The sequence below is a fragment of the Anaeromyxobacter sp. K genome, assembly GCF_000020805.1.
GTDB classification, from domain to species: domain Bacteria; phylum Myxococcota; class Myxococcia; order Myxococcales; family Anaeromyxobacteraceae; genus Anaeromyxobacter; species Anaeromyxobacter dehalogenans.
Genome location: NC_011145.1, coordinates 2633349 through 3005000, shown reverse-complemented (window position 1 = coordinate 3005000; position 371652 = coordinate 2633349). Strand labels below are relative to the sequence as shown.

General features: G+C 75.9%; 339 protein-coding genes, 2 tRNA genes, 2 rRNA genes and 3 pseudogenes (2 of these 346 running past the window's edge). 186 read left to right on the top strand and 160 right to left on the bottom strand.

The window, feature by feature from the left end; all coding sequences use genetic code 11:
• The 3 genes from ANAEK_RS13530 to mtnP form a co-directional block, all read left to right on the top strand.
• Positions 1–581 (top strand): 23S ribosomal RNA (locus ANAEK_RS13530) (it extends 2399 nt beyond the left edge of the window).
• A gap of 161 nt (positions 582–742) precedes the next feature.
• Positions 743–859, top strand: a 5S ribosomal RNA gene (gene rrf / locus ANAEK_RS13525).
• A 168-nt stretch (positions 860–1027) separates the two neighbouring features.
• A complete protein-coding gene (mtnP, locus tag ANAEK_RS13520) occupies positions 1028–1909 on the top strand; it encodes an S-methyl-5'-thioadenosine phosphorylase (protein WP_012526696.1) in 882 nt (293 codons plus the stop codon).
• 9 nt (positions 1910–1918) lie between these two features.
• Here mtnP and ANAEK_RS13515 read toward each other — a convergent pair whose 3' ends face one another.
• From ANAEK_RS13515 to ANAEK_RS13440, 16 genes are all read right to left on the bottom strand, one after another.
• Complete coding sequence (locus ANAEK_RS13515) at positions 1919–2593, bottom strand: UdgX family uracil-DNA binding protein (RefSeq protein WP_012526695.1); 675 nt, start codon at positions 2591–2593, stop codon at positions 1919–1921.
• A gap of 61 nt (positions 2594–2654) precedes the next feature.
• Positions 2655–3080: an NUDIX hydrolase gene (locus tag ANAEK_RS13510; RefSeq protein WP_012526694.1), complete on the bottom strand. Its 426-nt coding sequence runs from the start codon at positions 3078–3080 to the stop codon at positions 2655–2657.
• 38 nt (positions 3081–3118) lie between these two features.
• The gene (locus ANAEK_RS13505) at positions 3119–6253 is read right to left on the bottom strand and encodes an efflux RND transporter permease subunit (RefSeq protein WP_012526693.1); all 3135 of its coding nucleotides are present in this window, start codon (positions 6251–6253) and stop codon (positions 3119–3121) included.
• Entirely contained in the window at positions 6250–7368 is a 1119-nt protein-coding gene (locus ANAEK_RS13500) for an efflux RND transporter periplasmic adaptor subunit (protein WP_012526692.1), read from the bottom strand. The genes ANAEK_RS13505 and ANAEK_RS13500 overlap by 4 nt, the downstream gene beginning before the upstream one ends.
• Positions 7369–7396: 28 nt before the next feature.
• Complete coding sequence (locus tag ANAEK_RS13495) at positions 7397–8065, bottom strand: TetR/AcrR family transcriptional regulator (protein ID WP_012526691.1); 669 nt, start codon at positions 8063–8065, stop codon at positions 7397–7399.
• Between the two features lie 122 nt (positions 8066–8187).
• Positions 8188–9621 carry a TolC family protein gene (locus ANAEK_RS13490; protein ID WP_012526690.1) on the bottom strand — a complete coding sequence of 478 codons (1434 nt, stop codon included), beginning with the start codon at positions 9619–9621 and terminating at the stop codon, positions 8188–8190.
• On the bottom strand, positions 9618–10835 hold the full coding sequence (locus tag ANAEK_RS13485) for an ABC transporter permease (protein WP_012526689.1): 1218 nt from the start codon (positions 10833–10835) through the stop codon (positions 9618–9620). The genes ANAEK_RS13490 and ANAEK_RS13485 overlap by 4 nt, the downstream gene beginning before the upstream one ends.
• On the bottom strand, positions 10832–11968 hold the full coding sequence (locus ANAEK_RS13480; protein ID WP_012526688.1) for an ABC transporter permease: 1137 nt from the start codon (positions 11966–11968) through the stop codon (positions 10832–10834). The genes ANAEK_RS13485 and ANAEK_RS13480 overlap by 4 nt, the downstream gene beginning before the upstream one ends.
• A 3-nt stretch (positions 11969–11971) precedes the next feature.
• Positions 11972–12943 (bottom strand): HlyD family secretion protein, encoded by a 972-nt coding sequence (locus tag ANAEK_RS13475; protein WP_012526687.1) that lies wholly within the window; start codon positions 12941–12943, stop codon positions 11972–11974.
• 1 nt (position 12944) lies between these two features.
• Positions 12945–13574 carry a TetR/AcrR family transcriptional regulator gene (locus tag ANAEK_RS13470; protein ID WP_012526686.1) on the bottom strand — a complete coding sequence of 210 codons (630 nt, stop codon included), beginning with the start codon at positions 13572–13574 and terminating at the stop codon, positions 12945–12947.
• Between the two features lie 113 nt (positions 13575–13687).
• Complete coding sequence (locus ANAEK_RS13465; protein ID WP_012526685.1) at positions 13688–14983, bottom strand: GAF domain-containing sensor histidine kinase; 1296 nt, start codon at positions 14981–14983, stop codon at positions 13688–13690.
• A gap of 65 nt (positions 14984–15048) precedes the next feature.
• On the bottom strand, positions 15049–16077 hold the full coding sequence (gene cheB / locus ANAEK_RS13460) for a chemotaxis-specific protein-glutamate methyltransferase CheB (RefSeq protein WP_012526684.1): 1029 nt from the start codon (positions 16075–16077) through the stop codon (positions 15049–15051).
• Positions 16078–16079: 2 nt separating this feature from the next.
• The gene (locus ANAEK_RS13455) at positions 16080–18197 is read right to left on the bottom strand and encodes a response regulator (protein WP_012526683.1); all 2118 of its coding nucleotides are present in this window, start codon (positions 18195–18197) and stop codon (positions 16080–16082) included.
• Positions 18198–18210: 13 nt separating this feature from the next.
• Positions 18211–19854 carry a methyl-accepting chemotaxis protein gene (locus ANAEK_RS13450; protein WP_012526682.1) on the bottom strand — a complete coding sequence of 548 codons (1644 nt, stop codon included), beginning with the start codon at positions 19852–19854 and terminating at the stop codon, positions 18211–18213.
• The gene (locus ANAEK_RS13445) at positions 19854–20492 is read right to left on the bottom strand and encodes a chemotaxis protein CheW (protein WP_012526681.1); all 639 of its coding nucleotides are present in this window, start codon (positions 20490–20492) and stop codon (positions 19854–19856) included. Before ANAEK_RS13445 ends, ANAEK_RS13450 begins: the two co-directional genes overlap by 1 nt.
• Positions 20479–21945 carry a protein-glutamate O-methyltransferase CheR gene (locus tag ANAEK_RS13440; protein WP_012526680.1) on the bottom strand — a complete coding sequence of 489 codons (1467 nt, stop codon included), beginning with the start codon at positions 21943–21945 and terminating at the stop codon, positions 20479–20481. Before ANAEK_RS13440 ends, ANAEK_RS13445 begins: the two co-directional genes overlap by 14 nt.
• Before the next feature lie 196 nt (positions 21946–22141).
• On the opposite strand from ANAEK_RS13440, the gene ANAEK_RS13435 reads away from it, so the two are divergent.
• From ANAEK_RS13435 to ANAEK_RS13395, 9 genes are read left to right on the top strand one after another with little or no spacing between them, the layout of a single operon-like run.
• Positions 22142–22480: a hypothetical protein gene (locus ANAEK_RS13435; RefSeq protein ID WP_012526679.1), complete on the top strand. Its 339-nt coding sequence runs from the start codon at positions 22142–22144 to the stop codon at positions 22478–22480.
• Positions 22477–24336, top strand: coding sequence for a V-type ATP synthase subunit I (locus ANAEK_RS13430; protein ID WP_232288213.1), 1860 nt, complete (start codon positions 22477–22479; stop codon positions 24334–24336). Before ANAEK_RS13435 ends, ANAEK_RS13430 begins: the two co-directional genes overlap by 4 nt.
• 16 nt (positions 24337–24352) lie before the next feature.
• Positions 24353–24568, top strand: a complete 216-nt coding sequence (locus ANAEK_RS13425; RefSeq protein ID WP_011420255.1) for an ATPase — start codon at positions 24353–24355, stop codon at positions 24566–24568.
• On the top strand, positions 24565–25176 hold the full coding sequence (locus ANAEK_RS13420; RefSeq protein ID WP_304411945.1) for a hypothetical protein: 612 nt from the start codon (positions 24565–24567) through the stop codon (positions 25174–25176). Before ANAEK_RS13425 ends, ANAEK_RS13420 begins: the two co-directional genes overlap by 4 nt.
• Positions 25155–26168 carry a V-type ATPase subunit gene (locus ANAEK_RS13415; RefSeq protein WP_012526676.1) on the top strand — a complete coding sequence of 338 codons (1014 nt, stop codon included), beginning with the start codon at positions 25155–25157 and terminating at the stop codon, positions 26166–26168. The genes ANAEK_RS13420 and ANAEK_RS13415 overlap by 22 nt, the downstream gene beginning before the upstream one ends.
• A 1-nt stretch (position 26169) precedes the next feature.
• Positions 26170–26565 (top strand): V-type ATP synthase subunit F, encoded by a 396-nt coding sequence (locus tag ANAEK_RS22645; protein WP_012526675.1) that lies wholly within the window; start codon positions 26170–26172, stop codon positions 26563–26565.
• Positions 26562–28301: a V-type ATP synthase subunit A gene (locus ANAEK_RS13405; protein WP_012526674.1), complete on the top strand. Its 1740-nt coding sequence runs from the start codon at positions 26562–26564 to the stop codon at positions 28299–28301. Before ANAEK_RS22645 ends, ANAEK_RS13405 begins: the two co-directional genes overlap by 4 nt.
• Before the next feature lie 2 nt (positions 28302–28303).
• A complete protein-coding gene (locus tag ANAEK_RS13400; RefSeq protein WP_012526673.1) occupies positions 28304–29737 on the top strand; it encodes a V-type ATP synthase subunit B in 1434 nt (477 codons plus the stop codon).
• On the top strand, positions 29734–30363 hold the full coding sequence (locus tag ANAEK_RS13395) for a V-type ATP synthase subunit D (protein ID WP_012526672.1): 630 nt from the start codon (positions 29734–29736) through the stop codon (positions 30361–30363). Before ANAEK_RS13400 ends, ANAEK_RS13395 begins: the two co-directional genes overlap by 4 nt.
• An 18-nt stretch (positions 30364–30381) precedes the next feature.
• Here the strand turns inward: ANAEK_RS13395 and ANAEK_RS13390 are convergent, their stop codons facing one another.
• Complete coding sequence (locus tag ANAEK_RS13390; RefSeq protein WP_012526671.1) at positions 30382–30813, bottom strand: DUF2267 domain-containing protein; 432 nt, start codon at positions 30811–30813, stop codon at positions 30382–30384.
• 135 nt (positions 30814–30948) lie between these two features.
• Between ANAEK_RS13390 and ANAEK_RS13385 the strand changes: the two genes are divergently transcribed.
• Positions 30949–32721, top strand: a complete 1773-nt coding sequence (locus ANAEK_RS13385; RefSeq protein WP_012526670.1) for a HAMP domain-containing sensor histidine kinase — start codon at positions 30949–30951, stop codon at positions 32719–32721.
• A gap of 171 nt (positions 32722–32892) precedes the next feature.
• Here ANAEK_RS13385 and ANAEK_RS13380 read toward each other — a convergent pair whose 3' ends face one another.
• Positions 32893–33603 carry an SDR family NAD(P)-dependent oxidoreductase gene (locus ANAEK_RS13380; RefSeq protein ID WP_012526669.1) on the bottom strand — a complete coding sequence of 237 codons (711 nt, stop codon included), beginning with the start codon at positions 33601–33603 and terminating at the stop codon, positions 32893–32895.
• Positions 33604–33796: 193 nt separating this feature from the next.
• Entirely contained in the window at positions 33797–34795 is a 999-nt protein-coding gene (locus tag ANAEK_RS13375) for a hypothetical protein (RefSeq protein WP_012526668.1), read from the bottom strand.
• A 374-nt stretch (positions 34796–35169) separates the two neighbouring features.
• Here ANAEK_RS13375 and ANAEK_RS13370 point away from each other — a divergent pair, with 374 nt between their 5' ends.
• On the top strand, positions 35170–38406 hold the full coding sequence (locus ANAEK_RS13370) for a fused MFS/spermidine synthase (protein WP_012526667.1): 3237 nt from the start codon (positions 35170–35172) through the stop codon (positions 38404–38406).
• Positions 38407–38485: 79 nt separating this feature from the next.
• Here the strand turns inward: ANAEK_RS13370 and ANAEK_RS13365 are convergent, their stop codons facing one another.
• The gene (locus ANAEK_RS13365; protein ID WP_012526666.1) at positions 38486–40900 is read right to left on the bottom strand and encodes a hypothetical protein; all 2415 of its coding nucleotides are present in this window, start codon (positions 40898–40900) and stop codon (positions 38486–38488) included.
• Positions 40901–41176: 276 nt separating this feature from the next.
• On the opposite strand from ANAEK_RS13365, the gene ANAEK_RS13360 reads away from it, so the two are divergent.
• The 3 genes from ANAEK_RS13360 (at position 41177) to ANAEK_RS13350 (ending at position 42652) form a co-directional block, all read left to right on the top strand.
• Positions 41177–41509: a helix-turn-helix transcriptional regulator gene (locus tag ANAEK_RS13360; RefSeq protein WP_012526665.1), complete on the top strand. Its 333-nt coding sequence runs from the start codon at positions 41177–41179 to the stop codon at positions 41507–41509.
• The gene (locus ANAEK_RS13355; RefSeq protein WP_012526664.1) at positions 41506–42033 is read left to right on the top strand and encodes an SRPBCC family protein; all 528 of its coding nucleotides are present in this window, start codon (positions 41506–41508) and stop codon (positions 42031–42033) included. The genes ANAEK_RS13360 and ANAEK_RS13355 overlap by 4 nt, the downstream gene beginning before the upstream one ends.
• Positions 42034–42199: 166 nt before the next feature.
• Positions 42200–42652, top strand: a complete 453-nt coding sequence (locus ANAEK_RS13350) for a DUF1801 domain-containing protein (protein WP_012526662.1) — start codon at positions 42200–42202, stop codon at positions 42650–42652.
• A gap of 75 nt (positions 42653–42727) precedes the next feature.
• Here the strand turns inward: ANAEK_RS13350 and ANAEK_RS13345 are convergent, their stop codons facing one another.
• The 4 genes from ANAEK_RS13345 to ANAEK_RS13330 all read right to left on the bottom strand — a co-directional run bounded on the left by ANAEK_RS13345 (position 42728) and on the right by ANAEK_RS13330 (position 46248).
• Positions 42728–44578: a tetratricopeptide repeat protein gene (locus ANAEK_RS13345; protein ID WP_232288212.1), complete on the bottom strand. Its 1851-nt coding sequence runs from the start codon at positions 44576–44578 to the stop codon at positions 42728–42730.
• 62 nt (positions 44579–44640) lie between these two features.
• Positions 44641–45498 carry a class I SAM-dependent methyltransferase gene (locus ANAEK_RS13340; protein ID WP_012526660.1) on the bottom strand — a complete coding sequence of 286 codons (858 nt, stop codon included), beginning with the start codon at positions 45496–45498 and terminating at the stop codon, positions 44641–44643.
• 43 nt (positions 45499–45541) lie between these two features.
• Positions 45542–46063 (bottom strand): DUF1801 domain-containing protein, encoded by a 522-nt coding sequence (locus ANAEK_RS13335; RefSeq protein ID WP_232288211.1) that lies wholly within the window; start codon positions 46061–46063, stop codon positions 45542–45544.
• 109 nt (positions 46064–46172) lie between these two features.
• Positions 46173–46248, bottom strand: a tRNA-Asn gene (locus ANAEK_RS13330).
• Between the two features lie 159 nt (positions 46249–46407).
• Here ANAEK_RS13330 and ANAEK_RS13325 point away from each other — a divergent pair.
• Both ANAEK_RS13325 and ANAEK_RS13320 read left to right on the top strand, forming a co-directional pair.
• A complete protein-coding gene (locus ANAEK_RS13325) occupies positions 46408–47409 on the top strand; it encodes a BtrH N-terminal domain-containing protein (RefSeq protein ID WP_012526658.1) in 1002 nt (333 codons plus the stop codon).
• On the top strand, positions 47409–48260 hold the full coding sequence (locus tag ANAEK_RS13320; protein ID WP_012526657.1) for a SirB1 family protein: 852 nt from the start codon (positions 47409–47411) through the stop codon (positions 48258–48260). Before ANAEK_RS13325 ends, ANAEK_RS13320 begins: the two co-directional genes overlap by 1 nt.
• On the opposite strand, the gene ANAEK_RS13315 is transcribed toward ANAEK_RS13320, so the two are convergent.
• From ANAEK_RS13315 to ANAEK_RS13305, 3 genes are read right to left on the bottom strand one after another with little or no spacing between them, the layout of a single operon-like run.
• Complete coding sequence (locus ANAEK_RS13315) at positions 48253–48591, bottom strand: ferredoxin (protein ID WP_012526656.1); 339 nt, start codon at positions 48589–48591, stop codon at positions 48253–48255. The two genes, ANAEK_RS13320 and ANAEK_RS13315, sit on opposite strands and share 8 nt — an antisense overlap.
• 35 nt (positions 48592–48626) lie before the next feature.
• The gene (locus tag ANAEK_RS13310) at positions 48627–49415 is read right to left on the bottom strand and encodes an SDR family NAD(P)-dependent oxidoreductase (RefSeq protein ID WP_012526655.1); all 789 of its coding nucleotides are present in this window, start codon (positions 49413–49415) and stop codon (positions 48627–48629) included.
• Positions 49412–50314: an HAD family hydrolase gene (locus ANAEK_RS13305; protein WP_012526654.1), complete on the bottom strand. Its 903-nt coding sequence runs from the start codon at positions 50312–50314 to the stop codon at positions 49412–49414. Before ANAEK_RS13305 ends, ANAEK_RS13310 begins: the two co-directional genes overlap by 4 nt.
• A 77-nt stretch (positions 50315–50391) precedes the next feature.
• Here ANAEK_RS13305 and ANAEK_RS13300 point away from each other — a divergent pair, with 77 nt between their 5' ends.
• Complete coding sequence (locus ANAEK_RS13300) at positions 50392–52209, top strand: PEGA domain-containing protein (RefSeq protein ID WP_012526653.1); 1818 nt, start codon at positions 50392–50394, stop codon at positions 52207–52209.
• A 61-nt stretch (positions 52210–52270) separates the two neighbouring features.
• Here the strand turns inward: ANAEK_RS13300 and ANAEK_RS13295 are convergent, their stop codons facing one another.
• The 3 genes from ANAEK_RS13295 to ANAEK_RS13285 form a co-directional block, all read right to left on the bottom strand.
• On the bottom strand, positions 52271–52762 hold the full coding sequence (locus ANAEK_RS13295) for a peptidylprolyl isomerase (protein ID WP_012526652.1): 492 nt from the start codon (positions 52760–52762) through the stop codon (positions 52271–52273).
• Between the two features lie 111 nt (positions 52763–52873).
• Positions 52874–55159 (bottom strand): glutamine amidotransferase, encoded by a 2286-nt coding sequence (locus tag ANAEK_RS13290; RefSeq protein WP_012526651.1) that lies wholly within the window; start codon positions 55157–55159, stop codon positions 52874–52876.
• A gap of 6 nt (positions 55160–55165) precedes the next feature.
• Positions 55166–55936 (bottom strand): DUF4159 domain-containing protein, encoded by a 771-nt coding sequence (locus ANAEK_RS13285; RefSeq protein WP_012526650.1) that lies wholly within the window; start codon positions 55934–55936, stop codon positions 55166–55168.
• A gap of 136 nt (positions 55937–56072) precedes the next feature.
• On the opposite strand from ANAEK_RS13285, the gene ANAEK_RS13280 reads away from it, so the two are divergent.
• Together ANAEK_RS13280 and ANAEK_RS13275 are read left to right on the top strand one after the other, a co-directional pair.
• Complete coding sequence (locus tag ANAEK_RS13280; RefSeq protein WP_012526649.1) at positions 56073–56327, top strand: hypothetical protein; 255 nt, start codon at positions 56073–56075, stop codon at positions 56325–56327.
• A complete protein-coding gene (locus ANAEK_RS13275; protein ID WP_012526648.1) occupies positions 56324–56986 on the top strand; it encodes a hypothetical protein in 663 nt (220 codons plus the stop codon). The genes ANAEK_RS13280 and ANAEK_RS13275 overlap by 4 nt, the downstream gene beginning before the upstream one ends.
• Before the next feature lie 46 nt (positions 56987–57032).
• On the opposite strand, the gene ANAEK_RS13270 is transcribed toward ANAEK_RS13275, so the two are convergent.
• Positions 57033–58001: an RNA polymerase sigma factor RpoD/SigA gene (locus tag ANAEK_RS13270; protein WP_012526647.1), complete on the bottom strand. Its 969-nt coding sequence runs from the start codon at positions 57999–58001 to the stop codon at positions 57033–57035.
• A 207-nt stretch (positions 58002–58208) separates the two neighbouring features.
• On the opposite strand from ANAEK_RS13270, the gene ANAEK_RS13265 reads away from it, so the two are divergent.
• Together ANAEK_RS13265 and ANAEK_RS13260 are read left to right on the top strand one after the other, a co-directional pair.
• The gene (locus ANAEK_RS13265) at positions 58209–60164 is read left to right on the top strand and encodes a DEAD/DEAH box helicase (RefSeq protein WP_012526646.1); all 1956 of its coding nucleotides are present in this window, start codon (positions 58209–58211) and stop codon (positions 60162–60164) included.
• A gap of 76 nt (positions 60165–60240) precedes the next feature.
• On the top strand, positions 60241–61554 hold the full coding sequence (locus ANAEK_RS13260) for a PAS domain S-box protein (protein ID WP_012526645.1): 1314 nt from the start codon (positions 60241–60243) through the stop codon (positions 61552–61554).
• On the opposite strand, the gene ANAEK_RS23625 is transcribed toward ANAEK_RS13260, so the two are convergent.
• The 6 genes from ANAEK_RS23625 to ruvX all read right to left on the bottom strand — a co-directional run bounded on the left by ANAEK_RS23625 (position 61547) and on the right by ruvX (position 69340).
• On the bottom strand, positions 61547–62869 hold the full coding sequence (locus ANAEK_RS23625) for a M23 family metallopeptidase (RefSeq protein ID WP_012526644.1): 1323 nt from the start codon (positions 62867–62869) through the stop codon (positions 61547–61549). The two genes, ANAEK_RS13260 and ANAEK_RS23625, sit on opposite strands and share 8 nt — an antisense overlap.
• Before the next feature lie 60 nt (positions 62870–62929).
• Positions 62930–64429 carry a SpoVR family protein gene (locus ANAEK_RS13250; RefSeq protein ID WP_012526643.1) on the bottom strand — a complete coding sequence of 500 codons (1500 nt, stop codon included), beginning with the start codon at positions 64427–64429 and terminating at the stop codon, positions 62930–62932.
• A gap of 6 nt (positions 64430–64435) precedes the next feature.
• On the bottom strand, positions 64436–65542 hold the full coding sequence (locus ANAEK_RS13245) for a DUF444 family protein (RefSeq protein ID WP_012526642.1): 1107 nt from the start codon (positions 65540–65542) through the stop codon (positions 64436–64438).
• 100 nt (positions 65543–65642) lie between these two features.
• Positions 65643–67715, bottom strand: a complete 2073-nt coding sequence (locus ANAEK_RS13240; protein ID WP_012526641.1) for a PrkA family serine protein kinase — start codon at positions 67713–67715, stop codon at positions 65643–65645.
• Between the two features lie 183 nt (positions 67716–67898).
• Complete coding sequence (gene mltG, locus ANAEK_RS13235) at positions 67899–68930, bottom strand: endolytic transglycosylase MltG (protein ID WP_012526640.1); 1032 nt, start codon at positions 68928–68930, stop codon at positions 67899–67901.
• Positions 68927–69340: a Holliday junction resolvase RuvX gene (gene ruvX / locus ANAEK_RS13230; RefSeq protein WP_012526639.1), complete on the bottom strand. Its 414-nt coding sequence runs from the start codon at positions 69338–69340 to the stop codon at positions 68927–68929. The genes mltG and ruvX overlap by 4 nt, the downstream gene beginning before the upstream one ends.
• A gap of 189 nt (positions 69341–69529) precedes the next feature.
• Between ruvX and ANAEK_RS13225 the strand changes: the two genes are divergently transcribed.
• The 5 genes from ANAEK_RS13225 (at position 69530) to ANAEK_RS13205 (ending at position 72689) form a co-directional block, all read left to right on the top strand.
• Positions 69530–70420, top strand: coding sequence for a hypothetical protein (locus ANAEK_RS13225; RefSeq protein ID WP_012526638.1), 891 nt, complete (start codon positions 69530–69532; stop codon positions 70418–70420).
• 8 nt (positions 70421–70428) lie between these two features.
• Positions 70429–70854 (top strand): tetratricopeptide repeat protein, encoded by a 426-nt coding sequence (locus ANAEK_RS13220; protein ID WP_012526637.1) that lies wholly within the window; start codon positions 70429–70431, stop codon positions 70852–70854.
• Positions 70855–71031: 177 nt separating this feature from the next.
• Positions 71032–71232 (top strand): cold-shock protein, encoded by a 201-nt coding sequence (locus tag ANAEK_RS13215; protein ID WP_011420292.1) that lies wholly within the window; start codon positions 71032–71034, stop codon positions 71230–71232.
• Positions 71233–71334: 102 nt separating this feature from the next.
• The gene (infA, locus tag ANAEK_RS13210; RefSeq protein ID WP_012526636.1) at positions 71335–71556 is read left to right on the top strand and encodes a translation initiation factor IF-1; all 222 of its coding nucleotides are present in this window, start codon (positions 71335–71337) and stop codon (positions 71554–71556) included.
• Between the two features lie 50 nt (positions 71557–71606).
• Positions 71607–72689, top strand: coding sequence for a heparan-alpha-glucosaminide N-acetyltransferase domain-containing protein (locus tag ANAEK_RS13205; protein ID WP_012526635.1), 1083 nt, complete (start codon positions 71607–71609; stop codon positions 72687–72689).
• Positions 72690–72737: 48 nt separating this feature from the next.
• Here ANAEK_RS13205 and ANAEK_RS13200 read toward each other — a convergent pair whose 3' ends face one another.
• Positions 72738–74708: a biosynthetic peptidoglycan transglycosylase gene (locus ANAEK_RS13200; RefSeq protein WP_012526634.1), complete on the bottom strand. Its 1971-nt coding sequence runs from the start codon at positions 74706–74708 to the stop codon at positions 72738–72740.
• 116 nt (positions 74709–74824) lie between these two features.
• On the opposite strand from ANAEK_RS13200, the gene ANAEK_RS13195 reads away from it, so the two are divergent.
• Entirely contained in the window at positions 74825–76084 is a 1260-nt protein-coding gene (locus ANAEK_RS13195) for a TonB family protein (RefSeq protein ID WP_012526633.1), read from the top strand.
• Positions 76085–76137: 53 nt separating this feature from the next.
• On the top strand, positions 76138–76614 hold the full coding sequence (locus tag ANAEK_RS13190; protein WP_012526632.1) for a methylglyoxal synthase: 477 nt from the start codon (positions 76138–76140) through the stop codon (positions 76612–76614).
• A gap of 65 nt (positions 76615–76679) precedes the next feature.
• Here ANAEK_RS13190 and ANAEK_RS13185 read toward each other — a convergent pair whose 3' ends face one another.
• The 7 genes from ANAEK_RS13185 to folD all read right to left on the bottom strand — a co-directional run bounded on the left by ANAEK_RS13185 (position 76680) and on the right by folD (position 84062).
• Positions 76680–77390: a hypothetical protein gene (locus ANAEK_RS13185; protein WP_012526631.1), complete on the bottom strand. Its 711-nt coding sequence runs from the start codon at positions 77388–77390 to the stop codon at positions 76680–76682.
• A gap of 59 nt (positions 77391–77449) precedes the next feature.
• A complete protein-coding gene (gene gcvPB / locus ANAEK_RS13180; RefSeq protein ID WP_012526630.1) occupies positions 77450–79018 on the bottom strand; it encodes an aminomethyl-transferring glycine dehydrogenase subunit GcvPB in 1569 nt (522 codons plus the stop codon).
• A gap of 2 nt (positions 79019–79020) precedes the next feature.
• Positions 79021–80358, bottom strand: a complete 1338-nt coding sequence (gene gcvPA, locus ANAEK_RS13175; protein WP_012526629.1) for an aminomethyl-transferring glycine dehydrogenase subunit GcvPA — start codon at positions 80356–80358, stop codon at positions 79021–79023.
• A gap of 63 nt (positions 80359–80421) precedes the next feature.
• Positions 80422–80808 (bottom strand): glycine cleavage system protein GcvH, encoded by a 387-nt coding sequence (gene gcvH / locus ANAEK_RS13170; protein ID WP_012526628.1) that lies wholly within the window; start codon positions 80806–80808, stop codon positions 80422–80424.
• 11 nt (positions 80809–80819) lie between these two features.
• On the bottom strand, positions 80820–81902 hold the full coding sequence (gcvT, locus tag ANAEK_RS13165; RefSeq protein WP_012526627.1) for a glycine cleavage system aminomethyltransferase GcvT: 1083 nt from the start codon (positions 81900–81902) through the stop codon (positions 80820–80822).
• A gap of 214 nt (positions 81903–82116) precedes the next feature.
• Positions 82117–83217: a metallophosphoesterase gene (locus ANAEK_RS13160; protein WP_232288210.1), complete on the bottom strand. Its 1101-nt coding sequence runs from the start codon at positions 83215–83217 to the stop codon at positions 82117–82119.
• Entirely contained in the window at positions 83214–84062 is an 849-nt protein-coding gene (gene folD, locus ANAEK_RS13155) for a bifunctional methylenetetrahydrofolate dehydrogenase/methenyltetrahydrofolate cyclohydrolase FolD (RefSeq protein WP_012526625.1), read from the bottom strand. The genes ANAEK_RS13160 and folD overlap by 4 nt, the downstream gene beginning before the upstream one ends.
• A gap of 127 nt (positions 84063–84189) precedes the next feature.
• Between folD and ANAEK_RS13150 the strand changes: the two genes are divergently transcribed.
• The 4 genes from ANAEK_RS13150 to ANAEK_RS13135 all read left to right on the top strand — a co-directional run bounded on the left by ANAEK_RS13150 (position 84190) and on the right by ANAEK_RS13135 (position 86404).
• The gene (locus tag ANAEK_RS13150; RefSeq protein ID WP_012526624.1) at positions 84190–84420 is read left to right on the top strand and encodes a hypothetical protein; all 231 of its coding nucleotides are present in this window, start codon (positions 84190–84192) and stop codon (positions 84418–84420) included.
• Positions 84421–84535: 115 nt separating this feature from the next.
• A complete protein-coding gene (locus tag ANAEK_RS13145; RefSeq protein WP_012526623.1) occupies positions 84536–85006 on the top strand; it encodes a hypothetical protein in 471 nt (156 codons plus the stop codon).
• Between the two features lie 52 nt (positions 85007–85058).
• Positions 85059–86060, top strand: coding sequence for an adenosine deaminase (locus ANAEK_RS13140; protein ID WP_012526622.1), 1002 nt, complete (start codon positions 85059–85061; stop codon positions 86058–86060).
• Between the two features lie 95 nt (positions 86061–86155).
• Positions 86156–86404, top strand: a complete 249-nt coding sequence (locus tag ANAEK_RS13135; RefSeq protein WP_012526621.1) for a hypothetical protein — start codon at positions 86156–86158, stop codon at positions 86402–86404.
• A gap of 135 nt (positions 86405–86539) precedes the next feature.
• Here ANAEK_RS13135 and ANAEK_RS13130 read toward each other — a convergent pair whose 3' ends face one another.
• From ANAEK_RS13130 to purM, 6 genes are all read right to left on the bottom strand, one after another.
• Positions 86540–88168, bottom strand: a complete 1629-nt coding sequence (locus ANAEK_RS13130) for a DUF6178 family protein (protein ID WP_012526620.1) — start codon at positions 88166–88168, stop codon at positions 86540–86542.
• Positions 88169–88184: 16 nt separating this feature from the next.
• Positions 88185–89021 (bottom strand): N-acetylmuramic acid 6-phosphate etherase, encoded by an 837-nt coding sequence (locus ANAEK_RS13125; protein WP_012526619.1) that lies wholly within the window; start codon positions 89019–89021, stop codon positions 88185–88187.
• Between the two features lie 26 nt (positions 89022–89047).
• Positions 89048–89269, bottom strand: coding sequence for a 50S ribosomal protein L28 (gene rpmB / locus ANAEK_RS13120; protein ID WP_012526618.1), 222 nt, complete (start codon positions 89267–89269; stop codon positions 89048–89050).
• A gap of 65 nt (positions 89270–89334) precedes the next feature.
• The gene (locus ANAEK_RS13115; protein WP_012526617.1) at positions 89335–90879 is read right to left on the bottom strand and encodes an NAD(P)/FAD-dependent oxidoreductase; all 1545 of its coding nucleotides are present in this window, start codon (positions 90877–90879) and stop codon (positions 89335–89337) included.
• Between the two features lie 139 nt (positions 90880–91018).
• On the bottom strand, positions 91019–91696 hold the full coding sequence (gene purN / locus ANAEK_RS13110; RefSeq protein WP_012526616.1) for a phosphoribosylglycinamide formyltransferase: 678 nt from the start codon (positions 91694–91696) through the stop codon (positions 91019–91021).
• A complete protein-coding gene (gene purM / locus ANAEK_RS13105; RefSeq protein WP_012526615.1) occupies positions 91693–92730 on the bottom strand; it encodes a phosphoribosylformylglycinamidine cyclo-ligase in 1038 nt (345 codons plus the stop codon). Before purM ends, purN begins: the two co-directional genes overlap by 4 nt.
• Positions 92731–93093: 363 nt before the next feature.
• On the opposite strand from purM, the gene ANAEK_RS13100 reads away from it, so the two are divergent.
• The 12 genes from ANAEK_RS13100 to ANAEK_RS13045 all read left to right on the top strand — a co-directional run bounded on the left by ANAEK_RS13100 (position 93094) and on the right by ANAEK_RS13045 (position 107369).
• Complete coding sequence (locus tag ANAEK_RS13100) at positions 93094–93741, top strand: Crp/Fnr family transcriptional regulator (protein ID WP_012526614.1); 648 nt, start codon at positions 93094–93096, stop codon at positions 93739–93741.
• Between the two features lie 53 nt (positions 93742–93794).
• On the top strand, positions 93795–94655 hold the full coding sequence (gene accD, locus ANAEK_RS13095) for an acetyl-CoA carboxylase, carboxyltransferase subunit beta (RefSeq protein WP_012526613.1): 861 nt from the start codon (positions 93795–93797) through the stop codon (positions 94653–94655).
• A 41-nt stretch (positions 94656–94696) separates the two neighbouring features.
• Entirely contained in the window at positions 94697–95923 is a 1227-nt protein-coding gene (locus ANAEK_RS13090; protein ID WP_012526612.1) for a folylpolyglutamate synthase/dihydrofolate synthase family protein, read from the top strand.
• An 89-nt stretch (positions 95924–96012) separates the two neighbouring features.
• On the top strand, positions 96013–97380 hold the full coding sequence (locus ANAEK_RS13085) for an AMIN domain-containing protein (protein ID WP_012526611.1): 1368 nt from the start codon (positions 96013–96015) through the stop codon (positions 97378–97380).
• Between the two features lie 18 nt (positions 97381–97398).
• Positions 97399–99849: an LPS-assembly protein LptD gene (locus ANAEK_RS13080; protein WP_012526610.1), complete on the top strand. Its 2451-nt coding sequence runs from the start codon at positions 97399–97401 to the stop codon at positions 99847–99849.
• Positions 99850–99978: 129 nt separating this feature from the next.
• Positions 99979–100623, top strand: coding sequence for a TetR/AcrR family transcriptional regulator (locus ANAEK_RS13075; protein ID WP_012526609.1), 645 nt, complete (start codon positions 99979–99981; stop codon positions 100621–100623).
• A 215-nt stretch (positions 100624–100838) separates the two neighbouring features.
• Positions 100839–102425 (top strand): phosphoglycerate dehydrogenase, encoded by a 1587-nt coding sequence (serA, locus tag ANAEK_RS13070; RefSeq protein ID WP_012526608.1) that lies wholly within the window; start codon positions 100839–100841, stop codon positions 102423–102425.
• 94 nt (positions 102426–102519) lie between these two features.
• The gene (locus ANAEK_RS13065; protein WP_012526607.1) at positions 102520–103275 is read left to right on the top strand and encodes a hypothetical protein; all 756 of its coding nucleotides are present in this window, start codon (positions 102520–102522) and stop codon (positions 103273–103275) included.
• A gap of 42 nt (positions 103276–103317) precedes the next feature.
• Positions 103318–104367, top strand: coding sequence for an ATP phosphoribosyltransferase regulatory subunit (gene hisZ / locus ANAEK_RS13060; protein WP_012526606.1), 1050 nt, complete (start codon positions 103318–103320; stop codon positions 104365–104367).
• A 133-nt stretch (positions 104368–104500) separates the two neighbouring features.
• The gene (locus ANAEK_RS13055; protein WP_012526605.1) at positions 104501–105799 is read left to right on the top strand and encodes an adenylosuccinate synthase; all 1299 of its coding nucleotides are present in this window, start codon (positions 104501–104503) and stop codon (positions 105797–105799) included.
• A 56-nt stretch (positions 105800–105855) separates the two neighbouring features.
• Positions 105856–106782 carry a hypothetical protein gene (locus ANAEK_RS13050; RefSeq protein WP_012526604.1) on the top strand — a complete coding sequence of 309 codons (927 nt, stop codon included), beginning with the start codon at positions 105856–105858 and terminating at the stop codon, positions 106780–106782.
• Positions 106783–106961: 179 nt separating this feature from the next.
• A complete protein-coding gene (locus ANAEK_RS13045) occupies positions 106962–107369 on the top strand; it encodes a hypothetical protein (protein WP_012526603.1) in 408 nt (135 codons plus the stop codon).
• Positions 107370–107537: 168 nt separating this feature from the next.
• Here ANAEK_RS13045 and ANAEK_RS13040 read toward each other — a convergent pair whose 3' ends face one another.
• From ANAEK_RS13040 to ANAEK_RS13030, 3 genes are all read right to left on the bottom strand, one after another.
• The gene (locus tag ANAEK_RS13040) at positions 107538–108356 is read right to left on the bottom strand and encodes an FHA domain-containing protein (protein ID WP_012526602.1); all 819 of its coding nucleotides are present in this window, start codon (positions 108354–108356) and stop codon (positions 107538–107540) included.
• A 122-nt stretch (positions 108357–108478) separates the two neighbouring features.
• The gene (locus tag ANAEK_RS13035) at positions 108479–108739 is read right to left on the bottom strand and encodes a hypothetical protein (RefSeq protein ID WP_012526601.1); all 261 of its coding nucleotides are present in this window, start codon (positions 108737–108739) and stop codon (positions 108479–108481) included.
• A gap of 9 nt (positions 108740–108748) precedes the next feature.
• Positions 108749–111052 carry a DNA internalization-related competence protein ComEC/Rec2 gene (locus ANAEK_RS13030; RefSeq protein WP_012526600.1) on the bottom strand — a complete coding sequence of 768 codons (2304 nt, stop codon included), beginning with the start codon at positions 111050–111052 and terminating at the stop codon, positions 108749–108751.
• 194 nt (positions 111053–111246) lie between these two features.
• Between ANAEK_RS13030 and ANAEK_RS13025 the strand changes: the two genes are divergently transcribed.
• From ANAEK_RS13025 to cysS, 3 genes are all read left to right on the top strand, one after another.
• The gene (locus ANAEK_RS13025) at positions 111247–111762 is read left to right on the top strand and encodes a CarD family transcriptional regulator (protein ID WP_011420328.1); all 516 of its coding nucleotides are present in this window, start codon (positions 111247–111249) and stop codon (positions 111760–111762) included.
• 176 nt (positions 111763–111938) lie between these two features.
• Positions 111939–113099 carry a 2-C-methyl-D-erythritol 4-phosphate cytidylyltransferase gene (gene ispD / locus ANAEK_RS13020; RefSeq protein WP_012526599.1) on the top strand — a complete coding sequence of 387 codons (1161 nt, stop codon included), beginning with the start codon at positions 111939–111941 and terminating at the stop codon, positions 113097–113099.
• 34 nt (positions 113100–113133) lie between these two features.
• Positions 113134–114579 carry a cysteine--tRNA ligase gene (cysS, locus tag ANAEK_RS13015; RefSeq protein WP_012526598.1) on the top strand — a complete coding sequence of 482 codons (1446 nt, stop codon included), beginning with the start codon at positions 113134–113136 and terminating at the stop codon, positions 114577–114579.
• 31 nt (positions 114580–114610) lie between these two features.
• On the opposite strand, the gene ANAEK_RS13010 is transcribed toward cysS, so the two are convergent.
• The 3 genes from ANAEK_RS13010 to ANAEK_RS13000 all read right to left on the bottom strand — a co-directional run bounded on the left by ANAEK_RS13010 (position 114611) and on the right by ANAEK_RS13000 (position 116470).
• On the bottom strand, positions 114611–114802 hold the full coding sequence (locus ANAEK_RS13010) for a hypothetical protein (protein ID WP_012526597.1): 192 nt from the start codon (positions 114800–114802) through the stop codon (positions 114611–114613).
• Between the two features lie 90 nt (positions 114803–114892).
• Positions 114893–115096 (bottom strand): cold-shock protein, encoded by a 204-nt coding sequence (locus ANAEK_RS13005; protein WP_011420331.1) that lies wholly within the window; start codon positions 115094–115096, stop codon positions 114893–114895.
• A gap of 141 nt (positions 115097–115237) precedes the next feature.
• Positions 115238–116470, bottom strand: a complete 1233-nt coding sequence (locus ANAEK_RS13000) for a hypothetical protein (RefSeq protein WP_012526596.1) — start codon at positions 116468–116470, stop codon at positions 115238–115240.
• Positions 116471–116583: 113 nt separating this feature from the next.
• Between ANAEK_RS13000 and uvrB the strand changes: the two genes are divergently transcribed.
• Positions 116584–118683 (top strand): excinuclease ABC subunit UvrB, encoded by a 2100-nt coding sequence (gene uvrB / locus ANAEK_RS12995; protein WP_012526595.1) that lies wholly within the window; start codon positions 116584–116586, stop codon positions 118681–118683.
• Between the two features lie 3 nt (positions 118684–118686).
• Here the strand turns inward: uvrB and ANAEK_RS12990 are convergent, their stop codons facing one another.
• Positions 118687–120036, bottom strand: coding sequence for a sigma-54 dependent transcriptional regulator (locus tag ANAEK_RS12990; protein ID WP_012526594.1), 1350 nt, complete (start codon positions 120034–120036; stop codon positions 118687–118689).
• Entirely contained in the window at positions 120036–122000 is a 1965-nt protein-coding gene (locus ANAEK_RS12985; protein WP_012526593.1) for a sensor histidine kinase, read from the bottom strand. The genes ANAEK_RS12990 and ANAEK_RS12985 overlap by 1 nt, the downstream gene beginning before the upstream one ends.
• Positions 122001–122164: 164 nt before the next feature.
• On the opposite strand from ANAEK_RS12985, the gene ANAEK_RS12980 reads away from it, so the two are divergent.
• The 10 genes from ANAEK_RS12980 (at position 122165) to ANAEK_RS12935 (ending at position 133166) form a co-directional block, all read left to right on the top strand.
• Positions 122165–123388, top strand: coding sequence for a c-type cytochrome (locus tag ANAEK_RS12980; RefSeq protein ID WP_012526592.1), 1224 nt, complete (start codon positions 122165–122167; stop codon positions 123386–123388).
• A 99-nt stretch (positions 123389–123487) separates the two neighbouring features.
• Positions 123488–125611: an excinuclease ABC subunit UvrC gene (uvrC, locus tag ANAEK_RS12975; RefSeq protein ID WP_012526591.1), complete on the top strand. Its 2124-nt coding sequence runs from the start codon at positions 123488–123490 to the stop codon at positions 125609–125611.
• A 52-nt stretch (positions 125612–125663) separates the two neighbouring features.
• The gene (gene cysK, locus ANAEK_RS12970; protein ID WP_012526590.1) at positions 125664–126593 is read left to right on the top strand and encodes a cysteine synthase A; all 930 of its coding nucleotides are present in this window, start codon (positions 125664–125666) and stop codon (positions 126591–126593) included.
• Positions 126590–127528: a serine O-acetyltransferase EpsC gene (gene epsC, locus ANAEK_RS12965; RefSeq protein WP_012526589.1), complete on the top strand. Its 939-nt coding sequence runs from the start codon at positions 126590–126592 to the stop codon at positions 127526–127528. The genes cysK and epsC overlap by 4 nt, the downstream gene beginning before the upstream one ends.
• Before the next feature lie 36 nt (positions 127529–127564).
• Positions 127565–128185 (top strand): inorganic diphosphatase, encoded by a 621-nt coding sequence (locus tag ANAEK_RS12960; protein WP_012526588.1) that lies wholly within the window; start codon positions 127565–127567, stop codon positions 128183–128185.
• Between the two features lie 84 nt (positions 128186–128269).
• Positions 128270–128752, top strand: coding sequence for a DUF2721 domain-containing protein (locus ANAEK_RS12955; RefSeq protein WP_012526587.1), 483 nt, complete (start codon positions 128270–128272; stop codon positions 128750–128752).
• Positions 128753–128785: 33 nt separating this feature from the next.
• Entirely contained in the window at positions 128786–128986 is a 201-nt protein-coding gene (locus ANAEK_RS12950; RefSeq protein WP_012526586.1) for a zinc ribbon domain-containing protein, read from the top strand.
• Between the two features lie 145 nt (positions 128987–129131).
• On the top strand, positions 129132–130967 hold the full coding sequence (locus ANAEK_RS12945; RefSeq protein ID WP_012526585.1) for a GspE/PulE family protein: 1836 nt from the start codon (positions 129132–129134) through the stop codon (positions 130965–130967).
• Positions 130968–131007: 40 nt separating this feature from the next.
• On the top strand, positions 131008–132507 hold the full coding sequence (locus tag ANAEK_RS12940; RefSeq protein ID WP_012526584.1) for an AAA family ATPase: 1500 nt from the start codon (positions 131008–131010) through the stop codon (positions 132505–132507).
• Positions 132504–133166 (top strand): GNAT family N-acetyltransferase, encoded by a 663-nt coding sequence (locus tag ANAEK_RS12935; RefSeq protein ID WP_012526583.1) that lies wholly within the window; start codon positions 132504–132506, stop codon positions 133164–133166. The genes ANAEK_RS12940 and ANAEK_RS12935 overlap by 4 nt, the downstream gene beginning before the upstream one ends.
• On the opposite strand, the gene ANAEK_RS12930 is transcribed toward ANAEK_RS12935, so the two are convergent.
• The 5 genes from ANAEK_RS12930 to ANAEK_RS12910 all read right to left on the bottom strand — a co-directional run bounded on the left by ANAEK_RS12930 (position 133066) and on the right by ANAEK_RS12910 (position 140084).
• Complete coding sequence (locus ANAEK_RS12930) at positions 133066–133857, bottom strand: inositol monophosphatase family protein (protein ID WP_012526582.1); 792 nt, start codon at positions 133855–133857, stop codon at positions 133066–133068. The two genes, ANAEK_RS12935 and ANAEK_RS12930, sit on opposite strands and share 101 nt — an antisense overlap.
• Before the next feature lie 103 nt (positions 133858–133960).
• Positions 133961–135493, bottom strand: coding sequence for an acetyl-CoA hydrolase/transferase family protein (locus ANAEK_RS12925; RefSeq protein ID WP_012526581.1), 1533 nt, complete (start codon positions 135491–135493; stop codon positions 133961–133963).
• Positions 135494–135625: 132 nt separating this feature from the next.
• The gene (locus ANAEK_RS12920; RefSeq protein WP_012526580.1) at positions 135626–138226 is read right to left on the bottom strand and encodes a 1-acyl-sn-glycerol-3-phosphate acyltransferase; all 2601 of its coding nucleotides are present in this window, start codon (positions 138224–138226) and stop codon (positions 135626–135628) included.
• An 88-nt stretch (positions 138227–138314) separates the two neighbouring features.
• Complete coding sequence (locus tag ANAEK_RS12915) at positions 138315–139064, bottom strand: HEAT repeat domain-containing protein (RefSeq protein WP_012526579.1); 750 nt, start codon at positions 139062–139064, stop codon at positions 138315–138317.
• Positions 139065–139127: 63 nt separating this feature from the next.
• On the bottom strand, positions 139128–140084 hold the full coding sequence (locus ANAEK_RS12910) for a DnaJ C-terminal domain-containing protein (RefSeq protein WP_012526578.1): 957 nt from the start codon (positions 140082–140084) through the stop codon (positions 139128–139130).
• A 105-nt stretch (positions 140085–140189) separates the two neighbouring features.
• Here ANAEK_RS12910 and ANAEK_RS12905 point away from each other — a divergent pair, with 105 nt between their 5' ends.
• The 19 genes from ANAEK_RS12905 to polA all read left to right on the top strand — a co-directional run bounded on the left by ANAEK_RS12905 (position 140190) and on the right by polA (position 160166).
• Positions 140190–140861 (top strand): hypothetical protein, encoded by a 672-nt coding sequence (locus ANAEK_RS12905; protein WP_232288209.1) that lies wholly within the window; start codon positions 140190–140192, stop codon positions 140859–140861.
• Position 140862: 1 nt separating this feature from the next.
• On the top strand, positions 140863–141342 hold the full coding sequence (gene rimI / locus ANAEK_RS12900) for a ribosomal protein S18-alanine N-acetyltransferase (RefSeq protein WP_012526576.1): 480 nt from the start codon (positions 140863–140865) through the stop codon (positions 141340–141342).
• A gap of 67 nt (positions 141343–141409) precedes the next feature.
• Positions 141410–142504 (top strand): quinone-dependent dihydroorotate dehydrogenase, encoded by a 1095-nt coding sequence (locus ANAEK_RS12895; protein WP_012526575.1) that lies wholly within the window; start codon positions 141410–141412, stop codon positions 142502–142504.
• 185 nt (positions 142505–142689) lie between these two features.
• Entirely contained in the window at positions 142690–143148 is a 459-nt protein-coding gene (locus tag ANAEK_RS12890; RefSeq protein WP_012526574.1) for a hypothetical protein, read from the top strand.
• Positions 143149–143150: 2 nt separating this feature from the next.
• The gene (locus ANAEK_RS12885) at positions 143151–143501 is read left to right on the top strand and encodes a phasin family protein (protein ID WP_012526573.1); all 351 of its coding nucleotides are present in this window, start codon (positions 143151–143153) and stop codon (positions 143499–143501) included.
• A 5-nt stretch (positions 143502–143506) separates the two neighbouring features.
• Positions 143507–144193 carry a lytic transglycosylase domain-containing protein gene (locus ANAEK_RS12880; RefSeq protein ID WP_012526572.1) on the top strand — a complete coding sequence of 229 codons (687 nt, stop codon included), beginning with the start codon at positions 143507–143509 and terminating at the stop codon, positions 144191–144193.
• A gap of 59 nt (positions 144194–144252) precedes the next feature.
• Positions 144253–144885: a radical SAM protein gene (locus ANAEK_RS12875; protein WP_012526571.1), complete on the top strand. Its 633-nt coding sequence runs from the start codon at positions 144253–144255 to the stop codon at positions 144883–144885.
• Positions 144886–145018: 133 nt separating this feature from the next.
• Positions 145019–145648, top strand: a complete 630-nt coding sequence (locus ANAEK_RS12870; RefSeq protein WP_012526570.1) for a hypothetical protein — start codon at positions 145019–145021, stop codon at positions 145646–145648.
• Between the two features lie 16 nt (positions 145649–145664).
• Positions 145665–146135 (top strand): hypothetical protein, encoded by a 471-nt coding sequence (locus ANAEK_RS12865; protein ID WP_012526569.1) that lies wholly within the window; start codon positions 145665–145667, stop codon positions 146133–146135.
• 2 nt (positions 146136–146137) lie between these two features.
• Complete coding sequence (locus tag ANAEK_RS12860) at positions 146138–146890, top strand: tetratricopeptide repeat protein (RefSeq protein WP_012526568.1); 753 nt, start codon at positions 146138–146140, stop codon at positions 146888–146890.
• Between the two features lie 13 nt (positions 146891–146903).
• Positions 146904–147332 (top strand): helix-turn-helix transcriptional regulator, encoded by a 429-nt coding sequence (locus tag ANAEK_RS12855; protein WP_012526567.1) that lies wholly within the window; start codon positions 146904–146906, stop codon positions 147330–147332.
• Between the two features lie 207 nt (positions 147333–147539).
• Positions 147540–148304: a DNA repair protein RecO gene (recO, locus tag ANAEK_RS12850; protein ID WP_012526566.1), complete on the top strand. Its 765-nt coding sequence runs from the start codon at positions 147540–147542 to the stop codon at positions 148302–148304.
• 70 nt (positions 148305–148374) lie between these two features.
• Positions 148375–149325, top strand: a complete 951-nt coding sequence (locus ANAEK_RS12845; protein ID WP_012526565.1) for a carbohydrate kinase — start codon at positions 148375–148377, stop codon at positions 149323–149325.
• A 115-nt stretch (positions 149326–149440) separates the two neighbouring features.
• Positions 149441–150370 carry a glycine--tRNA ligase subunit alpha gene (locus tag ANAEK_RS12840; RefSeq protein ID WP_012526564.1) on the top strand — a complete coding sequence of 310 codons (930 nt, stop codon included), beginning with the start codon at positions 149441–149443 and terminating at the stop codon, positions 150368–150370.
• Between the two features lie 63 nt (positions 150371–150433).
• Positions 150434–152539: a glycine--tRNA ligase subunit beta gene (glyS, locus tag ANAEK_RS12835; protein ID WP_012526563.1), complete on the top strand. Its 2106-nt coding sequence runs from the start codon at positions 150434–150436 to the stop codon at positions 152537–152539.
• 48 nt (positions 152540–152587) lie between these two features.
• Positions 152588–153970: a hypothetical protein gene (locus ANAEK_RS12830; protein WP_232288208.1), complete on the top strand. Its 1383-nt coding sequence runs from the start codon at positions 152588–152590 to the stop codon at positions 153968–153970.
• Complete coding sequence (locus ANAEK_RS12825; protein ID WP_012526561.1) at positions 153967–156693, top strand: hypothetical protein; 2727 nt, start codon at positions 153967–153969, stop codon at positions 156691–156693. Before ANAEK_RS12830 ends, ANAEK_RS12825 begins: the two co-directional genes overlap by 4 nt.
• An 80-nt stretch (positions 156694–156773) precedes the next feature.
• Positions 156774–157394 (top strand): FHA domain-containing protein, encoded by a 621-nt coding sequence (locus ANAEK_RS12820; protein WP_012526560.1) that lies wholly within the window; start codon positions 156774–156776, stop codon positions 157392–157394.
• 78 nt (positions 157395–157472) lie between these two features.
• On the top strand, positions 157473–160166 hold the full coding sequence (polA, locus tag ANAEK_RS12815) for a DNA polymerase I (RefSeq protein ID WP_012526559.1): 2694 nt from the start codon (positions 157473–157475) through the stop codon (positions 160164–160166).
• 25 nt (positions 160167–160191) lie between these two features.
• On the opposite strand, the gene ANAEK_RS12810 is transcribed toward polA, so the two are convergent.
• The gene (locus ANAEK_RS12810; RefSeq protein WP_012526558.1) at positions 160192–160695 is read right to left on the bottom strand and encodes a DivIVA domain-containing protein; all 504 of its coding nucleotides are present in this window, start codon (positions 160693–160695) and stop codon (positions 160192–160194) included.
• 130 nt (positions 160696–160825) lie between these two features.
• Here ANAEK_RS12810 and holB point away from each other — a divergent pair, with 130 nt between their 5' ends.
• The 4 genes from holB to ANAEK_RS12790 are packed head-to-tail and all read left to right on the top strand — an operon-like array spanning position 160826 to position 166219.
• On the top strand, positions 160826–161917 hold the full coding sequence (holB, locus tag ANAEK_RS12805) for a DNA polymerase III subunit delta' (RefSeq protein WP_012526557.1): 1092 nt from the start codon (positions 160826–160828) through the stop codon (positions 161915–161917).
• Entirely contained in the window at positions 161904–163301 is a 1398-nt protein-coding gene (locus ANAEK_RS12800) for a DNA polymerase III subunit delta (protein WP_012526556.1), read from the top strand. Before holB ends, ANAEK_RS12800 begins: the two co-directional genes overlap by 14 nt.
• Positions 163298–165382, top strand: coding sequence for a methionine--tRNA ligase (metG, locus tag ANAEK_RS12795; protein WP_012526555.1), 2085 nt, complete (start codon positions 163298–163300; stop codon positions 165380–165382). Before ANAEK_RS12800 ends, metG begins: the two co-directional genes overlap by 4 nt.
• A gap of 60 nt (positions 165383–165442) precedes the next feature.
• On the top strand, positions 165443–166219 hold the full coding sequence (locus ANAEK_RS12790; RefSeq protein WP_012526554.1) for a TatD family hydrolase: 777 nt from the start codon (positions 165443–165445) through the stop codon (positions 166217–166219).
• A 13-nt stretch (positions 166220–166232) separates the two neighbouring features.
• Here the strand turns inward: ANAEK_RS12790 and ANAEK_RS12785 are convergent, their stop codons facing one another.
• Entirely contained in the window at positions 166233–166958 is a 726-nt protein-coding gene (locus ANAEK_RS12785; RefSeq protein WP_012526553.1) for an HAD family phosphatase, read from the bottom strand.
• A gap of 78 nt (positions 166959–167036) precedes the next feature.
• Complete coding sequence (locus ANAEK_RS12780; protein ID WP_012526552.1) at positions 167037–168632, bottom strand: HD domain-containing protein; 1596 nt, start codon at positions 168630–168632, stop codon at positions 167037–167039.
• Positions 168633–168814: 182 nt separating this feature from the next.
• Here ANAEK_RS12780 and pncA point away from each other — a divergent pair, with 182 nt between their 5' ends.
• Complete coding sequence (gene pncA, locus ANAEK_RS12775) at positions 168815–169456, top strand: bifunctional nicotinamidase/pyrazinamidase (protein WP_012526551.1); 642 nt, start codon at positions 168815–168817, stop codon at positions 169454–169456.
• Positions 169457–169464: 8 nt separating this feature from the next.
• On the opposite strand, the gene ANAEK_RS12770 is transcribed toward pncA, so the two are convergent.
• A complete protein-coding gene (locus ANAEK_RS12770) occupies positions 169465–170118 on the bottom strand; it encodes an SOS response-associated peptidase (protein WP_232288207.1) in 654 nt (217 codons plus the stop codon).
• A 106-nt stretch (positions 170119–170224) separates the two neighbouring features.
• Here ANAEK_RS12770 and ANAEK_RS12765 point away from each other — a divergent pair, with 106 nt between their 5' ends.
• The 8 genes from ANAEK_RS12765 to ANAEK_RS12730 all read left to right on the top strand — a co-directional run bounded on the left by ANAEK_RS12765 (position 170225) and on the right by ANAEK_RS12730 (position 176330).
• Positions 170225–171379, top strand: coding sequence for a zinc-dependent alcohol dehydrogenase (locus tag ANAEK_RS12765; protein WP_012526549.1), 1155 nt, complete (start codon positions 170225–170227; stop codon positions 171377–171379).
• 50 nt (positions 171380–171429) lie between these two features.
• A complete protein-coding gene (locus ANAEK_RS12760) occupies positions 171430–171828 on the top strand; it encodes a hypothetical protein (protein WP_232288206.1) in 399 nt (132 codons plus the stop codon).
• A 120-nt stretch (positions 171829–171948) separates the two neighbouring features.
• Positions 171949–172437 (top strand): universal stress protein, encoded by a 489-nt coding sequence (locus ANAEK_RS12755; protein WP_232288448.1) that lies wholly within the window; start codon positions 171949–171951, stop codon positions 172435–172437.
• Between the two features lie 107 nt (positions 172438–172544).
• Positions 172545–172976 (top strand): CBS domain-containing protein, encoded by a 432-nt coding sequence (locus tag ANAEK_RS12750; RefSeq protein ID WP_012526546.1) that lies wholly within the window; start codon positions 172545–172547, stop codon positions 172974–172976.
• 73 nt (positions 172977–173049) lie between these two features.
• On the top strand, positions 173050–173511 hold the full coding sequence (locus tag ANAEK_RS12745; protein WP_012526545.1) for a CBS domain-containing protein: 462 nt from the start codon (positions 173050–173052) through the stop codon (positions 173509–173511).
• Between the two features lie 126 nt (positions 173512–173637).
• Positions 173638–173949, top strand: coding sequence for a TraR/DksA family transcriptional regulator (locus ANAEK_RS12740; RefSeq protein ID WP_012526544.1), 312 nt, complete (start codon positions 173638–173640; stop codon positions 173947–173949).
• Between the two features lie 109 nt (positions 173950–174058).
• The gene (locus ANAEK_RS12735) at positions 174059–174733 is read left to right on the top strand and encodes a TatD family nuclease-associated radical SAM protein (RefSeq protein ID WP_012526543.1); all 675 of its coding nucleotides are present in this window, start codon (positions 174059–174061) and stop codon (positions 174731–174733) included.
• A 145-nt stretch (positions 174734–174878) separates the two neighbouring features.
• Positions 174879–176330: a sigma-54 dependent transcriptional regulator gene (locus tag ANAEK_RS12730; RefSeq protein WP_012526542.1), complete on the top strand. Its 1452-nt coding sequence runs from the start codon at positions 174879–174881 to the stop codon at positions 176328–176330.
• Between the two features lie 19 nt (positions 176331–176349).
• On the opposite strand, the gene ANAEK_RS12725 is transcribed toward ANAEK_RS12730, so the two are convergent.
• The 7 genes from ANAEK_RS12725 to ANAEK_RS12695 all read right to left on the bottom strand — a co-directional run bounded on the left by ANAEK_RS12725 (position 176350) and on the right by ANAEK_RS12695 (position 181907).
• On the bottom strand, positions 176350–177477 hold the full coding sequence (locus tag ANAEK_RS12725) for a sensor histidine kinase (RefSeq protein WP_012526541.1): 1128 nt from the start codon (positions 177475–177477) through the stop codon (positions 176350–176352).
• Positions 177474–178196, bottom strand: coding sequence for a response regulator (locus ANAEK_RS12720; RefSeq protein WP_012526540.1), 723 nt, complete (start codon positions 178194–178196; stop codon positions 177474–177476). Before ANAEK_RS12720 ends, ANAEK_RS12725 begins: the two co-directional genes overlap by 4 nt.
• A 14-nt stretch (positions 178197–178210) precedes the next feature.
• Positions 178211–179350, bottom strand: a complete 1140-nt coding sequence (locus ANAEK_RS12715) for a sensor histidine kinase (protein ID WP_012526539.1) — start codon at positions 179348–179350, stop codon at positions 178211–178213.
• Between the two features lie 87 nt (positions 179351–179437).
• Positions 179438–179878, bottom strand: coding sequence for a CBS domain-containing protein (locus ANAEK_RS12710; RefSeq protein ID WP_012526538.1), 441 nt, complete (start codon positions 179876–179878; stop codon positions 179438–179440).
• 74 nt (positions 179879–179952) lie between these two features.
• Positions 179953–180375, bottom strand: coding sequence for a universal stress protein (locus tag ANAEK_RS12705; protein WP_011420388.1), 423 nt, complete (start codon positions 180373–180375; stop codon positions 179953–179955).
• Between the two features lie 613 nt (positions 180376–180988).
• The gene (locus ANAEK_RS12700; RefSeq protein ID WP_011420389.1) at positions 180989–181204 is read right to left on the bottom strand and encodes a twin-arginine translocase TatA/TatE family subunit; all 216 of its coding nucleotides are present in this window, start codon (positions 181202–181204) and stop codon (positions 180989–180991) included.
• Between the two features lie 46 nt (positions 181205–181250).
• Positions 181251–181907: a Crp/Fnr family transcriptional regulator gene (locus tag ANAEK_RS12695; protein WP_012526537.1), complete on the bottom strand. Its 657-nt coding sequence runs from the start codon at positions 181905–181907 to the stop codon at positions 181251–181253.
• 189 nt (positions 181908–182096) lie between these two features.
• Here ANAEK_RS12695 and glp point away from each other — a divergent pair, with 189 nt between their 5' ends.
• The 5 genes from glp (at position 182097) to ANAEK_RS12670 (ending at position 188407) form a co-directional block, all read left to right on the top strand.
• Positions 182097–183266 (top strand): gephyrin-like molybdotransferase Glp, encoded by a 1170-nt coding sequence (gene glp / locus ANAEK_RS12690; protein WP_012526536.1) that lies wholly within the window; start codon positions 182097–182099, stop codon positions 183264–183266.
• Complete coding sequence (mobB, locus tag ANAEK_RS12685; protein WP_012526535.1) at positions 183254–183814, top strand: molybdopterin-guanine dinucleotide biosynthesis protein B; 561 nt, start codon at positions 183254–183256, stop codon at positions 183812–183814. Before glp ends, mobB begins: the two co-directional genes overlap by 13 nt.
• Positions 183815–183828: 14 nt before the next feature.
• Positions 183829–186051, top strand: coding sequence for a DPP IV N-terminal domain-containing protein (locus ANAEK_RS12680; protein WP_012526534.1), 2223 nt, complete (start codon positions 183829–183831; stop codon positions 186049–186051).
• 177 nt (positions 186052–186228) lie between these two features.
• On the top strand, positions 186229–187005 hold the full coding sequence (locus ANAEK_RS12675) for a hypothetical protein (RefSeq protein ID WP_012526533.1): 777 nt from the start codon (positions 186229–186231) through the stop codon (positions 187003–187005).
• A 67-nt stretch (positions 187006–187072) separates the two neighbouring features.
• Entirely contained in the window at positions 187073–188407 is a 1335-nt protein-coding gene (locus ANAEK_RS12670; RefSeq protein WP_012526532.1) for a glycosyltransferase family 2 protein, read from the top strand.
• Here the strand turns inward: ANAEK_RS12670 and fliS are convergent, their stop codons facing one another.
• From fliS to ANAEK_RS12590, 16 genes are all read right to left on the bottom strand, one after another.
• Positions 188408–188791 (bottom strand): flagellar export chaperone FliS, encoded by a 384-nt coding sequence (fliS, locus tag ANAEK_RS12665; RefSeq protein WP_012526531.1) that lies wholly within the window; start codon positions 188789–188791, stop codon positions 188408–188410.
• Positions 188792–188882: 91 nt separating this feature from the next.
• Positions 188883–189722 carry a flagellin gene (locus ANAEK_RS12660; RefSeq protein ID WP_012526530.1) on the bottom strand — a complete coding sequence of 280 codons (840 nt, stop codon included), beginning with the start codon at positions 189720–189722 and terminating at the stop codon, positions 188883–188885.
• A gap of 296 nt (positions 189723–190018) precedes the next feature.
• Positions 190019–190294 (bottom strand): hypothetical protein, encoded by a 276-nt coding sequence (locus tag ANAEK_RS12655; protein ID WP_012526529.1) that lies wholly within the window; start codon positions 190292–190294, stop codon positions 190019–190021.
• On the bottom strand, positions 190291–190644 hold the full coding sequence (locus tag ANAEK_RS12650; RefSeq protein ID WP_012526528.1) for a hypothetical protein: 354 nt from the start codon (positions 190642–190644) through the stop codon (positions 190291–190293). Before ANAEK_RS12650 ends, ANAEK_RS12655 begins: the two co-directional genes overlap by 4 nt.
• A 2-nt stretch (positions 190645–190646) precedes the next feature.
• Positions 190647–192002 (bottom strand): flagellar filament capping protein FliD, encoded by a 1356-nt coding sequence (fliD, locus tag ANAEK_RS12645; RefSeq protein WP_012526527.1) that lies wholly within the window; start codon positions 192000–192002, stop codon positions 190647–190649.
• Between the two features lie 62 nt (positions 192003–192064).
• Complete coding sequence (locus tag ANAEK_RS12640; RefSeq protein ID WP_012526526.1) at positions 192065–192901, bottom strand: flagellin; 837 nt, start codon at positions 192899–192901, stop codon at positions 192065–192067.
• Between the two features lie 99 nt (positions 192902–193000).
• Positions 193001–193885, bottom strand: a complete 885-nt coding sequence (locus ANAEK_RS12635) for a flagellar hook protein FlgL (protein WP_012526525.1) — start codon at positions 193883–193885, stop codon at positions 193001–193003.
• A gap of 5 nt (positions 193886–193890) precedes the next feature.
• Complete coding sequence (gene flgK, locus ANAEK_RS12630; RefSeq protein ID WP_012526524.1) at positions 193891–195300, bottom strand: flagellar hook-associated protein FlgK; 1410 nt, start codon at positions 195298–195300, stop codon at positions 193891–193893.
• Between the two features lie 11 nt (positions 195301–195311).
• Positions 195312–195764, bottom strand: a complete 453-nt coding sequence (locus ANAEK_RS12625; protein WP_232288205.1) for a hypothetical protein — start codon at positions 195762–195764, stop codon at positions 195312–195314.
• On the bottom strand, positions 195761–196063 hold the full coding sequence (locus ANAEK_RS12620; RefSeq protein WP_012526522.1) for a flagellar biosynthesis anti-sigma factor FlgM: 303 nt from the start codon (positions 196061–196063) through the stop codon (positions 195761–195763). Before ANAEK_RS12620 ends, ANAEK_RS12625 begins: the two co-directional genes overlap by 4 nt.
• Positions 196064–196076: 13 nt before the next feature.
• Complete coding sequence (locus tag ANAEK_RS12615) at positions 196077–196793, bottom strand: M23 family metallopeptidase (protein ID WP_012526521.1); 717 nt, start codon at positions 196791–196793, stop codon at positions 196077–196079.
• Complete coding sequence (locus ANAEK_RS12610; RefSeq protein WP_012526520.1) at positions 196790–197902, bottom strand: flagellar basal body P-ring protein FlgI; 1113 nt, start codon at positions 197900–197902, stop codon at positions 196790–196792. Before ANAEK_RS12610 ends, ANAEK_RS12615 begins: the two co-directional genes overlap by 4 nt.
• A 9-nt stretch (positions 197903–197911) precedes the next feature.
• Complete coding sequence (locus ANAEK_RS12605) at positions 197912–198601, bottom strand: flagellar basal body L-ring protein FlgH (RefSeq protein WP_012526519.1); 690 nt, start codon at positions 198599–198601, stop codon at positions 197912–197914.
• Positions 198598–199230 carry a hypothetical protein gene (locus ANAEK_RS12600; RefSeq protein ID WP_012526518.1) on the bottom strand — a complete coding sequence of 211 codons (633 nt, stop codon included), beginning with the start codon at positions 199228–199230 and terminating at the stop codon, positions 198598–198600. Before ANAEK_RS12600 ends, ANAEK_RS12605 begins: the two co-directional genes overlap by 4 nt.
• A 7-nt stretch (positions 199231–199237) precedes the next feature.
• Positions 199238–200038, bottom strand: a complete 801-nt coding sequence (gene flgG, locus ANAEK_RS12595; protein WP_012526517.1) for a flagellar basal-body rod protein FlgG — start codon at positions 200036–200038, stop codon at positions 199238–199240.
• Entirely contained in the window at positions 200035–200742 is a 708-nt protein-coding gene (locus ANAEK_RS12590) for a flagellar hook basal-body protein (protein ID WP_012526516.1), read from the bottom strand. Before ANAEK_RS12590 ends, flgG begins: the two co-directional genes overlap by 4 nt.
• Before the next feature lie 122 nt (positions 200743–200864).
• On the opposite strand from ANAEK_RS12590, the gene ANAEK_RS12585 reads away from it, so the two are divergent.
• The gene (locus ANAEK_RS12585; RefSeq protein ID WP_012526515.1) at positions 200865–201281 is read left to right on the top strand and encodes a hypothetical protein; all 417 of its coding nucleotides are present in this window, start codon (positions 200865–200867) and stop codon (positions 201279–201281) included.
• Here the strand turns inward: ANAEK_RS12585 and ANAEK_RS12580 are convergent.
• The 16 genes from ANAEK_RS12580 to ANAEK_RS12505 all read right to left on the bottom strand — a co-directional run bounded on the left by ANAEK_RS12580 (position 201265) and on the right by ANAEK_RS12505 (position 215031).
• On the bottom strand, positions 201265–202038 hold the full coding sequence (locus tag ANAEK_RS12580; protein ID WP_012526514.1) for a GNAT family N-acetyltransferase: 774 nt from the start codon (positions 202036–202038) through the stop codon (positions 201265–201267). The genes ANAEK_RS12585 and ANAEK_RS12580 overlap by 17 nt on opposite strands.
• Positions 202039–202255: 217 nt before the next feature.
• The gene (locus tag ANAEK_RS12575) at positions 202256–202954 is read right to left on the bottom strand and encodes a sigma-70 family RNA polymerase sigma factor (protein ID WP_012526513.1); all 699 of its coding nucleotides are present in this window, start codon (positions 202952–202954) and stop codon (positions 202256–202258) included.
• Between the two features lie 8 nt (positions 202955–202962).
• Positions 202963–203853 (bottom strand): MinD/ParA family protein, encoded by an 891-nt coding sequence (locus tag ANAEK_RS12570; RefSeq protein WP_012526512.1) that lies wholly within the window; start codon positions 203851–203853, stop codon positions 202963–202965.
• Positions 203850–204998 carry a flagellar biosynthesis protein FlhF gene (gene flhF / locus ANAEK_RS12565; RefSeq protein WP_012526511.1) on the bottom strand — a complete coding sequence of 383 codons (1149 nt, stop codon included), beginning with the start codon at positions 204996–204998 and terminating at the stop codon, positions 203850–203852. Before flhF ends, ANAEK_RS12570 begins: the two co-directional genes overlap by 4 nt.
• Before the next feature lie 33 nt (positions 204999–205031).
• Positions 205032–207110, bottom strand: coding sequence for a flagellar biosynthesis protein FlhA (gene flhA / locus ANAEK_RS12560; protein ID WP_012526510.1), 2079 nt, complete (start codon positions 207108–207110; stop codon positions 205032–205034).
• Entirely contained in the window at positions 207107–208174 is a 1068-nt protein-coding gene (locus ANAEK_RS12555; protein ID WP_012526509.1) for an EscU/YscU/HrcU family type III secretion system export apparatus switch protein, read from the bottom strand. Before ANAEK_RS12555 ends, flhA begins: the two co-directional genes overlap by 4 nt.
• Before the next feature lie 4 nt (positions 208175–208178).
• Positions 208179–208931: a flagellar biosynthetic protein FliR gene (locus ANAEK_RS12550; protein WP_012526508.1), complete on the bottom strand. Its 753-nt coding sequence runs from the start codon at positions 208929–208931 to the stop codon at positions 208179–208181.
• Positions 208932–209195 carry a flagellar biosynthetic protein FliQ gene (locus ANAEK_RS12545; protein ID WP_232288204.1) on the bottom strand — a complete coding sequence of 88 codons (264 nt, stop codon included), beginning with the start codon at positions 209193–209195 and terminating at the stop codon, positions 208932–208934.
• The gene (gene fliP / locus ANAEK_RS12540; RefSeq protein WP_012526506.1) at positions 209192–209902 is read right to left on the bottom strand and encodes a flagellar type III secretion system pore protein FliP; all 711 of its coding nucleotides are present in this window, start codon (positions 209900–209902) and stop codon (positions 209192–209194) included. The genes ANAEK_RS12545 and fliP overlap by 4 nt, the downstream gene beginning before the upstream one ends.
• On the bottom strand, positions 209899–210582 hold the full coding sequence (locus ANAEK_RS12535) for a flagellar biosynthetic protein FliO (RefSeq protein WP_012526505.1): 684 nt from the start codon (positions 210580–210582) through the stop codon (positions 209899–209901). The genes fliP and ANAEK_RS12535 overlap by 4 nt, the downstream gene beginning before the upstream one ends.
• Positions 210583–210592: 10 nt before the next feature.
• Positions 210593–210886, bottom strand: a complete 294-nt coding sequence (gene fliN / locus ANAEK_RS12530) for a flagellar motor switch protein FliN (protein ID WP_012526504.1) — start codon at positions 210884–210886, stop codon at positions 210593–210595.
• A gap of 7 nt (positions 210887–210893) precedes the next feature.
• Complete coding sequence (locus ANAEK_RS12525) at positions 210894–211898, bottom strand: flagellar motor switch protein FliM (protein ID WP_232288203.1); 1005 nt, start codon at positions 211896–211898, stop codon at positions 210894–210896.
• Positions 211899–211906: 8 nt separating this feature from the next.
• Positions 211907–212410: a flagellar basal body-associated protein FliL gene (fliL, locus tag ANAEK_RS12520; protein ID WP_012526502.1), complete on the bottom strand. Its 504-nt coding sequence runs from the start codon at positions 212408–212410 to the stop codon at positions 211907–211909.
• Positions 212411–212525: 115 nt separating this feature from the next.
• Entirely contained in the window at positions 212526–213392 is an 867-nt protein-coding gene (locus tag ANAEK_RS12515) for an HDOD domain-containing protein (RefSeq protein ID WP_012526501.1), read from the bottom strand.
• A 10-nt stretch (positions 213393–213402) separates the two neighbouring features.
• A complete protein-coding gene (locus ANAEK_RS12510; RefSeq protein ID WP_012526500.1) occupies positions 213403–214560 on the bottom strand; it encodes a response regulator in 1158 nt (385 codons plus the stop codon).
• Positions 214561–214626: 66 nt separating this feature from the next.
• Complete coding sequence (locus ANAEK_RS12505) at positions 214627–215031, bottom strand: chemotaxis protein CheX (protein WP_232288202.1); 405 nt, start codon at positions 215029–215031, stop codon at positions 214627–214629.
• 499 nt (positions 215032–215530) lie between these two features.
• Between ANAEK_RS12505 and ANAEK_RS12500 the strand changes: the two genes are divergently transcribed.
• From ANAEK_RS12500 to ANAEK_RS12490, 3 genes are read left to right on the top strand one after another with little or no spacing between them, the layout of a single operon-like run.
• A complete protein-coding gene (locus ANAEK_RS12500; RefSeq protein ID WP_012526498.1) occupies positions 215531–217708 on the top strand; it encodes a chemotaxis protein CheA in 2178 nt (725 codons plus the stop codon).
• Between the two features lies 1 nt (position 217709).
• Positions 217710–218516 carry a protein-glutamate O-methyltransferase CheR gene (locus tag ANAEK_RS12495; RefSeq protein ID WP_012526497.1) on the top strand — a complete coding sequence of 269 codons (807 nt, stop codon included), beginning with the start codon at positions 217710–217712 and terminating at the stop codon, positions 218514–218516.
• Entirely contained in the window at positions 218513–218992 is a 480-nt protein-coding gene (locus ANAEK_RS12490; RefSeq protein WP_012526496.1) for a chemotaxis protein CheD, read from the top strand. Before ANAEK_RS12495 ends, ANAEK_RS12490 begins: the two co-directional genes overlap by 4 nt.
• Positions 218993–218998: 6 nt before the next feature.
• Here the strand turns inward: ANAEK_RS12490 and ANAEK_RS12485 are convergent, their stop codons facing one another.
• Genes ANAEK_RS12485 through ANAEK_RS12475 form a run of 3 tightly spaced genes read right to left on the bottom strand, consistent with a single transcriptional unit; the run spans position 218999 to position 223367 of the window.
• Positions 218999–220069 carry a chemotaxis response regulator protein-glutamate methylesterase gene (locus ANAEK_RS12485; protein ID WP_012526495.1) on the bottom strand — a complete coding sequence of 357 codons (1071 nt, stop codon included), beginning with the start codon at positions 220067–220069 and terminating at the stop codon, positions 218999–219001.
• Entirely contained in the window at positions 220069–222786 is a 2718-nt protein-coding gene (locus ANAEK_RS12480; RefSeq protein ID WP_012526494.1) for a methyl-accepting chemotaxis protein, read from the bottom strand. Before ANAEK_RS12480 ends, ANAEK_RS12485 begins: the two co-directional genes overlap by 1 nt.
• Positions 222783–223367, bottom strand: coding sequence for a chemotaxis protein CheW (locus ANAEK_RS12475; protein ID WP_012526493.1), 585 nt, complete (start codon positions 223365–223367; stop codon positions 222783–222785). The genes ANAEK_RS12480 and ANAEK_RS12475 overlap by 4 nt, the downstream gene beginning before the upstream one ends.
• Positions 223368–223954: 587 nt before the next feature.
• Here ANAEK_RS12475 and ANAEK_RS12470 point away from each other — a divergent pair.
• The 8 genes from ANAEK_RS12470 to ANAEK_RS12435 all read left to right on the top strand — a co-directional run bounded on the left by ANAEK_RS12470 (position 223955) and on the right by ANAEK_RS12435 (position 232921).
• Complete coding sequence (locus ANAEK_RS12470) at positions 223955–225748, top strand: methyl-accepting chemotaxis protein (RefSeq protein WP_012526492.1); 1794 nt, start codon at positions 223955–223957, stop codon at positions 225746–225748.
• Between the two features lie 17 nt (positions 225749–225765).
• On the top strand, positions 225766–226059 hold the full coding sequence (locus ANAEK_RS12465) for an STAS domain-containing protein (protein ID WP_012526491.1): 294 nt from the start codon (positions 225766–225768) through the stop codon (positions 226057–226059).
• Positions 226052–226420 carry a response regulator gene (locus ANAEK_RS12460; protein ID WP_012526490.1) on the top strand — a complete coding sequence of 123 codons (369 nt, stop codon included), beginning with the start codon at positions 226052–226054 and terminating at the stop codon, positions 226418–226420. Before ANAEK_RS12465 ends, ANAEK_RS12460 begins: the two co-directional genes overlap by 8 nt.
• Positions 226421–226430: 10 nt before the next feature.
• Positions 226431–228413, top strand: a complete 1983-nt coding sequence (locus tag ANAEK_RS12455; protein ID WP_012526489.1) for a chemotaxis protein CheA — start codon at positions 226431–226433, stop codon at positions 228411–228413.
• Positions 228414–228500: 87 nt separating this feature from the next.
• Complete coding sequence (locus ANAEK_RS12450) at positions 228501–230354, top strand: methyl-accepting chemotaxis protein (RefSeq protein WP_012526488.1); 1854 nt, start codon at positions 228501–228503, stop codon at positions 230352–230354.
• A 25-nt stretch (positions 230355–230379) separates the two neighbouring features.
• Positions 230380–230937 carry a chemotaxis protein CheW gene (locus ANAEK_RS12445; RefSeq protein ID WP_012526487.1) on the top strand — a complete coding sequence of 186 codons (558 nt, stop codon included), beginning with the start codon at positions 230380–230382 and terminating at the stop codon, positions 230935–230937.
• Positions 230918–231829, top strand: coding sequence for a protein-glutamate O-methyltransferase CheR (locus ANAEK_RS12440; RefSeq protein WP_012526486.1), 912 nt, complete (start codon positions 230918–230920; stop codon positions 231827–231829). Before ANAEK_RS12445 ends, ANAEK_RS12440 begins: the two co-directional genes overlap by 20 nt.
• 3 nt (positions 231830–231832) lie before the next feature.
• The gene (locus ANAEK_RS12435) at positions 231833–232921 is read left to right on the top strand and encodes a chemotaxis response regulator protein-glutamate methylesterase (protein WP_012526485.1); all 1089 of its coding nucleotides are present in this window, start codon (positions 231833–231835) and stop codon (positions 232919–232921) included.
• 9 nt (positions 232922–232930) lie between these two features.
• Here the strand turns inward: ANAEK_RS12435 and ANAEK_RS12430 are convergent, their stop codons facing one another.
• From ANAEK_RS12430 to ANAEK_RS12355, 17 genes and pseudogenes are all read right to left on the bottom strand, one after another.
• The gene (locus ANAEK_RS12430) at positions 232931–233710 is read right to left on the bottom strand and encodes a flagellar motor protein MotB (protein ID WP_012526484.1); all 780 of its coding nucleotides are present in this window, start codon (positions 233708–233710) and stop codon (positions 232931–232933) included.
• A 17-nt stretch (positions 233711–233727) separates the two neighbouring features.
• Positions 233728–234513, bottom strand: coding sequence for a flagellar motor protein (locus ANAEK_RS12425; RefSeq protein WP_012526483.1), 786 nt, complete (start codon positions 234511–234513; stop codon positions 233728–233730).
• A gap of 2 nt (positions 234514–234515) precedes the next feature.
• Entirely contained in the window at positions 234516–234752 is a 237-nt protein-coding gene (locus ANAEK_RS12420) for a flagellar FlbD family protein (protein ID WP_012526482.1), read from the bottom strand.
• 41 nt (positions 234753–234793) lie between these two features.
• On the bottom strand, positions 234794–236080 hold the full coding sequence (locus ANAEK_RS12415) for a flagellar hook protein FlgE (RefSeq protein WP_012526481.1): 1287 nt from the start codon (positions 236078–236080) through the stop codon (positions 234794–234796).
• Positions 236081–236113: 33 nt separating this feature from the next.
• Positions 236114–236791 carry a flagellar hook assembly protein FlgD gene (locus ANAEK_RS12410; protein ID WP_012526480.1) on the bottom strand — a complete coding sequence of 226 codons (678 nt, stop codon included), beginning with the start codon at positions 236789–236791 and terminating at the stop codon, positions 236114–236116.
• Positions 236792–236799: 8 nt separating this feature from the next.
• Positions 236800–238068 (bottom strand): flagellar hook-length control protein FliK, encoded by a 1269-nt coding sequence (locus ANAEK_RS12405; protein WP_012526479.1) that lies wholly within the window; start codon positions 238066–238068, stop codon positions 236800–236802.
• Positions 238065–238634, bottom strand: a complete 570-nt coding sequence (locus tag ANAEK_RS12400; RefSeq protein ID WP_012526478.1) for a magnesium transporter MgtE N-terminal domain-containing protein — start codon at positions 238632–238634, stop codon at positions 238065–238067. Before ANAEK_RS12400 ends, ANAEK_RS12405 begins: the two co-directional genes overlap by 4 nt.
• Positions 238627–239985, bottom strand: coding sequence for a FliI/YscN family ATPase (locus ANAEK_RS12395; protein ID WP_012526477.1), 1359 nt, complete (start codon positions 239983–239985; stop codon positions 238627–238629). The genes ANAEK_RS12400 and ANAEK_RS12395 overlap by 8 nt, the downstream gene beginning before the upstream one ends.
• The gene (locus ANAEK_RS12390; protein WP_012526476.1) at positions 239982–240608 is read right to left on the bottom strand and encodes a FliH/SctL family protein; all 627 of its coding nucleotides are present in this window, start codon (positions 240606–240608) and stop codon (positions 239982–239984) included. Before ANAEK_RS12390 ends, ANAEK_RS12395 begins: the two co-directional genes overlap by 4 nt.
• Before the next feature lie 15 nt (positions 240609–240623).
• The gene (locus ANAEK_RS12385; protein ID WP_012526475.1) at positions 240624–241673 is read right to left on the bottom strand and encodes a flagellar motor switch protein FliG; all 1050 of its coding nucleotides are present in this window, start codon (positions 241671–241673) and stop codon (positions 240624–240626) included.
• Positions 241666–241884, bottom strand: a complete 219-nt coding sequence (locus ANAEK_RS23345) for a hypothetical protein (RefSeq protein WP_232288201.1) — start codon at positions 241882–241884, stop codon at positions 241666–241668. The genes ANAEK_RS12385 and ANAEK_RS23345 overlap by 8 nt, the downstream gene beginning before the upstream one ends.
• Positions 241885–242116: 232 nt before the next feature.
• Positions 242117–243268: pseudogene (gene fliF / locus ANAEK_RS12380) on the bottom strand (flagellar basal-body MS-ring/collar protein FliF); the annotation flags it as partial.
• A gap of 21 nt (positions 243269–243289) precedes the next feature.
• Positions 243290–243577 carry a flagellar hook-basal body complex protein FliE gene (gene fliE, locus ANAEK_RS12375; protein ID WP_011420452.1) on the bottom strand — a complete coding sequence of 96 codons (288 nt, stop codon included), beginning with the start codon at positions 243575–243577 and terminating at the stop codon, positions 243290–243292.
• A gap of 3 nt (positions 243578–243580) precedes the next feature.
• Complete coding sequence (gene flgC / locus ANAEK_RS12370) at positions 243581–244003, bottom strand: flagellar basal body rod protein FlgC (RefSeq protein ID WP_012526474.1); 423 nt, start codon at positions 244001–244003, stop codon at positions 243581–243583.
• 13 nt (positions 244004–244016) lie between these two features.
• Positions 244017–244475, bottom strand: coding sequence for a flagellar biosynthesis protein FlgB (locus ANAEK_RS12365; RefSeq protein ID WP_012526473.1), 459 nt, complete (start codon positions 244473–244475; stop codon positions 244017–244019).
• A 37-nt stretch (positions 244476–244512) separates the two neighbouring features.
• A complete protein-coding gene (locus ANAEK_RS12360; RefSeq protein ID WP_012526472.1) occupies positions 244513–245832 on the bottom strand; it encodes a hypothetical protein in 1320 nt (439 codons plus the stop codon).
• Between the two features lie 6 nt (positions 245833–245838).
• A complete protein-coding gene (locus tag ANAEK_RS12355) occupies positions 245839–247062 on the bottom strand; it encodes a sigma-54-dependent Fis family transcriptional regulator (protein ID WP_012526471.1) in 1224 nt (407 codons plus the stop codon).
• 403 nt (positions 247063–247465) lie between these two features.
• Between ANAEK_RS12355 and metX the strand changes: the two genes are divergently transcribed.
• Entirely contained in the window at positions 247466–249700 is a 2235-nt protein-coding gene (metX, locus tag ANAEK_RS12350) for a homoserine O-acetyltransferase (RefSeq protein WP_012526470.1), read from the top strand.
• 20 nt (positions 249701–249720) lie between these two features.
• Here the strand turns inward: metX and ANAEK_RS12345 are convergent, their stop codons facing one another.
• A complete protein-coding gene (locus tag ANAEK_RS12345; protein ID WP_232288200.1) occupies positions 249721–251277 on the bottom strand; it encodes a sigma 54-interacting transcriptional regulator in 1557 nt (518 codons plus the stop codon).
• A gap of 194 nt (positions 251278–251471) precedes the next feature.
• On the opposite strand from ANAEK_RS12345, the gene ANAEK_RS12340 reads away from it, so the two are divergent.
• From ANAEK_RS12340 to map (ANAEK_RS12325), 4 genes are all read left to right on the top strand, one after another.
• Positions 251472–252080, top strand: coding sequence for a hemerythrin domain-containing protein (locus ANAEK_RS12340; protein WP_012526468.1), 609 nt, complete (start codon positions 251472–251474; stop codon positions 252078–252080).
• Between the two features lie 31 nt (positions 252081–252111).
• Complete coding sequence (locus tag ANAEK_RS12335; protein WP_012526467.1) at positions 252112–254400, top strand: nitric-oxide reductase large subunit; 2289 nt, start codon at positions 252112–252114, stop codon at positions 254398–254400.
• A gap of 124 nt (positions 254401–254524) precedes the next feature.
• A complete protein-coding gene (locus ANAEK_RS12330) occupies positions 254525–255022 on the top strand; it encodes a hemerythrin domain-containing protein (protein ID WP_012526466.1) in 498 nt (165 codons plus the stop codon).
• A gap of 165 nt (positions 255023–255187) precedes the next feature.
• Positions 255188–256177, top strand: coding sequence for a type I methionyl aminopeptidase (gene map, locus ANAEK_RS12325; protein ID WP_012526465.1), 990 nt, complete (start codon positions 255188–255190; stop codon positions 256175–256177).
• A gap of 18 nt (positions 256178–256195) precedes the next feature.
• Here map (ANAEK_RS12325) and ANAEK_RS12320 read toward each other — a convergent pair whose 3' ends face one another.
• Positions 256196–257989, bottom strand: a complete 1794-nt coding sequence (locus ANAEK_RS12320; protein WP_012526464.1) for a DNA mismatch repair protein MutS — start codon at positions 257987–257989, stop codon at positions 256196–256198.
• Between the two features lie 199 nt (positions 257990–258188).
• Between ANAEK_RS12320 and egtB the strand changes: the two genes are divergently transcribed.
• On the top strand, positions 258189–259490 hold the full coding sequence (gene egtB, locus ANAEK_RS12315) for an ergothioneine biosynthesis protein EgtB (protein WP_012526463.1): 1302 nt from the start codon (positions 258189–258191) through the stop codon (positions 259488–259490).
• On the top strand, positions 259487–260461 hold the full coding sequence (gene egtD, locus ANAEK_RS12310) for an L-histidine N(alpha)-methyltransferase (RefSeq protein ID WP_012526462.1): 975 nt from the start codon (positions 259487–259489) through the stop codon (positions 260459–260461). Before egtB ends, egtD begins: the two co-directional genes overlap by 4 nt.
• Positions 260462–261038: 577 nt before the next feature.
• Here egtD and ANAEK_RS12305 read toward each other — a convergent pair.
• Positions 261039–261317, bottom strand: coding sequence for a hypothetical protein (locus ANAEK_RS12305; RefSeq protein ID WP_041454071.1), 279 nt, complete (start codon positions 261315–261317; stop codon positions 261039–261041).
• 221 nt (positions 261318–261538) lie between these two features.
• Here ANAEK_RS12305 and ANAEK_RS23025 point away from each other — a divergent pair, with 221 nt between their 5' ends.
• Positions 261539–263287, top strand: a complete 1749-nt coding sequence (locus ANAEK_RS23025; RefSeq protein ID WP_041454070.1) for an HNH endonuclease signature motif containing protein — start codon at positions 261539–261541, stop codon at positions 263285–263287.
• Positions 263288–263373: 86 nt separating this feature from the next.
• On the opposite strand, the gene ANAEK_RS12295 is transcribed toward ANAEK_RS23025, so the two are convergent.
• On the bottom strand, positions 263374–264063 hold the full coding sequence (locus ANAEK_RS12295; protein ID WP_012526460.1) for a TetR/AcrR family transcriptional regulator: 690 nt from the start codon (positions 264061–264063) through the stop codon (positions 263374–263376).
• Positions 264064–264201: 138 nt separating this feature from the next.
• Here ANAEK_RS12295 and ANAEK_RS12290 point away from each other — a divergent pair, with 138 nt between their 5' ends.
• Both ANAEK_RS12290 and ANAEK_RS12285 read left to right on the top strand, forming a co-directional pair.
• Entirely contained in the window at positions 264202–265143 is a 942-nt protein-coding gene (locus tag ANAEK_RS12290) for an SDR family NAD(P)-dependent oxidoreductase (protein ID WP_012526459.1), read from the top strand.
• Between the two features lie 64 nt (positions 265144–265207).
• Positions 265208–266206, top strand: a complete 999-nt coding sequence (locus tag ANAEK_RS12285) for an oxidoreductase (RefSeq protein WP_012526458.1) — start codon at positions 265208–265210, stop codon at positions 266204–266206.
• Between the two features lie 48 nt (positions 266207–266254).
• On the opposite strand, the gene ANAEK_RS12280 is transcribed toward ANAEK_RS12285, so the two are convergent.
• Together ANAEK_RS12280 and ANAEK_RS12275 are read right to left on the bottom strand one after the other, a co-directional pair.
• Complete coding sequence (locus ANAEK_RS12280; protein ID WP_012526457.1) at positions 266255–268201, bottom strand: acyl-CoA dehydrogenase family protein; 1947 nt, start codon at positions 268199–268201, stop codon at positions 266255–266257.
• Between the two features lie 307 nt (positions 268202–268508).
• Positions 268509–269492 carry a zinc-dependent alcohol dehydrogenase family protein gene (locus ANAEK_RS12275; RefSeq protein WP_012526456.1) on the bottom strand — a complete coding sequence of 328 codons (984 nt, stop codon included), beginning with the start codon at positions 269490–269492 and terminating at the stop codon, positions 268509–268511.
• A gap of 204 nt (positions 269493–269696) precedes the next feature.
• On the opposite strand from ANAEK_RS12275, the gene ANAEK_RS12270 reads away from it, so the two are divergent.
• The 8 genes from ANAEK_RS12270 to ANAEK_RS12235 all read left to right on the top strand — a co-directional run bounded on the left by ANAEK_RS12270 (position 269697) and on the right by ANAEK_RS12235 (position 280152).
• Entirely contained in the window at positions 269697–272276 is a 2580-nt protein-coding gene (locus ANAEK_RS12270) for a M1 family metallopeptidase (RefSeq protein WP_012526455.1), read from the top strand.
• Between the two features lie 33 nt (positions 272277–272309).
• Complete coding sequence (locus tag ANAEK_RS12265) at positions 272310–273602, top strand: MFS transporter (protein WP_012526454.1); 1293 nt, start codon at positions 272310–272312, stop codon at positions 273600–273602.
• A 159-nt stretch (positions 273603–273761) separates the two neighbouring features.
• Positions 273762–275531 (top strand): chloride channel protein, encoded by a 1770-nt coding sequence (locus ANAEK_RS12260; RefSeq protein ID WP_012526453.1) that lies wholly within the window; start codon positions 273762–273764, stop codon positions 275529–275531.
• Between the two features lie 209 nt (positions 275532–275740).
• Positions 275741–276376: a cytochrome c3 family protein gene (locus tag ANAEK_RS12255; RefSeq protein WP_012526452.1), complete on the top strand. Its 636-nt coding sequence runs from the start codon at positions 275741–275743 to the stop codon at positions 276374–276376.
• A complete protein-coding gene (locus ANAEK_RS12250) occupies positions 276373–277353 on the top strand; it encodes a 4Fe-4S dicluster domain-containing protein (protein WP_012526451.1) in 981 nt (326 codons plus the stop codon). The genes ANAEK_RS12255 and ANAEK_RS12250 overlap by 4 nt, the downstream gene beginning before the upstream one ends.
• Before the next feature lie 16 nt (positions 277354–277369).
• The gene (gene dsrP / locus ANAEK_RS12245; RefSeq protein ID WP_012526450.1) at positions 277370–278620 is read left to right on the top strand and encodes a sulfate reduction electron transfer complex DsrMKJOP subunit DsrP; all 1251 of its coding nucleotides are present in this window, start codon (positions 277370–277372) and stop codon (positions 278618–278620) included.
• A 37-nt stretch (positions 278621–278657) separates the two neighbouring features.
• A complete protein-coding gene (locus ANAEK_RS12240) occupies positions 278658–278951 on the top strand; it encodes a cytochrome c (protein WP_012526449.1) in 294 nt (97 codons plus the stop codon).
• A 100-nt stretch (positions 278952–279051) separates the two neighbouring features.
• On the top strand, positions 279052–280152 hold the full coding sequence (locus ANAEK_RS12235; RefSeq protein ID WP_012526448.1) for an acyltransferase family protein: 1101 nt from the start codon (positions 279052–279054) through the stop codon (positions 280150–280152).
• 3 nt (positions 280153–280155) lie between these two features.
• Here ANAEK_RS12235 and ANAEK_RS12230 read toward each other — a convergent pair whose 3' ends face one another.
• Genes ANAEK_RS12230 through ANAEK_RS12220 form a run of 3 tightly spaced genes read right to left on the bottom strand, consistent with a single transcriptional unit; the run spans position 280156 to position 283801 of the window.
• The gene (locus ANAEK_RS12230; RefSeq protein ID WP_012526447.1) at positions 280156–281154 is read right to left on the bottom strand and encodes a YheT family hydrolase; all 999 of its coding nucleotides are present in this window, start codon (positions 281152–281154) and stop codon (positions 280156–280158) included.
• Positions 281151–283187, bottom strand: coding sequence for a tRNA guanosine(34) transglycosylase Tgt (gene tgt, locus ANAEK_RS12225; RefSeq protein WP_012526446.1), 2037 nt, complete (start codon positions 283185–283187; stop codon positions 281151–281153). The genes ANAEK_RS12230 and tgt overlap by 4 nt, the downstream gene beginning before the upstream one ends.
• An 8-nt stretch (positions 283188–283195) precedes the next feature.
• Positions 283196–283801 (bottom strand): tRNA-uridine aminocarboxypropyltransferase, encoded by a 606-nt coding sequence (locus tag ANAEK_RS12220; protein WP_012526445.1) that lies wholly within the window; start codon positions 283799–283801, stop codon positions 283196–283198.
• 131 nt (positions 283802–283932) lie between these two features.
• Between ANAEK_RS12220 and ANAEK_RS12215 the strand changes: the two are divergent.
• Positions 283933–284493: pseudogene (locus ANAEK_RS12215) on the top strand (DsbA family protein); the annotation flags it as partial.
• Between the two features lie 23 nt (positions 284494–284516).
• On the opposite strand, the gene ANAEK_RS12210 reads toward ANAEK_RS12215, so the two are convergent.
• Positions 284517–286037, bottom strand: a complete 1521-nt coding sequence (locus ANAEK_RS12210; RefSeq protein ID WP_012526443.1) for a WD40 repeat domain-containing protein — start codon at positions 286035–286037, stop codon at positions 284517–284519.
• 285 nt (positions 286038–286322) lie between these two features.
• On the opposite strand from ANAEK_RS12210, the gene ANAEK_RS12205 reads away from it, so the two are divergent.
• The 3 genes from ANAEK_RS12205 (at position 286323) to ANAEK_RS12195 (ending at position 289101) form a co-directional block, all read left to right on the top strand.
• Entirely contained in the window at positions 286323–287345 is a 1023-nt protein-coding gene (locus ANAEK_RS12205; RefSeq protein ID WP_012526442.1) for a D-cysteine desulfhydrase family protein, read from the top strand.
• A gap of 117 nt (positions 287346–287462) precedes the next feature.
• Positions 287463–287852: an ACT domain-containing protein gene (locus tag ANAEK_RS12200; RefSeq protein ID WP_012526441.1), complete on the top strand. Its 390-nt coding sequence runs from the start codon at positions 287463–287465 to the stop codon at positions 287850–287852.
• Positions 287853–287898: 46 nt separating this feature from the next.
• Positions 287899–289101, top strand: coding sequence for a patatin-like phospholipase family protein (locus ANAEK_RS12195; protein ID WP_012526440.1), 1203 nt, complete (start codon positions 287899–287901; stop codon positions 289099–289101).
• Here the strand turns inward: ANAEK_RS12195 and ANAEK_RS12190 are convergent.
• The 3 genes from ANAEK_RS12190 to ANAEK_RS12180 form a co-directional block, all read right to left on the bottom strand.
• Positions 289087–289935: a DMT family transporter gene (locus ANAEK_RS12190; protein ID WP_012526439.1), complete on the bottom strand. Its 849-nt coding sequence runs from the start codon at positions 289933–289935 to the stop codon at positions 289087–289089. The genes ANAEK_RS12195 and ANAEK_RS12190 overlap by 15 nt on opposite strands.
• 148 nt (positions 289936–290083) lie before the next feature.
• On the bottom strand, positions 290084–291214 hold the full coding sequence (gene lysS, locus ANAEK_RS12185; RefSeq protein WP_012526438.1) for a homocitrate synthase: 1131 nt from the start codon (positions 291212–291214) through the stop codon (positions 290084–290086).
• A gap of 4 nt (positions 291215–291218) precedes the next feature.
• Entirely contained in the window at positions 291219–295868 is a 4650-nt protein-coding gene (locus ANAEK_RS12180) for a GNAT family N-acetyltransferase (protein WP_012526437.1), read from the bottom strand.
• Between the two features lie 187 nt (positions 295869–296055).
• Here ANAEK_RS12180 and gnd point away from each other — a divergent pair, with 187 nt between their 5' ends.
• The 4 genes from gnd (at position 296056) to ANAEK_RS12160 (ending at position 301680) form a co-directional block, all read left to right on the top strand.
• Positions 296056–297042 carry a phosphogluconate dehydrogenase (NAD(+)-dependent, decarboxylating) gene (gnd, locus tag ANAEK_RS12175; protein ID WP_012526436.1) on the top strand — a complete coding sequence of 329 codons (987 nt, stop codon included), beginning with the start codon at positions 296056–296058 and terminating at the stop codon, positions 297040–297042.
• Positions 297039–298550, top strand: coding sequence for a glucose-6-phosphate dehydrogenase (gene zwf / locus ANAEK_RS12170; protein WP_012526435.1), 1512 nt, complete (start codon positions 297039–297041; stop codon positions 298548–298550). The genes gnd and zwf overlap by 4 nt, the downstream gene beginning before the upstream one ends.
• A 5-nt stretch (positions 298551–298555) precedes the next feature.
• Complete coding sequence (gene pgl, locus ANAEK_RS12165; RefSeq protein ID WP_012526434.1) at positions 298556–299287, top strand: 6-phosphogluconolactonase; 732 nt, start codon at positions 298556–298558, stop codon at positions 299285–299287.
• Between the two features lie 119 nt (positions 299288–299406).
• Positions 299407–301680 (top strand): trehalose-6-phosphate synthase, encoded by a 2274-nt coding sequence (locus tag ANAEK_RS12160; protein ID WP_012526433.1) that lies wholly within the window; start codon positions 299407–299409, stop codon positions 301678–301680.
• A gap of 15 nt (positions 301681–301695) precedes the next feature.
• Here ANAEK_RS12160 and ANAEK_RS12155 read toward each other — a convergent pair whose 3' ends face one another.
• Positions 301696–303504, bottom strand: coding sequence for a glycoside hydrolase family 15 protein (locus tag ANAEK_RS12155; protein ID WP_012526432.1), 1809 nt, complete (start codon positions 303502–303504; stop codon positions 301696–301698).
• A 137-nt stretch (positions 303505–303641) separates the two neighbouring features.
• Complete coding sequence (locus tag ANAEK_RS12150; RefSeq protein WP_049778390.1) at positions 303642–305540, bottom strand: chloride channel protein; 1899 nt, start codon at positions 305538–305540, stop codon at positions 303642–303644.
• A 220-nt stretch (positions 305541–305760) separates the two neighbouring features.
• On the opposite strand from ANAEK_RS12150, the gene ANAEK_RS12145 reads away from it, so the two are divergent.
• The 4 genes from ANAEK_RS12145 to ANAEK_RS12130 all read left to right on the top strand — a co-directional run bounded on the left by ANAEK_RS12145 (position 305761) and on the right by ANAEK_RS12130 (position 307843).
• Positions 305761–306108, top strand: a complete 348-nt coding sequence (locus ANAEK_RS12145; protein ID WP_012526430.1) for a LuxR C-terminal-related transcriptional regulator — start codon at positions 305761–305763, stop codon at positions 306106–306108.
• 177 nt (positions 306109–306285) lie between these two features.
• The gene (locus ANAEK_RS12140) at positions 306286–306774 is read left to right on the top strand and encodes a universal stress protein (RefSeq protein ID WP_012526429.1); all 489 of its coding nucleotides are present in this window, start codon (positions 306286–306288) and stop codon (positions 306772–306774) included.
• Positions 306775–306852: 78 nt separating this feature from the next.
• Complete coding sequence (locus ANAEK_RS12135; protein WP_012526428.1) at positions 306853–307323, top strand: universal stress protein; 471 nt, start codon at positions 306853–306855, stop codon at positions 307321–307323.
• A gap of 25 nt (positions 307324–307348) precedes the next feature.
• Positions 307349–307843 (top strand): universal stress protein, encoded by a 495-nt coding sequence (locus ANAEK_RS12130; RefSeq protein WP_012526427.1) that lies wholly within the window; start codon positions 307349–307351, stop codon positions 307841–307843.
• 36 nt (positions 307844–307879) lie between these two features.
• Here the strand turns inward: ANAEK_RS12130 and ANAEK_RS12125 are convergent, their stop codons facing one another.
• Complete coding sequence (locus ANAEK_RS12125; RefSeq protein WP_012526426.1) at positions 307880–309226, bottom strand: sigma-54 dependent transcriptional regulator; 1347 nt, start codon at positions 309224–309226, stop codon at positions 307880–307882.
• Complete coding sequence (locus tag ANAEK_RS12120; RefSeq protein WP_012526425.1) at positions 309201–310556, bottom strand: nitrogen regulation protein NR(II); 1356 nt, start codon at positions 310554–310556, stop codon at positions 309201–309203. Before ANAEK_RS12120 ends, ANAEK_RS12125 begins: the two co-directional genes overlap by 26 nt.
• A 182-nt stretch (positions 310557–310738) precedes the next feature.
• On the opposite strand from ANAEK_RS12120, the gene ANAEK_RS12115 reads away from it, so the two are divergent.
• The 3 genes from ANAEK_RS12115 to ANAEK_RS12105 all read left to right on the top strand — a co-directional run bounded on the left by ANAEK_RS12115 (position 310739) and on the right by ANAEK_RS12105 (position 314082).
• Positions 310739–311563 carry a metallophosphoesterase gene (locus ANAEK_RS12115; RefSeq protein ID WP_012526424.1) on the top strand — a complete coding sequence of 275 codons (825 nt, stop codon included), beginning with the start codon at positions 310739–310741 and terminating at the stop codon, positions 311561–311563.
• Positions 311560–312198 (top strand): hypothetical protein, encoded by a 639-nt coding sequence (locus ANAEK_RS12110; RefSeq protein WP_232288199.1) that lies wholly within the window; start codon positions 311560–311562, stop codon positions 312196–312198. The genes ANAEK_RS12115 and ANAEK_RS12110 overlap by 4 nt, the downstream gene beginning before the upstream one ends.
• 120 nt (positions 312199–312318) lie before the next feature.
• Positions 312319–314082, top strand: a complete 1764-nt coding sequence (locus ANAEK_RS12105; protein WP_012526422.1) for a hypothetical protein — start codon at positions 312319–312321, stop codon at positions 314080–314082.
• 6 nt (positions 314083–314088) lie between these two features.
• Here ANAEK_RS12105 and pdxH read toward each other — a convergent pair whose 3' ends face one another.
• Positions 314089–314685: a pyridoxamine 5'-phosphate oxidase gene (gene pdxH / locus ANAEK_RS12100; protein WP_012526421.1), complete on the bottom strand. Its 597-nt coding sequence runs from the start codon at positions 314683–314685 to the stop codon at positions 314089–314091.
• A gap of 197 nt (positions 314686–314882) precedes the next feature.
• Between pdxH and ANAEK_RS12095 the strand changes: the two genes are divergently transcribed.
• On the top strand, positions 314883–315488 hold the full coding sequence (locus tag ANAEK_RS12095) for a YceI family protein (RefSeq protein ID WP_012526420.1): 606 nt from the start codon (positions 314883–314885) through the stop codon (positions 315486–315488).
• Positions 315489–315580: 92 nt separating this feature from the next.
• Here the strand turns inward: ANAEK_RS12095 and ANAEK_RS12090 are convergent, their stop codons facing one another.
• Entirely contained in the window at positions 315581–316168 is a 588-nt protein-coding gene (locus ANAEK_RS12090) for an HPF/RaiA family ribosome-associated protein (RefSeq protein WP_012526419.1), read from the bottom strand.
• Between the two features lie 223 nt (positions 316169–316391).
• Between ANAEK_RS12090 and ANAEK_RS12085 the strand changes: the two genes are divergently transcribed.
• From ANAEK_RS12085 to ANAEK_RS12075, 3 genes are all read left to right on the top strand, one after another.
• Positions 316392–316874 (top strand): adenosine-specific kinase, encoded by a 483-nt coding sequence (locus ANAEK_RS12085; RefSeq protein ID WP_012526418.1) that lies wholly within the window; start codon positions 316392–316394, stop codon positions 316872–316874.
• A 57-nt stretch (positions 316875–316931) separates the two neighbouring features.
• Positions 316932–317930, top strand: coding sequence for a cupin domain-containing protein (locus ANAEK_RS12080; protein ID WP_012526417.1), 999 nt, complete (start codon positions 316932–316934; stop codon positions 317928–317930).
• 95 nt (positions 317931–318025) lie between these two features.
• Positions 318026–318916 carry a bifunctional 2-polyprenyl-6-hydroxyphenol methylase/3-demethylubiquinol 3-O-methyltransferase UbiG gene (locus ANAEK_RS12075; protein WP_012526416.1) on the top strand — a complete coding sequence of 297 codons (891 nt, stop codon included), beginning with the start codon at positions 318026–318028 and terminating at the stop codon, positions 318914–318916.
• Here the strand turns inward: ANAEK_RS12075 and ANAEK_RS12070 are convergent.
• Both ANAEK_RS12070 and ANAEK_RS12065 read right to left on the bottom strand, forming a co-directional pair.
• On the bottom strand, positions 318913–320499 hold the full coding sequence (locus ANAEK_RS12070; protein WP_012526415.1) for a methyl-accepting chemotaxis protein: 1587 nt from the start codon (positions 320497–320499) through the stop codon (positions 318913–318915). The genes ANAEK_RS12075 and ANAEK_RS12070 overlap by 4 nt on opposite strands.
• 429 nt (positions 320500–320928) lie before the next feature.
• A complete protein-coding gene (locus ANAEK_RS12065; RefSeq protein ID WP_012526414.1) occupies positions 320929–321123 on the bottom strand; it encodes a hypothetical protein in 195 nt (64 codons plus the stop codon).
• A 172-nt stretch (positions 321124–321295) separates the two neighbouring features.
• Here ANAEK_RS12065 and ANAEK_RS12060 point away from each other — a divergent pair, with 172 nt between their 5' ends.
• Together ANAEK_RS12060 and ANAEK_RS12055 are read left to right on the top strand one after the other, a co-directional pair.
• On the top strand, positions 321296–321574 hold the full coding sequence (locus ANAEK_RS12060) for a YciI-like protein (protein WP_012526413.1): 279 nt from the start codon (positions 321296–321298) through the stop codon (positions 321572–321574).
• A 104-nt stretch (positions 321575–321678) separates the two neighbouring features.
• Positions 321679–321752: transfer RNA gene (locus ANAEK_RS12055), tRNA-Arg, on the top strand.
• 94 nt (positions 321753–321846) lie between these two features.
• Here ANAEK_RS12055 and ANAEK_RS12050 read toward each other — a convergent pair.
• Positions 321847–322119, bottom strand: coding sequence for a LysR family transcriptional regulator (locus ANAEK_RS12050; protein WP_012526412.1), 273 nt, complete (start codon positions 322117–322119; stop codon positions 321847–321849).
• A 144-nt stretch (positions 322120–322263) separates the two neighbouring features.
• Here ANAEK_RS12050 and map (ANAEK_RS12045) point away from each other — a divergent pair, with 144 nt between their 5' ends.
• From map (ANAEK_RS12045) to ANAEK_RS12035, 3 genes are all read left to right on the top strand, one after another.
• On the top strand, positions 322264–323013 hold the full coding sequence (map, locus tag ANAEK_RS12045) for a type I methionyl aminopeptidase (protein ID WP_012526411.1): 750 nt from the start codon (positions 322264–322266) through the stop codon (positions 323011–323013).
• A 190-nt stretch (positions 323014–323203) separates the two neighbouring features.
• On the top strand, positions 323204–325489 hold the full coding sequence (locus ANAEK_RS12040) for a PAS domain S-box protein (RefSeq protein WP_012526410.1): 2286 nt from the start codon (positions 323204–323206) through the stop codon (positions 325487–325489).
• A 144-nt stretch (positions 325490–325633) separates the two neighbouring features.
• A complete protein-coding gene (locus tag ANAEK_RS12035) occupies positions 325634–326770 on the top strand; it encodes a PAS domain-containing sensor histidine kinase (protein ID WP_232288198.1) in 1137 nt (378 codons plus the stop codon).
• 5 nt (positions 326771–326775) lie between these two features.
• Here the strand turns inward: ANAEK_RS12035 and ANAEK_RS12030 are convergent, their stop codons facing one another.
• Complete coding sequence (locus tag ANAEK_RS12030; protein ID WP_012526408.1) at positions 326776–327342, bottom strand: TetR/AcrR family transcriptional regulator; 567 nt, start codon at positions 327340–327342, stop codon at positions 326776–326778.
• A gap of 276 nt (positions 327343–327618) precedes the next feature.
• On the opposite strand from ANAEK_RS12030, the gene ANAEK_RS12025 reads away from it, so the two are divergent.
• The 16 genes and pseudogenes from ANAEK_RS12025 to ANAEK_RS11950 all read left to right on the top strand — a co-directional run bounded on the left by ANAEK_RS12025 (position 327619) and on the right by ANAEK_RS11950 (position 344282).
• The gene (locus tag ANAEK_RS12025; protein ID WP_012526407.1) at positions 327619–328728 is read left to right on the top strand and encodes an efflux RND transporter periplasmic adaptor subunit; all 1110 of its coding nucleotides are present in this window, start codon (positions 327619–327621) and stop codon (positions 328726–328728) included.
• Between the two features lie 12 nt (positions 328729–328740).
• Positions 328741–331827 carry an efflux RND transporter permease subunit gene (locus ANAEK_RS12020; protein ID WP_012526406.1) on the top strand — a complete coding sequence of 1029 codons (3087 nt, stop codon included), beginning with the start codon at positions 328741–328743 and terminating at the stop codon, positions 331825–331827.
• Positions 331828–331851: 24 nt separating this feature from the next.
• Positions 331852–333216: a TolC family protein gene (locus ANAEK_RS12015; RefSeq protein ID WP_012526405.1), complete on the top strand. Its 1365-nt coding sequence runs from the start codon at positions 331852–331854 to the stop codon at positions 333214–333216.
• A gap of 107 nt (positions 333217–333323) precedes the next feature.
• Positions 333324–334262, top strand: a pseudogene (locus ANAEK_RS12010) (sigma 54-interacting transcriptional regulator); the annotation flags it as partial.
• Between the two features lie 548 nt (positions 334263–334810).
• Positions 334811–335023 (top strand): phage tail protein, encoded by a 213-nt coding sequence (locus tag ANAEK_RS23340; RefSeq protein ID WP_232288197.1) that lies wholly within the window; start codon positions 334811–334813, stop codon positions 335021–335023.
• A 153-nt stretch (positions 335024–335176) separates the two neighbouring features.
• Positions 335177–335482 carry a hypothetical protein gene (locus tag ANAEK_RS12000; RefSeq protein WP_012526402.1) on the top strand — a complete coding sequence of 102 codons (306 nt, stop codon included), beginning with the start codon at positions 335177–335179 and terminating at the stop codon, positions 335480–335482.
• Positions 335482–336792: a CCA tRNA nucleotidyltransferase gene (locus ANAEK_RS11995; RefSeq protein WP_012526401.1), complete on the top strand. Its 1311-nt coding sequence runs from the start codon at positions 335482–335484 to the stop codon at positions 336790–336792. The genes ANAEK_RS12000 and ANAEK_RS11995 overlap by 1 nt, the downstream gene beginning before the upstream one ends.
• Positions 336793–336810: 18 nt before the next feature.
• The gene (locus ANAEK_RS11990; protein ID WP_012526400.1) at positions 336811–338064 is read left to right on the top strand and encodes a hybrid sensor histidine kinase/response regulator; all 1254 of its coding nucleotides are present in this window, start codon (positions 336811–336813) and stop codon (positions 338062–338064) included.
• Between the two features lie 43 nt (positions 338065–338107).
• Complete coding sequence (gene mnmA / locus ANAEK_RS11985; protein ID WP_012526399.1) at positions 338108–339163, top strand: tRNA 2-thiouridine(34) synthase MnmA; 1056 nt, start codon at positions 338108–338110, stop codon at positions 339161–339163.
• A 99-nt stretch (positions 339164–339262) separates the two neighbouring features.
• On the top strand, positions 339263–340837 hold the full coding sequence (locus tag ANAEK_RS11980) for a lysine 5,6-aminomutase subunit alpha (RefSeq protein WP_012526398.1): 1575 nt from the start codon (positions 339263–339265) through the stop codon (positions 340835–340837).
• Complete coding sequence (locus tag ANAEK_RS11975; RefSeq protein WP_012526397.1) at positions 340834–341382, top strand: hypothetical protein; 549 nt, start codon at positions 340834–340836, stop codon at positions 341380–341382. Before ANAEK_RS11980 ends, ANAEK_RS11975 begins: the two co-directional genes overlap by 4 nt.
• Complete coding sequence (locus ANAEK_RS11970; protein ID WP_012526396.1) at positions 341379–342146, top strand: B12-binding domain-containing protein; 768 nt, start codon at positions 341379–341381, stop codon at positions 342144–342146. Before ANAEK_RS11975 ends, ANAEK_RS11970 begins: the two co-directional genes overlap by 4 nt.
• Positions 342146–342541 carry a hotdog domain-containing protein gene (locus tag ANAEK_RS11965; RefSeq protein WP_012526395.1) on the top strand — a complete coding sequence of 132 codons (396 nt, stop codon included), beginning with the start codon at positions 342146–342148 and terminating at the stop codon, positions 342539–342541. The genes ANAEK_RS11970 and ANAEK_RS11965 overlap by 1 nt, the downstream gene beginning before the upstream one ends.
• Before the next feature lie 45 nt (positions 342542–342586).
• On the top strand, positions 342587–343405 hold the full coding sequence (locus ANAEK_RS11960; RefSeq protein WP_012526394.1) for a 3-keto-5-aminohexanoate cleavage protein: 819 nt from the start codon (positions 342587–342589) through the stop codon (positions 343403–343405).
• A gap of 104 nt (positions 343406–343509) precedes the next feature.
• On the top strand, positions 343510–343782 hold the full coding sequence (locus ANAEK_RS11955) for an HU family DNA-binding protein (RefSeq protein ID WP_011420544.1): 273 nt from the start codon (positions 343510–343512) through the stop codon (positions 343780–343782).
• Between the two features lie 11 nt (positions 343783–343793).
• Positions 343794–344282: a PilZ domain-containing protein gene (locus ANAEK_RS11950; protein WP_012526393.1), complete on the top strand. Its 489-nt coding sequence runs from the start codon at positions 343794–343796 to the stop codon at positions 344280–344282.
• 81 nt (positions 344283–344363) lie between these two features.
• Here the strand turns inward: ANAEK_RS11950 and ANAEK_RS11945 are convergent, their stop codons facing one another.
• The 4 genes from ANAEK_RS11945 to ANAEK_RS11930 all read right to left on the bottom strand — a co-directional run bounded on the left by ANAEK_RS11945 (position 344364) and on the right by ANAEK_RS11930 (position 348580).
• On the bottom strand, positions 344364–345128 hold the full coding sequence (locus ANAEK_RS11945) for a hypothetical protein (RefSeq protein WP_012526392.1): 765 nt from the start codon (positions 345126–345128) through the stop codon (positions 344364–344366).
• A gap of 258 nt (positions 345129–345386) precedes the next feature.
• Positions 345387–346757 (bottom strand): ammonium transporter, encoded by a 1371-nt coding sequence (locus tag ANAEK_RS11940; RefSeq protein ID WP_012526391.1) that lies wholly within the window; start codon positions 346755–346757, stop codon positions 345387–345389.
• Positions 346758–346938: 181 nt separating this feature from the next.
• Positions 346939–348219: a hypothetical protein gene (locus tag ANAEK_RS11935; RefSeq protein WP_012526390.1), complete on the bottom strand. Its 1281-nt coding sequence runs from the start codon at positions 348217–348219 to the stop codon at positions 346939–346941.
• A 145-nt stretch (positions 348220–348364) separates the two neighbouring features.
• The gene (locus ANAEK_RS11930; RefSeq protein ID WP_011420549.1) at positions 348365–348580 is read right to left on the bottom strand and encodes a TIGR04563 family protein; all 216 of its coding nucleotides are present in this window, start codon (positions 348578–348580) and stop codon (positions 348365–348367) included.
• 506 nt (positions 348581–349086) lie between these two features.
• Here ANAEK_RS11930 and tilS point away from each other — a divergent pair.
• The 10 genes from tilS (at position 349087) to tsaE (ending at position 359483) form a co-directional block, all read left to right on the top strand.
• Positions 349087–350439: a tRNA lysidine(34) synthetase TilS gene (gene tilS / locus ANAEK_RS11925; RefSeq protein WP_012526389.1), complete on the top strand. Its 1353-nt coding sequence runs from the start codon at positions 349087–349089 to the stop codon at positions 350437–350439.
• A gap of 121 nt (positions 350440–350560) precedes the next feature.
• A complete protein-coding gene (gene ftsH / locus ANAEK_RS11920) occupies positions 350561–352468 on the top strand; it encodes an ATP-dependent zinc metalloprotease FtsH (protein ID WP_011420551.1) in 1908 nt (635 codons plus the stop codon).
• A gap of 99 nt (positions 352469–352567) precedes the next feature.
• Positions 352568–353368 carry a dihydropteroate synthase gene (gene folP, locus ANAEK_RS11915; protein WP_041454220.1) on the top strand — a complete coding sequence of 267 codons (801 nt, stop codon included), beginning with the start codon at positions 352568–352570 and terminating at the stop codon, positions 353366–353368.
• Between the two features lie 22 nt (positions 353369–353390).
• Complete coding sequence (gene cdaA / locus ANAEK_RS11910) at positions 353391–354272, top strand: diadenylate cyclase CdaA (RefSeq protein WP_012526387.1); 882 nt, start codon at positions 353391–353393, stop codon at positions 354270–354272.
• Positions 354259–354648, top strand: coding sequence for a hypothetical protein (locus ANAEK_RS11905; RefSeq protein ID WP_012526386.1), 390 nt, complete (start codon positions 354259–354261; stop codon positions 354646–354648). Before cdaA ends, ANAEK_RS11905 begins: the two co-directional genes overlap by 14 nt.
• Before the next feature lie 9 nt (positions 354649–354657).
• Positions 354658–356148, top strand: coding sequence for a phosphoglucosamine mutase (gene glmM, locus ANAEK_RS11900; RefSeq protein ID WP_012526385.1), 1491 nt, complete (start codon positions 354658–354660; stop codon positions 356146–356148).
• 121 nt (positions 356149–356269) lie between these two features.
• Positions 356270–356998, top strand: coding sequence for a pyridoxine 5'-phosphate synthase (locus ANAEK_RS11895; RefSeq protein WP_012526384.1), 729 nt, complete (start codon positions 356270–356272; stop codon positions 356996–356998).
• Between the two features lie 33 nt (positions 356999–357031).
• Positions 357032–357418, top strand: a complete 387-nt coding sequence (locus ANAEK_RS11890) for a holo-ACP synthase (protein ID WP_012526383.1) — start codon at positions 357032–357034, stop codon at positions 357416–357418.
• Positions 357415–358944, top strand: coding sequence for a bifunctional ADP-dependent NAD(P)H-hydrate dehydratase/NAD(P)H-hydrate epimerase (locus ANAEK_RS11885; protein ID WP_012526382.1), 1530 nt, complete (start codon positions 357415–357417; stop codon positions 358942–358944). Before ANAEK_RS11890 ends, ANAEK_RS11885 begins: the two co-directional genes overlap by 4 nt.
• Positions 358932–359483: a tRNA (adenosine(37)-N6)-threonylcarbamoyltransferase complex ATPase subunit type 1 TsaE gene (tsaE, locus tag ANAEK_RS11880; RefSeq protein WP_012526381.1), complete on the top strand. Its 552-nt coding sequence runs from the start codon at positions 358932–358934 to the stop codon at positions 359481–359483. Before ANAEK_RS11885 ends, tsaE begins: the two co-directional genes overlap by 13 nt.
• Positions 359484–359491: 8 nt before the next feature.
• Here the strand turns inward: tsaE and ANAEK_RS11875 are convergent, their stop codons facing one another.
• The 5 genes from ANAEK_RS11875 to hutU all read right to left on the bottom strand — a co-directional run bounded on the left by ANAEK_RS11875 (position 359492) and on the right by hutU (position 364417).
• Positions 359492–359953, bottom strand: coding sequence for a hypothetical protein (locus tag ANAEK_RS11875; protein WP_012526380.1), 462 nt, complete (start codon positions 359951–359953; stop codon positions 359492–359494).
• 165 nt (positions 359954–360118) lie between these two features.
• Positions 360119–360892 carry a class II glutamine amidotransferase gene (locus tag ANAEK_RS11870; protein ID WP_012526379.1) on the bottom strand — a complete coding sequence of 258 codons (774 nt, stop codon included), beginning with the start codon at positions 360890–360892 and terminating at the stop codon, positions 360119–360121.
• A 93-nt stretch (positions 360893–360985) separates the two neighbouring features.
• Entirely contained in the window at positions 360986–361507 is a 522-nt protein-coding gene (locus tag ANAEK_RS11865; RefSeq protein WP_012526378.1) for a metallophosphoesterase family protein, read from the bottom strand.
• 7 nt (positions 361508–361514) lie between these two features.
• Positions 361515–362780, bottom strand: a complete 1266-nt coding sequence (gene hutI, locus ANAEK_RS11860; protein ID WP_012526377.1) for an imidazolonepropionase — start codon at positions 362778–362780, stop codon at positions 361515–361517.
• Positions 362777–364417 carry a urocanate hydratase gene (gene hutU, locus ANAEK_RS11855; protein ID WP_012526376.1) on the bottom strand — a complete coding sequence of 547 codons (1641 nt, stop codon included), beginning with the start codon at positions 364415–364417 and terminating at the stop codon, positions 362777–362779. Before hutU ends, hutI begins: the two co-directional genes overlap by 4 nt.
• 102 nt (positions 364418–364519) lie before the next feature.
• On the opposite strand from hutU, the gene asd reads away from it, so the two are divergent.
• From asd to ANAEK_RS11825, 6 genes are all read left to right on the top strand, one after another.
• Positions 364520–365368: an archaetidylserine decarboxylase gene (gene asd, locus ANAEK_RS11850; RefSeq protein ID WP_012526375.1), complete on the top strand. Its 849-nt coding sequence runs from the start codon at positions 364520–364522 to the stop codon at positions 365366–365368.
• Between the two features lie 68 nt (positions 365369–365436).
• Positions 365437–366681 (top strand): histidine--tRNA ligase, encoded by a 1245-nt coding sequence (gene hisS / locus ANAEK_RS11845; RefSeq protein ID WP_012526374.1) that lies wholly within the window; start codon positions 365437–365439, stop codon positions 366679–366681.
• A gap of 5 nt (positions 366682–366686) precedes the next feature.
• Entirely contained in the window at positions 366687–367220 is a 534-nt protein-coding gene (locus tag ANAEK_RS11840) for a hypothetical protein (RefSeq protein WP_012526373.1), read from the top strand.
• Positions 367220–368137, top strand: coding sequence for a tRNA (adenosine(37)-N6)-dimethylallyltransferase MiaA (miaA, locus tag ANAEK_RS11835; protein WP_012526372.1), 918 nt, complete (start codon positions 367220–367222; stop codon positions 368135–368137). The genes ANAEK_RS11840 and miaA overlap by 1 nt, the downstream gene beginning before the upstream one ends.
• Positions 368138–368291: 154 nt before the next feature.
• Complete coding sequence (locus ANAEK_RS11830; RefSeq protein WP_232288196.1) at positions 368292–368915, top strand: hypothetical protein; 624 nt, start codon at positions 368292–368294, stop codon at positions 368913–368915.
• A gap of 171 nt (positions 368916–369086) precedes the next feature.
• Positions 369087–370055 (top strand): acetyl-CoA carboxylase carboxyltransferase subunit alpha, encoded by a 969-nt coding sequence (locus ANAEK_RS11825; protein WP_012526370.1) that lies wholly within the window; start codon positions 369087–369089, stop codon positions 370053–370055.
• Here ANAEK_RS11825 and ANAEK_RS11820 read toward each other — a convergent pair.
• A complete protein-coding gene (locus tag ANAEK_RS11820) occupies positions 370039–370428 on the bottom strand; it encodes a hypothetical protein (protein WP_012526369.1) in 390 nt (129 codons plus the stop codon). The two genes, ANAEK_RS11825 and ANAEK_RS11820, sit on opposite strands and share 17 nt — an antisense overlap.
• Before the next feature lie 98 nt (positions 370429–370526).
• On the opposite strand from ANAEK_RS11820, the gene cmk reads away from it, so the two are divergent.
• Complete coding sequence (gene cmk / locus ANAEK_RS11815) at positions 370527–371282, top strand: (d)CMP kinase (protein WP_012526368.1); 756 nt, start codon at positions 370527–370529, stop codon at positions 371280–371282.
• Positions 371279–371652, top strand: partial view of a hypothetical protein gene (locus ANAEK_RS11810; protein ID WP_012526367.1) — the 5' portion only. It continues 283 nt past the right edge of the window; only the first 374 of its 657 coding nucleotides appear in the window; it begins with the start codon at positions 371279–371281; the stop codon falls past the right edge of the window. The genes cmk and ANAEK_RS11810 overlap by 4 nt, the downstream gene beginning before the upstream one ends.

Here is a 371652-nt window from a genome sequence, read left to right as displayed (position 1 = left end):
CGAGTGCAATGGCATAAGGGAGCTTGACTGCGAGACCGACAGGTCGAGCAGGTGCGAAAGCAGGTCATAGTGATCCGGTGGTTCTGTATGGAAGGGCCATCGCTCAACGGATAAAAGGTACTCTGGGGATAACAGGCTTATCGCGTCCAAGAGTTCACATCGACGACGCGGTTTGGCACCTCGATGTCGGCTCATCGCATCCTGGGGCTGGAGCAGGTCCCAAGGGTTTGGCTGTTCGCCAATTAAAGCGGTACGCGAGCTGGGTTCAAAACGTCGTGAGACAGTTTGGTCCCTATCTGCCGTGGGCGTAGGAGAAGTGAGGGGATCTGTCCTTAGTACGAGAGGACCGGGATGGACGCACCGCTGGTGTACCAGTTGTCTCGCCAGAGGCATCGCTGGGTAGCTATGTGCGGAACGGATAACCGCTGAAAGCATCTAAGCGGGAAGCCAACCTCAAGACGACTTCTCCCGGGCGCAAGCCCCTGAAGCCCCCTCGAAGACGACGAGGTCGATAGGCCGGAGGTGTACGCGCTGTGAGGCGCTCAGCTGACCGGTACTAATAGGGCGTGCGGCTTGGTCTCCCTTTTCTCAGGTCGTAGGCGACCTGCTCGAGGTCGAGATCGAATTCCTTCGAAGTACGGAGTAGATGTGTGGCCCTCTGTGGCCCCGCGGTGCGGTGCTCTTCTTTTCCCTTCGTAACGGTTGTCGAGAGACCTCGTGGTCTCGCGTTCTTTCAAAGGTTTGCGGTGGCTATATCGGTGGGGTCACACCCGTTCCCATCCCGAACACGGTAGTTAAGCCCACCAGAGCCGATGGTACTGCACCGGAAGCGGTGTGGGAGAGTAGGTCGCTGCCGCATCTTTTCGTGCCCGCCAGAGCATCCGCTCTGGCGGGCTTTTTCTTTTGGCGCGCCCAGCTCGGCGCGGCGCCCGCCGGCCGCGGTCCGGCGGGCTGAACGACGCCCGGCGCGATGGGCCGGCCGGGTATACTCGCCCTTTCGCCGCAGCCCGCGGCGACGGAGGGATCGATGGCGCGCGCGATGGTCGGGGTGATCGGGGGGACGGGGCTGGGCGAGGCGCTGGGGGCCCTCGGCGGCGGCGAGGTCCGCGCGCTGGACACGCCCTTCGGCAGGCCCTCCGCGCCGATCACGCTCACCGAGGTGGGCGGGGTGCCGGTGGCGCTCCTCCCGCGGCACGGGGAGGGGCACATGCTCAACCCGTCGCAGGTCCCGTACCGCGCCAACATCTGGGCGCTGAAGTCGCTGGGCGTCACGCACGTGCTCGCGAGCGGCGCGGTCGGCAGCCTCCGCGAGGAGGTCGCGCCGCGCAACCTGGTCATCCCGGACCAGGTCATCGACAAGACCTTCCGCCGCGCCGGCACCTTCTTCGACGACCTCGCGGTCCACGTGGAGTTCGCGGCGCCGTTCTGCACCACCCTCCGCAACGTCCTCGTGAAGGCGGGCACCGGGTTCCCGGCGCGCGTGCACCAGGGCGGGACCTACGTCTGCATGGAGGGCCCGCAGTTCTCGACCCGCGCCGAGAGCGAGCTGCACCGGAGCTGGGGCGCGTCGCTCATCGGGATGACGGTGATGCCGGAGGCGAAGCTCGCGCGCGAGGCGGAGCTCTGCTACGCGCTCGTGGCGCTCCCGACCGACTACGACTGCTGGAAGCCGCACCCGGCCTCGGTGGACCAGGCGAAGCTCATCGAGGAGATCCTGGCGAACGTGAAGTCCGCCACGCAGAACGCGATCGAGCTGATCCGGCGGGCGATCCCGCACGTCGCCGCGCTCGAGAAGCCGTGCGCGTGCCAGTCGGCGCTGGCGCTCGCGATCTGGTCGGATCGCAGCCGGATCGCGCCGGCCACCCGCGAGAAGCTCCGGCCCATCCTGGAGAAGTACCTGGCCGGCTGAGCCGGCCGGTCAGGCGCCGGTGGCGGGCGGCTCCGGCGAACGGGGCCGGCGCAGCAGCGCCGCGACCCGCGCGAGATCCGCCACCAGGCCCGCGAGCGCCTCGCGGCGGGCCGCGTCGTCCGGCGCGCGCAGCACGGCCGACGGGTGCAGCGTCGCGATCACGACCTCCGCCAGCGGCGAGGGCACCGGCTGCCCGCGCCGCTCGGTCAGCCGGAAGCCGCGCCCCAGCAGCGCCTGCGCCGCGGTCGCCCCCAGGCACACCACCGCCCGCGGCCGCACCGCCGCGATCTCCGCCTCGAGCCAGGGGAGGCAGGCCCGCACCTCCCCCGCGTTCGGCTTCTGGTGGATGCGCCGCTTGCCGCGGGGCTCCCACTTGAAGTGCTTCACCGCGTTCGTCACGTAGGCGTCGCGCCGGTCCAGGCCCGCCGCCGCCAGCGCACGATCCAGCAGCCGTCCCGCGGGCCCGACGAACGGCTCGCCGGCGCGATCCTCGTCGTTGCCGGGCTGCTCCCCCACCAGCATCACGGTCGCGCCCGGCGGACCGGCGCCGAACACGGTCTGGGTCCCGCGCTCCCACAGCGGGCAGGCGGTGCAGCCCGCGGCGGCGCGCCGGAGCGCCGGCAGCGTGGCGCGCGCGGGCACGAGCGGGGCGGCGGTGCCGCCGGGGGGAGGGCGCCGTGGCATGCGCACAACCTGGGGCGGCGGCGGCCGCCGCGCCCGCGCGCGCCGGCGAGCAGGACGCGCGCTAGGCGCCGGGCGCGTCGAGCGCCAGGGCCGCGAGCTGGCGGACGTTCGCCGGGCACTCCAGCGCCGCGAGCTCGCCCCGCGTCACCCAGCGCGCCGCGTCCCACTCGTCGCAGGCGGCGAGGTCGCGGCCCGCCACGTCGGCCACGAACGCGAAGTTCAGGTGCAGGCCCTTCGATCCGGCCGGGTGCTCCTCGTAGCCGATGAAGCCCGGGGGCGAGCCGTCCACCCCGAGCCCGGCAGGGAACCGCCCGGTGAGGCCGGTCTCCTCGCGCAGCTCGCGCACCGCCCCCTCGAGCGGCGTCTCGCCCGGCTCGAGCTCGCCGCCCACCGGCAGCCAGGTGCCGAGCCGCCGGTGGCGGATGAGCAGCACGGCGCCGCCGTGGCGGCAGAAGACGGAGGTCGAGAAGGCGCGGCGCTCGGACATGGCCGCGCAGTATGCCACCGGGCGCCGGCCCGCGGGAGCTAGCCCCCGCCGGCGGCCCGATCGCGGACGCCGGCCTGCGGCGCCGGCGCGCCGGCGTCGGTGGCGGCGGCGAGGGCGCGCGGCCTGCCCCGGCCGCGGCGGCGGACCTTCTCCACCCAGACGAAGACCACCGGCACCACCCACAGCGTCAGCATGGTGGAGGTGACCACGCCGCCGATGACCGCGATGGCCATGGGCGCCCGGAACTCGCTGCCCATGCCCTTGCCGAGGGCGGTGGGGAGCATCCCGAGGATCATCGCGCCGCTGGTCATGAGGATGGGGCGCAGCCGGCGCGGGCCCGACCTGCGCACCGCGGTCTCCGGGTCGTCGCCCTCGCGCAGGTGCTGGAGCGCCCCGTCCACCAGCAGGATGGCGTTCTTGGTGACGAGCCCCATGAGCAGGATGATCCCGATCAGCGAGCCCATGTTCACCGTCTGGCCGGCGAGCCCCAGCCCCAGCACCGCGCCCACGATCGCGAGCGGCAGCGAGAGCATGATGGTGAACGGGTGGACGAACGACTCGAACTGGCTCGCCAGCACGATGAAGATGAACACCACCGCGATGAGCAGCGCCAAGCCCATGTTCGCCTGCGACTCGGCCTGCTCCTTCTGCATGCCGTCCCAGATGTACCCGTAGCCGGCCGGCAGCGGGCGCGCGCCGACCCGGGCGCGGAGCGCCTGCACCGCGCCGCCCAGGTCGTGGCCGGGCGCGATCTGCGCCCACACCGAGATGCTCCGCTCCCGCCGCTGGTGCTCGATCACCGCCGGGCTGGTCGAGCGCTCCAGCCGCGCGAGCTGCGCGAGCGCCACCGGCCCGCGGGGCGTCGAGATCCACATCCCGTCGAGCGCGTCGCGCGACTCCCGGTCGTCCCCGGCCAGCCGCACGCGGATCTCCGACTCGCGGCGCCCCTCGCGCAGCTTGCCCGCCACCTCGCCCTGGGTGGCCAGCCGCACCTGCAGCGCGACCGCGCCGGCCGGGACGCCCAGCCGCGCCGCCTCCTCCCGGTCCACCTCGACCTGCAGCTCGGGCTTCCCCGGCGAGTCCTTGAGCTGGATGTCGGTGAGCGCCGGGACCGCCCGCATCGCCTCGACCAGCCGCTCCGCCTCCTCGCGGAGCCGGGTGAAGTCGCGGCCGGTCACGTGCATGAGCACCGGCGGGAAGTCGCCGATGCCCTCGAGCATGGGCGGGTCCGAGACGGCCCGCGTCGCGAGCCGCTCGTCGGCCGCGAGCACGCCGCGGATCCAGTCCTTGTAGCTCTCCACGCCGTCGCGGCGGGCGTTCTTGTCCACCAGGTTGACCCGCCAGCGGACCTGCCGCGGGTCCTCCTGGTAGCCGATGGTCGCGTAGACCGCGGTCACCCCGGGCAGCGCGCGGACGCGGGCCTCCAGCGTGGCGCTGCGCCGCGAGGCGGTGGCGAGGCTGGTGCCCGGCGGGTACTCCAGGTTGACGATGAGCTGGTTGCGGTCCTCCTTGGGCGCGAACTCGGACCCGAGCAGCGGGGCCACCGCCAGGCTCGCGAGGAACAGCAGCGCGGCCGCCGCGAAGGTGAGGCCGCGGTGCCGGAGCACCCAGTCCAGCGTGCGCGCGTACACGCGATCGCTCGCGTCGAACCCGGCGCGGATCCGCCGCGCCACCGCGTGCTCGCGCCGCGCCTGGCCCGGGACGTGGGCGCGGACGAAGCGCGCCGAGAGCATCGGGTCGAGCGTGAACGCGACGAACAGCGAGATCAGCACGGCCACCGTGATGGTGAGGCCGAACTGACGGAAGAACTGGCCGGTGATGCCCTGCATGAATGCGACCGGGACGAACACCGCCACCAGCGTGAAGGTGGTCGCCATCACGGCCAGCGCGATCTCCTGCGTGCCGCGGCTGGCGGCCACCGCCGGCGGGTCGCCCGCCTCCAGGCGCCGGGTGATGCTCTCGCGGACCACCACCGCGTCGTCGATGAGCAGGCCGATCGCGAGCGAGAGGCCGAGCAGGGTGAGCTGGTTGAGCGAGAAGCCCATCCAGTACATCACGAACAGCGTGCCCACCACCGACGTCGGCAGCGCGAGCGCGGAGATGATCGTGCCGCGCACGTCCAGCAGGAACAGGAGGATGATGAGGATGGCCATGGCGCCGCCGAAGAAGATGGCGACCCACACCTCGTGCGCGTTGGCCTCGATGATCTCCGACTGGTCCACCAGGACCTGCGCCCGGAACCCGAGCTCGGCCTGGAGCTCGGGCAGGAGCCGCTTCACCTCGTTCGCGACCGCGGCGGAGTTCGCGCCGGCCTGCTTCACGACCTCGACCGCGACCGCGTCCACCCCGTCGGTCCGGACCAGCGTCTTCGGCTCCTTCGCGCCCTTGCGCACCAGGGCCACGTCGCCGAGCCGCACCAGCGAGCCGTCCTGCGCGGCGGCCACCGGCATGCGGCGGAGCGCGTCCACGTCCTGGAACTCGCCGCGCACGCGGATGCCGACCTCGCCGTCGCCGGCCGGGAGCTTCCCGCCGGGCAGGTCGAGGTGCTCGCCCTGCACGCGCCGGAACACCGCCTCCGGATCCAGCCCGACGGCCCGGAGCCGGTCGCGGGACAGGTCCACCGAGACCTCCGGCTCGGCGCCGCCCACGATGCGCACCGCCGCGACGCCCTCGAGCTGCTCGAGGCGCGGGCGCACCTGGTCGTCGAGCTGCTCGCGGAGCGCGATGGGGTCCTGCCCGGACGCCGCCGAGAACACGAGCACCGGCTGCGCCGCGACGTCGTACTGCGCGATCACCGGCGCCCGGGCGCCGAGCGGCAGCTCCCCCTGCGCGATGCCCACCTTGTCCCGGACGTTCTGGACCGCCTCGCCCAGCGGCACCGACAGCTCGAACTCGATGAACACCAGCGACACGTCCTCGCGCGAGGACGAGAACACCTTGTCGATCCCGGCGATGGAGGAGACGGCGTCCTCGATCGGCCGGGTGACGGTCTCCTCCACGTCGCTCGGGCTCGCGCCGGGGTACGTGGTGGTGACGGTGACGAACGGCATGCTGACGTCGGGGTAGAGATCCGTGCCGAGGCGGCGCAGGCCGAGCAGCCCGAGCACCACCAGCGTCACCGACATCATGGCGGTGAAGACGGGCCTGCGGATGGCGACGTCGGAGAGCGTCATCCACGCACCTGCGCCAGCGCCGTGCCCTCGGCGAGGCCGACCGGCGGGTCGGTGACCACGCGCAGCCCCTCCGGCCAGCCACCGCCCTCCGGCAGCACCACCGCCGCCTCGCCCTCCTCGGCGAGCAGGCGCACCGGCAGCGTCCGCGCCCTGCCGTCCCCGCCGGCCACCCACACCGCGTGACCCCCGGCGCGCTGCACCAGCGCCGCGGCCGGCACGCGCCACGCCTCGCGCTCCGCCCCGCGGGGCAGTTCGGCCCGCGCGTAGGCGTTCGCGAGGAAGTGGCCGCCGGCGTTCGCGACGGCGATCTCCACCGGCACGCGGTTCGTGGCGGGGTCCACCGCGGGGACCACCACCGTCACCACCGCGTCCGCGGCGCGCGCGCCGGTGCCGGGGAGGGACACCGTCGCGCGGGCGCCCGGGCGCAGCTCGGCAGCCTCGGCCTGCGTGAGGGAGGTCTCGAGGACCAGCTCGCGCGTGGTGACGAGCGTGACGAGCGGGACGCCGGGCGAGACGGCGATGCCCACGCCGTCCGGCACGCGCGTGACGACCCCGGGGAACGGCGCGACCAGCCGGTGGTGCGACAGGTGGACCCGCGCCTGCTCCGCCTGCGCCTGGGCCGCGGCGAGGTGCGCGGCGGAGAGGTCGCGCTGCGCGCGCGCCTGCGTGGCCTGCGCCTCCGACGCGCCCTCCTCGCGGCGGAGCCGCTCGGTGCGCGCGAGCGCGTCCTCCGCCAGCGCGAGCTGCGCCCGGGCGGCCGCCACCGCCGCCTCGGCCTGCCGGAGCGCCGCCGCGGCGGCGCCGGTGTCGAGCGCCGCCAGGAGCGCTCCCTCGCGCACCTCCTGGCCGCGGCGCACCGCGACGCGCTCCAGCGTGCCGGCCACGCTCAACGCCAGCGCCGAGGCCTGGCGCGCCTTCAGCGTCCCGGTGGCGGTGACGCGCGGCACGAAGCGGATGCGCTCCGGGGCGGCGAGGTGGGCGGCGGCGGCCGCCGGTCCCGCGGCGGGCGCGGGGGCGGTCGCCGGCGCGGGGGGCGGCGGGGGCCGGTCGGCGCCGCGGCGGCCGCAGGCGGTCGCGGCGATCGCGAGGAGCAGGGCGGGGCGGAGCGGCGGCATCGTCGGGTCTCCGGGGCTGACCGGCGGGTCAGGATGCGGTGCGGCGGGCGCGGGCGGAGGCGGCGCGCGCGGCGGGCCCGGCCATGCCCTCGTAGAAGATCGTCAGGAACGAGCGCGCCCAGCCGGCGAGGTCGGGCTTCTGGCGCAGCTCGGCCGTCCGCCGCACGAAGCCCTCGTAGGTGCCGACGAGCAGGTCGGCCACGGCGGCCGGGTCGATGTCGCGGCGGAGCCGGCCGGCGGCCTGCTTCGCGGCGATGCGATCGCGCAGCGCGCGCTGCAGGCGGCGCCGGAAGTCGGCCAGGCCACGGGTCCACTCCGGGCCCGCGGCCTCCAGCGCGCGGATCACGTGGCGGTTCCGCCAGAGCAGCTCGAGCGACTCCAGGTCGACCTCCACCTCGAACTCGAGCTGGGCGCGCAGGAGCGCCGGGCCGTCCTCGTCCCGGTGCGCCCGGTCGAAGCGGCGCTCGGCCTCCTCGCGGCGCCGGGTCTGGTCCTCCAGCGCGCCGTACAGCCGCTGCACGATCTCCGCGAACGCGGCGTCCTTGGTGCGGAAGTGCAGGTAGAAGGCGCCCTTGGAGATGCCGGCGCGGCGCGCGATGTCCTCGACGCGGGCGCGCGCGAGCCCGTGCCGGCAGATCTCCTCGCGGGCGGCCTCGAGCAGCGCCTCGTGGGCGCCGGGGGCGGGGCGTCGGGCCATGGCGACGTCCCTCGTACCGCGCCCCGCGCGCCGGCGCAACCGAGGCTGACCGACGGGTCAGGAATTGCGGGCCAACCCGGGCGGACCGGCGGCGCCGCCGCCCGCGGGGGCCCGGGGCGGCGTCATGGATCGAACGTGCCGGCCGCGCGCGCCAGGGCGAGCCGCGCCAGCCGGGCGTCGAGCGTGGCCGCGACCAGGCCGAGCTCGGCGGAGGACGCGGCGCTGGTGGCGTCCGCGACCTCGAGGTAGGTGGCCGCGCCGGCGGCGTGGGCCCGCTGGGCCTGCTCCAGCGCCTCGCGTGCCAGCGCCGCCTGCTCCTCGGCCTTGCGCGCGGAGGCCGACGCGCTGTCGAGGTCCAGCCGGGCGCGCCGGACCTCGTCGCGCGCCTTGTTCGAGGCGAGCGCGAGCGCCGCGTCGGCCTCGGCGGCGCGGTGGCCCGCCTCGGCGAGGTCGGCCTCGCGCCGGCCGCCGTCGAACAGCGTCCACTGGAGGCCGAGCAGGACGGTCCAGCCGGCGTGCTCGCCGGTGAAGCCGGTGATGCTGGCCCAGCGCCAGGTCCCGCTCACGCCGAGCGTGGGGAGGTAGGCCGCGACCGCCTCGCGGCGCTGACCCTGGGCCAGCGCCAGCCGCGCGCGGGCGGCCTCCACGTCCGGTCGGCGGGCGGCGCGCTCCTCCTGCGCCTGGGCGTCGGCCGACGGCGGCGGGGGCTCCGGGGGTCGCTCCACCTCGAAGTCCGCGTCGCGATCCAGCAGCGTGGCGAGGGCGAGCCGGGCCGCCGCGTACGCGTTGCGCGTCCGGATCAGCTCCTGCTCGGCGCGGGCGCGATCGGTGCGCGCCTTCAGCAGCGCCAGGCGCGGGGCGGCGCCCTGGGCGGCGAGGTGCTCGGCGTCCGTCTCGTGCTGCCGCCAGGTCTCGAGCGTCCGCTCCTGCACCGCGACCGCCTCGCGGAGGGTGGCCGCGCCGTAGTAGAGCTGCGCCACGCCGAAGAGCAGCTTCTGGCGCGTGTCGGCGACTTGCGCGCCCGCGACGTCCTCGGCCAGGTAGGCGTTGCGGATGGCCGGCCAGAGCCGCGGCGCGAGGAGCGCCTGCTTCACCTCGGCCTGCACCCCGTACTGCGTCTTCCGCTGCAGCTCCAGCTCCTCCATCGAGGTCGGGACGAGCGCGAGCGTGGTCGCCTCGCCGGGCAGGTTGCCGGGCGAGAACGGGCGGCCGGGATCGTACGGGGGGAGCGTCGCGCGCGGCGCGCTGGTGGGCCGGCCCAGGTCGCGGATCGCGAAGCTGGTGGGCAGGTCCAGCACCACGTCCTCGGAGTTCCAGGCGTAGGAGGCGCCCGCGGTCACCTGGGGCAGGTAGTGGCTCCACGCCTTGCGCGCGAGGGTGCGCGCCTGCGCGAGCCGCTCGTCGGCGATGCGCAGCTCGAGGCTGGCCTCGCGGGCGCGACGGAACGCGGCGTCGAGGGTGAGCACCGGCGGTGCGGTGCCGGGGTCGGCCGAGCCGGGGGCGCCGGCCTCCGCGGCCGCGGCGAGCGCGAGGGCGAGCAGGGTGGAAGGGATCATGGGGTGCTCCTCGAGGCAGGGGAGGGCGGCTCGGCCCCGCGCCGGAGCGCGGCCAGGCGGCGCGCCACGGCGGCGCGGCGGACCACGAGCACCGCCAGCGCGGAGTGGAGGACGAGCAGCGCCCCGAGCCAGGCGAGCTGCGGCGCGACCGCGCCGAGGTCGCCGGTCTTCATGACCAGCACCCGCAGGGCCCGCAGCGCGGGGGTGGCCGGGAACAGGGCGGTGGCGACCTCGACCGCGCGCGGGAGCTGGCCGGGGGGCCAGGTGAAGCCGGACGCGAGGAAGAGCGGCACCGAGAAGAACATCAGGAGCTGGAACGTGCCCATCCGGTCGCGCGCCAGGCTGGCGAGCCCGATCGCCACCGGGACCATCGTCACCGCGAACGCCAGCAGCAGCGCGGCGGTGGCGAGGACGCTCGGGCCGGCCCAGCCCATGGCGGGCATGAGCAGGAGGCCCACGAACGCGACGCCCGCCAGCCAGAACGGCGCGTGCGCGGCGGCCATGCCCAGCAGCCGCGCCAGCGGGAACGGCTCGCGGCCTGCGGCCGGCAGCCCGGCCTCGAGGCGCGCGCCCGCGCTGAACGCGAGCGAGACCACCACGAGCTGCTGCAGGACCACCAGGAAGATGCCGGCGGCGAGGTACCGGCCGTAGGAGCCGGTGGGGTGGTAGAGGAGCCGGTCGCCGGTGGCGATGGGCGCCGCGCGGGCGCGCGCCACGTCCGGCGGCACCCCCTTCGCGAGGAACGCTGCGGTGCGCACGCGCGCGCCGGTGGCGCCCGCGACCGTGACGGCGGCCGGGTACGCGATGGCCCACGTGTACAGGTTGGCGCCGCCGGCCCAGACCGCGAGCTGGGCCTGCTCACCTCGCTTCAGGCGGCGAGAGAAGTCGTCCGGGACGACCAGCAGGAGCTCGGCCTCGTCCCGCCGCAGCGCGGCCACGCCCTCGTCCAGCGACGCGACGCGGCGGTCGATGCGGAGCTCGGGGGTGGCCTCCAGCTCGAGGGTGAGGCGGCGCGAGAGCGCCGAGCCGTCCAGGTCGAGCAGCAGCGCCGGGCGGTCGCGCGAGTCCTCGGCGTGGTACAGGTACGCGACGATCACCGGGTAGAGCAGGGGGATCGCGAGCAGCACGAGCAGGATGGATCGCTCGCGGAAGATCCTCCCGCGCTCCTCGCGCGCGCTCGCGCGCAGCACGTCCAGCCAGGCGCCGGCGGTCATGCGGCCCCCCGCGCGCGCGCCCGGGCCGCCAGCGCCCGGGCCCCGCGCGACGCCGCGATCACCGCCACGAAGCCCGCGGCCTGGGCAGCGAGCCAGCCGAGCGGGCCGGCCAGGTCCCGCAGCGCGGCGGGCTCGTGCAGGAAGATCCGGAGCGCGCGGCCGAACGGGGTGAACGGGAGCGCGCTCGCGATCGCGCGGATGGGCCCGGGGATGACGTCCCAGGGCCAGGTGAGCCCGGAGAACATGAGCGACAGCATCCCGAGCAGCAGGGTCGACTGGAACGCGAACGGCCCGCCGCCGAGGAGCGCCGCGACGGCCGCCGCGAACAGGAGCTCCGCCCCCACGAACGCGAGCAGGGAGAGCGCGACCACCGGGGGCGGGCTGGCGGGGTGGATCCCGTCGATGCGCAGCAGGCCGTACGTGGAGAGCACCGCCAGGGCGAGCGCCACCACCAGCACCGCGGCCCACCGGCCCAGCGCCTCGGCCGGGCGGCGCGCCGGATCGGCCGGCCAGATCACCGACCAGGCCAGGAACAGCGTCACGAGGTGCACGAAGAACAGCGCGAAGGCCGGGGCGAGGTACACCGCGAAGCTGGCGCCCGGGTTGCGCGCGAGCGCCTCGGTGACCACCACCGGCGCGGCCTTCGCGAGCGCGGCCGAGGGCGGGGTGCCGAGCTTCTGGAGCACGCCCAGCTCGACGCCCGCGGACACCGTGGCGAGCACCTTCGCGATGGTGCGCGAGGCGGTGCGCCCGACCAGCACGTTGCTCATGTCCACGGCGACGAGGACCTCCGCGCGGCGACCGCGCTTCAGGTCGGCCGAGAAGCCGTCGGGCACCAGGACCACGCCGGCCAGCGTCCCGCGGTCGAGCGCCGCCTGCGCCGCCGCGAGCGTCGGAGGCGGATCGGTGAGCACCCGGAGCTCGGGGGTGGCGTCCAGGTACCGGGCCACGGTGCGCGATGGGCCCGTCCCGTCCAGGTCGAGGACGGCGAGAGGCAGCTCGCGCATCACGCGCTGCTGGTAGGTGGCGATGGTGAGCCAGCTCGCGCCGAGGAACACCGCCAGCATCAGGCGGTAGCGCGGGCTCGCGGCGAGCCCTCGCAGGTGGGCGAGGAAGGCGGCGCGGAACCCCACGGCTCACCTCGCGGCCGCGGGCAGCACCGGCGTGAAGCGCGCCGTCATGCCCGGGCGAAGCTCGGGATCGGGCTGGCGCGGCCGGGCCTTCACCTCGAACGTGCGCAGGTCGAAGCTGCCCTTCTCGCCGGTGGCGCGCCAGGTGGCGAAGTCGCCCAGCGGGGCCACCGAGAACACCGTCATGGGCAGGCGCCGGCGCAGCGCCGGCACCTCGACGTCCAGGTCGGTCCCGACCTTCACCGCGCCCAGCAGGTCCTCGCGCACCGGGAACACCGCCCAGGCGTCGGTCCGGTCCACCAGCGTGAGGATGGGGTAGCCGGTGGCGGCGAGCTCGCCGCGGTGGACCAGGATCTTCGCCACCTCGCCGCCGATGGGCGCGGTCTGGACCGTCTCGCGGCCGTAGCTCTCCACCTCGGCCAGGCTCCCCTGGCCCTGCCGGACCAGCGCGCGCAGCGCCTCGACCTCCTCGGCGCGGGCGCCCTTGATCACCAGGTCGTTCCGCGCCTGCGCGACCGCGAGCTGGTCCCGGGCGGCCTTGAACTTGAAGTCGGCCTCGTCGAACGCGGCCTGGGTGATGGTCCCGGTGGCGAGCAGGGCGGTGGCGCGCTCGTGCGCCTTGGTGGCGACGTCCAGCTGGCTGCGGGCGGTGTCGAGCGCGCGGCGCGCCTGCTGCCGCTCCTCGGCGCGCGCGCCGCGCTCGGCGATCTGGAGCCGGGCGCGGGCCGCGTCCACCGCCGCCTTCACCTGGTCGATCTTCGCGGCGACCTCCTGGCTCTCGATGGTGACGAGCTCCTGGCCCTCCTTCACCGGATCGCCCTCGCGCACCGCCAGCGCCTTCACGCGGCCGGGGATCTTGGAGGCGACGTCGATCTCGGTCGCGTCCACCAGGCCGGTGATGGGCGCCGGCGCGCGATCGCCGCAGGCGGCGAGGAGCGCGGCGTGCGCGAGGAGCAAGGGGAGGAGGCGGCGGGTCATCTCAGGCTCCGATACCGTCGAGGAGGAGGCGCACGAAGTCGCGCAGCACGGCCTCGCGCGCGCGGGCGGCGCGCAGGTCGGTGGACCACAGCGCCTCCAGGAACGGGCGCTGCAGGAAGTAGCCGAGGAACAGGGCGTTGACGCTCATGGTGAGCGTCCGCGGGTCCAGGTCGGCGCGGAACGCGCCCTGGGCCACGCCGCGCCGCACCACCGCGTGGATGGGGTCGAGGTTCGCGGCGATCCGGTCGGCGAGGAGCTTGCGGCCGCGGCGGGCGCGCGAGAGGGCCTCCCAGCCCATCAGCCGCACGAAGTCCTCGTGATCGGAGAGGAACCCGAAGAAGCGGCGCACCAGCGCCTCCACCTCCTCGCGCGGCGCCGCGCGCGCGCCGGCGGCGGTGGGCTCGGCGGCCGCGAGCGCGCGCGTCAGGTGGGCGTCGAGCACGGCGCGGTACAGGCCGTCCTTGTCGCCGAAGTAGGCGTAGATCATCCGCTTGTTCACGCCGGCGCGCGCCGCGATGTCGTCGATGCGCGCGCCGTCGTAGCCGTGCTCCGCGAACGCGCGGCCGGCGGTCTCGAGCAGCCCGGCCCGGGTGGCCTGCGCGTCGCGCTTGCGGGGTGGGGACGATGCCATGGTGAAGTATATAACCGGTTAGTTACTTCCGGACCGCGCTCTTCTAGCGCGCGGACCGCGCCGGATCAAGCGGGGTGGGTGCGGCGGAGCGACGCCGCGCCGGGAGTGAGAGGCTAGGTGGGGATCACGAAGTAGAACGCCGCGCCGCGGCCCGGCTCGCTCTCCACCCACGCCTGCCCGCCGTGCGCCTCGACGATGCCGCGCACGATGAACAGCCCCAGGCCGTGGCCGCGCTTCTGGTCGCCCGCCGGCTGCCAGTAGCGGTCGAACAGGTGCTCGCGGATCTCCGGCGCGATGCCGGGGCCGCGGTCCACCACCCCGAAGCGCAGGCCGCCGCCGTACCGCTCGGCGGTGATCACGACCTCCTCGCCGTCCGGCCCGAACTTCAGCGCGTTCCCGACCAGGTTCGCGATCACCTGCGCCATGCGGTCCGGATCCCAGGCCGGCACCGGCAGGTCCGGCGCGAGGCGCACCGCGATGCGCTGGCGGCGCTCCGCGGCCAGCGCCTCGAGCGGCTCGGTGGCCCGGGCCACCACCGCCGCGGGCGGCTCGGGCCGGCGGTCGAGCTGCAGCCGCCCGGCCTCGATGCGGGCGAGGTCCAGCAGCCCCTCGATGAGCCGGTTCATGCCGCGGACGGTGCGCTCCAGCTTCGCCAGGAGCGCGTCGCCCTGCGGGCGGCGCGGCTCGTCCACCAGGCGCGCCAGCCGCTGGATGCCCAGCAGCAGCGCGGACATCGGGTTCTTGAGGTCGTGCGAGACGATCGACAGCGTGTCCTCCCGCGCCCGCACCGCGCGCTCGACCTCCTCGAACAGCAGCGCGTTCTCGAGCGCCATGGCGGCCCGCGCCGCGAGGTCCTCGGCCAGCGCCAGGTCGTGGCCGCTGTAGCGGCGGGTGGACTCGGCGAACGCGAGCGTCATCACCGCGCGCGTCCGGCCGCGCACCCGCAGCGGGACGATCATCCAGGACCGTGCGCGGAGCCGGCGCAGCGCGGCCAGGTCGGCCGGCTCGGCGGGATGGGTCGGCGGGGGATCCGGCACCAGCTCGGCGCGCCCGCTCGCCACCACCGCGGCGAGCCCCTGCGCCGCCGGGCCGGCGAGCGGGACGGTGCGGGGCAGGGTGCTCGAGAGCGGCGCGAGGTCCGGGTTCCAGTGCTCGGCGGCGACGCGCTCGGCCTGATCGTCGCGGACCAGGTGGACCAGGCACCAGTCGGCGAGGTGCGGAACCACCAGCCGCGCGAGCTTGCCCAGCGTGGCGCGGTGCCCGCGCGCGTCCTCGAACAGCGCGCCGGTGACCTCGTACAGGAACGCGATGCGACGCTGCGTCTCCTCGAGCTGCGCGCGCGCGTCCAGGTCGGCCGCGGCCTGGGCTGCGGCGTCGGGCGCACCCGAAAGGGGCTGGGTGGCGTCCATTCGGAGGCGACTCTAGGCCGCATGTGGGACGAACACAACCTGCCCGGGAGGCCAGCAGGCGCCCCTCAGCGGCGGATCCAGAGCGCCAGCCGATCGGCGATGGCATCCGGCGCCAGGACCGCGTCCGCGAGCCCCGCCGCCTGCGCCGCGCCGGGCATGCCGTCCACCGCGCAGGAGGCGGCGTCCTGCGCCACGACCCGCCCGCCGGCGCGCCGGAGGTCGGCGAGCCCGTCCACGCCGTCCCGGCCCATGCCCGACAGGATCACGCCGACGGCGCCGGCGCCGTACGCCGCCGCCACCGAGCGGAACAGCGGGGTGCCGGAGGGACGGAAGCCGCCCACCGGTGCCTCGTCGGTGACGGTCGCGCGCGCGCCGTCGGCGGTGACGCCCAGGTGGCGGTCGTCCGGCGCGACGTGCACCACGCCCGGCTCGAGGAGCGCACCGTCGCGGGCGACGCGCGCCGGGAGCGGACCGGCGGAGGCGAGCCAGCGCGCGAAGCCCTCCGCGAAGCCGAGCGCGATGTGCTGCACCACCAGCACCGGCGCCGGGAAGGCGGCGGGGAGCCGGGCCAGGATGCGCTGCAGCGCGGCCGGCCCGCCGGTGGAGGCGGCCACCGCCACCACGCGGCCGCGAGGGACGTCGGGCGGGGCGGCCGCGGGCGGCGCGGCGCGGCGCGCGGACTCGGGGCGGCGCAGCAGCGCCACGCGGCTCATGGCCTTCACCGTGGTGACGAGCCGGCGGGCGTCCTCGGCGAAGCCGGGGGAGCCGGGGCCGCGCGGCTTGGGCAGCGCCGCGAGCGCGCCGGCGGCCAGCGCCTTCATCGACAGCGTCACCTCGTTCACGTCGAGCGAGGTGACGATGACGATGGGCGTGGGCCGCTCGGCCATGATCTGCGCGGTGGCCTGGATGCCGTCCACCGGCATCATCATCACGTCCATGGTGATGGCGTCGGGCCGCAGCGCGCGCACCAGCGCCAGCGCCTCGGCGCCGTCGGACGCCTGGCCCACCACCTCGAGCTCCGGATCGGCCGAGAGGATGCCCACCAGCAGCTGGCGGGCGGTGGGCATGTCCTCGACCACGAGCACGCGGATCATGGTCACCCCAGCAGCCGTTCCAGCGTGTCGAGCAGGCTCCGCTGGTCGAACGCGCTCTTCACCAGGTACGCGCTGGCGCCTGCGGCGAGGCCGCGCGCGCGGTCCGCCTCGGCCTCGCGCGCGGTCACCAGCACCACCGGCAGGGCGGCCAGGGCCCTCGAGGCGCGCACCGCCTCGGTGAGCGCGAAGCCGTCGAGCCGCGGCATCTCCACGTCTGCCACCAGCGCGTCCGCGCCCTCGCGCTCCAGGATGGCCCAGGCCTCCGCGCCGTCGGCGGCGGTCGCGACCCGGTACCCCGCGGTCTCGAGGATCGAGCGCTCCAGCGCGCGGGTGGTGGGCGAGTCGTCCACCAGCAGGACGCGCGGCCTCCGCCGCGGCGCGGCCGCGGCCGGCGCGAGCGAGGCGGTGGGCCGGCCCATCGCCGAGGCCACCACCGCCGGCACGTTCAGCACGAGCGCCACGCCGCCGTCGGGGAGCAGCGCCGCGCCGGCGAGGTGGGGCAGGGCGCGGACGCGGGCGCCGAGCCCGCGCACGCGGAGCTCCTGCTCGGCGACGAGCGCGTCCACCGCCAGGGCCACCGCGCGTCCGCCCGCGGCGACCACGGCGAGCTGCAGCGGCGCGCGACCGCCCGCCGGCGCCGCGGCCGGCAGGCCCAGCACCTCGGCGAGCGCGACGGCCGGCACCGGCTCGCCGTCCACGGTCACGGTGTCCCGCCCGCCCAGCGGCCGCAGGCCGTCCGGGTGGACCTGCAGCAGCCGGCGGAGCTGGCTCGCCGGGATGGCCACCGACTCGCCGCCGCAGGAGACCACCAGCGCGCGCAGCGCCAGCAGCGTGAGCGGCACCACCAGCACGAAGCGGGTCCCGTGCCCGGGCCGGGTCTCCACGTCCACCGCGCCCTGCAGCGCCTCCACCGCGGCGCGGACGGCGTCCAGGCCCACCCCCTGGCCCGACACCTCGGTGACCTGCGGCGCGGTGGTGAACCCGGGCAGGAAGACGCGGCGCGCCAGCGCCCGCGCGTCCGCCGCCTCGGGCAGCCCGCCGCGCTCGGCCCGGCGCCGGATGGCGTCGAGATCGAGGCCGGCGCCGTCGTCCTCGACCGCGATCTCCACCTCGCCCCCGCGCAGCACCGCCGTCACGCCGATCCGTCCGCGCGCGGGCTTGCCGGCGGCGGCGCGCGCCGAGGGGGACTCCAGCCCGTGGTCCACCGCGTTCCGCACCAGGTGCAGGAGCGGCGCCCGGAGCGCGTCCGCGACCGCCCGGTCGAGCGAGACCTCACCGCCGGCGATCGAGACGTCCACCTCCTTGCCGGCGCCGCGGGCCACGTCCCGCGCGGCCCGCTCCAGCCCGGCGCAGGCCTCGGCGAACGGCACCATGCGCAGCGCGCGGAGCTCCTCGGCGAGCGGCTCGACGGCCTGCGCCACGCGGCGCCGGGCCGACGCGCCCGCCGCGGAGAGGCGCTCCAGCTCCGACTCCAGCCGCGCGAGGCGCGCCGCCTGCCGGCCCGCGGCGGCCTGGGCGGCGGCCGGCGCCGCGGCCCGGCCGAGCGCGTCGCGCAGCACCCGCTCGTCGTCCGCCCACTCCGCCCGCCAGCGGCGGACCTCCGCCTGCAGCGCCTCCAGCGGCGCGCGCGCGCCCTCGCCCGCGTGGCGGGCCGCCCGCAGCTCGGCCTCGAGCGCCTGCAGCCGGTCGAGGCGGGCCGCGTCCAGCCGGACCGAGCCCGCGCCGGCGCCGGACGGCTCGGCGGGCCGCACCACCGCCGAGAGGGGCGAGCCCTCGCGCTCGCCGGGGCCACGCAGCCGCCGCCCGGCCTCCTCGATGGCGTCCACCGCGTCGAGGAGCTCGTCCACCAGCGGCCGCGCCTCCTCCGGCGGCCGGTCGCGCGCCGCCGCCAGCGTCCGCTCCATGCGCGCCGCCTGCGCCTCCACCGCCTCCACGCTGGCCGCGCGCGACGACCCCTTCACGCTGTGGACGGTGCGGAAGATGCGCTGGAGCAGCTCGGCGCGGTCCGGTCCGGGCGCCCGCTCGAGCGCGAGCAGGTCGGCGGTCAGGCTGCGCACGTGGTCCTCGAGCTCGCCGAGGAACGTGGCCCGCAGCAGCGCCTGGAGGCGATCGGCGTCCATGGCGGGCGCGGCGCTAGGCGGCCCGGTCCGGCTCGGAGAGCAGCTGCGTGAGCCGCACCGCGAGCGTGGAGAGGTCCTGGACCGCCTGCTCGGTCTGGCGGATGGCCTGGACGGTCTGGTCGGTGGTCTGCTTCACGTCGCGCATGGCCTGGTTGATCTGCCCGAGCCCCTGGGCCTGCTGCGTGGCGGTGGCGGACATGTGCCTCGAGGTCTCGGCCAGCTCGGCGATGGCGCCGGCGAGCGAGTGGATGGTCTCGCCGGCGCTGCGGGCCGCGTCGGTCGCCTGGGCCATCCCCTTCGAGTACTGCTCGGTCGAGACCACCGAGCGGCTCGCCATCTTCTGGATCTCGCCCAGGATGCGCCGCACCTCCACGGTGGCCTTCTTGGCCTGCTCCGAGAGCGACTTCACCTCGGCCGCGACCACCGAGAAGCCCTTGCCCTGCTCGCCGGCGCGCGATGCCTCGATGGCGGCGTTGAGCGCGAGCAGGTTGGTCTGGTCGGAGATCTCGTTCACCAGGTTGACGATGTCGCCCACCGCCTGCGTCTGCTCGGCCAGCCGGACGATGCTCTCGGCCACCGAGTCGGCCTGCTCCTTCGCCGCGGTCATCGCGCCGACCGCGCGCTCCACCGCGCGGCGGCCGTCCTGCCCGATCTCGTCGGAGCGCCGCGCCGTCTCGGCCGCCGCCTGCGCCCGCTGCGCCGCCTGCGACGACATCTGCGCCAGCTCCTCGACCACCGCGACCGTCTCGGTGACCGCCCCCGCCTGCTCCTGCGCGCCGGTGGCCTGCTGGTTGGTGGAGGTGACGATCTGGTTCGTGCCGGTGGCGAGCCGCGTGGCCGTGTCCCGCACCGCCGCCAGGAGCGCCTCCACCTGGCGCCGCATCGACTGCTCCTTGGTGAGGCCGCTGCGGACCTTCTCGGTCATGGCGTCGAACGAGCGCCCGAGCGCGGCGACCTCGTCCTGGCCGGGCACCGCGGCGCGGGCCTCGAGGTCGCCGGTGGCGAGCCGGTCGGCCGCCGCGGCGAGCCGGCCGATGCGGCGCGTGGTGTCGCGCGTGACCGTCAGCACCGCCGCGAGGACGGCGATCACCAGGATCGCGAACAGCACCTGCACCACCCGGAACTGGCGCACGCGGCCGGCGGTCACCTGCGCGGCCACCGCCGAGTCGCCCTGCAGCTGGGTCAGGTAGCGCTCGTGGATCTCGCGGAACCGGTCGAGGTCGGCCTGCGCCTCGGCGCGGCCGGGCGCGGCCATGACGCGGGCGAGCAGGGGCCGGAGCTCGTTCGTCCACGTCCCCTCGCGCGCGCGGAGCGAGGCCACCACCCGCGGGTCGCGGATGGGCTCGGTGCCGGCCTCGGGGTCGCCCTGGAGCAGCACGCGGTAGCGCTCGTCCAGCGCGGTCATGGTGTGCACCAGCGCCTCGCGGGTGCGGGCGCGCTCGGCCGGCGCGTCGAACAGCCGCTCCGAGAGATCGAGCGCCTGGTACCGCAGCACCGCGCCCTCGACCAGCTTGGCGGTCCACTCCTCCTCGCCGTGCAGGCCGGCGAGCATCCACAGGTTCAGGCCGATGAGCACCGCGGCCGCGGCGAACAGCGCGAGGGCGGAGCCCCCGAGGCGGAAGCCGAGCGATCGGCTCCGGCGGATCTGGGTCTGCATCAGGTCACCTCGGTCGGGAGCGAAGGGGCGTCCACGGCGAGCCGTGGGTCGCGGAGCAGGGCCGGGCCGTCGAGCAGCGCCAGGCCGGCGGCGGTGACGCCGCGCACGTACTCGGGCCGGGCGCGGCGCGGGGCGGCGGGGGCGGGGAGCAGGTCGTCCGGGACCAGCTCGTCGAGCCCGTCCACCTCGTCGGCGAGGAGCGCCAGCTCGGCGCGCTCCGCCCCGAGGACGACGAGGCGGGTGCGCTCGCCGGCGGGGACGGGCGGCGCACCCAGGTACTCCCGGACGTCGATCACGTCCACCAGCTCACCGCGCAGGTTCGCGAGGCCGGCCACGAACGCGGGCGCCCCGGGCAGCCTCGCCAGCCGCGGCGGCCGCGCCACCTCGCGGACCACCGCGGTCTCGAGCGCGTAGCGCTCGCCGCCCAGCCGGAACGCCAGCACCGGGCGGGCGCCGGCCGGGCGCGGGGCGGGCGGGGGCGCGGCGAGCGCGCGCGCCCGGGCCTGGAGCGCGGCGCGGGCGGCGTCGCCGGACGGGCGCGCGCCGGCGCCCAGCGCCGACGCGGCGCGGGCCAGCCGGTCCACCAGGGCCTTCCAGTCGATCGGCGCGCCGGCGCGCCTTCGTTCACCCGCGGTCATCGCCTCCGCCGAGCAGCTCGAGCTGCGCCGATGCTACCTCGGAAAGGGGGCCCGCGCACCGCCCGTCGCCCAGCGGCAGGGGGGCATCCGGGGGCAGGGCGGCGCAGATGCGCCGGACGTTGCGCCAGGACCGGCGGGCGCCGACCGCGTCGCCGGCGCGAGCGAGCAGCCCGGCGAGCTGCGCGTGCGCGACCGCCAGGCCCGGGTCGAGGTACAGGCACCTGCGGACCGCCTCCAGCGCGACGTCCACCCGGCCCAGCTCGGCGAGGACCGCGGCGTGGAGGAGGTGCAGCTCGGGGGCGAGCGGGTGCGCCTCCGCGGCGCGCGCGGCCAGCGCCTCCGCCCGCGCCGGATCTCCGGCGTTCGCCGCGGCGCGGACCAGCGTGGCGGCGCCCTCCGGCGTGGCGAGGAGCGCGCCGGCGCGGTCCACGACGGCCCGCCAGTCGCCGCGCCGGAGCGCATCGAGCGCGCCGGCCGCGTCCGGTGCCGGGGCGGCGGGCGCGGGGAGGGCCGGCGCCGGCGGTGGCGGCGGCGGCGCGGCGGCGGGGCGCGCCGGGGTCCCCGGCGCGATCGGACGGCGCGCGGGCCGGTCGCGCCGCGCGGCGGGCGCGCCGTGCGCCGGGCGGTGGTAGACGACGCCGGCCGCGGTGGAGATCGGCTCGAACGGCGCGAGCCCGCCGAGCGGCGGATCCGCCAGCCCGGTGAGCAGCCAGCCGCCGGGGGCGAGCGCGGCGTGGAGGCGGCGCGCCACCGCGGCCACCACCTCGCGCTCCAGGTACATGAGCGCGTTGCGGCACAGGACCAGGTCCACGCCCGCGGTGCCGGTCCGCGGCGACGGGTAGGTGTCGTCGGCGAGGTTCAGGTACTCGAAGCGCACCCGCGCGCGGATCCGCGGGGGGACCTTCCAGCGCTCGCCCTCCCGCAGCAGCAGGCGCGCCGCCGTGGCGCGCTCGGGGCCGCGGAGCGACCAGTCGCCGTACGCGCCGGCGCGGGCGCGGGCCAGCGCCGGGCGCGAGATGTCGGTGCCGAGCACGCGCGACCGCTCGCCCACGCCGGCCTGCTCCAGCGTGAACGCGAGCGTGTACGCCTCCTCGCCCGTCGCGCACGCGGCGCTCCAGGCCCGGAGCGCGTGCCCCGCCGGGCGGCTCGCCGCGAGGGCGGGCACGACGCGGTCGCGGACCAGCGCGAGCTGCGCCGGATCGCGGAAGAAGTACGTCTCGCCCACGGTCACGGCGGTCACGAGGTCGGCCACCGCGAGCCGCCCGTCGCGCAGCCGCTCGGCGTAGGCGCGCGGATCGGTGAGCCCCGCCGCACGCATCGCGCGGCGCGCGGCCTGCTCCACCTCGGGGCGGCGGTGCGCGGGGATGCGGAGCCCGGCGTGGCGCGCCACCTCCGCCGCGACCTCGGCGAAGGCGGGATGCGACCACGCGCCCGGGGGGGAACCCGCCGTCATGACCGGCGGCCCGGGGTCGCGGCGCCGGGCGGGCGTTCCGGATCGGACATGGGAGCGCAGTCTATCCGAGCCCGGGCCGCGGCGGGCCGCGCGCGCGCGGCGGCGCTGCGCCGGCTCCGCGCAGCCCCACCGGTGAGCACCCGTCGCGCTTGCCTCGCGGGTGCGCGGGGCGTTTGCTCGCTCCCAGGGGGCAACCGTGGACACGCCGTTCGAGGGCGGCGAGCGCGGGACCGTCGATCGGCTGCGGCAGGACGAGGCGACCCTGGAGCAGCAGGTCGCCGAGGCGCGCAGGCAGGCGGCGGCCACGCTGGAGCGCGCGCGGCGCGAGGCCGAGGCGCTGGCGGCGAGCGCGCGTCACGAGGCGGAGCGCGCCGCCGAGGCGCTGCGGGCTGCCGCCGCCGAGGCCCAGGATCGCGCGCAGGAGGCGGCGCTTGCCGCGTGCGAGTCCGACCGGGCCGAGGTGGCGCGCCGCGCGGGCGCGAACCGCGCGCGGGCGCTGGCGTGGCTGCGCGCGCGCGTGCGGGGGGAGCCGTGATCCTGCCGATGGCGCGCGTGGAGGTGCTCGGGCCGCGGGACCTGCTCCCGCGGGCGCTCGAGCTGCTCCAGGCGAGGGGCGCCGTGGAGCTCCGCCCGGCGCCCGCCGCGGCGCGCCCGGCGGCACCGCTCCCGGGCGCGCCCGAGCGGGCGGCGCGCCTCTCCGAGGCGGTACGCCAGATCGACGCGCTCGCCGGCCGGCTCCCGCCCGCGCGCGCGGAGGCCGCGCCGCTGGAGCTGCCCGAGCCCGGCACGCAGGCGCTCCTCGACCGGCTGGCGGCGCTGGAGTCGGAGCTGGCGCGGATCGAGGCGCGCCGCGCCGCGCTCGCCGAGGAGCGCGAGGCCACCGCGCGCTTCGCCCGGCTCGTGGTGGCGCTCGCGCCGCTGACGCACGGCGTGGACCCCGCGGCCGAGCCGGAGCTGCACGGCCTGGTGCTGCGCACCGACGCGGCGGCGCTGGCGCTGCTCGAGTCGGAGGTGCGCCGGCTGTCGGGCGGCGCCTGCGAGGTGAAGGCGCGGCCGCTCGACGCGGAGCACACCGGCGTGCTGGTGGTGGTCCCGCGCGCGGCGGGGCGCGCGCTGACCGCCCTGTTCTTCGAGCGCGGCGTGGACGAGGTGCGCCTCCCGCCGGCGTACGGCGGGCGGCGCCTGCTCGACGTGCTCCTCCTGCTGTCGGCGCGGGCCCGGGCGCTGCCCGAGGAGATCGCCGCGGCCGACGCGGCGCTGGCGCGGCTCGCCGCCGGGCTCGCCCCGGCGCTCGCGCGCGCGCGCGCCCGGGCCGAGGGCGAGCTGGCGCGGCTCCAGGCCATGGGCAGCTGCGGCGAGACCCGCTTCGCGTTCGTGGCCACCGGCTACATGCCCGCCGGGCAGGTCGCGGCGCTCCGGGCGGCCGTGGCCGCCGAGCTCGGCGACCGGCTCACGGTCCTGGCGGAGCGGCCGCGGCGGTCGGAGTGGCCGCGCGTCCCCGTGGTGCTCCGCAACCGCCGCTGGCTGCGTCCCTTCGAGCGGCTCCTCGCGCTCGTCTCGCTCCCGCGCTACGGCTCGGTCGACCCGACGCCCTGGCTGGCGCTGTTCTTCCCGCTGTTCTTCGGCCTGGTGCTGGGCGACGTGGCGTTCGGCGTGGCGGGGGTGGCGGGGTCGCTCTGGGCGCGCCGGCGCGGCTGGGGCGGGCGGGCGGGTCGCGACCTCGCCTGGGTGGCGCTGTGGTGCTCGGCGTCGTCGGCGATCTTCGGCCTGCTCTACGGCGAGGCGCTGGGCGAGCTCGGGGCCCACCTCGGGCTGCACCCGCTGCTGCTGGACCGGCGGCGGGCGTTCATGACCTTCCTCGGCGGCGTGCTCGCGCTCGGCGGCGTCCACGTGCTCCTGGGGATGGGGCTCGGCGTCGCGTCGGCGCTGCGCGAGCGGCACCTGCGCGAGGCGGTCGGCCGGGCGGCGAAGCTGGTGCTCCTCGTCGCGGCCGCGGCGAGCGCCGCCGCGCTGGCGGGGAAGCTGCCGCAGGCGGCGCTGCGGCCGGCGCTCTTCGGCACGCTGGGCGCGCTCGCCGTGGCGGTGGGGGCCGAGGGGCCCATGGCCGTGCTCGAGCTCGTGCTCGGGCTCGGCAACGTCCTGTCCTACGCCCGGCTCATGGCGCTCGGGCTCGCCTCGGCGATGCTCGCCGAGGTGGCGAACCTGATCGCCGCGACGCTCGAGCCCGCGCCGGTCGGCGTCGCCATCGGCGTGCTGCTGCACGCCGTCAACTTCAGCCTGTGCCTCATCAGCCCGATCGTGGCGGCGCTGCGCCTTCACTACGTGGAGTTCTTCGAGAAGTTCTACCAGGAGGGCGGCGAGCCGTTCCGGCCGTTCGCCCTCGAGGCATGACCGAAGGGAGGACGACGTGGACAAGGTGCTCATCACGCTGGCCGCAGCGCTCGCCGTCGGCGTCACCGCCCTCGCCACCGCGTGGGTCCAGTCGCGCATCGGCTCGGCCGGCGCAGGGGCGCTCGCCGAGAAGCCGGAGGTGCGCGGCGCCGTCATCGTCATGCTCGCCATCCCGGAGACCCTGGTGATCCTCGGCTTCGTGGTGGCGGTGCTCATCCTGACCGGAGGGTGACCGTGGGCTACGGCGACCTGCTCCGCGTCCTGGCGGAGGAGGCGGAGCGCGAGGGCCGCGAGGTGCGCGCGGCCGCGGAGCGCGAGGCGGCGCGCGTGCTCGAGGAGGCGCGGGGCGCGACCGCGGCGGCGCGCGACGCGCTGGTGACCCGCGCCGCCGCCGACGCGGCCGAGGCGGCGCGTGCACGGGGCGAGGCGCTGGGGCGCGAGCGGGAGCGGGTGTCGCTCGTGGCGCGGCGGGAGGCGCTCGAGGCGCTGCACCGGGCGGCGGCCGGGGCGCTGGGGGGAGCGGGCGACGCGGCGCTCGACGCGCGCCTCCTCGCGGAGCTGCTGCCGGAGGTGGGGGACGCGCCGTTCGAGGTCGAGGTGGATCCGGGGGCCGCCGAGGCCTGCCGCGCCGCGCTGGCGCGGCTCGATCCTGCCGCGGCGGCGCGGGCCACCGTCCGCGAGGCGCCGGCGCCGCGCGGCGGCGTGCGGGTGCGGGTGGGGCGGCGCGAGCTCGACGACACGTTGCCGGCCCGCCTCGAGCGCCTCTGGCCCGAGGCGGAGGCGGAGCTGGCGGCCATGCTGTTCGCGGAGGCGGGCGCGTGGCCCGGCTCGACCGACTGAACGCGCGCGTGGGCGCGCGACGGCCGCTCCTGCTCGACGCGCCCGGGCTGCGCGAGCTGCTCACCCGGCCGTCCACCGAGGCCCGCGTGGAGCTGCTGCGGACCCGGGCCGCCGGCGCCGGGCTGCCGGCGGACGCGGCCGTGCCGCCGGTGTCGATGGCGCGCGTCGAGGCCGGGCTGCGGGCCGCGGCGCGCGTCGAGGCCGAGCGGCTGGCGGGGCTGGCCGAGGGGCGGCGCGCGCGTGCGCTGCTCGGGGCGTTCCTGGCGCTCGACGAGGCCGCGGCGGTGAAGGCGGTGCTGCGCGGCGTGGCGCTGGGAGCGCCCATCGACGCGACCGTCGCCGCCGCGCCGCCGGTGACGCCCCCGGGGCCGGAGGCGATCCGCGCCGCCGCGGCGGCGCCGGCGCTCGCCGACGCGCTCGCGGTGCTGGAGGCGGCGGGCTCGGCGGTGGCGGCCGCGGTCCGGCCCGCGCTGCCCCAGGTCCCGAAGGGCGGGCTCGCGCCGCTGGAGCGCGCCGCGGATCGCGCCGGCCTGGCGCGGGCCCGCGCCGCGTGCCGGCACCGCGGCGAGGACGGCGAGATCCTGGCGCGCCACCTCTCGGACCGCACCGACGCGCGCAACGCGGAGACGCTGCTCAGCCTGGACGGCGCCGCGCCGGAGCCGGGCACCTGGCTCGAGGGCGGCCGGCGCTGGGACGCGGCCGCGCTCGACGCCCTGGCGCGGGCGGGGCCGGCGGCGGCGCGGCGGGCGGTGGCGGCCGGGTTCGGCCTCCCGGAGGCGGCGCTCGGCTCGCCGTGGGCGGCGGAGCGCGCGCTCGAGGCCGCGCTGGTGGCGCCGCTCCGGCGGGAGGCGCGGCGGCGGCCGCTGTCGATCGCGGTGCCGCTGCGGCACCTGCTGGAGCGCCGGGCCGAGGTGGCCCGCGTGGCCGTGCTCCTCCGGGGCGCCGCGGTCGGCATCGCCGGCGACGAGCTCCTCGATCTGGTGGAGGCGTGACATGGCGGCCGCGCTTGGCGGGCGGGTGGGGGCGGCGGGCGCGGCGGGCGCGCTGCGGCTCGCCGTGGCGGTGCGGCCGGGGGACGCGCTGGGGTTCCGGCTGGCGGGGGCGCCGGTCGAGGCGGTGGCGCCGGGCGAGGAGGCCGCGGCCTTCCGGCGGCTGCTCGGGGACGCGGAGGTCGGGGTGCTGGCCGTGGAGGAGGAGCTGCTGCGCTCGGTCCCGGAGCGCCTGCTCGCGCGCGTGCGCGAGCGCGGCCTGCCGGTGGTGCTGCCGTTCGCGCTGCCGCGGCGCCTGGGCGAGGAGGGCAGGGGGCGCGCCTACGTCGCGGCGCTCATCCGCCGCGCCGTGGGCTACGGGGTGAAGCTGGGCAGCGCGGGCGGGGGAGGGGCGGCATGAGCGGGACGCTGATGCGGATGGCCGGGCCGACGGTGGTGGCGGAGGGCCTCTCCGGCGCGAGCCTGAACGAGGTGGTGCGCGTCGGCGAGGAGCGGCTGCTCGGCGAGATCATCCGCATCGAGGGCGACCGCGCCACCATCCAGGTCTACGAGGAGACCGCGGGGCTCGCGCTCGGCGAGCCGGTGGAGGCCTCGGGCGAGCCGCTCGCGGTGGAGCTCGGCCCGGGGCTGCTCGGCTCGGTGTTCGACGGCGTGCAGCGTCCGCTCTCCGAGCTGGCCGCGCGCGAGGGCGACTTCCTGGGCCGCGGCGCCTCGCTGCCGGCGCTGGACCGCGCGCGCGCCTGGGAGTTCGAGCCCGCCGTCGCGCCCGGCGACCGCGTCGAGGGCGGCGCGCGCCTGGGCGTGGCGCGCGCGCCGGGCGCCCCCGACCACCTGGTGGTGGTCCCGCCCGGCGTGACCGGTCGCGTCTCGGAGGTCCGCGGCGGCGCGCGGCGCGTGGACGAGCCGGCGGTGCTGCTGGACGGGGGCGCCACGCTCGCGCTGCTGGAGCGCTGGCCGGTGCGCCGCCCCCGCCCGGCGCGCCGCCGCCTCCCGCCGGACGTGCCGTTCCTCACCGGGCAGCGGGTGCTGGACTGCTTCTTCCCGGTCTCGGCGGGCGGGACCGCGGTGGTGCCGGGCGGGTTCGGCACCGGCAAGACGGTGCTGGAGCAGAGCCTGGCGAAGTGGGCCGCCGCCGACGTGGTCGTCTACGTGGGCTGCGGCGAGCGCGGCAACGAGATGTCCGAGGTGCTGGACGAGTTCCCGCGGCTCGAGGACCCGCGCACCGGCGGGCCGCTGCTCGCGCGCACGGTGATGATCGTGAACACCTCGAACATGCCGGTGGCCGCGCGCGAGGCGTCCATCTACACCGGCTGCGCCATCGCCGAGTACTTCCGCGACATGGGCCGCTCGGTGGCGCTCATGATCGACTCCACCTCGCGCTGGGCCGAGGCGCTGCGCGAGATCTCGGCGCGGCTGGAGGAGATGCCGGGCGAGGAGGGCTACCCGACCTACCTCGCCTCGCGGCTGGCGCGCTTCTACGAGCGCGCGGGCCGGGTCGAGACGCTGGGCGGGGCCGAGGGCGCGGTGACCATGGTGGGCGCGGTGTCGCCGCCCGGCGGCGACCTCTCGGAGCCGGTCACCCAGTGCTCGCTCCGCGCCACCGGCGCGCTCTGGGCGCTCTCGGCCGACCTGGCGCACCGCCGGCATTACCCGGCGGTGGACTGGAGCGTGTCCTTCACGCTGGAGGGCGACCGGCTCGCGGGCTGGTTCGAGCGCGAGGCGGGCGACGGGTTCGGCGCGCTGCGCGACGAGGCGCGCAAGCTCCTGCAGCGCGAGCGCGAGCTGGCCGAGGTGGCCGAGCTGGTGGGGACCGAGTCGCTCCAGGACGCCGAGCGGCTGGTGCTGGAGTCGGCGCGGCTGCTGCGCGAGGGCTTCCTGCGCCAGAGCGCGCTCGATCCGGCGGACGCGACCTGCCCGCCCGCGAAGGCGTTCGAGATGCTCCGGCTGTTCCTCGAGTGGCACCGGCGCGCCGGCGCCGCGGTCGGCGCGGGCGTGCCGCTCCGGTCGATCCTCGACACCGGCCTGGGCGCGCGCCTGCTCCGGCTGGCGCAGCTCCCGGCCGCCGAGGTGCCCGGGGCGGCGGCCGCGCTGCGCGCGGATCTCTCGGAGGCGCTGGCGCGCCTGGAGGCGGAGTGATCATGGACCTCGTCACCCGCCGGATCCGCGGGGCGCTCGGCATCGCCGGCCCGCTGCTGTTCCTGGAGGGCGTGCCGCGCGCGCGCCTGGGCGAGGTGGTGCGCATCCGGGGCGAGCCCGAGGCGCACGGGCGCGCCGCGGAGGAGCGGAGCGGGCAGGTGATCGCGCTCTCGCGCGACCGGATCGCGGTGCAGGTGCTGGAGGAGACGCGCGGCCTCGCGCCCGCGCGCGCCGAGGTCACGCTCACCGGGCAGGTGGCGCGCCTGGGCGTCTCGCGCGGCATGCTGGGGCGGGTGCTGGACGGGCTCGGCCGGCCCGCCGACGGCCTGCCGCCGCCGGTGCCGGAGGCGCGCCCCGCCATCCACGGGGCGGCCCTCAACGTCACGCGGCGCGAGAAGCCCTCGGACTTCATCGAGACCGGCGTCTCCGCCATCGACGGGATGAACACGCTGGTGCGCGGCCAGAAGCTGCCGGTGTTCTCCTGCGCCGGGCTGCCGGCCTCGCGCCTCGCGGCGCAGATCGTGTGCCAGGCGCGGGTGCGCGGGGGCGAGCCGTTCGCGGTGGTGTTCGCGGCCATGGGCTCGCCGTTCCGCGAGTACCACGCGTTCCTGGACGCGTTCCGCGCCGCGGGCGTGCTGGATCGCACGGTGGTGTTCCTGAACCGCGCCGAGGACCCGCCCATCGAGCGGCTCATGACGCCGCGGTGCGCGCTCACCTGCGCCGAGCACCTGGCGTTCGCGCACGGGCTCCACGTGCTGGTGGTGCTCACCGACGTGACCAGCTACTGCGAGGCGCTGCGCGAGGTGGCGCTGGCGCGCGAGGAGGTGCCGGGGAGGCGCGGCTACCCCGGCTACATGTACACCGACCTCGCCACGATCTTCGAGCGCGCAGGGCGCGTGCGGGGGCGGCCGGGCTCGCTCACCCAGCTCCCGGTGCTCACCATGCCCGACGACGACCTCACCCACCCCATCCCCGACCTGACCGGCTACATCACCGAGGGGCAGATCGTCCTCTCGCGCGACCTGGACCGCCGCGGCGTGTACCCGCCCATCGACGTGCTGCCCTCGCTGTCGCGGCTCATGGGCCTGGGCGCGGGGCCGGGCAAGACCCGGGACGACCACCGCCCGGTGGCGGACCAGCTGTACGCGTTCTACGCGCGCGGCCGCGACGTGCGGCGCATGGCGGCCATCGTGGGCGCGGCCAACCTGGGCGAGGAGGAGAAGCGGCTGCTCGCGTTCGCGGACGCGTTCGAGGACGAGCTGGTGGGCCAGGGCGGCACCTTCCGGACCATCGAGGACACGCTCGAGGCCGGCTGGCGGCTGCTGTCCGGCTTCCCGCCCGCGGCGCTCACCCGCATCCCGGAGCGGCTGCTGCGCGCCCGCCCGGCCCGGCCCGCGGCCGGGGCGGCGGCGCTGTCCGGCGGAGCCGTCGCATGAGCCGCGCCGCCACCACGCGGATGGGGCTGCTCGAGGTCCGCGCCCGCCGCGCCGTGGCCGGCAAGGGGGCGCGGCTCCTGCGCGCCAAGCGCGAGGTGCTGGCGAGCGAGCTGTGGAAGCTGGTGCACGACGTGCTGGAGGGGCGCGCCCGGCTGGACGAGGCGCTGCACCGCGCGGTGAAGGCGCTCGAGCTCGCGAAGGCGCTGGAGGGCGAGGAGCGGCTCGCGTCGCTGGCGCTGCCGGCGGCCCGCGCCGTCCCGCTCGCCGTGACCGTGCGGCGCGTGTGGGGCGTGCCGACCCCGTCGGTGGCGGCGCCGCCGCTGGTGCGCGCGGCCGATCAGCGGGGCAGCTCGCCGGTGAGCTGGGGGCCGTCCGGCGCGGCCGCCGCGCGTCACCACGAGGAGTCGCTGGAGGTGCTGCTGACCATCGCCTCCAAGGAGCTGCACCTCGCCCGGCTCGGCGAGGAGATCCAGGAGACCTCGCGGCGCATCAACGCGCTCGAGCAGCTCGTCCTGCCCGCGCTCCGGTCCGAGGCCTCGCGCATCGCCGCGGCGCTGGACGAGCGCGACCGCGAGGACGCGGTGCGGCTGCGGCGCTTCCGCGCCCGCCACCCACGCCCCGCCTGAACGGCTGCGCCGGCGGCCTCAGCTCGGCCGTCGCCACAGCGGCAGGAGCTCGGGCGGGAGCAGCCGCCCCACCTCCTCGGCCTGCTCCTCCGGGAGCTGCGCCCGCAGCGCCGCGAACACCGCGCGGGCGGCGGCCTCGGCGCCGCCGGGCGACGGGCCCAGGTCCTCGGCGACGTGCGCCTCGAACGCCTCCGCGGTGAGCGGCTCGCGCGGCCGCGCCAGGGTCGTGCCGCGGTGGCGCTCGCACAGCGAGAGCTTCCCGCGGAAGGGCTCGGGCAGGACCTCCCGGAGCGGGGCGAAGTCCGAGGAGCGGGTGCGATCGGCGAGCGCGCAGGCGACCGCCTCGACGGCCCTCGCCGCCTCGGCGCGCCGCGGCAGGCCCTCCCGGGCGAGCGCCTCGACGAGCGCCCGGAAGTCTGCGTCGATGAGCGGATCCGAGAGCCTCGGCATGCCCGGAACGTCGTCACCGGACGCGGGGCCGTCATCCCGGCCTCCCCGCCGCGGGGCCGCCATATTGCCGGGTGGCGGGAGGCGATGGGGCTCGGAACGGGGAGGACGGGGCGGGAGCGCCCGCGCGCGCCGGGGATGGCGTCCCGCGCCCGGGCCTCGGTCTGGCCCGCGGCGCTGGCGGTCGGGGTCGTGTCGGTGCTCGGCGTCGCCGCGCTGGGCGTGAGGACGCAGCGCATGGCGAGCGAGGCGTGGGACCGCCTGCTCGACCAGAACGTGGCGGCGCTGGTGGACGCGGAGCGGCTGGCGACCGCCAGCGAGCTCGGCCTGCGCCTGGCGCGCGACGCGGCGGTGGACGGCGAGCCCGCCACCGTCCGCGCGCTCGGCCGCAACCAGGCGGAGGTGGCCGACCTGCTCGGGCGGGCCGCGGCGCGCGCGAGCACCCCCGAGGAGCGGGAGCGCGTGGCCGCGCTCGCGGGGGATCACGCGCTCCTGTGGCGCCTGGGAGAGCAGGCGGCGATGGAGCGGCTGGGCGGGCAGCCGGCGGGGGCGGTGGCGAGGCGGCTGCAATCCGCGGCGGGCCCGGTGCGGCGCCGCATCGACGACGGGGTCTCGGCGCTGGTGCGGGCCCACGAGCAGGACCTGGCCCGGGCGCGGCAGGCCGTGGCCGCGGGCGAGCGCCGCGGCCTGCTCGCGCTGGCCGGCGCGGCGGCGGTGGCGGTGGCGCTCGCGGTGCTGCTCGGCGCGTGGCTGCGCCGCAGCCTCGGCGCGCTCCGGCGCAGCGAGGCCCGGTTCCGCGCCACCTTCGAGCACGCCGGCGTGGGCATGGCGCACGTGTCGCCGGACGGCCACTGGCTGCGGCTCAACCGCCGCTACCGGGACCTGCTGGGCTGCGAGCGCGAGGACCTGCGCGGCGCCACCGTGCTCGACCTGACCCACCCCGACGACCGCGCAGCCGAGGCGCAGCGCAGCGCGCGGCTGCTGGCGGGCGACCTCGACGGCTACGCCGCGGAGGAGCGCCTGCTCCGCCGCGACGGCGGCACGCAGTGGGTGAACGTGACCTGCGCCGCGGTCCGGGACGGCGCGGGGCGCGCGCGCTACCTGGTGCGGTCCGCGGAGGACGTCTCCGCCCGCCGCCGGGTGGAGGAGGAGCTCCGGGCCGCGGTGCGCGCCCGCGACGAGTTCCTGCAGGTGGCGTCGCACGAGCTGCGGACGCCGCTCGCCACGCTGCGCCTCCAGGCCGAGGCGCTCCGGGCCGCGCTGGCGCGCGGGGGGGCCGACCCGGGGCGCGCGGTGGCCCGGGCCGACGCGGCGCTGCGGCAGACCGCGCGCCTCGACGCGCTGGTGGACGCGCTCATCGAGGTCTCGCGGGCGGGCCGGGGCGCCGTGGCCCTGCAGCGCGAGCGGCTCGACCTCGCCGAGGTGGCGCGGCGCGCGCTGCGCCGGAGCGTCGACCAGGCGTCGCACCACGGCATCGAGCTGCACCTGCGGAGCCGGAGCGTGCCGGCGTGGGGGGACCGCGCGCGGCTGGAGCAGGCGCTCGGGCACCTGCTCTCGAACGCGGTCCGCCACGGCGCGGGGCGGCCAGTGGAGATCCGCGTCGAGGCGGCGGGCGCGCTCGGCCGCATGGTCGTGGTGGATCACGGGTCCGGCGTGGACCCGGCCGACGCCGAGCGGATCTTCGGCCGCTTCGAGCGGGCGACCTCGTGGCGCCACCATGGCGGCCTGGGGCTGGGGCTGTTCCTGGCGCGGCGCATCGCCGAGGCGCACGGGGGCACGGTGCGCCTCGAGCGAGCGGACGGGGACGGGACCGCCTTCGTGCTGGAGGTGCCGCGGGAGCTGGCCAGGGAGGAGCTCGCCCGCGGCGCGGGCGAGCCGTCCGGCGAGGACCAGCCGGGGCAGGCGCACTGATGAGAGCACGTGAAACAATCCCCTCCCGTCGCCGCGGCGGCCGATCCGCGTCGCATCGCGTCGTTGCTCCTCCCTCACATGCCGACGGGCATGCTCGGTCGTCGCGCCTCGCGCTGCTCGCGTCTCGACCGCCTGGCTCGGTCCGGGGATGGATTCACGCGCTCCGAGCGCTCACCAGGGGATGAGCTGCCCGTCGCGGAAGAACCCGCCGCTCGGGCCGTCGTCCGGCAGCGTGGCCAGCCAGACGATCCCCTCCGCGCCGCGCTCCACGGAGCGGGGGGCCTCCTCGCCGCCCATGCGCGTCCGGACCCACCCCGGGCACGCCGCGTTCACCTTCACCGCGGGTCCGGTCACGCCGGAGAGCTTGAGCGTGAGCGCGTCGAGCGCCGCCTTGGAGATGCAGTACGGCGCCGGACCCTCCAGCCCCTCGCCGAACGATCCGGAGCCCGACGAGACGTTCACCACGCGTCCCCAGCCGGCGCGCTGCATCGCCGGCACGAGCGCGCGGCACAGGCGGAGCGGGCCGAACAGGTGGACCTCCATCGCCTCGCGGAAGGCCTCCTCCGGCGCGCTCAGCACGCCGCCCTGCGGGTACACGCCGGCGTTGTTCACGAGCACGTCCACGTGGACGGCGTCGGCGGCGAGCTGCGCGAGGGCGGCGTCCACCGAGGCGGGACGGGACAGGTCGATGGCGAGGGCGCGGGCGGCGTGGCCGCGGGCCGAGAGCGCTGCGGCGGCGTGGGCGCCAGCCGCCGCATCGCGCGTCCCCAGGAGCACCGCCATCCCGCGGGCGGCCAGCGCCTCGGCGACCGCCAGCCCGATCCCGCGGTTCGCGCCCGTGACGAGCGCGGTACGTCGGGGCGGGCGATCGGATCCGGTCATGCCGACGGCATGCGCCGGATCCGGTCGCGAGTAAAGCCCCCGGGCGCGGGCCCGCGCGCGGCCGCGCACCTGGATCGCCCGCGCGCCCGTCCGGCGCGACCGCGGGGACCTCGCGCGCGCCCGCGAAGGCGGCGCGCGAGGTCACGGGGCCCGCGGAGCTCCGCTTCGCGGGGCGGGGCGCAGCCGCTCGAGATCAGTTCGGAGCCGTGATCGTCTGCGTCGTCGCGTACGCGCCGCAGGTCGTGGTGACGGTGGCGGTGAACTGCGCGCTCGCGCCGGGCGCCAGCTCCACGGTGGCCGGCGAGACCGACACGCCGAGGATCCGGTCGCTCACCGTGACCGCCGCGACCGTGCTCGCCGTCCCGCTCGCCTGGCTGGTCGCGACCACGTGATACGTGCCGGCCGTGTCCGGCGCGGTGTAGACGCCGCCCGAGGTGATGGACCCGCCGGCCGCGCCTTCCTGGACGGACCAGGTCACCGCGCCGTTCGCGGCGCCGGTGACGGTGGCCGTGAAGGTGAGCGTCCGGCACGCGTCCACCGCGCCGCTGGCGGGCGAGAGCGTCACCACCACCGGCCCCGGCAGCGTCGGCGCGCTCACGGTGACCGTCGCCTCGGCCGTGGCGGCGGGATCCGCGACGCTCGCCGCCACCACGTGGCAGGTGGCCGCCGCGCCGGGGGCGGTGTAGACGCCGGCCGCGCTCACGCTGCCGCAGCCGGACGGCTCGCGCACGGTCCAGGTGACGCTCGTGTCGCTGGCGTTGCTGACCGTCGCGGTGAACGCGACCGTGCCGCCCGCGCCCACGGCGGCCGTCGCAGGGGAGACGGTCACCGAGATCGGCGCCGGCGTCGGGGTGACCACGACCTTCGCCCGGCCCTTCGCCAGCCCGTTGCCCTTGCTCGTCGCGCTGACGGTGTAGGTGCCCGCGGCGAGCGGCGCGACGTAGCTGCCGGTCTGGCTCACGGTGCCGGCGTCGGCCTCCCAGGTGACGGCCGTGTCGGCGGTGCCGGTCACGACGCTGGAGAAGTCCACGCTCCCGCCCGGCGCGACCTGGATCTCCTTCGGGCGGACCTCCACGGTCACGGTCTGGCCGGCGGGGGGGAGGGGCCCCTGGGTGGACGTGGAGCCTCCGCCTCCGCATCCGGCCAGGGCGGCCAGGACGGCGAAGGCGAGGAGCAGGCGGGTGATCGGCATCTCGCTTTCCTTGCGGGCTGGGGTAGCGGAACCCCCGGTGAACCCTGGGTGCGTCCCGCGATCCGGTGTCGTTGAGTCGTGGGGCAAATTCCCACGACGCACCGGGTCAGCAAAAGCCGCCAAAGCAGCGGTGCCGCCGTGGGCGAACAGCGCACATCTCCTTGCATCGGCTGCAGGTTTTCCGCTGCGTCGGGCGGGGCCGCGCGAACGGCGCGGGATGGGGATGCGTTCCGCTCGGCTCGCCGCGCGTACGCACGGATCGTGAATCCATCGCTGCCCGCGCGTCGCCGCTCACCGCCCAGAGCGACCTCGGGGTACCCACCGACTCCCGGGGGATGGATCGTCGCAGGGCCGGAGCATACAGTCGCACCCCCATGAGGGGTTTCCGGCGTGACGGCGGGGTGTACGCGCTGTTCTTCGTCTCCGGCGCGGCCGGCCTGGTCTACCAGGTGGCGTGGTCGCGCCTGCTGAACGAGATCTTCGGGGTCACCGCGCACGCGGTGACCGCGGTGCTCGCCACGTTCCTCGGTGGGCTGGCGCTCGGGAGCTGGCTGCTCGGGCGCGCAGCGGACCGCTGCCGCGACCCGCTGCGGCTCTATGCGCTGCTCGAGCTGGGCGTCGCGGCCACGGCGATCGCGGGCACCGCCGTGGTGCGCGCCCTCGATCCGGTCCACCTGTGGGCCGCCTCGCGGCTCGCGCCGGACTCCCTCGGGCTGCTGCTGGTGCGGGCCGGACTCGCGGCGGTGGTGGTGCTGCCGCCCACCGTGCTCATGGGCGGCACGCTCCCGGCGATCACGCGGGCCCTGGTCCGCCGCATCGGCCACCTCGGCCGCGAGCTGAGCTTCGTGTACGCGCTCAACACCGCGGGCGCGGTGGCGGGGAGCGTCGCGGCGGGCTTCGCGCTGATCCGCGCGCTCGGGGTGCACGGCACGCTGTGGGCCGCCGCCGCGGCCAACGTGGCGGTGGGGCTCGGGGCGCTCGCGTTCTCGCGGGCCCGCGGCGCGGCCGGGGCGGCGCCGCCTGCGGTCGAGGCTCCCGTGACCGCGCCGGCGGCGGGCGCGGCGACCGGGACCGGGTGGATCCTCGCCGTCATGGCGCTCTCGGGCGTGTCCTCCCTCGCGCTCGAGGTGATCTGGACGCGCATGCTGATCCTGATCGTCGGCACCTCCACCTACGCGTTCGTCACCATGCTCACCGCGTTCCTGGTGGGCATCGCGCTGGGGAGCTTCGTGGCGCGCGCGTTCGTGGATCGGGTGCGGAGCCCGCGCCGGGCGTTCGGCTGGGTCCAGGCCGGCATCGCCGCGTCCACGCTCGCGACCCTGCCGCTCATGGGCGCGCTGATGGGCGACGCGCAGCGGTGGATCGACGGCCTGGAGCTCCGGTGGGAGGCGCTGCTCGCCGGTCGGTTCGGGCTCAGCTTCCTGGTGATGATCGTCCCGACCACGCTCATCGGGATGACGTTCCCGCTCGCGGCGCGGATCTGGGCCCGCTCGCTCGACACGCTGGGCGGGCGCCTCGGGCAGCTCTACGGCGCGAACACGCTCGGGAACATCGCCGGCGCGGTGCTGGGCGGCTTCGTGGTGCTGCCGGCCGTGGGGATGCAGCGCGGCGTCGCGCTCATGGCGGTGCTGAACCTGATCGGCGCCGCCTGGGCGCTCCTCCCCGCGCGCGAGGACCACCGGCGGCCGGCGGTCCTGCTCCGCGCCGCGCCCGTCTCCGCCGGCCTGTGGGCGTGCGCGCTGCTGGTCGCGCTCTGGCGGCCCGCGCCGTTCGGCGCCGCCGAGGAGGGCCCGGACGATCCGGTGCTGTTCTACCGCGAGGGCCTGGTCTCGACGGTCAAGGTGATCCAGCGCGCCGACGACGGCCGGCAGCGCGTGATGCTGGTGGACGGGGTCCGCATCGGCCAGAGCAGCGAGGGCGTGGACCGCAAGCAGCAGGTGCTGGCGCACTTCCCGATCCTGCTGCGCGACCGGCCCCCGGCCCGCGTGCTCACCATCGGCCTCGGCACCGGGATCCTGGCGGGCGAGGTGGCGCGCCACCCCGGGGTCGAGCGGGTGGACGTGGTCGAGCTGTCGCCCTCGGTGATCGAGGGTGCGCGCCTGTTCGACCGCTTCAACGGCGCGGTGCTCGACGATCCGCGCGTGCGGGTGGTGAACGACGACGGCGTGGCCTTCCTGCGCCGGAGCGCCGAGCGGTACGACGCGATCATCTCCGACGGCAAGTCGCGGTCCGGGCACGCCGGGAACGCGCAGTTCTACTCGCAGGACTACTACCGGTCGGCGCGCGCCCACCTCGCCCCCGGCGGCGTCATGATGCAATGGGTCCCGCTCGACGTGCCCGCGGCGGACCTCCGCGTCATCCTGCGCACGTTCGAGGAGGCGTTCCCCGACACCTACGTGTGGATCGCGCAGTCGTCGTGCTTCCTGGTCGGGCTCGACGGCCCGCTGGCGCTGGACCTGGCCAGGGTCCAGCGGGTGCTCGACGCGCCGGAGAGCGACGACCTGCGCCGGCACGGCTGGCGGACGGCGGCCGAGGTCGTGGCGCTGCTCGCCGCCGACCGCGAGACGCTCGCGCCGTGGCTGGCGCTGGAGGACACCGTCAACACCCTGGAGCGCCCGGTCCTGGAGTTCTACGCGCCCGCCGAGCTCGCCGTGCCGCCCGGCGTGCGCGCCGCCGCGAACCTGGCCACGCTCGGGACCCTGAGCCGCGGCATCCCTCCCACGGCGCGGGTCACCGGCGGCGACGCGGCGGCGCTGGCGGACGGCGCCCGGGCCGAGCGGCTCCTGGTCGACGGGGTGGCGGCGCTGGGGCGCGGGGACGCGGCGGGCATCGCCCGGCTCGAGGCCGCCGCGCAGGCCGCGCCCGCCGACGGCGTGATCCGCCAGGCGGTGGCGGAGGCGCTGGTGCAGCTGGGGGTGGACGCCGACCGCTCGAGCGATCTCGCGCGTGCCGAGGTCCTGTACCGCGCGGCGATCGCGGCGTGGCCGCGCTTCGCGACCGCCTGGGTGAACCTCGGTCGCGCGCTCGCGCTCGAGGGCCGGCTCCCCGAGGCGCTCGCCGCGGAGCGCCGGGCGCTGGACCTCAACCCGGAGTCGGGCAGCGCGCACCGGTGGGCCGCCGAGCTGCTCCTCGGGGTGGGCCGCCCGGGCGAGGCGACCGATCACGCGCGCGAGGCCGTGCGGCTCGCCCCCGGCGCCGCCCGGCTCCGGGCGGCGCTCGGGACCTCGCTCGCGATGTCGGGCCGCTTCGACGAGGGGCTGCGCGAGCTGCGCGAGGCGGTCCGGCTCGATCCGCGCGCCCCCGAGCCGCTGGGCCGCACGGCGCTGCTGCTCGCCACCCGGCCCGGCGCCACCGGCGCCGACGCCGAGGAGGCGGTGCGGCTCGCGTCGCGGGCCCGCTCGCTCACCGACGGCCGCGATCCCGCCGCCCTCGAGACGCTCGCGGCCGCGTACGCCGCCGCGGGCCGGTTCGGGGACGCGGTGGCGGAGCAGGGCAGGGCGGTGGAGCTGCTGGACCGCGCGGGCGCTGCGCAGGCGGGCGACGCGCGCGCGACGCTGGCGCGCTACCGGTCGGGCCAGCCGCTCCGGCTGGACGCTCCGGCGGCGCCCTGACGCGAGGTCGCCGCCGGCGACGCGCCCGCGCGGCGATCGATCACCGGCGCGCGCAGCCGCACCCCGGCTCGCGCCGGGCTCACTGGCAGCGCGCCGCGTCCGCGAACGGGCAGGCGAAGACCCGCGAGATGCTGGCGCCGCCCAGGCTGGCGCCGATGGTGAGCACGCCGCTCGAGAGGTCCGGGACGCCGCCGGTGGCTCCGGCGGGCAGCACGGACGTGGCGGCGCCGTCCACGTAGGCGGTCAGCGCCCCGGTGGTGGCGTCGGCGCAGGCGGTGAACCGGTGCAGCGAACCCGGCGGCCAGGAGTCGTAGGGCAGCGTCGAGGCGCTGCACGCCGACGTCGCCGCCTGCCCCGGTGCCTCCGTGGCGAAGCAGACGCGGGGGTCGAGGTAGAGCCGGGTGGACTGCGTGGCCGCGTCGTCGATGAACGTGAGGACGATCCCGCCGACGTCGGCCCACGCGCCGTCCGCGACCAGCTCCGCGCCGAGGCAGTAGCCGGTCGTCGAGGTCCGCTCCGCGAGCGGCCGGCGGTAGGCGAGCTGGGCGTTGCCGGCGACCGTCCCGTCCACCACCGGGACGGGCCACCGCCCCGGGTTCGCGTAAGGAGGCAGAAGGTAGCCCTGCCCGTCGGCGCCGGTCGCGGTCTCCCCGGTGACGCGCCGCGGGACCCACACCGCGCCGTTCGCGAGACGCGTGCCTTCCGCGGCGCCGACGATGTCGCGGAACGTGTCCACCGTCGCCGGGCGCGTGTCGAAGATCACCTCGTAGACCGAGGCGTCCAGCGTGGGGTCGTCGCCGGCCGGGTACGAGCCGATGGACAGCGGCAGGACGGACTCGTCGGAGAACGCGGTGGCGACCGCGGTGGAGAGCGCGCCGGTCTGGCCGTGCGCGCCGGCGAGGATCTGCCCGCCGGCGCGCCCGCCGCACACGTAGTCGAACGCGTAGGTCTCGACCGCCTCCGGCGTCACGCTCGTGTCCGGCGACATGATGGCGCCTCCGGCGGTCGCGGTGAGGTAGTGGAAGCAGTAGGCCTCGTGCATCTGCATGAGCGCCCAGCCTTCCGGCCAGGCCGCGGTGGGGAACTCGGCCTGCCCGCGCGCCACCAGCGTCTTGTTGGGCGCCGTCATCCCGGGGTGGAGGCCGGGCTTGAACTTCACGCAAACGGTGAAGTCGCCGGAGGTGTCCACCGCGCGCGCCCCGTGCGCCGCGTCGGCCACGAACCGCGTCGCGCCGGTGGCCCACGGGCCGACCAGCGTCTCCGCCGGGCTCCAGAGGCCCACGGCGGTGGTGGACGGCAGCGCGCCCTGCGGCACGAAGGTGATGCGACCGTGCGTGTCCGCGAAGGTCGTGCCGCTCCAGACCACGTGCGCGGCCGTGGTGGGCTGCTCGACGAAGGCGTGGGGTGGCGGGGTCGTCCCCACCGCGTGCGGCGTCCAGTCGAAGGCCTGCCGGGGCGACGGGGCGAGCACGGGGTCGGCGTACAGCCCGAACGCGAAGGCGTCGGCGACGCCGTCCTCGACCTTGGTGGCCGTGAGCACGCAGAAGCCGCCCGCCGACGGCGCCGTCCACTGGAAGGAGGAGCCCGTGGTGCCCGGAGCGACGGCGCCGCCGCAGCCGTCCCGGAGCGCGTACGTGGCGGCGCCGGCGGCCGCCCCGGGGTCGAGCGTGATCCCGATCGTCTGGCCGGAGTGGACCGCCATGCGGCAGGTGCCGTCGGCGCCGGTGCGGCTCACCGTGCAGCCGGCGACCGTCGCGGTGGGGGAGGGGTAGGCGGAGATGGCGCCGATGGTGGTGCGGGGCACGAACGTGCCCACGATCGACACCGACCCGGTGGCGCTCCCCGGCGCCAGCACCTGGATGGCGACCGCGCTCGCGTCGGCGAGGCCGTTCGCGGTGGCGGTCAGCGTGAGCGCGCAGGCGCCCGCCGCGCTCGAGGACCAGCTCGTCGACTCGGCGGCCGGCGTGGTGAAGGTTCCGGAGGCGCAATCCTGGGACCACGCGTAGGTCACGCCCGCGCCCGCGGGCGCCACCACGCGCGCGCTCAGGGCGATGGACTCGCCCACGAGCGGCGTCATCTTGGAGGCCGACAGGGCGACGATGATCGGACCCTGGCCCGGCGTGGGGCCGGGGCCGGTGCTGTCCACGATGCGGAGCGTGACCTGGGAGGCCGCGTTCGCCTGGATGGCGACGGTGGCGGCGCCGGTGCCGACGACGGACTGGCCCGCGTACACCGAGACCGTGATGGTCTGCACGCCGACGGGCAGCGTGAGCACGCCGCCGAAGGTGCCGTCCGGCTGGTGTGCCAGGTCCTGCGTGACGTTCGCCGGCGAGGCGAACACCCTCACCGCCGTCACCTGGTCCGGCGCAGTCAAGGCGTCGGTCCGCACCACCGTGACGACCTGCCCGACCTGCGAGCCGCCGCCACCGCTGCCGCCACAGCCCGCCATCACGAGCGCGAGCGCGAGCGCGAGCACCGTCGAAGTCTTCGTCATCGGTCGGGCCCCCCGCGGCCCCCATCCCCGGTCGCTCGGCGGCGTCGATCCGCCGGCAGCGCCATCCCCGTGACGCGGCACCAGAGCAGGCGCCCGACCTGCACGCCATCCCACGATCACGTGCCGTACGGAACGTGTACCCGGCCCTCGGCTCTTCGTTCGGGGGGTGAGGACGCCAGGCGCGCCGCCCGCTCGCGCCCCCGAGGCGCGAGGGAGCGCGGTGACGACCCTTCGGTGTGGTTGCGGTCATATGAACGAGTCGGCATATGACGAAGCGTGGAGACGTCCTTCGCCGCGATCGCGGAGCCGAACCGCCGGGCCATCCTGGGCCTGCTCGCATCCTCGGAGCAGTCCGTCGGCGAGATCGAGCGCCGGCTGCGGATGCCGCAGACGTCGGTGTCCAAGCACCTCCGGGTGCTGCGCGAGGCGGGCCTGGTGGAGGCGAGGGTCGAGGCGCAGCGGCGTGTCTACCGGATCCGGCCCGAGCCGCTGCGGGAGATCGACGCGTGGCTCGCGCCGTTCCGGCGCTTCTGGACGGCCCACGTGGACGCGCTCGAGCGCCACCTCGATCGCATGGAGCAGGCCTCACCGAAAGGAACGAAGCGATGAGCAGCCGCGAGTACGAGCCCGGCCCCGCGTCCGGTGCCGAGGTCCGCAAGGAGGGCGAGCGCTGGACCCTGGTGCTGGTGCGGGATCTCCGCCACCCGCCAGCGAGGGTCTGGGAGGCGCTCACCGATCCCGCGCACCTCGCGGAGTGGGCGCCGTTCGACGCGGACCGGTCCCTGGCCGCTGCGGGGCCGGTGACCCTGTCGACCGTGGGCACGCCGACGCCGCAGGTGTCCGCGTCCACCGTGAGGCGGGCGGAGGCGCCGAGGGTGCTGGAGTACACCTGGGGGGACGGCGAGCTTCGCTGGGAGCTCGAGCCGCTCGCCGGCGGCACGCGGCTGACGCTGTGGCACGGCATCGACCGGCGCTTCGTGTCGTGGGGCGCCGCCGGGTGGCACGTCTGCATGGACGTGCTGGACCGGCGCCTGGCGGGCGAGCCCATCGCACGCATCGTCGGGCCGGACGCGTTGAAGCTCCCTGGCTGGCAGCGCCTGGTCGGCGAGTACGCGGCCAGGCTCGGCGGGTAGCCGTCGAGCCCGCGGTCGGGCATCGAGGAGATCCCATGGAAACGACCCTGCAGGCGCCGGCCCGTGCGGCCGGACCCTCGCGCCCCCGCGCCACGTGGACGGTCACCGCGCTCTGCCGCGTCCACGCGCCGTTCACCGCCCCCGCGCAGCCCCGGTACGCACCCCGATGACCGCGCGCGCACCCGAGGCCGGGACGAAGCAGGCAGCGCCGGAAGGCTCCGCCTCCGCGGAGATCGACCGGAAGATCGCGGCGCTCGGCGACTGGCGCGGGGAGACGCTCTCGAGGGTGCGCGAGATCATCCTCCAGGCCGACCCGGAGATCGTCGAGGAGCTGAAGTGGATGGGCACGCCGGTCTGGTCGCGCGGCGGCATCCTGTGCACCGGCGAGACCTACAAGAGCGTCGTCAAGCTGACGTTCGCCCGCGGAGCCGCGCTGCCGGACCCCGCGCGCCTGTTCAACTCGAGCCTGGAGGGCAAGGTGCGGCGCGCCATCGACCTCCGCGAGGGCGAGGCCGTCGACGCGAAGGCGCTGAAGGCGCTCGTCCGCGCCGCGGTGGCGCTCAACCTGGAGGCGAAGGGGAGGCCGAAGGCGCGGCGGCCGGCCCGCCCGCGCCGATGAGCGACGCTCAGGTCGTCGCCACCAGCAGCTCCTCGGAGTTGCTGGGCAGGCGCGCCGACGGCGGGAGGTCCGCGCTCACCGGCCGGCCGCGAGACGCCGCTCGACCTCGTCCCGCTCGAGCGAAGGCTCCGGAGCGAGCTCGAGGAAGCGGCGCCAGGCGGCCAGCGCCTCCTCGCGGCGCCCCCGCTGCTCGCAGACCACGCCGAGCTTGTACCAGACCCCCGGCAGCGTCGGCGCGATCGCCGTGGCCTCGCGGAAGCGCGCCTCGGCGCCCTGGAGATCGCCGGCGGCGTAGGCGGCCAGGCCGAGGTCCGAGAGCGCGGGGGCGTGCCGCGGCTCGGCCGCGATCGCTCGCTCCCAGAGCTGGACGGCGCCCGGTGGATCCCCCCGGGCCCAGCGCCGGACGCCCATCCGCCACAGCGCGTCCGGATGGCGGTGCTCCCGCGCGAGGACGCGCGCGTACAGCTGCTCCGCCTCCTCGGCCCGGCCGAGCTGCTCGTAGGCGACCCCGAGCTGCACCAGGGCGTCCGCCTGGGCGTCGGGCCGCACCGCCAGGATCTCCGCCGCGCGCGCGAAGGCGGCGGCCGCTCCGGCCATCTCCTTGCGCCCGAGCAGCTGCGCGCCATAGGTGAGCTGCATCTGGGCCGAGGCCGGCTGGACCCGCACGCCCTCGGCAAAGATGGAGAGGCTGTTCGACCAGGCCCGTGCGTACCACGCGCCGCGGACCGCCAGCAGCGCGAGCGCGACCCCTGTGATCGTCCGGAGCGCCACGCGGCGCGGCCCCTCGAGGACGGTGGCCGTCACCGCGGCGACCCCGAGGACGAAGCCGACGCTGGGGAGGTAGAGCAGCCGTTCCCCGAAGATCGTCCCGATGGGGACGAGCAGGTTCGACGCGGGGAAGATGGCGAAGGCGTAGATGGCCGCCGCGGCGAGCCGCACGCGCCGGAGCCGCCCGGGCCAGGCAGCGAACGCGGCCGCGCCGGCGAGCGCGGCGACCGCCAGGGCCAGGCGCGGGTCGAGGGCGGAGGCAACCGGCGGGATCGCGGCGTACGAGTAGTCGGGCGACAGCGTGACCGGCGCGATCGAGAGCTGGAGGCCCTTCCCCAGCACGACCAGCGCGGTCGCGATCCGCTCGAGGAGCGGTGCATCGGCGATCGGGTTCACCAGGAAGGTCGTGCCCGGCATCCCCAGGCTTCCCAGCACGGCCCAGCGGGCGGCGAGGTAGACGCCGGCGGCCGCGAGGTAGGACGCGTAGAGCGTGGCGGCGCGGCGCGGCGCGGCGCGGACCTCGGCGCGGCGGAAGATCAGGTCGAGCGCGACGACCAGGCCGATCAGGACGAGCCCGGTCTCCTTGGAGAAGGCCGCCAGCGCGCCGAGCAGCGGCGCGGCGACGAGTCGAAGGCCTCCGCGGCGGAGCGCGACCGGGTGGAGGAGCACGGCACCCAGGGTGAAGGCGGTGACCAGGAGCTCCTTGCGCCCGGCCACGTTCGCCACCGCCTCCACGTGGACGGGGTGGACCGCGAAGAGCAGGCCGGCCAGCGTGGCGGCCGCCAGCGGGAGGCCGAGCCCGAGCGCGAGCCCGAGCACCAGGACGGAGACGGCCGCGTGGAGCAGCAGGTTGACGAGGTGATAGCCCGACGGCGCGAGCCCGTGGACCGCGTGATTCAGGGCGAAGGAGAGGGTGGTGAGCGGCCGGTACGTGGCGGACCCCTTACCCGATCCCGCCCAGTCGCGATGGGAGAGGATGGCCGGCACCCCCTCGACGCCGCGGAGATACGCGTTCTCCACGACCTCGACGCGGTCGTCGTACGCGAACGCGTGTCGCAGCGTGTGGAGGTAGGGGAGGACCGCGACGAGCGCGACGGCGAGGGCAGCCAGCCGGACGGGGCGTCGTGGAGAGCGGTCCATCGAGGATCGGCCGCGCATGCTACCACCGCAGGCGAGGCGCGGTCACCTGGCCCCGGCCCGCCCGCGCCGATGAGCGACGCTCAGGTCGTCGCCACCAGCAGCTCCTCGGAGTTGCTGGGCAGGCGCATGCCGTCCGGGCGGTCCGCGAAGTAGCGCGCGCTGAGCGCGTCCGCCGAGACGTGCCTCGCCGCGGCGAAGCCCGCGTCTCGCGCCAGGGCGAGCATCTCCCCGGGCTCGAAGAAGCTCAGCCACGGCGTGCCGCTCGCGCGCGCGCCGCGCGCGGCGGCCTCGACGCCCGGGCGGATCGCCGGCTCGACGCGCTCGATGGGCAGCATGAACGACATGACCAGGGTCGAGCCCGCCGCGAGCGAGGCGGCGGTGCGGAGCGTGGAGGCGATGGCCTCCCGGGTGAGGTACATGCTGACGCCGGTCGACGCGACGACCGCCGGCCGCCCCGCGTCGAAGCCGGCGCCGGCGAGGCGGGCGAGCCAAGGATCGCCGTGCTCGAGATCCACGGCTGCGAACCGCAGGAACGGCGGGACGGCGAGGCCGAGCTCGTCGAGCCGCCGCCGCTTCCAGGCTTGCGTCGCCGGCTCGTCCACCTCGAACACGCGCAGCCGCGCGCCGAGCTCCGGCCGGCGCAGCGCGAACGTGTCCAGGCCGGCCCCGAGGAGGACGTACTGCCCGACGCCGCGCGCGACCTGCTCCTCGACGAGGTCCTCGACGAAGCGCGCGCGGGCCACGATCGACGCGCGGAACGGACGCGTGAACGCGCCCATGTCGGGCCGCAGGCGCCAGCCTTCCTCCGGGCCTGCCAGCGCGAGGCCGACGGTGTCCTCGAGCACGTGCGGCGGCGGGTCGGCGAGCACGTGCAGCGCGCGCCACAGCGCCACGCGCACTGCGGTGGGATCGGGGACGTGCCTCGGGCGCTCGGACATGCTGCGGTTCCGGAAGGGCGGCAGGTGGCGCCGCGCTCGCGTGCTACGGCGACCAGCCGGGCAACGCCGCCGCCTGCTTCACCCAGCTCGCCAGCTGCGTCTCGTCGAGGTCGTCCTCGTGGAGGTCGATCCAGCGCGCGTCCTTGCCCGTGCCTCCGGGGGGAGCGGGGCGCAGGGACGTGCCACGGAAGAGGGTCACCTTCACGTACCGGGAGAAGGTGTGGAACGACAGGAACCAGCCCTGGCCCTCGACGCCGTAGAAGGGCGAGTTCCACTTCACCGCCTTGCGCACGCCGGGCACGCTGCCGACGATGAGCGCGTCGAGGCGCCTCGCGACGTCGCCCTTCCAGCCCGTCAGCGCGGCGACGTACGCCTGCACCGGCGCGTCGCCGTCCGCCTTCGCGATCTGCGGGTTGCCGCCCGCGAGCAGGACCACCTTCCCGTTCGCGCGCGGCCTGGCCTTCGGGCGCGCGTTCGGCGTGCGCACGGACGTGGCGGCGGATGGGCGTCGCCGGGTGGCGCTGGACGTGGTGACCCTGGGCTTCGGTCGCGGCTTGGCTGGCATGCGCACGATTCTACTGAACGTGCGGCCGCCCGGCCCGGGCGAAGCTGGGGCCTGAAAAGACGAACAGCCCGGCGAACCGTCGAGCGACGGTCCGCCGGGCTGTCGAAGATGGCTCCCCAGGCATGACTCGAACATGCGACCCGGTGATTAACAGTCACCTGCTCTGCCAACTGAGCTACTGGGGAATGGCAGGGGCGCGAATCTAGAGAAGGGCCGGGGCGTCGTCAAGGGGGTAGCGCCCCCGGCCGGTGCATCGGCCGCGCGGGTGCCCGGTGCCGAGGCGGGCGTCCCGGCCGCCGGGGCGGGGAAGTCGTGCAGCGTGCCGCGGCCGCTATACTCCTCCGGTGATCCTGCCCGGCTTCGAGCACCGGCCCGGCCTGCACTGCGGCTCCACCGCGCTCGCGGACGCGCTGCGCGTCCGCGGCGTGGCGCTGTCCGAGCCGATGGCGTTCGGCCTGGGCGCAGGACTGGGCTTCTACTACCTCTCTGCGCCGGAGCTCTCGCCCAGCCACCTGTTCGTGGGCCGGTCCGCGCACCTGGAGCGCGCGGCCTGCGAGGTGCTCGGCCTCTCCGCCGTGGAGCGCGGCGCCGACGATCCCGCCGCGGCCTGGGAGGGCGCGCGCGCCGCCCTGGAGCGCGGGCTCGCGCCGATCCTGTCCACCGACCTGGCGGAGCTGCCGTACTGGGGCAGCCGCACCCGCTTCGGTGGCCACCGGGTGGTGCTCGCGGGGCACGACCCGGCGCGCGGGATCGCCTGGCTGGCGGACACCGACCGGCCCGGCCTGGAGGCCGTCCCGCTCGACGCGCTGGCGCGCGCCCGCGCCTCCATCGCGCCGCCGTTCGGGACGGGCGGCAACCCGTGGCTGGAGGTGGACGCGCCGGCGCCGCCGCGGCCGCTCGCCGAGGCGGTGCGCGAGGCGCTCCGCCGGCAGGCGCGCGAGATGCTGCTCGATCCGGACGGCTTCGCGGGCGTGTCGGCCGTCGAGCGCTTCGCGGCGGAGCTGCCGGAGTGGCCGGCGCGCGCGACCGGCGAGGCGGACCGGGCCTGGTGCTTCCGCTACGCCTGGCAGGTGATCGAGAAGCGCGGCACCGGCGGCGGGATGTTCCGGGCGCTCTACGCCCGGTTCCTGCGCGAGGCCGAGGCGGTGCTCCCGGGGCTCGCCGCGCTCGGCCTCCCGGACCGCATGGACGCGCTCGCGGCGGGCTGGAGCGCGCTCGCCGGGGCGATGCGGGCGGTGGGCGAGGCGCCCGGGGCGGCGGTCTCCCCGGAGCTGGCGGCGCAGGCGCGCGCGCTGGCGCAGGCGGAACGGCGGTACCACGAGGACGTGGCGGCGCGGGTGCCCTGATGACGGCGACGAGAGATCTGGAGGGCCGCGCGCGCGCGCGCTTCGCCGAGCTCCTGGGACGCGACCCGGTCCCGCTCGACCACGCGGCGCTCGCCATCGCGCAGGAGGAGTACCCGGCGCTCGAGCCCGAGGCGTACCTCACCCGCCTCGACGACCTCGCCGCGCGCGTGGTGCGGCGGGTCCCCGGCCCGGTGCGCGCGGCGTCGGCGCTCCGCGCGCTCCGCGAGGTGCTCCACGACGAGGAGGGGCTCCGCGGCAACGACGACGACTACTACGACCCCCGCAACTCGTTCCTCAACGACGTGCTGGATCGCCGCCTCGGGATCCCCATCACGCTGGCGCTGGTCTACATGGAGGTCGGGCGGCGCGCCGGGCTGCGGCTGGAGGGGGTCGGCTTCCCCGGCCACTTCCTCGCGAAGTACGTCTCGCCCGGCGGCGTGGAGGTGTTCGTGGACGCCTACCACGGCGGCGAGATGCTCTCGGCCGACGAGTGCGTGGCGCGCTACAAGGCGCGCACCGGCGGCAAGGACCTCGACGCGCGCTACCTCGCCGCGGTCTCGCCGCGCCAGATCCTCGCGCGCATGCTGCAGAACCTGAAGCGCGTCTACGCGGAGCGGAAGGACGACGTCCGGCTGTTCTGGGTGCTCGACCGCATCCTGCTGCTCACCCCGGGCCAGCGCGAGGCGCTGCGCGATCGCGGCCTCGCCGCCGCGCGGCTGGGCGGGGCCGCCGCCGCCATCCGCGATCTCGAGGCGTACCTGTCGCTCGCGCCCGCGGCGGCCGGAGACGCCGAGGAGATCCGGGCGGCCGTGGCCGGGCTGCGGGCCGGCCGCGGGGCGCTGCTCAACTGACCGGCGGCTCGCGCCCCTCCAGGCGCGGGAGCCGGAGCCGCTCCACCGGCGTGCCGCCGACCAGGTGCCGCTCGACGATCTCCGGCACGTCGGCGGGCGAGACGTGGCCGTACCAGACGCCCTCCGGGTAGACCACGATCGACGGGCCGAACGCGCACGCGTCGAGGCACCCGGCGCTGTTCACGCGCACCTGCGCCTTCAGCCCGCGCCGGGCGACCTCCGCCTTCAGCGCGGCGCGGATCGCCTCGCTCCCCTTGTTGCCGCAGGCGCCGCGCGGATCCGACGGGTCCCGGTGGTTCTCGCAGACGAAGACGTGGTGGCGGAAGCGCATGGCGCGGATCTAGCGCCGGCGCCCGCGCGCCGCCATCAGGGGTCGCGCGGCACCAGCTGCCCGCGCGGCACGACCAGCAGGGCGCCGCCCGAGACGGCCAGGTCCTCGCCGACGAGGTGCCCGGACGCCTCGCTCGCGAGGTACAGCACCGCCTGCACCACGTCGTCCACCTCGCCCAGCCGGCGGTTGGGAAGGGTGGCGGCGATGGCGGCCCCGGTCGCGTCGAGCGCGGCCGCCGCCATCGGCGTCCGGATCCAGCCCGGGGAGACCAGGTTGACGCGCGTGCCCGGGGCGAGCTCGACGGCGAGGCTCATGGCCAGCGACTGGAGCGCGCCCTTGGAGGCGGCGTAGTGCGCGTGCCGTGCCTCGCCGCGCTGGCCGGCGGTCGAGCCGATGAAGACCACGTTGCCGCGGCCGTTCCTGCCGAGGTGCGGGAGCGCCTCGCGGACCAGGTAGAACGCGCTGAACACGTTGACGCGGAAGATCTCCTCCAGCCGCTCGGCCTGGAGGGTCGCGATGGGCGCCTCGTTCCAGATCCCGGCCGAGTGGACCAGCTGGTCGAGGCCGCCCAGCGCGGCGGCCGCCTCGCGCGCGCAGGCGACGCAACCGGCCTCGGTGCCGAGGTCGGCGCCGATCGCCACCGCCTGCCCGGGGTGGCGCGCCGCGAGCGCCGCGGCCGCGGCCCGGTGGGACCGGTACTGGACGGCGACGCGCGCGCCCTGGCCGAGCAGCGCCTCGGCGATGCCGAGGCCGATGCCGGAGGAGCCGCCGGTCACCAGGGCCCTGCGTCCCGCGAGATCGGCGTACCGCGCCACCACGGTCATCGCGCCCTCCTGCCGCGCCGGGGCGCCGCGCGCCGGGCCGGCGCCCACCGCGCGCCGTCCAGCACGTCGAGCACCTGGACGAAGCTGGAGATGGCGAGCGGCCAGCGCCCCTGCGCCTCGTCGGCGACGTGACGCTGGGTGATCTTCCGGGCGGAGATGACCGCGAGCCGGTCGCGGTACTCCTTGGACACGTAGGTGCCGTACTCCGCCCATACGCCCACCGCGCCGCACGCCTGCGCCACCGCCATGTCCTTCTTGACGTTGTCGCCGACGTAGATCACCTCGGGGCCGCGCAGGCCGAGGTCGGAGAGGATGCGCCGCAGGCCGGCCGGGTTCGGCTTCTCGGCGTCGCGCGGGAGCTCCACCACCGGCGTCTTCCCGCGGTAGTGGCCCTCCTCCTCCTTGCGCCGGATCTCCGGCGCCACGTTCTCCGGGAGCGGGAAGAACGGCAGCGTGTAGAGCGCGTCGAAGTGGCCGTCGAGCTTCAGGTGCTTCAGGCGCAGCTCGGCCGCGTTCCGCGGCGCGTCGGTGAGCGCCACCACCTTCAGCCCTCGGGCGCGGAGCTGGTCGAGCGTCTCGCGCACGCCGGGATAGGGCTTCAGGTACCGGTCGCGCGCCGCGCGAAACGCGAGCCGGGCCGGGTCAACCACCAGCGCGTTGAACGAGTCGAAGTCCGCCTCGTACGGCCGGAAGATGTCGGACAGCTGGATCGCGAACGGGTACTCGTTCGACTCGTACTGCGCGTACACCGCCTTCAGCGACTGGACGATCCGGATGCGGGGCAGCCCGGTGGTGGCGACCAGGGAGTCGATCATCGCCTCCAGGGCGGGGACGATGTAGTCCACCCACGGATACAGCGTGTTGTCGAGGTCGGTGACGACCGCCCGGATGCTCGGCACGCGCGCATGGTAGCCGGGTGGGGCCGCAGCCGCCACCGGGGACGCGCCTTCGCGCGGTCCCTTGCTAATATCCGCGCGTGACCGCGAACGAACGCTTCCAGGTGATCACGCCCCTGCACGACGCCGCCGGCTGGCGGCGCGCCCTCGCGGTGGACCGGCGCGGGGGCGCCCCGCGCGCGGTGGTGCTCGCGTACGCGCCTCCGGGGCTCACCGACGACCCGGCGCGACTCGCCGCGCTGGTGCGCGACGCCGAGGCCGCCGCGCGGGTGCACCACCCGAACGCCGTCCCCGTCCTCGGGCTGGAGACGCTCGGCGAGGCGCTGGTGGCAGTCGAGGCGCACCGGCGCGGCGCCACCCTGCGCGCGCTGCTGGACGGCGGCGGACGCCTGCCGCCCGAGCTGGTCCTCCGCGCCGGGCTCGACGCCTGCGCGGCGCTCGCGGCCGTCCACGCGGTGGACGCGGGGGAGGGCCAGCCGCTCGCCCACGGCGCCCTCGCGCCGGAGCGGGTGCTGGTGGCCGACGATGGGTCCTGCCTGCTGTCCGGGCTCGGCACCGGCGGCGCGGGGACCCCGGCCGGCGACCTGCGCGCGCTCGGCGCGATCCTGCACGAGTGCCTGGCGGGCGAGCCGCCCCCGGCGACGCCGCTGCCGCTGGAGGGGCCGGGGATCCCGCCGGCGCTCGCCGCGGTGGTGGACCGCGCGCTCGGGGCCGGCGGCCACGAGCCGTTCCCGTCTGCGGACGCGCTCGGCGAGGCGCTGGCGGGCGCGCTGCCCGCCGCACCGCCGGAGGCGATGGCCGCGTACCTCGAGGCGATCCTTCCGGCCGGGGAGGGGGAGCGCGGGGAGGTGCTGCGGATGGTGGCCCGCGCGCTCTCGCCGGCGGGCGCCGAGCGCGCCGTGCCGGTGCGGCCCGCGCCGGAGATCACCGCCGAGGTCTCGGCGGAGCTGGTGGCGCCGCTCCCGGCGCGGCGGCCGGCGGCGGTGGTCCAGCCGGCCACGGTCCCGGCCCCGGCCGCGCCCGCGGCCGCGGTGGCCGCGCCGGCCACGGCCTCCGCGGCCCTCGCCGCCGCGGCCCTCGCCGCCGCGGCGCCGGTCGAGCTCCCTGCGCCGGTCCTGGTCGGTTCGGCAGCGGCCGCGGCCCAGCCCGCGATCACGCCGGCCCAGCCGCCGGCGCCGGTGTCGCTCGCGCCGCCACCCGACGCCGCCATCACCTTCGCCGCGCCCGCGCCGCCGCCGCGGTCGGCGCTGCCGATCGTGCTCGGGATCGCGGTGGCGATGGCCGGGGTGGGCTTCGGGATCGGCTTCGTGCTGTCCCGCTCCCAGCCGCGCGCCGCCTCCACCGCCGCCGCGCCGATCGCCGCAGCCCCGGCCCCGGCGCCCGTCGCCGCGCCACCCGCGCCCCGCGCCACCGCGCCCGCACCGGAGCCTCCGGCCGACGCCGCGCCGGCGGAGCGCGCGCCGGCTGCCCCAGAGCCGCGCCGCGCGGCGGCGGCCCCGGCGCCCTCGCTCGCGATCACCGCGGAGCCGGAAGGCGACGTCTACGTGGACGGCAAGCGGGTGGGGCGCAGCCCGGTGACGGTGCCGGTGTCGAGGGGCGACCACCGGGTCCGGCTGCGCAACGCGGCCGAGGGCGTGGACGTGCAGAAGCGGGTCACCGCGCGCGGGCCGGGCACGGCCGTGCGCTTCGCGCTCGGCCGCGGGGTGCTCGCCGTGACCGCGCCGCCGGGCACCGAGGTCCGGGTGGACGGGCGGCGCGTCGGGGAGGGGAGCGTCAAGGTCCAGCTCTGGGAGGGCGCCCACCTGGTGGAGGCGCGCCTCGGCGAGGCCCGCGTGCAGGAGCGCTTCGAGCTCCGCCCCAACGAGACCTGGACCTACGCGGTGACGCCGACGCCGTAGCGCCCTCGACCGCGCCGCTCGTCCCGGGCGTCGCGCGCGACGGCGGCGAGGAGCCGAGGGGCTAGTGGTCGTGCCCGTGGCCCTCGGGGCCATGGGCGTGACCGTGCTCCAGCTCCTCCGCGGTCGCGGCGCGGACGTCGCGCACCGTCACCTCGAAGTGCAGGGTCTTGCCGGCGAGCGGGTGGTTGAGGTCGATCACCACCGACTCCGGCTTCACCTCGCGGATCGCGAACGGCACCGGCTCGCCGTCGGCGCCCTCCGCGGTCAGCTCCATCCCGACCTGCGGGTCGAAGCCGGGCGGGAACGCCTTGCGCGGCACATCCTGCACGCCGCGCGGATCGTGCTCGCCGTAGCCGTCGGCGGGCGCGACCACCACCTTGCGCGACTCGCCCACGTCGACGCCCTCGAGCGCCGACTCCAGGCCCGGGACGATCTGCCCCTCGCCGTGGAGGTAGGTGAGCGGCTCGCCCGGCTCGGACTGGTCCACGACCTTCCCGTCCCCGAGGTGCAGCGAGTAATCGAGGCCGACGACGCTGCCCTTCGCGATCTTCATGGGCCCTCCTGAGGCCGTGGAGCTCGGGACGGCGGTGCGCCTCCCTTCGGCCGGTATTTCCCGGCCGGGGACCGGCTGGCAAGGAAATACGACCGGGGGCCCGCCACCCGCCTACCAGTAGCCCCAGCGCCGGCGGAGCACCCACTCGGCCGTCAGCACCGCCGCGAGGCCGGCCAGCGTCCACCAGCGATCCCAGATCGGCAGCGCCTTGCGGCGCCCGATCTCGACCACCTCGGGGTCCGCCAGGGCGAGGTCGGGGAGGTCGCCGCCGGGCAGCGCGGAGAACGCGCCCCCGGTCGCCTCGGACACCGCCTGGAGGAGCTCCGGCCGCGGTGCCGCGTCGGCGTCCTCCGGCCCGGCGCCACGCACCGCCACCGCGGCGCTGGCCGGGTCCGCGACGCCCTCCGCGCGCGAGACCACCCGGTAGGCGCCCGGCCCGGGCGGCACGAGCTCGATCCGCGCCGTCCCGTCCTCGCCCGCCACCGCCTCGCCGTGCGCCACGGTGCGCCCGTCCTCGGACACCAGGTCCGCCGAGACCTTCTTCCCGGCGGCGGGGCCCCAGTCCGGCCCGCGCGCGGTGACGGTGAGCCCCACCGGCGCGCCGGGCTCGACCGACGGCGCGTCGGGCTCCACCTGCAGCGGCCCGAGCGACGGATCGCGCACCAGCCAGCGCAGCGCGCCGTTCCAGAAGCGCAGGTACGCGCGGTTGCCCTGGCCGCCCTCGGCGGCGAGGAAGCCCCAGCGCCAGGTGGCGTCGGTGGCGACCGCGAGCGTGCGCCCCTGGCCGACCTCCCGCACCGCCACCAGCGGCGCCGCGCGGCCGCCCACGCTCACCGCGGGCGCCTCGAGCAGCACCGACGCGCCGGCGCCCGGCGGCAGGGCGCGGGTGAGGTTGACGGCGGTGACCGGCGGCAGGCCCGCCCAGGCGGCCTCGTTCGGCGCGTCGCCCGGCGCGAGCGCGGTGACCGGGTGCCGCTTGCCCTCGGCGGTCAGCCGCGGCCGGAACTCGCCCTCGGCCTCGCTGGTGCCGTCGAGCGGCGCCACCGGCAGCACCTCGGCGAGCGGCGTCTGCCCGTAGCGCCCGTCGCCGAAGCTCTGCTCGCCGCCCACCATGGCGAGCGCGCCGCCGCCGCGCACGTAGTCGCGCAGGTTCGGCAGGTAGCGGTCGATCTCCAGGCCGCGGTACGGCCCGTAGGCGAAGTCCACGAACAGCACCGCGTCGAACGTCCGGAGCTGCTCGCCGAAGATCTCCGCGACCGGGAACGGGATGAGCGAGAGGTCCTCCTGCGGGCCGGGCTGGTCGGCGTTGGTCCGCAGGATGAAGAAGCTCACCAGGTCCACGTTGGGATCCTGCTTGAGCAGCCCGCGCAGGAAGCGCACGTCCCAGCTCGGCCGGCCCGCCACCATCAGCACGCGGACGCGGTCCCGGATGACGCGGAGCACGAACGAGCGCTGGTTGTTCTCGGTCACCGCCTCGCCGGGCAGGACCGGCGCGGCCACGGTGAACACGAACGTGCCGGTCTGGTCGGGCGCGAAGGACAGGGGCACCGAGTAGCGCTCCTTCCCCGGCTCGAGCCGCACCGTCGCCTGCGCCACCACCGCGCCCTCGCGCCGGAGCACCACCCGCACGTCCTGGGCCTCCAGGCCGCGCGCGCGCAGCGTCGCCTCGACGGTCACCGTGTTGCGGACGAACGCGAAGTCGTCCACCGCGACGCGCTCCACCGCCAGGTCGCGCGGCGCGCTCCGTCCCACCGCGACCGCGCTCACCGGCACGCCCAGCGCGCGCAGCCGGGCGCGGGTGGCGCCGGAGAGCCCGTCGGCGAGCGCCGCGTTGTCGGCCCCGTCGGACACGACCAGCGCGCCGGCCAGCCGGCGGCTCGACGCGCCCGCGCCGGACGTCACCGCCTCGAGCGCGCCGAGCAGGTCGGTGCGGCCCGCCGCGGGCTCGAGGCCGCGCACCGCCTGCGCCGGGTCCGCCGGCGCCACCTCGCCGCCGAACCCGTACCACTCGAGATCGACCCGGTCGGCCAGCCGCTCCAGCTCGGCCCGGTGCTCGCGCAGGAACGCGCCCGCCGCGGCCGCGCGCGACGGACCGCCCGGCTCGAGCGGGAACGCCATCGAGCGCGACGCGTCCACCAGCACCGCGAACCGGTTGCGCACCCGCGCGGTCTGGAGCAGCTCCAGCGCGGGCTCGGCGAGCAGCGCCAGCGCCAGGGCCGCCGCGACGGCGCGGAGCGCGACGAGCGCGGCCTTCCGCGCGCGCCGCGGCTCGCCGGCGAGGCCGCGCCAGGCGAGCGCGATCGAGGCGAGCGCCGCGAGGCCGAGCAGCGCGAGCGCCCACGCCGGCAGCGGGGTGAGGGCGGTGAGCCGCCAGGCGTTGAAGGTCTCGCCGTCCACCGCCGCCTAGCTCCGCCGCCGCAGGATGAACGGCAGGTGCACCGCGTCGTCCTTGTAGTCGGTGCACAGCGCGTACATCGCCAGGTTCACGCCGGTGCGGAACGCCGCCTCGCGCTGCGCCTCGCCGCCGGGGGTGCACGGGTACTCCCAGTCGCCCAGCTCGCTCCGCGCCCACGCGCCGCCGAGATCGTTCTGCGAGTAGACGACCGCCAGCCGGCCGTCGACGGCCTGCGCCTCCAGCCACGGCTTCACCAGCACGCGGCCGCCCTGCCGGTCGAGCAGGTAGAACGTCTTGTGGAGCACGTGCTCGCGGGCCACCGGCTGCAGCGGCGAGGCGGGCAGCACCTGGGCGAGCTCGCGCCGGACCGCCGCGTCGAAGCCGGTCCCGTCCGACGCGTCGGCCGAGTCCACCAGCAGGAACCCGCCGTACATGAGGTGGCGGCGGAGCGCGGCCCGCTCCGGCTCGGAGAACGCGGGCAGCCCGCCGGCGCCGGCCAGGTAGAGCATGGGGTGGCGGTGCAGGCCCGGCCGATCGAGGCGGACCGGCACGGCGTCGGCGGCGGGCTCGATCGAGGTCCGCCGGCCGAGCTCCCAGCCGAGCCGGCGCAGCGCGGTGGGCCGCGGGTTCCAGTTGCCCCCGTGCTGGACGTGGCCGATCTGCAGCATCGCGTCCGGGGTCAGCGCGCGCGCGCCGCGGGGCAGCGCGGCCGCGACGGCCGCGGCGGCGGCGCCCTGCAGGAAGCGTCGGCGCGAGATGGGGCGCGTGGGGCGGGGCATCGGGATGGGCCAGCGTCGGCCTGCGGCCGGACCGCGCCGCGGGCCCCCACAGTCTAGGCCGGGTCGCGCCGGGACGCCCGCACAACCCGCGCCCGCGGCGGAGGCCCGCCAGAGGCCCGTGCTACAGTCCGCCGCCATGTCGCGCAGGGACAGGGGAAGCACCGGCCCGGGCGGACGGATCGCCGAGCTGCTGGAGGTCGGGGATCACCGGGGCGCCGCCCTCGAGGCGCGGCGCGTGCTCGCGGATCCGGACGCCAGCGAGGTCGCCCGGCGGACCGCCGGGGACGCGCTGGCCTCCTTCCGGCCGGACCCGGCGGCGCTGGCGGTCGGAGCCGCCGGGGTGCTCGTCGCCGTCGCGCTGACGCTCTGGACCGTGCTGGGGGCGGGGTGACCGGGGCGCTCGCGGCGGCCATGCCGGTCGGCCCGCTGGGCGACGCGCTGGCGGGGCTGGTGCGGGTCGCGCTGGCGACCCGTGCGTTCGGCTGGCCGCTGGGCCTCGCGCTGGTGGTGGTCGGGCTCGCGGCCCTGGTCGCCTCCGACCGGCTGCGGCGCCCGGCCGCGGCCGTGGGGGGCGCTGCGGTGGGGGTGCTGGCGGCGCTCGCGGCGCGGCGGCTCCTCGGCCCACAGCTGGAGCTCTCCGCCGTCGCGTCGGCCGGGCTGGGCGCGGCGGTGCTGGGCGTGGCCTGCGCGGCGATGCCGCCGCTCTTCCCGGCCGCGGCCGGCGCGCTCGCCGGCGCCCTGGCCGGGGTCCACCTGCCCATCGGCGGGCGGGCGGCGGTCGGGGCGGGGCTCGGGGCGCTCGCGGCGGCGCTGCTCGCGCTGGCGGCGTCCCGCGCCGTCGCGGTGGTGCTGTGCGCGCTCTCGGGCGGCCTCGCGCTCGGCGTCGGGCTCCTGGCGGCCGCCGGGCCCTGGCCGCTCGCCTCCGAGCTGGCGATCCGGCCGTTCGCGCTGCTCGGGTTCGCGGTGGTCGCGGGCGTGGCGGGCGCGGCGTTCCAGCTCGCGCGCGGCGCGGCCGCGGCGCGTCCGGGGCCGGGCGCGCTGCGCGACTAGCGCGCCGCCCGGCGCGCGCGGGCGCGGTCCGGGCGGTGCACGTGCCTCAGGTCTCGGGCGGCCCGAGCAGCTCGAAGTCCGGGATCTCGGCGCGGAGGAACTCGCGCAGCCGCCCGGTCAGCTTGGCCTCGATCTGGCGGGCGCGCTCGCGGGTGAGCCGGAAGTGGTCCCCCACCTCCTGCAGCGTGAGCGGCGGCGTGCCGTCGGGCGGCAGGAGGCGGTGCTCGAAGATGTACCGCTCCTTCTCGTCGGTGAGCGTCCCGGAGAACGCGTCCAGCTTCTCGCGGAAGATCCGCCGGAGCTGCTCGTCGCCGAGCGCGGCGTCGGGGGACGGGCCGCCGTCGTCGGCCAGCCGGTCGAGGCGGTTCTGGCGGCCGTCGTCGCCCTCGGTGCCGACCGGCGCGTCCAGCGAGAGGTCGTCCGCGGCCATGCGCGCGCTCATCTCCTCCACGTCCTTCTCCTCGACCTGGAGGTTCTTCGCGAGCAGCCGCGGCGTCGGCTCGATGCCGCGCGCGAGCAGCTTCTCGCGCTCCTTGGAGAGGTTGAAGAACAGCTTGCGCTGCGCCTGGGTGGTCCCGAGCTTCACCAGCCGCCAGTTCTCCATGATGAAGCGGATGATGTACGCGCGGATCCACCAGGCCGCGTAGGACGAGAGCTTCACGCCCTTCCACGGGTCGTACTTCTTCACCGCCTGCATGAGCCCCAGGTTGCCCTCCTGGACGAGATCCAGGAGCTGGAACGCGGTGCGGCGGTACTCGTGGGCGATCTTCACCACCAGTCGCAGGTTCGACGCGACCAGCCGGTAGGCGGCGTCCACGTCGCCGGTCTCGCGGTACTGGACCGCGAGCGCGTGCTCCTCGTCCCGCGAGAGCACCGGGTGGCGCGCCACCTCGGCCATGTACGCGCGGAGCGGGTCGTAGCGGACCAGCCCGCCCTCGGAGCGGTCGCGCGCCTCCCCGGCGGCCGGGAGTGCCGGGCGGCCCTTCGTGGAGCGGTGACGCGTCTCGTCCGACATGGGGAGTCCGGGCTGCCACGGGAACTGGCGGCCGCGCAAGTGCGTTGTGATATAGGTGTCGCGGCTCGCGCGCAAGGCGCGAGACGACACGTCGGCGCATGGCGGTTTTCGCGGAGCGGCGCGGGCCCCGATCACGCATCGGGGCTGGCGCGGAACCAGGCGAGCCCGCCATGCGTCGCTCCCAACTCCAACGGAGTGAGTGACAGCATGGAAGAAGTCCACGGCGAGGCGCCCTCGGCGGCGCCCTCTGATTACGTTTCGGAAGCGTCGTTCGACGACATGGGGCTCTCGGAGCCGGTGCGGCGCGCGGTCGCGGAGCACGGGTACACGAAGCCGACGCCGGTCCAGTCCGCGACCTTCCGGCCCATCCGCGACGGCAAGGACGTGATCGTCCGGTCCAAGACCGGCACCGGCAAGACCGCCGCGTTCTCGATCCCCATCCTCGAGCGCATCCCGGACGGCCGCCGCAAGCCCTCGGCGCTGGTGATGTGCCCGACGCGCGAGCTCGCCATCCAGGTGGCCGAGGAGGTCACCGCGCTGGCGAAGCACCGCGACCTCGGCGTGGTGACGATCTACGGCGGCGCGTCGATGGGCGACCAGCTCGACAAGCTGAAGGCCGGCGCGGAGATCGTGGTCGGCACCCCCGGCCGCATCTACGACCACATCCGCCGCAAGACGCTCCGGCTCGAGGAGGTGATGGTCTGCTGCCTCGACGAGGCGGACGAGATGCTGAACATGGGGTTCTTCGAGGAGGTGACGCGCATCCTCGACCACCTCCCCGCCGACGTGCAGCAGCTGCTCTTCTCCGCCACCGTCCCGGCGGACATCGAGCAGATCATCCACGACTACCTCACCGACCCGGAGACGATCCTGCTCTCCGGCGACGAGTACAAGGTCGAGAACATCAACAACGTGATGTACCCGACCGTGGACGCGTACCCGAAGCCGCGCAACCTCCTCTACATGATCGGCATGGAGGAGCCCGAGGCGGCGATCATCTTCTGCAACACGCGCAGCGACACCTCGCTCGTCACCGCGGTGCTGAACCGCAACGGCTACGACGCCGAGCTGCTGAACGGCGACCTGCCGCAGAAGGAGCGCGAGCGGGTGATGGCGAAGGTGAAGCGCGGCGAGGTCCGCTTCATGGTCGCGACCGACATCGCGGCCCGCGGCATCGACATCTCCGACCTCTCGCACGTCATCAACTACTCGCTGCCCGAGGACCCGGCGGTGTTCCTGCACCGCGTGGGCCGCACCGGCCGCATCGGCAAGAAGGGCACCAGCCTCTCGCTCGTGTCCGGCGGCGACCTGCACACGCTGACCGCGCTGCAGAAGAAGTACGAGATCGTGTTCGAGAAGAAGGCGCTCCCGACGCCGGAGGAGGCGCGGAAGATCTGGACCGACCGCCACGTCGCCGTCCTGAAGGACGCGATGAGCTCCTCGATCTTCGAGGCCTACATCCCGCTCGCCCAGGAGCTGCGCAACCGGCCCGACGGCGAGTACCTGATCTCGTTCGCGCTGAAGTACTTCTTCACGCACCAGCGCATGGAGAAGGCGCAGGACCGCGAGAAGGCCGAGCACAAGCGCACCGAGCACGAGCGCCGGGTGCAGCCCGAGGGCCGCGCCGCCGGGCGGCGCGCGCCGGGCGGCGAGGAGCGCGAGGCCGGCGAGGCCCGGCGCGAGGGCGGCGAGGGCCGGCGCGAGGGCGGCGAGGGCCGGCGCGAGGGCGGCGAGGGCCGGCGCGAGGGCGGCCGGGAGCGCTCGCGCGACCGCGGCCGGGATCGGGATCGGGATCGCGGCCGCCGCGGCGGACGCGATCGCGAGGCGACGGCCGGCGCCCGGGCCGAGGCTCCGTCGGCGCCGAACGGCGACGGCACCCCGGTGGTCGAGGTGGCCGCCGAGGCCGGAGCGGCCGCGGCGCCCCAGCGCGCCCGCGTCTTCGTGACGCTGGGCGAGCAGGACGGCGCCGACGAGGCCAGGGTGCGCGAGGCGCTCCGGGCGCTCGCGCCGGAGCTCGAGCCGGTCGGCGTGGAGGTGCGCCGCTCGCACAGCTACGTGGACGTCCCGCCCGCCGCGCTGGAGGCCACCGTGGCCGCCCTCGACGGCAAGGAGTGGAACGGCAAGAAGCTCGCCGCCGAGAAGGCGCGCCGCCGGCGCCGCTGACCCGGAGGCGGCAGGGACGCCACGCGTCCGTGGGGCTTGGGGGAACACCCCGGATCGGTATGATCCGGAGACCCCCATGCCCTTCGCCACCACCCCGGAGCTGCTGCGCGAGCTGGCCACGCTGTACCGACGGATCGCGGAGCTCGAGGCCGGCGCCGGCATGCGCGCCGGCTCCGGCGCGCCGGCGGACGCCGCGCGCGAGGTCGATCACCTCGGCGACGGCCTGCACGCCGCGGTGGCCGAGTTCTCCGACGACGTCATCGGCGTCCTCACCCCCGCCGCCGACATCCTCTACCTCAGCGACGGCATCGAGCGGCTCCTCGGCTACCGCGCCGGCGAGCTGATCGGCCGCAACGCCTGGGCGCTCGTGGCCCCCGAGGACGTCGCCAGCATGGCGAGCGCCCGGTCCACGCCGCTCGACGACGGCCTTCCCATCGAGGTCCGCGCGCGCCACGCCGACGGCTCGGTCCGCTGGCTCGAGTTCGCGGCGCGGGCCTGGCCCAGGAGCGCGCCGCGCCTCATCGTGGCGCGCTGGCGCGACGCCCAGCGCCACCGCGATCCGGCCGGGGCCGGCTCGGACGAGGCGAGGCGCGCGGCCGAGCTGCGCCGCAGCGCCGCGGTGGCGCGCGTCTCCCAGCTCGCCCTGGGCCTCCCCGAGGTGCAGGACGTGCTCGACGCGGCCGCCGCGCTGGCGGCCTCGGCGCTGGCGCTGCCGGCGGGCGCGTTCCTGGAGGTCGCGGACGGCGGGCTGCGCGTGCGCGCGGCCTCGGGCTTCCCCGTGGATGTCCGCGGGCGCGGGGTGCCGAGCGTGATGACGCTGGCGGGGCTGGCGCACGCGAGCGGCGCCCCGGCGCGCGCGCCGGACGTCGCGCGCGACGGCCGGCTGGCGGACGCGCTGCTCGCCGCCGCGGGCGCGGGCTGCGCGCTGGCGGTGCCGGTGCGCGGGAGCGGCCGCGCCCACGGTGTCCTGCTGGTGGCCGGCCCGGCGCCCCGGGCGTTCGAGCGCGAGGAGCTGAGCTTCCTCGAGACGGTCGCGAACGTGGTGGCCACCGCGGTGGACGCGCGGGCGGCCGCCGAGGCGCTGAGCGGGCGCGAGCGGCTGGCGCGCGCGGTGTTCGCGAGCGCGCGCGACGGGATGATCATCGTGGACGGGGAGGGGCGCTGCGTGGACGCGAACCCCGCGGCGGAGCGGCTGCTGGGGGCGTCCCTCGAGGCGCTGCGCGGGCGACGGCCGGCGGACGTGGCCCAGACCGCGCTCGACCTGTCCGGCGCGGCCGCCGGGCAGGGCGTCGCGACGGTGGCGACGCCCAGCGGCGCGCGCGCGGTGGAGTGGGCGCTCGTGCCCGGGATCCTCCCCGGGCTCTCGCTGGCGGTGCTGCGGCCTAGTTGAGCGCGACCGGCTCGCCGGCCAGGCTGGCCCGCACCGGCGCGATCTTCTCGGCGAAGTCGGCGGCCCACTTCGCGGGGATGGGCGCGTCGCGCGGGATCTGCAGCCGGAGCGGGTTCACGAAGGACCCGCCGCGCTTCACCGCGAAGTGCAGGTGCGGGCCGGTCGAGAGGCCGGTCGAGCCGACGTAGCCGATGACCTGCTTCTGCGACACCGCCTTGCCCGCGGAGACCGCCACCGCCGACAGGTGGCAGTAGACCGACTCGAGGCCGTTGCGGTGCTTCAGCACCACCGCCTTGCCGCAGCCGCCCTTCCAGCCGGCCTCGCGGACCTGCCCGTCCCCGACCGCCCAGACCGGCGTGCCGGTGGGCGCGCCGTAGTCCACGCCCTGGTGGGCGCGGACGTAGCCGAGCAGCGGGTGGTTGCGCATCCCGAAGCCGGAGGTGACGCGCGCGAGCTTGAGCGGCGACTTCAGGAAGCCGCGCCGCGCGCTGTTGCCGTTCTCGTCGTAGTAGCTGGTGTGGCCGTCCGGATCGGTGTAGCGGAACAGCCGCTTACGGCCGGCCGCCTCGCCCTTGTACTCGGCGGCCAGCACCTCGCCGTAGCGGAGCAGCTTGCCGTCGGCGAGCACCTTCTCGACCACCATGGTCATGGCGTCGCCGGCGCGGACGTCCTGGTAGAAGTCGACGTCCCAGGCCAGCACGTCGGAGGCGAGCACGGCCAGCTCGGGATCCTCGCCGGCGCGCTCCAGCGACGCCCACAGCGAGCCCTCCACCTTCACCGCCACGCGCGCCACCTCGGTGGTCAGCTCGACCGGGCGCTTGCGGGCCTCGAAGGACCCGTCCTCCTTGCGCTCCACGGTCCACTCGTCCGCCGGGCCCTGCCGGTAGCTGAACCGGTGCAGCTCGCCGTCCTCGTCGCGGCGCTCCACCCGGAGCTGGTCGCCGGGGCGGGCGCGGTGGAACGGGAACAGCCCCTTCAGCGAGGCCACCACCGCGTTCACCTGCGCCATCGGCACGTCGAGCTTCACCAGCGCCTGCGCCAGGGTCTGGTTGCGGGCGAGCCGCACCGTCACCGCGCGGAACCGCTCGGCCGGCGTGGGCTTGTGCGGGGCGAGCGTGGCGGTGGTGGGCGCGGGCAGCATGGCCGCGGCCTCGGGCGCCGCGGCGACCGGGGCGGCCGGAGCGCCGGGCACCGTGCGGAGGCCGCCGGCGGCTCCGGCGAGCGCGAGGATCAGGAGGGCGAGGAAGCCGGCGCCGGCGAGCAGCACGGGAAGGCGGCGGCGGCGGGGGGCGTCGTCGAAGCGAGGTACTTGCATCGGCGCGGGAATCTAGCAGGCGAGAAAGGGAACAGGAAGCTCCGAGTCGACCACCTCGGCCTACAGGTCGGCCCGCCGGTCCGAGTGCTCCTTGCCGTCGAACCGGAAGATGGTGCCTCGGCCCTCCACCTTGGTGTGGAGGTTGACCGGCCTGCGCCACAGGGACTGCACGTGGCGGAGGGTGTCGCGGGCGTAGTCGAGCTTCAGGTCCACCCCGTCGTGCTTGTGGACCAGGTAGAGCTCGCCCCGGTTCTCCCAGTTGCCGTCCTCGACGGCGATCTCCGGCTGCCCGAAGTTGGTGAGCATGTGGAGGAGCTTCTCCTTCACCTTGCGGAACTCGCGCTCCATGATCTCCCAGCGCTGGTGCTTCTCGTTGTAGCCGAAGGTGAAGAGGCGCTGCTGGACGCAGAACTCCAGGCTGAGGAACTCGTCGATGAACGTGACGTCGTTGTAGTGCTTGCGCACCTCGAAGATCTTGTCGCGTCCCACCCCGAGCTGCTTGTCCCACTGCTTGCGGGCGACGAAGGAGTCGCACTCGTCGTACTCCTTCCCGAAGCGCCCCTTGTTCCAGCGGTCCTCGATGTCGCGCCACAGCTCCACCCCGAGCTTGTAGGGGTTGAGCTGCCCGGGGTGGGTGGCGAGCGTGCCGGAGTGGTGGTCGGCGTAGTCGATGACCTCGGAGGCGTCGAGCGCCTTCTCGGTCATGATCTTGGAGTGCCAGTAGGTGGCCCACCCCTCGTTCATGATCTTCGTCTGGCCCTGGGGCGCGAAGTAGTAGGCCTCCTCGCGGATGATCGAGAGCACGTCGTGCTCCCAGCGCTCCAGCGGCGCGTGCTCGAGCAGGAACAGCAGCACGTCGCGCTCGGCCCGCTCCGGGAACTTCTTCTTGCGCGCGGCCTCCTCGTCCAGCTTGCGCTGCTGCTCCTGCATGAACTCGCGCGGGTTGATGTACTCCCGCATGTACTCGCGCTCGTTCTTGAACCCCTGCGCCACCTGGCGCTCCGCGCCCTCGCCCTCGACGCCGGGCCGGTCCGGCCGCCGCTTCACGTAGGGTGACTGGTAGTCGATCAGGTTCTCGATGGAGAGGCAGCGGTCGATGAAGTCCTCGACCAGCTCGACCCCGAGCTTGTCCTGGTAGCGGCGCACGCGGGTGGCGTGGTTCGCCATCTGGTCCATCATCTTCCGGTTGGTGTGCCGGAACATGAAGTTGTTCTTGAAGAAGTCGACGTGCCCGAAGACGTGGGCCATCACCAGCTTCTGGTCCACGTCCATGTTGGACTCGAGCAGGTACGCGTACGAGGGGTCGTTGTTGATGACCATCTCGTAGATCTTCGAGAGCCCGTACTCGTAGCCCTTCGACAGCCGCTCGTAGTCCATCCCGAAGCGCCAGTGCGGGTAGCGGTTCGGGAAGCCGCCGTACGCGGCCACCATGTTGATCTCGTCGAACCCGAGCACCTCGAAGACCGTGTCGAAGAAGTCGAGCCCGTAGGCGCGCGCGTACCCCTCCACGCGGTTGCGGATGTCGTGCAGGTGCGAGGGCAGGTGGGTGTGCTTGTCCATGCGCGCCTACTTCCCGGTGCCGAGGAACGTCTTGATGGAGGCGTAGATCGCTTCCTTGTCCGCGATCTCGGACAGCGCCACGTTCTCGCGCGGGCCGACGGACTCCTTCAGGTCCTTGATGAACTGGCCCGAGCCGTAGGGGCTCTCCACCTGGCCGTAGCAGAACAGGTTCACCGCCGGGAGGATGCGGTTCTGCAGCAGCTCCACGCAGAGGCGGGTGTCGTCGGCGCTCCAGTTGTCGCCGTCGGAGAAGTGGAACGGGTACACGTTCCAGGAGGTGGGCGCGTAGTCGGTCTCGATCATCTCGAGCGCGAGCTTGTAGGCGGACGAGATCATGGTCCCGCCCGACTCGCGCGTGTGGAAGAACGTGTCGCGGTCCACCTCGCGCGCCACCGCGTCGTGGATGATGTAGCGGCTCTCCAGGCCCTTGTAGTGCTTCCGCAGCCAGGTATCGATCCAGAAGGACTCGATGCGGACGATCTCCTTCTGCTCGTCGCCCATCGATCCCGACACGTCCATCATGTAGATGACGACCGCGTTGGTCTCGGGGAGCGGGACCTGCTTCCAGGTGCGGTAGCGGCGGTCCTCGCGCACCGGGACGATCACCGGGCGCCGCCAGTTGTACGAGCCGCTCGCGATCTGCCGCCGCAGGGCCTGCTTGTAGGTGCGCTTGAAGTGGCGCAGCGACTCCGGGCCGCTCGGCGCGACCCCGGTGTACTTGAGGCGCGTGGCGATGATGCGGTCCTTGCCGCGCGGCTCGATGCGGGGCAGGGCGAGCTCCTCGCCCAGGATGTCGGCCAGCTCCTCGAGCGGCACGTCCACCTCGAGGATGTGCTGCCCCTCGCCCTGGCCGGCCTGCCCGCTGCCGGCCTGCCCGTCGCCGGGCGAGAGCGGATCGCCGGGCTCGCCCTCGCCCTGGCCGACGCCGCCCTGCGAGCGCTCGCCGAAGCGGAAGTGCGGGATGTCGATGGTCGGGATCGGGATGGTGATGAAGTCCTTCCCCTTCTTCCCGACCATCTCTCCCTTCTGGACGTACTTCTTGAGGTTGCTCTTGATCCGGCCGCGCACGATGTCGCGGAAGCGGGCGTGGTCCTGCTTGATCTTCAGGGACATGGTCGGCCCGTCCTCGCTGTCGTTCCGTGCCCGATCGGTCGAACCACCGGTCCCCCCGGGCCTGCCGAAGGGCCCGCGCTCCCCGCGCGCGCCGGGGGCGCTACTCCTTCGCGTCGCCGCGCGCGAAGATCGAGGCGACGAAGTTCAGGACGTCGGTGGAGCACACCTCGCAGTAGCCGTAGTTCTTGATGAGCCGCTGCTTCACGACGTCGATCTTCTCCTGCGTCTCGCGGTCCACCACCGAGGCCACCAGGTTCTTCAGCTTGATCGAGTCCTTCTGGTCCTCGAACAGCTTCAGCTCGAGCGCCTTGTGCAGCCGCTCGTTCGTCCGGTAGTTGAACGTCTTCCCCTCGATGGCGAGGGCGCCGATGTAGTTCATGATCTCGCGGCGGAAGTCGTCCTTCCGGCTCTCCGCGATGTCGATCTTCTCCTCGATCGAGCGCATCAGCCGCTCGTCCGGCTCCTCGTACTGGCCGGTGTACTTGTTGCGGACCTTCTCGCGCTGCGTGTACGCCTTGATGTTGTCGATGTAGTTCGCGCAGAGCTTGGTGATCGCGTCCTCGTCCGCGCTGATGGCGCGCTGGACCTCGTTCTTCACCACGTCCTCGTACTCGCGCTTCACGTCGGTGAGCAGCTCGCGGAAGCGCTTGCGCTGGTCCTCCGACGAGATGAGCGAGTGCTGCCGGAGCCCGGCCTCCAGCTCGTTCAGCACCATGAACGGGTTCACGCACCCGTCGCCCTTGTCCGAGACCAGCGCGTTCGAGATCTTGTCCTGCACGTAGCGGGGGCTGATGCCCTCCATGCCCTCGCGCAGCGCCTCCTTGCGCAGCTCCTTGATGTTGTCCTCGGTGAAGTTCGGCAGCGACTTGCCGTTGTAGAGCTTCAGCTTCTGGACCAGCGTGAGGTTGTGCTTCTTCGGCTCCTCGAGCCGGGTGAGCACGCCCCACATCGCGGCCATCTCCAGCGTGTGCGGCGCGATGTGCTTCCCGCGGATCTTGTGGCTGTTGTAGTCGCGCTCGTAGATCTTCACCTCCTCGTCGAGGCGGGAGATGTACGGGATGTCGATCTTGACGGTGCGGTCCCGGAGCGCCTCCATGAACTCGTTCGACTGGAGCTTCTTGTACTCGGGCTCGTTGGTGTGCCCGACGATGACCTCGTCGATGTCGGTCTGCGGGAACTTCTTCGGCTTGATCTTGTGCTCCTGCGTCGCGCCGAGCAGGTCGTAGAGGAACGCCACGTCGAGCTTCAGGATCTCGACGAACTCGATGATGCCGCGGTTCGCGATGTTGAACTCGCCGTCGAAGTTGAACGCGCGCGGGTCCGAGTCGGAGCCGTACTCGGCGATCTTCCGGTAGTTGATGTCGCCGGTGAGCTCGGTCGAGTCCTGGTTCTTCTCGTCCTTGGGCTGGAACGTGCCGATGCCGACGCGATCCTTCTCCGACAGGATCAGGCGGCGCACGCGCACGTGCTGCATCACCTTCTCCCAGTCGCCCTTGTACTCCGTCATCAGGTCCTTGAAGACGAAGCGACAGGCCGGGCACAGGTCGCCGGTGTCCGGGATGGCGTAGCCACCCTCGGGCGCGGCCAGCTCGGCGATCACCTTGCCGCGCCACTCGTGCGGCACGAGGTGCAGCGGCTCCTCGTGCATGGGGCAGGGCATCACCTCGCGGCGCTTCTGCCCGTCGAGGTTGGTGCGCTCGATGTCCCACGCGAACGTGTAGAGCGCGCCCTCGGGCGTCTTCGAGTACGCCTCGAGCCCCTTCTTGAGCAGGCGCGCGATGGTGGACTTGGACGAGCCGACCGGGCCGTGCAGCAGGATGACGCGCTTCTCGGTGCCGTAGCCCTGCGCCGCGCTCTTGAACACGTTCACGAGCTTCATGAGCGCGATGTCGAGCCCGTAGATCGCGTCCTTCCCGCCGAAGTCCGGGTCGGTGAAGAAGTTGTACCGGATGAGCTTCTTCTTGTTGTCGATGTACTCGGTCTTCCCGTGCGACAGGATCATGTCGTAGACGCGCTGGAAGGCCGTGCGGGTGACCTTCGGGTTCTGCCGCACGATCCCGAGGTAGTCCTCGAACGAGCCCTCCCAGTGCTGCTCCGAGTACCCCTGCCGGTCCTGCAGGGCCGCGATCCGGTTCACCCAACCCGACGTCGTCATTTCCCGAGGCTCGCGCATCTCGCTCCCTCTGTATCTGGGCTCGGCGCACGCGCGCCGACCCAAGGAGCATAAGGAGCGGAGGAGCGGGCTGCAGATCGCGAGGCCGGCGGGAGGCGCACGCCCAATGGGGCCTGCGGGCAGGCGGCGAGGCGGGTCCCCCCGTGCGCGGCACCGCGGCGGCGAGGCGGCCGCCGCCGGCGGTCAGCGCGCCCGGCGGAAGAACTCGACCTGCCAGGCGCGCACCGCCGCGTTGTGGCAGGCGAGCGTCGGGCAGAACACGTGGGTGCCGTCGTTGCGCGAGACGAAGTACAGGTCGGAGCAGGTGGCCGGAGCGAGCGCCGCCTGCAGCGCCGCGGCCCCCGCGTTCGCGATGGGCCCGGGCGGCAGCCCGGCGGTCGTGTACGTGTTGTACGGGTGCGTCGCCAGCAGGTCGGCCCTGGTGATGTTCTTCGACCAGCGGCCGGTGCGCAGCAGCGTCGCGTACATGACCGTCGGGTCGGTCCCGAGCCGCATCCCGAGCCGGAGCCGGTTGTGGAACACGCAGGCGATGCGCGCGCGCTCCGCCGGCTGCCCGGTCTCCTTCTCGACGATCGAGGCGAGGGTCGCGGCCTCGCCCATCGTCAGCGTCACGCCCGGTCGCCGGGCGGCGTCGGCGCGCGCGTACTCCTCCTTGAACCGCTCCACCATCTCCTCGGCGATGGTGCGCGCCGACACGCCGCGGGCGAACGTGTACGTGTCGGGGAACAGGAAGCCCTCGAGGTTCGCGTAGGGCAGCCCGAGCGCGCGGGCGGTCGCGGGGTCGTGCGCGACCGCGGCGAAGTCCTCGGTGCGCGCGAGGCCGCTGCGCCCGACGATCTCCGCGATCTCGTCCATGCGCAGGCCCTCGGGCACGGTGAAGCGGTAGAGCTTCACCTGGCCCTGGTAGACCTTGTCCAGCACCTGGTCCGGGGTGAGCGGCCCGGAGAACGCGTACTCGCCCGCGCGCAGCCGCCGGGGGTCGCGCTTCACCCAGCGGAAATAGCGCCAGGCCCGGGTCTCGTCGGAGAGCACGCCGGACTGGGCCAGCGACCGGATCACCGCGCGCGCCGGGGCGCCGCTCGGCACCACCACGGTCTTCTCCTCGGGGCCGCCGTACGCCGTCGCCCCGAACGACCGCAGGTCGCGCCAGGTGAGCGCCGCCCACGCGGCGCCCGCGAGCGCGAGGAGCACGAGCAGGGTGACGACCTTCCTCACGGCGCCCTCCGATCCAGCCAGCCCTGCAGGATGACGGCCGCGGCCTCCGCGTCCACCTGGCCGCGCTGCTCGCGGGCCGACAGGCCGCGCGCGCGCAGCCGCGACTCGGCCTCGAAGGAGGAGAGCCGCTCGTCGAACAGCTCCACCGGCACCCCGAGCGCCGCCTCCAGGCGCGGCGCGAAGCCGCGGGCGAGCCGCGCGGACGGACCCTCCGTGCCGTCCATGTTGAGCGGGAGCCCCACCACCGCCCGCGTGACCTCGTAGTCGCGGGCCACCTCGGCGATGGCGGAGAGGTCCTCGGCCTCGGTGCGGCGGACCACCGTGGTCACCGCGCGCGCCGTCCGCAGGATCTCGTCGGCCACGGCGAGGCCGATCCGGACCCGCCCCAGGTCGACGCCGAGCGTGCGCATGGCGCGGCAATCTAGGCGCCGTCCGCGCCCGGGTCAAACGGTCCGCGCTGCGTCCCGGCGGGCTCCGGCGCGACCGCTCGCCCCGCGCAACCGGGCGGGATCCGGGCGCCCGGCGCTGGCACGGGGCGCGCTCCTGGGAAGGGTGGGCGCCGCGAGGCGCACCGCCCACCCCATCCGAAAGGAACCCAGATGATCCCGTCCGTCCGCACCGGCGCCGCGCTGCTCTCGCAGGGCGCCGCGCTCGCCGCCGATCTCGCCCAGGTCGCCGCGCCGCGCACCATCCGGGCCGCCAGCGCCGCCGGCGTCGGGAAGGGCGGCGCCGTGATCGCCGCCGCGGCGGCCGCGCTCCCCTCCGCGAAGAAGACCTCGGCGAAGAAGACGCGGCGGAGCTCCGGGGCGGGGTACGCCTCGGGCGCGAAGGGGACGACGAAGTCGGGCGCGACGAAGAAGCCGTCGTCCTCGCGCTCCACCGGCGCGCTCGCGTTCCTCGACGATCCGAGGCTCTCGATCGAGGAGAAGCTGTTCCGCTTCATGATGTACGTGCAGGACCGCTTCGACCGGGACGTCGAGCAGAAGATGAAGGAGGCGGCGGGGAAGGCCTCCGGCACGAGCGGCTCGTCCGGCGCGAAGAAGAAGAAGGGCGGGCCGTTCGCCAAGCTGGCCGGCGCGCTCAAGACCGCGTTCCCGGCGCTCGGCATGTCGATGGAGATCCTGAACGACAAGAACGTCCAGGCGCTGGTGAAGACGCTGGGCGGGCCCGCGCTCGCGGCGGGCGCCGCCGCCATGGGGTTCCCGGGGCTCGCGCCCGTGCTCGCCAAGGCCGGCCCGCAGCTCGCGGGCGTGGCGTTCGACCTGGCGGCAGCGTTCAAGGACGCGCCGGCGAGCGGCTCGAGCGGCACCGGCGGGACCGGCGGGACGGGCAGCACCGGCTCGGCGGACTCGCCCGAGATCGATCGCAAGAAGATGATGGAGCTGCAGTACGCGATGGAGAAGCAGAAGGAGATGTTCACGCTCGTCTCCAACGTCCTCCGCTCGCTGCACGACATGAAGATGTCGGCGGTGCACAACATCCGCTCCTGAGGCGCGCCATGGACGACGCGATCGAGGCGGCGGGCGGGGGGCGCACGCCCACGCTGGCCGAGGTGCAAGGGATGACCCAGGAGCTGGGCGACGCCATCGCCGCGCTGGCGGAGGCGGAGCTGGAGGCGGGGCGGGTGGAGACCGCCCGGGCCATCCTGGAGGGGCTGGTGGTGAGCAACCACGAGGACGCGGCGGCCTGGGCCCTGCTGGCCACGGCGCACCGCCGGCTGGGCCAGCCGCTCGCGGCCCGGTTCTGCGCCGAGGTGGCCGTGCGGCTCGCCCCGGCCGATCCGTGGATCCGGCTGGCGCGGGCGGAGGCCTTGCTGGCCGATCCGGGCGGCCGGGAGGTGGCGCGCGCCGAGCTCGCCGCGCTGGCCGCCGACGGCGAGGTGGGAGGCCGGGCGCGCGCGCTCCGCTCCGCGCTCGGAGAGTGAACGTGGCGAGCGCGTGGCGGACCCGACAAGTCCACATTTTCCGCGCGGTTGGGACACTCCGTCCCCTTGACGGTCCCTGTAGGTTTCGGGGATATTTCGCGGCCGAGTCGAGGGTCCGTGCCCCACGACTCCGCGGGCCGGCGGTCGGCCCGGGACACACGAAGGAAGCGTGAAGCGATGGCACTTGGTACCGTGAAGTGGTTCAACGACGCGAAGGGCTACGGTTTCATCTCCCAGGAGGGCGGGGAGGACGTCTTCGTTCACCACACGGCCATCCAGATGGATGGCTTCCGCACCCTGAAGGAGGGGGAGCGGGTGGAGTTCGACGTCACCCAGGGCCCCAAGGGGCTTCAGGCGGCGAACGTCCGCCGTCCGTAGAGCATCCGGTCCGCTGGGTGACGAGCGGCCTCGGGTGACCGAGGCCGCTCGCGCTTCTGAGCCTGCTACACGATAGCCTGGGAGCGTGCGGAGAGAGGTCCGATGAGCGAGAAGGAAACCGGCATCGAGGTACAGGGCACCGTCGAGGAGGCGCTCGCCGGCGGCATGTACCGGGTCAAGGTCGATCAGGGTCCCGTGGTCCTCGCGTACGCGTCGGGCAAGATGAAGAAGTTCCACATCCGCATCATCCCCGGCGACCGCGTGAAGCTCGAGCTGTCGCCGTACGACCTCACCCGCGGCCGCATCACCTACCGCGACAAGTGACCGCGGGGCGGCCTCGTCCGGCCGCCCGGCCGCGCCCTGGCGCCCACCCCGTGACCGCTCCCAGACGCAAGCTCTGGCTCGACTGGCAGCGCGGCCTCGCCGTGCTGTTCATGGTCGAGGTCCACGTGCTCGACGCATGGCTCGCACCGGCCGCGGCGCACGGCCACGGCTTCGGTGCGCTCCGCATGTTGGGCGGCCTCGCCGCGCCCGGCTTCCTCTACATGGCCGGCCTCTCGCAGTCGCTCGGCGACGCCGCGCTGGAGCGCAAGGGCGTCGCGCCGGGCGCGCGCCGGTCGGCCGCGCTGCGCCGGGCGCTGTGGCTGCTCGGGGTCGCCTACGGCTTCCGCGCGGCGGAGTACCTGCTCGGCTACGCCCCGGCGCTGTGGCACGGCTGGTGGGACACGGCCTGGGCCGGCGTCGGGGACGTGCTGAAGGTGGACATCCTCAACGTCATCGCGGTCGGCCTGGGGCTGTCGGCGCTGCTCACCATCGGCGTGCCGCGCCGCCTCGGGCCCGCGCTGGCGGCGCTGGCGGCGGTCGCGGTGGTGCTCGCCACGCCCGGCGTCGCGGGGACGGCGCACTCGCCGAGCCGGCTGCTCGACTACGTCTACCTCGCGTCCGCCGACCTGGGCCGCCGCGGGAACTTCCACCTGTTCAACTGGGTCGCCTTCCTGCTCGCCGGCGCCGCGCTCGCGCCGCTGGCGCGCGGACCGGACCGTCCGCTCCTGTGGCTCGCGCTCGGCGCGGCGCTCCTCGGCGCGGGCCTCGGGCTCGACGCGCGGGCGCCGCTGCGCGGGGACGCGTTCTGGCGCGCCTCGCCGGCCTGGTTCGCGATGCGGCTCGGCGCGTGCGTGGCGCTCACCGGGCTCACCCAGCTCGTGCCGCTCGCGGCGGAGCGGGCCCTGCGCTGGCTCACCGTGCTCGGGCGGCAGTCGCTCGTCGGGTACATCGCCTCCGTCGAGCTGACCTACGGCGGCCTGGCGCGGCCCCTGCGCGGCCGGCTCCCGTTCCCGGCGACGATCGCCGTCATCGTCTTGATGGTGGGCGTCACCTGGGCGATCTCGGTGGGCTGGGAGCGGCTGCAGGCCCGGCGCCGCGCCCGCCCGCGGCCCGCCGCGCCCGCGCCCGCGTAGCGATCCCGGCCCCGCGCCGGGGGCATCGCCGCGACGCCGCGGCCGCCGTCACGGCGCCGGCGTCGCGCCCGGCCCGACCGCCGCGCCGGGCCGCGCGAACGCGAGCGGCTCGACCAGGGCCGCGTCGAGCGCGTCCGGGTCGAGCACCTGCTGCGCCGCCATCTTCAGCAGCAGCTCGTCCACGCGCTGGTCCCACGCCTCGGTGGGCGCGCCGCGGGCCCACATGAAGTGGAAGCGGACCGGGTTCGGGATCACGGTGGCGAGGAACGCGGCCTGCCGCGGCGTGAGCTCGGCGGCGGGCACGCCGAACCAGTGGCGCGCGGCGGGCCCGATGCCCCACAGCCCCGGGCCCCACTCCGCCACGTTCAGGTAGATCTCGAGCAGCCGCGCCTTGGGCACCGTCGCCTCGAGCGCCACCGTGAGCGCCGCCTCCCGCACCTTCCGCGCCAGCGTCTTCTCGCGGGAGAGGTACAGGTTCTTCGCGAGCTGCTGCGAGATGGTCGAGCCGCCGCGCACCAGCCGGCCGCGCTCGGCCGACGCGGCGAACGCGTTGCGCAGCTCCTCGAACTCGAAGCCGGAGTGGCCGTAGAACCCGGCGTCCTCGCTGGCGGTCACCGCGCGGATCACGTGCTGCGGCAGGCTCGCGAGCGGGACGAACGCGGGGTTGCGCGGGCCCACCAGGATCTCGGGCGGCGTGCCGTGCTCGACCTCGGGGCGGTGAACGAACGGCGCGCGGAGCGCGACGGGCGGCGCGCGCCGGGCCGCGTCGCGCATGCGCGAGAGGTCCAGCCCGGCGTCCACCGTCCAGGCGGCCGGCGCGAGCAGCGGGCCGGCCAGGTCGAGGTGGGCGTCGAGCGTCCCGGCGGGCCGCGGCGCCTCGGGCGGCAGGCCCAGCGCCGCCGGCAGCGCGGCGACGGCCGCGGCGAAGTCGAGCCGGTCGAGCCGCACCGAGAGCTCGAACGGGAGGCCGGGGCCGAGCCGCGCCTGGCCGGAGACGGCGGCGGGGATGGCGCCGAAGAGCACCACGCGCCCGCCGGAGAGCGACACGCGCCGCTCCGCGCCCTCCCACGCGACGTCGCCCTCGGCGGTGGCGGAGATCGGCCCGAGGGGCTCGGCGCCGATCCGCTCGCCGGCCACCGAGGCGCCCTCCACCGCGAGCACGGCGCGCCCGCCGAGGCGGGACAGGTCCGGCGCGGCGTCCAGCGTCGCGTCGAGCGAGAGCGTGCCCTCGCGCAGCGACACCGCCCCCGCGCCGAGCGCCTCCGGGATCGCGGCGGGCCCGAGGTGGCGCACCCCCAGCGTGGCGCGCCAGCCGGACGCCTCCCGGCGGGCGTCCACCGTGGCGGTGCCGCCGCCGGGCAGGCGCAGGTCGGCGCGGAGGCGCTCCTCGCCGTCGCCGCGGGCGCGCGACAGGTGCGCGTCGATCGGCCCGAGCTCCACGGTCTTGCCGCCGAGCACGAAGGCGATCACCAGCGCGCGCGCCTGCACCGACGGCCACGGGGCGGCCTCGTCCGCCTCCGGCGCGGGCTCGGGGGCCGCCGCGGCGGGGGCGCGAGCCGGGACGGCGCCGCGCCGGGCAGGGGGGCCGCGCAGGCGCTCGCCCAGCTCCAGCAGCGATCGCCCGGAGCGGCCGGCCTCCACGCGCACCCCGGTCATCCGCACCGAGGCGAGCTCGGCGCGCCCGGCCAGCAGCGCGAGCAGCCGCGGCCGGGCCTCGATCCGCTCGACCCGCAGCACCGGCGGCGCCCCCGGCCGCGCGCCGGCGATGGCGAGCGGGCCGAAGGAGACGCGGAGCAGCGGCGAGACGTGGACGTCGGGGCCGAGCGTGACGTCGCCCACCGACGCGCGCAGGCCGGCCAGGATGCGCCGCCGGAGCGCGGCCTCCGCCGCGGGCCGCGAGAGCGCCACGAGCGCCACCCCGTACAGGCAGGCCAGCGCCAGCACGCCCCAGCCCGCGGCGCGCCAGAGGGGGCGCAGCGCGACGCGGGGGCGGGGAGGGGTGGGCAGGGGGGAAGCCATGGAATCGCGCGCTCTTTACCGGGCGGGTCGCGAGGGGTCAACCGGTTCCCCGGCCGGCCCGTGGACGCGCACTCGAGGGGATGAAACCGCCGTCGTGGCTGTTAACATCCCGGCGAATGGCGTTCCTGGGCCCCAGCCTGCGACGGAGGAAGGTGGACGAGCGGCCGGGCACCCGGACCACCGCCGCCATCCTGCTGTCGCTCGCCTTCAACGCCTTGATCTTGCTGATCCTGGGCCGGGTGGGCGCCTTCCAGCTGGGAAAGCCCGCCGCGGTGCGGCCGGTGGCGCTCGCGCCGCTCACCGCGGATCAGTGGGCGGCGAATCGCGCCATCGTGGGCGGCCAGCCGCCGCCGTCCGCCGCGCCGAGGCCGGCGGACCTCCCGAAGATCCCGCCGCCCCCGCCGCCGCCGGAGGAGCGCCGGGCGCACGGGCAGATCGTGGACGTGGCGCCGTCGAAGGACTCGCGCCCGCCGAAGGACTCGCGCTACCTGTCCGACCGCGACAACACGGTCGAGAAGGAGTCGCGCTCGCGCTTCGCCGGGACGCAGGCGTTCGAGAACACCCTCCCGGCGCCGTCCGATGGCCTGAAGCGCAAGGCGCCGCCGCCGCCGCCGGAGGCCGGCGAGAACGGCCAGGCGGCGAAGAGCACGCCGGGCAAGGAGGGGCCGTCGGCGCCGCACGGAACCGGCGGGGAGAAGCTGGTCATCCCGGAGCAGCGGGCGCAGGAGCGGCTGGCGGTCGCGCCGCGCCCGGACGCGCCCGGCGCGGGCGACGTGCCGGTCGCGCCCCGGACCGACCAGCAGCGGCTGAGCGGCGGCGGCCCGGCGCTGCAGGTGCCCGGCGGCGCCGGCGCGCAGGGCGGCGGCCGCAAGTCGGGCATCGATCGGCGGCTCCTGCCGGATCCGCAGAACCTGGCGCGCATCGCCGGTGGCCCCAGCCCGGACCGGCTCGACGGCGTGGAGGAGGGCGACTCCACCGCGCTCAACACCCGCTCGTTCAAGTACGCCACGTTCATCAACCGCGTGGGCATGGCCATCTACCGGGAGTGGGATCCGAACCGGGCGTACCAGGCGCGGGATCCGGAGGGGAAGGTCTACCCCGCGCGCGACCGCACCACGTCCATCGAGCTGGTGCTCGACGGCAGCGGCGCGATCCGCTTCGTGAAGCTGCTCGACTCGAGCGGCCTGGACTTCCTCGACCAGGAGGTGGTCCGGGCGGCGCGGGCGGCCGGGCCGTTCCCGAACCCGCCGGCGGGGCTGGTGGACGCGAGCGGGCAGATCCACCTCGCGCTGGCCTACACGCTGGAGATGCGGCGGGCCTCGCGCGTGCAGGTGCTCATGCCCTCGCTGCCGTCGCAGCGCCCGTATCCGGAGTGAGTCAGCCCGCCCGCGTCCCGCGGGCCGGTCCCCGTTCCACAGGAGAGCCCAGCATGCCCCAGGTGCAGCGCGTCCCGATGCGCGCGGTCAAGAACGTGGTCCTCATCGCGCACGACAGCCGCAAGCAGGACCTGCTGGAGTGGGTGAAGTACAACCGGCCGGTGCTCCGCGAGCACCGGCTGTTCGCCACCGGCACCACCGGCGGGCTGGTGCAGGCGCAGACCGACCTCCCGGTGACCCGCTTCAAGAGCGGCCCGCTCGGCGGCGACCAGCAGGTCGGCGCGAAGATCGCCGAGGGCGAGCTGGACGTGCTGGTGTTCTTCTGGGATCCGCTCGAGCCGCAGCCGCACGATCCGGACGTGAAGGCGCTGCTGCGGATCGCGGTGCTCTACAACATCCCCACCGCGTGCAACCGCGCCACCGCCGACTTCCTGGTGGCGTCGTCGCTGTTCCACGGTGAGTACGAGCGGATCGTGGAGGACCACGCCGCGAAGCGGCAGGCCTGGCTGGCCGGCCAGGGCCGCCGGTAGCCGGGGCCGCCGGCGCCGGCGCCACCGGACGGCGCCGCGCCGGCGGGCGGATCGGGGCGGGAGCGCTACAGCTTCAGCGTCCCCTTCACGCCGATCTGGAACCAGCTGTGGAAGCTCCGGTCGTGGATGCGGCCGGACTCGTCACCCCAGCCCGGCACCGACACGTCGTAGCTCGTGTACTGCCCGGCGCTCCACGAGACGAACGGGCCCATGGTCAGGTAGGGCGAGAGCGCCAGGTCGAGCCCCACCTCCAGCATCGGGAACTCGAAGCCGGCCCAGCTGAACTCGGCGATGGTGCCGGTGCCCGGCTCGTACGCCTCCGCGTTCAGCACCTCCAGGCCCATCCCGAAGCCCACCCAGGGATCCACGATCTGGTACGGCTGCAGGTGGAACTGCACGTCGAAGCCGAAGCGGATGTCCGAGCCGTCGCAGGAGCGGCCCGGGACGCAGAAGTCCTTCGAGATCGAGGCCGGGGCGAGCTCGAGGTAGATGCCGCCCCAGACCGCCGGGTTGAAGCGGTAGCCCAGCTCGAGCCAGATCGGCACCTTGTGCCGGACGAGATCGTCGAGCTTCGGGTAGAGCGGCGCGCCGGTGGCGTCCACCTCGTCCGAGATGTCGCCGGACGGCGCGCCGTACGCGAGGCGCGCGGACAGCGTGAGCCCCTGCTCGCGCGGCCCGGCGGGCGCGCGCGGCGGCGGCCGGCGGGGATCGTACTGGCCGGCGGCCAGCGCGGGCAGGGCGGCGACGACGAACAGGGCGAGCAGGCGGTTGCGCATGGTTCCTCCGCGGCGCCGTGGGGCGGGCGCGCCGCGATGATAGCGCGACCGCCGCCCGTCTACTCGACGTTCATGCCCGGCTGCCAGCGCAGCACGGGCTTGCGCGCCGCGCGCGTCTCGTCGAGGCGTGCGCGGACGGGCCGGGTGGGCGCGGCACGCACCGCCTCCGGATCGGCCTTCGCCTCCTCGGCGATGGCCTTCATCGCCGCGACGAACGCGTCCAGCGTCTCGCGCGACTCGGTCTCGGTCGGCTCGATCATGAGCGCGCCGTGCACCACCAGCGGGAAGTAGATGGTGGGCGGGTGGAAGCCGTGGTCGATGAGGCGCTTCGCCACGTCCATGGTCGTGACGCCGGCGTCCTTCTGCTGGGCGTCGTCGAACACCACCTCGTGGAGCGAGTCGGTGGCGTAGGGCAGGTGGTAGGTGCCCTCCAGCTGCTTGCGCACGTAGTTCGCGTTCAGCACCGCCAGCTCGGCGGTGGCGCGCACGCCCTCCGGGCCGTACTCGCGGATGAGCGCCCAGGCGCGCACGAACATGCCGAAGTTGCCCCAGAACTCGCGCAGCTTGCCGACCGTGGCGGGCCGCTCGCGCGCCTCGGTGACCAGGCGGTACCGCTCGCCCTCCTTCACCACCAGCGGGAGCGGCAGGTACGGCGCGAGCGCCGCCTTCACCGCCACCGGGCCCGAGCCCGGGCCGCCGCCGCCGTGCGGCGTCGCGAACGTCTTGTGCAGGTTGTACTGCATGACGTCGAAGCCCATGTCGCCGGGCCGCGCCACGCCGAGCAGCGCGTTCATGTTCGCGCCGTCGCCGTACACCAGCCCGCCCTTGGCGTGGACGATCGCGGCGATCTCGGCGATGTGCGACTCGAACACGCCCAGCGTGTTCGGGTTCGTGATCATGATGGCCGCGACGTCCTCGTCCATGGCGGCGCGGACCGTCTCCGGGTGGAGGCGGCCGTCGGGGCCGGAGGCGAGCTGCACCACCGCGTAGCCGTTCAGCGCCGACGACGCAGGGTTGGTGCCGTGCGCGGTGTCGGGGATGAGCACCTTCTTGCGCGGGTTGCCGCGCGCCGCGTGGTACGCGCGGATGAGCATGAGGCCGGTCAGCTCGCCCTGCGCGCCCGCGGCGGGCGCGAGCGTGGTGGCGTCGAACCCGGCGATCTCGGACAGCGCCCGCTCCAGCCGGTACATGAGCTCGAGCGCGCCCTGCGCCAGCTCGGCGGGCGCGAGCGGGTGGAGGTCGGCGAAGCCGGGCAGCCGCGCCAGGGCCTCGCTCGACTTCGGGTTGTACTTCATGGTGCAGGAGCCGAGCGGGTAGAACCCGGTGTCGATGCCGTGGTTCCAGGAGGAGAGCCGGGTGAAGTGCCGGACCACCTCCAGCTCGGACAGCTCCGGCAGCCCGTCCACCGCCGGCCGCACCAGCGCGGCGGGGAGGTCGCCCGCGTCGAAGTCGGCGGGGGGCGGCGGCAACGAGACGCCGCAGCGCCCGCGGGAGCCGTGCTCGAACACGAGCGGCTCCTCGTAGGCGAGGCCGCGCACCGCGCCGCCCAGGCCGGGCGCCTCGGCCGCGGCGCCGCCGCCCTTCGCGTCCTGCTCCATGCTGGGCTTCCAGCCGGTCGGGTTCGCCATGGCTAGCTCCTCACCGTGCTCGCGAAGAGCTGGATGAGCTCGGGGCCGTGCAGCTCGGTCGCCGCGCAGAGCAACGCGCCCTTCGCGTGCGGCGCGTCCGGGTACCAGCGCGCCAGCGGCGCGCCGGCCACGATGCCGCGCTTCGCGAGCTTCGCCACCACCGCCTCCGCGTCGCCCACGTCGAACACCTGCTCGTTGAAGTACGGCCCGGAGAGCACCGGGCGGCAGCCGGCCCGCTCCATCGCGTCGCGCAGCATGCGGGCGCGCCCGTGGTTCAGGCGCGCCAGCTCGGCGAGGCCGCGCTTGCCGAGGAGCGACAGGTGGATGGTGGACGCCAGCGCGCACAGGCCGGAGTTGGTGCAGATGTTGGACGTGGCCTTCTCGCGGCGGATGTGCTGCTCGCGGGTGGAGAGCGTGAGCACGAAGCCGCGCCGCCCCTGCTTGTCCACCGTCGCGCCCGCCACGCGGCCGGGCATCTGGCGCAGGCTCTTCTCGCGGGTGGCGAAGAAGCCCGGCGCCGGGCCGCCGAAGGACATGGGGTTGCCGAAGCTCTGGAACGTGCCCACCGCGACGTCCGCGCCGAGCGCGCCGGGCGCCTGGAGGAGGCCGAGCGAGACCGCCTCGGCGGTGGCCGAGACGGTGAGCGCGCCGGCCGCCCGGGCGATGGCGGCCGCCTCGGGGAGCGCGTCCACCACGCCGAGGAAGTTCGGGTAGCCGAGGATGACGCAGGCGGTCCGGCCGTCCACCGCCTGCGCCAGCGCGGCGAGGTCGGTGCGCCCGTCGGCGCCGAACGGCACCGTGACGATCTCGTCGCCGGTCGAGCGCAGGTACGTGGCGAGCACCTTGCGGTACTCGGGGTGCAGCGCGGCGGAGACCACCACCTTGTCGCGCCCGGTGATGCGGCCGGCCATGAGCGCCGCCTCGGCGGTGGCGGTCGCGCCGTCGTACATGGACGCGTTCGACACGTCCATGCCGGTCAGCAGGCACACGAACGTCTGCCACTCGAACAGCACCTGCAGCGTGCCCTGCGAGATCTCCGGCTGGTAGGGCGTGTACGCGGTGAAGAACTCGCCGCGGAGCAGGAGCTGGTCCACCACCGGCGGCACGTGGTGCGGGTAGCACCCCGCGCCGACGAACGGCGGGTGGGCCGTCTCGTTGCGCGCCGCCAGGCGGCGCAGCTCGGAGAACAGCGCGATCTCGTCGGCCGCGGGCGGCAGGTCGAGCGGGCGGTCGAGCCGGAGCGCCTGCGGGATCGAGCGGAACAGGTCGTCGACGCGCTCCGCGCCGACGACGTCGAGCATGGCGCGGACGTCGTCCGGGGTGTGCGGGTGGTATCGCAAGGCTTGGCTCCGCGGCGACGGCGCCGCGAGGGAGGGGGACCGCCCGGCGGGCGGCGCTCGGCGCTACTCCTGCTCCTCGACGAACGCCTTGTAGGCGGCGGCGTCCATCAGCGCCTCGAGGTCCTTCGGATCGGACGGCTCGATGGTGATCATCCAGCCCTCCTCGTACGGATCCTCGTTGATGGTCTCGGGCGCGTCGGAGAGCGGGTCGTTCACCTCGATCACCTTGCCGGAGATCGGGGCGAACAGCTCGGAGACGGCCTTGGTGGACTCGACCACGCCGAACGACTCGCCCTTCTTGACGGGGTCGCCGACGTCCGGGAGCTCGACGTAGACGACGTCGCCGAGCTGCTGCTGGGCGAAGTCGGTGATCCCGACCACGATCGCGCTGCCCTTGCGGCGCGCCCACTCGTGCTCGCGCGTGTACCTGAGGTCCTCGGGGATTTCCATGGTCGTCTCCGTCACTTGCGAGTGTAGAACGGCGTCTTCACGGCCTTGGCCGCCGCGGCCCGGCCGCGGATCTCGACTGCGAAGGTGGAGCCCTCGGCGGCGAGCGCGGGGGGCACGTAGGCGAGCCCGATGGCGGTGCCGAGCGACGGGCTCTTGGTCCCGCTGGTCACGTCGCCCACCTTGCGGCCGTCCTGCAGCACCGGGTAGCCGTGCCGCGGGATGCCCGCGTCGGTGAGCTGGAACCCCACCAGCTTGCGCGAGAGCCCCTGCTCCTTCTGCTTGAGCAGCGCCTCGCGGCCGATGAACTCGCCCTTGTCGAGCTTCACCACCCAGGCCAGCCCGGCCTCGAGCGGCGTGGTGGTCTCGTCCATGTCCGAGCCGTAGAGGCGGTACGCCATCTCGAGCCGCAGCGAGTCGCGGGCGCCGAGGCCGCAGGGGGCGATGCGCTCGGGCACGCCCGCCTCCATGAGCGCGTCCCAGAGCCGCGGGCCCAGGTCGGCGCGGCAGAACAGCTCGAAGCCGTCCTCGCCGGTGTAGCCGGTGCGGGCCACGATGCAGCGGACGCCGGCCACCTCGCCCTCGCCGAAGCGGTAGCTGCGCATCGCCGAGAGGTTCACGGTGGTGAGCCGCTGCAGCAGCTGGGCGGCGAGCGGCCCCTGGAGCGCGAGCTGCGCCCAGTCGTCCGACTCGTTGCGGACGTCGGCGCCGGCGGCGTGGCCCGCCAGCCACTCGAAGTCCTTCTGCCGGTTGCCGGCGTTGACGCAGACGAGCAGGTCCTCGGCGGAGCGGCGGTAGACCACCACGTCGTCCACGATGCCGCCGGAGTCGCGGCACAGGCAGCCGTACTGCGCCTGGCCGTCGGCGACCTTGGAGAGGTCGTTCGTGAACAGCCGGCCGAGCGCCGCGAGCGCCCGCGGGCCGCGGAACACGACCTCGCCCATGTGCGAGACGTCGAACAGGCCGACGCGGGTGCGGACGGTCTCGTGCTCGGCGAGGATGCCCGAGTACTGGACCGGCATCTGCCAGCCGGCGAACTCCACGATCCGTGCGCCTGCGCGGACGTGCGTGTCGTGAAGGGGCGTGCGCAGGGCCATGGGCGCCTCGGGTGGGGATGGGCGGGCGGATTCTATCGGGGCTGACCCGGGGGTCAAGCGCGCCAGGACGTGGGATTTCGCGCCCGGCGCGCCCGAGCAGTAGCCGCTCGCGCCAGGGTCCGCAAGGTGCCATCGCGCGTTCCTGGCAGCACCGGAAGGGGCTGGGGCGCGGGCGCACGTCCGCACGGACGGGCCATGGCTGGACGCCGCGCGCTCACCGGCACGCGACCGGCTCGCACCGCCCCGCCCCGCTGGCCGCGCAGCAGTACAGCGCGGTGCCGTCGTCCGACTCGAAGCGGTAGCGCCAGCCGCCGTCCCCCACCTCGAGCACGCCGAACCCCCAGCGCACCGACGCGAACAGCAGCTCGGCGCCCGGCGCGGAGATCTCGCGGAAGCGCTCGGCGCCGCGGGCGCGGGAGCCGTTGCCGGACACGAGCACGTCCACGCCGCCCGGCGTCCGCAGGTGCTGCAGGTCGTGATCGTGGCCGGCGAGCCAGGCCCGGATCCGGCCCTGGCCGGCCGCGAGCAGGCGATCGACGCGCGCGAGGTACTCCGGCGTGGCGTCGTCGTGGTGCGAGCCGGCGGTGACGGCCGGGTGGTGGCCGACCAGGAAGCAGGCGCGCGCGTCGCAGCCCGCGGCCGCCGCCGCCACGAACGCCTCCTCGTCGGCGAAGGTGAAGCCGCCGTAGTCGCCCTTCAGGAGGTTCGTGTCCACCACGATGAAGCGGGCCGGGCCGCGGTCGACGAGGTGGTGGCGGCCGGGCATGGCCCAGAGCGGCGAGGCGTGCGCCACCTCGAGGCAGGCCTTGCGTCGCGCCGCGGTGGCCGGCTCCACGCCCGGCACCGCGCAGCTCCCGGCGGTGGCGACGTCGTGGTTCCCGAGCGCGAGGTGGATGGGCACGCCCGCGAGCGGCGCGAACGCGTCCTCGAAGCGCGCGAAGGTCGGGTCGGCCGGGCCGGCGTACCCGGCGGCGACGGTGTTCCCGTCGTCGGCGAAGCGGCAGTCGGCGGCGCCGGGGAGGGTGGCGTCCGGCCCGCAGTTGTAGACGTTGTCGCCGGGGGCGACCGCGAGGTCGAACGGCGCCCGCCGGTGCGCCGCCGCCATGCCGTCGGAGATGGCGCGCTGCTGGCAGTTCGGCTCGCCGATGTCCGCGACGTGCAGCACGCGGAGCAGGGGCGAGAGGGGCGGAGCGGCCGCCGGCGCGCGGGCCGCGCCGCTCCGGTAGGTGTAGTCGAGGTCGACGCAGGTGCAGCAGCCGGCGGCGCCCACCAGCGCCACGGCCATGGCCGCGAGCGCCCGGGCGCAGCGCCTCACCGCGCCGTCCGCTTCGCCAGCTCCACCGTGTTGACGAGCAGCATGGCGCGCGTCATGGGGCCGACGCCGCCCGGCACCGGCGTGATCGCCGAGGCGCGCGCGGCGGCCCCCGCGAACTCCACGTCGCCCACCAGCTTCCCGTCGGCGAGGCGGTTCATGCCGACGTCGATCACCACCGCGCCCTCCTTGACCCAGGCGCCCTTCACCAGCTCGGCCTTGCCGATGGCGGCCACCAGGATGTCGGCGCGGCCGACCTCCCCGGCGAGATCCGCGGTGCGGGAGTGGGCGATGGTCACGGTGGCGTGCCGCTCGAGCAGCATCATCGCCATGGGCTTGCCGACGATGTTGGAGCGGCCGACCACCAGCGCGCGCTTGCCCTTCGGATCGACCTTCGCCTCGTCGAGCATGCGCATCACGCCGGCGGGCGTGCAGGGGCGGGGCACGCCGGCGATGCCGATCGAGAGCGCGCCCACGTTGAACGGATGGAAGCCGTCGGCGTCCTTGGCGGGCGAGATGGCGTCGAGCACGGCGCGCTCGTCCACGTGCTTCGGCAGCGGGAGCTGCACCAGGATGCCGTGCACCGCCGGGTCGGCGTTCAGCCGCGCGATGAGGGCGAGCAGCTCCGCCTGCGTGGTGGTGGCCGGGAGGTGGTGCTCCACCGAGGTGATGCCAACCTCCTCGCAGTCCTTGCGCTTCCCGCGCACGTAGATCGCGGAGGCGGGGTCGTCGCCCACCCGGACCACGGTGAGGCCCGTCTGCACGCCGCGGGCGGCCAGCGCGCGGACCTCGGTCGCCACCTCGCCCTTCACCTTCGCCGCGATCTGCTTGCCGTCGATGAGGTTCATGAGGCGCGCGAGTATAGAGCACGCCGCGCGCCCGTGTCCCCCATCCTGGACGCTTGTGGCGCGCCCGGCGCGTGCGAACCGTGCTCGGCGGACCACCCCTCGCTCCCGACCACGCCCGGAGGCCGCCATGGCTCTCTACCGCTTCCTGTTCGCGCCCGCCCTCCTGCTGGTCGCGGCCGCGCTCGGCGCGGGCGCGGAGCGGCGCTCCGCCGCGGCTCCCCCGCTGCCGCCTCCGGCAGAGGTGAGGCCGTTGCCGGTCGCCGTGCCCGAGCCGCCGAGCCTGGTCCCGCCGGCGGCGCCCGCCGCGCCGCGTCCCGCCACCGCCGCGCTCCGGGCGCGCGCGACCGGACGCCGCTGACCGCCGCCGCCGACGGCCGACGCCGCCGACCGACGCCGCCGCCGACCGACGCCGCACCTCCCGCGCCCGGGGTATCATCGGGCCGCGCCCGGAGCCCGGGCCGCGGGAGGCGTCCATGGAGCGCTGCACCACCTGCTCGACCCCGCTCGCCGACGGCGGGCGCTGCGTGACCTGCGAGGCCGCCGCCGAGGGCCTCGCCGTGCTCACCCGCTCCGGCTACGCGTCGGTGCGCGAGGTCATGTCGCTCCTGGAGGCGGAGGGGCTCGCGCCGGAGATGGAGAAGGTCCCGCCGGGCCGGCCGGAGGAGGCGCACCACCCGCTGTGGAACCTGTACGTCCCGCGCGACGAGCTGGAGCGCGCCCAGGCGTTCCTGCGGCGCGACTGGGCCGGCCTGCTCGAGGACCCGGACGCCGCGGCCGCGGCGGCGCGCGGCGCCGAGGGGATCGACCTCGACGCCGGCGGCGAGATCGCCTGCCCGGCCTGCGGCCACCGCTTCGCCGTGCAGGGCGCGGGGGAGGTGGAGTGCCCGGAGTGCGGCCTCGGGCTCGGCGCGCCCGGCGAGTCGGCGCCGGACGAGAACGGGTAGCCGCGTCCGAGAAGCGCTGGCGTGCCTCGCGCCGCGGCGGTATCTCGGGCCGATGGCACGCGAGCTCTCGGACCTGCACATCCACGTCGGCGGCGCGGTGGCGCCGCACATCCTGTGGTCCATCGCCCACGACCAGGGCTTCAAGCTGCCGGTCGCGAGCTACTGGGAGTTCAAGGAGCTGATCTCGGCGCGCCCGGGGAAGGTGCGGTCGCTGGACGAGTACCTGGCGGTGATGCACGAGTGGACCGAGAAGATCCAGTCGTCCCCGCAGGCGATGGAGCGCAGCGTCTACGAGGTCATCGGCAAGGAGTACCGCTCGTCGCGAGTCTCGCTCATCGAGCTGCGCTTCAACCCGATGAAGCGCAACGTCGGCGGCGAGCGCGACCTCGACCACATCATCCACGCCGCGCTGCGCGGGATGGACCGGGCCGTCCTCGAGTACGGCGTGCAGGCCGGGCTCATCTTCTGCCTGGCGCGCGAGTTCCCCGCGCACCTGAACGAGATCCTGGTCGAGAAGGCCATCAAGTACCGGCGGCGCGGCGTGGTCGGCATCGACCTGGCGGGCACCGAGCGCCACGCGCTCGAGCTGATGCCGGAGGAGGTCGGGCGCTACCGCGAGCTGTACGCGCGGGCGCGGCGCGCCGGGCTGAAGACGACCGTGCACACCGGCGAGACCGCCACCACCGGCGCCGAGGGGGTCCGGGCGGTGGTGGAGCAGCTCGAGCCGCACCGCATCGGCCACGGCATCTGCGCGGCGCGGGACGAGAAGGTCATGGACCTGCTCCGCGAGCGCGGCGTGGTGCTGGAGATCTGCCCCAGCTCGAACCTCGCCACGCGGGCGGTGGGTTCGATCGAGGAGCTGGGGCAGGTGCTCGCGCGCTTCTGGGATCGCGGCGTGCGGTTCACCATCAACACCGACGGCCCGTACCTGCTCGACACGAACATGCGCGCCGAGGTGCGCCTGCTGCGCGAGTCCGGCGTGCTCGCGGAGGAGCAGATCGACCAGGCCCTGCGGTGGGCCCGGGAGGCCACCTTCATCGGCGAGCTGCCCTGACGAGGCGCGCGTTGAATACGGCCGGGGGCGCGCGCGTACGTCCTCGCAGCGGGAGCGCGCGGATCGACCGCGGCCCCGCGCCGGAGGTACCCCAAATGAAGAATATCCTGCGCATCGTCTCGGCCCTCGCCGTGCTCGGCCTCGTCTCCCCCGCGTTCGCCGAGGAGCCGAAGGCCGCGGAGCCGGCCCCGGCCGCGCCGGCCGCCGCGGAGGCCGCGAAGCCGGCCGCCAAGCCTGCGACGCACAAGAAGCACCACAAGGCGACGGCGAAGAAGGCCACCCCGAAGGCCGCCGACACGGCGACCGACAAGGCGGCCCCCGAGGCAGCCCCGGTGGCGAAGTAGCCGAGGCGGATCCCCACGGAGGGGCGCGGCCGGCGGTGCCGGCCGTGCCCTTCCGCCTGTCCCTCGACGCCGCCCCGCCGGCGGCGGAGCAAGGCTCGGGATGAGCGGGGCGGGGACGGCGCCCGCGGCGCGCTGCTAGTCCGGGTCGCGCACCAGCAGCGCCGAGAGGTGCTCGGGCCGTGCGGTGCCCCCCTCCGCGATCGGGGCCAGCTCGGCCGCGCGCGCCCGCGCCAGCTCCAGCAGCAGCGCGCCGGCCTGGCCGGCGGAGGCGAGCCGCGGGTCCTCGATCTCGGCGAGCGCCCGCGCCGCGCCCGGCAGCTCCGCGCGCGCGACGGGATCCGGCCGGAAGGCGCGGCCCAGCCGCTCGTTGGCGAGCGCGGTGAGGTAGAGCGTCGAGAGGCGCGGCGCGAGCGGTCCCTCGGCGCGGCCGCCGGCGAGCCCCAGCGCCTGCGCGAGCCCGGCCAGCCCCTCGGCGAGGTCGAGCGCGGCGGCGGTCCGGTCCAGCTCGGCCGCGGCGAGGAACCGGCGCGGCTCGTGCGCGGCGGCCGACATCGTGCCCCACTCGTCCCGCGGCGCCTCCAGGCCCGGGAAGTAGCGCGGGCGCTTCGCGGCGAGCGACGCCACCGCCTCGCCCAGCGGCGCGTCGAGCAGCGGCGCCGCGCGGGTCCCCGCGCCGCCGCCCGCCAGCAGCCGCTCGGCCCGCCACTTCAGCTCGAGGACGCGCCCGAACCCTTCCTGGAACAGCCGCTTCACCGGCGTCTCCGCCAGCACCTGGGCGGCGCGATCGGGATCGGCGCCGGCGAGGCGGGCCAGGCCCAGCTCCAGCATGGCGCGGGCGGCGGCGAACGCGCCGCGCACCGCCTGGAGGTCGGAGGGGTCCACCTGGTCCGCGACCAGCACCGCGTTCGCCGCCGCGACGATCTCGCGCTCCAGCACCTCGCGCTCGCCGGCCGGGAGCGCCGCCGCGGCGCGATCCAGCGCCGAGCCACCGCCGAGCGTCGCCAGCAGGAACCCGGGCGGCCGCGCCGGGGGTGGGCCGGCGGGGCGGGCCGGCGCGCGCGGCGGCCGGGCGAACCAGGAGAGCGCCTCCTCCAGCGAGGGGAAGCCGAGGTCGGCGAGGCGGCCGGTGCGCCATCGCAGCCCCGTCTCCTCCAGCTCGCTGGGCAGCTCGCCCCGGATGGCCGAGAGCAGCCGGGTCGCCTGGAACGCGTCGCGCGCGTAGAGGTCGTCGAGCAGGCCGCGCACCGCCAGGTACTCGGTGCCCTCCACCTGGAACTCGACCACGAAGCGCCCCTCGGGCGTCCGCATGAACCGGTCGGAGACCAGCTCCGGATCCGGGTCCTCCTCGAGGTCGTGCAGGTGGAGCGCGTCGCGCAGCACCAGGTACAGCACCTCGCGATCGAGCGCGTCCAGCTTGCGCGTCCAGCGCGCCGCGGCCTTCGGGTCGAGGTGCGCGCCGGCCCGGGCGATCCGGAGCCAGGGGAGGGCGCGGCGCGGCTCGAACGCGCCGCCGCGCCACGCGTCGAGATCGAGGAACGTCTTGAACTGCTCGGGCGAGGCGAGCTGGACCAGCAGCGCCGCGTCGCCGAGCCCGATGTCCCGGATCGTGAAGTAGAGCTCGTCGGCCGGCAGCGCGCGGACCAGCGCCTGCGGATCCCGCGCCTCCAGCACCAGGTCGAGCCGCCGCTTCCCCTGCGCCGCGGCCAGCGCCGCCCGCGCGCGCGAGAGCTCCTCCGGTGCGAGCGCCTTCTCTTCCTTGGCCATCGTCCCTCCTCCTCGATCAGCGGGGGCGCGGGCGCGCCTTCGGCCGGGCCGCGCGATCCACCGCGTCGCGCACGCTCCAGCCGCACCCCTCCAGCAACTTCCGGGCGCGCGCCTCGCCCACCCCGGCGAGCGCCGCGACGTTGCGCACCGCCCGGCGGCGCAGCTTCTCGCTGGCCGGCGCCAGCGCCACCATCCGGCCCCCGCGCACCGCCCCGAGCCGCACGAACGCGGCGGTGCTCACCAGCCCGAGCGCCATCTTCGCGGCCGTCCCCGCCTTCATGCGGGTCGAGCCGGCGACCAGCTCCGGCCCGGTCTCGAGCACCACACGCAGGCCGGTCCGGGCGCGGGCGGCCGGGTTCGAGGTGAGGAGGGCGGTCCGGGCGCCCCGGCGGCGGGCCTCCTCGAGCGCGCCGAGCACGAACGGCGTGGTGCCGGACGCGCTCACCCCGACGACCAGGTCCCGGGCCCCGGCGCGCGCGCGGCGCACCGCGGCGGCGCCGGCCGCGCGGTCGTCCTCGGCGCCCTCCACGGCGCGGGTGAGCGCGCGGCGGCCGCCGGCCACCAGCGCCAGCACGCGGCGGGGGGAGACGCCGAACGTGGGCGGGCACTCGGCCGCGTCGAGCGCGCCGAGCCGTCCGCTCGTGCCGGCGCCGGCGTAGACGAGCCGCCCGCCCGCGCCGAGCGCGGCGGCGGCGGCCTCGACCAGGCGGGCGAGCGAAGGCAGGGCACGGCCCACCGCGCGCACCGCCTCCCGGTCGCCCTCGTGGAGACGGGCGAGGAGGCGGCCCGCGGGGAGCCGCTCGAGATCCGAGCCTCTGGGGTGGGGCGCCTCGGTGACCGGGAGGCTGCGCATCCCGCCGCGCGCGCCCAGGAACCTCGTTACGCCTGCGCGGACGCCGTCGGACGCCCGCGGCCCGCCTTCACGACCTTGCCGGCCTTGAGGCAGCGCGTGCACACGCGGATGTGCCGGATCTCGCCGGCCAGGTTGGCGCGGACCGAGCGGAGGTTCGGCAGGGAGCGCGTCTTGTTCTTGTTGTTGGCGTGGGAGACGGTGTTCCCGACGAGCGGGCCCTTCCCACAGATCTCGCAGCGGCGTGCCATGGTCTCTACTCCGAAAACCAAAAGGAGCGCGGGATATTACAGAGTGGCCCGCGAAAGGCAAGGGCTCACTTCAGAACGTCCCGCCGCCCGAGCGCCGCGACCGCGTGCCCGGCCGCCTGGATGCCCGCGTAGAACTCGCCCTCGAGGCCGAGCCCGGGGAGCACCTCGCGGCCGGCGAAGAACGCGTTCTTCCACGGCGCGCGCACCGGCAGGCCGGTCACGCCGAGCGTGGACTCGAGCTCGGTGCCGTAGAGCGGATGGGTGAGGAGCCGCACCGCCTCCTCCGGCCCGACCGGCGCGTTCAGCACCGGGGACGACTCGTTCACCTGGTGCCGCTCGAAGAACGGGATCGCGTCCGCGACCGCCTCGCGGATCCGCGCCGACGCCGCGGCCAGCGCCTCGCGCGAGGTGGTGTCCGCGTCCACGAACGCGGCGGCGCAGACCACCCGCTCGCCCGGGACCGCGTCCGCCGAGCCCTTCTTGCCGTCGCGCCGGGCCGGGAGCACCTGCAGGAACACGGCGTTGTCGATGCCGTCGCCGCCCTCCGCGTCGCGGAGCGCGATCGCGTTCTCGCCCAGCGCCGGCGGGAGCGCGGCCTCCTTCACGATCAGGTTCAGCGAGACGAGCCGGCGCTGCGGGCGGATGGCCTCGAGCACGCGGGCGGCGCGCGCCTCGGCCGCGCCGGCCGGGAGCAGCCGGCGGATGGACTCGGCGTCGGCGGCGAGCACGAAGGCCCGGGCCACGAACGCGTCGGGGGAGTCGGCCAGCCGCACCGCCGCGATGCGGCCGCCGTCCAGCTCCAGCCCGGCGGCGCTGGCGGGCTCGCCGGGGCCGCCCTTCAGCTCGCCGCGCGACTCGGCGATGCGCCGGCGGATCATCTCGCGGAGCGTCCCCTGGCCGCCGGCCAGCCGGTGCGTCCCGCGGAGCGCGCCGCCCAGCAGGCGCGCCAGCGAGAGCGGCGAGGGGGGGCCGTCCAGGTAGGTGAGGAAGCGGTGCGCGATCTCGAGGCTCCGCACCAGCTCGTGCCCGCGCAGCGCGTCGAAGGGCCGCGCGTCGCCGACCTCGCCGGCGGGCGCGTTGGGCAGGCTGGAGGCGACCTTCAGCGCCTTCTTCACGGCGCGCCGCTCGCCGAACCCGTCCGGCGGGAGCGGCGGCGCGGCCTTCAGGAAGAAGCCGGAGAACTCGTAGAGGGTGGACAGCTCGGCGAAGCCCGCCTCCAGGGCGTCCGCCTCGCCGGCCCACTCGCGGTGCAGCTCGGTCCGCAGCGCGGCCGCGTCGCGCGAGACGTCCACCCGGTGGCGGGGGAGCAGGATCTGCAGGTCGGGATCCGACGGCTCGAGCGCCCGGCCCACGTCGGTGGCGAGCCCCAGCTCCGCGAGCACGGCCTCGGCGGCGGGCATCTGCCGCGGAGAGGGGATGACCGCGGGCGCCCAGGGCAGCACGTAGCCGGCGTCCACGTAGCTCGGGCCCAGGTCGTCGTGGGCCACGTGCAGCACCCGGAAGCCGCGCCGGGCCAGCAGCGCGCCGGCGACGATGCCGCCGAGCTGCGAGCCGACGATGCAGACGTCGTAGATGCGCTGGGTTGCGGGGGGTCGGAAGGTCTGCGCCACGGCGGCGGAGTCTACGTCGAGGCCGGCCGGGCGCCAAACGATCTCGTCCCGCGGTCGAGGGACGTTCCCACCCGCACGGCCTAGCCGATCGACCGGGGGTGGAGCGCGGCCGCGCGCAGCCGCGGCGCGGCGCCGGCCTTCAGCCCTCCAGCGGCGGGTTCCGCAGCGGCGACGGGCCGTGCGGCGCGCAGCGGTCGAGCCGGACCCTGCGCGCCTCCAGCGAGAGCCGTCCCTGCGCGAACCACTGCACCGCCTGCGGGTAGAGGCGGTGCTCCTCGGCCTGGATGCGGGCGGACAGGGCGGCCTCGTCGTCGCCCTGCAGCACCGGGACCACCGCCTGGGCGATGATCGGCCCGGTGTCGGTGCCCTCGTCCACGAAGTGGACCGTGCAGCCGGCGATCCGTGCGCCGTACTCGAGCGCCTGCCGCGCGGCGTGCAGGCCGGGGAACGACGGGAGCAGGCCGGGGTGGACGTTCATCACCCGCGGGCAGCCGCGGCTGGCGGCGTCGGGCCCGAAGGCGCGGAGGAAGCCGGGCGTGACGAGGCGCATGTAGCCCGCCAGGCACACCAGGTCCACGCGGTGGGCGCGGAGCGCCTCGACCAGCGTGAGGTCGTAGGCGGCGCGGTCGGCGACGCCCTTCGACGGGAGGACCTCCGCCGGCACCCCCGCCCGGCGCGCCCGCTCCAGCGCGCCGGCGCCCGGCACGTTGGAGAGCACCACCGCGACCTGCGCGTCCACGCGCCCCGCCGCGCAGGCGTCGAGCAGCGCCTGGAGGTTCGTGCCGCCCCCGGAGGCGAGGACGCCGAGCCGGATCACCGCACCACCTCGCAGGTGGCCTCCCCGGGCCCGCCCGCCTCGATGGCGCCCACCGTCCAGGCCTCCAGCCCGCGGGCCCGGAGCGCCGCGTGCGCGGCCGCCTCGTCGCCGGGCGCGACCACCGCCACCAGGCCGAGGCCCATGTTGAAGGTGCGGTACATCTCGTCGCGCGGGACCTGCCCCTCGCGCTCCACCAGGTCGAAGATGACCGGCCGCGGCCAGCGCTGCTCCTCGAGCACCGCCCGCGTGCCGTCGGGCAGGGTGCGGGGCACGTTCCCGGGCAGCCCGCCGCCGGTGATGTGAGCGAACGCCCGGACCGGCACCTGCTCCAGCAGGGCCAGCACGTCCTTCGCGTAGATGCGGGTGGGCTCGAGCAGCGCGTCCGCCAGCGTGCGCCCGCCCAGCGCCTCGAAGCGGTGATCGAGCGGGTAGCGGTCCAGGAGCGCCTTGCGCGCCAGCGAGAAGCCGTTGGAGTGGAGGCCGGAGGACGCGATCCCGATCACCACGTCGCCCCGGGCCACCCGGGTGCCGTCCACGATGCGCGGGCGGTCCACGCAGCCGACCGCGAAGCCGGCCAGGTCGTACTCGCCGCGCTCGTAGAACCCGGGCAGCTCGGCGGTCTCGCCGCCGATGAGGGCGCAGCCCGCCTGCCGGCAGCCCTCCGCGATCCCCTTCACCACCTGGGCGCCCTGCTCGGCGCTGAGCTTGCCGGTGGCGTAGTAGTCGAGGAAGAAGAGCGGCTCGGCCCCCACCACCGCGATGTCGTTCACGCACATCGCCACCAGGTCGATGCCCACGGTGTCGTGGCGATCGGCGGCGAACGCCACCTTGAGCTTGGTCCCGACGCCGTCGGTGCCCGACACCAGCACCGGCTCGCGGTACTTCTTCACGTCGAGCGCGAAGAGCCCGCCGAACCCGCCGATGCCGCCGAGCACCTCCGGGCGCAGGGTGGGCCGGGCGTGCGGCTTGATGAGGTCGACGAGCCGGTCTCCCTCGTCGATGTCGACGCCTGCGTCGCGGTAGGTCAGGGACATGGCTGCGCCTTACCGCGACGGCGCGGCCGCTGCAAGCCGCGAGCGCCCGGGCGCCGCAGGGGCGAAGAGGGCGGGGTGCAGCCCCGTTAGAAGGCCACCGCTACGAGCAGGGCCGCGGCGAGGACGAGGACCGACAGGCGCATCGAGGTTCCCGGGTTCTCTGAGGGTGACACCCACATCGTACCGGAGGCCTCTGACCCCGCAAGAAAGCGGCCCGCGCGGCGCCGCCGCCCTGACGCGACGTGTCGCCCGCCGGCGGGGGGCGATTCGTTGACAGCCCTCCGCGAGGTCGGCTAGGACCGCCGTTCGGCTCCCGGCACGCCGGCCTCGACGCGAGGCGGCGCCGGCCGGCCGCCCGACCCCATGCCAGACGATCAGCTCCTCCAGCGCTTCGGCAGGGAGTTCCCGCGCGGGAGCGTGCTGTTCCGCGAGGGCGAGCCGGGCCGCGAGATGTTCGTGGTGCAGCAGGGGCGGGTGACGCTCTCGACGACCGCCGGCGGCGTCGAGAAGATCCTGGCGTCGATGGGGCCGGGTGAGTTCCTCGGCGAGATGTCGATCCTGAACAACCGGCCCCGATCGGCCACCGCCACCTGCGCGGAGGACGCCCGGCTGCTGGTCATCGACGCCCCGACGTTCGAGGCGATGATCCGCGGCAACGCGGAGATCGCCGTCCGGATGGTCAAGAAGCTGGCGGACCGCCTGCAGGAGGCGGAGGAGCAGATCGCGAACCTGCTCTTCCAGGACGCCTCGTCGCGGGTGGTGCACTTCCTCGTCACCGCGGCGGACAAGGCCTCCCGCGGCCCGGCCGGCCACGAGATCGAGGTGGCGCCGCGCGAGCTCGCCGGCCGGGTGGGCGTCCGGCCGGAGGAGGCCGACGAGGCGCTGGCGAAGCTGGTGAAGGCGAAGATCGTCGCCGTCCGCCCGGACGGCTTCCTGGTGCCGGACGTCTCGAAGCTCCGCCACTTCCTCGAGTTCCTGCAGGTGAAGGCGCAGTTCGGGGGCATCGCGTGACGGCGTGCGTCCCCCGCGCCCGGGGCGCGCTCGCGCCCTAGACTGGAAAGCACATGGCCTGGTTCTCCAAGCAGAAGAAGCTGAAGTCGAAGGAGTCCACCACCCCCGCCGCCCAGCCCGCGCCCGCCGCGAAGGGCGAGGGCATCTGGTACAAGTGCGACGCCTGCGGCGAGGTGGTGCCGCGCGCCGAGTACGAGCGGAGCTGGAACGTCTGCCCGTCCTGCGGGAACCACGACGCGCTGCCGGTGCGGCGCCGGTTCGACCTCGTCCTCGACCAGGGCTCGTTCCAGGAGCTGGACGCGGAGCTCACCCCGCAGGATCCGCTCGGCTTCTCCGACTCCAAGAAGTACCGCGACCGGCTCCGGTCCACCTTCAAGGCGTCGGGCCTGCGCGACGCGTTCATCTCCGGCGTGGGCGCCATCGGCGGTCAGCCGGTGTCGCTCGGCTCGTTCGCGTTCGAGTTCATGGGCGGCTCGATGGGCTCGGTGGTGGGCGAGAAGGTCGCGCGGGTGTTCGACCGCGCCTACGAGCGCCGCATCCCCGCCATCGTGTTCAGCTCCACCGGCGGCGCGCGCATGCAGGAGGGCATCTTCTCGCTCATGCAGATGGCGAAGACCTCGGCGGCGCTCCACCGCTTCCGCTCGGTGCGCAAGCCGTACGTGTCGGTGATGCTGCACCCCACCACCGGCGGCGTGGCGGCGAGCTTCGCCTGGCTGGGCGACGTGGTGATCGCCGAGCCCAAGGCGCTCATCGGCTTCGCCGGCCCGCGCGTGATCGAGCAGACCATCCGCGAGAAGCTGCCGCCCGGCTTCCAGCGCAGCGAGTTCCTGCTCGAGCACGGCATGATCGACGCGATCGTGCCGCGCCTGGAGATGCGCGAGAAGCTCCGCCAGCTCCTGTCGCTGGTGGGCTGAGCGCCGCACGCCGGGGCGGCCGCGCCGCCCGGAGCCCGCCGGTGAAGCCCCTCGATCCCCACGCCTACCTCTCCTCGCTCCAGCCGCTCGCCATGCGCTTCGGCCTCGAGCGCATGGAGCGCGCGCTCGACGCGCTCGGCCACCCCGAGCGCGGGTACCGCGTGCTGCACGTGGGCGGCACGAACGGCAAGGGCTCCACCTGCGCGATGGCCGCCGCGGCGCTGCGCGAGGCGGGCCTCCGCACCGGCCTCTACACCTCGCCGCACCTGGTCCGGTTCAACGAGCGCATCCAGGTCGACGGGGTGGAGATCTCCGACGCCGCGCTCGCCGCGGCCCTGGAGGCGGTGCGGCGCGCCTGCCCGTGGCACGAGGCGGGCGGGGAGGGCGACCGGCTCACCTACTTCGAGGTCGCCACGCTGGCCGGCCTGCTGCACCTCGCCGACGCGCGGGTGGACGCCGCGGTGATCGAGGTCGGCCTGGGCGGCCGCTTCGACGCGACGAACGCCATCCGCCCGGCGGTCACCGCCATCGCCCGCATCGGCCTCGACCACACCCAGCTCCTCGGCGACACCGTCGAGCGGGTGGCGTTCGAGAAGGCCGGCATCTTCAAGCCGGGCGTGCCCGCGGTGGTGCACGCAGCCCAGCCGGCGGGCGCCCTGGAGGTGCTGCGCGCGGAGGCCGCCCGCCGGGGCGCGCCCTTCGTGGTGGCCGGCGAGGCCTGGGACGGGCCGGTCGCGCTGCGCGGGCCGCACCAGCGCGCGAACGCGGCGCTCGCGGCGGCCGCGCTGCGCGCGCTGGCGGGGGCGGGCGTGGCCGTGCCGGAGGACGCCATCGCGCGCGGCATCGCCGGGGCGCGCTGGCCGGGACGGCTGGAGGAGCTGGGCGGCGTGCTGCTCGACGGCGCGCACAACCCGCAGGGCGCCGCGGCGCTCGCCGCCGCGCTGCCCGCGCTCCACCCGGGCCGGCCGGTGGAGCTCGTGTTCGGCGTGCTCGCCGACAAGGACCACGCCGGCATGCTCGCGGCGCTGGCGCCGGCGGTGCGCCGCCTGCACCTCGTCACGCCGCCGAGCCCGCGGGCGCGCCCGGCCGCCGAGCTGCGCGCGCTCGCGGAGGCGCACGGCGTCGCCGCCGACGTGCACGAGGGGCTCGCGGAGGCGATCGCCTGCGCGCGGGCCGCGGCCGGCGAGGACGGGGTGGTGGGCGTGGCGGGCTCGCTCTACCTGGTCGGCGAGGCCCGCGCGCTCCTCGGCGCTCCTGCGCCGGGGTAGGTGGATATCGGACTGCAAATCCTGGGGAATTCTTCGGAGCCCGGGGACCGCGTGCTATCCTCGCGCCGACCTTTCCGCGGAGCCCCCTCATGCGTCTTCGCCTCCTCCTCGCGATCGCCCTCGCCGCCGCGTCCGCCCCCCGCGCGCGGGCGGTCGACCTGAACGTCATCACCGCGGTGGAGGTGCGCGACGCGGGGTCCTCGGTCGTGCTCTCGGTGAAGGGCTCGCGCAAGCCAAGCTTCACCACCTTCTCCATGGCCGATCCGCCGCGCTTCGTGATCGACTTCTCCGAGTCGCGCTTCGAGGGCGTGCCGGAGGACGTCCGCGTCGGCGACGGGACCGTGAAGCTGGTGAAGAACCTCTCCTACGGCTCCGACGCGACCTCGATCGCCCGCGTCATGGTCGCGTTCGAGGTGGAGGTGGCGCCGCCGGTGCTGGAGGAGTCGGGCGGCACGCTGCTGGTGAAGGTGGAGAAGCCCTCGGTGCCGGGCGCGGCGGTGGCGAAGGCCCCGGCGCCGGCCCCGGCGGCCGAGGCCGCGCCCGCGGCGGCGCCGACCGTGGCGGAGGCGGTCGCCGCGGCGGTGGGCGGCGCCCCGGACGGCGGCGCGAAGGCGCAGGGCGAGGCGGACGCGAAGGCTAGCGCCGAGGCCGAGGCGCGGGCCGCGGAGCAGGCGGCCGCAGACGCGCGCGCCGCGCAGGAGGCGAGCGCCCGCGCCGAGGCCGCGGCCCGGGCCCAGGCGGAGGCGGACGCGAGCGCACGGGCCGAGGCGGAGGCGCGGGCGGCTGCGCAGGCCCAGGCGGACGCGCGCGCGGCGGCCGAGGCGGCAGCGCCCGCCGAGCCGACGAAGGCGCAGGCTGCGGTCGCGGCGGCCCCGGCGGAGCCCGTCTCCCCCGCGGCCGAGCCGGCCGCCGACGCGACCGCGCCGGTCGCGGCCGCCGCCGAGCCGGTGCCCGAGCCGGTCGCCGCGGCCCCGGTGGCGGCGGCGCCCGCGGCCCGGCCGGACGCCGCGCGGGTGGACGGCGTCGCGCCGGTGGCGCACGTCCGCGAGATCGGCTTCAAGCAGCTCCCCGGCGCGTCGCGCGTGTACGTTCGCACCACCGTCCCGCCGCGCTTCACCATCCAGGACGTGGGACCGGACGTCATCCGCGTCGAGCTGGAGAACACGCGGGCGGACCGGCGCAACGACCTGCGCTTCCTCGACACGACCTTCTTCAAGTCGGCGGTCGCCCTGGTGACCCCGTCGCGCCACGGCACGAGCTACGTCCTCGACATCAAGCTGCGCGAGCGGGTGCCCTACCAGCAGCGCATCGAGGGCGACGCGCTGGCCATCGACTTCGAGCGCCCGGGCGCCGCCGCGGCCCCGCCCGCGCCGGCCGCCGACGCGGACGCGCCGGCCGAGCCCGCGCCGGGAGCGGACGCCGCCACGGCCGAGACCGCCGCGGCGCCGGCGCGGTAGGCGCCAGGCCCCGCGCCCGTGATCGCGCTCGCTGCAGTCGCCGCGGCAGGGCTGCTCGCCCTGTCCGCCCCGCCGTCCATCCCCGCCACCGCCGAGGACCTGACGGTCGAGGCCGGCTCGGTCACGTACCGGGCCGACACCGGCCGCTACCAGCTCGAGGGCGGGGTGGTGCTGCGGCGGGGGGTGGTGACGCTGCGCGCCCGGAGCGCCTCGTACGACCCGTCCACCGGCGAGGTGGACGCGGTCGGCGACGTGCTGCTCACCGACGCGACCCGGGCGGTGGCGGCCGACGGCCTGCGCGCCGTGATGGACGGCGGCTTCAAGGCCGAGCACGTGGTGGCCTTCCTCAAGGAGGGGCCGGTGGCGATGGGCGACGCCACCGGCGCCGAGGACGCGCGCCGGCGGGGCCGCAACCGGGCCACGTTCACCGGCGCGACGCTGGAGGGCGAGCGCTCCGGCCACCTGCGCCTCGGCGACGCGCGCCTGACCCTGTGCGACTGCGGCGGCGGCGCGCCGTCGTGGGAGCTGCGCGCCCGGCGCGCGGAGGTGGAGCCGGGGCACCACGCCACCCTGTCCTGGCCGGTGCTCTACGTCACCCCGCGCTTCCTGTTCGTGAAGCGCCCGGTGCCGGTGCTGATCCTGCCGTGGATCTTCCTCCCGCTCGGCGAGCGGCAGACCGGCCTGCTCTTCCCCTCGGTGGCCTCCACCGGCGCGACCGGGTTCGGGGTCGCGCTGCCGGTGTTCGTGACGCTGGGCCGGAGCGCGGACGCGACGCTCACCCCCGAGTACCTGTTCGGCCGCGCGCGCGGCGACGTGGCCGACGGGCAGCCGGCGGTGCGCGGCTGGGGGCTCCGGCTCGAGCTGCGCTGGGCCCCGGCCGAGGACGCGGCCGGGGAGATCGAGCTGCACGGGATCGACGACCAGGACCGGGAGCCGGGCGGCGCGGGCGGCGGCCGGCTCGGGATCGTCGGCACGCACGGCCAGCGGCTGGGCGCGTCCGGCCGGCTGCGCGCCGACGTGGCGCTCGCGAGCGATCCGGTCTGGTTCCGCGACGCCACCGGCGACCTGCTGCTGCGCAGCGCCTACTACCGGCGCTCGGCGCTGCTCGCGTCCTTCGCCGGCGACGCGCTGGTGGTGGAGGGCGGCGCCGCGTACCACCAGCCGCTCACGCCCTCCGGCTGGTACCCGGACGCCACCGGCGCGCGGCCCGGCTACGGCACGTTCGGCGCCGACCTGCCCGCGTTCCACCGCTGGCCCGGCCTGGCGGCGACGCTGCTCCCGGAGGCGCTCGGGCCGTTCCAGGTCTCCGGGCGGCTCGGCCTGTCGCGCTACGCCACCGTGAACGGCGACACCGGCGCCACGTTCACCGCCGGCGATCCCGGCGCCACCCGCGGCTTCGTCACCACCTCGCGCGAGGGCGTGAGCCGGCTCGACGCGCGCGCCGAGCTGGCGGCCCCGCTCCGGCTCGGGTCCGCGCTGACGGTGACGCCGTACGCGCGCGGCGCCGCGCTCGGCTACCGCTTCGACACCGGGCGCTCGCCGGCGGTGGTGGCCTGGGGCGTCGGCGGCGCCGCGCTGTCCTCCGAGGTGTCGCGCCGCTACGGCGCGGTGCTCCACCGGATCGTGCCGCGGCTGGAGCTGCGCGCGGGCACGCGGGCGTTCGGGTCGGAGGACGGGGCGCTGCCGCTGCGCGCGTACGACGTCTGGGACCGGGTGGGCGACGACGTGCAGCGCGGACCGGTGTCCGTCGCGCAGCCCGCGGGCCAGCCCGCCGGCTCGCTGACCGCCGCGTCCGACGGCACCTTCCGCCAGCTCCGTGCCTCGGTGGAGAGCCGCCTCGACGGGCCCGGCGGCAGCCTGCGCCTCCAGCTCGGCCAGGACCTCGACCTCGTCGGCGGCGTCGCCGGGGAGACGTTCTTCTCGGCCGCGGCGCACCGCGGCCCCGTCACCGCCGAGGTGTCCGGGCGCGTCCTCGCGTTCCAGGGGCGGGCGGTGGCCGCGCCGGAGCCGAGGTTCCCGTCGTGGCTCGACCACTTCACCGAGCTGCACGGGTCGATCACCGCCGCCGATCGGCGCGGCGACCTGGTGCGCGCCGGGCTGGTCGCGGTGGGCCCGGGCGCCTCCGGCCAGCTCATGGCCGGGGTGGACGCGCTGTTCGATCTCCGGCCCGCGGCGATCGACGCCTCCGCGCAGGGCTCCGCCGGCTTCCGCGGCGTGCTCGGCGGCGCCACGCTCGGCTACGACGCGCTGTTCACGGTGCGTCCGATCGAGGTCGCGCGCTGCAGCGGCGCCGGGACCCGCCGCGTGGACGCCGGGCAGGTGCAGCAGCACGCCGGGAGCGTCACCTGGAACTCGCCGTGCCGCTGCTTCCTGGCGCGCCTCGTGGTCCGGGTGAACGACTGCGGCGAGACGTCGTACTCGGCCGCGGTGGATCTCTCCCGGTTGGGCGAGCGCGCCGCGGTGCGTTGAGGCGCCAGGGGGCGGGAGCCCGGCCGGATTCACCCTGCGTGCGCGGCCGGGCGATCCCGGGAGGGTAAATCGCCGCCGCCGCGGATTCGGCGGTTGCCGGGCGGCCGCGATCGACCGAAGAATCAACGGGTGAGCCGAGCGAGAACGCGGCCGGCGCCCTCCGCGGGCGCGGCCGGCCGGGCCGAGCCCGAGAAGCGTCGCGCCATCCTGCACGCCGCCGTCCGCGTCTTCGCGGAGCGCGGGTACCACGGCTGCCGCATCGCCGACGTGGCCCGCGCCGCCGAGGTCGCCTACGGGCTCGTCTACCACTACTTCCGGAACAAGGACGAGCTGCTGGAGAGCGTGATCGCCGAGCAGTGGACCATCTTCATGAACGCACTCGCGGCGATCGACGCCGGCCCGGGGAGCGCGGAGGAGAAGGTCGCCGGCATCTTCTCGTTCGTGTTCGACGTGTACAAGACCGCGCCCGCCGCGGTGCGGGTGCTGATCCTGGAGGTCACGCGCACGCCCCAGGGCCTCCGCGCCGGCTCGACCCGCGAGACGTTCGAGAAGGCGGTGGAGCTGGTCGCGGGCGTGGTGCGCCAGGGGCAGGCGCGGGGCGAGCTGCGCGCCGACGCGGACCCGGTCATCTGCGCGGCGGGGCTGCTCGGCGCGCTCGAGCTGGCGGTCTCGGCGATGGTGGTCGGGATCGTGCCCGCCGGCAGCGAGGCCGAGATCGACCGGGTCAAGCAGCAGGCCGTGGACAACGCGCTGTCCGGGCTGCGGCGGCGGTAGCGCCCGCGCCGTCCCGCCGGCGACGCCGACGCCCGCGCCAGGGCGTGCGCGCGAACCGGCCGGGACCAGGCCATTTCCCGCCGGGGTATCTCTCTTGATGGGGGTCAAGACGCGTTGACGCGCCCGTGGCCGGACACTAGGTCCCTCCTCCCTCGCAGCTCGACCGACAACGCGAACGCCCGCGTGCACACCCCAGCCCGGGCGGGAGGAGATCGATGGCAGCCCGTGTCCTCGTGTCCGACGACCTTTCCCCGGAGGCCGTGGCCGTCCTGAAGCAGGCCGGCCTCGAGGTGGACGTGAAGGTCGGCCTCAAGCCCGACGCGCTCGAGGCCATCATCGGCGACTACGACGCGCTCGCGGTGCGCAGCGCGACCAAGGTGACCGCGAAGCTGCTGGAGAAGGCCTCGCGGCTGCGCGTGATCGGCCGCGCCGGCGTCGGCGTGGACAACGTGGACCTCGACGCCGCGACCCGCCGCGGCGTGGTGGTGATGAACACGCCGGGCGGCTCGTCGGTCACGGTCGCCGAGCTCGCGCTCGCGATGATCCTGGCGCTCTCCCGCCACGTGCCGGCCGCCACCGCCAGCGTGAAGGCGGGCAAGTGGGAGAAGAAGCGGTTCCAGGGGCACGAGCTCGCCGGCAAGACGCTGGGCGTGGTCGGCATCGGCAACATCGGGTCGGTGCTGGTGGACCGCGCGCTCGCCATGAAGATGCGCGTGGTCGCCTACGACCCGTTCATCTCCGCCGAGGCCGCCGCCAAGCTGGGGGTCGAGCGCGTCGAGCTGGACGCGCTCTGGGCCCAGGCCGACGTCGTCTCGCTGCACGTCCCGCTCACCGAGCAGACCCGCAACCTGGTGGACGCGAAGGTGCTCGCCCGCATGAAGAAGGGCGCGCTCCTGGTGAACTGCGCCCGCGGCGGCATCGTGGACGAGCGGGCGCTCGCGGACGCGCTCGCGTCCGGGCACCTGGGCGGCGCCGCGCTGGACGTGTTCGAGCAGGAGCCGCCCCCGGCCGATCACCCGCTGCTCGGGCTGGACGGGTTCGTCGCCACGCCGCACATCGGCGCCTCCACCGAGGAGGCGCAGTCGGCGGTGGCGGTCGCGGTGGCGGAGCAGCTCGCCGCCTACCTGAACCACGGCGTGGTGAAGAACGCGGTGAACGTGCCGGGGCTCCCGCGGGAGATCATGGACCAGCTCGCGCCGTTCCTGCCGCTCTGCGAGAAGCTCGGGTCGCTCGCGGCGCAGCTCGCGCCACAGGGGCCGAGCGAGGTCACCGTCGAGGTGGCCGGCGAGCTGGCCGCCGCGCCGATCCGCCCGCTGGCCGCGCGCACGCTGGCGGCCTTCCTGCGCCACCACCTCGAGACGCCGGTGAACGACGTGAGCGCCCCGGCGGTCGCGAAGGAGCGCGGGATCGCCGTGCGCGAGGTCCGCTCCGCCGAGCCCCACGACTACGCCAGCCTGGTCACGGTGACCGTGCGCGGGCAGGGCGGAGAGGCGCAGGTCGCGGGCACCGTGTACGGCAAGCGCGAGGCCCGCCTCGTGCGCGTGGACGGGTTCCGCCTGGAGGCGGTGCCGGAGGGCCACGTCATCCTGTGCGAGAACGACGACGCGCCCGGCGTGGTCGGCAACCTCGGCACGGCGCTCGGCGCGGCCGGCGTGAACATCGCGCGCATCTCGCTGTCGCGGCTCGACGACCACTCTCGCGCGTTCGCCTTCCTGAACGTGGACTCGGCGCCCGCTCCCGGGGTCCTCGAGCAGGTGCGCAGGCTCCCGCACGTCCGGGCGGTCCGCTCGATCCACCTGTGAGCGGCGCCCTCGCCGCCGCGGCCGCCCTTCCGCCCGCCCGTCCCGGTCCCCATCTTCGCACCGGGGCGGGTTCTTCCCCGCCGGGAGGGATGACATGGCTTCGAGCGAGATCGAGGAGCGAGGCGCGGGGATCCTGCCGCGCCTGTCGTGGGGGGCGGTGATCGCCGGCGTGCTGCTGGCGCTCGCCGTCCACGTGGTGATGGGGCTCATCGGCGGCGCGATCGGCTTCGCCGCGCAGCCGGCGGACTCCGGCGCGCTGGGGGCCGGGGCGGCCATCTGGGCGCTCCTCACCCCGTTCGTCGCGACGCTGCTCGGCGCCTGGCTGGCGGTGCGCATGGCCGGCCGGTACGACGAGGCGGGCTCGAACCTCCACGGCGTGATGGTCTGGTGCATCGGGCTGCTCGCGGGCGCGGTGTTCCTGACCGGCACCCTCGCCACCGGCGCGATGGCCGCGGGCGCCTCGGCGAGCGGCAACGCCGGCGTGCTCCGGCAGATGGGCCTGGTGCGGCCGAACGCGACGCCGGCGCAGACTGAGCAGTCGGCGGACCGGGCCGGCGCGGCGGCGGCCGCGGCGGCGGGCGGCGGCGCCATGGCGGCGCTGTGCGGCCTGCTGGGTGGCTTCGCCGGCGCGGCGGTCGCGCGGCGGCGCGAGCGCGGGCGCGGCCTCGGGTGGCGCATCGCCGTGCACCGCACCCACGACGTGGGCGCCGGCGCCGAGCACCCGGCCGGCCTGGGGGCGACCGGCGCGTACGGCTCGGACCTCGGCGCGGGGACCCGCATCCCGCCGGCGGGCCGCGAGCCGCGGACCGAGATCCCAGGCGCACCGCCGTCGGATCCGTACCACCACTGATCGCTTCGCAACCCGGGCGGGAGCGAATAGAGTCGGGCGCCGATGCTCGACCTCTCGCTCCCGTCCGGCCTCCGCGACCTGCTGCCGGATCACTCGGCGCACCTGGCGGAGCTGTCCTCCAAGCTCCACGACGTCTTCTCCCGCTTCGGCTACCGGCGCGTGTTCCTGCCAACGCTGGAGCGGCTCGACGTGGTGGAGCGGGGGCTCTCGCCCGCGGCGCTCGCCGACGTGATGAAGTTCGTCGAGCCGGGCTCGGGCGAGGTGGTCGCGATCCGCCCGGACATCACCCCGCAGATCGCCCGGCTCTACGCGGCGCGCCCGGACGCGCTGCCGTCGCCCGCGCGGCTCTGCTACGACGGCCCGGTGCTCCGCGCGCGCGAGGCGCGGGCGGGCCGGCCGCGCGAGGTCTACCAGGCCGGCGTCGAGCTGCTGGGTGCCGGCGGCGCCTCCGCCGACGCCGAGGCGCTGGTGCTGCTGGCGCGGTCGCTGGAGCGGGTGGGCCTGAAGGCGCCGCGCGTCGAGGTCGGGCACGCGCGCTTCGCCGAGGCGGTGATGGAGGCGGCGCGCCTGCCGGAGCGGCTCCGGTCCGCGGCGTGGGAGGCGCTCTCGCGCAAGGACCGCGCCGCGCTCGCCGCGGCCGCCGCGAAGGGGCGGGGGAGCGCCGAGGCGCGCGAGGCGGTGCCGCAGCTCGCCGGCCTGTTCGGCGACGGCGCGCTCGACCGCGCGCGCGCCATCGCCCGCGCCGTGCCGGAGGCGGCGGCGCCGCTCGCCGAGACCGAGGCGGCGCTGCGCATCGCGCGGCGGCGCGGCGTCCGCGAGGTGGCGGTGGACCTCGGCGAGGCGCGCGGCCTCGGCTACTACACCGGCATCACGTTCGCCGGGTACGCGCCCGGCGCCGGGGCCGCGGTGGCGCGCGGCGGCCGCTACGACGGGCTGCTCGCCCGCTTCGGCCGGCCCGGGCCGGCCATCGGCTTCGCGGTGGACCTGGAGTTCGCCACCCAGGCGCTGGAGCGGGTGAACGGCCGGGGCCGCGGCGTCCGGCCGCGGCGCGCGTCCGCCCGCGGCGGTCGCGCGCGCGCACGTCCGCGCTAGCGGATCCGGGGCCCGGCTGGTAAGGTGTCGCACCTGCGCGTCCCGCCCGCGCCCGGTCCACGGGTGCGCGTGCGCGGCGCGGGACGGCAGCCGTCCCGCGTCCGGGTGGGCCCGCCGACAGGGAGAGCCAAACATGCCGAACGTGGTCGTCGTCGGAGCCCAGTGGGGCGACGAGGGCAAGGGCAAGATCGTCGATCTGCTGACCCAGTACGCCGACGTGGTGGTGCGGTTCCAGGGCGGCAACAACGCCGGCCACACGCTGGTGGTCGGGGGCGAGAAGACCGTCCTCCACCTCATCCCCTCCGGCATCCTCCACCCGGGGAAGTCGTGCGTCATCGGGAACGGCGTGGTGATCGACCCCGAGGTGCTGGTCCTCGAGATCGACCGGCTGAAGGCGAAGGGCGCGCTGAAGGACGACGGCCAGCTGGTGGTCTCGCTGGACGCCCACGTGATCATGCCGTGGCACAAGGCCATCGACGTGGCGCGCGAGCAGGCCATGGGCGAGGGCAAGATCGGCACCACCGGCCGCGGCATCGGGCCGACCTACGAGGACAAGGTGGCCCGCCGCGGGCTGCGCATCCGCGACCTGCTCGACGAGGCGCGCCTCGCGCGCAAGGTGAAGGAGCGCGCCGCGCTCGCCCGCGAGGAGCTGGCGCGCCTCGGGGCGAAGCTCGAGCTGGACGAGCCGGCGCTGGTGAAGCGCTACGCCGAGCTGGGCCGGCGCGTCTCCGGCTACGCCACCGACGTGTCGATCTGGCTGCACCGCGCGCTGCAGCAGGGCAAGTCGCTCCTGTTCGAGGGCGCGCAGGGCACCATGCTCGACGTGGACCACGGCACCTACCCGTTCGTCACCAGCTCGAACACGGTGGCCGGGAACGCGGTGGTCGGGTGCGGCCTCGGGCCGACCGCGGTGGACTACGTGCTCGGCATCTCCAAGGCCTACTCCACGCGCGTGGGCGGCGGCCCGTACCCCACCGAGCTGAAGGACGAGACCGGCGAGCGGCTGCGCAAGCTGGGCGGCGAGTACGGCGCCACCACCGGCCGCCCGCGCCGCACCGGCTGGCTGGACGCGCTCGCGCTCCGCTACGCGGTGCGGGTGAACGGCCTCTCCGGCATCGCCATGACGAAGCTCGACGTCCTCACCGGCTTCGACACGGTCAAGATCGCCGTCGGGTACCGGCTCGACGGCAAGGTCCTCGACGAGATGCCGAGCGACCCGGAGGTCATCGAGCGCTGCACGCCGGTGTACGAGGAGCTGCCCGGCTGGACCGAGAAGCTCGAGCACCTGCGCACCTGGGACGACCTGCCGCCGCGCGCCCGCGCGTACGTGAAGCGGGTCGAGGAGCTCGCCGGCGTGAAGGTCGTCGGCTGCTCCGTCGGCGCCGACCGCGGCGAGACCATCCTGGTCGAGAACCCGTTCCTGGCGCGCTGATCGCCGCTCGCAGGCGGGCGCCCCGGCTCCGGCCGCGGGCGCCCGTGCCGGCTCGCATGCGCCGTCCCATCCTCCTCCTCTGGCTGGCCGCGCTCGTCGCCGGGCCGATCGCGCGCGCCGCCGAGCCGTCGGCGCACGCGGCGGCGCTCGAGGCGCAGGGCGCGGCCCGGCGCCGGCTGGGCGACGCCGCCGGCGCCCTCGAGGCCTACCGCCAGGCGGTGCGCGCCGCGCCCGAGCGGGCGGAGCCGCGCGCGGCCATGGGCGAGCTCCTGCTCGCGGCGGGCTCGGCCGCCGACGCCGCCGAGGCGTTCGCGGTGGCGGCGCGCCTGTCGCCGGAGCTGGCGCCGGCCTGGTGCGGGCTGGCGGTCGCGGCGCGGCGGGCCGGCGAGGCCGGCCGGGCCGCCGAGGCGGGGCGCCGCTGCACCGGGCTCCGCCCCGACGACGCCGCCGCGTGGCGCGCGCTCGCCGAGGCGCTGCGCGACGCCGGCGACGCCGCCGGGGCCGTCCGCGCCCGCGAGGCCGAGCTGCGGCTGGCGGAGGCGGGCGGCGCGCCCGCGGCCGAGCTGGAGGCGACCCGCGCCGCGCTCGCGGCGGACCGGGCGGCCGCCGAGGCGCCGGCCTCCGGCGACGGCCTGGAGCCGCCGCCGCCGAACGCCGCCGCCGTGGCGAAGCTCGCGCAGGGGGACCGCGCGTTCACGGCAGGTGAGTACCGCGCGGCGCTGTTCGCGTACCAGGACGCGGTCTACCTCGACCCCGGCAGCGCGCCGGCGCGGGTGAAGCTCGGCCGCGCGTACCTGGCGCTGCGCTACGCGGAGCAGGCGCTCGCGCAGGCCGAGCAGGCGCTCGCGCTCGACCCGTCGAGCGCCGACGCCCGCCGCCTGGCGGTCGAGGCCGGTGGGGCGCCCCCGCCCGGCGCGCCCGCGCCGTCCGCGGGGAGCGCGCCGGCGACGACGGACGCCGCGCCGTCCGCGCCGCAGCCCTGACGGCCCGGCCCCTTCGCGGAGCGCCGCCGCCGGTGGGCGCGCGCGAACGGACGTTCACGCGGGGTTCCGCGGGCTTCCGCGCGCCGCGCGCCGGAGCGTCCGGGGGCACCTCTCCCGGGCGGCCCGGCGGCGCGCCGGGTGGGATGGCAGGGCTCCGCGCGCGGCCGTACACTTGAGGCATGGAGACGGCGCGGACCTACCGGACCCGCCTGCCGCTCCGGATCGCGGTCGCAGCCGCGGCCGTGCTCTGGGCCGGCGTGCTGGTCGTGCTCCTGGCCGCCCCGGGCTCGGAGGCGCGCTCGGTGCTCTCCGCGGGCGCGTTCGTGGCGTTCTTCCTGGTCTTCACGTTCGTGTACCGGAAGACCTGGATCACGGTGACGCCGGACGGGATCGTCGCCGCGACGCCGCTGCGCGTGCGGCCGGTGCGCTTCGACGAGATCGTCGAGATCGTGGTGCAGGACGGCCTGGCGGGGAGGGTGTACGCCGTGTTCACCCGCCGCGGCCTGGTGCAGTTCACCAGCCTGTTCGCGCGCCACCGCGAGCTGTTCGAGCTGCTGCTGGAGCGTGCGCAGCTCCAGCGCCGCTGACCCGTCAGAGCGCGTGAATCCATCCCCGGACCGAGCCAGGCGGTCGAGACGCGAGCAGCGCGAGGCGCGACGACCGAGCATGCCCGTCGGCATGTGAGGGAGGAGCAACGACGCGATGCGACGCGGATCGGCCGCCGCGGCGACGGGAGGGGATGGGTTCTCGTGCTCTCAGGATCCGGCCGCCGCGAGCGCGAGCGCCGAGAGCGCCAGCAGCACCGCCGCGAGCCGCCGCGGCAGGCGCGGCAGCCGCGGGAGCGCCCGCGCCCGAGGGCGGGCCGGCGCGGGCGGCGCCGCGCGGGCGGGCGGCCCGGGCGCCGCCGGCGGGACCACCAGCGCGAGCGCGCAGCCGCCCAGCTCCAGCTCGTCGCCGGGCGCGAGCGCGCGGGGGCCGCGCTCCACCGCCACCCCGTTCACCCGCAGGCCGTTCTTCGCCCCGAGGTCCTCCACCGTGATCGCGCCGCCGCGGACCCGGACGCGCGCGTGGAGGCGCGACGCCTGCGCCTCCGGCAGGCGGAGGTCGGCGCGACGGCTCCGGCCGAGGGTCTGATCGGGGCCGAGCGGCAGGCGCGCACCGGCGGAGGCGCCGTCGAGCACGAGCAGGTGCGGCCCCGCCGCGGCGGCCCCCCCCGCCGCCCCGGCGCGCAGGATCCCGGCCGCGCAGGTGCGCGTCCGGTGGTCCGCGGACGTCCCGGGGCCGGGCTCCGGCGTCGCCAGCGCGAGCTCCGCGCCGAGGAGCGTGGCGCGCTCGCCCGGTCGGAGCAGCCGGCGGGCGCCGGGTGGGACGGGGTGACCGCCCACGCGCGCACCCGCCACCGCGGGCTCCACCACCACGCCGGCCTCGCAGGGAAGCAGCCGCAGCGCTGCGGGGGGAAGGCCCGCGAGGACGATCCCGTCCGCCTGGGAGCCGCCCGCCGTCATCGCGGCCGCGACGACGATCCCGGGTGCGTCCTCGAGCCCGGGGGCCCGGGCGTGGAGCCTGTGGCGCATGCGCGCCCGGGTTCCACGGCGCGTGCCAGCCGGCCGGCGCCGCGGATCGCCGCAGCGGCGGGGGGATCCCGCGGGCCCGCCGGGGCCGCGACCGTCCGCGGCGCGGCCCCGGCGTCCGCGGCTCAGCGGCCGGCGGGGACCACCGTCCAGCGGCTCTCGGCGCGGGAGCGCGCCGACGGGTCGCCCTGGAAGCGGAGGAACCCGTTCATCTCGAGCGTGTCCACCAGCTCCTCGGCCTCGAGGTCGGAGCAGCCCAGCTCGCTCGCGACCACGTCGCGGAAGTAGCTCCGGCCGCGCAGGTAGCCGACCGGCGGCTCGGTGCTCGGGATGTGGCGCTGGATGCGCTCGGCGAGCGCCGCCAGGTCGATGTCCTCGATGCTCATGCGCGGAAGCTAGGGCTGCTCCCGCCAGGTGGCCAGGGCGTCCAGCACGGAGCCGGCCTCCGCGCGCCGGACCGCCCGGCCGTCGGACAGGAAGCGGACGGCGCCCTCGTCGGTGCGCAGCACCTCGGCGCCCGCCGCGGCCCAGCGCGCCAGCGGCTCCGGGTGCGGGAAGCCGAAGCGGTTGTGCGCCCCCAGGCACGCCACCGCCCACCGGGCCCCGACCGCGCGGACGAACGGCTCGGTGGAGGAGGTGCGCGAGCCGTGGTGCGGGATCTTCACCACGTCGGCGCGGAGCCCGCCGCGCGCGACGGCCGCCGCCTCGCCGGCCGCCTCGACGTCGCCCGGGAACAGGAACGACGTCGCGCCGTAGGTGGCGCGCAGCACCAGCGAGGCGTCGTTCGCGGCGAACGGCGTCCGGTCCCCGCCGAGCGCCTCGAAGCGGACGCCGGCGCGCTCCCAGGCCTCGCCGGGCGCGAGCGGCATCGGCCGGAGCGCCGCGAGCACCTCGCGCGCCGGGCCGTCGCCGCGGTCGCCGTTCGAGAACGCGCGGGCCACCGGGAAGGCCCGCGCCACCGCCTCCAGCCCGAGCACGTGGTCCGGGTGCGGGTGCGAGACGAACACCGCCTCGAGCCGGCGGACCCCGAGGTCGCGCAGCAGCGGCACGAGATCGCGCGCGCCCGGATCCGGCCCACCGCCCGCGGCGCCGCCGCCGTCCACCAGCACCGCGCTCCCGTCCGGCAGCCGGAGCAGCGCCGCGTCGCCCTGGCCGACCGACACGAAGACCACCTCCAGCCCGCCGCGCGCGCGCGCGGCCGCCGCGCGCAGCGGGCCGGGGAGGAGCAGCAGCGCCGCGGCGAGCGCGCCCGCGGGGAGGCGGAGGCGCCGGGGCAGCGCCGGGATCGCGAGGACGAGCGCGGTGGCCGCGGCGGCCGCCCATCCGCCGGGCGCGGCGAGCCCGACCGCCCCCCACCGCGGCGCGGCGGCCGCGTCCGAGACCGCCCGCAGCGCCGCGGCGAGCGGGCCGGCCGCGAGCAGGAACGGCGCCGCCGCCGGCGGGGACGCGGCGGCCGCCACCGCGGCGAGGGCCGCGAGGGCGGTGAGCGCGGCGCCGAGCGGGATGGCGACCACGTTCGCCGCCACCCCGAGCAGCGGGAGCTGGCGGAAGTGGAACGCGAGCACCGGGGCGGTGGCGAGCGTGGCGGCCACCGTCGCGGCCGCGCCGGAGAGGAACGGCTCGGCGAGCCGTGCGCGCCAGCTGCCCGGGGGCGGCCGCGCGACGGGGAGCGCGCGTCGCAGCGGGGTGGCCCAGAGGGCGAGCCCGGCCACGGCCGCGAAGGAGAGCTGGAAGGAGGCGTCGAGCAGCGCGGCGGGTTCGGCCGCGAGGACGGCGAGCGCCGCGAGCGCGAGGGAGTTGAGCGGGTCGGGCGCCCGGTCGAGCAGCGCGCCGGCCAGGATGACGGCCGCGGCGAGCGCGGCCCGGACCACCGGCGCCCCGGCGCCGGTGGCGAGCGCGTACAGGAGGGCGCAGGGGAGGGTGAGCGCGGCGGCGACGCGCCGGGGATCCGCGCGGCTCGCCAGCGCGTCGCTGCGCAGCAGCAGCGCCCGCAGCAGCCGCTCCAACCCGAACGCCACCACCACGAGGTGGAAGCCGGACACGGCCAGCACGTGCGCGAGGCCGCTCCGCGCGAAGGACGCCGACGCGGCGGGGTCGAGCGCGGCGCGGTCGCCGGTGCCGATGGCGCGGACCAGCGCCGCCTGCTCCGGCGGGAGCCAGCGCCCGGCCGCCTCGGCGAGCCGGTCGCGGGCACGCTCCAGCCGCGACGCGGCCGCCGGCGCCGCGGTGCGGACCACCGGTCCCTCGGCGAGCGCCACGAGCGCCGCGCCCCCCGCGCGCAGCCGCTCCCCCGGGTCGCGGCCGCCGGGGTTCCGGCGCCCGGCCGGCGCCCGGAGCACGGCGCGGAACCGCACCTCGTCGCCGAGCGCGAGCGGCCACGGGGTGGGCTCCGCCCAGGCCTCCAGGAGGGCGCCGCCCGGAGTGCGGAGCGGGAACCGGACCCGGTCCTCCAGGCGATCGGGCGCGCCGACCACCCGGCCCCGCAGGCCCACGACGCCTTCCGGCGGAGCGACCGGCGGGACGCGCGCGGAGGCGGCGGCCAGCCAGCCGGCCGCGCCGAACGCGAGCGGGGCGAGGCGCGGGACGAGCGCCAGCGGGAGCGCGCCCAGCGCGGCCGCAGGCACCGCCGCGCCCTCGAGCCCGAGGCCGACGCCCAGCGCCAGGCCGAGGGCGGGCAGGAGCAGCGGCCGGCGCGTCACCGGGCTGCCCCCACGGCCGGCGCACGGGTCGTGACGCAGGCCGCCGTCCCAGCGGGGTCGTCACGAATACGCTCGAAAATTCGAGTGTTATTGACCGTGTCGGGGAGCTGTGGTAGTCTCCCGCGACTAAGCTCCCGCCCCGTAGTCGACCCGTCCGGTCGGCCATCGGCACCGGCGGTGGAGCGGAGGAAGGAATGTCCGCAACGCAGGCTACTCAGGTTGCCCCGAATTTCAAGGTCGGGGACAAGGCCGTCTACCCCGGGCAGGGGGTCGGCGAGGTCATGGGCATCGAGCACAAGGAGGTCGCCGGCCAGCGGCAGTCGTTCTACGTGCTCCGCATCCTGGAGAACGGGATGAAGATCATGATCCCCATGAACAAGGTCGGCTCGGTCGGCCTGCGCGAGATCATCGGGGAGAAGGACGTCCGCCGCGTCTACGGGATCCTCCGGGAGAAGGAGGTCTCGGTGGACTCCACCACCTGGAACCGCCGCTACCGGGAGTACATGGACAAGATCAAGACCGGCAGCGTGTTCGAGATCGCCGAGGTGCTGCGCGACCTCTACCTGCTCCGGTCGGACAAGGACCTCTCGTTCGGCGAGCGGAAGATGCTCGACACCGCGCGCTCGCTCCTCATCAAGGAGCTCGCCATCGCGAAGGCGTGCGACGAGCAGGACGTCGAGGACGACCTGAAGAAGATCTTCAACTGCTGATCCCCCTCCGCGGGATCCGGGGCCGCCGCACGGACGGAAGTCCGCGCGGCGGTCGCGTCTCCGCGCGGATCGCTTGACGTCTGGGCCCGGGTGCGGCACGCGTCCGGGTGGTAGCAGGGGCGGTGCCAGCCGGCGCCGCGGGACGGGCGGCGCGCGCGCCGCGAGGAGGCGACGAGGTGATCCGCGGCGAGCGCGTGATCGGGATCCTGGCGGCGGGCGGCTCGGGGCAGCGGGCCGGCGTCGCCAAGCAATGGCTGGCGCTGGGCGGCGAGACGGTGCTGCGCCGCTCGGCGCGGGTGCTCGCGGCCTGCGACGCGGTGGACGGGCTGGTGGTGGTGGTCCCGCCCGGCGACGAGGCGCGCGGCGAGGCGGAGCTGGCCGGGCTCGGGAAGCCGGTGCGGGCCGTGGCCGGCGGCCCGGCGCGGGCCGACTCGGTGCGCAACGGGCTCGCCGCCGCCGACGGCGCGGTGGTGCTCGTCCACGACGCCGCCCGGCCGTTCGCGAGCGCGGCGCTGGCGGCGCGGGTCGCCGAGGCCGCCGCCCGCGACGGCGCGGCGCTCGCGGCGCTGCCGGCGACCGACACCGTGAAGCGGGCGGAGGCTGGCGCCGCGGTGCCGCGCGTCCTCGAGACGCTGGACCGCCGCACGGTGTGGCTGGCGCAGACGCCTCAGGGCTTCCGCCGCGCGGTGCTCGAGCAGGCCTACGCCGCGGCCGGGCCGTCCGCCTCCGCCGCCACCGACGAGTGCGCGCTGGTGGAGGCGGCCGGGGCGCCGGTCACGCTGGTGCCGGGCGAGGCCGGCAACTTCAAGATCACCGGGCCGGACGACGTGCGCCGCGCCCGCGCGCTGCTCGAGGCGCCGGTCGCGACCGGCGTGGGCTACGACACCCACCGCTTCGCGCCCGGCCGGCGGCTCGTGCTCGGCGGCGTGGAGTTCGAGGGCGACGGCCTGCTCGGCCACTCCGACGCCGACGTCTGCGCGCACGCCATCGGCGACGCCATCCTGGGCGCGGCCGGGCTCGGCGACCTCGGCCGGCACTTTCCCGACACCGACCCGCGCTGGAAGGGCGTCTCCTCGCTGGCGCTGCTCCGCGAGATCTCCGCGAAGGCGGCCGAGCGCGGCTGGCGGGTGGGGAACTGCGACGTGACGCTGGCCGCGAGGCGGCCCAAGATCGCGCCGCGCGCCGAGGAGATGCGCGCGCGGCTGGCCGGGGCGCTCGGGATCTCCCCGGCGCAGGTCAACGTGAAGGCCACCACCGGCGAGGGCATGGGCTTCGTCGGCCGCGAGGAGGGCGTCGCCGCGCACGCGATCGCCCTGCTGGTGCGCGCGGCCGGCTGAGCCGGACCCCGCCGACGAACGGGACACGACAGAGATGAGCATCCAGGTCCACGACACCCTGACCGCGCAGAAGCGCGAGCTGGTCCCCCTCGAGCCGGGCAAGCTCCGGCTCTACGTGTGCGGCCCCACCGTCTACGACTACTCGCACCTCGGCCACGCCCGCTGCTACGTGGTCTGGGACGTGGTGGTCCGCCACCTGCGCGCCCGCGGCCTCGAGGTGCGCTTCGTCCGCAACTTCACCGACGTGGACGACAAGATCATCCAGCGCGCCAACGAGCGCGGCGAGGACCCCATCGCGCTCGCGTCGCGCTTCGCCGACGCGTTCCACGAGGACATGGACGCGCTCGGCAACCTGCGCCCCGACGTCGAGCCGCGGGTGTCCGGCCACATCCCGGAGATCGTCGCGCTGATCGCCCGGCTGGTGGAGCGCGGCTTCGCCTACGCGCCCGGGAACGGCGACGTCTACTACGCGGTCCGCAAGTTCCCCGAGTACGGGCGGCTCTCGAAGCGCAACCTGGACGACCTCATCGCCGGCGCGCGGGTGGAGCCGGGCGAGGCCAAGCGCGACCCGCTCGACTTCGCGCTGTGGAAGGCGGCCAAGCCGGGCGAGCCGGCCTGGGAGTCGCCCTGGGGCAAGGGCCGGCCGGGCTGGCACATCGAGTGCTCGGCCATGACCCAGAAGCACCTGGGCGCGCCCATCGACCTCCACGCCGGCGGCAAGGACCTGGTGTTCCCGCACCACACCAACGAGATCGCGCAGTCGGTGGCGGCCACCAGCGACGGCCTGCACGCCGAGGACTTCGCGCGGTACTGGATGCACAACGGCTTCGTCCAGATCGACGACGAGAAGATGTCGAAGTCGCTCGGCAACTTCTTCACCATCCGCGACGTGCTGGCGCGCTTCGACGGCGAGGCCCTGCGCTTCTTCCTGCTCGGCACGCACTACCGCCGCGACTTCAACTTCTCCGACCAGGTGCTGGCCGAGGCCGAGCGCCGCCTCTCCGCGCTCTACGAGACGGTGGAGAAGGCCGAGCGGCTGGGCGCGGGCGCGGCGCCGGCCGCGGAGCCCGCGTTCGTGGAGCGGGCGCGCGCCGCGCTCGACGACGACTTCAACACGCCGCAGGTGCTGGGCATCGTGGCCGAGGCGTTCACCGAGGCGAACGCCCTCGCGGATCGCAAGGGCAAGAAGTCGCCCGAGGAGAAGGCGCGGCTGGCCGCCTTCGCCCGCGGCGCGCGCGCGGTGGGCGCGGTGCTCGGGATCCTGGACCGCCCGCCGGCGCAGGCGCTCTCGGCCATCCGCGACCGGGCGGCGGCGCGGCGGGGCATCGACGGCGGCGAGGTGGAGCGGTCCATCGCGGAGCGCGCGGCGGCGCGGGCGGCGAAGGACTTCGCGCGCTCCGACGCCATCCGCGACGCGCTCCTGGCCCGCGGCGTCGTCCTGATGGACGGGCCGCAGGGCACGACCTGGAAGGTGGAGTAAGGGCAGGCGCGCGGCCGCGCGCCTCGCCGGCTCATTCCTCGAGCGGCGGCTGCGGGCCGGGGACGATGCCGGCGATGTCCGGATCCTCGCCGGGGGCGAGGGGGTTCGACTCGCGCGACGCCTTCTCGCGCTTGCGCTGCTCCTTCTTCTCTTCCTTGTGGCGCTGCTTGTCTCGCCGCGCCGCTTCCTTCTGCCGCTTGGTCGCTCCGGGGTGGAAGGCCATGGTGTGCGCTCCTTCGAGGTTGGGGGCCTAAAGCGCGAAGGCCCGGCCGAGCGGCCGGGCCCCCACGACACGTGCGACTCCGACCGGCGGCTACGCCCCCCGGACGTTCGCGGCCTGCAGCCCCTTGGGGCCCTTCTTCACCTCGAACTCCACCCGCTGCCCTTCCTGCAGGCTGCGGAAGCCCTCGGCGACGATCGCGGTGTGGTGGACGAACACGTCCTCGCCGCCACCGTCCTGGGAGATGAAGCCGAAGCCCTTCGCATCATTGAACCACTTCACAGTACCACTCGCCATCTGCACACTTCTTTCCGTGTTCGTCCGGGATACACTTCCCGTCGGCCCCGAGCCGCGCCAGAGGCGTGGGACGCCTGTAACGTAGCCGCAGGATGGTGAAAAGTCGAGCAGGTTCCAGGGGGGACGCAGCTCGCTCCCGGGCTAGTGCCAGGCGACCCCGCCCGCGAAGGGGCAGGTGGCGATCGCGCACGATCCGACGTTGCTGACGGTGGCGAGGCCCTTCATCGGGCTGCCGGCGTAGCACCAGACCGCCGCCTGCGTGCCCGTCTCCCGGCAGAGGCAGAACGTGCCGCAGATCGTTGTCCCGTCGAACGTCGTCCCGGTGGCGCTCCAGGCGAGCGCCGCGAGGACGGCCTGGGCCTGGGTGTGCTCGTCCAGGGCGCCGCAATCGTAGTACTTCTGGCCGAGGCCGTTGTCGTGGGCCGTCTGGCAGGCGGTCCCCGCCTCGCAGCAGCCGGTCCCGGGGCAGCAGCCCCCGCCGCAGGCCAGCGGGGCACCGGTGGGACACAGGCAGCGGCCGCCGCTGCACGCCGTCCCCGGTGCGCACGCGGTCCCGCACGTGCCGCAGCTGGCGGGGTCCGAGAGGAGGTCGGTGCAGACGGCGCCGCTCCCGGTCCCGCACACGACCTTCCCGGCCGGGCAGGCGCAGGTCCCGTCGACGCAGTCCTGGCCGGCGGCGCAGGCGTGGCCGCAGGCGCCGCAGTTCCGGATGTCCCCCGCGAGGTTCACGCAGGTCTGCGGCGAGCCGGCCGCCGGGCAGACGTCGGGCAGGGCGGACGGGCACTGGCACGTGCCGCCCAGGCACACGTCGTTGGTGAGCGGGCAGACCGTGCCGCAGCCGCCGCAGTTCGACGCGTCGATGCGGGTGTCGGTGCAGGCCGCGCCGCAGGCGGTCCGGGGCGGGCTGCAGGTGCACGCGCCGGCCACGCACTCCGGCGCCGGCTGCCCGCAGGCCACGTCGCAGGCACCGCAGTGGGTCCGGTCCGCCTGGAGGTCCACGCACTCCGGGCTCGCGCCCGGGCAGGCGCTCGCGCCCGCCGCGCAGTCGCAGGCGCCGCCGGCGCAGGTGCCGAGGCCGCACGCGTGGCCGCAGGTCCCGCAGTTCGCGGCGTCGGTGGCCGGATCCACGCACCGCCCGCCGCAGGGGATCTGCCCGGCCGGGCAGGCGCACGCGCCCGCCGTGCAGGCCGCGCCGGCCGCGCACGCGTGGAGGCAGGCGCCGCAGTGGATCGTGCTCGACTGCAGGTCGACGCAGGTGCCGCCGCAGTCGGTCTGGCCGGCCGGGCACGACGTCTTCGAGCCCCCGCTGCACGCGGCCAGCGCGAGGGCGAGGACCAGGGGGACGGCGCGGACGGCGTGGACGAGCGGGTGCATGGGGGCCTCCCGGAGCGGGGCTCCAGATTACTCTGGGTGGGAAGCGGAGTGGGGCCCGGAGCGCGCGGCAAGCGGCCGCTGAACCCGCCGGGGAGGGCTGTTACATTCCCGCGGTGCCCTTCGACCTCCAGAGCGCGTTCCAGCCCACCGGCGACCAGCCGCGGGCCATCGGCGAGCTGACCGACGGCCTGCGCCGCGGCGAGCGCCACCAGGTGCTGCTCGGCGTCACCGGCTCCGGGAAGACGTTCACCGTCGCGAACGTGGTCGCCGAGGTGAAGCGCCCCACGCTCGTCATCGCCCACAACAAGACGCTGGCGGCCCAGCTCTACGCGGAGTTCAAGGAGCTCTTCCCGACCGCCGCGGTGCACTACTTCGTCAGCTACTACGACTACTACCAGCCCGAGGCGTACGTCCCCTCGACGGACACGTACATCGAGAAGGACTCGTCCATCAACGACGAGATCGACCGGATGCGCCACGCGGCCACCCACGCGCTGCTCACCCGGAACGACGTGCTCATCGTGGCCTCCGTCTCGTGCATCTACGGCCTCGGCACCGCCGAGGCCTACCACGGCCTGCTGCAGCGCCTCGAGCGCGGGCAGGAGTTCCTGCGCGACCGCTTCATCCGCTCGCTCATCGACATCCAGTACGAGCGGAACGACCTCGACTTCCACCGCGGCACGTTCCGGGTGCGCGGCGACACCATCGAGGTGTTCCCGCCGTACGAGGAGGACCGCGCCGTCCGCATCGAGTTCTTCGGCGACGTGGTCGAGTCGATCCACGAGTTCGACCCGCTCCGCGGCGTCACGCTCGCCGAGCTGGACAAGGTCGCGATCTTCCCGAACAGCCACTACGTGTCGGCGCCGGAGGTCCGGGCGCGGGCCATCGCCGGCGTCCGCGAGGAGCTGCGCGAGCGGCTCGGCGAGCTGAAGGCGGCGAACAAGCTGGTCGAGGCGCAGCGGCTCGAGCAGCGGACGATGTTCGACCTGGAGATGCTGGAGCAGATGGGCTTCTGCCCCGGCATCGAGAACTACTCGCGGTGGCTCTCGGGACGGAAGGCGGGCGATCCGCCGCCCTGCCTCCTCGACTACTTCCCGAAGGACTTCCTCCTCGTCATCGACGAGTCGCACCAGACCGTCCCGCAGATCGGGTCGATGTACCGCGGCGATCGCTCGCGCAAGGAGACGCTGGTGGAGTTCGGGTTCCGGCTCCCCTCCGCGCTCGACAACCGCCCGCTCAAGTTCGAGGAGTTCCAGGCGCTGGTCCGCCAGGCCATCTACGTGTCCGCGACGCCCGCCGCGTACGAGCTGGAGCAGGCGCAGGGCGTCGTCGTCGAGCAGCTGATCCGGCCCACCGGGCTGGTGGATCCGCAGATCGAGGTCCGGCCGGTGGGCTCCCAGGTGGACGACCTGCTGGGCGAGGTGCGCAAGCGGGCCGAGGCGGGGGAGCGGGTGCTCGTGACCACGCTCACCAAGCGCATGGCCGAGGACCTCACCGAGTACTTCACCGACGTCGGCGTGCGCTGCCGGTACCTGCACTCGGACATCGACACGCTGGAGCGGAGCGCGGTGATCCGCGACCTGCGCCGCGGCGAGTTCGACGTGCTCATCGGCATCAACCTGCTGCGGGAGGGGCTCGACATCCCCGAGGTCTCGCTGGTGGCCGTCCTCGACGCGGACAAGGAGGGGTTCCTGCGCTCGGCGGTGTCGCTCATCCAGACCATCGGGCGCGCCGCGCGCAACGTGAACGGCCGCGTGCTGCTCTACGCCGACGCGATCACCGCCTCCATGCGCCAGGCCATCGACGAGACCGGGCGCCGCCGCGAGATCCAGGAGCGCTACAACGCGGAGCACGGCATCACCCCCACCACCGTGAAGCGGAACATCAGCGACCTCGGCATGGCGGTGGTCGAGGCGGACTACGTGACCGTGCCGCTCGCGGCCGAGGAGGGCGCGGAGTACCGGCCCGAGCAGCTCCCGGAGATCGTGGCGGCGCTCGAGCGCGAGATGCAGGACGCGGCCCGCGCGCTGGAGTTCGAGAAGGCGGCGCAGCTGCGCGACCGGGTGCAGGCGCTGAAGGACCTCCAGCTCGGGCTGCCGGCGCGCGCCGCGGGGGCGAGGGGATCGCTGGGGAGCGGGGCGGTGGCGAGCGCGGCCGCCATGGGCAAGCTGCGCGGGGCGAAGCGTCCGCCGCAGCGGCGCCGCCGGCGCTGAGGGTCAGTCCTGCAGCCCCCAGCGCTTGAGCTTGCGCCACAGGGTGGACTTGTCGATCCCGAGCGCCCGCGCCGCCTCGGCGCGCCGGCCACCGCAGCGCTCCAGCACGCGCCGGACGTGCTCGCGCTCCGCGTCGTCCATGGCGAGCGGCTCCGGCGCCGCCCCGGGCGCCTCCGCGGCGCCGGCCAGCGACGCCGCGGGGCCGACCAGCAGCGAGGCCGGCGACAGCAGCGGTCCGGCCTCGAGGATCAGCGCGCGCTCGATCACGTTCTCGAGCTCCCGGACGTTGCCGGGGTAGTCGTAGGCGGCGAGCCTGGCGAGCCCCTCGGGCGAGATCCCGGTGACGGCGGGGTTCACGTGCCGGTGCTTGCGCAGGAAGTGCCCGGCCAGCGCGGGGACGTCCTCGCGCCGCTCGCGCAGCGGCGGGATCGGCAGCGTCACCACGCCGAGCCGGTAGTACAGGTCCTGCCGGAAGCGCCCCTCGCGCGCGGCGCGCTCCAGGGGCTCGTTGGTGGCGGCGATCACGCGCACGTCCACCGGGATGGGCGCGGTGCCGCCCACCCGCTGCACCCTCCGCTCCTGCAGCACGCGCAGCAGCCGCACCTGGAACGCCGGCGTGGTCGCGCCGACCTCGTCGAGCAGGATGGTCCCGCCGTCCGCCGCCTCGAAGTACCCGGCGCGCCGGCTCACCGCGCCGGTGAACGCGCCGCGCTCGTGCCCGAACAGCTCGCTCTCCAGCAGCGTCGCCGAGAGCGCGCCGCAGTTGACCGCCACGAACGCGCGCCCCGCCCGCGGGCTCCACGCGTGCAGCAGCCGCGCGAAGACCTCCTTCCCGACGCCGGTCTCGCCCTGGATCAGCACGGTCGAGTCGGTGCGCGCCGCCCGCCGGGCGACCTCCAGGAGCGGCGCCATGCGCGGGTGCGCGGACAGGACCACGCCCTCCGGGCCGCCGGGCGCCGCCGCCTCCTCCTGCAGCCGCACCCGGGCCACGAGGCGCCGCCGCTCCAGCGCGCGGTCGAGGCGGAGCACGACGTCCTCCGGCTCGAACGGCTTCGCCAGGTAGTCCTCCGCGCCGCGCTTGATCGCCTCGACGGCGCCGGACAGCGAGGAGTGGCCGGTGATGACGAACACCAGCACCTCGGGGTCGAGCTCGCGCGCCCGCGCCAGGACCTGGATGCCGTCGAGCCCGGGCATCCGGAGGTCGGTGAGCACGGCGTCGGCGCCGTGCTCGGCGAGGTGCCGCAGCGCCGCGGCGGGGTCGCCGAACGCGCGCACCTGGTGCCCCGGCGAGAGCAGCCGCACCAGCACGCGCTGCGCGACCGGATCGTCGTCCACCACCAGCACGCGGGCCATCAGGCGGCCTCCGCCGGGAGCTCCACGGTGAACGTCGCGCCGCGGCCCGGGGCCGAGTCCACCCGCAGCGCGCCGCCGTGGCTGCGCACGATGCCGTAGCTCACCGAGAGGCCGAGCCCGGTGCCCTGGCCGACCTCCTTGGTCGTGAAGAACGGGTCGAAGATGCGGGGCAGGTGCGCCGGGTCGATGCCGGCCCCGTGGTCGGTCACGCGCACCGAGACGCGGCCGTCCGCGGCCCCGGTCGACACCTCGACCCGCCCGCCCGGGCCCGAGGCGTCGATCGCGTTCAGCAGCAGGTTCACGAACACCTGCTCGAGCTGCGCGGCGTCCACCACGGCCGGCCGCGCCGGCCCGGGCTGGAACGCGAGCGCCACGCCCTTGCCCTCGGCCCGCAGCCGCACCAGCTCCAGCGCGCCCCGCACCAGCCCGTCCACGTCGTGGGCGGCGAGCGCGGGCGGCTGCCGCCGCGCGAAGCGGAGCAGGCCCTGGATGATGGCGCTGCAGCGGCGCGTCTGCTCGGTCACGTCGGCGAGGTCCTGCGAGAGCGCCCGCGGGTCCGCCGGCCCGGCCTCGAGGTCGCGCTTCGCCAGCGACGCGAGCGCCCGGATGTTGGAGAGCGGGGTGTTGAGCTCGTGGGCGAGGCCGGCCGCCATCTCGCCGATCGACGCGAGCTTCTCGGTCTCGCGGAGCTGCCGCTCGGAGCGCTCGCGCTCGGCCAGGTGCTCCCGCATCACCGCCGCCATCCGGTTCACCGCCTCGCCCACCACCGCGATCTCGCGGCCGCCGCCCACCGGCACCCGCACCGAGAGGTCCTCGCCCAGGCGGCGGACGCCGTCGGCGAGCGATCGCAGCGGCCGGGTGAGCGTGCGCGACATGAGCAGGGCGGCGAGCACCATGCCGGCGAGCACCACCACCGAGAGCCCGACCACCGTCGCGCGCAGGCGCGCCACCGGCCGCGCGAAGTGCGCCTCGCGCGCCGCCAGCACGATCACCCACCCGCGGTCCGCGCGCCCGTACGGCGAGTAGTAGACGTGCGCGAGGAGGTCGCCGGTCCCGGGCTGCACGCCGAGCCCGGCGTCGCTGGACATCCACGACCGGACCACGTCCTCGGGGTACTGCCTCCAGGCGGTGACGTGCGTCCCGGTCTGGTTGCCGAACTCGCAGCCGCCGTCGGGGTGGAACAGGTAGATGCCGGAGCGCTCGGCCTCGGCGAGGTTCCGCTCCACCAGGAACGCGGAGCCCTGCTCGGGCGGGATGAGCCGGTTCAGCAGCGCGCCGACCTGGGCGCCCCAGACGTTCACGACGAGCACGCCAGCGCGCGCGCCGGAGGGGAACGACAGCGGCGTCGCGAAGCGGACGATGGCGGGGCACCACGCCTCCTCGCCCTCCACGCGCCCGCGCTCGAGGTTGGAGACGATCACGGTCCCGGGCGCCGCGCGGACCGCCTCCTCGAAGAACGGGCGGCCGCGGATCGACTGGATCGCGGGCAGGCCGAGCGGCCCGCGCCGCGCCGAGGTGGGGGCGCTCACCTTGCCCTCGCGGATCTTGAGGACCTCGTTCCCCTCGGCGTCCACGACGCGGACGGCCTGCAGGGCCGGGTCGAGCCGCTGCGCCGCCAGGAAGATCGCCGTCACCGCCGCGAACGCGGCGCCGTCCGTCCGGCCCCGCTCCGCGGCCGCGAGCGCGGCGGCGACCTCGGGCGAGGCGGCCAGGGCGGCCGCGGTGCGCTCACCGTGCCGGACCAGCTCCTGGACCTCGCGCGCCGATCCGGCGGCGAGCGTCCGGATGTGCGACTCGGTGCGGCTGCGCACCAGGCCCTCGGCCACGCCGAGCACGACCAGCGAGAACGCGACGAAGGACGGGATGCCCACGCCCAGCATCGTCGCGAGCATCCGGGCGCCGATCCCGGCCCGGCGGGCGGGACCGTTGCGCTCCTGCAACCTCGGCGCGTCCTCGCGTTGCATCCTGCAATCCTCCGGTCCGGCCCCGGCGGCGCGCTGTAAAAATCCGCTTGGTGCCGCGGGAGCTTACCACCGGCGCCCCGGCGGCACGCGCCTGGAAAGAGGCACCGGCCGTGCCCGCGAGGCGGGCCACGCCGGCGCCTGCGCGCCCGGCGAAGGAGGCCACCATGCTCCGTCCATCCCGTGCCGCCGCGCTCGTCGCGGCGAACCTGTCCCTCGCGGCCCTCGCGGCCTGCAGCGAGCCGCGCTCGCGCACCGCGGCCGCGGCGGCGCCGTCCCCCGCCGATCCGCAGCCGGCGCCCGCGCCGGCGGATCCGCAGGCCGCGTACCTCGCCGCCCGCCGGGCCGAGGTGGCGGCGATGCCCGACCCGCCCGCGGCGCTCCCGCGGAGCAGCGGCACGCGGCAGGAGCTCGCCTACATGATCGAGCTCGGCGAGAAGCTGCTGCGCGAGACGAACACGCACCCGCTCACGGCGCCGTACGTCGCCGCGTCCGGGCTCACCTGCAGCTCGTGCCACCTGGACGCGGGGAGGAAGAAGGCCATCGCCTCCACGTTCATCGGTGCGGCCGCGTCCTTCCCGGCGTTCAACGACCGCGACGGCGGCGTGATCACGCTCCAGGATCGCGTGAACGGCTGCTTCATGCGGAGCATGAACGGGACGCGGCTCCCGGAGAACTCGGAGGCGCTGCTCGCGATCGTCTCCTACATCAACTGGCTGTCGCAGGGCTTCCCGCTGCAGCCGAACCCGGACCGCGCGGTCTCCTCGCTGAACCGGTCCTTCCCCAACCCGGCCATCAAGGCCATGGCCCTCGCCGGCAAGGCGGTGGCCGCGAACGGCGCGTCGATCTACGACTCGCGCTGCGCGCCGTGCCACGGCGTGCACGGGGAGGGCATCGTGGGCGCGCCGCCGGTCTGGGGCGAGCGCGCGTACAACAAGGGCGCGGGCATGGCGAACGACGTCCAGGCGGGCAGCTGGATCCAGTTCAACATGCCGCCCGCGGAGGAGCTGACGCTCACCGATCAGGAGGCGCTCGACGTGGCGGCGTTCGTGAACGCGCAGCCGCACCCGACCTTCCTCGAGGCGGAGCACCTGCCGGACGGCGGCGGCGGCTACGGCGGGCCGGAGATCGTGTACCACTACGGCGCGTCGTTCACGGCCGAGCAGCTCGCGGTCCGCGTCCCCTCGGGCCCGACCGCCGGCCCGGCGCCGGACGGCGCGGCCCTGTACGCGGCCCGATGCGCCGCCTGCCACGGCGCCCTGGCCGCCTCGGCGGTCCGGGGCCGCACCGCGGCGCAGATCTCCGCCGCGATCGCGGGGCTGGGCTCCATGGCCGGCCTGAAGGACCTCTCCGGCGCGCAGCTCGAGGCCATCGCCGCCGCGCTGCGCTAGCGGGCCGGCGGGCGGCGGCGGCGCACGGACGCCCGCCCGCCGCCCGCCCGGGCGGACGGGCGTGATCCGCGCCCCGTTTCCGGGTAATTCCTTGCCCGGATGGACGCGAACCTGCGCAGGAAGCTGGACGAGCTGCCGGCCGAGCCGGGCTGCTACCTCATGAAGGACCGGGCCGGCGAGGTGGTCTACGTCGGCAAGGCGTCCAGCCTGCGGTCGCGCGTGCGCTCCTACTTCGACCCGGGCCGCGGCGACCAGCGCGCGTTCGTGGCGCTGCTCGACGAGCTGCTCGGCGACCTCGAGGTGATCGTCACCCGCTCCGAGAAGGAGGCGGTGCTCCTCGAGAACGAGCTCATCAAGAAGCACCGCCCGCGCTTCAACGTCCGGCTGCGCGACGACAAGGACTTCATCGTCCTGAAGCTCGACGAGCGCCACCCGTACCCGCGCCTGGAGGTGCGGCGCGCCCGGGAGAAGCGGCAGCCGGGGGCGCGCTACTTCGGCCCGTACTCCTCGGCCTCGTCCATCCGCGAGACGCTGCGGATGGTGAACCGGCACTTCCAGCTCCGGACCTGCAGCGATCACGTCTTCGACCACCGCAAGCGGCCCTGCATCCTGTACCAGATCCACCGCTGCCCGGCGCCCTGCGTCTACGAGGTGGCGGCGGAGGAGTACCGGCAATCGGTGGAGGACGCGGTGGAGTTCCTGGAGGGCCGCGAGGGCGAGCTGGTGGAGCGCCTGCGCGGGCGCATGGACGGCGCGGCGGCGGGGCTGCGGTTCGAGGAGGCGGCGCGGCTGCGCGACCAGCTCCAGGCGGTGGAGCGGAGCCTGGAGAAGCAGCGGGTGCTCATGGCGGACCGGGGCGACCGCGACGTCATCGGACTCTACCGCGAGGGGCCGGACCTGGTGGTGCAGGTGCTCTCGATGCGCGCCGGCAAGCTGCAGGACGCGCAGGCGCACCCGTTCCGCGAGCAGGAGTTCCCCGACGAGGAGATCCTGTCCTCGTTCCTGTCGCTCTACTACGAGCACACCGACGCGCCGGACGAGATCCTGGTGCCGCTCGAGCCGGTCCAGGCCGAGGCGCTCGCCGACGTGCTCTCGGAGCGGCGCGGGCGGCGGGTGCGGCTGCTCACCCCGCAGCGCGGGGCCAAGGCCGACCTGCTCGACGTGGCCCGCCGCAACGCGGAGCAGGGGTTCCGCGCCTGGCACGAGCACGACGAGCGGCGCGAGCAGGCGCTGGCCGCCGTGGAGCGGGCGCTGCACCTGGCGCGGCCGCCGCGCTGGATGGAGTGCTACGACATCTCGACGTTCCAGGGCGCGCTCGCGGTCGGCTCGGGCGTGTCGATGAAGGACGGCGAGCCGGACAAGGCGAACTACCGCCGCTACAAGGTGAAGGCGGTGGCGGGGCAGGACGACTTCGCCATGCTGCACGAGGTCATCACCCGCCGGCTGCGGCGGGCGCTGGGCGAGGGGCAGCTGCCCGACCTCATCGTGATCGACGGCGGGAAGGGCCAGCTCAACGCGGCGCTGGCGGCGGCGAAGGACCTGGGCGTCCCGACGCGCCCGTCGCCGGGCAACCCCGACGCGCCGTTCGTCGAGCTGGTGGGGCTCGCCAAGAGCCGGCTGGTGGACGGCCCGTCGCTCGGGACGGCGCGGGTGGTGGGCCGGCGCGGGCGGCGCGCGGAGGCGCGCCTGGCGGACGCGGCCGAGGCGGCGGAGAAGGGCTTCGTGTCCGAGCTGGCGCGCAGCCCGGAGCGCGTGTTCCTGCCCGGCCGCAAGGACCCGGTGGTGCTGCGGCAGAACTCGGCGGAGCTGTTCCTGCTGGCCCGGCTGCGCGACGAGGCGCACCGCTTCGCCATCACGTTCCACCGCAAGCTGCGGCGCGAGCGGAACTTCCAGAGCGTCCTCGAGGAGATCCCGGGGATCGGGGAGGGCCGCAAGCGGGCGCTGCTGCGCCACTTCGGCGCGCTGCGCCGCGTCCGGGAGGCGACGCCCGAGGAGCTCGCGCAGGTGGAGGGCTTCGGGCCGAGGCAGGCGGCGGCCGTGCACGCGTTCTTCCACCGACCGGACGCGCCGCCGATCGCCGCGGACGAGCCGTCCGGCGCGCCCGCCGCCGCGCCCGGCGGGGGTCCCACCGACGCGAGCCCGGAGGCGGTGGCCGCCGCCACCGAGGCGGAGATCGACGCCGCGCTGGCCGACGAGGATGCGTCCCCGGAGCCCGCGGCTTAAGTCGGACGGCGACCGGCCGGTTTGATAAGGTCGTGGCTCCCGAGGAGACGACATGCGGATCGCGGACGACGTCACGAAGCTCATCGGCAACACGCCGCTGGTGCGGCTGAACCGCGTGATGGACGGGGCAGGGGCGGTGGTCGCGGCCAAGCTGGAGATGCAGAACCCGGCGGGCAGCGTGAAGGACCGCATCGGCCTGTCGATGATCGAGGCGGCGGAGCGCGAGGGGAAGATCGGGCCGGACACGATCCTGCTCGAGCCGACCAGCGGCAACACCGGCATCGGCCTGGCGTGCGTCGCGGCGGCGAAGGGCTACAAGCTCGCGCTGCTCATGCCCGAGACCATGAGCATCGAGCGGCGCAAGCTGCTGGCGGCGCTCGGGGCCGAGCTCATCCTGACGCCCGGCGCCGAGGGGATGAAGGGCGCCATCCAGCGGGCCGAGCAGCTCGCGGCGAAGGACCCGCGCTACCTCGTCCTCCAGCAGTTCGAGAACCCGGCCAACCCCGAGGTCCACCGGCGCACCACCGCCGAGGAGATCTGGCGCGACACCGACGGCAAGGTGGACGTGCTGGTGTGCGCCACCGGGACCGGCGGCACGGTCACCGGCTGCGCGCAGGTGCTGAAGCCGCGCAGGCCGTCCCTCCGCATCGTGGCCGCCGAGCCGGCGGACTCGCCCGTGCTCTCCGGCGGCAAGCCGGGGCCGCACAAGATCCAGGGCTGGGGTGCCGGGTTCGTGCCGAAGGTGCTGGACCCGAAGCTGCTCGACGAGATCGTCACCGTCCGTCACGAGGACGCCGGGGACATGGCCCGCCGGCTCTGCCGCGAGGAGGGGCTCCTGTCGGGCATCTCCGACGGCGGGGTGGCCTGGGCGGCGCGCGAGGTGGCGAGGCGGCCGGAGAACGCGGGCAAGCTGGTGGTGGCGGTCCTGCCGGACACGGGGGAGCGCTACCTCTCGACCTGGCTCTGGGAGGACGTGAAGTGAGCGACGGCGTGAAGGCTCCAGCGGCTCCGGCGGTGGACCAGGTGGCGCTCGCGCCGGTGGTGGACGCGCTCTGCCGCGACGCGGCGGCGGCGTTCGGCGCCGGCGGGCGGGTGACGCTGCCGTCGCGCGAGGCGGTCATCCGGGTGGTGGAGGACCTGCGGGCGGTGCTGTTCCCGGGCTACTTCGGGACCAGCGACCTGCACGACGAGAGCCTGCACTACTTCGTGGGCGCCACCCTGGCCCGGGCCATGCGCGCGCTGGAGGAGCAGATCCGGCGCGGCTTCGCGTTCACCGAGCGGCACGACCTGAACGGCTGCACGCACTGCTTCGAGGAGGCGCAGGCGATCACCAAGGCGTTCCTCGGGCGCGTCCCGGCGATCCGGCGCCTGGTCGCCTCCGACGTCGAGGCGACCTACGAGGGCGACCCGGCGCTGAAGAGCCGCGACGAGGCGATCTTCGCGTACCCGGGGATGATGGCGGTGACGAACCAGCGCATCGCCCACGAGCTCCACGTGCTGGGCGTGCCGCTCATCCCGCGCATCATCACCGAGCACGCGCACACGCTCACCGGCATCGACATCCACCCCGGCGCGCGGATCGGCGAGCGCTTCTTCATCGACCACGGCACCGGCGTGGTCATCGGCGAGACCTCGGTCATCGGCGACCGGGTGCGGCTGTACCAGGGCGTCACCCTGGGCGCGAAGAGCTTCCCGCTGGACGAGAACGGCAACCCGATCAAGGGAATCGATCGCCACCCCATCGTCGAGGACGACGTCGTGGTATACGCCGGCGCCACCATCCTCGGCCGGATCACCATCGGCAAGGGGTCGTCGGTCGGCGGCAACGTCTGGGTCACCTCCAGCCTGCCGCCCGGCAGCCGCGTCACCCAGGCCGAGGTCCGGGAGCAGCGCTTCGCGCACGGCGCGGGCATCTGATCCGGCGCGCCCGCGCCCTTGAAAGGAAGCACCGCAGTGGCCTATCACCCGTGGCACGACGTGGAGCTGCCTCGCTTCGTCGAGGATCCGATCCCCGCCATCATCGAGATCCCCACCGGCTCGAAGGTGAAGTACGAGCTGGACAAGAAGTCCGGGCTGCTGCTCGTGGACCGGATCCTGTTCTCCGCCGTGCACTACCCGGCGAACTACGGCTTCGTGCCGCGCACCTACTGCGACGACGGCGACCCGCTCGACATCCTGGTGCTCTGCTCCGAGCAGATCCAGCCGCTCGCCATCATGCAGGCGAAGGTGATCGGCGTGATGCAGATGCGCGACGACAAGGGGCAGGACGACAAGCTCATCGCCGTCCACGCCGACGATCCGAACTACGCCGACTACTCGGACGTCTCGGAGCTGCCGCAGCACCGCCTGCGCGAGCTGCAGCGCTTCTTCCAGGACTACAAGGCGCTCGAGAACAAGAAGGTGCTGGTCCGCGCGCCGCAGGGGCGCTCCGAGGCGCTCGAGGTGCTCCGCGACGCGATCCGGCTCTACGACCGGGATCGCGCGCGGCTCATGGGCACGCCGGGCCCGACCGCGCCGGAGGCGCCCCGCGCCCGGCGACCGACCCGGGCCGGCAAGGGCGGCCGGCGCCGGTAGCGCCCGCGCCGGCGCCCGCTCCCCCGGCCGCAGGGGAGGGGAGCGGCGCGGCGGCGCGCCCGCCCGTGTCCATCTTGGACGCCGGTGGGCGCGCTCCAGCAGATCGCGGCGGCGGTGACGCCGGCGGTGATGGTCTCCGCCTGCGGGCTCATCGCGCTCGGCCTCGACAACCAGACCGCCCGCATGGCCGCGCGGCTCCGCGAGCTGGCGCGCGAGTGGCGCGCCCTCCCGCCGCACGCGACCCGGCGGGCGGCGGTGGCGGAGCAGGTGGAGGTGCTGGACCGCCGCCACGGCCTCTACTCGCGGGCGCTGCTGCTCAACTACGGCGCGCTGTTCGCGTTCGTGGTCACCTCGCTGCTGTGGCTGGCGCAGGCGTACTGGCGGGTCCCGCCGGAGCTGCCGGTGCTGGTGTTCGGCCTGGGGGTGGCGATGCTGGCCGCCATGGCGGTGCTGGTCATCGCCGCGATCACCCTGGCGCGGAGCACCATCGAGGCCGAGACCGCGGAGGTGCTGCGCGAGCGGCGCGCGCCGCCGGGCGGCGGGAGGCCGGCGCCCGCCCGCGGCTGAACCCTTCCGGCCCGGGCCGGCTCAGATCCGGCGATGCCCATCTACGAGTACGCCTGCGCCCGCTGCGCCAAGTCCTTCGAGACGCTCATCATCCGGCGGTCCGACGAGGCCGAGGTCGCGTGCCCGGCCTGCGGCGGCCGCGAGGTGTCCCGGCAGATGTCCCGCCCGGCGGCGGCGCGGACCGGCTCGGACGGCGGCGGCGCGCCCGCGCGCGGCTGCGGCCCGGTCGGTTGAGGGATCTGAGCCGCTCGCCCGGTCGGGCGAGTCCACCCACCAGGAACGCCGCGCCCAGGCGCGCGCACGCCGGCGTCGCCGCACCCACACGCCGGCCGGTGCGCGGGCTGGGTCGCGCGCCGGCGCCGCGGTAGAATCCCGCGGCGTGCCAAGGACCTACCGCGCTACCGACTACACCCTCGAGTTCGTGGCCGATCTCCTCGCCAGGGAGGGGATCCTCACCGACGACGCGCGCCGCACCGCCACCGCCCGGGAGGGCGTCCAGCGCGCGCGCCTGCTCCGCGACGGCGCCTCCCGCAGCGGCGGCCGGGCGCTGCGGCGCGCCGAGCTCTCGCCGGTCGAGGTGCTCGCCTCCTTCGAGTTCCCGGACGCCCGGCGCGACGCCGAGCTGGTGGACGAGGACAAGGCCACGCAGGCCGTCGCGAAGGCGGTGGGGATCCCGTACCGCAAGATCGACCCGCTGAAGCTCGACGCCCAGCTCATCACCCGGACGCTGTCGCGCCCCTTCGCGCGCAAGCACGCGGTGCTCCCGCTGGAGCGCCGCAACGGCTCGCTGGTGGTGGCGGCCGCGAACCCGTTCGACCGCGAGCTGCTGGAGAACCTGCGCGGCCTCATCGGCGCCGAGGTCGAGGCGGTCCTCTCGTCGCCGTCGGACATCCACCGCGCCATCGCCGAGGTGTACGGGTTCCGCCAGCAGATCTCGCAGGCCCGCGTCGAGCTGGAGGGCGGCGGCGGCGCCCCGGACGTCACGAACCTCGAGCAGTTCGTCAACCTGTCCGGCATCGACGCGCTGGAGGCGTCGAGCGAGCCGGTGGTCGCGGCGGTCGAGTACCTGCTGCACTACGCGTTCGAGCAGCGGGCCAGCGACATCCACCTCGAGCCGCGGCGGGAGGAGTCGATCATCCGCATGCGGATCGACGGCGTGCTCCACCCGGTCCACCGCATCCCGAAGGCGGTGCACGGCGCCATCGCCAACCGGTTCAAGATCATGAGCCGGCTCGACATCGCGCTGAAGCGCCCGCAGGACGGGCGCATCCGCACCGCCCGCGGCGACGCCGAGATGGAGCTGCGCGTCTCGACCGTCCCCACCACCTTCGGCGACAAGGTGGTGATCCGCGTGCTCGACCCGACCGTGCTGGTGCGCGACCTCTCCGAGCTGGGGTTCCTCCCCGACGAGCGCGACCAGTTCGAGCGCTGGCTGCTGCGGCCGCACGGCCTGGTGATCGTGACCGGCCCCACCGGCAGCGGGAAGACCACCACGCTCTACTCGGCGCTGCAGGCGCTCGCCTCGCCCGAGGTGAACGTGGTGACCATCGAGGATCCCATCGAGATGGTCCACGAGGACTTCAACCAGATCGCCGCCAACCAGAAGACCGGCACCGGCTTCGCCGAGGCGCTGCGCCACGTGCTGCGCCAGGATCCGGACGTGGTGATGGTGGGCGAGGTCCGCGACGCGGAGACCGCCGCCCAGGCGGTCCAGGCGGCGCTCACCGGGCACATGGTGCTGACCACGCTGCACACGAACGACACGGTGAGCGCGGTGGCCCGCCTGCGCGACCTGGGCGTGCCGAGCTTCCTCATCGCCGCCACGCTCACCGGCATCGCCGCGCAGCGGCTGGTCCGCCAGGTGTGTCCCTCCTGCGCCGAGGACGTGCCGCTCACGGCGGACGAGGTGCAGGCGCTGGGCGTGCCGCACCCCGAGGACCACGCCGGCAAGCTGCTGGCCCGCCGCGGCCGCGGGTGCCCGAAGTGCCGGTTCACCGGCTACTACGGGCGCAGCGGCATCTTCGAGGTCCTGCCGGTGAACGCGCGCCTGCGCCACCTGGTGGCGGAGGGCGCCACGCCCGAGGTGCTGCTCCGCACCGCCCGGCAGGACGGGCTGCGCCCGCTGCGCGAGCACGCGGTGCGCAAGGTGGCCGCGGGCGTCACCTCCTTCGAGGAGGCGATGCGCGCCACCGCCGACGCCGAGGCGGCGCCGTGAGCCGGGCGGCCCGGATCCCCGAACCCACGGTGAGCGAGCCATGAGCGTCTCCTCCGAGATCGCCGAGCTGTGGTCGGCGGGCACCCCGGTCCTCTACCTGGTCACGCCGGAGGAGGACCGCGCCGTGGCCGCGTGCCAGGCCGCGGCCGCCGCGTTCGACGCGCGCTGCGCGGTGTGGTCCTCGCACCGCGGCCTCGACCCGGTGGCGCCGGGCGCCAAGGAGCCCGCGGCGCTGCTCGACGCGCTCCTGCGCGCGCCGGCGCCGTTCCTGGCGGTGGCGCTCGACTTCCACCACGCGCTCGCCTCGCCCGCGGTGGCGCGCCAGCTCCGCGACGCGTTGCCCCGCCTGGCGGCCGAGGGGCGGTGCCTGGCGGTGGTGGCCCCGCGCCTGGCGCTGCCGGACGGGCTCGGCACGGACGCGGCGGTGATCCGCGTGCCGCTCCCGGACGACGCCGAGCTGGGCGCGCTGCTCGAGGTGGTCCAGGCCGGGCTGGCGCACCCGGCCGCGCCGCCGCCGCTCCCGGCGGACGTGCGCCACCGCGCGCTGGTGGCGGCGCGCGGGCTGTCGGAGGCCCAGGCGCGCCGCGCGTTCACGCGGGCGCTGCGCCGCGACGCGGCGCTCGGGCCGGAGGGCATCGCCGCGGTGGCGGCCGAGAAGAAGCGGCTGCTGGCGCGCGACCTCGGCCTCGAGCTGGTCGAGGCGGCGGAGCGCCCGGAGGACCTGGGTGGGCTGGGCGCGTTCAAGGCCTGGATGGACGAGCGCGCGCTCGCGTTCGACCCGGACGCCTCGCGCTGGGGGCTCCCGCCGCCGCGCGGCGTGCTGCTCGTGGGCGTGCAGGGCTGCGGGAAGTCGCTCGCGGCCAAGGCGGCGGCCGCGCGCCTGGGCGTGCCGGTGCTGCGGCTGGACCTGCCGCGCGTGCTGGGCGCGCAGACCGGCGCCGAGGAGGGGCTGGCGCGCGCGCTGGAGGCGGCGGAGGCGCTCGCGCCGGTGGCGCTCTGGGTGGACGAGATCGAGAAGGGCTTCGCGGGCAGCGCGCCGGGCGACGGCGGCGAGCCGCGCGCCGCGCGCCTGCTGGGGGCGTTCTCCACCTGGCTGCAGGAGCGCAAGGGGCCGGTGTTCGTGGTGGCGACCGCGAACGACGTCTCGCGGCTGCCGCCGGAGCTGCTGCGCCGCGGGCGCTTCGACGAGCTGTTCTTCGTGGACCTGCCGGACCCGGAGGCGCGCCGCGAGATCCTGTCGCTGCACCTGCGGCGCCGCGGCCGCGAGCCCGGGACGGTGGACGTGGCCGCCATCGCCGAGCTGTGCGCCGACTACTCCGGCGCGGAGCTGGAGCAGGTGGTGATCGGGGCGCTGCACCGCGCCTACGCGCTCGGGCGCGAGCTCGAGAGCGCCGACCTCCGCCGCGTCGCGCAGGACCTGGTCCCGCTGTTCCGGACCTACGAGGAGCAGATCAAGGCGCTGCGCGAGTGGGCCCGCGGGCGGGCCCGGGTGGCCGGCCGGGCCGGCGCGGTGGTGGACCTGTTCCGGCGGGTGCAATGACCGGCGCCCGCCTCGAGATCCAGCCGGCCTCGCCGGAGCGCTGGGCCGACCTGGAGCGGCTGTTCGGGCCGAACGGCGCCTGCGCCGGCTGCTGGTGCATGTGGTGGCGGCTCCCGCGCGCCGCCTGGGCGGAAGGGAAGGGCGAGGGCAACCGGCGCGCGCTGCGGGCGCACGTCTCCGGCGGCACGGTCCCCGGGCTGCTCGCGTACGACGGCGACACGCCGGTGGGCTGGGTGGCGCTCGCGCCGCGCGCCGAGTACCCGCGCCTGGGCGCCTCGCGGATCCTGGCCCCGGTGGACGCGGAGCCGGTCTGGTCGATCACCTGCTTCTACGTGGCGCGCTCGCACCGCCGCCGCGGCGTGACCCGCGCGCTCATCGCGGGGGCCGAGCGCCACGCCCCGGAGGCGGGGGCGTCGATCCTGGAGGCGTACCCGGTGGAGCCGCGCGGCGCGACCGCCTCCGCGTTCCTCTACACCGGCCTCGCCTCCACCTTCCGCGCCGCCGGGTTCGAGGAGGTGCTGCGGCGCAGCCCGACCCGGCCCATCGTCCGCAAGCTGCTCACCGCCCCGAGAGCGCCCGCAGCACGTGGTCGTGCAGGAGCCCGTTCGACGCCACGCAGCTCCCCGACGCGACCGTCGGCCTCCCGTCGAGGTCGGTGAAGCGGCCGCCCGCCTCCTCCACCAGGATCTTCAGCGGGGCGAGGTCCCACAGGTTCACGCCCGCCTCGACCCAGGCCTCGGCCTCGCCCTTCAGCACCAGCGCGCAGCCGGCCAGGTCGCCGTAGCAGCGCGCCGCCTGCGCCGAGATCGCCAGCGCCGCGACGCGCTCCAGCATGGGCGGCCGGAACAGGACGTGCGGCTCGCCCAGCGACAGCGTCGCGTCCTCCCAGGCGGCGAGGCCGGAGACGCGCAGCCGCGCCGGGGCGGCGTCGCCGGCGCGGAGCCAGGTGCCCTGGCCGCGCGCCGCCCAGTACACCTCGCCGAGCGCGGGCAGCGCCATCGCGCCCGCCACGATCTCGCCGCGGTGCTCGCACGCGACCAGCGGGCCCCAGAACCCGCGCCCGCGGGTGAAGCCCTTGGTGCCGTCGAGCGGGTCCACGATCCAGCGGGTCTCGGCGCTGCCGGCGTGCTCGCCGGTCTCCTCGCCCAGGAAGCCGTGGTCCGGGAACGCGGCGCGCACCACCGCCAGCACCGCCGCCTCCGACTCGCGATCGGCCGCGGTGACGGGGCTGCGGTCCGGCTTGCGCTCCACGCGCACGCCGCGGCGGAAGTGGGCGAGGCTGGCCGCGGAGGCGGCCTCCACCGCCGCGCGGGCGGTCTCCATCGCGCGCTGCAGATCGAGCTCGGGCATGGCCGGGAGCCTAGCGCGGCGGCGGCGAGGCGCCGCCGGAAAATGGAACGGCGGCCGCCCGGGAGGACGGCCGCCGCGCCTGCGACGGTCTGTGGGAGGCCGGCTACTTCTTCGGGCGCATGTCGCCCGTCTCGAGGTAGCGCGTGTGGAAGGAGAACGCCTCCTTGAGCATGTGCGGCGTGTGCTTCCCGAAGCTGCCGCCCTTCAGCGAGCGGTTGTAGTAGTCCCAGAGGATCGGGCGCCAGTCCGGGTGCGCGCACTTCTCGATGACTTCCTTCGCCTTCTGCTTCGGGCTCTTCCCGCGCAGGTCGGCGAAGCCGTACTCGGTCACGATGCCGTTGACCTCGTGCTCCGTGTGGTCGATGTGCGACGCGAACGGGACGATGGCCGAGATCTTCCCGCCCTTCGCGACCGACGGGGACATGAAGATCGTGTACGCCGAGTTGCGGGCGAAGTCGCCCGACCCGCCGATGCCGTTCTCGATGCCCTTGCCCACGATGTGGGTCGAGTTCACGTGGCCGTAGATGTCGGCCTCCACGAACCCGTTCATCGCGATGCAGCCGAGGCGCCGGATGACCTCGGGGTGGTTCGACACGTCCTGCGGGCGCAGGATGATCTGCTTGCGGTAGCGGTCGATGTTCTTGTTGAACCGCTCCTGGCCCTCGGGCGAGACCGAGAACGCCGTCGCCGACGCGATCTTGAGCTTGCCGGAGTCGAGGAGGTCCAGCATGCCGTCCTGGATCACCTCGGTGTAGCTCATCATGTTCTCGAAGTGCCCCTCGTTCAGGCCGACGAGCACCGCGTTCGCGATGTTCCCGACGCCCGACTGCAGCGGGGTGAGGCTCTTCGGGAGCCGGCCGGCCTTCACCTCGCCGTCGAGGAAGTCGAGGATGTGCTGGGCGATCCGCTTGTGATCCGCCTCGGGGGCCTTGAACGGCGCGTTGCGGTCGGGGTTGTTGGTGACCACCACCGCCGCGACCTTCGACACGTCGATCTTGAGCGTGGGCGACCCGACGCGATCGTCGGCCCGGAGGATCGGGATCGGCGTCCGCTCACCGTGGCGGCCGGCGACGCCGAGGATGTCGTGCATCCCCTCCATCCGCTCGTCCTGCCACTCGTTGACCTCGAGGATGTACTTCTCCGCGACGTCGAAGTAGGCGGTGTTCGCGCCGCACGAGGACGAGAAGACGATCGAGCCGTCCTCCTTGATCTTCGTGACCTCGATGACGGCGAAGTCGATCTTGTTGTCGGGGCGCCCGTAGTACCCGTAGCGCACCAGCGAGCCGGCGTGGCTCAGGTGCATGTCCTGGTACTCGATCACGCCCTCGTTGATCTTCTGCCGCATGACGGCGTCGCCGTTGTACGGGAAGCGGAAGCTGACCGACTCCGTCAGGCCCATGGCCTGGTCCAGCTCGGGGCCGGTCGAGGCGCCGGTGAGGGCCGTGACCTTGAAGGCCTTGCCCTTCATCCGCTCCTCGATGGCGCGCTTGGCGAGCGCGATGGGCACGGCCTTGGGATAGCCGGCGCCGGTGAAGCCCGACATGCCGAGGATGGCGCCGTTGTGGATGAGTCCGGCGGCTTCTTCGGCGGACATCACCTTCGCCTTGAGGCCCTTGTGGAGAATCCGATCCGACATGCGTTCAGCCTCCTAGGTTCCTGCTGCTTGTCACGGAAAGCGCGGGTACGACCGAGAGTGCTGCGACACACCTGCTGTGGGTGGCGCAGAGTAACGCGAGCGCGGCCCCGTGGGGAAGGGGCGGAACGCTTCTCACATCGCCAGATGCGGAGCGATTCCGTCCATGATGGCGCGGAGTTCCGCGACCGAGGCCGGGCTGGCGAGGCGCAGCTTGCCCGCCTCCTCGACGATCACGCGCTGCGCCATCAGCCACTCCACCGCGTTCTCCAGCGTCGCCTTGGAGAGCGTCTCGCGGAGCGCGATCCGGCCGGAGAGGAACTCGCCCCGGCCTCGCTCGAGCGCCTCGCGGACCAGCGCTCGCCGGTCGAGCGGCGCCTGCCGCGGTGCGTCGGACCCGAGCGCCGCGAGGGCGGCCGCGGCGGCGAGGTGGTAGGCCTCGAGGTACGCGCGGACCAGGTCGGCGAGGAAGGCGAGGGCGGTGGTCTCCGGTCCGGGCAGCACCCGGCCCGCGTCGCAGTCCACCGCCCGCACCCGCACCAGGAACGCGAGGTTCGACTCGAAGATCTCGTCGAAGCTCGCGCCGCTCCGGTACATGAACTCGAGCTTGAACAGGCGGGACAGCCACAGCGCCCGATCGCGGACCTCCGCCGCCGTCGAGCCGCCCGTCCCGCCGGCGCGCGCCGCCGAGGCCACCAGCGCGGGCGCCACGTAGCGGTGGATCACCGCGTTGCGGTGGTAGTCGAGCAGGGGGCGCTTCTCGTCCACCACCTGGTAGATGGTGTCGCCCGCCGCGACCTCCACCCGCACCAGCCCGTCGCGCGCCAGGCGCCGCACCGCGTCGGCGATGGGCCCGGCCTGCCGCGGATCGGAGGGCGCGCCGGCGAGGTCGCGCGCGAAGCGGGCCCCGCCCTCGGCGGCCACGTAGCGGAGCAGCTCGACCCGCCGCGCCACCTCCTCGGACCCGAGGCCGCGCCGCACGTGCGAGAGCAGCGCCGCCGCCACCAGCCCGACCGGCGTGATGGTGACGGCGCGGCTGATCCCGTAGGCGATGCGGTTCGCGAGCCCCTGCACCAGCTGCCGCTTCGCCTCGGCGGCGTCGCCCGCCCCGGCGGCGCCGGGCGCGGCGCGCCGCTCCGCCTCGCCGCCCCAGGCCTCGTCCACCGCGAGCGACGCCGCGCGCGCCCCCAGCCGCTCGGCCGCCACCTGGCGCAGCGAGATGGGCGTCTCGAACTGGACGTACAGCCGCTCGTACCGCCGCAGGAGCACGCGGGCCGCGCCCAGCAGGCCGCGCAGGCTCTCCTTGCGCTTCTCGCCGCCCGCCAGCTCGTTCGCGTAGCTGGACGCCTCGATGAGCCGCTCGTAGTCGATCGCCACCGGCACGAACAGCACGTCGTCGGCGGCGCCGTCCAGCCAGGCGTCCACCTCCATCGACACCAGGCCGGTCTTCGGGAACAGCAGCTTGCCGGTGCGGCTGCGCCCGCCCTCGACGTAGAACTCCTGCGGGAAGCGGTCGCGCAGCAGGTGCTTCACGTAGGCGCGCAGCACCGCGGTGTAGACGCGGTCGCCCTTCACCCGCCGCCGGATGAAGAACGCGCCGCCGCGGCGGGCGATCGCGCCGAACGGCCAGAACGCGAGGTTGATGCCGGCCGCGATGTGCGGCGGCGTCATCCCGTTCTCGTACAGCAGCCAGGAGAGGACCAGGTAGTCCACGTGGCTCTTGTGGCTGGGGCAGAGCACGAAGGGCGCCTCGCCCGCCGCGCGGCGCAGCCGGGCCAGGCCCTCCTCGTCCACCTCGACGCTGGTGTAGAGCCGGCGGAAGAACCACGAGAGCAGGGCCCGCATCACCCCGACGAAGACCGGGTCGTAGTTGCTCGCGATCTCGCGCAGGTCCTTCTCGGCCTCGGCCACCACCGCCTGGGCGGGGCGGCCGGTCCCGGCGGCGACCGCCTCGATGGCGGCGCGCAGCGAGCGATCGCGCAGCACCTTCTCGCGCACCCGGGACGGCGCCTTGAGCGGCGGTCCGACCGCGGTGCGGAACTCGCGGGCGAGGTGCTGGTGGAGCGCGCCGCGCACGCGCAGGGCCACCGAGGCGTCCGGCTCGGCGGCGCGCTGGGCCAGGTACTCCTTGAGGTCGAGCGCGCGCCCCACGTCGAAGACCGCGCGCCGGAACGCGCGCAGGAACGCGATGGCGTTCGCGAAGGCGCTCGGCGACTCGGGCGAGCCGTACAGCACGTCCCAGATCGAGCCCTGCAGCCGCTGCGCCCGCCGGCTCCACACCAGCAGCACCGGGACGAGGAACACCGGCTGGAACAGGTCCCGCTGCTGCCGCACCAGCGCCGCGAGCGGGTTCTTCTCGGCGTCCGGGCGCCCGAGGAACACGAGGCTCGACTCGCCGGCGGCGACCGCGTCCTCGAACGCGCGGCGGGTGCGCCGCACCCGCGCGAGCCAGCCGGCCAGGCCGTGGAAGCCCTGCGCCGCGCGGAGCGGGGGCAGGCCGGCGCGGCGCAGGAACCAGCGCAGGTACAGGAAGCCGAGCAGGCCCGGCGAGCGCATCACGAACACCAGGCTGCCGCGCGCGGCGAGCGCGCGCAGCGTGGCGACCGCGTCGCGGGGGATCTTGACCGGCGCGAACCACCGCCCCAGCACGCCGCCGCCCTCGCCGAGCCCGGTGCCCTCGGGCGCGGACGGCGGCGGCGTCGAGCCGTCCGGCTGGGGATCCGAGGCCTTCGTCACGGCGCGCGAGTGTATTACAGCGGTGGCGGCTGGCGGGCGGATTCCGCCCGGAAATCCCTGGCCTGCGGGCCGGAGAGCGGGTCCGAGGTCACCCGCGCTTCTTCACCCGGCCCTCGCGGTCCAGGTAGAACGGCTCGACCAGCAGCGCCTCGACGCTGGGCCGGTGGCCCTTCACGTCGGCCCCGAGCCGCGCCAGCGCCTCCAGCACCTCGCCGCGCACGCGCGCGTTGTCGCGATCGCGCAGCAGCAGCTGGATGAGCGCGTCGCGCGCCGGCTCGCTGGGCGCGCGCCCCGACAGCACCCGGGCCGCGGCGATGCGCACGTCGTCGGAGAAGTCCTCCAGCAGCGGGAGCAGCGCGGCCTCCAGGCCGGCGTCGGCCTCGGGCCCGGCGTGCTCCGCGAGCCAGGTGAGCAGGACCAGCTTCTTCTCGGGGTCGCGGGTGTAGGAGCGGGAGAGGCGCGTCAGCTCCTTCACCACCACGTCGATCACCGTCTCCGGCGGCGCGATCTGCGCGAGCACCCGGAGGCCCCAGGCGATGCCCGACTCCTGCTCGCGCACGAACGCCTCCACCGGCCCGAGCGCCTCCTGGCCGGCGGCGACCAGGATCCCGCGCGCGGTCTCCTTCTCCTCGTCGTCGGTGATGCCCGGCTCGGCGCGGACGGTGAAGCGCAGGCAGAGCGTGCCCAGCGCGCCCGGCGTGGCCATCTCCCCGAGCTGCTCGATCACCTTCTGGCGGTTCTCCGGCGGGCCGTAGCGCTCGGTGAGCTTCTTCGCGAGCTTGCGGAGCTGGTTCTGCTCCCGCTCCTCCTTCGACCCGAACAGATCGAACAGTCCCATCCGACCTCCGAAACCCCCGCTCCAGCGTCCGGCCCCCGCGGGAGCGGACGGAGGCACGAGGTTCTACAACGAGATGCCCGCGCGCGGATCGTCCTTGTACAGCTCGGCCAGCGGCTTCACGGCCTTGTGCAGCGCAGGCCCATCCGGCGGCAGGCGCAGCTGGACCACCGCGTACAGATCGCCGCGCGGCCCGCCCCGCAGGTCCGGCATCCCCTTGCCGCGGAGCCGGAGCTGCATCCCGCTCTGCGCGCCCGGCGGCACGCGCAGCCGGACCGGGCCCTCGAACGTGGGCAGCTCCACCTCGGCCCCGAGCGCGGCCTCCGGGATGGTGACGGGGAGATCGAGGTAGAGGTCGCGCCCCTCCCGCCGCAGGTGCGGGTGCGCGCGCAGCCGGACCTCCAGGTACAGGTCGCCGGCCGGACCGCCGTGGGCGCCGCGCCCGCCCTGGCCGCCCAGGCGGATGCGCGAGCCGTCGGTCACGCCGGCCGGGATCTTCACGCGCAGCGTGCGCCCGTCCACGCGCACGTCGCGCTCGGCGCCGAGCACCGCGTCGCGCAGGTCGATGGCGATCTCCGCCTCCGCGTGGGCGCCCTGGGAAGGGATGGGGCCTCGCCGCACCCGCCCGCCGCGCGCGCCGCCGAACAGGTCGCCGAAGATCGACCCGAAGTCGAACGCGCCGTAGTCGCCCACGTTGACCGTGGAGAAGTCGCCGAAGTCGAACGGCATCCCGCCGTTCGGCGCGCCGTGCCGCTTCCACTGCCGGTACTGCTCGGCCTTCTTCTCGTCGAACCCGGAGCGCAGCGAGTCCGGGCCGAACTCGTCGTACAGCTTCCGGCGCTTCTCGTCGGAGAGCACCTCGAACGCCGCCGTGACCTCCTTGAAGCGCTCCTCCGCCGCCTTGTCCCCCGGGTTCACGTCGGGGTGGTACTTCCTGGCGAGCTTGCGGTAGGCGCGCTTGATCTCGTCGTGGGTCGCGGTGCGTGGAACTCCGATGATCTCGTAGAGGTCGTGCTCTGGCACGCGGGGAAACGTAACGCTCCCGGGCGGGAGGTCAAATCGCGCCGCGCCGGGGCGGCGCGCACGGACGGGCTCCCCACGCGGCCCGCGCTGACTACAATGGGGCCCATGCTCCTCACCCTGCTCCTCGCCGCGGCCGCGGCGGCCCCGTCCCCGCCGCCGGGCGCGCGCGTCGTCGAGCAGGTCGTGGCGGTGGTGCGCAACCCGGCCGGCGCGGCGCCCCGCCCCATCACGCTCACCCGGCTCGAGGCCGAGGCCCGCGTCGCGCTCGTCTCGCGCGGCGGCGCCGAGGCGGCGTTCCGGCCGCTGGACGCCGAGGTGCTGCGCGCCACGCTCGACTGGCTGCTGGACGAGATGCTGGTGGCGGACGAGTCGGCCCGGCTGCGGCTGGACGCGGTGGACCGCGAGGCGCTCGAGCCGGCGCTGCGGCGGTTCCGCGGGCGCTTCGCGGACGACGACGCCTACCGCCGGTTCCTCACGCGGTTCGAGCTGGGGGAGGAGGACGTGGCCGCGTCGCTGGCCCGGACGCTCGAGGTGGAGCGCTACCTCGGCACGCGCGTGGGCCGCGGGGTGCGCGTCGGCGACGACGAGGTCGACGCGGCGCTCCGGGCGCGCGGCGCGGCGGCGCCGTCGGCCGGCTCGCGCGACGCCGTCCGCGCGGGGCTCGCCGAGGCGCGCGCCCGCGCGCAGGCGCAGGAGCTGGTGCGCGAGCTGCGCGGCCGGGCCGAGATCCGCGTGCTCGACCCGGCGCTCCGCCGCGAGCCGGCCAGGGGGAGCTGACGTGCGCAGGCCGGCCGACCCCGCCGCGGCGCTCCGCTTCCGCCCGATGCGGACCGCGGATCTCGATCGCGTGGTGGACATCGAGAAGGACGGGTTCCGCAACCCGTGGTCGCGCCAGCTGCTCGAGCGCGAGCTCGGCCACGCGTGGTCGAGCACGCTGCTCGCGGTGGAGGACGGCCCGGGCGGCGAGGTGGTGCTCGGCTTCATCGTCTTCTGGCTGGTGCACGACGAGCTGCACGTCCTCAACATCGCGACGGCGCTGGAGGCGCGGCGCCGCGGGGTGGGGCGCGCGCTCATGCTGGAGGGGCACCGGATCGGCCGCGGCCGCGGCGCGGTGCTCGCCACGCTCGAGGTGCGCCGCTCCAACGTGGCGGCCATCGAGCTGTACCGCTCGCTCGGCTACCGCCAGGTGGGGATCCGTCCCGGCTACTACGCCGAGGAGGGCGAGGACGCCGTCGTCATGACCGCGGATCTGCCCTAGGCGGCCGGCCGCGCCGGGCGGAGGCGGGCTGACAGGCGGCCCCCCGCTGGTGTAAGCAGGCCGCCCCATGCTCTGGCCAGCCCTGCGGTCCGTCCTGTTCCAGCTCGACCCGGAGCGCGTGCACCACCTCGCGCACTGGGCGCTGCACCGCGTCCCGCTCGCCGTGGCGCGCGCGCGCCGGCCGGCGCCCATCCCCGCCCTCGCGGTCCGCTGCATGGGGCTCGACTTCGACGGGCCGGTGGGCCTGGCGGCCGGCTTCGACAAGGGGGACGTGGCGCTGCCCGGGCTCTTCGGGCTGGGCTTCTCGCACGTCGAGATCGGGACGATCACGCCGCGCCCGCAGCCGGGCAACGATCGCCCGCGCCTGTTCCGCCTGCCCGAGCACCGCGCGCTGCTCAACCGGATGGGCTTCAACAACGAGGGGATGGAGGCCTGCGCGCGCCGGCTCGCGGCGCTGCCTCCGGCCGCGCGCCTCGGGCCGGTCGGGATCAACGTCGGGAAGAACAAGGTGACGCCGAACGAGGACGCCGCCGCCGACTACCTCGCGTGCATCGAGCGGCTGCACCCGTACGCCGACTACCTGGTGGTCAACATCTCGTCGCCGAACACCCCGGGGCTGCGCCAGCTCCAGGAGCGCGACGCGCTGGATCGCCTGCTGCGCGCCTGCGTGCGCCACCTGGCGGAGCGGGCGCCGGGCAAGCCGCTCCTGGTGAAGCTCGCGCCGGATCTCTCGCCCGAGGCGCTCGACGAGGCGGTGGACGTGGCCATCGCGGCCGGCGCCGCCGGGATCGTGGCGACCAACACCACGCTCTCCCGGGCCGGGGTCGAGCGTCACCCGCGCGCCGCCGAGGCGGGCGGGCTCTCCGGCGCGCCGCTGGAGCGGCTGGCCACCGACGTGGTCCGGCGCTGCTACGCGCGCGCCGCCGGCCGGGTCCCGATCGTCGGGGTGGGCGGGGTGATGGACGCGGAGGGCGCGTACGCGAAGATCCGGGCCGGCGCGACGCTCGTCCAGGCGTACACGGGGCTCATCTACGGGGGCCCCGGGTTCGTGGGCCGGGTGAACGCCGGCCTGGCCCGGCTGCTCGAGCGGGACGAGTTCAGCACCCTTTCGGATGCAATCGGCGCAGACCACCGACAGGGCGGCGGGAAGGCGGCGGGGTAGGCGTGCGTTCTGACGTACGGCCGTCCCTGGCAGGTCGTTTACGTTCCCTCATCGGGGAACAACCATGTAGGGGCCTGAAAGTTGACGCAGCGCGGTAGGGGCTTGAGGCTCCTGACGCGACGCGTTACGGTCGGGGCAGATGGGGTGGCGGGAACGCCACGCCGGCCCAAACCCGGAGGTTCCACATGGCCGAGATGCAGCGGATCGAGAAGCTGAAGGTTCCGGAATTCTTGAGAGAGCCCCTCGAGGCGGCGCAGGTCCGCTTCGGCCAGATCGAGGAGGAGGCCCAGCGGGTGCTGAAGGACCTCATGGTCAGGGGACGTGCGGGAAGGAAGGACATCGAACACATGATGCAGCGGCTGTCCCGGCAGGACTGGAACCTCCCCGAGGTGAAGCATCGGCTCGGGAAGCTCCGGGAGCAGGGGGTCGAGCGGGCAGCCGAGTGGCGGGGGAAGGCCGAGACGTTCCGCACGGAGGCGCTGGAGCGGGTGACGGACCTCCAGACGCGCGCGGTCGCGTTCCTCGGCGTCGCCACGCGGGACCAGGTGGAGGAGCTGAGCCGGGAGCTGGAGCGCCTCGCAAGGCGTCTCGATCGAGCGGAGAAGGGTCGCCGCAACGCGAAGAAGGCCAGGGCGGAGGGCTAGCGATGCCGGACATCCAGGGAATGTTCAAGGACGTCTGGTCCAGCGCGCGCGCCGGCGTGACCGCGGCCGAGGCCGAGGCGGAGAAGGTGCTCGGCCGCATCGGCGTCTCGACGGAGGGGGTGCGGCGCCAGGCTCGCGAGCTGGGCGAGCGGCTCGATCGCGAGCGGCGCGGGCTCGAGCGCGGCCTCGACGACGCGGTGCGCCGGGCGGCGAACCGCTTCCGCATCCCGACCCGCGACGACCTGGAGACGCTGCAGCGTCGCCTCGACGCCGTCTCCGAGCGCGTGGAGGCGCTGTCGCGGCGCGAACCGGTCGCGCCGCCGCCGCCGCCGCGGCAGGAGCAGGGGGAATAGTGCGGATGCCGCGGCTCAGCGGGCTCCTCGGGGCCGCCCTGGCCATCACCGCGTGGGTGGTGGTCGCGGCGTTCCCGCGGACGCTCTCGCACGAGCCACGGACGCACCGGTCCGGCGAGCCGGGCTGCGGCGCGAGCGGGTGCGAGCCCGAGGCCGATCCGCTGGTCGAGGCCATCGACGCGCAGATCGCCGCGCGCATGCCCGGGCTGGCCGACGACGACCGGACCCGGCTCGCGAGCACCATCGTGCTGGAGGCCGAGGCGGCGCGGATCGATCCGCTGCTGGTGCTCGCGCTCATCGAGGTCGAGTCCTCCTTCGACGCCCGCGCGCTGTCCGGTGCGGGCGCGAAGGGGCTCATGCAGCTCCGCGAGTCCACGCTGCGCCGCGAGCTGGAGCGCGTGGGCCTCCCGGCGGGGGACCCGCACGATCCGGTGCTCAACGTGCGCGCGGGCGTGCGCTACCTGCGCCGGCTCCTCGACGCCTTCGGGCGCGAGGAGGTGGCGCTGATGGCCTACAACGCCGGCCCGAACCGGATCCTGGGCTACCTGCGCGAGGGCGCGATCCCGCAGCGCTTCCACGTGTACCCGCGGCGCGTGAAGGCGGAGCTGCGCCGGATCCGTCGCGACATCGGCGACGAGCGCCCGGCCGAGGCGGTGGCGGCCGCCGCCGCGCCCGCGCCGGTGGCCGAGTAGGGCCGATCTCGGTTACACCCTGTCCCCGTCCGCCCGGCCCCGCCGGGCGCCAGGCTCCCATGCGCGTCACCGAGATCTTCTTCAGCATCCAGGGCGAGGGCTCCCGCGCCGGCCGCCCCTGCGTGTTCGTCCGCTTCACCGGCTGCGACCTGCGCTGCGGCTACTGCGACACCGCCTACGCGTTCCACGGCGGCGCGGACATGGATCGGGCCGCGATCCTCGCGGAGGTGGCCCGCCACCCGGCGCGCTTCGTCTGCCTCACCGGCGGCGAGCCCATGCTCCAGCGCGAGCTGCCCGACCTCGCCCGCGACCTCGTCGCGCGCGGCTACGAGGTGGCCGTGGAGACCCACGGGCAGCGGCCGCTGGACGCCCTGCCGGCCGAGGCCATCCGGGTGGTGGACGTGAAGACGCCCGGCTCGGGCGAGGTCACCACCGACTTCGCCTACCTCGATCGCCTGCAGCCCCACGACGAGGTGAAGTTCGTGGTCTGCTCGGAGGACGACTTCCGCTGGTCGCGCGAGGTGGTGCGACGCCACGCGCTGGAGGGGAGGGTGCAGGTGCTCCTCTCGCCGGCGTGGGGGCAGGTGGCGCCGCGCGACCTGGTGCGCTGGATGCTCGAGAGCGGGCTCGACGCGCGCCTCTCCCTGCAGGTCCACAAGGTGATCTGGGGCCCGGACGTGCACGGCGTGTAGGCCCGCGGCGCGCTCGAATACCGGCGCCCGCTCGCGCGTCCAACCGGCGATCACGAAGTGCCCACCCTCACGCCGCCGCGCGCACGCCCGCTTCCTTGACGCGGCGGGCCGGGCGGGGCTAGCTAGGCGACGGATGCGCCCACCCGCTCTCGCGCTCGCCGCCGCGCTCGCCGGCGCCGCCGGCCCCGCCTTCGCGGGCCCCGCCATCACGCTGAACGGCGTCCCCATCGACGGCGCCACCGGCCAGCGCTTCGAGGGCGCGACGGTCGTGATCGACGATCGCGGCGACGTGCACATCGAGGCCCGCGGCTACGCGGCGCGCCCGGCCGGCGACCCCGCCCCGCGCAGCGCGCCGGTCGCGGCCGTGGGCGCCGCGGCCGCGGTGGCCGCCGGCAGCGCGCCGGCCCGGCTCTCCCGTCGCTACTTCCTGGTCGCCGAGCACGCCCAGCCCGGCGCCCGGTACGACCTGGCGGTCTTCGTGAACGCGCAGTGGATCCGCGAGGTGAAGGCCGGCGAGCCGCAGGTGGTGATGGAGCTCACCCGCTGGCTGAACCCCGGGCCGAACCGGATCGTGCTCGCCGCCTCCCGGCGCGCCGGCGGCCCGCCCGCCCCATCCCCCGCCGCCCTGGCGCTCAGGGCGGTCGTGGGCGAGGGGACCGTCGGCGGGGGCCAGGTGGTCATCGACAACCCGCTCGTGGAGCTGACGCGCACCGCCGGCGAGACCGAGGACCGGACCGAGGAGTTCGTGGTGGAGGCGCGCTAGCGCCGAGGGGGGCGACGTGTTCGTGCCGGATCCGAGCATCACCCACCTGTCCGCCACGCGCGAGCAGGTGGTGGCCGTCATCGAGAGCATCAACCAGCCGCAGGTCTCCGTCCCCGGCAAGGCGCCGCAGGCGGTGGTCGGCCACCTCTGCGGCGTCCGCAACGCGAACGGCACGCTCTCCATCTACGTGGGCCTCCACCTGGTGCGCACCGGCGAGAACGTCGTGTACGTGCACGATCGCCGGCAGCTCACCGTGGAGGAGTACCGCCAGGTCGAGATCGAGGGCCTGCAGTTCCTCGAGTCGATGGGCTTCATGCTCGACAACCTGAACTTCCGCAACCTCACCCCCGACGTGCAGGAGCAGGCGCTGCGGCGCACGCCGCTGTTCTCGCCCCCCCGCCCGGCGGCGCCCGCCGCCGCCGCGCCGGGCGGCGGCACCGCGCCCGCCGACCCCGCGCGCCTCGCCCGGCTGCTCGCCTCGTTCTGATCATGCGCCCCTCATCGCTCGCCCTCGCCGCCGTCCTCTCCGCAGCCCTCGCCTGCGCCCACGCCCCCAGCGCCAAGGAGCGCCGGGGCGCCGAGATCCACCACGACCTGGGGCTGGAGGCGCTCCGCGCCGGGCGCGCGCCGGACGCGCTCCGCGAGTTCGACCAGGCGCTCGCGGCGGTGGAGGAGTTCCCGGAGGCGCACCTCGGGCGCGGGCTGGTGCTCGAGCTCGGGTTCGGCCGCCTCGACGAGGCGGAGAAGGCGTACCGGCGCGCCCTGGCGCTGCGCCCCGGCTACTCGGAGGCGCACAACAACCTCGGGCAGCTCCTCGCCAAGACCGGCCGCCTGCAGGCCGCGGTGGCCGAGTTCGACCTCGCGCTCGCCGACATGATGTACCGGGAGCCGTACGTGGCCCGCTGCAACAAGGGCCAGGCGCTCTGGCGCATGGGGCGCAAGGACGAGGGGCTCGCCGAGCTCCGCACCTGCCTCTCGATGGCGCCGCGCTACTGCGACGGGCGGCGCGAGCTGGGGCGGATCCGCCTGTCGGAGGGGCAGATCACCGAGGCGCTGGAGGAGCTCGACGCCTACGCGCGGAGCTGCGACCAGCGCCCCGACGCGCACCTGCAGCTCGGGCTGGCGCGGATGAAGGCCGGCGACCTCGCCGGCGCGCGCGCCGCGTTCGAGAAGTGCCAGGCGATCGGCGACGGGACGAACGAGGGCGAGGAGTGCCGCCGGAGCCTGGGCCGCCTCCAGTGACGCCGGGGACGCGATGAGCGACGAGCACGACACGCCCGCGCCGGAGGCGCCGGCCGCGGAGGCGCCCGAGGCCGGGGCGCCGGCCGAGGAGGGCCTGCCCGCCTTCGGCCGCTGGCTGGCGCGGGAGCGCGAGCTGCGCGGGCTGACGCGCGACGAGGTCACCCGCGCCATCAAGCTCGCGCCCGGCGTGGTCGAGGCGCTCGAGTCCGGCGAGGAGGCGCGCATCCCGCCGCGCGCGTACGTGGTCGGCTACCTCCGCGGCTACGCGGCCGCGGTCGGGCTGGATCCGGACGAGGTCGTGCTCCGGTTCGAGGAGGCGGCGGGGCCCGTCGAGGCGCGCGCCGGGCGCGCGCGGCGCGGGACCGACCCGCGCGTCCTCGCCGGCGCCGCCCTGGCGCTCGCGGTCGCCGCGGCCGCCGCCTGGGCCATGCTCGGCCGCTGAGAGCACGCGAAACCATCCCCTCCCGTCGCCGCGGCGGCCGATCCGCGTCGCATCGCGTCGTTGCTCCTCTCTCACATGCCGACGGGCATGCTCGGTCGTCGCGCCTCGCGCTGCTCGCGTCTCGACCGCCTGGCTCGGTCCGGGGATGGATTCACGCGCTCTGAGGCCCCGAGCGCGCGCGCCGCCTGGCCGGTAAGATGGCCGGGAATGGACCGGGTGAAGCTCACCGGCGTGGTGCTCCGCGCCGTGGACTACGGCGAGTCGGATCGCGTGGTGACGCTGCTCACGGCGGAGCGGGGCAAGGTCTCCGCGTTCGCGCGCGGGGCGCGCGCGTCCCGGCGGCGCTTCGGCGGCGCGCTGGAGCCGTTCACGCTGCTCTCGGCGGAGGTCCGCGAGCGCTCCGGCTCGGACCTCCTCGGCCTGGACTCGGTGTCGGTGGTGCGCGGCTTCGGCGCGCTCCGCGGCGACCTCGGGCGGATCGCCTGCGCCGGCTACGCGGCCGAGCTGGCGCGCGAGCTGGTGCGCGACCACCAGCCCCACGACGAGCTGTTCGAGCTGCTGGTCGCCTACCTCGACGCGCTGGACGCCGGGCCGCCGCGCCCGGCGGCGCTGCGCGCCTTCGAGCTGGGCGCGCTGCGCGCCGCCGGGCTCATGCCGCGCCTCGACGCCTGCGCGCGCTGCGGGGCGCCGGTCGGCGAGGGCCCGGTCCGCTTCGACGCGGGGGAGGGCGGCGCGCTGTGCGCGGGCTGCGCGCCGGGCGTCCCGCGCACGCTCCCGCTCGCCGCGGGCACCCTCGCCGCGCTCCTGCGGCTCCAGGACGGCGGCCTCGCCGCCGCGGCGTCCGAGCCGCTCGCCCCGCCGGCGGGGCGCGAGGCGCGCGAGGCGCTCACCGCGTTCCTGGAGCACCACCTCGGCCGGCGGCTCGCCGCCCGCCGCTTCCTCGACGAGATCGGGCCGCTGCTGGGCGCCTGACGTGACGTCCGCGCGCGCCGGCCCGCCCTCGCATCCGCTCGATCGCGCCACCCACGGAGGCAGGGCCGCCATGAGGGATCTCGACGTGCTGTGCCTGGGGGAGGCGCTGGTGGACCTGCTGCCGGATCGGCGCGGGGCCCTGGAGGACTGCGGGCGCTTCGAGGCGTGCCCCGGCGGCGCGCCGGCGAACGTCGCCACCGGGCTGGCGCGCCTCGGGGTCCGCACCGGGTTCCGCGGCGTGGTCGGTGACGATCCGTTCGGCCGGATGCTGGCGCGCCGGCTCGCCGCCGAGGGCATCGAGGTCTCGCTCCGGCTCGCGCGCGAGCGGCCCACCGGGATGTGGTTCGTGGCGCTCGATGCGGCGGGGGAGCGGACGTTCTTCTCGCCGAACGCGCGCTTCTCCGCCGACAAGCTCGTCGCGCCCGCCGACGCCGATCCGGCCGCGATCGGCCGCGCCCGCGTGCTGCACGTCGGGACCTCGGCGCACGTGCTGCCGGAGGGCAGGGCGGCGCTGCGGGCCGCGGTGGAGGCGGCGCGGCGCCTCGGCGTGGACGTGTCCTTCGACCCGAACGTCCGCGCCCACCTGTGGGACGACCTCGCGCCGCTGCGGGCGCTCTGCCAGGACGTGCTGCCGCGCTGCGCGGTGGCGAAGCTCTCCGAGGAGGAGATCGCGCTCTGCACCGGCGAGGCCGACCCCGCGCGCGCGGCGGCGCGGCTCGTCGCGATGGGCGTCGGCATCGCCTGCGTGACGCTGGGCCCGCGCGGCGCCCTGGTGCGGCGCGGCGCCGACGAGGCGCACGTGCCGGCCGAGCCGGTGGCGGTGGTGGACACCACCGGCGCCGGCGACGGGTTCGTGGCCGGGCTGCTCGCGGCGCTCTCGCGCGGCGCGGCCCCGCTCGCCGCCCGCTCGTTCGCCGAGGTGGTCGCGGCGGTGCGCTTCGCGAACCGGGTGGCGGGGCGCGTCTGCACGCGCGCCGGCGCGGTCGCCGGCCTGCCGCGCGCCGGCGAGATTTCCGTTTGACACCCGCACCTTACGGCCCTACGGTGCCCGTTCCCCGGCCCGTTCGCCGCGGCGCGGCCGCCCCGCCGGATGATCCGCGGGCGCGCGCCGGCTCGAACGCGAGGAGAGGACGCGCGTGTACTTCCAGGACCTGATCTTGAAGCTCCAGACCTACTGGGCGAGCCGCAACTGCATCCTCGCGCAGGGTTACGACCAGGAAGTCGGGGCCGGCACCATGAACCCGTCCACGTTCCTGCGCGTGCTCGGCCCGGAGCCCTGGAACGTCGCCTACGTGGAGCCGTCGCGCCGGCCGGCCGACGGCCGCTACGGCGAGAACCCGAACCGCCTCTACCAGCACCACCAGTTCCAGGTGATCCTGAAGCCGAACCCGCCCGACGTGCAGGAGCTCTACCTTGGCTCGCTGCGCGCCATCGGGATCGATCCCCGCGAGCACGACATCCGCTTCGTCGAGGACGACTGGGAGAGCCCGACGCTGGGCGCCTGGGGCCTCGGCTGGGAGGTGTGGTGCGACGGGATGGAGATCACCCAGTACACCTACTTCCAGCAGGCCGGCGGGTTCGAGGTGCGGCCGGTCGCGGCCGAGCTCACCTACGGCCTCGAGCGCATCGCCATGTACCTGCAGGACGTCGAGAACGTGTTCGACGTGGAGTGGGTGAAGGGCGTGAAGTACCGCGAGGTCTTCCACCGGAACGAGGTGGAGATGAGCACCTACTCGTTCCAGGCGTCGGACCCGAAGATGCTGTTCGGCCTGTTCGACACCTACGAGGCGGAGTGCAAGCGGCTCAACGGGCTGAAGCTGCCGCTGCCCGCCTACGACTACTGCCTGAAGTGCTCGCACACGTTCAACAACCTCGACGCGCGCGGCGCCATCAGCGTCACCGAGCGCGCGGCCTACATCGGCCGCGTGCGCGCGCTGGCCCACGAGTGCGCCAGGGGCTACCTCGACTCGCGAGAGGCGCTCGGGTTCCCGCTGCTCCCGCCGGCCGATCGCAAGCAGGCGGTGGAGGCTGCGCGGGCGGCCCGCGAGGCGCGCGAGTCCAGGTGACGACCCCTCACCCCCGGGCCTCCCTCGCCGCGCGCGGCGGGGGAGCGGGGACGGAACGAGATCATGGCTGACCTTCTGTTCGAGATCGGTGCGGAGGAGATCCCGGCGGGCTTCGTGCCGGGCGCGCTCAGGCAGCTCGAGGACGACCTGGCGAAGGCGCTCGCCGACGCGCGGCTGGCGCACGGCGAGGTGAGGTCCGTCGGCACGCCGCGCCGCCTGGCGGTCTGGGCGCGCGACGTGGCGCCGAAGCAGACCGACGCCCGCACCGAGGCGTTCGGGCCGCCGGTGGCGCAGGCCTACGACGCCGAGGGCAAGCCCACCCCGGCCGCGACCGGCTTCGCGCGCAGCCAGGGCGTGGAGGTGTCGGCGCTGGTCCGCGCCCAGACGCCCAAGGGCGAGCGCGTCGCGGTCACGAAGGTGGAGAAGGGCCGCAGGGCGGAGCAGGTCCTGCCCGCGCTGCTGGAGCGGCTCGTCGGCGGCCTGCGCTTCCGCAAGGCGATGCGCTCGCGCTTCGACGAGGCGACCTTCGCGCGCCCGGTGCGCTGGATGGTGGCGCTCCTCGGCGGGCGCCCGCTCAAGGTGCGCCACGGCGAGGTCACCTCGGGCAAGGTCACCTACGGCCACCGCTTCCTCGCGCCGAAGGCGATCGCGCTGAAGGGCACGCCGGACGACTACCTGGCGAAGCTGCGCCGGGCGCACGTCCTCGCCGACCCGGTGGAGCGCCGCGCCGCGCTGCTCGCCGAGCTGGCCCGCGCCGGCAAGGAGGCCGCGGGGAAGGTCCGCGAGGATCCCGCGCTGGTCGAGCAGGTGCTGTACCTGGTGGAGGAGCCGACCGCGGTCGTCGGCGAGTTCGAGAAGTCGAACCTCGAGCTGCCGCCGGAGGTGGTGATCTCCGAGATGCGCAACCACCAGCGCTACTTCGCGGTGGTGGACGGCAAGGGGCGGCTCAAGAACCGCTTCGTGGCGGTCTCCGCCACGCGGGTGAAGGATCCCGCGGTGGCGCGGCACGGCTACGAGCGCGTGCTCCGCGCGCGCCTCGCCGACGCGCGCTTCTTCTTCGAGGAGGACCGCAAGCGCAAGCTGCACGAGCGCATCGAGGACCTCGGCCGCCGCACGTTCCAGGCGAAGCTGGGGAGCGAGCTGGATCGCGCCCAGCGCATCGGCGCGGTGGCGAGCGCGCTGGCCCGCGCGCTCGGGAAGGACGCGCTGGTCGCCGACCTGCTCGAGGCCTCGCGGCTCGCCAAGGTGGACCTCAACACCGGCATGGTGGGCGAGTTCCCCGAGCTGCAGGGCACCATGGGCGCGCACTACGCCCGGCTGGAGGGGCTGAAGCCGGAGATCGCCGACGCGATCGAGGACCACTACAAGCCCATCGGCGCGGCCGAGGAGCTGCCGCGCAGCGACCTGGGCGCGCTGGTGGCGGTGGCCGACCGCCTCCACTCGCTCGTGGGCATCATCGGCGTGGGCGAGAAGGCGACCGGCGCCGCCGATCCGTTCGGCCTGCGCCGCGCCGCCATCGGCATCCTGCGCATCGTCATCGCCCGCGGGTACCACCTGTCGCTCGCCGCGGCGGTGGAGCAGACGCTCGACGCGCTCTCCGGGGTGAAGCTCGCCGCCGGCCGCGCGCTGGTGGCCGAGCAGGTGCTGGACTTCCTGCGCGGGCGCGTGCGCGCCGCCTGGACCGAGCGGTTCGACGCCGACCTGGTGGAGGCGGTGCTCGCGGCCGGCTCCGACGACGTGGTGGACGCCCGCCGCCGCCTGGAGGCGCTCGCCGACGCCAAGGCGCGACCCGACTTCGGCTCGCTCGCCGTCGCGTTCAAGCGCGTCGCGAACATCCAGGAGAAGGCGGGCGGCTCCGGCGCCGCCGCGGTGGACCCGGCGCTGCTGCGCGACGCGGCGGAGAAGGACCTGCTGGCGGCGCTCGAGAAGGTGGAGCAGGAGGTGGTCGCGCGGCGCGCGGCCCGCGACTACCCGGCCGTGCTCCGCACGGTGGCGACGCTGGAGCCGGCGGTGGCGCGCTTCTTCGACGGCGTGCTGGTGATGGCCGAGGACCCCGCGCTCCGCGCCAACCGGCTCGGCCTGATGCGGCGGGTGGCGGCGCTGTTCTCCGACCTCGCCGACTTCCGCAAGATCCAGGCCGAGGCGCCCGCCCAGGCCAGGGCCGGGTAGGTGGAGCGCTTGACCCTCTCTCGGACGCCGGATTACGGTTCGCACCCCGTGCACCACGTCGCTCGACGCAGCGCCCCGATCCTCCTCGTCTGTCTCGCGGCCGCGTGCGGAAGCTCCGGAACCGCGCCGCTCTCGCCGCTCGATCGCTTCCACTACCCGGTGGGCGTGGCGGTCCGCGGCCCCGCCGGCCAGGAACAGCTCCTCGTCGTCTCCTCCAACTACGACCTCGCCTACGACCGCGACGAGGGCGGGGTCCTGTTCTCGGTCGGGCCGGAGGCGAGCCCGCAGGGCGGGCTCGCCATCGACGACACGCTGCGCATGGGCAGCTTCGGCGGCGAGCTGGCCGTGGCCGAGGCGGCCGCGCCGGCGGGGCTCGACACGTCGGCCGACGCCTGCGACCTGCCGCAGTCGGTGGCGCTGGTCGCGTCCCGCGCCACCCGGCAGGTCTACAAGGTGGCGCTCGGCGCGGACGGCTCGCTCACCTGCGGCGCCGACTGCCCGCAGCTGCTGCCCGAGGACTTCCTGGATCCGTTCGGCGTGACCGTCGCCTGCCGCGACGCGCGGCGCCCGCGCGCCTTCGTGACCGCGCGGCGCACCAACCGCGCCGTCTCCCGCCTGGTGGAGATCGACCTCTCCACCGGCGAGCAGCGGACGGCCGACTTCGGCTACGGGACCACGCACTCGGTCGCGTACGACGCCGCGCTCGACCGCATCTACTTCACCAGCAGCGCCGACTACGGCAGCGCCGCCCTGCGCTACGTGGACGTGACCCGCTGGTGCGACCCGCCGCTGTACCTGGCGGAGTGCCACGCGGACGTCGTCAACGTCGGCGACTTCGTGCGCGGGGCCGACCTCGGCGGGATCGCGATCTCCAACCCGAACGTGGGCGCGGACGGCAAGCCGATGCCGCGCCGGCTCTACATCGGGGCCCGGCTGTTCGACGCGGACCTGGCGGCCTCCCTGGGCTGGCGCCCGGGCTTCGACACCGGCGGCGTGCTCATCGTGCTGGAGGTGGACGAGGCGCAGTTCGGCGTGCCCGCCTTCCGCTTCATCGGCGCGATCCCGGTCGGCTTCGGGCCGGCCGAGGTGCGCGTGCTGCCGCGGCGGCCCGGGAAGCGCGACGTGGTCGCGATCACGGTGTCGGACGAGGGCCTGCTCTGGATCTACGACGACGACGTCGGCGGGATGGCGCGCGTGTTCGGGCGCGACGACGTCACCGGCGCGCCGCTGCTCGGCCGCGTGCCGTACGGCATCGCCGTGCAGGATCGCGGCACCAGCGCGCGGCTCTACGTGTCCGCGTTCGACTCCAGCTTCGTCACCCCGGTGGACGTGCCGCTCGACAACCCGGGCGAGGCGGCCATCGTCGAGGTGGCCGACCCCAACGATCCGACGCGCCAGGTGCCGCGGCGCCTGGGCCAGGAGCGCCCGTGACCGCACGCAACGCCCTCCTCCTGCTGGCGCTCGCCGCGAGCGCCGGCTGCGGAAGCTCCGCGGCGAAGCCGGACCTCGGGCTGGTGAGCCCGGGCGGCGTGGCCGTGTTCCGCGGCCTCACGACCAAGAACGCCCTCGACCCGGCGCACCCGTACGTCGCGGTCGCGAACTCCGGCCGCGACGAGATCATCTTCATCGACGCGCTGGACGACGAGCCGGTGCTCGCGCCGGTGGTGATCCGCCCGCTGGCGGTGCCGACGCTCCCCGGCGAGCCGCACCCGACGCTGCTCGCCTCGGCCGGGCTGCACGACGGCCAGAACGCCGACGGCACCGGCCTGCCCGACCTCCTGGTGGTGGTGTCGCCGGGCTCGTCGCGGCTGCAGCTCGTGGCGACCTGGGACCTGGCCACGCACGTGGTGCAGCCGGCCGGGGCGGACCCGCTCGACCTGGGCGCGCTCGCGCCCGGCGCGCAGGTGCTCGACATGATCGCCGTCCCGGTGCTCGAGCCCGGCGCGACCGCCGGCACCTGGCAGGTGGCCCGCGGCAAGGCGCGCGTCCTGGCGAGCCTCGCGGGCGGCCGCCTCGCGGTGGTGGACTTCGCGCGGCAGGCGGACGGGAGCATCGCGCCGAGCGGCACGCCGGCGCTGCAGGACCTCGGCTTCGAGGCGCTCTCGCTGGCCGAGTCGCCCGACCACGACCGCCTCTTCGCGGCCACCGTGGACGAGGTGATCCCGGGGTCGGGCGTCTTCGGCGTCGGCGAGCTCGACACCACCGGCGCGGTGGGCTCCTGGACGGTCCGCGCGCTCGACGCGCGCGTCGGCACCACGCTCGTGGCCGCCGCGAAGGTGACCGAGCGCTTCGTGGGGGTGCACGACGGCGACACGTTCTGCGTGCGCCAGCCCGGCGATCCGTTCTGCAAGGCGCCGAACCAGGATCTCCGCGTGTACGCGTTCCTCGATCCGGCCGCATGCGGGCGCACCGCGCGGATGCCGTGCGGGCTCGCGGTGATCGACCCGGCGCGCGGCGGCCTCATGGCCGATCCGACCGGCGAGATGCCGTACCTCGCGCCGATGGCGGTCCCGAGCATCCCGATCGCCATCGCGATCTCGGGGCCGACGGCGCTGCCGCCCACCAACGAGCCCAGCGACGTGCAGCTCTCGGCCGCGAACGGCTACATGCTGCTCGCCCCGGGATCGGGCCAGGTGAAGACCACCGGCGTCGCGGTCCTCGCCTCCGGCGACGGGCGCGTCTACATGGTGGACCTGGCGCGCTGGCACATCCCGCTCAACGCCTCGATCCTGCGCACCAGCACCCGCGCCAGCGTCACCGGCGGCACGGTGTTCTCGCCCTCGCTGGTGGTGCCCGACCCCGAGAACCCCGGCGAGTACCTCGTGAAGGCCTCGCGGCTGCGGCTGGGCCTGTGGGACCTGAAGGTGTGGCCGACGGTGACCCGCCCGACGGCGGCGCTCGCCTCCACCACCAGCAACATACCGGCCACGGTGCGCATCACGCCCGGCTACACCGCGACCGACACCTGGACCGTCATGTACCAGGGCCCGCTCCCCGGGCTCTCCGCGCGGGCCGGCCAGACCGGCGCGACCGCCGACGGCCGCCTCTGGCTCGCGGTCCAGACGCCGCTCCCGCGCTCGGACGGCTCCACGCAGCTGGTGGACGTGGCGCGCCTGTTCGATCCCTCGCTGGCGGTCCACGTCGGAGACATCGCGCAGCTCGCGCCCGCCAGCACGGTGACCGCCTGCCTGACCACCGACCCGGACACCGAGACGCCCAGCACCACCTCCTACGAGACGCGCATCACGGCGATCCTGCCGCCGTCCGCCGCGTACCCGGGCGGCGCGGTGGCGCTCGACGAGACGCAGCTCATCGACCTGCGGAACCCGGTCGCCGCCGATCGGCTGCCCGCGACGCCGGAGTGCATCGCCGCGCTGAAGCAGGTCGCCCCGGCGGGCAACATGCTCGTCACGATCCGCGCCGCGGGCCTGATCGCCGGCGGCGCCTCCATGGGCTACGTGGGGCGGCCGCAGCTCGAGAGCGATCCGACCGCTGCCGATCCGTTCCACCTGACCTACTCGGCGCTGGCGCCGCCGCCGCTCGGCGAGGACGCGATCAGCTGCCCGATCCTGCCCTGGCCGGCGGAGGCCTACGGCCCGAACGCGCCGGCGGCGTTCACGGCCTGCGTGGACGAGGCGTGCCGTTCCGAGTGCGAGCGGCTCGTGCTCGCGCGGAAGGCGCGGCGCCTCTACTACCTGTCCGACCAGTGCCTCGACACCGTGGACGGCCCCAGGGCCTCGGCGACGAAGGGCTGCTGGGTGGACTGGGCGGCCATCGCGGACGCGCTGCCCGACGCGAGCGGTCCCCTCGTGTCGTTCCACCTCGGCTGCGCGCAGGCGCGGGTGGACGCGAACGGCGACCCGATCATCGACCCCACGACCAAGACCGTGGTCGAGGACGTCTGCACCGCCGGGCTCGAGCGCGACATGTCGCTCACGTTCATCACGCAGAGCGGGATCACCTACGCGTACCGCGGCCCCACCACCGGCTCCAACGCGGCCTCGAGCTTCCCGGTCGCGGCGGTCCCGTTCGACCGCAGCCCGTTCCCGGGGAAGCAGGCGGACGGCTACCGGTTCTTCGTGACCTACTCGGAGAACTTCCTCCTCGACACGTCCCCCGCGGCCGCCTACAGCACGTCCAAGGTGATCCGCTGACCCCCGCCCGGGACGGCCGCGTTTGACGGGCGCCCCCCGTCTGCTACGGTGGACGGGAGCGGGGTACGCGGAGGGCGCGCATGAAATCCGTCCGGCAGGTCGCGATCGCCGACCACCTGTGGGAGGCGCTCGGGCGCATGGCGGACGAGATGGGCGTCGATCGCGAGGGCCTGCTCAACCAGGCGATCCACGTCTTCGCCCGCCTGCACGGCTACGTGTTGACCGGTGGGGCGTTCGAGCCGCGGACCGAGCCGCCGGGCGCGCCGCGCGGACCCCGCCCGCCGAGCCCGCCGCGCGGGAACTCCGAGCGGCTGGCGGTCGCCGAGCGCGTGCTCCAGACCGCCGCCCGCCTCGAGCGCGCGATCCACGAGCGCACCCCGGGCGCGGGCCCGCCGCCGCTGGGCGAGGCCGGCGGCACCGCGCCGTCGCTGTCGCTGCGCCGCGACGACGGCTCGGAGTGGGAGGTGGCCCGCGACCGGTTCCTCATCGGGCGCGGGCGCCACTGCGACCTGGTGATCGACAGCGCCAAGGTGTCGCGCGAGCACGCGGCCATCGTGCGCGACGGCGACGCCTGGTTCATCGAGGACCTGGGCTCCGCGAACGGCACCTGGCACGACCAGGAGCGGATCCAGCGCCGCCGCATCGAGGACGGGGACGAGTACTTCGTCTGCGCCGAGCGGCTCCGCTGCGGGCTGCGCTAGCCTCGCGGCGGCGGGATCCGGCCCCGCCGCGCTTTTCCCGCGCCGCCGCGCGCCCGCACGGCTACCCTTCACCGCGACATGCCCACCCTGACCCTCATCGACGGCTCGGGCTTCATCTTCCGCGCCTACCACGCGATCCCGCACCTCTCCACCACGAAGGGGATCCCGACCAACGCCGTCTACGGGTTCACCAACATGCTGCTGAAGGCGCTGCGCGAGCACGCGCCCACGCACGTGGCGCTGGTGCTCGACGCGGGGCGCCGCAGCTTCCGGCACGACATCGACCCCGAGTACAAGGCGAACCGCCCCGAGGCGCCCGACGACCTCGCGTCGCAGTTCCCGCTGGTGCGCGACGTGGCCCGCGCGCTCAACGTGCCGGTGATCGAGGAGCCCGGGTTCGAGGCCGACGACATCATCGCCACGCTGGCCGGCCGCGCGCGCGCGGCGGGCTGGGAGGTGGTGGTCGTCACCGGCGACAAGGACTTCGCGCAGCTCGTGGACGGCGGCCTGTCGCTCTACGACCCCATGGCCGAGGCGAGCGGGCGCGGCGGGTGGACCGGCCCGGCCGAGGTCGAGAAGAAGATGGGCGTCCGCCCGGAGCAGGTGGTCGAGTACCAGTCCATCCTGGGGGACAAGATCGACAACGTGCCCGGGATCGCGGGGGTGGGGGAGGTGACGGCGGCGGCGCTCATCCGCCACTTCGGCACCGCCGAGGCGATGCTGGCGCGGCCGGGGGAGATCCCGGCGGCCGTGTCGCGCGGCGGGGAGAAGCTGCGGGACAAGGTGGTCGCGAACGCCGAGCGCATCCGCACCAACCGCCGGCTGGTCGCGCTGCGGCGGGACCTCGACCTGCCCTTCGCGCCCGAGGCGTTCGGCCGCCGGCCGCCCGATCAGGAGCGGGCCCGCGCGCTGTTCTCCGAGCTGGAGTTCTCGCGGCTCGTGAAGGAGCTCCCGCCGCCGCCGCCCACCGCGCGCGCCGAGACGCCGGAGACGATCGACGGCCGCGCCGCGCTGGACGCCGCGGTGGCGGCGCTGGTCCAGGCCGGCGGTCCGGTCGGGCTCCTGCCGGTGCTGGGCGAGGGGCCGCCGCGCACCGCGCCGCTCGTCGGGCTGGCGTTCGCGGGCGCGGGGCGCGCGTTCTACCTGCCGCTCGGGCACCGCTACCTGGGCGCGCCCGCGCCGCTCGCGCCGCCGGACGTGCGCGAGGGGCTCCGGCCGCTGGTCGAGGCGGCGCTCCCGCTGCACGCGCACGACCTCAAGGCGGCGGCCCACGCCCTGGCGCGGCTCGGGCTGGCGCGGTCGGGCCCGGGCGAGGACACCGAGCTGATGAGCCGGCTCCTGCTGCCCACCCGCCGCGAGCACGCGCTGGTGGACGTGGCGCGGGAGCGGACCAGCTGCGAGCTGCCGCGCAGCCCGGCCGACGGGGCGAAGCGCGGGGCGCCGGGGCTGGAGGGCCTCGAGGTGGAGCGGGTGGCGGCCTGGGCCGGCGCCTGCGCGGCGTCGCTGCCGGACCTGGCCGCGAAGCTGGCCGAGGGCCTGGAGGCGGAGCGCCTGTCACCGCTCTACCGCGAGGTGGAGCGGCCGCTGGTGCCGGTGCTGGTCGAGATGGAGCGGACCGGGATCCTGGTGGACCGCGGCGCGATGGAGGGGATGAGCGCCGAGTTCGGCAGGTCGATGCAGGACCTGGAGGCGCGCATCCACGCGGCCGCCGGGCACCCGTTCAACGTCGCCTCCACCCGCGAGCTGGCGCAGGTGCTGTTCGTGGAGCTGGAGCTGCCGGTGGTGAAGCGGCTCAAGACCGGCCCGTCCACCGACCAGGACGTGCTGGAGAAGCTGGCCGAGCAGCACGCGCTGCCGCGGCTGGTGCTGGAGCACCGCTCGCTCTCCAAGCTGAAGGGCACCTACGTGGACGCGCTCCCGCAGCTGGTGGACCCGGCCGACGGGCGCATCCACACCACGTTCCACCAGGCGGGCGCGGCCACCGGCCGGCTCTCCTCCTCGGATCCGAACCTCCAGAACATCCCGGTCCGCACCGAGCTGTCGCGGCGCATCCGCCAGGCGTTCGTGGCGCCGGCGGGCGCGCGCCTGCTCTCGGCCGACTACTCGCAGATCGAGCTGCGGATCCTGGCGCACTACTCCGACGACCCGGGCCTGCTGCAGGCGTTCCGCGACCGCGAGGACGTGCACACCCGCACCGCGGCGGAGACGTTCGGCGTCGCGCCCGAGCAGGTGACCCCGGACCAGCGGCGCATCGCCAAGGTGCTCAACTTCGGCATCGCCTACGGCCTCTCCGCGTTCGGGCTGTCGCAGCGCCTCGACCTGCCGCCGTCGGAGGCGCAGGGGATCATCGACCGCTACTTCACGCGCTACGCCGGCGTCCGCCGCTACATCGAGTGGGCGGTGGAGGAGGCGCGCGCCAAGGGCGAGTCGCGCACGCTGTTCGGGCGCGCGCGCGCCATGCCGGAGATCGGCGCGCCCAACCCGGCGCTCCGCAACGCGGCCGAGCGCACCGCCATCAACACGCCCATCCAGGGCACGGCCGCGGACATCGTGAAGATCGCCATGATCCGCGTGCACGACGCGCTGGCGCAGGAGCGGCGCGCGGCGCGGCTGCTGCTGCAGGTGCACGACGAGCTGGTGCTGGAGGTGCCGGAGCGGGAGCTGGAGCCGGTCGAGGCGCTGGTGCGCCGCGAGATGGAGGGCGCGGCCCGGCTGAAGGTCCCGCTCGAGGTCCAGGTCGGCCACGGCCAGACCTGGGCCGAGGGGCACTGAGCGGGTCGCCGGCGGCGGGCGGGCGCTACTCGTCGGCGGCGCGGCGGCGGCCGGGGATGAGCTGCACGGCCTCCTCGCGCGCGGGCTCGCGGAACGCCTCGATGAGCTTGAGGTGGCTCTCCACCAGCGTGCGGACGTTCGCCTCGAACTGCACGCGCTGCCGCTTCAGCTCGTTGATGTCGTCCACGATGCGCAGGAAGCGCGAGTGGGCGCCCTGGACGATCTTCTCGGCCTGGAGCTCGGCGTCGGAGATGGTGATCTCCGCCTCCTTGCGGGCGGAGTCGCGGATCTCCTCCGACGCCTTCTGGGCGGTGACGAGCGTCTCCTGGAGCGCGCGCTCGCGCCCCCGGTGATCGGCGATCTCGTCCGCCTTGCGCTGGTTGTCCTCGCGGAGCGCCAGGTTCTCCTTCACCAGCCCCTCGAACTCGGCGGCGACGAGCGCCAGGAACGCCTCGACCTCCTCGGCGTCCAGGCCGCGGAAGGTCTTGCGGAACTGCTTCTGCGTGATGTCGAGGGGGGTGATGTTCATGGGTCGCTCCGCCGGTCATGATAGCGGCCCGCGGCCGGGTGTCCACCTCGCCCCCCGCCCGCCGGGGCGAGGGCCGCGACCCGGGAAGCGGCCGTGGGTTCCGGCGCTTATGCTATGTTCCGCGCCGCCCATGCCGTTCTCCGAGCTCATCGCGCAGGAACGCGCCGTCGGCTCGCTGCGGTCCGCGCTCCGCCGCGGCTCGCTGCACCACGCCTACCTCTTCGGCGGCCCGGAGGGCGCCGGCAAGGCGCGGGCGGCCGTGCTCCTGGCGCAGGCCGCGAACTGCGAGGGCGGGCAGCCCGGGCCGGGCGGCCTCCGCGAGGATCCCTGCGGCGCGTGCGGCCCCTGCCGGAAGATCGAGCGGGGCCTCCACCCGGACGTCGTGGTGCTCGCCGCGGAGCGGACCATGGCGAAGGCCGGGCGCTGGGAGCCGAAGGGCGGCCGCGCGCCGTCGAAGGACATCGTGGTGGACCAGGTGCGCGATCTGGTGGACCACCGGCTGGCCATGAAGCGCTTCGAGGGGCGGCGGCGCTTCGTGGTGATCGACCCGGCCGACGCCATGAACCCGCAGGCGCAGAACGCGCTCCTGAAGACGCTGGAGGAGCCGCCCGAGGACACCACGCTCGTGCTGGTGGCCTCGAGCCCGGACGCGCTGCTCCCCACCATCCGCTCGCGCTGCCTGCGGGTGGGCTTCCGGCCGCTGCCGGTGGCGGCGGTCGCGGCGCGGCTGCAGGAGGAGGGGATCCCGGCGGAGGAGGCGCGCGTGGCCGCGGCGCTCTCCGGCGGCTCGCTGGGCCGGGCGCGCGCGCACGCGGGCGACGCGGCCCGGCGGCCGCTGCGGGCCGTGGCCCAGGCGGCGGCGCTCCGGCCGGACGACGCGGGCGCGTGGCTGGCCTGGGCGGCGGACCCGGGCGCCGACCCGGCCCAGGCGCGCGCGAAGGACCGCGACCGCAAGGCCGAGGTGAAGGAGCTCGCGCCGGAGATCTGCGAGCTCATGCTGGTGTGGCTGCGCGACGTGCTGGCGGTGCAGGCCGGCGCGGACCGGCTCGCGGTCGCCGACCTGGAGCCCGCCACGCGCCGGGCCGCCGCGGCGCTCCCGCCCGGCGAGGTGGTGCGCCGGCGCGGCGAGGTGCTCCGGACGATGCGGGCGCTGCGGCAGAACGCGACCTCGCAGCTCGCCCTCGAGCGGCTGATGATCGGGTGGTTCCATGGCCGGGCCTAGGGCCGGGGGAGGGCGCGCGCGCGCCGTCGCCGGGGCCACCCTGGAGACCTGCCTGGAGGAGGCACGCGCCGGGCGCGCGCAGCCGGTCTACCTGTTCGACGGCGACGCGTTCCTGTCGCTCCGCGCCGCGCGCGAGCTGGCCGCGGCGCTCGTGCCGGAGGCGCAGCGCGCGCTCAACCTGGTGGAGCTGGACGCCGCCGCCTCCCCCGCCGAGGTGGCGGCCGAGCTGGCCACGGGCGGCCTGTTCGGCGGCGGCAAGGTGGTGCTGGTGCAGGAGCCGGCGTTCCTGACCGCGAAGGAGGACGCCGCGGACGCGTTCCGCGCCGCCATGAAGAGCTGGGCCGACGGCCGGCAGCGCGACGGGGCGCGGCGCCTGCTCGCGCTCGCGGGCAAGGCCGGCATCGGCCCGCGGGCGCTCGCGCCGGGCGAGGACGGCCGGGTGCCGGAGGGCGCCCGCTCCGCGCTGGCGGAGGAGCTGGGCGTGCCGATGGACGGCGCCGCCGCGGCGTTCGTGGACGCGGCCGCGCGGTACGCGCAGGAGCGCGAGCTGAAGGTCGGCAAGGGCGAGGACGCGGGCGCGCTCGACGCCGCGCTCGCCGCCGGCCTGCCGCCCGGCCACGTGCTGGTGATCGCGGCGGGGAAGATCGACGGCCGGCTGCCCGTGGTGAAGAAGCTCGCCGCGGCGGGGCGCCGGGTGACCACCCAGCTCGAGAAGGAGGGCACCTGGGACGCGCAGCGCCTGGTGCTCGGGCCGGTGCTGGAGGCGCTGCTCGCCGGGACCGGCAAGCGGGTGGATCGCGGCGGCGAGGCGCGGCTGGCCGAGCTGGTGGGCGAGGACGCGCGCACGCTGGCGTCCGAGGTTGCGAAGCTCGCGGCCTACGTGGGCGACCGCAAGGTGATCGGCGCGGCCGACGTGGACGCGGTGGTGACGCGGGTCGCGTCGGATCCGTTCTTCGCGCTCGGCAACGCGGTCGAGGCGCGCGACCTGCCGCTCGCGATGGGCGTGCTCGACCGCTCCGTCGCCGACGGCGCCAGCCCGTTCATGCTGCTCGGCTCGCTCGCCGCCACGGTGCGCCGGCTGGTGGTGGAGCGGGAGCGCGCCCGCGCCGCGGTGGGCGAGCGGCGGATCGGCTCGTTCAACGAGTGGCAGGCCGAGGTCCTCCCGTCCATCGGCGAGGACGAGCTGGACGGCAAGAAGCCCTACGGGTTCTGGATGAAGTACCAGGCGTCGGCGCGCTTCTCGCGCGCGGAGCTGCTCGACGCGCTGGCCGGCCTCGCCGAGGCCGACGTCGCCATGAAGAGCGGGCAGGACGGGCGCGTGCGCCTGGAGCGGGTGCTGATCGGCCTGCTCGCCCGCGACAACCGGGAAAGGAGCACCCCTTGAGCCAGCGTCTCCTCGTCACGAGCGCGCTGCCGTACGCGAACGGCCCCATCCACCTCGGCCACCTGGTCGAGTACGTCCAGACCGACGTCTACGTGCGCTTCCGGCGCGCCTGCGGCGACGAGGTCGCCTACGTGTGCGCCGCCGACTCCCACGGCACGCCCATCGAGGTGAACGCCGCCAAGGTCGGGATGACGCCGAAGGCGTTCGTGGAGAAGTACCGCGCCGAGCAGCACGCCGACTTCCGCGCGTTCGGGGTGGAGTTCTCGACCTACTACACCACCGACTCCGACGAGAACCGCCGCTGGGCCTACCGCGTCTACGACGCGCTCAAGGCGAAGGGGCTCATCTACAAGAAGTCGGTCGAGCAGCTCTACTGCGAGGTCGATCGGCGCTTCCTGCCCGACCGGTTCGTGAAGGGCACCTGCCCGAAGTGCGGGACGCCCGACCAGTACGGCGACGTCTGCGAGCACTGCGGGACCACCTACGATCCGCGCGAGCTGAAGGACCCGTACTGCGCCATCTGCCGCTCGTCGCCGGTGGTGCGCGCCAGCGACCACGCCTACGTGAACCTCCACAAGCCCGACGTGAACGCGGTCATCCACGAGTGGGTGAACGCGGAGGGGCACCTCGAGCCGGCGGTGCGCGAGCAGGTGAAGGGCTGGCTCGCCGACCTGCAGGACTGGTGCATCACCCGCGACGCGCCGTACTTCGGCTTCCCGGTGACCGACCCCGAGTTCCCGGGCAAGTTCCTCTACGTCTGGGTGGACGCGCCCATCGGCTACCTGTCCTCCGCCGAGCACTACTTCGCGGCCGAGGCGCCGGACGGCGAGCGGCTGGCGCCGGCCGAGTTCGAGCGGCGCTACCTCGCGGCGGGCGCGCCGGCGCGGCTCGAGCACTTCATCGGCAAGGACATCCTGCGCTTCCACGCGGTGTTCTGGCCCGCGATGCTCTGGGCCACCGGCCTGAAGCGCCCGGACCGGATGCCGGTCCACGGGCACCTCACCGTCAACGGCGAGAAGATGTCGAAGTCGCGCGGCACGTTCGTCACCGGCCGGACCTACCTCGAGTCCGGGCTCGACCCGGAGCTGCTGCGCTACTTCTACGCGGCGAACCTGGGCAGCGGCGTCTCCGACCTGGACCTGTCGCTGGACGAGTTCCGCAACCGCATCAACGCCGACCTCGCGAACAACGTGGCGAACCTGGCCTCGCGCGTGGCCGCGCTGCTGCAGCGGCTGCCCGGCGGCGTCACCGCGCCGCTCGACCCGGAGATCGCGGCCGCGACGCGCGAGGCGGTGAAGGGCGCCCGCGCCGCGTACCAGGCGCTCGAGACCCGCGACGTGGTCCGCCTGGTGAGCCAGGCCGCCAGCGTCTGCAACCGCCGCGTGCAGGAGACCAAGCCCTGGGAGAACCCGGCGGGCGACGCGGAGCGGAGCGTGCTCTACACCACCGGCAAGGCGCTCCTCGGCCTCGCCCGCGTGCTCGCGCCCATCCTGCCGCGCTTCTCGGCGGCGCTCGCCGCGGCCTACGGGCGGCCCGAGCTGCCCGCCTGGACGCCGGACCTCGAGCCGTTCGACGGCGCGCCGGTGCAGGTGGTCGAGAAGCCGCCGCAGATCGCGCGGGTGGACGCGAAGCAGGTGCAGAAGCTGATCGTGCCGGCCGCCGAGGCGGCGCCGGCGAAGGTCGCGCGCGCCCAGAGCCCCGCCGAGACGGCCACCCGCGCCAGCGCCAAGCCGGCGCCCCCGTCGGTCCCAGGCGTGATCCAGTACGACGACTTCGCGAAGGTGGAGCTGCGGGTCGGGCTGGTGAAGGCCGCCGAGAAGGTGGAGAAGGCCGACAAGCTGCTGAAGCTCTCGGTGGACGTGGGCGAGCCGGAGCCGCGCACGATCGTGGCCGGCATCGCGCAGGCCTACCCGGAGCCGCAGGCGCTGGTGGGCCGGCGCATCGTGGTGGTCGCGAACCTCGCGCCCCGTCCGCTGCGCGGGATCACCTCCCACGGGATGCTGCTCGCCGCCGGCGAGCCGCCGAACCTCCAGGTGGTGACCGTGGGCGAGGGCATCGCGCCCGGGACGCGGGTCAAGTAGCGCCTCGCACGGTCCGCCCGCCCGCCTTGCGGGCGGTGCGGGCCGGGTTAGATCCGCCCGATGCTGATCGACTCGCACGCCCACCTCGATCTCGACGACTACCGGGGCGACCTCGACGCGGTCATCGCCCGCGCCCGCGAGGCCGGCCTGGCGCGGGTGGTCTGCGTCGGCCTCTGGCGGGGGCCCGGCGACTTCGGCAACGCGCTGGCGCTCGCCGACCGCGACCCCCGGTACTTCGCCGCGACCATCGGGATCCACCCGCACGAGGCCGCGCGCGTGCCGGAGGAGGACTGGGCCCGTCACGAGGCGCTGGCGCGCGACCCGCGCGTCGCCGCGGTGGGCGAGACCGGCCTCGACTTCCACTACGACCACTCGCCGCGCGACGTGCAGGAGTCCGCGTTCCGCCGGTCGCTGCGGACCGCGCGCGCCGCCGGGAAGCCGGTGGTGATCCACGTGCGCGAGGCGGACGCCGCCTGCCTGCGCGTGCTGCGCGAGGAGGGCGTCCCGGAGGCGGGCGGGGTGATCCACTGCTTCACCGGCGACGCCCCGGCGGCGCGCGCCTACCTCGACCTCGGCCTGTACGTCTCGGTGGCGGGCATCGTGACCTTCAAGACCGCCGAGCCCATCCGCGAGGCGGTGCGCATCGTCCCGCGCGACCGGCTGCTGGTCGAGACCGACAGCCCGTTCCTCGCCCCCGTCCCGTTCCGCGGCAAGCGGAACGAGCCCGCGCACGTGGTCGAGACCGCGCGCAAGGTGGCCGAGCTGTGGGGCGCGCAGCTCGAGGAGGTGGCCGCGCGGACCGCCGAGAACACCCGGCGGCTGTTCCGGCTCGCCTGAGCGCCGCGCGGGCTCAGCCCTCCCAGCTCCCCCACTCGTCGGCGAGGTCGGGCTCGGCGCCGGGCCGGTTGCGCTCCTTCCAGGTGACGATCTCCCAGCCGCGCTTCTCGGCGGCGGCGCGGAACGGCGCCTTGGGGTTCACCACCACCGGCGTGCCGACCGCCTCGAACAGCGGCACGTCCGCGCTCGAGTCGGAGTAGAGGAAGCTGCGGGTCAGGTCGAGGTCGAACCGCTCGGCGATCGCCTCCACCGCCGCGCGCTTGCCGTCCTTGAACACCACCGGCGGGAGGATCTGGTCGGTGATGCGGCCGTCCACGATGCGCGTGCGCGTGCCCACCGCGGCGTGCACGCGGAGGTGCCGGCCCACCTCGTCGATGATGTACTGCGAGGAGCCGGAGGCGATCACCACGAAGTGCCCCGACAGCAGGTGCTTGCGGATCTGCCGGATGGCGCCGGACGTGATGCGCTTGCGCAGGTGGCGCTCGAAGCAGACGTGGGCGTGCGCCTTCACCTGGTCGGCGTAGAGGCCCTGCTGGCAGCGCGAGCCCACCTCCACCATGTCCTGCTCGGTGAGGCGGTTGCGGGCGTACTCGTAGATGACGCGCGGGATGCGGGACCGGACCTCGGGCCGCATCACGCGCTCGCTGTACAGGTACCAGGTGAAGATGGTCCCGGCGTTGCCGTCGAGGAGCGAGTCGTCGACGTCGAAGATGGCGGCCGTGCGGCCGAACGGGACCATGGACCGGTGCGCCTCCCCCGCGCGTCCGGCGGGCGGCCGCGCGGCCGCGCCGGGCGCGAGGAGGCGATTCTACGACAACTACCCCGCCGGCTTGTCCTCGGGAGCGGGCGTCCCGGCCGGAGCGGGCTCCGGGGCGACGTCGGGCTCGCGGGCCGCCACCGCCTGGTCCTGCGGCTCGGGGGGCGTGGGGGCGGGCGCCTGCTGCTGCTCCGCCTCGGCGGGCGAGGCCGGCTTCTCCTCGGCCGGCTTCCCGGCGTCCTCGAGCTTCTGCGCGAGCGCGGCGAACGGGTTGTGCGTCAGGTTCTTCTTCTCCGGCGGCCGGTGCGGTCCCTTGTCGCCGGGCAGCCGCGGGCCGGTGTAGCCGCGCTTCTTGTCGCCGAAGCCGCCGCCGCCTCCGCCGCCGAAGCCGCGGTGCTGGTCGCGCGGGCCGCGGTCGGGCCGCTCGGCGCGCTCCGGCCGCCCCTCGCCGCGCGGCGCCTGCGCCTGCGCCGGGGCGCCCTCGGCCTTCGCCTCGCCGGCGCCCTCGGCCGGCTTCGCCTCCGCGGCGCCGCCCTGCGGGCGCGGCTCGCGCTTGCGATCCCTGGGCTTCTTCGGCGGGCGCGGCTGGCCCGGGGCGCTCGCGCCGTTGCGCGGCACGTAGATCACCGGGGTGAGGAGCTCCGGCGCCGGTCCCTTCTTCTCCGCCTGCACGGTCGGCAGGCTGCCGCGCCAGATCGGCTGCTCGTAGACGTTGTTCGCGTCGGTCCAGCGGCGGTTGCCGCCGTCCTTGCCCATCAGGTTGAGCCAGGAGTTCACCCGGCTGTCGATCTCGTCGATGGCGTGCGTGAGCATCGCCTCGAGCGTCATCGGCACCTTGGGCGAGCCGTACTCGAGGCGCCCGTGGTGGGAGAGGACCATGTGCACGACGTGGTGCTCGAGGTCGCGCGAGGCGCCCACGCGGCGCGCCTTGTCGTGGATCCACTGCGCGGTCATGACCAGGTGCCCGATCAGCCGGCCCTCGTCCGTGTACTCGGTGCTCCGGTCGCCGCTCAGCTCGCGGATCTTGCCGAGGTCGTGGAAGAACGCGCCGGCGACGAGCAGGTCGCGATCGACCTGCGGGAAGTGGTCGGCGAGCCGGTGCGCCAGCTTGAGGCAGGAGACGGTGTGCTCGAGCAGGCCGCCCGGGTAGGCGTGGTGGACGGTCTTCGCGGCGGGGGCGCGGCGCAGCCGGGCGGCCACGTCGTCGTCCTCGACGAACGCCTTGATGAGGTCCTTCACGTGCGGGTCGACGACGCAGTCCACCAGCGCGAGCAGCTCGTTCCAGTGCCCCGACTCCGCCTCGGCCGGCCCGGACTTCTCCGGCTTCTTCGGCTCGGGCGGCGGCGCCCACACGAACTCGGCCGCGTCCAGCGTGGACGGGTCGATCTTGGCGAGCGCCTCGATGCGCAGCTGCGGCTTGCCCTGGAACGCGCCGATGGCGCCCTCCACCTCGACGAGATCCTTCTCCTCGAAGGCCGCCGCCAGCTCCTCGACCTTCTCGAAGGCGCGCGCCTCGAGCTCGCCGGTCTTGTCCTGGAAGGTGACGGAGAGGTACGTCTTGCCGCTCTTCGCGGTGGGGATCGCCTTGCGGGCGACGAGGAACACGCTCTTGGCGCGCTCTCCCTCCTTGACGTCCTTGGCCCAGATCTTGTCCATGGTGCGCGCAAGCTAGCTCAGGCCGCGCGCGGACACAACACGGATTGGGCGCGGAATCGGGCGATCCGCGGCCTCGCGCGGCGCCGCTCCGGCGTGTGCGACGGCGCTCGCGGCGGCCCCGCCGGGGGACGCGGCGCGGCACCTCCGCGGACGATCCGCCACGCCGGTGTTATGGGGTGCCCATGCGGATCGATCGCGGGTCGGATGCGCTCCTGGTGGTGGACCTCCAGCACGACTTCCTGCCGGGCGGCGCGCTCGGCGTCGCCGAGGGCGACCGGATCGTGGAGCCGCTGGCGCGCCTGGCGCCCGCGTTCTCGACCGTGGTGGCGACGCAGGACTGGCACCCGCCCGGCCACGTGTCCTTCGCCTCCACGCACCCGGGGCGCGAGCCCTACGCTTCGATCGCGCTCTCGCAGGGGCCGCAGGAGCTCTGGCCGGACCACTGCGTCCGCGGCACGCGCGGCGCCGCCCTGCACCCGGCGCTCCCCGACGCGGCGGTGACGCTGGTGCTGCGCAAGGGCACGCGCCGCGAGGTGGACTCCTACAGCGCCTTCCGCGAGAACGTCGGCCCGGACGGCCGGCGCCCGTCCACCGGGCTGGGCGCCTGGCTCTCCGCCCGCGGCGTGCGCCGCGTGTTCCTGGGCGGGCTGGCGCGCGACTTCTGCGTGCGGGTGTCCGCCGTCGACGCGGCTGCCGAGGGCTTCGAGGTGGTGGTGCTCGACGACCTGACGCGCGCGGTGTTCCCGGAGCGGCGCGACGAGGTGGACCGGGAGCTCGCGGCCGCGGGCGCGCGGCTGGCGGTCAGCCAGGACCTGATCCGCTGAGGCGGTGCTCAGAACAGCGCGCGCTGGCGCGGCTCGGGCGGCGGCGCGAGGCAGGCGGCGTCGTCGTTCGCGGGCGAGTTGACGCGCGGTGACACGCGGCGGATCGCGAGCACGCCGTCGGCGGGCGCGGGCAGGGCGGGCGGCGGGCCGTCGAGCCACGCGTCGAGCAGCGCCGGCGGCACGAGCAGCGGCATGCGGTCGTGGAGCCCGCCCACCTCGGCGTTCGCGGCGGTGGTGAGGATGGCGAAGGCGGGGCCGCCCCCGGGCGCCTCCCCGCACAGCGCCGCGAGCAGCAGCGTGCCCCCGGCGCGCGGGTGGAGCCAGCTCGGCCGGCGGTCCGCGGCCGGGCCCTCCCACTCGTAGAAGCCGTCGGCCGGCACCGCCGCGCGCCGCGCCGCCCACGCCTCGCGGAACGCCGTCCGCCCCGCGGCGCCCTCCACGCGCGCGTTGAGCAGGAGCTTGCCGCCCGGGCCCGCCAGCCCGAACGCGGCCGCCTCGAGCCGGCGCGCGCCGCCGCGCCCGCGCAGCACCGGGTGCGGATCGCCGGGCGCCACGTTGAAGCGCGGGCGCCAGCGCGCCGCGAGCGCCGCGTCCACCTCCGCCGCCCACTCGCGGGCGAGCGCGGCGAGGTCGGCCACCGTGAGCGTGAAGCGTCCGCACATGCGCCCGACCATAGCAGCCGGCGGGCGCTCCCGCCGCCGCCGGCCCGGGTGGCGCCCGGCGTTTGCGGCGCGCCCGGGCCGGGAGAACCTTGACCCCGGGGGTGGGATGCGCGCGCTCGTCTACGAGGGGCCGTACCGGGTCAAGGTGAGGGACAAGCCCGCGCCGCGGATCGAGCACGGGGAGGACGTGGTGCTCCGGGTGACGCGGGCCGCCATCTGCGGCTCGGACCTGCACCTGCTCCACGGGTTCGTCCCGGACACGCGGGTGGGGAGCACGTTCGGCCACGAGTTCACCGGGGTGGTCGAGGAGACCGGGCCGGCGGTGCGGACGCTGCGGCGCGGCGACCGGGTGGTGGTCCCGTTCAACATCTCGTGCGGGCGCTGCTTCTATTGCGCGCGCGGCCTCTACGGCGACTGCGAGTCCTCGAACCCCATGTCCGACCTCGCCTCGGGCGTGTACGGCTACTCGCACACGACCGGCGGCTACGACGGCGGGCAGGCGGAGTACGTGCGCGTCCCGTTCGCCGACGTCGGGCCCATGAAGATCCCCGAGGACCTCGAGGACGAGGACGTGCTGCTGCTCTCCGACGTGCTCCCGACCGGCTACCAGGCGGCCGAGATGGGCGGCGTCCGCGAGGGCGACGTGGTGGCGGTGTTCGGCTGCGGTCCGGTGGGCCTGGTGGCCGCGCGCTCGGCCTGGCTGCTCGGGGCGAGCCGGGTGATCGCGATCGACCGCGTGCCGGCGCGGCTGCGCTTCGCCGAGCGCTGGGCCGGCGCCGAGACGCTCGACCTGGAGGCGGCGGGCTGGGATCCGGTCCCGGTGCTGAAGGACCTGACCGGCGGGCGCGGGCCGGACGTGTGCGTGGACGCGGTGGGGCTCGAGGCGTCGGGCTCGCCCTGGCAGACGCTGCTCGGCCGGGGGTTGAAGCTGCAGGCCGGGTCGGCCGTGGCGCTCTCGTGGGCCATCCACGCGGTCCGGAAGGGCGGGACCGTGTCGATCGTGGGCGTGTACGGGCCGCCCGCGAACCTGGTGCCCATCGGCGCCGCGATGAACAAGGGGCTCACGCTCCGGACCGCGCAGGCGAACGTGAAGCGCTACATGCCGCACCTGCTGGAGCACGTGCGGGCGGGGCGCCTCGACGGGAAGGGGCTCATCACGCACCGGTTCCCGCTGGAGCGCGCCGCGCACGCGTACGCGCTCTTCGGCGACCGGGCCGACGGGTGCGTGAAGTGCGTGCTGGTCCCGGGCGCCCGGGCCTGACCGGCGCGGCGGCGAAGGGGGGACGGATGCAGGGGATGGGGCCAGGCGCGATGCACCGGGGGGACGGGCCGCCGCCGGGGGCGGGCGTGGACGGCGCCCGCCCGATGCGGCCGGGGGTGCCGCGCGAGCGGCGGGAGACCGCGCTCCCGGACGTGGATCGGGAGGAGCCGGCGCGCCAGCCCGGGGCGGACGCGCTGGGCCGGACCGGGCTCCGCGTGCGGACGCCGGTGTTCGGCACGGCGCAGCCGGTGCGGGGTGCCTCCGGCGCGCTGCGGCGCGCCGCCTACCGCATCCCCGAGCACCGCGCCGGGCGCTGGGCCCTGCTGCTGGCCGCGGATCGGGTGGACGTGCTGGAGCACCGGCTCCGGCGGGCCGGGTGGGCGCTTCCCGCCCTGGCGGCGCTCGCCGCGGGGTACCTGGTCGCCTCCCGCGCGCTGCGCCGCCGGTGAGGGCGCCGGCGCCGGCCCTGCGCCCCGCGGGGCGCCGCCGGAGGATCCGCGCGCGGGCGGTGCGAGGGGGACTTGGCGGCGCGTTCTGCTGCTAGAATGGCGGCGGCGCCCGTCGAGGAGGTGTGCTTGCCCGCCGTCACCCGAGTGCTGGTTCCCATCGACTTCTCGCCGTCGTCGCGGGCGGCCCTGGAGTACGCCATCTTCGTGGCCGGCAAGCACGGCGCCGATCTCGACGTGCTGCACGTCTGGGAGCCGCCCGGCTACGTCGGCCCCGACACGCTCGCGCTGCTCCCGGTGGGCAGCGGCCAGCCGGGCTGGGAGCAGACGCGCAACGAGGTGCAGCGCGAGGTGGATCACTTCCTCGCGAAGGCGGCGGCGCGCCCGCGCTCGGTCTCGGTGCGCGTCGAGGCGGGCGAGCCGTCCGACGCGATCCTCGGGATCGCCCGGGACGGCGGCGCGGATCTGATCGTGATGGGGACGCACGGGCGCACCGGCCTGTCGCGCCTCCTCATCGGCAGCGTGGCGGAGGCGGTGCTGCGCCGCTCCACCTGCCCGGTGCTGACGCTGCGGGTCGCCTCGCGGGCGCCGCGGGAGTCGGTGCCGCTGTAGCGACGGGCGGACGCGTCCGCCCGGGAGCGGGGGGGGACCAGGGACGGGCGCCGGCGGCGGCTCCGCGGGGCCGCGGCAGGGGCCGGCCCCGAGGAGGAGGTCGTCCCATGACGCTCGTCTGCGAGGCGATGAACCGGGCACCGATGTCGGTGGAGGCGGACGCGACCGCGGCGCGGGCGCTCGCCGTGGTGGAGACCACCGGCGCCGCGCACCTGCTGGTGATGGATCACGACGACCTGATCGGCATCCTCTGCGCGTGCGACCTGCGCGCGGCCGGACCGGACGAGCAGGTCTCGGAGCGCATGAGCGTGCCGGTGATCACCATCCGCCCGGACGCGACGCTGGAGGACGCGGCCGTCACGCTGGGTGACTGCGGGGTGGGCTGCCTGCCCGTCGCCGTGGGGGGCCTGGTGCTCGGCACCATCGGCGAGGAGGAGCTCGCCGCCGCCGGGATCCAGGGCCGGCTGCCGCACCGGCGCTGCCACCCGCGCGCGCACGGGCTGGAGCCGCCGGACCCCCACCTGGCACACCATCACTGACGGTCACGCGCGCGCGCCGGCGCGCACGCCCGCGTGGCCTCCCCCTTGCTACCGGAACGGGCGGGGGAGGCGCATGCGCAAGCAGACCGTCCAGGCGTTCATGACGATCGGCCCGGTGGTGATCGCGCCGGAGCGCACGCTCGCCGACGCGCACCGGCTGATGCGCGAGCGCGGCATCCGCCACCTCCCGGTGGTGGACGCCGGCGCGCTGGTCGGGGTGGTCTCGCAGTGCGACCTCTACCTGCTGGAGACGCTGCGGGGCGTGGACGCCGAGCAGGAGCGGGTGCGCGAGGCCATGACCACCGAGCCGTTCGCGGTGCCCCCCGACGCGCCGCTGGATCAGGTCGCCGACCACATGGCCGAGCACCGGCTCGGGTCCGCGGTGGTGGTGGATCGCGGCGTGGTCATCGGCCTGTTCACCACGGTGGACGCGCTCCGCGCGCTGGGGACGCTGGTCCGGCGGCGCGGGGCGAGGCCGGCGCGGACCCCGCCCCGAGCGCCTCCCGCCGGCGTGTCACGCCGGCCCGATCGCTGAACGCGCGCTTGCGCAAGCCGTGCGCCAATCCAAGGGGGCCACGCAACTCTCGCGGCCGAATTCCCGGAAACGGCTCGAAATCCGCCGCCGTGCGCGCGGGCACGGCTCGTGAAGAGCGTGTCCGGCATGAGCCGGTTCGAAGCGGACGCCCGCGAGGTGCTGCTGCGGCGTCGTCGCTCGCTCAGCCAGGGGGCCGCGCCGCCCCGCCCATCCGATCCCGCCGCGCGCTGGGCAGACTACGAGTCCATGCCCGGGCCCGTGCCCGAGGGCGTGCGCCGCGAGCTCGCCGACATCGACGCGGCGCTCGACCGCATCCAGCAGGGCCGCTACGGCACCTGCCTCGCCTGCGGCGGCCCCATGGGCCTGCAGCGGCTCCGGGCGATCCCCGAGGCGCGCTACTGCATCGCCTGCAGCGGTCACCACCACCACGCCGAGTAGCGCCCGGTCCCCGGGAAATGCCCGTCCGCGCCACCGGTTGAAACGGTGACGCAGCAGGCCGCATCCGGGTGGCGCTCCCGCCTGGGTCCTGCTATTCACCCGGGCGCTCGTGACCACGGAAACCTCCCCCAGGAACGTGCCGGTGCTCGCCTATCCGCTGGGCGACGCGCTCTACCTGAACGTCACGAGTGGCTGCACGCTCGCCTGCACGTTCTGCCCGAAGATCCGCGACGACGACTTCACGGTGGGTGGATTCGACCTGCGGCTGGCGCGCAACCCGGACGCGGACGAGGTCTGGCGCGCGATCCAGGCGGTGGGCCTGGAGGGCCGCTCGGAGGTCTGCTTCACCGGCTTCGGCGAGCCGACCCGACGGCTCGAGGTGGTGCTCGAGATCGCGCGGCGCCTCCGGGCGGCGGGCGCGCGCCGGATCCGGCTCGACACGGACGGGCTCGCGAACCTGCGCGAGGGGCGCGACGTGGTCCCCGAGCTCGCGGCCGCCGGCGTGGGCGCCGTGTCGGTGTCGCTGAACGCGCCGGACGCGGCGGCCTACGCGCGCATCTGCCCGAGCCGCTACGGCGAGGCGGCGTACGACGCGGTGAAGGCGTTCCTCCGCGCCGCCGTCGGCGTCATCCCCGACGTGGCCGCGAGCGCGGTGGCGATGCCGGGCGTCTCCGAGGCGGCTTGCAGGGCGGTCGCGGAATCGCTCGGCGCGCGCTTCCGTTGGCGCCCGTACGACCGGGTGGGTCGCATCCCATCCTCGGCGGGGTCGGCCCGGGTGGGCTGAAGGGCGGAAGGTCCGGGGGAGTAACGGGGTTTTTCAGGTGTCGGCCTCAGCACTTGGCCTCGGGTAGTCACTGGACCTCGAGGCGAGAATGGTGCATAACCTGCGGACCGACGCAGGCTTTGCGCAGGTCAGGAGCAGCATGAGCATGCCGAATGTGGGCGCCCGGCCGGGCAAGGAACGGATCCTGGTGGTGGACGACGAGCAGAACGCTCGCGTCGCGCTTCGGACCATCCTGAGCGAGGAGGGGTACGAGATCGCCGAGGCCGCGGACGGCGAGGAGGCCCTGGCGCTGCTCCCCGGGTTCGCGCCGGCGGCGGTGCTCGCCGACGTGCGGATGCCCCGGATGGACGGCATCAACCTGCTGCGCCGCGCGCGCGAGCAGGGCTCCGACGCGGTGTTCGTGATGATGACCGCGTTCGCGAGCGTCGAGGCCGCCGTCGAGGCGATGCGCGCCGGCGCCGAGAACTACCTCGTCAAGCCGCTCGACGTGAACGCGGTGCTGGTGGTGCTGGAGAAGGCGCTCGAGAAGCTGCGGCTCCAGCGCGACACCGCGAACCTGCGCGAGCGCGTGCGCGAGCGGTACCGGTTCCACAACATCGTCGGCGACGCGCCCGAGCTGCACGCGGTCTACGAGGTGGTGAAGCGCGCCGCGCCCACCCGCGCCACCGTCCTGATCCTGGGCGAGTCGGGCACCGGCAAGGAGCTCTTCGCGCAGGCGCTGCACGAGGAGTCGCCGCGGGCCGACAAGGCGTTCATCAAGGTGAACTGCGCGGCGCTCTCCGAGACGCTGCTCGAGTCCGAGCTGTTCGGCCACGAGAAGGGCGCGTTCACCGGGGCCATCGGCCGCAAGGAGGGGCGCTTCGAGCTCGCCGACGGGGGCACGCTGTTCCTGGACGAGATCGGCGACATCTCCCCGGCGCTCCAGATCAAGCTGCTCCGCGTGCTCCAGCAGAAGGAGTTCGAGCGCGTCGGCGGGACGCAGACGCTCAAGGTGGACGTGCGCCTGGTCGCCGCCACCAACCGCGACCTCGCCGCCGAGGTGAAGAACGGGCGGTTCCGCGAGGACCTCTACTACCGGCTCAACGTGGTGGCGGTGACGCTGCCGCCGCTGCGCCAGCGCAAGGGGGACATCCCGGCGCTGGTGAGCCACTTCATCGACAAGTACTCGAAGGCGTACGGCAAGGACATCCGCGGCCTCGCGCCCGGCACGCTCAACGCGGTGCTGAGCCACGACTGGCCCGGCAACGTGCGCGAGCTGGAGAACGTGGTGGAGCGCGCGGTGGTGCTCTGCAAGGGCTCGGAGCTCACCGCCGACGACCTGCCGCCCACGCTGCGCGGCCCGCGCCCGCGCGAGCGCGCGCCGGGCGCGCTCATCCCGGGCGCGACGCTCTACGAGATCGAGCGCGAGGCGATCCTGCGCACGCTCGAGATGGTGGGCGGCTCCACCTCGCGCGCGGCCGAGATCCTCGGGATCAGCGTCCGCAAGATCCAGTACCGGCTGAAGGAGTACGCCGCCGGCGGCCGGGAGGGCGGGGCGGGGCACGACCACTCCCACGACGCCGAGCACGAGCCCGAGAAGGCCGGCGGGATGGAGTAGGGCGCGGCGCCGCGCGCGCTCACTGCGCGCGCGGGAGCCGCAGCACGAAGCGCGCGCCGCCCTCCGGGCTGTCCTCGATCCGGATGGTGCCCCCGTGCTGCGTCACGATCGCGTGCACGATGGAGAGCCCCAGGCCGGAGCCGCGCGCCTTGGTGGTGAAGAACGGCTCGAAGATGCGGTCGCGCTGGTCGGGCGCGACGCCCGGGCCGTCGTCGTCGATGAGCAGGTCCACCATCGCCGGCGCCTCGGGGTGATCGACGTCGGCGGGCGCGGGCCGGCACGAGACCCGGACCAGGCCGCGCGCGTCCACCGCCTCGAGCGCGTTCAGGCACAGGTTCACCAGCACCTGCCGGAGCCGCTCCTCGTCGCCCGCCACCGGCGGCACCGGCTCGAGCTCGCGCTCCAGGCGCACCCCGCGGCGCTCGGCCTCGCCGCCGAGCAGGTCCACCACCTTCGTGATCACCGGCGCGACCTCGATGGCCTTGCGGACGAACTCGCGGGGGCGGGCGAACTGGAGGAAGTCCTCGAGGATGTGGTCGAGGCGGCGGATCTCGTCCTTCACCAGCGTGAGCGGCTCGAGCAGCGGCCCCTGCCGCTCCGCCTCGAGCTTCTGGATGCGCCGCTCCAGCACCGAGAGCTGGAGCGCGGCGGCGTTGAGCGGGTTGCGGATCTCGTGCGAGAGCCCGGCGGTCATGGTGCCGACCGCGGCCAGCTTCTCGGCCATCTGCGCCCGGCTGGCGAGGTCGCGCTTCTCCTGGTGCAGGCGCACCTGCCGCATGGCCTGCTCCACCGTCAGCAGCAGCTCCTGCGTGGCGCACGGCTTCACCAGGTAGGCGCAGGCGCCGGCCCGCACCGCGGCCACCGCGGACTCCAGCGTGGCGAACCCGGTGAGCAGCACCACCTCGCCGTTCGGCGAGAGCTCCTTCAGGCGCGGCGCGAGCGCGGTGCCGTCGCCGTCCGGGAGCTTCAGGTCCACCAGCGCCACGTCGAAGCCCTGCTCGGCGAGCGCGAGCGCGGAGGCGCAGCTCCCGGCCCCGGCCACCGCGTAGCCGGCGCCCTCCAGGATCTCGGAGAGGTTGTCCACCAGGCTGGCGTTGTCGTCCACCACCAGCACGCGCGGCCGCCGCGGCCCGCCGCCGTGCTTCACGGGGCGGGCACCGGGGACGGGGCGCGGGCGCCGTGGAGCCGCTCCACCGCGGCGAGCAGCGAGGCGGTGTCGAACGGCTTGTGGAAGAAGCCCTGGTGCGGGAGCGCCGGCCAGGCGTCGTGGTGGGCGGTGACGACGATCATGGGCAGGCCGGGGTACTTGGCGGCGAGGCGCTGCATGGCGGCGCCGTCGGGACCGCCGGGCACGCGCAGGTCCACCAGCGCGCAGAACGGCTGCACCGGCCCGAGCCGCTCGGTCTCCAGCACCGACGCGGCGGTCACCGCGGCGAAGCCGCGCGAGCGCAGCGCCTCGCACAGGTTGTCGGCGAGCCGGGGATCGTCCTCCACCACCACCGCCAGGCCGTCGCGCTGGGCCGCCTCGAGCAGCTCCACCAGGTAGGCCGCGTTCACCGGCTTCTGCAGCACCGCCACCAGCCCCTCGCGCCGGGCGGCCTCGAGGTCGTTGTCGCCCGCGTAGGCGGTGATGACCAGGGCCGGCGCGCCTGGGTCGAGGCGGCGCAGCTCGTGGACCAGCTCGGCGCCGCCCATGAGCGGCATGCGCATGTCGGTGAGGATCGCGTCGAAGCGGGTCCCGCGCGCGAGCGCCAGCGCCTCCGCGCCGTCGCCGGCGAGCGCGACCTCGTGGCCGGCGTCGCGAAGGATCTCGGCCAGGTTCTCCGCGAAGTCGCGGTTGTCGTCCACGATGAGGTAGCGGCGCATGCGGATCCTCCGCTTCAGGCGGGGAGGCGGACGGTGAAGCGGGCGCCGCCCCCGGGCCGGTCCGAGTACTCGACCGAGCCGCCGTGGCGCTCGGCGATGCGCTTCACGAGCGCCAGGCCCAGGCCGATGCCCTTCTCCTTCGTGGTGATGAGCGGCTCGAACAGCCGGCGGCGCGTGGCCGGATCCACGCCGGGCCCGGTGTCCTCCACCGCCACCTCGACCGCGCCGTCGGTGTGCTGCGCGCGGACCGTGACCGCGCCCGCCGGGGCCGCCGCGAACGCCGCGTTCTCGAGCAGGTTCACGAACACCTGGCGGAGCTGGCCCGGATCGCCGTCCACGGCCGGCAGGCCCTCGACGCCCTCCACCGCGACCGACACGCCCGGCGCGTGCTTCACCGCGCCGGCGGCGGCGGCGATCACCTGGCCCAGGTCCACCGGCTCGCGCGCCAGCGGCCGGTTGCGGATCATGTCGAGCAGGTTGGTGATGATCCCGTTCGCGACGCCGAGCTGCTCGCCGATGCGGTCCACGTGCTTGCGCGCGCGCTCGTCGTCGCCGACCCGGCCGCGCAGGATGTAGAGCGAGGTCTCGATGACGCCGAGCGGGTTGCGCAGGTCGTGGCCGATGGAGCCGACGAGCTGCCCGAACGTCGAGAGCCGCTCCACCCGCGCCTGCTGCGCGAGCAGGTCGTCGCGGTAGGTGTGCAGCATGATGGCGAGCTCGAGGTCGAGGATCTTCGCGAGCGCGTTGCGCACGCGCTCGAGCTCGGGCGGGTCCGCGTTGAAGCGCTCCCAGGAGACGCGCATCAGCTCGGTGCGGATCACGTTCATCGCGCCGAACATGTAGTGCTGCGGCAGGCCGATGCGGACGTGGACGCGGCCGATCCGCGTCCGGTGCTCCCAGTACGCCTCGTCCCAGGGGCCGCTGAGCAGCGTGTCCATCCAGCCGATCAGGGTCACCTTGAGGTGTCCCACCCGGCTCTCGCCCCCCACCAGCGCGGTGCGCGCCTCCTCGTGCGAGAGGATGCGGTCGTAGAAGACCTGGGCGATCCGGTCGAGCTGCGGCGCGGCCGCGCCGTGGAGGGCGCGGAGCGCCCGCTCGTCCCCGGCGTCGAAGCGGACGTAGCGCTTCAGCTCCTCGAGCACGGTCTCGGGCATTCGACCCCTATGTAAGGGGGGCCCGGGCGGCCGGTCAACGCGCGTTGCCCCGGGCGAGCCGGCGGGCGGCCGGACATGAGGGGCGACCTAGGCCTGGCCGGCCCGCTCCCGCGCCTTGACGGCCTCCGAGACCAGGTCGAGGTCCCGGACCACGTCCGCCGCGAAGCGCACGAAGTCGGCCTCCGTGACGATGCCGACCAGCAGCCCGTCGTCCTCGCACACCGGCAGGCAGCCGAACTTCCGCTCGAGCATGAGGCGCGCGGCGTGGGCCAGCCCGGTGCCGGGGCGGACCGCCACGGGCTCGCGCGTCATGACCTCGGAGACCGCGCGGTCGCGGGCCGCGGGCGCGCCCGCCTGTCCGGAGCGGAGCAGGTCGCGCTGCGTGAGCAGGCCGACCAGCTTGCGCTCGCGGACGACCGGCAGGTGCCGGATCCCGCCCAGCTTGAGCAGCGACTCGGCCAGCGCGAGGTCGTCGCTCTCGCGCACGGTGACGAGGTCCCTGGTCATGAAGTCCGCCACCGAGATCATGAGGCCTCCGCGCGCGCCCCGCGCGCGGCGAGTGTAACCCGGGACCGGGCGCGCGGCATCCCGCCTCGCGGACCTCAGCGGACCACGAGCACCGGCTTCGAGCTGATGTGCACCAGGCGGTCGGAGACGCTGCCCAGGAACATCCGGGCGACCGCGCCGTAGCCGCGGCTGCCGACCACCACCATGCCCACGTCCACCGCCGCGGCCTCCTCGGCGATGGCCTCGGCCGGGGAGCCGTAGAGGACGGTGGTGGAGACGTCCAGCCCCGGCTCCTCCAGCGCCTTCACGGCCTTCTCCAGCAGCGCGTCCGCGTAAGCGCGGTGCTCCTTCTCGACCTCGGCGATGGTGAGGCCGTAGACGTCGGGCGGCAGGAGCAGTTTCGGGACGACGTGCACCAGGGTCAGCTTCGCCCCGAAGCGCAGCGCCACGTCCGCCGCCATCCGCGCCGCCTTCAGCGAGGTGTCCGAGCCGTCCACCGCCACCAGGATCCGCTTCATGGCCGCTCCCCTCCCGTGCAGGCACCGCTTTTCCCCTTCAAGGGGGATGCCGGCGCGGGCCGCGAGAGGAGGTGGGACGCGCTGGCGCGCCGGGCAGGTCAGCGAGCCTCGCCCGCTCCAGCCTCCGCTCGGTCACCGCGATCTCCAGGCTCGCCCGGAAGCTCCACCCGGGCGAATCGCGGGTGCCGCGCGGACGCCTGGGCTCCCCCGCCTGTGCGGGTGGCTCCAGCAAGTCTGCCCGGGTTGCGCGAGACGCGTCCCTGGGACGACGGAGAGCAACGGAGAGGCCAGCCGCGATGGGTGCGGCGCCGGGTAAGGCGGGGAGGTGGCCCGGTCGCCGGCGAGGGGGCGGAGCCGGGAAATCCGCCGGCGGACCGCGCGTGCGGCCGGGCGCTCCGGGCGCACGCGCGCAGCCCGCGGCGCGCATGGGCCGGGGGAGGCGTGCGCGTGCCGCGGCCCCACGCCGGCGGAGGCGCACGGTCCGCGCTCGCCGGTTCGACCGGCATGTGCGAGATCGCGCACCCGCGATGCGGCACCGCCGGTGCCCGAGGGACACCGGCGGCCGTGGAGCGAGGCTGGCGGGGAGGCGAGGGCGGCGGAGGCCGCCCCTCGATCAAGCCTGCTTCGAGCCCTGGTCCGACGACGACTGCGTCGGGGTGCTGCCGTTGCCGGACGCGGTCGGCTTCTCGTCCTCGCCGCCGAACGCCTTCTTGAAGCTGCGGATGCCCTGGCCGAGGCCCGCGCCGAGCGCCGGCAGCCTGCTCGCGCCGAACAGGATCACGACGATCGCGAGGATGAGCAGCAGCTCCGGCATTCTGAGACCGAACATGGGGGTGTTCCTTTCGTCGCCTGACGCGCTCCTCTTGTAACAGGGATCAGGCCGCGTTGTCTTCCATCGCGAGCGCGGCGAGGCGGCGCTGATCCAGCACCCTCACCCCGCGCGACGCGTCCACCACGCCGTCCTTCTCGAGCTTGGTGAGGCAGCGCGAGAGCGTCTCGGGGCGCATCCCGAGGAGGCGCGCGACCACCTGCTTGCGCACCGCGTTGGGCCGGTCGGCGAGGAACCTCGCATGGGCGAGCGCGAAGCGGGCCACGCGCGAGAGGCAGTCGCCCTGGCGCCAGTTGACCTCGTCGCGCTGCTGCCGCGACTCGGTGAGCAGCAGGTCGAGCACCACGCGCGCGGCGCTCTTGTCCGGGCCCACCCACTGCGAGAGCGCGTCGCCGCCGATGCCGCAGATCTTCACGCGCGAGAGCGCGCGCACCTCGAACGGCGAGGGCTCGGCCTGCATCGCCTCGGTGCAGAGCAGCGAGCTGGGGCCGCGGAGCGAGAGCAGCAGCTCGGAGCCGCGCGGCGAGACCGCGGAGAGGGCCACGAAGCCCTCCTTGACGAAGTAGACGGTGCGCGGGCGCTCGCCCTGGGCACAGATGGTCGCACCCGATTCGCGGGTGGTCGGCGTCAGCCGGCAGCGGCCCTGGGACGCGACCCCGAGCGAGCAGGAGCCGCAGTCCGAGACGGGAGTGTTGGAGAGCACGGCTGGATCCTCCGGTGGCGAACGGCGTCTTGATCGGCGTCTGTTTGCACGAGCTAGGCCCGCGAGAGAGCGGGGTTTTGCCCGCCTGCCGCCGCAGACGTTGCGTTTTGGCCCGGATCAATACTCGCTCTGCGCACCTTTTGCGATCGGGCCGCCGCGGCGCCGGTACGTGGCATGATGCGGTCCACGATGGACAGGCTCCTCCGCATCCGCGACGGCATCCTCGCCGCGCTGCTCCCGGTCGGCGCCGAGGACGTTCCCTCCGAGGAGGCGCCCGGCCGCTGGCTCGCGTCCCCCGCGCTGGCGAGCGTCCCGGCCCCGCCGCACACCTGCGCCGCCATGGACGGCTACGCGGTGCGCGCCGCCGACGTGACCGGGCCGGCGGTGCTCCCGGTCCGCCAGACGATCTACGCCGGCGACGTGCCCGCGGTGGCGCTCGGACCCGGCGAGGCGGCGCGCATCTTCACCGGCGCGACGGTGCCCCAGGGCGCGGACGCGGTGGTGCGCGAGGAGGCGACGCGCGAGGAGGGCAGCGGGGTCCGCTTCCTCGAGGCGGCGCGCCGCGGCGAGCACGTGCGCCAGGCCGGCGAGGACGTGCCCGCCGGCGGGCTGGCGCTCGCGGCGGGCGTGCGCGTCGGCCCGCGGCAGGCGGCGCTGCTCCGCGCGGTGGGCGGGCCGGTCGTGTCGGTGCGGCGGCGGCCGCGGGTGGCGGTGCTCTCCACCGGGGACGAGGTCGTGTCCGGCCGCACGCCGGACTCGAACGGCGAGGCGGTGGCGGGGCTGGTCCGCGCGCTCGGCGCGGAGGTCGAGCGGCGGCCGGTGCCGGACCGGCTCGAGGCGGTGGTCGCGGCGATCCGCGACGCGCTCGCGAGCGCCGACGCGGTGGTGACCATCGGCGGGGTGTCGATCGGCGCCCGCGACCTCGTCCCGGAGGCGCTCGCGCACCTGCAGGCCGACGTGCGCGTCCACGGCGTGCCCATGAAGCCGGGGAAGCCGTTCCTGTTCGCGCTCGCCGGCGGCGCGCCGGTGCTGGGCCTGCCGGGCAGCCCGTCCGCGTGCCTGGTCGCGTTCGAGGTGTTCGCGCGCCCGGCGCTGCTGGCGCTGTGCGGCGCGGCCCGCACCGAGCGGCGCGTGGTCCCGCTGCGGCTGGCCGCGCCGGCGGAGGGGCGGCCGGGCCGGGCGCGGCTGCTGTGGGCCGCGGTGGAGCCGGGCGGGCGCGCGCGGCCGCTGGGCCGCGACTCGGCGCAGGTGCGCGGGCCGGCGCTCGCCGACGCGCTGCTGTTCGTGCCCGCCGACGCCGGCGACCTGCCGGAGGGCGCGGAGGTGGCGGCGTGGCTGCTCGAGGAATGCGCAGGGTGACGCGGCGGGCGCCGCCCATCGTGGCGGTGAGCGGGCCGAGCGGCGTCGGGAAGACCCGGCTGCTGCGCCGGCTCGTGGCGGAGCTGGCCCGGCGCGGCCTGCGCGTCGGGATCCTGAAGCACACCGGCCACGAGCACCCGTTCGACCGGCGCGGCAAGGACACCGAGGTGCTGCGGCGCGCCGGCGCCGTGGCCGCCGCCATCGAGGGCCCCTCCGGCATGGCGTACTTCGGCCCACCCGCCGGCGGCGCCCGCGCGCTCGCCCGCATGCTGCCGCCGGTGGACCTGGTGCTCGCCGAGGGCTGGAAGCGCGAGCCGCTGCCGCGGATCGAGGTGTACCGGCGCGGCGTGTCGCCGGAGTTCCTGTGCGCGCGCGACCGGCGGGTGTTCGCGGTGGTGACCGACGCGCCGCCGCCGCGCCCGCTCCCGGCGTTCGAGGCCGACGACGCCGCCGGGCTCGCGGACCTCCTCTGCACCCGCCATCGGCTCCGGCCCGCCCGGCGGCGCAGGGTGGGCGGACGGTCCGAGGCGCCGCGCCGGCGCGGGTGATACAACCGACGGCGATGCCCGCGCTCCTGTGCCCGCTCGTCCTCGCCGCGGCCGCGGCCGTGGCCGCCGAAGCCGCGCCCGCGCCGCCGCCGCCGGATCCGTTCCTGCGCCAGTTCGCCGAGACCCGCGGCTTCCGCGCCGGGCGGCCCACCGGCGTCCAGCTCTCGCCGGACGGGCGCACGGCCCTGTTCCTGCGCTCCGGGCCGCGGTCGCGCGCGCAGGCGCTCCTCGAGACCGACCTCGCCACCGGGGCCACGCGCACGGTGGTCGAGGCGGACGGGGCCGGGGCGATCTCGCCCGAGGAGGCGGCGCGCCTGGAGCGGCAGCGCATCACCGCGCGCGGCATCACGCACTTCGCGCTCTCGCCGGACGGGGCGCGGGTGGTGTACGGGCTGGGCGGGCGCCTGTGGCTGCTCGACCGTTCCGCCGGCCGCGCCGCCCCGCTGCCGGGCTCCGAGGGCGCGCTCGATCCGCGCTTCTCGCCGGACGGCCGCGCGCTCGCGTACGTGAGGCGCGGCGACCTGTACGTGCGCGCGGTGCCGCGCGGGCCCGAGCGGCGGCTCACGCGCGCCCGCGGGCCGCAGGTGACGAACGGCCTCGCCGAGTTCGTGGCGCAGGAGGAGATGGACCGCGACGAGGGCTTCTGGTGGTCGCCCGACGCGCGGCGGATCGCCTACGCGGAGGTGGACGAGTCGGCGGTGGAGCGGCGCATGCTCTGCGACCCGGCGCGGCCCGCGCGGCCGTGCGAGGCGCGCGCCTACCCGCGCGCCGGCACGCCGAACGCCGCCGTCCGCCTGAAGGTGGTGCCGGCCGCGGGCGGCCCCGCCGTCCCGGCGGTCGAAATCCGGTGGGACGCTTCGCGCTACCCGTACCTGGCCGCGGTGCGCTGGGCGAAGGGCGGGCCGCTCGTGCTGCTGGTGCAGGACCGGCTCCAGCGCGAGGAGCGGCTGCTCGCGGCCGATCCCGTCACCGGCGCGACCCGGACGCTCCTCGCCGAGCGCGACGACGCCTGGCTGAACCTGTGGCCGGGCATGCCCGCGTTCCTGCCCGACGGCCGCTTCTGGTGGGTGACCGAGCGCGGCGGCGCGCCGGAGGTGGAGCTGCGCGCGCCCGACGGCGCACGGCTCGCGGTGGCGGTCCCGCGCGAGGTCGGGTACGCGGCGTTCGTCGGGGTGGATGGCGAGGCGCTGGTGTTCGCCGGCGCGCCGGATCCCACCCGCGAGGAGCTGTACCGGGTGCGGCCCGGCGCCGCGCCGGAGCGGCTCGCGCTCGGGGAGCCGGGGCCGGCGACCCGCCGGGCGGTGCTGGCGCCGCGCGGCGGCAACCTCGCGGTCACCTGGAGCACGCTGCGCCGGCTGCCGGTCACCGCGGTGTTCGCCGCGGACGGCACGCGGCTGGCGGTGCTGCCGAGCGTCGCCGAGGAGCCGGCGTTCGTCCCCACCACCGAGCTGCGCCAGCTCGGCGGGGCCGACGGGATCCGGGCCGCGGTGCTGCGGCCGCGCGCGCTCGGCGCCGGCGCGCGGCTGCCGGTGGTGGTGGACGTGTACGGCGGCCCGGTGCCGGCCTCCTACGTGCCGCAGGTCGCGCACCGGCCCATGCTGATCGAGCAGTGGCTCGCGGACCAGGGCTTCCTGGTGGCCGTCTTCGAGGGGCGGGGCACGCCGCGCCGGGGCCGCGCCTGGGAGCGCGCCATCGCGGGCGACCTCGGCACCGTGCCGCTCGAGGACCAGGTGGCGGCGCTGGAGGCGCTCGGGCGCGAGGTCCCGGAGGCCGACGTGGCGCGCGCCGGGATCACCGGGTGGTCGTTCGGCGGCTACCTGGCGGCGCTCGCGGTGATGCGCCGGCCGGATCGCTTCCAGGCGGCGGTCGCGGGCGCGCCGGTGGCGGACTGGGAGCAGTACGACACGTACTACACCGAGCGTTACCTGGGCCTGCCCGGCGATCGCGCCGAGGCGTACGCCCGGAGCGGCCTGCTGGCCTGGGCGCCGCGCCTGCAGCGGCCGCTGCTCCTGCTGCACGGGACGGCCGACGACAACGTGTTCCTGTCGCACTCGCTCGCGCTGGCGGACGCGCTGTTCCGCGCCGGGCGCCCGTTCGAGCTCGTCCCGATCGCCGGCGCGACGCACGCGGTGCCGGAGCCGCTCGCGGCGGCGCGGCGCTGGGAGTGGACCGCAGGGTTCTTCCGCCGGACGCTGGGCGCGGTGCGACCCGGCCCCGCCCTCGGGCCCGCGCCCTGATCCCGGGATCCCGCCGGCGCGCGAGCACCCGGCCCCCGCGGGGGAGGGTCGCCCGCCGCCCTGCCCCGGGCGCGGACGGTCGGTGAAGGCGCCCGCCGCGTACACCCACGGTCACGGGACTGACGCTCCGTCCGCGTGGCGGTAGGGAATCCTGGCCCGGCATCGGGCGGGGGGCGGATGCGCGACCGCGGCGCCGAAGGGATGGAGGGAGAGGAGATCGGGCTCGCGTACGGCTCCGCCACCGCGGCGCGCCGCGACGCGGTCCCCCAGCTCGAGCACGGCCTGCTGGTCCGGACCCGCGCGCCGGTCACCCCGGGAGACTGGCTGCGCGTCCGGCTCGTGCTCGCGCAGGAGCGCGTCGAGCTGCACCTCGCCGGCGAGGTGCGCTGGGCCACGCCGCTCGCGAGCGGCGCGATCGCCGCGGTGGAGCTCCGGCCGGCCTCGCACCGCGATCGCGTCCAGCTCGACCTCCTCTTCCAGCGGCGGACGGCGGGCGCGGCCCCCGAGCCGCCGGCGCCCGGGGACGCTCGCGCAGCCGGGCCGCTCACCGCCGCCCTGTTCGCCCCGGACCCGCTGCTCCGCGCCGGCCTGGCCGCGGCGCTCGAGGCGCTGGGCCGCGCCGGCGGGCGCGCCGTCGAGGTGGCGGCGCCGCCCGATCCGGCGGCCCTGCTCCGGGCGCTCGCGGCCACGCCCCACGGTCTGGCGGTGCTGGACTGCGACGCGGTGGGGGCCGCCGCGGCGCCGCTGCTCGCGGCGCTCCGCGGGCACCCCGGCTGCGCGCGGCTGCCGGTGATCCTGATCGCGGCCAGCGGCACCAGCGACGCCGAGGACGCGCACGCCGTGGTGCTGGCCAGGCCGGTGGACCTGCGCCGGTTCGGCGAGCTGGCCGCGGCGCTGCTCGGCGCGGGCGGGCCGTGTCAGCGCGCCGACGCGCCGGACGCGCCAGCGGCGTGACGCGGGCGCAACCCCGCGCCGCGACGGGCGCGGCGGCGGCGGCACCGCCCTTGCTCCAGGGCGAGGGATGGCCCATGTGTCGCTCTGCCTCATCGCGAAGGACGAGGAGCGGATGCTCCCCGGGTGCCTGGAGTCGGTCCGGGGGGTCGTCGACGAGATCGTGCTGGTCGACACCGGCTCCACCGACCGGACCCGGGAGCTGGCGCGCGCGGCCGGTGCCAGGGTGCTGGAGCGCCCGTGGGACGACGACTTCGCGGCCCCGCGAAACCTCGCCGCGGCCCACGCCACCGGCGACTGGATCCTCCCGCTCGACGCGGACGAGCGGCTGGCGCCGGGCGCGGGGGTGGCCCTGCGGCGCGCGCTGCGGCGCGCCACGTTCGACGTGGGCCTGGTCCGGTGTCACAACGCCGACGCGCCCGACGCGCCGGCGGGCGAGGTCCTCTCCGGCGCGCGGCGCGCCGGGCCGCCGGCCCTGCTGCCGCGGGTGGTGCGGCGCGCGCCCGGGCTGCGCTGGACCGGGCGGATCCACGAGAGCGTGCTGGAGTGGGCCGCGGCGCGGGGCGGGCGCATCGCCGCGCTGGAGGTGGACCTCGTGCACCTCGGCTACTCGAAGGAGATCTGGGACGGGCGGGGCAAGCGCGCGCGCAACCTGGCGCTGCTGCGCCGGCGCGCCGAGGACGAGCCGGGCAGCGTCATCGCGCTCGGCTACCTCGCGGCGGAACTGCTCGCGCTCGGGCAGGCCGAGGAGGCCGGGGAGATCGCGGAGCGGGCCTGGGCCGCGCTGGACCGCCAGCCGCGCCACCGCTCGATCCGGCGCCTCGCGGTGGTCCGGGCGGCGCTCGCGGTCCGCCGCGGCGACGCCGCGGTCGCCCTCGAGGCCGTGGACCGGGCGGAGGCGGCCGGCGGCCCGAACCCGGACCTGCCGTTCTTCCGGGCGTGCGCCCTGGAAATCTCCGCCGGCGCCCCGGGCGCGCCCGGGCGCGAGGAGCGGCTGGTGCGGGCCGCCGCCGAGCTGCGCCGCGCGCTCGCGCTGCTGGAGGGCGGGGTGTTCGACCAGGTGATCTACGCGCAGCGGGCGCGGGCGCTGGCGCGGCTCGGCGCGGTCGAGCTGCGGGCCGGCCGGGCGGAGGCGGCGCGCGCGGCGTTCCGCGCGGCGCGGACCCCGGCGCGGCCGGCGGACGCGCTCGCGCCGGCCGAGGGGATCGAGGCGGCGGCCGGGGAGGCGGAGGCGCTGGTGGCGCTGGGCCGGGCCGGGGAGGCGCTCGCCGCGCTCGAGCCGGTGCTGGCCGCGGGCGGTCCACCGCGCGCCTGGGCCGCCGCGGCCCGGGCCGCGCACGCGCTCGGCGCGCTCGACGACGCGCGGCTGTTCCTGGCGCGCGCCCGGGCGGCGGCCGCGGCCTGATCAGCGCCCGCCGGCCGCGAGCCGCGCGGCGGCGGCCTCGAACGCCTCGGCGATGGGGGCGAGGGCCCGCTCCGCCTCGCGCGCCGCGCGCGCGTCGCGGGCCAGCGCGGCGGCGCCGAGCCGATCGCACACGAAGCGGTAGACGGCCGCGAGCTGGTCGCAGAGCTCCGGCGCGCGCGGACGGTCCAGCGTCGCGTGCAGCTCCACCACGATGTCCGACGCGAGCGTGAGCGGGCGCGCCGCCTCGGCGGCGGTGCCGCGCTCGAGCGCCTCGGCGCCGGCGCGGACGTTTCGCAGCGCCGCCTGGAACAGGAGCACCATCAGGCGCTCGGGGGAGGCGGTCTGGCGCTCGGCCTGGGCGTAGCGGCGGGCGGCTGGGTTCACGGGCGTACCTCGGGATCGGGAGGGAGGGTGGGGAGGCGGCGCGGGGCTCGTGGCCCGGGATCACCTCCCGGGAGGACGGTGTGGTGCGGCGCTACCCGCCCAGCAGCTTGAGCGCGAGCTGCGGCGTCTGGTTCGCCTGGGCGAGCACCGCCACGCCGGCCTGCTGCAGGATGTTCGCGCGCGCGAGCCGCGAGGTCTCCTCGGCCACGTCGGCGTCGCGGATGCGGCTGTTCGCGGCGGACAGCGCCTCGGCGAACGACTGGATGTTCGCGATGGTGCTCTGGAAGCGGTTGCCCACGGCGCCCAGGTCGGCGCGGCTGCGGGAGATGGTCTCCATGGCGGCGTCGAGGGTGGAGAGTGCGTCGCGCGCCCCGGTGGCGGTGGTGAAGTCGAGCGTGGAGGCGTCCAGCCCGAGCGCGCTGGCGGTCGCGTCCAGGGTGGAGAAGCCGATGCGGTCGTCGCCGGACGCGTCGCTCTCCACGCCCACCTGGAACCCGAGCGCGCTGCCGGTGCCGTCCAGCAGCGGCGTCCCGTCGTACTTCGTGACCGCCGCGATCCGGTCGATCTCGGCGCGGAGCTGGTCGGCCTCGGCCTGCACGTAGCCGCGCTCGGTGTCGCCGATGCCGTCGGAGGCGGCCTGCATGGCCAGCTCGCGGAGCCGGCTCAGCACGTTGGAGGTCTCGTTCAGCGCCGCCTCGGTGGTCTGGATCACCGAGAGGCCGTCGTTGGCGTTGCGCGCCGCCTGGTTGTAGCTGCGGATCTGCGCCTCGAGCTTGGTGCTGATGGCGAGCCCCGCGGCGTCGTCGCCGGCCCGGGTGATGCGGTAGCCGGAGGACAGGCGCGACATGGAGGACTCGAGCGCGGTCTGCGTGGTGGACAGGTTCCGCTGCGCGTTCAGCGAGGCGATGTTGGTGCGGATGGACAGGGACATGGTCGGGTCTCCGGGGCGCGCCCGGCTGGACGCGAGGGGCGCTTCACCCCGGGATTCGGCGCGCTCCGGCCCGGGCTTAAGGGCGGCGGCGCGATCCGCGCGCCGCCCGCCTCATGGCGCCTCCCGTTCGCGTGGGGCCCGTCGCGAGGCACACGATGGCGTCGCCGAGCCGGGCACACGAGGACCGAGCAGCGCAGGCGTGCCCGTAGGCACGTCGAGCAGCACAGGGACGAGTCTGCCCGGCGCAGGCAGCCAGCGTGCGCCGCAGCAGGGCTCTACGCGAATGGGAGGCGCTCTCAGCCGCGCCGGTACGCGGCCGCGGCGCGCCGCGAGCGCGCGGTCCGGTCGAGCGCGTCGGCCAGGCGGGCGCGGCCGGCCTCGGCGCGGGCGAGCGCGCGGCGCTGGGCGTCGGCGGCGCGGGCCAGCGCGCGCGGGTCCAGGCGGGCGCGGGCGGCCGCCAGCGCCTCGCAGGCGGCCGCGGCCCGGCGCACCGCCCTCGCCGCGGCGGCCACGTCGTCGCGGGCGAGCGCCGCCTCGGCCTCGGCGAGCGCGTCCTCGAGCATGGTGCTCATCGCGCCGCCCCGGGGCGCGCGCCCGGCCCGAGCAGCGGCGCGACGGCGCGCTCCGCCTCGCGGGCCAGCGCGGCGTCGCCGAGCAGCGCCGCGTCGGTGAGCCGGCGCGCCGCCCGCACGCAGGCCGCGGCGAGCGCGCCCTGGCCCTCGGGCGCGTGCTCCGGCTCCAGCGCGAGGCGGACCGAGACCAGGTGGTCCACCGCCGCGCCCAGGGCGCGGACGGCCTCCGCGGACCGCCGCGCCTCGAGGGCGGCGGCGCCGGTGCGCATCAGCGCGATGGCGCGGCGGAGGTGGCCGCCGGGGTCGCACGAGGCGGGTCCGGGGCACGGCGCGGCGAGGCAGGCGGTCACGTTCAGCTCCCCTTCTGCTGCTGCGTGGTCTGGCCGGCGAGGAAGCTCCCGATCGACTTGAGCCCGCTGACGGTGTTCTCCATCGCGGTGAACTGGCGGATCAGGTTCTGCTGGAAGGCGTCGATGCGGAGCTGCAGCGCGGCGGCCTGGCCGTCGAGGTCCTTCACCGTGCGGCCCAGCCCCTCCTGCCGGAGCACCAGGGTGCCGCCGCCGGCGCGGGTGTGGTCGGTCACGAGCGACTTCACGACCGCGGCCAGGCCCGTCCCCGAGGTCGAGAACAGCGCGTTCACGGCGGCGGGATCGCGCGAGATCGCCGAGGCGAGCGTGGTCGCGTCGATGGAGAGGCTGCCGTCGCGGGCGGTCTTGACGCCCAGGTCCGCGAGCGTGCGCACGGTCGCGAGCCCGGGCACCTCGGTCACCAGCACGCGCTGGAGCCGGGCCTGCAGCGCGCGCAGGGTGGAGTCGCCGGCCAGGGTGGTGGCGCGGTCGGCGTCCTTCGCGACCGCCAGGTGGCGCTGCACGAGCCGCATCACGCCGTTGTACGCGTCCACCAGCTTCTGCAGCCGCGCCTGGGTGCCGTCCGGATCGGTCCCGAGCACCAGGTCCTCCGCCGCGCCGCCCTCGCTCGTGAGCGTGAGCGTCACCCCGGGCAGCGCGTCGGCGATCACGTTGCCCGTCCGGGTGAACGTGAGGCCGTCGACCTCCACCTGCGCGTTGCGCGCGGCCTCGATCTCCGCCAGGCCCGGCGGCTGGCCGGTGGCGCCGGCGTCCGGGGTGAAGGCGATGGACAGCGCGTCCGCGGGCGTTCCGGCGGGCGGGTGGCCGGTGTCGCGGGCGGTCACGGAGAGCCAGGACGACGTGCCGTCGTCGAGCACCACCGCGGACACCGGCGCCCCGCTCTGACGGATGGCGTAGGCCACGTCGGCGAGGCTGGTGCCGTCCGCGACGGCGATGGGGGGATAGGCCGTGCCCTGGACGGTCAGGCGGAGCGTCCCGCCGGCCACGCCGACGCCGTCGGCGAACGCGTCCGAGCGCCACTTGGCCGGGCGCGCCAGCGCCTTCACCGCCACCCGGTAGCTGCCGGCGACCGCGTCCGTCCCCGGGGCGGCCGAGAAGGCCTTCGGGCTGGAGCGCGCCTGGGTGGAGAGGACGCCGTGGGCGCCCAGGTCGGCGGCGGCGGCGGAGAGGGTGGACAGCCCGGAGATGACGTCGCCCAGCGCGGAGATCTGCGTGCGGAACGCGGCCTGCCGCTGCCGGAGGAGGCCGAGCGGCCGCGACTCCAGCTCGACGAGCTTCTCGACGATGGCGTTGGTGTCCATCCCCGAGGCGAGACCGCCCGCGCGGAACGATGCGTCCATGTAGGCCTCCGGCCGCTCCCCGGCGCGTGGCCGGGGAGCGGCGCGCGAAGTTCACCGCGAGATCACCCGAGCAGCTTCAGCGCGAGCTGCGGCATCTGGTTCGCCTGGGCGAGCACCGAGACGCCGGCCTGCTGGAGGATGTTCGCGCGGGCGAGGCGCGAGGTCTCCTCCGCCACGTCCACGTCGCGGATGCGGCTGTTCGCGGCGGACAGCGCCTCCGAGAACGACTGGATGTTGTTGATGGCGCTCTGGAACCGGTTGCCCACCGCGCCCAGGTCGGCGCGGTTCTTCGAGACGGTCTCGATGGCCGCGTCGATGGAGGAGAGCGCGTCGCGGGCGGCGGTGCCGCTGGTGAAGTCCAGCGTGGACGCGTCCAGGCCCAGGCTGGACGCGGTCGCGTCCAGCGTCGAGAAGGAGATCTGGTCGTTGCTCGACGTGTCCTTCTCCACGCCCACCTGGAAGTTCAGCGAGGTGGCCGTGCCGCTCAGCAGCGCGGTGCCGTTGTACTTCGTCACGTTGGCGATGCGGTCGATCTCGTCGGTGAGCTGGTCGGCCTCGGCCTGGACGTAGGCGCGCTCCTTGTCGCCGATGCCGTCCGAGGCCGCCTGCATGGCGAGCTCGCGGAGCCGGGTGAGGATGTTCGAGGTCTCGTTGAGCGCGGCCTCGGACGTCTGGATCACCGACAGGCCGTCGTTCGCGTTGCGCACGGCCTGGTTGTAGCTGCGGATCTGCGCCTCGAGCTTGGTGCTGATGCCCAGGCCGGCGGCGTCGTCGCCGGCCTTGGTGATGCGGTAGCCCGAGGACAGGCGCGACATCGACGAGTCGAGCGCGTTCTGCGTGTTGGACATGTTTCGCTGCGCGTTGAGCGAGGCGATGTTCGTCCGGATCGAGAGGGACATCCGTGCTTCTCCTTGGTGGTGTGGCGGGGCGCCGTCTGGTCGCCCTCACCCTCCGCATCGGCGCGCCGGCGCCCGGCGATAAGGCGGCGGCGCCGCCGGTCACCGCAGCCGGTCGAGCAGGGTGAGCTGGAACCCCTTCGCGGTGGCGGTGAGCGCCGCGTCCAGCGCGCGCTGCGCCAGGGCCAGCTCGCTCGCGGCGGCGATGGGGTCGGCGTCGGCCAGCTTCCCGATCGCGATCCGCGCGGCGTCGCGGGCGGCCTCGCCGGCGCGCGTCGCGGCGTCGAGGGTGGCCATGGCCGCGCCGGCCGCGCCGCGGCCGGAGGCGAGCTGATCGGTGCCGCGCGCGAGCGGCGAGAGGGTGGCGCGGACGGCCTCCGGGTCGTTCGCCTCGAGCGCCGCCGCCAGCGCGCCGAGCGTGGCGAGCACGTCCACCCCGCCGCCCGCCCCGGCGATGGCCACGTCGGCGCGGATCCCGGCCGGCTGCCGCACGCCCGGGGCGATCTCCACCTCGCGCACCCCGCCGTCACCCTGGTACGCGCCGCCCGCGTCGAACGGGGGCGCGCCGTCCCGGAACCCGCCCAGCAGGTAGCGGTTGCCCACCTTCACGCCGAGGCTGGCCACCGCCGAGGCCAGGATCCCGCGCACCTCCCGCGCGCCCCCCGCCCGCTGCGCCGCGTCGTAGGGGGCGCTCGCGAACATCGTCGCGAGCTCCTGCGCGCGCGCGAGGCCGTTCGCCACCTCGCCGAGCGCCGCGTCCACCGCGGCGAGCTCGTCCGAGGCGCGCGCGGTGGCCGTGGCGATCGCGTCCATGCGCTGCACCTTCACCCGCTCGGTCGCGATGCGCGCGGCGGCCCCCGGGTCGTCGCCGGGGTGGACCACGCGCACGCCGCTCGCGGCCTGCGCCACGGCGCGGTCGAGCCGCGCGCGCGCCTGGCCGCCCTCGAGGGCGGCGCGGTCGAAGGTCATCCGGTCGGTGACGCGCATGGTGGCTACTCCAGCTTCAGCAAGGTGTCGAACATCTCGGAGGAGGCCTGGATCACCTTCGAGATGGCCTCGTAGGCGCGCTGCGCCTTCTCCATCTCCAGCAGCTCCTCGTCCACCGAGACGCCGCTGGCCGACTCGCGCATCGTGGCGAGGTGGCCGGCGAGCCCCGCGTCCTGGGCGGCGGACGCGGCCAGCCCGCGCGCGGCGGCGCCGAACGTGCCGGTGATCCGCGAGAGCGCCCCGGTGGCGTCCAGGCCGGCCAGCAGGTCCGAGCCCTGGCCGGTCGCGATCCGCGTGGTCGAGGTGGCGAGCAGCGCGAGGACGTTGCCGGCGTCGCCGGGCTGGCCGGCGGCGCTGGCGGTGGCGAGGCGGGAGGGATCGGCCGCCACCGCGGCGGACACCGCGATGCGCCGGGCCGCGCCGGCGGCGGTGGCGCCCACGTCGAGCAGGTCCCGCCCGGTGCCGCCGTCGAGCCCCCAGCCGGCGCGGTGCACGGCGTTGAGCTGGTTGCCCACCGCCCAGGCGAGCTGGTCGAGCGCGGTGATCGCGTCCTTCAGCGGGCCGGACGACGCGTCCAGGAGCCCGCCCAGCTCGCCCCCGGGCGCGACGTCCGCGCAGACGCCGCCGGTGGCGAGCTGCACCGAGAGGTGGCCGTCCGGGCCGGGCTGCGGGAGCAGCGTGGAGGCGCTCAGGCCGGCGACCAGCGCGGAGCCGCCGGGCAGGAGCAGCGAGACGTCGCCCTCGCTCGTCGCGGCCGGCGTCGCGCCGGTGAGCTCGGCGAGGCGGTCCACGGAGCGCTGGCGCGCGTCGAGCAGGTCGTTCGGCTCCCCGGCGCCGGCGGCGCGCGCCGCCCGGATGTCGCGGTTCAGCGCGGCCACCTCGGCGGCGAGGGCGTTCGCGTCCGACAGGCCGGCGGCGATGCGCGCGTCGGCGCCGGCGCGCGCATCCTCCAGCCCCTGGCGCGCGCGGTTCAGCGAGAGCGCGAGCGTGCGGGCGGCCGCGACCGTCGCCTGGCGGAGGCCGGGATCCGACGGCGCCTGCGACAGCTCGGTGAGCGCGGCGTAGAGGCCGCCGAGCGCCTCGCCGGGCCCGCCCTCCGCCTCCGGGTCCAGCACCTGGACCGCCCCGAGCAGCGAGGACGCCGCGGCGGAGCGGGCGGCCCGGCCCTGCGCCGCGGGGAGCTGCGCCTCCAGGAACCGGTCGCGCGCCTGCGTCACCTGCGCCAGCGTGGCGCCGCGGCCGATCCAGGCCCCGCCGGCCTGCTGGGCGGGGAGGGCGGTCGCGAGCACCGCGCGCTGGCGCGCGTAGCCGGGGGTGTTCGCGTTCTGCAGGTTGTGCGACGCGGTCGCGGCGGCGGCGCGCTGCGCCGCGAGGCTGGCGGCGCTGGACGAGAGGATGCTCAGCAGGTCGGCCACGGGATCGCTCCTCAGGCGCGGCGGGCGGCGGCCGCGGGCGCGCCGCGCCGGTCGTAGGCGGCGGGGCGGGGGCTGAGCGCGGCGAGGTAGCCCTCGACGCAGGCGCGCGCCCCGGCCGCCAGCGCGAGGTTGATCCGGTCCCGCTCCGCGATCCGGGCGGCGAGCGCGCGGACGTCGGCGAGCAGCACCCCGAGCGCGTCCGCCGCGCCGGGCGCCCGCGCCCGCAGCCGGGACAGGGTCGCCTCGCCGCCGGGGGCGGCGCGGGCCAGCGCCGCGGCGAGCCGCTCCTGCAGCGCCGCCACCTGCGCGTTGAAGCCCGCGCGCGCGCTCGCGCCCTCGAAGATGCGGGCGGCGTCGAGCGCGCGCAGCGCCTCGGGCACCGCGCCGGCGCGGGCCGACTCGGCGCGGAGCGCGTCGCGCAGCGCGGCGGCGGCGGCGAGGACGTCCTCCATCGGCGGCCTCACCGCTCGAGCATCGCGCGCAGCTGCGCGGTCAGCTCGGCGTCCTCGAGGATCCGCTGCGCGATGCGCTGCGGATCCGGCCGGAAGGTGCCCTGCTTCACCGCCGCCTCGATGGCCTCGAGCCGCACGGCGCGGTCCTGCGCCGCCCCGGCCCGGGCGGTGGCGGCGGCGGCCTCGAGCCGCGCCAGCGACTCGGTCGAGACCCGGTCGGCCGCCGGCGCACCCGCCTCGCGGGTGCGCGGCGACCCCGCGGTACGTCCCGCCTGGACGCGACGGATCTCTGCGGCATCGTTGATCTTCATGGAGACCTCCTGCTCACGGTCCGCTCCTGCCGCGCTCATCGGCACGCCGTGCGTAGATCTTGAGGGCTCGCGCCGGATCGATCGCCCGGCCCCTCATCCGGACCTCGAAGTGGAGGTGCGGCCCGGTGGACCGGCCGGTGCTCCCCACCAGCGCCAGCTCGTCCCCCGCGGCCACCACCTGGCCCGGGCGGACGCGCACCTCGGCGGCGTGCCCGTACAGCGTCAGCAGGCCGCCGCCGTGGTCCACCTCCACCGCGTTGCCGTAGCCGCCGCGCGGCCCGGCGCGGACGACCACCCCGGCCGCGGGGGCGCGCACCGGCGTGCCCTCCGGCGCGGCGACGTCCACGCCGTCGTGGCGGGTGGCGGCGCCGGTGAACGGATCGGCGCGCGGGCCGAACGCGCTGGTGAGCCGGCCCTGCAGCGGCGCCGCGAGCGCGCCGGGCGCGACGCCCCGCGGCATGGCCGGCCCGGCCGGCGCGGCCGGGGCGGGATCTCCGGGGCCGCCGAGCGATCGGGTGATCTCGCCGGCGAGCCCGATGCCACCCGAGCGCGCCACCGCGTCGGAGAGCGCGTCGGCGAACAGGTCGGCGCGGACCCCGGCGCCGGCGCCCTCGCCGCCGCGGAACGCGCCGCTCGTCTTCACGATCTCGCGGAGCAGCATGGCCTCGAGCGCCTGCGCGGCCTCCCGCAGCCGCGGATCCGCGGCGGGCGCGGCGGCGGGCGCGATCACTCGAGCACCTCGAGCTCGGCGTCGAGCGCGCCCGCGGCGCGGATCGCCTCCAGCACGGCCACGAGGTCGCGGGGGCTCGCGCCGAGCAGGTCGAGCGCGCGGGCGAGGTCCTGCACCGAGGCGGTGGCGGGCAGGGCCACCACGCCGCCCGCGGCCTCCGTGGCGGCGGCGCGGTCGCGGGTCGCCTCCACGGTGCGCCCGGCGCCGAACGGCGCCGGCTGCGAGACCGCCGGATCGCGCTGCACGCGCACCTGGAGGCCGCCGTGCGCCACCGCCACGGGGCGCAGGCGCACCCCTTCCCCGGCCACCACCGTCCCGGTGCGCTCCGAGACGACCACCCGGGCACGCTGATCGGCCTCGACCTCGAGCAGCTCGATCTCGGCGAGGAACCCGACCACGTCGTCCTTGCGCGCGGCCGGGGGCGACAGCTCCACCGCGGCCGGGTCCACGGCGCGCGCGGTGCCCGCGCCGAGCTTCGCGTTCACCGCGGCCGCGAGCCGGCTCGCGGTGGTGAGATCGGGCCGGCGCAGCGCGAGCACGAGCGGCGCCTGGCCCAGCGCGAAGTCCACCGCGCGCTCCACCGCGGCGCCGCCCGCCACCCGGCCCGAGGTCGGCGTGTTCTTGCGCAGCTCGGCGCCGCCGGCGCCCGCGTCGTACCCGGCCACCTGCACCGGGCCCTGCCCGACCGCGTACACCTTCCCGTCGCCGCCGGCGAGCGGCGTCACGAGCAGCAGCCCGCCCGCGAGCGAGCGCGCGTTGCCCATGGAGGCGACCGCCACGTCGATGCGGGTCCCGGGGCGCGCGAACGGGGGCAGCCGCGCGGTGACCATCACCGCGGCCACGTTGCGCGCGCGGACGTCCTTCGGATCGATGCGGATGCCGAGGCGCCCGAGCATGCCTGCCACCGACTGCTGCGTGAACAGCACCCGCTCCGAGTCGCCGGTGCCGGCCAGGCCCACCACCAGGCCGTAGCCGTAGAGCGCGTTCTCGCGGACGCCGACCACGTCGGCGAGCTCCTTCACCCGCGCGGCGGCGGCGGGGGAGGGCACCGCGAGCGCGGCCGCGAGGGCGAGGGCGAGGAGCGGGACGGGGATCGGTCGTGCGGGCATGGCGGGGGCTCAGAACGGCCAGAACCAGCCGAGGAGGCGGGACAGCCAGCCCTGGCGCTGGTTGTCGGAGAGCACGCCGCGGCCGGTGAACTCGATCTCGGCGTCGGCGACCATCGAGGACTTCACGCCGTTCTCCTGGTCGATGTCGATCGGCCGGACCACACCGGAGATGTAGAAGTGCTGCTCCTCCGCGTTCACCAGCACCACCCGGTGCCCCTCGATGAACAGGTTGCCGTTGGGCAGCACCTTGCGGACCACCGCCGGCACCGTGGCGGTGAGCCGCTCCGTGCGCGCGGTGGAGCCGAGGCCCTTGAACCCGGTGGTCGCGCCGCCCTTCAGCGCGTAGGGCGCGTCGAGCGAGGTGAGGAACGCCTCGATGGACGCGTTCAGCTCGCTGCGCCGGGTGAGGTCGGTGTCGGCGGAGCGCTTCGCGTCCGCGATCTCCTCGATGCGCACGACCACCAGGTCGTTCACGCGGAGCGCGCGGGCGTCGGTGTAGAGCATGGACGCGGCGCGCCCCTCGCGCCAGGTGGAGCCGGCCGACGCGGCCTGCGCCTCCTGCCCGGCGGCGTCCGGCACGGCGTAGTCGCGGCGCTTCGGGACGTGGCCGGCCACGTGGGCCGGCCCGCAGGCGGAGAGCGCGAGGACCAGCGCGGCGAAGGCCGCCACGGCGAGGGCGACGCGGGTGAGCGGGTTCACGGGACCTCCACCAGGATCCGGCCGTCCTGCAGCCGGCCCTCCACGCGGCGGCCGCCGGGGAGGAGCGCGCAGGCGCGGCCGCGCACGCAGGGAACGACGCGGGCCTCGCGGGTGATCTCCAGGCCGGCCGCGCGAACCACCACCTGCACCGGCGCCCCGGGCGCGGGCCCCGCGCGGACGTCGGTCCCGGCGAGCAGCGTGCCGGACGCGAGGGCGCGCGCGGCGCGCGCGCCGGGCGGAAGCCCTGCGAGCGGGGAGCGTCCCGGCAGGCGCTCCGCCTCGGCCGGCTCGACCGCGCCGGCGAGCGGCTCGCCGCCCGCGACCGCGCGCGTGGTCCGCAGGGCCGGTCCGGTGACCCGCACCGCGGCCCAGGCGAACGACCGGCACGGCCGCCCGGCGCCGTCGCGGCCGTCCACCTGCAGCGGGGTCTCGCCCGAGGCGAGCACCGGCCGCAGCGCCCGGAAGGCGGCGGGCGCGCAGCCGGAGGCGCCGCCGCGGAGCGCCTCGACGCGCGCGCGCGCGCCGTCGGGCGCGAGCGCCGCGGCCACGGCCGCCTCGGCGGAGGCGGCCGCGGGCGGACCGCCGGAGGCGGCGAGCAGCGCGGTGGCGAGGTGCAGGGCGGCGGGCATGCGGGGCTCAGCGCAGCGAGGTGAGGCGCTGCAGCATCTGGTCCGCGGTCTGGACCACGCGCGAGTTGAGCTCGTAGGCGCGCTGGGTGGCGATCATGTCGATCATCTCCTCGACGGCCTTCACGTTGGCGCCCTCGAGGAAGCCCTGCGCGAGCGTGCCCGCGCCCTGCTCGCCGGGGCGGGCGTCCACCGCCTCGCCGCTCGCGGCCGTCTGCAGGAGCAGGTTCCCGCCCGCGGCCTCCAGGCCGCCCGGGTTCGGGAACGTGCAGAGCTCGAGCCGGCCCAGCTCCTGCGGCGCCTCGCGCCCCGCGACCTGCGCGCGCACCGTGCCGTCGGCGTCCACCGTCACGCGGGTGGTCTCGGGCGGGAAGGTGATCTCCGGGTCCACCACCTCGCCGCGGGCGGTGACCAGCCGGCCGGCCGCGTCCACCCGGAAGTTGCCGGCGCGCGTGTACGCGAGCGAGCCGTCCGGGCGCTGCACGCGGAAGAACCCATCGCCCTCGATGGCGAGGTCGAGCGCGTTGCCGGTGGTGAGCAGCTCGCCCTGGCCGAAGTTGCGGACCGTCGAGCCGGTGCGCACGCCCAGGCCGACCTGCAGCGCCGCCGGCGCGGTGCCGCCGCGCGGGTCGGGCGCCTCGGCGCCGTGGATCGTCTCGGAGAGCAGGTCCTCGAACTCGGCCCGCTGGCGCTTGAACCCGGTGGTGCCGGTGTTGGCGAGGTTGTTGGCGATGACGTCCATCCGGAGCTGCTGGGCTTCCATTCCGGTGGCGGCGGTGTAGAGCGAGCGGAGCACGGGGATCCCTTTCACTTCACGCGCGCCACCTCGACGGCGCGCTGGTCGAGCTGCCGGTACGTCTGGATGGCCTGGAGCGAGGCCTCGTAGGCGCGCTGGGCGGAGACGAGCTGGATCGACGCCTCGAGCGCGCCGGCGTTGCCGAGCTCGAGCTCGCCGCTGCGCACCGCGCCCTCCGCCGGCAGCGCCCGTCCGCCGGCGCCCGGCGCGAGGAGCGACGGGCCGACGCGGTCCACCGGGCCGTCGAGCCGGGCCAGCCCCAGCGCCGCGACCTCCACGTCACCGGCCCACACGCGCCCGGCCGCGTCCACCCGCGCCTCGAGGTCGGGCGGGAGGACGATCGGCTCGCCCTGCGCCGAGAGCAGCGGCCGGCCGTCAGAGACGAGACGCCGATCCGGGTCCAGCGTCAGCCGGCCGTCGCGCGTGTAGGCGGTGCCACCGCCGGCGGTGCGCACCGTCAGGAACATCCCGGCCTCCGGGACCACGTCGAGCGCGTTGCCGGTCCGCTGGGTCGGGCCGGGGCGCAGGTCGATCCCGGTGGCGACCGCCGCCGCGTAGCGCTTGTCCTGCGCCGCTCCGGGCGCGAGGAAGCTCTCGAACGCGGGGCGCGCCGCCTTGAACCCGGGCGTCTGCGCGTTGGCGAGGTTGTCGGCCACGGCGTCGAGCTGCTCCGCCCGGGCCACCGCGCCGCACATGCTCACGTAGATGCCGTCCGCCATGTCCGCGTCTCCCGCCCGGCACCTTCGCAAGGGGCGCGCCAGCCGGGCGCGCCAGGGGACCGGCGCGGCCGGCAGGGCCCGCGGCGTGCAAGGCGCGGCGAGCGGGGGCGAGGAGGGACGGCGTGGCGCGGACGCGGCTGGATCGGCTGGTGAACGTGCGCGAGCGCTCCGAGGCGCGCGCGCAGGAGGACCTGGCGCGGGCCCGCGGAGGCGTGGCGCGCGCGGCGGAGCGGCTGGAGGCGACGCGCGCGGGCGCCCGGGCCGACGGGCGCGGCGCGGGGGCGGCCGGGCTGTGGGCGGTGGAGGAGATCGCGCACGCGCGGGCGCTGCGCTCGGTGGAGGCGGCGGAGGCCGAGGTGGCGCAGGCGCTCCGCCGCGAGCGCGTCGCCCAGGCCGGGCTGGCGAGCGCGCGGAACGAGGCGGAGGCCGCCCGCCGCGCCCGCGAGCGGAAGCTCGAGGAGCAGCGGGCGGAGGCGGAGCGGAAGGAGCGTCGCGCGCTGGACGAGCTCGCGACGCTCGCGTTCAACCGGCGCGCCTGAGCGCCGGCGGGCGCGCCGCCGCGGCGGCGAGGGGCAGGTGCGACACGAGCGCGCGCGGCGCGGCCCCGCGGGCGCGCACGGCCGCGCGGCCCGGGTCGAGCAGCATCCAGGGCGCGCGGGCCTCCTCCGGCCCGGCGGCGCCACGGGCCAGCCGCACCACGGACTTCGAGAACCCGTCCTTGCCGCGGGGCACCAGCGCGAGCGGCGCGTCGGACGGGCGCATGCGCTCGAAGCCGAGCTTCTGGTACACGGCGAAGGCGCGCGGGTTCTCGGCCTGCAGCGTGACCCGCCCGCCGGCGCCGGCGCCGCGCGACAGCGTCACCGCGCGCTCGACCAGCGCGCTGCCCGCGCCGCGCACGGTGCGCGCATCGGGCGGGTCGGCCGGGCCGAGCAGGTTCCACGGGGCGGTGGCGAGCAGCTCCACGAACGCGGCCCCGGGGCACACGAACAGCGACGTGACGGCCTGGATGCGGCCGCGGTGGACGGCGGCGTGGACGGTGCGCTGCTCGGTGACGCCCTCGCCCTCCTCCTCGCCGGCCAGCACGCGGGAGAGCTCGCCGACGATGCGCAGCGAGTCCTCCAGGCGGGCCCGCGTCGGCGGGGTGACCCCGCGGGCCAGGAAGGCCTGGGCGGTCAGGATCCAGCCCCGCAGCTCCTGGGCGAGATCGGGGTCGTCGGGCTCGAGGGAGGTGAAACGGAAGGTCGCCCGCCCCGTGGGACGGGCGCATCGTTCGTCTGGGTCGTCGTACGACGGCATGGCTCAGCGTGCTCCTGGCGGCGCATCCGGCGCTCGCCTCGACCGCGCATCCTCGCCTGCGGGGACATCCCGGAACGGCGGCGCGATCGCCCCAGACGACAGCACCGGGCCCGGAGCCGGTAAAGCTTTCCGCGAACCGCCGCCCGTTTCGCGGGGTTCCGCATGTCTTGGGGCCGATGTAGGCCCGCGTACTACCTGAAAACGTGGGTGGATGTCGTCACGTGTCCGACATGAGCGCGCGGAGCCTCTTCACGGCCTCCGCGTGGAGCTGGCAGACGCGCGGCTCGGACACGCCCAGCACCTTCGCGATCTCCCGGTAGGTGAGCGCCTCGTCGTAGTAGAGCGCCAGCAGCACCTGGAGCCGCTCCGGCAGCGCCGCCACCGTGCGCGCCAGGGCCCGGCGCCGCTCGGCCGCCCCGAGGGCCTCGTCGGCGGGCACGGCCGGGGCGGGCGCGAGGTCGTCCTCGACCGGCACGGGCGGCGACGCGAGCAGGAGCAGCTCCCCCACCTGCTCGGCGGGGAGCTCCGCCGCCTCGGCCACCTCCACCGGGTCGGGCTCGCGGCCGAGGGACTGCTCCAGGCGCGCCCGGGCCGCGAGCACGCGGTCGGCGTCCGCGCGGAGGCGCCGCGGCAGGTGGTCCATCCGCCGCAGCTCGTCCAGCATCGCGCCGCGCACCCGGTGCTCGGCGAAGGTCTCGAAGCGGACGTCGTGCGCCGGGTCGTAGCGGCGCGCCGCCTCGAGCAGCCCCATGGCGCCGGCGGACCAGAGATCGCCGGGCTCCACCGCGTGGCCGGTGCGGGCGGCGAGGCGGCGGGCGCAGCGATCGAGCAGCGGCGCGTGGCGCCGGAGCAGGGCGTCGTCCGGCCCGGGGGCGGGCGGACCGTAGCGGGCGAGGGCGGCGAGGGCGGCGTGCATCGGCGGACCTAGGCGGCGGGCTGCCGCTCGCGGAGGAGCTGCTGCCAGAACAGCTTCACGCCGCCGGGCAGCGTGGCCGGGGGCGGCGCGGAGAGGATCGCGTCGCAGAGCCCCTCGAGCGCGCGGCTGGCGGGGGAGCGCGGGTAGAGCTCGACGAGCGGCTGCTGCACGCGGCCGGCGCGCGGCAGGTCCTCGTCGCGCGGGATGGAGCCGAGGTAGGCGAGGCGCGCGTCGAGGAACTTGCCGGTGACCTGGGTCAGCCGGCGGAACACGTCCCGCCCCTGGAAGTCGGCGGCCTGGTTCGCGACCACCCCGAACCGCGTCACGCCGGCCTGCTGCGACAGGACCTTCACGGTGGCGTAGGCGTCCGAGAGCGAGGTGGGCTCGGGCGAGACCACCAGCAAGGCCTCCTGCGCCGCGCCGGCGAAGAACAGCACGTTGTCCCCGATGCCCGCGCCGCAGTCCACGAGCACGAGGTCGAAGCGCCGGTCGAGCGCCTCGAAGGCGGAGACGAGGGCGAGCTTCTGCGCGTCGGAGAGCCGCGTGAGCGACTGGATGCCGCTCGACGCGCCCAGGACGCGCACGCCGCGCGGGCCCTGGGTGAGCACGTCCTCGGCGGTGGCCGCGCCGTCGAGCAGGTGGCCGAGGTGGTGGGTCGGGCAGATCCCCAGCACGATGTCGGCGTTGGCGAGGCCCAGGTCCGCGTCCACCAGCAGCACGCGGCGCCCGGCGCGCGCGGCGAGCACCGCCAGGTTGGCGGAGATGTGGGTCTTGCCCACGCCGCCCTTGCCGCTCGTCACGGCGATCACGCGCAGCGGCGGGGCGGGGTCGCGCGGGGGGACGCGGTCGCGCAGGCCCTGGGCCTGGTCGGCGACGGCGCGCTCACGGGGATCGTTCACGGGGCATCCTCTCCGGCGACGAGGTCCACCAGCTCCCCGGCGCCGAGCGCGTGCACGTCCTCGGGCACGCGCTGGCCGTTGGTCACGCAGGCGATGGGGCGGCACACCCGGACCGCGGCGGAGAGCACGCTCCCCGGCCCGGCCGCCTCGTCGAGCTTGGTCAGCACCAGGCGATCCGGCGCGAGCGCGCGGTAGCGATCGGCCACCGCAGCGAGCTCCAGCGCGCCGGCCGCCGCGGAGACGGTCAGGTGCAGCTGGACGCGCGGGACGGAGCGGACCAGCGCCGCCTGGCGCTCGACGTCCTCCACCGACGCGTGGCCGGCGGTGTCCAGCAGCACGAGGTCCACGTCGGAGAGCCGCTCCAGCGCGCGCCCGAGCTCGCCGCGGTCGCGCGCCACCAGCACCGGGACCTCCATGATCCCGGCGTAGCGCGCGAGCTGCTCGGCGCCGCCGAGCCGGTAGGTGTCCACCGTCACGAAGGCGACGCGCTTGCGCGTCTCCAGCAGCGCGCGCGCCGCCACCTTGGCGAGGGTGGTGGTCTTGCCCACGCCGGTGGGGCCCACCGCGGCGATCACGCGCCGGCCGTCGTGGAGCCACGGGGCACGGCACGGCACCAGCCGCTCGCCCAGCAGGTCCTTCACCGCGCGCCAGGCGCGGCCCGGGTCGGCGCCGCCCAGCTCCAGCGCCGAGCGGACCAGCCCCTCCGCCAGGGCCGGCTCCATCCCGCGGCCCACCAGCCGCGCGTAGGCGTCGGCGCCGGCCGGCGGGAGCTGCAGCTCGCGCCCGGCGCGCGCCTCCAGCGTCACGGCGGCGAGTGCGCGGCGGGTCTCCTCCACCGACCGGCGCAGCCGGCGCAGCTCGTCCTGCAGCGGGTCGTCGGGTGGCCGCGCGGGCGCCGCAGGCGCGGCGGGCGCGGCGGGCAGCGGCGGCGGGCGCGGCGGTGCCGCGGCGGGGCGGCGGGCGCGCGCCGCGGGGGCGCCGGCGGGCTCCAGGGCGGCGGTGATCTCCACCTCGGCGCGCCGGAACAGGCCGCCGTCCACGGTGCGGGTGGCGAGGATGACCGCCTCCGGGCCGAGCGCTGCCTTCACCGCGGCGAGCGCGGAGGTGGGGTCGGGGGCGCGGAAGGTTCGGACGGTGGGCGTCATCGGCGTGGCTCCTGGCCCGGGGTTCTGCAACCGTCAGGCCGCGAGCTGCGGCTGCGCCTGCACCGTGCCGGCCGGCTCCACGGTGGTGCCCGGCGCCAGCTCGCGCGCGGCCAGCACCTGGACGTCGGGCACGAAGCGGCTGGCGAAGTCGAACAGCGGCCGGCGGAGGTCCGGTGGCGCCAGGAGCACGACGGGCTGCCCTGCGCCGGTCAGGCGCGTGGCGCCGGACTCGAGCGACGCGACCAGGCGCCGCGCGGTCTCGACGTCCGGCGCGAGCGCCGCCTCGCCGTCGGACGCGCCCAGCGTGGCCCGGAGCGTCTCCTCGGTGCTGCGGTCGAGCGTGAGCGCGCGCACCACGCCGTCCGCGCCGGCGGCGCGGGCGGTGAGCTGGCGCGAGAGCCGGCGGCGCGCCGCCTCGACCAGCCAGGCCGGCTCCTTCGAGCGCGGCGCCGCGTCGGCGACGGCCTCCAGCACCGTGCGCAGGTCGCGCACCGACACGCCCTCGCGCAGCAGCCCGCGGACCACCCGGACCAGCTCGCCCAGCGAGATCGCGCCCGGGACCACGTCCTCCACGAGCTTGGGCGCGTCGCGGCCCAGGACGCCGAGCAGCTCCTGGACCTCCTGGCGGCCCACGATCTCGTGCGCGTTGCGGCGCAGCAGCTCGGAGAGGTGCGTGGTGATCACCGAGGCGGCGTCCACCAGCGTGAGCCCGAGCGCCTCGGCGCGCGGGCGATCGGCCGGGGTGATCCACACCGCGCGCAGGCCGAACGCCGGGTCCACGCCCGGCACGCCCTCCACCGCCGGGTCGCCGCCGTTCGGGTCGAGCGCCATGAGCCGCTCGGGGTGGGCGAGGCCGCGGCCGAGCTCCACGCCCCGGAGCAGGACGCGGTACTGGCCGGGGTCGAGGCGGAGGTCGTCGCGCAGGTGCACCGGGGGGAGCACGATGCCGAGGTCGGTGGCGAGCTGGCGGCGCAGCGCGGTGACGCGCCCGGGCAGCTCGCCGCCCTTGTCGAGATCGATGAGCGGCACCAGGCCGTAGCCCACGCCCAGCTCGAGCGCGTCGAGCGCGAGCAGGTCCTGGATCCGCTCCGGGCCCTTCTCCTCGGCGGCGGGGCGCGGCGCGCGCGCGGCCGCCTCCTGCCTGCCCGCGGCCCGGCGCGCGGCGAGCAGCAGCGCCCCTGCCACCCCGCCGAACGCGACGAGCGGCATGCCGGGGAGCAGGCCCAGCGCCACCAGCACGCCGGCGGTGGTGCGGAGCACGACCGGCCGGCCCAGCATCTGGCTCGCGACCTGCGTGCCGAGGTCGCTGCCGGCGGCGCGGGTCACCACCAGGCCGGCCGCGGTGGAGACGAGCAGGGCCGGCATCTGCGACACCAGCCCGTCGCCGACCGTGAGCAGCGTGTAGGTCTCGGCCGCGGTGGACAGGGACAGGTGGTCGCGCAGCAGGCCGGCGAGCAGCCCGCCCACGATGTTCACCCCGGTGATGGCGAGGCCGGCCACCGCGTCGCCGCGCACGAACTTGGAGGCGCCGTCCATGGCGCCGAAGAACTCGGTCTCGCGCTCCAGCGCCTGCCGGCGCCCGCGCGCCTCGCGATCGTCCACCAGGCCGGCGGCGAGGTCGGCGTCGATGGCCATCTGCTTGCCGGGGAGGGCGTCCAGGGTGAAGCGCGCCGCCACCTCGGACACGCGGTTGGAGCCCTTGGTGATCACCGTGAAGTTCACGATGAGCAGGATGAGGAACACCACCAGGCCGACCACCAGGCTGCCCCCCACCGCGAAGCGGCCGAACGTCTCGATGAGGTGGCCGGCGGCGCCGGCGCCCTTGCCGCCGTCGGTGAGGATGAGCCGGGTGGTCGCGACGTTGAGCGCCAGCCGGAACAGCGTGACGAGCAGCAGGAGCGACGGGAACACCGAGAACTCGACCGCGCGGGTGAGGCCCAGCGCGACGAGCAGCATCAGCACCGAGAGCCCGATCGACAGCGCGAGGAACACGTCGAGCGCCGCCGGCGGGAGCGGGACGATCAGGATGGCGAGGATGCCGAGCACCCCGATCGCCACCGCCAGCTCCGCCCGGCCGCCCGCGGGCGGGCCGGGGATCGAGGTCGAGCTCACGCGCGCGCCCCTCCGTCGCGGCGGCCGGCCGCGCGGTACACGAACGCGAGCACGGCGGCCACGGCCTTGTAGGTCTGGGCGGGGATCTCCCGGCCCACCTTCACCTTGCGGTACAGCAGCCGGGCCAGCGGCACGTCCTGCACCACCGGGACCCCGTGCTCGCGCGCCAGCGCCCGCATCTGGCGGGCCAGCTCGCCCTTGCCCTTGGCGGTGACGCGCGGCGCGCGCCCCTCGTCGCGCCGGTAGCGGAGCGCGACCGCCACGTGGGTCGGGTTCACCACCAGCGCGTCCGCGCGCGGCACCTCCAGGCGCGCCTGGTTGCGCAGCAGCTCGCGGTGGCGGCGCCGCCGCTGCCCGCGGACGAGCGGATCGCCCTCGTCCTCCTTCACCTCGCGCTTCGCCTCGTCCTTGGTCATCCGGTGCTTGCGCGCGAAGCGCCAGCGGGCCAGCCCCAGCTCGGCGGCGGCGAGCGCGGCGGCGGCGAGGAGCACCGGGAGCGCCACGCGCGCCACCAGCGCGAAGACGACGGCGAGCTGCTCGCCCGGCGCGGCGCCGAGCAGCGCCGGGAGCCGGGCCAGCCCGTCGCGCGCCGTGGTCCAGGCGGCCGCGCCGAGCGCCGCGACCTTCGCGAGCGCCAGGGCCAGGTCGAGGAGGAAGTCGCGGGAGAGCGGGCGCAGCAGGCGGCCGGCCTGCAGCAGGCGCGAGGGATCCGGGGCCGCCAGGCGCGGCCAGAACCCGCCGCGCGTCTGCGCCAGGGTGGCGGCCGCGCCCGCCAGCGCCGCGGCCGCGCACACGGCCAGCGCCGCGGTCGCCGGGCGGAGCGCCAGCGCGGGGAGGCTCGAGAACGGCGTGCGGTCCACCGAGGCGGCGGCGTGGCGCATCAGCTCGGAGAGCCCGCCGCCCAGCGCGTGCGCCTGCGCCCCGAGCGCCAGCGCCGCGCCGGCCAGCCCGGCCGCCAGCGCGGCGTCGTGGCCGAGCGGCACCTGGCCCTCGTCGCGGGCGCGGGCCAGGCGCTGCGCGCTGGCCGGCTCGGTGCGGTTCTCCTGGTCCTCGGCGTCGGCCACCGCGTCACCCTCCCGGCCCGGCCAGCGCCGCCACCGCGGCGCGCGCCGCCAGCTCGGCGGCGGCGGGCGCGGTCAGGTACAGCGCCAGGCCGGCGGCGAGCGTGGAGGCCGAGAACCCCACGTTGGAGAGCGAGAGCTGCGGCGCCATCCGGCCCATCGCCGCCAGCAGGAGGTGGCCGAGCAGCGCCGCCGCCATGACCGGGAACGCGAGCCGGACCGCCAGCGCCACCGACAGGGCCGCCTGCCCGGCCGCGCGCGAGGCGAGCTCCGCCAGGTCCGGCGCCGCGCCCGGTGGCCACACCAGGGCGGCGCGGACGAGCCACGCCACCGCCTCGCGGTGCACCCCGAGCGCCACCGCCACCGCCTGCGCCACCACGAACACGGTCTGCGACACCGCGCTCGACTCGGCGCCGGTGATGGGATCGACGAGCGCGGAGTAGCCCAGGCCCGCGGAGAGGCCGGCGAGGTGGCCGGCGGCGAGCGCGGCGTCGAGCGTCCAGCGCGCCGCGAGGCCGGCCAGGAGGCCGGTGGCGGTCTCCGCGAGCGCGGCGCCGGCCAGGGAGGCCAGGCCGGGAGGCGGCGGCACCGCGGGGGAGCCGGCGCCGGCGTGCACCGCCCAGGTGAGCGCGAGGGCGAGCCCGAGCCGGACGCGGGCCGGCACCACCCGCGCGCCCAGCACCGGCGCGACCGCGCACAGCCCGGCCGTGCGGAGCAGCAGCAGGCCGAAGCCCCAGGCGGCGGCGAGCGGCAGGTCCACTCAGCGCCCCGCCATCCTGAGGATGCACTGCGCCAGGAACCCGGAGAGCCGGTCCATCATCCAGCCGCCCAGCAGCCAGATCACCACGCCGGCGGCGGCCGCCCGCGGGAGGAAGCCCACCGCGGCGTCGTTCACCTGCGTGGCCGCCTGCAGCACGCCGACCACCAGGCCGACCAGGAGGAGCGCGCCCAGCACCGGCCCGCCCACCGCGGCGAGCAGCAGGAGCGCCTCGCGCAGCAGCGCGCCGGGCATCCCGGGGGTCACGCGAAGCTCCGCGCCAGCGCGCCGACCACCAGCCGCCACCCGTCGGCCATCACGAACAGGCCGATCTTCACCGGCAGCGCGATGAGCGTGGGCGGCACCATCATCATGCCCATCGACATGAGGATCGCCGAGACGAGCAGGTCCACCAGCAGCAGCGGCACGTACAGGAACAGGCCCATGCGGAAGGCGGTGGTCAGCTCGGAGATCATGAACGCGGGGACGGCGATGGACATCGGGATCGCGTCGCCGCTGGCGGGCCGGGGCGTGGCGGAGATCTCGTAGAAGAGCGCCAGGTCCTGGTCGCGCGTCTGGCGCAGCATGAACTCGCGCACCGGCCCGCTGGCGCGCTCGAGCGCCTCCGCCTGGCCGATGCGGTCGTCGAGGTACGGTCCCAGCGCGTCGGCGTACACGCGGGTGGCGGTGGGCGACATGACGAAGAACGAGAGCACCAGCGCCAGCCCGATCAGCACCTGGTTCGGCGGGACCTGCGGCGTCCCGAGCGCCTGGCGCAGGAACGAGAGCACGATCACGATCCGCGTGAACGACGTGACCGAGACGAGCAGCGCGGTCGCGAAGCTCAGCGCCGTCAGCACCAGGAACAGCTTCACCGGCGCGGAGCCGCCGCCGTTCACCGAGATCTGCAGCGCGCCCTCGGCGGCGGGGCTCGCCACCGACAGCGCCGCGAGCGGCAGGGCGAGCGCGCTCACCGGACGCTCCCGGCCTGTCCGCGGGCCAGCTTGCGGCGCAGCTCCTGGTCCTCGGCCCTCTCCGCCAGCAGCGCCTCGAAGCCGGGCGCCGGCGCCGGGTCGCCCGAGCGTCCCAGGCCGCGGAGCCGGGCGAGCAGGTCGGTCCGGGCGGGGAGCGGCGGGGGCACGGCGGAGGGCGGGGGTGGGGGCGCGGCGGCCGCGGCGGTCGCGGCCGCGGGGAGGGCGCGCAGGAGCGCGAGGCCGGCCTCGCTCGAGCCGAGCAGCAGCACCTCGTCCCCGACGCGGGCGAGCACCAGCGCGCGTCGCGGGCCGAGGCTGGTGGTCTCGAGCACCTCGACGTGGCGCCCCGTGGCGCGGCGCCGGCGGGCGAGCAGCAGCGCCGCCGCGGCCAGCGCCGCGAGGACGAGCCCCGGCGCCGCGAGCGAGCGCCCGAGCGTGGGGGCGCCGCCGAGGTCGAGCGCGCGCGCGGGCGGCGCGCCGGGCGCGGGGGCGGCGCGGGGGGCGGCGGGTGCCACCGGCCCGGCGGCCGGCAGCGGCGCGGGCGCGTCGGACGGGCCGGGCGCGGCGGCGGCGGCGAGCTCCGGGCCGGGGGGCGCGGCGGGGTCCGGCGCCGCGGCGGGAAGCGCGGCGGGCAGGGGCGCGGCGGAGAGCAGGAGCGCGGCGAGGAGCGGGGTGGGCATGGCTCGGCTCCTAGCGGAGGCGCTGGATGCGCTCCTGGGGAGAGACGATGTCCGTGATGCGCACGCCGAACTTGTCGTTCACGACCACCGCCTCGCCGCGCGCCACCAGCCGGCCGTTCACCAGGATGTCGAGCGGCTCGCCGGCGACCTTGTCCAGCTCGATCACCGAGCCCGGCGCGAGCTGGAGCAGGTCCTGGATGGTCATGCGGGTGCGGCCGAGCTCGACGTTCACTTCGAGCGGCACGTCGAGCAGCATGTCGAGGCGCCGGGTCGAGTCGCCGTTCCGCGGGGTCTGGGCTTCCATGGGATCCTCAGCGCAGCAGGGTGGCCGGGGTCAGGGCGGGCGGGCGGAGCGGCTGGTCCACCACCAGCGCCAGGCTCCCGCCGGACACGGTGGGCGTCCCGAGGAGCTTCTCCCGCCCCTGCACGACGACCGGCACCGGCCTGCCCTCGTCGGTGTCGAGCAGCAGGACCTCGCCCTCGGCGAGCTCCAGCAGGCGTGCGAACGGGATGCGCGCGCGGCCGTAGAGGCCGCGGATCTCCACCGGCACCTGCTCCACCTCGCGCGCCAGCGCGTCGGCGAACCGCTCGTCGGCGCGCTGCGACAGGCGGCGGGGCGAGGAGAGCTTCTGCTTGGCGGACTCCACCGCGGCGTAGGGGATGACGAGGTGCAGGCGCCCCTCGATGCCGCCCTTCAGCTCGAAGCCGGAGACGATGCCGACGTCGGTGGGCGAGGCGATGCTCGCCATGCGCGGGTCGGGCTCGAGGCGGAGCACCTCCGGCTCGAACGGCAGCACCGGCGCCCAGGCCTGCGTCATCGCCTCGGCGAGGAGGCGCAGGAGGCGGCGCAGCACGAGCTGCTCCACCGAGGTGAGCTCGCGGCGCGTGTCGCCCCCTTCCTCCGGCTGCCGGACGCGCCGGTCGCCGAGCGCCGCGGCGAGCAGCGCCTCGGCCAGGCCCGCCTCCAGCACCGCCAGCGCGAACCCGTACGACGCGCCCAGGCCCAGGATGCACACCGAGGCGGGCGGCGCGAGCAGCGGCGCGAGGTCGGCGAACTTCAGCAGCGTGGCGGGCGCGGAGGTGATCCGCAGCGCCTGCCGGGTCCGGCCGGCCAGCCCGATCCCCAGCATCGACGCCACCTGCTCGTTGATGGCGTCGAGCGTGGGCATCTGGCCGCGGATGATCCGGTCCTGGCTGGTGAGGTCGTAGGGCGCGACCTGCGCCCGGCTGGACGGCGCGCCCTCGGTGGCGAGGCGGCCGTCCTGGATGGCGCCCATGAGCGCCTTGATCTCGTCGGAGGTGAGGACGGCGGGCACGGGCGGGCTCACTGGATGACGAGGTCGGTGATGTAGAGCGCGCGGATCTCGACGCCGGCGGCCAGCGCGCCCAGCCGCTCGGAGAGCGCCGCCTTGGTGCGCGCGATGGCGTCGCTGCCGCGCAGCTCCTCCACCGTCCGGTCGGAGAGGTAGGCGATGAACGCGTCGCGGACCCGCGGGACGAGCGGGGTGAGGCGCGTCCGGTCCTCCTCGGTCGCGACCTCGACGTCGAACGTGACGCGCGCGTAGCGGTCGGCGTCGGTGTCGCGCAGGTGGACGATGAAGTCGGCGAGCTTGATGGTGGGCCCGGGGGGCGCGGCCGCGCCCTCCTTGCCGTGCGCCGCGCCGGCCGCGGCGGCGACGGGGGCCCCGGTCGCGCCGCCGCGCAGCAGGAACACCGCCAGCAGCGCGGCCACCACGAGGAGGTTGAGCGCGAGCAGCGCCGGCACGAGCTTCGAGCCGCCGGGCGCAGGGGCGGGGGGCGGGGTGGGGCTGTCGATCGCGTCTGCCATGTCGTCTCCCGCGAGACCCCGGGAGCAAGCCGCGCGCCACACCGGAACGGCGCGATCCCGTGGGGTTGGGAGACGTCAGGCGCCTGGCGCCGTCACCGCGGTGACGTGCCGGGCCTCAGTCGTAGATGCCGCGCACGCGCTCGCGCAGGCCGCGCGTCAGCGTGCGCAGCACGTCGTCGGAGATGCCGATGACGGAGCGCCCGATCATCACGAGCGCGTCCACGTCCTCGGCGTCGAAGACGCCCGCGAAGATGCCGGACTTCTTGGCGAGCGCGTTCGCGAAGCACACCGCGTTCGCGAGCGAGGCGCGGTCGCCCTTCTCGAACTCCGTCGCCTCGCGGATGCAGGCCACCAGGGGCGCGGGGAGCTGCCACTTCTCGGCCAGCGCCACGCCCACCCGACGGTGCACCCGGCCCACCACCGCCAGCCACTCGCCGGAGTCGATCCAGCCGCGCTGGTACACCTCGGTGAGCTGCCGCTCCACCTCGAGCAGGACGCTCGCCACCACCGGCTTGCCGACGTCGTGGAGCAGGCCGGCCAGGTAGGCGGACTCCGAGTCGCCCGTGCCGGTGAGCGCCAGCACGTCGCGGGCGAGGATGCCCACCGCCACCGAGTGCTCCCACAGCGCCTTCAGCGCCGCGTTGATCTGCGCGTCGCGCGAGACGAACAGCTTCTGCGCCGACGCCTCGACCAGCAGCCCCTTCAGCGCGCGGGTGCCGAGCCGCGCCAGGGCCTCCTGCAGCGTGATCTTGCGGGTGCCGCCGGCGAAGGCGGCGCTGGTGGCCATGCGCAGGGCGCGGGCCGCCAGCACCGGGTCCTTCTCCAGGATCTGCGCCGCCTCCTTCATGCCCGCGTCGGGATCGCGCAGCACGTCCAGCACCCGCGCCGCCACCGCCGGCAGCGTCGGGAGGAAGAGCTGGTCGGTCTCGATCCGCTTGACGAGGATCGCCTCCAGCTCGGCCGAGAGCTTGTCGACGCTCATGCGCGTCGCGCTAGGCGGCGCCGCCCGCGCGCGCCTCCTGCACCGTCGCGAACAGCCGGAGGTCCTTGGTCTCGGTGTAGCCGCCCAGCGCCTTGCGGACGTCGGGCGCGCCGACCAGCGCGAGCGACATGCCGAAGTCCCGCGCCTTCTCCGCCACCGCGTTCACCAGCTTCGGCAGCCGGTCGCCCTCGAGCGGCGGCGTCCCCACGTCGAGCACCACCTCGTCGTAGCAGGCGGCGGCGACCTTCTCGAGCGCGTCGGCGAACACGGCGTGGACCCGGTTGTAGAAGCGGTCCACCTTGTCGGCCCGGCCCGCGAACGGCGCCAGCCGCAGGACGTTGTCCTCGACCTGCAGGAAGTCCTGGTTGTCGAAGTACTGGAGCAGGAAGTCGTCGATGGTCTCGGGGCGGAAGGGCTTGAACAGCACGTCGTCGAAGCCCTGCTCCTTGACCTCCTTGGTGACGTCGTTGGCGGTGCGCAGGGCCAGCGCCACCAGGGCGGCGTGCGGCTGCAGCACCCGGATCTGCTGCGCCAGCACGGCGCTGTTCACGTCGGGGATCTCGGTGTCCACCAGCACCACGCGGTAGACGCGCTCGCGGCAGGCGGCGAGCGCCGAGGCGGCGCTGGTGTAGCCGTTCAGGCTGACGTGCTGCGGCACCATCGAGCGCAGCTTCTTCTGGACGTTCTCCATGTCGTCCACCACCAGCACGTCCACGAACCGGCCGCCGGCCGGCGCCGGGGCCGCCGCGGCCGCCTCGGCCGGCGCGACCTCCACCGCCGGCTCCGCGCCGAGGCCGCCCACGCCGCCCTCGCCCTGGAGGACCGAGAGCACCTTGGAGCGCAGCTCCTCGGGCTTGAAGGGCTTCAGGATGTAGTCGGAGATGCCGAGCTTCATGGCGCCGGCCACGATGCTCCGCTTCGACTCCGAGGTGAGCATGATGACCGGCGTCTGGTTGCCGCCGTCGCGCATGCTCTGCAGCATGGCGGGGCCGTCCATGTTCGGCATCGTCACGTCGAGCAGCACCAGGTCCACCTGGGTCTGCGCGAGCTGCTCCAGCCCCTGGATGCCGTCCTCGGCCTCCAGCACGTCGAACCCCAGCTCCTTCACCTGCTTGCCGACGATGGTGCGCACCGCGCGGCTGTCGTCCACGGTCAGGATGGCGGGCATCTCTTGCCTCCGGCCCCGGCGCCCGGCCCGTCACGGGCCGCGCGCCGGCGCGAAATCGTCAATGGGTCAGGCCAGCCCCTCGAACACCCACAGCACCAGGCCGAGGTGCTCCGCGCGGAGGACCACGCTGTTCGCGCTGTCCGGCGGCGGGGGCACCGGCGGCTGTCCGGTGGGGACCACTCTCGGCAGCCCCAGCGCCTGCTCCAGGCGCAGGTGCGCCTTGAGCAGCCCGGCGGTCATGTTCACCAGCTCGCAGAGCGAGTCGGACAGCATCTCGTCCGAGACCTCGTCGGGGCCGATCTGGAACAGCGCCGCGGTCAGCGCCGTGCAGCCCTCGCGATCCGAGGACAGGCCCACCGTGAGCGGGCGAGCGCCATCGATGGCGAGCACGGCGCCGCGCCACACCAGATCGCGCCACGGCGTCCGGGCGGCGTCGGGGACGAAGGTGAGTCCCAGCATCGTCTGGGTCACCCCCGACACCACGGAGGCCATCTGTTCTGGGGGCGGCAAGGTCGTCATGAGCGGGCACCGGGGCTGTGCCGGGAGCGTCCCGGCGCCGCGCTCGGGCGCGGACCCCGCGGCGGCACTCTGCAAGCGCCTTGCCTCGACGCAGCGGCCGCCGCCGGCACGCGGGGCTCGCCTGGCGCGCAGCGCGCCGGGGGCTCGGCGCCGCGCCGCGCGCAGGTTCGCGCTGCGCCCCAGCGGCTTCGCGGATCGACGCGGCGGGCGGCCGATCCTGACGCCAGCCGCATGACGCGCGCCGGCGGCGTGTCGCGGCGGACTCGGGTCCGCCCCGGCCCCGGGGACGCCGCGGCGGCGACCCGTGGCGGGAGACCCCGGACTGCGCACGCCCGACGCGCCGCGGCCGCCCGGGCGCGACGTCCCGGGATCCGGGCACGCGCGCTGCAACGGCGTGCGGGTCGACACCGGCACGGCCAGGGCGCGGCGCCGGGAGCGATCGGAGGACGGGATGTCCGGAGGACCAGGGGACGACGCGCGCGAGGCGCTGGCGGCCGCGGTGGTGGCGGCGGATGCGGCCGACCCGGCGTCGCTCTGCGAGGTCTCGCGGGCGCTGGCCGCGGCCACCGCCGCGGGTGCGCTCGACGGCGCGCTCGCCGCGGAGGCCGGCGCGCTGGGCCGCGCGCTGGACGGGAGCGACGGCGGCGACGCCGGCGGGGCCGCGGCGGCGCTGGCCCGCCTCGCGGCGCTGCTCGGCGGCGGCGAGGTGGAGCGGCCCGTCGCGGCGGAGGCGCTGCCGCCGGCGGCGCGGGCCAGCCGCGACGCGGACACGCTCGAGCTCATCGGCGACTTCCTGGAGGAGGGGCTCGACGGCCTGGCCCGCGCGGACGAGACGCTGCTCGCGGTGGAGCGAGACGGGCCGCATCCGGACCGCACCAACGCGCTGTTCCGCGTCTTCCACACCATCAAGGGCGTGGCCGGGTTCCTGGAGCTCGGCGAGATCGTCTCGCTCGCGCACACGGCCGAGACGCTGCTCGACCACGTGCGCAGCGGCCGCGCGGCGCTGGCCGGCGAGGCCTTCGACGTGACGTTCGAGGCGACCGCCGCGCTCCGGAGCCTGCTGGAGCGGCTGCGTGAGGCGGTGGACGCGCGCGCGGACCTCCTGCCGGACGCGCGCGTGCCGGGGCTGGTGGCGCGGATCGCGGCGGTGAGCGCGGCCGCGGAGGCGGCGCCGGAGGCGGCGGGCGGGGGGACGGCGCCGGCCGTGCCGCTTGCCACGGAGCTGGCCGCGGCCCCCGTCGCCGCCGCGGCTCCGGCCGCGAACCTGGCCGCGGGCCCCGTCGCCGTCGCGGCTCCGCCCGCGGCGAACCCGCCGCCTCGGCCCGCGCCCGCGCCGCCGACGCCCGCGCCCGTCGCGGAGCCGGAGGCGGCGGCCGAGCCCGCGTCGGCCGCGCCCTCGCCGCCGCCGCACGGCGGGGGTCAGCTCCGCGAGACGGTGAAGGTGGATCTCGAGCGGGTGGACTCGATGGTGGAGATGATCGGCGAGCTCATCATCGTCGAGTCGATGGTGGTGCACGCGCCGGAGCTGGCGGCGGTCGCCTCCCTGCGCCTGCGCAACTCGCTCAACCAGATGACCAAGATCAGCCGCGACCTGCAGAACGTGGCCATGCGGATGCGCATGGTCCCGGTGCGCGGCGCGTTCCAGAAGATGGCGCGCCTGGTCCGGGATCTCTCGCGCAGGACCGGCAAGGACGTGGTCCTCGAGACCTCCGGCGAGGACACCGAGATGGACCGCAGCATGGTCGAGCGCATCGAGGACCCGCTCGTGCACCTGGTGCGGAACGCGCTCGACCACGGCATCGAGCCGGAGGCGGAGCGCCTGGCCGCGGGGAAGGCCGCGCGGTCCGTCCTGCGCCTGGCCGCCTACCACGAGGGCGGGTCGATCGTGGTGGAGCTGGCCGACGACGGCCGGGGGCTGCAGCGCGACCGGATCCTGCGCAAGGCGCGCGAGCGCGGGCTGGTGGGCGACGGGCAGGAGCTGTCCGACGCCGAGGTCCACGGGCTGGTGTTCCTGCCCGGCTTCTCCACCGCGGCGAAGGTCACCGAGATCTCCGGGCGCGGCGTGGGCATGGACGTGGTGAAGCGCAACGTCGAGGGGATGCGCGGCCGCGTCACCGTCGCGTCGCGCGCGGGCGGGGGGACCACGTTCCGGCTGGTGCTCCCGCTCACCCTCGCCATCATCGACGGCATGCTCGTCTCCTGCGGGGGCGAGACCTACATCCTGCCCAGCCTCTCGATCGTCGAGTCGCTGCGGCCGGCCGATGACACGATCCGGCGCGCCGCGGGGCGCGGCGAGGTGATCGACGTCCGCGGCGAGATCCTGCCGCTCCTGCGCCTGCACCGCCTGCTCGGCGCGCGCGAGCGCGCCGCGGGCGCCGACGACCTGCGGGTGGTGGTGGTCGAGGGGCTGGGTCGCAAGGTGGGGCTGGTGGTGGACGACGTGGTCACCCAGCAGCAGGTGGTGATCAAGCCTCTGGGGAGCGGCCTCGGCGACACGGACTTCCTCTCCGGCGCGGCGATCCTCTCCGACGGCCGGGTGGGGCTGATCCTGAACGTGGACCGGCTGGCAGGGCTCGCGTCGCGCGACGCGGCGGCCGACCGCGGCGCCCGGCTGGCGGCGGGGGCCTAGGGTGGACGCGGAGACGTACCAGGGCTTCCAGCGCATCGCCCACGAGCGGGCCGGGATCTTCCTGCGCCCGGGCAAGGCGGCCCTGGTGGAGGCGCGGCTCGCGCGGCGCCTCCGGGAGCTGGCCCTCTCCACCGAGCGCGAGTACCTGGCGCACCTGCAGGCGGAGGGCGGCGACGAGCTGGTGCGGTTCCTGGACGCCATCTCCACCAACTTCACCCACTTCTTCCGCGAGGCCGATCACTTCGAGGCGCTGGTGCAGTCGGTGCGCGTCGCACGCCGGGCGGGACAGCGGCGCTTCCGGGTGTGGTGCGCCGGCTGCTCCTCCGGCGAGGAGCCCTACACCGCCGCGATGGTGCTCGAGCCCGAGCTCGACGGCTGCGACTGGCGGATCCTCGCGACCGATCTCTCCACCCGCGTGCTGGCGCGCGCGGCGGAGGCCACCTACGCGGACGAGGAGGTGGCCGCCATCCCGGCGGCGCTGCGGGCGCGGTTCCTCGCGGCGCGGCCCGGGCCCGGCGGATCGACGCTGCACGAGGTGGTCCCGCGGCTGCGGGAGCGGGTGGTGCTCCGCCGCCTCAACCTGGCCGAGCACCCCTACCCGATGCGCGGGCCGCTCGACGCGATCTTCTGCCGGAACGTGATGATCTACTTCGACCGGCCCATGCGCGCGGGGCTGGTCGAGGAGCTCGAGCGCCTGCTGCGCCCGGGCGCCCCGCTGTTCGTGGGCCACTCGGAGACGCTGGCGGGGATCCCCACGCGGCTGCGCAGCGAGCGCCCCTCGGTGTACCGGATGCCGGAGGCCACGTGAGCCTCGTCACCGTGGGCATCGGCGACCTGGTGGTGACGGGTGAGCCGGGCGGCGTGATCGTGACGCACGGGCTGGGCTCGTGCATCGCGCTCGTCGCCTGGGATCCCGGCCGCCACGTCGGCGGCATGCTGCACTTCCAGCTCCCCACCTCCGCGCTCTCCCCGGAGCGGGCGCGCGGCGCGCCGGGCACGTTCGCCGACACCGGCATCCCGCTGCTCTTCGAGCGGCTGTACGCCCGCGGCTGCCGCAAGGAGGACCTGGTGGTCAAGGCGGCGGGGGGCGGGAGCTTCAACGACCTGTACGGCGTCTTCGACATCGGCCGGCGCAACCACGCCGCCATGCGGCGCATCCTGCGCCGCGCGCGGGTGGCGGTGGCGGCGGAGGACGTGGGCGGCGCGCGCTCGCGGACGGTGCGCCTGTTCCTGGACTCGGGCCGGGTGACGGTGCAGTCGGGCGAGGAGATCGCGCCGCTGTGACCCCGCTCAGGGGAGCGCGCCGTCGGTGAGCCGCAGGAGCTCCGGGGCGATGCGGTCGAGCGGGAGGGTGCGCTCCACCGCCCCGGCCTCCACCGCGACCTTCGGCATCCCGTACACCACGCAGGATGCCTCGTCCTGCGCGACCGTGCGCGCGCCCGCCTCGCGCATCGCGAGCAGGCCCTGGGCGCCGTCGCCGCCCATGCCGGTCAGGATCACCCCCACCGCGTTGCGCCCGGCGGTGCGGGCCACCGAGCGGAACATCACGTCCACCGAGGGTCGGTGCCGGTTCACCCGGGGCCCGTCCTTGACCTCGACCACGTAGCGGGCGCCGGACCGCCGGAGGAGCATGTGCCGGTTGCCCGGCGCGACCAGCACCGTCCCGGGCACCACCGACTCGCCGCCCTGCGCCTCGCGGGCGTCGAGGCCGGACTGGTCGCGCAGGCGCTTCGCGAAGAAGCGGGTGAACAGCTCGGGCATGTGCTGGGTGATCACGATGCCGGGCGCGCTGGGCGGGAGCGCCACCAGGATCCGCTCGATGGCGACCGTGCCGCCGGTGGAGGCGCCGATGGCGACCACCTGGTGCGTGGTCCGGGACAGGGCGCACGACGTCGCGGCGCGCGCCGGCGGCGGCAGGGGCGCGGGCGCGCGCACGCCGGCCGCGGCCGCCTCCTTCACCTTCTCCACCAGGTCGGCGGTCATCTCGCCCACCGAGTACGCCGCCCCGGGCTTGCACATCACGTCGCAGGCGCCGGCGGCGAGCGCCTCCAGCGCGAGCGCGCCGCCGGCGGGCGTGAGCGACGACACCACGATCACCGGCGTGGGCCGGTAGCGCATGATCTTGTGGAGGAACGTGAGGCCGTCCATGCGCGGCATCTCCACGTCCAGCGTGATCACGTCGGGCGAGCGCTCCAGGATGAGGTCGCGCGCCGCGAACGGATCCGGCGCCGTCCCCACCACCTCGATCTCCGGATCGGCCGAGAGCTCCTGCTGGAAGACGTTCCGCACCACGGCGGAGTCGTCCACCACCAGCACCCGGACGCGCCGGGGTCCGGTCCCTGGGGGGCGCGGGGCCTCCACTAGAAGTCCCGGATCTCGGCGTCGTCGTCCATGGGGAACGCCTGCTCCGCCAGCGCGCGGGAGCTCGCGAGCGCGCCTGCGCCGTTCGTGCCGGAGCGCGGGCGGGCGCCGGGCGGCGCCGCGGGGGGCGAGCGGACCGGCGCGGCGGCGGGGCGGCGCGGCGCCGCCTGCCGCTGCGAGCGGTCGAGCTGGAACGCGCCCACCATCGCCGCGAGCTCCTCCGACTGCCCGGACAGCTCCGAGGCGGCGGACGACGACTCCTCCGCCGAGGCGGCGTTCTGCTGGGTGACCTTGTCCATCTCGGCGATGGCCTTGTTCACCTGCTCGATGCCGGTGGACTGCTCCCGGGCGGCGGCCGCGATCTCCGAGACGATGTCGGTGACCTTGCCGATGCCCTGCACGATCTCGCCCAGCTTGGCGGCCACGTGCCGCGCGGTGACCTCGCCCTCGCCGGCCTGCTTCACCGAGTCGCGGATGAGGGCCTCGGTCTTGTTGGCCGCCTCCTTGGAGCGGAGCGCGAGCGAGCGCACCTCCTCGGCGACGACCGCGAAGCCGCGGCCGGCCTCGCCCGCGCGGGCCGCCTCCACCGCCGCGTTGAGCGCGAGCAGGTTGGTCTGGAACGCGATCTCGTTGATGTCCTTGATGATCTGCGCGGTGCCCTCGGCCGACGCCTTGATGCGCGCCATGGCGCCCTGCATCTGCTCGACCGCGGTCGCGCCCTCGGTCGCGGCGCCGCGCGCGGTGACCGCGAGCTGGTTCGCCTGCTGCGCGTTGTCCGAGGACTGCTTGGTCATGCCCGAGACCTCCTCGATCGAGCTGGAGGTCTGCTCCAGCGAGGAGGCCTGCTGCGAGGCGCCGGACGCCACCGCCTGCGACGAGGCGGCGATCTGCGCGGCGGCGCTGGACACCTGCTCCACCGCCTCGTGCACCTGGGCGAGCGCGTCGTGGAGCGCCGTCGCCGTGCCGTTCACCGAGTCGGCGATGCGGGCGTGGCCGCCCTGGTAGGTGCCCTGGACCCGCGCGCGCAGGTCGCGGCGCGCCAGCTTCTCCAGCACGCCGGCGGCCTCCTCCACCGGCGCGAGGACGGCGTCCAGCGTCCGGTTCACCCCCTCCACGATGCGCCGGAAGTCGCCCTGGTGGCGCGCGGCGTCGGCGCGCGCGTCGAGGCTGCCGGCCACCGCGGCCTCGGCGAGCCGGTTCGCGTCGGCAGCCAGCAGGTTCACCGCGGCGATGCAGCCGTTCAGGTGATCCTTCAGGCGGACGAAGTCGCCGGACCAGGCCTCGGCCACCGGCGGCGGGATCGCGCCGCGCGAGATCTCGTCCACCACGTTCGACGCCACCTTGAGCGGGCCGACGATCGCGTCGAGCGTACCGTTGACGCCCTCGACCAGCGTGCGCCAGTCGCCCTGGAAGCGGGCGGCGTCGGCGCGGGTGGACAGCCGCCCCTCCGCGGCCGCGGCGGTGAGCGCCCGGACCTCGGCGGCGACCGCGCGCAGGTTGTCGCGGATCCGGTCGCAGGTCTCGTTCGCGACCGCCTGCTTGCCCTTGCGCGGGGCCAGCTTCGGCTCGAAGTCGCCCTCGCCGTAGGCGCCGAACGTGGAGAGCATCTCGAGGATCGCCGAGACGTGGGTGCGGAGCCCGGCGTTCATGCTCGCCGCGACGCGGCGGTAGGCGCCCTGGAACCGCTCCTCCTCGACGAACGCCTCGATGTCCCCCTCGTCCTGGGCCCGGCCGGTGGCCTCCATGGCGCCGAGGACGCCGGAGAGGCTCGCGATGCAGCCGTTGAGCGCCTCCTTGATGCGGTCGAAGTCGCCCTCGTACCGGTCGGTGATGGGCTCGGGGATGTCGCCCTGCGCGATGCGGGTGACGCAGTCGGCGGCCATCCGGATCGGGCGCGCGTACGCGTCCATGGTGGCGTTGATCCCCTGCACCACCGGGCGGAAGTCGGGGTCGACGCGCGCGAGGTCCCCTCGCACGTCCAGCCGCCCCGCCTCGACCGCCGCCGAGAGGCGGCCGGTCTCGGTCACCATGGCGCCGATGGCCCGCGACACGCGCCGGGCGAGGAGCCACGCGATGGCCAGCATCGCGATCGAGCCCGCGATCACCAGGACCGCGACCGTGAGCTGGCTGCGGCCCGCCGCCACGGCGGACTCCGCCTCGAGCGCCTGCGCGTCCTTCGCGGACGCCTCGATCATCCCGTCGAGCAGCGGCGCGAACTCGACCTGCTTGCCGCGGAGCCGCTGGTACAGGATCCAGCAGCGCTCGTCGGCCTCGGGGGTGAGCTGCGTCTCGCGCCGGCGGACCGCGTCCACGTAGGCCGCGACCAGGCCGTTCCAGGCATCCAGCGACCCGCTCACGCGCCCCCACACGTCGCGCTCCGCGGCGGCGTGGGTGAGCCCGTCGAAGACCTGCCTGGCCTGGGCGAGGTCCCGCAGCGAGCCCTCCGCCAGCGTGAACACGGCCTCGCGGGTCTCGGCGTCCCCGGAGATCCGCGGGCTCATCATCCCGTTGGCGGCGCGCATCACGCCGTTGACCGCCGCGCGAACCCGCGCCAGCGCCAGCGCCGCGGGCAGCTCCTGGTTGGTGACGGCCGTGAGCGAGCCCGACAGGCGCCGCACCGTGAAGAAGGAGGTGGCGCCGATGGCGACCGCCAGGATGTTCGCGGCGAGGAACCCCGCGAAGATGAGCTTCCCGTTGTTGGTGTTGCGGGTCTTCATGGCAGGTCTCCCGTCGTCTCGGGGCCAGGGGTGACGCCGGCGGGCGCGCCGGCGGCGGACGCGCGGCCCAGCTCGCGGGCGTCGTCCGAGGAGAGGATCCGAGCGATGTCGAGCAGGAACACGATGCGTCGATCGTGCTTCCCGACGCCGAGGATGAAGTCCTCCTCCGGCGCGGCCTGCCCCAGCGCGGGCGTCGGCTCGATCATCGCCGGGCCGATGGAGAGGACCTCGAGCACCTGATCCACCAGCAGGCCCATGGTGAGCGGCCTGCCGTCCACCGCGCAGTGCACCACGATGATCACGGTCTGATCGGAGGGCTCGCACCGCTCCATGCCGAACTTGAGGCGCAGGTCGATGACCGGGATGACCTTGCCGCGCAGGTTGATGACCCCGCGGATGAAGTCGCGCGTGCGCGGCACGCGGGTCATCTCCAGCAGCCCGATGATCTCGCGCACGGTGAGGATCTCGATCCCGTACTCCTCGCGCGCGAGCTGGAACGTCATGTACTTCCCGGCGAGGCGGCGGCCCAGCTCGGTGGCCGTGCCCGCCGCTCCGTCGGCCTTCGCCAGCTCCGTCGTCACGTGCGATCCTCCCGTCTCGTCTCGCGGCGTCGCGGCCGCGCCGCGGTCCTGGCGCCGCGAGCTCCGCGCCGCGATGGAGCACCCGGCGTGCCAGCGGGCCGCGAGCGGCCGGCGCGCGCCACGGGACCGGCGCGCCCGCCCCGAGCCGCGGCCGGATGCGCGCGCCGGGGCCGCGGCGGCGTCAGGAACGCGACGCGCGCGGCGCCTGCGGGCGCGTGCGCCGCGGGTGGCGACACACCCGAGTCGCGCGGCTCGCCCCGGGCGGCGCGCGCCCGCGGCTGGGGCCGCCTCCACTCCGGGGTGCGTTTCACTGTGCGCGCGGGGCGCCCGCCGGATCCTCGCGCTGGGGGCCGCTCTCGCGCCGGCGCCGCGGCCGGGGCGGGCGGGTCGCCGCGCACCGCGTCCATGAACCCGGGGTGAAGGCGGCGCCGCCATGCGCCGGCGACGCTGGCGCGTGCGACGCCGCGCGATTCCGGCGCGCGCGCCGGCCGTGGCACGGGCGGTGCTGAACGCGGCGCTCGGCCCCCCCGGCCGGTGCCGGGGCGGCGCGACGCGGCGATCTCGGCGCGTGGAGGATGAGCGAGCGCATGGAAGCCGTTCCGTCCGGACCGGCGCCGGAGACCCCGGCGGCACTGCTCGAGGCGACCCGCGCGCAGCTGCGCGGCGTGGCCGAGCGCCTCTCTGCGCTCCTCGACGGCTCGGAGGACGTGTTCCTCGAGGCGGGCCATCGCCTCGGCGCGCTGGAGGGGCGGGCCCGCGGGATGGTGGACGCGGCCCGCCGGGCCGCGGGGCCGGGCGGGGCCGGGAGCGACGCCGACCCCGCGGCGGAGCTGGCCCCGGCGCTCGAGCGGCTCGCCTCGTACCTGGGCGAGAGCCGGGCCGGCGCCGCGCGCCAGCGGGAGGCGCTGCAGGGGGTGGGCGCGCGCGCGGACGTGCTCGCCGCGGCGGGCGGGGCCCTCGCGGACGTGCCGCGCACGCTGCGGGCGCTCGGGGTGAACACGCGGATCGAGAACTGCCGGGCGGCGGTCCCGAACGCGGGCGTGGAGACGGTCGCCTCCGACGTGCGCCGCCTCGCCGACGAGGTCGAGGCGCGCTTCGCGGCCATGGTCGCCCGCGCAGGCGACCTCGCGCAGGCGGTCGGGGCGGCCCGCGTCGCCGCCGACGCGTTCGCAGGGCGCGAGCGGGCCTGGTCCGACCGGATGCTGGGCGACACGCGCCAGGCGCTCACGGCGCTGCGGGCGCTCGCCGCCGCGCAGGCCCGCGTGGTGGCCGGGGCGGCGGACGCGTCGGTCGGGATCGCCGGGAGCGCGGCCAGCGTGGTGGTCGGCCTCCAGGGGCACGACGCCACCCGCCAGATCCTCGAGCACGTGGCCGAGGTCCTGCGCGCCTTCGACGCGGACGCCGGCGAGACGGCGGGCAGGTCCCCCGAGCCGGCGGCGTGGCTCGCCGAGGCGGCGGGGGTGTGCCGGCTGACCGGTGCGCAGGTGGCCGGGGCGCGGGCGCGGCTGCTGGAGGCGCTGGAGGGCATCTGCGAGAGCCTGCGCGCCATGGCGTCGCGCGCCGACGCGCTCGGGCGCGAGCTCGGGCAGGTGGCGGGCGACGGGGCCGAGGGCGCTCCCATCGCGCGGGTGGAGCGCGGGGTGGGCGCGGCGACCCGCACGCTCGGCGAGCACCTGGCGCAGGCGCGCGCCGGGGCCGACTCGGCGCGGCGGGTCGCCGAGGCGGTGGGCGGGATCGCCGAGCAGGTCCGCGCGACCCGGGCCATCGGGCACGCGGTGAAGATCATCGCGCTGAACGCGCTGGTGGAGACGGAGCGGGCGGGCGTCGGCGGGCGCGTGCTGGCCGTGCTCGCGCGCGAGATCCAGGTGGTCGCGGCGGAGGTGGTGCGGCGCACCGACGAGGTGTCCGCGTCGCTCGACGCGATCACCGCGGCCGCCGCGGCGCTCGAGGTGGACCGCGCGGCCGCGGCCGCGTCCGAGGGCGAGGCGCTCGCGGAGGCGATGGGCGCGCTCGTCGCGCGGCTGGGCGCGCAGCACCTCGCGCTCGCCGACGGCACCCGGCGCCTGCGCGAGGACAGCGCGGCGCTGCGGCGGGAGGTGGACGAGGTCGCGGCGCGGCTGGAGCGGCAGCTCGAGATCTCGCGCGGGCTGGACGCGCTCGAGCGGGAGCTCGCGAGCGCCGGCGCGCGCGCCGCGGAGGGGGCCGGCGCGGCCGCGCCCGCGGCGCGGGCGGGCGGGCGGGCCGCGCTGGAGCGCTACACCATGTCGTCGGAGCGCGACGTCCACGCGCGCGTGACGGGCGAGGCGGCGCCGCCGGCCGCGGCGGGCGTCGCGCCGCCGGCGGCGGCCCACGACCTGGGCGCGAACGTCGAGCTGTTCTGAGGAGCGGGAGGAGCGGGATGCGGATCGAGCTGCCGGAGGACCTGACGATCGCGCGGGCGGAGGCGCTCCGGGCGCTGCTGCTCGAGGCGCTCGAGCGCGGGGAGGATCTCGCGCTGGGCGCCGGGGCGGTCGCGTCGGCGGATGCGGCGGGGCTGCAGGTGCTGTGCGCCGCCGCGCGCAGCGCCGCCGCGCGCGGCGTGCGGCTCGGGCTCGACGCGCGCAGCGAGGCGCTCGCGGCCGCGGTGGCGCGGTCCGGGCTCGATCGCGCGCCCGAGGGAAGCTGGCTGGACGTGGAGGATCGAGATGGCTAGGTGCGTGCTCGTCGTGGACGACTCCGCGAGCGTCCGGCTCGCCGAGCGGGTCGTGCTCACCGGGGCGGGGTACGAGGTGCTGGAGGCGGTGGACGGGCAGGACGCGCTCACGAAGCTGGCGGCGCGCCCGGTGCAGCTCGTGCTCACCGACCTCAACATGCCCAACCTCGACGGCGTCGGGCTCATCCGCGCGGTGCGCACCGACCCCGCGCACCGGCTCACGCCGGTGGTGATGGTGACCACCGAGTCGGAGCAGGCGCGCAAGCTGGAGGGGAAGGCCGCCGGCGCCACCGGCTGGATCGTGAAGCCGTTCACCCCCGAGCAGCTCCTCGCCGTGGCCGCGCGCCTGCTGGGCGCCTGAGGAGGACGCGATGCGCTCCCTGGAGCAGCTGGCGGCGAGCTACCGCGAGGAGGCGGGCGAGCGGGTGGCGGAGCTGGAGGCCACCCTGCTCGAGCTGGAGCAGGCGCCGGACGACGCCGAGCTCGTGTCGCGCGCCTTCCGCGCGCTGCACACGATCAAGGGCTCGGGCGCGATGTTCGGCTTCGACGAGGTGGCGGCGTTCACCCACGAGCTGGAGACCGTGTTCGAGCACGTCCGCGGCGGGCGGCTCGCCGTCACCCGCGAGCTGATCGGGCTCGCGCTCGCCGGCAAGGACCTGGTCCGCAGCATGCTGGACGGCGAGGGCGGCGGGGACGGGGGCGAGCGCGACCGCCTCGTGGCGGCCTACCGGGCCCTCGCGCCCGACGCGGAGGCCGGGGCGCCGGCGCCGGCCGGCGGCGAGCTGGCCGACGCCGGCTGCGGCGCGGCCGGGGACGCAGCGGCCCTCGGGCCGCGCGCCTGGCGCATCGCCTTCGAGCCCGGCCCGGACCTGTTCGAGAACGGCACCAATCCGCTGGGGCTGCTCGACGAGCTGTCGACGCTCGGCCCCTGCGTGGTGGTGGCGCGGACCGACGGGATCCCGCGCCTGGAGGACCTCGCGCCGGAGCGGTGCCACCTGGCCTGGGAAGTGACGCTCACCACCGACCGCGGCGAGGACGCCATCCGCGACGTCTTCGCCTTCGTCGAGGACCGCTGCACGCTGCGCGTCCAGGCGCTCCCCGACGCGGAGGCCGCGCCTGCCGCGCCCGGCCCGGCCCTGGCGGCCGGGGCCGGGGAGGTCGCGCGCTCCACCGGCGGCCCGGCGCGGCCGGCCGAGGCGGCCTCCAGCGTGCGGGTCGCGGCGGCCAAGCTCGACCACCTGGTGGACCTGGTGGGCGAGCTGGTGACCGCGCAGTCCCGGCTGGCGCGGCTCGCCGCGCAGGGGGAGGACGCGGAGCTGGGCGCGGTGTCGGAGGGGCTGGAGCGGCTCACCGCCGACCTGCGCGACACCGCGCTCGACCTCCGCATGGTGCCCATCGGCACGGCGTTCGGGCGCCTGCGGCGGGTGGCGCGCGACCTCGCGGCCGACCTCGGGAAGGAGATCGAGCTGGTGACGGAGGGCGCCGAGACGGAGCTCGACAAGACCGTCATCGAGCGCCTCGGGGACCCGCTCGTGCACGTGATCCGGAACGCCTGCGATCACGGCATCGAGACGCCCGAGGCCCGGCGCGCCGCCGGCAAGCCGCCGCGCGGGACCATCTCGCTCTCGGCCCGCCAGGCGGGCGGCAGCGTGGTCGTCGAGGTCCGCGACGACGGCGCCGGCATCGACCCGGCGGCGGTGCGCGCGCGGGCCGAGGCCCGCGGCCTGCTGCAGCCCGGCGCGCGCGTCGGCGACGCGGACCTGCTCAACCTCGTGTTCCAGCCCGGTTTCTCCACCGCGCGGACGGTCACCAGCGTCTCCGGGCGCGGCGTCGGCATGGACGTGGTGAAGCGGTCGGTCGAGGCGCTGCGCGGCACCGTGGCCCTGGAGAGCGCGCCCGGGGCCGGCACGGCGCTTCGCATCGAGCTGCCGCTCACGCTCGCGATCATCGAGGGGCTGCTGGTGGAGGTGGGCGGGGGCAGCTACGTGCTGCCGCTCGCGGCGGTGGAGGAGTGCGTCGGGCTCACCGCCGCGGAGGTGGAGGCCGCGCGCGGGGCGCACCTCGCGCCGGTGCGGGGCGAGCTCGTCCCGTACCTGCGGCTCCGGGAGGTGTTCGAGGTGCGCGGGGCGCGGCCGGACCACGAGCAGATCGCGATCGTGCGGACCGAGGCCGGGCGCTGCGGCCTGGCGGTGGACCAGGTGGCCGGCCAGCTCCAGGCCGTCATCAAGTCGATGGGGCAGATGTTCCGCAGCGTGAAGGGTCTCTCCGGCGCCACCATCCTCGGCGACGGGAGCGTCGCGCCCATCCTGGACGTCGCGGCGCTGTTGAAGGAGCACGCGGCCCGCGCCGCGTGAGGCGAAGTCGACCGCAGGACGCCGGCCCCTCGGTGGGGCCGGCGCAGCCGCGCCGCTCGCCCTCGCGCGCGACGCAACGGAGACCGCATGCGCTGGTACGAGAACCTCGGGATCACCGCGAAGCTGCTCGTCGGGTTCACCCTGGTCGCGCTGATGGCGGGGGTGGTCGGCGGGGTCGGGTACAAGGAGCTCAAGGACCTGAACGCGGCCGACAGCTTCCTTTACCACAAGTGCACCCTGTCGCTGAAGTACCTCGCGGAGATGGTCGCGAGCTACCGCGGCCAGAAGTCCGAGCTCCAGGACGCGCTGGGCGAGAGCAGCCGCTCGGCGCGCGAGGCGCCGCTCGCGAAGCTGGAGGCGTACGAGGCGCGCTTCCAGGACCGCATGAAGCGCTACCCGGAGACGTTCTCCAGCGACGCGGACCGCAAGGAGTTCGCGGAGCTGGAGGGGCTGCACCGCGCGTACTCGGCCGCCCGCGACCGGGTGGCGGCGCACATCCGGGCGGGCGAGGACCAGCGCGCGCAGGAGGTGCTGCGCGGGGAGCTGGCGACCGCGTTCGAGGCCGAGCGCGCGGCGCTCCAGGCGATGCTGGACGCGAACGACGAGGTCGCGCGCCAGACCAGCGAGGCGAACGACGCGCTGGCCGCGCGGGCCAACCGGCTGATGCTGGTGATCGCCCTGGCCGCCATGCTGCTCGCGGTGGGCCTCGGGATCCTCGTCGCGCGCACCATCAGCCGGCCCATCGGGGCGATGGTCACCGCGGCGGAGCGGATGGCGATCGGCGATCTGGACGTCCAGCTCCGCGAGGACCGCAAGGACGAGGTGGGCGTCCTCGCCCGCGCGTTCGCGGCGATGAACCACGCGCTCGGCGGCATCACGCGGGCGGCGCAGGAGGTCGCGGGCGGCAACCTGCAGGTCCGGCTCGAGGCGCGCTCGGACAAGGACGAGCTGCTCCGCGCGCTCTCCGAGATGGTGCACCGGCTCACCGAGGTCGTGCAGGGCGTGAAGGTGGCCGCGGACGGCGTGGCGGCGGGCTCGGAGCAGCTCAGCGCCGCGTCCGAGCAGACCAGCCAGGGCGCCACCGAGCAGGCCTCGTCGATCGAGGAGATCTCCGCGTCGATGGAGGAGATGGGATCGAACATCCGGCAGAACGCGGACAACGCCTCGCAGACCGAGCAGCTCGCGACGAAGGCGGCCGGCGTCGCGGCCGAGGGCGGCGAGGCGGTGGCCCGCACGGTGGAGGCCATGAAGCAGATCGCGGGCAAGGTCTCGATCATCGGCGAGATCGCCCGGCAGACGAACCTGCTCGCGCTGAACGCCGCCATCGAGGCGGCGCGCGCGGGCGAGCACGGCAAGGGCTTCGCGGTGGTCGCCTCCGAGGTGCGCAAGCTCGCCGAGCGCAGCCAGAAGGCGGCCGGGGAGATCAGCGAGCTGTCGGCGAGCAGCGTGTCGGTGGCGGAGAAGGCGGGGGAGCTGCTCGGGCGCATCCGGCCCGAGGCGCAGAAGACCTCCGAGCTGGTGCAGGAGATCAGCGCCGCGAGCCGCGAGCAGGACACCGGCGCCGCCCAGATCTCCAAGGCCATCCAGCAGCTCGACCAGGTGATCCAGCAGAACGCGGCCGGCGCCGAGGAGATGAGCTCCACCGCGGAGGAGCTGACCGCCCAGGCGGTGAAGCTGCAGGAGCTGATCGCGTTCTTCCGCCTCGCGGACGGCGGCGGGCGTGCCGCGGCGCGCGCGGCGGCGCCGGCGCGACCGGCCGCCCCGCCGGCCCTGCACGCCGCGAAGGCCTCGAAGGCCCCGAGCGCCCCGGCTCGGCCCGCGCCCCGGGCGACGCCGGCGGCGCCGAAGCCGGCCCGGCCCGTCGCCGCGCCGTCCGAGGCCGGCGTCCGCATCGAGCTCGCCGAGACCCCGGAGCCGGAACCGGGCTACCAGGCGTACTGAGCGCCCCGCCCGACCGGAGAACGCCATGGACGCGTCGGCCTCGACCCGAAGCCAGCAGTACCTGACCTTCACGCTCGACGGCGAGCACTACGCCGTCGAGATCGAGCGGGTGCGTGAGGTGCTCGAGTTCACCGGGGTGAACAAGGTGCCGCGCACCCCCGAGTTCCTGCGCGGCATGATCAACCTCCGGGGCGACATCGTCCCGGTGGTGGACCTGCGCCTGAAGCTCGGCCTCTCCCCCACGGAGCGGACCATCGACACCTGCGTCGTCATCACCGAGGTCACGGCCGACGGCGAGCCGCTCGTGCTCGGCGCCCTGGCCGACTCGGTCCAGGAGGTGATCGAGCTCGATCCTGCCGCCATCGCGCCGCCGCCGCGGATGGGCGCGCGGGTGGACACCGCCTTCATCCGCGGGATGGGCCGGCGCGAGGACCAGTTCCTCGTGATCCTCGACATCGAGCGGGTGCTCGCGGAGGACGGGCTGCGCGCGCTGACGGAGCCGCTGGGCGCGGGCGTCCCTCCGGGCGCGGCGCCGGACGGCGCCGGGGCGGAGCGGGTGGGCGATGCAGGGCTCGCGGGCTGATCGGCGCGGGGCGGACGGCGGCCCGACGGGGCCGGCGGCGAGCCGGCTCGCCGGGCCGCCCGCGCTCTCGCCGCGCGACTTCGCGCGCCTGAGCGCGTTCATCGAGGGGCGCTGCGGCATCCGCATGCCCCCCTCGAAGCGGACGCTGCTGGAGTCGCGGCTGGGGCGGCGCGTCCGCGAGCTGGGGCTCGCCGGCTTCGGCGAGTACTGCGAGCAGGTGCTGGGCGGCGCGGCGGGCGACGAGGTGGTCCGGATGGTGGATCACGTGACCACCAACAAGACGGACTTCTTCCGCGAGCCGCACCACTTCGAGCTCCTGGTCCGGGACGTGCTGCCGGCGCTCGCCGCGGAGCGCGGCGCGGGCACGCGGCGGCCGCTCCGGCTGTGGAGCGCCGGCTGCTCCACCGGCGAGGAGCCGTACACGCTGGCGATGGTGCTGCTCGAGGCCGCGCGGCAGGCGGCCGGGCTGCGCTTCGGGATCCTCGCCACCGATCTCTCCACCCGCGTGCTCGAGCGCGCGCGCGGCGCCGAGTACACCGAGGCGCAGGTCAGGCCCGTGCCGCTCGCGCTGCGGCGGCGCTACCTGCTGCGCAGCGTCCGGGATCCGCAGGTCGTCCGGGTGTGCCAGCGGGTGCGCGAGCTCGTCGCGCTCGAGCAGCTCAACCTGCTGGACCCCGACTACCGGCTCCGCGACCGGATGGACGTGATCTTCTGCCGCAACGTGTTCATCTACTTCGAGCGGTCGGTGCAGGAGCGGGTCCTCCTCCAGTTCGCGCGCGTCCTCGCCCCGGGCGGCTTCCTCTTCCTGGGACACGCGGAGAGCATCGCCGGGCTGGAGGTGCCGTTCGATCCGGTGGCGCCGACCGTCTACCGCCGGCGGGAGGACGGCTAGCGCATGCCGCCCGGGCCGGAGCGCCCCGCGCGGCGCGTGCGCGTGCTGGTGGTGGACGACTCGGCGCTGGTGCGCGAGACGCTCACGGCGGTGCTCGCCTCCGACGCCGGGATCGAGGTGATCGGCGCCGCCGGCGATCCGTACGCCGCGGCGGAGCGGATGCGCCGGCAGGCGCCCGACGTCATCACGCTCGACATCGAGATGCCGCGCATGGACGGGCTGACCTTCCTGCGCAGGCTGATGGCGCAGCACCCGATCCCGGTGGTGATCTGCTCCAGCCTGGCGACGGCCGGCGCCGAGCCGGCCCTGCGCGCGCTGGAGTGCGGGGCGGTGGACGTGGTGGCGAAGCCGCGCGTCGGGACGCGGCGGTTCCTGGAGGAGTCGCGGGTGCGCCTCTGCGACGCGGTCAAGGCGGCCGCCCGGGCCCGGCTCGGCCGGCCGCGGGCCGGCGCGCCGCTGGTGCAGCCGAAGCTCACCGCCGACGCCGTGCTGGCCCGCCCGCGCCCGGATGCGGTGCTTCAGACCACCGAGCGGGTGGTGGTGGTGGGCGCCTCCACCGGCGGGACCGAGGCGCTGCGCGAGCTGCTCGCCGCGCTCCCGGGGGACGCGCCCGGGCTGGTGATCGTGCAGCACATGCCGGAGGTCTTCACCGCCGCCTTCGCGCGCCGCCTCGACGGGCTCTGCGCGGTCGCGGTGAAGGAGGCCGCCGACGGGGACGCGGTGGTGCCGGGGCGGGCGCTGATCGCGCCCGGGAACCGGCACACGCTGCTCCGGCGCAGCGGCGCCCGCTACCACGTGGAGGTGCGGGACGGCCCGCTGGTGTCCCGCCACCGCCCCTCGGTGGACGTGCTGTTCCGATCCGCGGCGCGCTACGCGGGCCGGAACGCGGTGGGCGTCATCATGACCGGGATGGGCGACGACGGGGCGCACGGCCTGGCCGAGCTGAAGCGCATGGGCGCCGACACCATCGCGCAGGACGAGGCCACCTCGGTCGTGTTCGGCATGCCGCGCGAGGCCATCCGGCTGGGCGCGGCGGACCGCGTGCTCCCGCTGCCGGCCATCCCGCCCGAGCTGCTGCGGCTGTGCCGCTGAGCCGCGCGGCTAGCGCTCCGCGGCCGCGGCCCCGAGCAGCTCGTCGTGCGGGTCGAGCTCGAGCACCAGCTCGACGCGGCGGTTGCGCTCGTGCGCCTCGGGGGTCGCGTCGGTGGAGAGCGGGTGCGCGGAGCCGAGGCCGACCGCGGCGAGCAGGGCGGGCCGGGCCGCGTGCGCCTGCTCCAGGTAGCCGACCACCGTCGCGGCGCGCGCCGCCGACAGCTCCCAGTTGCTCATCCACCGCCCCCCGCTGCCCACCGGCGTCTCGTCGGTGTGCCCCTCCACGCGGAGCGGGCGCTCGAGCGGCACGACCTCGGCCGCGATCGCGTCGAGCAGGGCCAGCGCCTGGGGCCGGAGCGCCGCCTGGCCCGGGTCGAAGAACTCGGTGGCGGCGAGCCGGACGGTGAGCCGGCGCCCCTCCACCAGCACCGACACCACCGGCACCGGGCGGCGCTCCATCACGAACGGCCGCACGCGCCGCTCGATGCGCTTGCGGAGCAGCTCGATGCCGCGGTGCTCCTGGCGCATGCTGGTGCCGGCCTCGAGCGCGGGCCCGCCGCCCTCGCTGGGCGGCCCGTCGAACAGCGGCAGCGCCCCGGTCCCGCCGGTGCCGGAGAAGTGCATGGCCCAGCGGATCGACTCGGTGGCCTGGACGACGCGCTTGTTGTCCACGCGCGACACCGCGTACATGACCACGAAGAACGCGAACAGCAGGGTCATGAAGTCGGCGTAGGACACCAGCCAGCGCTCGTGGTTCTCGTGCTCCTCCTCGCGGCGGCGGCGGGCCATGGCTCCTCCAGCGGCCGCTACGCGGCCTTGCGCCGGGGCTCGGCGTCGCGCTCGGCCGGCGGCTCCCCGGAGTAGGCGCGCAGCTTCTCCTCCAGCACGCGCGGGTTGATGCCCTCCTGGATGGCGAGCACGCCCTCGGTGATCAGCGTCTTGCGGTCGCGCTCCGCCCCCAGCTTGCGCTTCATCTTGGTCGCGAACGGGAGGAACAGGACGTTCGCGCTCCCCACGCCGTAGACGGTGGCCACGAACGCCACCGCGATGCCGCCGCCGAGCTTGGAGGGATCCGACAGGTTCTCCATCACGTGGATGAGCCCGAGCACGGCGCCGAGGATCCCGATGGTGGGGGCGAACCCGCCCGCCGCCTCCCACACCTTCGCGCCGACCGCGTGCTCCTCGTACTCGGCGTCGACCGCGGCCTCGAGGGTGGAGCGGCTCACCGACGCGTCCACGCCGTCCACCACGAGCTGCAGCGCCCGGCGCAGGAACGGGTCCGGGATGCCGGGGAGCTTCGCCTCCAGCGCCAGCACGCCGTCGCGGCGCGCCACGCCGGCGTACTCCACCAGCTCGCGCGAGAGCGCGCCCAGGTCCACCTTGCGCTCGGCGAACACCAGCTTGAGCTGCGAGAGCGCCCTGCCCACGTCGCGCCGGGGGAACGCCACCAGCACCGCACCGAGGGTCCCGCCGAACACGATCAGCGCCGCGGTGGCCTGCAGGAGCGAGCCGACGTGCCCGCCCTCCAGCGCCTGGCCCAGCAGGATCAGGCCCACGGCGGCGAAGATGCCGGCGATGGTGGTGACGTCCATGGCTACTCCTCGGGCGCGGGGCGGGGGAGCGCGACCAGCCCGCCGGGCCGCGCCGGGCCCGCGGCGATCCGGCGGCGAAACGCGACGACGCGCTCGACCACCTCGTCGGGCGGCTCGCGCACCATCAGGTGCAGGCCGCCGTCGAGCAGCAGGACGGTGTCGGGCGTGGCCTCGACGGTGAGGATCCGGTCGGCGTTGACGACGAGCGGCTTCCCGTCGAGGCGCGTGAGGACGATCATGGGCGCTCCCGCACGGTCATCGGCACGCCGGCCGGTCCCCTTTAGCGCTTCATCGCGATGAGCTCGGAGAGGAGCTGATCGGCGGTGGTGATGGTCTTGGAGTTGGCCTGGAAGGCCCGCTGGGCCGCGATGAGCCGCACGAACTGCTCGGCCAGGTCCACGTTGGACTGCTCCAGCGAGCCGGCCACGACCGACGCGCGCCCGCCGGAGCCGGCCGCGCCCACCACCGGCTGCCCGGAGCCGGGCGTCTGCTGGAGCAGGTTGCCGCCGGCGCGGTCGAGCTGGTCGGGCGCGGCGAAGCCCGCCACCGCCACCTGGCCGAGCACGCGGGTCTGCCCGTTGGTGAACACGCCGGAGATGACGCCCTCCGGCCCGACGCGGACGGAGGCGAGCTGCCCGGAGCCGTAGCCGTCCTGGCCGATGAAGGTGCTCGCGGACGTGGCCGAGAACTGGGTCACGCCGGCGAGGCCGGTGCCGCCGGCGGAGGTCGGATCGCCGAAGGAGAAGTCGAGGGGCTGGGGCGCGGCCTGGCCGGCAGGGGTGAAGCTCGAGGTCTGGGTCATGGAGGTGAGCTCGCCGCCGTCGCCGAACGCGAGCGTGCCGCCGGCGATCTGGGTGAGCTGCCCCGCGGTGCCGCCGGCCACCCCGGCGCCGTCGGTGAGCGCGTGCCAGTCCCAGGCGCCGTCGCCGGTCTTGCGGAAGTAGACCTGGACCGCGTGGCCGGCGCCGAGCGCGTCGTACACCGTCATGGTGGTGGAGAAGTTGGACGTGGCGCCGGGGTTGGCGGGATCCCATGCGGCGGTCGGGACCGCCGCGTCGGCCTGGAGGTTCGCCTTGAGCGTGAGCCGGGTGGTGGCGCGCGGCTGCGCGGAGGCGGTGCCGACGAGCAGGTCGTCGGGCAGGCCGGCCAGCGCGCCGGAGGGATCGGCGGGGAAGCCCTGCACCCGCAGGCCCTCCAGGTTCACCAGGTAGCCGTCGTCGTCCACCGTGAACTGGCCGTCGCGCGTGTAGAACGTGCCGGTCTGGCCGGCGTGCGCGCCGCGCACCACGAAGAAGCCGTTGCCCTGGAGCGCCAGGTCGGTGGCGAGGCCGGTGGAGGCGAGCGCGCCCTGGGTCAGGATCTTCTGCACGCCGGCGAGGCGTGAGCCGAGGCCGATCTGCCCGGTGCCGCCGATGACGCTCTGCGAGAGCGCGTCCTCGAAGGCGGCGCGGCCGGACTTGAAGCCGACGGTGTTGGCGTTGGCGATGTTGTCGCCGACCACCGAGAGCTCGAGCGAGGAGGCCTGGAGGCCGGTGGTGCCGGAGGAGAGCGCGGTGAGGAGGGACATGGGGCTTCCTTTCGTGCGGCTGGGCGTTGGGGATCAGGCCGCGGGGGCGGCGAGCTGGAGGACGTCGGAGAGCTTCACGTGGCGCCCGCCCACCAGCAGCTCGGGCGCCTGGTTCTCGAAGGTCACGCCGGTGACCGTGCCGCGCAGGCTGGTCGCCGCGTCGAGCGCGGTGCCGTCGGTCCGCGTGGCGGAGACGGTGAGCAGGTAGTCGCCGGCGGGGAGCGGCTCGCCCGACGCGTCGCGCCCGTCCCAGCTCACCTGGAACGTGCCGGCGTCGCGCGCGCCGAGCTGCAGCGTCCGCACCACCCGGCCGCTCGCGTCCGCCAGGATCGCCACCGCCTCGCCGGCCTCGGCCGGGAGCGTCACCTCGAAGCGTGCGGGGCCGCCCGGGTCGAGGCGGACGCGGTCGGCGCGGAAGAGGACCTCCTTGCCCACCAGCGCGGCGGTGCCGAGCTGGTTCGACGAGGCCTGCGCCATGGCGAGCGTGTCGAGCTTGTCGCCGAGCGCGCCGAGCTGCTCGACCGACGAGAACTGCGCGAGCTGCGCCACGAACGCCTGGCTGTCCATGGGGGAGAGCGGATCCTGGTGCTGGAGCTGGGTGGTGAGGAGCTTCAGGAACGCGTCCTTGCCGAGCGCGCTCGAGGCGGGCGCGGGCGCCTGCCCGGCCTGCGGGAGCGCGCCCAGGGCGCTGGTGACGGGGGAGGTGGACACGCGGGCTCCTAGGCGGTGACGTCGTGGGCGCCCCGGCGCGCGCGGGCGGCGCGCGCGGGGGCGGTGGAGGGGGTGGGGAACGGCGCGGCGGGCTCGCGCTCGCGGCCTCCGGACCGGTCGCCGCCGCCGCCGGTGGTGGCGGAGCGCTGCTCGCCCGGACCGGCGGACGGCGCCGCCGGCGCGGCGGCGCGCGGCTCCACCTCGAGGCGGGCGAGGCCCAGCCCCTCGGCCGCGAGCGCGCGGGCGAGCTCCGGGGCGCGCGCCTCGAGCGCGGCCGCCGACGCGGTCTCCACCCGCACGTGGGCGGCCCCGTCGGCGATCCGCAGGTGGAGCGCGAGGTCGCCGAGCGCGTCGGAGCGGACCCGCAGGTGGGCGGCCGCCGGGAGCAGCGCGCCGGCCACCACCGGCTCGGCGGGCTCGGGCGGCAGCGGCGGGAGCGGGGCGCGCGGGGCCTCGGCGCCGGCTGCCGGCCCGGGCTCCGCGGCGCGGTTCGCGGAGGCTGCGCCGCCGAGCGGGCCCGGGCCGGCCGGGTCCGGCGCGCCGGCGGGCCGGTGGACGGCGTCGCGCTCGGTGGGCGCGGCGGGGGCGCGGCGCCGACCGTTCGCGGCGGCGGCGCGGGTCGACGGGAGGCCGGTCTCGGCGTCGGGGAGGCGCGCCGCGAGGGCGGCGTGCACGGGGGGCGCGCCGGGGACGCCGGCGGCGGAGGCGTGCGGGGCCGCGCCGGGCGTGCGACGGACCGCGGCGCGCACCGGCGGGGCGGCGTGGCGCGAGCTGGCGGCGAGGGCCTGTCCCGGGCCGGCCTGCGGCCCCGCGGCGGAGGGAGACCTGTGGGCGGCCCCGCGCGGCGCCGGTGCCTCCGGGCTCGCCTCGACGGGCGGGGCGCCCGGGCCGGCGATCGCGCGGCCGAGCCCGGAGCGGACGGCGGCGGGCGAAGGTGCTCGCGGGGACGCGGAAGGGCCGGGCGTCTGCCGGTGCGCGGCGGCGACCTGGGCGGCCTGGGCAGCCTGGGCCGCCTGCACCACCAGGGTCGCGGGCGGGAGCGCCTCGGCCATGGCGGCCGGCGCGGCGTCGTCGGACCTGCGCCGACCGGCGCCGGCGGGCTCCCGACCCGGGGCGCGGGCGTGTCCGCGGGCCGCCGGAGGCTCGGCGATCTCCGCGGCGGGATGGGCGGCGCGGAGCGCGTCCTCGAACCGCGGGTCGGCGTCGCCGGGGCGCATCGCCCGCGGCGCCGGGGCGCCGCCGGACGGCGCGCCGGGAAGGATCGGTCCTGGCGTCATGGCGCGGGGTTCCTGGCGAGGAGGGTGAGCAGCTCGGCGCCGGCGTCGGGCGCCATCCGGTCCACCACCGCGGCCGCGTCGGCCGGCCGCATCTCGCGGAGGATGGCGGCGGCGGCGGCGCGATCGAGGTGGGCGAGCATGGCCGCGGCCTGCTCCGGGCGCAGGTTGCGCACGGTGCGCGCCGCCACGCCCGCGGGCGTGGGCGGCGGCCTCGCGCCGGGGCGCAGGCCGGCGGTGCGCGCGGCGGGCCTGCGCGGCTGGGCCGCCTGGGGCGCCGCCGGGGCCTTCGCGGCGGCGGCGGCGAGCGCCTGCAGCCGCGCGGTCTCCTCGCGGAGCGCGGCGCGGGCGCGCTCGATCTCGGCGGCGAGCGCCTCGAGCCGCTGCCGCTCCTGCGCGAGCGCCGCCTGCTCCACGCGGCGGTCGCGGGCGGCGCGCTGCAGCTCCTCCCCGAGCGCGCGCCCGGAGAGGGCCGGCGGCACCGGCGCGGGCGCGGCCGGGGCCGCGGGCGGCGCCTCCGCGGCGAGCAGCGCGGCCGCGAGGCCGGCCAGCACGACGGGGCTAGCCATGCGCCGCCTCCTTCCTCGCGGGCGGGGCTGCCGCGGGTGGCGCCAGCAGCCGCGCCAGGCGCTCCAGCGCCTCGGGCATGGGGGTCCGCTCCGCCGGGTCCTGGCGGAGGAACGCCCGCAGCGGCTCGATGCAGCGGAGCGCGCGGTCGACGCGCGGGTTCGACCCCGCCGCGTATGCGCCCACCTCGACCAGGTCGGCGGCCTCGCGGTGCGCCGAGAGCACCTCGCGCGCCTCGCGGGCCAGGGCGCGGTGCTCCGCCGGAACGATGTCGTTCATCACGCGCGACACCGACGCGAGCACGTCGATGGCCGGGAAGTGGCCGGACTCGGCCAGGCGGCGCGAGAGCACCAGGTGACCGTCCAGCGTGGCGCGCGCGGCGTCGGCGATGGGATCGCCGGCGTGGTCGTCGCCCTCGGCCAGCACCGTGTAGAACGCGGTGATGCTGCCCGGGCCGGCGTCGTTGCCCGCGCGCTCGACCAGCCGCGGCAGGATGGCGAACGCCGACGGCGGGTAGCCGCGGGTGGTGGGAGGCTCGCCCGCGGCGAGGCCGATCTCACGCTGCGCCTGCGCCACGCGCGAGAGCGAGTCCACCAGCAGGAGCACCCGCCGGCCGCGGCCCCGGAACCACTCCGCGGCCGCGGTCGCCGCCATGGCGGCGCGCAGGCGCTCGAGCGGCGAGGCGTCGCTGGTGGCCACCACCACCACGGCGCGGGCCAGGCCCGGCCCGAGGTCGCGCTCCACGAACTCGCGCACCTCGCGGCCGCGCTCGCCGATGAGCCCGACCACCACCACGTCCGCGGTGGCGGAGCGCGCCAGCATCCCGAGCAAGACGCTCTTGCCCACGCCCGGACCGGCCATCACCGCGATGCGCTGGCCCTCGCCGACCGTCAGGCACGCGTCCACCGCGCGGATGCCGAGCGGGACGGCCCGCTCCACGCGGCGGCGCGAGAGCGCGGGCGGCGGGGAGGCGTGCAGCGCGGTGCGCTGGCGCAGCATGGGCACCGCCCCGCCGTCCACCGGGCGGAGCGACGCGTCCACCACGCGGCCGAGCAGCGCCTCGCCCACCGCGATGCGATCCGCGCTGGCGCGCGGCACCACCGCGCAGCCCTCCGCCACGCCCTGGATCCCGGACAGCGGCATGAGCCGCGCCGTGCCGCCCTGGAACCCGATCACCTCCGCGAGCACCACCGCGCCGTCCTGCGCGTGGATCTCGCAGGCCGTCCCCACCGGCACCTGGGGGAGGAGCGCCTCGACGAGCAGGCCGGCCGCCCGCACCACCGTCCCGGTGAGCGGGGTGGGATCGGCCTCGGCGAGCGCGCGGGCGAGGGCGTCGCGATCCAGCAGGGTCACGCGACCTCCTCCTCCGCGGCCGCCTGGGCGGCGCGGTGCAGCTCCTCGAGCCGCGTGCGCAGGCGGCCGTCCACCCGGCCGAAGTCGGTGTCCACCACGCAGTCGCCGCGCTCGAGCGAGGCGTCGCCGGCGATCTCGATCGCGCCGGCCGAGAGCCCGGCGGCCTCGGCGGCGGCGGCCGGGGCGACCCGGGGCACGTCGTCCGGGTGCAGCCGCACCGTCACGCGGCGCGACCCGCCGGCCTTGCGCAGGGCGGCGCGCACCAGCGCGAACAGCGCCTCGGGCGAGGTGCTCACCTCCGCCTCGAGGATGCGGCGCGCCACCTGGAAGCCGACCTCCAGCGCATCGGTCCGGGCCTGCTCGGCCAGGCGGCCGGCCTGGAGCCGGAGCACCTCGACCGCGTGCGCCACCCGCTCGAGCGCCTCGGCGCGCAGCGCCTCCACGGCGGGGGCCTCGGGGGCGGGCGGGGGGGGCGGCTCCGCCGGCGGGGCGGCCCGGGGCTCCGCCGGGCGCGCCGCGGCCGGCGCGGCCGCGGTCGCCGCCACCGCGAACGGCGCTGCCCGCATCGAGGGCGCCGCGGTGTGCGCGGCGAGGAAGGCGGGAGGTCTGGGCGTGCCGGTCATGGCGAGGGGCCTCGGCTAGAGCATCTTCTCGGCGGGGTTGACGATGGTGATGCGGCCCTCCTGCGCGAGCTCCTGGGCCGCCTTGGCGATCTCCTGCTGCGCGGCCTCCACCGACGCGAGCTTCACCGGGCCCATGGCCGCGAGATCGTCGGCGAGCATCTCCGCCGCGCGGGCGGAGAGGTTCTGCAGGAAGCGGTCGCGCAGCTCGGCGGTGGCGCCCTTCAGCGCCACCGTGAGCCGCTGCCCGTCGATCTCGCGCAGCAGGAGCTGCAGGTCGCGATCGGCCAGGGCGACCAGGTCGCCGAACGTGAACAGCCGGCCCCGCAGCTCGCCCGCGAGTTGCGCGTCGTCTCGCTCGATCTCGCCCAGCACCTGCGCCTGCTCCTGCGGCGGCGAGCGGCGCAGGATCTCGAGCGCGGTGGCCTTCCCGTCCACCTTGCGCATCCCGCCCGCCACCACCGCCTTCAGCTCGGAGGAGAGGGCCTGCCCCACCTCGCGGAGCACCTCCGGCGCCACCGACTCGATGGTGGCCATCCGGCGCAGCACGTCCGGCCGGAGCTTCTCCGGCAGCCGCTCCATCACGCCCACCGCGCGCGGCCCGTCGAGCGAGGAGAGCACGAGCGCGACGGTCTGCGGCTGCTCGCGCTGCAGCACCATGGCGAGCGCCTCCGGGTCGGCCTGCGAGACCGGGCCGAGCACCTCGTCCGGCGGCGGCGGCGGGACCACGCCGTCGAAGGCGCGCCGCGCCGCGTCGGCGCCGAGCGCGCGCTCCGCCACCTCGCGCAGCAGGTCGTCGCCGGCGGCCGCGTCGCCGCCCACGGTCTCCATGCTGGTGACGAACTGCTCCAGCGCCTCGGTGATGGCCTTCGGGCCGCGGGCGCGGAGCGCCCTGGCGCCGAGCGCGATGCGGCGCAGCTCGGCCTCGCCGAGCAGCTTGAACACGGCGCCGGCGACCTCCGGGCCGACGCCGAGCAGCACGGCGGCGGCGCGCTGCGCGCCGGGACCGGGGCGCTCGGGGGCGGACGCCGGGGAGGGGCTGGGCGGGGCGGGGGCGAGGTCAGGCATCGGCGTTGCTCCGCTCGGGCTGGACCGGCTGGCCGGGCTCCTGGGCGATCCAGGCCTTCAGGAGGTGGGCGGTGCGGGTGGGGTCCTGCGAGGCGAGGTCGCGGGCGCGGTCGCGCAGCGTCGCGGACGGATCGGCCAGCGCCGCCGGGCGCGGTGCCGGCGCGCCGGGGAGCGCGGCGTCGCGGGCGAGCGCCGCCTCGATCTCGGCCACGCGGGGCGCCGGGCCGGATGGGCAGCACCTCGGGCGCGGCCGGCGCCCGGCGACGCCGCAGCGCCAGCGCGAGCAGCGCGAGGCCGACGAGCGCGCCCGCGCCCAGCGCGCCCCACCGCACCGCGGGGCGCTCGAGCAGGGCGGGCGGGGGGGCCGGGGGCGGGGCGGGCTCCTCGGCGCGCACGAACGGGGACGAGGAGATCTCGAAGGTGTCGCCGCGGTCGGCGTCGAAGCCCACCGCGCGCTTGGCGAGCTCGCCCAGCCGCGCGATCTCCGCGTCGGCGCGGGGCGCGCCCCCGGCGCCGTCCACCAGCACGGCCACCGAGATGCGCTCCAGGCGCGGGACGCGCGCCACCGAGGTGGTGGTGGTGGTGGAGACGTCGTAGTTGCGGGTCTGGTCCTCGGTGGAGGCGCTGCTGCGCCCGCGCGCGCCGGCCGCCGGCGCCGGCGGCGCGAGCGGCTGGTTGGCGGCGGCGCCGGCCACGCCGGTCGGGCCCGCGCCGTCGCTCGACGACTGCTGGGTGAGCTTGCGCTCGCTGCGCAGCGTGGCCGAGTCGGGGTCGAGGACCTGGGCGCTGCTCTGGACCTCGGTCTGGTCGAGCGAGGCGGTCACCCGCGCCACCACCGCCCCCGGTCCCACCGCCTGGCCGAGCAGGTCCACGATGCGCCGCTCCAGGTCGCGCTCCATGCGGCGCTGGTAGCCCATGGCCTCGCCCAGCGGGCCCTCGTCGGAGAGCACCTCGCCGCGGCCGTCCACCACCGAGACGCCCGCCGGCGCCAGCCCGGCGACCGCGGACGACACCAGGTGCCGGATGCCGGAGATCTCGCGCTGGTCGAGCGTGCGCCCCGGCTGCAGGTTCACCACCACCGCCGCGGCGGCGGGGCGGTCCTGGTCGCGGTACAGCCCCTTCTCCGGGAGCGTGAGGTGCACGCGCGCGGAGCGGACCTGCGCGAGGCGCGAGATGGTGCGGGCCAGCTCGCCCTCGGTGGCGCGGCGCAGGTTCACCTTCTGCGTGAACTCGGAGACGCCCAGGTCGCCGCGGTCGAAGATCTCGAAGCCCACCCCCCCGCCGCGCGGGAGGCCGGCGCCGGCCAGCAGCAGGCGGGCGTCGTACACGCGCGACGCGGGCACCGCCAGCGCGGAGCCGCCCGCCTCCAGGCGATACGGGACGCCGGCCGCGCCGAGGGCGCCGGCCGCCTCGGCCGAGTCCTCCGGCGTGAGGTTGGTGAAGGCGTACTGGTACGCCTCGGAGGAGCGCACCGCGCTGAGCGCGGCGACGCCGATGGTGGCGAGCGCGCCCGCCACCAGCACCAGCTTCAGGCCGGCGGGGAGGGCGCCGAGGAGGCGCGGCAGCTCGCGGAGCTGCTTGAGGAGGGGCTCCATGGACGTGTCCGGAGCGCGGCGCTACACGCTCATCCGCATGACTTCCTGGTAGGCCTCGACGAGCTTGTTGCGGACGCGGGTGGCCACCCGCATCGCCACGTCGGCCTTCTCCAGCGCGAGCGCGGTCTCGTGCAGGTTGCCCTCGCCGAGCGCGGAGCGCGCGGCCTGCGCGTCGGCCGCGCCCTGCAGCGCCTCCGCCTGCGCCAGCGCCTCGCCGAGCGCGCGTCCGAAGGTGCCGCCCTCCGGCCGCGCCGCGGGCGCCGCCGCGGGCTGGTAGAGGGCCGGGCCGATGCCGCGGATGCCGTCCATGGCCTACCTCGCGATCTCGAGGGCGCGCTGCGCCATCGTCTTGAGCGTGTCCACCGCGGTGGCGTTCGCCTCGTAGGCCTTCTGCGCCGACATGAGGTTCACGATCTCGTGCACCGGGTTGACGTCGGGGAGCGTCACGAAGCCGTCGGGGTCGGCGTCCGGGTGGGCCGGGCTGAACACGCGGCGTCCGGGGCCCTCGCCTTCGGCGATGGCGGCCACGCGCACGCCGGAGGGGGCCGGGCCGGCCGCCCCCAGCGCGGCGTCGAACGGCACCGCCTCGAGCACCGGGTCGAGCCGGCGATACGGCTGGCCGTCCGGGCCGCGGGTGGTCTCGGCGTTCGCCAGGTTGGAGGCGGCGAGGTTGACGCGGACGCGCTCGGCCGCGAGGCCGGACGCGCTGACGTTCAGGGCGGAGAGGAAGTCCATGGCGGCTCCCGGGCTAGGCCGCGCCGTCCGACGCGACGTAGCGGAGGATGGCGAGCTTCTTGGCGGCGGCCCGGGCGGCCGCGCCGTACTGGATGGCGTTCTCGGCGATGGCGGCGGTGGTGCGGTCGAGGTCCACGGCGTTGCCGTCGAGCCCCGGCGCGGCGCCCGGCACCTCCGCGACGAACCGCTCCGGCGCGGCCGGGCCGGCGATCGGCTGCGGGGCGCCGGCGACCGCGGCGGCGAGCGTCAAGGGGATGTCGCCCCGGCGCGCGGCCACCCTGGGCGGCGGGGCGGCGGGCAGGTCGGGGCCGGGCGCGGCCGCGGCGGCCATGGCGGCCCGGAAGTCGAGGTCGACCGGCGTGAAGCCGGGCGTGTTCGCGTTCGCGAGATCGCCGCCGAGCACGGTCTGGCGGGCCAGCCGGACGTCGAGCGCGCGTTCCAGCGTCGAGAGCGTGGCGTCGAAGATCCTCATGCCCGCTCCTTCTGCGAGCGCCGTGCCCGGCGCGGCGTCAGGGGCGCGTCGCCGGGGCCGCGCCGAGCCGGGCCGCCTCCACCGCGGCGCGCGCGGCGCGCAGGTCGCCGTCGTCGGCCGGGGCGGGTGGGCGGGCCGGGGCCGGCCGCGGGGCCGGGGGCGCCGACGGGCGCAGCGCTGCGAGCGCGGTCCGCCAGGGCGCGCGCGCCAGCTCGGCCTCGGGGAGGCGGGTGCGGGCGAACCGCGCCACCTCGCGGCCGCGCACCGCGTCCCCGGCGGCGCCGTACAGCTCCACCACGCGGCGCAGGTGATCCGAGAGCTCGTCCCGCGGCACGCGCCCGGTCTGGCCGGCCAGCACCGCGGCGGCGAAGCGCGGCGCGCCCGCCTGCAGGGCGCGGTCGGCGGCGGCGCGCGCCAGCTCGAGCGCCAGCGGCCCCTCGCCGCGGCCGGGCACCTCCAGGTAGGCGGCGAGCGCGGCCGCGCCGTCGGCGCCGGGCTGGCGGAGGGCGACGAGCAGCACGTGCCGGCACCAGGCCGCCGCGCCGGCGCAGGCACCGGCCGGGCGCGAGTCCTCGGCCACGGCGCGGGCCGCGCCGGCGAGGTCGCCGGCGAGGGCGCGCAGCCGGATGCGCCGCAGCACGAGGTCCGCCCGCAGCGGCCGCTCCACCGCGAGCGCGTCGAACACCGCCGCCCGCCCGCCCGCCGCGAGGCAGCCCGGCTCGAGCTCGCAGAGCCGCTCCGCCGCGAGCCGGCCCCAGGGGGCCTCGGCGCGCGCGCGGCGCCAGCGCTCCACCGCCGCATCGGGCCGGTCCTCGCGGAGGTCGAGGTCCCCGAGCCGGAGCTGGGCGTGGGCGGAGGGGCCGGCGGCGAGCGCCTCCTCGAAGGCGGCGCGCGCCGCGGCCAGGTCGCCGGCGGCGAGCGCGCACTCGCCGCGGGTGGCGGGCCGCTCGCCCGGGCAGGGGCCCAGTCCCAGCGCCGCCCCGTCGAACGGGACCAGCGGCGGGCCCTCCTCCTCCGGGCGCCAGGGCGGCACCGAGAGCTCGAACAGATCCAGCGTCGGGCCGGGCAGGCCCTCCACGACGGCGGCGCGGACCCAGCGCGCGGTGCAGCGCAGCACCACCTCTCCGGGCGCGGCGTCCACCGCGGGACAGAGCCGGGACGCGCCGCGCAGCCTGCGGGCGAGCGCCGCCGTCGCCGCGGCGGGGACCCGCAGCGCCACCCTGTGCTCCAGCGGGCGGGCCTCGAGGCGCGCCGGGGCCGCCGCGGCGGGGAGCGCGATGCGCTCGGCCGAGACGGTGAGGGCGAGCGGCGGCGGCGCCGAGGCGGCGAGCGCCAGGAGGACGGCGGCGGGCGTCACGCGTGCTCAGGCCTGGGCGGCGTGGGCCGTCGGCGCCGCGGCGATCGCCTCGCGGCTGCGGCGGCGCAGCTTCTCCACCAGCGTGGTGCGCTGCAGCCCCAGCAGGTCGGCCGCGGCCTTCTTGTTGCCGCCGGTCCGCGCCAGCGCGGCCGAGATGTACGCGTCCTCCAGCCGCCGCAGCAGGCCGGGCAGGTCCACCGGCCGGCCGGCGTCGAAGGTCGGTTCGGCAGGCGGGGGCGCGTCCTCCGCCGTCAGGGCGCGCAGCACGGCCGGGTCGATCGCCTCCCCCACGGCGGCGGGCGCCGCGGTGGCGCTGGCGGCCGGCGCCGGCGGGGGCGCCGCGTCGCCTTCCGCGGCGCCGGCCGGGGTCGAGACCGGCGCGTCCTCGGACGCCGGCGCGGCGGGGAGGGCGAGCGCGCGCGCCGCGTCGTTGGCGCGGCGGCAGCGCAGCGCGACCGGGAGGTCGGCCACGCGGATGACGGCGCCCTCGGCGCAGACCGAGAGCCGCTCCACCAGGTTCTCCAGCTCGCGGACGTTGCCCGGCCAGTCGTAGGCGGCGAGCGCCTCCGCCACGTCGGGCTCGAGCGGACGGCGCTCCCCGCGCGCGGCCCAGAAGTGCTGGAACAGGCGCAGCGCGTCGCCCTTCCGCGCGCGGAGCGGCGGGATCTCGAGCGGGCAGACCAGCAGGCGGTAGTAGAGGTCGCGGCGGAAGCGGCCGGCGGCCACCTCGGCGGAGAGATCGCGGTTGGTGGCGGCCACCAGGCGGAAGTCGGCGGGGACCGCCTCGGTCGAGCCCACCGGCTCGTAGGTCCGCTCCTGAAGGACGCGCAGCAGCTTGACCTGGAGCGCCAGCGGCAGCTCGCCCACCTCGTCGAGGAACAGCGTGCCGCCCTCGGCGGCCGCCACCCGCCCGCGCCGGGAGGCCATCGCGCCGGTGAACGCGCCGCGCACGTGGCCGAACAGCTCGCTCTCCAGCAGCGCCTCCGGGATGGCGCCGCAGTTCACCGGGACGAGCGGCCGCGCCGCGCGCGGGCTCGCGGCGTGGATGGCGCGCGCGAACACCTCCTTGCCCGTGCCGGTCTCGCCGGTCAGCAGCACCGTCGCCTCGCTCCGCGCGATGCGCTCGCAGGTCCGCACCAGCGCGCCGAGCGGGCTGCCGGGGCCGAACACGAGCCCGTGCTGGCCCTGCTGCGGCGCTGCGTCCGGCCCGGTGGTGGCGATCGTCGTCATGGCGTTGGCTCCTTCTCGTCGCGACGCTGGGGGGCGCGTCGCTCGGTTGGCGCCAGAGCAAGGTCGGGGCCAACGCGTCACGTCCCGGGCGTCACGCGATTCCGGCGCGAACCGGCGGCGGCGCGGTGCGGCGGCGGGGGGTGAGCCTTCACCCGGCGTGCGGTGGCCACCCTCCACCATGAAAACGGCGCAGCGCAGGCCACCCGGGGGGTCGAGGAGGGGGGGCCGTGCGATGTCCGCCGGGCGGGTGTCATCGGCGCGAGGTGCAGGGCGCGACGCCTCGCGGACGAACCGTCCGTGCGCCGCCGGCGGCGCGCGCGGAGCAGGCGGCCGCGGAGCGCGGCGGAGGGCCGGCGCCGCCGCCTTGACACCCCCGATCGGCCGCCGATACCCTCCGCGCTCCATGGCCCACCGCAACGGCAGCGCCGGCGCGACCGCAGCCGCCGGGCGCGCCGCCTTCGTCTCCCCGGAGACGCGCTCGTTCCAGATCCCCGGTCCGTTCCCGCTGGAGCTGGGGGGCGCGCTGCCGGGCGTGACGGTCGGGTACCGCACCTGGGGGACGCTCGACGCCGACGGCGGCAACGCGGTGGTGGTGTGCCACGCGCTGACCGGCTCGGCCGACGCCGATCTGTGGTGGACGCAGATGTTCGGGCCGGGGCGCGCGCTGGACCCGGAGCGCGACTTCATCGTCTGCTCCAACATCCTGGGGAGCTGCTACGGCACCACCGGGCCGACCTCCATCGACCCGGCCACCGGCGCGCCCTGGCACGGCACCTTTCCCGCCATCACCATCCGCGACATGGTGCGCGTCCAGCGCGCCCTCGTGGACGGGCTCGGCGTGCGCCGCGTCCGCATGGCGGTGGGCGGCTCGCTGGGCGGCATGCAGGTGCTGGAGTGGGCGCTGCTCTACCCGGACCTGGTCGAGTCGGTGGTGTTCGTGGCCTCGACCGCGCGCCATTCGGCCTGGTGCATCGGCCTCTCCGAGGCGCAGCGCCAGGCCATCTACGCCGACCCGCTCTGGAAGGACGGGCGCTACCCCGCCGACGAGCCGCCGGTGGCCGGCCTCGCCGCGGCGCGGATGATGGCGATGCTGTCCTACCGGAGCCAGCCGTCCTTCGAGGAGCGCTTCGGGCGCCGGCCGCAGACCGAGGACCTGTTCGCGGTGGAGAGCTACCTCCGCTACCAGGGCAAGCAGCTGGTGGATCGCTTCGACCCGGCCACGTACGTCACGCTCACGCGCGCCATGGACACGCACGACGTGGCGCGCGGCCGCGGCGACTTCGAGGAGGTCCTGCGCGGCCTCCGGCAGCCCACGCTGGTGGTGTCGATCGACTCGGACGTCCTCTACTGGCCCTGGGAGCAGCGCGAGGTGGCGATGCTGGTCCCGGGCGCGCGCCTCGCGGTGATGGACTCGCCGCACGGGCACGACGCGTTCCTCATCGACGTGGACCGGCTGAGCGACATGGTGGCCGACTTCCGCGGCCGACCCGCCGCCGCGGCGGCAGCGCCGGCCATGCCGGGGGAGGAGGCGTTCGCCGAGCGCGGCCTGTCGCTGCTCGTGCTCGGGAAGGGCAAGGTCGGGCGCGAGCTGCTGGAGCAGGTCCGGGTGCAGCGCACCGAGCTGGAGCGCGACTACGACGTGCTGCTGCGGGTGGTGGGCGTGGCGGACACGCGGGGCACGCTGCTCGAGCCGCGCGGCGTGGACCTGGCGCGGTGGGAGGAGGCGCTCGCCGCCGCCCCGGCCACCGGCCCGGTGGACGCGCACTCGGCGCCGGCGCTGCTCGACCGGCTCGCGGCCCTTCCGCGGCCGGTGCTGGTGGACCTCACCGCCGCCGACGGCATGGAGGACGTGTACGAGCAGGCGTTCCGGCGCGGCATCGACGTCATCGCCTCGAACAAGCGCCCCCTGGCGGTCGCGCCGCGGCGGCTGGAGGCGCTCCGGGCGATGCGCCGCCAGCACCACCGGCACTGGCACTACGACACGGCGGTGGGCGCGAGCCTGCCGGTGATCGGGACGCTGCGCCGCCTGGTCCGGACCGGCGACCGGGTGCAGCGCGTGGAGGGCTCGCTGTCGGGGACGCTCGGGTACCTGTGCACCGAGCTCGGGCGCGGGACGCCGCTGTCCCTGGCGGCGCGCTGGGCCATGGGGCTCGGCTACTGCGAGGCCGACCCGCGCGACGACCTCTCCGGCGTGGACTCCGCCCGCAAGGCGCTCATCCTGGCGCGCGAGCTGGGGGCGACGCTGGCGCTGGAGGACGTCGAGGTCGAGCCGTTCGTGCCGCCGGCGCTGCTCGCGCCGGGCACGCCCGACGCGCTCATCGCGGCGCTGCGCGGGCACGACGAGGCGATGGCCGCGCGGGTGGAGCGCCTGCGGCGCGCGGGCGAGGTGCTGCGCTACGTGGCGCGCGTGACGGTGGGGGAGGGTGGGCGGGTCGCGGCGCGGGTCGGGCCGGAGGCGGTGCCGCTCGAGCACCCGCTGGCGCGGCTCGTGGGCGTGGAGGCCCACGTCGCGTTCACCACCGCGCGCCACGCCGAGCGGCCGCTGGTGGTGCAGGGCGCGGGCGTGGGCGGCGCGAACACCGCCGGCGGCGTCATCGCCGAGATCTTCCGGATCACCAGCGGGCGCGGGGCGCGGTAGCCGCCCGCCGGCCCCCGGGGCTACGTGCCGGTCGGCCGGCCCGGGGTGCCCACCCCGTACTTCTTCATCTTCCCCTGCAGCGTGGTGGGGCGCAGGCCGAGCAGCGCCGCGGCGCCGCCCGGGCCGTAGACGCGCCCGCCGGCGTGCTCCAGCGCCCGCTCGATCAGCTCGCGGACCTCGTCGTCGAAGCGGCCGGGCGGGGCGGGCTCGGCGGCGACCGCCGCGGCGGGGGACGCCTGCGTCGCGGCGGTGGGCAGCGCCGGCAGCGAGAGCTCCTGGCCGGGCGAGAGGATCAGCGCGCGCTGGAGGAAGTTCTCCAGCTCGCGCACGTTGCCGGGCCAGCCGTACGCCTCGAGCGCGCGCCACACGTCCTCGCCCACGCGCGGCGGGCGCCGGTGCATGAGCGCCGCCTGCTTCGCGAGGAAGTACGTCCCGAGCGGCCGGACGTCCTCGCGCCGCTCGCGCAGCGGCGGCAGCTCGATCGGGAACACGGCCAGCCGGTAGTAGAGATCGGCGCGGAACGTGCCGCGCGCGACCATCTCCTCCAGGTTGCGGTTGGTCGCGGCGATGACGCGCACGTCCACCTTGACCGGCTCGGTGCCGCCCACCCGCTCCACCACCCGCTCCTGCAGCACCCGCAGCAGCCGCACCTGCACGCTGGGCGGCGCGTCGCCGACCTCGTCGAGGAACAGCGTGCCGCCGTCGGCCTGCTCGAAGCGGCCGGCGCGGCGGCGGGTGGCGCCGGTGAACGCGCCCTTCTCGTGGCCGAACAGCTCGCTCTCGATGAGCCCCTCGGGGATGGCGCCGAGGTTCGCGGCCACGAACGGTGCGTTGAACCGCGGGCTGAACTCGTGGACCATCCGCGCCAGCCCCTCCTTGCCGGTGCCGGTCTCGCCGCGCACCAGCACGGTGGTGGTGGAGGGCGCCACCAGGCGCACCCGCTCCACCACCGCGCGCATCCCCTCGCTCTCCGCCACGTAGCGCGAGTCGCGCTTGATCTGGCGGATCTCCTCCTTGAGCAGCGCGTTCTCGCGGCCGAGGAGCCGGTTCAGCCGCTGCACCTCCTCCACCATGAGGCTGTTGTGGAGCGCGATGGCGACGAGGTGCGCCACCTGCCGCGCCACCTCGAAGCAGCAGTCGAGCAGCCCCTCCGCCGGCGGGTGCGCGATGTCGAGCGTCCCGAGCAGCTCGTTCTCGAAGACGAGCGGGAACGAGACCAGCGAGCCGTAGCCGTAGGCGGCGAGCAGCGGCTCCTCGCGCCAGCGCGGCTCGCGCGGGCGCAGCGGGTCCACCACGCAGGGCAGGCGCTTCGCGAGCGCCTCGCCCGCGGCGGAGCCGGCCAGCGGGAAGGAGGTGCCCACCTCGGGCGAGGGCTGGCGGGGATCGGAGACCAGCACCACCTCGGCGCGCGTCGGGTCCTCGGCCGAGAGGCGGTTGATGGCCACGCGCGTCTCGCCGAAGTGGCGGCGCAGGAGCCGCCCCGTGCGCTCGAGCACGGCCTGGAGATCGACGGTCGAGAGCACCAGCTCGATCGCCTCCTCGACGATCCGGCGGTGCACGTCGTCCTGCGCAACCACGGGGAGCCCGGTTCCAACCATGGAACGGTGTCTACCGAAATATCGGTGCCGGTGGCAACGGTCGATCGGTGCCTCAGGGGGCGCGAGCCGGAAAACACAAGTGATTTCCGGAATGTCGAGTTCGGCAGGCATCTTGCTGATGGTCACGCGCGGGAGCAAAGCACCGGCGGTGCCGCCGGACGGGAGGCCGAACGATGGATGCGATCGAGACGTTGATGGGCGAGCACCGGGTGATCGAGCAGGTGTGCGACGCCCTGGTGGGCTTCGCCGAGGAGCTCCGCCGCAAGGGGGCCACCGAGAAGGAGGAGCTGGGGCGCTTCGTCACGTTCCTCCGCGAGTTCGCCGACGGCTGCCACCACGGCAAGGAGGAGGACATCCTCTTCCGCACCATGACCGAGCATGGGTTCCCGTCGAACGGCGGGCCCATCGCGGTCATGCTCCACGAGCACGACCAGGGGCGCGCGCTGATCCGCGCCATGGCGGAGAAGGCCGCGCAGGACGCGCCCTGGAGCGCCGCCGACCTGCAGGAGGTCGAGGCGGCCGCGCACGGCTACTCCGGCCTGCTCCACGCGCACATCCACAAGGAGGACGCGATCCTCTACCCGATGGCCGAGCAGCACCTGCCGCCCGAGGTGATGGCGGAGGTGGGCGCGGCCTGCGACCGCTTCGAGGCGGAGCGCACCGGCGCGGGCGCGCACGAGCGGTACCACGCGCTGGCCGAGGAGCTGATCCGCCGTCACGCCGGCTCCATCCACCCCGGCGCCCAGCCGTCCACCGCGCACCGCTTCGGCTGCGCCGGCTAACCCACTTCACGCACCAGGAGAGACGTCCGACATGAGCCCGAAGGCCCGCGCAGTCTCGCTGTTCGTCATCGTCGCCTGCTTCACCGTCCTCATCTTCGGCGGCGCCCAGATCTCGAAGCACAAGCCGCCCATCCCCGCCCGCGCGGTCGCGCCGTCCGGCGAGGTGATCTTCACCGCCGAGGACGTGGCCCTCGGCCAGCGCCAGTACCTGTCCCGCGGCGGCCAGCAGACCGGCTCGGTGTGGGGCCACGGCGCGTACCTCGCGCCGGACTGGTCGGCCGACGCGCTCCACCGGACCGGCCTCGTCACGGCCGGCCTGAAGCGCGGCCTCACGCCCGGCGCGGCCGCCGGCTTCACGCAGGCGGACCTCGCCGCGCTGCCCGCCGGTGAGCGGGGTCGCGTCCAGGCCGAGGTCGCCGAGGAGCTGCGGCAGAACCGCTACGACCCCGCCACCGACACGCTGACGCTGTCGCCCGGCCAGGTCGCGGCGTATCCGGCGCTGGTGGCGTACTACACGCAGCTGTTCCGCGACGGCAACGACCCGATGTCGATCCCGGCCGGCTTCGTGCCGGACGCGGCCGACGCGAAGGCCATCACCGCGTTCTTCTTCTGGACCGCCTGGGCCGCCGGCACCAACCGGCCCGGCGAGACGTTCACCTACACCGCGAACTTCCCGTTCGACCCGCTGGTCGGCAACGGCCCGCTGCCCTCGTCGCTGGTCTGGTCGATCGTGTCGATGGTGCTGCTCATCCTCGGCACCGCGCTCGCGATCTTCTACTACCTGCGCCTGCGCGCGAAGGACCCCGAGCACCACGTCAAGATCGCGCCGCTGCAGGAGCCGAAGCCCACGCCCAGCCAGCGCGCCGCGCTGCCGTACTTCGCCGTCGCCATCATCCTCTTCATCCTGCAGGCCGCGCTCGGCTCGCTGACCGGCCACTTCGCGGTCGAGGGCAACAAGCTGTTCGGCATCGACCTCGGCATGCTGCTCCCGTACGCCGCCACCCGCGGCTGGCACCTGCAGCTCGCCGTGTTCTGGATCGCCACCTGCTGGCTCGCCACCGGCCTGTTCATCGGCCCGGCGGTCGCGGGCGGCCACGAGCCGAAGGGCCAGAAGGCGCTGGTCTGGACGCTGCTCGGCGCGCTGGTGGTGGTCGTGGTCGGCGCGCTCGCCGGCACGTACCTCGGCGTCCGCGGCAAGCTCTCCGGCCCGAACGGCTGGCTCGTCGGCAACCAGGGGTACGAGTACATCGAGCTCGGCCGCGTGTGGCAGGTGGCGCTCATCGCCGGCATGCTGCTGTGGCTGTTCCTGGTGTACCGCGCCATCAAGCCGGCGCTGAAGGCCGAGCAGGACCGCGGCGGCCTCACCCACCTGCTGCTCTACGCCTCGGTCTCCATCCCGCTGTTCTACTCGGTGGGCCTGTTCTACACGCCGGGCACGCACATCGCCGTCGCCGACTACTGGCGCTGGTGGGTGGTGCACCTGTGGGTCGAGAACTTCTTCGAGGTGTTCGCGACCGTCGCGCTCGCCTTCATCCTCTCGAAGATCGGCGCGGTGGGCGAGCGGTCCGCGACGCGCGCCACCCACTTCTCCATCCTGCTCTACCTCGGCGCCGGCATCATCGGCACGTTCCACCACCTGTACTTCACCGGCTCCCCGCTGTTCATCACCGCGCTCGGCGCCACCTTCTCCGCGCTGGAGATCGTCCCGCTCACCCTGCTCGGCTTCGAGGTGTACGAGAACCTGAAGCTGGCCCGCAGCGGCGGGAACGCGACGCCGTGGAAGTGGCCGCTCTACTTCTTCGTGGCGGTGGCGTTCTGGAACGCGGTGGGCGCGGGCGTGCTGGGCTTCCTCATCAACCCGCCCATCGTGCTGTACTACGCGCAGGGCCTGAACACGACGCCCATCCACTCGCACGGCGCGCTGTTCGGCGTGTACGGCTTCCTGGCCATCGCGCTGATGCTGTTCTCGATGCGCAACATCGTGCGGACCGCGGCCTGGAGCGACCGGCTCCTCGAGATCGCGTTCTGGGGCCTCAACGCCGGCCTGGCGGGCATGATCGTCCTCTCGCTCCTGCCCGCCGGCATCTACCAGCTCGTCATCGCGGTGCGCGAGGGCCTCTGGTACGCCCGCAGCCCCGAGGTCACCGGCAGCGCCTTCATCCACGCGGTCACCTGGGCCCGCGTGCTGCCGGACCTGGTGTTCGTGGGCGGCGCGCTCGCGCTCCTCGGCTTCGTGCTCCGGGCCATCGTGCTCGACGTGAAGCTGCGCCGCGCCGATCCCGCGGACGGCGAGGCGGCGACCGTGCGCAAGGCGGCCTAGACCGCAGGCGGCGCGAGCCGCCGAGTGCTCCTCCCCGGCCGGCCGGGGGTGGGACCGGGATCCTCCGGCCCGCCCCCGGCCGTTCCCGTCTGCGGTGACCAGAGTCACGGGGAAAGGAGGCGCCGTGAACGCCATCGAGATGCTGAAGCAGCAGCACCGTGAGGTGGACGAGCTGTTCGAGGAGTTCGAGGGCGCGGGGGAGGGTGCCCGCAAGACCCGGGAGCGGACCTGCCGCGCGATCGCCGACGCGCTCGCGGTGCACGCCACCATCGAGGAGCGGATCTTCTATCCGGAGGCCAAGGAGGCGGTCGAGGACGCGGAGGACCTGCTGCGCGAGTCGGTCGAGGAGCACCTGTCGGTGAAGCGCCTGCTGGCGGAGATCCTCGAGGCGAGCATGGACGACCCGCAGCTCGAGGCGAAGATGTCGGTGCTGAAGGAGCAGGTCGAGCACCACGTCGAGGAGGAGGAGAAGGAGCTGTTCCCGAAGGTGCGGAAGGCCTGCTCGGCGGAGCAGCTCGACGAGATGGGCAGCCGCATGCAGAAGCTGGCGGAGGAGCTGGAGGAGGAGGGGCAGCCGTCCGCCTCCATCCCGGACGAGACCGACGAGCCGGCGCCCATCTAGCGCGCGGCCCGGGCCGAGCTGCCTGCCGCGGCGCGCACCGCCCGCGCCGCGGCGGGGCTCGTGGCCCGCACGTCCAGGGCGCGCTGTTGCCCGGGACGGGTGATTCCCTTACAAACACCCGACGACCTGGGCCGTTCGAGCCCTGGGCCGGACGGAGGTCGTGCGGTGAGCGGATCGGAGCTGGCGGCGCACGCGAGGCCGGGGCGGAACGACCCCTGCTGGTGCGGCAGCGGGCAGAAGTACAAGAAGTGCCACCTCGACGCGGACTCGCGCGGCGCGCTGCAGGCTGCGCCCGCGCGGAACGGCCGCCGTCCGCTCGCGCCGGGCGTGGTGTCGCCCCGCCGCGCCGTGCCCGCGACCATCGCCCGCCCGGACTACGCCGTGAGCGGCCGGCCGCGCGCCCAGGGCAAGGACGTGAAGACGCCGGACGAGCTGGCACGCCTGCGCCGCGCCTGCCGGGCGGCGGCGCGGGTGCTGCGCGTGGCCGGCGAGGCGGTGCGGCCGGGCATCACCACCGACGCGATCGACGAGATCGCCCACGCGGAGACCCTCCGCCTCGGCGCCTACCCGAGCCCGCTCAACTACCGCGGCTTCCCGAAGGCCATCTGCACCTCGGTGAACGAGGTCATCTGCCACGGGATCCCGGACAGCCGGCCGCTCGAGGACGGCGACATCGTCAACCTCGACATCACGGTCTTCCGCGAGGGCATGCACGCCGACTGCTCGGCCACCTTCCTGGTGGGCAGCGTGGATCCCGAGGGGCGTCGCCTGGTGCAGGTGGCGCAGGAGTGCCTGGCGAAGGGCATCGGCGTGGTGAAGCCGGGCCGGCCCATCTCGGACATCGGCAAGGCCATCGAGGCGCACGCCTCGCGCCACGGCTACGGCGTGGTCCGCTCCTACTGCGGCCACGGCATCGGCGAGAGCTTCCACACCTCGCTCCAGATCGCGCACCACTACGACCCGTCGCTGAAGCGCGTCATGGAGCCCGGGCTCACCTTCACCATCGAGCCCATGATCACCGAGGGCACCTGGGAGGATCTCCTCTGGGACGACGGCTGGACCGCCGTGACCGCCGACGGGAAGCGCTCGGCGCAGTTCGAGCACACCGTGGCGGTGACCGAGGACGGCGTCGAGGTGCTCACCGTCGAGGAGTGAGCCGGCCCTGCGGACCGCTCACACCCGCAGCCCCACCGCGCGCATGAGCGCGAGGGCGTTGGAGTGTCCGACCACGCCCGGCCGCAGCCGGTAGTCGAACGCGATCTCGCCGCCCTGCACTTGGTCCTCGAAGTGCGCGTTCCCGAGCGCGCCGTCCTGGCCGGCGAGCTCGGTCAGCGCGAGGTCGTGCGTGGTGACGAGCCCGAGCGCGCCGCGCGCCACCAGCCCGCGCACCACCGCCTCGGCGCCGATGCGGCGGTCGTGGCTGTTCGTGCCGTGCAGGATCTCGTCGAGCAGGAACAGCAGCGGGAAGCGGCCGCCGGCGAGGTCCATGAGCTGCTTCAGCCGGGTGATCTCCGCGTAGAAGCGCGACTTGCCGGCCTGGAGCGAGTCCTGGATGCGCAGCGTGGCGCCGAGCTGCACCGGCGTGAGGCGCAGCCGGGCCGCCCGCACCGGCGCGCCGGCGAGCGCGAGCACCACGTTCACGCCCACGGTGCGGAGGTACGTGCTCTTCCCGGACATGTTGGAGCCGGAGACGAGCAGCACCGCCGGCGCGTCGCCGCCCAGGCGCACGTCGTTCGCGACCGCCGCCGCGAGGAGCGGGTGGCGGACGGCGTCGCCGTCGAGCAGCGCGCGCGGCTCCGCGCCGGGATCGACCACCTCCGGGAACGCGTCCGCCGGGTGCTCGAACGCGTAGCCGGCCAGCGACGAGAGCGCCTCCAGGTCGGCCACCGCCTCCAGCCAGCCGCGCACCGCCCCGCCGTGTGCCGCGCGCCAGCGCTCGACCAGCGCCGCGTGGAGCGGTGTCCACTGCAGCGCGAACGCCACCGGCGCGAAGGCCTGGTTGTGCGCCCACTCCACCCGCGAGGCCAGCCGCTCCAGGCGGGCGATGCGCGCGGAGGCTCGCCCGCCACCCTGCGACCCGACGCCGAGCATCTCCTGGAGCCGCAGGAGCCGCGGGCCGGTGAACGGCTCGCGCTCGAGCCGCGCCAGCAGGAGCGCGAGCACCCGCAGCTCCGCCGCCGGCCGCCCCACGCCGCCCAGCACGCCCGCGATGGTCCCGCGCAGCGCCCGGCCGAACGCCCAGCCCGCCAGCAGCGCCGCGAGGAACGGCACCGGGCCGTAGCCCGCGCCCCACGCCCACGCGGTCGCCACCGCCGCGAGGGCCAGCGCGAGCGCGGCCGGCACCACGAACGCCGGGAGCAGCCGCGGCGCCTCGCCCCACGCCGCCAGCCGGGCGGGCTCCACCGCGGCGCGCACGTCCTCGCCGAGCACGGCGAGGTCCTCGCGCAGGTCGAGGCGCGGCGCCAGCTCCTGGACCGCCGCCTGGCGGGCCCGCACCTCGGCGGAGTCGGCGGGCGCGCGCAGCCAGGCGGCGAGCCGGTCCTCGCCGGCGCGCGTCCGGGCGGCGCAGAGCAGCTCGAACAGCGAGCCGGCGCCGAACAGGTCGAGGTCCTCGGCGTACGGGTGGGCCGGATCCGCGAAGCGCTCGCCGGCGGTCCCGTGCCCCGCGAAGCGCCCCTCGATGCGGTCGAGGCCGGCCTGGTGGAACGCGACCGCGCGGCGGGCCCGGTCGCGGGCGTGGAACACGCGGTCGTGGACGACGACCAGCGCGACGAACGCGGCCGCGGGGAGGGCGAGCCAGCGCACCTGCAGCGCGTGGGTCCCGAACACCAGCACCGCCGTCGCGACCGCGGCGATCGCGACCGCGAGCCTCGCGCGGGCGACCCACGCGTCGGCGCGGTCGAGCCGGGCCACGCGGGCGGTGCGCTCGGCATGGCGGGCGCGGAGGAGGGCGGACGGGTCGTTCATGTCGCGGCGAAGGTACCCCGGACCTCCCCGTCCGTGTCGTGCGATCGCGCCGCGGCCGGACGGCGCCGTGCGGGCGGCACCCCGCCGGAGGCGGCACCCCCGCGCAGCCGGCGCGCCGGGGCGCGCGCGCCTCGAACGGGAGCCGACCGGGGCGTCGATTCCGTTGCGGCGCCCCGTCCGCGTGGAGAGGTTTCCTGGCGTGCCGGGACCGCAAGCCCGCCGGACCGCCCCTGGGGAGGGCGAGCGCGCGGGGGACGCCCGCGCCGCCGCGCTGCGTGCGCGCGCCGCCGAGGTGCGCCGGGCCACCGCGGGGCTCGCCGCGCGGCTCACCCCCGAGGACGCCATGCTGCAGTCGATGCCGGACGCGAGCCCGGCCAAGTGGCACCTCGGCCACACCACCTGGTTCTTCGAGACGTTCGTGCTGGCGCGCGCCGAGCGGAGGCACCGCCCGTTCGACGCCGCATACGGCTACCTGTTCAACTCGTACTACGAGGCGCTGGGGCCGCGGCAGCCGCGGCCGGAGCGCGGCCTGCTCTCGCGCCCGCCGCTCGAGGAGGTGCTCCGGTACCGCGCCGAGGTGGACGCGCGGCTCGACGCGGCGCTGGCGCGCACGCGCGACCCCGGCCTGCTGGACGTGGTCGAGCTGGGGATCGCGCACGAGGAGCAGCACCAGGAGCTGCTGCTCACCGATCTGAAGCACGCGTTCTCCTCGAGCCCGCTGCGGCCCGCCTATGCGCCCGCGCCGCCGCCGCCGTCGTCCGGTCCCGCGCCCCGACTCGGCTGGCTGGGGCACGCCGGCGGCCGGGTGGAGCTGGGCGCCGGGGCGGAGGGCTTCGCGTTCGATCACGAGCGGCCGCGCCACGCGGCGCTGGTGCCGCCGCACGCGCTCGCGACGCGGCCGGTGACCTGCGGCGAGTGGCTCGGGTTCGTGGCGGCGGACGGGTACCGCCGGCCCGACCTGTGGATGTCGGAGGGCTGGGACGCGGTGCGCCGGCACGGGTGGACCGCGCCGCTGCACTGGATCCCGGACGGCGACGGCTGGCTCCAGTTCACGCTCGGTGGCGTGCGGCCGCTCGATCCGGCCGAGGCGGTCGCGCACGTCTCCTGGTACGAGGCCGACGCGTACGCGCGCTTCGCCGGCGCGCGGCTCCCCACCGAGGCGGAGTGGGAGGCGCACGCGCAGGCCGACGAGGGCGGCGACGGCACCTTCGTCGAGGACGGCCGGCTCCACCCGGCCGCCGCCACGCCCGGGCGCGGGGCGCGCCAGCTGCTCGGCGACGTCTGGGAGTGGACCGCGAGCGCCTACGGCCCGTACCCCGGGTACCGCCCGGCCGCGGGCGCGCTGGGCGAGTACAACGGGAAGTTCATGGTGGGCCAGCAGGTGCTGCGCGGAGGGTCCTGCGCGTCGCCGCGGCGCCACCTGCGCGCGAGCTACCGCAACTTCTTCCACCCGGACGCCCGGTGGCAGTTCACCGGGCTCCGGCTCGCGAGGGACCTGTGATCGGACTGGGAGAGGCGGAGAGCGGCGTCGCGCAGCGGGCGGAGGCGGCCCGGTTCCTGGACGACGTGCTGCGGGGCCTGGCGGCGCCGCGGAAGGCCATCTCACCGAAGTGGCTCTACGACGCGCGCGGCTCGGCGCTGTACGAGCTCATCTGCGAGCAGCCGGAGTACTACCCGGCGCGGACCGAGCTGCGGATCCTGGAGCGCCACGCGCCCGAGGTCGGCGAGGCGATCGGTCCCGACGCGCTGGTGTTCGAGTACGGCATCGGCTCGGGCCGGAAGACGCAGCTCCTGCTCGCCGCCCTCGACCGGCCGGCCGCGTTCGTGCCCGTGGACATCGCCGGCGAGGCGCTGGCCGAGGCGGCGCGGCAGCTCGAGGCGCGCTTCCCCGGGCTGCCGGTGCGGCCGGTGGTGGCGGACTTCACCGAGCCCGTGGCGCTGCCCGGCCTCGACCTCCCGTGCGCGCGGCGCCTCGCGTTCTTCCCTGGCTCGACCATCGGCAACTTCGATCCGCCCGAGGCGGTCGGGATCCTGCGCCGCATGGCCCGCGACGCCGGCCCCGGGGGTGGGCTGCTGCTCGGCCTCGACCTGCCCAAGGACGCCGGCACGCTGGAGCGCGCCTACGACGACGCCCGCGGCATCACCGCCGCGTTCGACCTGAACCTGCTCGCCCGGATCGACCGCGAGCTGGAGGGCGACTTCCGCCTCTCGCAGTTCCGCCACCGCTCGCTGTGGGACGCGCGCCTGTCGCGGGTGGAGATGCACCTCGAGAGCCTGCAGGCGCAGGTCGTCCACGTGGCCGGCGCGCCGTTCACGTTCCGCGAGGGCGAGACCATCCACACCGAGAGCGCGTACAAGTGGGAGCCGCGCGCGTTCGACACGCTCGCCGCCATCGCCGGCTGGCAGCTCGAGCGCGCCTGGGCCGACGACCGCGCCTGGTTCTCGATGCGGCTGTACCGGCGGGCGGGGTAGGGGCGGGGCGGGCGGAGGCGCGGATCGGCTCGGCGCGAGGGTGGCGGGCGAGCGGCAGGCGCCGTCTGCCTCTCTGACCGCGACGGGCGGTATTGAACAAGGGAAATCGCACCGCGACGGCGAGGGGTTGCCGGCGAACCGATGCCGCTTGGCGCTGCACGATCAGTCAGGTAGCGTGTCTTCACGTCGAGTGCGAGGCCGGCGGCGCAGGGCTGCGCACGGCCGGGACGCCGGGTGAGGGCGCATCGGGGTCACGCTCTCACAGAAGACGCGCGAGTGCACCCACGTCACCGTGGCCCTTGCGAATGGAGGCGTGAGCGCCTTCGGGCCGTCGTAGAGGACGTGATGGCGCGCACGGACAGTCGGGAGCCAGCGTGACCTCGGCGTGCGCCCTCGACCCGCTCTCCAGGGCTTGCGGCGGTCGATAGGGTGGATCTTGGCCGCACAACAAGGGGCGGTGCGGCGGGTAGGAACGAGCGTGCTCAAGACATCGACATGGCTTCGAGGCGTGGTCCGTCTGCTCCCGTTCCTCATCGAACTGGCACTCCCGGCCATGGGCCGGAGTTCGTGACGGGCGTCAGGCCATGCGCCGGTTTGTGGTCAGGAAAAGCTCGGAGAAGTGATGCGCAAGGAACTCGGTGCTCCTGCTCCCCGCCTCGTATACCTCGCCCGCCGCCGCGCCGCCGCGCCGCCGCGCGGGCCCGGTCGCCACCATCACCGGGACCGTGGTCGAGCGGGTCGATGGAGCGCCGTACAACTTCCTGCGACTGGAGACGGAGCGCGGGTCGATGTGGGTGGCCGTGCCGATGGCCGAGGTGCCGAGGAAGTCCAAGGTCACCGTGAAGAACGGGGTCAACGCTGAAGAACTTCGAGTCGAAGCAGGGCGGCAGGAAGTTCGGGGTCGTGGTGTTCGGCATTCTCGAGTAGGGGAGCCGCGGGCAGCGCGTGGTTCGTGCGTACATTGACCGGGGCCGTGCTGCTGGATCGCTCGTCCTCGACGTTGGGCCCCAACCGAGCCGCCGATTGCCGGCAATACCGTGACCGTGAGTGTCAGACCCCTGCGCAATGATCCGCGCAATGGATCGCCTGCTCGCCACCGCCGGATGGGACGCCGTCGCGCTGGACGCGGCGCTGGCGGGCCATGCGCCGCCGCGGGTCGAGCTGCCGCCGTTCACGCCCGACGAGATCGAGGCCTGGTTCCGCGGGGGCGAGCTCGAGGGGGACCTGGGGGAGCAGCTCCTCGTCTGGGCGGCGCGGGTGCGCGGGTGCATCGACGTCGAACTGGCCGAGGGGCTCGCGGCGCTGAAGCGGGGCGACCGGCTGGCGGCGCTGGGCTGTCACCTCGACGACTACGCCCGCGAGGCGCTCGACCTGGGGAAGCGCGCGGCCGAGAACCTGGCGCGGCTGGGTGCAGGGCTGCCGGACCGGCCGCTGCTCCGGGAGGCGCTGCGCTCGGGGCGGGTCCGGCTGCGCGCGGGGGAGACGATCCTGGCCGTCGCCGCCGGTGACGCGGAGGCGGGGTGGGTCGAGCGCGCCGGTGAGGAGTCGGTGCGGGGGCTGGAGGCGGCGGTCCGGGCAGCGCGGGCACGGGACGACGCGTCGGGCGACGCGCCCGGCGGCGCTGTCGCCGCCGACGAGGACGAGGCGTGGGTCGAGCTGCGCACGCAGCTGCCGCCGGCGGAGCGGCGGGTGCTGGACGAGGCGCTCTCGCTCGCCCGCGAGCTGGAGCCGGGCGCGAGCCGGATCGAGCAGCTCGAGGCGCTGGCGCAGGAGTACCTGGCGGAGCACCCGGGCGACCCGGATGCCGACGACGCTCGGCCGCTGGGGCCGGGGTTCCGGGCGCGAGGCCCCGAGCCGGCGAGGCGGGGCGACGTGGCGAGCCTGGGGCCGGACGGCTGGGCGAACCTGCCGGACGTTCCGCCCGTGGCCGCGCCGGACCTCTCGCTGAACAACGTTCTCAGCGCACGGGAACTCGACGCGCGACTGCGCGCGCTGGCGGCGTGCCGCGCGGGGTGGGATCGGCTCATCGGCCTCTGCGGGTACGCGGTGAAGCGGAGCGGGATGCACCGGCTCTCCGGTTACGGCAGCTTCCGCGAGTACGTGGAGGAGCGGCTGGGCCTGCCGGCGCGGGCGGTGGAGCAGCGCGTGGCGCTCGAGGCGCGGCTGGCGGCCTCGCCGGCGCTGGAGGAGGCGCGCCGGCGAGGTGTCTCCTACGAGAAGCTGCGCGTGCTGGCACGGCTGCCGGAGCCGGAGATCGCCCAGTGGGTCCCGCGGGCGCTGGACGCCACCTGCGTCGCGCTGCGGCGCGAGGTGGAGGGCGAGCGCGAGGGGCAGCTGCGTGCGCGGGGGAAGCTGGTCACGACCCTGCCGCGCGGGGTGGCGGTGCTGCTCGCGGCGGCCATCGCCTCGGTCCGGGAGCGCCACGGGCACGCGCTCTCCACGGGAACGTGCCTCGCCGTCATCGCCTTCCACTTCCTCGCGACCTGGGGCGACGCGCCGGGGCGCTCACCGACGCGTTCCAGGCGCATCCGCGAGCGGGACTCGGGCTGGTGCCAGGTGCCGGGCTGCAGTCGGCACGCGGCGCACGCGCACCACATCGACTTCCGCTCGCACGGCGGCAGCGACGCCCCGGAGAACCTGGTGGGCCTGTGCGCGTTCCACCACCTGCGCTGCATCCACGGCGGATACCTCCGGGTGCTGGGGCGGGCGCCGGGGGAGCTGGTGTGGCTGCTGGGCGGACGGATCTGGGCGGGGCCGCACCAGCCGACCGGGGCGGACGGGCACGCATCGGACGGCGCGGACGGCGCGACGGCGGTGGCGTGCTGATCGGGCCCATCGCTCCGCGCGCCCATCGAACGGAACGCCGGGCGGGTCACGCTCCGGGCCCGGTCACTGGAGCGCGGGAGCGCGGGTTACCTCCGCGGCCGCCGCGGCGCGGGAGCCTTTCGCGTCCGCGGCGGCGCCGGGCGGGAGGGGCGGGCCTCCGGGCGCGAGGCCGCCGCGGGGCGCGCATCCGGGCGCGAACCCGCTGCAGCATGCGCGCCGAAGCGAAGGGCGTCGAGGAGCAGGTCGGCCAGCCGGCCCGCCTGGGCGCGCTTGTCCTCGGCGCGCAGCGCGAACATCATCCCGCCGAGGCCGGTGAGCACGTCCTCGGCCTCGACGTCGGCGCGCAGGACGCCGCCCTCGACCCCGGCGCGCAGCAGCGACGTGAGCGCCGCGGTCATGTGCGCGCGGCTCTCGGAGAACGGGTTTCCGCCGGCGGCGACCAGGGCGCGGAGCGCGCCGGCCATGCCCTGCTTGGCGATGGCGTAGTCGAGGAAGCGGTCCATCCAGCGCCGCAGCGCCACGTCGGGCGGGTGCGCCCGCCGCAGCTCCTCCGCGGACGCGCACAGCTTCGCCAGCTCGGCCCGGTACGCGGCCTCCACGAGCGCCTCGCGGGTGGGGAAGTGGCGGTAGAGCGTCCCGATGCCGACCCCGGCGGCGCGGGCGATCCCGTCCAGCGACGCCTCGGGGTCGCGCGTGAACGCGGTGACCGCCTCGGCGAGCAGCCGCTCGCGGTTGCGCAGGGCGTCCTTGCGCCGGGTGGGCTCTGGGCTCCTCACGGAAAAGCGACCTCCTCTCGCGGGACTGCGCGCACGACTTGCAAACCGGAGGGTCCTCCGGTTAATAGGCTCACCGAACCGGAGGAGCCTCCGGTTCGGATCATAGCAGCAGACCCCCTCCGTCACCGAGGTTCTTCCATGCGGATCACCACCCCCTTCGACGCCACCTCCACCGCCGCGGAGGTCGTGCGCGGCATCGACCTCTCCGGCAAGCGGATCGTCGTGACCGGCGGCGCCTCGGGCATCGGCGTCGAGACCGCGCGGGCCCTGGCCGGCGCCGGCGCCGAGGTCGTCCTCGCGGTGCGCGACGTCGCCGCGGGCGCGCGCGTCGCCGCGGACATCACCCGGACCACCGGGAACGGGCGGGTGACGGTGCGCCCGCTCGACCTCGCGGACCTGGCGTCGGTGCGCGCGTTCGTCGCCGCGTGGGCCGGCCCGCTCCACGTGCTCGTCAACAACGCCGGGGTGATGGCCTGCCCTGAACAGCGCACGCGCGACGGCTGGGAGCTGCAGCTCGCCACCAACCACCTCGGCCACTTCGCGCTGGCGGACGGGCTGCGCCGGGCGCTCGCCGCCGCGGGCGGCGCCCGGGTGGTCTCGGTCAGCTCCTGTGCGCACGTCCGCTCGCCGGTGGTGTTCGACGACCTCCACTTCGAGCGCCGCCCCTACGAGCCGTGGTCCGCCTACGGCCAGTCCAAGACCGCGAACGTCCTGTTCGCGGTCGAGGTCACGGCGCGCTGGCGCGACGACGGCATCACCTCGAATGCCCTCATGCCGGGCGGGATCGCGACGAACCTGCAGCGGCACCTGGGCGGGGCGACGTACATGGCGCAGGCGGCCGAGCGCTTCCGCAAGGCGGGAAGGTCCCTGAAGACGCCGGAGCAGGGCGCGGCGACCTCGGTCCTCCTCGCCACCTCGCCGCTGCTGGAGTGCGTCGGCGGCCGGTACTTCGAGGACTGCAACGAGGCGCTGCCCCACGACGGCACGAGCACGGTGGACGGCGTGGCCGCGTGGGCGCTGGATCGAGAGGCCGCCGGGCGCCTCTGGACGCTGTCGGAGCGCGCCATCGGAGCGCGCTGACGGGATCGCCGTCCCGGCGCGGGCGCAGAGCGCGGCACGAACCCTGGATGCGGAGCTGCGAACCATGACCGACCTGCAATGGCCCATCGGCTCCGGCTTCGGGGCCGCCTCCACCACCCGCGACGTCCTCGAGCGCCTCGACCTGTCGGGGAAGGTCGTCGTCGTCACCGGCGGCGCCTCCGGCCTGGGGCGCGAGACGGCGCGCGCGCTCGGTGCGGCGGGCGCTCGCGTGGTGGTGCCGGCCCGCGACCCCGCCCGCGCGGGGGCCGCGCTGGCGGGCTTCCCGCGCGTGGAGATCGAGCCGATGGACCTGCTCGACCCGGCCTCGATCGACGCGTTCGCGCGGCGCTTCCTCGCCACCCGGCGCCCGCTGCACGTGCTGGTGAACTGCGCCGCCATCATGGCGTGCCCGCTGGCGCGCGACGCACGGGGCTACGAGTCGCAGCTCGCCACCAACCACCTCGGCCACTTCCAGCTCACCGCCCGGCTCCGGCCGGCCCTGCGGCGGGCCGAGGGCGCGCGGGTGGTCTCGGTCTCGTCCCTCGGCCACCGCTACTCGGCGGTGGTGTTCGAGGACCCGAACTTCCAGCGGCGGCCCTACGACCGCTGGGCCGCGTACGGACAGTCGAAGACCGCGAACGTGCTGTTCGCGGTCGCGCTCGACGCCCGCGGCGAGCGGGAGGGCGTCCGGGCCTTCGCGCTCCACCCGGGCGCCATCGTGGACACCGGCCTCGGGAAGCACGTCTCCCGCGAGGAGCTGCGGGCGGCCGGGGTCCTCGACGCGCAGGGGCGGCCGGTCCTCGACCCCGCGCGCCAGCTCAAGACCGTCGAGCAGGGCGCCGCGACCATCGTCTGGTGCGCCACCAGCCCGCGGCTCGAGGGGCGGGGCGGCGTGTACTGCGAGAGCTGCGAGGTCGCCCGGGTCATGCCGGCGCGGGTCGGCCCGACCACGATGGCGGACGCGACCCGGCTGACCGGCGTGGCGCGCCACGCCATCGACCCCGAGGCCGCCGAGCGCCTCTGGACGCTGAGCGAGCGGCTGACCGGGATGCACGCGGGGTGACGGCCGCGCCGCCGCGGCTGGGCGGCCTCGAGCGAGCGGTCGGCGCCGTCAGACGGGCTCGGCCTCGGCGGCCTCCGCCACCGCGGGTCGCGCGGGCCCGGCGGCGGGCGCGGGCACGGCGCGGGACGGGACCTTGGGTCGCAGCGCCTCGACGGTGAGGTCGAGGCTCATGGCGCCGTGCTCGAGCCAGGCGTGCTCGCCGTCCAGCACCTCGCGGCCGACGGCGTACGCGGCGGCGTCGTCGTTGTGCCAGAGCGCGCCGAACAGCCCGCGCACCTTGCGGCGGCTGCGCAGGCAGAACTGGTCGGCGAGCCGCGTCGCGCCGGCGGCCTCGGGGCGGCCCTCGCGGCGGAGCGCGTCGGCGCGGGCGACGCTCGCGGACATGGCGAACAGCTCGTTCGCGATGTCCACGAGGCGGAACAGGAACGCCTGCTTGCGCTCGGCGGCGGCGCGGAACACCACCATCGAGTGGAAGATCTCGCGCGCGAGCTTGCGGCTCGAACGCTCCACGAAGCGCAGGTGGCGCGCGAGGCGGCCGAACCCGCCGTAGCGCGGGGCGAACAGGCCGCGCAGCCACAGGCCGAGGTACCAGGTGGTGTAGAACGCGGCCACCTTCGGCACCGTCGCGAGCTTCTTCGCGACGGGCACCTCGGGATCGATGAGCGCGCCGGCGACCTGCAGGTGCTTGTCCACCGCCTCGCGCGCCATGAACAGGTGCATGATCTCCGAGGAGCCCTCGAAGATGAGGTTGATGCGCGCGTCGCGCATCCAGCGCTCCACGCCGACGGGCGTCTCGCCGCGGGCGGCCAGCGAGCGCTCGGTCTCGTAGCCGCGGCCGCCGCGGATCTGCATGGTCTCGTCGATGAGCCGCCAGGCCTGGACGGTGTTCCACTCCTTCGCCGCCGCCGCCTCGAGCCGGATGTCGTAGCCCTCGTGATCGGCGAGCGACTGCGCCAGGTCGGAGACGGCCTCCATCGCGTAGGCGGTCGAGGCCATGTCGGCGAGCTTGTGCGTGATGGCCTCGTGCTTGCCGATCTCCTGGCCCCACTGGACGCGCGCCGCGGCCCAAGTGCGCGACAGGGCCAGCGCGTTCTTCACGCCGCCGGAGACCGCGGCGGGCAGCGAGAGCCGCCCGGTGTTGAGCGTGGTGAGCGCGATCTTGAGGCCGCGCCCCTCCTTCCCGATGAGGTTCTCGGCCGGGACCTTCACGTCGGTGAAGCGCAGCGCGGCGTTCGCGATGGCGCGCAGGCCCATGAAGCGGCAGCGGTGCGTCACCTCCACGCCCGGCCAGGCGGTCTCCACCACGAACGCGCTGATCGCGTCGGTCTTCGGGTCGCGCGCCATCACCACCAGCAGCTCGGCGAGGGTGCCGTTCGTGCACCAGAGCTTCGAGCCGTTCAGCACGTAGTGCGTGCCGTCCGGCGACCGCTCGGCGGTGGTGGCGAGGCGGGCCGGGTCGGAGCCGACGTTGGCCTCGGTGAGCGCGAACGCGCTGACGGCGCCCCTCGCGATGCGCGGCAGGTACTTGTGCTTCAGCGCCGCCGAGCCGAACAGCTTCAGCGGCTGCGGGACGCCGATGGACTGGTGGGCCGAGAGGAGCGCGGTGAGGTTCGCGTCCCAGCTCCCCAGCAGCGCCATCACCTTCCCGTACTCGACCTGGTCGAAGCCGAGCCCGCCGTACTCCACCGGGATCTTCATCCCGAAGGCGCCCAGCTTGCGCAGGCCGTCCATGACGTGGGGCGGGTACTCGCCGGTCTCGTCGATGGCGACCGGGTCCACCTGCTCGCGCAGGAAGGCCTCGAACGCCCGGTACCAGCGGGCGAACTCCGGGCGCTCCTCGCCGGCGAGCGGGTAGGGGTGGATGAGCCCGACGCGGAAGCGTCCGAGGAACAGGTCGCGCAGGAACCCGGCGCCCTGCCACTCGGCCTCGCGCGAGGCCTCGGCCACCTCGCGGGAACGACGGATCTCCTCGCCGGCGTGAACGGACTCGGTCATGGCGCCCTCGCTCGCTCGGCCTGCCGCCCAGGAGGTGCGGCGGCCTGTCGATTCCGTAATCAAAGCTAACGCGCTGCGCCGGCCGCACAACCGGACCGGCCAGGACCCTTCGAGGTTCCGGCGGAGCGGCGAGGGAGGGGCCGGGCAGGCGGCCGCGCGAGGTCGGGAGGTTCCGGACGCCGCTCAGGCCGGGCCTGCGGTGCACCCCTCCTCGTGAGCCCGTCGAGCCTCGGGCGCTGCCTTCACGGACGAAAGTAACGGATGGTGAACCCGGCGCCACCTGCGCCGCTCACCGCACGAGCGCCGCTCACGGCACCAGCACCGCCGCCCCGCGCAGCCGGCCGGCGCGGAGGTCGGCGAGCGCGTCGTTGGCGCGCTCCAGCGGGTACGGGACGACCTCGGTGCGGAGCGGGACCTCGGGCGCGAGCGCGAGCAGCGCGTCGCCGTCGGCGCGGGTGAGGTTCGCGATCGAGCGGAGGGTCCGCTCGCCCCACAGCAGCGCGTACGGGAACGAGGGGATGTCGCTCATGTGGATGCCGGCGCAGACCACGGTGCCGCCCGGCACCACGTCGCGGAGCGCGACGGGCACGAGCGCGCCCACCGGCGCGAACAGGATGGCGGCGTCGAGCGGCTCGGGCGGCACCTCGCCCGAGGCGCCGGCCCACTCGGCCCCGAGCTGCAGCGCGAACGCCTGCGCCTCGGCGTCGCCGGGGCGGGTGAACGCGAACACGCGCTGCCCCGCGTGCCGGGCGAGCTGCACCACCAGGTGCGCCGCGGCCCCGAAGCCGTAGAGGCCGAGCCGCTGGGCGCCGCGCACGGGCGTCCAGGCGCGGTGGCCTATGAGGCCGGCGCAGAGCAGCGGCGCCGCGTCGGCGTCCTCGTAGTCGCCGGGGATGGCGAACGCGTAGCGCGCGTCCGCGACGGCCAGCTCGGCGTAGCCGCCGTCGCGGTGGTAGCCGGTGAACCGCGCCGCGCTGCACAGGTTCTCCCGGCCGCTCCGGCAGGCCGCGCAGCGGCCGCACGTCCAGCCCAGCCACGGGATCCCCACCCGATCGCCGGGCCGGAAGCGGGTCACGCCGGCCCCGACGCGATCCACCACGCCCACGATCTCGTGGCCGAGCACCAGCGGCAGCTTCGGGTCCGGCAGCTCCCCGTCGGCGACGTGCAGGTCGGTGCGGCACACGCCGCAGGCGCCCACGCGGAGGCGCAGCTCGCCGGGTCCGGGGACGGGATCGGGGAGCTCCACCGCGGCGAGCGGGGCGCCCGGGCGGGCGAGGACCATGGCGCGCATGCGCTCGACGGAACACCGCGCGGGGGAGCGGGTCAAGCGGGCGGGGCGGGGGCCCTCGGCGGCGGGGCGACGGACGCTGCGTGCGACCCGGCCCCGGGTCCCGCCGCACCGGCCAGCCACGCCGGGGGGAGCCGCATCTTCTCGTTGCCCCCGGCACGCCCCGGGCCGCATGCTGCCGGCCGGGATTCACCGACCGGAGACGAGATGGCGCACCCGACCGACGACCGCAACTTCCGCCTCCCCACCACCGTCCACCCGACCGGCTACGACGCCAGCCTGGCGGTGGACCTGGACGGCAGGCGCTTCGCCGGCCGGATCCGGATCGGGCTCGCGCTCGCCGCCCCGTCCACCGAGCTGGTGCTGCACGCGGCCGCGCTCGAGATCCCCCGCGCCGTCGTCACGGCCGGCGGTGACCGGCGCGAGGCGGCGGTGCGGCTCGCGCCGGCGAGCGAGACGGCGGTGCTGTCCTTCGACGCCCCGGTGGCGGCGGGCCCGGCGGTGCTCGAGCTGGAGTTCGCCGGCGGCATCGTCAGCGGCCTGCGCGGCCTGTACCTGGCCGGCCCCGGGCTCGCCGCGACGCAGTTCGAGGCCGCCGACGCGCGGCGGGTGTTCCCGTGCCTCGACGAGCCGGGCTTCAAGGCGCCGTGGCGGCTCACCGTCGAGGCGCCCCGCGACGCGGTGGTGCTGTCCAACGGGCGGCCGGAGGCCCTCGAGGAGGTCGAGGTGGAGCGCGGCGCCATCCGGCGGGTGCGCTTCGCCGAGACCCCGCCGCTGCCCACGTACCTCGTGGCGCTCGTGGTGGGCCGTCTCGAGGCGCTGCCGGAGATCTCGGTGCGCGGCGTCCCCGTGCGCACCTGGGCCACGCCGGAGAAGCTGGCCCTCACCGGTTTCGGCCAGGACGTGGCGGTGGAGGTGCTGCCGCGCCTGGAGGACTACTTCGGCGTGCCGTACGCGTTCGGCAAGCTCGACCAGGCCGGCCTGCCCGAGTTCGAGGCGGGCGCGATGGAGAACGCGGGCCTCGTCACCTACCGCGAGGTGGCGCTGCTGCTCGACCCGGCCACCGCCTCGCTGGCGCAGAAGAAGCGGGTGGCGGAGGTGGTGACCCACGAGCTCGCGCACCAGTGGTTCGGCAACTGGGTGACGATGACGTGGTGGGACGACCTCTGGCTGAACGAGGCGTTCGCGACCTGGATGGCGTTCAAGATCGTGGACGCCTGGAACCCCGGCTGGCGGGTGTGGCTGGAGTTCGACCAGGGCAAGGCGGCGGCGATGCACCTCGACGCGCTCCGCTCCACCCACCCGATCCGCGCCGACGTGAACAACGTCGCGGAGGCCGGCGAGGCGTTCGACCTCATCACCTACGAGAAGGGCGGGGCGGTGCTCCGCATGATCGAGGGCTACCTCGGCGAGGAGCGCTTCCGCGACGGCATCCGGCTGTACATGCGCCGTCACGCCCGCGCGAACGCCGTCGCCGACGACCTGTGGGGCGCGCTCGCCGAGGCGTCGCGCGAGCCGGTGGTCGAGCTCGCGAACGCCTGGATCCGCCAGCCCGGCTTCCCGCTCGTGACGGTGTCGCGCGCCGGCCGCACGCTGCGCCTGGAGCAGCAGCGCTTCTGGTCGGATCCGGCGCGGGCCGGGGACGAGCCGGCCGCCGGGTGGCCGGTCCCGCTGGTGCTGCGGGTGGGGCAGGGCGGGAAGGTCACCGAGCAGCGGGTGCTGCTGCGCGGGCGGTCCGCCGAGGTGACGCTGGCCGGCGACGGCGAGCCGGACTGGGTGTGCGCGAACGCCGGCGCCACGGGCTTCTACCGCGTGCGGTACGACGCCGCCGGCCTCGCCGCGCTGGGCCGCAACCTGGCGGCGCTCGCGCCCGCGGAGCGGATCCAGCTCCTGTCCGACGAGTGGGCCCTGGTCCGCGCCGGCGCGCGCGAGATCGGGGCGTTCCTCGACCTGTGCGGCGGGTTCGCCGGCGAGGAGGACCACGCGGTGCTCGACGAGCTGGTGGCGCGGCTCGCCACCGTGGAGCACCGCCTGGTGGCGGACGCGGACCGGCCGGCGCTCCGGGGCTTCGTGGCGCGGCTGTTCGCGCCGCAGCTCGCCGTCACCGGCTGGGACGCGGCGCCCGGCGAGCCGGACACGGTGCGGCTCCGCCGCGCCGCCGCGGTGCGCGCGCTCGGGCTGGTGGCCCGCGCGCCCGGGCCGGCGCAGGAGGCCCGCGAGCGGCTCGATCGCTGGCTCGCCGGCGACCGCGCCGCGGTCGAGCCCAACCTGCACGACGCGCTCGTCGCCATGGTGGCGCGCGACGGCGACGCCGCGCGCTTCGACGCGTTCCAGGGGCTGTTCCGCAAGGAGGCCGACCCCGCCTTCCGCCGCCGCTACCTGCTGGCGCAGGCCGCGTTCGAGGATCCGGTCCTCGCCGCCCGGGGCATCGAGGTGCTGCTCGGCGGGGAGGAGGTCCCGCTGCAGGACGTGGCCTCCTACTCGGCGGCGCTGCTCGCGAACCGGACCGCGCGCGGGCCGTACTGGGCCCGGCTGCGCGGCGAATGGGACGCGCTGCTCGGGCGCGTTCAGGGCGCGCCCATGCTGCTGCGCCGCGTGGTGGAGGGGATGGGGGCGCTGGTCGAGCGGCGGGAGCTGGAGGAGGCCGAGGCGTTCCTGGCCGCGCACCCGGTCGAGGAGGCGCGCCAGGCCATCGCGCAGACGCTGGAGCGGCTCCGCCAGGACGTGGAGCTGCGCGAGCGGACCACCGCCCAGGTCGGCGCGTGGCTGGCGCGTGGCGGACGCTAGCGCGGCGGCCGCGAGCCGCTACAATCCGCCGCCGTGACCACCCCGCCCGCCGGCGCCGTCCCGGCCGATCCCGCGAAGCCGACGCCGCCCTGGATCTTCCTGTTCCTCGACTTCCCGTTCGGCGCGGCGGTCGGCTACCTCTCGCTGGGCGTGCCGTTCTGGATGGAGCGGCGCGGCTTCTCCATCGAGGCCATCGCCGCGGTGGCGGCGGGCGCGAACCTGGCGCACGCGTTCAAGCTGCTGTGGATCCCGGTGCTCGACCTCGGCGCGTACCGCAAGATCTGGTACCTGGCCATGGCCGCCACCACCGCCGCGCTGCTGGCGGTGATCTCGGCGCTGCCGGATCCGCTCGCGAACCTGCCGCTGTTCGCCGCGTTGCTCACCGCGCTGCAGGCGGCGGCCACCACCGGCCACGCCGCCAACAACGCGCTCATGGCCACGACCACCCGCTTCGCCGACAAGGGCAAGGTGGGCGGGTTCGCCATGGCCTCGAACGTCGGCAGCACCGGGCTGCTGGGCGCGGTGGCGATCCTGGTGTCCGACGCGGTCTCCCCGCGCGCGGCGGGGCTGACGCTGGCCGCGCTCGTGCTCGCCGGCGCCGCGTTCGCGCTGCGCATCGTCGAGCCGCGCCTGGTCGACCCGGCGGTCCGGGCGGCGCACGGGCTGGCCCGCGCCACGGTCCGGCACCTCGGGGCGATGCTGCGCGACCTCTGGTCCACGGTGCGGAGCCGCGAGGGCTTCACCGGCCTCGTCATCTGCCTCGCGCCGGTCGGCTGCCAGGCGATGTCCAACCTGTTCACCGGCATCTCCGAGCAGTACGGCGCGAGCGCGCGGCTGGTCGGGATGGCGAACGGCGTCGGCGGCGGCATCGCCAGCGCGGTGGGGGCGCTGCTGGGCGGCGTCCTCGCCGACCGGATGAGCCGCCGGGTCGCCTACGCCGCGTCCGGCGGCCTGACCGCGCTCTGCGCGGTGGCGATGGCCGCCGCGCCGCTGAACGAGTGGACCTACGCCTGGGGCACGTTCACCTACCTGTTCGCGGGCGGGATCGCGTTCGCCACCTGGGCCGGGATGGTGCTCGAGATGGTGGGGCTCTCGGCCGCGACCGCCACGAAGTACGCGCTCTTCAACGCGTCGGCCAACCTCGCCATCAGCTACGTCACCGCCGCCGACGGGCTGGGCGGCGCCTGGCTCCACCGGACGCTCGGGATCGCCGAGGCGCGCGGCGTGCTCCTCACCGACGCGGCGCTCACGCTGGGCGGCATCGGGGTGCTGCTCGCGATGCTGGTGGTGACGCGCCGCCCCGCGGCCGCCGCGCGCCCCTCCTGACCCGGATCGCCGCCGCGGCCCGCACCGGGGCCGGCGCGGGCCCTGTCGCGCGGCGCCGCCGTCCACAACGTGGTTCGGGGCCCCTCGCGCGCGCGGCGCCGTCCGGCGGCCGGGCGGCCGCGCCGGGGCGGCGGACCGCCGGGGCGGCGCGGGAGGCGCGTGGAGCGGACGGGGTCACAGGACGCGAAGGCCCTGCCCACCGCGGCGCCGCCGGTCTTCTTCCGCTCGCTCCGGGACTTCCTGCGCGTCCTGCCGGGCGCCGCCCAGCGGTTCTGGGTGCTGGTCATCGCCACCGGGGCGCTCTCCGGGCTGGGCTCGGGCGCGCTGCTCCTGGCGCTCTCGGGCGTGCAGGAGCTCGCCTGGCCGCAGGCGGCGCGCTTCGTCGACTCGGTGGACGTCTCGTCGCCCGGCCGGCGGGTGCTCGTCCCGGCGCTGGCCGGGCTGCTGGTGGGGGTCACCGCGCTGCTCTGGCGCAAGCCGCTCGGCGGGCACGGCACGGCGCGCATCCTCGAGGCCATCTGGCACCGCGGCCGCGAGCTGTCGCTGGGCCGGACGCTCGTGCGCGGGCTGCTCTCGATCACCTGCGTCGGCATGGGCGCGTCGCTGGGACGGGAGGGCGCGCTCGTCCAGGCGGGCGCGGCGAGCGGATCGTGGCTGGCCGGCCGGCTCGGGGTGAGCGAGCGCCAGGCCCGCGTGCTCGTCGCCTGCGGCGCCGCCTCCGGCATCGCGGCCGCCTACGACGTGCCGATCGGCGGCGCGCTCTTCGGCCTGGAGGTGCTGCTGGGGAGCTTCGCCCTGGAGCTGCTCGGGCCCATCGCAGTCGCCTGCGTGGTCGCCACCGCGGTGGCGCGCACGCTGCCGGTCCCGCACGCCACCTACGACATCCCCGAGTACGCACTGCTCCACCCCGCCGAGCTGCTCCTCGGGCTCGCGCTCGCGCCGGTGCTCGGGCTGGCCTCGGCCATCTACGTGCGCGTGATGGGCTGGGTCGAGGTGCGCTTCGACCGGTTCCCGGCGCGGGCGCGCCCGATGCTGCCGGTGCTGGGCATGGGCGCGGTCGGGCTGCTCGCGATCCGGTTCCCGGCCGTGCTCGGCAACGGGTTCGACACGGTCCACCAGGCGCTGCTGGGCGAGCTGCCGCTGCGGCTGCTGCTGGTGCTGCCGCTCCTGAAGCTCGCGGCGAGCGCGGTGTGCGCCGGCACCGGGGTGCCCGGCGGGCTGTTCACCCCGTCGCTGTTCTTCGGGGCCGCCATCGGCGGCGCGGCCGGAGAGCTGCTGGCGCGCGTGCTCCCGGGGGCGCCGCCGTCCGGCGCGCTCGCGCTGGTGGGCATGGCGGGCGTGCTCGCGGGCACCACGCACGCGGCGGTCTCCTCGGTGCTGATCGTGTTCGAGCTGACCGGCGACTACGGGGTGATCCTGCCGCTCATGCTCTCGGCCGCGGTCGCCGCCGCCACCAGCCGCGCCATCGAGCCGGACTCGCTCTACACCGCGCCGCTGCGGCGCAGCGGGGTGGCGCTCCCCGAGCTGCCGCGCCCGGAGTGGCTGCGGACCACGCCGGTGGCGGCGCTGGTGGAGCGCGACGCCGAGCGCGTCCCGCCCACGCTCGCGTTCGACGCGCTGGTGAAGAAGCTGCTGGCGCTGCCGCCCGGGCACGACCTGTACGTCACCGACGCGGAGGGCGCGCTCCTGGGCGTCATCCGGCTCGACGCGCTGAAGGGCACCATCTCGGACCAGGCCGATCTGGGGATGATCGTCGCGGCCGACGTGGTGGACCGCGAGATCGAGCCCATCACCACCGCCATGACGCTCGCGGAGGTCGCGGTACGGTTCGGGGAGACCGACTTCGAGCGCCTGCCGGTCGTGGATGGCCAGCGGAGGCTGGTGGGCGTGGTGGCCATGCGCGACCTGCTCGCCCGCGGAAGCTTCTGACCCCCTGGCGGGGAGCCGAAGGTCGCCGGGTCCACGTCGACCCGGCGCCGCCATCACGGCGCGCGCGCCCGCCGCAGGTGACGTAACCGCGCGGAGCGCCTTGCCCCACGCTGCGTGAGCGCCCCATCCGGACCGGCTGGCGCTTGATCCACGTCAACTGACGGCGGTCAAGACGGGGGTAGGTTCCGACGCCGCACAGGGAGGTGCGAATGGGCTACGTACGACCGAGGATCGGGCCGCTCGCGGTGACGGTGGCGGTGGCGCTCGCCGTCGTTCCCGCCGGGGCGCTCGCCGCCGAGGCGGCACCGGGATCGACCCCGAAGGCGCCGGCGGTGAAGGCCACCCGGCCGGAGGCGAAGCCGCCGCTGCTCGTGCAGGCGGAGGCGCCGCCGTTCTCGGAGGGGATCTACCCGTGCTCGGCGTGCCATGCCGGCATGCCGAAGGATGGGACCCGGCGCGAGCTGGCGTTCCACGACGAGCAGCAGGCGGTGTTCGACCACGGCTCCGACCAGCGCTGGTGCCTCGACTGCCACGACCTGCAGAACCGCGACGTGCTCCGGCTCGCGAACGGCGCGCCGGTGCCGTTCACCGAGTCCTACCGGCTGTGCGGCCAGTGCCACGGCGACAAGTACCGCGACTGGCGCGTGGGCGTGCACGGCAAGCGCGTGGGCCACTGGAACGGCGAGAAGACCTACTTCCTGTGCGTGAACTGCCACAACCCGCACTCGCCGCGGTTCAAGGGCGTCCAGGAGATCGTCTCCGGCGGGAAGAAGACCGTGGCCCCGACCCTGACCTACCTCAAGCCCGAGCCGCGGCCGAAGCGCCCGGAGGAGCAGCGCCGATGACCCCGAACAAGAGCCTGCCGGTCCTGAGCGACGCGGACGCGCCGCCCCCGTCGCCGCGCGAAGGCGTCGACCCCATCGGCGACGGCCCGCTCGACCCGGCGCGGCGCGCGTTCCTCCGCACCGCCGCCGCCGGCACCGCGGTCGCGGCGCTCGCGTCGTGCAGCAGCGGCCTGGACATGGAGGACTTCCTCCGCAAGCACTTCAAGGAGCTCTCGCCGGACGAGCTGAAGAAGGTGCTCGCCAAGGTGGAGAAGCGGAACCAGGAGCGCTTCGGGAAGAAGACCACCGTCTCCGCGAAGGGGCCGCAGCCCGGCGTCGAGTACGGCTACGGCCTCGACATCTCCCGCTGCGTCGGCTGCCGCCGCTGCGTCTACGCCTGCGTGAAGGAGAACAACCAGTCCCGCACCGAGCCGCAGATCCACTGGATCCAGGTGCTGGAGATGGACAAGGAGCACGGCGTGGACCTGGCCCACGCCGACCTGTACTACGAGGCCGACGCGGTGCCGCGCCCGGGCAAGTTCTACTTCCCGGTGCAGTGCCAGCAGTGCCGCAACCCGCCCTGCGTGAAGGCCTGCCCGACGCAGGCCACGTGGAAGGAGCAGGACGGGATCGTGGTCATCGACTACGACTGGTGCATCGGCTGCCGCTGCTGCATGTCGGCCTGCCCGTACGGCGCGCGCCACTTCAACTGGGCCACGCCGAACCTGCCGGCCGAGGAGCTGAACCCCGACCAGCACTACCTGGGCAACCGCCCGCGCCCGAAGGGCGTGGTCGAGAAGTGCACCTTCTGCATCCAGCGCGTGCGCGAGGGCCGCTACACGGCCTGCGTCGAGGTGTGCCCGGTGGGCGCCCGGAAGTTCGGGAACCTGCTCGATCCCGAGAGCGAGATCCGCAAGGTGATGGAGACGAAGCGCGTCTTCGTCTTCAAGGAGGAGCTCGCCACGCACCCGCAGTTCTACTACTTCTACGCGACCTAGCGGAGAGGGCCCGACGATGTCCGGATTCCTCGAGTTCGTGAAGGGCTGCGTCCGCCAGGTGCTCTCCGGCGGCCGCGCCTACAAGGCGTGGGTGGCGTTCCTCCTCGTCATGATCGGGCTGGGCGCGTACTCCTACGCGCACCAGGCCACCGCCGGCCTCATCGCCAGCAACATGCGCGACGACGTGTCGTGGGCGTTCTACATCGGGAACTTCACGTTCCTGGTGGGCGTGGCCGCCGCCGCGGTGCTGCTGGTGATCCCGGCCTACGTCTACCAGTGGAAGCCCATCAAGGAGGTGGTGGTCCTCGGCGAGCTGCTCGCCATCAGCGCGCTGGTGATGGCGCTGCTGTTCATCCTGGTGGACATGGGCCGCCCCGACCGCTTCCTGCACATCGCGCCGCTGATCGGGACGCCCAACTGGCCGGCGTCCATGCTGACCTGGGACGCGCTGGTGCTGAACACGTACCTCGGCCTGAACCTGGTCCTGGTGCTCTACCTGCTGTTCAAGACGTACCGCGGCGAGCACTACGACAAGCGCATCTTCCTGCCGCTGGTGCTGCTCTCGATCCCGGTGTCGATCTCCACGCACACCGTGACCGCGTTCCTCTACAACGGCATGGCCGCGCGCCCGTACTGGAACGCCTCGATCCTGGCGCCGCGCTTCATCGCCTCGGCGTTCTGCTCGGGCCCGGCGGTGATGATCATCCTGTTCCAGCTGCTCCGGAAGGCGTTCAAGTTCGACATCAAGGACGAGGCCATCTGGAAGATCGCGGAGCTCATGTCGTACGCGATGTTCCTGAACCTGTTCCTGCTCGGCGCCGAGCTGTTCAAGGAGTACTACTCCGCCACCGAGCACCTGCTCTACACGCAGTACCTGTGGGGCGGGATCGGCGAGCACACGGTGCTGGTGAAGTACGCGTGGCTCTCGCTCGCCTGCAGCGTGATCGCGTTCGTGATCTTCCTGGTGCCGCGCACCCGCCGGAACTTCGTCACGCTGAACGTCGGCTGTCTCCTCATCTGGGCCGGCGTCTACATCGAGAAGGGCATGGGGCTCATCATTCCCGGGTTCACCCCTTCGACCCTGGGCCAGATCTACGAGTACACGCCGACCGCCATGGAGTGGGGCGTCGCGGGCGGGGTGTTCGGGATCGGCTTCCTCACGTTCACGATGCTGGTGAAGATCGCGGTGCCCATCCTCGTCGGTACGTTCAGGGCGCCCGAGCGCGCGCACGGCCATGCGCCGGCGGCCGGGTACCCGGTTCCCTAGAAGCGTTCACACGCCGCACCCACACCTGGAGGTCACCATGAAGCGTCTCGTCGCCGTCCTCGCCTTCGCCGCCTTCGCCGCCGTCGCCCGTGCCGACGACGGCGCCGCCGTGTTCGCCAAGAAGTGCGCCGTGTGCCACGGCAAGGACGGCAAGGGCGCGCCCGCCGGCAAGGCGCTCGGCGCGAAGGACCTCACCACCGTGAAGCTGTCCGAGGCCGAGATCGTGAAGGTGGTCGAGAACGGCAAGGGCAAGATGACCGGCTTCAAGGGCAAGCTCAGCGACGACGAGGTGAAGTCGGTCGCGAAGTACGTGAAGGGCGGCCTGAAGTAGCGGTCCCTGCACCGCCGCGGCGCCCCGGGGGACGTCCCGTCCCTCGCGGGCGCCGCTTCGCCTGCACGGTGGCGCGTTCCGTGCTATAGCGCGCAGCGCCTTGTCCGACGGCAGCCTCACGACCCCCCCGAAGGCCCCCCGCATCCCGACGCTCGACGCCGCCCGCGCGGTGGGCGTGGTGGCCATGGTGTTCGGCCACACGCTCGACGCGCTGCTCTCGGCGGAGGCGCGGGCCGCGCCGGGGATGGTCCTCTACTGGAAGGCGCGCGGCTTCACCGCGCCGCTGTTCATGCTGGTCTCCGGCTGGGCGGTGACGGTCGCCATCGGCCGCGGCCGGGCCCGCGGGCTCGACATCCCGCGCGGACGGCTCGGGCGCGTGCTGCTCCTGCTGGCCATCGGCTACGGGCTGCGCTGGCCGGGGTGGGGGATCGACGCGCTCCGCGCCGGGGATCCGGCGGTGTGGAGCCACCTGCTCGCGTTCGACGCGCTCCACGTCATCGGCGTCTCGCTGCTCGTTGCAGCGCTGGTCCTGGCGCTGCCCTGGACGTCGCGGGAGAAGGTGGGCGTCTTCGCGCTGCTGGGCGTGCTGGCGGTGGCGCTCGCGATGCGCGCGCCCGCGCCGGTGCTGCCCGCGCCGGCGGAGCTGCCGGCCCCCGGGCTCGGGATGGCGATGGCGCAGGCGCTGGGCGGCACGTCGCCGTTCCCGCTGCTCCCGTGGTGCATCTACTTCTTCGCCGGCGCGGTGGTGGGGCTCAGCGCGCCCGCCGACGCGCGGCGCCGCACCGTGGCGCTGGCCCTCGCCGGCGCCGGCATGTTCGCGGTGACGCTCTGGACCGGGCTCGAGGACCTGCCCCCCGCGCACCCCGGGCTCATCGCCTACCGCATCGGCGCGGTGCTGCTCCTGCTCGCGGCGCTCTCCGCGGTCCCCGCGGCGGCGGCCGCGCGCCTCGCGCCGGTCGGCAAGGCCTCGCTCGGCGTCTACGCCATCCACATCCCCATCGTGTGGGGCTGGTCCACCTGGCACGGGCTCGCGCTGCGGATGGGGCCGTCGCTCTCGGCGTGGAACGCGGTCCTGGTGGCGGCGCTGGTGCTCGCGGCGAGCTTCGGGCTCCACCTCGCGATCAAGCACGCCCGCGCCGCGGGCGCGGCCGGCCTGCGCCGGGTGCGCTCGGCGCTGGACCGGGTCGCGCTGGATCCCTGAGCCTCAGCCGGCCCGCGCGGCGCCCGGCGCGGCGCGGGCCAGGTCCGCCGCGAAGGCGGCCGCCCGCAGCTCCGCCCAGAAGCTGGGCCGGAACGGCGCCCCCGACACGAAGCCCACGTGCCCGCCGGCCGGGGTCGCGACCAGCTCGACGCACGGGTTGGCGCGCGCCGCCTCGACCGGCAGCGTGTCGCGCGGGACCATCGGGTCGTCGAGCGCGGCGAGCGCCAGCAGCGGCCGCCGCACGCCCGCCACGAACCGCCCGGCCGAGCAGCGGCTCCAGTACTCCTCCGCCGAGGCGAAGCCGTGGAGCGGGGCCGTCACCGCGCCGTCGAAGCCGGCGAACGTGGTCACCGCGCGGATCGCCGCCGCGTCGAGGCGCTCCGGGAAGCGCGCCGCCTTCTCCAGCGCCTTCGCGCGCAGCCGCCGCAGGAAGCGCTCGCGGTAGACCCAGTTCCAGAAGCCCGGGCCGTCGATGGCGCGCGCCGAGCGGGCCAGGTCGAACGGGACCGACACCACCGCGGCGCCCCGCACCTCGGCCGCGAGGTCGTCGCCGCGCTCGCCCAGGTACTTCGCCACCACGTTGCCGCCGAGCGAGAAGCCGGAGAGCACGAGCGGCCGGCCCGGGCGCTCCGCCACCAGCCGCCGCACCACCTCGTCGACGTCGCCGGTCTCGCCCGAGTGGTAGAAGCGCGGCAGCCGGTTCGGGGTGCCGGAGCAGCCGCGGAAGTTCATCGCGAGCGCGCCCATGCCGTGCGCGAGCGCCAGCGCCACCAGCCCGCGCACGTAGGGCGCGCGCGACGAGCCCTCCAGGCCGTGGCAGACCACCAGCACCGGCGCGCCGGCGGCGGGGCCGGCGAAGCGGTCCACGTCGAGGAAGTCGCCGTCGGGGAGCTCCCAGCGCTCGCGGACCGCGGGCGGGCGCGGCAGCGGGCGCGCCACGCTCGCGAACACGGTCATGGCGTGCGCGCCCGGGAGCCAGCGGCTCGGGCGGTAGGCGGTCACGCGACCTCCTCCTCGCGCCGCGCCGCGAACTGCGGGTGCGCGCGCACCCGCGCGAGCGCGTCCGGCGGCGCGTCCGGCGGGAACGGCGCCGAGGAGCGCTCGAGCCGCGCCAGCCAGCGCGCGTCGAGCGGGCGCGCCAGCAGCGCCGGGTCCGTCGCGGCCGCGGTGGTCTGCTCCTTCGGGCCGCTCGGGTCGCCACCGCCCACGTGGAAGCCGGCGAGGAGCAGGGCCGAGCGGGTCGCGGTGGCGGTGCTGTACGTGTACAGCGCGCAGCGCGGGCCGGAGCGCGCCCAGGCGGCGGCGAACGCCCCCAGGGTCCACAGGCCCGGGTTCGCGCGCGGGCTGAACGGATCCCAGAAGATCACCTCGGCGCGGAGGTCCTGCCGGGGCAGCGTCTCCAGCAGGTCGCCCAGAACGAGCCGCCAGCGCACGCGCGCCGAGCCCCAGGCGCCGTCGCGCAGGAGCGCCCGCGCCGGGTCGAGGTCCTCCGGCCCGAGGCCCAGCCGCGCCGCGCCCTCGTCCGACGTCGCCAGCCCGAGCGCCCCGAGGTCGCGCTCGAAGCTGACGATCTCCAGGGCGCGCCCGCCCGGCGGGACCGCCGCTGCCGCGCGGATCGCGGCGAGCGCGTTCGAGCCGGCGCCCAGCCCCACGTCGAGCAGCACCAGCGGCGGCCCCGGCTCGGCGAGCCGCTCGCGGAGGTGCGACTGCGCCACGTAGAGCCGCTCCGCCTCCACTGCGGGGCCGATCACCGGGTGCATCACCTCGCCGGACTCGGCGTCGCGCACCGCGGCGGCGCCCTGGGACGTGACGACGAGGTGGAAGCGGGCGCCGTCGCGCGGCGCCTCCGCCGGCGGGGCCGCGGGCGCCGGCGGCGGCTCGGGGAGGCGGCGGCGGCCGGGTGGGCGCGCGCTGCGGTCGTGCTCGTGGCGGTCGAGCGCCTCGAGCCGCTCGCGCTGGTAGGCGCCGTAGCGGCCGGCCTCGATGGCCTCGCGGGCGCCGCGCATGAGGTCGAGGTAGTGGCGGAGGTTGTGGACGGACACGAGGCGCGGCCCGAGCGGCTCGCGGCACTTGAACAGGTGGTGCAGGTAGGCGCGGCTCCAGCCGCGGCAGGTGTCGCAGCCGCAGGCGGCGTCGAGCGGGAGCTCGGAGAGCCGGTGCTCGGTGCGGGTGAGGCGCACGCGGCCGGTGGAGGTGAAGGCGGTGCCCTGCCAGGCGAGCGTGGTGGGCAGGATGCAGTCGAACATGTCCACGCCGTGGCCGATGGCCTCGAGGAGGTCGGGCGGCGTGCCCACGCCCATGAGGTAGCGCGGGCGGTCGAGCGGGAGCAGCTCGGCGGCGCGCGCCACCACCTCGCCGCGCTCGTCCCGGGTGTCGCCGACCGCGAGCCCGCCGATGGCGAAGCCGTCGAACGGGTGCTGGGTGAGGAAGCCGGCCGAGGCGGCGCGCAGCGCGGGATCGAGGCCGCCCTGGACGATGGCGAAGAGCGCCTGCTCGGGGTTGGTGCGCGCGGCCAGGCTGCGCAGCGCCCAGCGGTGGGTGCGCTCCATCGCCGCGCGGATCTCGGCCGCCTCGGCGGTGGAGGGCAGGCAGACGTCGAGCACCATCATCACGTCCGAGCCGATCGCGGTCTGCATCGCGATGGAGGACTCGGGGGTGAGGAGCTGCGGGCGGCCGTCCACGTAGCTGCGGAAGCGCGCGCCGGCCTCGGTGATGATGCGGTCGTGCGAGAGCGAGAAGATCTGGAAGCCGCCGGAGTCGGTGAGGACCGGGCCGTCCCACCGCATGAAGCGGTGGATGCCGCCCAGCGCGCGGAACGCCTCGGGCCCGGGGCGGAGCAGCAGGTGGTAGGTGTTGCCGAGGATGATCTCGGCGCCGGCCTCGCGCACGTCGGCGGGGGTGAGCCCGGTGACGCTGGCGCGCGTGCCCACCGGCATGAAGGCGGGGGTCTCGACGCGCCCGTGCGGCGTCTCGAGCGTGCCGCGCCGGGCGCGGGTCTCGGCGTCCCTCGGGCCGGGGTGGAAGCGGAAGGGCATCGGGGATCCTATGCGCGGGGGAGGTGGCCGTGCGCGGCCTCGGCGCAGCCGGCCTCCCAGGTGCCGCGCAGCCTGAGGACCCGCTCCACCGCCACGGCGTGCAGCCCGAGGAGCCGCTCCGCCGCGTCCGGCGCGCCGAGCGCCGAGAGCGCGCCGGCCATCGCCTCCAGCGTGGACATGCCGTCGGCGCGCGGGGGGCGGCGCAGGCGCAGGCCCTCGGGCGGACCGCCCAGCGTGAGCCGCGGGAGCCGCTGGAGCGCGGGGATCCGCTGCATCATGCGGCGGGCCTGGCTCCAGGTGCCGTCCGGCACCACCACCAGGCGCGGCGGCGCGGGCGGCGGCGGGGTCGGGACGGGGGAGGGGAACAGCGCCACCGCGCCGGCGGCGGCGAGGTCGGGCAGCGCGAGGGGCTCGCCCGGCAGGCCGTGCTCCAGGATCTCCGTCCCGGGGAGCGCCAGGGCGGCCCAGCGCGCCGTGTTGGTCATCCGCTCCCGCTCGCTGGCGTGGCGCACGATCAGGAAGCGGACCGGGGCGCGGAGCCGCGGCACCTCGGCGCATAGGCAGAGCGCGGTCGGGAAGGCGCAGCGCGGGCAGCGGTCGGGGGCGGGGGGCACGGCGACGCCGATCTACCACGGGCGGCCGCGGCGCGCGCGGTGGGGTGGAACCGGGGCCGCGCTCGCGTTAACTCTCCCGCATGCCTGCACGCCTGAGACTCTTCACCGACTTCGTCTGACCGTTCTGCTTCGTCGCGGAGCGGAGCAGCCTGGTCAGGCTGCTGGACGAGTACGAGCTGGAGCTGGAGTGGGTGGGATACGAGCTCCACCCCGACACGCCGCCCGGCGGGATCGCGGTGGCGGAGCGCTTCCCGAACGCGGAGGCCATGTCCGGCTACCTGCGCTCCTTCGCCGCGGGCTTCGGCATCGACGACCTGCGCCCGCCGGATCGCATCCCCAACACGCGCCGCGCGCTGGCGGTGGCGCAGCTCGCGCGCGAGCAGGGCCGGCTCGAGCCGTACCGGGCGGTGGCGTTCGACGCGCACTGGCGGCGCGGCTGGGGCATCGAGACCGACGAGGACCTGCGCTGGCTGGCGCGCGAGGCCGGCCTGGACCCGGTCGCCGCGGTGGCGGCGGGCTCGGATCCGGCGCGCCTCGCCGCGGTGGACGCGGCCCGCGCCGAGGCGACGCGGGCCGGCGTCACCGGCATCCCGACCTTCGACTTCGGCGACGCGCTGCGGGTGGTCGGCTGCCGCCCGTACGACGTGCTCGCCGACGCCGCCCGGCGCGCCGGGGCCCGCCCGCGCACGTAGCGGGCCGGGCCGGGGCGGCCAGGCTAGGGCAGCACGCGGATGGCCGCAGCGCCGCCGGCGGTGGAGACGTGCAGCGTGGGGGGCGACGGCATCCGGTCCACCTCGATCGCGGTCACGCGGTCGCTCGGCAGGCCGCTCCCGGCGCGGATCGACTTCGACGTCCGGGTGGCCGGATCCCAGATCGAGACACCGGTGGTGTACCCGGCCAGCACCACCCGCCCGTCGGGGAGGCAGGCGATGTCGCGCACCGGCCGCTCGCCCAGGCCGAGCGCGCTCGACAGGTAGTGCGTGAAGCGGTGCCCGTCCCACGAGGCGACCGTCTCCATCACCCCGTCCGCCGGGCCGGCGCTCGAGAACCAGACCGTGCCGTCCGGGCACACCGCGACGCCGGTCATGAGGACGTCGTGCCCCTCGTTCGCGACCGGGAACACCGGCATGTTTCCGGTGCCGTCGGGATAGTACGGGTCGCCGAACGCGACCTTGAACGCGGCGCCGTTGCGGGCGACCCAGTGGAACGGATCCGCGTCCCAGGTGATCAGGCCGGCGGCCCACTTGCCGGCGTGCCACAGGTCGCCGTTCGCGTCGATGGCGAGGCCCGCCCAGTCGCCGAGGCGCTGGTTCGCGCCGGTGCCGTCGCAGGGCGCGTCCTTGCAGACGCTGGCGTGCAGGTGGTCGCCCATGTAGTCGTCGTTGAAGGAGTCGAGCCACTCCATGGGCGGATCCGGCCAGCGGAACTGGTCGGGGAAGAGCAGGTCCACGCCGTGCTCGGTGCCGGCGTAGAGCGTGTGCGGGTGGGCGAAGTGGTCGTAGACCATCCGGTAGATGGACCGGTCGTGCCAGTACTTCGCGCCGTGGTTCCCGGCGACCAGGTCGAAGCGCTCGACCGACAGCGTCCCGTCCGCGTTCAGCCGGACGCGGTCGATCTTCCCGCTGTGGCGGTCGGGATCGCACCAGTCCTCGCCGTCCCCGTTGGCGCCGCAGTCCGAGCCGCCCGGGTGGATGCCGTGGTACCCGATGAACACCTCGTCCGGCCCGCCGCCCACGATGGAGCGGATGCCCTCGGGCGCCGCCACGCCCCAGCTCACGTCGGCGTCGGCGCAGGGCGTCTCGGGGCGGACCGGGCGGTCGCGGCAGTACCGCATCCGGTTCGCGCCCATGTGCAGCCCGTCGCCCTCGTCGTAGCGGCGGAACGTGGTCTCGCCGGGCCGGAGCAGGTAGAGCGCCGACGGGGTGGCCAGCCACCGGTTCTGCGTCTCGTCGGTGCTGAACCCGACCACCGGCGACTCCTGGATGCCGGCGCTCGCGCCGTAGGCGGCGTTCTCCACCGCCCAGGGCCCCTGCGTCCCGAACTGGAAGCGCGGCGGCGTGGTCCCGCCGCCCCCGCCGCCGCCTCCTCCGCCCCCGCCCCCATCGCCGCCCCCTCCGCCTCCGCCGGCGCCGCCGCCGGGCGGCGTGACCGGCGCGGGATCCTTTCCCCCCGAGCCGCAGCCCGCGATCGCGACCGCCGCCGCCAGCGCCACCCAGGCCCCGCCTCGTCCGAGCATCTCCCCTCCGTGAAGTCCGCCCCGCGAGCCGCGCGGGACCGGCGGCCCGCTGTGCGAGCGCCGGGCCAGCGACCGGGACGCGCCGCCGCGCGGGGAACAGCGGCGGCAGGTGGGTGGCGGTGGGCGATCGGTGGAACGCGCGTTCCACGAGAGGTGAACGCGGGGCGCAGCGCCGGCTGCCGGGCGATCGCCCGCGGGGGCGGGCGGTCGCTCGCCAGGCCCCCGCCGGTCCGGTTCCAGCCGTCGGCCCTGCTGGGCTACGCTGACCGGACGAGGAGCCCTGTCATGCCGGCCACCCGTGAACCCGCCGCCTTGAACCTGCCGCCGCGCGTCCCGCTCGCCCGGCTGCCCACGCCCATCGAGCCGTCGCCCCGGCTCGGCGCCGCGCTCGGCCTCGACCTGCTCTACAAGCGCGACGACCTCACCGGCCTCGAGCTGTCCGGCAACAAGGCGCGCAAGCTGGAGTACCTGCTCGCCGAGGCCGAGGCCGCCGGAGCGGACACGCTCGTGACCTGCGGCGGCGTGCAGTCGAACCACTGCCGCGCCACCGCGTTCGCGGCGGCGAAGCGCGGGCTGCGCGCGGTGCTCCTGCTGCGCGTGCCGGACCCGGCGCGGCCGCCCGCGCCCGAGGCGAACGTGCTGCTCGATCGGCTGGCCGGCGCGGAGATCCGCTGGGTCTCGCACGAGGAGTACCGGCGCCGCGCGGAGCGCATGGACGCGGTGGCGGCGGAGCTGCGCGCCGCCGGGCGGCGGGCCTACGTGATCCCGGAGGGCGGATCGTCGCCGCTCGGGAGCCTCGGGTACCTGCTGGCCGTGGCCGAGCTGCGCCGGCAGCTCCCGGAGGCATGGCGGACCGGGCCGCTGACGCTCGCCTACGCCGCGGGGTCTGGCGGCACCGGCGCGGGGCTCGAGCTCGGGGTGCGCGCGCTGGGGTGGAAGGACGCGCGGCCGGTGGGCTTCGCGGTGTGCAACGACGCGGCGTACTTCCGGGCGACCATCGCCACGCTGTGCGCGGACGCGCGCCGCCGGTGGCCGGCGCTGCCCGAGGTGCCGGCGGACGAGCTCCGGATCGACGACGGGTTCATCGGCCCGGGCTACGCCCAGGCCACCTCCGACGGGCTGGAGATCATCCGCCGCGCCGCGCGCGAGGACGGGGTGCTCCTCGATCCGGTCTACACCGGAAAGGCGATGCTCGGCCTGGCGACGCGAGCGCGCGAGCCGGGGGGGCTGCCCGCGCCGCGCGTCGTGTTCTTCCACACCGGCGGTGCGTTCGGCCTGTTCCCGTTCGCGAACGCGCTGGCCGGCTGAGCGCGCGCCCCTGGTCCCGGTCCCGCGGCGCGGGGATGGCGCGGGCGGCCCCCCGGCGGTATGCAGCCTCGAGGCCGGTCACTCGCCGTGGTTCCGCGGTGCGGAAGGGGGCGCGCGATGCCGAGGGTCAAGCAGATCTCCGCGTGGGTGGCGGATCGTCCCGGGGTGATGGGCGAGGTGGCCGACGCGCTGGGGCAGAAGGGCGTGAGTATCCGCGCCCTCATGGCGAGCGTGCTCGACGGGCGCGGCTTCCTCCGGATGGTGGTGGACAAGCCGGCCGCGGCGCGGCGCGCGCTCACGGCGCACGGCTGGGAGATCACCGAGGACGACGTCGTCGAGGTGACGCTGCCGGACCGGCCGGGCGCCCTGGGCGAGGTCGCGGACCGGCTCGGCGCGCGGGGCATCAACGTCCAGTACGCCTACGTCGGGACGGCGGGCAGCGCGAAGCAGGTGAACCTCTACCTGGCCGTGGCCGACGTGGCGGCCGCGCTGCGGGCGCTCCGGTGAGGCGGTTGCCGGTGCCGCGGTGCGGCATCGGCGCTAGCTTTCGATCGTGGGCCATACCGGTCTCGTCCTGACGGGCGGCGGCGCCCGGGCGGCATACCAGGTCGGCGCCCTCCGGGCGCTGGCGGAGATCGCCGGGCCGGGGCCGATGCCGTTCGGCGTGCTGGCCGGGATCAGCGCCGGCGCCATCAACGGCGCGGTGCTGGGGTGCGGCGCCGGCGACTTCCTGGCCGCGGCCGAGCGGCTCCAGGCCACCTGGGCCTCGCTCACGCCGGATCGCGTCTTCCGCACCGGCGCGCTGGCGCTCGCCGGCGTGGGCGGTCGCTGGATCCGCGATCTCTCCGCGGGCGGGCTCGTCGGCAAGACCGGGATCAACTACCTGCTCGACCCGGCGCCGCTCCGGGCGCTGCTCGCCGGCGCGCTGCCCATGGGCCGGCTGCGGCGCCACCTGCGCACCGGCCGGCTGCGGGCGGTGGCGCTGTCGGCCACGAACTACCACACCGGCGCGGGCGTGACGTTCTTCGAGGGCGCGCCGGACATCGAGCCCTGGATCCGGTCCACGCGCGTGGGGGTGCGGGCGCGGCTCGGGCTGGACCACGTGATGGCGTCCGCCGCCATCCCCATCTTCTTCCCGCCGGTCCGGATCGAGCGGACGTTCTACGGGGACGGCTGCGTCCGCATGATCTGCCCGCTCAGCCCGGCCATCCACCTCGGGGCGGAGCGGATCGTGGCCATCAGCGTGCGCCACCTGCGCAGCGCGGCGGAGACGGCGCGGGACGAGGTGAGCAGCGGGGACGGCACGCTCCCGCTGTCCGAGATCGCGGGCGTGCTCCTGAACGCGGTCTTCCTCGACTCGCTCGACTCCGACGTGGAGCGCCTCGAGCGGATCAACCGGACGCTGGCGCTCATCCCGCACGAGCGGCTCGGGCGCGGCGAGCTGGAGCTGCGCGAGGTGCCGGCGCTCGTGCTGCGGCCGTCGCTCGACCTCGGGAAGCTCGCCGCCGACGAGTACGGCCGCTTCCCGCGCATGCTCCGCTACCTGCTGAAGGGCATCGGCGCGACGGGGCACGCCGGCGAGGACCTGCTCAGCTACCTCGCGTTCGAGCCGGTGTACGTGCACCGCGTGATGGACCTCGGCTACGCGGACACGATGGCGCGCCGGGCCGAGGTCGAGGCGTTCCTGGCGCCGGACGAGCGCGGCGACCGGCGCGATCGGAACGGCCGCGCCGCGGGCGGCCTACGCGCGCGGTGAGCCGGTCCGCAGCCGCGGCGCGAGCAGCGCCGGCGCCAGCGTGCGCCAGGCGGTGGCCGCCAGCACCACCGCGCCGCCCGCCAGCGCCCACGGGCCGGGCCGCTCGCCGGCGAGCAGGAACGTCCAGATCGGGTTGAGCACCGGCTCGAGCAGCACCAGCAGCGACGCCTCCAGCGCCGGGACCTTCTCCAGCCCGCGGGCGAAGCACAGGTAGGCGAGCCCGAGCTGGAAGACGCCCAGGTACGCGACCAGCGCCAGGTCGAGGGGCCGCGGCGCGGGGCCGGCGGGCCAGAGCGGCAGCGCCACCGCGGCGGCGAGCAGGTTGCCCCAGACCAGCGCGGGCGCCCCGGCCGCGTGCAGCCGCCGCAGGCCCAGGATGCACAGCGCGAACGCGACGCCCGACGCGAGCGCCACCAGGTTGCCGGTGACCTGGCCCGGCGTCAGCTCGTCGAGGAAGAACAGCGCCAGGCCGGCGCCGAAGACCGGCACGGCGAGTAGCTCGCCGCGGGCGGGCCGCTCGCCGAGCAGCGCCGGCGAGAGCAGCAGCACCCACAGCGGCGCGGTGTCCTGGATGAAGATCGCGTTCGCGGAGGTGGTGAGCTTGTTCGCGAGCGCGAACAGCACGACCGTCGCCGCGTACGCCACCGAGACGAGCAGCACGCCGCGGGAGGGCCGGCGGCGCGCCTGCGGGACCGCGACCAGCAGGAACACGCCGGCCACCAGCGACCGTCCGCCGGCGATCTGCCAGCCGGAGAGGTCGCAGAGCTTCATGGCGGCGCCGGCCGTGGACCAGAGCCCGGCGGCGGCGAGGAGCAGGAGGCGGCTGCGCAGCATGAGGCGGCGCAGTCTAGCAGAGGGCGGGGCGCAGCCCCGTGCGCGGCGACGCCGCGCCCGCGGGGACCTCGCGCGAGCCCGCGGAGGCGGGCGCGCAGCAGGGTGGGGCCCCGCGGAGCTCAGCTCCGTGGGGCGGGGCGCAGCCCCGTCAAGCGGTCACCCAATCCCGGAGCACCCGGTCGATCTGCTCCTCGGAGAGCTCGCCGGCGTCGGCCAGCTCCTTGATGCGCTTGGTGAGCGCCTTCAGCTCGGTCTCGCCGAAGGTGATGCCCATCTCGCGCGCCCGGTAGGCGATGGCGTGCCGGCCGGTGAGGCGGCTGCCCAGGATCAGCCGCCGGGTGAGGCCGAACGCCTCCGGCGGGATGATCTCGTAGGAGCCGGGGTTCGCCATCATGGCCTTCAGGTGCATCCCGGCCTTGTGCGAGTAGGCGGTCTCGCCGGTCACGTAGTTGTTGAACGGGACCTCGATGCCGGTGACCCGCGCCACCAGCCGCTCCAGCTCGCGGAGCTGGCCCAGCCGGTAGCGCTCCGCCACCGACTGCGGCTCGATCGAGAACATGCGCGCGATGATGCCGCCGAGCGGGGTGATGCCGACGCGCTCGCCGATCCCGAGCACCGCCACGTCCACGTGGGTGGCGCCGGCGGCCAGGGCCTCGTAGGCGTTCGCGATGCAGCACCCGGTGTCGTTGTGGCCGTGGAACCCGATGTCGCAGCGGACCGCGCGCCGGATCTCGCGCACCAGCGCGAACACCTGGCGCGGCGTGGCGATGCCGACCGTGTCGGCGATGCCGACGCGGTGGACGCCGAGCCGCTCGGCGGCCTGGTAGACCGCCACCAGGTCCGTCACCTCGCTGCGGAACGCGTCCTCGGCGGAGAAGCGCGTCTCGAGGCCGGCCTTGAGCGCCAGCTCGATGGGCGGCCCCATGGCGTCGATGATCTGCTGGATGGACTTGCCGTGCGAGGACTCGCGGAGGATGCGGCTGGTCGCGAACAGCAGGCCGATGCCGCGGACGCCGGTGTCGATGGCGGCGCGCACGTCGTCGAGCACGCAGCGCGAGTGGGTGATGACCCGCGCGCCGAGCCCGAGCTTCACGATCTGCACCGCGTCCCGCTGCGACTGCGGCGAGGCGGCCGGGCTGGTCACCTCGACGTACTCGACCCCGAACGTGTCGAGCGCGCGCGCGATCTCGAGCTTGTCCTCGGTGCGGAACGTCCCGTGGGCGAACTGCTCGCCCTCGCGGAGCGTCGAGTCGATGAGCTTCCAGGTGGACTTGGTCATGGCGCTAGAGCGGGAAGTCGTCGGGCTCGATCTCGCGGACCAGGCCGCCCGAGGTGGGATCGGTCCGGAAGCCGAAGCGGCGCAGGTACTCGGGCTGGAAGTAGCCGGTCTCCATCCGCCGCACGCCGCGTGCCTTGAGCCGCCGCGCGAACTCGCGCATCAGCCCGTCGGCCACGCCGCGCCCGCGGTGGCGCCGCCCCACCACCAGCTTCTCCATGTGCACGCGATCCGGCGCCACCTGCCGGTAGAAGAGCCCTCCGATGACGGTGTCCTTCGGGTCGAGGCAGAGCAGGAACTCGTGCTCGGTGGTGAAGGTCACCTGCAGGTTCGACTCGTGGAACATGTGGAGCAGCCGCGCCACCTCGCGCGGCGACACCGGGCCGCGCACGGTGTAGCGCTCCCCGGCCTCGTCGGTGAGCGCCACCACCACCTCGGTGACGTAGTGGCCACCCGACGGCATGGAGATGAGCGCCACCTCGTCGGTGGGCGCCAGGTACCGGTAGGTCATGCGCGCCAGGAAGTAGTCCTCCTCGGAGGTCGGGCGCGCCGCGCTGCGCACCGCCGCCACCTGCTCCTCGAGGTCCAGCCCGCCGGCGGGGAGGACGCGGGCCCGGTTCATGATCCGGTCGAGCGCCGCGCCCAGCTCCGGGCGCACGTCCGCGAACACCGTCTGCCGGAAGAAGCGCACCCGCGTGTCGGGCCAGACCGTCTCGACCTCGGAGAGCCGGTAGGTGCCCCACAGCTCGCCGAGCATCTTCCCCTGCGCCTCGAACGTCGCGTGCGGGTTCACCTCCAGCCAGCGCCGGTAGCGCCGGGCCGCGAAGTGGACGCGCTGCGGCGTGAAGCCGCCCTCGCGCAGCCGCTCCAGGAACGTCTCGATGGCGACGGCGCGCCGCGAGGTCTGCGACACCTCCTCGAGCAGGCTGATGCCGCGCTCGAGCCCGAGCGCCTCCACCACCGCGGAGAGCACGATGGCGTCCTCGGCGCCGCCCTTCAGCTCGGGCCGGGACCGCTCGATGCGCTCGATGAACGCCTCCTCGAAGCGATCGAGCAGCTCGTCGAAGCCGGCGCACGGCGAGCGGTCGGAGATGGACACGAGCCGCGCGCCGGAGTGGTAGTCGTGCGAGGGCACGATGAACGCGGCCGGCGAGGGCTCGCGCAGCGCCAGCCGCCGTCCGGTGCGGTCCCAGAACCGGACGTGCCCCTCCACCGCGGTCCACACCAGGAACGGCCAGAGGAGCTGGAGCCGCCGCGTCTCGCCCTGGCGCACCAGCCGCGCCACCTGCCGCTCCACGTCCGAGCCGGGGATGAACTCCTCGGTGAAGATGCCCCACTCGGCGAAGTAGCCGCCGAACTTCTCCACCAGCGGCGGCGGCGCGCCGGCGGCGAGCAGCCAGCTCACCTCCTGGCGCAGCTCGGCAAACGTCATGTCCTCCGCCACGTTCATGGCGAAGTCGAACACCTCGCGCGCGCGGGTGTGGATGGAGACGCGGTAGACGCTCTTGCCGTGCTGGCGGCCCAGCAGCGAGACCGCCAGGCCGCCGGGCGGGATGTCGGCGAGCGAGAGCAGCACGCCGCGCCCCAGCTCGAACACCGAGGCGCGCACGATGGTGGCGTCCTCGAACGCGGAGAGCAGCGAGGGGCGCACCTGCGCCGGCACGGTGTCGTCGAACACCAGCACGTGGTGCCAGCCGTACTCGACGCCGGTCTGCGGGTCGATGGCCAGCCGGAGGTTGGGCCCGACGAAGTTGGAGAAGCCGCGGCGCAGCCGGTCCAGCTCCTCGCCGGCGCGGGCGGACACCTCGGGGTCGTCGTGCAGCGTGAGCCGGGCGAGCGGCACGCGCACGCGGCCGAAGTAGACCGGGTGCGCGATGGCGCAGGCGGTGAGCAGGCGCATCGCGCCCACCAGCAGCCGCCGGTCCGACGGATCCGCCGGCGCGCCGTTGGCGCGGTCGGAGGCGAGGTGGGCGAGCAGCACCTGGACCTGCGCGTCGGAGAGCCCGCGCTCGCCCAGGTCGGCCAGGTCCTCGTCCCGCAGCGCCATCGCGCCCATCCGGTCGAGGAACAGGCGCACCGTGGCGAGCGTCTCGCCGGCGTCCTCGTTGGGCAGGAGCACCCGGAACGCGCGGCGCCGCACGTCCTCGTCCGGCGCCTCGGCGGCCCGGCGCAGCAGCGCGCGGCACAGCGAAGCGTGCTCGCTCTGGGCGGCGGCGAGGCCGATGTGGAGGTGGCTGATGGCGCGGCGCGCCTCGGGGCGCTCGGCGCGCAGCAGCTCGCCGGCCACGTGGATGGAGTGGAACGTCACCTCGCCGCCGTCCACCACGTCCAGCATCTCGCGCAGCCGCTCCGCCGGCGGCGCCGGCCAGAGGCGCGCGTCCAGGCGGAGGTCGACGCTCCCCTTGCGGCGGCGGGACACGAGCGAGAGGAACGCCTCCTCGCCCAGGAACGCGCGCAGCGCCTGGTTCCCGAGCCAGAGCGAGGGGCGGGCCAGCAGCGCGCCCAGATCGATCACGGTGCCCTCCGCCGCGTAGGCGAGGTCGCCGATGCGGAGCGCGCCGGGTGCGGCCGGATCCGGGCCGATGCGCAGGCTGCGCTCGCCGGCGCGGAGCTGGCCCGCGTCGAGCGCCACCTCGTGCTGGAGCACGCCCATCTCGCGCAGCACCCAGTTCGGGATGCGGAGGAAGAAGCCGTCGAGCGCGAGCGCGAGGTGCTTCTGCTCGTACATCCGCTCGACGAGGTCCTTCCAGTTCTTCTCCACCGCCTCGCGCTTGAACGTGAGCTTGTGGGTCAGCTCGCCGTGCGCGTCGTCGAGGGCGCGCGGCAGGACCTGGAACGCCACCACGCGCTCGAACGGGGCCAGGAACCGGTTCGCGCTCGCGACCAGGGAGCCGAGCAGCTCGCGCTGCTCGTCGGGCGAGCGGCCCTGGACCGCGGCCGACTGCTGGTTCGGCCAGACCAGCAGCGTGTTGTACTCGCGGTGATCGCCGACCAGGAACGCCTGCGAGATGGCCTCGAAGTCGCGGAACAGGTTCTCCACGCGCTGCGGCGCGATGGTCTGGCCCTGGCGGTTCTTGTAGATCTCCTTCTTGCGGCCGGTGATGTGGAAGTGGCCGGCCGGGTCGATGGAGACGAGGTCGCCGGTGCCGAACCAGCCGTCGGCGTCCGCGCCGTGGTCGTTCGGGCCGGGGTGGTAGTAGCCGGGCGAGACGTACGGGCCGCGGATGAGCAGCTCGCCGTCGTCGGCGCGGCGGCACTCGATGCCGGGGAGCGGCTTGCCGATGGAGCCGTCCACGTACTCGCCCACCGGCGTCATGGTCACGCCGCCGGTGGCCTCGGTCATCCCGTAGCCGGAGCAGAGCTCCGTCCCCGCGCGGTGGAAGGCGCGGAAGACCACCGGGTCGAGGTAGCCGGCCGCCGACAGGCCGGTGCGGAGCCGGCCGCCGGTGATGACGCGCAGGTGCGCGGCCACGTCGTCGGGATCGTCGGAGGCGGCCTCCCACACCGCCGCCTCGTGCAGCTCCATCCACTTCTTCGGGACCGAGATGAAGACGGTGGGCTTCACCCGCTTGAAGTCCTCGAGCAGCGGCCCCTGCGCGGTGGAGCGGGCGAACACGTAGGTCGCGCCCCACCACAGCGTGCCGGTCAGCTCGAGCCAGCGGCCGAACGTGTGGTACAGCGGCAGGTAGCAGAGGAAGACGTCGCCCTCGCCCACCTCGCGCAGCGCGTACCCGCGCGCCAGCCGCTTGGTCACCAGGTTCTGGTGCGTGAAGACGATGCCCTTGGGCTTCCCGGTGGTGCCCGAGGTGTACATCACGGTGGCGACGTCGCCGGACCGGACGCGGCCGGCGCGCGCCGCCCGCGCGTCGTCGTCGAAGTCCGCCCCCTGGCCGATCATCTGCTCGAGCGAGAGCAGCCCGTTGCGCTCCGCGGCCGCGCGCGAGAACACCACGATCTCGCGCAGTTCGGGCAGCGCCGGCAGCGACGGGAGCACCTTCGCGACCTGCTCCTCGTCGGAGGCGAGCAGCACCCGCGCCCCGGAGTGCTTCAGCATGAACACCACCTGCTCGGCCACCGCGTTCGCGGGGAGCGGGTAGTCCACGATGCCGTTCGTGAGGCAGGCGAGGTCGCACAGCGCCGCCTCGAGGCAGTTCTCGGACAGGATCGCCACCCGCGCGTCGGGGTGATCGTCCACCAGCGCGAGGATGCCGCGCGCGATGGCCCGGGTCCGCCGGGCGAGGTCGGCGACGGTCACCTCGCAGGCGTCCTGCCCGAGGACCCGGATCGCGACCGTCTTCGGGTCGGTCTCCTCGCGGGAGCGGAGCACCTCGCCCAGCGTGCAGTCGGCGCGCGCGATGACCGGGAACAGCAGCTCCAGCCAGGGATCGACGTCGTCGGGGCGGAGCTGGCTGGTGAACAGGCGGCGCCGGGCGCCGTCGAGCAGGGCGAGCAGCGCGCGGCGGGCCTGGGGACGGTGGGGGCCGTCGAGCCGCCGCAGCAGGATCTCGACGAGCGGCGCGACCTCCGCCCGGTCGCCGGGCCGGACGGCCGCGAGCGCCTCGCGCGTCAGCTCCAGCGTCTCGGCGCCGGGCCCTTCCGCGGCCGACCAGCGGTCGGCGAGCCCTGGGAACGGGGACTCCTGCTTGACCTGGAACATGCCCTCCCAACAAACCACGGATGTGCGGCCATGTCGACGCGCGCCGGAGGCCACACGGTGGGTGACGGCGGCGGCGCCGCGCACGCGCGTCGCGCCCCTCCGCGCGACCCCACGGGTGCCGGAATCCGTCCGGGCGGGCGGCGTTCCGTCCGCTTAACCTTGCCCCACGTCAACGACGGGAGGCGCGATGGACATCGGGATGGTGGGGCTGGGGCGGATGGGCGGCCGGATGGCCCGCAGGTTGCTCCGCGGAGGCCACCGGGTGGTCGGCTTCGATCCGGATGCGCGCGCGGTCGAGGACCTGGCCGCCGACGGCGGCGCCGGGGCGGCCTCGCTGGACGCGCTGGTGGCGGCGCTCGCCCCGCCGCGGGCGGTCTGGCTGATGGTGCCGGCCGGCGCGCCCACCGAGCAGGCGATCGCGTCGCTGGCGGAGCGGCTCGGGCCGGGCGACGTGGTGGTGGACGGCGGAAACTCCTGGTTCAAGGACGACGTGCGCCGGGCCGAGCTGCTGCGGGCCCGCGGCGTGCGGTTCCTCGACGCCGGGACGAGCGGCGGGGTGGCCGGGCTGGAGCGGGGCTACTGCCTGATGGTGGGCGGCGATCGCGACGCGTTCGATCGGCTCGAGCCGGTGCTCCGGACGCTGGCGCCCGGCAGCGCCGCGGCGCCGCCGACGCCGGGGCGGGCCGCGGGCGGGACCGCCGAGGAGGGCTACCTGTACTGCGGCCCGGCCGGCGCCGGCCACTTCGTGAAGATGATCCACAACGGCGTGGAGTACGGGCTGATGCAGGCGTACGCGGAGGGCTTCGACCTGCTGCGCGGCGCCGCAGGCGAGGGCATGCCCGAGGCGATCCGCTACCGGATCGACCTCGCCGAGGTCGCCGAGCTGTGGCGGCGCGGGAGCGTGGTGACCTCCTGGCTGCTGGACCTGTCCGCCGCGGCGCTGGCGCGCGACCCCGGGCTGGAGGCGTTCGAGGGCGCGGTGGCCGACTCGGGCGAGGGGCGCTGGACGATCCAGGCCGCGGTGGAGGAGGGCGTGGCCGCGCCGGCGCTCTCCGCGGCCCTGTTCGCGCGCTTCCGCTCGCGCCGGGCGCACACGTTCGGCGAGAAGCTGCTGAGCGCGATGCGCCGCGGGTTCGGCGGGCACCACGAGGCCGTCAAGGGGGGCTCGCGATGACCGCGCTCCCCGCCAGCGACCGCCCCGGCGACCCCTGCGCGTTCGTGATCTTCGGCGCGATGGGCGACCTCGCCCGGCGCAAGCTCCTCCCCTCGCTCTACAACCTGCGCCTGAACGGCCTCTTGCCGCGGGAGTTCGCGATCGTGGGCGTCTCGCGGCGCGCGCTCGACGACGGCGCCTACCGCGACGCGGTCACCGAGGCGCTCCGCACGTTCGCGACGCGCCCGGTGGACGACGCGGTCTGGTCGGAGTACGCCGAGCGCGTCCACCACGTGCAGGGAGACTTCGAGGACCCGGCCACCTACGAGCGGATCGGGGCCGCGCTCGCGCACGCGGCGCAGAAGCACGGGACCGCGGGCAACGCGCTGTTCTACCTGGCCACGCCGCCGGGCGAGTTCTGCCACATCGTGCGCGGGCTGGGCGCGGCGGGGCTGCTCGGGGAGAGCGCCGGCTGGCGGCGCGTCGTGATCGAGAAGCCGTTCGGCCGCGACCTGGAGTCGGCGGTGGCGCTGAACCGCGAGCTCGCCTCGATCGTGCGCGAGGAGCAGATCTACCGGATCGACCACTACCTCGGGAAGGAGACCGTCCAGAACCTGATGGTGTTCCGGTTCGCGAACGGGATCTTCGAGCCGATCTGGAACCGCCGCTACGTGGACCACGTGCAGGTCACGGTCGCCGAGGAGCTCGGCGTGGAGGGGCGGGGCGACTACTACGAGCAGGCCGGCGCGCTCCGCGACATCGTCCAGAACCACATCCTGCAGCTCCTCACGCTGGTGGCGATGGAGCCGCCCTCGACGCTCGCCGCCGAGGCGGTGCGCAACGAGAAGACCAAGGTGCTCGAGTCCATCCGGCCCATGTCGCCGGAGGACGTGCTGCGGAGCACGGTGCGCGGCCAGTACGGCGAGGGCTACCTGGGCGGGCGCAAGGTTCCGGGGTACCGAGCCGAGCCGAGCGTGTCGCCGACCTCGCAGACCGAGACCTACGCCGCGCTGAAGCTCCAGGTCGAGAACTGGCGCTGGGCCGGGGTGCCGTTCTACGTGCGCGCCGGCAAGCGGCTCGCGCGCCGCGACACGCAGATCTCCATCCAGTTCCGGCGGCCGCCGCTGCTCCTGTTCCAGGAGGCCGGGGTGGAGGGCATCGAGCCGAACCGGCTCGACATCCTCATCCAGCCGGAGGAGGCCATCTGCATCTCGATGAAGGCGAAGCGCCCCGGCCCCTCGATCCAGCTCCAGCCGGTGCGCCTCGACTTCAGCTACGCCGACTTCGGCGGCCTGCCGCCCGCCACCGGCTACGAGCGGCTGCTCCACGACGCGATGATCGGCGACGCGACCCTGTTCCACCGCGCCGACATGGTGGAGGCGAGCTGGCGCATCGCCACCCCGGTGCTCGACGTCTGGTCCACGCTGCCCGCGCGCGACTTCCCCAACTACGCCGCGGGGAGCTGGGGGCCCGCAGCGGCGTCCGAGCTGCTCGCGCGCGACGGGCGGCGGTGGGCGGACCGGGAGTGACCGCGGTGGCGCGTCCTCAGGGCCCGGCGCTGGTACGCGCCGCGGACGCGGCGGACCTGGCGCGCGCGGCCGCCGAGGACGTGGCGCGGCGGGCCGAGGAGGCCGTCGCGGCGCGCGGGCGCTTCGCGGTCGCGCTCGCCGGGGGAAGCACCCCGCGGGCGCTCTACGCGCTCCTCGCCGATCCCGCCGCGCCCTGGCGCGAGCGGGTGCCGTGGGCCCGCACCGAGATCTGGTTCGGCGACGAGCGCTGCGTCCCGCCCGACCACCCCGACTCGAACTACCGGACCGCGCGCGAGGCGCTGCTGGAGCACGTCCACGCCGCCGCCGTGCATCGGATCGAGGGCGAGCGACCGCCCGCGGAGGCGGCCGCCGGCTACGAGGCGGCGCTGCGGCGGGCGGCCGAGCCCGACGGGAGCCCGCCGCGCCTCGACCTGGTGCTGCTCGGCCTCGGCGCCGACGGCCACACCGCGTCGCTGTTCCCGGGAAGCCCCGCGCTCGACGAGCGTGCGCGCTGGGTGGCGGCGCCCTTCGTGCCCGCGGTCGGCGCCCACCGCATCACCCTCACGCTGCCGGTGCTGGAGCGGGCGCGGGCGATCGCGTTCCTCGTGTCCGGCGCCGCGAAGCGCGCGGCGCTCGGGCAGCTCCTCGCCCCCGGCGCGCCCTCGATCCCGGCGGCGCGGGTGCGTCCGCTCGACGGCGCGCTCCTCGTGCTGGCCGACCGCGCGGCGGCGGGGTAGGCGCCCGCCCGGCCGGCCTCCGGGCGGGCATCGGAGGGACCCCATGGCCGTGCGTCCTCCTGGCGCAGGGTCCCCCGCAGGCGGTTGGAGGGCCAACCGACCGGACATAGGATGCTCCGATGCGTGCGGTCCTGAAGGTTCTCGTCCCGCTGATGCTCCTCCTGGGCGCCATCGCCTGGGGGGCGTCCGTCCTCGTCGAGCACACGGCCCGGCGCTGGTTCGATCGCGACACCCGCATGCGGGCCGAGCTGGCGGTCTCCGGCGCCCGCGACGGGCTCGAGCGCGCGCTCCGCAAGGGCGAGCGCGCGCGGGTGCGCCGCATCCTGGGCGAGGTGGCCCGCGACGAGCGCGTGCTCGGGGCGGCGGCCTGCGATCCGGACGGGGCGCTGGTCGCGAGCACGTCCGAGTACCCGGACCCGTTCGACTGCGGTCGGATCCGCGCGCACGCGGCCGCCGGGGCGGCCTCGCCCGTCACCTGGGCGTTCGAGGCGCCGTACGGCGAGACGCGGGTGCACCTCACCGCGGTGCCGCTGGCGGACGGGGAGGGGCCGCTCGGGTTCGTGGCGCTGGTGCACGACATGAGCTGGGTCGCGACGCGCGAGGAGCAGACGCGCGGCTTCCTGGCGGTCGCGTTCGCGATCGTGGCGCTCGCCGCGGCGGTGGCGACGACGCTCGCGGCGCGCGTCTCGTGGCGCGGCTGGAGCGCGGAGCTGCAGCGCGTGCTCCGCGCCACCTGGCTGATGCCCGGCCCCTCGGCGCCGCCACGCACCCGGCGCGAGTTCCAGCCGCTCCTCTCCGACGTGCGCGCCCTGGTCTCCGAGCTCGCGGCGGAGCAGTCGGAGGGCAGGGCGGGGCTCTGGTCGCCGGCCCGCCTGCGCGACGCGCTCGCCCGCCACCTCCCCGGCAGCGAGGTGATCGTGGTCGCGAACCGCGAGCCCTACATCCACGAGCGGCGCGACGGCGTGCTCCGGGTGCAGCACCCGGCCAGCGGCCTCGTCACCGCGCTCGAGCCCGTGGTCCACGCCACCGGCGGCACCTGGATCGCCCACGGCAGCGGCCCGGCCGATCGCGAGGTGGTGGACCGGCACGCCCGCGTGCGCGTGCCGCCCGACGACCCCGCCTACACGCTGCGGCGCGTGTGGCTCACCGCGGCGGAGGAGGAGGGCTACTACTACGGCTTCTCGAACGAGGGGTTGTGGCCGCTGTGCCACGTGGCGCACACCCGGCCCACGTTCCGCGGCGGGGACTTCGCCGCGTACCGCGACGCGAACCGCAAGTTCGCCGACGCGGTGTGCGAGGAGGCGAACGGCCCGGACCCGGTGGTGCTGGTGCAGGACTACCACTTCGCGCTGCTGCCCCGGATGATCCGCGAGCGGCTGCCGCGCGCGACCATCATCACGTTCTGGCACATCCCCTGGCCGAACTCCGAGCGCTTCGGCATCTGCCCGTGGGGCCCGGAGATCCTGGAGGGCATGCTCGGCTCGAGCATCCTCGGGTTCCACGTCCAGGCGCACTGCAACAACTTCCTCGACTCGGTGGATCGCTACCTCGAGGCGCGGCTCGACCGCGAGCGCCAGAGCGTGGTGCTGGGCGGCCAGGAGACGCTGATCCGCGCGTACCCGATCTCCATCGACTGGCCCACCCGCTGGGCGGCGGACGCGCCGGCGGCGCCCCTCTGCCGCGAGCGCGTCTTCGCGGACCTCGGCCTCGCGCCCGACGCGCTGCTGGGCGTCGGCATCGACCGGCTCGACTACACCAAGGGGATCGAGGAGCGGCTGCTGGCGGTGGAGCGGCTGCTGGAGCGCTTCCCGCAGTTCCGCGGCCGGTTCACGTTCGCGCAGCTCGCCGCCCCCAGCCGCACGCGCATCCCGCGCTACCAGGAGCTGAACCGCAACGTGGAGGAGGTCGCGCGGCGGGTGAACGAGCGGTTCGGCGAGGGCGACTACCGGCCCATCGTGCTGCTCCGCGAGCACCACGAGCCGCCCACCGTGTTCCGCTACTACCGCGCCGCGGACCTCTGCTACGTGTCGTCGCTGCACGACGGCATGAACCTGGTGGCGAAGGAGTTCGTGGCGGCCCGCGACGACGAGGCGGGCGTGCTGGTGCTGTCGCGGTTCACCGGCGCCTCGCGCGAGCTGGGCGAGGCGCTGCTGGTGAACCCGTACGACCTCGAGGAGGCCAGCTCGGCGCTGGCCGCGGCGCTGGCCATGCCGCGCGAGGAGCAGCGGGAGCGGATGCGGGCGCTGCGGACGTTCGTGTCCGAGTTCAACGTGTACCGCTGGGCGGGGCGCATGCTGGTGGACGCGGGGCGGCTGCGCAAGCGCGACCGCGTCTCCGGGCGCATCACCGTGCCGTTCCGGACCGTGCCCGGCGAGGCCGGCGGCCGGCGCTGACGCGGGGCCGCCGCGTCAGTCGCAGTCGTCCCCGCCCTCCGGGCAGCGCCCGGAGCGGTGCGGCGCCGGGCTGCTCAGGCCCAGCGCGGCGTTGACCAGCGCGACGTGCGAGAACGCCTGCGGGAAGTTGCCCACCAGCCGGCGCTGGACCGGGTCCCACTGCTCCGCGAGCAGCCCGACGTCGTTCGCGAGCCCCACCACGCGCTCGAAGTACCGGGCCGCGTCGGCGTGCCGGCCCATCATGCGGAGCGCGTCGGAGAGCCAGAGCGTGCAGGCCAGGAACACCCCCTCGCCGGGCGGCAGGCCGTCCACGCCGGTGCGGCTGTCGTAGCGGTGCACCAGGCCGCCCTCGGTCAGCTCGCGCTCGATCGCCTCGACGGTGCCGCGCACGCGTGGATCGGTCGCCGGCAGGAACCCCACCTGCGGCACGAGGAGCAGGCTCGCGTCGAGCGCCTTCGATCCGAACGCCTGCGTGAACGCCCCGCGCTCCGCGTCGAAGCCGCGGGCGCACACCTCGGCGTGGATGCGCGCCCGCAGCGCCCGCCAGCGCTCGAGCGGACCCTCGAGCCGGCCGGCGCGCGCCGAGCGCAGCGCGCGGTCCACCGCCACCCAGGCCATCACCTTCGAGTGCGTGAAGTCGCGGCGGGGCCCGCGGATCTCCCAGATGCCCTCGTCCGGATCGTTCCAGTGCGACTCGAGCCAGTCGAGCAGCGCGCGCTGCACGGTCCAGCCGTCGGCGCTGAACGGCAGGCCGGACAGGTGCGCCTGGTGCAGGCAGTCCAGCACCTCGCCGAACACGTCGAGCTGGAGCTGCGAGGAGGCGGCGTTGCCGATCCGCACCGGCCGGGCGCCCTCGTAGCCGGGGAGCCACGGCAGCTCGAGCTCGGTGAGCCGCCGCTCGCCGGCGATGCCGTACATGATCTGCAGATCCTCCGGCTGCCCGGCGACGGCGCGGAGCAGCCAGTCGCGCCAGGCGCGCGCCTCGTCCACGTACCCGGCGCCCATGAGCGCGAGGAGCGTGAAGGTGGCGTCGCGGAGCCAGCAGAACCGGTAGTCCCAGTTGCGCACGCCCCCGGGGGCCTCGGGCAGCGAGGTGGTGGGCGCGGCCACGATCCCGCCGGTGCGCGAGTAGGTGAGCGCCTTCAGCACCACCAGCGAGTGCACCAGCAGCCCGTGCCAGCGGCCGCCCGCGGTGCAGCGCCCGGACCAGCGCCGCCACCACGTCTCCGTCTCCTCCAGCGCCGCGCCGGGATCCGGCGGCGTGGGCGCCGGCTCGTGGGACGGGTGCCAGGTGAGCACGAACGGCGCCGACTCGCCGGCGGCGACCGCGAAGCGGGCGCGGATGGTGCCCTGGTCGGCGCGGAGCGGGACCTCGCCGAGCAGGTGCAGCGTGTCGGGGCCGGCGCTCGCCGACAGGTGGCGCCCGCGGCCCCGGAGCCAGGGCCGGCGCGCGCCGTAGCCGAAGCGCGGCGAGAGCTCGAGGTCGAGCTCCACCCGCCCGCGCAGCCCCTGGACCAGGCGCACCAGGTCGGGCGCGGCGCCGCGCGGCGGCATGAAGTCCACGATCCGTACCGCGCCGTCCGCGGTGGACAGCTCGGTGTCGAGCACCAGCGTCCCGGGTCGGTAGGCGCGGCGGACGGACCGGACCTCGCCGACCGGGCGGAGCGAGAAGCGCCCGTGCTCCGGGGTGCCGAGCAGCGCCGCGAAGCAGGCGTCGGAGTCGAAGCGCGGCCAGCACAGCCAGTCGATCGAGCCGTCGCGCGCGACGAGCGCGGCGCTCTGCGCGTCGCCGACCATCGCGTACTCTTCCAGCCGCTGCGCCACCGGCACCTCCGCGGCGGCCCGGCCGACCGGACGCCCGTCGCGCCGCCGCCTGCGTCCGCCATCGCCCGCACCCATCCCATGGATGTGCCCGGCGGCAGGCGGGTGCGCGCCGGAAGACGGGGGTAGGCGGGCGGGCGCTATGCGCGGTGCTGCGCGGGCGGATCGGCGATCGCCGCCAGGAACACCCGCGCGATCTCCGCCTCGCCGACGTAGCCGGTCACCCGCCCGCCCTCGAGCACCGGGAGCTGGCGCAGCCCGCTGTCCACCAGCAGCTCGCCCACGCGCGCGAGGGTGGTCTCGGGCGCGACGGCCGTCCACCGCGCCGCCACGTCGGCGAGGACCGCCCAGCCGAGGTGCGGGTCGGCGGCCGCCGCGCGGATCGCGTCCACGTCTGCGAGGCCCGCCCAGGCGCCGGCGGGGCCGAGCAGCGGCAGCACGCGCTGGCGCGAGGTCTTCCCCGCCGCGGCCAGCCCGTCGGCGAGCCGCGCCCCCGCCTCGGCCGGCTCCGCCTCCGCCGGCACCGCCACGTCCCGGACGGTGATGCGGGTGAGCAGGTCGCGCGCGCGGAGCTCGGGGTGCGCCGGCGACTCGCGCTGGTTGCGCGGCTGCGCCGGGTAGAGCGTCCAGCGCCGCAGCGCCACGTACGCCACGCCGATGGAGAGCATCATCGGGACGAGCAGGTCGTAGCTGCCGGCCAGCTCGGAGACCAGCACCAGCGCCGACAGCGGCACGTGCGCGAGCCCGCCGTAGAGCGTGCCCATCCCCACCAGCACGAACGCGGCCGGCTGGAGCGTCGGGTCGCCGGTGACCAGCGCCGCCCCGTGGCCGAACGCGGCGCCGAGCAGGCCGCCGATGGTGAGCGCCGGGGCGAAGTCGCCGGCGGAGCCGCCCGAGCCGATGGTGAGCGAGGCCGCCACCACCTTCGCGGCGGCGAGGCCGAGCAGGAGGACCACCAGCGACCAGCCCGGCTGCATGCCCGGGGAGCCGGCGATGGCGGCCTGCACCGCGCCGTAGCCGCCGCCCAGGAGCCCGATGCCGCGGTCCTCGGCGCCGTACAGGTGGCCGACCAGCAGGATGATGGCGGTGGCGAACCCGCCCATGAGCAGCCCGCCCAGCCCCGGCCGCAGCCAGGCGGGCCCGGGCAGCCGGCGGAACCCCCGCGCCACCGTGCGCAGGGTCACCGCGAACGCGACCGCGCCGAGCGAGACGAGCAGCGAGAGCAGCGCGTACAGCGGGAGGTGGCGCGGCACGAACGGGAACGCCGGCAGGCGGCCGAACAGCGTGGCCTCGCCGTAGATCGACGCGACCAGCGAGTACGCCACCACGCTCGCCAGGATGGCCGGGACGAGCGCGTCGGACTCGAAGTCGTCGCGGTACAGCATCTCCACCGCGAGCAGCGCGGCGCCGAGCGGCGTCCGGAACACCGCCGAGATGCCGGCCGCCACCCCGGCCACCATCAGGATGCGCCGCTCGCGCGGGCTGGTGGGCAGCAGCCGTCCGGTGAGCGCGCCGAGCGCGCCGCCGATCTGCATGGTCGGCCCCTCGCGGCCGCCGGCGCCGCCGGTGGCGAGCGTCAGCACCGAGGCGAGCGCCTTCACCGGCGCCACCCGCGCGCGCATGCGCGCGCCGTGGAGGTGGTAGGCGTCGATGGTGGCGTCGCCGCCGCCACCCCCGCACTCGGGCGCGAGCTTCGCCGTGACCAGGCCGCTCGCCAGGCCGCCGACGGCGGGCAGCAGCACCAGCACCCAGGGGCGCAGCGGGCCGGCCGGCTCCCTCCCGAACACCAGCTCGCCCGCGGCCCGCAGCGGCAGGTACCCGGCGAGCCCGCCCAGCAGCAGGCGCTGCCCCAGCTCGAGCGCGGCGAAGAAGCCCGCGCCCACCAGGCCGGCCACGCAGCCCAGCACCGCGGCGTGCAGCAGCGTCCGGCCCAGGAGCCGGAGGTCGAGCGGGCCGCCCAGCGGCGTCATCCACGCCATGCCCGCGCGCAGCGCGCGGGCCGTGAGGGGCCTTCGTTCGTCCGGTCCGGGGTCCGACATGCGTGCCGGGCATTCTATTCGCGGCCGGTCGGGGGGCGAGCCTGCTGCTCAACCCCGCGATCTTTCTTGTCTACGTACCACATGGGGCGTGGCGCCCGGCTGGATGGTGCCTAACGTGGCGTTCACCAGGGCGGCCGCCCGGGGTGGGGTCCAGGGGTGGATCGGGGAACCAGGCGGCGCCGAGACGGCCGGACACGTTCCGGAGAAGGAAGCAGAGCCCATGCCTCACATCGACGTCGAGATCCTCACGCCGTTCACCGCCAAGTACCTGGAGGGCCGCAGCCTGACGCCCGCCGAGCGCGCGGAGGTGCTCCGGCTGGCCCAGGGTTTCGCGTGCAAGGACTCCGCAGCCGCCGCCAACGTCTCCCCCGAGACCATCCGGGCCCGCCGCAAGCGCATCTACCGCAAGCTCGACGTCCCGGGCTCCGGTGAGCTGATCTCCGAGCTGCTGGCGCTCTCGCTCCGCATGCTCGCCGCCGGCGAGCGGATCGAGCCGCGGCCGATCGTCCCCACGCAGCCGCAGGACGCGGCCGCCACCAGCGCGCCGACGCTCATCGCGGCCCGCTGAGCCGTCGCGGCGGACGGGTGCGCCGGCGCGCGCGTGGGCTGCGCGCGCCGCGGTCACCCGCCTCCGGGTCCCCCCCACGGACGTGCGCTCCGCCCGGTCGGCGGGCGTACGATCGGATGGGTCCAGCCGGCGCCCGCCGCGGACCGGGGCCGAGCGCCGGGGATCCGGAGGTGCGCCATGGCCGGCTGGAAGAAGATCTGCTGCGCAGTCGACTTCTCGGAGCCGTCGCGCCGCGCGATGCAGGAGGCGGCCGAGCTGGCCCGTCTCATGCGGGCGGAGCTGACGCTGCTGCACGTGTACGTCTCGCCGCCGCCGGCGGCGACGGACATGCTGGTCGCCGCCCGCGACCTCGGGCCGATGATCGCCGAGGAGGTGGCGGGGACCCTCGCCGCCTGGCGCGCGGACGCGGAGCGGCTCGTCGGCGCGCCGGTGTCCACGCACGTCGCCTCCGGGCAGCCGGAGGACGAGATCTCCCGCTTCGCCGCCGCGCACGCGACGGACCTCTTGGTGGTCGCGACCCACGGCCGGAGCGGCCTGCGCCGCCTCGTGCTGGGCTCGGTCGCCGAGGCGGTGGCGCGCCGCGCGCCGTGTCCGGTGCTGGTGGTGCGGAGCGGCGCCGAGGCGGTGCACCAGGACCTCGTCGCCGAGGCCGCGCAGGTCCACTGACCCCGGCGCGCCCCGCGCGCGTCCGGCGCGGGCGGGACGGCCGGGAAGGGCGCGCAGGCGCGTGCCCGGGGAGGCGCCATGCGGACGTGGCACCGGATCCTCTGCGCCGTCGATCTCAGCGAGGCGTCGCGCGCGACCGTGACGGCGGCCGCGGAGCTGGCCCACCGCACCGGCGCCGAGCTGGCGCTGCTCCACGTGCACGAGCGGCTCCCGCGGGCGGAGGCGCGCGCGGCGGCGCTCGATCCCGCGCGGCTGGAGGCGCAGGCGCAGCGCCTGGGCGCCGACCTGCAGCGCTGGCGCGGCGTCGCGCAGGGCCTGGCGGGCAGACCGGTGCGGGCGCTGCTGGTGAGCGGGGCGGCGGCGGCCGAGGTCCTCCGGGCCGCCGGCGAGGGCGGATACGACCTGGTGGTGATCGGCGCGCACCCGCGGCGGCGCCTCGGGCGCACCGTGGGCGGCGCGGTGGCGGCGCGCGTGGTGCGCGAGGCGCCGTGCCCGGTGCTGGTGGCGCACGGGTCCGCGGAGGTCGTCGAGGCGGCCGCCGCGGTCTGACGGCGCCCGGCGGGGAGGTGGCACGATGGCGGAACGGACGAGGATCTGCTGCGCGGTCGACTTCTCGGAGGCGTCCCGCTTCGCGATGGTCGAGGCGACGGACCTGGCGCGGCGGTTCGACGCGGAGCTGGAGCTGGTGCACGTGCACGAGCTGCCGGTGGCCGCCGCGGCCGAGATGCTGGTGCCGCCCCGGGCGCTCTTCGAGCTCGTGGCGGTGGACCTCGAGCGCGACGTCGCGGCCTGGCGGGGCGACGCGGAGCGCCGCCTGGGGCGCCCGGTGCGCAGCAAGGTGCTCGCGGGCAGCCCGGCGGTGGAGCTCCTGCAGCACGCGCGGGAGGAGGGCGTGGACCTGCTGGTGGTGGGCACGCACGGGCGGACCGGGCTCAAGCACCTCGTGCTCGGCTCGGTGGCGGAGCGCGTGGTGCGCCAGGCGCCCTGCACCGTGGTGGTGGCGCGGAGCAAGGAGACGTCCACGACCGCGCGCGGCGCGGCGGACCCGGCGTACGCCGAGCTCCCGTAGGCGACCGCGTCGGCGTCGCGAGCCGGGCCGCGCCGGCTACGCGAACCCGTACTTCTTCAGCCGGTCGATGAGCGCGCCGCGGCTCACCCCGAGGCGGCGCGCCGTCTCCGATTGGTTGCCGCCGGTCGCGGCCAGCGTCTTCGCGATGATGTTCCGCTCGACGGCGTCGAGGTGCTCGTGCAGCGTGAGCGCGCCCTCCGGCGGCGGCTCCACGCCGGGCTCCCGCGCCGCGGGGGCGGCCCCCGCCTCCAGCGCGTCCGGGCCGAGCTCGCCGCCGTTGCTCAGCGCGACCAGGCGCGCCACCTGGTTCTCGAGCTGGCGCACGTTGCCCGGCCACTCCGCGGCCGCGAGGCGCTCCAGCAGCGGCGGCGAGAGCCGGACGTCGTCCACGCCGAAGCGCGCGCCGAAGCGCCGGGCGAACTCCTTCGCGAGGGCCGGGATGTCCTCGCGGTGCTCGCGGAGCGGCGGGACCACCAGCTCCACCACCGCGAGCCGGTAGTACAGGTCCTCGCGGAACCGCCCGGCGCGCGCCTCCTCGGCGAGATCGCGGTGCGTGGCGGCCACGAGGCGCACGTCCACGCGCTCGACGCGGCCGGCGCCCACCGGCTGGATCTCGCCCTCCTGCAGCGCGCGGAGCAGCTTGGCCTGGAGCGGCAGCGGCAGCTCGCCCACCTCGTCCAGCACCAGCGTCCCGCCGTCGGCCTGGGCGAAGAAGCCCTGCCGCGCCTGCACCGCCCCGGTGAACGCGCCGCGCGCGTGGCCGAACAGCTCCGCCTCGGCCAGCTCGGCGGGGATGGCCGCGCAGTTGAAGCGGACGAGCGGGCCGGACGCGCGGCGGCTCTGGGCATGCAGCAGCGACGCGATCAGCTCCTTGCCGGTGCCGGTCTCGCCGCGCACCAGCACGGTCACGTCCTTCGGCGCGACCCGCGCCACCGCGTCGAGCAGCCGCTGCATGGCCGGCGCGTCGCCCACGATGCTGCGCCCGAGCGCCTTCTCGACGGCGAGGCGCCGGTTCTGCACGCGCAGCGCGCGGGTCTCGAGCGCGCGGTCCAGCACCAGCGTCATCTCGTCGATGTCGAAGGGCTTGGTCACGTACTCGTACGCGCCGGCCTTCATGGCGCGCACCGCCACGCGCTCCGATCCCTGGGCGGTGAGGACCACCACCGGGAGCGACGCGTCGCGCTCGTGGATGGCCTGCAGGAGCTGCAGGCCGTCCATCTCGGGCATGGCGTAGTCCGTGACGACGGCGTCCACGCCCTCCAGGCGCTCCAGCGCCTCGGCGCCGGAGCGCGCGGTGACCGGCTCGTGGCCGTTCGAGCGCGCCAGCTCCTTCAGCGCGTAGAGCACGGCGGGCTCGTCATCGACCAGCAGCAGCCGGGACATTCTCGGTGGCCTCCTGGTGCACCCGGGGAAGGGTGCCGGTAGCGGTGGTGCCCGCGTCGGGCGCGCTCGCGTACTCGAGCGTGCCGCCGTGCTGGACGAACGCGCGCCGGGCGAGCAGGACGCCCAGCCCGGTGCCCTGGTCGCGGGTGGTGAAGAAGGGGGTGCCCAGGCGCGCGACCACCGCCGGCGGCATGCCGCGGCCGGTGTCCCGGACCGCCACCTCGACGGTGCCGCCGTGATCGGCGACCAGCACCTCGACCCGGTCGCCCCGGCGGCTCGCCTCCACCGCGTTCGCGACCAGGTTCAGCAGCGCCTCCTTGAGGCGGCGCGGGTCGGCCTCGACGCGCGCGTCGCCGCGCCGGTGCAGGCCGACGCCGGCGGCCGCGGCGCGCCCCTGCAGCACCGAGAGCACCTCGTCCGCGAGCTCGCCCAGCGAGAGGTCCTCGCGCTGCAGGCACTCGAGCGGCCGCGAGAACGACAGGTAGCCGTCCAGGATCTCGCGCATGCGCTCGACCTCGGACGAGACCACCTTGAGCCGCTCGCAGGTGTCGCCGTCGGAGGAGCCGCGGGCGCTGATCTGGACCAGCGCCTTGATGGCGCCGAGCGGGTTCTTCAGCTCGTGCGAGATCTGCGAGCTCATCAGCTCGAGCTCGCGGGCGCGGGTGAGCGCCTGGCTCGCCACCTCGTCGCGGGCCCGCAGCATCCCGCGGACGGAGTCGGCGACCGTCTCCCCGAGGATGACCACGTAGTCGGCGTGGACCGCCACCGTCCCCACGAGCGCCACCAGCGCGACGAGCGCGAACGTGCGCTCCGGGACCGGCGGCCCCATCCAGCCCGGCGCGAGCAGCATGACCAGCCCGGCGGCGGCCAGGGCCCAGAGCGCTCCCGCGGTCTCCCGCCTCCAGCCGCAGCGGACCACCAGCACCGAGACCGTGGGGGGGAGGGCGACGAGCAGCGGGCTGTGCAGGCCGCCGGTCAGCGCGACGGCCGCGAGCGACATGGCGAGCGGCAGGCGGATGTCGGCGGCGGTGACCGCGGCGCAGAAGGGACCGCTCGCGCGGACGCACGCGCGCGCCGCGTGCAGCGCCAGCGCGAGCCCCAGGATGCCGAGGAGGGCGAGCACGCGCCAGCGCGGGTAGCCCTGGAACCAGAGCAGCACGACGAAGCTGATCCAGGAGGCGTAGAGGGCCACCACGAGCGCGGGCCGGCTCCGGCGCCACCGCTCGTCCGCCGCGGCCAGGTTCGAGCGGCGCAGGTGCTCCTGCTGCGCATGGGTGCCCATGCCCCGATCCTTCGCAAGATCCGGGCCCTGGGCGATCGGCATCTCCATGGCCCGATTATCTGCGGGTCCGGGCTCGCCGGCCACCCCGCCTGTACGTCGAGCCGACAATCGGGGTGGCTCCTGTCCACGGACCCGACACGGCGGCGGCCCCGGGGCGAGCCGATTCGCCTGGGCCGCACGGGTTCGATGCCGCAGCGCGGCGGGGCATGGTCCTTGCGAAGTGGGAGGCCATGTCCCAGCGGCCCCACCTCGCGGCAGCCGTCCGCAGCCCGCTCGGCCGGGCCGCTCCGGCCGCGGTCGCGGCGCTCGCGGTGCTGCTCTCGGGCTGCCTCGAGTACAGCCCGTACGCGCTCCCCGCGGACAAGGGGCTGAACCGGAAGGCGGTGGGATCGCTCCTCGCCACCCCGCCCGCGGAGCCGCTCCGCGTGGCGCTCCTCGGCGACACGCAGCTCGCGTTCGACGAGGCCGAGGACGCGGTCCGGCTCGTCAATGCCATGGACGGCGTGTCGTTCGCGATCCAGCTCGGCGACTTCACCGACATGGGCCTGCTCCGCGAGTACGAGCTGATGCAGGACGTCTTCGAGGGGCTGCGGGTGCCGTGGCTGGTGGTGCTCGGCAACCACGACATGCTCGGCGGTGGCGACGCGATCTACGACCGGCTGTTCGGGGCGCGCAACCTGGTGTTCACCTGGGGTCGCACCCGCTTCGTGCTGCTCGACACGAACGGGCGAGAGTACGGGTTCCCGGAGGACGTGCCGGACCTCCGGTGGCTCGACGCGCAGCTCGCGCCGGACGGCGAGCACGACCGCGCGGTGGTCGTCGCGCACGTGCCGCCCTGGCACGAGGACTTCAACGCGGCGCTGCGCCAGCCGTACCTGGACCTGCTCGCCGCGCGCGGCGTGACCGACTCGTTCTACGCGCACGTCCACCACTACGAGCAGCGCGAGGCGTCGGGCGTGCGGCTCTGGACCGCGGACGCGCTCACCGGGCGGTCGATCCTGCTCCTGACGCTGCCGGCCGGGGGGGACCCGGTGGTGGAGCAGGTGTCGTGGTGAGCCCCGGCCGCGTCCTGGCGCTCGCGGCCGCGCTCGCCGCCGCGCTCGCGCTCCCCGCGCCCGCGCGGGCCGAGGCCGAGCACGCCCCGCTCGACCGCGCCTACGAGCGCGACGAGGGCCGCGATCGCCACTGGCTGCTCCCGGACCACCTCACCGCGCAGTTCGCGGGCAACGTGGGGCTCCTCGCGGTGGGCGGCGGGCACGCGTGGCGCGACGACCGCGTGCTCGGGGATCTCCTGTTCGGCTGGGTGCCGGAGTCGGTGGGCGGCACCGACATCTACCAGCTCTCGGCCAAGGTCACCTGGTCCCCCTGGATCGTCCGCCTCGGGCAGGGCTGGAAGGCGCGCCCGTTCACGGTCGGGCTGCAGGTGACGTACCTGCTCGGCGGCGACTACTTCATCGTGCAGCCCAGCCGGTACCCGAACGGCTACTACCCGGTGCCGACGGCGCTGCACCCCGGCCTGACGCTCGGCACCAGCCTCACCGTGCCGAAGCGCTACCTGGACGCGCCGGTGTCGCTCTACGTCGAGGGCGTGGCGCTCGGGCACATGCTCCGGGTCTGGGCCGCGAACCCGCGGACGATCGGGCCCGCCGACGTCTTCAGCTTCACGGCGGGTGCACGCGTCCAGCTCTAGCGGCCTTGCGGGCGAGCGCCCGCGCGGCGCGCGTGCGCGCGGGCCGTGCGCGGCATCCCTCCGGCGGGGCGGGCTTCCGGGCCGTTGCCGCACGGGCGAGCGAGCTTCATCTCGTCGGGCATGGTTCGACGCGGGATCCTGCTCGCGCTGGTCGCCTCCGCCGCGGCGGGGTGCAACGACTACAACTTCAGCCCGGTCGGCCACTGCCTGCTGCAGCCCGGCAGCGTGCGGGTGCAGCTCTCCAAGGTCTCGAGCGCGGACGTCCTGTTCGTGGTGGACGACTCCCCGTCCATGGACCCGAAGCAGGACGGGCTCGCCGCCAGCTTCAAGGACTTCATCACGCGGATGGTCCAGGCCAACACCGCGCGCGCGGCCCGCGGCCTCGACCCGGTGGACTTCCGCATCGCGGTGACCACCACCTCGGTGTTCTGGGCCGGTCCGAACGGCCGCTCGTGCGTGGCGGGGAGCGGCGGCAACCAGTGCTGCCGGACCTCGGCGTGCACCGACGTCGCGTCGTGCACGCCCGGCGCCGCCGCGGGCTGCGGCACCGGGCAGGTGTGCGTGACGACCCCGGTGCTCGACGCGGACGGGCTCCGCGTGACCGGCTCCAAGCAGCAGTGCTGCGCCCCCAGCGACTGCACCGCCGCGGCGGCCGGCTGCGCGCCCGGCGACGCCTGCACCACGCTGCAGACCACGTACTCGAACCCGTTCCCGTCCTCCTCGTTCTGCACGCCCGGCTACGCGGTCGCCGGCGCGCCGTACCCCGGCGGCGCGCTCGTCTCCGCGCCCGGCAACCCGCGCATCCTCGACTTCTCGAAGGATCTCGACTGGGCCTCGTGGGGCACCGCCTCCCAGGACGGGCGGCTGACGCAGCTCGTCCAGCAGTTCGCGCAGAACATCAAGGTCGGGAGCTGCGGCTCGGGCCAGGAGCAGGGGCTCGAGGCGGGGCGGCTCGCGCTGCAGAAGGCGCTCGCCGGCCAGCTCCCCGGCGTCGCGCCGGGCACGTTCCCGCGGCCGGGCGCGAAGCTGGTGGTGGTGTGGGTGGGCGACGAGGACGACTGCTCCAGCCCGGCCGCCACGCCGGTGCCCATGGCGACCTCGACCCCCGGCGCCGACGCCTGCGTCCTCGACAAGCACCAGCCCGCCGGCGCGCAGCGCGAGATCCCGGTCTCCGACTACGCCGCGTTCTTCGCGTCGCTGGTCCGGGCCGACGGCCCCGCCGACCTGGGCGCGGCGTTCATCGTCTCGAGCGTGCGCTGCGCCGACGGCTCCTACGCGGCCGCCGACTCGTGCAGCGGCATCGCCTCGTGCCCGGTGCAGCCGCCGCTCACCTGCCACCCCGCCGCGCCCGCCTGCGGCGGCGCGTTCGCCGCCGGCGAGCGCTTCCTGCAGCTCGGCGACCAGCTCCGCGCGCGTGGCATCGCCGTGGTCGAGGGCACGGTGTGCGACGCGTATCCGCCGAGCACCTTCGGCCCCGTCCTCTCGGCCATCGCGGACCTGGCGCGCCCGCTCGACGGCCTGCGCCTCCCCACGGTGCCGGCGGCCAGGGCGGTGACGAACCTCCGCATCGCCGACGCCTCGGGCGCCACGCGCCGGACCTGCGCGTACGGCACCGACTGGTGCTTCGTCCCGTGCGACGACCCGAGCACCACGCCGGCGTGCCTGCCGGCCGGCACGTCGCAGTGCATCGCCATCGACCCGTCGGCGGCCTGCGTGGCGAATCCCGGCGAGACCTACGCGGCGGAGTACCTCGGCACGGTGCCCGCGGGCGGCTGCGCGAACGCCGGCGAGTGCGCGCAGGCGCTGGGCGGCAAGGAGGGCGACTGGGCCTGCCACGTCGAGCCCGGCGCCTCGCGCGGCAGCTGCGCCTGCACCGGCGGGTAGGGCGCGTCAGGGCTGCAGCGCGCCCACCTCCCAGCCGTCGCCGCGCCGCACGTAGACGGTGCGGTGGTGCAGCCGGCCCGGCCCGGAGCGCCAGAACTCGATCCGCTCGGGCGCGACGAGGTAGCCGCCCCAGAACGGCGGGCGGGGGAGGTCGTCGCCCGGGAAGCGCGCCTCGACCGCGCGGACCGCCGCCTCCAGCTCGGCCCGATCGCCGAGGGGCGCGCTCTGGCGCGAGGCCCAGGCGCCCACGCGGCTCTCGCGCGGCCGGGAGCGGAAGTAGGCGTCCGCCTCGGCGTCGGGGAGCGGTGTCACCGCGCCCTCGACCCGCACCTGCTCCTCCAGCGCCGGCCAGTGGAAGCAGAGCGCGGCGCGCGGGTTCGCGGCGAGGTCGCGCGCCTTCCGGCTCTCCCGGTTCGTGAAGAACGCGAAGCCGCGGGCGTCGGCGGACTTCACCAGCACCATGCGCACCGACGGTGCGCCGCGCGCGTCCGCGGTGGCGAGCGCGGCGGCGGTGGCGTCGTGCGGCGAGGCGGCCGCGGCGCGGGCGAGCGCGTCTCGGAAGCGGGCGATGGGGTCGGGGGCGGCGCTCGGTGGGAGGGGCATGCCCGCGTTCTTGCCGCAAGGCGCGCGGATTTCAAGCGGTGCGCGGGCCGGCGCGGCGCCGGGACATCGTTCCAGCTGCGCAACAGAGAGGTGCGAAACGGCTTGCTGCGCGATGCGAGGAACGATGCCAGATCACGGGGCGTCCGGACGGGCGGCGATGCCCCCCGCCCACCAACGACCGAAAGGAATCGCCCCCCATGAAGAAGCTCCTGTCCGCGGCCCTCGCCCTCGCCCTGGCCCCGGCGCTCGCCCTCGCGGCGCCCAGCACCTGGACGCTCGACGCGTCCCACTCGAACGCCGGCTTCGCCGTGAAGCACCTCGTCATCTCCACCGTGCGCGGCACGTTCACCACGCTCTCCGGCAAGCTGGTGCTGGACGAGGCGAACGTGGCGAAGTCCACGGTCGAGGCCACCATCGACGTGAACAGCATCGACACGCAGGTGCCGGATCGCGACGCGCACCTCAAGTCCCCCGACTTCTTCGACGTCGCGAAGTACCCGACCATCACCTTCAAGTCCACCAAGGTCGCGAAGGCCGGCAAGGACGGCTTGAAGGTCACCGGCGACCTCACCATGCACGGCGTGACCCGTCCGGTGACGCTCGACGTGACCGCCTCGCCCGAGGTGAAGGGCATGGGCGGCGAGACGCGCCGCGGCTACGCCGCCACCACCAAGGTGGACCGCAAGGACTTCGGGCTGGTGTGGAACAAGATGGTCGAGGCCGGCCCCGCCGTGGGCGACCAGGTCACCATCACGCTCGACCTCGAGGTCGTGAAGGATCAGCCGAAGACGGCGTCGAAGTAGCTCCTCGCTGCACGACCGCCGTCGCCGGGCCGGCTCGCCACGCGCGGGCCGGCCCGGTGCCGTACTCGGGCGGCGATGGCTGCGCCCGCCGCTCAGGGCTGCGTCGGCGCCGCGGGCCCAGGCCCGCGCCGGCGCAGGAGCGCGACCGTGCTCGCCTGCGGCCCCTCGTCGCCGGGCTCCTCCACGAAGCGCACCGGGCTGCCGATCTCCAGGCGGTCGAAGCCTCCGCGCAGCACGCTGCGGGCGTCGAAGTAGATCTCGCGGTCGTCCGGCGTCCGCAGGAACCCGAAGCCCTCGCCGTGGAAGATGCGCGCGACCACCCCGCGCGGCGGCGTCTCGTGCGCCTTCACGCGGCCGTCCATGCGGCGCTGCCGGTCCTCGAGCTGGCGCCGCACGTCGCGGAACGCGGCGTTCACCGCCGTGTACAGGTCGGCGCGGTCGCGGCTCCTGGGCGGCGCGCGGCCCACCACCGCGCGGCCCCCGGGGAACCTCAGCTCGATGCGGACCCGGTACTGGGCGCCGGTGTTGCGGTGATGGCGGCTGGGCGCCTCCAGCGCGACCGTGCACCCGGTGATGCGCCCGTGGAATCGCTCGAGCCGCCGCACCGCCTCGCGCACGCGCTCGGCCAGCGGCTCCGAGGGCTCCACGTGAATCCACGCCAGCTGCAGCGGAGTCTCCATGATCACCTCCTGCGTGGTCGCCCGGATCGTACCCGGTGGTCGCCGCGCGAGGCCGGGCCCTTCGGGGAGCCGAGGGCGGGCGGGCGGTGCGGCGAGCGGCCGGGCGCGCGCTCGCTCCCCCGTCCGCGTGCGCGGGCCGCCGCAACCCAAGTGCGCGCGGCCCGGTGGCCGCGGCCTGCGCCGGCGCGTGCGCATGCTGGGGGCGCGCCGGAAGGAGGACGCCATGGAGCTCGCCGCGGTCCGCATCGAGAAGCCGGAGGACGTGAACGTGGTGGTGGGCCAGGCCCACTTCATCAAGACGATCGAGGACCTGCACGAGGCGCTGGCGCAGAGCGCGCCCGCGCTGCGCTTCGGGATCGCGTTCTGCGAGGCGTCCGGGCCGCGGCTGGTGCGGCGGTCCGGGAACGCGCCGGACCTGGTGGACCTCGCGGTCCGCAACGCGCAGGCGATCGGCGCCGGGCACGCGTTCGTGGTGCTGCTGCGCGACGGGTTCCCGGTGAGCGTCCTGAACGCGCTGAAGGCGGTGCCGGAGGTGTGCGGCGTGTTCTGCGCCACCGCGAACGACGTGGAGGTGCTGGTGGCGCAGACCGCGACCGGGCGCGGCATCGTGGGCGTGGTGGACGGCGGCTCGCCGCTCGGCGTGGAGGGGGAGGCCGACGTGGCCGAGCGGAAGGCGCTGCTGCGGCGCTTCGGCTACAAGCTCTGACGCGAGGCCCCGCCTCACCGGTGGCGCGCGCGCGCCGCGGCGCGGTATCGGAAGCACATGCCCGACCCCGGCCCGTCCCGCGTCCTCGTCCGCGCCGCCCAGCGCGGCCCCGCCCACACCGCCGGCCACCCGTACAACCCGCGCGCCGAGGTGCACGGCTGGATGCTCTCGCGCGCCGCCGGGCTCGCGCGCGTGGCCGTGAACCTCGCCTGGCTCGAGCCCGGCAGGGAGAGCGCCGTCTACCACCTGCACCACCGCGAGGAGGAGTGGGTGTACGTCCTGGAGGGGCAGGGCGTCCTCGAGCTGGACGGCGCCGACCATCCGGTCGGCCCCGGGGACTTCGCGGCCTTCCCGCCCGGCGTGGCGCACCAGGTCCGGAACGCCTCCGCCGATGCGCGGCTCTGGGTGCTCGAGGGCGGCGAGGTGATCGGGGACGTGGAGGTGGCCGACTTCCCGAAGCTCGGCCGGCGGCTGGTCCGCACCGGGACACGCCACGCGGTGTACCCGCTCGACGCGGAGGTGCCCTTCCTCCCCGCCGGCACCGAGCCGCCGCGCGAGCCGTCCGGGCTGCCTCCGCCCGGCGCGCCGCCCCGGCTGCTCGTGCGTGCGGGCGATCGCGGCGAGGCGCGGCCGTACTCGCACCCCCAGAACGCGCGCTCCGAGGTTCGCCTGCAGTGGCTCTCGCGCCCCGCGCTGAGGCGCATCTCGGCCGGCATCGCCGCCGTGCCCGCCGGGCGGGAGTCGTTCGTCCGGCACGTGCATCGCCACGACGAGGAGTGGATGTACGTGCTCTCCGGCCGCGGCGTCGCGCTCCTCGGCGATCGCGAGGAGCCCATCGGCCCGGGCGACTTCCTCGGCTTCCCGCCCGGCGGCGAGCCGCACAACGTCCGCGCCGCGCCGGACGCCGAGCTGGTGTACCTCCAGGGCGGCGACGCCTGGTCGCGCGAGACGATCGAGATCGTGGACATGCCCGAGCTCGGCCTGCGCAAGACGTTCGTGGGCACGCGCAGCGCCATGACGTTCCCGCTGGACGCTGCGCTGGAGGGGAAGACCTAGGCGGGCGGTGCCGTCCCGCGCGCGGCGCCCCCGAGCCGGCGTTGCCGGGCGACACTATGAGTCCAAGCCTTGGATCCTCGCGCGTCGGAGGAGCCATGCCGGATCAGGTCCGTCACCCCGAGGAGATCCACCGCTCCGAGGCAGCGTTCTTCGACGCGCAGGCGGCGACGCTCGAGCGCGCCGCGTGGCGGCTCGACCCGGCCGTGGTGGCGCGGTACCGCCGGCCCGCTCGCTTCTGGTTCAACAAGGAGTACCGGTTCCGGCGGCTCGGCGAGGTGCGCGGGCTGCGCATCCTCGACGTGGGGTGCGGGCTCGGGGACAACGCCATCCTGCTCGCGTCGCACGGGGCGCGCGTCACGGCCGTGGACCTCTCCGCCCGGTCCATCGAGCTGGCGCGGCGGCGGGCCGCGCAGGCCGGCCTGGCCGAGCCGCCCGAGTTCGTGTGCGCGCCCCTGGAGCGCGCCGGCCTGCCCGACGGGGCGTTCGACGTGATCTGGGGCGACGGCGTCCTGCACCACGTGCTGCACGACCTGGACGGCGTGCTGGAGCGGCTGGCCCGGGCGGCCCGGCGGGATGCGCGCTTCCTGTTCTCCGAGCCGGTCGATCGCGTCCCCGGCCTGCGGCGGCTCCGGCTCCTGCTGCCGGTGCCGCCGGACGGCACGCCCGACGAGCGGCCCCTGCGCGAGGCGGAGCTGCGGCGGATCCGGCGCTGGGTGCCCGACCTGCGCGTGCGCCCGTTCTCGTTCGCCGGGCGGCTGAACCGGTTCCTGCTGCCCGGCGGCGCCTACGAGTCGGCGGGCACGCTGCGCCGCGCCGCGGTCGACGGCCTCTGCCTCGCCGACTGGATCACGCTGGCCGTGCCGGGCCTCGCGCGGCTGGGAGGGATGGCGGTGCTGGAGGGGCACCTGCGAGACGCCGCCGCGGCGCCGCGGCGCGCGCCCGCAGGCGAGGGGCAGCTCCGGGCCGACGCAGGCGCCTCCGGCTAGCGGCTCGTCGTCGCGAGCAGCGGCCGCGCCGGCTGCCGCGGCGGCTCGGCCCGCGCCGCCGGCCGCGCGCCCGTGCCGTCCAGCCGGAACACCGCCACGAGCGCCTGCAGCGCCTCGGCCTGCGTGCTCAGTTCCTCGGCGGTCGAGGCGAGCTCCTCGGAGGCCGACGCGTTCCGCTGCGCGACGTCGTCCACGCGCCGCATCGCGCCGTTGATCTGGGCGACGCCCGCCGCCTGTTCCTGGCCGGCCGCGGCGACGGTCTGCACCAGCGCGGCGGTGCGCTGGATGGTGGGGACGAGCGCGTTCAGCAGCTCGCCGCTGCGGGCGGCGCTCTCCATCGAGCGCGAGGCGAGGCCACCGATCTCCGCCGAGGCCGTCTGGCTGCGCACCGCGAGCTTCCGGACCTCGGCCGCCACCACCGCGAAGCCGCGCCCCTGCTCGCCGGCGCGCGCCGCCTCGATGGCGGCGTTCAGGGCGAGCAGGTTGGTCTGGTAGGCGATCTCCTCCACGATCCCGATCCGCTCGACGATGGCGCGCATCGCCTCGACCGCCTCCGCGGCGGCGCGGCCGCAGGCCTCCGCGTCCACCGCGCCGGCGGCCGCGATGCGCTCCGCCTCCTGGCCGTTGCGCGAGTTGGTGTCGATGGACGCGCTCATCTCCTCCAGGCTGGCCGTGGTCTCCTCCACCGAGGCGGACTGCTCGCCGGTGCCCTGCGAGAGCGCCTGCGAGGTGGCGGACACCTGGCCGGCGGCGGACGCGAGCGCGTCGGCGCCGCTGCGGACCTCGCCCAGCACCCCCGCCAGGCGCTCGGTCATGCCGCGCATCGCGTCCTCCAGCGTCGCGATCTCGTCGCGCCCGTGCGGCGCGACGCGCGCGGTGAGGTCGCCGTCGGCGATCCGCGACGCGACGCCCACCGCGCCCGCCAGCGGCTGCACGATGCTCCGCGCGATCACGAACGCCACCCCGGCGGCGAGGAGCAGCGCGAACGCCGTGATGCCGGCGATGCCGAGGCGGGCGACGCGGGTCCGCTCCGCCTCCTGCTCCACCGTCTCGACCATGTAGCGCTTCTCCAGCGCCACCAGGTCCATCCAGCCCTGGCGGTAGGCCTCGAGCCGCGGCATCAGCTCGCGCTGGAAGAGCGCCGCCGCCTCCTCGCGCCGCCCGTCCGCGAACGCCTTCGCGACCTCGTCGCGCGTCGCCTGGTAGGGCCCGCGCAGCTCACCCACGCGGCGGTACAGGTCGCGCTCCTCCGGCGTGGTGAGCGCGCCCTCGAGCCAGGCGATCGCGGCCGAGCAGTCGCGCTTGTTCTTCGCGAGGATCGCGCGCAGCCCGTCCATCTGCGCCGGCGTGTAGATCCCGGCGAACAGGAACTGCTGCCAGCTCGCGCGCGTGCTCGACTCGGTGGTCTGCACGCAGACGCCCGCCCGCTCGACCAGCTCGTAGCGCTGGCTCACCAGCCGCTCCAGCGCCCGCGACTGGACCTCCATGCGCGACACGCCCATGGCGCCCACCGCGACCGCCGTGGCGATGAGCCCGGCGAAGGCGGCGGTGAGCCGCGTGGAGATCTTCCAGTTGCGAACCATGGCGGGCGGCTCCTGCGGCGCGCGACGGGAGCCGCGCGTGCTGCGATGGGGGGGCGAAGGTTTCGCGCAGAAGGGGCGAGGAGGGGAGGCGGTATTCCGCCGCGGCGCGCCGATCCCGCGTCGCGCCACCCAGGGGGCCGGGCCCACCCGCCGCACGGAGCGTGCGGTGCGCGCGCCACCCCGGCGGCGGTCTGCGCGGACCGCGGCGGCGCTGCGCGATCGGTCATCCTCCGCGTGCCGCCGTCACCGTCGCCGGCCGGGCGGCTCAGGGCGCGTGAATCCATCCCCGGTCCGAGCCAGGCGGTCGAGACGCGAGCAGCGCGAGGCGCGACGACCGAGCATGCCCGTCGGCATGTGAGGGAGGAGCAACGACGCGATGCGACGCGGATCGGCCGCCGCGGCGACGGGAGGGGGTTGTTTCACGTGCTCTCAGCGCTGCCTGGCGCGCTCGCGGCCCTTGCCCGTGTCGTGGCAGGTGCCGTCGCTCCACTGGTGCCCCGGCGGGCACTTCCTGGCGGAAGCCGCGGGCTGCACCGCCTGGACGGAGCGGCGCTGAACCGGGAGGTGCACGGCGCAGCCGGTTCCAAGGGCGGTGAGGGCGAGGACGGCGAGGAGGTTCTTCACGGAGGGCTCCACTGCGGGTGCGGAAGACGGGGCAGTGTAGCGAGCGCTGACTGTGCTCGAAAGGGCGGCGCCATCCGACATCCGCCCGCCGCGGCTCGTCCCGTTCGCGGCCGGCCTCGCCCGGCCCGGGCGACGTGCCGGGGCCGCGGAGCGCGGGTATACGAAGGCCACCATGTACTTCGCGCTCCTGTACGAGACGGTCCCCGACTACGTCCAGCGCCGGGCGGCGTTCCGCGCCGAGCACCTCGCGCTCGCCCAGCAGGCCCGGCAGGAGGGACGGCTCCTCCTGGCCGGCGCCTTCGACCCGCCCGACGGCGCGCTCCTCGTGTTCAAGGCCGCGAGCGCGGAGGAGGTCGAGGCGTTCGCGCGCGCCGATCCGTACGTGCGGAACGGCCTGGTCACGTCCTGGCGCGTCCGGCCGTGGACCGTGGTGGTCGGCGGGGAGGGGTAGCGAGCCGGGTGAGCCGCCGTCCGGCCCGGGGGCTCCCCCCGGCGGCCCGGCGTCGTGCTCCCGCCGGCGCCGGGGTTGTGGTAAGCCCTGGCGTTCGCAAGGCCGGCCCCGTAGCTCAGGTGGATAGAGCGGCGGTTTCCTAAACCGTAGGCCGTGGGTTCGAGTCCCGCCGGGGCCACTTCCTTACTGCGCGATTGGCCTCCCGATTTCCTGGGCGGCCGTGCGCGGCTCCCCCGCGCCTCCTCCACAGTCTCGCGAGCCGCGTTCCACCGTCAGCCGTCCCCGCCACCCGCGCCCTTCGTCCGCTCGATCGCGACGTCCACCTCCGCGAGGATCCGCCGCGCGTGCGAGAGGAAGACCTCGCCGGCGGGGAGGAGCCGCATGCCGCGCGGCGTCCGCTCGAACAGGCGCGTCCCGAGCTCGTCCTCGAGCGCGAGGATGTGTCGCGAGAGGGGCGGCTGCGTGAGGTGAAGCTTGCGGGCGGCGCGGCCGACGTGGCCCTCCTCCGCGACCGCGACGAAGGACTGGATGTACGTGAGGCTCACGGGCGGAACCTACCTGAACGGCGCTCCGCGTGTCAGGTCCCCGCGCCGGCGGCCGGGCCTCGGAGGGCGGGCAGGCCGCGAGCGGCCTCCCCGATACCGAGACAGCATTGGATCGCCGCTGCGCCCCGCTGGCAGGTTGCAGGGATGGGCATTCCGCTCCTGGGTGAACCGGCGGTCGAACGGATGCGGCAGGCGGGGAAGGCCGCCGCGGCGACGCTGGCGCACGTCGGCGCGCGGCTCGCCGCGGGGATCAGCACCGCGGACATCGATCGCTGGGTGCGCGAGGACACGGCGCGCCGGGGCGGCACGCCGAGCCAGCTCGGCTTCCACGGCTTCCCCGCGGCGGTCTGCACGAGCCGGAACGAGGTCGTGTGTCACGGCATCCCGCGCGCCGACGAGCGGCTGCGTCCCGGCGACATCGTCAACGTGGACGTCACCACGCGCCTGGACGGCTTCCACGGCGACACCTCGGCCACGTTCTGCATCGGCGACGTCTCCGCCGACGCGCGCCACGTCGTGGACGTCGCCCGCCGCTGCCGGGACGCCGGCATCGCGGTGGTGCGGCACGGCGTCCGGCTCGGGGACGTCGGGGCGGCCATCGAGGAGGTCGCGCGCGCGGAGGGCTGCAGCGTGGTGCGCGACTACGGCGGGCACGGCATCGGCAAGGCGATGCACGGCCCGCCGACCGTGATGCACGTCGGTCCCAGGGGCCAGGGCGTGAGGCTGACGGCGGGGATGGCCATCACCATCGAGCCGATGGTGAACCTCGGCCGGCCGGAGGTGAGGCTGCTGGCCGACGGGTGGACCGTGGTCACCGCGGACGGCAGCCTCTCGGCGCAGTTCGAGCACACGGTGGTGGTGACGCGCGACGGCTGCGAGGTGATGACGGGGTGAGCCCGCGCCGGCGTGCGCAGGATCCCCTCTCGCGGGGAGGCGTCGCCACACCAAGCGGTGAGACCGGGGGGCCGATCGTCGCCCTGGCAGCGCGCCGGCGCCGGAAGCACGCGGGACGCACCCCGGAATACACCCGTCCTGGCCCCCGGTTCGCTAGAGTTCAACTCGCGCCGGTACCGGGGGGTACTCGATGAGCACGCAGCGCACGGTCGGTTCCGCATCGCTGACCGATCTCCTGTTCGACGAGGCAGCGGTCGGGCTCTGCCTGGTGGCGCCGGACGGCACGATCGTCCGCGTCAACGCGCCCTGGCTCCGCTCGACCGGGTTCCAGCACGAGCAGGTCCTGGGCGAGCACATCGTGAGCCTGTTCCCCGGCACCCGGGACATGGCGCTCGCGATGCACGCCCGCGCCCGCGCAGGCCACCGCGTCGAGGTCCCGCGTCACGCACAGACCGTGAACGGGCGCGAGACGTGGTGGGAGGGGAGCATCGCGCCGGTCGCGATGGAGGGCGGGACGGGGCTGCTCATCACCGCGCGCGAGGTGAGGTCGGGGGCGGGCGAGCAGCCCGCGGGCTGCGCCTCCTGCACGGAGATCGTGGACCGGCTCCTGGCCTGCGTGCCGGAGGGCATCACCATCGCCACCGGACCGGAGGTGGTCACGATCGCGAACAGCCGCTACGCGGAGGAGCGGCTGCTCGGGAGCTGGAACCGGAGCGTCGGCCTCTCCATGGAGCAGTGGCTCGCCCGCGTCGAGCACTACCTCCCGGACGGGAAGACGCCGGCCGCGGTCGAGGATCTCCCGCTCTGGCGCGCGACCCGGCGCGGCGAGTCGGTGCGAGACGCGGAGCTGGTCGTGCGGCGGCCCGACGGCACGCGCATGTCCGTCACCTGCAACGCCGAGCCGGTCCGGGACGCCGCCGGCGACGTGGTGGGCGGCATCGTGGCCTGGCGCGACGTCACCGAGCAGCGGCGGCAGCAGGCGGCGCTGCGCACCACCGAGGAGCGCTTCCGGCTGCTCGCGGAGGCGATGCCACAGATCGTGTGCGTCCTCGCGCCCGACGGCGCGGTCGAGCTGGTCAACCGTGCGTGGACCGCCTTCTCGGGCCTGGACGTGGCCGCGACGGCCCGCACCGGGTGGGAGCGCGTCCTGCACCCGGACGACGTGCAGGCGGCGCGCGAGTGCCGGCACCTCGCGCTGAAGCGTCTCGAGCCCCAGGACGTGGAGCTCCGGTACCGCGCCGCGGACGGGACGTACCGCTGGTTCCTCTCGCGCCTCGCGCCGGTGGTGGAGGGCGGCCGCGTGGTGCGGTTCATCGGCGCGGGCATGGACATCGAGCGGCGCAAGCGCGCCGAGGCGGAGCTGCGCGACGCGAACGCGAAGCTGGTCGAGGCCGACCGGCGGAAGGACGAGTTCCTTGGGATGCTCAGCCACGAGCTGCGCAACCCGCTCGCGCCCATCCGCAACTCGAGCTTCATCCTGCGGCACGCGACGCCCGGGAGCGACGCGGCGAGCCGCGCGCAGCAGGTCATCGAGCGGCAGACGGGGCACCTGACGCACCTGGTGGACGACCTGCTCGACGTGACGCGCATCTCGCGCGGCAAGATCGAGCTGCGGCGCTCGGCCGTGGATCTGCGCGAGGTGGTCCTCCGCGCCGCGGAGGACTTCCGGCTCCCGCTGGACGATCGCGGCGTCTCGTTCCGCGCGTCGGTCCCCGAGGCGCCGGTCCGGGCGCTCGTCGATGCGACGCGGATCACGCAGGTGGTCGGCAACCTGCTCACGAACGCGGCGAAGTTCACCCGGCGCGGGGACGAGGTGATGGTGTCGCTCACGGTCGAGGGGGGCGAGGCCGCGATCCGCGTGAGGGACACCGGGGCCGGGATCGACCCGGCCATCGCGTCGTCGATCTTCCAGCCGTTCGTCCAGGGAGAGCGGACGCTGGCGCGGAGCGAGGGAGGGCTCGGCCTCGGGCTGGCGCTCGTGCGGGGGATCGCCGAGCTGCACGGCGGCGCTGCCTCGGTGACGAGCGAGGGGAAGGGCAGGGGCGCCGAGTTCCTCGTCCGGCTCCCGCTCGGGCAGGGCCAGCCGTCGGCGCCCGCGGACGGGCGCAGCGCCGGGACGGCGCGGAGCGGCCGCAGGGTGCTGGTGGTGGACGACAACGTGGACGCCGCCGAGACGCTCGCCGAGATCGTCACCCTGCTCGGCCACACCGCCGAGATCGCGTTCGACGGCCCGGGCGCGCTCGACAAGGTGCGCTCCGGCCGGCCCGACGTGGTGCTGTGCGACCTGGGCCTGCCGGGCATGAGCGGCTACGACGTCGCGGCGGCGATCCGGGCCATGGCGGGCGAGCGCGTGCAGCTCGTGGCGGTCTCCGGGTACGCGCAGCCCGAGGACGTGAAGCGGGCGATGGACGCCGGGTTCGACGCGCACGTCGCCAAGCCCGCGGATCTGACCTTCCTGGAGGCGCTCCTGGCGTGAGGGGCGCCGGTCGGCCCCCGGTGACGGCGGCTCGGACCGGGGCTCGTCCGCGTGGCCGTCCCCGCGGACGAGGCTGGGCGCGCGCGAGGGCCCGTCGCAGGATGGCGGGAACGCGGGAGGCTCGCCTTGTACGCTCCGGAATCGGTGCCCTCTCCAGCGCTCGGCGACGGTCGAGGCGCGGCCGAGGTCGTGCTCGAGTCGCACTTCCTCCTGCGCGCGGTGTTCGAGGAGGCCCCCGTCGGCATCGGGATGCTCGACCCGGGCTTCCGGTTCGTGCGCGTGAACCCGAAGCTCGCTGCGCTCAACGGGATCCCCGCCGAGGCACACCTCGGCAGGACACCGCGCGAGCTGTTCCCGGCGCTCCCGATCGACGACCTGGAGGCGATCTGGCGCCGGTTGCTGGACACCGGGAAGCCGGTGCTCGGCTACGAATTCTGCGGCGAGACGCCGGCGGCGCCGGGCAAGACCCGGTGGTGGCGGGAGGACTGGTTCCCGGTCGTCGCGCACGAGCGCGTGGTCGGCCTCGCCTTCGTGGTCGTCGAGGTGACCGAGGAGAAGCGCGCCGGGGAGCTGCAGCGTCTCCTCGTGGGGATCGTGGGCCACGACCTGCGGAACCCGCTGGCGGTGATCACGACCAGCGCCCGGCTGCTGCTCGCGGGCGGGCTCGGCGCGCGCGAGGCGGGCGCGGTCCGGCGCATCGACCGGGCAGCGCGGCGCATCGCAGCGCTAGCTCGCGACCTCCTCGACTACACGTGCATGAGGGGAGGAGGCAGCCTCGGCGTGATCCCTCGGCCCGGGGCCGACCTGTCCCGGATCGTGGAGGCCGCCGCCGAGGAGACCCGGGTCGCCTACCCGGGCGCGGTCCTCGAGCTCAGCGCGGGTCCCGACGTGCAGGGCGAGTGGGACGAGGACCGGCTGGCCCAGCTCGTCGGCAACCTGCTGTCGAACGCGGCCAAGTACGGCGCGCCCGGCGAGCCCGTGGTGGCGCGCGTGTACGCCGACGGCCGCGAGGTGGTCCTGGAGGTCCACAACGGCGGCGCTCCCATCCCGGTCGACCGGCTCCCGCGCGTGTTCGACGGCCTCTCGCAGTGGACCGACGAGCGGACGCGGCAGGGCGGCGTCGGCCTCGGGCTGTTCATCTGCCGCGAGATCGTGCGCGCGCACGGGGGCACCATCGAGATCGCCTCGACCGAGGCCGACGGGACCACCGTGCGGGTGCGGCTGCCGAGGGGCGCGCCCGAGCCCGACGTCGGTCTCGCGCGGCCTCCCGGCGCCGGCTGACGCGGTCAGCGCTCGCTGCGGCGGACCGCTGCGCCCGCTCGGGCGCCGGCGAGCACGAGGTCCACGAGCTGCTCGATGTACGCGAGCGTCGGCTGCTCGCGGCGCAGGAACACGTGGAACTGGAGCGTGGCGTAGATCGGCTCGATGACCAGCTCGGGATCGGTTTCGGGCGGGAGCTCGCCCCGGACGATGCCCCGCTCGACCGCGGCGACGATGGGCTGGTTCGCGCGCTCCGTGACGAGGCGTCCCAGGGCCCGCAGCTCCGGGTCGTCCAGCACGTCCATGTTCGCGCGCATGAGGCCGGCGGCGCGCTCGCGCCCCCGCGTGTCCTCGAGGAGGCGCACGCGCGCGACCTCGACCAGGTCGCCGCGCACCGTGCCGGTGTCGCGCGCCTTCGGGAACACGTCCACGAGCCGCAGGAGCGCGGCGCGGACCAGGTCCGCCTTCGTGGGCCAGCGTCGGTAGACGGTGGTCTTCGAGACGCCGGCGCGCTCGGCGACCGCGTCGAAGGTCATCCGGGCGTAGCCGGCGCGCGCGAGCAGGTCGAGCGCCGCGTCCAGCACGTCGTTCACGACGCGTGCGCTCCGGCCACCGGTCCGGCGGCGCGGCTCGCTGGAAGAGGGGCGGGCGCGGTCCATGGCGTCCCATCTGTAACAGGGTTGCGTTAGGTCGGCAACAAAGGCGACCCCTGGCTGCTTCCGGCGCGGCAGAAAACACCAGATAAATAAGTCAGTTAACAACTAACGCAACTTTCCAGTTGCGTTTAGAACGCGGAACGAGCAGCGTAACGCCACTTCAAGTTGCGTTAGCCCGCCGGACCCGCTCGGCCCGGCACCCCGAGGCCCCCGATGATGCTCCAGACCCGACGCTTCCTCCTGCTCGCTCCCACCCTCGCCGCCGCCACGCTCCTCGGCTGCTCGCGCGGCGACGCCGCGGCGCTGCCCAGCGCGACGGGCGAGCAGACCGCCCTGGCGGTGCGGGCCGAGCGCCCCCGCGAGCGCCTGGAGGGCGAGACGGCGCGCGCCACCGGCGAGCTGCGCGCGAAGCTGCAGGCGACCGTCTCGGCCAAGGTCTCCGGGACCGTCCTCCGCGTCCGCGCGCAGGTGGGCGATCGCGTCCGCAAGGGCGACCCCATCGTCGAGCTCGATCCGGCGACCATCGCCATCCAGCTCGACCAGGCCCGCGCCGCGCGCAAGATGGCGCTCGCGGTCCGCGACAACGCCCGCGCCGATCTCGCCCGCACCGAGCAGCTCGCGCAGGCGGACGCCACGGCGCCGGCCGTCCTCGACAAGGTGCGCGCGGGCGCGCAGCAGGCGGAGGCGTCGCTCGAGCAGGCGGACGCGCAGGTGCGCCTCCTCGAGCAGAACCTCCGCGACCTGGTGGTGCGCGCGCCGTTCGACGGCGTCGTCACGGCCCGCCCGAGGAACGTCGGCGACTACCTCGTGACCATGCCGCCGACCCCCGTCGCGACCGTGGTGGGGTCGGACACGCTGGAGGTGCGGCTCTCGGTGCCGGAGGGGCTGGTGGATCCCCTGAAGCCGGGCGCCGCGCTGCGCGGGCGGAGCATCCCGGGCGGCGCGCCGTTCGAGGCCAGGGTGACGAGCGTGGGCGCGACGGTGGACCCGCAGACGCGGTCGGTCGAGGTGCTCGCCGACGTGCGTCCGGCCGCGGGCGCGAGCGCCGGCGCGCTGCGCTCGGGCGGGCTCGCCGAGGTGGACCTGGGCGGCTCGTCGGCGGCGCAGGGGCCGTTCGTGCCGGCGCAGGCGGTGGTGCGCGAGGGCGCGCGCCGCTTCGTCTGGGTGGCGGAGGGCGGGGTGGCGCGGCGGCGCGAGGTGCAGGCCGAGCCGGTGACGCCGCAGTGGACGCGCGTGCGCGCCGGCGTGGCCGCGGGCGACGCGGTGGTGGTCGAGGGCGTGACGGGGCTGACCGACGGCGCCCGCGTCGCGGTCGCGCAGTAGCGGGAGCGAGCCATGGACGCGATCAAGACCTTCATCACCCGGCCGGTGTTCACCGCGATGCTGGTGCTCGCGGTGGTGGTGTTCGGCCTCAACGCCTACCCGAAGATCGGCGTGGACCAGCTCCCGGACGTCGACGTCCCGCTGGTCACGGTCACGACCGTGCTCCCGGGTGCCGACCCCGAGTCGATCGAGCGCGACGTGAGCGATCCGCTGGAGGAGGCGCTGAACGGCCTCGCCGGCCTGGAGAGCATGCGCTCGGTGAACGTCGAGTCGGTCTCGCAGGTCATCCTGCAGTTCTCGCTGGAGACGCAGGTGGACGTCGCCGCGCAGGACGTCCGCGATCGCGTCCAGGCGACGCTCTCGAAGCTCCCGGACGACGCCGATCAGCCCATCGTGGAGAAGCTCGACGTCGGCGCCGCGCCCATCCTGACGCTGGCGCTCTCCGGCCCGGTGCCGCCCGAGGAGCTGACGCGGCTCGCCGACGACGTCCTGAAGCCGGCGCTCCAGCGGCAGGGCGGGGTCGGCTCGGTCGAGGTGGTGGGCGGGCGCGAGCGCGAGATCCGGATCGTGGTGGATCCGGCACGGCTCCGGACGTTCGGCGTGGCGGCCTCGGAGGTCGCCCAGGCGGTCCGCGGCGGGAGCGTGGACGTGCCGGCCGGCCGCGCCGAGGATCCGCGCGCCGAGGTGGTGGTGAAGGTGAGCGGGGAGGCGCGCTCGGTGGACGAGCTCCGCGACCTGGTGGTCGCCACCCCGGGCGGCGCGCCGGTGCGGCTCCGCGACGTCGCCGACGTGGTGGACGGGCCCGCCGAGGCGCGCTCGGCGGCGACCGACGACGGGCGGCAGGCGGTGGCGCTGGTGGTGAAGAAGCAGTCCGGCGCGAACACCGTGCAGGTGGCGGAGCGCGTCACGGCCGCGCTGGCGGGGATGCAGCAGCTGCTCCCGGAGGACGCCCAGCTCCGGGTCGTCCGCGACAACTCCAAGTTCATCCGCGCCTCCATCGACGGGGTCAAGGAGGACCTCGTCCTGGGCGGCCTGCTGGCGGTCGCCATCGTGCTCGTGTTCCTCCGGAGCTGGCGGTCGACCATCGTGTCCGCGCTCGCGCTGCCGACCTCGGTCATCGGCACGTTCGCGGCGATGCACGCGCTCGGCTACACCTTCAACGTCATCACGATGCTCGCGCTGACGCTGTCGATCGGCCTGCTCATCGACGACGCCATCGTGGTCATCGAGAACATCAGCCGCCACGCCGAGGACGGCACGCCGCCGGCGAGGGCGGCGCACGCCGGCACCAAGGAGATCGCGCTGGCGGTGCTGGCGGTGACGCTCGCCATCCTGGCCGTGTTCGTCCCGGTGGCGTTCATGGAGGGCATCGTCGGCCGCTTCTTCTCGGCGTTCGGCATGACCGTCGCGGTGGCGGTCGGCATCTCCTACCTCGTCTCGATGACGCTCACCCCCATGGCCTCGGCCTACGTGCTCCGCGCGCACGGCGAGCCGGGACGGATCTCCCGCGCCATCGAGCGGGCCCTCGCGGCCGTCGAGCGCTTCTACCGGCGCGTGCTGGGGTGGGCGCTCGACCACGTCCCCGCCACGCTCGCGATCGCCGTGGCGCTGCTGGTCGCGACGGTGGGCCTGGGCCGGTTCCTCCAGTTCACGTTCATCCCGGCGCAGGACATGAGCGAGGTGAAGGTGACGCTCGAGCTCCCGGCCGGCACGCCGCTCGAGCGCACCGCGCGCGAGCTGGAGGCGCTGCGCGCGCAGCTCGCCGCCGTGCCGGGCGTCACGCACGTGTTCACCACCGCCGGCGGCGGCGTCCAGGAGGAGGTGCACAAGGGCGAGCTGACCGTCACCGTGGTGCCGATCGCGGAGCGCTCGTACTCCCAGGAGGACCTGAAGGCCTGGCTGCGCGGCGGGCTTCGCCGCCCGGCCGACGCGCAGGTGGCGGTGCAGGACATCGCTATGCTGGCGGGCAGCGGCTCGCGGCCGCAGCCGGTGCAGTTCAACGTCCGCGGCCAGGACTGGGCGGAGGTCGTCGCGGCGGCCGAGAAGGTCCGCGCGCACATGGGCGCGAGCCCCCTGTTCTCCGACGTGGACTCCACCTACCGCCCCGGCAAGCCGCAGGTGACGGTCCGGATCGATCGCGAGCGGGCCGCGTCGCTCGGCATCCCCGCGGCGACGCTCGGCGCCTCCGTCCGCGCCTACCTCGCCGGCGACGACTTCGCCGAGTTCCGTCAGGGCACCGACAGCTACGACATCCGGCTCAAGCTCCCGGCCGACGCTCGCGGCGCCGACCGGCTGGGAGAGCTCACGGTGCGGTCCGCGGCGGGCCAGCTGGTGGAGCTCCGGAACGTGGCGACCCTGGTGGAGGAGCCGACGCTGTCCCAGATCGACCGCCAGGAGCAGCTGCGGCAGGTCACGCTGCTCGCGGACCTGCCGCGGGGCGCCAGCCTCGGCGCGGCCATGCAGGATCTCGCGGCGTTCGCGGCGAAGGAGCTGCCGCCCACCGTCATCACCGACTTCGAGGGGCAGGGGAAGGAGCTGGGCAAGACCGCCGGCGCGTTCGTGCAGGCGCTGCTGCTGGGCGTCGTGCTCGTCTACATGATCCTCGCGGCCCAGTTCGGGAGCCTGCTCGACCCGTTCACCATCATGCTCTCGCTGCCGTTCGCGGTGATCGGCGCGCTCGGCGCGCTGCTCGCGACCGGGCAGTTCATGTCCATCTTCGCGCTCATCGGCATGATCATGCTGATGGGGCTGGTGACGAAGAACGGCATCCTGCTGGTCGAGTTCGCGAACCAGCTCCGGGAGCGCGGGCGCTCCGCGCGCGACGCGCTCCTCGAGGCCGGCCCCATCCGCCTCCGCCCGATCCTCATGACGACCGTCGCCATGATCGCCGGCATGGTGCCGGTGGCGCTGGCCCGCGGCGACGGCGCCGAGATGCGCGTGCCCATGGCCATCGCGATCATCGGCGGCCTCGTCACCTCCACCCTCCTCACGCTCGTCGTGGTGCCGGTGTTCTACCAGCTCCTGGACCGCCTGAAGCGGCGGCGGCGCGTCGAGCTGCTCGAGTCGCCGCCCGAGGTGGAGCGGCCCACCGGGACCTGATCCCCCAGCTCACAGGAGCGCCACATGATCCGCACCACCGTCCTCGCGGCCCTGGCCGCGATCCCGCTCGCCGTCCGCGCCGAGGCGCCGCTCACGCTCGCCGCGGCGCTCGTGGAGGCCGAGCGCGCCAGCCCCGACCTCGTCGCCGCCCGCGCGCGGCTCGACCAGGCGCGCGCCGCGTCCGACCGCGTCCGCGCCGGCTACCTGCCGCAGGTGAAGGCCGGCGCCACGTACACCCGCAACTCCGAGGAGGCGAAGCTGGAGCTGCCGGTCGGCTACACGGTCCGCGACGTGGGCACGCCGACCTCGGGGGCGGGCCTGCCCGGCGCCCCGACCTCGTACGCCGTCGTCCCGTCGCAGGTGGTGGGCGCGACGATCCAGGCGCGGGATCAGCTCGGCGCGCAGCTCGAGCTCACCCAGGCCATCCTCGCCCCGCAGCTCTGGTTCGCGATCGACGCGGCCGGGGCGAGCGCGCGCGCCTCGGCCGAGCAGGCGGAGGCGGCGCGCCGGGAGCTCCGGTTCGGCGTCGCGCAGGCGTTCTACGCCGCCGCCGCGGCGGAGCAGGCGGTGCAGGTCCAGGAGCGGCAGCTCTCGGTGGCGAGCCTGCACGAGCGCGACGCGCAGGTGCAGGTGCAGGCCGGCACGGCCGCGCGCATCGCGCTGCTGCGGGCGCAGATCGACCGGGCCCGGGCCGAGGAGGATCTCGTCCGCGCGCGCAACGCGCTCGCCGGCGCGAAGAGCACGCTCGCGGCGCTGCTCGGGCGCGGCGAGGCCACGGACTTCCCGCTGGCCCCGCCGCCCGCGCCGGAGCTGCCCGGCGACCTCTCGCCGCTCGAGGACGAGGCGGTGCGCCTGCGGCCGGAGCTGCGGGCCGCCGGCGCCGCCGTCGAGGCGGCGACGGCCTCGCGGCGGGCGGAGACCGCGCGGTACCTGCCCACGCTCGGCGCCTTCGGCCAGGCGCGCTGGTCGAGCGTCGCCGGCTTCACCGGCAAGGAGGAGAGCTGGGCGGCGGGGCTGTCGCTGCAGTGGGAGCTGTTCGACGGCGGCGCCCGCGAGGCGGGCCGGCGCGAGGCGGGCGCGCGGCTCGTCGAGGCGGAGGCCGCCCGCGCCTCGCTGGCGCTGCAGGCCCGCGACGAGGTGCGCCGCGCGCGCCTGGATCTCGCCTCGGCCCGCGCGAACCGGGCCAAGGCGGAGGAGCAGGTGGCGCTCGCCCGCGAGAACCAGCGCCTGGTGGAGGTCGCGTTCCGCGCCGGCCAGGCGACGTCCCTCGAGGCCACCGACGCGAACGTGGCGCTCGCCACCGCCGAGCTCGGCGCCGTGAACGAGGGGCTCGCCGCGGATCTCGCGGCGCTGCGGCTCCTGCGCGCGGCGGGGCTGTACGGGGGGTAGGGGGCGCGGCGCCGGCTGGGGGAAGGTCGATGCGACACGCGACGCTGGTCGAGGCGGAGGGCGCGGGGGGCCGGGACGAGGCCGACCTGGTCGCGGCGTCCGCGCCGATGCGCCGGCTCGTCGCCGAGGTGGCGCGGGTCGCGCCCCGCGACGTCACGGTGCTGCTCCGCGGCGAGACGGGCACCGGCAAGGAGCGGGTCGCATCCCTCCTCCACGCCCGGAGCCGGCGCGCCGCGGGGCCGCTCGTCCGCTGCAACTGTGCGGCGATCCCGGCGGCGCTCGCCGAGGCGGAGCTGTTCGGGGCGGCGCGCGGCGCGTACACCGGGGCGGTCGAGGCGCGCCGGGGGTTCTTCTCGGCGGCGGACGGCGGGACGCTGGTGCTCGACGAGATCGGCGAGCTCCCGCACGCGCTCCAGCCGAAGCTCCTGCGCGCGTTGCAGGAGGGCGAGCTCCAGCCGGTGGGCGCCGGGCGGATCGAGCGGGTGGACGTGCGGGTGGTGGCGTGCACGAACCGCGACCTTGCGGCGGAGGTGCGCGCCGGCCGCTTCCGCGAGGACCTCTACTACCGGCTCGCGGTGGTGGAGCTGGTCGTGCCCCCGCTCCGCGATCGCCGCGAGGACGTGCCCGCGCTCGCGGCGGTGCTCGCGCGCCGCCTCGGCGCGCGGTTCGGCGTGGCCCCGGTGCGCCTCTCGCCCGCGCTCGTCGAGCGGCTGGCGGCCGCGGACTGGCCCGGCAACGTCCGCCAGCTCGAGAACGCGATCGCGCGGATGATCGCGCTCGCTCCCGGCCCCGTGCTCGGGCCGGAGGCGTTCGCGGCCGCGCAGCCGCGCGGAGCGGGCGCCCCGTCGCGCGACGCCGTGCCCACCGCGCAAGGCGTGCCCACGCCCGCCGGGGCGACGCTCCGGGAGCGGCTGGACCGGCTCGAGCGCCAGGTGATCGCCGAGACGCTCGCGGCCGCCGGCGGGAACCAGTCGGAGGCGGCCCGCCGGCTCGGCCTCGCCCGCACCGTGCTCATCGACCGCCTGAAGAAGTACGGCCTCCTGTGACCGGGTGAGCCACGTCGAGCAGCGCGTGGAGGGCCCGACGCGAGCAGCCCCTGTCCCCCGCCGACGTGGCGGGTGCGGACACCCATCCCGCATGTCCGCTGGAGCGAGCCCGCGGACCCACCGTATGCCTCCGGCTCCACAGGAGGTGGGTTCGCGTGATCGTGAGAAGGACGTGGCTGCTCGGTGCGCTCGTCGTGGCCCTGGCGGCGTGCAAGGGATCCTCGGGCGAGGACGGGACGGCGGGGCAGGCGGGGCAGGCGGGGCTGCAGGGGCCACAGGGGCCGGAGGGCCCCGCGGGTCCGGCCGGGCCGCCGGGGCCCGCGGGCGAGGCCGGGCCGATCGGTCCCGCAGGCGCGCCCGGTCCGGCGGGCGCGACCGGCCCGGCTGGCGCGACCGGTCCTGCGGGCCCGGTCGGCGCGCCGGGACCGATGGGGCCGGCCGGCTTGCAGGGGCCGCAGGGGCCCGAGGGACCTCCGGGGCCGGACGCGCGCTTCGGGGAGCCCGGCTACGCGGTCGATGGGCGCGGCCGCGAGTGCACCCTCGGTGAGGTGTGGCTCGTCGCCGGCTCCGTCGCGGGCGCGACGCCGGCGCGCGGGCAGCTGCTGTCGATCAGCTCGAACACCGCGCTGTTCTCGCTGCTCGGGACGCTGTACGGCGGCGACGGCAGGACCACGTTCGCGCTGCCCGACCTCAGCCAGGCGGCCCCGAACGGCCTCACCTACGTCATCTGCACCCAGGGCATCTTCCCGGCGCGCCTCTGATCCCGCGGCGCCGCCGCTCGACATCGTCCGGAATCGCGCGCCCGGCCGCCCGGCCGGCGCGCGCGCCTCCCCGCGCGGATCCTCGCCCCGCCCGGCGCGTTTCGGGTTACGTTGCGCCCGCTCGCTCGTCGGACACGGTGGAGGCTTGTGAGGATGGAGGAGAAGCTCGCGTCGCTCGCGCCCGGGCGCCTGGCCGTCATCATCGAGGAGGGCCTGCGGGGGCACCACGTGCTCTTCGAGCCCGACCAGATCCGCGCCGCGTACGCGGTGCCGGACGAGCCGGTGACGCGCGAGGAGGCCGACGCGCTCGGCGAGGCGCTGCTCACCATCTGCCGCGACCCGCTCCCGGTGGCCCGCGGCGCGGTGGGCACGCTCGACGAGGGCACCCGCCTCGCGCTCATCCGCCTCTACTTCCGCCTCCTCGATCGCGCCGGCGAGGAGCTGCGCAGGATGCACTGATGCGGCCGCCCGCCGCCCTCGAGCAGGCGCGCTTCCCCGAGGCGATCCTGGACGTGCTCCGCCGCCTCTCGGCCGCCGGGCACCGCTCCTGGCTGGTCGGCGGGGCGGTCCGCGACCTGCTCCTGCACCGCCCCCGCGCCGCCACCGACTTCGACGTCGCCACGCCGGCCACGCCGCGGCAGGTCATGGCGCTGTTCCGGCGCGTCATCCCCACCGGCATCGACCACGGCACCGTCACCGTGCTGGTGGGCGACGAGAAGGTCGAGGTCACCACGTTCCGCGGGGAGGGCGACTACGTGGACGGCCGCCGCCCGGCCTCGGTGACGTTCCTGGCCGAGCTCGAGGCGGACCTGGCCCGGCGCGACTTCACCATGAACGCGATGGCGTACGATCCGCTCCAGGCGGACTTCCGCGATCCGTTCGACGGCCGCGTGGACATGAGCCGCCGGCGCATCCGGGCGGTCGGCGAGCCGGCCGCGCGCTTCGGCGAGGACGGCCTCCGCGCCATGCGCGCCGTCCGCTTCGCGGCGCAGCTCGGCTACCGCCTGGACCCTGCCACCCGCGCCGCCATCCCCGGCGCGCTCGAGGTGGTCCGCAAGGTGAGCGTGGAGCGGGTCGCCGAGGAGCTGTCGCGGCTCGTGCTCGCCGCGCATGCCGGGTCCGCGCTGCTGCTGCTCCGCCGCACCGGGCTCCTCGGGGTGGTGCTGCCCGCCATCGCCGCGCTCCCGCTCGCCGCGTACCGGCACGCGGTCGCGGTGGTCCGTCACGCCCCCGCCGAGCCGGCGCTGCGGCTCGCGGCGCTGCTGCACGGGGTTGGCCCCGAGGAGGCGTCGAAGATCGTGTTCGGCCTGCGGCTCCCCCGCCGCCTGTCCGACGAGGTCGGGACCCTCGTCCGGGCGTACGCCTGCCCGGCGGCGCGCCACCCGGCCGCGCTGCCGGACGCGCCGGCGGACATCCGGCGGTGGCTCGCGCGCACGGGCCCGCAGCGCGTGCCGGCGGTGTTCGAGCTGGTGTCGGCGGAGCTCCGCACGCTCTCGCCCGCGCGCCGCGCCGCGGTCGCGCCGGAGGTCTCGCGGGCGCGGGCGGCCATCGACGCCGAGCTCGCTGCGGCGCCGCCGCTCGCCACCGGCGACCTCGCCCTGGATGGGCGTGCGGTGATGTCGCTGCTGGGTGAGGGGCCCGGTCCCCACGTCGGCGAGGCGCTCCACCACCTGCTCGACCGGGTGCTGGAGGATCCCGCGCAGAACACGCGCGAGGCGCTCGCGGCCGAGCTGCGCCGATGGTGGGCCGGTCGGACCGGGGCCTTATAATTCAGGCGGGGTTTCGCGATGCCGCGGGTGCTGCTCATCGAGGAGGACGGGCCGCGCCGCGACCGGGCGCGAGCCCTGCTCGAGGCCGAGGGGTTCGCGGTGGACGCGACCGGCTCCGGCCTCGACGCCATCTCCCGAGCGCTCTCGCTCCCGCCCGACGTGATCGTCGCAGACCTGCGCCTCCCGGATCTCGAGGGGCACGCGCTCGCGGCGCGGCTGAAGCGCGAGCGGTCGCTGCAGGCGGTGCCGTTCGTGGCGCTGGGCGAGACGCAGGAGGATCACGACCTCGCGCTCGCGGCCGGCGCCGACGGCTTCGCCTCGCGCGAGCCGGACGCGCGCCTGGGCGAGGAGGTGCGCGCGTTCCTCGGGGGCAAGCGCGAGCGGCTCAGCGAGGACGGCGAGCGCGCCGGGCTGCGGGCGTTCTCGGGGACGCTGGCGGCGCAGCTCGAGTCGGCCGTCGCGGGCGAGCGCCGCGCCGCCGAGCGGCTGATCGAGGTGGACCGGCTGAAGAGCGCGTTCATGCACAACCTGGCGCACGAGCTCTCCACGCCGCTCACGCCGCTCGCCGGGTACCTGCGCATCCTCCAGTCCGACAAGCTCGGCCCGCTGCAGCCGCAGCAGCGCCGCATCGTGGAGGCGATGCTCGGCTCGGTGGCGCGGCTGAGCCGCATCGTGGACAACCTGTCCGACTTCGCCAGCCTGCAGGCGGGGCGCGCGCCCATCGTCGAGCAACCGGTGGTGCCGGACCAGCTCGCCGACGACGTGGTGGCCGAGCACCGGCCCGCGATCCGCGACGCGCGGCTGCACGTGGCGGTGTCGCACGCGGGCGGCGGGGCGGTGCTCGCCGACGCGCGCAAGCTCCGGCAGGCGCTCTCCAACATCGTGTCGAACGCGGTGAAGTTCTCGCCGCACGGCGGCGAGGTGCTGGTGGAGGTCGGGCGCGAGCCGGGGCGGCTGCGCTTCACCGTCTACGACCAGGGCCCGGGCATCGGCGCGGCCGAGCTGGAGCAGGTGTTCGAGCCGCTGCACCACGCGGCGGCGCGGGCGGGGGAGGAGGCCCGGCTGCCGGGCTCCGGCCTGGGGCTGCCGGTGGCGCGGCGCATCGCCGAGGCCCACGGCGGGCGGGTGTGGGTGGAGAGCCCGCCGCGCACCCAGCCGGCGAGCGTGGCCCGCCACTTCACCGGCTGCAAGTTCGTGCTGGAGATCCCGGTCCGCCCGGCCGACCAGCCCCCCGCGGATCCGGCGGCGCCGCCCAGCGCCTCGCTCGGTTGATCCGCGCCGCCGGCGGCGGTACACCCCCGCCTCCGGACCTGCCATGCGCATCCTGGTCGCCATGTCGGGCGGGGTCGACAGCTCGACCGCCGCCGCCCTCCTCGCCGGCCACGGCCACGAGGTGATCGGCGTCACCATGCGCGTGGCCGACTACTCCGACGCGGCCCGCGGACGCTCCTGCTGCGCGCCCGACGACGTCGAGGACGCGCGCGCGGCGGCGCGGCGCCTCGGCATCCCCTTCTACGTGGCGAACGTGGAGGCGCGCTTCCGCGAGCGGGTCATCGACCGGTTCGTGGACGACTACGTCGAGGGCCGCACGCCCAACCCGTGCGTCGCCTGCAACACCGAGGTGAAGTTCGACTGGCTGCTGGCCCGCGCCCGCGCGCTCGGCGCGAAGCTCGCGACCGGGCACTACGCCCGGGTCGAGGAGCGGGGCGGGCGCCGCGCGCTGCTCACCGCCGCGGATCCGGCGAAGGACCAGAGCTACTTCCTCTACGGCCTGGGCCAGGACGCGCTCCGCGACGTGCTGTTCCCGGTGGGCGCGCTGGCGAAGCCGGTGGTGCGGGCCGAGGCGGCGCGCGCCGGCCTGGCGGTGGCGGACAAGCCGGACTCGCAGGAGATCTGCTTCGTGACGCGCGGCGACGCGGGAGACTACGTGGCGCTGCGCGCGCCGGCGCGGATCCGGCCGGGCGAGATCGTCTCCACCGCGGGCGAGGTGCTCGGCCGCCACGACGGCGTGCACCGGTTCACCGTGGGGCAGCGGCGCGGGCTCGGGATCGCGGGCGCGGTGCCGCGCTACGTGGTCCGGCTGGACGCCGCGGCGGCGCGGGTGGTGGTGGGCAGCGCCGAGGAGGCCTCGCGCGATCGCTTCGAGGTGCGCGAGGCGAGCTGGGTGTCCGGCGCGCCGCCCGCGGGCGCGGTCGAGCTGCGGGTGAAGGTGCGCCACCGGCACGAGGGCGAGCGCGGCACGGTGCGCGCGGTGTCGGGCGGCGCGGGCGCCGAGGTCCGCCTGGCGCGGCCGGTGCGCGGCGTGGCGCCGGGGCAGGCGGCCGTGTTCTACGCGGGCGACGAGGTGGTGGGCGGCGGGCGCATCGCCTGAAGCCGGTGGCAGGCGGCGCGGCGGGCGTCCTGGACCACCCGGCAGGGCCCGGCTGGAAGCTTGCCCATCAGGGCACGACGGCCTAATCCATGAGCCGCCATGCAGCTCAGCGACGGCCGCCACGTCCCGGATCTCCACCTCGATCGCGCGCAGGTCGAGCGCTGCCGCGCGCTCGCCGACCGCATCACCGCCCCGGTGCTGGAGTTCGTGGGGCGGCACACCACCGTCTCGATCGAGCGCACCGTCCTGCGCCTGTTCGGCCTGCACGACGCGGGGCCGCGTGGCGTACCGCTGGTGAACATGGCGGTGGACGCGCTCCACGAGAAGCGGCTGCTGCACCGCGGCGCCGCCTACTGGATGGGCTACGTGATGCGCCGGGGCGCCACCGACCCGCTCGCGATCGTCGAGCGGATGGCGGCGCTCCCCTCCGATCCCGAGCCGCTGCCGCCCGCCGAGGAGCAGGCGCTGCTGGCGGAGATGCGGGGCGAGGCGCGGGCCGGGGTGGACGAGCTGCTGTCGCGGGTGAAGGCGCGCGACGCGCTCCGGGCGGAGCTGGGGGTGGGGCCGCGGCCGCACAAGTACCTCATCGTCGCGACCGGCAACATCCACGACGACGTGGAGCAGGCCCGCGCCGCGGCGCAGGCGGGCGCCGACGTCATCGCGGTGATCCGCTCGACCGCGCAGTCGCTGCTCGACTACGTCCCCCACGGCGCCACCACCGAGGGCTACGGCGGGACCTACGCCACCCAGGAGAACTTCCGGATCATGCGCGAGGCGCTCGACGACGAGTCGCGCAAGCTCCGCCGCTACGTCCACCTCACCAACTACTCCTCCGGCCTGTGCATGCCGGAGATCGCGTTCTCGGCGGCGTGGGAGCGGCTCGACATGCTGCTCAACGACGCGATGTACGGGATCCTGTTCCGCGACATCAACATGAAGCGGACGCTGTGCGACCAGCACTTCTCCCGCCGCATCTGCGCGCTGGCCGGCATCCTCATCAACACCGGCGAGGACAACTACATCACCACCGCCGACGCCGACGAGGCGGCCCACACGGTGATCGCCTCGCAGTTCGTGAACGAGAGCTTCGCGCACCGCGCCGGCCTGCCCGACCGGCTCATCGGGCTCGGGCACAGCTTCGAGATCGACCCGGAGCGCGAGGACACCATCGCGCGCGAGCTCGCGCAGGCGCTGCTGGTGCGGACGCTCTTCCCCGACGCGCCCATCAAGTACATGCCGCCCACCAAGCACAAGCAGGGCGACATCTTCTTCAGCCACGCCTACGACATGATGTCCGACGTGGTGGGGTGGGTCACCGGGCAGGGCATCCAGCTCCTCGGCATGATGACCGAGGCCATGCACAACCCCTTCCTGATGGACCGGTACGTCGCGCTGAAGGGCGCCGACTACGTCTACCGGGCCTGGCGCTCGATGGGCGCCGAGATCACGTTCCGGCCGGGCGGCATGGTCGAGTCGCGGGCGCGGGAGACGCTCGGCAAGGCGCTGGCGCTGCTCGAGGAGGTGGCGCGGGACGGCCTGCCCGCGTCGATCGCCCGGGCGCGCTTCGGCGACGTGGCGCGCGCCGAGGACGGCGGCAAGGGGCTGTCCGGCGTGGTGCCCCGCGATCCGGCGTACTTCAACCCGTTCCTCGAGATCCTGGAGGGCGCGCGATGATCCGCACCCGATCCCCGCGGCGCGCGGCGCTCGCGCTCGTCCTGGCGCTCGGGCCGCTCCTGCTGGGCGGCTGCGCCGGCCTCCGCGAGGCGCTCTCGCCCGCGCCGGAGGGCGTCCCCTCCGGCCGGCCGGGGTGGCTCGTGTACACGGTGGGTGCGCTGCGCTTCGAGGCGCCGGAGACGTGGCGGGCCTCCGGTTCGGCCCGCAAGCTGCGGCTCGAGGCGCCGGACGGGAACGCCCGGCTGGACGTGTCCACACCAGAGCAGCCGTTCGAGGGCGAGCAGGCCTGCCTGGCGGACGCCGAGGCGGTGCTGAAGCGCGGCGAGGCGATGGAGCGGACCCGCCGGCACCCCACGCGCTTCGCCGGCGCCCGCGCGTTCTCGTTCGAGGGCGACTCCGCCGGCTGGCACGTGTGGGCGTGGGCGGCCTGCGACGGCGGCAGCCAGTACCAGATCTTCTTCACCGCGCGCACCCCCGCCGGCGCGGAGGCGATCGAGGCCTGGCGGACGCTGTCGAGCAGCGCGCGCATCGGGGGGCAGGCATGACGCTGCACGAGTGGGAGCCGGGGCAGGTGGTCCGCCCGTACGGCGACCGGCGCGACGACGGCGTGGTGCAGCTCTCGTTCGTGCTGCCGGTCCCGCCCGGCGAGCGGGCCCGGGAGGCCGCCGCCGAGGTGGCCCGCAAGATGGGGCTGGAGCAGGTGCACGTCGCGGCGATGGAGCCGGCGGCCGATCGCTACACGTTCTTCGTGGTGTACGGGCGCAGTACCGTGGCGGTGGACTACGGGCGCATCCAGGTGCCCGAGGTGGTGGTCCGCAAGAAGGGCTTCGACGAGCTGAACGCCTACGCGCTGCGCGAGGTGGGCCGGCGCATCGTGGTGCTGGGCGCCTGCACCGGCTCCGACGCCCACGCGGTCGGCATCGACGCCATCATGAACATGAAGGGCTACGCCGGCGACTACGGCCTCGAGCGCTACGCCTGCTTCGACGCCACCAACCTGGGCGCGCAGGTCGAGAACCAGCGCCTGGCCGAGCTGTGCCGGGACCGCCACGCGGACGCGGTGCTGGTCTCGCAGGTGGTGACCCAGCGCGACGTCCACAAGGAGAACGCGCGCCAGCTGCTCGACGCGCTGGAGCGGCTCGGGATCCGCGGGCGCATCACCACCATCCTGGGCGGCCCCCGCATCGACCACCGGCTGGCGCTGGAGCTGGGCTACGACGCCGGCTTCGGCCCGGGCACCAGGCCGTCCGACGTGGCGAACTTCGTGGTCGGGTCGGTCCTGAAGCGCATGGGCAAGGAGATGCACTGATGGCCCCGGTGAAGGCGACGCTCCGGCTGCGCATGTCGCAGGCCGACGCGCACTACGGCGGCAACCTGGTGGACGGCGCGCGCATGCTGGCGCTGTTCGGCGATCTCGCCACCGAGCTGCTGATCCGGCACGACGGCGACGAGGGGCTGTTCCGCGCCTACGACGCGGTGGAGTTCCTCGCCCCGGTCCACGCCGGTGACTACGTCGAGGCGGAGGGGGAGATCGTGAAGGTGGGGAACACCTCTCGCGCCATGCGCTTCGAGGTGCGCAAGGTGATCTCCCCGCGGCCGGACCTCTCCGACTCCGCCGCCGAGGTGCTGGCGGAGCCGGTGGTGGTGTGCCGCGCCACCGGCACCTGCGTCGTGCCGAAGGACAAGCAGCGCCTCGCGCGCTGAGCCGGTCCACCCGTTCGGCCGCGCCGGGCGCGGCCGGGAGGTCCCATGGCCGAGAAGACGATCGTGACCGCGGCGGTGGTCGGCGCGGAGGTGACCCGCGCGCAGAACCCGGCCGTGCCCTACACGCCGGAGGAGATCGCCCGGGCCGCGGTGGACGCGGGACGGGCCGGCGCGGCGGTGGTCCACCTGCACGCCCGCTGGCCCGACGGCCGCCCCTCGCAGGCGCCGGAGCACTTCCGCGAGATCATCGACCGCATCCGCTCGGCCGGCAGCGACGTGGTGATCCAGTGCTCGACCGGCGGCGCGGTGGGCATGTCGATCGACGAGCGGCTCGGCTCGCTGGTGGACGGCGCCGAGATGGGCACGCTCAACATGGGCACCATGAACTTCGGGGACGAGGTGTTCGTGAACACCCGGCCCGACCTGGTGAAGGTGGCGGGCCGCCTGCGGGAGCGGCGCCTCGTGCCGGAGTGCGAGGTCTACGACGCCGGCATGCTCGACACGCTCCGGTGGCTGCTGGAGAAGGGCCACCTGGCGCAGCCCTACCACGTGCAGTTCGTGCTGGGCGTGCCGGGCGGCATGGCCGCGAGCGAGCGGAACCTGCGCTTCCTGGTGGAGGGGCTGCCCGAGGCGGTGCACTGGTCCGTCGCCGGGGTGGGGCGGTTCCAGCTCTCCATGGTGGAGCTGGCGGCGCCGATGGGGGGGCATGTGCGCGTCGGGCTCGAGGACAACCTGTACGCGGCCAAGGGCGTGCTGGCGAAGGGCTCGGACGAGCTGGTCTCGCTCGCGGTGCAGCGCGTCGGGCGCGCCGGGCGCGAGCCCGCCACGCCCGCAGAGGCGCGCGCATTGCTCGGGATCACGTGAGCCGCGCTGCGCGTCACCGCGCGCGTGTCCTTCCCTTCGCTGGCTTGACGCTCCCGGAAGGGGAGGCTACCTTCGCGCGGTTTCACGCGGGGGACGCGCGCTCCATGACCAAGGCAGACCTCATCGAGAAGGTTCAGGCGCTCCACGACGACCTCTCCAAGCGGCAGGTGGCGCTCCTGGTGGACTCGGTGTTCGAGCACCTCGCCAAGGGCATCCGCAAGGACAAGCGCTTCACCATGCCGGGCTTCGGGACGTTCGTGGTGAAGCGCCGGGCCGGCCGGGTGGGCCGCAACCCGCAGACGGGCGCCGAGATCCAGATCGCTCCCACCAAGACCGTCGGCTTCAAGCCCGCGCCCGAGCTGAAGAAGGCGCTGTAGGCGAGGCCCCCATGAGCAGCCTCTCCGACTGGCTGAAGGACTTCCGCGCGCTCCACGCGAAGGCGCGCGCCGGCACGCTCGCCGGGCGCGAGGCCGACGTCTACCGCGCCGGCCGCGACGAGCTGGCCCGCGCGCTGCTCGCGGCGCAGCGGCTCACCCTGAAGCCCGGCGAGCTGCCGCGGCAGGCGCTGCGGGTGGCCCGCGCGCTCCAGGTGGACCTCGACATGCTCACCTCCGCCGCGCGCGCGCTCACCGTGGACGTGTCGAGCGGCGGGTTCGCCTGCCTGCTCGCGAAGGCGCCGCCGGCGGGCGACGAGGTGAAGGTCTCGATGCGGCTCCCCGGCGGCGAGGCGCTCGCGTGCCGCGCGCGGGTCACCGACGTGAAGCCGCTGCAGGGGAACGTGCGCGCGTCCTTCCAGCTCGTCGGCCTCACCGCCGCCGAGCGCGAGCGCCTCGAGCTGATGGTGTTCGACACCGTGCTCGAGCAGCTGACCGCCTGATCCCGCCGCGGTGAAAAGAGGCGAGGCGCCCCGGATCCCCGGAGCGCCGCGCCCGGCGCGCACCCACGCGCGCCTCCCGCACTACTTCTTCGCGAGCAGCTCCACGTCCACGTCGAGCTGCACCGTCCACATCCAGTCGGTGCCGGTCGCGCCCTTGTAGTAGTCCTGGTCGAGGAAGAAGACGGGGCCGGTGAGGACGTCGATGGCCGGCGTGAAGTACAGGCCGATGCCGCCGCCGGCCGCGCCCATCCAGTTCTTCCCGGTGGCCACGTCGGCGAGGAAGATGATCTTCTGCAGGCCGGGCAGGTTCACGGTCACGTCCGGCGACACCCAGCTCGCCATGAAGCCGGCGCGGTTCACGTCGCCGTCGGAGCCGGTCCAGAGCGCCTTCGAGCCGGCGCCGTAGTAGCCGCCCACGCCCACGATGCCGAGGGGTGTGGTCTTCCCGAGCGTCGCGTGCAGCAGGTGGTAGTCGGAGACGTCCTTCTCGAACCCGGCGTTGGCGATGCCGGCGGACAGGCCCGGGGCCCAGCTCGCCAGCGCGCCCTCCGGCAGCGTCAGCTTGGCGTTCAGCTGCACGTACTTCTTCGTGTCGCCCGGGTAGAAGAAGTCCACGCCCGCCTCGGCCTGCAGGTAGGGCAGGCTGAACAGGCCCAGCTCCAGGCCGGTGTCGATCTGCAGGGCGCCCTGCTCGGCGAAGTAGGTGTCGTAGGTGAGGTGCGGGACGAGCGCGGGCTGGGTGTACGTGGTCGCCGGCGTCCAGAACGTGGTGGACGGCGTGGCCCGCGCACCCTGCGCGACGGCGAGGAGCGCCGAGACCGCGAGCGCCTTCAGAGCACTGTTCATCGGGTGAATCCCTCCGTGGTGGTCGTCGCGGCCGGGTGACCGCTCGCCCGGAAGGGTTTGCAGCGCGCGTGCCGCTCCGGTCCGTGCGCGAACGCGCGGTTTTCGGCCGCTCGCGGGCGCGATTGAGCGCCGCCGGGGCAGCGGCGTGCGCGCGCCGCGAGCAGGCCGCGCGCGTTCACGGACCGCGTCGTTACGAAACGTGAACGCCCGCCCCCGGGAGCCGGGGGCGGGCGCGGGTCGGCGCGGAGCGGTTCGCGATCAGGCGGCGCTGGAGCCGGGGCTCGGGCGGGCCACCGGCACCGGCGCGTGCGTCGCGGCGCCGGGTGCGGCGCCGGCCGTCTCGAGGTCGGTGGAGAGGTACGCCCGCTCGCCGGCCTCGGCCTGGTCGAGGCCGGTCCACTCGTCCTGCTCGTCGGCGCGCAGCGGCGTGACGAGCGCCACCAGCCGGTACAGGCCGTAGGACAGCCCGCCGGAGAACACCAGCGTCACGGCCACGCCCAGGGCCTGCTTGCCCACCAGCGCCAGGCTCGCGTCCGCGCCGGCGGCGTTCACCGAGGTGGTGGCGAGCGCGCCGGTGAGCACCGCGCCGAGCGTGGCCGCCACGCCGTGGACCGCGAACACGTCGAGCGCGTCGTCCAGCCCGAGCCGCGGGCGCAGCCGGATGGCGCCGAAGGAGGCGAGCGCGGCGACCGCCCCGAGCACCAGGCTCGCGCCGGGCCGGATGAAGCCGGCGGCCGGCGTGATGGCCACCATGCCGGCCACCGCGCCGGAGGCGAGCCCGACGCCCGAGACCTTCCCGTGCATCAGCAGCTCGGCGAGCCCCCAGGCGGCGGCCGCCGCCGCCGGCGCGAAGAAGGTGTTCGCGAAGGCGGTGCTGGCCAGGCCGTTCGCGGCCAGCGCGCTGCCGCCGTTGAAGCCGAGCCAGCCGAACCAGAGCAGGCCCGCGCCGAGGATGGCGAACGGGACGCTGTGCGGGAGCACCGTGGGGGCGCGCAGGCCGCGGCGCTTGCCCAGCACCACCGCGCCCACCAGCGCCGCCGCGGCGGCGTTCACGTGCACCACCGTGCCGCCGGCGAAGTCGAGGACGCCGAGGTTGCGGAGCCAGCCGCCCGGCGCCCACACCCAGTGCGCCACCGGCGTGTACACCACCAGGCTCCACAGCGCGACGAACAGCACGTAGGCCTTGATGCGCATGCGCTCGACCACCGCGCCCGAGATGAGCGCCGGCGTGATCACGGCGAACATCGCCTGGAAGAGCATGAACGCGGAGTGCGGCACCGTGGCCGCGAGGGACGGCTCGGGCGCGTCGCCCACGCCGGCGAGCCCGGCCCAGCGCAGGCCGCCCACCACGCGGTCGAGCGCGCCGGGCCCGGGGGCGAACGCGAGCGAGTAGCCGACCGTCGCCCACAGCACGCCCACGATCGCCATGCACACGATCGACAGATTCATGGTGTGGACGACGTTCTTGGCGCGGACCAGGCCGCCGTAGAAGAACGCGAGGCCCGGGGTCATGAGCATGACCAGCCCGGCGCTCACGAGCACGAGGGCGGTGTCGCCGGTGTCGATGCCGTCGGCGGCGGACGCGAGCGCGGGCAGGGCCAGCAGCAGCGGTGCGAGGAGCTTCTTCACGGAGCCTCCGGGGCAGGGGGCGCGGGGCGCGCTCCCCGGGCCACTGCAGCGTCCGTGCCCGCCGCACCTGCGCGGATCCCGGGCGTTCCGGAGCCCGTTCGTGGTGCGGTGCCCGACTCGGCGGCATCCCGCTGCCCTGCCCGCGGGCAGCCGCGCCGGTCGAGGCGCCCCGGCTGCCCGGTCAGCGGGCAGTTCGCGAGGTGCGCTTGGCCGCCGTGCGGGAGGCGGGCTTCTTCGCGGGCGTCGCCGTCTTGCGGGTGCCCGCCTTGGCGGCGGCCTTCGCGGCCGTCGCCTTGCGGACCGGCGCGGGCCTGGGCGGCGGCTCGGGCCTCGGCTCGGGCGGGAGCACGGCGGCGACCACGGCGGGATCGTCGTCGCAGGCGCTCGACACCGAGGGCGGCGCGCCCGCCACCGCGCGGTACGGGCCGCGGGCGCGCGCCTCCACCTCGGCGGCCCGGCCGGCCCAGTCGCGCGCCCCGGGGCCGAGGCCGGCGCCGTCGAGCGCCGCGGCGGCCGCGGCGCGATCGCCGGCGCGGATCCGCAGCGCCGCGAGGTGGAGCGCCGCGCGGGCGCGCTCGGGCGCGGGCGTGCCGGCGGCGTCCGCCGTCAGGCGCTCGAGCGCCTTCACCGCGTCGGTCGCGGGCGCGTCGCCGGCGAGGGCCAGCTTGGCGAGCCCGTAGGCGGCGCGCGGGTGCGTCGGCGAGGCGGTCAGGGCGGCCGCGTACGCCGCGCGGGCCGTGGCCGCGTCGCCGCGCGCACGGCGCGCGGTGTCGCCGTGCAGGGCGAGGCCGGCCGGCAGCGCGCGATCGGCGGCGGCGGCCTGGGCCGCGTCGGCGGCGGCGGCGAGCGAGCCGGCCGCGAGCGCGATGCGCGCCTGCAGCGCGTCGGCGAACGGCGAGCCCTGCGCCGCGGCCGACGCGGCGGTGGCGTCGCCGAGGCTGCGCCGCGACAGCGCCAGGATGCCGCTCGCCAGGCTGGCCCAGCGCGGCACCTCGGCGGCGCGGCCGGGCTCGACGAGCAGCGCCTCGGCCTGCGCGCCGGCGCCCTCGTCGCGGTAGTCCACGTGCAGCGCCGCGAGCGCGTAGGCACGCAGGCTGGCGGCCTCCAGCGGGTCGAGCGCCGCGAGCGGCTCCAGCAGGTCCGCCGCCTCGCGGTAGCCGGCTGCGGTGTCGAGGCGGATCAGCTCCTCGGCCCGCTGCATCCCGGCCTGGAGCGCCTGGTGGCGGTGGTGCGCGCGGTAGGCGAGCAGCGCGGCGCCGATCAGCAGGACCACGCCGGCGCCGGCGATGAGCGTCACCCGGGAGCGGCCGGGCGGCCGCGACGCGCCGGGCGCCGGGGCGCGGGGGCGCGGGGGGCCGTCGCCGTCCAGGTCGGCGGGGGGCGCGTAGGAGTCGTCGTCGAGCTCCACGAAGCCGTCCTCGGACGGCGCCGCGGCAGGGTCGGGCAGGGGGGGCTTTTGCATCGGCAGGTCGGGGGCGGGGCTCGACGAGGGTACTGCCCGCCCATGCCCGCGGTCAAAAGGGCGACGCGAAAAAGGCGAGCCCGCACCGGATGGACCGGTGCGGGCTCGCGAAAGCTCTCGAAGCGTCGGCGGCGAGGGCCGCTGCCTAGATGCCCTTCTCCTCGCGCTCGTCCTCCCGCGCGACGCCGGACAGCACGTCGTTGACGGACGGGAAGCGCATGATCTCGCCGCGGGCGATGCGCCAGGCCTGCTGGACGATCCACGAGAGCGACCGGTCCTGCCGGTTCGCTTCCGCCTGGATCTCGTTCAGCATGTCCTCGGGGAAGTACAGGGACTGCTTGCGCTTGTCGGTGCCGGCCATCACTGCTCCATGCTGTGGGGCAAACGACGGCGTTGTACGCTGGGATCGCTCCATCGGTCAAGCTTTCATCCACCCGACGGGGCGCACCCACCGTGAGGCTGGCGCGACGAGGTCTCGCTCGCCCGGGTCGCGGCGGGGCGGGCGCGAGCGCGCAGATCCCCGCGCGGTTGCTGGAGGCGGAGGCGTGGTGATGGGGCGGTTCGGGCAGCACCAAAGAAGAGAGCCGGCATCGCTGCCGGCTCTCCGTGGGCCCAGAGGGGGAGGGGGGGGACCCCTAGGCCCAGCGCCACAAACTTGTTCCATCCTGCACGGTCGTCAACACCGGCGACCCAACATCGCATTCCACAACGGATCCCGCAACTTGCAGCCGCGACGGGGATGGCGGCAGGCTGCTCGCTCCAGCCACTCGAACCCGCCGCCCGGCGCTCGCATTCCCGGCGCGGGTCGAGGTCCGGTGCACGTCCGACCCGCGCACCTCCGCGCCGGGGCCGAGGAGCCCCTCCTGCATGCGACGCCCTGACCTCCACCCGTACCCCGCCGCCGTGCTCGAGACCGCCCGCCGCCGGCGGCTGTTCGGCCCCGCGGACCGCGTGCTCGTGGCGCTCTCGGGCGGCGCCGACTCGACGGCCCTGCTCGCCGCCCTCGCCGCGCTGCGCGACGCCGGCGCGCTCGCGGAGGTGCGGGCCCTGTACCTGGACCACGGGCTGCGCGCGGGCAGCGAGCCCGAGGCGGCGTCGGCCCGCGCCGCGTGCGCGCGGCTCGGCGTGCCGCTCGAGGAGCGGCGCCTCGCGGTGGGGGCCGGCAACGTGCAGGCCGAGGCCCGCCGGGTGCGCTACGCGGCGCTGCGCGAGGCGGCGGCGCGCGCCGGCGCCACGCGGATCGCGACCGGGCACACGCTGGGGGACCAGGCCGAGACCGTGCTGCTGCGCCTGCTCCGCGGCGCCGGCGCGCGCGGGCTCGCCGCGATCCCGCCGCGCCGCGGCGCGGTGATCCGGCCCCTCATCGATCGCACGCGCGAGGAGGGGAACGCCTACCTGCGCGCGATCGGGCTGCGCTGGGCGGACGACCCCACCAACGCCGTCCCGGGCTACGCGCGGAACCGGCTCCGGCTCGAGCTCTGGCCGCTGCTGCGGGCGGCGGCGCCGGCGGCGGACCGGGCCCTGGCGCGCGCGGCCGACCTGGCGCGCGAGGACGAGCGCGCGCTCGATCGCCGGGCGCGCGCGGTCGCGGGGGGCGGCACCGCGGTGGACGTGGCCGCGCTCCGGGGCGAGCCGCTCGCGGTGCGGCGGCGGGTGGTGCGGCGGCTCTGGCGCGCCGCGACCGGCAGCGGCCGGGCGCTCGAGGCGCAGCACGTGGCGGCGGTGCTGGCGCTCCTGCGGCGCGGGCGCCCGGGCGAGGTCGCGCTCCCGGGCGGGCGGCGCGCCCGGTGCCGCTACGGGCGGCTCGAGCTCGCCGGCCCCGCGGCGCCGGTCCCCGAGGTGTCGCCGGTGGAGGTCCCGGGGCCGGGGAGGTATGCGCTCCCGGCGCTGGAGGCCTGGGTGGAGATCGGCGCCGCGCGGCCGGCCGCGGTGCCCTGGCCGCTCACCCTCCGGACCCGCCGCCCGGGGGACCGCTTCCGGCCGGAGGGCGGGCCGGGCGGGACGAAGCTGAAGCGCTGGCTCATCGATCGGAAGGTGCCGCGCGAGGCACGGGATCGGCTGGTGCTCCTCGCCGCACCCGGGGGCGCCGTGCTGGCGATTCCGGAGCTGGGCGCCGTCGCGGAAGGGCTGGGCCCTTCGGGCGCCGGGTTGCGCGTGCGGATCTCGACCGCGCCCGGCCCGGACGGCTCGTACTGCAAAGGGGGTGAGGGCCTGTTATAACGGGCACCTGGCCCGGGCGTCGCCTGGCCGGGCGCCTGGCGGCGCGGGGCGCGGTGCGGAAGAGTCGGACCTCGCCGTCGGTTCCGGTCGATCGACGCTCCACCGAAGGGGAAATCGAGCCTTGCGACAGTCCTACAAGACCGCCCTGCTCTGGGTCTTCCTGATCGTGATGTTCATCGCGCTCTGGAAGCTGTTCGAGCAGCGGGGCCGCGAAGCGAAGTCCTACAACTGGTCGCAGTTCATGTCGAAGGTCGAGGCCGGCGAGGTGAAGGAGGTCACGGTCAAGGACCTCGACTACTTCGGCCACCTGCGCGACGGCTCCGACTTCGTGACGACCGGGCCCATCGACGCCTCGGCGACCATCGCCGAGAAGCTGCGGGAGAAGGGCGTCAACCTGACGTACCAGAAGCCCGAGCAGAACTCGCTCTGGGTGACGGTGGTGCTGCAGTACCTGCCGCTCGTGTTCGTGTTCCTGCTCATCTTCTTCTTCATGCGCCAGCTGCAATCCGGCGGCGGGAAGGCGATGAGCTTCGGGAAGTCGCGCGCGAAGCTGATGACCGAGCACCACAACAAGATCACGTTCGCGGACGTGGCCGGCATCGACGAGTCGCGCGACGAGCTCGAGGAGATCATCTCCTTCCTGAAGGACCCGAAGAAGTTCACGCGCCTCGGCGGCCGCATCCCGAAGGGCGTGCTGCTGATGGGCCCGCCGGGCACCGGCAAGACGCTGCTGGCGCGCGCGGTGGCCGGCGAGGCCGGCGTCCCGTTCTTCTCCATCTCCGGCTCGGACTTCGTCGAGATGTTCGTGGGCGTCGGCGCGAGCCGCGTGCGCGACCTGTTCGAGCAGGGCAAGAAGAACGCGCCCTGCATCATCTTCATCGACGAGATCGACGCCGTCGGCCGCCACCGCGGCGCCGGCCTGGGCGGCGGCCACGACGAGCGCGAGCAGACGCTGAACCAGCTGCTCGTGGAGATGGACGGCTTCGAGTCGAACGAGGGCGTCATCCTCATCGCCGCCACGAACCGCCCCGACGTGCTCGACCCGGCGCTGCTGCGCCCGGGCCGCTTCGACCGCCGCATCGTGGTGCCGCGCCCCGACCTGAACGGCCGCCTCGGCATCCTCAAGGTGCACACCAAGAAGACCCCGCTCGACACGCAGGTGGACCTCACCCAGATCGCGCGCGGGACCCCCGGCTTCTCCGGCGCCGACATCGAGAACCTCGTGAACGAGGCGGCGCTCTACGCCGCGCGGCGCAACAAGGAGAAGCTCGCCATCGAGGACTTCGAGTTCGCGAAGGACAAGGTGATCATGGGCACCGAGCGGCGCTCGATGATCATCTCCGAGAAGGAGAAGCGCACCACCGCGATCCACGAGGCCGGGCACGCGCTGGTCGCGAAGATCCTCCCGGGCACCGACCCGGTGCACAAGGTGACCATCATCCCCCGCGGCCGCGCGCTGGGCCTGACCCAGCAGCTCCCGCAGGAGGATCGGCTCAACCTGAACCAGGAGTTCGCGCTGAACCAGGTGGCCATCCTGATGGGCGGCCGCCTCGCCGAGGAGATCACCTTCGGCCAGAAGACCACCGGCGCCGGGAACGACATCGAGGTCGCGACCAACCTGGCCCGCTCCATGGTGTGCGAGTGGGGCATGAGCGAGAAGATGGGCCCGCTCGCCTTCGGCAAGAAGGAGGGCGAGGTCTTCCTCGGCCGCGAGATGGCGACCGCGCACACGTACTCCGAGCAGACCGCGCGCGACATCGACGCCGAGGTGCACCGGATCGTCACCGAGCAGTACGAGCGGGCGAAAAAGGTCCTGCTCGAGAACCAGCCGCTGCTGAACGCCATCGCCGACGCGCTCATCGAGTACGAGACGCTCGACGCGGCCGACATCGACGTGCTGCTCGGCGGCGGCACCATCAGCCGGCCCCCGCCGGCGAAGCCCATGGTGCCGACGCCGGCCGAGAAGGGCGGCAAGCGCGGCGGGCTGCTCGACGCGGTGGGCGGCGTCCCGGCGGCGGGCAAGGCCTGATCGGCCGCGGCGCCCGTCCCGCGGGCGCCGGCCGGAGACCACGTCGCGATGCGGATGCGGATCGGGGCCAGGCTCTTCGACGGGCCTGGCCCCTTCGTCATGGGGGTCGTGAACGCGACCCCGGACTCCTTCTCGGACGGCGGCCGGTTCCTGGACCGCGACGCGGCGGTGGCGCACGCGCTGCGGCTCGCGGACGAGGGGGCCGACCTGGTGGACCTGGGCGGCGAGTCCACCCGGCCCGGCGCGCCGCCGGTGACGGTCGAGGAGGAGCTCCGGCGGGTGGTGCCGGTCGTCGCCGCGCTGCGCGCGCGCGGGTTCACGCTCCCGGTCTCGGTGGACACGTGGAAGGCGCGGGTGGCGCGGGAGGCGCTCGCGGCCGGGGCGGACCTGGTGAACGACGTGACCGGCCTCGCCGACCCGGACATGGGCGGCGTGGTCGCCGCGGCCGGCGTGCCGATCGTGCTCCAGCACATGCGCGGCACGTTCGCCGACATGGCCACGCGCGCGGTGTATGCGGACGTGGTCGAGGAGGTGGCCGCCGAGCTGGACGAGGCGCTCGTCCGGGCCGTGGCGGCCGGCATCCCGCGCGATCGCGTGGTGCTCGACCCCGGGCTCGGCTTCGCGAAGGACGCCCGGCACAGCCTGGAGCTGCTGGCGCGGGTCGGCGAGCTGCGGCGCCTCGGGTGCCCGCTGCTGGTGGGCCCGTCGCGCAAGAGCTTCATCGGGAAGGTCACCGGCGCGCCCGCGGCGGAGCGCCTGCCCGGCACGCTCGCGGCGGTGACCGCGTGCGTGCTGGCCGGCGTGGAGCTGGTGCGGGTCCACGACGTCGCGGCCGCCCGGCAGGCAGCCGACGTCGCGGCCGCGATCCGGGGAGCGGCGCGCGCTCCCGGTCCGCTGTAGACTGCCGCGCCGGAGAAGCCCGTTGCAGCGGATCCTCGTCTACCTCATCGGCCCCGACGTCTCGCTGGGTGACCTCGCGCTCGCGCTGGTCGACATCGGCCTCGTCGCGTACCTCGTCTACCGCGTGCTCCGCATCATCCGCGGCACGCGCGCGGTGGCGGTGCTGTTCGGGCTGTTCCTGCTCGGCCTCGGCTACCTCGGCGCGCAGGTCGCCGGGCTGGAGACGCTGAGCTGGGTGCTCGGCCACTTCCTCAGCTACTCGTTCATCTTCGGGGTGATCGTCCTGTTCCAGTCGGACATCCGCCGCGCGCTGGCCGAGCTGGGCCGCTCCTCGCGCCTGCTCGCCGCGCTGTCGCGAGACGACCTCGCCACCCAGCGCGGTGCGGTGGACGCGGTGGTGAAGGCCGCCGGCGAGCTGGCGCGGCGCCGGCACGGCGCGCTCATCGTGCTGGAGCGCTCGGCCGACCTCTCCGACGTCATCGACTCCGGCCTGCGGGTGGACGCGGCGGTCACCTCCGAGCTGCTGCTCTCCATCTTCCTGCCGGCCGGGCCCATCCACGACGGCGCCGCGGTGATCCAGGGCGCGCGCCTCGCCGCCGCCGGGTGCCTGCTGCCGCTCTCCGCCGCGGAGGCGCCGCAGGAGCTGGGCACCCGCCACCGCGCCGCGCTGGGCCTCGCCGAGGAGGTGGACGCCGCGGTGGTGGTGGTGTCCGAGGAGCGCGGCGAGGTGTCGGTCGCGCTGGAGGGCACGCTGCACCGCGCGCTCGACGAGAAGGCGCTGCGGAAGCTGCTCTATTCACTGTTCGTGACGGCGGGCCGCGGCAGCGGCGGCGCCGCCGGGCGCCCCGCGCCCGCGGGCGGGCCCCACCCGGCCGGGCAGGGAGCGCCCCGTGCGGCGATCTGACCTCGCGCTGGCGCTGCTGGCGGTGGCCGCGGCGGTGGCCCTGTTCCTGGTGGTCCGCGGCGAGCGCCGCGTCACCGCCACCTACACGGTCCCGGTGGTGGCCTCGCTCCCGAGGGACCTGGCCGCGGAGCCGGCGCTCCCGACCGACGTGAGCGTGGCCATCTCGGGGCCGTGGGCGCGCCTGCGCACCCTCGATCCGTCCGGGCTCGTGCTCCGCGCCGAGCTCTCCCGCAGCGGGCCCGGCGTGGCCACCTGGTACCTCCGCTCCGAGGCGCTCCACCTTCCGCGCGGGCTCCGCGTGGACGCGATCCACCCTGCGCAAGGCTCCGTCGAGCTCCACCGCGCGCCCGTTGAAGGCGCTCCCACCCACCCATAGGTTGACGCGATGACCACCCCCGCGACCCGCACCCGCCCCGCCGTCGGCCTCCCGCGCCGCGCGCCCCGCACCCCCGGCGCCCGCAACGGCGTCCCCGCGGCGCCCGCCGCCCGCCCCGCGCCGCTCGCGCGGCGCCTGTTCGGCACCGACGGCGTCCGCGGCGTCGCGAACGTGCACCCCATGACCGCCGAGATGGCGCTCCAGCTCGGCCGCGCGCTCGCCTACATCGTGCGGAGCGGGCCGCACCGGCACCGGATCGTGATCGGCAAGGACACCCGGCTCTCCGGCTACATGCTCGAGCAGGCCATCGCCTCCGGGATCTCCTCCATGGGCGTGGACGTGATGCTGTGCGGCCCGCTGCCCACGCCAGGCATCGCGTTCGTGACCCACTCGATGCGCGCCGACGCGGGCGTGGTGATCAGCGCCAGCCACAACCCGTACCAGGACAACGGCATCAAGTTCTTCTCGCGCGACGGCTTCAAGCTGCCCGACGAGCTGGAGCTGCAGATCGAGCGGCTGGTGCTGGACGCAGGGGAGGACGACGCCGGCGCCGAGGAGTTCCGCGCGCTCCGCCCCACGGCCACCCGGATCGGCAAGGCGAAGCGCATCGACGACGCCATCGGCCGCTACGCGCAGTTCCTGAAGACCATCTTCCCGAAGGAGCTGACGCTGGAGGGGCTGACGGTGGTGGTGGACTGCGCCCACGGCGCCGCCTACCACGTCGCGCCGGTGGTGTTCGAGGAGCTGGGCGCCAAGGTGATCCCGCTCAACGTCAAGCCCGACGGCAAGAACATCAACGACGCCTGCGGCGCCGTCCACCCGGAGTCGATGGCCCGCACGGTGAAGCGCCACGGCGCGAACCTCGGGCTGGCGCTCGACGGCGACGCCGACCGGGTGATCCTGGCCGACGAGCACGGTAACGTGGTGGACGGCGACGCCATCATGGCGCTGGTGGGCCGCGACCTGCTCGCCCGCAAGGCGCTCGCCAAGAAGACCGTGGTGGCCACCGTCATGTCGAACCTGGGGCTGGAGCGGGCGCTCGCGCCGCTCGGCGGCAAGGTGGTGCGGACCGCGGTGGGCGACCGGTACGTGGTCGAGGAGATGCGCCGGAGCGGCTACTCGTTCGGCGGCGAGCAGTCCGGGCACCTGGTGTTCCTCGACCACGTCACCACCGGCGACGGCGTGGCGGCCGGCCTGAACGTGCTGGCGGTGATGGTGCGCGAGGGCAAGCCGCTGTCCGAGCTGGCGCGCTGCTTCGAGCCGGTCCCGCAGGCGCTCGTCAACGTGGAGGTGCGCGAGAAGCGGCCCGTGGCCGAGCTGCCCTCGGTGGTGAAGGCCATCGCCGCCGCGGAGAAGGCGCTCGGGGCCGAGGGGCGGGTGCTGGTCCGGGCCTCCGGCACCGAGAACAAGGTGCGGGTCCTGGTCGAGGGGCCCGACGCGAAGCGCGCCCGGGCGCTCGCGGACGGCATCGCCGCCGAGCTGCGCCAGGCGATCGGGTAGCGCCGCGCGCCCCGGCGGCGAGCCGGATCGAGCGGCCTCGGCCGCCGGGCCGGGCGCCCGCGGCGGGGCGAGGGCACGAACCTCGGCGGTGGAGCGGGTTCCGCGGTAGACTCCCGCCGCCATGCCCGCACGCCTCGGAGTCAACGTCGATCACGTCGCGACCCTGCGCCAGTCGCGCCGCACCCAGTACCCGGACCCGGTCGCCGCCGCGGTGCTCGCCGAGATGGGCGGCGCCGACCAGATCACCATCCACCTGCGCGAGGACCGCCGGCACATCCAGGAGCGCGATCTCCAGGTGCTGCGGAAGACCGTCTCGAGCCGGCTCAACCTCGAGATGGCCGCCACGCAGGACATGGTGAAGATCGCGTACGGCGTGAAGCCGGACATCGCCACCCTGGTGCCGGAGCGGCGCGAGGAGCTGACCACCGAGGGCGGCCTGGACGTGGTGGGCGGTCGCGAGCACGTGCGCAAGGTGGTGAAGACGCTCCGCGACGCCGAGATCGAGGTGTCGCTGTTCATCGACCCGGACCTCGACCAGGTGAAGGCGGCCCACCGCGCCGAGGCGGAGGTGGTGGAGCTGCACACCGGGCGCTACTGCGACGCGCGGCTCGCGTCGGATCGCCGGCGCGAGCTGTCGCGCGTCATCGACGCGTGCAAGGCGGCCGCGAAGCTCGGGCTGCGCGTGGCGGCGGGCCACGGGCTCAACTACCAGAACGTGGTGCCGGTGGCCGCCATCCCGGAGATCGAGGAGCTGAACATCGGCCACTCGATCGTGGCGCGGGCGGTGCTGGTGGGGTTCGAGCGCGCGGTGCGCGAGATGCGCGAGCTGCTGCGCGAGGCGCGCCCGTAGCGCGGGGCGCCGCCCGGCGAGCGAGGAGCGGGCGTGATCCTGGGGCTCGGCCTGGACGTGGTGGAGGTGGCCCGGATCCAGCGGATCCTGGCCGGCCCGCCCGCGCGCGCGGAGCGGTTCCTGGCGCGGGTGTTCGCGCCCTCCGAGCGCGCCTACTGCGACGCGCGGCAGGACCGGGCCACCCGGTACGCCGCGCGCTTCGCCGCGAAGGAGGCGGCGGTGAAGGCGCTCGGGACGCCGGAGGGGGTCCGCTGGCTGGACCTGGTGGTGGAGCGCGGCAGCGGCGCCCCGTCGCTGGCGCTCGACGGCCTCGCGGCGGACGCGGCGCGGCGCCTGGGCGTCGCGCGCGTGCACCTCACGCTCACGCACGACGCCGGCGTGGCGGTCGCGGCGGTGATCCTGGAGGGGACCGGGCCATGAGGCTGGTGGGCGCGGCGGAGATGCGCGCGATCGACCGGGCCGCCATCGACGGCCTGGGGATCCCCTCGCTCGAGCTGATGGAGCGGGCCGGACGGGCGGCGGCCGACGCGGCACGCGGGCTGGCCGGGCCGGGGGGCCGCTTCGCGGTGGTCTGCGGCGGCGGCAACAACGGCGGGGATGGCTGGGTGGTGGCGCGCCTGCTGGTGGGCGCCGGGCGGGCGGTGCGGGTGGTCTCGCTGGTCGACGCGGCGCGGCTGACCCAGGACGCCCGCGCCGAGCGCGCGCGGGCGGAGGCCGCCGGGGTGGTGGCCGAGGCCGCCGACGCGCCGCTCGAGGCCGGCCCGGGCGACGTGGTGGTGGACGCGATCTTCGGGACCGGCCTGTCGCGCGCCCCCGAGGGCGCTTTCGCCGCGGCGATCTCGCGGATCGAGGCGGCGCGCCGCGCCGGGGCGCGGGTGCTGGCGGTGGACGTGCCCTCCGGCCTGTCCGCCGACACCGGCCAGCCGCTGGGCGAGGCCTGCGTCCGCGCCGATCGCACCGTCACCTTCGCGTTCCAGAAGCGCGGCCTGGTGCTCCACCCGGGCCCGGCCCACGCCGGCGAGGTGACGGTGGCCGACATCGGCATCCCGCCGGAGGCGGCGGCGCAGGTGCCGGCCGAGGCCGAGCTGCTCGTCGAGGACGAGGCCCGCGCGCTGGTCCCGCCGCGCGACCCGGAGGCGCACAAGGGCGACGCGGGCCGGGTGCTGGTGATCGCCGGCTCGCCCGGCAAGACCGGCGCGGCGCACCTCGCGCTCACCGGCGCGCTGCGCGGCGGCGCCGGGCTGGTGACGCTGGCGGCGCGGGCGGAGGTCCTGCCCATGGCGCTCGCCGGACGCCCGGAGGCGATGAGCGCGGCGCTCCCGGGGGCGGGGCCGCTCGACGCGTCCGACCTGGGCCCGCTGCTGGAGGCGGCGGCCGCCGCCGACGCGCTGGTGATCGGGCCGGGGATCCCGCGCGGCGACGGCACCGGCGCGCTGCTCCTCGAGCTGCTCTCGCGCGCGGGCCTGCCGGCGGTGCTCGACGCCGACGCGCTCAACGCCGTCGCGGGGCAGGCGGAGCGGCTCGCCGGGGCGGGCGTGCCGCTGCTGCTCACCCCGCACCCCGGCGAGATGGCCCGGCTGTGCGGCCTCTCCACCGCCGAGGTGCAGCGCGACCGCATCGGCCTCGCGGCCCGGCAGGCGAGCGCCTGGGCCGCGACGGTGGTGCTGAAGGGCGCGCGCACGGTGGTGGCGGATCCGTCCGGCCCTCCGGCGGTGATCCCGACCGGCAACCCCGGCATGGCCACCGGCGGCACCGGCGACGTGCTGGCCGGGCTGTGCGGGGCGCTGCTCGCGGCCGGGCTCGCGCCCGGGGCGGCGGGGCGTGCGGGCGCGTGGGTCCACGGGCGCGCCGGCGACCTGGCCGCGCGGCGGCTCGGCGAGCGCGGGCTGCTCGCCAGCGATCTGGGCGCGGCCATCGGGGAGGTGTGGGCGGAATGCCGGAGATGAGCGGCGAGCGCTTCACGGCGCGGCGGACCACGCGGTCGGCGGCGGCCACCCGCCGCCTCGGCGCGCGGCTGGGCGGGCTGCTCCGGCCCGGCGACGTGGTGGCGCTCGAGGGCGACCTCGGGGCCGGCAAGACGCAGCTCGTCCGCGGCGCCTGCGAGGGCGCGAACGTCCCGCCCGGCGAGGTCTCCAGCCCCACCTTCGCGATCGTCGCCACCTACGGCGGACGCATCCCGGTGCACCACGCCGACCTCTACCGGATCGCGGACGAGGACGAGCTGTACGGGACCGGCTTCGGCGACCTGGTGGGCGGGGAGGGCGCGCTGCTCGTGGAGTGGGCGGACCGCATCCCCGGGGCGCTCCCCGCGGAGCGGCTCACCCTGCGGCTCTCGCACGACGCCGCGCGGCCGGACGTCCGGCACCTGGAGCTGGAGGGCGTGGGCGCTCGGCACGCGGCGCTGGCGCGGGCGCTGGTCGCGCCGCCGGGGCGCGCGCGGCGCCCGGCGCCCCGGACCGCGCGCGCGGGCCGACGCTCGCGCTGAGCGGGGCCTCAGTCGAACGCGTGGCAGGCGAGGCAGAGCGGCTTCGGGCTCACGTCCGAGCCGTCCACGAGCACGTCGCCCGGCGGGTCCTCGTAGGTGCTCTCCACCCCCGGGATCACGCGCCGGCGCGCCGTCGTCCCCTGGGGCAGGAACAGGTGGAACCGCCAGCGCGAGCTCGCCGAGTGGCAGCTCCAGCAGTGGACCTTCCCGGCCGGCAGGGCCACGCCGCGCCGCTCCACCTCCGCGCGGGGCCGCAGCATGCCGGACGCGTCGGGGGCGTAGGTCACGTCCACGGGGTGTGCGGCGTGCAGGCGGGCCGCCTCCTCGTGGCACCCGACGCAGGTGGACACCGGCTCCGACAGCAGCCCGGCGTGGATCTCGTCCCAGCGGTCCGGTTCGGTCTGGGCCGGGGCGCGCGCCGGCGCGAACGCAGCCAGCGCGGACAGCACCGCGAGGATCGTCGGACGCATGGCCCCTCCGCACAGCGTCGAAGCGATCGGAACCTCGCCACGAGCGTACAGGGGGAAATCACCCGCGACGGCCTCACGGCGGGGGTCGCGCGGGCGGGTCGAGCCGCAGCGCCTGCGATGCACGGGGCAGGTGGAAGCGCCGGGATCGTCCCCGCGCGGAGGGGCTCAGGGCGCGTGCAGCGGCGCGTCAACCACCCGGATCCCGTCCTCGGTGGCGACGAAGCCTCCCTCGGGCACCTCGCTCCAAGGGGCTCGGCCGATCCGCTCGCTCGCCACCACGAACGCGTGGCGCGGCCCGGCGTCGCTCGCGGCGTGCAGCGTGCGGCCGCGGCGGCAGGCGGCGAGGAGCCGGCCGTCCGAGACGAGGAAGGTGAGCGAGCTCGGCTTCGGCGACGGCACCGCGTCCGCGATGCGCAGCAGGACGTCGGTCGTGGCCGCGAGCGCCGCGCGCACCGCCTCGACGCCGGGCGCCTCGAGCCCGCCGCGCGCGCGCAGCCGCGTCAGGAACAGGTAGAAGCAGCGCTCGCTGTCGGTGTCGCCGCGGATGCGGCCGCGCAGGTCGGGGTCGATCTCGGCGAGGATCCCCTCGCGCACGTCCGCGTCGTCCTTGAAGCGGGCGACCGTCCCGTTGTGCGCGAACACCCAGCGATCGTGCACGAACGGGTGGGTGTTCTCGCGGAGCACCGGCCCGACGCTGGCCTCGCGCACGTGCGCGACCACCACCGCCGAGCGGATCTCGCGCCCCGCCTCGACGAAGGCGGCGTCGGCGTGGGCGGGGAGGATGCCCCGGCGCACGAGCGGCGACCCCTGCACGTACCAGCCGATCCCCCAGCCGTGCGGGTGCCGGTGCGACTGGAACCGGAGGGCGTTCTCTGCGCTGCAGAGCGGCTCGCAGGCATCGCGGCCGGGGTGGGCGTGCTGACCGAAGAGGCGGCACATCGCGGACGCAGGGAATCTAGCAGGGCGCCGCCCGCCGATCCAATCCGGGCGGGGGCGCGCCCGCCACGGGGGCGGGATCGCCTCGCGTGCTCGTCAGAGCGCCGCGTCCACCGGGGGCCCGAACGGCAGCGGGCGGCCGGCGCCCAGCTCGTAGAACGCCACCTGCGCGTGGCGCCCGCGCACGGTGAGGATGGCGGCGGTGCGCGGCAGCCGGAAGCGGCGCGGCCCGGCGCTGCCGGGGTTCACGTAGAGCGTGGGGCCGAGGCGCGCCGCGCCGGGGCGGTGGGAGTGGCCGTGGATCACCAGCTCGGGCGGATCGCGCGCGAGGAGCGGGCGCGCCGGCGGGCGGGGCCGGTCGCGCGGGCCGAGGTCGTGGACCACCAGCGCGCGCAGCGCGCCGAGCGCGAGCCGCACGGTCTCGGGCAGCGCGTCGAACGCGGGATCCCGGTCGTTGTTCCCGCGGACCGCGGCGACGGGCGCGACCTCCGCGAGCGCGTCCAGGATCTCCGGCCGGACCACGTCGCCGGCGTGGACCAGCAGGGCGCAGCCGCGGAACAGCGCGGGCAGGGCGGGGTCGAGCAGGCCGTGCGTGTCCGAGAGCAGCCCGACCCGCACGCGCGCCTCAGCGGCAGTCCACCATCGCGACGGCCGGAGCCTGGTGCACCACCCGCCCGTGCTTCACCACCGCGAGCGCGTGGTTGACCGCCATGTGCCAGGCGAGGTGCTCGGGCGAGCCGCAGCCCCACAGCACCAGGTCGGCGTCCGCCCCGCGCGCGATGCGGCCCAGGTCCGGCTGGCGCAGCGCCCTCGCGCCGCCGGCGGTGAACGCGACCAGCGCCTCGGCGGGCGTCAGCCCGAGCTTCAGGCAGGCCAGCGACAGGGTGAGCCCGACGTTCTCGCTCATGGCGCTGCCGGGGTTCATGTTCGTGGCGAGCGAGACCGGCACGCCCGCCTCGAGCAGCCGCCGCGCCGGCGCGTACCGCTCCGAGCCGAGGAACAGGGTCGAGAGCGGCAGCAGCCCGGCCACCACGCGCGCCTCGGCCAGCGCGGCGACCCCGGCGTCGTCCAGCTCCTCGAGGTGATCGGCGCTGGAGCAGCCGAGCTCCGCGGCCAGCCGCGCGCCGCCGCCCGCGGTGAGCTGCTCGGCGTGGACGCGCGGCACCAGCCCGCGGTCCTTCGCGGCCTGCAGCAGCAGCCGGGCCTCGTCGGGCGCGAAGGCGCCGTCCTCCACGAAGACGTCGCAGAACCCCGCCAGCCGCTCGCGCGCGACCTGGGGGATGAGCGAGGCGCACGCCTCGCGCACGAACCCGGCCCGGTCGCCGACCTGCTCCGGCGGCACCGCGTGGAACAGCAGCGTGGGCAGGATGGTCGCGTCCCCGCCGAGCGCGTCGCCGAGCCGGTGGACGATCCGCAGGAGCCGGAGCTCCTCCGGGGCGTCCAGGCCGTAGCCGCTCTTCACCTCGATGGTGGTGACGCCCTGGGCGATGAGGCGGCGGGCGCGGGCGGCGGCGTCCGCGAGCAGCTGCTCGTCCGGCGCGGCGCGGGTCGCGCGGGTGGTGACCGCGATCCCGCCGCCGGACAGCGCCACCTGCAGGTAGCTGCGCCCGGCGCAGCGGAGCGCGAACTCGCCCGCGCGCTCGCCCGCGAAGACGAGGTGCGTGTGCGAGTCCACCAGCCCCGGGGTGACGAGGCCGCCGCGGGCGTCGATCACCTGCGCGCCCCCCGCGTTCACCTCGGCCTCGAGATCGCGATCGCGGCCGACCCACGCGACGCGCCGCCCTTCGACGGCCACCGCGGCCCCGGGGAGCAGGCCGGCGTCGGAGGGGCCGCGGTCGCAGGTGGCGACGACGGCGTTGCGGAGGACCAGGGTCGCGGTGGGGCGGCTCACGGGAGCTTGATACCCCGTTCCCGCGCGACGCGCTCGGCCTCCGGATAGCCCGCGTCCGCGTGACGGAGCACCCCCATGGCCGGGTCGCTGCGCAGCACCCGGGCGACGCGGCGGGCCGCCGCATCCGTCCCGTCCGCCACGATGACCTGGCCGGCGTGGAGGCTCCAGCCGATGCCCACCCCGCCGCCGTGGTGGAAGCTGACCCAGGACGCCCCGTTCACCGCGTTGACGAGCGCGTTCAGGATGGGCCAGTCGGCCACCGCGTCCGAGCCGTCCTTCATGGCCTCGGTCTCGCGGTTCGGCGAGGCCACCGAGCCGCAGTCGAGGTGGTCGCGGCCGATGACGATGGGCGCCTTCACCTCGCCCCGCCGCACCAGCTCGTTGAAGGCCAGCCCGGCGCGATCCCGCTCGCCGTAGCCCAGCCAGCAGATGCGCGCGGGCAGCCCCTGGAAGCGGACCTTGCGGGCGGCGAGGTCGAGCCAGCGGCGCAGGCCGGCGTTCTCCGGGAACAGCTCCATCACGGCGCGATCGGTGCGCGCGATGTCGGCCGGGTCGCCGGACAGCGCCACCCAGCGGAACGGGCCCTTGCCCTCGCAGAACATGGGCCGGATGTAGGCGGGGACGAACCCGGGGTAGGCGAACGCGTCCGCGAGCCCCGCCTCCCGCGCGCCGGCGCGCAGGTTGTTGCCGTAGTCGAACACGTGGCTGCCCAGGCGCCGCATCGCCAGCATCGCCTCGACCTGGCGGGCCATGGACTCCTTGGCCCGCCGCACCACGCCCTCGGGGTCGCGGGCGCGCAGCGCGGGGAGATCCGCGAGCGGCACGTCGGCGGGGACGTAGCCGTTCAGCGGATCGTGGGCGGAGGTCTGGTCGGTGACGAGGTCGGGCGCGACCCCGCGGCGGGCCAGCTCGGCGTAGACCGTGGCGGCGTTGCCGACCAGGCCCACCGACAGCGGCCGCCGGGCGCGGCGCGCCGCCTCCAGCCGGGCCAGCGCGTCGTCGAGGTCGGCGGCGCGCTCGTCGAGGTAGCCCGTCGCGAGCCGCTTCTCGATGCGGGCCGGGTCCACGTCCACGCCCAGGAACGCCGCGCCGAGCAGCGTGGCCGCGAGCGGCTGCGCGCCGCCCATCCCGCCGAGGCCGCCGGACAGCACCAGCCGGCCCGCGAGCTCGTCGCTGCCGAAGTGCGTGCGGCCGGCCTGCGCGAACGTCTCGTAGGTGCCCTGCAGGATCCCCTGGCTGCCGATGTAGATCCAGGAGCCCGCCGTCATCTGCCCGTACATCATGAGCCCGCGCGCCTCGAGGTCCCAGAAGTGCTCCCAGGTGGCGAAGCGCGGGACCAGGTTCGAGTTCGCGATGAGCACCCGCGGCGCGTCCGGGTGCGTGCCGAGGACGCCCACCGGCTTGCCGCTCTGCACGAGCAGCGTCTCGTCGTCGCCGAGCGCCTTAAGCGCCGCGACGATGCGCCGGTAGCTCTCCCAGTCGCGGGCCGCCTTGCCGGTGCCCCCGTAGACCACCAGGTCGTCGGGCCGCTCGGCCACGTCCGGATCGAGGTTGTTCATCAGCATGCGGAGCGCCGCCTCCTGCACCCAGCCTCGGCAGGAGAGGGCGCTCCCTCGCGGTGCGCGGATCGCGTCCATGGGAGCCACCTCCGGCGCGAGAGCCTGGCCCGGGGCCGCGCCGGCCGCACCGCGAAAAACGGGGCCCGCCGCGGGCGCGCGCTGCTAGACTCCGCGCGCTCCATGAACGACCGCCTCTTCATCTCCGCCCTGCGGCTCCTGCCCAAGAACGCCCTCTCGCGCGCCGTCGGCGCGCTCACGCGCTGGCGCGCGCCGGTCCCGGTGCGCCTCGCCGCCATGCGGGCGTTCGCGCGGCGCTACGGGATCGACCTCTCGGAGTGCCCGGACCTCGACGTCTACCGGACGTTCGGCGAGTTCTTCGCGCGCCCCCTGCGGCCCGGGCTGCGGCCCATCGCGCCCGGGGAGCGGGTGGTGGCATCGCCGGTGGACGGGGCGGTCTCGGAGACGGGCCGGGTCGAGGCCGGCCGCCTGGTGCAGGCGAAGGGCATCGACTACCCGGCCGCCGCGCTGCTGGGCGACGAGGCGCTCGCCGCCCGGTTCGCCGGCGGCGCCTACGCCACCCTCTACCTCGCGCCGAAGGACTACCACCGCATCCACTTCCCGCTGGGCGGGAAGGTGACCGGCTGGCGGTACGTGCCGGGGAAGCTCTGGCCGGTGAACCCGGCCTCGGTCCGCACCGTCCGCGGCCTGTTCGCGCTGAACGAGCGGCTGGTGACGGTGCTGGAGACGCCGCTCGGCGCCTGCGCGGTGGTGGCGGTGGGGGCCACGGTGGTGGGCCGGGTGTGCGCCTACTACGACCCCTCCATCCCCTTCACCAACCTGCCCGGCGCGGCGCCGCGCCGGCACGACTACGAGACGCCGATCCCGGTGGAGAAGGGGCAGGAGCTGGGGGCCTTCGAGATGGGCTCCACCGTGATCCTGCTCTTCGAGCCCGGGAAGGCGCGCCTCGACCCGCGGCTCGCGCCCGGGGTGCGGGTCCGGGTCGGCGAGCCGCTCGGCGGCGCGGCGTAGGCCGCGGCGCGCCGCCGGCCTGCCACCTCCCCGTGCATCACGCGCGGGGCTCTGGTATCCATGCCGGCGTGAAGATCAACGGCGTGAAGGGCATGAACGACGTCCTCCCCGCGGACGTCGCCCGCTGGCACGAGATGGAGTCGGTCGCGCGCGAGGTGTTCGCGCTGTACGGCTACCGCGAGGTGCGGACCCCGGCCGTGGAGCACGCGGCGCTGTTCGCCCGCGGCGTCGGCGAGGCCACCGACATCGTCAACAAGGAGATGTACGTCTTCGAGGACAAGGGCGAGGAGCTGCTCGCGCTGCGCCCCGAGGGCACCGCCGGCACGGTGCGCGCGTTCATCGAGCACGGCGCGTTCGTGGAGGGCCCGCAGAAGTGGTTCTACATGGGCCCGATGTTCCGGCGCGAGCGGCCGCAGAAGGGCCGCTACCGCCAGTTCCACCAGATCGGCTGCGAGGCGTTCGGCGTCGCCGAGCCGTACCTGGACGCGGAGCAGATCGCGCTGCTCGCGGACTACTTCGCGCGGCTGGGCGTGACCGCGGAGCTGAAGCTCAACTCCGTGGGCGACGCGCAGTGCCGCCCCGCCTACCTCGCCGACCTGAAGGCGTACCTGGTCGCGAACCAGGGCGCGCTCTGCGCCGACTGCAAGGACCGCATCGAGCGCAACCCGCTCCGCGTGCTCGACTGCAAGGTCGAGTCCTGCCAGCCGGTGCTGGAGCAGGCGCCGCAGCTGCTGGAGCGGCTCTGCGAGCCGTGCCGGACGCACTTCGACCAGGTGAAGGCCGGCCTCGACGCGCTCGGCGTCGCGTACCGCGTCGAGCCGCGGCTGGTGCGCGGGCTCGACTACTACGTGCGCACCGCGTACGAGTTCACCTCCGACGCGCTCGGGTCCCAGTCCGCGGTCGCGGGCGGCGGCCGGTACGACCGGCTGGTCGAGACGCTCGGCGGCCCGCCCACGCCGGGCATCGGCTTCGCCCTCGGCGAGGAGCGCCTCTCGATGATCCTGGAGAAGGTGGGCCGCGCCATGCCGGAGCGGCGGCCGGCGGTGTTCTTCGTCAGCGCGGACGCGACCGGCGCGCTCGAGGCGCTGCGGCTCGCGGCCGGGCTGCGGCGGGCCGGGATCGCCTGCGAGCTCGATCCGCGCGGCGGCAAGCTGAAGGCGCAGTTCAAGCAGGCGGAGCGGGTCGGCGCGCGGTGGGCGGTGGTGCTCGGCGGCAACGAGGTCGCGACCGGGCAGGCCAAGCTGAAGGACCTGCAGACGCGCGAGGAGACGCCGGTGGCGCTCTCCGAGCTCGCCGCGCGGGTCTCGGGGTAGCCGCCATGCCGCTCGCGCCCCTCGCCGCGCTCGCGCTCGTCCTCGCCGCCGCGCCCGGGCCGGCCCCGACGCCGCCCTCGACGCCGGCGCCCGCGCGGGCTCCGGCCCGCGGCCCCGCCGCCGGCGGCCCGGTGGTCCTCGAGGTCACCGCGGACCGCGGCGTCGCGGCCGCGATCGTCGGGGCGGTGACCGAGCGGCTCTGCGCGGCGGTCGCCGAGGCGGCCCGCGCCGACGCGATCTGCCCGGACGGCGCCCCCGAGCTGGAGGTGGTGGCGCGCGCCGAGGCGCTCGGCACCTGCCGGGGCGAGGACTGCCCGCGCACGGTGGCCGAGGCGCTCGAGGCCGGTCGCCGCGTCCTGGCGCGCCTGGAGCGCGACGCGTCGGGCGGGCTGCGGATCACGGTCCGGCTGCTCGGCGCCGCGGGTGTGCCGGTGGCCTCGGCGGCGGCGCCGCTGCCGGAGGACCTCGAGCCGCTGCTCGCGCGCGCGGCGTCGCTCGTCCCGGGGCTGTTCGAGGCGCGGGGCGCCGGGGCTCGCTGATGCGGCTGGTGGTGGTCGCCGGGCCGACCGCGTCCGGCAAGACCGCGCTCGCCATCGCGCTGGCGCGCCGGCTCGGCGGCGAGATCGTCAACGCCGACTCGCAGCAGGTCTACCGCGGGCTCGACGTCGGGACCGCCAAGCCCACCGCGGAGGAGCGCGCCGCCGCCCCGCACCACCTGCTCGATCTCGTCGAGCCGGGGGAGGGGATGGACGCGGCCCGCTTCGCGGCGCTCGCGGATGCCGCCATCGCCGGGATCGCCGCGCGCGGCCGCGTGCCCATCGTGGCGGGAGGCACCGGGCTGTACGTCCGGGCCCTCCTGCACGGCGTGGTCGAGGCGCCCGGGCGAGACCCGGCGCTCCGGGCGGCGCTGGAGGAGGAGGCGGCGCGCCTGGGCCGGCCGGCGGTCCACGCCCGGCTCGCCGCCGTGGACCCCGCCGCGGCGGCGCTCATCCGGCCCAACGACCTGGTGCGGGTGGTGCGCGCGCTGGAGATCGCCGCCGGCGGCCGCACGCCCTCCGAGCTCTACCGGGCGCACGCGTTCCGCGAGGACCGCTACGACGCGGCGCTGCTCGCGCTCGACCCGCCGCGCGCCGAGCTGCACGCGCGCATCGACGCCCGCGTCCGCGCCATGTTCGCGGGCGGCCTGCTCGACGAGGCGCGCGCGCTCGAGGCGCGCTTCGACGGCGCGCTGCCGGCCCGCCTCCCCATCGGCTACGCGGAGGCGGCGGCGCACCTGCGCGGCGAGCTCGATCTGGAGGAGGCGATCCGCCGGGTCCAGGTGGCGCACCGCCGCTACGCGCGCCGGCAGGTGATCTGGCTCCGCAAGGAGCGCGGCGTCGCCTGGATCGCGCCGCCGCACGACGTCGAGGCGCTGGCGCGCCGCGTCCTGGAGCCGCGACCTCCCGCGATCCGGTGACCCGCGATTGCGGCACACATCGCAGCCGATTTCGCCACACCCGCCTGATCTTCATCACTCCGACGCACGGTCGACTACAGTGCGGCCGTTGTCTCACGTTCCACGGGGGCGAAATATGCGTCGAGTGAAGTTCGGGTTGATGGCGGCTGTCCTGATGATTCTCCTGGGCGCGCGCTCCGCGTCCGCGCGCGAGGCCTGGGGCTACCTGGTCTGCGAGTCCGATCCCAGCGTGGCGGTCCCGGGGGCCGTGCTGACGTTCACGCAGGGTAGCGTCGTGTCCACGTCGTACGCGCCGACGGGCGCCGACGGCTGGTACGGGTTCATGCTGTATCCGGGCAACTTCGGCCTCTGGAGCGTCAGCATCGACCTGACCGCGCAGGGCGGTCCGTCGAACTACGACGCGGGCCAGGTCAACATCGTGGAGACCTCGCCCCTGTCGTACGTGCCGACCATCGAGATCCCCGCGGGCGTCATCCCCGCGTGCGGCGGCACGCCGCCGCCGCCGGTGTGCCAGGAGCTGGACGGCGTCGAGGACGGCTCGACCTTCTGCGGCAACCTGGGCAACCCGCGGAACGAGTGCGCCTACTTCGGGCTCGTGCCGGCCGGCAAGGACGACGGGCTCTCCGGCCCGACGCACGAGGCGTCGATGGACGCCGACCTGGCGCTCGTGAAGGCCGGCACCTGCTACAAGGTCTACGTGGGCGTGAGCGCCGGCGACACGCTGGAGACGCCGGACGGCAAGGGCATCTCCCACGTCACCTACTGCAGCTGCGAGTAGCGCTGCAGCGCCGCCCAACCCAGCCGCGCACGCTCCGGTCCCGGGGCGTGCGCGGTGTCGTTTCCGGAGGCCGCGCGGGCGTGCTTTCGGTTGGCGCGGCGCGTCGAAAAGCGCTGAGAAGCCGGTGGTCTGCGCGCGTGCGTTCCGGCGGCGCCGTGCTATAAGCCGTCCGTGTCCAAGCCAGCCTACGCCCTCGACTTCGAGCGCCCGCTCCTCGCCCTCGAGTCCAAGATCGCCGAGCTCAAGGAGCTCTCCGGCGGCGCCAAGGTCGACTTCAGCGAGGAGATCCAGAAGCTCGAGAAGAAGGCCCGGAAGCTCCAGGCCGAGATCTTCAGCGACCTCGACCGGTGGCAGACCGTCCAGCTCGCCCGGCACCCGCAGCGCCCGTACACCCTCGACTACTTGAGGGAGCTGTTCACCGACTTCTTCGACATCGAGGGCGACCGTCGCTTCTCCGCCGACCACTCGATCGTGTCCGGGTTCGCGCGGTTCGACGGCGAGCCGGTGGTGGTCATCGGCCACCAGAAGGGCCGGAGCACCAAGGAGAACATGCTCCGGAACTTCGGCATGCCGCGGCCGGAGGGCTACCGCAAGGCGCGCCGGCTGTTCGACCTCGCCAACCGCTTCCGCAAGCCGGTCATCACGTTCATCGACACGCCCGGCGCCTACCCGGGCATCGGCGCCGAGGAGCGCGGCCAGGCCGAGGCCATCGCGGTGAACCTCGAGGTGATGTCGTCCCTGGAGGTGCCGGTCATCGCCGTGGTGATCGGCGAGGGCGGCTCCGGCGGCGCGCTCGCGCTCGGCGTCGCGAACCGCGTGCTCATGCTGCAGTACTCGATCTACTCGGTCATCTCGCCGGAGAGCTGCAGCGCCATCCTCTACCGCGATCCGACGAAGGCGCAGAAGTCGGCGGACGCGCTCAAGCTCACGGCGCGCGACCTGGCCGGCTTCGGGATCACCGACGAGCTCATCCCGGAGGCGCCCGGCGGCGCGCACCGCGACCCGGTGCTCACCGCCAAGAACGTCGGCGACGCGCTCCGCCGCCACCTCGCCGAGCTCCGGAAGCTGTCGCCCGAGCAGCTCGTCACCGACCGGTACCGCAAGTTCCGGGCGATGGGCGTGTTCACCTCGGAGGAGTGACGGCGCCGAGCGGGATCCGCTCCTCCGGCGCGCCCTCCGGGCCCGCCCGCAGCACCGCGTAGGAGCCGGTCCGGGGCCGCGCCGCGCGCACCGCCGGCTCCACCGCGGCCCAGAGCGCCCGCGCGTCGGGGCCGGCCAGGTGCAGCACGCAGAAGCCGTCGCGCCACTCGTCCCGGACCAGCCGGCCCGCGCCGCCCGCCAGCCGCTCCATCAGCGCGTACTCGAGATCGCGGAGCCGCTCGCGCTCCGCCCGCGAGCCGTGCGGCCGCTCGTCCAGCCGGAGGTGGACGGACACCGGCTGCTCCGGGGCCGTCGCCGCGCCGGGGAGGGCGACGAGCAGGGCGGCCAGGCCGGCGGCGGCGGCGGCGTGCACCCCGGGATCGTGACGCCGGAGCCGGACGGCGCCAGTCCGCGATGGGGGACCTCGGCGCGGTCGCGCCTCCCGGCGGACAGGGGTATAACCGTTCGCCCATGCCCGTCCCCCAGGGCTCCTCGAGCCCCGCACCCGCGCACCGCCCCTTCATCGTCGCGATCGACGGGCCGGCCGGCGCGGGCAAGTCCACCGCCTCGCGGCAGCTCGCCGCCCGGCTCGGGTTCGCCATGGTGGACACCGGCGCCATCTACCGGACCGTCGCGCTCGCCGCCACGCTCCGCGGGATCGCGCTCGACGACGACGCCGGCCTGGGGCAGCTGCTCCCGCAGCTCGCCATCCGCTTCGCGCCCTCCGGGCAGCCGGGCGGCGGCCAGCGGGTCCTCCTCGGCGAGGAGGACGTGTCGGTGGAGATCCGCACCCCGCCCATGTCGCTCGGGGCGAGCAAGGTGTCGGCGCGGCCGGTGGTGCGCGCCGGGCTGCTCGAGCTGCAGCGCCGGCTCGCGCTCGCCGCGGAGAACCGCGGGGCGGTGCTCGAGGGACGCGACATCGGCACGGTCGTGTTCCCGGACGCCGACGCCAAGTTCTTCCTGGTCGCGACGCCCGAGGAGCGGGCGCGGCGGCGCCACGCCGAGCTGCTGGCGAAGGGCGACGGCTCCACCTTCGAGGAAGTGCTCGCCGATCAGCTGAAGCGCGACCGGCAGGACTCGGAGCGCGAGATCGCCCCCCTCCGTCCGGCGGAGGACGCGGTGGTGGTGGACACGAGCGGCACGCCGCTCGAGGCGGTGGTGGACGCGCTCGCCCGCGAGGTGCGCGCGCGCCAGCGCCGGCGCGGGCGGGGCGGGGGCCGGCCGTGAGCGAGGGCGAGCGCACCTACGGGCCGAAGGAGTGCGGGAGCTGCCGGCTGTGGCGGCCCATCCTGGAGGACGCGCGCGGGCCCATCGGCCCGTGCCGCCTGGGCGTGCGCACCGGCGACTTCCCGGGCACCGCGCCCGTCTGCGAGCGCTACCTGTCCCGCGAGGCCGCCATCCCCTCCGCGCCGCCGCCCGAGCCGGCGCGCCGCCGCGCGCGCGCGCCCGGGCCGAGCGTGGTCGTGCACCGCGCCCCGGGCCACGGCACGCCCGCGCCGTCGCCCACCGTCTCCGTCCCCTTGCCCGAGGAGCTGACCGACATGACGCGAGAGGAGTTCGCCCAGGCCATCCGCGAGGCGCTGCGCGAGGACGTGCC

Coding starts and splice junctions, on each gene's coding strand:
- mtnP (WP_012526696.1), top strand. CDS start 1,028: ATGGCGCGCGCGATGGTCGGGGTGATCGGGGGGACGGGGCTGGGCGAG.
- ANAEK_RS13515 (WP_012526695.1), bottom strand. CDS start 2,593: ATGCCACGGCGCCCTCCCCCCGGCGGCACCGCCGCCCCGCTCGTGCCC.
- ANAEK_RS13510 (WP_012526694.1), bottom strand. CDS start 3,080: ATGTCCGAGCGCCGCGCCTTCTCGACCTCCGTCTTCTGCCGCCACGGC.
- ANAEK_RS13505 (WP_012526693.1), bottom strand. CDS start 6,253: ATGACGCTCTCCGACGTCGCCATCCGCAGGCCCGTCTTCACCGCCATG.
- ANAEK_RS13500 (WP_012526692.1), bottom strand. CDS start 7,368: ATGCCGCCGCTCCGCCCCGCCCTGCTCCTCGCGATCGCCGCGACCGCC.
- ANAEK_RS13495 (WP_012526691.1), bottom strand. CDS start 8,065: ATGGCCCGACGCCCCGCCCCCGGCGCCCACGAGGCGCTGCTCGAGGCC.
- ANAEK_RS13490 (WP_012526690.1), bottom strand. CDS start 9,621: ATGATCCCTTCCACCCTGCTCGCCCTCGCGCTCGCCGCGGCCGCGGAG.
- ANAEK_RS13485 (WP_012526689.1), bottom strand. CDS start 10,835: ATGACCGCCGGCGCCTGGCTGGACGTGCTGCGCGCGAGCGCGCGCGAG.
- ANAEK_RS13475 (WP_012526687.1), bottom strand. CDS start 12,943: ATGACCCGCCGCCTCCTCCCCTTGCTCCTCGCGCACGCCGCGCTCCTC.
- ANAEK_RS13470 (WP_012526686.1), bottom strand. CDS start 13,574: ATGGCATCGTCCCCACCCCGCAAGCGCGACGCGCAGGCCACCCGGGCC.
- ANAEK_RS13465 (WP_012526685.1), bottom strand. CDS start 14,983: ATGGACGCCACCCAGCCCCTTTCGGGTGCGCCCGACGCCGCAGCCCAG.
- cheB (WP_012526684.1), bottom strand. CDS start 16,077: ATGATCCGCGTGCTCGTGGTCGAGGACATGCCCACCGCCCGCCAGCTG.
- ANAEK_RS13455 (WP_012526683.1), bottom strand. CDS start 18,197: ATGGACGCCGATCGCCTCCAGGCGCTGCTGCGGGCCACGTTCCTCGGC.
- ANAEK_RS13450 (WP_012526682.1), bottom strand. CDS start 19,854: ATGCAGACCCAGATCCGCCGGAGCCGATCGCTCGGCTTCCGCCTCGGG.
- ANAEK_RS13445 (WP_012526681.1), bottom strand. CDS start 20,492: ATGACCGCGGGTGAACGAAGGCGCGCCGGCGCGCCGATCGACTGGAAG.
- ANAEK_RS13440 (WP_012526680.1), bottom strand. CDS start 21,945: ATGACGGCGGGTTCCCCCCCGGGCGCGTGGTCGCATCCCGCCTTCGCC.
- ANAEK_RS22645 (WP_012526675.1), top strand. CDS start 26,170: ATGGCGGCCGCGCTTGGCGGGCGGGTGGGGGCGGCGGGCGCGGCGGGC.
- ANAEK_RS13405 (WP_012526674.1), top strand. CDS start 26,562: ATGAGCGGGACGCTGATGCGGATGGCCGGGCCGACGGTGGTGGCGGAG.
- ANAEK_RS13400 (WP_012526673.1), top strand. CDS start 28,304: ATGGACCTCGTCACCCGCCGGATCCGCGGGGCGCTCGGCATCGCCGGC.
- ANAEK_RS13395 (WP_012526672.1), top strand. CDS start 29,734: ATGAGCCGCGCCGCCACCACGCGGATGGGGCTGCTCGAGGTCCGCGCC.
- ANAEK_RS13390 (WP_012526671.1), bottom strand. CDS start 30,813: ATGCCGAGGCTCTCGGATCCGCTCATCGACGCAGACTTCCGGGCGCTC.
- ANAEK_RS13385 (WP_012526670.1), top strand. CDS start 30,949: ATGGCGTCCCGCGCCCGGGCCTCGGTCTGGCCCGCGGCGCTGGCGGTC.
- ANAEK_RS13380 (WP_012526669.1), bottom strand. CDS start 33,603: ATGACCGGATCCGATCGCCCGCCCCGACGTACCGCGCTCGTCACGGGC.
- ANAEK_RS13375 (WP_012526668.1), bottom strand. CDS start 34,795: ATGCCGATCACCCGCCTGCTCCTCGCCTTCGCCGTCCTGGCCGCCCTG.
- ANAEK_RS13370 (WP_012526667.1), top strand. CDS start 35,170: ATGAGGGGTTTCCGGCGTGACGGCGGGGTGTACGCGCTGTTCTTCGTC.
- ANAEK_RS13365 (WP_012526666.1), bottom strand. CDS start 40,900: ATGACGAAGACTTCGACGGTGCTCGCGCTCGCGCTCGCGCTCGTGATG.
- ANAEK_RS13355 (WP_012526664.1), top strand. CDS start 41,506: ATGAGCAGCCGCGAGTACGAGCCCGGCCCCGCGTCCGGTGCCGAGGTC.
- ANAEK_RS13350 (WP_012526662.1), top strand. CDS start 42,200: ATGACCGCGCGCGCACCCGAGGCCGGGACGAAGCAGGCAGCGCCGGAA.
- ANAEK_RS13345 (WP_232288212.1), bottom strand. CDS start 44,578: ATGCGCGGCCGATCCTCGATGGACCGCTCTCCACGACGCCCCGTCCGG.
- ANAEK_RS13340 (WP_012526660.1), bottom strand. CDS start 45,498: ATGTCCGAGCGCCCGAGGCACGTCCCCGATCCCACCGCAGTGCGCGTG.
- ANAEK_RS13335 (WP_232288211.1), bottom strand. CDS start 46,063: ATGCCAGCCAAGCCGCGACCGAAGCCCAGGGTCACCACGTCCAGCGCC.
- ANAEK_RS13320 (WP_012526657.1), top strand. CDS start 47,409: ATGACGGCGACGAGAGATCTGGAGGGCCGCGCGCGCGCGCGCTTCGCC.
- ANAEK_RS13315 (WP_012526656.1), bottom strand. CDS start 48,591: ATGCGCTTCCGCCACCACGTCTTCGTCTGCGAGAACCACCGGGACCCG.
- ANAEK_RS13310 (WP_012526655.1), bottom strand. CDS start 49,415: ATGACCGTGGTGGCGCGGTACGCCGATCTCGCGGGACGCAGGGCCCTG.
- ANAEK_RS13295 (WP_012526652.1), bottom strand. CDS start 52,762: ATGAAGATCGCGAAGGGCAGCGTCGTCGGCCTCGATTACTCGCTGCAC.
- ANAEK_RS13285 (WP_012526650.1), bottom strand. CDS start 55,936: ATGCCCCGCCCCACGCGCCCCATCTCGCGCCGACGCTTCCTGCAGGGC.
- ANAEK_RS13280 (WP_012526649.1), top strand. CDS start 56,073: ATGTCGCGCAGGGACAGGGGAAGCACCGGCCCGGGCGGACGGATCGCC.
- ANAEK_RS13270 (WP_012526647.1), bottom strand. CDS start 58,001: ATGTCGGACGAGACGCGTCACCGCTCCACGAAGGGCCGCCCGGCACTC.
- ANAEK_RS13265 (WP_012526646.1), top strand. CDS start 58,209: ATGGAAGAAGTCCACGGCGAGGCGCCCTCGGCGGCGCCCTCTGATTAC.
- ANAEK_RS13260 (WP_012526645.1), top strand. CDS start 60,241: ATGCCCTTCGCCACCACCCCGGAGCTGCTGCGCGAGCTGGCCACGCTG.
- ANAEK_RS23625 (WP_012526644.1), bottom strand. CDS start 62,869: ATGCAAGTACCTCGCTTCGACGACGCCCCCCGCCGCCGCCGCCTTCCC.
- ANAEK_RS13250 (WP_012526643.1), bottom strand. CDS start 64,429: ATGGACAAGCACACCCACCTGCCCTCGCACCTGCACGACATCCGCAAC.
- ANAEK_RS13245 (WP_012526642.1), bottom strand. CDS start 65,542: ATGTCCCTGAAGATCAAGCAGGACCACGCCCGCTTCCGCGACATCGTG.
- ANAEK_RS13240 (WP_012526641.1), bottom strand. CDS start 67,715: ATGCGCGAGCCTCGGGAAATGACGACGTCGGGTTGGGTGAACCGGATC.
- ruvX (WP_012526639.1), bottom strand. CDS start 69,340: ATGCGCACGCTCGGCGTCGACCTGGGGCGGGTCCGGATCGGCCTCGCC.
- ANAEK_RS13225 (WP_012526638.1), top strand. CDS start 69,530: ATGATCCCGTCCGTCCGCACCGGCGCCGCGCTGCTCTCGCAGGGCGCC.
- ANAEK_RS13220 (WP_012526637.1), top strand. CDS start 70,429: ATGGACGACGCGATCGAGGCGGCGGGCGGGGGGCGCACGCCCACGCTG.
- ANAEK_RS13215 (WP_011420292.1), top strand. CDS start 71,032: ATGGCACTTGGTACCGTGAAGTGGTTCAACGACGCGAAGGGCTACGGT.
- infA (WP_012526636.1), top strand. CDS start 71,335: ATGAGCGAGAAGGAAACCGGCATCGAGGTACAGGGCACCGTCGAGGAG.
- ANAEK_RS13200 (WP_012526634.1), bottom strand. CDS start 74,708: ATGGCTTCCCCCCTGCCCACCCCTCCCCGCCCCCGCGTCGCGCTGCGC.
- ANAEK_RS13195 (WP_012526633.1), top strand. CDS start 74,825: ATGGCGTTCCTGGGCCCCAGCCTGCGACGGAGGAAGGTGGACGAGCGG.
- ANAEK_RS13190 (WP_012526632.1), top strand. CDS start 76,138: ATGCCCCAGGTGCAGCGCGTCCCGATGCGCGCGGTCAAGAACGTGGTC.
- ANAEK_RS13185 (WP_012526631.1), bottom strand. CDS start 77,390: ATGCGCAACCGCCTGCTCGCCCTGTTCGTCGTCGCCGCCCTGCCCGCG.
- gcvPB (WP_012526630.1), bottom strand. CDS start 79,018: ATGGCGAACCCGACCGGCTGGAAGCCCAGCATGGAGCAGGACGCGAAG.
- gcvH (WP_012526628.1), bottom strand. CDS start 80,808: ATGGAAATCCCCGAGGACCTCAGGTACACGCGCGAGCACGAGTGGGCG.
- gcvT (WP_012526627.1), bottom strand. CDS start 81,902: ATGGCCCTGCGCACGCCCCTTCACGACACGCACGTCCGCGCAGGCGCA.
- folD (WP_012526625.1), bottom strand. CDS start 84,062: ATGAACCTCATCGACGGCAAGCAGATCGCGGCGAAGGTGAAGGGCGAG.
- ANAEK_RS13150 (WP_012526624.1), top strand. CDS start 84,190: ATGGCTCTCTACCGCTTCCTGTTCGCGCCCGCCCTCCTGCTGGTCGCG.
- ANAEK_RS13145 (WP_012526623.1), top strand. CDS start 84,536: ATGGAGCGCTGCACCACCTGCTCGACCCCGCTCGCCGACGGCGGGCGC.
- ANAEK_RS13140 (WP_012526622.1), top strand. CDS start 85,059: ATGGCACGCGAGCTCTCGGACCTGCACATCCACGTCGGCGGCGCGGTG.
- ANAEK_RS13135 (WP_012526621.1), top strand. CDS start 86,156: ATGAAGAATATCCTGCGCATCGTCTCGGCCCTCGCCGTGCTCGGCCTC.
- ANAEK_RS13130 (WP_012526620.1), bottom strand. CDS start 88,168: ATGGCCAAGGAAGAGAAGGCGCTCGCACCGGAGGAGCTCTCGCGCGCG.
- ANAEK_RS13125 (WP_012526619.1), bottom strand. CDS start 89,021: ATGCGCAGCCTCCCGGTCACCGAGGCGCCCCACCCCAGAGGCTCGGAT.
- rpmB (WP_012526618.1), bottom strand. CDS start 89,269: ATGGCACGCCGCTGCGAGATCTGTGGGAAGGGCCCGCTCGTCGGGAAC.
- purM (WP_012526615.1), bottom strand. CDS start 92,730: ATGTCCCTGACCTACCGCGACGCAGGCGTCGACATCGACGAGGGAGAC.
- ANAEK_RS13100 (WP_012526614.1), top strand. CDS start 93,094: ATGCCAGACGATCAGCTCCTCCAGCGCTTCGGCAGGGAGTTCCCGCGC.
- accD (WP_012526613.1), top strand. CDS start 93,795: ATGGCCTGGTTCTCCAAGCAGAAGAAGCTGAAGTCGAAGGAGTCCACC.
- ANAEK_RS13085 (WP_012526611.1), top strand. CDS start 96,013: ATGCGTCTTCGCCTCCTCCTCGCGATCGCCCTCGCCGCCGCGTCCGCC.
- serA (WP_012526608.1), top strand. CDS start 100,839: ATGGCAGCCCGTGTCCTCGTGTCCGACGACCTTTCCCCGGAGGCCGTG.
- ANAEK_RS13065 (WP_012526607.1), top strand. CDS start 102,520: ATGGCTTCGAGCGAGATCGAGGAGCGAGGCGCGGGGATCCTGCCGCGC.
- hisZ (WP_012526606.1), top strand. CDS start 103,318: ATGCTCGACCTCTCGCTCCCGTCCGGCCTCCGCGACCTGCTGCCGGAT.
- ANAEK_RS13055 (WP_012526605.1), top strand. CDS start 104,501: ATGCCGAACGTGGTCGTCGTCGGAGCCCAGTGGGGCGACGAGGGCAAG.
- ANAEK_RS13050 (WP_012526604.1), top strand. CDS start 105,856: ATGCGCCGTCCCATCCTCCTCCTCTGGCTGGCCGCGCTCGTCGCCGGG.
- ANAEK_RS13045 (WP_012526603.1), top strand. CDS start 106,962: ATGGAGACGGCGCGGACCTACCGGACCCGCCTGCCGCTCCGGATCGCG.
- ANAEK_RS13040 (WP_012526602.1), bottom strand. CDS start 108,356: ATGCGCCACAGGCTCCACGCCCGGGCCCCCGGGCTCGAGGACGCACCC.
- ANAEK_RS13035 (WP_012526601.1), bottom strand. CDS start 108,739: ATGAGCATCGAGGACATCGACCTGGCGGCGCTCGCCGAGCGCATCCAG.
- ANAEK_RS13025 (WP_011420328.1), top strand. CDS start 111,247: ATGTCCGCAACGCAGGCTACTCAGGTTGCCCCGAATTTCAAGGTCGGG.
- cysS (WP_012526598.1), top strand. CDS start 113,134: ATGAGCATCCAGGTCCACGACACCCTGACCGCGCAGAAGCGCGAGCTG.
- ANAEK_RS13010 (WP_012526597.1), bottom strand. CDS start 114,802: ATGGCCTTCCACCCCGGAGCGACCAAGCGGCAGAAGGAAGCGGCGCGG.
- ANAEK_RS13005 (WP_011420331.1), bottom strand. CDS start 115,096: ATGGCGAGTGGTACTGTGAAGTGGTTCAATGATGCGAAGGGCTTCGGC.
- ANAEK_RS13000 (WP_012526596.1), bottom strand. CDS start 116,470: ATGCACCCGCTCGTCCACGCCGTCCGCGCCGTCCCCCTGGTCCTCGCC.
- ANAEK_RS12990 (WP_012526594.1), bottom strand. CDS start 120,036: ATGGCCCGCGTGCTGGTGGTGGACGACGATCCGGTCGCGCAGCGCGTG.
- ANAEK_RS12985 (WP_012526593.1), bottom strand. CDS start 122,000: ATGCAACGCGAGGACGCGCCGAGGTTGCAGGAGCGCAACGGTCCCGCC.
- ANAEK_RS12980 (WP_012526592.1), top strand. CDS start 122,165: ATGCTCCGTCCATCCCGTGCCGCCGCGCTCGTCGCGGCGAACCTGTCC.
- uvrC (WP_012526591.1), top strand. CDS start 123,488: ATGGACGCGAACCTGCGCAGGAAGCTGGACGAGCTGCCGGCCGAGCCG.
- cysK (WP_012526590.1), top strand. CDS start 125,664: ATGCGGATCGCGGACGACGTCACGAAGCTCATCGGCAACACGCCGCTG.
- ANAEK_RS12950 (WP_012526586.1), top strand. CDS start 128,786: ATGCCCATCTACGAGTACGCCTGCGCCCGCTGCGCCAAGTCCTTCGAG.
- ANAEK_RS12940 (WP_012526584.1), top strand. CDS start 131,008: ATGAGCGTCTCCTCCGAGATCGCCGAGCTGTGGTCGGCGGGCACCCCG.
- ANAEK_RS12935 (WP_012526583.1), top strand. CDS start 132,504: ATGACCGGCGCCCGCCTCGAGATCCAGCCGGCCTCGCCGGAGCGCTGG.
- ANAEK_RS12930 (WP_012526582.1), bottom strand. CDS start 133,857: ATGCCCGAGCTCGATCTGCAGCGCGCGATGGAGACCGCCCGCGCGGCG.
- ANAEK_RS12925 (WP_012526581.1), bottom strand. CDS start 135,493: ATGTCGGATCGGATTCTCCACAAGGGCCTCAAGGCGAAGGTGATGTCC.
- ANAEK_RS12915 (WP_012526579.1), bottom strand. CDS start 139,064: ATGGGACTGTTCGATCTGTTCGGGTCGAAGGAGGAGCGGGAGCAGAAC.
- ANAEK_RS12905 (WP_232288209.1), top strand. CDS start 140,190: ATGCTCCTCACCCTGCTCCTCGCCGCGGCCGCGGCGGCCCCGTCCCCG.
- ANAEK_RS12895 (WP_012526575.1), top strand. CDS start 141,410: ATGCTCTGGCCAGCCCTGCGGTCCGTCCTGTTCCAGCTCGACCCGGAG.
- ANAEK_RS12890 (WP_012526574.1), top strand. CDS start 142,690: ATGGCCGAGATGCAGCGGATCGAGAAGCTGAAGGTTCCGGAATTCTTG.
- ANAEK_RS12885 (WP_012526573.1), top strand. CDS start 143,151: ATGCCGGACATCCAGGGAATGTTCAAGGACGTCTGGTCCAGCGCGCGC.
- ANAEK_RS12880 (WP_012526572.1), top strand. CDS start 143,507: ATGCCGCGGCTCAGCGGGCTCCTCGGGGCCGCCCTGGCCATCACCGCG.
- ANAEK_RS12875 (WP_012526571.1), top strand. CDS start 144,253: ATGCGCGTCACCGAGATCTTCTTCAGCATCCAGGGCGAGGGCTCCCGC.
- ANAEK_RS12870 (WP_012526570.1), top strand. CDS start 145,019: ATGCGCCCACCCGCTCTCGCGCTCGCCGCCGCGCTCGCCGGCGCCGCC.
- ANAEK_RS12860 (WP_012526568.1), top strand. CDS start 146,138: ATGCGCCCCTCATCGCTCGCCCTCGCCGCCGTCCTCTCCGCAGCCCTC.
- ANAEK_RS12855 (WP_012526567.1), top strand. CDS start 146,904: ATGAGCGACGAGCACGACACGCCCGCGCCGGAGGCGCCGGCCGCGGAG.
- recO (WP_012526566.1), top strand. CDS start 147,540: ATGGACCGGGTGAAGCTCACCGGCGTGGTGCTCCGCGCCGTGGACTAC.
- ANAEK_RS12845 (WP_012526565.1), top strand. CDS start 148,375: ATGAGGGATCTCGACGTGCTGTGCCTGGGGGAGGCGCTGGTGGACCTG.
- glyS (WP_012526563.1), top strand. CDS start 150,434: ATGGCTGACCTTCTGTTCGAGATCGGTGCGGAGGAGATCCCGGCGGGC.
- ANAEK_RS12820 (WP_012526560.1), top strand. CDS start 156,774: ATGAAATCCGTCCGGCAGGTCGCGATCGCCGACCACCTGTGGGAGGCG.
- polA (WP_012526559.1), top strand. CDS start 157,473: ATGCCCACCCTGACCCTCATCGACGGCTCGGGCTTCATCTTCCGCGCC.
- ANAEK_RS12810 (WP_012526558.1), bottom strand. CDS start 160,695: ATGAACATCACCCCCCTCGACATCACGCAGAAGCAGTTCCGCAAGACC.
- holB (WP_012526557.1), top strand. CDS start 160,826: ATGCCGTTCTCCGAGCTCATCGCGCAGGAACGCGCCGTCGGCTCGCTG.
- ANAEK_RS12800 (WP_012526556.1), top strand. CDS start 161,904: ATGGCCGGGCCTAGGGCCGGGGGAGGGCGCGCGCGCGCCGTCGCCGGG.
- ANAEK_RS12790 (WP_012526554.1), top strand. CDS start 165,443: ATGCTGATCGACTCGCACGCCCACCTCGATCTCGACGACTACCGGGGC.
- ANAEK_RS12785 (WP_012526553.1), bottom strand. CDS start 166,958: ATGGTCCCGTTCGGCCGCACGGCCGCCATCTTCGACGTCGACGACTCG.
- ANAEK_RS12780 (WP_012526552.1), bottom strand. CDS start 168,632: ATGGACAAGATCTGGGCCAAGGACGTCAAGGAGGGAGAGCGCGCCAAG.
- pncA (WP_012526551.1), top strand. CDS start 168,815: ATGCGGATCGATCGCGGGTCGGATGCGCTCCTGGTGGTGGACCTCCAG.
- ANAEK_RS12770 (WP_232288207.1), bottom strand. CDS start 170,118: ATGTGCGGACGCTTCACGCTCACGGTGGCCGACCTCGCCGCGCTCGCC.
- ANAEK_RS12765 (WP_012526549.1), top strand. CDS start 170,225: ATGCGCGCGCTCGTCTACGAGGGGCCGTACCGGGTCAAGGTGAGGGAC.
- ANAEK_RS12760 (WP_232288206.1), top strand. CDS start 171,430: ATGCACCGGGGGGACGGGCCGCCGCCGGGGGCGGGCGTGGACGGCGCC.
- ANAEK_RS12750 (WP_012526546.1), top strand. CDS start 172,545: ATGACGCTCGTCTGCGAGGCGATGAACCGGGCACCGATGTCGGTGGAG.
- ANAEK_RS12745 (WP_012526545.1), top strand. CDS start 173,050: ATGCGCAAGCAGACCGTCCAGGCGTTCATGACGATCGGCCCGGTGGTG.
- ANAEK_RS12740 (WP_012526544.1), top strand. CDS start 173,638: ATGAGCCGGTTCGAAGCGGACGCCCGCGAGGTGCTGCTGCGGCGTCGT.
- ANAEK_RS12730 (WP_012526542.1), top strand. CDS start 174,879: ATGCCGAATGTGGGCGCCCGGCCGGGCAAGGAACGGATCCTGGTGGTG.
- ANAEK_RS12720 (WP_012526540.1), bottom strand. CDS start 178,196: ATGCGCCGCTACCTCATCGTGGACGACAACCGCGACTTCGCGGAGAAC.
- ANAEK_RS12715 (WP_012526539.1), bottom strand. CDS start 179,350: ATGCCCGAGACCGTGCTCGAGGAGCTGAAGCGCTACGTCCGCTTCGAC.
- ANAEK_RS12710 (WP_012526538.1), bottom strand. CDS start 179,878: ATGATCTCGGTGGCGGACTTCATGACCAGGGACCTCGTCACCGTGCGC.
- ANAEK_RS12705 (WP_011420388.1), bottom strand. CDS start 180,375: ATGAAGCGGATCCTGGTGGCGGTGGACGGCTCGGACACCTCGCTGAAG.
- ANAEK_RS12700 (WP_011420389.1), bottom strand. CDS start 181,204: ATGTTCGGTCTCAGAATGCCGGAGCTGCTGCTCATCCTCGCGATCGTC.
- glp (WP_012526536.1), top strand. CDS start 182,097: ATGGACAGGCTCCTCCGCATCCGCGACGGCATCCTCGCCGCGCTGCTC.
- mobB (WP_012526535.1), top strand. CDS start 183,254: ATGCGCAGGGTGACGCGGCGGGCGCCGCCCATCGTGGCGGTGAGCGGG.
- ANAEK_RS12680 (WP_012526534.1), top strand. CDS start 183,829: ATGCCCGCGCTCCTGTGCCCGCTCGTCCTCGCCGCGGCCGCGGCCGTG.
- ANAEK_RS12675 (WP_012526533.1), top strand. CDS start 186,229: ATGCGCGACCGCGGCGCCGAAGGGATGGAGGGAGAGGAGATCGGGCTC.
- ANAEK_RS12670 (WP_012526532.1), top strand. CDS start 187,073: ATGGCCCATGTGTCGCTCTGCCTCATCGCGAAGGACGAGGAGCGGATG.
- ANAEK_RS12660 (WP_012526530.1), bottom strand. CDS start 189,722: ATGTCCCTGTCCATCCGCACCAACATCGCCTCGCTGAACGCGCAGCGG.
- ANAEK_RS12655 (WP_012526529.1), bottom strand. CDS start 190,294: ATGAGCACCATGCTCGAGGACGCGCTCGCCGAGGCCGAGGCGGCGCTC.
- fliD (WP_012526527.1), bottom strand. CDS start 192,002: ATGGACGCATCGTTCCGCGCGGGCGGTCTCGCCTCGGGGATGGACACC.
- ANAEK_RS12640 (WP_012526526.1), bottom strand. CDS start 192,901: ATGTCCCTCTCGATCCGGACGAACATCGCCTCGCTCAACGCGCAGCGA.
- ANAEK_RS12635 (WP_012526525.1), bottom strand. CDS start 193,885: ATGCGCGTCACCGACCGGATGACCTTCGACCGCGCCGCCCTCGAGGGC.
- ANAEK_RS12620 (WP_012526522.1), bottom strand. CDS start 196,063: ATGAAGATCAACGATGCCGCAGAGATCCGTCGCGTCCAGGCGGGACGT.
- ANAEK_RS12610 (WP_012526520.1), bottom strand. CDS start 197,902: ATGCCCGCACGACCGATCCCCGTCCCGCTCCTCGCCCTCGCCCTCGCG.
- ANAEK_RS12600 (WP_012526518.1), bottom strand. CDS start 199,230: ATGCCCGCCGCCCTGCACCTCGCCACCGCGCTGCTCGCCGCCTCCGGC.
- ANAEK_RS12590 (WP_012526516.1), bottom strand. CDS start 200,742: ATGGCGGACGGCATCTACGTGAGCATGTGCGGCGCGGTGGCCCGGGCG.
- ANAEK_RS12580 (WP_012526514.1), bottom strand. CDS start 202,038: ATGCCGTCGTACGACGACCCAGACGAACGATGCGCCCGTCCCACGGGG.
- ANAEK_RS12575 (WP_012526513.1), bottom strand. CDS start 202,954: ATGCACGCCGCCCTCGCCGCCCTCGCCCGCTACGGTCCGCCCGCCCCC.
- flhF (WP_012526511.1), bottom strand. CDS start 204,998: ATGACGCCCACCGTCCGAACCTTCCGCGCCCCCGACCCCACCTCCGCG.
- ANAEK_RS12535 (WP_012526505.1), bottom strand. CDS start 210,582: ATGCCCACCCCGCTCCTCGCCGCGCTCCTGCTCTCCGCCGCGCCCCTG.
- fliN (WP_012526504.1), bottom strand. CDS start 210,886: ATGGAAGCCCAGACCCCGCGGAACGGCGACTCGACCCGGCGCCTCGAC.
- fliL (WP_012526502.1), bottom strand. CDS start 212,410: ATGGCAGACGCGATCGACAGCCCCACCCCGCCCCCCGCCCCTGCGCCC.
- ANAEK_RS12515 (WP_012526501.1), bottom strand. CDS start 213,392: ATGAGCGTCGACAAGCTCTCGGCCGAGCTGGAGGCGATCCTCGTCAAG.
- ANAEK_RS12510 (WP_012526500.1), bottom strand. CDS start 214,560: ATGCCCGCCATCCTGACCGTGGACGACAGCCGCGCGGTGCGCACCATC.
- ANAEK_RS12500 (WP_012526498.1), top strand. CDS start 215,531: ATGTCCGGAGGACCAGGGGACGACGCGCGCGAGGCGCTGGCGGCCGCG.
- ANAEK_RS12480 (WP_012526494.1), bottom strand. CDS start 222,786: ATGAAGACCCGCAACACCAACAACGGGAAGCTCATCTTCGCGGGGTTC.
- ANAEK_RS12470 (WP_012526492.1), top strand. CDS start 223,955: ATGGAAGCCGTTCCGTCCGGACCGGCGCCGGAGACCCCGGCGGCACTG.
- ANAEK_RS12465 (WP_012526491.1), top strand. CDS start 225,766: ATGCGGATCGAGCTGCCGGAGGACCTGACGATCGCGCGGGCGGAGGCG.
- ANAEK_RS12460 (WP_012526490.1), top strand. CDS start 226,052: ATGGCTAGGTGCGTGCTCGTCGTGGACGACTCCGCGAGCGTCCGGCTC.
- ANAEK_RS12455 (WP_012526489.1), top strand. CDS start 226,431: ATGCGCTCCCTGGAGCAGCTGGCGGCGAGCTACCGCGAGGAGGCGGGC.
- ANAEK_RS12450 (WP_012526488.1), top strand. CDS start 228,501: ATGCGCTGGTACGAGAACCTCGGGATCACCGCGAAGCTGCTCGTCGGG.
- ANAEK_RS12445 (WP_012526487.1), top strand. CDS start 230,380: ATGGACGCGTCGGCCTCGACCCGAAGCCAGCAGTACCTGACCTTCACG.
- ANAEK_RS12440 (WP_012526486.1), top strand. CDS start 230,918: ATGCAGGGCTCGCGGGCTGATCGGCGCGGGGCGGACGGCGGCCCGACG.
- ANAEK_RS12435 (WP_012526485.1), top strand. CDS start 231,833: ATGCCGCCCGGGCCGGAGCGCCCCGCGCGGCGCGTGCGCGTGCTGGTG.
- ANAEK_RS12430 (WP_012526484.1), bottom strand. CDS start 233,710: ATGGCCCGCCGCCGCCGCGAGGAGGAGCACGAGAACCACGAGCGCTGG.
- ANAEK_RS12425 (WP_012526483.1), bottom strand. CDS start 234,513: ATGGACGTCACCACCATCGCCGGCATCTTCGCCGCCGTGGGCCTGATC.
- ANAEK_RS12420 (WP_012526482.1), bottom strand. CDS start 234,752: ATGATCGTCCTCACGCGCCTCGACGGGAAGCCGCTCGTCGTCAACGCC.
- ANAEK_RS12415 (WP_012526481.1), bottom strand. CDS start 236,080: ATGTCCCTCCTCACCGCGCTCTCCTCCGGCACCACCGGCCTCCAGGCC.
- ANAEK_RS12405 (WP_012526479.1), bottom strand. CDS start 238,068: ATGACGCCAGGACCGATCCTTCCCGGCGCGCCGTCCGGCGGCGCCCCG.
- ANAEK_RS12400 (WP_012526478.1), bottom strand. CDS start 238,634: ATGGCTAGCCCCGTCGTGCTGGCCGGCCTCGCGGCCGCGCTGCTCGCC.
- ANAEK_RS12390 (WP_012526476.1), bottom strand. CDS start 240,608: ATGACCGGCACGCCCAGACCTCCCGCCTTCCTCGCCGCGCACACCGCG.
- ANAEK_RS12385 (WP_012526475.1), bottom strand. CDS start 241,673: ATGCCTGACCTCGCCCCCGCCCCGCCCAGCCCCTCCCCGGCGTCCGCC.
- fliE (WP_011420452.1), bottom strand. CDS start 243,577: ATGGACGGCATCCGCGGCATCGGCCCGGCCCTCTACCAGCCCGCGGCG.
- flgC (WP_012526474.1), bottom strand. CDS start 244,003: ATGGACTTCCTCTCCGCCCTGAACGTCAGCGCGTCCGGCCTCGCGGCC.
- ANAEK_RS12365 (WP_012526473.1), bottom strand. CDS start 244,475: ATGAGGATCTTCGACGCCACGCTCTCGACGCTGGAACGCGCGCTCGAC.
- ANAEK_RS12355 (WP_012526471.1), bottom strand. CDS start 247,062: ATGACGACGATCGCCACCACCGGGCCGGACGCAGCGCCGCAGCAGGGC.
- metX (WP_012526470.1), top strand. CDS start 247,466: ATGGCCCACCGCAACGGCAGCGCCGGCGCGACCGCAGCCGCCGGGCGC.
- ANAEK_RS12340 (WP_012526468.1), top strand. CDS start 251,472: ATGGATGCGATCGAGACGTTGATGGGCGAGCACCGGGTGATCGAGCAG.
- ANAEK_RS12335 (WP_012526467.1), top strand. CDS start 252,112: ATGAGCCCGAAGGCCCGCGCAGTCTCGCTGTTCGTCATCGTCGCCTGC.
- ANAEK_RS12320 (WP_012526464.1), bottom strand. CDS start 257,989: ATGAACGACCCGTCCGCCCTCCTCCGCGCCCGCCATGCCGAGCGCACC.
- ANAEK_RS23025 (WP_041454070.1), top strand. CDS start 261,539: ATGGATCGCCTGCTCGCCACCGCCGGATGGGACGCCGTCGCGCTGGAC.
- ANAEK_RS12290 (WP_012526459.1), top strand. CDS start 264,202: ATGCGGATCACCACCCCCTTCGACGCCACCTCCACCGCCGCGGAGGTC.
- ANAEK_RS12285 (WP_012526458.1), top strand. CDS start 265,208: ATGACCGACCTGCAATGGCCCATCGGCTCCGGCTTCGGGGCCGCCTCC.
- ANAEK_RS12280 (WP_012526457.1), bottom strand. CDS start 268,201: ATGACCGAGTCCGTTCACGCCGGCGAGGAGATCCGTCGTTCCCGCGAG.
- ANAEK_RS12275 (WP_012526456.1), bottom strand. CDS start 269,492: ATGCGCGCCATGGTCCTCGCCCGCCCGGGCGCCCCGCTCGCCGCGGTG.
- ANAEK_RS12270 (WP_012526455.1), top strand. CDS start 269,697: ATGGCGCACCCGACCGACGACCGCAACTTCCGCCTCCCCACCACCGTC.
- ANAEK_RS12255 (WP_012526452.1), top strand. CDS start 275,741: ATGGGCTACGTACGACCGAGGATCGGGCCGCTCGCGGTGACGGTGGCG.
- ANAEK_RS12250 (WP_012526451.1), top strand. CDS start 276,373: ATGACCCCGAACAAGAGCCTGCCGGTCCTGAGCGACGCGGACGCGCCG.
- dsrP (WP_012526450.1), top strand. CDS start 277,370: ATGTCCGGATTCCTCGAGTTCGTGAAGGGCTGCGTCCGCCAGGTGCTC.
- ANAEK_RS12240 (WP_012526449.1), top strand. CDS start 278,658: ATGAAGCGTCTCGTCGCCGTCCTCGCCTTCGCCGCCTTCGCCGCCGTC.
- tgt (WP_012526446.1), bottom strand. CDS start 283,187: ATGCCCTTCCGCTTCCACCCCGGCCCGAGGGACGCCGAGACCCGCGCC.
- ANAEK_RS12210 (WP_012526443.1), bottom strand. CDS start 286,037: ATGCTCGGACGAGGCGGGGCCTGGGTGGCGCTGGCGGCGGCGGTCGCG.
- ANAEK_RS12205 (WP_012526442.1), top strand. CDS start 286,323: ATGCCGGCCACCCGTGAACCCGCCGCCTTGAACCTGCCGCCGCGCGTC.
- ANAEK_RS12200 (WP_012526441.1), top strand. CDS start 287,463: ATGCCGAGGGTCAAGCAGATCTCCGCGTGGGTGGCGGATCGTCCCGGG.
- ANAEK_RS12190 (WP_012526439.1), bottom strand. CDS start 289,935: ATGCTGCGCAGCCGCCTCCTGCTCCTCGCCGCCGCCGGGCTCTGGTCC.
- lysS (WP_012526438.1), bottom strand. CDS start 291,214: ATGACCAAGTCCACCTGGAAGCTCATCGACTCGACGCTCCGCGAGGGC.
- ANAEK_RS12180 (WP_012526437.1), bottom strand. CDS start 295,868: ATGTTCCAGGTCAAGCAGGAGTCCCCGTTCCCAGGGCTCGCCGACCGC.
- gnd (WP_012526436.1), top strand. CDS start 296,056: ATGGACATCGGGATGGTGGGGCTGGGGCGGATGGGCGGCCGGATGGCC.
- zwf (WP_012526435.1), top strand. CDS start 297,039: ATGACCGCGCTCCCCGCCAGCGACCGCCCCGGCGACCCCTGCGCGTTC.
- ANAEK_RS12160 (WP_012526433.1), top strand. CDS start 299,407: ATGCGTGCGGTCCTGAAGGTTCTCGTCCCGCTGATGCTCCTCCTGGGC.
- ANAEK_RS12150 (WP_049778390.1), bottom strand. CDS start 305,540: ATGTCGGACCCCGGACCGGACGAACGAAGGCCCCTCACGGCCCGCGCG.
- ANAEK_RS12145 (WP_012526430.1), top strand. CDS start 305,761: ATGCCTCACATCGACGTCGAGATCCTCACGCCGTTCACCGCCAAGTAC.
- ANAEK_RS12140 (WP_012526429.1), top strand. CDS start 306,286: ATGGCCGGCTGGAAGAAGATCTGCTGCGCAGTCGACTTCTCGGAGCCG.
- ANAEK_RS12135 (WP_012526428.1), top strand. CDS start 306,853: ATGCGGACGTGGCACCGGATCCTCTGCGCCGTCGATCTCAGCGAGGCG.
- ANAEK_RS12130 (WP_012526427.1), top strand. CDS start 307,349: ATGGCGGAACGGACGAGGATCTGCTGCGCGGTCGACTTCTCGGAGGCG.
- ANAEK_RS12125 (WP_012526426.1), bottom strand. CDS start 309,226: ATGTCCCGGCTGCTGCTGGTCGATGACGAGCCCGCCGTGCTCTACGCG.
- ANAEK_RS12120 (WP_012526425.1), bottom strand. CDS start 310,556: ATGGAGATGCCGATCGCCCAGGGCCCGGATCTTGCGAAGGATCGGGGC.
- ANAEK_RS12115 (WP_012526424.1), top strand. CDS start 310,739: ATGTCCCAGCGGCCCCACCTCGCGGCAGCCGTCCGCAGCCCGCTCGGC.
- ANAEK_RS12105 (WP_012526422.1), top strand. CDS start 312,319: ATGGTTCGACGCGGGATCCTGCTCGCGCTGGTCGCCTCCGCCGCGGCG.
- pdxH (WP_012526421.1), bottom strand. CDS start 314,685: ATGCCCCTCCCACCGAGCGCCGCCCCCGACCCCATCGCCCGCTTCCGA.
- ANAEK_RS12095 (WP_012526420.1), top strand. CDS start 314,883: ATGAAGAAGCTCCTGTCCGCGGCCCTCGCCCTCGCCCTGGCCCCGGCG.
- ANAEK_RS12090 (WP_012526419.1), bottom strand. CDS start 316,168: ATGGAGACTCCGCTGCAGCTGGCGTGGATTCACGTGGAGCCCTCGGAG.
- ANAEK_RS12085 (WP_012526418.1), top strand. CDS start 316,392: ATGGAGCTCGCCGCGGTCCGCATCGAGAAGCCGGAGGACGTGAACGTG.
- ANAEK_RS12080 (WP_012526417.1), top strand. CDS start 316,932: ATGCCCGACCCCGGCCCGTCCCGCGTCCTCGTCCGCGCCGCCCAGCGC.
- ANAEK_RS12075 (WP_012526416.1), top strand. CDS start 318,026: ATGCCGGATCAGGTCCGTCACCCCGAGGAGATCCACCGCTCCGAGGCA.
- ANAEK_RS12070 (WP_012526415.1), bottom strand. CDS start 320,499: ATGGTTCGCAACTGGAAGATCTCCACGCGGCTCACCGCCGCCTTCGCC.
- ANAEK_RS12060 (WP_012526413.1), top strand. CDS start 321,296: ATGTACTTCGCGCTCCTGTACGAGACGGTCCCCGACTACGTCCAGCGC.
- map (WP_012526411.1), top strand. CDS start 322,264: ATGGGCATTCCGCTCCTGGGTGAACCGGCGGTCGAACGGATGCGGCAG.
- ANAEK_RS12040 (WP_012526410.1), top strand. CDS start 323,204: ATGAGCACGCAGCGCACGGTCGGTTCCGCATCGCTGACCGATCTCCTG.
- ANAEK_RS12025 (WP_012526407.1), top strand. CDS start 327,619: ATGATGCTCCAGACCCGACGCTTCCTCCTGCTCGCTCCCACCCTCGCC.
- ANAEK_RS12020 (WP_012526406.1), top strand. CDS start 328,741: ATGGACGCGATCAAGACCTTCATCACCCGGCCGGTGTTCACCGCGATG.
- ANAEK_RS12015 (WP_012526405.1), top strand. CDS start 331,852: ATGATCCGCACCACCGTCCTCGCGGCCCTGGCCGCGATCCCGCTCGCC.
- ANAEK_RS12000 (WP_012526402.1), top strand. CDS start 335,177: ATGGAGGAGAAGCTCGCGTCGCTCGCGCCCGGGCGCCTGGCCGTCATC.
- ANAEK_RS11995 (WP_012526401.1), top strand. CDS start 335,482: ATGCGGCCGCCCGCCGCCCTCGAGCAGGCGCGCTTCCCCGAGGCGATC.
- ANAEK_RS11990 (WP_012526400.1), top strand. CDS start 336,811: ATGCCGCGGGTGCTGCTCATCGAGGAGGACGGGCCGCGCCGCGACCGG.
- mnmA (WP_012526399.1), top strand. CDS start 338,108: ATGCGCATCCTGGTCGCCATGTCGGGCGGGGTCGACAGCTCGACCGCC.
- ANAEK_RS11980 (WP_012526398.1), top strand. CDS start 339,263: ATGCAGCTCAGCGACGGCCGCCACGTCCCGGATCTCCACCTCGATCGC.
- ANAEK_RS11975 (WP_012526397.1), top strand. CDS start 340,834: ATGATCCGCACCCGATCCCCGCGGCGCGCGGCGCTCGCGCTCGTCCTG.
- ANAEK_RS11970 (WP_012526396.1), top strand. CDS start 341,379: ATGACGCTGCACGAGTGGGAGCCGGGGCAGGTGGTCCGCCCGTACGGC.
- ANAEK_RS11965 (WP_012526395.1), top strand. CDS start 342,146: ATGGCCCCGGTGAAGGCGACGCTCCGGCTGCGCATGTCGCAGGCCGAC.
- ANAEK_RS11960 (WP_012526394.1), top strand. CDS start 342,587: ATGGCCGAGAAGACGATCGTGACCGCGGCGGTGGTCGGCGCGGAGGTG.
- ANAEK_RS11955 (WP_011420544.1), top strand. CDS start 343,510: ATGACCAAGGCAGACCTCATCGAGAAGGTTCAGGCGCTCCACGACGAC.
- ANAEK_RS11950 (WP_012526393.1), top strand. CDS start 343,794: ATGAGCAGCCTCTCCGACTGGCTGAAGGACTTCCGCGCGCTCCACGCG.
- ANAEK_RS11945 (WP_012526392.1), bottom strand. CDS start 345,128: ATGAACAGTGCTCTGAAGGCGCTCGCGGTCTCGGCGCTCCTCGCCGTC.
- ANAEK_RS11935 (WP_012526390.1), bottom strand. CDS start 348,219: ATGCAAAAGCCCCCCCTGCCCGACCCTGCCGCGGCGCCGTCCGAGGAC.
- ANAEK_RS11930 (WP_011420549.1), bottom strand. CDS start 348,580: ATGGCCGGCACCGACAAGCGCAAGCAGTCCCTGTACTTCCCCGAGGAC.
- tilS (WP_012526389.1), top strand. CDS start 349,087: ATGCGACGCCCTGACCTCCACCCGTACCCCGCCGCCGTGCTCGAGACC.
- folP (WP_041454220.1), top strand. CDS start 352,568: ATGGGGGTCGTGAACGCGACCCCGGACTCCTTCTCGGACGGCGGCCGG.
- glmM (WP_012526385.1), top strand. CDS start 354,658: ATGACCACCCCCGCGACCCGCACCCGCCCCGCCGTCGGCCTCCCGCGC.
- ANAEK_RS11895 (WP_012526384.1), top strand. CDS start 356,270: ATGCCCGCACGCCTCGGAGTCAACGTCGATCACGTCGCGACCCTGCGC.
- ANAEK_RS11885 (WP_012526382.1), top strand. CDS start 357,415: ATGAGGCTGGTGGGCGCGGCGGAGATGCGCGCGATCGACCGGGCCGCC.
- tsaE (WP_012526381.1), top strand. CDS start 358,932: ATGCCGGAGATGAGCGGCGAGCGCTTCACGGCGCGGCGGACCACGCGG.
- ANAEK_RS11875 (WP_012526380.1), bottom strand. CDS start 359,953: ATGCGTCCGACGATCCTCGCGGTGCTGTCCGCGCTGGCTGCGTTCGCG.
- ANAEK_RS11870 (WP_012526379.1), bottom strand. CDS start 360,892: ATGTGCCGCCTCTTCGGTCAGCACGCCCACCCCGGCCGCGATGCCTGC.
- hutU (WP_012526376.1), bottom strand. CDS start 364,417: ATGGACGCGATCCGCGCACCGCGAGGGAGCGCCCTCTCCTGCCGAGGC.
- asd (WP_012526375.1), top strand. CDS start 364,520: ATGAACGACCGCCTCTTCATCTCCGCCCTGCGGCTCCTGCCCAAGAAC.
- ANAEK_RS11840 (WP_012526373.1), top strand. CDS start 366,687: ATGCCGCTCGCGCCCCTCGCCGCGCTCGCGCTCGTCCTCGCCGCCGCG.
- miaA (WP_012526372.1), top strand. CDS start 367,220: ATGCGGCTGGTGGTGGTCGCCGGGCCGACCGCGTCCGGCAAGACCGCG.
- ANAEK_RS11830 (WP_232288196.1), top strand. CDS start 368,292: ATGATTCTCCTGGGCGCGCGCTCCGCGTCCGCGCGCGAGGCCTGGGGC.
- cmk (WP_012526368.1), top strand. CDS start 370,527: ATGCCCGTCCCCCAGGGCTCCTCGAGCCCCGCACCCGCGCACCGCCCC.